General features: G+C 67.2%; 388 protein-coding genes and 1 pseudogene (2 of these 389 only partly in view). 208 read left to right on the top strand and 181 right to left on the bottom strand.

Annotated elements, in window-relative coordinates:
* Positions 1 to 958, bottom strand: partial view of an alanine/glycine:cation symporter family protein gene (locus N0B71_RS21620; RefSeq protein WP_259754818.1) — the 5' portion only. Its footprint begins 485 nt before the window's first position; only the first 958 of its 1,443 coding nucleotides appear in the window; its start codon is at positions 956 to 958; its stop codon lies beyond the left edge, outside the window.
* 168 nt (positions 959 to 1,126) lie between these two features.
* Between N0B71_RS21620 and N0B71_RS21615 the strand changes: the two genes are divergently transcribed.
* Entirely contained in the window at positions 1,127 to 1,945 is an 819-nt protein-coding gene (locus N0B71_RS21615; protein WP_259754817.1) for a helix-turn-helix domain-containing protein, read from the top strand.
* Positions 1,946 to 2,043: 98 nt separating this feature from the next.
* On the opposite strand, the gene N0B71_RS21610 is transcribed toward N0B71_RS21615, so the two are convergent.
* Positions 2,044 to 2,928: a DMT family transporter gene (locus N0B71_RS21610; RefSeq protein WP_259754816.1), complete on the bottom strand. Its 885-nt coding sequence runs from the start codon at positions 2,926 to 2,928 to the stop codon at positions 2,044 to 2,046.
* Between the two features lie 517 nt (positions 2,929 to 3,445).
* On the opposite strand from N0B71_RS21610, the gene N0B71_RS21605 reads away from it, so the two are divergent.
* Complete coding sequence (locus N0B71_RS21605) at positions 3,446 to 4,696, top strand: OprD family porin (RefSeq protein ID WP_259754815.1); 1,251 nt, start codon at positions 3,446 to 3,448, stop codon at positions 4,694 to 4,696.
* Between the two features lie 188 nt (positions 4,697 to 4,884).
* Here the strand turns inward: N0B71_RS21605 and N0B71_RS21600 are convergent, their stop codons facing one another.
* A complete protein-coding gene (locus tag N0B71_RS21600) occupies positions 4,885 to 6,111 on the bottom strand; it encodes a PilT/PilU family type 4a pilus ATPase (RefSeq protein ID WP_259754814.1) in 1,227 nt (408 codons plus the stop codon).
* A 186-nt stretch (positions 6,112 to 6,297) separates the two neighbouring features.
* On the opposite strand from N0B71_RS21600, the gene N0B71_RS21595 reads away from it, so the two are divergent.
* From N0B71_RS21595 to N0B71_RS21575, 5 genes are all read left to right on the top strand, one after another.
* Positions 6,298 to 6,576, top strand: coding sequence for a peptidylprolyl isomerase (locus N0B71_RS21595; RefSeq protein WP_138523972.1), 279 nt, complete (start codon positions 6,298 to 6,300; stop codon positions 6,574 to 6,576).
* A 45-nt stretch (positions 6,577 to 6,621) separates the two neighbouring features.
* Positions 6,622 to 6,984: an MmcQ/YjbR family DNA-binding protein gene (locus N0B71_RS21590; RefSeq protein WP_259754812.1), complete on the top strand. Its 363-nt coding sequence runs from the start codon at positions 6,622 to 6,624 to the stop codon at positions 6,982 to 6,984.
* Positions 6,984 to 7,538 (top strand): putative glycolipid-binding domain-containing protein, encoded by a 555-nt coding sequence (locus tag N0B71_RS21585; protein WP_259754811.1) that lies wholly within the window; start codon positions 6,984 to 6,986, stop codon positions 7,536 to 7,538. Before N0B71_RS21590 ends, N0B71_RS21585 begins: the two co-directional genes overlap by 1 nt.
* Before the next feature lie 315 nt (positions 7,539 to 7,853).
* Positions 7,854 to 9,026, top strand: a complete 1,173-nt coding sequence (locus N0B71_RS21580; protein WP_259754810.1) for an MFS transporter — start codon at positions 7,854 to 7,856, stop codon at positions 9,024 to 9,026.
* A gap of 292 nt (positions 9,027 to 9,318) precedes the next feature.
* Positions 9,319 to 10,596 (top strand): OprD family porin, encoded by a 1,278-nt coding sequence (locus N0B71_RS21575; protein WP_259754808.1) that lies wholly within the window; start codon positions 9,319 to 9,321, stop codon positions 10,594 to 10,596.
* A 69-nt stretch (positions 10,597 to 10,665) separates the two neighbouring features.
* On the opposite strand, the gene N0B71_RS21570 is transcribed toward N0B71_RS21575, so the two are convergent.
* Together N0B71_RS21570 and N0B71_RS21565 are read right to left on the bottom strand one after the other, a co-directional pair.
* Positions 10,666 to 10,947, bottom strand: coding sequence for a hypothetical protein (locus N0B71_RS21570; RefSeq protein ID WP_259754807.1), 282 nt, complete (start codon positions 10,945 to 10,947; stop codon positions 10,666 to 10,668).
* Between the two features lie 158 nt (positions 10,948 to 11,105).
* Positions 11,106 to 12,056, bottom strand: coding sequence for a phospholipase D-like domain-containing protein (locus tag N0B71_RS21565; RefSeq protein ID WP_259754806.1), 951 nt, complete (start codon positions 12,054 to 12,056; stop codon positions 11,106 to 11,108).
* 237 nt (positions 12,057 to 12,293) lie between these two features.
* On the opposite strand from N0B71_RS21565, the gene N0B71_RS21560 reads away from it, so the two are divergent.
* Entirely contained in the window at positions 12,294 to 13,883 is a 1,590-nt protein-coding gene (locus tag N0B71_RS21560; protein ID WP_259759647.1) for an ABC-F family ATPase, read from the top strand.
* Between the two features lie 425 nt (positions 13,884 to 14,308).
* Here the strand turns inward: N0B71_RS21560 and N0B71_RS21555 are convergent, their stop codons facing one another.
* Both N0B71_RS21555 and N0B71_RS21550 read right to left on the bottom strand, forming a co-directional pair.
* Positions 14,309 to 15,328 carry an alpha/beta hydrolase family protein gene (locus N0B71_RS21555; protein ID WP_259754805.1) on the bottom strand — a complete coding sequence of 340 codons (1,020 nt, stop codon included), beginning with the start codon at positions 15,326 to 15,328 and terminating at the stop codon, positions 14,309 to 14,311.
* A 187-nt stretch (positions 15,329 to 15,515) separates the two neighbouring features.
* Positions 15,516 to 16,124, bottom strand: coding sequence for an FMN-dependent NADH-azoreductase (locus N0B71_RS21550; RefSeq protein ID WP_259754804.1), 609 nt, complete (start codon positions 16,122 to 16,124; stop codon positions 15,516 to 15,518).
* Between the two features lie 131 nt (positions 16,125 to 16,255).
* Here N0B71_RS21550 and N0B71_RS21545 point away from each other — a divergent pair, with 131 nt between their 5' ends.
* The gene (locus tag N0B71_RS21545) at positions 16,256 to 17,161 is read left to right on the top strand and encodes a LysR substrate-binding domain-containing protein (RefSeq protein ID WP_259754802.1); all 906 of its coding nucleotides are present in this window, start codon (positions 16,256 to 16,258) and stop codon (positions 17,159 to 17,161) included.
* Positions 17,162 to 17,185: 24 nt separating this feature from the next.
* Here the strand turns inward: N0B71_RS21545 and N0B71_RS21540 are convergent, their stop codons facing one another.
* A complete protein-coding gene (locus tag N0B71_RS21540) occupies positions 17,186 to 17,896 on the bottom strand; it encodes a DUF1294 domain-containing protein (protein ID WP_259754801.1) in 711 nt (236 codons plus the stop codon).
* Positions 17,897 to 17,913: 17 nt separating this feature from the next.
* The gene (locus N0B71_RS21535; RefSeq protein WP_259754800.1) at positions 17,914 to 18,744 is read right to left on the bottom strand and encodes an undecaprenyl-diphosphate phosphatase; all 831 of its coding nucleotides are present in this window, start codon (positions 18,742 to 18,744) and stop codon (positions 17,914 to 17,916) included.
* Positions 18,745 to 19,373: 629 nt separating this feature from the next.
* Between N0B71_RS21535 and N0B71_RS21530 the strand changes: the two genes are divergently transcribed.
* From N0B71_RS21530 to N0B71_RS21505, 6 genes are all read left to right on the top strand, one after another.
* Positions 19,374 to 19,826 carry a hypothetical protein gene (locus N0B71_RS21530; RefSeq protein WP_259754799.1) on the top strand — a complete coding sequence of 151 codons (453 nt, stop codon included), beginning with the start codon at positions 19,374 to 19,376 and terminating at the stop codon, positions 19,824 to 19,826.
* 1 nt (position 19,827) lies between these two features.
* Positions 19,828 to 20,406 (top strand): adhesin, encoded by a 579-nt coding sequence (locus N0B71_RS21525; RefSeq protein ID WP_259754798.1) that lies wholly within the window; start codon positions 19,828 to 19,830, stop codon positions 20,404 to 20,406.
* Between the two features lie 53 nt (positions 20,407 to 20,459).
* The gene (locus N0B71_RS21520; protein WP_259754797.1) at positions 20,460 to 21,461 is read left to right on the top strand and encodes a heme utilization protein; all 1,002 of its coding nucleotides are present in this window, start codon (positions 20,460 to 20,462) and stop codon (positions 21,459 to 21,461) included.
* Between the two features lie 73 nt (positions 21,462 to 21,534).
* Positions 21,535 to 22,215, top strand: coding sequence for a C39 family peptidase (locus tag N0B71_RS21515; protein ID WP_259754796.1), 681 nt, complete (start codon positions 21,535 to 21,537; stop codon positions 22,213 to 22,215).
* Positions 22,216 to 22,261: 46 nt separating this feature from the next.
* Complete coding sequence (locus tag N0B71_RS21510) at positions 22,262 to 23,002, top strand: hypothetical protein (protein WP_259754795.1); 741 nt, start codon at positions 22,262 to 22,264, stop codon at positions 23,000 to 23,002.
* A 54-nt stretch (positions 23,003 to 23,056) separates the two neighbouring features.
* Positions 23,057 to 24,331, top strand: a complete 1,275-nt coding sequence (locus N0B71_RS21505) for a hypothetical protein (protein ID WP_259754794.1) — start codon at positions 23,057 to 23,059, stop codon at positions 24,329 to 24,331.
* 390 nt (positions 24,332 to 24,721) lie between these two features.
* Here N0B71_RS21505 and N0B71_RS21500 read toward each other — a convergent pair whose 3' ends face one another.
* Positions 24,722 to 26,056, bottom strand: a complete 1,335-nt coding sequence (locus tag N0B71_RS21500) for a sigma-54 dependent transcriptional regulator (protein ID WP_259754793.1) — start codon at positions 26,054 to 26,056, stop codon at positions 24,722 to 24,724.
* A 130-nt stretch (positions 26,057 to 26,186) separates the two neighbouring features.
* The gene (locus N0B71_RS21495) at positions 26,187 to 27,677 is read right to left on the bottom strand and encodes a RimK family protein (RefSeq protein ID WP_259754792.1); all 1,491 of its coding nucleotides are present in this window, start codon (positions 27,675 to 27,677) and stop codon (positions 26,187 to 26,189) included.
* A 143-nt stretch (positions 27,678 to 27,820) separates the two neighbouring features.
* Here N0B71_RS21495 and N0B71_RS21490 point away from each other — a divergent pair, with 143 nt between their 5' ends.
* On the top strand, positions 27,821 to 28,915 hold the full coding sequence (locus N0B71_RS21490; protein ID WP_259754791.1) for a GNAT family N-acetyltransferase/peptidase C39 family protein: 1,095 nt from the start codon (positions 27,821 to 27,823) through the stop codon (positions 28,913 to 28,915).
* A gap of 6 nt (positions 28,916 to 28,921) precedes the next feature.
* Here N0B71_RS21490 and N0B71_RS21485 read toward each other — a convergent pair whose 3' ends face one another.
* On the bottom strand, positions 28,922 to 29,080 hold the full coding sequence (locus N0B71_RS21485) for a hypothetical protein (protein ID WP_259754790.1): 159 nt from the start codon (positions 29,078 to 29,080) through the stop codon (positions 28,922 to 28,924).
* A gap of 169 nt (positions 29,081 to 29,249) precedes the next feature.
* Between N0B71_RS21485 and N0B71_RS21480 the strand changes: the two genes are divergently transcribed.
* From N0B71_RS21480 to N0B71_RS21455, 6 genes are all read left to right on the top strand, one after another.
* Positions 29,250 to 30,461, top strand: coding sequence for an ABC transporter substrate-binding protein (locus tag N0B71_RS21480; RefSeq protein ID WP_259754788.1), 1,212 nt, complete (start codon positions 29,250 to 29,252; stop codon positions 30,459 to 30,461).
* A gap of 17 nt (positions 30,462 to 30,478) precedes the next feature.
* On the top strand, positions 30,479 to 31,447 hold the full coding sequence (locus tag N0B71_RS21475) for a YVTN family beta-propeller repeat protein (RefSeq protein ID WP_259754787.1): 969 nt from the start codon (positions 30,479 to 30,481) through the stop codon (positions 31,445 to 31,447).
* A complete protein-coding gene (locus N0B71_RS21470) occupies positions 31,444 to 32,175 on the top strand; it encodes an ABC transporter ATP-binding protein (RefSeq protein ID WP_259754786.1) in 732 nt (243 codons plus the stop codon). The genes N0B71_RS21475 and N0B71_RS21470 overlap by 4 nt, the downstream gene beginning before the upstream one ends.
* Complete coding sequence (locus tag N0B71_RS21465; protein WP_259754785.1) at positions 32,172 to 32,990, top strand: ABC transporter permease; 819 nt, start codon at positions 32,172 to 32,174, stop codon at positions 32,988 to 32,990. Before N0B71_RS21470 ends, N0B71_RS21465 begins: the two co-directional genes overlap by 4 nt.
* 491 nt (positions 32,991 to 33,481) lie before the next feature.
* Positions 33,482 to 34,147 (top strand): response regulator AgmR, encoded by a 666-nt coding sequence (gene agmR, locus N0B71_RS21460; protein ID WP_259754784.1) that lies wholly within the window; start codon positions 33,482 to 33,484, stop codon positions 34,145 to 34,147.
* 40 nt (positions 34,148 to 34,187) lie between these two features.
* Complete coding sequence (locus tag N0B71_RS21455) at positions 34,188 to 35,048, top strand: DMT family transporter (protein WP_259754783.1); 861 nt, start codon at positions 34,188 to 34,190, stop codon at positions 35,046 to 35,048.
* A 314-nt stretch (positions 35,049 to 35,362) separates the two neighbouring features.
* Here N0B71_RS21455 and nahK read toward each other — a convergent pair whose 3' ends face one another.
* The 4 genes from nahK to pqqF all read right to left on the bottom strand — a co-directional run bounded on the left by nahK (position 35,363) and on the right by pqqF (position 44,336).
* On the bottom strand, positions 35,363 to 37,990 hold the full coding sequence (nahK, locus tag N0B71_RS21450) for a hybrid sensor histidine kinase/response regulator NahK/ErcS' (RefSeq protein WP_259754782.1): 2,628 nt from the start codon (positions 37,988 to 37,990) through the stop codon (positions 35,363 to 35,365).
* Positions 37,920 to 39,077, bottom strand: coding sequence for a nitric oxide-sensing protein NosP (gene nosP, locus N0B71_RS21445; protein WP_259754781.1), 1,158 nt, complete (start codon positions 39,075 to 39,077; stop codon positions 37,920 to 37,922). Before nosP ends, nahK begins: the two co-directional genes overlap by 71 nt.
* 1,491 nt (positions 39,078 to 40,568) lie before the next feature.
* Entirely contained in the window at positions 40,569 to 41,756 is a 1,188-nt protein-coding gene (locus tag N0B71_RS21440) for a porin (RefSeq protein ID WP_259754780.1), read from the bottom strand.
* Positions 41,757 to 42,044: 288 nt separating this feature from the next.
* Positions 42,045 to 44,336: a pyrroloquinoline quinone biosynthesis protein PqqF gene (pqqF, locus tag N0B71_RS21435; protein WP_259754779.1), complete on the bottom strand. Its 2,292-nt coding sequence runs from the start codon at positions 44,334 to 44,336 to the stop codon at positions 42,045 to 42,047.
* A 149-nt stretch (positions 44,337 to 44,485) separates the two neighbouring features.
* Here pqqF and N0B71_RS21430 point away from each other — a divergent pair, with 149 nt between their 5' ends.
* Together N0B71_RS21430 and N0B71_RS21425 are read left to right on the top strand one after the other, a co-directional pair.
* Complete coding sequence (locus N0B71_RS21430) at positions 44,486 to 45,013, top strand: cysteine hydrolase family protein (protein WP_259754777.1); 528 nt, start codon at positions 44,486 to 44,488, stop codon at positions 45,011 to 45,013.
* Positions 45,014 to 45,032: 19 nt separating this feature from the next.
* On the top strand, positions 45,033 to 45,953 hold the full coding sequence (locus N0B71_RS21425; RefSeq protein ID WP_259754775.1) for a LysR family transcriptional regulator: 921 nt from the start codon (positions 45,033 to 45,035) through the stop codon (positions 45,951 to 45,953).
* 59 nt (positions 45,954 to 46,012) lie between these two features.
* Here N0B71_RS21425 and N0B71_RS21420 read toward each other — a convergent pair whose 3' ends face one another.
* The 4 genes from N0B71_RS21420 to N0B71_RS21405 form a co-directional block, all read right to left on the bottom strand.
* Positions 46,013 to 47,452 carry a short-chain fatty acid transporter gene (locus N0B71_RS21420; protein ID WP_259754774.1) on the bottom strand — a complete coding sequence of 480 codons (1,440 nt, stop codon included), beginning with the start codon at positions 47,450 to 47,452 and terminating at the stop codon, positions 46,013 to 46,015.
* Between the two features lie 252 nt (positions 47,453 to 47,704).
* Positions 47,705 to 48,886, bottom strand: a complete 1,182-nt coding sequence (locus tag N0B71_RS21415) for an acetyl-CoA C-acetyltransferase (RefSeq protein ID WP_259754773.1) — start codon at positions 48,884 to 48,886, stop codon at positions 47,705 to 47,707.
* A 116-nt stretch (positions 48,887 to 49,002) separates the two neighbouring features.
* Positions 49,003 to 49,659 (bottom strand): CoA transferase subunit B, encoded by a 657-nt coding sequence (locus N0B71_RS21410; RefSeq protein ID WP_259754772.1) that lies wholly within the window; start codon positions 49,657 to 49,659, stop codon positions 49,003 to 49,005.
* Positions 49,660 to 49,812: 153 nt separating this feature from the next.
* Positions 49,813 to 50,508, bottom strand: a complete 696-nt coding sequence (locus N0B71_RS21405; protein ID WP_259754771.1) for a CoA transferase subunit A — start codon at positions 50,506 to 50,508, stop codon at positions 49,813 to 49,815.
* Positions 50,509 to 50,892: 384 nt separating this feature from the next.
* On the opposite strand from N0B71_RS21405, the gene N0B71_RS21400 reads away from it, so the two are divergent.
* Positions 50,893 to 51,795 (top strand): LysR family transcriptional regulator, encoded by a 903-nt coding sequence (locus N0B71_RS21400; RefSeq protein WP_259754770.1) that lies wholly within the window; start codon positions 50,893 to 50,895, stop codon positions 51,793 to 51,795.
* A 300-nt stretch (positions 51,796 to 52,095) separates the two neighbouring features.
* Here the strand turns inward: N0B71_RS21400 and N0B71_RS21395 are convergent, their stop codons facing one another.
* Entirely contained in the window at positions 52,096 to 52,827 is a 732-nt protein-coding gene (locus N0B71_RS21395) for an IclR family transcriptional regulator (RefSeq protein ID WP_259754769.1), read from the bottom strand.
* A 98-nt stretch (positions 52,828 to 52,925) separates the two neighbouring features.
* Here N0B71_RS21395 and hmgA point away from each other — a divergent pair, with 98 nt between their 5' ends.
* Both hmgA and fahA read left to right on the top strand, forming a co-directional pair.
* Positions 52,926 to 54,218, top strand: a complete 1,293-nt coding sequence (hmgA, locus tag N0B71_RS21390; RefSeq protein ID WP_259754768.1) for a homogentisate 1,2-dioxygenase — start codon at positions 52,926 to 52,928, stop codon at positions 54,216 to 54,218.
* A gap of 1 nt (position 54,219) precedes the next feature.
* Entirely contained in the window at positions 54,220 to 55,524 is a 1,305-nt protein-coding gene (fahA, locus tag N0B71_RS21385; protein WP_259754767.1) for a fumarylacetoacetase, read from the top strand.
* A 589-nt stretch (positions 55,525 to 56,113) separates the two neighbouring features.
* Here the strand turns inward: fahA and N0B71_RS21380 are convergent.
* The 5 genes from N0B71_RS21380 to paaY all read right to left on the bottom strand — a co-directional run bounded on the left by N0B71_RS21380 (position 56,114) and on the right by paaY (position 61,133).
* Complete coding sequence (locus tag N0B71_RS21380; protein ID WP_259754766.1) at positions 56,114 to 57,604, bottom strand: aldehyde dehydrogenase family protein; 1,491 nt, start codon at positions 57,602 to 57,604, stop codon at positions 56,114 to 56,116.
* A gap of 16 nt (positions 57,605 to 57,620) precedes the next feature.
* Complete coding sequence (locus N0B71_RS21375) at positions 57,621 to 58,025, bottom strand: c-type cytochrome (RefSeq protein WP_259754765.1); 405 nt, start codon at positions 58,023 to 58,025, stop codon at positions 57,621 to 57,623.
* Between the two features lie 407 nt (positions 58,026 to 58,432).
* The gene (feaR, locus tag N0B71_RS21370) at positions 58,433 to 59,350 is read right to left on the bottom strand and encodes a transcriptional regulator FeaR (protein WP_259754764.1); all 918 of its coding nucleotides are present in this window, start codon (positions 59,348 to 59,350) and stop codon (positions 58,433 to 58,435) included.
* 164 nt (positions 59,351 to 59,514) lie between these two features.
* A complete protein-coding gene (gene paaX / locus N0B71_RS21365; RefSeq protein ID WP_259754763.1) occupies positions 59,515 to 60,438 on the bottom strand; it encodes a phenylacetic acid degradation operon negative regulatory protein PaaX in 924 nt (307 codons plus the stop codon).
* A gap of 77 nt (positions 60,439 to 60,515) precedes the next feature.
* Positions 60,516 to 61,133 (bottom strand): phenylacetic acid degradation protein PaaY, encoded by a 618-nt coding sequence (paaY, locus tag N0B71_RS21360; RefSeq protein WP_259754762.1) that lies wholly within the window; start codon positions 61,131 to 61,133, stop codon positions 60,516 to 60,518.
* Between the two features lie 376 nt (positions 61,134 to 61,509).
* Between paaY and paaF the strand changes: the two genes are divergently transcribed.
* From paaF to N0B71_RS21290, 14 genes are all read left to right on the top strand, one after another.
* Positions 61,510 to 62,283 (top strand): 2,3-dehydroadipyl-CoA hydratase PaaF, encoded by a 774-nt coding sequence (paaF, locus tag N0B71_RS21355; protein WP_259754761.1) that lies wholly within the window; start codon positions 61,510 to 61,512, stop codon positions 62,281 to 62,283.
* 50 nt (positions 62,284 to 62,333) lie between these two features.
* Positions 62,334 to 63,125, top strand: a complete 792-nt coding sequence (gene paaG / locus N0B71_RS21350; RefSeq protein WP_259754760.1) for a 2-(1,2-epoxy-1,2-dihydrophenyl)acetyl-CoA isomerase PaaG — start codon at positions 62,334 to 62,336, stop codon at positions 63,123 to 63,125.
* 3 nt (positions 63,126 to 63,128) lie between these two features.
* On the top strand, positions 63,129 to 64,646 hold the full coding sequence (paaH, locus tag N0B71_RS21345; protein WP_259754759.1) for a 3-hydroxyacyl-CoA dehydrogenase PaaH: 1,518 nt from the start codon (positions 63,129 to 63,131) through the stop codon (positions 64,644 to 64,646).
* Positions 64,639 to 65,079 (top strand): hydroxyphenylacetyl-CoA thioesterase PaaI, encoded by a 441-nt coding sequence (paaI, locus tag N0B71_RS21340; protein ID WP_259754758.1) that lies wholly within the window; start codon positions 64,639 to 64,641, stop codon positions 65,077 to 65,079. Before paaH ends, paaI begins: the two co-directional genes overlap by 8 nt.
* Positions 65,080 to 65,084: 5 nt before the next feature.
* Positions 65,085 to 66,290 carry a 3-oxoadipyl-CoA thiolase gene (gene pcaF, locus N0B71_RS21335; RefSeq protein ID WP_259759646.1) on the top strand — a complete coding sequence of 402 codons (1,206 nt, stop codon included), beginning with the start codon at positions 65,085 to 65,087 and terminating at the stop codon, positions 66,288 to 66,290.
* Positions 66,291 to 66,464: 174 nt separating this feature from the next.
* Entirely contained in the window at positions 66,465 to 67,784 is a 1,320-nt protein-coding gene (gene paaK, locus N0B71_RS21330) for a phenylacetate--CoA ligase PaaK (protein ID WP_259754757.1), read from the top strand.
* A 401-nt stretch (positions 67,785 to 68,185) separates the two neighbouring features.
* Positions 68,186 to 68,539, top strand: a complete 354-nt coding sequence (locus N0B71_RS21325) for a DUF1428 domain-containing protein (protein WP_259754756.1) — start codon at positions 68,186 to 68,188, stop codon at positions 68,537 to 68,539.
* Between the two features lie 423 nt (positions 68,540 to 68,962).
* The gene (paaA, locus tag N0B71_RS21320) at positions 68,963 to 69,955 is read left to right on the top strand and encodes a 1,2-phenylacetyl-CoA epoxidase subunit PaaA (RefSeq protein ID WP_259754755.1); all 993 of its coding nucleotides are present in this window, start codon (positions 68,963 to 68,965) and stop codon (positions 69,953 to 69,955) included.
* Between the two features lie 149 nt (positions 69,956 to 70,104).
* The gene (paaB, locus tag N0B71_RS21315) at positions 70,105 to 70,386 is read left to right on the top strand and encodes a 1,2-phenylacetyl-CoA epoxidase subunit PaaB (RefSeq protein ID WP_017520939.1); all 282 of its coding nucleotides are present in this window, start codon (positions 70,105 to 70,107) and stop codon (positions 70,384 to 70,386) included.
* Positions 70,387 to 70,396: 10 nt separating this feature from the next.
* The gene (gene paaC, locus N0B71_RS21310; RefSeq protein WP_259754754.1) at positions 70,397 to 71,158 is read left to right on the top strand and encodes a 1,2-phenylacetyl-CoA epoxidase subunit PaaC; all 762 of its coding nucleotides are present in this window, start codon (positions 70,397 to 70,399) and stop codon (positions 71,156 to 71,158) included.
* Positions 71,145 to 71,678, top strand: coding sequence for a 1,2-phenylacetyl-CoA epoxidase subunit PaaD (gene paaD / locus N0B71_RS21305; RefSeq protein WP_259754752.1), 534 nt, complete (start codon positions 71,145 to 71,147; stop codon positions 71,676 to 71,678). The genes paaC and paaD overlap by 14 nt, the downstream gene beginning before the upstream one ends.
* A 25-nt stretch (positions 71,679 to 71,703) precedes the next feature.
* Complete coding sequence (gene paaE / locus N0B71_RS21300; protein WP_259754751.1) at positions 71,704 to 72,780, top strand: 1,2-phenylacetyl-CoA epoxidase subunit PaaE; 1,077 nt, start codon at positions 71,704 to 71,706, stop codon at positions 72,778 to 72,780.
* A 409-nt stretch (positions 72,781 to 73,189) separates the two neighbouring features.
* Positions 73,190 to 75,241 carry a phenylacetic acid degradation bifunctional protein PaaZ gene (gene paaZ / locus N0B71_RS21295; RefSeq protein WP_259754750.1) on the top strand — a complete coding sequence of 684 codons (2,052 nt, stop codon included), beginning with the start codon at positions 73,190 to 73,192 and terminating at the stop codon, positions 75,239 to 75,241.
* A gap of 358 nt (positions 75,242 to 75,599) precedes the next feature.
* Positions 75,600 to 76,940 carry an alginate export family protein gene (locus tag N0B71_RS21290; protein ID WP_259754749.1) on the top strand — a complete coding sequence of 447 codons (1,341 nt, stop codon included), beginning with the start codon at positions 75,600 to 75,602 and terminating at the stop codon, positions 76,938 to 76,940.
* Between the two features lie 134 nt (positions 76,941 to 77,074).
* Here N0B71_RS21290 and N0B71_RS21285 read toward each other — a convergent pair whose 3' ends face one another.
* A complete protein-coding gene (locus N0B71_RS21285; protein ID WP_259754748.1) occupies positions 77,075 to 77,317 on the bottom strand; it encodes a DUF2790 domain-containing protein in 243 nt (80 codons plus the stop codon).
* A gap of 261 nt (positions 77,318 to 77,578) precedes the next feature.
* Between N0B71_RS21285 and N0B71_RS21280 the strand changes: the two genes are divergently transcribed.
* Positions 77,579 to 78,541 carry a GlxA family transcriptional regulator gene (locus N0B71_RS21280; protein WP_259754747.1) on the top strand — a complete coding sequence of 321 codons (963 nt, stop codon included), beginning with the start codon at positions 77,579 to 77,581 and terminating at the stop codon, positions 78,539 to 78,541.
* Between the two features lie 429 nt (positions 78,542 to 78,970).
* Here N0B71_RS21280 and N0B71_RS21275 read toward each other — a convergent pair whose 3' ends face one another.
* The gene (locus tag N0B71_RS21275; RefSeq protein ID WP_259754746.1) at positions 78,971 to 79,432 is read right to left on the bottom strand and encodes an Lrp/AsnC family transcriptional regulator; all 462 of its coding nucleotides are present in this window, start codon (positions 79,430 to 79,432) and stop codon (positions 78,971 to 78,973) included.
* A gap of 273 nt (positions 79,433 to 79,705) precedes the next feature.
* On the opposite strand from N0B71_RS21275, the gene N0B71_RS21270 reads away from it, so the two are divergent.
* From N0B71_RS21270 to N0B71_RS21245, 6 genes are all read left to right on the top strand, one after another.
* The gene (locus N0B71_RS21270) at positions 79,706 to 80,938 is read left to right on the top strand and encodes a 3-methyl-2-oxobutanoate dehydrogenase (2-methylpropanoyl-transferring) subunit alpha (protein ID WP_259754745.1); all 1,233 of its coding nucleotides are present in this window, start codon (positions 79,706 to 79,708) and stop codon (positions 80,936 to 80,938) included.
* Positions 80,935 to 81,987 (top strand): alpha-ketoacid dehydrogenase subunit beta, encoded by a 1,053-nt coding sequence (locus N0B71_RS21265; protein ID WP_081519779.1) that lies wholly within the window; start codon positions 80,935 to 80,937, stop codon positions 81,985 to 81,987. The genes N0B71_RS21270 and N0B71_RS21265 overlap by 4 nt, the downstream gene beginning before the upstream one ends.
* Positions 81,988 to 83,274 carry a dihydrolipoamide acetyltransferase family protein gene (locus N0B71_RS21260; RefSeq protein ID WP_259754742.1) on the top strand — a complete coding sequence of 429 codons (1,287 nt, stop codon included), beginning with the start codon at positions 81,988 to 81,990 and terminating at the stop codon, positions 83,272 to 83,274.
* A 14-nt stretch (positions 83,275 to 83,288) separates the two neighbouring features.
* The gene (gene lpdA, locus N0B71_RS21255; protein WP_259754741.1) at positions 83,289 to 84,695 is read left to right on the top strand and encodes a dihydrolipoyl dehydrogenase; all 1,407 of its coding nucleotides are present in this window, start codon (positions 83,289 to 83,291) and stop codon (positions 84,693 to 84,695) included.
* A gap of 455 nt (positions 84,696 to 85,150) precedes the next feature.
* Complete coding sequence (gene aroQ / locus N0B71_RS21250) at positions 85,151 to 85,591, top strand: type II 3-dehydroquinate dehydratase (RefSeq protein ID WP_259754740.1); 441 nt, start codon at positions 85,151 to 85,153, stop codon at positions 85,589 to 85,591.
* A gap of 5 nt (positions 85,592 to 85,596) precedes the next feature.
* The gene (locus tag N0B71_RS21245; RefSeq protein WP_259754739.1) at positions 85,597 to 86,451 is read left to right on the top strand and encodes a shikimate dehydrogenase; all 855 of its coding nucleotides are present in this window, start codon (positions 85,597 to 85,599) and stop codon (positions 86,449 to 86,451) included.
* Between the two features lie 293 nt (positions 86,452 to 86,744).
* Here the strand turns inward: N0B71_RS21245 and N0B71_RS21240 are convergent, their stop codons facing one another.
* Complete coding sequence (locus N0B71_RS21240) at positions 86,745 to 87,410, bottom strand: TetR family transcriptional regulator (protein WP_259754737.1); 666 nt, start codon at positions 87,408 to 87,410, stop codon at positions 86,745 to 86,747.
* A gap of 100 nt (positions 87,411 to 87,510) precedes the next feature.
* Positions 87,511 to 89,421 (bottom strand): 3-dehydroshikimate dehydratase QuiC, encoded by a 1,911-nt coding sequence (quiC, locus tag N0B71_RS21235; protein ID WP_259754736.1) that lies wholly within the window; start codon positions 89,419 to 89,421, stop codon positions 87,511 to 87,513.
* A gap of 540 nt (positions 89,422 to 89,961) precedes the next feature.
* Here quiC and N0B71_RS21230 point away from each other — a divergent pair.
* A complete protein-coding gene (locus N0B71_RS21230) occupies positions 89,962 to 91,296 on the top strand; it encodes an MFS transporter (protein WP_259754735.1) in 1,335 nt (444 codons plus the stop codon).
* 169 nt (positions 91,297 to 91,465) lie between these two features.
* Here the strand turns inward: N0B71_RS21230 and N0B71_RS21225 are convergent, their stop codons facing one another.
* From N0B71_RS21225 to N0B71_RS21215, 3 genes are all read right to left on the bottom strand, one after another.
* The gene (locus tag N0B71_RS21225) at positions 91,466 to 91,879 is read right to left on the bottom strand and encodes a cupin domain-containing protein (RefSeq protein ID WP_259754734.1); all 414 of its coding nucleotides are present in this window, start codon (positions 91,877 to 91,879) and stop codon (positions 91,466 to 91,468) included.
* A gap of 235 nt (positions 91,880 to 92,114) precedes the next feature.
* Positions 92,115 to 92,996 (bottom strand): Dyp-type peroxidase, encoded by an 882-nt coding sequence (locus N0B71_RS21220; protein WP_259754733.1) that lies wholly within the window; start codon positions 92,994 to 92,996, stop codon positions 92,115 to 92,117.
* Positions 92,997 to 93,063: 67 nt separating this feature from the next.
* The gene (locus N0B71_RS21215; protein ID WP_259754732.1) at positions 93,064 to 93,672 is read right to left on the bottom strand and encodes a DedA family protein; all 609 of its coding nucleotides are present in this window, start codon (positions 93,670 to 93,672) and stop codon (positions 93,064 to 93,066) included.
* Positions 93,673 to 94,053: 381 nt separating this feature from the next.
* On the opposite strand from N0B71_RS21215, the gene N0B71_RS21210 reads away from it, so the two are divergent.
* Both N0B71_RS21210 and N0B71_RS21205 read left to right on the top strand, forming a co-directional pair.
* On the top strand, positions 94,054 to 95,505 hold the full coding sequence (locus N0B71_RS21210) for a sodium:solute symporter family protein (RefSeq protein ID WP_017520910.1): 1,452 nt from the start codon (positions 94,054 to 94,056) through the stop codon (positions 95,503 to 95,505).
* 416 nt (positions 95,506 to 95,921) lie between these two features.
* Entirely contained in the window at positions 95,922 to 97,493 is a 1,572-nt protein-coding gene (locus N0B71_RS21205; RefSeq protein ID WP_259754731.1) for a sensor domain-containing diguanylate cyclase, read from the top strand.
* Here the strand turns inward: N0B71_RS21205 and N0B71_RS21200 are convergent.
* The 5 genes from N0B71_RS21200 to N0B71_RS21180 are packed head-to-tail and all read right to left on the bottom strand — an operon-like array spanning position 97,490 to position 102,291.
* Entirely contained in the window at positions 97,490 to 98,386 is an 897-nt protein-coding gene (locus tag N0B71_RS21200; protein ID WP_259754730.1) for a LysR family transcriptional regulator, read from the bottom strand. The genes N0B71_RS21205 and N0B71_RS21200 overlap by 4 nt on opposite strands.
* A 2-nt stretch (positions 98,387 to 98,388) precedes the next feature.
* Complete coding sequence (locus tag N0B71_RS21195; protein ID WP_259754729.1) at positions 98,389 to 98,706, bottom strand: DUF202 domain-containing protein; 318 nt, start codon at positions 98,704 to 98,706, stop codon at positions 98,389 to 98,391.
* 10 nt (positions 98,707 to 98,716) lie between these two features.
* The gene (locus N0B71_RS21190; protein WP_259754728.1) at positions 98,717 to 99,082 is read right to left on the bottom strand and encodes a YidH family protein; all 366 of its coding nucleotides are present in this window, start codon (positions 99,080 to 99,082) and stop codon (positions 98,717 to 98,719) included.
* A gap of 13 nt (positions 99,083 to 99,095) precedes the next feature.
* Positions 99,096 to 100,448: a DUF1329 domain-containing protein gene (locus N0B71_RS21185; protein ID WP_259754727.1), complete on the bottom strand. Its 1,353-nt coding sequence runs from the start codon at positions 100,446 to 100,448 to the stop codon at positions 99,096 to 99,098.
* A 13-nt stretch (positions 100,449 to 100,461) separates the two neighbouring features.
* Positions 100,462 to 102,291 carry a DUF1302 domain-containing protein gene (locus N0B71_RS21180; protein ID WP_442964689.1) on the bottom strand — a complete coding sequence of 610 codons (1,830 nt, stop codon included), beginning with the start codon at positions 102,289 to 102,291 and terminating at the stop codon, positions 100,462 to 100,464.
* A 315-nt stretch (positions 102,292 to 102,606) separates the two neighbouring features.
* On the opposite strand from N0B71_RS21180, the gene N0B71_RS21175 reads away from it, so the two are divergent.
* On the top strand, positions 102,607 to 103,554 hold the full coding sequence (locus N0B71_RS21175; protein ID WP_259759645.1) for a LysR family transcriptional regulator: 948 nt from the start codon (positions 102,607 to 102,609) through the stop codon (positions 103,552 to 103,554).
* A 21-nt stretch (positions 103,555 to 103,575) separates the two neighbouring features.
* Here N0B71_RS21175 and N0B71_RS21170 read toward each other — a convergent pair whose 3' ends face one another.
* The 4 genes from N0B71_RS21170 to N0B71_RS21155 all read right to left on the bottom strand — a co-directional run bounded on the left by N0B71_RS21170 (position 103,576) and on the right by N0B71_RS21155 (position 108,002).
* The gene (locus N0B71_RS21170; protein ID WP_259754724.1) at positions 103,576 to 104,862 is read right to left on the bottom strand and encodes an MFS transporter; all 1,287 of its coding nucleotides are present in this window, start codon (positions 104,860 to 104,862) and stop codon (positions 103,576 to 103,578) included.
* Positions 104,863 to 104,918: 56 nt separating this feature from the next.
* Entirely contained in the window at positions 104,919 to 106,088 is a 1,170-nt protein-coding gene (locus N0B71_RS21165) for an acyl-CoA dehydrogenase family protein (protein ID WP_259754723.1), read from the bottom strand.
* A gap of 11 nt (positions 106,089 to 106,099) precedes the next feature.
* Positions 106,100 to 107,647 carry an AMP-binding protein gene (locus tag N0B71_RS21160; protein ID WP_259754722.1) on the bottom strand — a complete coding sequence of 516 codons (1,548 nt, stop codon included), beginning with the start codon at positions 107,645 to 107,647 and terminating at the stop codon, positions 106,100 to 106,102.
* Positions 107,648 to 107,783: 136 nt separating this feature from the next.
* The gene (locus tag N0B71_RS21155) at positions 107,784 to 108,002 is read right to left on the bottom strand and encodes a PLD nuclease N-terminal domain-containing protein (RefSeq protein WP_259754721.1); all 219 of its coding nucleotides are present in this window, start codon (positions 108,000 to 108,002) and stop codon (positions 107,784 to 107,786) included.
* A 424-nt stretch (positions 108,003 to 108,426) separates the two neighbouring features.
* On the opposite strand from N0B71_RS21155, the gene N0B71_RS21150 reads away from it, so the two are divergent.
* Together N0B71_RS21150 and N0B71_RS21145 are read left to right on the top strand one after the other, a co-directional pair.
* Positions 108,427 to 108,783, top strand: coding sequence for a hypothetical protein (locus tag N0B71_RS21150; protein ID WP_259754719.1), 357 nt, complete (start codon positions 108,427 to 108,429; stop codon positions 108,781 to 108,783).
* Positions 108,784 to 108,811: 28 nt separating this feature from the next.
* Entirely contained in the window at positions 108,812 to 109,423 is a 612-nt protein-coding gene (locus tag N0B71_RS21145; RefSeq protein WP_259754718.1) for a Yip1 family protein, read from the top strand.
* A gap of 933 nt (positions 109,424 to 110,356) precedes the next feature.
* Here the strand turns inward: N0B71_RS21145 and N0B71_RS21140 are convergent.
* Both N0B71_RS21140 and N0B71_RS21135 read right to left on the bottom strand, forming a co-directional pair.
* Positions 110,357 to 110,497, bottom strand: a complete 141-nt coding sequence (locus N0B71_RS21140) for a hypothetical protein (RefSeq protein ID WP_259754717.1) — start codon at positions 110,495 to 110,497, stop codon at positions 110,357 to 110,359.
* Positions 110,498 to 110,563: 66 nt separating this feature from the next.
* Complete coding sequence (locus N0B71_RS21135; protein WP_259754716.1) at positions 110,564 to 112,513, bottom strand: hybrid sensor histidine kinase/response regulator; 1,950 nt, start codon at positions 112,511 to 112,513, stop codon at positions 110,564 to 110,566.
* Positions 112,514 to 112,704: 191 nt separating this feature from the next.
* On the opposite strand from N0B71_RS21135, the gene N0B71_RS21130 reads away from it, so the two are divergent.
* Positions 112,705 to 113,220, top strand: coding sequence for a DUF4142 domain-containing protein (locus N0B71_RS21130; RefSeq protein ID WP_259754715.1), 516 nt, complete (start codon positions 112,705 to 112,707; stop codon positions 113,218 to 113,220).
* A gap of 329 nt (positions 113,221 to 113,549) precedes the next feature.
* Here N0B71_RS21130 and N0B71_RS21125 read toward each other — a convergent pair whose 3' ends face one another.
* Together N0B71_RS21125 and N0B71_RS21120 are read right to left on the bottom strand one after the other, a co-directional pair.
* The gene (locus N0B71_RS21125; protein WP_259754714.1) at positions 113,550 to 114,335 is read right to left on the bottom strand and encodes an alpha/beta hydrolase family protein; all 786 of its coding nucleotides are present in this window, start codon (positions 114,333 to 114,335) and stop codon (positions 113,550 to 113,552) included.
* The gene (locus tag N0B71_RS21120; RefSeq protein ID WP_259754713.1) at positions 114,322 to 115,431 is read right to left on the bottom strand and encodes a DUF3182 family protein; all 1,110 of its coding nucleotides are present in this window, start codon (positions 115,429 to 115,431) and stop codon (positions 114,322 to 114,324) included. Before N0B71_RS21120 ends, N0B71_RS21125 begins: the two co-directional genes overlap by 14 nt.
* Before the next feature lie 87 nt (positions 115,432 to 115,518).
* On the opposite strand from N0B71_RS21120, the gene N0B71_RS21115 reads away from it, so the two are divergent.
* From N0B71_RS21115 to N0B71_RS21065, 11 genes are all read left to right on the top strand, one after another.
* Positions 115,519 to 115,722, top strand: coding sequence for a DUF2934 domain-containing protein (locus N0B71_RS21115; RefSeq protein WP_259754712.1), 204 nt, complete (start codon positions 115,519 to 115,521; stop codon positions 115,720 to 115,722).
* 414 nt (positions 115,723 to 116,136) lie between these two features.
* A complete protein-coding gene (glgA, locus tag N0B71_RS21110) occupies positions 116,137 to 117,666 on the top strand; it encodes a glycogen synthase GlgA (protein ID WP_259754711.1) in 1,530 nt (509 codons plus the stop codon).
* Positions 117,663 to 119,423 carry a malto-oligosyltrehalose trehalohydrolase gene (gene treZ / locus N0B71_RS21105; RefSeq protein WP_259754710.1) on the top strand — a complete coding sequence of 587 codons (1,761 nt, stop codon included), beginning with the start codon at positions 117,663 to 117,665 and terminating at the stop codon, positions 119,421 to 119,423. The genes glgA and treZ overlap by 4 nt, the downstream gene beginning before the upstream one ends.
* Positions 119,423 to 121,477, top strand: a complete 2,055-nt coding sequence (gene malQ, locus N0B71_RS21100) for a 4-alpha-glucanotransferase (protein WP_259754709.1) — start codon at positions 119,423 to 119,425, stop codon at positions 121,475 to 121,477. The genes treZ and malQ overlap by 1 nt, the downstream gene beginning before the upstream one ends.
* Positions 121,470 to 124,196 carry a malto-oligosyltrehalose synthase gene (gene treY, locus N0B71_RS21095; RefSeq protein WP_259754708.1) on the top strand — a complete coding sequence of 909 codons (2,727 nt, stop codon included), beginning with the start codon at positions 121,470 to 121,472 and terminating at the stop codon, positions 124,194 to 124,196. Before malQ ends, treY begins: the two co-directional genes overlap by 8 nt.
* Positions 124,193 to 124,648, top strand: a complete 456-nt coding sequence (locus tag N0B71_RS21090; RefSeq protein WP_259754707.1) for a DUF2934 domain-containing protein — start codon at positions 124,193 to 124,195, stop codon at positions 124,646 to 124,648. The genes treY and N0B71_RS21090 overlap by 4 nt, the downstream gene beginning before the upstream one ends.
* Before the next feature lie 16 nt (positions 124,649 to 124,664).
* Positions 124,665 to 126,791, top strand: a complete 2,127-nt coding sequence (gene glgX / locus N0B71_RS21085) for a glycogen debranching protein GlgX (RefSeq protein ID WP_259754706.1) — start codon at positions 124,665 to 124,667, stop codon at positions 126,789 to 126,791.
* Between the two features lie 165 nt (positions 126,792 to 126,956).
* A complete protein-coding gene (locus N0B71_RS21080; RefSeq protein ID WP_259754705.1) occupies positions 126,957 to 127,874 on the top strand; it encodes a DUF72 domain-containing protein in 918 nt (305 codons plus the stop codon).
* Positions 127,871 to 128,653, top strand: coding sequence for an endonuclease/exonuclease/phosphatase family protein (locus N0B71_RS21075; protein WP_259754704.1), 783 nt, complete (start codon positions 127,871 to 127,873; stop codon positions 128,651 to 128,653). The genes N0B71_RS21080 and N0B71_RS21075 overlap by 4 nt, the downstream gene beginning before the upstream one ends.
* Entirely contained in the window at positions 128,650 to 129,864 is a 1,215-nt protein-coding gene (gene clsB / locus N0B71_RS21070; RefSeq protein ID WP_259754703.1) for a cardiolipin synthase ClsB, read from the top strand. Before N0B71_RS21075 ends, clsB begins: the two co-directional genes overlap by 4 nt.
* Positions 129,861 to 130,829 (top strand): lysylphosphatidylglycerol synthase domain-containing protein, encoded by a 969-nt coding sequence (locus N0B71_RS21065; RefSeq protein ID WP_259754702.1) that lies wholly within the window; start codon positions 129,861 to 129,863, stop codon positions 130,827 to 130,829. The genes clsB and N0B71_RS21065 overlap by 4 nt, the downstream gene beginning before the upstream one ends.
* A 208-nt stretch (positions 130,830 to 131,037) precedes the next feature.
* On the opposite strand, the gene N0B71_RS21060 is transcribed toward N0B71_RS21065, so the two are convergent.
* From N0B71_RS21060 to N0B71_RS21045, 4 genes are read right to left on the bottom strand one after another with little or no spacing between them, the layout of a single operon-like run.
* Positions 131,038 to 132,222, bottom strand: coding sequence for a hybrid sensor histidine kinase/response regulator (locus N0B71_RS21060; RefSeq protein WP_259754701.1), 1,185 nt, complete (start codon positions 132,220 to 132,222; stop codon positions 131,038 to 131,040).
* Entirely contained in the window at positions 132,212 to 132,799 is a 588-nt protein-coding gene (locus tag N0B71_RS21055; RefSeq protein ID WP_259754700.1) for a chemotaxis protein CheB, read from the bottom strand. Before N0B71_RS21055 ends, N0B71_RS21060 begins: the two co-directional genes overlap by 11 nt.
* Entirely contained in the window at positions 132,796 to 133,614 is an 819-nt protein-coding gene (locus tag N0B71_RS21050; protein ID WP_259754698.1) for a CheR family methyltransferase, read from the bottom strand. Before N0B71_RS21050 ends, N0B71_RS21055 begins: the two co-directional genes overlap by 4 nt.
* 1 nt (position 133,615) lies before the next feature.
* Positions 133,616 to 137,092: a response regulator gene (locus N0B71_RS21045; RefSeq protein WP_259754697.1), complete on the bottom strand. Its 3,477-nt coding sequence runs from the start codon at positions 137,090 to 137,092 to the stop codon at positions 133,616 to 133,618.
* A gap of 322 nt (positions 137,093 to 137,414) precedes the next feature.
* Between N0B71_RS21045 and N0B71_RS21040 the strand changes: the two genes are divergently transcribed.
* Positions 137,415 to 139,922, top strand: coding sequence for an ATP-binding protein (locus N0B71_RS21040; RefSeq protein WP_259754696.1), 2,508 nt, complete (start codon positions 137,415 to 137,417; stop codon positions 139,920 to 139,922).
* Positions 139,923 to 139,925: 3 nt separating this feature from the next.
* Here N0B71_RS21040 and N0B71_RS21035 read toward each other — a convergent pair whose 3' ends face one another.
* From N0B71_RS21035 to pedF, 12 genes are all read right to left on the bottom strand, one after another.
* Positions 139,926 to 141,623, bottom strand: a complete 1,698-nt coding sequence (locus N0B71_RS21035) for a PAS domain-containing hybrid sensor histidine kinase/response regulator (protein WP_259754695.1) — start codon at positions 141,621 to 141,623, stop codon at positions 139,926 to 139,928.
* Positions 141,607 to 142,770 (bottom strand): alcohol dehydrogenase-like regulatory protein ErcA, encoded by a 1,164-nt coding sequence (gene ercA, locus N0B71_RS21030; protein WP_259754694.1) that lies wholly within the window; start codon positions 142,768 to 142,770, stop codon positions 141,607 to 141,609. The genes N0B71_RS21035 and ercA overlap by 17 nt, the downstream gene beginning before the upstream one ends.
* A gap of 107 nt (positions 142,771 to 142,877) precedes the next feature.
* Entirely contained in the window at positions 142,878 to 144,671 is a 1,794-nt protein-coding gene (locus N0B71_RS21025; protein WP_259754692.1) for a S9 family peptidase, read from the bottom strand.
* Position 144,672: 1 nt separating this feature from the next.
* The gene (pqqE, locus tag N0B71_RS21020) at positions 144,673 to 145,821 is read right to left on the bottom strand and encodes a pyrroloquinoline quinone biosynthesis protein PqqE (protein WP_259754691.1); all 1,149 of its coding nucleotides are present in this window, start codon (positions 145,819 to 145,821) and stop codon (positions 144,673 to 144,675) included.
* The gene (pqqD, locus tag N0B71_RS21015; RefSeq protein WP_259754690.1) at positions 145,793 to 146,071 is read right to left on the bottom strand and encodes a pyrroloquinoline quinone biosynthesis peptide chaperone PqqD; all 279 of its coding nucleotides are present in this window, start codon (positions 146,069 to 146,071) and stop codon (positions 145,793 to 145,795) included. Before pqqD ends, pqqE begins: the two co-directional genes overlap by 29 nt.
* Positions 146,071 to 146,820 (bottom strand): pyrroloquinoline-quinone synthase PqqC, encoded by a 750-nt coding sequence (gene pqqC, locus N0B71_RS21010; protein ID WP_259754689.1) that lies wholly within the window; start codon positions 146,818 to 146,820, stop codon positions 146,071 to 146,073. The genes pqqD and pqqC overlap by 1 nt, the downstream gene beginning before the upstream one ends.
* Before the next feature lie 20 nt (positions 146,821 to 146,840).
* Positions 146,841 to 147,755: a pyrroloquinoline quinone biosynthesis protein PqqB gene (gene pqqB / locus N0B71_RS21005; RefSeq protein WP_259754688.1), complete on the bottom strand. Its 915-nt coding sequence runs from the start codon at positions 147,753 to 147,755 to the stop codon at positions 146,841 to 146,843.
* Between the two features lie 47 nt (positions 147,756 to 147,802).
* On the bottom strand, positions 147,803 to 147,874 hold the full coding sequence (pqqA, locus tag N0B71_RS21000; protein WP_003106462.1) for a pyrroloquinoline quinone precursor peptide PqqA: 72 nt from the start codon (positions 147,872 to 147,874) through the stop codon (positions 147,803 to 147,805).
* 682 nt (positions 147,875 to 148,556) lie between these two features.
* Entirely contained in the window at positions 148,557 to 150,077 is a 1,521-nt protein-coding gene (gene exaC, locus N0B71_RS20995) for an acetaldehyde dehydrogenase ExaC (protein WP_259754686.1), read from the bottom strand.
* A gap of 1,317 nt (positions 150,078 to 151,394) precedes the next feature.
* A complete protein-coding gene (locus tag N0B71_RS20990; protein WP_259754685.1) occupies positions 151,395 to 153,164 on the bottom strand; it encodes a methanol/ethanol family PQQ-dependent dehydrogenase in 1,770 nt (589 codons plus the stop codon).
* A gap of 429 nt (positions 153,165 to 153,593) precedes the next feature.
* Positions 153,594 to 154,481: a substrate-binding periplasmic protein gene (locus N0B71_RS20985; RefSeq protein WP_259754684.1), complete on the bottom strand. Its 888-nt coding sequence runs from the start codon at positions 154,479 to 154,481 to the stop codon at positions 153,594 to 153,596.
* Positions 154,482 to 154,486: 5 nt separating this feature from the next.
* Positions 154,487 to 154,924 (bottom strand): cytochrome c-550 PedF, encoded by a 438-nt coding sequence (gene pedF / locus N0B71_RS20980; RefSeq protein WP_259754683.1) that lies wholly within the window; start codon positions 154,922 to 154,924, stop codon positions 154,487 to 154,489.
* A gap of 268 nt (positions 154,925 to 155,192) precedes the next feature.
* On the opposite strand from pedF, the gene N0B71_RS20975 reads away from it, so the two are divergent.
* The gene (locus N0B71_RS20975) at positions 155,193 to 155,627 is read left to right on the top strand and encodes a carboxymuconolactone decarboxylase family protein (RefSeq protein ID WP_259754681.1); all 435 of its coding nucleotides are present in this window, start codon (positions 155,193 to 155,195) and stop codon (positions 155,625 to 155,627) included.
* A 467-nt stretch (positions 155,628 to 156,094) separates the two neighbouring features.
* Here N0B71_RS20975 and codA read toward each other — a convergent pair whose 3' ends face one another.
* Genes codA through codB form a run of 3 tightly spaced genes read right to left on the bottom strand, consistent with a single transcriptional unit; the run spans position 156,095 to position 159,825 of the window.
* The gene (gene codA / locus N0B71_RS20970) at positions 156,095 to 157,336 is read right to left on the bottom strand and encodes a cytosine deaminase (protein ID WP_259754680.1); all 1,242 of its coding nucleotides are present in this window, start codon (positions 157,334 to 157,336) and stop codon (positions 156,095 to 156,097) included.
* 21 nt (positions 157,337 to 157,357) lie between these two features.
* Complete coding sequence (locus tag N0B71_RS20965) at positions 157,358 to 158,569, bottom strand: PucR family transcriptional regulator (protein ID WP_259754679.1); 1,212 nt, start codon at positions 158,567 to 158,569, stop codon at positions 157,358 to 157,360.
* Complete coding sequence (gene codB, locus N0B71_RS20960; protein ID WP_259754678.1) at positions 158,566 to 159,825, bottom strand: cytosine permease; 1,260 nt, start codon at positions 159,823 to 159,825, stop codon at positions 158,566 to 158,568. Before codB ends, N0B71_RS20965 begins: the two co-directional genes overlap by 4 nt.
* A gap of 460 nt (positions 159,826 to 160,285) precedes the next feature.
* On the opposite strand from codB, the gene N0B71_RS20955 reads away from it, so the two are divergent.
* From N0B71_RS20955 to N0B71_RS20935, 5 genes are read left to right on the top strand one after another with little or no spacing between them, the layout of a single operon-like run.
* Positions 160,286 to 161,431 carry an amine dehydrogenase large subunit gene (locus tag N0B71_RS20955; protein WP_442964624.1) on the top strand — a complete coding sequence of 382 codons (1,146 nt, stop codon included), beginning with the start codon at positions 160,286 to 160,288 and terminating at the stop codon, positions 161,429 to 161,431.
* 36 nt (positions 161,432 to 161,467) lie between these two features.
* Entirely contained in the window at positions 161,468 to 162,007 is a 540-nt protein-coding gene (locus tag N0B71_RS20950; RefSeq protein WP_259754677.1) for a MauE/DoxX family redox-associated membrane protein, read from the top strand.
* 4 nt (positions 162,008 to 162,011) lie between these two features.
* Positions 162,012 to 162,644, top strand: a complete 633-nt coding sequence (gene mauD / locus N0B71_RS20945) for a methylamine dehydrogenase accessory protein MauD (RefSeq protein WP_259754676.1) — start codon at positions 162,012 to 162,014, stop codon at positions 162,642 to 162,644.
* A gap of 17 nt (positions 162,645 to 162,661) precedes the next feature.
* Complete coding sequence (locus N0B71_RS20940) at positions 162,662 to 163,183, top strand: methylamine dehydrogenase light chain (protein WP_017518360.1); 522 nt, start codon at positions 162,662 to 162,664, stop codon at positions 163,181 to 163,183.
* A 17-nt stretch (positions 163,184 to 163,200) separates the two neighbouring features.
* The gene (locus tag N0B71_RS20935) at positions 163,201 to 163,728 is read left to right on the top strand and encodes a cytochrome c (RefSeq protein ID WP_259754674.1); all 528 of its coding nucleotides are present in this window, start codon (positions 163,201 to 163,203) and stop codon (positions 163,726 to 163,728) included.
* Between the two features lie 194 nt (positions 163,729 to 163,922).
* On the opposite strand, the gene N0B71_RS20930 is transcribed toward N0B71_RS20935, so the two are convergent.
* Positions 163,923 to 164,300, bottom strand: coding sequence for a hypothetical protein (locus N0B71_RS20930; protein ID WP_259754673.1), 378 nt, complete (start codon positions 164,298 to 164,300; stop codon positions 163,923 to 163,925).
* 479 nt (positions 164,301 to 164,779) lie between these two features.
* Positions 164,780 to 165,823, bottom strand: coding sequence for a LacI family DNA-binding transcriptional regulator (locus N0B71_RS20925; RefSeq protein WP_259754671.1), 1,044 nt, complete (start codon positions 165,821 to 165,823; stop codon positions 164,780 to 164,782).
* Positions 165,824 to 166,051: 228 nt separating this feature from the next.
* Here N0B71_RS20925 and N0B71_RS20920 point away from each other — a divergent pair, with 228 nt between their 5' ends.
* The 6 genes from N0B71_RS20920 to N0B71_RS20895 all read left to right on the top strand — a co-directional run bounded on the left by N0B71_RS20920 (position 166,052) and on the right by N0B71_RS20895 (position 174,442).
* Positions 166,052 to 166,573 carry a gluconokinase gene (locus N0B71_RS20920; RefSeq protein WP_259754670.1) on the top strand — a complete coding sequence of 174 codons (522 nt, stop codon included), beginning with the start codon at positions 166,052 to 166,054 and terminating at the stop codon, positions 166,571 to 166,573.
* Between the two features lie 95 nt (positions 166,574 to 166,668).
* Positions 166,669 to 168,021, top strand: coding sequence for a GntP family permease (locus tag N0B71_RS20915; RefSeq protein ID WP_259754669.1), 1,353 nt, complete (start codon positions 166,669 to 166,671; stop codon positions 168,019 to 168,021).
* Positions 168,022 to 168,551: 530 nt separating this feature from the next.
* The gene (locus N0B71_RS20910) at positions 168,552 to 170,177 is read left to right on the top strand and encodes an NADP-dependent glyceraldehyde-3-phosphate dehydrogenase (protein ID WP_259754668.1); all 1,626 of its coding nucleotides are present in this window, start codon (positions 168,552 to 168,554) and stop codon (positions 170,175 to 170,177) included.
* Between the two features lie 505 nt (positions 170,178 to 170,682).
* Entirely contained in the window at positions 170,683 to 171,954 is a 1,272-nt protein-coding gene (locus tag N0B71_RS20905) for a RidA family protein (RefSeq protein WP_259754666.1), read from the top strand.
* A gap of 455 nt (positions 171,955 to 172,409) precedes the next feature.
* Positions 172,410 to 173,450: a sterol desaturase family protein gene (locus N0B71_RS20900; RefSeq protein WP_259754665.1), complete on the top strand. Its 1,041-nt coding sequence runs from the start codon at positions 172,410 to 172,412 to the stop codon at positions 173,448 to 173,450.
* A gap of 308 nt (positions 173,451 to 173,758) precedes the next feature.
* The gene (locus tag N0B71_RS20895) at positions 173,759 to 174,442 is read left to right on the top strand and encodes a hypothetical protein (protein WP_259754663.1); all 684 of its coding nucleotides are present in this window, start codon (positions 173,759 to 173,761) and stop codon (positions 174,440 to 174,442) included.
* Positions 174,443 to 174,802: 360 nt separating this feature from the next.
* Here the strand turns inward: N0B71_RS20895 and N0B71_RS20890 are convergent, their stop codons facing one another.
* The 4 genes from N0B71_RS20890 to N0B71_RS20875 all read right to left on the bottom strand — a co-directional run bounded on the left by N0B71_RS20890 (position 174,803) and on the right by N0B71_RS20875 (position 177,662).
* A complete protein-coding gene (locus N0B71_RS20890; RefSeq protein WP_259754661.1) occupies positions 174,803 to 175,723 on the bottom strand; it encodes an ADP-ribosylglycohydrolase family protein in 921 nt (306 codons plus the stop codon).
* A gap of 102 nt (positions 175,724 to 175,825) precedes the next feature.
* Positions 175,826 to 176,068, bottom strand: a complete 243-nt coding sequence (locus N0B71_RS20885) for a DUF2790 domain-containing protein (RefSeq protein WP_259754660.1) — start codon at positions 176,066 to 176,068, stop codon at positions 175,826 to 175,828.
* Positions 176,065 to 176,625, bottom strand: a complete 561-nt coding sequence (locus N0B71_RS20880) for a cytochrome b (RefSeq protein WP_259754659.1) — start codon at positions 176,623 to 176,625, stop codon at positions 176,065 to 176,067. The genes N0B71_RS20885 and N0B71_RS20880 overlap by 4 nt, the downstream gene beginning before the upstream one ends.
* Complete coding sequence (locus tag N0B71_RS20875) at positions 176,625 to 177,662, bottom strand: catalase family peroxidase (RefSeq protein ID WP_259754657.1); 1,038 nt, start codon at positions 177,660 to 177,662, stop codon at positions 176,625 to 176,627. Before N0B71_RS20875 ends, N0B71_RS20880 begins: the two co-directional genes overlap by 1 nt.
* A gap of 162 nt (positions 177,663 to 177,824) precedes the next feature.
* On the opposite strand from N0B71_RS20875, the gene N0B71_RS20870 reads away from it, so the two are divergent.
* A complete protein-coding gene (locus N0B71_RS20870) occupies positions 177,825 to 178,334 on the top strand; it encodes a sigma-70 family RNA polymerase sigma factor (protein WP_259754656.1) in 510 nt (169 codons plus the stop codon).
* Positions 178,331 to 179,089 (top strand): anti-sigma factor family protein, encoded by a 759-nt coding sequence (locus tag N0B71_RS20865; protein WP_259754655.1) that lies wholly within the window; start codon positions 178,331 to 178,333, stop codon positions 179,087 to 179,089. The genes N0B71_RS20870 and N0B71_RS20865 overlap by 4 nt, the downstream gene beginning before the upstream one ends.
* Positions 179,090 to 179,415: 326 nt before the next feature.
* On the opposite strand, the gene N0B71_RS20860 is transcribed toward N0B71_RS20865, so the two are convergent.
* The 3 genes from N0B71_RS20860 to N0B71_RS20850 are packed head-to-tail and all read right to left on the bottom strand — an operon-like array spanning position 179,416 to position 182,902.
* Entirely contained in the window at positions 179,416 to 181,254 is a 1,839-nt protein-coding gene (locus N0B71_RS20860) for an amidohydrolase (protein ID WP_259754654.1), read from the bottom strand.
* A 19-nt stretch (positions 181,255 to 181,273) separates the two neighbouring features.
* Positions 181,274 to 181,828 carry an antibiotic biosynthesis monooxygenase gene (locus tag N0B71_RS20855; RefSeq protein WP_259754653.1) on the bottom strand — a complete coding sequence of 185 codons (555 nt, stop codon included), beginning with the start codon at positions 181,826 to 181,828 and terminating at the stop codon, positions 181,274 to 181,276.
* 57 nt (positions 181,829 to 181,885) lie between these two features.
* On the bottom strand, positions 181,886 to 182,902 hold the full coding sequence (locus N0B71_RS20850; RefSeq protein ID WP_259754652.1) for an alpha/beta hydrolase: 1,017 nt from the start codon (positions 182,900 to 182,902) through the stop codon (positions 181,886 to 181,888).
* 1,073 nt (positions 182,903 to 183,975) lie between these two features.
* On the opposite strand from N0B71_RS20850, the gene N0B71_RS20845 reads away from it, so the two are divergent.
* Together N0B71_RS20845 and N0B71_RS20840 are read left to right on the top strand one after the other, a co-directional pair.
* Positions 183,976 to 185,979, top strand: a complete 2,004-nt coding sequence (locus N0B71_RS20845) for a peptidase U32 family protein (protein ID WP_259754651.1) — start codon at positions 183,976 to 183,978, stop codon at positions 185,977 to 185,979.
* A 286-nt stretch (positions 185,980 to 186,265) separates the two neighbouring features.
* Positions 186,266 to 186,667: a hypothetical protein gene (locus tag N0B71_RS20840; RefSeq protein WP_259754649.1), complete on the top strand. Its 402-nt coding sequence runs from the start codon at positions 186,266 to 186,268 to the stop codon at positions 186,665 to 186,667.
* A gap of 148 nt (positions 186,668 to 186,815) precedes the next feature.
* Here N0B71_RS20840 and N0B71_RS20835 read toward each other — a convergent pair whose 3' ends face one another.
* Positions 186,816 to 187,430 (bottom strand): FMN-binding negative transcriptional regulator, encoded by a 615-nt coding sequence (locus tag N0B71_RS20835; protein ID WP_259754648.1) that lies wholly within the window; start codon positions 187,428 to 187,430, stop codon positions 186,816 to 186,818.
* A 214-nt stretch (positions 187,431 to 187,644) separates the two neighbouring features.
* On the opposite strand from N0B71_RS20835, the gene N0B71_RS20830 reads away from it, so the two are divergent.
* Entirely contained in the window at positions 187,645 to 188,838 is a 1,194-nt protein-coding gene (locus N0B71_RS20830; protein WP_259754647.1) for a GGDEF domain-containing protein, read from the top strand.
* Positions 188,839 to 188,944: 106 nt separating this feature from the next.
* On the top strand, positions 188,945 to 190,468 hold the full coding sequence (locus N0B71_RS20825; RefSeq protein ID WP_259754645.1) for a sensor domain-containing diguanylate cyclase: 1,524 nt from the start codon (positions 188,945 to 188,947) through the stop codon (positions 190,466 to 190,468).
* Positions 190,469 to 190,681: 213 nt separating this feature from the next.
* On the opposite strand, the gene N0B71_RS20820 is transcribed toward N0B71_RS20825, so the two are convergent.
* A complete protein-coding gene (locus tag N0B71_RS20820) occupies positions 190,682 to 191,119 on the bottom strand; it encodes a helix-turn-helix domain-containing protein (RefSeq protein WP_259754644.1) in 438 nt (145 codons plus the stop codon).
* A 108-nt stretch (positions 191,120 to 191,227) separates the two neighbouring features.
* Here N0B71_RS20820 and N0B71_RS20815 point away from each other — a divergent pair, with 108 nt between their 5' ends.
* Positions 191,228 to 191,818, top strand: a complete 591-nt coding sequence (locus N0B71_RS20815) for a flavodoxin family protein (protein WP_259754642.1) — start codon at positions 191,228 to 191,230, stop codon at positions 191,816 to 191,818.
* Entirely contained in the window at positions 191,815 to 192,039 is a 225-nt protein-coding gene (locus N0B71_RS20810; protein WP_259754641.1) for a DUF2798 domain-containing protein, read from the top strand. Before N0B71_RS20815 ends, N0B71_RS20810 begins: the two co-directional genes overlap by 4 nt.
* A 94-nt stretch (positions 192,040 to 192,133) precedes the next feature.
* Here N0B71_RS20810 and N0B71_RS20805 read toward each other — a convergent pair whose 3' ends face one another.
* From N0B71_RS20805 to N0B71_RS20780, 6 genes are all read right to left on the bottom strand, one after another.
* A complete protein-coding gene (locus N0B71_RS20805; protein ID WP_259754639.1) occupies positions 192,134 to 192,553 on the bottom strand; it encodes a hypothetical protein in 420 nt (139 codons plus the stop codon).
* Between the two features lie 268 nt (positions 192,554 to 192,821).
* Positions 192,822 to 194,072: an OprD family porin gene (locus tag N0B71_RS20800; protein ID WP_259754638.1), complete on the bottom strand. Its 1,251-nt coding sequence runs from the start codon at positions 194,070 to 194,072 to the stop codon at positions 192,822 to 192,824.
* A gap of 324 nt (positions 194,073 to 194,396) precedes the next feature.
* Positions 194,397 to 195,635, bottom strand: coding sequence for a CaiB/BaiF CoA transferase family protein (locus N0B71_RS20795; RefSeq protein ID WP_259754637.1), 1,239 nt, complete (start codon positions 195,633 to 195,635; stop codon positions 194,397 to 194,399).
* A gap of 22 nt (positions 195,636 to 195,657) precedes the next feature.
* Positions 195,658 to 196,860, bottom strand: a complete 1,203-nt coding sequence (locus N0B71_RS20790; protein ID WP_259754635.1) for a 3-oxoadipyl-CoA thiolase — start codon at positions 196,858 to 196,860, stop codon at positions 195,658 to 195,660.
* A 33-nt stretch (positions 196,861 to 196,893) separates the two neighbouring features.
* The gene (locus tag N0B71_RS20785) at positions 196,894 to 198,444 is read right to left on the bottom strand and encodes a 3-hydroxyacyl-CoA dehydrogenase (RefSeq protein ID WP_259754634.1); all 1,551 of its coding nucleotides are present in this window, start codon (positions 198,442 to 198,444) and stop codon (positions 196,894 to 196,896) included.
* Complete coding sequence (locus N0B71_RS20780) at positions 198,441 to 199,217, bottom strand: enoyl-CoA hydratase (RefSeq protein WP_259754633.1); 777 nt, start codon at positions 199,215 to 199,217, stop codon at positions 198,441 to 198,443. Before N0B71_RS20780 ends, N0B71_RS20785 begins: the two co-directional genes overlap by 4 nt.
* 243 nt (positions 199,218 to 199,460) lie before the next feature.
* Here N0B71_RS20780 and N0B71_RS20775 point away from each other — a divergent pair, with 243 nt between their 5' ends.
* The 3 genes and pseudogenes from N0B71_RS20775 (at position 199,461) to N0B71_RS20765 (ending at position 202,933) form a co-directional block, all read left to right on the top strand.
* The gene (locus tag N0B71_RS20775) at positions 199,461 to 200,327 is read left to right on the top strand and encodes an IclR family transcriptional regulator (RefSeq protein WP_017518408.1); all 867 of its coding nucleotides are present in this window, start codon (positions 199,461 to 199,463) and stop codon (positions 200,325 to 200,327) included.
* A gap of 59 nt (positions 200,328 to 200,386) precedes the next feature.
* Positions 200,387 to 201,535: pseudogene (locus N0B71_RS20770) on the top strand (acyl-CoA dehydrogenase family protein); the annotation flags it as partial.
* Positions 201,536 to 201,655: 120 nt separating this feature from the next.
* Positions 201,656 to 202,933, top strand: coding sequence for an MFS transporter (locus N0B71_RS20765; protein WP_259759643.1), 1,278 nt, complete (start codon positions 201,656 to 201,658; stop codon positions 202,931 to 202,933).
* A gap of 142 nt (positions 202,934 to 203,075) precedes the next feature.
* Here N0B71_RS20765 and N0B71_RS20760 read toward each other — a convergent pair whose 3' ends face one another.
* Complete coding sequence (locus N0B71_RS20760; RefSeq protein ID WP_017518411.1) at positions 203,076 to 203,285, bottom strand: cold-shock protein; 210 nt, start codon at positions 203,283 to 203,285, stop codon at positions 203,076 to 203,078.
* A 291-nt stretch (positions 203,286 to 203,576) separates the two neighbouring features.
* Here N0B71_RS20760 and N0B71_RS20755 point away from each other — a divergent pair, with 291 nt between their 5' ends.
* Positions 203,577 to 203,744 carry a hypothetical protein gene (locus N0B71_RS20755; protein ID WP_184596138.1) on the top strand — a complete coding sequence of 56 codons (168 nt, stop codon included), beginning with the start codon at positions 203,577 to 203,579 and terminating at the stop codon, positions 203,742 to 203,744.
* A 208-nt stretch (positions 203,745 to 203,952) separates the two neighbouring features.
* On the opposite strand, the gene otsA is transcribed toward N0B71_RS20755, so the two are convergent.
* The 4 genes from otsA to N0B71_RS20735 form a co-directional block, all read right to left on the bottom strand.
* Complete coding sequence (gene otsA / locus N0B71_RS20750) at positions 203,953 to 205,362, bottom strand: alpha,alpha-trehalose-phosphate synthase (UDP-forming) (protein ID WP_259754631.1); 1,410 nt, start codon at positions 205,360 to 205,362, stop codon at positions 203,953 to 203,955.
* A 52-nt stretch (positions 205,363 to 205,414) separates the two neighbouring features.
* Positions 205,415 to 205,789 (bottom strand): trehalase-like domain-containing protein, encoded by a 375-nt coding sequence (locus tag N0B71_RS20745; protein ID WP_259754630.1) that lies wholly within the window; start codon positions 205,787 to 205,789, stop codon positions 205,415 to 205,417.
* Entirely contained in the window at positions 205,786 to 206,598 is an 813-nt protein-coding gene (otsB, locus tag N0B71_RS20740; RefSeq protein ID WP_259754628.1) for a trehalose-phosphatase, read from the bottom strand. The genes N0B71_RS20745 and otsB overlap by 4 nt, the downstream gene beginning before the upstream one ends.
* Positions 206,599 to 206,851: 253 nt before the next feature.
* The gene (locus N0B71_RS20735) at positions 206,852 to 208,303 is read right to left on the bottom strand and encodes an amino acid permease (RefSeq protein WP_259754627.1); all 1,452 of its coding nucleotides are present in this window, start codon (positions 208,301 to 208,303) and stop codon (positions 206,852 to 206,854) included.
* 275 nt (positions 208,304 to 208,578) lie between these two features.
* Between N0B71_RS20735 and N0B71_RS20730 the strand changes: the two genes are divergently transcribed.
* Both N0B71_RS20730 and N0B71_RS20725 read left to right on the top strand, forming a co-directional pair.
* Complete coding sequence (locus N0B71_RS20730) at positions 208,579 to 209,805, top strand: EAL domain-containing response regulator (RefSeq protein ID WP_259754626.1); 1,227 nt, start codon at positions 208,579 to 208,581, stop codon at positions 209,803 to 209,805.
* A gap of 393 nt (positions 209,806 to 210,198) precedes the next feature.
* Positions 210,199 to 211,071 carry a hypothetical protein gene (locus tag N0B71_RS20725; protein WP_259754625.1) on the top strand — a complete coding sequence of 291 codons (873 nt, stop codon included), beginning with the start codon at positions 210,199 to 210,201 and terminating at the stop codon, positions 211,069 to 211,071.
* Between the two features lie 24 nt (positions 211,072 to 211,095).
* On the opposite strand, the gene N0B71_RS20720 is transcribed toward N0B71_RS20725, so the two are convergent.
* Positions 211,096 to 212,010 carry a LysR family transcriptional regulator gene (locus N0B71_RS20720; RefSeq protein ID WP_259754624.1) on the bottom strand — a complete coding sequence of 305 codons (915 nt, stop codon included), beginning with the start codon at positions 212,008 to 212,010 and terminating at the stop codon, positions 211,096 to 211,098.
* 106 nt (positions 212,011 to 212,116) lie between these two features.
* Between N0B71_RS20720 and N0B71_RS20715 the strand changes: the two genes are divergently transcribed.
* Positions 212,117 to 213,118: a zinc-dependent alcohol dehydrogenase family protein gene (locus tag N0B71_RS20715; RefSeq protein WP_259754622.1), complete on the top strand. Its 1,002-nt coding sequence runs from the start codon at positions 212,117 to 212,119 to the stop codon at positions 213,116 to 213,118.
* A gap of 89 nt (positions 213,119 to 213,207) precedes the next feature.
* On the opposite strand, the gene N0B71_RS20710 is transcribed toward N0B71_RS20715, so the two are convergent.
* On the bottom strand, positions 213,208 to 214,251 hold the full coding sequence (locus N0B71_RS20710) for an NAD(P)-dependent alcohol dehydrogenase (protein WP_311197168.1): 1,044 nt from the start codon (positions 214,249 to 214,251) through the stop codon (positions 213,208 to 213,210).
* A gap of 762 nt (positions 214,252 to 215,013) precedes the next feature.
* On the opposite strand from N0B71_RS20710, the gene N0B71_RS20705 reads away from it, so the two are divergent.
* The 4 genes from N0B71_RS20705 (at position 215,014) to N0B71_RS20690 (ending at position 217,494) form a co-directional block, all read left to right on the top strand.
* The gene (locus N0B71_RS20705) at positions 215,014 to 215,712 is read left to right on the top strand and encodes an MOSC domain-containing protein (RefSeq protein WP_259754621.1); all 699 of its coding nucleotides are present in this window, start codon (positions 215,014 to 215,016) and stop codon (positions 215,710 to 215,712) included.
* Between the two features lie 158 nt (positions 215,713 to 215,870).
* Positions 215,871 to 216,374: a GNAT family N-acetyltransferase gene (locus N0B71_RS20700; RefSeq protein WP_259754620.1), complete on the top strand. Its 504-nt coding sequence runs from the start codon at positions 215,871 to 215,873 to the stop codon at positions 216,372 to 216,374.
* A gap of 107 nt (positions 216,375 to 216,481) precedes the next feature.
* The gene (locus tag N0B71_RS20695; RefSeq protein ID WP_259754619.1) at positions 216,482 to 216,922 is read left to right on the top strand and encodes a nuclear transport factor 2 family protein; all 441 of its coding nucleotides are present in this window, start codon (positions 216,482 to 216,484) and stop codon (positions 216,920 to 216,922) included.
* A 59-nt stretch (positions 216,923 to 216,981) separates the two neighbouring features.
* Positions 216,982 to 217,494, top strand: coding sequence for a thioredoxin family protein (locus N0B71_RS20690; protein WP_259754617.1), 513 nt, complete (start codon positions 216,982 to 216,984; stop codon positions 217,492 to 217,494).
* A 233-nt stretch (positions 217,495 to 217,727) separates the two neighbouring features.
* On the opposite strand, the gene N0B71_RS20685 is transcribed toward N0B71_RS20690, so the two are convergent.
* Both N0B71_RS20685 and N0B71_RS20680 read right to left on the bottom strand, forming a co-directional pair.
* Complete coding sequence (locus tag N0B71_RS20685; RefSeq protein WP_259754616.1) at positions 217,728 to 220,133, bottom strand: TonB-dependent siderophore receptor; 2,406 nt, start codon at positions 220,131 to 220,133, stop codon at positions 217,728 to 217,730.
* Between the two features lie 654 nt (positions 220,134 to 220,787).
* Positions 220,788 to 221,705, bottom strand: a complete 918-nt coding sequence (locus tag N0B71_RS20680) for a LysR family transcriptional regulator (RefSeq protein ID WP_259754615.1) — start codon at positions 221,703 to 221,705, stop codon at positions 220,788 to 220,790.
* 131 nt (positions 221,706 to 221,836) lie between these two features.
* Here N0B71_RS20680 and N0B71_RS20675 point away from each other — a divergent pair, with 131 nt between their 5' ends.
* From N0B71_RS20675 to N0B71_RS20640, 8 genes are all read left to right on the top strand, one after another.
* Positions 221,837 to 222,571 (top strand): SDR family NAD(P)-dependent oxidoreductase, encoded by a 735-nt coding sequence (locus N0B71_RS20675; RefSeq protein WP_259754614.1) that lies wholly within the window; start codon positions 221,837 to 221,839, stop codon positions 222,569 to 222,571.
* Between the two features lie 29 nt (positions 222,572 to 222,600).
* A complete protein-coding gene (locus tag N0B71_RS20670; RefSeq protein WP_259754613.1) occupies positions 222,601 to 222,813 on the top strand; it encodes a tautomerase family protein in 213 nt (70 codons plus the stop codon).
* Positions 222,814 to 222,924: 111 nt separating this feature from the next.
* On the top strand, positions 222,925 to 224,121 hold the full coding sequence (locus N0B71_RS20665) for an MFS transporter (protein ID WP_259754612.1): 1,197 nt from the start codon (positions 222,925 to 222,927) through the stop codon (positions 224,119 to 224,121).
* Between the two features lie 58 nt (positions 224,122 to 224,179).
* Positions 224,180 to 224,671 (top strand): DUF2938 domain-containing protein, encoded by a 492-nt coding sequence (locus N0B71_RS20660; RefSeq protein WP_259754611.1) that lies wholly within the window; start codon positions 224,180 to 224,182, stop codon positions 224,669 to 224,671.
* 64 nt (positions 224,672 to 224,735) lie between these two features.
* Positions 224,736 to 226,403, top strand: a complete 1,668-nt coding sequence (locus tag N0B71_RS20655) for a response regulator (protein WP_259754609.1) — start codon at positions 224,736 to 224,738, stop codon at positions 226,401 to 226,403.
* 95 nt (positions 226,404 to 226,498) lie between these two features.
* The gene (locus N0B71_RS20650) at positions 226,499 to 230,590 is read left to right on the top strand and encodes an MBG domain-containing protein (RefSeq protein WP_259754608.1); all 4,092 of its coding nucleotides are present in this window, start codon (positions 226,499 to 226,501) and stop codon (positions 230,588 to 230,590) included.
* Between the two features lie 2 nt (positions 230,591 to 230,592).
* Positions 230,593 to 232,341, top strand: a complete 1,749-nt coding sequence (locus tag N0B71_RS20645) for a ShlB/FhaC/HecB family hemolysin secretion/activation protein (RefSeq protein WP_259754607.1) — start codon at positions 230,593 to 230,595, stop codon at positions 232,339 to 232,341.
* 53 nt (positions 232,342 to 232,394) lie between these two features.
* A complete protein-coding gene (locus N0B71_RS20640) occupies positions 232,395 to 232,601 on the top strand; it encodes a hypothetical protein (protein ID WP_259754606.1) in 207 nt (68 codons plus the stop codon).
* A 432-nt stretch (positions 232,602 to 233,033) separates the two neighbouring features.
* On the opposite strand, the gene N0B71_RS20635 is transcribed toward N0B71_RS20640, so the two are convergent.
* Positions 233,034 to 234,479, bottom strand: a complete 1,446-nt coding sequence (locus N0B71_RS20635; protein WP_259754605.1) for a SulP family inorganic anion transporter — start codon at positions 234,477 to 234,479, stop codon at positions 233,034 to 233,036.
* A gap of 90 nt (positions 234,480 to 234,569) precedes the next feature.
* Positions 234,570 to 235,130 carry a TetR/AcrR family transcriptional regulator gene (locus tag N0B71_RS20630; RefSeq protein WP_259754604.1) on the bottom strand — a complete coding sequence of 187 codons (561 nt, stop codon included), beginning with the start codon at positions 235,128 to 235,130 and terminating at the stop codon, positions 234,570 to 234,572.
* Positions 235,131 to 235,300: 170 nt separating this feature from the next.
* Here N0B71_RS20630 and N0B71_RS20625 point away from each other — a divergent pair, with 170 nt between their 5' ends.
* The 3 genes from N0B71_RS20625 to N0B71_RS20615 are packed head-to-tail and all read left to right on the top strand — an operon-like array spanning position 235,301 to position 241,046.
* A complete protein-coding gene (locus N0B71_RS20625; RefSeq protein ID WP_259754603.1) occupies positions 235,301 to 236,449 on the top strand; it encodes a MexC family multidrug efflux RND transporter periplasmic adaptor subunit in 1,149 nt (382 codons plus the stop codon).
* Positions 236,450 to 236,475: 26 nt separating this feature from the next.
* The gene (locus N0B71_RS20620; RefSeq protein WP_259754602.1) at positions 236,476 to 239,607 is read left to right on the top strand and encodes an efflux RND transporter permease subunit; all 3,132 of its coding nucleotides are present in this window, start codon (positions 236,476 to 236,478) and stop codon (positions 239,605 to 239,607) included.
* A 5-nt stretch (positions 239,608 to 239,612) separates the two neighbouring features.
* On the top strand, positions 239,613 to 241,046 hold the full coding sequence (locus tag N0B71_RS20615; protein WP_442964688.1) for an efflux transporter outer membrane subunit: 1,434 nt from the start codon (positions 239,613 to 239,615) through the stop codon (positions 241,044 to 241,046).
* Between the two features lie 67 nt (positions 241,047 to 241,113).
* On the opposite strand, the gene N0B71_RS20610 is transcribed toward N0B71_RS20615, so the two are convergent.
* The 6 genes from N0B71_RS20610 to N0B71_RS20580 form a co-directional block, all read right to left on the bottom strand.
* Entirely contained in the window at positions 241,114 to 242,673 is a 1,560-nt protein-coding gene (locus N0B71_RS20610) for a methyltransferase regulatory domain-containing protein (RefSeq protein ID WP_259754600.1), read from the bottom strand.
* 153 nt (positions 242,674 to 242,826) lie between these two features.
* On the bottom strand, positions 242,827 to 243,729 hold the full coding sequence (locus N0B71_RS20605; protein ID WP_259754599.1) for a hypothetical protein: 903 nt from the start codon (positions 243,727 to 243,729) through the stop codon (positions 242,827 to 242,829).
* A gap of 82 nt (positions 243,730 to 243,811) precedes the next feature.
* On the bottom strand, positions 243,812 to 244,618 hold the full coding sequence (locus N0B71_RS20600; RefSeq protein ID WP_259754598.1) for an OmpA family protein: 807 nt from the start codon (positions 244,616 to 244,618) through the stop codon (positions 243,812 to 243,814).
* Between the two features lie 63 nt (positions 244,619 to 244,681).
* Positions 244,682 to 249,709 (bottom strand): YadA-like family protein, encoded by a 5,028-nt coding sequence (locus N0B71_RS20590; protein WP_311197167.1) that lies wholly within the window; start codon positions 249,707 to 249,709, stop codon positions 244,682 to 244,684.
* Between the two features lie 760 nt (positions 249,710 to 250,469).
* Positions 250,470 to 251,375, bottom strand: coding sequence for a hypothetical protein (locus N0B71_RS20585; RefSeq protein WP_259754596.1), 906 nt, complete (start codon positions 251,373 to 251,375; stop codon positions 250,470 to 250,472).
* A gap of 226 nt (positions 251,376 to 251,601) precedes the next feature.
* Positions 251,602 to 251,946, bottom strand: a complete 345-nt coding sequence (locus tag N0B71_RS20580; protein ID WP_184595441.1) for a cupin domain-containing protein — start codon at positions 251,944 to 251,946, stop codon at positions 251,602 to 251,604.
* Positions 251,947 to 252,287: 341 nt separating this feature from the next.
* On the opposite strand from N0B71_RS20580, the gene N0B71_RS20575 reads away from it, so the two are divergent.
* The gene (locus N0B71_RS20575; RefSeq protein WP_259754594.1) at positions 252,288 to 252,956 is read left to right on the top strand and encodes a TIGR04211 family SH3 domain-containing protein; all 669 of its coding nucleotides are present in this window, start codon (positions 252,288 to 252,290) and stop codon (positions 252,954 to 252,956) included.
* Between the two features lie 115 nt (positions 252,957 to 253,071).
* On the opposite strand, the gene panB is transcribed toward N0B71_RS20575, so the two are convergent.
* The gene (gene panB, locus N0B71_RS20570) at positions 253,072 to 253,899 is read right to left on the bottom strand and encodes a 3-methyl-2-oxobutanoate hydroxymethyltransferase (RefSeq protein ID WP_259754592.1); all 828 of its coding nucleotides are present in this window, start codon (positions 253,897 to 253,899) and stop codon (positions 253,072 to 253,074) included.
* Positions 253,900 to 253,983: 84 nt separating this feature from the next.
* Between panB and N0B71_RS20565 the strand changes: the two genes are divergently transcribed.
* From N0B71_RS20565 to cobF, 3 genes are all read left to right on the top strand, one after another.
* Entirely contained in the window at positions 253,984 to 254,781 is a 798-nt protein-coding gene (locus N0B71_RS20565; RefSeq protein WP_259754590.1) for an AraC family transcriptional regulator, read from the top strand.
* 328 nt (positions 254,782 to 255,109) lie between these two features.
* A complete protein-coding gene (gene metE, locus N0B71_RS20560; protein WP_259754588.1) occupies positions 255,110 to 257,437 on the top strand; it encodes a 5-methyltetrahydropteroyltriglutamate--homocysteine S-methyltransferase in 2,328 nt (775 codons plus the stop codon).
* A gap of 440 nt (positions 257,438 to 257,877) precedes the next feature.
* Positions 257,878 to 258,642 (top strand): precorrin-6A synthase (deacetylating), encoded by a 765-nt coding sequence (cobF, locus tag N0B71_RS20555; protein WP_259754586.1) that lies wholly within the window; start codon positions 257,878 to 257,880, stop codon positions 258,640 to 258,642.
* 234 nt (positions 258,643 to 258,876) lie between these two features.
* Here the strand turns inward: cobF and N0B71_RS20550 are convergent, their stop codons facing one another.
* Positions 258,877 to 259,653, bottom strand: a complete 777-nt coding sequence (locus N0B71_RS20550) for an IclR family transcriptional regulator (RefSeq protein WP_259754585.1) — start codon at positions 259,651 to 259,653, stop codon at positions 258,877 to 258,879.
* Between the two features lie 200 nt (positions 259,654 to 259,853).
* Between N0B71_RS20550 and N0B71_RS20545 the strand changes: the two genes are divergently transcribed.
* The 7 genes from N0B71_RS20545 (at position 259,854) to N0B71_RS20515 (ending at position 267,367) form a co-directional block, all read left to right on the top strand.
* Positions 259,854 to 260,612 carry an ABC transporter substrate-binding protein gene (locus N0B71_RS20545; RefSeq protein WP_259754584.1) on the top strand — a complete coding sequence of 253 codons (759 nt, stop codon included), beginning with the start codon at positions 259,854 to 259,856 and terminating at the stop codon, positions 260,610 to 260,612.
* A 108-nt stretch (positions 260,613 to 260,720) separates the two neighbouring features.
* Positions 260,721 to 261,377: an amino acid ABC transporter permease gene (locus N0B71_RS20540; RefSeq protein WP_192295640.1), complete on the top strand. Its 657-nt coding sequence runs from the start codon at positions 260,721 to 260,723 to the stop codon at positions 261,375 to 261,377.
* Positions 261,374 to 262,117 carry an amino acid ABC transporter ATP-binding protein gene (locus tag N0B71_RS20535; protein WP_259754583.1) on the top strand — a complete coding sequence of 248 codons (744 nt, stop codon included), beginning with the start codon at positions 261,374 to 261,376 and terminating at the stop codon, positions 262,115 to 262,117. The genes N0B71_RS20540 and N0B71_RS20535 overlap by 4 nt, the downstream gene beginning before the upstream one ends.
* Positions 262,114 to 263,400: an NAD(P)/FAD-dependent oxidoreductase gene (locus N0B71_RS20530; RefSeq protein ID WP_259754581.1), complete on the top strand. Its 1,287-nt coding sequence runs from the start codon at positions 262,114 to 262,116 to the stop codon at positions 263,398 to 263,400. Before N0B71_RS20535 ends, N0B71_RS20530 begins: the two co-directional genes overlap by 4 nt.
* Positions 263,401 to 263,571: 171 nt before the next feature.
* On the top strand, positions 263,572 to 264,930 hold the full coding sequence (locus N0B71_RS20525) for a glutamine synthetase family protein (RefSeq protein WP_259754580.1): 1,359 nt from the start codon (positions 263,572 to 263,574) through the stop codon (positions 264,928 to 264,930).
* Positions 264,931 to 264,971: 41 nt separating this feature from the next.
* Positions 264,972 to 266,057: a polyamine ABC transporter substrate-binding protein gene (locus N0B71_RS20520; protein ID WP_259754579.1), complete on the top strand. Its 1,086-nt coding sequence runs from the start codon at positions 264,972 to 264,974 to the stop codon at positions 266,055 to 266,057.
* A 14-nt stretch (positions 266,058 to 266,071) separates the two neighbouring features.
* Positions 266,072 to 267,367, top strand: a complete 1,296-nt coding sequence (locus N0B71_RS20515; protein WP_259754578.1) for an NAD(P)/FAD-dependent oxidoreductase — start codon at positions 266,072 to 266,074, stop codon at positions 267,365 to 267,367.
* A 193-nt stretch (positions 267,368 to 267,560) separates the two neighbouring features.
* Here N0B71_RS20515 and N0B71_RS20510 read toward each other — a convergent pair whose 3' ends face one another.
* Together N0B71_RS20510 and N0B71_RS20505 are read right to left on the bottom strand one after the other, a co-directional pair.
* The gene (locus tag N0B71_RS20510) at positions 267,561 to 268,361 is read right to left on the bottom strand and encodes a helix-turn-helix domain-containing protein (RefSeq protein ID WP_259754577.1); all 801 of its coding nucleotides are present in this window, start codon (positions 268,359 to 268,361) and stop codon (positions 267,561 to 267,563) included.
* A 170-nt stretch (positions 268,362 to 268,531) separates the two neighbouring features.
* The gene (locus N0B71_RS20505; RefSeq protein ID WP_259754576.1) at positions 268,532 to 269,578 is read right to left on the bottom strand and encodes an RNA methyltransferase; all 1,047 of its coding nucleotides are present in this window, start codon (positions 269,576 to 269,578) and stop codon (positions 268,532 to 268,534) included.
* A 202-nt stretch (positions 269,579 to 269,780) separates the two neighbouring features.
* Between N0B71_RS20505 and N0B71_RS20500 the strand changes: the two genes are divergently transcribed.
* The 3 genes from N0B71_RS20500 (at position 269,781) to N0B71_RS20490 (ending at position 272,884) form a co-directional block, all read left to right on the top strand.
* Entirely contained in the window at positions 269,781 to 270,221 is a 441-nt protein-coding gene (locus tag N0B71_RS20500) for a hypothetical protein (protein WP_259754575.1), read from the top strand.
* 93 nt (positions 270,222 to 270,314) lie between these two features.
* Positions 270,315 to 271,445 carry a class C beta-lactamase gene (gene ampC / locus N0B71_RS20495; RefSeq protein ID WP_259754574.1) on the top strand — a complete coding sequence of 377 codons (1,131 nt, stop codon included), beginning with the start codon at positions 270,315 to 270,317 and terminating at the stop codon, positions 271,443 to 271,445.
* A gap of 353 nt (positions 271,446 to 271,798) precedes the next feature.
* A complete protein-coding gene (locus N0B71_RS20490; RefSeq protein WP_442964623.1) occupies positions 271,799 to 272,884 on the top strand; it encodes an MBL fold metallo-hydrolase in 1,086 nt (361 codons plus the stop codon).
* A gap of 373 nt (positions 272,885 to 273,257) precedes the next feature.
* Here the strand turns inward: N0B71_RS20490 and N0B71_RS20485 are convergent, their stop codons facing one another.
* On the bottom strand, positions 273,258 to 273,962 hold the full coding sequence (locus tag N0B71_RS20485; protein ID WP_259754573.1) for an MgtC/SapB family protein: 705 nt from the start codon (positions 273,960 to 273,962) through the stop codon (positions 273,258 to 273,260).
* Between the two features lie 396 nt (positions 273,963 to 274,358).
* Between N0B71_RS20485 and N0B71_RS20480 the strand changes: the two genes are divergently transcribed.
* Both N0B71_RS20480 and N0B71_RS20475 read left to right on the top strand, forming a co-directional pair.
* Positions 274,359 to 275,153 (top strand): alpha/beta fold hydrolase, encoded by a 795-nt coding sequence (locus N0B71_RS20480; RefSeq protein WP_259754572.1) that lies wholly within the window; start codon positions 274,359 to 274,361, stop codon positions 275,151 to 275,153.
* 200 nt (positions 275,154 to 275,353) lie between these two features.
* A complete protein-coding gene (locus tag N0B71_RS20475) occupies positions 275,354 to 275,974 on the top strand; it encodes a cell wall hydrolase (RefSeq protein WP_259754571.1) in 621 nt (206 codons plus the stop codon).
* Here the strand turns inward: N0B71_RS20475 and N0B71_RS20470 are convergent.
* A complete protein-coding gene (locus N0B71_RS20470) occupies positions 275,971 to 276,486 on the bottom strand; it encodes an RrF2 family transcriptional regulator (RefSeq protein ID WP_259754570.1) in 516 nt (171 codons plus the stop codon). The two genes, N0B71_RS20475 and N0B71_RS20470, sit on opposite strands and share 4 nt — an antisense overlap.
* A 321-nt stretch (positions 276,487 to 276,807) precedes the next feature.
* Between N0B71_RS20470 and N0B71_RS20465 the strand changes: the two genes are divergently transcribed.
* The 6 genes from N0B71_RS20465 to lysA all read left to right on the top strand — a co-directional run bounded on the left by N0B71_RS20465 (position 276,808) and on the right by lysA (position 286,785).
* Complete coding sequence (locus N0B71_RS20465) at positions 276,808 to 278,010, top strand: NAD(P)/FAD-dependent oxidoreductase (protein ID WP_259754568.1); 1,203 nt, start codon at positions 276,808 to 276,810, stop codon at positions 278,008 to 278,010.
* A gap of 753 nt (positions 278,011 to 278,763) precedes the next feature.
* Positions 278,764 to 279,378, top strand: a complete 615-nt coding sequence (gene imuA / locus N0B71_RS20460; protein WP_259754567.1) for a translesion DNA synthesis-associated protein ImuA — start codon at positions 278,764 to 278,766, stop codon at positions 279,376 to 279,378.
* A gap of 7 nt (positions 279,379 to 279,385) precedes the next feature.
* Entirely contained in the window at positions 279,386 to 280,795 is a 1,410-nt protein-coding gene (locus tag N0B71_RS20455; protein WP_259754565.1) for a Y-family DNA polymerase, read from the top strand.
* Positions 280,792 to 283,878, top strand: a complete 3,087-nt coding sequence (locus N0B71_RS20450; protein ID WP_259754563.1) for an error-prone DNA polymerase — start codon at positions 280,792 to 280,794, stop codon at positions 283,876 to 283,878. Before N0B71_RS20455 ends, N0B71_RS20450 begins: the two co-directional genes overlap by 4 nt.
* A 647-nt stretch (positions 283,879 to 284,525) precedes the next feature.
* Complete coding sequence (locus N0B71_RS20445; RefSeq protein ID WP_259754561.1) at positions 284,526 to 285,461, top strand: LysR family transcriptional regulator; 936 nt, start codon at positions 284,526 to 284,528, stop codon at positions 285,459 to 285,461.
* A gap of 79 nt (positions 285,462 to 285,540) precedes the next feature.
* A complete protein-coding gene (gene lysA / locus N0B71_RS20440; RefSeq protein WP_259754559.1) occupies positions 285,541 to 286,785 on the top strand; it encodes a diaminopimelate decarboxylase in 1,245 nt (414 codons plus the stop codon).
* A gap of 235 nt (positions 286,786 to 287,020) precedes the next feature.
* Here lysA and N0B71_RS20435 read toward each other — a convergent pair whose 3' ends face one another.
* Positions 287,021 to 287,449, bottom strand: a complete 429-nt coding sequence (locus N0B71_RS20435) for an Lrp/AsnC family transcriptional regulator (RefSeq protein ID WP_088417584.1) — start codon at positions 287,447 to 287,449, stop codon at positions 287,021 to 287,023.
* 223 nt (positions 287,450 to 287,672) lie between these two features.
* Here N0B71_RS20435 and N0B71_RS20430 point away from each other — a divergent pair, with 223 nt between their 5' ends.
* On the top strand, positions 287,673 to 289,355 hold the full coding sequence (locus N0B71_RS20430; protein WP_259754558.1) for a flavin monoamine oxidase family protein: 1,683 nt from the start codon (positions 287,673 to 287,675) through the stop codon (positions 289,353 to 289,355).
* A 94-nt stretch (positions 289,356 to 289,449) separates the two neighbouring features.
* Positions 289,450 to 290,235 carry a carbon-nitrogen hydrolase family protein gene (locus N0B71_RS20425; RefSeq protein ID WP_259754557.1) on the top strand — a complete coding sequence of 262 codons (786 nt, stop codon included), beginning with the start codon at positions 289,450 to 289,452 and terminating at the stop codon, positions 290,233 to 290,235.
* Between the two features lie 405 nt (positions 290,236 to 290,640).
* On the opposite strand, the gene N0B71_RS20420 is transcribed toward N0B71_RS20425, so the two are convergent.
* The 8 genes from N0B71_RS20420 to N0B71_RS20385 form a co-directional block, all read right to left on the bottom strand.
* Positions 290,641 to 291,591, bottom strand: coding sequence for a PDR/VanB family oxidoreductase (locus tag N0B71_RS20420; protein WP_259754556.1), 951 nt, complete (start codon positions 291,589 to 291,591; stop codon positions 290,641 to 290,643).
* 388 nt (positions 291,592 to 291,979) lie between these two features.
* Positions 291,980 to 292,720, bottom strand: a complete 741-nt coding sequence (locus tag N0B71_RS20415; protein WP_259754554.1) for an SDR family NAD(P)-dependent oxidoreductase — start codon at positions 292,718 to 292,720, stop codon at positions 291,980 to 291,982.
* Between the two features lie 10 nt (positions 292,721 to 292,730).
* Positions 292,731 to 293,228, bottom strand: a complete 498-nt coding sequence (locus N0B71_RS20410) for an aromatic-ring-hydroxylating dioxygenase subunit beta (protein ID WP_259754552.1) — start codon at positions 293,226 to 293,228, stop codon at positions 292,731 to 292,733.
* Positions 293,225 to 294,508, bottom strand: coding sequence for an aromatic ring-hydroxylating oxygenase subunit alpha (locus N0B71_RS20405; RefSeq protein ID WP_259754551.1), 1,284 nt, complete (start codon positions 294,506 to 294,508; stop codon positions 293,225 to 293,227). Before N0B71_RS20405 ends, N0B71_RS20410 begins: the two co-directional genes overlap by 4 nt.
* 10 nt (positions 294,509 to 294,518) lie before the next feature.
* Positions 294,519 to 295,676 (bottom strand): amidase, encoded by a 1,158-nt coding sequence (locus N0B71_RS20400; RefSeq protein WP_259754550.1) that lies wholly within the window; start codon positions 295,674 to 295,676, stop codon positions 294,519 to 294,521.
* On the bottom strand, positions 295,673 to 296,173 hold the full coding sequence (locus N0B71_RS20395) for a nuclear transport factor 2 family protein (RefSeq protein WP_442964622.1): 501 nt from the start codon (positions 296,171 to 296,173) through the stop codon (positions 295,673 to 295,675). Before N0B71_RS20395 ends, N0B71_RS20400 begins: the two co-directional genes overlap by 4 nt.
* A gap of 3 nt (positions 296,174 to 296,176) precedes the next feature.
* Positions 296,177 to 296,548, bottom strand: a complete 372-nt coding sequence (locus tag N0B71_RS20390; RefSeq protein ID WP_259754549.1) for a hypothetical protein — start codon at positions 296,546 to 296,548, stop codon at positions 296,177 to 296,179.
* A 22-nt stretch (positions 296,549 to 296,570) separates the two neighbouring features.
* Positions 296,571 to 297,722: an acyl-CoA dehydrogenase family protein gene (locus N0B71_RS20385; RefSeq protein ID WP_259754548.1), complete on the bottom strand. Its 1,152-nt coding sequence runs from the start codon at positions 297,720 to 297,722 to the stop codon at positions 296,571 to 296,573.
* Between the two features lie 213 nt (positions 297,723 to 297,935).
* Between N0B71_RS20385 and N0B71_RS20380 the strand changes: the two genes are divergently transcribed.
* On the top strand, positions 297,936 to 299,411 hold the full coding sequence (locus N0B71_RS20380) for an ATP-binding protein (protein ID WP_259754547.1): 1,476 nt from the start codon (positions 297,936 to 297,938) through the stop codon (positions 299,409 to 299,411).
* A gap of 659 nt (positions 299,412 to 300,070) precedes the next feature.
* On the opposite strand, the gene fusA is transcribed toward N0B71_RS20380, so the two are convergent.
* On the bottom strand, positions 300,071 to 302,179 hold the full coding sequence (gene fusA / locus N0B71_RS20375) for an elongation factor G (RefSeq protein ID WP_259754546.1): 2,109 nt from the start codon (positions 302,177 to 302,179) through the stop codon (positions 300,071 to 300,073).
* Positions 302,180 to 302,432: 253 nt separating this feature from the next.
* Between fusA and N0B71_RS20370 the strand changes: the two genes are divergently transcribed.
* The 4 genes from N0B71_RS20370 to N0B71_RS20355 all read left to right on the top strand — a co-directional run bounded on the left by N0B71_RS20370 (position 302,433) and on the right by N0B71_RS20355 (position 307,528).
* The gene (locus tag N0B71_RS20370; RefSeq protein WP_259754545.1) at positions 302,433 to 302,936 is read left to right on the top strand and encodes a sigma-70 family RNA polymerase sigma factor; all 504 of its coding nucleotides are present in this window, start codon (positions 302,433 to 302,435) and stop codon (positions 302,934 to 302,936) included.
* Positions 302,936 to 303,871 (top strand): FecR domain-containing protein, encoded by a 936-nt coding sequence (locus N0B71_RS20365; protein WP_259754544.1) that lies wholly within the window; start codon positions 302,936 to 302,938, stop codon positions 303,869 to 303,871. The genes N0B71_RS20370 and N0B71_RS20365 overlap by 1 nt, the downstream gene beginning before the upstream one ends.
* Before the next feature lie 446 nt (positions 303,872 to 304,317).
* A complete protein-coding gene (locus tag N0B71_RS20360; RefSeq protein ID WP_259754543.1) occupies positions 304,318 to 306,729 on the top strand; it encodes a TonB-dependent receptor in 2,412 nt (803 codons plus the stop codon).
* Positions 306,730 to 306,868: 139 nt separating this feature from the next.
* The gene (locus tag N0B71_RS20355; protein ID WP_259754541.1) at positions 306,869 to 307,528 is read left to right on the top strand and encodes a DsbA family oxidoreductase; all 660 of its coding nucleotides are present in this window, start codon (positions 306,869 to 306,871) and stop codon (positions 307,526 to 307,528) included.
* Positions 307,529 to 308,145: 617 nt separating this feature from the next.
* On the opposite strand, the gene N0B71_RS20350 is transcribed toward N0B71_RS20355, so the two are convergent.
* On the bottom strand, positions 308,146 to 308,481 hold the full coding sequence (locus N0B71_RS20350; protein WP_184595409.1) for a ribonuclease E inhibitor RraB: 336 nt from the start codon (positions 308,479 to 308,481) through the stop codon (positions 308,146 to 308,148).
* Between the two features lie 209 nt (positions 308,482 to 308,690).
* Here N0B71_RS20350 and ptrC point away from each other — a divergent pair, with 209 nt between their 5' ends.
* Complete coding sequence (ptrC, locus tag N0B71_RS20345) at positions 308,691 to 308,891, top strand: type III secretion system co-regulatory protein PtrC (protein ID WP_259754540.1); 201 nt, start codon at positions 308,691 to 308,693, stop codon at positions 308,889 to 308,891.
* Positions 308,892 to 308,962: 71 nt separating this feature from the next.
* Here ptrC and N0B71_RS20340 read toward each other — a convergent pair whose 3' ends face one another.
* The 3 genes from N0B71_RS20340 to N0B71_RS20330 all read right to left on the bottom strand — a co-directional run bounded on the left by N0B71_RS20340 (position 308,963) and on the right by N0B71_RS20330 (position 313,124).
* A complete protein-coding gene (locus N0B71_RS20340) occupies positions 308,963 to 311,206 on the bottom strand; it encodes a xanthine dehydrogenase family protein molybdopterin-binding subunit (protein WP_259754539.1) in 2,244 nt (747 codons plus the stop codon).
* An 11-nt stretch (positions 311,207 to 311,217) separates the two neighbouring features.
* On the bottom strand, positions 311,218 to 311,676 hold the full coding sequence (locus N0B71_RS20335) for a (2Fe-2S)-binding protein (RefSeq protein ID WP_026078846.1): 459 nt from the start codon (positions 311,674 to 311,676) through the stop codon (positions 311,218 to 311,220).
* 428 nt (positions 311,677 to 312,104) lie between these two features.
* Entirely contained in the window at positions 312,105 to 313,124 is a 1,020-nt protein-coding gene (locus tag N0B71_RS20330) for a zinc-dependent alcohol dehydrogenase family protein (protein ID WP_259754538.1), read from the bottom strand.
* A 313-nt stretch (positions 313,125 to 313,437) separates the two neighbouring features.
* Here N0B71_RS20330 and N0B71_RS20325 point away from each other — a divergent pair, with 313 nt between their 5' ends.
* The 6 genes from N0B71_RS20325 to N0B71_RS20300 all read left to right on the top strand — a co-directional run bounded on the left by N0B71_RS20325 (position 313,438) and on the right by N0B71_RS20300 (position 321,894).
* Positions 313,438 to 314,352, top strand: coding sequence for a LysR family transcriptional regulator (locus N0B71_RS20325; protein ID WP_259754537.1), 915 nt, complete (start codon positions 313,438 to 313,440; stop codon positions 314,350 to 314,352).
* 648 nt (positions 314,353 to 315,000) lie between these two features.
* Positions 315,001 to 316,236, top strand: coding sequence for a multidrug efflux RND transporter periplasmic adaptor subunit MexE (gene mexE / locus N0B71_RS20320; RefSeq protein WP_259754536.1), 1,236 nt, complete (start codon positions 315,001 to 315,003; stop codon positions 316,234 to 316,236).
* Between the two features lie 248 nt (positions 316,237 to 316,484).
* The gene (locus N0B71_RS20315) at positions 316,485 to 319,685 is read left to right on the top strand and encodes an efflux RND transporter permease subunit (RefSeq protein WP_259754535.1); all 3,201 of its coding nucleotides are present in this window, start codon (positions 316,485 to 316,487) and stop codon (positions 319,683 to 319,685) included.
* A gap of 20 nt (positions 319,686 to 319,705) precedes the next feature.
* Positions 319,706 to 321,118 (top strand): efflux transporter outer membrane subunit, encoded by a 1,413-nt coding sequence (locus N0B71_RS20310; RefSeq protein ID WP_259759635.1) that lies wholly within the window; start codon positions 319,706 to 319,708, stop codon positions 321,116 to 321,118.
* Between the two features lie 263 nt (positions 321,119 to 321,381).
* Positions 321,382 to 321,576, top strand: a complete 195-nt coding sequence (locus tag N0B71_RS20305) for a hypothetical protein (protein WP_259754534.1) — start codon at positions 321,382 to 321,384, stop codon at positions 321,574 to 321,576.
* A 117-nt stretch (positions 321,577 to 321,693) separates the two neighbouring features.
* Positions 321,694 to 321,894 carry a hypothetical protein gene (locus tag N0B71_RS20300; protein ID WP_259754533.1) on the top strand — a complete coding sequence of 67 codons (201 nt, stop codon included), beginning with the start codon at positions 321,694 to 321,696 and terminating at the stop codon, positions 321,892 to 321,894.
* Between the two features lie 102 nt (positions 321,895 to 321,996).
* On the opposite strand, the gene N0B71_RS20295 is transcribed toward N0B71_RS20300, so the two are convergent.
* Genes N0B71_RS20295 through N0B71_RS20285 form a run of 3 tightly spaced genes read right to left on the bottom strand, consistent with a single transcriptional unit; the run spans position 321,997 to position 324,340 of the window.
* Positions 321,997 to 323,217, bottom strand: a complete 1,221-nt coding sequence (locus N0B71_RS20295; RefSeq protein WP_259754531.1) for a CynX/NimT family MFS transporter — start codon at positions 323,215 to 323,217, stop codon at positions 321,997 to 321,999.
* Complete coding sequence (locus N0B71_RS20290; protein WP_259754530.1) at positions 323,214 to 323,669, bottom strand: nucleoside deaminase; 456 nt, start codon at positions 323,667 to 323,669, stop codon at positions 323,214 to 323,216. Before N0B71_RS20290 ends, N0B71_RS20295 begins: the two co-directional genes overlap by 4 nt.
* 17 nt (positions 323,670 to 323,686) lie before the next feature.
* Positions 323,687 to 324,340: an ankyrin repeat domain-containing protein gene (locus N0B71_RS20285; RefSeq protein WP_259754528.1), complete on the bottom strand. Its 654-nt coding sequence runs from the start codon at positions 324,338 to 324,340 to the stop codon at positions 323,687 to 323,689.
* Positions 324,341 to 324,460: 120 nt separating this feature from the next.
* Here N0B71_RS20285 and N0B71_RS20280 point away from each other — a divergent pair, with 120 nt between their 5' ends.
* Entirely contained in the window at positions 324,461 to 325,327 is an 867-nt protein-coding gene (locus tag N0B71_RS20280; protein WP_259754527.1) for a LysR substrate-binding domain-containing protein, read from the top strand.
* On the opposite strand, the gene N0B71_RS20275 is transcribed toward N0B71_RS20280, so the two are convergent.
* Both N0B71_RS20275 and N0B71_RS20270 read right to left on the bottom strand, forming a co-directional pair.
* Positions 325,324 to 327,396 carry a putative bifunctional diguanylate cyclase/phosphodiesterase gene (locus N0B71_RS20275; protein WP_259754526.1) on the bottom strand — a complete coding sequence of 691 codons (2,073 nt, stop codon included), beginning with the start codon at positions 327,394 to 327,396 and terminating at the stop codon, positions 325,324 to 325,326. The genes N0B71_RS20280 and N0B71_RS20275 overlap by 4 nt on opposite strands.
* Positions 327,397 to 327,515: 119 nt before the next feature.
* A complete protein-coding gene (locus N0B71_RS20270; protein WP_259754525.1) occupies positions 327,516 to 328,556 on the bottom strand; it encodes a metallophosphoesterase in 1,041 nt (346 codons plus the stop codon).
* A gap of 115 nt (positions 328,557 to 328,671) precedes the next feature.
* On the opposite strand from N0B71_RS20270, the gene N0B71_RS20265 reads away from it, so the two are divergent.
* From N0B71_RS20265 to N0B71_RS20255, 3 genes are all read left to right on the top strand, one after another.
* Positions 328,672 to 330,102 carry an ArnT family glycosyltransferase gene (locus tag N0B71_RS20265; RefSeq protein WP_259754524.1) on the top strand — a complete coding sequence of 477 codons (1,431 nt, stop codon included), beginning with the start codon at positions 328,672 to 328,674 and terminating at the stop codon, positions 330,100 to 330,102.
* 84 nt (positions 330,103 to 330,186) lie between these two features.
* Complete coding sequence (locus tag N0B71_RS20260) at positions 330,187 to 330,648, top strand: FUSC family protein (protein WP_259754523.1); 462 nt, start codon at positions 330,187 to 330,189, stop codon at positions 330,646 to 330,648.
* Complete coding sequence (locus N0B71_RS20255) at positions 330,594 to 331,262, top strand: hypothetical protein (protein WP_259754522.1); 669 nt, start codon at positions 330,594 to 330,596, stop codon at positions 331,260 to 331,262. The genes N0B71_RS20260 and N0B71_RS20255 overlap by 55 nt, the downstream gene beginning before the upstream one ends.
* A gap of 31 nt (positions 331,263 to 331,293) precedes the next feature.
* Here N0B71_RS20255 and N0B71_RS20250 read toward each other — a convergent pair whose 3' ends face one another.
* Positions 331,294 to 332,052: a 3-oxoacyl-ACP reductase family protein gene (locus tag N0B71_RS20250; protein ID WP_259754521.1), complete on the bottom strand. Its 759-nt coding sequence runs from the start codon at positions 332,050 to 332,052 to the stop codon at positions 331,294 to 331,296.
* A gap of 121 nt (positions 332,053 to 332,173) precedes the next feature.
* Between N0B71_RS20250 and N0B71_RS20245 the strand changes: the two genes are divergently transcribed.
* Entirely contained in the window at positions 332,174 to 333,097 is a 924-nt protein-coding gene (locus N0B71_RS20245; RefSeq protein ID WP_259754520.1) for a LysR family transcriptional regulator, read from the top strand.
* Positions 333,098 to 333,239: 142 nt separating this feature from the next.
* Positions 333,240 to 333,497, top strand: coding sequence for a hypothetical protein (locus N0B71_RS20240; RefSeq protein ID WP_259754519.1), 258 nt, complete (start codon positions 333,240 to 333,242; stop codon positions 333,495 to 333,497).
* 60 nt (positions 333,498 to 333,557) lie between these two features.
* Here the strand turns inward: N0B71_RS20240 and N0B71_RS20235 are convergent, their stop codons facing one another.
* The gene (locus tag N0B71_RS20235) at positions 333,558 to 333,884 is read right to left on the bottom strand and encodes an I78 family peptidase inhibitor (protein ID WP_259754517.1); all 327 of its coding nucleotides are present in this window, start codon (positions 333,882 to 333,884) and stop codon (positions 333,558 to 333,560) included.
* Between the two features lie 269 nt (positions 333,885 to 334,153).
* Here N0B71_RS20235 and N0B71_RS20230 point away from each other — a divergent pair, with 269 nt between their 5' ends.
* A complete protein-coding gene (locus N0B71_RS20230) occupies positions 334,154 to 334,522 on the top strand; it encodes a hypothetical protein (protein ID WP_259754516.1) in 369 nt (122 codons plus the stop codon).
* Positions 334,523 to 334,566: 44 nt separating this feature from the next.
* On the opposite strand, the gene N0B71_RS20225 is transcribed toward N0B71_RS20230, so the two are convergent.
* Positions 334,567 to 335,439 carry a LysR family transcriptional regulator gene (locus N0B71_RS20225; protein WP_259754514.1) on the bottom strand — a complete coding sequence of 291 codons (873 nt, stop codon included), beginning with the start codon at positions 335,437 to 335,439 and terminating at the stop codon, positions 334,567 to 334,569.
* A gap of 108 nt (positions 335,440 to 335,547) precedes the next feature.
* Here N0B71_RS20225 and N0B71_RS20220 point away from each other — a divergent pair, with 108 nt between their 5' ends.
* The 7 genes from N0B71_RS20220 to N0B71_RS20190 all read left to right on the top strand — a co-directional run bounded on the left by N0B71_RS20220 (position 335,548) and on the right by N0B71_RS20190 (position 339,553).
* Entirely contained in the window at positions 335,548 to 336,306 is a 759-nt protein-coding gene (locus N0B71_RS20220; protein ID WP_259754513.1) for a CTP synthase C-terminal region-related (seleno)protein, read from the top strand.
* Positions 336,303 to 336,626: an antibiotic biosynthesis monooxygenase family protein gene (locus tag N0B71_RS20215; RefSeq protein WP_259754511.1), complete on the top strand. Its 324-nt coding sequence runs from the start codon at positions 336,303 to 336,305 to the stop codon at positions 336,624 to 336,626. Before N0B71_RS20220 ends, N0B71_RS20215 begins: the two co-directional genes overlap by 4 nt.
* A 93-nt stretch (positions 336,627 to 336,719) precedes the next feature.
* Positions 336,720 to 337,181, top strand: a complete 462-nt coding sequence (locus N0B71_RS20210) for a hypothetical protein (RefSeq protein ID WP_259754509.1) — start codon at positions 336,720 to 336,722, stop codon at positions 337,179 to 337,181.
* A gap of 20 nt (positions 337,182 to 337,201) precedes the next feature.
* The gene (locus N0B71_RS20205; protein ID WP_259754508.1) at positions 337,202 to 337,627 is read left to right on the top strand and encodes a VOC family protein; all 426 of its coding nucleotides are present in this window, start codon (positions 337,202 to 337,204) and stop codon (positions 337,625 to 337,627) included.
* A 115-nt stretch (positions 337,628 to 337,742) separates the two neighbouring features.
* Complete coding sequence (locus N0B71_RS28185) at positions 337,743 to 338,417, top strand: C40 family peptidase (RefSeq protein WP_311197166.1); 675 nt, start codon at positions 337,743 to 337,745, stop codon at positions 338,415 to 338,417.
* 139 nt (positions 338,418 to 338,556) lie between these two features.
* A complete protein-coding gene (locus tag N0B71_RS28180) occupies positions 338,557 to 339,225 on the top strand; it encodes a C40 family peptidase (RefSeq protein WP_311197165.1) in 669 nt (222 codons plus the stop codon).
* Positions 339,226 to 339,259: 34 nt separating this feature from the next.
* The gene (locus tag N0B71_RS20190) at positions 339,260 to 339,553 is read left to right on the top strand and encodes a hypothetical protein (protein ID WP_259754507.1); all 294 of its coding nucleotides are present in this window, start codon (positions 339,260 to 339,262) and stop codon (positions 339,551 to 339,553) included.
* An 8-nt stretch (positions 339,554 to 339,561) separates the two neighbouring features.
* On the opposite strand, the gene N0B71_RS20185 is transcribed toward N0B71_RS20190, so the two are convergent.
* The 9 genes from N0B71_RS20185 to N0B71_RS20145 all read right to left on the bottom strand — a co-directional run bounded on the left by N0B71_RS20185 (position 339,562) and on the right by N0B71_RS20145 (position 353,498).
* Positions 339,562 to 341,040 (bottom strand): efflux transporter outer membrane subunit, encoded by a 1,479-nt coding sequence (locus N0B71_RS20185; RefSeq protein WP_259754506.1) that lies wholly within the window; start codon positions 341,038 to 341,040, stop codon positions 339,562 to 339,564.
* On the bottom strand, positions 341,037 to 344,153 hold the full coding sequence (locus tag N0B71_RS20180) for a multidrug efflux RND transporter permease subunit (protein ID WP_259754505.1): 3,117 nt from the start codon (positions 344,151 to 344,153) through the stop codon (positions 341,037 to 341,039). The genes N0B71_RS20185 and N0B71_RS20180 overlap by 4 nt, the downstream gene beginning before the upstream one ends.
* A complete protein-coding gene (locus tag N0B71_RS20175; protein ID WP_259754504.1) occupies positions 344,153 to 347,275 on the bottom strand; it encodes an MdtB/MuxB family multidrug efflux RND transporter permease subunit in 3,123 nt (1,040 codons plus the stop codon). Before N0B71_RS20175 ends, N0B71_RS20180 begins: the two co-directional genes overlap by 1 nt.
* Positions 347,272 to 348,567 carry an MdtA/MuxA family multidrug efflux RND transporter periplasmic adaptor subunit gene (locus N0B71_RS20170; protein WP_259754503.1) on the bottom strand — a complete coding sequence of 432 codons (1,296 nt, stop codon included), beginning with the start codon at positions 348,565 to 348,567 and terminating at the stop codon, positions 347,272 to 347,274. The genes N0B71_RS20175 and N0B71_RS20170 overlap by 4 nt, the downstream gene beginning before the upstream one ends.
* A 221-nt stretch (positions 348,568 to 348,788) precedes the next feature.
* Positions 348,789 to 349,289 carry a thiol peroxidase gene (tpx, locus tag N0B71_RS20165; protein ID WP_259754502.1) on the bottom strand — a complete coding sequence of 167 codons (501 nt, stop codon included), beginning with the start codon at positions 349,287 to 349,289 and terminating at the stop codon, positions 348,789 to 348,791.
* 228 nt (positions 349,290 to 349,517) lie between these two features.
* Complete coding sequence (locus N0B71_RS20160; RefSeq protein ID WP_259754500.1) at positions 349,518 to 349,802, bottom strand: hypothetical protein; 285 nt, start codon at positions 349,800 to 349,802, stop codon at positions 349,518 to 349,520.
* Between the two features lie 144 nt (positions 349,803 to 349,946).
* Positions 349,947 to 350,336: a VOC family protein gene (locus N0B71_RS20155; protein WP_259754499.1), complete on the bottom strand. Its 390-nt coding sequence runs from the start codon at positions 350,334 to 350,336 to the stop codon at positions 349,947 to 349,949.
* Positions 350,337 to 350,367: 31 nt separating this feature from the next.
* Positions 350,368 to 350,868 carry a VOC family protein gene (locus N0B71_RS20150; RefSeq protein WP_259754498.1) on the bottom strand — a complete coding sequence of 167 codons (501 nt, stop codon included), beginning with the start codon at positions 350,866 to 350,868 and terminating at the stop codon, positions 350,368 to 350,370.
* 431 nt (positions 350,869 to 351,299) lie between these two features.
* Entirely contained in the window at positions 351,300 to 353,498 is a 2,199-nt protein-coding gene (locus N0B71_RS20145) for an OsmC domain/YcaO domain-containing protein (protein WP_259754497.1), read from the bottom strand.
* Positions 353,499 to 353,741: 243 nt separating this feature from the next.
* Here N0B71_RS20145 and N0B71_RS20140 point away from each other — a divergent pair, with 243 nt between their 5' ends.
* Both N0B71_RS20140 and N0B71_RS20135 read left to right on the top strand, forming a co-directional pair.
* The gene (locus tag N0B71_RS20140; RefSeq protein WP_442964687.1) at positions 353,742 to 354,881 is read left to right on the top strand and encodes an NAD(P)/FAD-dependent oxidoreductase; all 1,140 of its coding nucleotides are present in this window, start codon (positions 353,742 to 353,744) and stop codon (positions 354,879 to 354,881) included.
* Positions 354,882 to 355,207: 326 nt separating this feature from the next.
* Positions 355,208 to 355,849, top strand: a complete 642-nt coding sequence (locus N0B71_RS20135) for an HD domain-containing protein (protein ID WP_259754495.1) — start codon at positions 355,208 to 355,210, stop codon at positions 355,847 to 355,849.
* Positions 355,850 to 355,858: 9 nt separating this feature from the next.
* Here N0B71_RS20135 and N0B71_RS20130 read toward each other — a convergent pair whose 3' ends face one another.
* Positions 355,859 to 356,782, bottom strand: a complete 924-nt coding sequence (locus tag N0B71_RS20130; RefSeq protein WP_259754494.1) for a LysR family transcriptional regulator — start codon at positions 356,780 to 356,782, stop codon at positions 355,859 to 355,861.
* Positions 356,783 to 356,911: 129 nt separating this feature from the next.
* On the opposite strand from N0B71_RS20130, the gene N0B71_RS20125 reads away from it, so the two are divergent.
* The 4 genes from N0B71_RS20125 (at position 356,912) to N0B71_RS20110 (ending at position 361,828) form a co-directional block, all read left to right on the top strand.
* Positions 356,912 to 357,670: an SDR family NAD(P)-dependent oxidoreductase gene (locus tag N0B71_RS20125; protein WP_259754493.1), complete on the top strand. Its 759-nt coding sequence runs from the start codon at positions 356,912 to 356,914 to the stop codon at positions 357,668 to 357,670.
* 418 nt (positions 357,671 to 358,088) lie between these two features.
* The gene (locus tag N0B71_RS20120; protein WP_259754492.1) at positions 358,089 to 358,835 is read left to right on the top strand and encodes a gluconate 2-dehydrogenase subunit 3 family protein; all 747 of its coding nucleotides are present in this window, start codon (positions 358,089 to 358,091) and stop codon (positions 358,833 to 358,835) included.
* 6 nt (positions 358,836 to 358,841) lie between these two features.
* Positions 358,842 to 360,605, top strand: a complete 1,764-nt coding sequence (locus N0B71_RS20115) for a GMC family oxidoreductase (RefSeq protein ID WP_259754491.1) — start codon at positions 358,842 to 358,844, stop codon at positions 360,603 to 360,605.
* Entirely contained in the window at positions 360,602 to 361,828 is a 1,227-nt protein-coding gene (locus N0B71_RS20110) for a cytochrome c (RefSeq protein ID WP_259754489.1), read from the top strand. Before N0B71_RS20115 ends, N0B71_RS20110 begins: the two co-directional genes overlap by 4 nt.
* Before the next feature lie 295 nt (positions 361,829 to 362,123).
* On the opposite strand, the gene N0B71_RS20105 is transcribed toward N0B71_RS20110, so the two are convergent.
* Complete coding sequence (locus N0B71_RS20105; protein ID WP_259754488.1) at positions 362,124 to 362,444, bottom strand: DUF2025 family protein; 321 nt, start codon at positions 362,442 to 362,444, stop codon at positions 362,124 to 362,126.
* Between the two features lie 298 nt (positions 362,445 to 362,742).
* Here N0B71_RS20105 and sfnG point away from each other — a divergent pair, with 298 nt between their 5' ends.
* Complete coding sequence (sfnG, locus tag N0B71_RS20100) at positions 362,743 to 363,837, top strand: dimethylsulfone monooxygenase SfnG (protein WP_259754487.1); 1,095 nt, start codon at positions 362,743 to 362,745, stop codon at positions 363,835 to 363,837.
* 293 nt (positions 363,838 to 364,130) lie between these two features.
* Here the strand turns inward: sfnG and ubiM are convergent, their stop codons facing one another.
* From ubiM to N0B71_RS20060, 8 genes are all read right to left on the bottom strand, one after another.
* Positions 364,131 to 365,303, bottom strand: coding sequence for a 5-demethoxyubiquinol-8 5-hydroxylase UbiM (gene ubiM, locus N0B71_RS20095; RefSeq protein WP_259754486.1), 1,173 nt, complete (start codon positions 365,301 to 365,303; stop codon positions 364,131 to 364,133).
* A gap of 123 nt (positions 365,304 to 365,426) precedes the next feature.
* Positions 365,427 to 366,545 carry a sigma-54 interaction domain-containing protein gene (locus N0B71_RS20090; RefSeq protein WP_259754484.1) on the bottom strand — a complete coding sequence of 373 codons (1,119 nt, stop codon included), beginning with the start codon at positions 366,543 to 366,545 and terminating at the stop codon, positions 365,427 to 365,429.
* Positions 366,542 to 367,726 carry an acyl-CoA dehydrogenase family protein gene (locus tag N0B71_RS20085; protein ID WP_259754483.1) on the bottom strand — a complete coding sequence of 395 codons (1,185 nt, stop codon included), beginning with the start codon at positions 367,724 to 367,726 and terminating at the stop codon, positions 366,542 to 366,544. The genes N0B71_RS20090 and N0B71_RS20085 overlap by 4 nt, the downstream gene beginning before the upstream one ends.
* Positions 367,727 to 367,809: 83 nt before the next feature.
* Positions 367,810 to 368,955 (bottom strand): FMNH2-dependent alkanesulfonate monooxygenase, encoded by a 1,146-nt coding sequence (ssuD, locus tag N0B71_RS20080; protein WP_259754482.1) that lies wholly within the window; start codon positions 368,953 to 368,955, stop codon positions 367,810 to 367,812.
* Positions 368,956 to 368,965: 10 nt separating this feature from the next.
* Positions 368,966 to 369,523 carry an FMN reductase gene (gene msuE, locus N0B71_RS20075; protein WP_259754481.1) on the bottom strand — a complete coding sequence of 186 codons (558 nt, stop codon included), beginning with the start codon at positions 369,521 to 369,523 and terminating at the stop codon, positions 368,966 to 368,968.
* Positions 369,524 to 369,688: 165 nt separating this feature from the next.
* Positions 369,689 to 370,804, bottom strand: a complete 1,116-nt coding sequence (locus tag N0B71_RS20070; protein ID WP_259754480.1) for a saccharopine dehydrogenase family protein — start codon at positions 370,802 to 370,804, stop codon at positions 369,689 to 369,691.
* A gap of 49 nt (positions 370,805 to 370,853) precedes the next feature.
* The gene (locus tag N0B71_RS20065; protein WP_259754479.1) at positions 370,854 to 371,255 is read right to left on the bottom strand and encodes a GFA family protein; all 402 of its coding nucleotides are present in this window, start codon (positions 371,253 to 371,255) and stop codon (positions 370,854 to 370,856) included.
* A gap of 319 nt (positions 371,256 to 371,574) precedes the next feature.
* Complete coding sequence (locus N0B71_RS20060) at positions 371,575 to 372,702, bottom strand: ATP-NAD kinase family protein (RefSeq protein WP_259754478.1); 1,128 nt, start codon at positions 372,700 to 372,702, stop codon at positions 371,575 to 371,577.
* A gap of 239 nt (positions 372,703 to 372,941) precedes the next feature.
* On the opposite strand from N0B71_RS20060, the gene N0B71_RS20055 reads away from it, so the two are divergent.
* Positions 372,942 to 373,115, top strand: coding sequence for a PA1571 family protein (locus N0B71_RS20055; protein WP_259754477.1), 174 nt, complete (start codon positions 372,942 to 372,944; stop codon positions 373,113 to 373,115).
* Between the two features lie 29 nt (positions 373,116 to 373,144).
* On the opposite strand, the gene pdxB is transcribed toward N0B71_RS20055, so the two are convergent.
* Positions 373,145 to 374,293, bottom strand: coding sequence for a 4-phosphoerythronate dehydrogenase PdxB (gene pdxB, locus N0B71_RS20050; protein WP_259754475.1), 1,149 nt, complete (start codon positions 374,291 to 374,293; stop codon positions 373,145 to 373,147).
* Between the two features lie 403 nt (positions 374,294 to 374,696).
* On the opposite strand from pdxB, the gene N0B71_RS20045 reads away from it, so the two are divergent.
* Positions 374,697 to 376,100 carry an MATE family efflux transporter gene (locus tag N0B71_RS20045; RefSeq protein WP_259754474.1) on the top strand — a complete coding sequence of 468 codons (1,404 nt, stop codon included), beginning with the start codon at positions 374,697 to 374,699 and terminating at the stop codon, positions 376,098 to 376,100.
* A gap of 210 nt (positions 376,101 to 376,310) precedes the next feature.
* On the opposite strand, the gene rhtA is transcribed toward N0B71_RS20045, so the two are convergent.
* Positions 376,311 to 377,186 (bottom strand): threonine/homoserine exporter RhtA, encoded by an 876-nt coding sequence (gene rhtA / locus N0B71_RS20040; RefSeq protein WP_259754472.1) that lies wholly within the window; start codon positions 377,184 to 377,186, stop codon positions 376,311 to 376,313.
* Between the two features lie 52 nt (positions 377,187 to 377,238).
* On the opposite strand from rhtA, the gene N0B71_RS20035 reads away from it, so the two are divergent.
* Positions 377,239 to 377,841: a helix-turn-helix domain-containing protein gene (locus tag N0B71_RS20035; RefSeq protein ID WP_259754470.1), complete on the top strand. Its 603-nt coding sequence runs from the start codon at positions 377,239 to 377,241 to the stop codon at positions 377,839 to 377,841.
* A gap of 812 nt (positions 377,842 to 378,653) precedes the next feature.
* Here N0B71_RS20035 and phnX read toward each other — a convergent pair.
* Positions 378,654 to 379,481: a phosphonoacetaldehyde hydrolase gene (gene phnX / locus N0B71_RS20030; RefSeq protein ID WP_259754469.1), complete on the bottom strand. Its 828-nt coding sequence runs from the start codon at positions 379,479 to 379,481 to the stop codon at positions 378,654 to 378,656.
* 32 nt (positions 379,482 to 379,513) lie between these two features.
* Positions 379,514 to 380,629 (bottom strand): 2-aminoethylphosphonate--pyruvate transaminase, encoded by a 1,116-nt coding sequence (locus N0B71_RS20025; RefSeq protein ID WP_259754468.1) that lies wholly within the window; start codon positions 380,627 to 380,629, stop codon positions 379,514 to 379,516.
* Between the two features lie 148 nt (positions 380,630 to 380,777).
* Here N0B71_RS20025 and N0B71_RS20020 point away from each other — a divergent pair, with 148 nt between their 5' ends.
* Positions 380,778 to 381,638 carry a LysR substrate-binding domain-containing protein gene (locus N0B71_RS20020; RefSeq protein WP_259754467.1) on the top strand — a complete coding sequence of 287 codons (861 nt, stop codon included), beginning with the start codon at positions 380,778 to 380,780 and terminating at the stop codon, positions 381,636 to 381,638.
* A gap of 218 nt (positions 381,639 to 381,856) precedes the next feature.
* Here the strand turns inward: N0B71_RS20020 and N0B71_RS20015 are convergent, their stop codons facing one another.
* Positions 381,857 to 382,735: a LysR substrate-binding domain-containing protein gene (locus N0B71_RS20015; RefSeq protein ID WP_259754465.1), complete on the bottom strand. Its 879-nt coding sequence runs from the start codon at positions 382,733 to 382,735 to the stop codon at positions 381,857 to 381,859.
* Positions 382,736 to 383,070: 335 nt separating this feature from the next.
* Here N0B71_RS20015 and N0B71_RS20010 point away from each other — a divergent pair, with 335 nt between their 5' ends.
* The 7 genes from N0B71_RS20010 to N0B71_RS19980 all read left to right on the top strand — a co-directional run bounded on the left by N0B71_RS20010 (position 383,071) and on the right by N0B71_RS19980 (position 390,526).
* Positions 383,071 to 384,429, top strand: a complete 1,359-nt coding sequence (locus N0B71_RS20010; protein WP_259754464.1) for an MFS transporter — start codon at positions 383,071 to 383,073, stop codon at positions 384,427 to 384,429.
* Positions 384,430 to 384,598: 169 nt separating this feature from the next.
* Positions 384,599 to 385,120 (top strand): RNA polymerase sigma factor, encoded by a 522-nt coding sequence (locus tag N0B71_RS20005; protein WP_259754463.1) that lies wholly within the window; start codon positions 384,599 to 384,601, stop codon positions 385,118 to 385,120.
* Between the two features lie 32 nt (positions 385,121 to 385,152).
* Positions 385,153 to 386,151 (top strand): FecR family protein, encoded by a 999-nt coding sequence (locus N0B71_RS20000; protein WP_442964686.1) that lies wholly within the window; start codon positions 385,153 to 385,155, stop codon positions 386,149 to 386,151.
* Positions 386,152 to 386,260: 109 nt separating this feature from the next.
* Positions 386,261 to 388,858 carry a TonB-dependent receptor gene (locus N0B71_RS19995; protein ID WP_259754461.1) on the top strand — a complete coding sequence of 866 codons (2,598 nt, stop codon included), beginning with the start codon at positions 386,261 to 386,263 and terminating at the stop codon, positions 388,856 to 388,858.
* A gap of 211 nt (positions 388,859 to 389,069) precedes the next feature.
* Positions 389,070 to 389,669 (top strand): biliverdin-producing heme oxygenase, encoded by a 600-nt coding sequence (locus N0B71_RS19990; RefSeq protein WP_259754460.1) that lies wholly within the window; start codon positions 389,070 to 389,072, stop codon positions 389,667 to 389,669.
* Positions 389,644 to 390,099, top strand: coding sequence for a YbaN family protein (locus N0B71_RS19985; protein ID WP_442964621.1), 456 nt, complete (start codon positions 389,644 to 389,646; stop codon positions 390,097 to 390,099). The genes N0B71_RS19990 and N0B71_RS19985 overlap by 26 nt, the downstream gene beginning before the upstream one ends.
* A gap of 58 nt (positions 390,100 to 390,157) precedes the next feature.
* Positions 390,158 to 390,526: a YajD family HNH nuclease gene (locus N0B71_RS19980; RefSeq protein WP_259754459.1), complete on the top strand. Its 369-nt coding sequence runs from the start codon at positions 390,158 to 390,160 to the stop codon at positions 390,524 to 390,526.
* An 820-nt stretch (positions 390,527 to 391,346) separates the two neighbouring features.
* On the opposite strand, the gene N0B71_RS19975 is transcribed toward N0B71_RS19980, so the two are convergent.
* From N0B71_RS19975 to N0B71_RS19965, 3 genes are all read right to left on the bottom strand, one after another.
* Positions 391,347 to 392,342 (bottom strand): LLM class flavin-dependent oxidoreductase, encoded by a 996-nt coding sequence (locus tag N0B71_RS19975; RefSeq protein ID WP_259754458.1) that lies wholly within the window; start codon positions 392,340 to 392,342, stop codon positions 391,347 to 391,349.
* Between the two features lie 342 nt (positions 392,343 to 392,684).
* A complete protein-coding gene (locus N0B71_RS19970) occupies positions 392,685 to 393,098 on the bottom strand; it encodes an arsenate reductase ArsC (protein ID WP_259754457.1) in 414 nt (137 codons plus the stop codon).
* Between the two features lie 81 nt (positions 393,099 to 393,179).
* A complete protein-coding gene (locus N0B71_RS19965; RefSeq protein ID WP_259754456.1) occupies positions 393,180 to 393,671 on the bottom strand; it encodes a DUF1543 domain-containing protein in 492 nt (163 codons plus the stop codon).
* 175 nt (positions 393,672 to 393,846) lie between these two features.
* On the opposite strand from N0B71_RS19965, the gene N0B71_RS19960 reads away from it, so the two are divergent.
* Positions 393,847 to 394,140 (top strand): hypothetical protein, encoded by a 294-nt coding sequence (locus N0B71_RS19960; protein WP_259754455.1) that lies wholly within the window; start codon positions 393,847 to 393,849, stop codon positions 394,138 to 394,140.
* A 1-nt stretch (position 394,141) separates the two neighbouring features.
* On the opposite strand, the gene N0B71_RS19955 is transcribed toward N0B71_RS19960, so the two are convergent.
* Entirely contained in the window at positions 394,142 to 395,284 is a 1,143-nt protein-coding gene (locus tag N0B71_RS19955) for a DUF1615 domain-containing protein (protein ID WP_442964620.1), read from the bottom strand.
* An 87-nt stretch (positions 395,285 to 395,371) separates the two neighbouring features.
* Positions 395,372 to 396,265, bottom strand: a complete 894-nt coding sequence (locus tag N0B71_RS19950; RefSeq protein ID WP_259754454.1) for a DMT family transporter — start codon at positions 396,263 to 396,265, stop codon at positions 395,372 to 395,374.
* A gap of 130 nt (positions 396,266 to 396,395) precedes the next feature.
* Here N0B71_RS19950 and N0B71_RS19945 point away from each other — a divergent pair, with 130 nt between their 5' ends.
* The 23 genes from N0B71_RS19945 to hypE all read left to right on the top strand — a co-directional run bounded on the left by N0B71_RS19945 (position 396,396) and on the right by hypE (position 417,042).
* A complete protein-coding gene (locus N0B71_RS19945; RefSeq protein WP_259754452.1) occupies positions 396,396 to 396,833 on the top strand; it encodes an Lrp/AsnC family transcriptional regulator in 438 nt (145 codons plus the stop codon).
* A 220-nt stretch (positions 396,834 to 397,053) separates the two neighbouring features.
* The gene (locus N0B71_RS19940) at positions 397,054 to 398,520 is read left to right on the top strand and encodes a sigma-54-dependent transcriptional regulator (RefSeq protein ID WP_259754451.1); all 1,467 of its coding nucleotides are present in this window, start codon (positions 397,054 to 397,056) and stop codon (positions 398,518 to 398,520) included.
* Positions 398,517 to 399,521 carry a HupU protein gene (locus N0B71_RS19935; RefSeq protein WP_259754450.1) on the top strand — a complete coding sequence of 335 codons (1,005 nt, stop codon included), beginning with the start codon at positions 398,517 to 398,519 and terminating at the stop codon, positions 399,519 to 399,521. The genes N0B71_RS19940 and N0B71_RS19935 overlap by 4 nt, the downstream gene beginning before the upstream one ends.
* Positions 399,522 to 399,530: 9 nt before the next feature.
* Positions 399,531 to 400,988, top strand: a complete 1,458-nt coding sequence (locus N0B71_RS19930) for a nickel-dependent hydrogenase large subunit (RefSeq protein ID WP_259754449.1) — start codon at positions 399,531 to 399,533, stop codon at positions 400,986 to 400,988.
* A 14-nt stretch (positions 400,989 to 401,002) separates the two neighbouring features.
* The gene (gene nikR / locus N0B71_RS19925) at positions 401,003 to 401,452 is read left to right on the top strand and encodes a nickel-responsive transcriptional regulator NikR (protein ID WP_259754448.1); all 450 of its coding nucleotides are present in this window, start codon (positions 401,003 to 401,005) and stop codon (positions 401,450 to 401,452) included.
* 4 nt (positions 401,453 to 401,456) lie between these two features.
* Positions 401,457 to 402,773 carry a sensor histidine kinase gene (locus N0B71_RS19920; protein ID WP_259754447.1) on the top strand — a complete coding sequence of 439 codons (1,317 nt, stop codon included), beginning with the start codon at positions 401,457 to 401,459 and terminating at the stop codon, positions 402,771 to 402,773.
* Between the two features lie 154 nt (positions 402,774 to 402,927).
* Positions 402,928 to 403,956, top strand: a complete 1,029-nt coding sequence (locus N0B71_RS19915; RefSeq protein ID WP_259754446.1) for a HoxN/HupN/NixA family nickel/cobalt transporter — start codon at positions 402,928 to 402,930, stop codon at positions 403,954 to 403,956.
* Between the two features lie 402 nt (positions 403,957 to 404,358).
* Positions 404,359 to 405,420 (top strand): hydrogenase small subunit, encoded by a 1,062-nt coding sequence (locus N0B71_RS19910; RefSeq protein ID WP_259759625.1) that lies wholly within the window; start codon positions 404,359 to 404,361, stop codon positions 405,418 to 405,420.
* 23 nt (positions 405,421 to 405,443) lie between these two features.
* Positions 405,444 to 407,300, top strand: coding sequence for a nickel-dependent hydrogenase large subunit (locus tag N0B71_RS19905; protein WP_259754445.1), 1,857 nt, complete (start codon positions 405,444 to 405,446; stop codon positions 407,298 to 407,300).
* Between the two features lie 59 nt (positions 407,301 to 407,359).
* Positions 407,360 to 408,025 carry a Ni/Fe-hydrogenase, b-type cytochrome subunit gene (cybH, locus tag N0B71_RS19900; protein WP_259754444.1) on the top strand — a complete coding sequence of 222 codons (666 nt, stop codon included), beginning with the start codon at positions 407,360 to 407,362 and terminating at the stop codon, positions 408,023 to 408,025.
* Positions 408,022 to 408,660 carry a HyaD/HybD family hydrogenase maturation endopeptidase gene (locus N0B71_RS19895; protein WP_259754442.1) on the top strand — a complete coding sequence of 213 codons (639 nt, stop codon included), beginning with the start codon at positions 408,022 to 408,024 and terminating at the stop codon, positions 408,658 to 408,660. Before cybH ends, N0B71_RS19895 begins: the two co-directional genes overlap by 4 nt.
* A 1-nt stretch (position 408,661) precedes the next feature.
* The gene (gene hypC, locus N0B71_RS19890) at positions 408,662 to 408,988 is read left to right on the top strand and encodes a HypC/HybG/HupF family hydrogenase formation chaperone (RefSeq protein WP_259754441.1); all 327 of its coding nucleotides are present in this window, start codon (positions 408,662 to 408,664) and stop codon (positions 408,986 to 408,988) included.
* Positions 408,985 to 409,467, top strand: a complete 483-nt coding sequence (locus tag N0B71_RS19885; RefSeq protein WP_259754440.1) for a hydrogenase — start codon at positions 408,985 to 408,987, stop codon at positions 409,465 to 409,467. Before hypC ends, N0B71_RS19885 begins: the two co-directional genes overlap by 4 nt.
* Before the next feature lie 14 nt (positions 409,468 to 409,481).
* On the top strand, positions 409,482 to 410,345 hold the full coding sequence (locus tag N0B71_RS19880; RefSeq protein WP_259754439.1) for a hydrogenase expression/formation protein: 864 nt from the start codon (positions 409,482 to 409,484) through the stop codon (positions 410,343 to 410,345).
* On the top strand, positions 410,342 to 410,566 hold the full coding sequence (locus tag N0B71_RS19875; protein WP_259754437.1) for a rubredoxin: 225 nt from the start codon (positions 410,342 to 410,344) through the stop codon (positions 410,564 to 410,566). The genes N0B71_RS19880 and N0B71_RS19875 overlap by 4 nt, the downstream gene beginning before the upstream one ends.
* Entirely contained in the window at positions 410,559 to 411,035 is a 477-nt protein-coding gene (gene hybE, locus N0B71_RS19870) for a [NiFe]-hydrogenase assembly chaperone HybE (RefSeq protein WP_259754435.1), read from the top strand. The genes N0B71_RS19875 and hybE overlap by 8 nt, the downstream gene beginning before the upstream one ends.
* Positions 411,032 to 412,114, top strand: coding sequence for a HoxV (locus tag N0B71_RS19865; protein WP_259754434.1), 1,083 nt, complete (start codon positions 411,032 to 411,034; stop codon positions 412,112 to 412,114). The genes hybE and N0B71_RS19865 overlap by 4 nt, the downstream gene beginning before the upstream one ends.
* A complete protein-coding gene (locus N0B71_RS19860) occupies positions 412,107 to 412,454 on the top strand; it encodes a hydrogenase maturation nickel metallochaperone HypA/HybF (protein ID WP_259754433.1) in 348 nt (115 codons plus the stop codon). Before N0B71_RS19865 ends, N0B71_RS19860 begins: the two co-directional genes overlap by 8 nt.
* 21 nt (positions 412,455 to 412,475) lie before the next feature.
* Complete coding sequence (gene hypB / locus N0B71_RS19855) at positions 412,476 to 413,468, top strand: hydrogenase nickel incorporation protein HypB (protein WP_259754432.1); 993 nt, start codon at positions 412,476 to 412,478, stop codon at positions 413,466 to 413,468.
* The gene (locus N0B71_RS19850; protein WP_259754431.1) at positions 413,461 to 414,633 is read left to right on the top strand and encodes a Kae1-like domain-containing protein; all 1,173 of its coding nucleotides are present in this window, start codon (positions 413,461 to 413,463) and stop codon (positions 414,631 to 414,633) included. Before hypB ends, N0B71_RS19850 begins: the two co-directional genes overlap by 8 nt.
* Entirely contained in the window at positions 414,624 to 414,857 is a 234-nt protein-coding gene (locus N0B71_RS19845) for a HypC/HybG/HupF family hydrogenase formation chaperone (protein WP_259754430.1), read from the top strand. The genes N0B71_RS19850 and N0B71_RS19845 overlap by 10 nt, the downstream gene beginning before the upstream one ends.
* A complete protein-coding gene (hypD, locus tag N0B71_RS19840; protein WP_259754429.1) occupies positions 414,854 to 415,984 on the top strand; it encodes a hydrogenase formation protein HypD in 1,131 nt (376 codons plus the stop codon). Before N0B71_RS19845 ends, hypD begins: the two co-directional genes overlap by 4 nt.
* Positions 415,985 to 416,007: 23 nt before the next feature.
* Positions 416,008 to 417,042, top strand: coding sequence for a hydrogenase expression/formation protein HypE (hypE, locus tag N0B71_RS19835; RefSeq protein WP_311197253.1), 1,035 nt, complete (start codon positions 416,008 to 416,010; stop codon positions 417,040 to 417,042).
* Positions 417,043 to 417,494: 452 nt separating this feature from the next.
* Here hypE and N0B71_RS19830 read toward each other — a convergent pair whose 3' ends face one another.
* The 3 genes from N0B71_RS19830 to N0B71_RS19820 all read right to left on the bottom strand — a co-directional run bounded on the left by N0B71_RS19830 (position 417,495) and on the right by N0B71_RS19820 (position 421,633).
* Positions 417,495 to 418,865 carry a DUF1329 domain-containing protein gene (locus N0B71_RS19830; protein WP_259754427.1) on the bottom strand — a complete coding sequence of 457 codons (1,371 nt, stop codon included), beginning with the start codon at positions 418,863 to 418,865 and terminating at the stop codon, positions 417,495 to 417,497.
* A gap of 13 nt (positions 418,866 to 418,878) precedes the next feature.
* Positions 418,879 to 420,840: a DUF1302 domain-containing protein gene (locus N0B71_RS19825; protein WP_259754425.1), complete on the bottom strand. Its 1,962-nt coding sequence runs from the start codon at positions 420,838 to 420,840 to the stop codon at positions 418,879 to 418,881.
* Positions 420,841 to 421,159: 319 nt separating this feature from the next.
* On the bottom strand, positions 421,160 to 421,633 hold the full coding sequence (locus tag N0B71_RS19820) for a DUF3859 domain-containing protein (protein ID WP_259754423.1): 474 nt from the start codon (positions 421,631 to 421,633) through the stop codon (positions 421,160 to 421,162).
* Between the two features lie 130 nt (positions 421,634 to 421,763).
* Here N0B71_RS19820 and N0B71_RS19815 point away from each other — a divergent pair, with 130 nt between their 5' ends.
* Both N0B71_RS19815 and N0B71_RS19810 read left to right on the top strand, forming a co-directional pair.
* Positions 421,764 to 422,630, top strand: a complete 867-nt coding sequence (locus N0B71_RS19815) for a pirin family protein (RefSeq protein WP_259754422.1) — start codon at positions 421,764 to 421,766, stop codon at positions 422,628 to 422,630.
* 146 nt (positions 422,631 to 422,776) lie between these two features.
* Complete coding sequence (locus N0B71_RS19810; protein WP_259754421.1) at positions 422,777 to 424,033, top strand: sugar MFS transporter; 1,257 nt, start codon at positions 422,777 to 422,779, stop codon at positions 424,031 to 424,033.
* Between the two features lie 56 nt (positions 424,034 to 424,089).
* On the opposite strand, the gene N0B71_RS19805 is transcribed toward N0B71_RS19810, so the two are convergent.
* The 6 genes from N0B71_RS19805 to N0B71_RS19780 form a co-directional block, all read right to left on the bottom strand.
* Positions 424,090 to 424,821: a dienelactone hydrolase family protein gene (locus N0B71_RS19805; protein WP_259754419.1), complete on the bottom strand. Its 732-nt coding sequence runs from the start codon at positions 424,819 to 424,821 to the stop codon at positions 424,090 to 424,092.
* Positions 424,822 to 424,922: 101 nt separating this feature from the next.
* Positions 424,923 to 425,969, bottom strand: coding sequence for an SMI1/KNR4 family protein (locus N0B71_RS19800; protein WP_259754418.1), 1,047 nt, complete (start codon positions 425,967 to 425,969; stop codon positions 424,923 to 424,925).
* A 136-nt stretch (positions 425,970 to 426,105) separates the two neighbouring features.
* A complete protein-coding gene (gene htpG, locus N0B71_RS19795) occupies positions 426,106 to 428,010 on the bottom strand; it encodes a molecular chaperone HtpG (protein WP_259754416.1) in 1,905 nt (634 codons plus the stop codon).
* A 131-nt stretch (positions 428,011 to 428,141) separates the two neighbouring features.
* Complete coding sequence (locus N0B71_RS19790) at positions 428,142 to 429,380, bottom strand: MFS transporter (protein WP_259754414.1); 1,239 nt, start codon at positions 429,378 to 429,380, stop codon at positions 428,142 to 428,144.
* Positions 429,381 to 429,827, bottom strand: coding sequence for a PaaI family thioesterase (locus N0B71_RS19785; protein WP_259754413.1), 447 nt, complete (start codon positions 429,825 to 429,827; stop codon positions 429,381 to 429,383). It abuts the gene before it with no gap.
* Positions 429,824 to 430,297 (bottom strand): PaaI family thioesterase, encoded by a 474-nt coding sequence (locus N0B71_RS19780; protein WP_259754411.1) that lies wholly within the window; start codon positions 430,295 to 430,297, stop codon positions 429,824 to 429,826. The genes N0B71_RS19785 and N0B71_RS19780 overlap by 4 nt, the downstream gene beginning before the upstream one ends.
* Before the next feature lie 161 nt (positions 430,298 to 430,458).
* Here N0B71_RS19780 and N0B71_RS19775 point away from each other — a divergent pair, with 161 nt between their 5' ends.
* Positions 430,459 to 430,680 carry a hypothetical protein gene (locus N0B71_RS19775; protein ID WP_259754410.1) on the top strand — a complete coding sequence of 74 codons (222 nt, stop codon included), beginning with the start codon at positions 430,459 to 430,461 and terminating at the stop codon, positions 430,678 to 430,680.
* 66 nt (positions 430,681 to 430,746) lie between these two features.
* On the opposite strand, the gene N0B71_RS19770 is transcribed toward N0B71_RS19775, so the two are convergent.
* The 11 genes from N0B71_RS19770 to sdhC form a co-directional block, all read right to left on the bottom strand.
* Positions 430,747 to 431,508, bottom strand: a complete 762-nt coding sequence (locus N0B71_RS19770) for a DUF599 domain-containing protein (RefSeq protein ID WP_259754409.1) — start codon at positions 431,506 to 431,508, stop codon at positions 430,747 to 430,749.
* Between the two features lie 230 nt (positions 431,509 to 431,738).
* The gene (brnQ, locus tag N0B71_RS19765; protein WP_259754408.1) at positions 431,739 to 433,052 is read right to left on the bottom strand and encodes a branched-chain amino acid transport system II carrier protein; all 1,314 of its coding nucleotides are present in this window, start codon (positions 433,050 to 433,052) and stop codon (positions 431,739 to 431,741) included.
* 484 nt (positions 433,053 to 433,536) lie between these two features.
* Positions 433,537 to 434,418: a succinate--CoA ligase subunit alpha gene (gene sucD, locus N0B71_RS19760; RefSeq protein WP_207883052.1), complete on the bottom strand. Its 882-nt coding sequence runs from the start codon at positions 434,416 to 434,418 to the stop codon at positions 433,537 to 433,539.
* Positions 434,418 to 435,584: an ADP-forming succinate--CoA ligase subunit beta gene (sucC, locus tag N0B71_RS19755; RefSeq protein ID WP_259754406.1), complete on the bottom strand. Its 1,167-nt coding sequence runs from the start codon at positions 435,582 to 435,584 to the stop codon at positions 434,418 to 434,420. Before sucC ends, sucD begins: the two co-directional genes overlap by 1 nt.
* A 160-nt stretch (positions 435,585 to 435,744) precedes the next feature.
* Positions 435,745 to 437,181, bottom strand: coding sequence for a dihydrolipoyl dehydrogenase (gene lpdA, locus N0B71_RS19750; RefSeq protein WP_259754405.1), 1,437 nt, complete (start codon positions 437,179 to 437,181; stop codon positions 435,745 to 435,747).
* Positions 437,182 to 437,262: 81 nt separating this feature from the next.
* Positions 437,263 to 438,495 (bottom strand): 2-oxoglutarate dehydrogenase complex dihydrolipoyllysine-residue succinyltransferase, encoded by a 1,233-nt coding sequence (odhB, locus tag N0B71_RS19745; RefSeq protein ID WP_259754404.1) that lies wholly within the window; start codon positions 438,493 to 438,495, stop codon positions 437,263 to 437,265.
* Positions 438,496 to 438,537: 42 nt separating this feature from the next.
* On the bottom strand, positions 438,538 to 441,369 hold the full coding sequence (locus N0B71_RS19740) for a 2-oxoglutarate dehydrogenase E1 component (protein WP_259754403.1): 2,832 nt from the start codon (positions 441,367 to 441,369) through the stop codon (positions 438,538 to 438,540).
* A gap of 247 nt (positions 441,370 to 441,616) precedes the next feature.
* The gene (locus N0B71_RS19735; RefSeq protein WP_259754402.1) at positions 441,617 to 442,324 is read right to left on the bottom strand and encodes a succinate dehydrogenase iron-sulfur subunit; all 708 of its coding nucleotides are present in this window, start codon (positions 442,322 to 442,324) and stop codon (positions 441,617 to 441,619) included.
* A gap of 11 nt (positions 442,325 to 442,335) precedes the next feature.
* Positions 442,336 to 444,108, bottom strand: a complete 1,773-nt coding sequence (gene sdhA / locus N0B71_RS19730; RefSeq protein WP_254475730.1) for a succinate dehydrogenase flavoprotein subunit — start codon at positions 444,106 to 444,108, stop codon at positions 442,336 to 442,338.
* Positions 444,109 to 444,111: 3 nt separating this feature from the next.
* On the bottom strand, positions 444,112 to 444,480 hold the full coding sequence (sdhD, locus tag N0B71_RS19725) for a succinate dehydrogenase, hydrophobic membrane anchor protein (RefSeq protein ID WP_259754399.1): 369 nt from the start codon (positions 444,478 to 444,480) through the stop codon (positions 444,112 to 444,114).
* On the bottom strand, positions 444,474 to 444,860 hold the full coding sequence (gene sdhC, locus N0B71_RS19720; RefSeq protein WP_259754398.1) for a succinate dehydrogenase, cytochrome b556 subunit: 387 nt from the start codon (positions 444,858 to 444,860) through the stop codon (positions 444,474 to 444,476). Before sdhC ends, sdhD begins: the two co-directional genes overlap by 7 nt.
* A 354-nt stretch (positions 444,861 to 445,214) precedes the next feature.
* Between sdhC and gltA the strand changes: the two genes are divergently transcribed.
* Complete coding sequence (gene gltA / locus N0B71_RS19715) at positions 445,215 to 446,498, top strand: citrate synthase (protein WP_259754397.1); 1,284 nt, start codon at positions 445,215 to 445,217, stop codon at positions 446,496 to 446,498.
* A 421-nt stretch (positions 446,499 to 446,919) separates the two neighbouring features.
* On the opposite strand, the gene N0B71_RS19710 is transcribed toward gltA, so the two are convergent.
* Positions 446,920 to 447,525, bottom strand: a complete 606-nt coding sequence (locus N0B71_RS19710) for an START domain-containing protein (protein ID WP_259754396.1) — start codon at positions 447,523 to 447,525, stop codon at positions 446,920 to 446,922.
* Between the two features lie 124 nt (positions 447,526 to 447,649).
* Positions 447,650 to 447,904: a YkgJ family cysteine cluster protein gene (locus N0B71_RS19705; RefSeq protein ID WP_259754395.1), complete on the bottom strand. Its 255-nt coding sequence runs from the start codon at positions 447,902 to 447,904 to the stop codon at positions 447,650 to 447,652.
* Positions 447,905 to 448,219: 315 nt separating this feature from the next.
* Between N0B71_RS19705 and N0B71_RS19700 the strand changes: the two genes are divergently transcribed.
* Positions 448,220 to 448,561 carry a DMT family protein gene (locus tag N0B71_RS19700; RefSeq protein ID WP_045208042.1) on the top strand — a complete coding sequence of 114 codons (342 nt, stop codon included), beginning with the start codon at positions 448,220 to 448,222 and terminating at the stop codon, positions 448,559 to 448,561.
* 16 nt (positions 448,562 to 448,577) lie between these two features.
* Here N0B71_RS19700 and N0B71_RS19695 read toward each other — a convergent pair whose 3' ends face one another.
* The gene (locus N0B71_RS19695; protein ID WP_259754393.1) at positions 448,578 to 449,456 is read right to left on the bottom strand and encodes an NAD(P)-dependent oxidoreductase; all 879 of its coding nucleotides are present in this window, start codon (positions 449,454 to 449,456) and stop codon (positions 448,578 to 448,580) included.
* Positions 449,457 to 449,556: 100 nt separating this feature from the next.
* On the opposite strand from N0B71_RS19695, the gene N0B71_RS19690 reads away from it, so the two are divergent.
* Both N0B71_RS19690 and ppnP read left to right on the top strand, forming a co-directional pair.
* Positions 449,557 to 450,108, top strand: a complete 552-nt coding sequence (locus N0B71_RS19690; protein WP_259754392.1) for an exonuclease domain-containing protein — start codon at positions 449,557 to 449,559, stop codon at positions 450,106 to 450,108.
* Positions 450,109 to 450,219: 111 nt separating this feature from the next.
* Positions 450,220 to 450,501: a pyrimidine/purine nucleoside phosphorylase gene (gene ppnP, locus N0B71_RS19685; RefSeq protein WP_259754391.1), complete on the top strand. Its 282-nt coding sequence runs from the start codon at positions 450,220 to 450,222 to the stop codon at positions 450,499 to 450,501.
* A 185-nt stretch (positions 450,502 to 450,686) separates the two neighbouring features.
* Here ppnP and N0B71_RS19680 read toward each other — a convergent pair whose 3' ends face one another.
* Together N0B71_RS19680 and N0B71_RS19675 are read right to left on the bottom strand one after the other, a co-directional pair.
* Positions 450,687 to 451,610, bottom strand: coding sequence for a CobW family GTP-binding protein (locus tag N0B71_RS19680; protein ID WP_259754390.1), 924 nt, complete (start codon positions 451,608 to 451,610; stop codon positions 450,687 to 450,689).
* Positions 451,607 to 452,135 carry the 3' end of an amidohydrolase gene (locus N0B71_RS19675; protein WP_259754389.1) on the bottom strand. The gene runs 1,220 nt beyond the window's last position, so the window shows 529 of its 1,749 coding nt (coding positions 1,221-1,749); its start codon lies off the right edge, out of view; the stop codon is at positions 451,607 to 451,609. Before N0B71_RS19675 ends, N0B71_RS19680 begins: the two co-directional genes overlap by 4 nt.

Genomic DNA, 452,135 nt, shown 5'->3' with positions numbered 1-452,135 from the left:
CGAAGCCGGGGGTGTAGAAGCCCGAGAGCAGGATCAGCAGCGCGGTGCAGGTGCAGATGACGAAGGTGTCGAGGAACACGCTGAACGCCTGAACCACGCCCTGGGACGCCGGGTGACGCACGGCGGCTACGGCGGCCACGTTCGGCGCACTGCCCAGGCCCGCTTCGTTGGCGAACACGCCACGCTTCACGCCCATCACGATGGCGCTGCCCAGCAGGCCGGCGAAGGCCGGTTCCAGGCCGAAGGCGCTCTTCACGATGGTGGTCAGCATGCCCGGCACCAGTTCGATCTGGGTGACGATCACGTACAGGGTCACGGCGATGTAGGCCAGGGTCTTGACCGGAACCAGCAGGTCGGAGACCGCGGCGATGCGCTGGATGCCGCCGAAGAACACGATGGCCAGCAGCACGGCCAGGGCGATGCCGGAGTACAGCACCGGAATGTCGAAGGCGTTCTGCAGCGAGTGGGTCACGGTGAAGGCTTGCAGGCCGTTGAAGGCGAAGCCGTAGGTGACCAGCAGCAGGACCGCGAAGGTCAACGCCATCCAGCGCAGCTTCAGGCCGTGCTGGATGTAGTAGGCCGGGCCGCCGCGATACAGGCCGTTGCCGTCGCTGCGCTTGTAGACCTGGGCCAGGGTGCACTCGAAGAAGCTGCTGGACATGCCCACCAGTGCGGTGACCCACATCCAGAACACGGCACCGGGGCCACCCAGGGTCACGGCGATGCCGACACCGGCGATGTTACCCGCGCCCACGCGGCCGGCGAGGCTCAGCATCAGTGCCTGGAACGAGCTCAGTTGGCCGGACTGGCCGCGGATCGACTCCTTGAACACGCCGAACATGTGGCCGAAATGGCGGAACTGGACGAAACGGGAGCGGATGGTGAAATACGCGCCGAGTCCGACGATGAGGACGATGAGGACTTTCCCGGAGAGGAAATCATTGATCGCGTCGAGCATGTGCTGGGGCCTCGATTGTTATTGTGGGAGCACGGACCTGGGGCTGGCCCGCTCACTGGGGGCGCATGGTTGCGCCCGAAGCGTCTCGAAACAATTTCGCGGCTTGCTACGAATTGATGCTACCTGACGCTATAATGGCGCCACTCGCATCATCTGGACCTGGTACGAATGTCCGAGAATCTCGGCCCCAATCTCAAGCTGCTGTGCGCGCATTACCGCTCTATCTCGGAGGTTTGCCGCAAGCTTTCGATCAATCGTGCGCAATTCAACAAGTACCTCGGCGGACAGAGCCAGCCCACGGCGTACAACCTCAAGCGCATCGGTGATTTCTTCGGCGTCGAGGACTACGAGCTGCAACTGCCGCCGGAGCAGTTCGCCCGCCTGATCGGTGCGCGGGGCACGTCGCCGGCCAACGTGCAGCGCGACGATCCGCTGATGGAGATGCTGCGCCCGCTGCGCGATCACGCCGGCAACCTGTCGCGCTACTGCGGCTACTACTTCGAATATTCCAACTGCATGTCGGTGCCCGGCTCGATCCTGCTGTCGCTGGTGCACCTGTACGAGCAGGACGGCAATTTCCTCTTCGAGCGCCAGGAGCGTCAGGAGCGCTCCAGCAGCACGGACGTGCAGGCCGAGGACTGGGTGCGCTGCCGCTACCTGGGCGCGGCCTTCCAGCTGCAGGACCGGGTGTTCCTGCTCGACTACGAGTCGCTCACGGTCAACGAGATGAGCCAGACCATCCTCATCCCCAGCTTCAAGAGTCGCATCACCCGCCTCAACGGGCTGAAGACCGGCGTCTCCAGCGGCGACCGGCGCACCCCGGCGTGCACCCGCGTGGTCTGGGAATACCTCGGCCCGGAGATCAACCGCATCAGCGCCTACCGCCAGGTGAAGCTGTACCAGCCGGACGACCCGCGCATCGACGACGACGTGCGCCGCCGCCTGCAGGTCGGGCCGATCCGCCACGGATTGTTCGAGATAGAGTAACCCCGGCTTTTGTAGGAGCGAGCTTGCTCGCGAACGGATTCTCCGGCGACTCCATCGCTGGGCTGTTCGCGAGCAAGCTCGCTCCTACAGGGTGGAAGCTATTTTCTGCGGCTCTGCAACCACGCCGCCGCCAGCCCGCTGCCGCAGATCACCGCGATACCCAGCAGCGCTGACGGCTCGGGCGTATGGCCGAAGATCACAAAGCCGAGCAGCCCGGCGAAGACGATCTGGCAATAGCTGAACGGCGCCAGCAGCGCCGGGGCGGCATGCTTGAAGGCCTGGGTCAGGAACAGGTGCGCGGTCATGCCGCAGGTGCCCAGGGCCAGCATCATCAGGCCATGGACCAGCCCCGGCCATTGCCAGAAGAACGGCACCAGCGCACTGACCACCAGGGTGTTGCACAGGCCGGCGAAGAAGTTGCTGGTGGTCGGGCTGTCCACCTGGCTGAGCTTGCGGGTCAGCAGCTGGTAGAAGCAGAAGAACAGCGCCGAGCCGAACGGCAGCAACACCGCCGGGGTGAACAGTTCGCCGCCGGGGTGGACGATGATCAGCACGCCGATGAAGCCGACGATCACCGCCGCCCACTGCCCCACCGTCACCCGCTCGCCCAGCAGCGGCACGGACAGCGCCGTCACCAGCAACGGCGCGAGGAAGTTCACCGACGTCGCCTCGGCCAGCGGGATGTACTGCAGGCCGGTGGTGAACAGGAAGCTGGTGCCCAGCAGGCACAGCGCGCGGGCCGTCTGCAGGAAGGGATGGCGGGTACGCAGCACCGCCAGGCCCGCCCGCGGCAGGAAGATGCCCGCCATCAGCAGCGTGTGCACCACATAACGCGCCCACACCACCATGACGATGGGATAGATGCTCGCCAGGTACTTGGACAATGCGTCGTGGCTGGAGAACAGGAACGTCGCCAGGACGATGAGCAGGATGCCCTTGAAGGGCTGGTGGGCGCCGGACAGCGGCGATTGGCGGGTACTCATCGACTCAGGGATTCACAAGGCAGGTGCGGCAGACACGAGGAGCACGACAGCCTAGCAGGACGCAGCACAGAAAGAATCCGCCACGCTGCGGCCGGAGCACCTCGCGGGTCCGCTGGAAGGCCGGGCGATACACGTCCCGCCCGGCATTGTGTGGGTCATCCTACGCGCAATGGCGCGCGAGGAATGTTCCGTTTGGTTAATTGGTGTTCGAACAGCGAACAATTATGCCTCGGGCGAATTGCGGCGCGCCCTGCGCGAGCACCACTATGGCCCCAGCCGCCGCCTCGATGCGGCGCCAACAACTATAAGAAAGGTCCGTTCACATGCTCATGCTCACCCTCGCATGCCGCCGCGCGTGCATCGCCCCAAGCTCCCCTCCTCGCATCCCCGTCGCGCCTGGCTGATCGCCTGATCCGCGCTCGCTGACCACGTCTGCATCGCTATCCGCCGCTCCTGTCAGAGCTTCGCGGAGGCCCCCGTTCGCCCGAACAACGACAAGAATGCCGAGGGAACACCCATGCTCCGCCACCTGCCCCGTTTCACCATCAGCGCCTGCCTGCTGCCCGTCCTGCCCGCTCTCGCCCAGGCTGGCGAAGGCGGCTTCCTCGAGGATGCCAAGGCCAGCCTGCTGCTGCGCAACTTCTACATGAACCGCGACTATGTCGGCACCGCCCGGCAGAACAAGGCCGAGGAATGGACTCAGAGTTTCATTCTCGACGCCCGCTCCGGCTACACCCAGGGCACGGTCGGCCTGGGCCTGGACGTGCTCGGCCTCTACAGCCTCAAGCTCGACGGCGGCAAGGGCACCGCCGGCACCCAGTTGCTGCCGACCCACGACGACGGCCGCCCTGCCGACGACTTCGGCCGCCTGGCGCTGGCCGGCAAGGCCAAGGTGTCGAAGACCGAACTCAAGGTCGGTGAATGGATGGCGGTGCTGCCGATCCTGCGTTCCGATGATGGCCGCTCGCTGCCCCAGACCTTCCAGGGCGCCCAGGTCACGTCGAAGGAAATCGACGGCCTGACCCTCTACGGCGGCCAGTTCCGCCAGAACAGCCCGCGCAACGACGCCAGCCTGGAGGACATGTCGCTGTTCAACCGCCCGGCGTTCACCTCCGACCGCTTCAACTTTGCCGGTGGCGAGTACCGCTTCAGTGGCGACCGCACCCTGGTGGGCCTGTGGAATGCGCAGTTGAAGGACATCTACCAGCAGCAGTACCTGCAACTGCAGCACAGCCAGCCCGTGGGCAACTGGGTGCTCGGTGCGAATATCGGCTACTTCTGGGGCAAGGAGGATGGCAGCGCCCGCGCCGGCGACCTGGACAACCGCACCTTCTCCGGAATGTTCTCGGCCAAGTACGGCGCGAGCACCTTCTATCTCGGCCTGCAGAAGGTCATGGGCGAGGACGAGTGGTTCCGTGTCAACGGCACCAGCGGCGGCACCCTGGCCAACGACAGCTACACCGCCAGCTACGAAAGCGCCAAGGAACGCTCCTGGCAACTGCGCCACGACTACGACTTCGCCGCGCTCGGCGTTCCCGGTCTGACCCTGATGAACCGCTACATCCATGGCAGCAACGTGCACAACGCCAGCACCGACGACGGCAGCGAGTGGGGACGCGAGAGCGAGCTGGCCTACACCGTGCAGAGCGGCACCTTCAAGACGTTGAACGTCAAATGGCGCAACTCCACCATGCGCCGCGACTGGGGCAGCACCAACAGCTTCAACGAGAACCGGCTGATCATCAGCTATCCGCTGTCGCTGCTGTAATCCAGCGAGCCGATGCAGACCTTGTAGGAGCGGGCCATGCCCGCGACCCGTCGGCAAGGCCGACGTTCAGCGCTCAATGGAACTGTCCGTGCTGCGCCTGTCGCGGGCATGGCCCGCTCATACAGGGAATTCCCTCCCCATGAAAAAAGCCCCGGCATGCCGGGGCTTTTTCTATCGATGGCGAATCATCAACCAGCCGGCTTCTCGGCGTCTTCCGCTTCGATTTCTTCCAGCGCCAGTTCCAGTCCCCAACTGGAGGCTTCCACCGGCTGGGCGGTCACGGGCGGTGCGGCCGGAGCCGGCGCGGCGGGCTTTGCGGCTGCGGGAGTGGCCGCGCTGCCCACGCTGCCAGGGTTGTCCTTGTACAGCTTGAGCTTCAGGCGCAGGTTGTTCGCCGAGTCGGCATTCTTCACCGCCTCTTCCTCGGTGATCGCGCCTTCCACCGCCAGGTCGAACAGCGCCTGGTCGAAGGTCTGCATGCCCAGCGCGCGGGACTTGTCCATGATCTCCTTGATCGAACTGAAATCGCCGCGCTTGATGATGTCGCTGATGGTCGCCGTGCCCAGAAGTACTTCGACCGCCGCACGCCGCTTGCCGTCCTGGGTGCGCACCAGGCGCTGGGAGACGAAAGCCTTGAGGTTGTTGCCCAGGTCATTGAGCAACTGCGGCCGACGCTCCTCGGGGAAGAAGTTGATGATGCGGTCCAGCGCCTGGTTGGCGTTGTTCGCGTGCAGCGTGGAGATCGCCAGGTGGCCGGTGTCGGCGAAGGCCAGGGCGTGCTCCATGGTCTCGCGGTCGCGGATCTCGCCGATCAGGATCACGTCCGGCGCCTGGCGCAGGGTGTTCTTCAGCGCGGCGTGGAAGCTGCGGGTGTCCACCCCCACCTCGCGCTGGTTGATGATCGACTTGCGGTGCCGGTGCACGTATTCGATCGGGTCTTCGATGGTGATGATGTGGCCGCCGCTGTTGCGGTTGCGGTGGTCGATCAGCGCCGCGAGCGACGTGGACTTGCCCGAGCCTGTGCCGCCGACGAACAGCACGAGGCCGCGCTTCTCCATGACCACCTTGAGCAGCACATCGGGCAGTTTCAGATCGGCGAACAGCGGGATGTCCAGCTTGATGTTGCGCGCCACGATGGACACTTCGTTGCGCTGCTTGAACAGGTTGATACGGAAACGGCCGACACCTGCGACGGAAATCGCCAGGTTCATCTCCAGCTCACGGTCGAATTCCGCGCGCTGCTCCTCGTCCATCAGCCCATAGCCGATTCGGGCGACGTCACCGGCCTTCATCGGTTCGTTGGTCAGCGGCTTGAGCACGCCGTTGAACTTGGCACAGGGCGGCGCACCGGTGGAGAGGTAAAGATCCGAACCATCCTGGGTGGCCAGGATCTTGAGCATCGCTTGGATATCCATTGAACTGCATCCATACGCAAGGTGGCGGCGGACGCTGTCTGTAAGCAGCGTCCTATAAATAAGAATTTGCTTATTGACTCTATGGAGCGCTCCTACGGCCGACAATGCAACCCATCGCGAAATGCGACCTGCATCACTGCTGCCGTACAATGCCGCCCAGACGCTTTCATTAAAGGACACGAACCAATGCCCGTCGCCATGGCCCGCCACATCCTGGTCAAGACCGCCGCCGAAGCCGAGCAGATCAAGCAGCGCCTGGCCAAGGGCGAGGACTTCGCCGCCCTGGCGCGCAAGCATTCCACTTGCGCCTCCGGCAAGCGTGGCGGCGACCTGGGCGAAGTGCGCCCCGGCCAGATGGTCCGCAGCATCGACCAGGTGATCTTCAAGAAGCCGGTCGGCGTGGTGCACGGGCCGGTGAAAAGCCAGTTCGGCTACCATCTGGTCGAGGTCTATTTCCGTGACTGATCCCACGCGCGCCTGAACAGAGCGCGACCGAACGAAGGAACGCCCATGACGCCGCAACAGATCGCCCGCTTCTGCCTGGACCTGCCCGGCGCCCGCGAAGACATCAAGTGGGGCAGCAACCGGGTATTTTCGGTGGCCGGCAACAAGATGTTCGCCATCCTCGACTTCCTCGACAGCGGCAACGGCGGCCTGGCCTTCAAGGTCGGCCCGGAGTTGTTCCTGGGCTACGTCGACCGCCCCGGCATCCGCCCGGCTCCCTACCTGGCGCGGGCCTTCTGGATCGCCATGCAGCGCCCCTACCCCATGGGCGACGCCGAACTGCGCGAGGCGCTGACCCGCTCGCACCAACTGGTGGTAGCCCGCCTGCCCAAGCGCCAGCGCCTCGGCCTCGTACTGGAGGCGCCCTGATGCGCACGCTGAATTGGGAAGGCATCTGGCACGCACCGACCGCCAGCTGGGAATCGCTGCAACTGGGCGAGCGGCGTGCCGACAGTCAGTTACGCGCCATCGACGAGGCGGGTGGGCCGTCCTATCAGCTCGACTACCAGCTGGAATGGGACGACCACTGGCGCCTGCGGGAGGCACGCTTGTGCGTGGAAAGCGCCCGCGGCACGCATCCGTTGCACCTGCTGGCCGATGGCGAGGGGCACTGGCGCACCGGCGAAGGCCAGGCACTGCCAGAGCTGGACGGTTGCCAGGACATCGACATATGGCCCTCGCCGTTCACCAACACCTTCCCCATTCGCCGCCTGCAACTGGCCGACAACGAGCGCCGCGAACTGTCGGTGGTCTACCTGGAGGCACCGAAGTTGAAACCCGTGCGGATGCGCCAGGGCTACACGCGCCTCGACGCCCATCACTACCGCTACGAAAACCTGGAGGGCACGAACTTTCAGGCGATCCTGACAGTGGATGACGATGGCCTGGTGATCGATTACCCCACCCTCTTCCGCCGGGTCTGAAGCATCGCTGCCTGGGGTTCGTGCTTCTATGTAGGAGCGAGCTTGCTCGCGAACCGTGACAATCTCGATGCTCACCGAAGAAAAGCGTTCGCGAGCAAGCTCGCTCCTACAGGTGCTGCGCTCCGTTGGCGGCAAGATCTTGTAGGAACGGGCCATGCCCGTGATCGCGGGCATGGCCCGCTCCTACACGTTCGCGCCCGCCCTGAGCGTAGGAGCGGATCCGCCAGCACAGGAAAAGTAGTTCGTTAGCTAGCTTTCCTACATGCCCTGCGCGGTCCATCATGTAGGACCACCCGCCGTACCGAACCGCTGCACATGTCCGCCGATTCCCGCTCGTCCTCGTCCACCACCCTGCAGGTGGTGTCCGTCGTCCTCTTCACCTTCATTGCCTACCTGACCATCGGCATTCCGCTGGCGGTGCTGCCCGGCTACGTGCACAGCGACCTGGGCTTCGGTTCGGTGATGGCCGGCCTGGTCATCAGCATCCAGTACCTCGCCACCCTGCTCACCCGGCCGTACGCCGGCAAGGTCATCGACACCCTCGGCCCCAAGCGTGCGGTGCTCTACGGCATGCTCGGCTGCGCCGGCAGCGGTGCGCTGATGCTGGGCTCCTGGGCCACGCAGGGCCTGCCGTGGATCAGCCTCGGACTGCTGATGGTCGCGCGCCTGGTGCTGGGCACGTCCGAAAGCCTGGTAGGAAGCGCCTCGATCGCCTGGGGAATCGACCGCGTAGGTGCGGCGAATACCGCCAAAGTGATCTCCTGGAACGGCATCGCCAGCTATGGCGCCCTTGCCATCGGCGCACCACTGGGCGTGCTGATGGTCGGCCAGCTCGGGCTGGCCAGCCTGGGTGGCAGCGTGGTGCTGTTGGCCGCACTCGGCTTCGCCCTGGCCTGGCCCAAACGCGCGGCCGCGCTGGTCCACGGCGAGCGGATGCCCTTCCACCACGTGCTCGGCCGCGTATTTCCCCACGGCATGGGCCTGGCGCTGGGTGGCATCGGCTTCGGCACCATCGCCACCTTCATCACCCTGTACTACGCCAGCCTGGGCTGGAAGGACGCGGTCTACTGCCTGACCGCCTTCGGCGGCTGCTTCATCGGCGCGCGGCTGATCTTCGCCAATGCCATCAACCGCCACGGCGGCTTCCGCGTCGCCATTGCCTGCCTGTCGGTGGAAAGCCTCGGCCTGCTCCTGCTGTGGAGCGCCCCAACGCCGTGGATCGCCCTGGCCGGCGCAGCGCTGACCGGTTTCGGTTTCTCCCTCGTATTCCCCGCGCTGGGCGTGGAGGCGGTCGGCCTGGTGCCGGCGTCCAACCGTGGCGCGGCGCTGGGCGCCTACTCGCTGTTCATCGACGTGTCCCTGGGCATCACCGGGCCGCTGATGGGCGCTGTTGCCAATGGCTTTGGCTTCAGCGCCATCTTCCTCTGCGCCGCGCTCGCGGCATTCAGCGGGCTGATACTCAGCCTCTGGCTCTATCAGCGCTCCTGAGGCCAAACGTGACCGGTGTCGCGCGGCATTTCGCCGCGACTGCGCCCATTGGCAGCGAGCGGCCTTGATCCGGCGGGCATCGCCGTTGATCAGATCAATATGACCGCCGCGTGACAGGGGCTGGACGAAAAAGTTCGATCCTCTGTTATGATCCGGCGGCGCCGGGGCGACCACGCCCCGAATACAACCAAAAGAATAGGCCAGCACAGACTCCCCTACCCCGTTCACGCACTTCGGGGCGGAGAGCTTTTTTCTATCTGTTCGCTGGCGCTGCACCATTAAGGAAATCAAGATGCTGAACCACCGGATCAGTCTGCTCGCACTGGGGATCCTCGCGTCGACCGCCGCCATGGCCGAAGACCAATCCACCGCCAAGGGCTTCACCGAAGACAGCCATCTGGACCTGTTCTTCCGCAATGCCTACATGAACCGCGACTACAAGCATGGCCGCGACGACAAGGCCGAGTGGGGCCAGGCCGCCACCGCGACCTTCACCTCCGGCTTCACCCAGGGCACCGTGGGTTTCGGCGTTGACGCGTTCGGCATGTACGCCCTGCGCCTGGACGGCGGCCAAGGCAAGAGCGGCGCTGCCGGCATCGACTTCTTCAAGCAGGGCGACAGCGGCGAAGCCGCCAACGACCTGGCCCGCGCCGGTGGTGCGGTGAAGGCGCGCTTCTCCAACACCGTGATCAAGTACGGCGACCAGATGCCCGCCCTGCCGATCCTCAGCTACGACAACTCCCGCCTGCTGCCGGAAAGCTTCACCGGCACCCTGATCACCTCCAAGGAGATCGAAGGCCTGGAGCTGAACGTCGGCCGCTTCACCTCGGAAACCCGCAAGAGCGCCGAAGGGCGTGACAGCGGCGGCCTGAAGCGCATCGACGTGTTCGGCGGCAGCTACAAGTTCACCGACAACTTCAGCGGCTCGCTGTACGGCTACGAGAGCGAAGACGTCGCCCGCAAGCAGTACATGAACCTGAACTACGTCATCCCGGTGGCCGACAAGCAGTCCCTGACCCTGGACTTCAACGGCTACCGCACCCGCGTCAACGAAGACTTCGCTGCCGACAACGGCATCGACGGCACCAAGAACACCATCTGGAGCCTGTCGGCCGCCTACAACATCGGCGCGCACACCTTCATGGTCGCCCACCAGCGCAACAACGGCGATTCCGGCTACAACTACGGCTGGTACCAGAACCAGGGCGGCCTGGGCGACGGCGGCACCACCATCTGGCTGGCCAACTCGTACTGGTCGGACTTCAACGGCGAGGACGAGCGCTCCTGGCAGGGCAGCTACAGCCTGGACTTCTCCGAATACGGCGTCCCGGGCCTGAGCTACACCGTGGCCTACGTCTACGGCGACAACATCAAGACCGCCGAGACCAGCAACGGCAAAGAGCGCGAAATCTTCAACCAGCTGAAGTACGTCGTACCGAGCGGCCCGGCCAAGGACCTGTCGGTCAAGCTGCGCGGTTCCTGGCTGCGCGTGTCCAACGACGCCCGCTCCTACAACGACGACGGCAACGAAGTGCGCGTCTTCGTCGAGTACCCGGTCAACATCTTCTGATGACCTGAGCAGGCTCGACACAAAACGCCCCGTGGCATCGCTGCCCCGGGGCGTTTTTCGTTCAGGCGCTCATTCCAGGCTGCGCCGCCGGCCCAGCCACGGCATCGGCGGCAACGCCATGCGCAGGATGTGCAGGCACAGCAGCAGGATCAGACCGCCCGCCAGGAAGGAGCCCAGGCGTTGGGCCGGATCGAGCGTGTCGTTGAGCACATTGAGGAACAGCATCGCGCTGCCGCCCAGCATGCAGGCCAGCAGGAATACCGAGAGGATGTAGATCTTCAGCGTCAACAACCGCCAATGCCAGCGCATGCGGCGGCGAACGGGGACTTCATCGGGGGGAAGTGGCGGCATGATCCTTTGCCTCCTGACAGGTTTCTGACGGGCTCACGCACGAACGGCATGCGACGTCGAGATACTGGCAGGATGCTAGTCAGCATCGTGCAAAATGCCAAGCCGCGCAGCGCGCGACCGTCGGGTCACGGGCTGCGCGCCGATGAACGGTTACCGCGTCAGCGCACCACGCTGTTGATGTCGTGGCGGTTCAGCGAGGTGCGCATTTCCTCGTACCAATCGGGGATGACATCGCGCAGGCGCTCTTTCGCGTCCTCCAGCTTGAACGGCTGGGTGTAGCGCTTCTTGCGGTACGAGTAGATGTAGTAAGTGCCATCGCGGTAGAGGATGCGGTCGAAGGTGTAGAAGGCGATGTGCGTGCCGTTGCAGCGCGCGGTCAGCACCATGTCGCCCTCTTCGTACGGCAGCACGCCCTCGGCGCATTCGTAGGTGAAGAATTCGCGCACGTCGTCCCAGGCCACGCCGTCGCTGCTGGCGCGCAGGAAGGCTTCGGCCTTTTCCTCGGAGTCGTCGGAATGGTCGCTGTACCAGATGAACAGCGGAATGCTCTGGTTGGTTTCATCGCCCAGCCAGCTTTCGCCGTCCAGGTACTGCGCACTGCGCGCCAGGCTCGCCTGCACGCGGCGATGGCTCTGGCGGTACTCCTCCAGTTGCTCGTCGAAGGCTGGCGAGTCCTCGCCCAGCACCACGCCCGGCATGCCCTTGATCTCGCTGACGCGCGCCAGGTAGTCGGCGTACAGCGCCGCGTCCTGGATCACCGTGCAGCTGTCGCGGGTCAGGCTCAGGCCGATCTCGGTGAAGTTGGCGCTGCCCAGAATGACCACATCGGGCTCGATCAGGATCAGCTTCCAGTGCACGCTGTTCTGCGCGCGGAAATCGACATGCAGGGTGACATCGGCGCCGGCATCGCGAACGCAGAAATCGATGAAGTCCGGCGAGGTGAAGGAGTTGATGGTGCCCACCAGCAGGTCCAGGCGATTGCCCTTCTCCACCAGGGTCTGGATCAGTGACTCGGTTTCACTGGCGGAGGCCGAGACCACGGTGATCAGCTTGCCGCTGACTTGCTCCAGGTACTGCTTGAGCGAATGTTGAGCGTTAAGGATTTTCATACAGCCCCCACCAGAATTCTGAACACCGAATTCTGATGCAGGACACTGGCGGCTTTCAACTGTCTGATACCGTCACACGCCCGAATAACGGGCGCTACAGCGGCAAACATGCACGCCGGCACCGGCCTGTGGCATAATAGGCGGCTTTGTCGGAAGCGCCCTTCAGCGCCCGCCTTCCCTGCCCGCCCGCGCCGTTCGCGCCCGGCGCGCACCATGTTCCAGCCAAGGGTTACCCAGTTGATTTCCACTGCGAATATCACCATGCAGTTTGGCGCCAAGCCGCTGTTCGAAAACGTTTCCGTCAAGTTCGGCAACGGCAACCGCTACGGCCTGATCGGCGCCAACGGTTGCGGCAAGTCCACCTTCATGAAGATCCTCGGCGGTGAGCTGGAGCCTTCCAGCGGCCAGGTCATGCTGGAAAACGGCGTGCGTCTGGGCAAGCTGCGCCAGGACCAGTTCGCCTACGAAGACTTCAGCGTGATCGACACCGTGATCATGGGCCACGAGGAACTGTGGAAGGTCAAGGCCGAGCGCGACCGCATCTACTCGCTGCCGGAGATGAGCGAGGAAGACGGCATGGCCGTGGCCGAGCTGGAAGTCCAGTTCGCCGAGTTCGACGGCTACACCGCCGAATCCCGCGCCGGCGAGCTGCTGCTGGGCCTGGGCATTCCGCTGGAACAGCACTTCGGCCCGATGAGCGCCGTCGCGCCTGGCTGGAAGCTGCGCGTGCTGCTTGCCCAGGCGCTGTTCTCCGATCCGGACCTGCTGCTGCTCGACGAGCCGACCAACCACCTGGACATCAACACCATCCGCTGGCTGGAAAACATCATCACGGCGCGTAACAGCACCATGATCATCATTTCCCACGACCGTCACTTCCTGAACAGCGTCTGCACCCACATGGCGGACCTGGACTATGGCGAGCTGCGCCTGTTCCCGGGCAACTACGACGAGTACATGACCGCGGCCGAGCAGGCGCGCGAGCGCCTGCTGTCGGACAACGCCAAGAAGAAGGCGCAGATCGCCGAACTGCAGACCTTCGTCAGCCGCTTCTCGGCCAACGCCTCCAAGGCCAAGCAGGCCACCAGCCGCGCACGCCAGATCGACAAGATCCAGCTGGAAGAGGTCAAGCCGTCCAGCCGCGTCAGCCCGTTCATCCGCTTCGAGCAGCACAAGAAGCTGCACCGCCAGGCGGTGACCCTGGAGAAGGTCAGCCAGGGCTTCGACGGTGTGGATCTGTTCAAGAACCTCAGCCTGCAGGTGGAAGCCGGCGAACGCATCGCCATCATCGGCCCCAACGGCATCGGCAAGACCACCCTGCTGCGCACCCTGGTCGGCGACATGCCGCCGACGTCCGGCGAGGTGAAGTGGACCGACAGCGCCGACGTGGGCTACTTCGCCCAGGATCACGCCGAGGACTTCGAGGACGACTACAACCTGTTCGACTGGATGGCCCAGTGGACCCAGGGCGGTGAGCAACTGGTGCGCGGCACCCTCGGCCGCATGCTGTTCTCCAACGACGACATCAAGAAGTCGGTGAAGGTGATTTCCGGTGGCGAACAGGGTCGCATGCTGTTCGGCAAGCTGATCCTCAAGCGCCCGAACGTGCTGGTGATGGACGAACCGACCAACCACCTGGACATGGAATCCATCGAGGCACTGAACCTGGCGCTGGAAAACTACCCGGGCACGCTGATCTTCGTCAGCCATGACCGCGAGTTCGTGTCCTCCCTGGCGACCCGCATCATCGAGCTGTCGGAAAACGGCGTCACCGATTTCAGCGGCACCTACGACGACTACCTGCGCAGCCAGGGCGTGATCGTCTGATCGCTCCCACGCAGCGATGAAAAAGCCCCGCCAATGCGGGGCTTTTTCTTTGGCGTTGTGTAGGAGCGAGCTTGCTCGCGAACCCGCCTGACGCCGGCCCTGCCGGCGGTGTCGCGGGCAGGGCCCGCTCCTGCACGGACGCGATGCTGCGAGGATCGGAGCCCGCCAAGGGGGATTTCGCGGACAAGGTCCGCTCCTACAGGAGATATCGCACCGAGAGCTGCCCTCGCGCGCGCCCCGCTCCGAAGGGAGAGGGAGCTGTCCGTTCCGGCTGACGCTTCGGATTGCTCCTGCTCCGAACAGCCCCCCTCTCCCTCTGGGAGAGGGCTAGGGTGAGGGCAAACCCGAGCGCAGGCGTCTGGCTGCGGGAGCGGGTCCAGTTCGCGAGCAAGCTCGCTCCTACAAGGTAATCATCGGCAAGGCGGTCAGCGGCCGGAGGTCTGCATCGTTGCCCCGCCCAAACTGTCGTCGAAGAACCGGGCCGCCGAGGCCGCCAGGTCGTGGTGGATGATCTTGCGGTCGGCATCCTGGCCATCGGTGCACAGGTCCGCCTGCACCTCCTCCTCGGAACAGGGCGACATGAACACACCGTGCCCGACGCCGTCCAGCACCCGCAGGTCCGCCGGCTGCGGCAGCTTGCGCGCCAGGGCGCCGGCATTCTTCTTCCAGTCCAGTACGTGGTCGTCGTTGCCGGTGTAGATCAGCACCGGCACCCGCACTTCCTCCAGCTCATGGGTGCCGTACATCAGGCTCAGCGGCGCCAGCAGCAGCAAGGCGCCGACGCGCGGGTCGGCCATGGGCGCCAGGTCGTTGCGATCGGCGCGCACCTTGCCGTTTTCGCTGCACGCATCCCTGTCGTCCGGGCGCTGCTGGCAGTACTTGATCAGGCGGTCCAGCTTGGGCTGGGCACCGGCGAGGATCAACGCGGTTTCGCCGCCGGCGGAATAGCCGATCACCCCGACCTTGCGCGGGTCGACAATGCTGGCGACCTTCGGATCGAGCAGCGCGGCGCTGAGGGTTTCGGACACCTGCAACGGCCGCCCGTAGAGATTGCTCACCGCCCCCAGGCGGCTGTGGTCATGCAGGTTGTCGCCAGGGTGCAGCAGCGCGACCACCACGAAGCCCTTGCGCACCAGCGCTTCGATGAGGTCACGGTGGGCCAGCGGCGTGCCGTAGTTGCCGTGGGATATCACCAGCAGCGGGAAGCGGCCGTTGGCCGTCTGGCCCTCATAGGCGACATCGAGGATGAAATTGCCCAGGTGCATCGGCTGCTCGGCGGCCCGCGTCGGATAGAACGCGATGGCTTTCATCGGCTGCTGGTCCAGCGGGTCGCTCACCTGCAGGCGGTGGAACCCCACGTTCCAGCCGGGCGCCGCCCAGCCAGGGGTACTGAACACGGTACCGAAAGTAACGAGCAAGAGAACCCAGAGCAGCCGCCTCGCCATGGTGCAGTCCGTCCCGATACGACTCCTGATCAGGCACCACGGGGACTTGTTGCAGGAAAAAAAGCCGCCGGGCACCGCCTAACGGAAATATCTGCATAGTACGCGCCAGTTTTCGGACGTTCGAACTGGCGGACGGACGGCCAATGAAAAAGCCCCGCAGTGCGGGGCTTTTTTACGGCAGTGCAGCTCAGGCAGCGGCGAACTGGCTGGCGATGCTCGCCTGGGCGCCGGCGATGGCGTTGCGGCGCGGTTCGTCGCCGTAGGCCAGGCCCTCGGCGCGGACCACCTCGATGTCGGTGATGCCGAGGAAGTTCAGCACCAGTTCCAGGTAGTTCTCGTGGGCGATGCCGGTCGGCTGGCCGGCGTGGATGCCGCCCGCGGTGGAAACGATGATCACTTTCTTGCCACCGGCCAGGCCTTCCGGGCCGTTCTCGGTGTAGCGGAAGGTCTTGCCGGCCACGGCGATGCGGTCGATCCAGGCCTTCAGCTGGCTGGGGATGGAGAAGTTGTACATCGGCGCGCCGATGACGATGGCGTCGGCACCGAGGAATTCTTCGATGCTCTGCTCGCCCAGGGCGGCTTCGTGCTTCTGCGCGGCGTCGCGCAGCTCAGCCGGGGTGCCGGCGGCCACCAGGCTGGCGGAGGACAGGTGGCTGATGGCGTCGGCGGCCAGGTCGCGGTAGGTCACTTCAACGCCCGGCTCGGCAGCAGCCCAGGCGGCGACCAGTTCGGCGCTCAGTTGGCGGGAAGCGGAGTTGTCGCCGAGGATGCTGGAATCGATGTGCAGCAGTTTCATCTGTGTTCTCCGGGAAAGGGGCCAAGTGGTTTGGCGGAGGAATTCGTCGTTGGTGGCAAGACTACGCATGTAGCCAATTCGAGATAAGTCGGCAAAAATGCAATGATTCGTCTCACCAGCAGGACAATCCCATGCAGGACCTCAACGACCTTTTCTATTTCGCCAAAGTCGTGGAGGCCGGCGGCTTCGCGGCGGCCGGGCGCCTGCTGGGCTTGCCGAAATCCCGCCTGTCGCGGCGCGTGGCGGAGCTGGAAGCGCGCCTGAACGTGCGCCTGTTGCAACGCACCACGCGCAAACTGGCCCTTACCGACCTGGGCGAGCGGTATTACCGGCACTGCCAGGCGATGCTGGTGGAAGCGGAGATGGCCGACGAAGTGGCCGCGCAACTGAGCGCCGAGCCGCGCGGACGGGTGAAGTTGTCGTGCCCGGTGGCACTGGCGGAAACGTCCCTCAACGAGATGCTGCCGGGCTTCCTGGCGGCCTACCCGCAGGTGAACCTGGAGCTGATGCTGACCAACCGCCGCGTCGACCTGGTCAACGAAAGTGTCGACGTCGCGCTGCGGGTGCGTGCTCCAGGCGATGAGGACCTGTCTTTGATCTCGCGACGCCTGCGCCGGGCGCAGACCGCGCTGGTGGCCGCGCCCGCGCTGCTGAAGGGCGTCAAGCTGCGCACCCCGGAGGACCTGGCCACGCTGCCCGTGCTGGGCGCCATCGAGAGCGACCGCCGCGTGCACATGAAGCTCACCGGCCCGCAAGGCGAAGTGAAGGAAGTCGCGTTCGAAGCGCGCCTGGCCGTGGAGGACTTCAACCTGCGCAAGAACGTGGCGCTGGCGGGGCTGGGCGTAACGATCCTGCCCCTGCATTACTGCACCCAGGAGCTGGAGGACGGCCGCCTGGTGCGCGTGCTGCCCGCCTGGAACGAGCCGGAAGCCTATCTGCAGGCCGTGTACCCGCACCGGCGCGGCGTTCTGCCGGCGGTGCGGGCGTTGCTGGATTATCTGGAGGAAGGCTTTTCCAAGGACGACTGGCCGGTCTGACCGGTCGCTCTCCCGGCGAGGCGCTTACGCCGGGTGGGTGCCCAGCCCCATCAGCGCAGCGATCCAGCCCAGCAGGCGGCCGCCGCTGAGCCAATCGATCCAGAACAGCTGGTGCAGCACGACGATGGCCCAGAACACCAGTTGGAAGGAAACCTTGCGCGTCTTGTGGCGGAACACCTGCTGCGCGAGGTAGGCGCCGGGCCAGCCGCCGAGCAGTTCCAGCAGATGCAGGCTCTGTTCCGGGGTACGCCATTCATTGCGCTCGGCACTGCGCTTGTCGCGCCAGTAGGCGAAGAATGCCAGCACGCTGAAGACCGGATAGAGCAACAGGAACCAGACGACGTAGGCATCCCTCAGCCAGAGCAGCGAGCCGATGACGGGCAGCACCAGCAGCGCGGCGAGGATCGCCAACGCCCGGTTGAGCGAGGTTTTCGGTGCGCTGGGGAAGGCCACTTCGCGGCCGCTGCGCACCCGTTCACGGGTGGCCGCCGGCGCGGGTTTGCGGCGAATTGCCGGGGTGTCGATGGCCAGCCCCGCCAAGCGTGCGTGAGCGGCGCGCGGGCGGCCGTCCTTGCCGGTTCCCTCGACATAGCGGACCTGGTCGCCCGCTTCCGGGCGGCGGTCGCCGCGGAAGTCGGAGATGTGCAGGAAGACTTCCTTGCCGCCGGCCTGGGGATGGATGAAGCCGAAGCCCTTGTCATCGTCCCAGCGGCTGATGGTGCCGTTCTTTTCCACGTTCACTCGCAATCGGATCAGGGTTTGGCGCTGCTCCAGTCGATCAGGGCGAACTGCCAGGTCGCCAGGATCAGCAGGCCGAACACGATACGGTACCAGGCGAAGGCCGCATAGCTGTGGTTGGCGATGAACTTGAGCAGCCCGCGCACCGCGATCATGGCGAAGATGAACGAGGTGACGAAACCGACGGCGAACACCGGCAGGTCGGCGGGCTGGAAGATATCGCGGTACTTGTAGCCGGAGTACACCGCGGCGCCGACCATGGTCGGCATCGCCAGGAAGAAGGAGAACTCCGTGGCGGCCTTGCGCGACAGGCCGAACAGCAGGCCGCCGATGATGGTGGCGCCGGAACGCGAGGTGCCCGGGATCAGCGCCAGGCACTGGCAGCAGCCGACCTTCAGCGCGTGCTTCCAGTTCATCTCATCGACGCTCTCGGCCTGGATCACGTGCTGGCGCCTTTCCGCCCAGAGCATGATCACGCCGCCCACCACCAGGGCCACCGCCACGGTGATCGGGTTGAACAGGTAGTGGTGGATGTAGTCGGCGAACGCCACGCCCAGCACCACGGCCGGGAAGAAGGCGATCAGCAGGTTGACCGTGAAGCGCTGCGCGTTGCGCTGGGTGGGCAGGCCACAGACGATGTCGAGGATCTTGCGGCGGAACTCCCAGACCACGGCGAGGATCGCCGCCAGCTGGATGATGATGTTGAAGGCTTCGGCACGTTCGCCGCCAAAGCGGATGAGGTCTGCCACGATGATCTGGTGACCGGTGCTGGAGATCGGCAGGAACTCGGTAAGCCCCTCGACGACGCCAAGAATGAAGGCCTGAAAGGCACTCCACAGATCCATATACTTCCCCCGCGAGGCACGCTGGCTCGCACACTTCTAATGATTGTTGCTCCGCTGCCTGCTCCTGGCGCCATGGGCGCCGCAGCGGCGTCGGCATGCTAAAGCATTGGCCGTCGGGCGCTACGAAATTCACAAAAATTTCTCGAACTCGGCACTGGCAGTGGCGGTGTTGGCACTTCGGCAAAAAGGCTTTGCGTTCCCTCCGCCAGGCAGATGCAGACAGCGGTGATGCGGCCAGGTTCGCGCCATCATGCAAAATGCCTATTGCCCTGAAAAGCCGGCGGCACGCACGTACCCGAAACGATACCAATCTCGTGTTCGTGTTAGCCCGGCGAAACACCCGGCGCTGCGCAAACGCAGACGGGTGCTGCGTCGAGCCCTGCCCGCCCGCGCCCTGTATCAGGGGCGCAACAGAATTCTCCGCCTTGCTGATACGGCCCCCGTGCCAGGGCCTTCGCGCGGGTTTTGCCCGCGGGCGCTGTAACGAAGCCGAGACACGCGCGCCGCGATGGCTCGCATGGCGCAACGCCATGTCATTGATTCGCAAAAGCGGATCAAAAGCGGCACGTCCCCTGCTCCACCTTGGAACCGCTGATCAGGGCTCAGCGCACCAAGAAGGAACCGCCATCATGGGGAACATGGACACACGGACAGTCGGCCTGCTGTTCACGCTGGTGTGCAGCGCGGCCAGCGTACCGCTGCTACCGCCCGCGCACGCCGGCGACGGCACCATCGTCCTGCAGCGCCAGGTGCAGCCGCGCGTCGCCACCCGGCCGACGGACATTCCCGATCCGCACCCGGTCACCGTCAACCCGAACATCTCCGAGCAGGTCGTGCGCCAGACCGGCAACGCCGAGCTCAGCGACAGCGACTTCGCCGGCGTGACCAGCGGCTCCAGTCTGCAGCGGCACATCCTGCCCGGCGGCCAACTGGTCGGCATGGACAACGGCGCCAACCAGAGCCTCAACGGCAACAGCCTGGGCGCCGGCGCGGCGGGTGGCGGCGCAGGGATCGCCAACTCGGTCAACCGCACCGTGCAGCAAGGTCTGTCGCCCCTGCGCATGCTGACCGGAGATCGCTGAGATGGACGCCCGCCTGCTCGCCCTTCCCCTCCTGTTCTGCTGCGTCACAGCCCTTGCCGAGGATGCCGTCGCGGTCAACAGCGCCGGCATCGACAGCGCCGTGCGCAATTACCGCGGCGTCGCCAGCGTCAACCAGGCTGCCGGCGACTCGCAGCAGCAGGCCAACGGCCGTGCCATCGCCATCGGCAGCAACGCCCAGGCCACCACGCAGTTCCGGCAGGCGGTCACCGTCGCCGTCGACCCGAGCCAGGCGGCGTCCGCGCGCATCACCGGCAACGCCTTCAGCAACGGCAGCGGCGCGCTGGGGGTGAACCAGGCCGCCGGCGCCGCCAACCAGCAAGTGAACGCCATGCGCATCAGCGTCAGCGCTGTGCCGCAAAGCGTCGATGACAGCGTGCTGTCCCAGCAGAACGTCGCGCTGCCAGTGAACTCAGGCTCGATGCACTCCGCCACGGGCAGCCGGCAGGTCGTTACCAGCGACCAGGCCTTCGCCGGCAGCCGCGGCGTGGTGCAGATGAGCCAGAGCGCCGGGGTGGGCAATCGCATTGCCAACACCCTGAGCATCCGGGTCGCGGATTGACCCACGCCAACTCCTAAAAACACTAAGCACGCCAATCAGCAAGGAGATACACCATGAAACCGAGAATGGCCCTCAAGCCACTGGTTTTCGCCGTCGCAGCGGTCATGGCTGTAGCAGTGCACGCGGATAACCGTAACAACAACGGACATGGTCACGGCCACGACAATGGCCACGGTCATGAACAACATCAACCCAAGCCTCCCTACGATCCCTACAAGGACCCTAGGGTCGAGGCCGGCGCCAGCGCCGTCGTGGAGGACACCCAGGAAAGCAGCGACAACACCGTCGTCAACATGGGCACGAAGAACACCGCGAACGTGGACGGATCGCTGGGGAGCGCATCCGGCAACGTGGGTGTCAACGTGGCCGGCGGCGACCTGAACCAGCAGGCCAACGCTGCCGCCCTGGCCACCGCGGATGAGAAATTCATCTTCGGCTACGCCCACGCCTCGACGGAGGTCACCCAGACCAACACCGGCAACACCGCCCTCAACCTCTCCACCACCAACAAGGCGACGCTCAACAACTCGGCCAACGGAGCCTCGGGCAACATCGGCATCAACGTCGCTGCCGGCAACTACAACCAACAGAAAAACGACATGGCCGCCGCCGTCTCCGGTGGCGCCACGGCCGACTCCTACAGCGGCGCCACGCAGACCTCCACGGGCAATACGGTGGGCAACGTCGCCTTCCTGACGTACGAGAAGGAAACCCTGAAGTCCGACTTCAAGGCCCACGGCACCTACAAGGGCGCCGGCACCGGCTACGTGGTGGACGAGTCCGGCTATGGCGGGCACGACAGCCGCAACGGCGGCGGCAAGACCGACAAGGACCCGCTGTTCTTCGTCGAGGCCGGCACCGTCGACCTCAAGGGACAGGCGACCTACCAGGTCCTGGTCCCCACCGGCTGGAAGGACCCGGTCAAGAACGACGCCAACCTGACCAATTCCCTGAACAACGTGTCGGGTAATGTCGGGGCCAACGTCGCGGCCGGTGTCGGCAACCAGCAGAGCAACTCGCTGTCCATCGCCGCAGGCTGCAAATCCTGCCTGTAGCGACACAGCGTCGTACCGGAGGCTCCGGCGACGGAGCCTCCTTCTTTCCAAAGCTACTCCAGGCGTCACGATCATGCGTACGTCCGCCCTGCTTTTGCTCGCGCTGTGCAGCCTCACGACGCAGGCCGCGCAACTCCCCTTTGCCATCCTTCCCGGCGGATCGTTGGCCTACAAGCACGTCGAGAGCATCCGCGAGCGCAAGTTCAGCAACCTGGTCCAGCAGAAGACCGACTTCAGCTGCGGCGCCGCCGCGCTGGCGACCATCCTTCGCCAGGCCTACGCGCTGGACGTGGACGAAGAGTTCGTGATCAAGGGCATGCTGGTCCGGGCCGACCCGGACCTGGTGCGCACCCAGGGATTCTCCATGCTGGACATGAAGACCTACCTGGAAGGCATCGGCATGCGCGCCCGCGGCTACCGCATCCCGGCGGCGTCGCTGGAGAAGCTGACGATCCCGGTGATCGTGCTGATGGACATCCGTGGCTACAAGCACTTCGTCGTGATGCAACGCGCCTACAAGGGCTACGTCTACATCGGCGACCCGGTGCTGGGCCACAAGCGCTTTACCCAGGACGATTTCCTCAAGGGCTGGAACGGCATCATCTTCGCTGTCATCGGCCCGGGCTACCAGCAGGCCAACGCCCTGATGAACCCGCCCGACCCGCTGACCGCCAGGGACCGCATCGATGCGTTCAGCCCGGTCAAGGACGCGGAACTCATGGAGTTCGGTTTCATCCAGAGCGACTTCCTGTGAGGCCGCACCAGCACGGAAGGCAGGAATCCTTCCGGGGAGAACCCTCATGAAAGCGATCCCGCTGCTTGCCGCCACCTGCCTGGCGGCCTGCCTGCCGGCCCAGGCGGAAAGCCTCTTCAGGCCGATCGAGCTGAAGGATCAGGAACTGGCCCAGCTTCGCGGCAAATACGTGATGCCCGGCCGGGTCATCAGCTTCGGCATCGTCATGAGCAGTACCTGGAAGAACGCCGTGGGCGACAACATCGGCGCCAGGGTCAGCATGCAGATCCAGGAGTCCACCCTCAAACCGCAGTTCTACGTCTCCACCATCGACGAGAAAGGCAGCGGCGCCGCACCGGCCGCGGGGACCGGCAGCGTCAGCGGTGGCGCCGGCCTCAACCAGACCCAGGGGGTCACCCAGAGCGTGCGTGCCGCCGGCGACTACAACACCGCCTCCAACCACGTCAGCATCGACGTCAAGGAAGCCGACCAGGCACCGCCCCTGGCCGCACCGCAGGGCACGCCACTGGAGGCCGCCCCGGTGGTCGCCAGCAACGGCGCCGGCAGCGTCAGCGTATCGCCCGGCAAGGGCGGCGTGCAGATGGCGATCAACGCCAACGGCCAGGGTGTCGCGATGCAGCAACTCGCCGCCGGTGGCTTGCTCCAGGCCGCGCAGATGGTGGGCGGAAACAATGCCGTCAGCAACCTCGCGCAGCTCTCCGTGGTGCTGAAGAACAACATGCCGTCGACGGGAGCGCTGGACTGCAATCTCGATCAGCTCAAAGGGCTTCGCACCATGGGGATGTGATGCTTCCCCGCGTGCGACCGCAAGGTCCCACCTACACGTCAAGGACAGCGCGCCATGCACCGATCGCTCTCGCTAGGCACTGCAATCTGTGTATCCGCCTTACTCCCCTCGCCCTTCGCCGCCGCGGCGACGGAAGCCGAGGTGGAGGCGTTGAAGCAGGAACTGCTCGAACTCCGCCAGCGCTACGAGGCCCAGCAGAATGCGCTGATGGTGCTCGAACAACGGGTCCGCCAGGTCGAGGAGGCGCCGGCCTCGCCCGCCCAGCCCAGGCGCCTGGTCACCTCCACCGGCAAGCCCACACCGCCGGGCACCGGCAACACCCTGGCCGCCAGCGGCAGCTCCTACGGCGAGTCGCTCAAGGACGACGCCAGCCCGCCCAAGAGCGTGGAGAACCTCTACGACGAGGCCAGCGGCTTCTTCGGCAACGGCACCTTCAGCGTCGAGACGGGCATCACCTACACCCACTACGACACCAAGCAGCTCATCCTCAACGGCTTCCTGGCGCTGGACACGATCTTCCTGGGCAACATCGGCGTGGACAACATCAACGCCGACAACTGGACCCTGGACCTCACCGGCCGCTACAACTGGAACAACCGTTGGCAGTTCGACATAAACGCCCCGGTGGTGTACCGCGAGAGCACCTTCGAATCGGCCGGCGCCGGCAACTCCACGGCGCAGTCCACCGACGAGAAAGTCACCCGCGACCCGACCCTGGGCGACGTCAACGTCGGTATCGCCTACAAGTTCATGGATGAAACCGAATCGCGCCCCGACGCAGTGGTCAGCGTGCGCATCAAGGCACCGACCGGCAAGGAACCGTACGGCATCAAGCTCAAGCGCGCCTCGGACAACGACAACCTCAACGTGCCCGAGTCCCTGCCCACCGGCAACGGCGTCTGGTCGATCACCCCCGGCATCTCGCTGGTCAAGACCGTCGACCCGGCCGTGCTGTTCGGCAGCTTCTCCTACACCTACAACCTCGAGGAATCCTTCGACGACATCAGTCCCACCCAAGGCGTGAAGCAGAAAGGCAAGGTCGACCTCGGCGACTGGTTCCAGCTCGGTGCCGGCGTGGCCTTCGCCCTCAACGAGAAGACCAGCATGTCGTTCTCCTTCTCCGACCTGATCGCCCGCAAGAGCAAGATCAAGGCCGACGGCGGCGACTGGACCACCGTCACCGGCAGCGACGCCAACGCCGCATACTTCAACTGGGGGCTGACCTACGCGTGGAGCCCCAACCTGACCATCGTGCCGAACCTGTCCATCGGCATCTCGCCGGATGCGCCGGATTTCAGCTTCAGCGTGAAATTCCCGTATTACTTCTGAAGGGCTATTTGTCCTGATGCCACGGCCCCGTTCGTGGCCCTGGGTCACTCCCTGTAGGAGCGGGCCATGCCCGCGACCGCTCCAGTTCCCTCTCCCATCAGGGAGGGGGTTAGGGAACGATGCAAACATGGACGTTCAGAAAGCGGCAATCGCCTCGGGGCGAAGCGAAAGCCGGGAGCCCAAGGGAATGCCGTGCCGTGGGGGGGTCGCGAGCAAGCTCGCTCCTACACGGGTGAGCCGGTGTCGCTTTTCGTAGGAGCGAGCTTGCTCGCGAACCCAACCAACGCCGGTGCTGCCGGCGGGTCGCGGGCATGGCCCGCTCCTACATGGGGAGACAGTCACGCGGGAAGGTGATGACAGGCCCAATCGGTCCGCGCCGGCCACGCCCGCCTAGCGCAACTGATGCTTGTGCAACAAGCGATAGAACGTCGGCCGCGAGATGCCCAGCATCCGCGCTGCCACGCTGAGGTTGTCGCCGTGGCGGGCCAGGGCATCGCACATGGCTTGGCGCTCGGCGCCGAGCTTGTACTCCTCCAGGGTCACCAGCGGCAGGTTCGCCGTGCGTCCCTTGTCCCGCTCAAGGCCCAGGTCGCGGGCCTCGATCTGTCGCCCCTCGGCCAGCACCAGGCCGCGCCGTACCCGGTTCGCCAGTTCGCGCACGTTGCCCGGCCAGCTGTGCTCGGCCATCGCCGCCAACGCGTCGTCCGAGAAGCGCCGCGGCCGTCTGCCGGTTTCGACGCTATAAAGGTGGGCGAAATGATTGGCCAGCAACGCCAGGTCGCCATTGCGCTCGCGCAGCGGCGAGGTGGACACCTGCAGGACGTTGAGCCGGTAGTAGAGATCCTCGCGGAACTGCCCGGCGCGGATCGCCTGTTCCAGGTCGACGTGGGTCGCCGCCAGTACCCGCACATCCACATCGATGGGCTGGCTGCCGCCCACGCGTTCGATCTGCTTCTCCTGCAGCACCCGCAGCAGGTTGGCCTGCAGTTCCAGCGGCAGATCGCCCACCTCGTCGAGGAACAGCGTGCCGCCGTTGGCCTGTTCGAAGCGGCCGATCTTGCGCTGGTGCGCACCGGTGAAGGCACCCTTCTCGTGGCCGAACAGCTCCGACTGGATCAGTGCGTCGGGCATCGCCCCGCAGTTGATCGCCACGAAGGGCCGGATCGCCCGCCGCGACTGGCGGTGCAGCGTGCGCGCCACCAGCTCCTTTCCGGTGCCGCTCTCGCCGCGGATCAACACCGGCGACTCGGTCGGGGCGAACTTCGCCAGCAGCTTGCGCAACTCGCGCACGTCACGGCTTTCGCCGAGCAGTTCGTGCTCATGCTCGTCGCTGTGCACGCTGCCGCGCCCGCGCAGGCGCGCCATGCCGAAGGCGCGGCCGAGGGTGACCTGCACCCGCGCCACGTCGAAGGGCAAGGTATGGAAATCGAAGAACCACTCGCTGACGAAATCACCCACTTCGGTCAGGGGCAAGGTGTCGGGGCTGAGCACGGCGATCCATTCCGTCCCGCTGCGGCTGATGAGTTCCTTGACGGACTCGCGGCGTTCGAGGTGCCGCGGTTGCAGGCGCAGCAGGCCGACGTCGCAGCCGCGATTGCTGGCGTTATCCAGCTCGCAACTGTCGACTTCCCATCCTGCGGCCCGGAGTCCGGGTAAAAGCCTGCGGCAGTCGTCGCACGGGTCGACCACCAGCAGGCGACGAAAATTCGCGGCTGCCTCGAGCATGCTCCCTTCCTTGGCGCCATTATTTTGAAAAACTTTTAAAAACAGACGGTTGGCGCTCCAATTTGTAACGCTAGCAATATATTGACGCAGCCCTCGACCGATTTCCTATAAGGTCAATGCCGAATCGGTCTTACCAGCCATGCCCGCGCCGCTTGGCCTCCAGCCGGCGCACGAACTCTTCCAGCACCAGCTTGTAGAGGTCGTCCCCCAGGTAGACGTCCTCCACCCCGCAATCGATGTTCGGGTTGTCGTTCACCTCGATCACCACCACGCGATCCCCGGCCTGCTTCAGATCCACGCCGTAGAGCCCGTCGCCGATCAGGTTGGCGGTCTTCACCGCCAGCTCCACGACTTTGCGCGGCGCCTCGTGGACGGCCATGGTGCGGAAATCGCCGCTCACTTCCTCGGCGTCCGGGCTGTGGTCGTAGATCTGCCAGTGCCCCTTGGACATGAAGTACTGGCAGGCGAATATGGGTTTCTGGTTCAGCACGCCGATGCGCCAGTCGTATTCGGTATAGAAGAATTCCTGCGCCAGTAGCAGCACCGAACGCTCGAACAGTTCGGCGCTGGCCTTGAGCAGCTCCTCCTGGTTGCTCACCTTGATCACCCCGCGGGAAAAACTGCCATCGGGGATCTTCAGCACCAGCGGGAAGCCCAGGCGCTCGCCGACCTTCTCCAGCTCCTGCGGGTTGTCCTTGTAGAGGATCTCGGTGGCCGGCATGCCCAGCTTGTGGCTGCGCAGCAGGTCGGCGAGGTAGACCTTGTTGGTGCAGCGCAGGATCGACACCGGGTCGTCCATCACCACCATGCCCTCGCTCTCGGCCTTTTTGGCGAAGCGGTAGGTGTGGTCGCTGACGCTGGTGGTCTCGCGGATCAGCAGCGCGTCGTACTCGGCCAGGCGCGAGTAGTCCTTCTTCTCGATCAGCTCGACGTCGATGCCCAGGCTGCGGCCGATGCGGATGAAGTTCTTCAGCGCCTTGGGGTCCGAGGGCGGGAAGGCTTCCTGCGGGTCATGCAGGATCGCCAGGTCATAGCGGTACTGCTTGCGCGAGCGCGGCTTGCGCCAGATTTGCCGGCTGAAGCCTTCCAGGGCGCTGGCGAACTGGTCCTCCTGGTCTTCGCGCAGCTTGTGGATGTTGCCCGGCTTCACGCCTTCGATGTGCCAGCCACGGTTCTTGCGGAATTCCACCAGCAGCATCGGGCACGGCAACGCCTCGAACAGCTGGCGCGCCAGGTCCTGCAGCGGCTCGATGTCGGTACGGCCGAAGTACAGGGTCAGGGTGAAACCGTCGGTGCTGCCGTAGGGGTGGTCGGCCAGCGCCTTGTCGAGCGTCTTCTCCAGGTCTTCCAGGGCCAGGCTGTACAGCGACTTCTTCGCCAGCTCGCTGATGCTGCGCACCGACGGGATCACCTTGTGCCCGCGCGCTTCGGCCAGCAGCGAGCAGTAATAGCCGTGGCCCAGGTACTTGTAGTTGCGGCACAGGTTGATGACCTGCACGCGTTTGCCATTGTCGTCGTCGATGGGCATCTCCAGGTATTCCTGGGCGGTGACCACGTCGTCGCTGGGATAGTACGAGGCCCAGTCTTCCTTGCGTTCCACGATGATGAACAGCTTGCTCACGAGACCTCCGAACCTGGCTGGCGCGCTTGCCGCGCCCTGCCCCTGGGACAATACTGGTTGCAGCTTCGACCACGCCTCACAGCGCCCGTTCGCCGCCAGCAGCGCACACGGTGCGCCCTCACCGATTAACGAATGCTTACCCTATGAAACTCCAGTTCCGCGCCGCCACCGCCGACGACCTGAACGCCCTGGTCGAGATGGAAAACCGCTGTTTCGAGCATGATCGCCTGTCCCGCCGCAACTTCCAGTGGATGATCACCCGCGCCCACGCCAGCCTCACCGTGGCCGAATCCGATGGCCAGTTGCTGGGCTACGCGCTGGTGCTGTTCCACCAGGGCACGTCGCTGGCGCGCCTGTATTCCATTGCCGTGGACGAGCGCGCCCGCGGCATCGGCCTGGGCCAGAAACTGCTGGACCGCGCCGAAGCCGAAGCGCGGGAAAACGACTGCGCCTACCTGCGCCTGGAGGTGCGCCCGGACAACCGCGGCGCCATCGCCCTCTACGAGCGCAACGGCTATCGCCCGTTCGCCACGGTACGCGACTACTACGAAGACCATAGCGAAGCCCTGCGCTTCGAAAAGCGCATCCGCCACCTCAACGAGCGCAACCACCGGCACGTGCCTTACTACCGGCAAACCACCGAATTCACCTGCGGCCCCTCGGCCCTGCTGATGGCCATGGGTGCGCTGCAGCCCCAGCGCCGCCTCGAGCGCCGCGAGGAGCTGCGCCTGTGGCGCGAGGCGACCACTATCTATATGACTGCCGGCCATGGCGGCTGCAGCCCCCAGGGCCTGGCGCTGGCGGCGCTGCGCCGGGGCTTTCGCGTGCGCCTGCTGCTCTCGGAGGATGGCCCGCTGTTTCTCGAGGGGGTGCGCAGCGAAGAGAAGCGCGAGGTGATGCGCCTGGTCCACGAGGATTTCAGCGCCGAGCTGGCGCAAAGCGACGTCGAGCAACTGCTGGTCAGCCAGCTGGACATCCAGGGCGCGCTGGAAGCCGGCGGCCAGCCGCTGGTGCTGATCAGCAGCTACCGCCTGACCCGCTCCAAGGCGCCGCACTGGGTGGTGGTCACCGACAGCGACGAGGACTTCGTCTACCTGCACGACCCGGATGTCGACCACAGCCAGCACCGCGAGCCGCTGGACTGCCAGCACATCCCGGTGAGCCACGCCGAGTTCGAGCAGATGAGCCGCTTCGGCCGCAGCAAGCTGCGCGCCGCGGTGATCCTCTACACGCGCTGAGGGCCGCTACGGCGCGCTGCGGCACGGGGTGAAGCAGCTCACTGGCGCCAGCGGCGCGCGCAACTCCGCCGCCGGCAGGTAGCCATTGCGGGTGTAGAGGAAGTCGAAGCCGAACAGGCTGAGCATCAGCAGGATCGGCAGGACGAGGGTGACGGCGATACGCATGGCGACGCTCCTCTTCTGGTTCTTGTAGCGCCATCCTAGGGCGCGGGCGCGCCGCGCCACCTACTACCTTGGTACTGCCCCAACCGCTACTTTCTGCATATTTGCCGCGCCGCGGGCGCTTCCTATGCTGGCCGCACAAGAACGTGCCGACCCACAAAGGAGTCGCCCCATGCGCCAGTTCGTCCTGCACGGCATGGCCTACCTGCTCGCGGTTGCCTGCGCCGCGGCGTTCAGCCTGGACGTGCGTGCGGCGGATGCCCCCGCGCTGGACATCCGCATCGGCTACCTGGGCTACACCCCCGATCCCGGCCCGCTGCTGTCCAACGTCATTCCCGAGCCCACCGATGCGGGGCTGCGCGGCGCGGAACTGGCGATCACCGACAGCAACAGCACCGGACGCTTCCTCAAGCACCGCTACCGCCTGGAAGCCGCCAGCACCGACACCCCGGAAAAGCTGCTCAGCCAAGCCAGGCGACTGCACGACGCCGGCCTGCGCCTGTTCGTGGTCAACGCCCCGGCCGACACCCTGCGCCAACTGGCCGCCGCGCTGCCGGACAGCCTGCTGTTCAACGCCGGCGCCGCCGACGACGAGCTGCGCGCCAGCCAGTGCGCGCCGAACGTGCTGCACACGCTGCCCAGCCGGCTGATGCTGACCGACGCCCTCACCCAGTTCCTGGTGCTGCGCAAATGGACGCGCTGGCTGCTGATCGTCGGCCAGCGCCCGGAGGACGCGCAGTACGCCACCGCCCTGCGTCGCTCGGCCAAGCGCTTCGGCGCGAAGATCGTCGAAGAAAAACCCTTCACCTTCGCCAACGACCAGCGCCGCAGCGCCCAGGCCGACATGGCGCTGTTCACCCAGTCCAGCCAGGACTACGACGCCGTGCTGGTGGCCGACGAGCATGGCGACTTCGGCGAATACGTGCCCTACAACACCTGGCTGCCGCGCCCGGTCGCCGGCACCCAGGGGCTGGTCGCCACCGGCTGGCACAAGACCGTCGAAACCTATGGCGCCGCGCAGTTGCAGAAGCGCTTCGAGGCGCACGCCGGGCGCTGGATGAACGACCGCGACTTCGCCGCCTGGATCGCCGTGCGCAGCATCGCCAGCGCCGTCACCCGCCTGGGCGACGCCGACCCGCTGGCGATCCGCAGGCTGTCGCTGTCCCCCGACCTGCCGCTGGACGGCTTCAAGGGCTACAAGCTCGGCTTCCGCCCCTGGGACGGCCAGCTGCGCCAGCCGATCCCCCTGGTGCAGCCGCGCGCGCTGGTCAGCACTTCGCCGCAGGAAGGCTTCCTGCATCCCGCCAGCGAACTCGACAGCCTCGGCCTCGATGCGCCGGAAAGCCAATGCCGCCTCGCCGACGCCCCGCCACAACCGGAATGACCCTGAGGAACCTGCCCATGCCCCGCCTCTTTGCCCTCTCCTGCCTGGGCCTCGCCCTCGGCCTTGCGCCCGCGGCCTTCGCCGCCACCGCCTACGTATCCAACGAGAAGGACAACAACCTCAGCGTCATCGACCTGGACAGCCTGACCGTCACCGGCACCATCGACACCGGCAAACGCCCCCGCGGGCTGGCGCTGTCCCACGACAACACGCTGCTGTACATCTGCGCCAGCGATTCGGACACCGTACAGGTGCTCGACCTCGCCACCCGCAAGATCATCAGGCAGCTGCCTTCGGGGGCCGACCCCGAGCAGTTCGCCCTGCACCCCAACGATCGCTGGCTGTACATCTCCAACGAGGACGATGCGCTGGTGACCGTCGTGGACACCCAGACTGCCCAGGTGCTCGGGCAGATCGACGTCGGCGTCGAACCCGAAGGCATGGCGGTGAGCCCGGACGGCAAGTGGGCGGTGAACACCAGCGAAACCACCAACATGCTGCACTGGATCGACACCGCGACGCAGACGCTGGTGGACAGCACCCTGGTGGACCAGCGCCCGCGCCACGCCGAGTTCACGCGCGATGGCTCGCAGGTGTGGGTCTCGGCGGAGATCGGCGGCACGGTCAGCGTGGTCGACACCGCCAGCCGCAAGATCCTCAAGACCCTGCGCTTCGCCATCCAGGGGGTGCACCCGGACAAGGTGCAGCCGGTCGGCGTGCAACTGACCAGCGACGGCACGCTGGCCTTCGTCGCCCTCGGCCCGGCCAACCACGTGGCGGTGGTGGACGCCAGGACCTTCGAAGTCCTCGACTACCTGCTGGTGGGCCGCCGCGTCTGGCACCTGGCGTTCACCCCCGACGAGAAGACCCTGCTGGCCACCAATGGCGTCAGCGGCGACGTGTCGGTCATCGACGTGGCTTCGCGCAAGGTCACCAAGTCGATCAAGGTCGGCCGCTATCCCTGGGGCGTGGTGGTGACGCCATGAACGCGCTCACCGTCCGCGACCTGAGCTTTGCCTACGGCCCACGGCGCGCGCTGGACAACCTGGCCTTCGAGCTGCCGGCCGGGCGCTTCACCGCCCTGCTGGGCCCCAACGGCGCCGGCAAGTCCACCCTGGTGGCCCTGCTCACGCGCCTCTACGACCTGCAGCAGGGCGAGATCGACGTGCTCGGCTGCAGCCTGCGCCGCCAGCCGCGCCTGGCCCTGCGCGCGCTGGGCGTGGTGTTCCAGCAGAGCACCCTGGACCTGGACCTGAGCGTGGAGCAGAACCTGCGCTACCACGCCGCCCTGCACGGCCTGCCGCGCAGCGTGGCAAACGAGCGGATCGATGCCGAACTGGCCCGCCAGCAATTGCAGGAGCGCCGCCGCGACAAGGTCCGCGCGCTCAATGGCGGCCACCGTCGCCGCGTGGAGATCGCCCGCGCCCTGCTGCATCGCCCGCGCCTGCTGCTGCTCGACGAGGCCAGCGTCGGCCTCGACCCGGCGGCGCGCCAGGCGCTCAACGAGCACGTGCGCCGGCTGTGCCGCGAGGATGGCCTGGCAGTGCTCTGGACCACCCACCTGCTGGACGAAGTGCGCGACGACGATGCGCTGCTGGTGCTCGATCGCGGTCGCCTGGTCGCCCGTGGCGAGGCGCGCGACATCTGCGCGCCGGACGCCGGCAACCTGGCGCGCACGTTCGACCGCCTGACCCGCCTGGAGGCCTGCGCATGAGTGCCCTGGAGCAACCACGCTTCGGCCCCGCCGCCTACTGGCAGTGCCTGCGCGGCATCGTCGTGCGCGAGTGGCTGCGCTTCGTCCTGCAGCGCTCGCGCTTTCTCAGCGCGCTGGTGCGCCCGCTCCTCTGGCTGCTGGTGTTCGCCGCCGGTTTCCGCGCCGCGCTGGGCATCTCGATCATCGAGCCGTACGACACCTACGTCACCTACGAGACCTACATCGTGCCCGGGCTGTGCTGCATGATCCTGCTGTTCAATGGCATGCAGGGCTCGCTGTCGATGGTCTACGACCGCGAGATGGGCAGCATGCGCGTGCTGCTCACCAGCCCGCTGCCGCGCGCCTTCCTGCTGGCCAGCAAGCTGCTGGCCACGGCGCTGGTGTCGCTGCTGCAGGTCTATGCCTTCCTGCTGATCGCCTGGCTGTATGGCGTGCAACCACCGGCCGTGGGCCTGCTCGCCGCCTTGCCGGCGCTGCTGCTGGCCGCCCTGCTGCTGGGGGCGCTGGGGCTGCTGCTGTCCAACGGCATCCGCCAACTGGAGAACTTCGCCGGGGTGATGAATTTCGTCATCTTCCCGCTGTTCTTCCTTTCCTCGGCGCTCTACCCGCTGTGGAAGATGCGCGAAGCCAGCCAGTGGCTCTACTGGCTCTGCGCGTTGAACCCGTTCAGTCACGCGGTGGAACTGGTGCGCTTCGCCCTCTACGAGCGCTTCAACCCCCTGGCGACGGCCGTCTGCCTGGGGCTGACCGTGTTGTTCGCCGGCCTCGCCGTGCTCACCTTCAACCCGCAGCACGCGGCCCTGCGCAAGGGGTGAAACCTACTACTTTGGTACGGGTTCGCCCCTCCTGACGTCGAATTTCCAAAGCCGCAACAGCAGCATCTAATGGCCATTACAAGAAGAACGACAAGAGATTTCGCCATGCCTCGCCTTGCTTATGTTGTGCCCGGCTGCCTGGCCGCCTGCCTGCCCGGCCCGCCCCGGATACCGCCGACCGCCCCGGCCCATGGCACGCCGCTGTGGCGGGCCTGCCCGGCACAGGCTCACCCCCGCCGCACCGCCGGCGCTGCCAGGCGCCCGCGGCGGTTCGACTGCCGCTCCGATTGCCGGGCGCGCGGAAACGCCAACCGCCGCGCCCGCGCACTGGGCGCCACCCGCCTCTACTGGTACCGTGACGGTATCCATGCCCGGGAACGGGCCGGGCTGCCCCTGCCAGGCGCCCGACCGCACCCTCTTTCGTGACTCCTGAAGTAGCCTGCGACCGCAAGCCGCTCGCCACCCATAACGACAACAACGAGGTGTAGGCCATGTACAAGATTCTGATTGCCGACGATCACCCGCTGTTCCGCGAGGCCATCCACAACGTCATCGCCGACGGCTTCCCCGGCAGCGAAGTGATGGAGACCGCCGACCTCGACAGCGCCCTGGGCCTGACCCAGGAACACGACGACCTCGACCTCATCCTGCTCGACCTGAACATGCCCGGCATGCACGGCCTCAACGGCCTCATGAGCCTGCGCAACGAAGCGCCGACCATCCCGGTGGTGATCGTCTCCGCCGAGCAGGACAAGCAGGTCGTGCTGCAGGCCATCACCTACGGCGCGGTGGGCTTCATCACCAAGTCCTCGCCGCGCGTGCAGATGACCGAGGCCATCGAGCAGATCCTCAACGGCAACGTCTACCTGCCGTCGGACATCATCCGCACGCAGAAGACCTCGCCGCGCCGCAGCGGCCAGGAAGATCACAGCATCCCCCCGGAACTGCTGCAGGCGCTGACCCGCAAGCAGCTGCTGGTGCTGGAGCGCATGACCAAGGGCGAATCCAACAAGCAGATCGCCTACAACCTGGAGATCGCCGAGACCACGGTGAAGGCCCACGTCTCCGCGATCCTGCGCAAGCTCAAGGTGCACAACCGCGTGCAGGCGATTCTCTGCGCCAGCGACATCGACTTCACGGCCTACCTGCGCCGCTGAGCCCCTTCGTGCTGCCGCGATCGCTACCGGGAACCCCTCGATGCCTTCCACCCGCACCCTGAGCCTCACCGGCCTGGCGATGATCGCCTTCGCCGGCAATTCCCTGCTCTGCCGCCTGGCCCTGAAGACCACCGGCATCGACGCGGTGAGCTTCACCGGCATCCGCCTGTTCTCAGGCGCCCTGATGCTCACCCTGCTGCTGAAACTGCGTCATCGCGCCGCCAGCGACGGCGGCAACTGGCGCGCGGCGGCGGCCCTGTTCGTCTACGCCGCCGCCTTCTCCTACGCCTACGTGCAACTGGACGCCGGCACCGGCGCGCTGCTGCTGTTCGGCGCGGTGCAGGTGACCATGATCCTCGTCGGCCTGCTGCGCGGCGAAAGCCTGCGCGGCCAGGCGCTGTTCGGCTTCCTGCTGGCCCTGGGCGGGCTGCTCGTCCAGCTGCTGCCCAGCGCCAGCGCCCCGCCGCTGGCCGGCGCGCTGCTGATGCTGCTCTCGGGCGTGGCCTGGGGGCTGTACTCGCTGCTGGGGCGCACCGGCAGCGATCCGCTGGCCATCAGCAGCGGCAACTTCGTCCGCGCCATCGCCTTCGCCGCGTTGCTGGCAGCGATCTTCCACGCCGATCTGCGGCTGGACATGCCCGGCCTCGTCTACGCCGTGCTCTCCGGCGCGGTGGCCTCGGGGATCGGCTATGCCATCTGGTACAGCGCGCTGCCAGGCCTGTCGGCCATCCAGGGTGCCTCGGTACAGCTGAGCGTGCCGATCCTCGCCGCCCTCTCCGGTGCCGTCCTGCTGGGCGAGGCGATCAGCCTTCGCCTGGCGCTGGTGTCACTGGCGGTGCTGGGCGGCATCGCGCTGATCCTGCTGGCGAAGGTCCGCGCACCGGCCGTCCAGCGCGCCTGACCTGGTTCTGCTTTTCGTAGGAGCGAGCTTGCTCGCGAACCGGGCCGCTGTTCGTAGGAGCGAGCTTGCTCGCGAATCTTGGGCCCGCAGCGGAGTCCGTTCGCGAGCAAGCTCGCTCCTACAGGTTCCTCTGCGTTCGCCGGCGACGGAGTTCCCCAGTTGGCCCGCGCCGTGTGCGCGGGTCGCGGGCATGGCCCGCTCCTACAGGGAGCTTCCGTGTAGGAGCGGACCTTGTCCGCGAATCCCACCGGCGGGCACCGCCATCGCGAAGAAGCTCCGCTGCCGCAAAAGCCCCGCGCCCATGCCGGCATCGCTCAATGGGCGTTATCGATCAAATGGCACAGCGCCGTCTTCAGCTTCATCGGCCGCACCGGCTTGTGCATCAGTGTGTGGCCCAGCTCGCGGACCTGCTGTTTCAACTCGTTGCTGTAGTTGGCGGTGATCATCAGCGCCGGCAGCGGCGTGCCACGGCGGGCATTGATCGAGGCGACCGCGTCGACGCCGTTGAGCCCGTCGTCGAGGTGGTAGTCGACGATCAACAGGTCTGATTCTGCGTGGAAGTTGTCCACCTGCCGCGCCAGGTCTTCTTCCGAGAGCGCCGTCACCACCTGGCAGCCCCAGGTTTCCAGCAGCGTGCGCATACCGGCGCAGATCGACGCGTCGTTATCCAGCACCCACACGCGGGAGCCGCGCAGGCGCTCCACCAGGTCGTCGGCGGTGCGCTCCGGCTCCGGTGCGCTGCGCGCCATGCGGCGCGCCAGGGGGACTTCGATGGCGAAGCGCGAACCCTTGCCGGGCACCGATTCCACGTGGATGCGATGGCCGAGCATGCGCGCGATCTTCTCGACGATGGCCAGGCCCAGGCCCAATCCACGATCCTGGTGGAAGCGCTGCACATCGCCGCGCTTGAACTCCTGGAATATCTCGCCGAGCTTGTCGGCGGCGATGCCCACGCCGGTGTCCCAGACCTCGATCCACAGGCTGTGCCGGCGCCGCCGGCAGCCCAGCAGCACGCGCCCGGACGGCGTGTAGCGAATGGCGTTGGTCAGCAGGTTGCGCAGGATCCGCGCCAACAGCTGGATATCGCTGCGCACCTGAGCGCCGCAGGGCACGAAGTCCAGCGCCAGGCCTTCGCTGGCGGCCACCTGGCGGTACTCGGCGGCCAGGTTGCCAAGCAGCTCGCTGACGTCGAACGAGGCGATATCCGGCTTGATCACCCCGGCATCCAGCTTGGAAATGTCCACCAGGGTCCCCAGCAGCGTCTCCACGTCCTCCAGCGACTGGCTGATGTTGCGCACCAGCGCCTCCCCGCTGCGCTCCTGCAGGGCGCTGGTGAACAGCCGCGCGGCGTTCAGCGGTTGCAGCAGGTCATGGCTGACGGCGGCAAGGAACTTGGTCTTCGACAGGTTGGCCTGCTCCGCCTCGCGCTTGGCCTCGCGCAGCCGCCCCTCGACCTGGCTGCGCTCGTCGATCTCGCGCTTGAGCTGGTCGTTCAGGCTGGTCAGCTCGGCCGTGCGTTCACGCACCCGCTGTTCGAGGTTCTGGTAGGCCTGGTGCAGCGCCTCGGCGGTGCGGCGGCGCTCGGTGATATCGCGAATCAGCACGAACAGCCCGCTCACCGTGCCGTCGACCTGGCGGTTGGGCACGTACGAGCGCTGCATGTAGCGCTCCTGCCCGGCGAGGTTGGTCTCGGCGATCTCGAAGGTGACACTCTCGCCGGACAGCGCGCGCTCGAAGAACGGTTCCAGGCGCTGGCAATGCTCGGCGCCGTGCACGTCGCGCAGGTTGCGCCCGAGCATCGAGCCACTGGGCCAGCGGTACCATTCCTCGTACACCTTGTTGGTGAAGGCGTAGTCGAGGTCGGCCGTGAGATAGGCGATCAGCGCCGGCACCTGGTCGGTGATCAGGCGAATCCAGCGCTCGCTTTCGCGCAGTGCCTCGGCGTGGCGGTAGCGCTCGGTGATGTCGGTGAAGGTGTTGACGAAGCCGCCGGTGGGCAGCGCGTGGGTGCGGATCTCCAGCATGCGGCCGTCGAACAGGCGCTGCTCGATCACCCCTTCCGCCTCGCCCTTGCGCGGCCGGCTGCGCGGGGTCAGCAGCGGCAGCTCGCTATCGGCCATGACCTCGGCGAACGGCCGGTGCGCCTCGATTGGCGCCAGCCCGCAGAGCTCGAGGAAGCGCCGGTTCCACAGCTCCAGCGCGCCGTCGGCGCCCACCATGGCCACGCCCTGGGACAGGTTGTCCACGGCCCGCTGCAACAGGTGCGACTTCTGCGCCACCGCCTGCTCGCGGCGGGCCATTTCGCTCTGCTTGATCTCGGTGATATCGCTGTAGAGCACCACCAGCCCGCCGTCGCGGGTCGGCCGCTCGGTCACGCGCACCCAGCGGTCATTACGCAGGCGGTAGAGGGTGTGTTCGTCGTCGCTGCTGCGCTGCTCCTCGACGATCAGCCCGCTGCTCTGCGCCAGCCGGCGGACTTCGCTCAGCCGCGTTCCGGCGCCGACGCGGGCGCGGGTCTGCGCCCAGAACGCGCGGAAGCGTTCGTTGTAGAGGACGATGCGCTGCTGCGGGTCGAACAGCACGAAGGCGTCGGAGATGCTCTCGATGGCGTCGAGCAGGTGCTGGTGGGCGGTCTCGGCGCGCAGCCGGGCATCGCTGAGCAACTGGTTGCTGGATTTCAGCTCGACCATCGCCTCGCTCAGCGCATCCGTGCGCTCGCGCACCTGCTCGGCCAGCACCACCGAATGCTGGAAGGCGCCGTAGGCGTTGTCGCCCCGGGAAGTGGCCGACTCGACGCGCTCGATCAGCGCCGCGTTGATCCGCTGCAGCTTGCGGTTGTCGCGCTCCAGTTCGTCGAGGCGCGCGCGCAGGTCAGCGTCCGGCGTTGCCGCGAGGACGGCCAATGGCGACACCGGTGAAGGTCTGGTTGATATGCATGCCATTGAAGTGTTCCCCGTAGGTGTTGAAGCCGATCACCTGCTGGCTTCGGAGAAACGCGGCGGTGGGTTCGGTATCGCCAGCCACTTCCAGCTCCAGGCGACGCAGGAAGCAGTCGCAGCCGATGGTCAGCAGCGGCGGCCCGAGACGTTCGTGCAGCCGCTGGAACTGCGCCTGCAGCCCCGGCAGCAGCGGCCCGGTATGCATGGCCGTGAGGACGATGCCGTTCTCCACCGCGCAGTAGAACGTCAGGCTGAGGTCATCGTTGACCTGCTGGATCGAGCGCACGTAGTACTGGTCGCGCACCCGCACCGCCAGCGGACGCGCCGGGAACGACGAGAAGTCCAGCTGCTCCAGCGGCACCCCGACCAGCCGGGCGAACTCCAGGGCGGCCGGCTCGGCGTTGAGTTCCAGCACGCGGCGGCTGTCGCTGTCGGCGCGGGTGACTACCAGCTTCTCCTCGCTGGGCAGCACGTGGTGGGTGGTGAAGACCTCGAAGTCCAGCCAGGTGTTGAACAGCACCACCACCGCCGCGCCGGTATGGAACTGGCCCTGGTAGTAGACGTGGGTGTGGGTCAGGTGGTTATCGTCGCCGGCCGAACCGCCGAAATGCGGGATGGCGCCCAGCGCCGCGCTGAGCGCGGCGAGCACCACTTCCTCGCGGCTGGAAAGGCCATCGAGCAGGGTCAGGGCGAAGCTGTGGTCCTTGATCGGCGCAAGCCCCGCGCTGCGGCAGTCGGCCACCAGGGATTCGACCATCTGCTGCGCGTCGATCAGGCTGAAGCGCTCCATCTCGTCCACCAGCGCGCAGGAAATGGCGAAGCTGCGCAGGTCGAAGCCCACGGCGGTGACGCAGCCGCGGCCGTAGCCCTGCGGGGTGATTTCCCCGGCCGTGGTGCAGCCGGCCAGGTCGATGCCGCCGAAGTACTGCTCCAGCGCGGCGGCCAGCGCCGGCAGGTCGTACTCGGCGGAGCAGAAGAACAGCACGAAGCCGAGGTTGGGGTGGAGCAACTGGCGCGCCAGGTCCTGGGCGACGGCCTCGACGTCGCGGGCACTGGACATGCCGCGAACGACTCCTTGTGTTTCGTGCATGGCGTACGCCCGGTGACGGAAATCGACGCTGGCATTCTACGAAGCGGTTGCGGCGCGCCCCATGCTACTTGGGTCGCGGCGGGTTTATCCGAAAGTAGCGGGCAGGAGCTGCGCTACTCCGCGATTCGCCGGCGGGGCCGGCGTCAGGCGGGTTCGCGAGCATGGCTCGCTCCTACAGGCTGGCCAAACACCGGAATGAACCGGGCAGCGCAGCGTCCAGGGTTACCGCTGGGCGCGCAACCAACGTGTAGGAGCGGGCCATGCCCGCGACCCGCCATTTACTCTGGTGCTGCAGGTTCCGCCGCTGTGCGTTGGGTGTTTCTGCGCCGCTTCGGCGTGCGCAGGGACATTTTGTTTCGCCCCCTCGGGCGAGCAAGGTCACTCCTGCACACTGGCCGCACACATCGGGATGAACCGGGCAGCGCAGCGTCCAGGGTTACCGCTGGGCGCGCAGCCGACCTGTAGGAGCGGGCCATGCCCGCGACCCGCCCTTTACTCTGGTGCTGCAGGTTCCGCTGCTGTGCGTTGGGTGTTTCTGCGCCGCTTCGGCGTGCGCGGGGACATTTTGTTTCGCCCCCTCGGGCGAGTTACTTTGCCAAACGACGCAAAGTAACCAAAGGTCTGCGCCCCATCATCCGGCCCCGGCTTCGCCGGGGTTCCCTCGTTCCATCGAAGTTTCAGGGGCACGCGTCGACGGGCCATCCCTGTCGCTCAACCCCTTAAACTCCGATTCCACTCGGCCTCCTGAAGGGGCATCCGGAGTGCGCGGATATCTTCTGGAAATCATCAGGAGCTAAGAGCTGAAGCGCCTGGCTGGCCACCATGCTCTTTGCTCCGGCTTCGGGACTTCCAGAGAAATACCCATGCCTCCCGATGCCCCTTTCAGGAGGCCTCGTTGGGGCGAAGTTTCGGGGGTTGAGCGGCATGGATGCCGCGAGAGCCGCGATGGGCCAGGGATGGCCCTTCGTGGCGTGCCCCTGAAACTCCGCTCCAGAGAGGGAATTTTTCGCCTAAGCGAAAAACCGGATGGAGGGGCAAGACTTTTTGGTTCCTTTTGTGTCGTTTGACAAAAGGGACTCGCCCGAGGGGGGGGGCGAAACAAAATCTCTCTGCACATGCCGAAGCGGCGCAGGAATGCCAAGCCCAAAAGCATCGCGGACAAAGTCCGCTCCTACGAGAGCTGATACTTCATCAGTTCGTAGGACGAATAACCGTCGATTGCCACAAAGGCGGATAACGCTGGTGCGCTACCTCCCTACGGTCTGTGCAATGCGGTTCGCGAGCAAGCTCGCTCCTACAGGTGCGTATCTTCGGGCTCTTCGCAGAACCGAGGGAGCGCGTAGTCCCTGCTCGCAAACCCACCTGGGTGCGAAACCGGCCGGTTCAGCGAGCTGACCCAACCCTTCGGTCAGCCCTCCTTTAGAGAAAGAAAAAAGGCGGGCGACACACCGTGCCGACCCGCCGAACTACAGCCAAAGGAGTGGGGGGGAGTTACCAGTTGAGGACGGCGCCCACCGCGAAGGTGTCGGTGTCCTCGCTGACGGTGGAGCCCTTGCGACCGTCGATCTCGTAGACGTTGTATTCGGCCACCAGCTTGAGGTTGTCGTTGATGGTGCGGAAGTAGGCGATGCCCTTGGTGGAGTAATCCGCCGCGCTGCCCAGGCCGTTGCCGTCGTCGCGGGTCTCGCCGGTGGACAGCGCCACGCGGTTCTTGCCCCAGGTGTAGGAGCCCTGCAGCAGCACGCCGCGGCTGTCCACTTCACGCAGCGCGGCTTCGCCGACGTTGTTGGTGAAGAACGGGTTGATGCCCTTGGCGGTGAAGCCCGAGCCGGTCAGCGAGAGGCCGCCCATCTTCGCCTGGATGCCGTAGCCCAGGCCCTTGGAGGTCACGTCGTCCACTTCGTCGTTGGTGTTCTTCGAGGTCTGGTAGGCGCCGTTGACCCAGCTGTAGATCTTCGCGCCGCCAACGTCGAACTGGTAGCTGATCTCGCTCTCGTAGCGCGGGTTGTCCTGGTAGGCCTTGTCGTCGAGGCCATCGCTGGCGTCCTTGTCGATCTGGTTGGTGTCGATCGGGTCCATGATGCCGACGGCGACATGCAGGCCCTCCACCAGGTTGTTGTTGCGATAGGTGATCTGCGAGGTCGGGAACGGGTACGGGTAGCCGGTGCCGATGTTGCCGAAGGACACGCCCTTGCCATCCACCAGGCCAAGGGTGTCACTGGCGTTGCCGAAGCCGGCCAGCAACTCGTCGAGGAAGATGTTGGAGCGGGAGAACAGGCCGAAGTCCTTGCCGATCAGCACCTCGCCCCAGTCGCCCGCGACGTTGCCGTAGAACTGGCGGACGTCGATGGCGGTGTCGGTGCCGTCCTGTTCGCTGTCGTTGATGGTCACCCAAAACGAGGAGCGCCCGGTCAGGGTCAGGCCGTCGATCTTCTTGCCGAAGTTGAAGCCGATGTAGTTGGGCAGGAAGCCCATCTTCACCCGCGACTGGCGGCGGTCGTAGGTTTCGCCGTTGCGGTCGACGTCGCTGTTCACATAGAAGGCGTTGAAGTAGCCATCGGTGGAAAAGGTGGTGTCGTCCTTGTCGTACAGGGTGATGTCGGCACAGGCGGGGCCGGCCAGGGTGAGCAGTGCCAGCGGCAGGAGCTGGCGGCGGACGGCGATGTTGTTCTTGTTCATGGCGCTCTCCGGGTGGGGATCGACTGCGGCTCAGTCGTGTCGGAGGCGATTATCGAAACCGACAAAGCCCCGCCATACGCTGCTTTGGCGCCGTTTCCACGGGCCTTGCAGCGGTCGTGCGGGAGCGCTGCGCAAGGCGCTGAGACTGCTGCGACCTGGGGCGCGCGGCGTTGGTCGTGGGCACTCGGGACCGCCGGCCCGCTACCTTCGAGCACGTCCTCGGGCGTAGGGCAAAAGTCGGTCGCGGCACCGTCCTGCGAAGGGCACCGTGGGCCGGAAGTACAAGATTCAGGCGCGGCTGAGCAGCAGCCAGTGCCCGCCCTGGGCGGAGGTCAGTGCGGCAAGCGCGGCGCGCAGTTCGCTGGCGCACAGGTGGTCCAGGGCCTGGACCATCGCCGCCCGGTGCGACGGCGTGACACCGGCCAGCTGATCGTCCCACGCCTGCTGCCGGCGCTCCGCGAAGTCACCCGGTGCGCGGGCCAGTTCCGTGGCCAGCGGGCCCCGCAGGCTGTCGATGCGCTGCGGGTCCAGGCGCAGCAGCGCCTCGCCCTGGCGATAGAGGAAGCTGTCCACCTCGGCCTGCAACTCCACGGCGGAGAGCAGCGGCGACTGCACCGCGAAGAGGATGCCGCGGCGCATGCCGACCTGGCGGAAACCGCAGTACACGGCATAGGCCAACTGCCGCTCACCCCGCAACCAGTGAAAGAACGCCGGCTCCAGCACGCGCGCCAGCAGGCGCCAGGCGGCTTCGTCCGCCGCCGCGCGGGATGCCAGCGGGCAGAACAGCAGCAGCGCCGCTTCGCCCGGCAGTTCGAGCACCTGGCGGTGGCGGCCGGGCGGCCCGCTGCGCGGCGGCAGCGCGCTGGTGGTCGAGTAACCGGCCAGCGAATCGGGCAGTTCGATGCCCAGGGCCAGGGCGTCCCAGTGGGCGGCGGACCAGTCCGGGGCCGCCTCGCCATCACCGGCGAGCGCCTGCGGCAGTAGGTCGAGCAACTGCCGAATGGGCATTTCCCCTTCCCGGCGCCGACGCTCGGCGGCCAGCAGGCGCGTGCCCTGCCCCTGGAGCGTGGCGGATGGATGCCGCAGGGCGTCGATGGCCGACTCGGCCAGCTCGGCGAGGTGGTGCCTGGCGCCATAAAGCAATAGCGCCCAGTCATTCTCCAGTGCGTCCAGCTGCAGACTCGCGCCCTCGTGCCGCGCCGCACCGGCCAACGGGCGCAGCGCCTGGCGCGCGGCGAGGAAGGCTTGCCGTGCGGGCGCGTGCGGGAAGCGCCAGCGCAGATGCAGCGCCGCCGGGTCGACGCCGGCCAGGGCCTGCGTCGGCGCGAACGACCATGACAGGCCTCGCAGCGCGTCGACGCTGCGCGGCGGGCAGCGCGCGACGTCGAGGGTGAAGCCGGCGGAGGTCAGCGACTCGCCGATCACCGTCTCGCCGGTGAGCAGGCGGATCATCCGCGGTGCCACCAGTTGATCGAGCCAGGCGCTTGGCACGGCGCTCCGGATGCGGCGTTGCAGCTGTTCCAGCACGCTGCCAGGGGCGTCGACCGGCGCGCCGGCGAACACCTCCGCCGGCAGCTTGCGCAACGCTTCCAGCCAGGCGAGGAACGCGGACTCCACGCCCTCGGCGGCATCGGCTTCGGCCAGTTCGATATCGAAGCGCAGCAACCCATGGCCGTTGGCAAACCGGCTCAGGCGCACGCGGGCATTGTCGGCCAGCCCGTTCTGTCCCAAGTGGGCCAGCAGCGAACCGGGCGCCTCGTCGGCCAGCCAGCCCTCGAGCTGCTCCAGCAGCGCACCGCCCTCGCCCGCCAGGCGATCCAGGGCGAAGGCCAGGACCAGGCGCGGCGCGCCCGGCAGGCGCAGCTTCAATGGCTGGCGCGTCAGCGGCAGCAGCGATTCGTGGCTGGCGACCGCCGCCACGTCCCCCGGCGGGAACACGCCCGCTTCGCGCGCCGCCAATGCCGCCAGTTCGTCCAGCGACTGCGGGCCCTGCAGCCAGAGCTGCAGCGCCCCGCCAGCCTGACAGGCGCGGACGAAGTCCCGCAGCGCCTGCTGGAACTCGGCGGTGTCGACCTTGAGGCTGTCGCGCCGCCCGGCGACGAAGCGGCCCAGCGGGTGCCCCGGCGCCACGGCCAGCGCCAGGGCGGCATCGATCAGGGTGTCGGGGTCGCGTCCGCGGGCGAGGAACTCGGCCTCCAGCACCTCGCGCTCGGCGATCTGCCGGGCTTCGTCCAGCGGCGCTCGCGCGAGCATGTCCACCAGCCGTGCCAGCCCCTCGCCCAGGTCAGCGGCCGGCACCTCGAAGAAGTAATCGGTGTGCCGCGCCCGGGTGCTGGCGTTGACCCGCCCGCCGCGAGCCTGCACCCAGGGCATCAACCGCTCGCCGTCGACGAAGCGCTCGCCGCCGAGGAACAGCAGGTGTTCGATGAAATGCGCAAGGCCGGGATGGGCCTCGGGTTCGTCGTGGCTGCCGCGGGCAATGCGCAGCACGGCAGCGGCGCGGCTGGCGTCGGGGTCATGCACCAGGGTGGCGCGCAGGCCGTTGGCGAGGGTCAGGGTCGTGGCGGGAAGACTGTTCATCGGCATCCGGTCCGGCTCAAGGCGCCACCATCGCCGAAAGCGCGGCGACGGGAAATACGGCTTTGGCAGCAACTGCCGGCCAGCATTGGCCTGGGGCGGCGCCCCGGCTACCATTCGTGGCACCACCCGCCTTTCGGAAGTCTTCCACCATGAGCACCGCCCTGCTGATCATCGACGTCCAGTCCGACCTGTGTACCGGCGACAACGCCTGCTTCGACATCGACAACGTGCTGCAGCGCATCAACGGCATGAGCCGCGCGGCGCGGGCGGCCGGCGTACCGGTGGTGCTGGTGCAGCACGAGGACGATGACCTGCAGTATGGCAGCGCCGGCTGGCAGCTGGAAACGCGCCTGCTCACCGACAGCGCCGACCTCACGGTGCGCAAGACCACGCCCGACTCCTTCCTGCGTACCGGCCTGGCGGAACTGCTGCAGGCGCGCGGTGTGGACCACCTGGTGATCTGCGGCCTGCAGACCGACTACTGCGTCGACACCACCACCCGCCGCGCCCTGGCGCTGGGCTACGCGGTGACGCTGGCGGGCGATGCCCACTCCACGGTCGACAACGCCGCGCTCAGCGCCGCGCAGATCATCGCGCACCATAACGCGGTGCTCGGCAGCATCAGCAGCTTCGGCCCCCGCGCCAAGGTGATTCCGGCCACCGACGTGCCGTTCTGACGCCCTTGCCGAGATCGCCATGAATTTCGACTGGAACGACATCCCGATCCTCCTCGCCCTCGCCCGCCACGGCAGCATGAGCGCTGCCGGCCGCGCCCTGGGCGTGGACCCCTCGACCATGAGCCGGCGCCTGGTGGCGGCGGAAAGCGCCTTGCAGACCCGCCTGTTCATCCGCGACAACGCCGGCTACAAGGCCACCGACGCCGGCACGGCCTTCCTCGGTTATGCCGAGCGCATCCTCGGCGACGTGCAGAGCATGCTGCTGGAGACGCGCAACGAGGCCAGCGCCATCAGCGGTTCGGTGCGCATCACCGCGGTGGACTTCCTCTTCAGCCACTGGCTGGTGCAGCACATGCCGCACCTGGCGCGCACCTATCCCAACCTGCAACTGCAGCTGATACCGGCCAACCGCGCGCTGTCCTTCACCCGCCGCGAGGCCGACTTCGCCCTGCGCCTGGCGCGCCCGGCGGAAGACGCCGCGCTGGTGATGCGCAAGGTCGCCGACATCGGCTTCGCCATCTACGCCGCCACGCCGTTTGCCCAGGTGCCGGCCGAGCACTGGCCGCAGCAGCCCTGGCTGGGCTACGGCGAAGACCTCGATGACACCCCGGAAATGTGCTGGCTGCGCCGCTTCGTCCCGAATGCCAATTTCGCCCTGCGCGCCAGCAGCGTGACCACGCTGATCCACGCCTGCGAAAGCGGCCTGGGCATGGCGCTGCTGCCCTGCTTCCTCGGCGAGCGCGAGGGCCTGGTGCGCCTCTCCGGCGCGGTGGTGGTGCGGGAAATCTGGCTGCTCGCCCACCGCGACGCCGGGCGCATCGGCCGCTTCCAGGCGGTCAGCGACTGGCTGCGCGAGGTATTCGACCAGGACGCTGCGCAGCTCAGCGGCGAGCACCTGGACGGCCGCGCGCTCGGCGCGGTGGACGTCAGCCGGGGCTGAACGGCGCCCAGCAAAAAGCCCGGAGGTCGCACGACATCCGGGCTTTTTTCAGGGCGCGGTTACGGCTGGATCGGCGGCACGTACTGCAGGGTGGTGCCCAGCGCCCAGAGCAGGAACAGCACCAGCGGCACGTGGACCAGCAACTGGACGAAGCTGAAGCCGATCAGGTCGCGGGCCTTCAGGCCCAGCACGCCGAGCAGCGGCAGCATGTAGAACGGGTTGATCAGGTTCGGCAGCGCCTCGGCGGCGTTGTAGATCTGCACCGCCCAGCCCAGGTGATATTGCAGCTCGTTGGCCACCTGCATTACGTAGGGCGCCTCGATGATCCACTTGCCGCCGCCGGACGGGATGAAGAAGCCCAGCACCGCGGAATACACGCCCATCAGCAGCGCGTAGGTGTCGTGGGAGGCGATCTGCACGAAGAAGGTGGAAATGTGGTGGGCGATGGTGGAGCCGTCGCCGCCCTTCACGGTGGTCAGGATCGCCGCGATGGAGCCGTACAGCGGGAACTGGATCAGCACCCCGGTGGTGGTCGGCACCGCGCGGGCCACGGCGTCGAGGAAGTTGCGCGGACGCCAGTGCAGCAACGCGCCGGCCATGATGAACAGCAGGTTGTAGGTGTTCAGCCCGGAGATCGCGGTGATCGCCGGCTTGGTGCTGAATTCGTGGACCAGCCAGCCACCGGCCAGCGCCACCAGCATCAGGATCAGCAGCGGGCTGTGCTCCAGCCATTCGCCCGGGCGGGTGGCCTTCGGCGCGCTCGGCGGGGTGAAGCTGACGTCCACGCCGCAGGCCTTGGCGTCACGGGCGCTGGCCGCGCCGGGCGCGGTCATGTAGGCGATGACCAGCGACACCAGCACCAGGGCCAGCAGCATCACGCCGGATTGCCAGAGGAAGATGGTCTCGGTGAACGGGATGACGCCGGTGATCGCCAGGATCGACGGTGGCAGGCTGGCAGGGTTGGCCTGCAGCTGCGCGGCCGACGACGACAGCCCCAGCGCCCACACGGCGCCCAGGCCGAGGTAGGCGGCGGCGCCGGCGGCGCGGTAGTCCATCTTCAGGTCTTCGCGGCGCGCCAGGGCGCGCACCAGCAGGCCGCCGAACACCAGCGACAGGCCCCAGTTGAGCAGCGAAGCGACCATGGAAATCACCGCGACCCAGGCGACCGCCGAGCGGCCGTTCTTCGGCACGCGGGCGAACAGGTCGATCAGCCGGGAGGCCGGCCCGGAGCTGGCCACCACATAACCGCCGATGACCACGAAGGCCATCTGCATGGTGAACGGGATCAGGCTCCAGAAGCCGTCACCGAAGGCCTTGGCGGTCTCGGTGGCCGGCGCGCCGATGGCCAGCGCAGCGACAGTGACGATCAGCACCGCGAGCGCGGCGAAGACCCAGGAGTCGGGGAACCAGCGTTCGGCCCAGTTGGAGCAGGCCATGGCGAAGCGTGCCGAGCGGCTGTCCTGCAGGGCCGTGCCGGCGGTGTGCACGTGGGAATTCATAAGGCTCTACCTCGTTGTTCTTGTAATGGCTCATCGTCGAACGGGGTGTGTGGCAATACCCGTCCTGGAATGAAAAACCGCCCGGCCTGCGTGGGACCGGGCGGTGACGCAAGGGTTTGCCGACGCCGGGGGACGTCGAAAAACCGCGGCAGGATGTGCGTCTGTCGGTGTGCCCACCGTTCATCCCGCCTGCCGGTACGGCATTGCTACATGCCGGCCGGCGCTCGCCAATCAAACGTTGGTCGGATGGCCTCAGTCGCGCACGAGAGCCATCGCCACACCCTGGCCACCGCCGATGCAGAGGGTCGCCAGGCCCTTCTTCGCATCGCGGCGGAGCATTTCATGGAGCAGCGTCACCAGCACGCGGGCCCCCGAAGCGCCGATGGGGTGGCCAAGGGCGACGGCGCCGCCATTGACGTTGACCTTCTCGGCGTTCCAGCCCAGTTCCTTGCCGACCGACAGGGCCTGGGCGGCGAAGGCTTCGTTGGCTTCGATCAGTTCGACCTCGTCGAGGCTCCAGCCGGCCTTCTCCAGGCAGCGGCGGGTTGCGGTGACCGGGGCGATGCCCATGATCGACGGGTCGACGCCGCTGCTGGCATAGGCTTGGATGCGCGCCAGCACCGGCAGGTTCAGACGGCGTGCACGTTCGGCGCTCATCAGCAGCACGGCGGCGGCGCCATCGTTGAGCGTGGACGCGTTGCCGGCGGTGACGGTGCCGTCCTTCTTGAAGGCCGGCTTGAGCTTGGCCAGGGATTCGGCGGTGGTGCCGGCGCGCGGTTGCTCGTCGGTGTCGAAGGCCACCGGGTCGCCCTTGCGCTGAGGGATCAGCACGGGGGTGATCTCGTCCTTGAAGCGACCGGCTTCGATGGCCGAGGCGGCTTTGAGCTGGGACTGCGCGGCGAAGGCGTCCTGCGCCTCGCGGCTGATGCCGAACTTCTCGGCCAGGTTCTCCGCGGTGATGCCCATGTGGTAGTCGTTGAAGGCGTCGATCAGGCCGTCGCGCAGCAGGGTGTCCTGCAGCTCGGCGTGGCCCATGCGCAGGCCGGTGCGGGCCTTGGGCAGCACGTAGGGCGCGAGGCTCATGCTCTCCTGGCCACCGGCGATGATGGCATCGGCATCGCCACAACGGATCGCCTGCACGCCGAGGAACAACGCCTTCAGGCCCGAGCCGCAGAGCTTGTTGATGGTCATCGACGGCACTTCCACCGGCAGGCCGGCGCCGATGGCGGCCTGGCGCGCGGGGTTCTGCCCGGCGCCGGCGGTGAGCACCTGGCCGAGGATGACTTCGTCGATCTGGTCGGCTTTCACGCCGCTGCGCTCGAGCAGCGAACGGATGACCAGGCTGCCCAGTTCATGGGCGGGAATGTTCGCCAGGCTGCCCTGGAAGGCGCCGATGGCGGTGCGGGTGGCGGCGACAATCACTACGTCTTGCATCGTGGACTCCGAAGCTGGCATTTGCCCCCTGTAGGAGCGAGCTTGCTCGCGAACGCGCTTGCCCCGAAGTCCGGGCGGGTTCGCGAGCAAGCTCGCTCCTACAAGGGATCACGGGATCAGAAGGTCATTTCCTTCACATCGTCCGGCACGATCAGGCGGCCGGCGGTCTTCTCGGCGATCTCGGCGACGCTCACGCCCGGCGCGGTCTCGCGCAGGATGAAGGCGCCGTCCTCGATCTCCAGGTAGGCCAGGTCGGTGAGCACCTTGCGGATGCAGCCGGCGCCGGTCAGCGGCAGCGAGCAGCGCTCCAGCAGCTTGGATTCGCCGTCCTTGGAGGCATGGGTCATGGTGACGATGATGTTGTCCGCGCCGGCCACCAGGTCCATGGCGCCGCCCATGCCCTTCACCAGCTTGCCCGGGATCATCCAGGAGGCGATGTTGCCCTGTACGTCCACCTCGAAGGCGCCCAGCACGGTGAGGTCGACGTGGCCGCCGCGGATCATCGCGAAGGATTCGGCGGAGGAGAAAATCGACGCGCCCTTCACGGCGGTCACGGTCTGCTTGCCGGCGTTGATCATGTCGGCGTCGACGGCGTCTTCGGTGGGGAAGGCGCCCATGCCGAGCAGGCCGTTTTCCGATTGCAGCATCACTTCCATGCCCTCGGGCACGTAGTTGGCGACCAGGGTCGGGATGCCGATACCCAGGTTCACGTAGAAACCGTCCTGCAGCTCGCGCGCCACGCGCTGAGCCATTTGTTCGCGGGTAAGTGCCATGGCTGAATCTCTTCTCTTGTTCAATGCGGTTGAAGATCGAGCGAGCTAGCGACTGGCTAGGCGGATTTGAAACGAGGACGCGGAGTTTAGATGCCCTAAATGAGCAGGCCTCGTTTCAGATCCAACGCCGCCAGGCCGACGCGCAGCCGATCCTTAGCGAGTCGTGCGTTTTTCGATGCGCTTCTCGAAGGAGCCTTGGATGATGCGGTCGACGTAGATGCCGGGCGTGTGGATCTGGGTCGGGTCCAGCTCGCCCGGCTCGACGATCTCCTCCACCTCGACGACCGTGATGCGGCCCGCGGTGGCGACTACCGGATTGAAGTTCTGCGCGGTGTGGCGATAGATGACGTTGCCGTAGTGGTCGGCCTTCCAGCCCTTGACGATGGCGAAGTCGCCGGTGATGGCGCGCTCCATCACGTAGTGGCGGCCGTCGAACTCGCGCACTTCCTTGCCTTCGGCCACCGGGGTGCCGTACCCGGTGGCGGTGAAGAAGGCCGGGATGCCGGCGCCGCCGGCACGGAGTTTTTCCGCCAGGGTGCCCTGCGGGGTCAGTTCGACCTCCAGTTCACCGGACAGCAGCTGCTGCTCGAACAGCGCGTTCTCGCCGACGTAGGAGGCGATCATCTTGCGGATCTGACGGTCCTCCAGCAGCACGCCGAGGCCGAAGCCGTCGATGCCGCAGTTGTTGGAGACCACGGTCAGGCCCTTCACGCCCAGCTTGCGGATCTGTGCGATGAGGTTTTCCGGAATGCCGCAGATGCCGAAACCGCCCGCCAGTACCGTCATGTCGTCGGTGAGCCCGGCGAGGGCTTCCTCGTAACTGCCTACACGCTTGTCGAGTCCTGCCATGTTGCTGCTGCCTCTTGTATTTGTAGGGCCTGCTCCCGCTTCGGCGTGAGCCGCGTTGCCGCGACACGTGTCGCCAGGCTAGACGCGGGACGCAGGCAATGGTCGTCCCTTGGCAAGTCCCGCAACAACGCATGGCGACACGTGTCGCGCAACCCGAAGGGACGGGCCATTTTTTGCGCGGTGCTGCCGTTTCGTGGCTGCCTGGAATCACCAGTACTCTCTCCTCGCGCCTTCCTCCGTGCAGAAAATGGTTCGTCGCGACCGCGACGAAGCGGGAGAAGGCCCTGGGTCCGACCAGCCGGTCAGAGAGCGATTGCAGCTTCACCGCCCGGGACTGATTTGTTAAGTTTGTTTTTCCAATGGATTGATCTGTATTCCTTATCAATGACCGTCAAGCAATTGCGCGCCTTCCTTGCCGTCGCCCAGACCCTGAGCTTTGCCCAGGCCTGCGAGCGCCTGCACCTGTCACAACCGGCGCTGAGCCTGGCGATCAAGAGCCTGGAGGAATCCCTCGGCGGCCAGTTGCTGGTGCGCACCACCCGCAGCGTGGCGCTCACCCCGGAGGGCGAAACGCTGCTGCCCCTGGCGCGCCGCCTGCTGGCGGACTGGGACAACGCCGAGGAAGTGATGCACCAGCACTTCACCCTGCAGCTGGGCAAGGTTTCCATCGCCGCCATGCCCTCCTTCGCCGGCAACCTGCTGCCCGCCGTGCTGCGGACCTTCCGCGATCGCCACCCGAAGGTGAACGTGGCGGTGCACGACGTGATCAACGAACAGGTGCTGGAAATGGTGCGCAACCGCCGGGTGGAACTGGGCATCGCCCTGGAGCCGGACAGCCTCGACGGTCTGAGCTTCACGCCCTTCTACACCGACCGCTTCGTTGCGGTACTGCCGGCGGATTCACCGCTGGCGGGCGAATCCAGGATCACCTGGGAGCAATTGCTGGAGGACCACTTCATCACCCTGCAACGCCCGTCCGCCGTGCGCTTGCTGCTGGAGGACCAACTGGCCTCGCGGCATGGGCGGCTGCCGGTAGCGTTCGAAAGCCATCAGTTGGTGACCGTGGGCCGGATGGTCGCCGAGGGGCTGGGCGTCAGCGCCGTGCCGCGCCTGTGCCGGCAGCAGATGGAAGAACTCGGCGCGCGCTGCGTGGCCCTCGACGAACCGCGCATCGAGCGCCGCGTGGGGTTGTTCTGCCTGGCCGAACACCAGCTCTCCAGCGCCGCGCAGGCGTTGAGCGATGTGCTGGTGAAGGGGACGGACTGGGCGGGGATGGAGCGGGAGTGAACAGGGATTTGTAGGAGCGAGCTTGCTCGCGAACAGCTCCGCAGTTTGGGTGGTTCGCGAGCAAGCTCGCTCCTACGAAATGCTCTTTCCCTGAAGGTAACTCGCTCTGCCCACCACCCTCTCCCCCCGCCCTCTCCCTGAAGGGAGAGGGAGCCGAATCGGCATGAAGCGCAGCGATGGTTTCCTCCTCATGCCAAGGCGTCAGCAATGCACAGACGCCGCGCCTCACTCGGATACCCCCTCTCCCTTCAGGGAGAGGGCTGGGGAGAGGGCCCGCCCGAGCACCCAAGCCTCAGACAGTCAAACCTCTCCCCCCATCCGCAAACTCACCTCCCGCGCCATCGCCAGCAGCGCTTGGGCCGCCTCGCCATGAGCTTCGGCCGCAAAGCTCGCCTGCGACCCCACCACGGTAATCACCCCAGCCAGCTCCCGGCCGGTCTTGAACAGCGGCACTGACAGCGCATTCACGCCCGGCATCAGCAACCCATGGATGGCGTGCAGCCCTTCGCGGCGAATGCCCTCCAGCACCGCCACGTCCGCGCCCTCTTCCAGCCCGGTCTTGTAGGCCGCGAACACCAGCCCGGTGGACGAACCGTGCAGCGGCAGCACCGATCCCACCTGGGTGACCAGCGTGACCATGCCCTGCGCCGGCTCGACCTGCACCACGGTCGGCCCATGGCTGCCCCAGATGGCCAGGAAGCAGGTCTGCCCCAGCGCATCTCGCAACTCGGCCAGCGCCGGGCTGGCGAGCTTCACCACGTCCAGCCGGCGGATCGCCGCCAGCCCGACATACAGCGCCTCCCGCCCCAGGCCGTAATGGTTGGTGACCGGGTCCTGTTCGGCGAAGCCGCTGGCGATCAGCGCCTGCAAATAGCGGTGGACCTTGGCCGCCGGCATGTCCAGGTACTCGCCCAGGCGCTTGAGCGAGGTGCTCGGCGCCAGGTCCGCCAAGGCCTTGAGGATCTCGGTGCCAACCTCGGCGGACTGCACCTTCTTGCCCTTCGTCGGGACGGAGTCTTCAGCGTCGTTCATGGTCTTCAACTTAAAGGAACCCCCAGACGGGCTTGACGGCCCGCCGACACGAAATTACGTTAATCGTAATTCAATTACGATAACAAGAGAAAACCACCATGACAGCCTCTCCTGCCTACCAATCCGGGTTCGGCAACGAATTCGCCAGCGAGGCCCTGCCGGGCGCCCTGCCCGCGGGCATGAACTCGCCGCAGCGGGTGCCCTTCGGCCTCTACGCCGAGCAGTTCTCCGGCACGGCCTTCACCGTGCCGCGCAGCGAGGCCCGGCGCACCTGGATGTACCGCATCCGCCCGTCCGCGGCGCACCCGCGCTTCGAGCGCCTGGAACGGCAGATCACCGGCACCGCCCTCGGCCCGGTGACGCCCAACCGTCTGCGCTGGAACAGCTTCGCGATGCCCGAGGAGCCTACCGACTTCGTCGACAGCCTGCTATGCATGGCGGCCAATGCCGAAGCCGAGGCCGTCAGCGGCGTCAGCCTGTATGCCTACCGCGCCAACACCTCGATGCGCCGGGTGTTCTTCGACGCCGATGGCGAGCTCTTGATCGTGCCCCAGGCCGGCCGCCTGCGCCTGGTCACCGAACTGGGCATATTGGAGGTGGAGCCGCTGGAGATCGCCGTGATCCCCCGTGGCATGCGCCTGCGCGTCGAACTGCTGGATGCTGAAGCCGCCGGGTATGTGGCGGAGAACCACGGCGCCGCCCTGCGCCTGCCCGACCTCGGCCCCATCGGCAGCAACGGCCTGGCCAATCCCCGCGACTTCCTCGCCCCGGTGGCGCACTACGAGGATGTGGACGCCCCGGTGCCACTGGTGCAGAAGTTCCTCGGCGAGCTCTGGGCCACCCAGCTCGACCACTCGCCCTTCGACGTGGTCGCCTGGCACGGCAACAACGTGCCCTACAAATACGACCTGCGCCGCTTCAACACCATCGGCTCGATCAGCTACGACCATCCGGACCCGTCCATCTTCACCGTGCTGACCTCCCCCAGCGACACCCACGGCATGGCCAACATGGACTTCGTGATCTTCCCGCCGCGCTGGATGGTCGCCGAGAGCACCTTCCGTCCGCCGTGGTTCCACCGCAACCTGATGAACGAATTCATGGGCCTGATCCAGGGCGTGTACGACGCCAAGGCCGACGGCTTCGTCCCCGGCGGCGCCTCGCTGCACAACTGCATGAGCGCCCACGGCCCGGACAACGCCACCACGGTGCAGGCGATCGCCGCCGACCTCAAACCCCACAAGATCGACAAGACCATGGCCTTCATGTTCGAGACCGGCCGCGTGCTGCGCCCCAGCCGCTTCGCCCTCGACTGCCCGCAACTGCAGCGTGACTACGACAGCTGCTGGAGTGGCATGCAGAAGACCTTCGACCCGTCCCAGGAGCAGTAACATGAGCGTCGCCCACAACGCACAAAGCTGGATCGAATCGGCCAACGGCCACCCCGACTTCCCCCTGCAGAACCTGCCCCTTGGCGTGTTCAGCCCGCCCGGTGACTCACCCCGTGGCGGCGTGGCCATCGGCGATTACATCTTCGACCTGAAGACCGCCTGCGAAGCCGGGCTGTTCCACGGCGCCGCGCACCAGGCCGCGCTGGTGGCCAGCGGCGACAGCCTGAACGCCTTCTTCGCCGCCGGCCCCACCGCCCGCCGCACCCTGCGCGAGGCCCTGCTCCACCTGCTCAGCGAAGGCAGCAGCGAACGCAAGCGCATGGAGCAACTGGGCGCCGCGCTGCTCAAGCCGCAGGCCGCCTGCCGCATGCACCTGCCGGCCAAGGTGGGCGATTACACCGACTTCTACGTCGGCATCCACCATGCGCAGAACGTCGGCAAATTGTTCCGCCCGGACAACCCGCTGCTGCCCAACTACAAATACGTGCCCATCGGCTACCACGGCCGCGCTTCCACCATCGTGCCGTCCGGCACCGAAGTACGCCGCCCCAACGGCCAGACCCTGCCCGCCGGCCACGACGTACCGGTGTTCGGCCCCTGCGCGCGGATGGACCTGGAGCTGGAGCTGGGCATCTGGATCGGCCAGGGCAACGACCAGGGCAAGGCCATTCCGATCAACGCCGCCTCCGGGCACATCGCCGGTTTCTGCCTGCTCAACGACTGGTCCGCCCGTGACGTACAGGCCTGGGAATACCAGCCGCTGGGGCCGTTCCTGTCCAAGAGCTTCGCCACGAGCGTGTCGCCCTGGGTGGTCACCGCCGAGGCCCTGGAGCCCTTCCGCGTCGCCCAGCCGGCGCGCCCGGAAGGCGACCCGCAGCCCCTGCCGTACCTGTATGACGAGGGCGACCAGCAGCACGGCGCCCTGGATATCGAACTGGAAGTCCTGCTGCACACCGCGCGCATGCGCCGCGAGCACCAGGGCCCGGAACGCATCGCCCTGAGCAACACGCTGAACATGTACTGGACCGTGGCGCAGATGGTGGCGCACCACAGCGTCAACGGCTGCCGCCTGCAACCGGGCGACCTGTTCGGCTCCGGCACCCTCTCCGGCGAAACCCCGGACAGCTTCGGGAGCCTGCTGGAGCTTACCGGCGGCGGCAAACAGCCGGTGGTGCTGAGCAACGGCGAAGAACGGCGCTTCCTCGAAGACGGCGACGAAATCATCCTCCGCGCCCGCTGCCGCCGCGAGGGCCATGCGTCCATCGGCTTCGGCGAATGCCGCGGGCGGATTCTGCCGGCGCACTGACGCAGCCCCGGCCGATCGCAGGGCACATAACGCGCCCTGCGCCAACTGCCGCTCTGCGCTCCACCCATCCGCGAACCTCCCTGCAGGAGCGCCCCATGGGCGCGATCGCGGGCATGGCCCGCTCCTACAGGGAAACTCCGCCGCTACCCGATGTAGGAGCGAGCCATGCTCGCGAACCGTAAGCCGGGCTTACGGTGCCGACACACGACGAGGAGCGCGGACTCTGTCCGCGGTTCGCGGGCATGGCCCGCTCCTACAGGGAAACTCCGCCGCTGCCCGATGTAGGAGCGAGCCATGCTCGCGAACCGTAAGCCGGGCTTACGGCGCCGACGCACACCGGAGCGGCTCGACTCCGTCCGCAGTTCGCGAGCAAGCTCGCTCCTACAGGGAAACTCCGCCGCTGGCTGATGTAGGAGCGAGCCGTGCTCGCGAACCGTAAGCAGGGCTTACGGTGCCGACACACGACGAGGAGCGCGGACTCCGTCCGCGGTTCGCGGGCATGGCCCGCTCCTACAAGGTGCCGCTGAATCCAGCAAAAAAACGGGCCCGAAGGCCCACTGCTAAACGAGGGTGTTGCTCTCACTCTCCATCAGTGCGCAATGCACACCGACTTGATCTCGGTATAGGCCTCGACCACCGCGCGGCCGAATTCGCGCCCCATGCCCGACTGCTTCACGCCACCGAACGGCATGCTCGGGTCGAGCAGGACGTGGGCGTTGACCCACACGGTGCCGGACTCGATGCGCGGCACCAGGTTCAGGGCCTTGGTCAGGTCGTTGGTCCACAGGCTCGCGCCCAGGCCGTATTCGCTGTCGTTGGCCATGGCGATGGCCTCGTCGTCCTCGTCGAACGGCAGCACCGCCAGCACCGGGCCGAATACTTCGTCACGGGCCACGGCCATCTGCATGGTCACGTCGGCCAGCACGGTGGGTTGCACGTAGAAGCCACCGCCGCCGACCCGCTCGCCGCCGCAGACGATGCGCGCGCCCTGCTCGCCGGCGCGGGCGATGTGGTCGAGCACGCTGCGCTGCTGTTTGGCCGAGACCAGCGGGTTGATCTGCGCGGTCGGGTCCATGCCCTCGCCCAGGCTCATGCCGGCCACGGCAGCGGCCAGCTTCTCGACGAACTCGTCGTAGCGCGAACGGTGCACATAGAAGCGCGACGCCGCCGCGCAGACCTGGCCGTTGTTCAGCAGCCCGCCCAGCAACGCGCCCTGCACGGCGTTGTCGATGTTGGCGTCGGCGAGGACGATCATCGGGTTCTTACCGCCCAGCTCCAGGGCGAAGCGGGTCATGTTCTGCACGGCGGCCAGGCCGACGCTGCGGCCCACCGCCGTGGAGCCGGTGAAGGAGACCTTGTTGACCAGCTTGTGGCTGGCCAGGCCGCCACCGATGCGCGGGCCGTCGCCGGTCACCAGGTTGAATACGCCCGCCGGCACACCGGCCTCGAAGGCCAGCTCGGCCAGGCGCAGCGCGGTCAGCGGGGTTTCCGAGGCGGGCTTGATCACCACGCTGTTGCCGGTGGCCAGGGCCGGGATCAGCTTCCACACGGCGATCATCAACGGGAAGTTCCACGGCACGATACCGGCCACCACGCCCAGCGGCTCGCGGCGGGTATACGCGGTGAACTTGGCGCCCGGCGGCAGCGGGATGGACACGTTCAGCGACTGGCCTTCGATCTTGGTCGCCCAGCCGGCCATGTAGCGCATGAACTCGACGGTGGCGCCGACATCCAGCATGCGCGAGATATTGATCGACTTGCCCTGGCTGAGGGTTTCCAGCTGGGCCAGCTCTTCGCCGTGGGCTTCCACCAGGTCGGCGAAACGCAGCAGGATGCGCTCGCGGTCGGCCGGGCGCAGGTCGGCCCAGACGCGGGATTTGTAGGCGGCCTGGGCGGACTGCACGGCGCGGTCGAGCAGGTCGGTGTCGATGTCGGCGACGCTGGAGATCGCCTGGCCGGTGGCCGGGTTGAGCACATCGGTGCGTGCGCCCTCGGGCACCACCCAGGCGCCGTCGATGAAGCAACCGTGCTTGCGGGCGAGGAAGGCCGTGACCTGAGGCAGGGTCTGTGTGACGTTCATGGTCTCTCCTGGAGGTTCAGTGCTGCTGGCTCAGCCAGCAGGTGAGCGCCCGCCGCTCGGCCGCGTCGGCCAGGCCTGCGAAGGGCATGTAGGTTCCGGGCACGGCGGCCTGGGGGTGGCTGACGAAGGCGTCGAGGTTGTCCCGCGACCAGGCCGCGCCCTTGCCCTTCATCGCCTGGGAATAGCTGAAGCCGGCGAGCGAACCGGCCATGCGGCCGACCACGCCGTGCAGGTTGGGGCCCATCATTGCGGGGCCGTCGGCCTTGGCGGTGTGGCAGATCGAACAGTCGCGGGCGAAGACCGTTTCGCCCTGCTGGGCGTCGCTGGCCGGGCAGTCGCCGGCGAATGCCAGCAGCGGTTGCAGCAGGGCGCCGGCCAGCAGCAGGCCGAGGGCGCCGAATCGGAGCGTGTTGCGGGGCATCGGGACTTCACCTTCGAGTACAGCGTGCGGCCGGAGGGCGCGCGTCATCGAAGGTGATTGTTGCCAGCGGCGTCGGGGCGGGTCTTTTCCTCTGTGCCAGACGTGTTGGCGGGAGTGCCAAGGTGGCGCTCAGGTGACCGGCGTCAGGAGGGGAAAGCGTTCGCGAGCGAGCTCGCTCCTACAGGATTGGGCTCGGAGCGCTCTTCGTAGGAGCGAGCTTGCTCGCGAACCTGCCTGGCGAGTGAGCAGGCCACAGGCGGCATGGGTATCGCTGCGCTCCACCCATCCTACAAAGGGTCAGTCAGGGAAGATGGCACAAGGAACGTCAGCGTAGGATGGCGTGGAGCGCAGCGATACCCATCAATCAGCGGCACACAGCCGCCGGGTATCGCTGTCCACCCAAAGAATCAATTCGCGTAGCGCTTGCGGTACTCGCCCGGCGACACCCCGAAGCGGCCCTTGAAGGCCGTGGAGAAGTAGCTCGAATCGGAGAAACCCCAGGCATAGCCCAGCGCCGAGAGCTTCTGCTCGAACTGGGCGTTGCGCAGGGTTTCGGCGCAGAAATCCAGGCGGCGGTTCTTGATGTACTGCGCCACCACCAGGCCCTTCTTGGCGAACATGCGGTACAGGCCGCGCACCGAAATACCCACCTCACGGGCGATCAACTCCGGGCAGAGCTCTTCGGCGCCGATGTGCTGGTCGATGAAGGCGGTGGCCTTGCGGAACATGCGTTCGTGGTTGTCGTGCTCGCCGTCCTGGCTGGCCAGCGCCGGGCGCAGCAGCGTGACCAGGGCGTCCAGCGTCGCCTCGCTCTCCAGCATGCCGAGGCTTTCCTGCTGGCTGGTCTCGACGATCAGGCGATTGGCGAGCACGGCGATGGGCGAGCTGGCCGGGATCTTCGAGGCGCAGGCCACTTCCGACATGCGCAGGCCGCGCTCGATCACCTGGCGCGGCAGGATCAGCGAGAGCTGCCGGGATTCCTCCAGGTAGGTCATGTCGCTGGGCCGGCTGGCATCGATGAGGGTGATGTCGCCGCGCGACAGCTCCACGCGGTTGTCGCCCTGTTCCAGGCGCGAGCGCCCCTCGAGCTGGAACACCGCGTAATAGTGACCGCCGGCGCTGGCGCCGACCTCCTTGCTGGTCCGGTACAGGTGCACCTGGGCCATGTCGACCACCGAAAGCTTGATCGCACCGCCCTGATATTCGCGCAACCGTCCATGGAACTGGGGGCCCAGGGTGCGCGCATCGAAACGACCGCACGCCCGGTTGACCTGTCCCAGCCACGCCTCGAAAGCGTCATCCCTCAATGTCGATGAAGAATTCATGACCTGCAAAGCCTCACACGCATTGTTTGTTGTTATTCAGCGACGGCCTCCAGGGCCTGTCGTCATCGTTCGCGGCGCCCCCCGTCAGGAAGGTCGCTTTGCGCTGTCTCCGCCGGGCAACCGCAGCGTTGCAGGGCGAGAGGCATTTTTCACGCCAACTCCTGTCAGTTCAATCCGCCGAAGCGCTTGTAGAAGCTCTCGCCGACGTCCGGTAGCGGGCCGTCGGCGGTTTCCAGATTGCGGTTCAGCCAGTCCTCGGCCTTGGCGTAGATCAATCGGTAGATGTTGCGGCACAGCTGCCGCGCCGCGCGCCCTTCCCAATCGCCCGGGAGCAGTTCATCGGGCAGTTGTGGGTCACGCAGGAGCAGCCGGCGGTATTCGTGGATCAACAAGGTGCGCGCGAGGAAACAGTCCTCCGGGCGCAGCTGGTCCTGCTCGCGCAGCGCTTGCCAGAGCGGGCGGAACAGCTGGATGAACTCGCTGTAGTGCTCGCCGAGTTCGTCGATCTTCCAGCTTTCGCGCACCTGCAGGCGCATGGCGCGGGAGGCCAGCACGTCCTGGGCGCGGGTCTCGAAGACGATGCTGTCCTCGGTGGCATCCAGGTCCTGCAGGGTGGCCATGACGTCGCTGCGGTCGGCCCGCGGGCAGGCCATGACGGTGGGCGAAATGGCGCCGAAGCCCTGCCACTCCAGTTCCTCGCGGACCTGCTTGCGCTTGTCGGCGGCGATCTGCGAGAGCATCACCAGCGTCCAGGAACCATCCCAGGCCGGCAGGCTGGAGCTGTACACGCGCTTGAAGGCCTTCTCGAAACGCCGCCGGCCGGTGCCGGTCAGGCTGTAGTAGCTGCGCCGGCCGACTTTCTCGGCGGTCAGCCAGTCTTCCTTGGTCAGGCGGAAGATCGAGGTGCGGATCAGCCGCTCGTTGATGCCGAAGGGTTCCAGCAGATTGATCAGGCTGCCCAGCCAGACGGTGCCGCCGTGGGGCTCGATGGCATCGCCATAGAGGGTGATGATCAGCGAGCTGGCGCGGATCGGCGTCTGTTCCTGGAAGCGATGAATCAGCTGGTTCAGCGGTGCTAGAGCGGTCATGGCACGTTGCGCAGGCGAAGGAGCGGCGACTATACCTGCCCGCCGCACCGCCTGGCCATTGGAGCGAACCCCAGTACTCATGCGCCCTTCCCTGCTTCTGCCCCGCCCTCTGCTTTGGGACGGAAGCCGGAGTCGCCCAGGCGCGGGCGCTCCGCGTCCATCTCCGCCAGCGGCTCACACTCCACCAGGCTGTCGATGCAGCGCCGCGCCAGGGCCTGGTACTCCTCCGTGCCACGGCGCTTCCAGGCAATCTCCTCGTCGCTCAGGCTGCGCTTGACGCTGGCCGGCGCGCCCATCACCAGGCTTTGCGGCGGGCAGTCGAACCTGGCCTTGACGAAGGCCGCGGCGGAAACGATGGAGCGCGCGCCGATCTGCGCGTAATCCATGACCACCGCGTTCATGCCCACCAGGGCGTCCTCGCCGATGCGGCAACCGTGCAGCACCGCGCCATGGCCGATGTGGCCATTACGCTCGACGACGGTGTCGCTGTCGGGAAAGCCGTGCATGACGCAGGTGTCCTGCAGGTTCGCGCCTTCTTCGAGGACGATCCGCCCGAAGTCGCCGCGCAGCGCCGCCAGCGGGCCGACATAGCAGCCGGGGCCGACGATGACGTCGCCGATCAGCACGGCGGTGGGATGGACATAGGCGGTCGGATGAACGACCGGGCGCACACCTTCAAGACTGTAGCTGGGCATGGGTTTCTCCAACGGCGCTGTCGGCATTCCGGCATCACCGCACAAAGCGATTTATTCTTTCGCAAATTTTGTATCACATCAAAGCGAGCACCTCCAATCCAAATCTGACGTATCGCTTCTGAACGACAGCGCCCGGATGGCAAAAAGCCTTAAAAGACCAGTAAATACGCGCATAAGACGCAAGTATCCAGCACCTTGGACGCCCAACCTATGGCACTGCGAGAAACACTTTAGACACGATAATTAACTTTTATAGTTGTTTTTCCGTATCACTTCAGACCTATACTGCGAGAAGGCCGGAGACGGGCCACGCCTGCCTCCCATAATTCCAATACAGCCGGCCATGCCGCCGCGCGTGCAGCCTGAGGACGATGCCATGCCTCGCACCCTTGCCGTTCAGATGCCAGAAGCGGGCGTCCGCCTCATCACCCTGCAGCGCCCCGACGCGCTCAACGCGCTGAACACCGAACTGCTCGGTGAACTGGCCGCCGAACTCGACGCCGCCGAGCAGGACGGCGGCACCCGCGCCGTGGTGCTCACCGGCAGCCGCAAGGCCTTCGCCGCGGGCGCTGACATCAAGGAGATGGCCGAGCGCGACCTGGTCGGCATCCTCAACGACCCGCGCGCCGGCTACTGGCAGCGCATCGCCGCCTTCTCCAAACCGCTGATCGCCGCCGTCAACGGCTTCGCCCTGGGTGGCGGCTGCGAGCTGGCGATGCACGCCGACATTCTGGTCGCCGGCGAAGACGCCCGTTTCGGCCAGCCGGAAATCAACCTCGGCATCATGCCCGGCGCCGGCGGCACCCAACGCCTGTTGCGCGCCGTCGGCAAGCCGCTGGCGATGCAGATGGTGCTTACCGGCGAAGCTATCGATGCCCGCCACGCCCAGCGCGCCGGCCTGGTCAGCGAAGTCACCCAACCCGAGTTCACCGTCGAGCGCGCCCTGCAGATCGCCCGCAGCATCGCCACTAAGGCGCCGCTGGCCGTGCGCCTGGCCAAGGAAGCGCTGCTCAAGGCGCAGGACACCGACCTCGCCAGCGGCCTGCGCTTCGAACGCCACGCCTTCACCCTGCTGGCCGGCACCGCCGACCGCAGCGAGGGCATCCGCGCCTTCCAGGAAAAACGCCAGCCTGCCTACGAAGGCCGCTGAACGCCTCCCTTTCTGCCCATTGTCTGCCCACTGATGGAGCGAGCCCGCCCATGAACTTCGAGCACATCCTGTTTTCCATCGAGGACGGCGTCGCCCTCCTCAGCCTGAACCGCCCGGAGCAGCTCAACAGCTTCAACGCCGCCATGCATGGCGAAGTGCGCGAAGCACTCAAGCAGGTCCGGCAGAACCCGGACGCCCGCGTCCTGCTGCTGACCGGCGAGGGCCGTGGCTTCTGCGCCGGGCAGGACCTGTCCGACCGCAACGTCGCGCCCGGCGCCGAGATGCCCGACCTCGGCCAATCCATCGAGCAGTTCTACAACCCGCTGATCCGCGCGCTGCGCGACCTGCCGCTGCCGGTCATCTGCGCGGTCAATGGCGTGGCCGCCGGCGCCGGCGCGAACATCCCGCTGGCCTGCGACCTGGTGCTGGCAGCGCGCTCGGCCAGCTTCATCCAGGCGTTCTGCAAGATCGGCCTGATTCCCGATTCCGGCGGCACCTGGACCCTGCCGCGACTGGTCGGCATGGCCCGCGCCAAGGCGCTGGCGCTGCTGGGCAATCGCCTCTCCGCCGAGCAGGCCGAGCAATGGGGCCTGATCTACCAGGTGGTGGATGACGCCAACCTGCGCGACGAAGCCCTCACGCTCGCCCGCCACCTCGCCACCCAGCCGACCTACGGCCTGGCGCTGATCAAGCGCAGCCTCAACGCCAGCCTGAACAACAGCTTCGACGAGCAACTGGAACTGGAGCGCGACCTGCAACGCCTGGCCGGACGCAGCGAGGACTACCGCGAGGGCGTGTCCGCCTTCATGGAAAAACGCACCCCCTGCTTCAAGGGCCGCTGATCGATGAGCGCACTTTCGAACCACAGCAAGGTCGCGGTGATCGGCGCCGGCGCCATGGGGGCGGGTATCGCCCAGGTCGCCGCGCAGGCCGGCCACCCAGTGAAGCTGTATGACAACCGCCCCGGCGCCGCCGCCCAGGCCATCGACGGCATCGACCGCCAGCTCGGCCGCCTGGCGGAAAAAGGCAAATTGCCCGCCGAGGAACGCGCCGCCATCGTCGCTCGCCTGCAGCCGGTGGAAGCCATCGAAGCGCTGGCCGATTCGCAACTGGTGATCGAGGCCATCGTCGAGAACCTGGAGGTCAAGCGCGGCCTGTTCCAGCAGCTGGAAGCCTTGTGTGCCGAGGACTGCATTCTCGCCAGCAACACTTCGTCACTGTCGATTACCAGCCTCGCCGCCGGCCTGCAACGCCCGCAGCAGGTGGTCGGCATGCATTTCTTCAATCCCGCGCCGCTGATGGCGCTGGTGGAGGTCGTCTCCGGCCTCGCCACCGACCCGGCGCTGGCCGACCGGCTGTACGCCACCGCGCTGGCCTGGGGCAAGCAGCCGGTCCACACCCGATCCACGCCCGGCTTCATCGTCAACCGCGTGGCGCGCCCCTTCTATGCCGAGAGCCTGCGCCTGCTGCAGGAAGGCGCCGCCGACTGCGCCACGCTGGATGCGCTGCTGCGCGACGCCGGCGGCTTCCGCATGGGCGCCTTCGAGCTCACCGACCTGATCGGCCACGACGTCAACTACGCCGTCACCTGCTCGGTGTTCGCCGCCTACTACGGCGACTTCCGCTTCCAACCCTCGCTGATCCAGAAGGAACTGGTGGACGCCGGCCGCCTTGGCCGCAAGAGCGGCCGCGGCTTCTACGACTACACCGAAGGCGCCGAGCGCCCACAGCCGGCCAGCCTGAGCAGCAGCGCCAGCGTCACTTCCTGCGTGCTGGAAGGTGACCTGGGTGTCGCCCAGCCGCTGGTGCAGCGCCTGGAAGAAGCGGGCATCGCGATTACCCGCCGCGCCGGCAGCGGCCTGCTGCGCGTGGGCGATGCGGTGGTGGCACTGTCCGACGGCCGCCTCGCCAGCCAGCGCGCCCGAGAAGACGGCCTGCGCAACCTGGTGCTGATCGACCTCGCCCTGGACTACCGCAAGGCCTCGCGCCTGGGCCTTGCCGCGTCGGCGGATACCACGCCCGCAGCCCTGGACCCAGTCGTCGCCCTGCTGGCCAAGGCCGGCATCGCTCCCAGCCGCCTGAGCGATACGCCCGGCCTCGCCGTGCTGCGCACCGTCGCCATGCTCGCCAACGAAGGCGCCGATGCAGTGCTGCACGGCGTGGGCAGCGCCCGCGACATCGACCTCGCCATGCGCGCCGGGGTGAACTACCCGCAGGGCCCGCTGGCCTGGGCCGGGCAGATCGGCATCGGCGCCGTGCTGCGCGTGCTCGACAACCTGCAGGCCGCCTACGGCGAGGACCGCTATCGCCCCTCCCTGCTGCTGCGCCGCCTGCACGCCGAAGGAGGCACGTTCCATGACTGACGCCACCCAACTGGCTCGCGCCTGCGCCGAAGCCCTGTACGAGCGCGACGAGGCCACCCGCCGCATGGGCATCCGGCTGCTGGATGCCGGCCCGGGCAGCGCGACGCTGTCGATGCGCGTGCGCGAGGACATGATCCAGGGCCACGGCACCTGCCACGGCGGCTACCTGTTCGCCCTCGCCGACTCGGCTTTTGCCTTCGCCTGCAACAGCTACAACGACGCCACCGTCGCCATCGGCTGCAGCATCGACTACGTGGCGCCGGCCCGTGAAGGCGACGAACTGATCGCCAGCGCCTACGAGCAGAGCCGCAGCGGCCGCACCGGCAACTACGACGTGCGCATCGAGAATTCCCGGGGCCAGCTGATCGCCCTGTTCCACGGCAAATCCTACCAAGTGCGCGGCACCGTGCTGGCGCAGGAGACTTCCGAATGAGCGATATGACCGACGCCCTGATCATCGACGCCGTGCGCACGCCCATCGGTCGCTACGCCGGCGCCCTGTCCGGCGTGCGCGCCGACGACCTCGCGGCGATCCCGATGAAGGCCCTGATGCAACGCCATCCGGAGCTGGACTGGAGCGCCATCGACGACGTGATTTTCGGCTGCGCCAACCAGGCCGGCGAAGACAACCGCAACGTCGCCCACATGGCCTCGCTGCTGGCCGGCCTGCCGGTGAGCGTGCCCGGCACCACGCTGAACCGTCTGTGCGGCTCGGGCCTGGACGCCGTGGGCAGCGCCGCGCGCGCCCTGCGCTGCAACGAGGCCGGGCTGATGCTGGCCGGCGGCGTGGAATCCATGTCCCGCGCACCCTTCGTGATGGGCAAGTCCGAGCAGGCGTTCGGCCGCAGCGCGGAAATCTTCGACACCACCATCGGCTGGCGCTTCGTCAACCAGCTGATGAAGCAGCAGTTCGGCATCGACTCCATGCCCGAGACGGCGGAGAACGTCGCCGAGCAGTTCAACATCAGCCGCGCCGACCAGGACGCCTTCGCCCTGCGCAGCCAGCACAAGGCCGCCGCCGCGCAAGCCAGCGGCCGCCTGGCGAAGGAAATCGTCCCGGTGGAGATTCCCCACCGCAAGGGCCCGCCCAAGGTAGTCGAGCAGGACGAGCATCCGCGCGGCGACACCACCCTGGAGCAACTGGCCAGGCTCGGCACGCCGTTCCGCGAAGGCGGCAGCGTCACCGCCGGCAACGCCTCGGGCGTCAACGACGGCGCCTGCGCTTTGCTGATGGCAACCCCGGCCGCCGCCGCGCGCCATGGCCTGAAGGCCCGCGCCCGCGTGGTGGCCATGGCCACTGCCGGCGTCGAGCCGCGGATCATGGGCATCGGCCCGGTGCCGGCGACCCGCAAGGTGCTGGAGCTGGCCGGTCTGTCGCTGGCCGACATGGACGTGATCGAGTTGAACGAAGCCTTCGCCGCCCAGGGCCTCGCCGTGCTGCGCGAGCTGGGCCTGGCGGACGACGACGCGCGGGTGAACCCCAACGGCGGCGCCATCGCCCTCGGCCATCCGCTGGGCATGAGCGGCGCCCGCCTGGTCACCACCGCCCTGCACGAACTGGAAGAACGCGGCGGCCGCTACGCCCTGTGCACCATGTGCATCGGCGTCGGCCAGGGCATTGCGCTGATCATCGAACGGATCTGATCCATCGGCGGGATCGAACCCCGCACCGCCAGTCGCTTTTGTGCACCGACTGACACGCAGAGCAAGGTCTCTGGCAGGGGTTCGAATCCCTCCGCGAACGGGGGCGCTATGCTGCTCCCATGACACTCGCAGCCCTTATCGGGGCTGGCGTACAAGAACAAATCGAGTGAACCCATGAACATGTACCATGATGCCGAACGTGCCCTGCTGGACCCGATGGAAACCGCCAGTGTCGACGCGCTGCGCCAGCACCAGCTGGAGCGCCTGCGCTGGAGCCTCAGGCACGCTTACGACAACGTCCCGCTGTACCAGAAGCGCTTCAGCGAGGCGGGCGTCCACCCGGACGACCTGACCTCCCTCGACGACCTGGCGAAGTTCCCCTTCACCGGCAAGAACGACCTGCGCGACAACTACCCCTACGGCATGTTCGCCGTGCCGCAGAACGAGATTGTGCGCCTGCACGCCTCCAGCGGCACCACCGGCAAACCCACCGTGGTCGGCTACACGCAGAACGACATCGACACCTGGGCCAACGTGGTCGCCCGCTCCATCCGCGCCGCTGGCGGCCGCAAGGGTGACAAGGTGCACGTGTCCTACGGCTACGGCCTGTTCACCGGCGGCCTGGGCGCCCACTACGGCGCCGAGCGCCTGGGTTGCACGGTGATCCCCATGTCCGGCGGCCAGACCGAGAAGCAGGTCCAGCTGATCCGCGACTTCCAGCCGGACATCATCATGGTCACCCCGTCCTACATGCTCAACATCGCCGACGAGATCGAGCGCCAGGGCATCGACCCACACAGCCTCAAGCTGCGCCTGGGCATCTTCGGCGCCGAACCCTGGACCGCCGAGCTGCGCCGCGCGGTCGAGGAGCGCATGGGCATCACCGCCCTGGACATCTACGGCCTCTCGGAAATCATGGGCCCGGGCGTGGCCATGGAATGCGCCGAGACCAAGGACGGCCCGACCGTCTGGGAAGACCACTTCTACCCCGAGATCATCGACCCGGCGACCGGCGCCGTGCTGCCCGATGGCGAGTACGGCGAGCTGGTGTTCACCTCGCTGTCCAAGGAAGCGCTGCCGATGATCCGCTACCGCACCCGCGACCTGACCCGCCTGCTGCCGGGCACCGCGCGGCCGATGCGGCGCATCGACAAGATCACCGGGCGCAGCGACGACATGCTGATCATCCGCGGGGTCAACGTCTTCCCGACCCAGGTCGAGGAGCAGGTGCTGAAGATCAAGCAGCTCGCCGAGTGCTACGAGATCCACCTGCACCGCAATGGCAACCTCGATTGCATCGACGTCCACGTCGAACTGCGCCACGACCTGCAGGCCCTCTCGGCGGACGAGCAGAAAGCCATCGGCAGCGAGCTGGGCAAGCAGATCAAGACCCATATCGGCGTCAGCGCCCGCGTACTGGTGCAGCCGTCACACAGCCTGAAGCGCTCGGAAGGCAAGGCCTGCCACGTGTATGACAACCGGCCCAAGGGCTGAGTCTTCGCGTGAGGGAAAAGCCCGGCTTCGGCAGGGCTTTTGATTTTTTGTAGGAGCGAGGGGGACGCCCAATCCTTGCCCGCGAACCACTCTCGCCAGGCGCCGGCCTTGCCGGCGGATCGCGGGCATGGCCCGCTCCTACAGGTGAATCGCGGGGCCGGCCTGTAGGAGCTGGCCATGCCTGCGACAGCCCACGTGCTGAAGCATCCCGGTTGACGCCCGTTCGCGAGCAAGCTCGCTCCTACAGGTAACCCGGCACCTCGGCGGACATCTTTCCCCCGCCCCGACTCACGACCACCCGTCGCCCCGCCACCCTTCCCTGTCGATCCCCCACCCGCCCCTTCGACTACTCCTCAACAGCAGGCGGCATCCGGCCGTCCGTGACCCGCAGGAGATGAACGATGAACTATGTCGATGGCTTCCTCGTACCGGTGCCCACCGCCGGCAAAGCGCGCTACATCGAGGTGGCGCGCAAGGCGGCGGCGATGTTCAGGGAATACGGCGCGCTGGGCGTCGTGGAGTGCTGGGGCAGCGACGTGCCCGAAGGCAAGGTGACCTCCTTCCCCATGGCGGTGAAGCTCAAGGAAGACGAGACGGTCGTATTTTCCTGGATCACCTGGCCCAGCAAGGCGGCGCGCGACGAGGGCATGAAGAAATTCATGGAAGACCCGCGGATGAAGACCGAATTCAGCGACATGCCCTTCGACGGCCAGCGCATGATCTTCGGCGGCTTCGAGGTGATCGTCGAAGCCTGACCCATCCCCGCTCCTGCAGACGCTCCACCTGTAGGAGCGGGCCATGCCCGCGATCCGCCGGCAAGGCCGGCGCCGGACCGTACCGCCGCCCTCACACCCCACCACACCGCAGCAACTATTCACCAATATGATACGGTTTACGTATCACTTCGTCGCTTTATGCTCCACCTCAAGCGCATCCTCCTGCCGCGAAAAAACACAACAACCTCCCGAATTTTACCCACGTAATCACTACATTTATCAGAATAAATCCCGACATATGCGCTTTCTTTCGCCCGCGAAAGCCACCGAAAGCCTATCCAAGCGATACCAAAACCCATTACGACACATCATTTATTGTTAGACATTCATTTCTGTATCATTTAAAACTACAGCCATGGCCAAGGCCGCCCCACGAACACGACAAAAGGCTGGAGACACAGCATGTACGCACAACTGGTTGAGACCGGCGTGAAGCGCATCAAGGCGCTGGAGGAGATGTCCCCCGAGGAACGCGCCTTCCAGGAAAAGATCGATGCCGAGATCAAGATCGAAGCGAAGAACTGGATGCCCGACGCCTACCGCCAGACGCTGATCCGGCAGATTTCCCAGCACGCCCACTCCGAGATCGTCGGCATGCTGCCCGAGGGCAACTGGGTGACCCGCGCGCCGACCTTGAAGCGCAAGCTGCAGCTGATGGCGAAGATCCAGGACGAGGCCGGCCACGGCCTCTACCTCTACAGCGCCATGGAAACCCTGGGCGCCGACCGTGACGCCGAGATCGCCAAGCTGCACAGCGGCAAGGCCAAGTACTCCAGCATCTTCAACTACCCGACGCTGAACTGGGCCGACATGGGCGCGGTGGGCTGGCTGGTGGATGGCGCCGCCATCGTCAACCAGGTGGTGCTCCAGCGCACCTCCTACGGCCCCTACTCCCGCGCGATGATCCGCATCTGCAAGGAAGAGAGCTTCCACCAGCGCCAGGGCTACGAAATCCTCCTGACCATGATGCGCCACGGCACCCAGGCGCAGAAGGACATGGTCCAGGACGCCATCAACCGCCTCTGGTGGCCGGCCCTAATGATGTTCGGCCCGAGCGACGCCGACTCCCCCAACAGCGCTCAGTCCATGGCGTGGAAGATCAAGCGGCAGAGCAACGACGAGCTGCGCCAGCGTTTCGTCGACCAGACCGTGCCGCAGCTGGAACTGCTCGGCTGCACCGCGCCGGACCCGGACCTGAAGTGGAACGAGGACCGCGGCCACTACGACTTCGGCGACATCCAGTGGGAAGAATTCTACGAAGTGCTCAAGGGCAACGGCCCGTGCAATACCGAGCGCGTCGCCACCCGCCGCAAAGCCATCGAAGACGGTGCGTGGGTCCGCGAAGCAGCGGTCGCCTATGCCCGCAAACAACAACACAAACGCGACGCCGCCTAATTCCGCCTCTGAGCCAGCGAGCTAAGCAGAACCAGGCGGAAGCAGGCGCGGGCACGGAGTTTACGGTTGTAAATGAGCAAGCCCGTGCCTCTTTCCAACGACGTTATGCCGACGCGCAGCAGCTCATGCCCAACGATCAGGAGAACACCATGAGTGAGTGGACCCTTTTTGAAGTTTTTGTCCGCAGCAAGCACGGACTGAACCACAAGCACGTGGGCAGCGTCCACGCCGCCGACGCCGCCATGGCGATCGAGAACGCCCGCGAGCTGTACACCCGCCGCAACGAAGGCGTGAGCCTGTGGGTGGTGCCCTCCGCGCTGATCACCGCCTCCTCCCCCGACGAGAAGGACCCGCTGTTCGACCCGTCGCAGGACAAGGTCTACCGCCACGCCAGCTTCTATGAGCTGCCGCCCGAAGTCGGCCACATGTGAGAGGCGTGCGATGAACCCGAATTCCGACAAGATCCAATACCTGCTGCGCCTCGCCGACAGCGCCCTGATCCAGGGCCAGCGCCTGTGCCAATGGTGCGGCCACGCCCCGGCGCTGGAGGAAGAACTGGCGCTGATGAACGTCGGCCTCGACCTGGTGGGGCAGGCGCGCAACTGGTACGAGTACGCCGCGGAGCTGCAGGACGACGGCCGCGACGCCGACGCCCTGGCCTTCCGCCGCGACGAGCGGGCCTTCCGCAACCTGCTGCTGGTGGAGCAGCCCAACGGCGACTACGCCGTGACCATCACCAAGCAGTTCCTCTATGACGCCTGGCACTTCCACGTGCTGCACGCCCTGAGCGCCTCCCGCGACGAGCGCATTGCCGCCATCGCCGCCAAGGGCCTGAAGGAAGTCACCTACCACCTGCGCCGCTCCAGCGAGTGGATGCAGCGACTGGGCGATGGTACCGACGAGAGCCATGCGCGCATGCTCGCGGCAATCGCGCAGGTGTGGCGCTTCACCGTCGAGCTGTGCAGCCCGGATGACATCGAGCAACGCCTGTTCGCCGCAGGCATCGCGCCGAACCCGGACGAACTCGCCGCCGCGTGGAAGGCCAAGGTCGCCGACATCTTCGCCGCCGCGACCCTGCCGCTGCCCGAGCCCGCGATGAACTTCTACCTCAGCGGCCGCCGCGGCCTGCACACCGAACACCTGGGCATTCTCCTGGCCGAGATGCAGTTCCTCCAGCGAGCCTACCCCGATGCAACCTGGTGAGCTGATCGGCAGCGACCGCGGCGCCCGTGCCGGCACGGCGGACGACCTCAGCCGCGCGTGGAACGTGCTCGGCGCGGTGATGGACCCGGAGGTGCCGGTGGTCAGCGTCGTCGACCTGGGCATCGTGCGCGGGCTCGACTGGCGCGACGGACACCTGCATGTGGTGGTCACCCCCACCTACTCCGGTTGCCCGGCCACCGAGGTCATCGAGCAGGACATCCAGCACGCCCTGGAGCACGCCGGCTTCGCCGCGCCACGCCTGGAGCGCCGGCTGAACCCGGCCTGGACCACCGACTGGATCAGTGACCAGGGCCGCCAGGCGCTGCGCGACTACGGCATCGCCCCGCCGGCCGGCAGCACCAGCAAACGCAGCCTGCTCGGCGAGACCCCGGAGGTGCGCTGTCCGCAGTGCGGCAGCCTGCACACCGAGCAGCTCAGCCAGTTCGGCTCGACCGCCTGCAAGGCGCTGTACCGCTGCGTCGACTGCCGAGAACCCTTCGATTACTTCAAGTGCATCTGAGCGGCCCTGCCGCCGGAGAAGAACAATGAGCAAGTTCCACAGCCTGAAAATCAAGGAAGTACGCGCGGAAACCCGTGACGCCGTGTCCATCGCCTTCGACGTCCCGGCGGACCTGGCCGACAGCTTCCGTTTCCAGCACGGCCAGCACCTGGTCATGCGCACCCGGCTCGACGGCGAGGAAGTGCGCCGCTCCTATTCCATCTGCAGCGGCGTCAACGACGGCGAGCTGCGCGTGGCGATCAAGCACGTGCCGGGCGGGCGTTTCTCCGCCTATGCCAACGAAGCCCTGAAGGTCGGCGCCAGCCTGGAGGTCATGCCGCCGGCCGGCCACTTCAACGTCGCGCTCGACCCGGCGCGCCACGGCAACTACCTGGCGGTCGCCGCCGGCAGCGGCATCACGCCGATCCTGTCGATCATCAAGACCACCCTGGAAACCGAGCCGCACAGTCGCGTCACGCTGCTCTATGGCAACCGCTCCAGCAACGCCGCGATGTTCCGCGAGCAGCTCGAAGACCTGAAGAACCGCTACCTGCAGCGCCTCAACCTGATCTTCGTGTTCAGCCGCGAACAGCAGGACGTGGACCTCTACAACGGTCGCATCGACGCCGACAAGTGCGGCCAGCTGTTCAGCCGCTGGCTCGACGTGAAGCGCCTCGACGCCGCGTTCATCTGCGGCCCGCAGGCAATGACCGAGACCGTGCGCGAGCAGCTCAGGGGCAACGGCATGCCGACCGAGCGCATCCACTTCGAACTGTTCGCCGCCGCTGGCAGCAACGAGAAGCGCGAAGCCCGCCAGGCCGCCGCCGTGACCGACAGCGCGATGAGCCGGATCACCGTGATCAGCGATGGCCGCGAGCTGTCCTTCGAGCTGGCCCGCAACAGCGCCAGCGTGCTCGATGCCGGCAACCAGCACGGCGCGGAACTGCCCTACTCCTGCAAGGCCGGCGTGTGCTCGACCTGCAAGTGCAAGGTGGTTTCCGGCGAGGTGGAGATGGACAGCAACTTCGCCCTGGAGGACTACGAAGTGGCGGCCGGCTACGTGCTGAGCTGCCAGGCGTACCCGATCAGCGACAGCGTGGTGCTCGATTTCGACCAGCTCTGAGCCCCCCTGTAGGAGCGGGCCGTGCCCGCGAACCGCACGCTGCCGATGCCCGGGCGTGCGCAGAAGGATTCGCGGACAAGGTCCGCTCCTACGAAAAACGCGTTCCCTGTAGGAGCGAGCTTGCTCGCGAACCGCACGCTGCCGAAGCCCCGGCATTAAGCGGAACCCTGATCGCGGACGGAGTCCGCTCCTACGCGGGGATCGGCACTGGGTAGGAGCGGACTCCGTCCGCGATGGTCCCGCCCAGCGACGAATCGTTCATGTTCCACCGCCCACGCCCACAAAGCCCTGGCGGACCTTATCCGGCGGCCTCGTCCCGCCACCTGACAACACGCCGCCAACGCCCACCCGGCGCGGCGGCCACCGGCACCCGCCGGCCCCTTGCGTAGCGATCCGGAGGAAGACAACCATGGCCCAAGCGCCAATCCTGCAAAGTTTCATCGGCGGCCGCTGGGTCGGCCAGCATGGCGCCCAGGCGCTGCGTAGCGCGCTCAACGGCCAGACCGTGGCGCGCACCCACGAAGAGGCGCTGGACTTCGAGCAAGCCGTCGCCCATGCCCGCGAACAGGGCCTGAAAGAGCTGATGTCCATGGACTTCCAGCAGCGCGCCCAGCGCCTGAAGGCCCTTGCGCTGTACCTGACCGAGCGCAAGGAGCAGCTCTACGAGATTTCCCGCCACAGCGGCGCCACCCGCGCCGACAGCTGGATCGACATCGAAGGCGGCGCCGGCACCCTGTTCGCCTACGCTGGCGTCGGCGGCCGCGAGCTGCCGTCGGGCAACGTCGTCCACGAAGGCCCGGCCATCCCCCTGGGCAAGACCGGCACGTTCGCCGGCAGCCACATCCTGGTGCCGCGCGGCGGCATCGCCGTGCACATCAACGCCTTCAACTTCCCCATCTGGGGGATGCTGGAGAAGTTCGCGCCGAGCTTCCTCGCCGGCATGCCGTGCATTGTCAAACCGGCCACCGCCACCAGCTACATCACCGAAGCCGCCGTGCGCCTGATGCACGAGTCCGGCCTGTTGCCGGCCGGCAGCCTGCAGCTGATCATCGGCGGCACCGGCGACCTGCTCGACCGCCTGCAGGGCCAGGACGTGGTGACCTTCACCGGTTCCGCCGACACCGCCGCCAAGCTGCGGGTCAATCCGAACCTGATCCGCCACTCGGTGCCGTTCAATGCCGAGGCCGACTCGCTGAACTGCGCCATCCTCGCCCCGGACGTCACCCCCGACGACGAGGAGTTCGACCTCTTCGTCAAGGAAGTCGCCCGCGAGATGACCGTGAAAGCCGGGCAGAAATGCACCGCCATCCGCCGCGCCATCGTTCCCGCCCGGCACATCGATGCCGTGGCCGAGCGCCTGCGTGCGCGCCTGGCCAAGGTCGTGGTCGGCGACCCATCGGTGGAAGGCGTGAAGATGGGCGCCCTGGCCTCCCACGCCCAGCAGTCCGACGTTGCCGAGCGGGTCGACGCGCTGCTGAAGTCCAGCGAGCTGGTCTTCGGCGCAAAAGATGGCTTCGCCCCGCGCGGCGACGGCGTCAACGAAGGCGCTTTCTTCGCTCCGACCCTGCTGCGCAGCCGCGACCCGCACGCCGAAGGCGGTGCCCACGACATCGAGGCCTTCGGCCCGGTGAGCACCCTGATGGCCTACGACGACATCGACGAAGCCATCGCCCTCGCCGCCCGCGGCAAGGGCAGCCTGGTCGCCAGCCTGATCACCCGTGATCCGCAGGTCGCCGCCAAGGTCGTGCCGGCCATGGGCGCGCTGCACGGCCGCCTGCACATCCTCGACCGCGAATCCGCCGCCGAATCCACCGGCCACGGCTCGCCGCTGCCGGTGCTCAAGCACGGCGGCCCGGGTCGCGCCGGCGGCGGCGAGGAACTGGGCGGCCTGCGCGCGGTGAAGCACTATCTGCAACGCACCGCCGTACAGGGCTCGCCGAGCATGCTGATGGCCGTCACCGGCGAATACGTGCGCGGCGCCAAGGTCTACGAGACCGAGGTCCACCCGTTCCGCCGCCATTTCGACGACCTGAAGATCGGCGAGTCGCTGCTGACCCACCGCCGCACCGTCACCGAGGCCGATTTGGTCAACTTCGGCTGCCTGTCGGGCGACCACTTCTACATGCACTTCGATGAACTGGCGGCGAAGGACTCGCAGTTCGGCAAGCGCATCGCCCACGGCTACTTCGTGCTCTCGGCGGCGGCCGGCCTGTTCGTCTCCCCCGGCGTCGGCCCGGTGCTGGCCAACTACGGTCTGGACACCCTGCGCTTCATCAATCCGGTGGGCATCGGCGACACCATCCAGGCGCGCCTGACCTGCAAGCGCAAGATCGACCAGGGCAAGAAGAGCCCCAAGGGCGAGCCGCAGGGCGTGGTGGCCTGGGACGTGGAAGTCACCAACCAGCTCGGCAAACTGGTGGCCAGCTACGACATCCTCACCCTGGTCCTCAAGCGCCCCTGACGCGCTGAGCGCAGCAACCCCCGCGCCACTCTGAACCGGCCTTCGGGCCGGTTTTTTCATCTCTGCGAAGCCCGCCCGGCTTCTACAAAAAGAACAGGGGCCTGGACTGTAGGAGCGAGCTTGCTCGCGAACGAGCCCCCGGCAGCTCCTGCGTCAAGCGGGTTCGCGAGCAAGCTCGCTCCTACGAAAAGCACGCGGGCATGGACTGCGGGAGCGAGCCTGCCGGGATGCCCCCGCGATCTGGCAACGACACCCAATCACTTGGCAGACACACGCAACGGCACGGGACCAGCCCTTACTTAGCATCGGCAGAAGCCATATCCCCTCAATCGACAATAACGAAACGGATGCCTTCGCCATGACACACGCCGCCGTGCTGCGCCCCGCCCTGCTCGCCCTGCTCGTCGCCGGGGCCGGTTCCGCCAGCGCCTACCAGCTCTACGCCACCGATGACACGCACCTCAACGCCGACCTCTCGGCGACCTTCGGGCTGTTCCACAGCCAGGAGCGCTACACCATGAGCGGCACCCTGGATGAAGGTTCGTCCTCCTGGCAGGAGGGCTTCGTCAAGTACGGCCTGAGCGGGGACCAGAAGCTCGGCGGCACGGGAACCGCCTACGGCGCCTTCAACCTGCTCAGCTCCGCCACCTGGGGCGACGGCGATGCGGCCGGCTTCAGCGACGGCTCCGAACGCACCACCCGGATCGAGGACGCCTACGCCGGCTGGCGTTCGGCCGGGCTGTTCCCGGTACTGGGCGAGGACGGCATCGACCTGTCCTTCGGCCGCCAGAACATCGTGGTCGGCGACGGCTTCCTGATCGACGGCGACGCCCTGAACCTGGGCAAGGGCGTCGCCGATGGCGAATTCAACCGTGGCGGCGCCTACTACCTGGCCGGCCGCCGCGCCTTCGACGAAACCGCCGTGCTGCGCATCGGCGGCAAGGAAGGCTGGCGTGGCGACCTGATGCGCCTGAAGTCCGACAACCGCGCCCAGGCCAAGTCCGAGCTGTACGTCGCCACCCTCGAACACGTCGCCCAGGCAGGCACCGTCGGCCTGACCTATATCGACGTGAACGACATCGACGAGCAATACGCTTCGCCCGCCCAGCTTGCCCGCCAGGACATGAAGACCTACAGCCTGCGCGGCACCGGCAACGCCGGCGTGGAGAACCTGTTCCTCTCCGGCGAATACGCCTGGCAGGACAAGCGCCACACGGACAATGGCGCGTCCTCCGACGAGAATGCCTGGTACCTGGAAGCCGGCTGGACCTTCTCCGACGTCGCGTGGAAGCCCTACGTCAGCTACCGCTTCAGCCGCTTCTCGGAAGGCTACGATCCGCTGTTCTACGGCTTCAGCCGTGGCTTCGGCACCTGGTTCCAGGGCGAAGTGGCGGGCAACTATGCCGGCCCGTTCAACAGCAACACCCGCGTGCACAACATCGGCGCCAAGGTCAGCCCGCTGGAGAACGTCAGCGTCGGCCTGCAGTGGTTCGACTTCCACACCCTGGACACCGACCTGGGGAACACCGACGCCAACGAGCTGGACCTCTACGCCGAGTGGGCGGTCAACGAGCACCTGATGATCATCCCGCTGGTGGGCCTGTACCAGCCGAAGAAGAGCGCGGCCGAAGGCGGCACCCAGCTCGGCAACGACAACAGCAACCTCTACAGCCAGTTGCTGTTCTCCACGACGTTCTGAGGGCCGCATCGCCGGGACGCTCGCGCGCTAGCCGGCGATGTCCGGACCGGGACGGCAAACTGCCGGCGCCAGCCGTTCACCGAACGCGCTGGCCAACCGGCAGTGATGAAGGCTGGAGCCGCTTGGCGCCTGGCTCAGACGTCGCTGCAGCTCGGGGTCTGGCGCAGGTATTTGACGGTGTGCTGCTGGCCGTGGGAGTCCAGGTAGACCATGGTGGCCTGGCTGACTTCGCAGCCGGTGTCGGGCTGGGTGATGCTCAGCACCTGGGCGACGTCCAGCGGCATGCCGTAGTGGTAGACGACGGCGTCGTCGGCGAAGGCGCTGAAGGTCAACAGCAGGGCGGGAATGGCGAACAGGCTGGAAAGGAGGGTTTTCATGGCAGGAACCTCAGGGATCACGCGGGTCGCGTTGATCGTGGCCCACTGCCATAAATCTAGCCGATGCCCACTGCCGGACACAGACCGACTTCGACAATGCATTTCTGCAAATCGCGCAACAATAAAGCCTTGCTAGCCGCGATTCAGCTGTGATTGTGGCGCGCATTGTTGGCTGATTGGCAGCATTCGCTCCCTCGTTGCATTTGCAGCCAGGCGCACCGGCCGCAAGAATGAATGCCATCGATCGGATCGGGAGGCGCGATGAAGCGCGTGGCCATGCTGCTGTTCCCCGGCGTACAGGCGCTGGATGTGTCCGGGCCACTGGACGTATTCGCCGAGGCCAACGCCTTCGTGCCCGCCGGCCAGGGCTACCAGGTGGTGACGCTGGCCGCACCGCCCCTGCCGTTGCGCGCCTCCAACGGGCAGTGGCTCGGTGCCGATTGCACTCTCGATCAGGGCCATCCCGCCGCCGATATCCTGCTGGTGCCGGGCGGGCCGGGACTGCCCCAAGCAGCGCCCGCGCCCGAATTGCTCCACTGGCTGCGCGATGCCTGCGCGCGGACGCCGCGCTACGGCTCGATCTGCACCGGCGCCTTCCTGCTCGGCCACGCCGGCTTGCTCGACGACAGGCAGGTGACGACGCACTGGAGCGATGCGCGGCGCCTCGCCGAGTTGTTCCCGCGCGCGCGGGTGGAGCCCGATCGCATTCATGTGCGCGATGGCGCGCTGGTGACCTCGGCCGGCGTCACGGCCGGTATCGACCTGGCGTTGGCCCTGGTTGCCGAGGACCACGGCGCGGCGGTGGCGCTGTCGGTGGCGAAACGGCTGCTGGTGGTGGCGCAGCGCCAGGGCGGCCAGTCGCAGTTCAGCCCCTTCCTGCAGGCGCCAGCGGATGAAGCCTCGCCGGTGGCGCGCATCCAGCGCCATGTGCAGGAACATCTCGACCAGCCACTGGGCGTGCCGCAGCTGGCCGCCGAGGTGGCGATGAGCCCGCGCAGCTTCGCCCGCCTCTTCGTGCGCGAAACGGGCGTGACGCCGGCGGAGTTCGTCCAGCGCGCGCGCATCGACGCCGCGCGCGGGATGCTCGAAGGCAGTGACCACGCGCTGAAGATGATCGCCTGGCGCTGCGGCTTCGGCAGCGCGGCGCGCATGCGCCTGGTGTTCGTCCAGCGCCTGGGCGTGACGCCGACGCAGTATCGCGAGCAGTTTCGTCGCGAGGGGTGATCGGCTCTTGTAGGAGCGGATTCATCCGCGATCGGGTCGGCGCCACGCCGGGCCGCGTGTTCGCGAGCAAGCTCGCTCCTACCGTCAGCCGGGCGGCCCGCAATGGGCCTGTTAGATTCGCGGACAAGGTCCGCTCCTACGCCCAAGCAGGTGCGGGCTCTTGTAGGAGCGGATTCATCCGCGATCACGGTCGGCGCCACGCCGGGCGGCGGGTTCGCGAGCACGCTCGCTCCTACCGTCAGCCGGACGGCCCGCAATGGGCCTGTTGGATTCGCGGACAAGGTCCGCTCCTACGCCCGGGCGGGTGCGGGCTCTTGTAGGAGCGGATTCATCCGCGATCGGGTCGGCGCCACGCTGGGCCGCGTGTTCGCGAGCAAGCTCGCTCCTACAGCCAGCCGGACGGCCCGCGACGGGCGCCCTGGCCGCCGGTCAGATCGGCGGCGCCGAGCGCAGCATCACCGACTTCAAGGCGAACGCCGACTTGATCCCCGCCACACCCGGGATCTGCGTCAGCGTGTTGGTGAGAAACAGCTGGTACGCCGACAGGTCCTTCACCACCACCCGCAGCATGTAGTCGGCGTCGCCGGTCATCTGGAAGCAGCTCATCACCTGCGGCGCCTGGACGATGCGTTCTTCGAACCGCGCGAGGTAGTCGCCGGTCTGTTTTTCCAGGGACACCGAGACGAACACGCTCATGCCGCCGGACAGGCGTTCCTCGTCAAGGCGGGCGAAGTAGCCTTGGATGTACTGCTCCTCCTCCAGGCGGCGAACCCGGCGCAAGGTCGGGGTCAGCGACAGGCCGATGTTCTGCGCCAGGTCACGCCAGGAGAGCCGGCCATCGTCGGCCAGGGCGCGGAGGATTTTCAGGTCGGTGCGGTCCAGTTCAGCCATTTTTCCTCAGTACTACGGAAGGTTGCTTTTATAGTTCAAACACACTAATCCGTAAGCTCTGACCTAGTCAATTTGGAGCAAAAAACCAATCGGTCACACCTATACTGAAACCACAACTACAACAACCGAGGACCTCACCATGAGTGATGTCACCACCCGCTGCGCAACCCTGCGCGGCACCCGCACCGTAGCCTTACCCGGCCGGGTGCGCCCGCCAGGCATGGCCGCTTCCGTTCGCTGATCCACACCCACGATCACAACTGGAGACCCGCCATGACCGACTACGCTCCGCTCCGCCTGCACGTCCCCGAGCCCACCGGGCGCCCGGGTTGCAAGACCGACTTCTCCTACCTGCACCTGTCGCCCGCCGGCGAGGTGCGCAAGCCCGCCATCGACGTCGAACCCGCGCAGACCACCGACCTGGCCTTCAGCCTGGTGCGCGTGCTCGATGAAGACGGCAACGCCGTCGGCCCCTGGGCTCCGGACCTGAGCCACGAGCAGCTGCTGCGCGGCATGCGTCTGATGCTCAAGACGCGCATCTTCGACGCCCGCATGCTCACCGCCCAGCGCCAGAAGAAGATGTCCTTCTACATGCAGTGCCTAGGTGAAGAGGCCATCGCCACCGCCCACACCATGGCCCTGCGCGATGGCGACATGACCTTCCCGACCTACCGTCAGCAGGGCATCCTGATCACCCGCGACTACCCGCTCAAGGACATGATCTGCCAGCTGCTCTCCAACGAGCAGGACCCGCTCAAGGGCCGCCAGCTGCCGATCATGTACTCCAGCCGCGAGAAGGGTTTCTTCTCCATCTCCGGCAACCTCGCCACCCAGTTCATCCAGGCGGTCGGCTGGGGCATGGCCTCGGCGATCAAGGGCGACACGCGGATTTCCTCGGCCTGGATCGGCGACGGCGCCACCGCCGAATCCGACTTCCACACCGCCCTTACCTTCGCCCACGTGTACCGCGCGCCGGTGATCCTCAACGTGGTCAACAACCAGTGGGCGATCTCCACCTTCCAGGCCATCGCCGGCGGTGAAGGCACCACCTTCGCCAACCGTGGCGTGGGCTGCGGCATCGCCTCGCTGCGGGTGGACGGCAACGACTTCCTCGCCGTCTACGCCGCGTCGCAATGGGCCGCCGAGCGCGCCCGCCGCGGCCACGGCCCGAGCCTGATCGAGTGGGTCACCTACCGCGCCGGCCCGCACTCGACCTCGGACGACCCGTCCAAGTACCGCCCCGCCGACGACTGGACCAACTTCCCCCTGGGCGACCCCATCGCCCGCCTCAAGCAGCACCTGATCGGCCTCGGCATCTGGTCCGAGGAGCAGCAGGAAGCGCTGAAGAAGGAGCTGGAAGCCGAAGTGATCGCTGCCCAGAAGGAGGCCGAACGCCACGGCTCGCTGGTGGACGGCCACGTGTTCAGCGCCGCCAACCTGTTCGACGACGTTTACAAGGACCTGCCGGAACACCTGCGCCGGCAGCGTCAGGAGCTCGGGGTATGAATGCCATGAACCAGCAACACGAGAACGCCCAGGCGGTCACCAGCATGACCATGATCCAGGCGCTGCGCTCGGCCATGGACGTGATGCTCGAACGCGACGACAACGTCGTGGTGTTCGGCCAGGACGTCGGTTACTTCGGCGGCGTGTTCCGCTGCACCGAAGGCCTGCAGAAGAAGTACGGCACCTCGCGGGTGTTCGACGCGCCGATCTCCGAGAGCGGCATCATCGGCGCCGCCGTCGGCATGGGCGCCTACGGCCTGCGCCCGGTGGTGGAAATCCAGTTCGCCGACTACGTCTACCCGGCCACCGACCAACTGGTGTCGGAAGCCGCGCGCATCCGCTACCGCTCGGTCAACGATTTCACCGTGCCCATGGTCGTGCGCATGCCCTGCGGCGGCGGCATCTACGGCGGCCAGACCCACAGCCAGAGCCCGGAGGCGATGTTCACCCAGGTCTGCGGCCTGCGCACTGTCATGCCGTCCAACCCCTACGACGCCAAGGGCCTGCTGATCGCCTGCATCGAGAACGACGACCCGGTGATCTTCCTCGAACCCAAGCGCCTGTATAACGGCCCGTTCGACGGCCACCACGACCGCCCGGTGACCCCGTGGTCCAAGCACCCGGCCAGCCAGGTGCCGGAGGGCTACTACAGCGTGCCGCTGGACAAGGCCGCCATCGCCCGCCCCGGTAGCGAGTTGACCGTGCTCACCTACGGCACCACCGTCTACGTGGCCCAGACCGCCGCCGAGGAGACCGGCATCGATGCCGAGATCATCGACCTGCGCAGCCTCTGGCCGCTGGACCTGGACACCATCGTCGAGTCGGTGAAGAAGACCGGCCGCTGCGTCATCGTCCACGAGGCCACCCGCACCTGCGGCTACGGCGCCGAGCTGATGTCGCTGGTGCAGGAGAACTGCTTCCACCACCTCGAAGCCCCGATTGCCCGCGTGACCGGCTGGGACACGCCCTACCCGCACGCCCAGGAATGGGACTACTTCCCCGGCCCCGCCCGCGTCGGCGCGGCCTTCAAGCGCGCCATGGAGGTCTGAATGGGCACTCACGTCATCAAGATGCCGGACATCGGCGAAGGCATTGCCGAGGTCGAGCTGGTGGAGTGGCATGTCCAGGTCGGCGACGAAGTCCAGGAGGACCAGTTGCTGGCGGAAGTCATGACGGACAAGGCCACCGTGGAAATCCCCTCGCCGGTGGCCGGCAAGATCCTCGCCCTGGGCGGCGTGCCCGGCCAGGTCATGGCCGTGGGCGGCGAGCTGATCCGCCTGGAGGTGGAAGGCCACGGCAACCATCGCGAAGCCGCGCAGCCCAAGCCCCACGAAGAGGCGCCGGCGGTCAAGCCGGAAGCCAAACCGGCGCCGGCCGCCGAAGCCCCCAAACCGGCTCCGCGCGTGGAAAGCAAGCCGGTCGCCCCTGCCGCGCGCCCCGCTCCGTCGCCGGCACCGCGCCGCGCGCCGGGGGAGAAGCCCCTGGCCTCGCCGGCAGTGCGCCAGCGCGCCCGCGACCTGGGCGTGGAGCTGCAGTTCGTCCAGGGCAGCGGCCCGGCCGGGCGCATCCTCCATGAAGACCTGGAGCACTACCTGGAGCACGGCGGCGCGACCATCGCCTCCGGCTACGCCGCGCGCCACGACGAGCACCAGATCCCGGTGATCGGCCTGCGCCGCAAGATCGCGCAGAAGATGGCCGAGGCCAAGCGGCGCATCCCGCACTTCAGCTACGTCGAGGAAATCGACGTCACCGACCTCGAAGCGCTGCGCGTGCACCTCAACGCCAAGCACGCCGCGGCCCGCGGCAAGCTCACCCTGCTGCCCTTCATCGCCCGCGCCATGGTCGTCGCCCTGCGCGACTTCCCGCAGCTCAACGCGCGCTATGACGACGAAGCCGACGTGATCACCCGCTACGGCGCGGTGCACCTGGGCGTCGCCACCCAGAGCGACAACGGCCTGATGGTGCCGGTGCTGCGCAACGCCGAATCCCGCGACCTGTGGGGCAACGCCGCGGAAGTGGCGCGCCTCGCCGAAGCCGCGCGCCACGGCAAGGCCAGCCGCGAGGAACTGTCCGGCTCGACCATCACCCTGAGCAGCCTCGGCGCCTTGGGCGGCATCGTCAGCACGCCGGTGATCAACCTGCCGGAAGTCGCCATCGTCGGTGTCAACCGCATGGTCGAGCGGCCCATGGTGGTCAACGGGCAGATCGTCGTGCGCAAGATGATGAACCTGTCTTCGTCCTTCGATCACCGGGTGGTCGACGGCATGGACGCAGCGGCCTTCATCCAGGCCGTGCGCGCCCTGCTCGAACATCCCGCCACCCTGTTCATCGACTGACGGAAGCCGCTGACATGAAACAGAACCAGACTCTCGAAACCACCCTGCTGGTGATCGGTGGCGGCCCCGGCGGCTACGTGGCGGCGATCCGCGCCGGGCAACTGGGCATCCGCACCGTGCTGGTGGAAGGCGCTGCCCTGGGCGGCACCTGCCTGAACATCGGCTGCATCCCCTCCAAGGCGCTGATCCACGCCGCCGAGGAATACCTCAAGGCCCGCGAGTTCGCCGGCAAATCGCCGCTGGGCATCAGCGTGCAGGCGCCGAGCATCGACATCCAGCGCACCGTGGAATGGAAGGACGGCATCGTCGATCGCCTGACCACCGGCGTCGCCGCCCTGCTCAAGAAACACGGCGTCACCGTGGTGCACGGCTGGGCGAGGATCGTCGATGGCAAGACCGTCGAGGTCGAGCTTGCCGAAGGCGGCACCCAGCACATCCACACCGAGCACCTGCTGCTGGCGGCCGGCTCGAAATCCGTGGAGCTGCCCTTCCTGCCGGTGGGCGGCAACGTCATCTCCTCCACCGAGGCGCTGGCGCCGAAAACGCTGCCCAAGCGCCTGGCGGTGGTCGGCGGCGGCTACATCGGCCTGGAACTGGGCACCGCGTACCGCAAGCTGGGCGTGGACGTCACGGTGGTGGAAGCGCAGCCGCGCATCCTGCCGACCTATGACGAAGAGCTGACCAAGCCGGTGGCCAACGCCCTGCGCAAGCTGGGCATCGAGCTGTACCTGGGCCACAGCGTGATGGGCCTGGAGCCGGACGGCAAAGGCCTGCGCGTGCAGGACGGCGCCGGGTCCCAGCGGGTGATCGAGACCGACCAGGTGCTGGTCGCCGTCGGCCGCCACCCCAACACCGCCGGCTGGAACCTCGACACCCTGCGCCTGGACATGAACGGCCGCGCCGTGCGGATCGACGACCAGTGCCGCACCTCCATGCGCGATGTGTGGGCCATCGGCGACATCGCCGGCGAGCCCATGCTGGCCCACCGCGCCATGGCCCAGGGCGAGATGGTCGCCGAGATCATCGCCGGCAAGCGCCGCGCCTTCACCCCCACGGCGATCCCGGCGGTGTGCTTCACCGATCCGGAAGTGGTGGTGGTGGGCTTCTCCCCGGAGCAGGCCCAGGCCGCCGGCTACGACGTACTGACGGCGAGCTTCCCGTTCGCCGCCAACGGCCGTGCCATGACGCTGGAATCCAGCGATGGCTTCGTCCGCGTGGTGGCGCGCAAGGACAACCACCTGATCCTCGGCTGGCAGGCCGTGGGCAAGGCGGTGTCGGAGCTGTCCACGGCGTTCGTGCAGTCCCTGGAAATGGGCGCCTGCCTGGAAGACATCGCCGGCACCATCCACGCCCACCCGACCCTTGGCGAAGCGGTGCAGGAAGCGGCGCTGCGCGCGCTGGGGCACGCCTTGCACGTCTGACACGAACTCTCCAACCGGCCTGGCCTCCAGGCTTCCTCCTCCTGACCCGCCGATTTGGCGGGTCTTTTTTGCCGGTGGCTTCTGCGCTGGGCGGTCGCGGGCATGGCCCGCTCCTACAGGGGAACGTTGTGCTTATGTAGGAGCGGGCCACGCCCGCGATCGGCGGACAACGTCCGCCTAGTGGTCCTCTGCCACATCGGACCGATCGCGGACGGAGTCCGCTCCTACGCACCCTGGTCGATTACCGCACGGATTGTGGCATTGCGGCCGACCGGGACCATCGCCTCGCCCGCATCCTTTCGCGGCCGTTACGGTCGATTTACCGGCAAGAACGCGTTCTTTCGCCACAGTAATGGCGAGAACCCCGCCACATTGACCTAATTAACCATTTGGTACATTTTGCTCCCATAGGCCCTGAATCCTGCGGCCATACAACAACAACGGAGCGCCCCTTCATGCCCCACACCCTGCTCGTGCTCAACGGGCCAAACCTCAACCTGCTCGGCACCCGCGAGCCGGCCACCTACGGCCGCGAGACCCTCGACGACATCGCCGCGCTGTGCCAGCGCACTGGTGCGGAGAACGGCCTGGACATCGAATTCCGCCAGACCAACCACGAAGGCCAGTTGATCGACTGGATCCACCAGGCGCGCGGCCGCTGCGCCGGCATCCTGATCAACCCCGCCGCCTGGACCCACACCTCGGTGGCCATCCGCGATGCGCTCGCCGCCGTGGAGCTGCCGGTGATCGAAGTGCACCTGTCCAACGTGCACGCGCGCGAGGCCTTCCGTCAGCACTCGTACGTGTCCGGGATCGCCGTGGGCGTGATCGCCGGGCTGGGCAGCGATGGCTACCGCGCCGGCATCCAGCATCTCGCCAAGCGACTGCAGGGGTGAGCACGATGAGCGAATACCGCACCGTACTGGCCGGCCTGATCGGCGCCGGCATCCAGGCGTCGCGCACACCGACCCTGCACGAACGCGAGGGCGACGCCCAGGGGCTGCGCTATGTCTATCGGCTGATCGACCTGGATGCCCTGGGACTCGACGCCAGCGCCCTGCCCGACCTGCTCGCCGCCGCCGAGCGCATGGGCTACACCGGCCTGAACATCACCTTCCCCTGCAAGCAGGCGGTGATTCCGCTGCTGCACGAACTCTCCGACGAGGCGCGCGGCATCGGCGCGGTGAACACCGTGGTGCTGCGCGAGGGCAAGCGCATCGGGCACAACACCGACTGCCTGGGCTTTGCCGAAGGCTTCCGGCGCAACCTCAACGATGCCCCGCGCGAGCGCGTGGTGCAGCTGGGCGCCGGCGGCGCGGGCGCGGCGGTGGCCCATGCGCTGCTCGCCGAAGGCGTGGAGCAATTGACCATCGTCGAGGTGGACAGCGCCCGTGCCCAGGCGCTGGTGGACAACCTCAACGCGCATTTCGGCGGCCAGCGCGCGCGGGTCGGCCACGACCTGGCCGGCGCCGTCGCCGAGGCGGACGGGCTGGTCAACACCACCCCGGTGGGCATGGCCAAGCTACCCGGCGCGCCGTTGCCGCTGGAGCTGCTGCACCCACGCCTGTGGGTGGCCGAAATCATCTACTTCCCGCTGGAGACCGAACTGCTCAGGCACGCCCGCAGCCTCGGCTGCCGCACGCTGGATGGCGGCAACATGGCGGTGTTCCAGGCGGTGAAGGCGTTCGAGCTATTCAGCGGCGTCGAAGCGGACAGCGAGCGGATGCTGGCGCATTTCGCGGCGATGGGAGCGTAGGAGCGGGCTCAGTCCGCGATGATGACGCCCCCCTTGCGCGCCCCCAGCAACGCCGACCCAATCGCGGACAGAGTCCGCTCCTACGCCAACTCCCACCTGTAGGAGCGGGCCATGCCCACGATCCGCCGGCAGCGCCGGCGCAAGACCGGGTTCGCGAGCAAGCTCGCTCCTACAAAAAGCGCCGATGCGGACCTGTAGGAGCGGGCCATGCCCGCGATCCGCCGGAGGCGCCAGCGCCAGATCTGTAGGAGCGAGCTTGCTCGCGAACCGCCCGAATGCGAACGCCCCCCGGCTCAGGGCCGCACGTAGCGCAACACCGCCTCGACGATCATGTCCTTGTGCCGCGCCTTCACCGCCGCGTCTTCCAGTTCGATCTGGAACAGCGACCCCACGGTGTGGCGGTTGGACACGCGGTAGAAGCAGAACCCGCTGATCAGCATGTGCACGTCGATGGCCTGCAGGCCGTCGCGGAACTGGCCGCCGGCGGCGCCGCGCTGGAGGATGTCCTCGATGGTGCGCAGGATGTTGCTGTTCATCGAGCGGATCGCCTCGGAGCCCGCGGCGAACTGGCCGTAGTGGATGTTCTCGATGCAGACGATGCGCACGAAATCGACGTTGCGGTCGTGGTGGTCGAAGGTGAAGTCCACCAGCCGGCGCATGGCCTCCAGCGGCTCCAGCTCGGCCAGGTGCAGCGTCTGCTCGGTGCCGCGGATGTCGCCGTAGAGCTTCTCCAGCACCGCCTGGTAGAGCTGTTCCTTGCTGCCGAAGTAGTAGTAGATCATCCGCTTCGAGGTGTTCATGCGCTCGGCAATGGCATCCACCCGCGCCCCGGAAAGGCCCTGCTGGACGAACTCGACGATGGCCGCCTGGAGAATGTCCTCGCGGGTCTTCTCCGGGTTGTTCTTGCGGCCCCGGCGAGCGGTTTCGGCGGGAATCGGCTGGGTAGCGCTGTCGGTCATGGCTCGGCATCGTCTGGCAGGCGCCGGGCGGCGCCTGCTTGGGTGAAGGGATGCGCGGATTATGCGCGCCCCCACCCTCGCGAAGCAAAGCGCGGCGGGGCTAGACCTTGGGCCGCCGCGTCGTGCCGTTGCGCGCCTGGGCCATGGCTGCCAGACGCACCGCCACGTTGGCCGCACCGTAGCCGGCATAGCCGCCGCGGCGCTGGATGATCTCGAAGAAGAAGCGCCCTTCGAACGGCTCGGTGTACACGTGGAACAGCTCGCCGCCGCTGGCGTCGCGGTCGTAGAGCACGTTGTAGTAGGCCAGCTCGCTGAGGAACTCGTCGTCGAAGTCGAAGCGCGCGGCGAGGTCGTCGTAATAGTTGAGCGGGATTTCCAGCAGCGGCACGCCGGCATCCTTGGCCCGCGCCACCTCGGCGAAGATGTCCTCGCAGGCGAAGGCGATGTGGTGCACGCCGGAGCCGCGGTAGCTGGACAACGCATGGGAGATGGCGGTGTTGCGGTTCTCCGAGATGTTCAGCGGCAGCCGCACGCTGCCGTTGGCGCTGCGCAGGGCGCGGCTCTTCACCAGGCCGTAGGGGTCGGGCAGCACCACCTCGTCGTCGGCCTCGAAATCGAACAGGCCCTTGTAGAACAGCACCCAGCTGTCCAGCCCGTCCGCCGGCAGCGCCATGGCCATGTGGTCGATGCGCTGCAGCTGGCCGGTCGGCTTCGCCGCGGGGTCGAGGCGGAAGTCGATGTCATAGATGGTCTGCCCGGCGGCGCGCTCCTCCACCAGGTAGATCAGGCTGCCGTCCGGGGCGCGCACGGCGGGAATCTCCCGCTCGTTCGGCCCGACCAGCCCGCGATATGGCTGGCCCTTGTAGTCCTGCGCGCGCTGCAGGGCACCGGCGGCGTCACGCACGCGCAAGGCGGTGGCGCACAGGGACGGGCCGTGGGCCTCGAAGAAGCTGTGGCCGAAGGAGTAAGGCTCGGCATTGAGCACGATATTGATGTCGCCCTGGCGCAGCAGGCTCACCGCCTTGGAGCGGTGCTCGCCGGCGCGGGCGAAGCCCAGACGTTCCAGCCAATTGCCCAGGCGCGCGCCAAGGGCTTCATCGACGGCGAATTCGAGGAATTCCACCCCGTCCAGCTGGCTGGCCGGCGGCGGCGCGAACAGGCAGTCGAGCTGCTCCTTCGGCGTGCCTTCGCTTTCCAGCCGGGCGCGCGTCTTCTCCTCGAGGTAGAGCAGCGAGCGCAGGCCATCGGCGGCGTTGGCGCGTGGCGGCGCGGCGCGGAAGCCGTCGTTGAAGATTTCCAGCGACAGCGGGCCGCGGTAACCGCTCTTCAGGATCGGCGCGAGGAAGCCCGCCAGGTCGAACTCGCCCTGGCCGGGGAAGTTGCGGAAGTGCCGGCTCCACTCCAGGACGTCCATCGCCAGGATCGGCGCATCGGCCATCTGCACGAAGAAGATCTTCTCCCCCGGAATCTGCGCGATGCCGGCCGGGTCGCCCTTCAGCGAGAGGGTGTGGAAGCTGTCGAGAATCACCCCCAGCGCCGGATGATCCACCTCGCGCACCAGGTCCCAGACCTGCTGCCAGGTGTTCACGTGGCGGCCCCAGGCCAGGGCTTCGTAGCCCACGCGCAGGCCGCGGGCGCCGGCGCGCTCGGCGGCCAGCCCGAGGTCTTCGAGGAGGAATTCGCGCTCGCCCAGGGAGTCGGCGGCAACGTTGCTGCACATCAGCACCAGGTCGGTGCCCAGCTCCTGCATCAGGTCGAACTTGCGCTCCAGGCGGTCGAGGTTGCGCGGCAGGCGGTCGCGGCGGCAGCCCTCGAAGTCGCGGAACGGCTGGAACAGGGTGATCGCCAGCCCCAGGTCTTCACAGAGCCGACGCACGTCGCGGGGGCTGCCGCCGTAGTAAAGAAGATCGTTCTCGAAGATTTCCACGCCGTCGAAACCGGCGGCGGCGATGGCTTCGAGTTTGTCCGGCAGGGTTCCGCTCAAGGAGACGGTGGCGATCGAACGATGCATTGCGTTGACTCCCGCCGGATGTGCTGAGGGGCTTGTTGGAATCGGTTTCCGGCTGAGTCTGATTATTCTGGCGGTCCGGGTCGCGGGCAATTTAAAGTGTACTAACTGGTTAGTTTTGTGTTCGATTACCGAACCAAAGGCCGTTTATCGAATTGACGCTGTTTCGGCGGCTGCTCAAGATTTAGCCACGTCGACGCAATCCGGCTGCTCCCCAGGCACCTGCCTCCACCTGGGGAAGTACGCAAAGCCGCTGCGAGATGGCCTGCGTGTCATCCATAACAATTTCAAGAACGGGTAAATGCTCATGTACGTACCTCAGCCTCGCCTTGCCGCCGCCCTTCCCCACCGGCAAACCCTCCTGGCCCGCCGCATGCCAGGCCTCTGCTCGCTGCTCGGGCGCCCTCGCGCGCACTGATTTTCGCCAGCCACCGCACGTCTTTGCGATGCCCACGCCGACTGGCGGGGGCGCATGCGCAACGCCTGCGGCACGACAATAATTCCTGAGGCTGCGCGTCAGCCCGATAACGGATGGCCCCGATCATGATCCAAACGCAATCCGCTCCCCTCGCCGCGGTCGCCCCGCACGGTTCTTCCTTCTTCGGCAAGGTGCGTGGCGCCATGGCCGTCGGCAAGGTGCGCTGGGGCATGCTTGCCCTGGTGTTCTTCGCCACCACCCTGAACTACATCGACCGCGCCGCCCTGGGCGTGATGCAACCGTTGCTCGCGCAGCAGATGGCCTGGACGGCCATGGACTACGCCAACATCAACTTCTGGTTCCAGGTCGGCTATGCCATCGGCTTCGTGCTGCAGGGCCGGCTGATCGACCGCATCGGCGTCAAGCGCGCGTTCTTCTTCGCCGTGCTGCTGTGGAGCTTCGCCACTGGCGCCCACGGCCTGGCCAGCTCGGCGGCCGGCTTCATGGTCTGCCGCTTCATCCTCGGCCTGACCGAAGCCGCCAACTACCCGGCCTGCGTGAAAACCACGCGCCTGTGGTTCCCCGCCGGGGAGCGCGCCATGGCCACCGGCATCTTCAACGCCGGCACCAACGTCGGCGCCATGCTCACCCCCGCCCTATTGCCGCTGATCCTCGCGGCCTGGGGCTGGCAGGCGGCGTTCCTGTGCATGAGCGCGCTGGGCTTCGTCTGGGTGGTGCTGTGGAGCCTGAAGTACTTCAACCCCGAAGACCACCCGACGGTGAAACAGAGCGAGCTGGACTACATCCAGGAAGCCGCCGAGCCGCCGGCCGAGCGCGTGCCCTTTTCCGCCATCCTGCGCATGCGCGGCACCTGGGCGTTCGCCGTAGCCCTTTCGCTGACCGCGCCGGTGTTCTGGTTCTACCTCTACTGGCTGCCGCCCTTCCTCAACCAGCAGTACGGCCTGGGCATCAGCGTGACCCAGATGGGCATCCCGCTGATGCTGATCTGGCTGACCGCGGACTTCGGCAGCATCGGCGGCGGGATTCTCTCGTCCTGGCTGATCGGCCGCGGCATGAAGGCGATCAATGCGCGCCTGCTCTCCATGTTCATCTGCGCCTGCTCGATCATCGGCGTGGTCTTCGCCGCCAAGGCCAGCGGCCTGTGGATCGCCGTGGGCGCCATCGCCCTGGGCGTGGGCGCGCACCAGGCCTGGACGGCGAACATCTGGAGCCTGGTGATGGACTACACGCCCAAGCACATGATGAGCACGGTGTTCGGCTTCGGCGGCATGTGCGCGGCGATTGGCGGCATGTTCATGACCCAGATCGTCGGCTACATCCTCACCGTCACCCACAACAACTATGCGGTGCTGTTCACCATCATCCCCACCATGTACTTCCTGGCGCTGACCTGGATGTTCTTCATGGCCCCGCGCAAGGTGCCCGGCGCGCCGGACTGAGGTCCGATCTGCGCCGAAGTCACATTTGGCAGGCGTAGGGCGCATAACCTGGAACAGGTTATCCGCCGGAACCTTCTTGGCGGATAACGCTGACGCGTCATACGCCCTACGCCCCTGTCAGGGCCCTGTTACAGAACCCCGCCAATCGGCGGGGTTCTTTGTTTTGCGCTCATTGCTTCAGTGGGGTCAGCACCGGCGCCTTTTCATCCAGCAGCAGCCACACCAGCAGCTTGGCGGGCTTGTCGTTGCTGGCATTGCGCGACACCAGGTGCGGCGTGTTCGGCGCCTCGTACCAGGACTGGCCGGCGCGGTAGGTCACCGGCTTCTGCCCCTCCAACTGCGAGATCACCGCGCCTTCGAGCACGTAGGCGAACACCGAACCGCTGTGCACGTGGGCGCCGGAGGACTGGCCGGGCGCATAGGAGACGGTGACCATCAAGCCCTTCTTGCCCGCCGCGTCGGGGAGTTTCTGCTCCTGCTGGACCTCGACCTGTTCCTGGGTGGCATCGTGGGCGAAGAGTGGCAGGCTCAGGGCCAGGCCGAAGCCGGCGAAGAGGCATTTCAGAGAAGTGGTGGCGGGCATGGCGGCGTTCTCGGCAGAAGGAAGATGGGTCCACGCTACGCCCGGTGGCGGTGAGGGCCAACAGCCAATTCGACGGAAGATCGGGGTGCCATTGGCGCGGCGGTGCTGTGCAGTTCGCGAGCAAGCTCGCTCCTACGAAGAGCTTCCTGTAGGAGCGAGCTTGCTCGCGAACCAGCGCGCAGCGGCCACAAAAAAGCCCCGCACGATGGCGGGGCTTCCAGGTGCAGCAGCCGAATCAGCCCAGCAGCGCGCTCAGGTCCAGCAGCCCATCCTTGCGCGGCGGGCACCAGTAGTAACCGCCGGTCAGCGGCCGGCTGAAGCGGTACAGCGCATCGGTGATGCCGTCCTCCAGCCCGCTCATGCGGCGCAGCTGCACTTCGAAGGCGTCCAGGGTGCAGCCGAAGGCGAGGAACATCAGCCCGGCGTCCTGGCCCTGGGCCCAGGGCATCGAGCGGCGCACGATGAAGGCTTCCGGGGCGAAGCTCTCCTGGGCGGTGCGCTTGACGTGGGCGGACTCCGGCGCGTCGTCCAGCTCTTCGTTGTCGCTCAGGCGACGGCCCATGATGTCGTCGCGTTCGTGCTGCGGCAGCGCCGCGAAGTCCTGCAACTGGTGGCGCCATTGCTGGATCGCGGCGAAGCTGCCGCCGGCAAGGCCTGCGCCCTCGGCGACGATGGCCGCCTTCACGGCGTCCTCATCGTGCGGGTTCTCGGTGCCGTCCTCATAGCCGGTCAGGTCGTGGCCGCTGCCGTGGCGGAAGGCCTCGGTCAGGCTGTTCAGCTCCAGCGCCGGCGCCAGCAGGGCCTGCACTTCCTGGGTACGCAACAGCAACTCGCCGCGCTCGTCACCGCGCAACCACACCCACAGCGCGTGGGGAGTGGACGGGTTGTCGACGCCCACGCCGGACATCGCCGGGAACTCCCGCAGCCCCTCGATGCGGCGGCCCAGCGCACGCACCAGCGACTCGCCGAAACCGACCACCGCGCGCTCGCCGTCGGCGAACTGCATCAGCCGATCCAGCGCGGCGGGCAGGTCCTGCAGCGACTTCAGATCGAAGAACAGATGGCGGGCGTGGGCGGGAACCGGAGTGGCGAGAATGCCGGGCTGGTAGAGGCTCATGACAGCGTCCTTGAACGAAAGAGCGGCGATTCTAATCGTCCCGCGCGCGAAGCAAAACCGCCCTGTATCAAGGACTTGGCGATCCGTTCGGGGAGGTGCCGGCCTTGCGCTTGCGCCGGTGCCGCGCATACCGCCACACCGCCAGCCCCGCGGACAGCAGCAATACCGTGACGAACACCGGCAACCGGTAGGGCCGCAGGTTGCCCAGCCATTGTTCGAGCAACTGCCCGGCCCAGTAGCCGGCGCTGGCGAACAGCAGCGCCCAGCAGAACGCGCCCAGCAGGTTGGTCAGCAGGAAGCGCAGCGGCCCTACCCGGCTGGCGCCGATCAGCAGCGGCCCCGCCAGGCGCATGCCATAGAGAAAGCGCACGGCGAAGATCGACAGGTGCGGATAGCGCTCGATCAACCCGGTGACCCGCTCGACAGCCAACCCGCGCCGTTGCAGCCAGGGCACCGCCCGCGCGCCGGCGCGCCGCCCGCTCCAGAACAGTAGCTGGTCGCCCAGGGTGCCGGCCACGGTGGCCCAGAACACCACCGGGACGAAGCCCAGCAGCCCCTGGTGGGCGGCGATACCCGCCAGCAGGAGCATCGATTCGCCCTCCAGCAGGCAGCCGACGAACAGCACCGGATAGCCGTAGCTGGCCAGCAGTTGCGCCAGTGGAATGTGCTCGAACATGCAGTTCCTTGAATGGGGCCGAAGCCAAGAGCCTAGCGGCTTGACAAGCGTTCTGCTTATCGAACAGAGGCTGTAAAAAATAAACGACTAACCAGTCAGTCAGATTCGTTAGCAACCAATCAAATCAGTCTTTTACCTACTCCATTCGTCTTGAGATGTAATTTTTTTCGCTCATGAGCGATTCAAGTGTTTGACATATTTGACGGATTTGGCAGACTGCGGCCCGTTGTCGCAACTGGTTACGTTTTTCCGGCTCCCCTGCCTGGTGCACCGGACGACCTTGGCCGCGCAACCCAACAAAAACAACTTTGTCAGTCGTGGCCCACCTGCCCGAGTTTCGTCTCGAGGGTGCGGTTCCCGGCGAGCCAACGGAACGAACAAATGCTGATCTGGTTTGTAGCGGTGTATCTGGTGATCACCGTAGCTGTCGGTTTCTACGCCACCACCCGCGTGCACAACTCCTCGGACTATGCCGCCGCCGGCCGGAGCATGTCCTTCCCCCTCGTCGTGACCATGGTGTTCGCCACCTGGTTCGGCTCCGAAGCCGTGCTGGGCATTCCCGCCACCTTCCTCGAAGAAGGCTTCGCCGGGATCATCGAAGACCCCTTCGGCTCCTTCGGCTGCCTGATGCTGGTCGGCGTTGTCTTCGCCCGCCCGCTGTACCGCCTCAACCTGCTCACCATCGGTGACTTCTTCCGCAAGCGCTTCGGCCAGCACGTGGAAATCTTCACCAGCCTGGTGATCATCATTTCCTACATGGGCTGGGTCGCCGCGCAGATCACCGCGCTGGGCGTGGTCTTCAGCGTGCTCTCCGACGGTGGCCTGACCACCACCCAGGGCATGATCATCGGCACCATCATCGTCCTGCTGCACACCCTGTTCGGCGGCATGTGGTCCGTGGCGCTGACCGACTTCCTGCAGATGATCATCATCGTCTGCGGCCTGTTCTACCTGGTCTGGCTGATCGGCGACATGGCCGGCGGCCCGGTCAACGTGATCAGCCACGCCGCCAGCGAAGGCAAGTTCACCTTCCTGCACGGCACTTCGGCCAAGGACATCGTCGCCTTCATCGGCGCCGCGGTGACCATGATGTTCGGCTCCATCCCGCAGCAGGACGTGTATGCCCGCGTGATGTCGGCCAAGACCGAGAAGATCGCCCAGCGCGCCACCATGACCGGTGCCTGCTGCTACCTGGTCTTCTGCATGCTGCCGATCTTCCTGATCTACGCCGCCTCGATGATCGAGCCGGAGATGGTCAAGCACTGGCTGGCCGAGGACTCCCAGCAGATCCTGCCGCACCTGATCCTGGAACGCACCCCGCTGTTCGCCCAGATCATGTTCTTCGGCGCCCTGCTCTCGGCCATCATGTCCTCCGCCTCGGGCGCCCTGCTGGCCCCGTCGGTGACCCTGACCGAGAACATCGTCAAGCACTTCCTGCCCAACATGAACGACCGCCAGGCCCTGCTGGCCATGCGTTGCAGCGTGCTGGCGATGACCGTCGCCACCTGCGTGTTCGCGCTGTTCTCCAACGCCAGCATCTACGAGATGGTCGGCAACGCCTACAAGGTGACCCTGGTTGCCGCCGTGGTGCCGCTGTTCTTCGGCCTGTTCTGGAAGCGCGCCACCACCCAGGGCGCCCTGACCGCCATCGCCTGCGGCCTGATCGGCTGGGTGTCGCTGGAGCTGGGCTACCAGGAAGGCGATTTCTGGCCGCCGCAGCTGGTCGGCCTGATCTGCAGCGCCATCGGCATGATCGTCGGCTCCCTGGCTCCGCAGTTCAGCGCCCACCGCGGCGAGAGCGTGTCGGAAATGGCAGCCGCCGCCGGCAACTGATCGCCCGAGCGACACACGAGAAGCCCCGCCTGGTGCGGGGCTTTTTTGTGGGCGATTACATGCATGCCGTGCGCGGAGGCTTTTCGTAGGAGCGAGCTTGCTCGCGAACCGCCCGGCATCGGAGCGTCCGGCAGCCTCGTTCGCGAGCAAGCTCGCTCCTGCAGGTTGGCCCCTCGCCCTGTGTGCGGGCGCACTGCCGGCCGGCAAACGCGCTCTGCAGCAGCCCGGGGAGGAACAGCGCCGGCGGGAACGACGGCGGTTTCGTCCCGTCGATGTGACGATCGCCGCAAGCCTGCCTATCCTCAACCTCGCCCCGTCACGCATTGGCGGGTAGGCTGCACGTCTTTCACCAGCGCCGGCGCTTACATGGCTCAGACCCCGACACCGCGAACACGCCCCACCCCACAGGCCGGCCCATGAAGCGCTGGAGCCGCAAACCGCTGACCCTGCGGATGCTGATACTGGTCTTCGTGCTGCTCGCCGCGCTGGCGACCCTGGGCAACAGCCTGGTGGTCGCCTACAACGTGCAACGCAGCGCACTGATCCACTCCACCCTGGAAGCCAATCGCGCCTATGCCGCCAAGGTGGCGCAAAGCATCCATGAATTCCTCGGCTCGGCGCGGCGCAACCTGGCCTACAGCGCCGGGATACTCGCCAACCATTTCCACGAAGCGCCCGTGCTGCACGCCGAGGCGATGCGCCTGCAGGCGCAGGACACCTTCTTCAACTCCATCATCGTTGCCGACGCCAGTGGCAAGGTGCTGCAGGCCTACCCCGACTCGCTGCAGATCGTCGGCACCACGCTGCGCTCGGAAGCCGTGCAGGATGCCCTGCGCCGCAAGCAACCGACCATCAGCCAGGCCTACGAATCCATCGCCGGCAACCTGGTGGTGCTGATTTCACAGCCGATCACCAGCCCCAGCGGCGAATACCTGGGCCTGGTCGGCGGCTCGGTGTACATCCTCAAGCCCAGCGTGCTGCACAGCATCATCGGCAGCCACTTCCAGCAGGAAGGCACCTTCGCCTTCGTCGCCGACGCCAACCGCCGGCTGCTGCACCACCCCGATCGCCAGCGGGTCGGCGAGATCGTCAAGCACAGCACCACGATCGAAGCCGCCCTGCGCGGCGAGAGCGGCGCCCTGGAAGTGACCAACTACCAGGGCGTGCCGATGCTCGCCGGCTTCGCCCCGGTGCCCGACGCCAACTGGGCGGTGGTCGCCCAGCAGCCGCGCGACCTCAGCCTGTCGCCGCTGCACCTGCTGATGAAGGACATGTTCCTCGGCCTGATCCCGGCCAGCCTGCTCGGTGTGCTGGCGATCTGGGCCGGCACCCTGCTGATCACCCGCCCGCTGCGGCAACTGGCGCAGAGCGCCGAGCAGCTGTCGGACCCGGAAACCCCGCGCGAGCTGCAGGACATCAACACCTGGTACCGCGAGGCGGCGGCGATCCGCAAGGCGTTGCTCACCGGCGTCGGCCTGATGCAGCAGAAGCTCGGCCAACTGAGCCTGGAGGCGCAGAGCGACGCGCTGACCGGCCTGGCCAACCGCCGTGCGCTGGGGGTGGCGCTGGAGGCGCTGGAGCAATCCGGCGTGACCTATTCGGTGCTGGCCGCGGACATCGACCACTTCAAGCGGGTCAACGACACCTGGGGCCACGACGCCGGCGACGAGGCCCTGCGCAGGATCGCCGCGGTGCTGCGCGACTCCTCCCGCGCCGGCGACCTGGCCTGCCGCGCCGGTGGCGAGGAATTCGTCCTGCTGCTGCCGCAGACCTCGCTGGACACCGCCACGGCCATCGCCGAGCGCATCCGCGCCACGCTGGAGACGACCCCGATTCCGCAGGTGGGCCTGTTGACCCTGTCCATCGGCGTCGCCGAGGTGGGGCCGCAGGCGGTGACCCCCGAGGCGGTGCTCAAGCTCGCCGACAAACGCCTCTACAGCGCCAAGCAGAACGGCCGCAACCGCGTGGTCAGCAGCGATATCGGCTAGGCCGGCGCGTCCAGCGTCGCCAGCCGCGCCGCCAGGGCGCGGGCCAGGCCGGCAACCCTGCCGGCATCGCCCAGCCCCGGCGCGATGTAGATGGCCGCGGCGAACGGCACCTCTTCCTCCAGCGGCAACGGCCGGCTGCTCAGGCCCAGCAGGCTGGCCATGCGCGCGGGCACGGTCAGCCCGAGCGGATGGTGGTCCAGCATCAGCCGCGCGGCCAGCGCACTCTGCACGCGGCAGGCGATGTTCCGGCGCAACCCGCGCAGGCCCAGCTGCAGGTCCACCGGGCAGAGGCCGCCGCGCCGCGCCGAAACCTGGATCTGCGGCTGGCGCAGGTAGTCGGCCAGGGTGTCCGGTGGCTGCGCCAGCGCCGCGCCGTGGGCGAAGACGTAGCGGTCAACCGGGACCGCCATGCGCTCGATGCCATAGCCGAACGGCACCACCTGCTCGATATCCAGCAGAATATCCAGCTGGCCGCCGCGCAGTTCGTCGAAGGCGACGCGGCGCTGCGGCTGGTAGAAGCTCACCCGCCAGTCCTCACCCAGGCGCGCCAGCGCCGTGTCGAGGAACAGCGGTTGCAGGCAGTCGATGCAGCTGACCCGCAGCTCGGCCCTGGCCGGCTCGCGCCCCGGCACCTGGCGCCAGCCCTCGCGCAGGCTCTCGAAGGCCAGGCGCACATGGTCGGCCAGGCGATGCGCGGCCGCGGTGGGCGTCACGCCCAGGTGGCTCTTGATGAACAGCGGATCGCCGCAGTGCCTGCGCAGGCGGCTCAGGGCATTGCTCACCGCCGGCTGGCTCAGGCCCAGCAGCCGCGCCGCACGGGTGATGCTGCGCTGCTGGTAGATGGCGTCGAACACCAGCAGCAGGTTGAGATCGAGGTCGTACAGGTCGTGCATGGTCAACCCGCGTCGCGCCACAGGACCAGGCCGAGCAGCAGGCCCGCCGTGAGCATCAGCGCCAGGCACAGGCAGGCCACCGCGCGACCGTTGCCGCCCCGGCTGGAGCCGGCCAGGGCGCGGCAGCTGCGGCGATAATGGCCACCCTGCCCGACCAGGCAGACCAGCGCGCACCCCACCAGCAGCGCCGCGGGGACCAGAGCCAGGGCCGACAGCTCGCCGATCCGCCGCAGCACCAGCGCCGCCAGCACCAGCAGCACCAGCAGGGTTCGGGTCCAGGCCAGGGTGGTGCGCTCGGCCTGCAAGCCGCCATCGCTCATGGTCGGCGGCTCATCGCGGATAGCCGATCAGCCCGGCGGCCAGCACCACGCAGGCCAGCGCCAGCACCGGCACCAGCAGCGGCACCGGCAGCGGCCGGCCATGGCGCAGCGCGCGCTCCACGGTCAGCCAGCGGCAGCCGGCCGCGCCCGCGGTGAGCAGACCGAGGCCAGCCAGCACCACGGCAAGAAAGGTCCGCGCCGCGGGTAGCAGCGCCGGCTCGGCAAAGGCATCCACGGCGATGGCACCGGCCAGCAACGCCATGGCGGTGCGAATCCAGGCCAGGAAGGTGCGCTCGTTGGCCAGGGTGAAGCGCGGGTCCGGCTCCTGGCCGCCGCCCAGCAGGCGCTCAGCCAGGCGGCTGCGGCCGCTGCTCATCGGCGCGCGCCCATCAGCGGATGCCCAGCCCGCGCAGGGCGCCGGGCGAGTAGTCCGAGGTGGTGGCGCGGAAGCCGAAGTCGTAGCCGCGCGGCTGCTCGTTGCTCATGTTCGAGGCGATGTAGCGGCCGGCCTGCAGGTCATAGAACACCTGGGCGGCGGACAGCAGCACCTGGGCGTCCGGGCGGTAGAAGGTGTGGTTCTCGCCGACCCGCCAGAGCTCGCCGCGGCTGTCGTACTGGTCGTTCTCCACCACCGTCCAGCTGTCCTCGTCGAGGTAGAAGCGACGCTTGGAGTAGATGTGCCGCGCGCCGGGCTTGAGCGTCGCTTCCACTTCCCACACGCGGTGCAGCTCGTAGCGGGTCGGCGCGGCGTCGATCACGCCGGGCTTGAGGAAGTCCGCGTACTTGAGGCTCGGCGAGGCCAGGCGGTAGCTGTTGTAGGGGATGTACAGCTCCTTCTTGCCGATCAGCTTCCAGTCGTAGCGGTCGGGCGCGCCGTTGTACATGTCGCGGCTGTCGGCGGTGCGCAGGCCGGCGGTGGTCGGCCCGGCGGCGTCGTAGGCGTTGTCCGGGGCGCGGCGCACGCGGCGCTGGCCGGAGCTGTAAACCCAGGACAGGCGCGGCTGCTTCACCTGGTCCAGCGTCTCGTGCACCAGCACCACCTCGCCCACCTGGCGCGACGGCGCGGTAATGCGGTGGCTGTAGTAGAACAGCATGTTGTCCACCTTGCCCGGCTCGTAGTTGCTCACCTGGTCGGCCATGGTGAAACGCTGCTCGGTGGTGGTGATCACGTAGTCGCCGCCGGCCTGGGGTGCCGCGCTGTCGTTGATCGACAGCAGGCTGCCGCCGCGATAGCGGGTGATGTGGTTCCAGATGGCTTCCAGGCCGTTGTGCGGAATCGGGAAGGCCACCGCGCCGTGGAAGCCCTCGATGCCGTTGCCATCGTTGACCAACTTCGCGCCCGTGGCGTTCTGCGCCACCCACGCCTTCACCTGCGCCGAGACGCCGACGCTGCGGTGGCTGGGGTAGACCGGCAGCTTGTACTGGCCGGGGTAGCGCTTGAGCAGTGCGATCTGCCCGGCGGTGAGGTTGGCCTGGTACTGCTGGTAGTTGCTCGAATCGATGGTGAACAGCGGCTGCTCGCTGGCGTAGGGGTCGGCCGGCGTGCCGTTGCCCTGGATCTTCAGGCCGTCGCCGGACAGCCCGCCCTGCCAGGCGGGCACCTTGCCGTCGGCGCTGGCAGCGCGCTCGGCGCCCAGGGGAGTCAGGCTGTCTTGCAGCGTGGCGGCCTCCCCGGCCGATACGGCGGCATGCGCGCCGTGGGCCAGGAGGATGGCGGAGAACAGGCAGTAGATGCGTTTCAAGGGGCAGGCTCCGTCAGAAGTTGATGCCGACCGACAGCGAGACGAAATCGCGGTCGCCGCGGGTGCCGTAGTCGCCATCGAAGTAGTTGGTGTAGGAAATGCCGGCGGTGTAGGTGCTGTTGAAGTCCGCATCCAGCGAAACGCCGACCGCCTTGGAACCCTCGTTGAAGCCCGAGACCTCCGCCGGGGCGTAGCCCTTCACGTCGTGGGACCAGGAGAGGCCGGGCTTGAGGTCGATGCCGGCGATGGCGTTGGCGTAGCTCCAGATCGCCCGGGCGCGGTAGCCCCAGGAGAAGGACGTGACGAAGCCGTCGTTGTTGCAGTTCTCCGGCGTCGCCGAGTTGGCGATGCACACCGCGTTGTTGGCCAGCTCGCCGGACCCGAACGTGCTGTTGCGCCCGTAGCGTGGGCCGCCGTTGCCCTCCAGGCCGCCAACGAAGGTGGCGCCCACCTCGCCCACCAGCACCAGCTGGTCGGCGCCCATGACCTGGCTGACGGTCTGGGTGGCGGTCATCTGCGCCTGGGTCACTTCCTTGCGGCGGTAGCCATCGGTGGCGTGGCTGTCGGCATAGGCCACCACGCCGGCGTCATACAGCGGGGTGCGTGACGGATCGCCCAGGCCGGACTGGATCAGGTCCGGGCCGTTGAACTGCAGCGGCAGGTTCGGCCGGTAGCTGATCTCGCCCTGCAGCGCGGTACCGCTGGACAGCGTGGTGGCGAAGGTCAGGCCGTACAGGCGGATGTCCTCGGGGTACTCGACGAAGTAGCTGGAGGTGCCCATGCGCAGCGCGTCGGTCAGCGTCTTGCCGGCGCTGCTGTTCATCAGGCCATTGCACGCCGCGCCGGACAGCCCGAGGTTGCCGCACAGTTGTGGCACGAAGCTGGTGTTGGTCAGGTAGGGGCTGCTGACCGAGCCGGTGTAGGGCAGCCGGCTGTGGTAGTTGGCGGCGTAGGCGCCGAACTCGGTGTCCAGGCTTGGCACGAACCAGTGCAGCGACAGGCCCCACTGGCCGCTGTTGCGGGCGTCCTGGTCAGCGCCGCGCTGCAGGCGGATGCCCTCGCTGGTCAGGTCCACGCCGAAGGGCGACAGCGCGCGCACGGCGGCGGCGTTGCCCCGCAGGTTGCGGCCCACGTCCAGGCCCGAGCAGCCTTCGGGGATGTAGTCGTTGCCGGAGAAGAAGGTCCCGCAGTTGTCCAGGTTGGTCTGTTCCCAGTCCAGCTGGTAGAAGAAGTCCGCCGAGAGGTTCTCGCTGAGGTTCTGGGTGACGTAGAACAGGTTCACCGGCACCAGCGCGTCCTTCACCTCCGAACCCGGCCGGCGGATGGCCGACAGGTTGGTCGGGTTGACCACGTTCAGGCCGCCCTGGATGAAGGTGCTCTCGCCCCAGTTCACCACCTGCTTGCCCAGGCGCACCGAGCCCGGCTCATCGGCGATCTGGAAGTTGTGGTAGACGAAGGCGTCCAGCAGTTCGAAGCCGGCGGACTTGTTGGCGTTGCTGCGGCCGGCGTCCTCCACGTCCTTGAAGCGCTGGCCCTCGTCGCGCAGGGCGTAGTCGTACCAGTAGCTGCCGCGCAGGAACACGCCGCTGTCGTTGTACTTCAGTTCCAGGTCGTGGCGGCCCTTGAAGATCTTCGAGAACACGTCGCCGGCGCGGTAGTTGCGACGGCCGTCATCGCCGGACGCGCTGCGCATCAGGCGCTGCTCCGGGTTGTGGGTGGACAGGCTGGCGCCCAGCGACAGCGCGGAGTCGAGCTGGCCCTGGACTTCTCCGATTTCGAAGTTGTAACCCCAGGCAGAATGGCAGGTGCAAGTTGCGACCAATAGCCATGAGCCTCGCACCATGATGCGAACTTTCGGCGTCATCACTCTTATCCTCTTTATTCTTTTCGAGCGATCTTCAGGCAATACAAGACCCACCTCGAAAGCACATGAGGCAACATGAGCTATCGAGCACAGGCTATTGAATTAGCTGGATATTTTGATTCGAAGAATTATTCTTCGGATGAACTTTCAGAACACTTTGCAGATTGTTGGCTTATCGTTACCGACCCTTGATTTACGGGGATGGCTCGATACTAAATAGCCCTCTGCCGACGAACAAATATCGTCTTCAGATGGGCCCCATAACAATCCGGCATGGCCGGACAAGGCACGACGATGACCCTCAAGCAGTTGCGTTACCTGATCGCCATCGCCGAGGCCGGCAGCTTCTCCGCCGCTGCCCGCAAGGCCTATATCGCCCAGCCGGCGCTGAGCCGGCAGATCGGCATGCTGGAGAGCGAACTGGAAGTGCAATTGCTGCTGCGCCAGCACGACGGCATCGACCTCACCGACGCCGGCCGGCGCCTGTACGAGGTGGCCCGTTCGGTGGTGCAGAAGATCGATTCGGTGAAGGACGAACTGGTGTCCAGCCGTGGCGACCCACGCGGGCGGGTGTCGGTGGCGATCCCGGTGACCACCTCTGCCCTGCTGCTGCCGGCGATCATCCAGCGCGTGCAGGAGAAGTTCGCCGGCATCGACCTGGTGGTGCGCGACGGCCTGAGCAAGGAAGGCGGCGAAGCCATCGAACTGGGCAAGGTGGATTTCGGCATCGTGCCCAATGCCGAGGAACTCGAAGGCGTGATCGCCGAGCCGATCTTCGTCGAGCAGCTCTACTGGGTCGGTCAGATGCCGCTGGCCAGCACGGGCGACACCATCACCCTGGCCGAGGCGCTCAGCCGGCCGCTGGTGATGCCGCCACGGGGCATGCACCTGCGCCGGCGCATCGAACAGGCGGCCATGGCGGCCGGGCTGGAACTCGACGTGAAGTACGAGCAGCAGTCCGCCTATGGCATCACCGGCCTGGTGGTCAGCGGGCTGGCGGCTTCCATCAGCAACTGGCCGCCCATCGAGGTGGGTTCGCAGTCCCTGGCGCGGCGCATCGTCGAGCCGCAGATCGAACGCACCATTTCCATCGCCCACTCGGCGCACAAGCCGCTGAGCTTCGCCGCGTCCTGCGTGCACGACCTGGTGCGCGAGCTGCTGGTGGAGGTGGTGCGCAACGGCATGTGGAAGGGCGAGCTGATCGAGCGCCCGCCCCTGCCGGCGGTCAATCTCGCGGATTGACCGCCGCTTCGGCACCGCCGATCAATGGGCGCCGGCCATCTCGCCCGAGAGCTGCGCCCGCGAGCGCTGCGGGCGCATCCAGGCCAGGCCGACCAGCCCCGCCACCACCAGCAGCACGCCGCTGACCGCGAAGCCGTGGGCATAGCCGGCGCCGTCCAGCCCGCCCGAGCGCTGCACCAGGAAACCGGTGACGATGGGCGCGCTCAACCCCGCCAGCGAGGCGAAGGCGTTGCCGATGGCGAGAACGCTGCCGCGCTGGGCGGTGGGCGTGACCTCGGCGAGCATTGCCGGGCCCACCGAGTACATCACCAGCGCCAGGCCGCCGCTGAGGGTCATGTAGGTCATGCGCAGCGCCACCGGCAGGTCCGCCAGCAGGCTGATGGAGAGCACGCCACTGGCCAGCAGGCAGGCCGAGACGAACACGCCGCGCGCCACCCGCGAGCTCACCCCGGCTCGCAGCAGGCGTTGCGACAGCCACGCCATGAACAGGCTGAGCGGCATGGTCACCAGCACGAACAGGCCGAACAGCCGTCCGGCATTCAGCGCGCTCATGCCCAGGCCGCTTTCCAGGTAGGCCGGCACCCAGGTCAGGGTCAGCGCCAGCGACCAGTTGGCGGCGAAGTGGCAGAAATAGTTGGCCAGCACCGTGCTGTCGCCCAGCAGGCGGCGGTACGGCAGGCGCTCGCCGCCGCCGTGGCCGCGCGGGCTTTCACCCAGCCGCCCCTCCTGGCCGAAGAAGAACCAGGCCACGCACCAGATGGCGCCGAAGATCGCCAGCACTGCAAAGTTGCTGCGCCAGCCGTAGTGGGTGCTGATCCACGGGATCATCAGCCCGGCGATCAGCAGCCCCATGGCACTGCCCGAATGCAGCAGCGCCACCGGCAGGCTGCGGCGCTCGTCGGGGAACCACTTGTACAGCGCGTGGGTGGCCACCGGCGAGGCCGGTCCCTCGCCCACGCCCAGCAGCACCCGGCAGGCCACCAGCGTCCACAGCGAGGTGGCATAGAGCATCGGCAACTGCACCAGCGCCCAGAAGGCGCCCATGCCCAGCAACAGCCAGCGGGTGGAGCGGCGGTTGGCGAGGAAGCCGCCGACCACCGCGGAGATGGAGAACAGCCAGTGCAGGCTGCCGCCGACCAGGCCGAACTCGGCCGGGGTCAGGTTCAGCTCCTTCATCATCGGCACCGCCACCAGGCCGGTCACCACCTTGTCGAGGAAGTTCACCAGCATCATGGCCGCCAGCAGGAAGGCGACCGTCCAGGCGCGGCGGGGCTGATAGGCGTTGTGTCGGGCATCGAAATTGTGCATGTCGCTTATCTCTCTTGTTCTTGTCGGGTGCTGCGCTCGCGCGGTCGGGCACCCGATCAATCGGGCATGAGGATGCCCTTGGCGATGGTGTTGCGCTGGATTTCGCTGGTCCCGGTGAGGATGCGCATCATACGGGTCGCGCGGAACAGCCACTCCACCGGATGCCCGTTGATCAGGCCGGCGCCGCCGTGCACCTGCACCGCGCGGTCGGCGATGCGGAAGGCGGTTTCGGAACTGAACACCTTGCACATCGACGACTGCGTGCGGATGTCGCCGCCGGCGTCGTAGCTGGCCGCCGTGGCGTACATCATGCTGCGCGCGGCGTACAGCTCGGTGGCCATGTCGGCGATCATGTGGCTGACCGCCTGGAACATGGCGATCGGCCGGCCGAACTGCACCCGCGTGCGGGCGTAATCCACCGACAGGTTGAGCGCCAGTTCGGCCATGCCGAGCATGGTTGCGCAGTGCAGCAGACGGTTAAGGGTGATACGCCCCATGGCCAGCTTGAAGCCCTTGCCCTCCTCGCCGATGCGGTGCGCCACCGGCACCTTCACCCCGTCGAGGAGGATGTCGCCGTGGGTGCCGGGGCCGGACATCGCCTGGTAGTCGGAGACCACCTGCGCGCCGGGCGCGGCGAGGTCGACGAAGAACGCCGAGATGCCCTCGGCGCCCTTGCCCGGCCCGGTCACCGCCAGCAGCACGGCGAAATCCGCGTAGGGCGCGCCGGAGATGTAGCGCTTGGCGCCATCGAGCACATAGTGGTCACCTTCCCGGCGTGCGCTGGTCTTGATCGCCGTCGCGTCGGAGCCGGCCTCGGCCTCGGTCAGGGCGAAGCACACGGCCTTCTCGGCGCGGCACACCGGGCGCAGGAAGTGTTCGACCTGCTCGTCGCTGGCGACGCGGAACAGGTGGCCGATGCGCGGCGGGCCGCTCAGCTCGCCCAGCACATGGGCGGCCAGCACCGCGCCGCTGCTGGCGGCGGCTTCCTTCACCGCGCACAGGTCGGCGATGCCCAGGCCCGCGCCGCCCAGTTCCTCGGGCAGCATGATGTTGTAGAAGCCGCGCTCGCAGGAGCGCCGCCACAGGTTGCGCAGCAGTTCGCGCGGGTGCTTCTCGCCGAAGCGGATGCCCTCGCGCTGCTCCAGCGGCAACAGTTCCTCGCGGATGAAGCCGCGCAGGTCGTCGATGATCGCCTGCGCCTTGGCGCTGGGTTGAATCGCTTGCATGGTCGTGCTCCTCAGATCCGCCGTTCCTGGTGCTGCCAATAGGGTTCGCGCACCAGGCGGCGCACGACCTTGCCGTTGGGGTTCTTCGGCAGCTCGCGGACGAAGTCCACGCTGCGCGGCTTCTTGAAGCCGGCCAGCTGCGCAGCGCACAGCTCGATGATCCGCGCCTCGTCCAGCTGCATGCCGGGCTTGAGCACCACCACCGCCTTGACCGCCTCGCCCCACTGCTCGTCGGGCACGCCGACCACCGCCGCCTCGAAGACTTCCGGCAGGCTGTAGAGCACCTGTTCGACCTCGGTGGGGTAGATGTTGAAGCCGCCGGAAATGATCATTTCCTTCTTGCGGTCGACGATGAACACGTAGCCGTGCTCGTCCACCGTGGCGAGGTCGCCGGTGAGGTAATAGCCGTCGCGCATGACCTCGGCGGTCAGCTCCGGCGCCTGCCAGTAGCCCTGCATGATGTCCGGCCCGCGCACGACGATCTCGCCGATCTCGCCGGGCTTCACATCCTCGAAGTCCTCGTTGACCACCCGCAGGTCGGTGTCGAAATAGCAGCGCCCGCAGGAGGCCAGGCGCCTGGGATCGTCCAGCGCGGCGATGTGGTCCTGCTCGGTGAGCACGGTGACCAGCGAGCAGGTCTCGCCGGCGCCGTAGCCCTGGGCGAGGATCGGTCCGAACACCTGCATGGCGCGGCGCACCAGCGCCGGCGCCATGGGCGCGGCGCCGTACATCACCAGGCGCAGGCTGCTCAGGTCGTAGCTTTCCACGCCGGGGAAGTTCACCAGGCGGTTGATCATCGCCGGCACCAGGAACAGCCGGGTGACGCGCTCGCGCTGGATGGTTTCCAGCAGCAGGCGGTCGTCGTAGCGCTCCACCAGCAGGTTGCACGCGCCGGCGGCGAGCAGCGGCATGATCTGCATGCCGCTGGCATGGGTGATCGGGCCGACGTGGGCCATCACGTCGCCCGGCCCGGACCGCCCGGTCGGGCTTGCGATACTCTTGCGCACCAGCGCCTTGCGGTTGCCGACGCTGAGCATGGCGGCCTTGAGCACGCCGGAACTGCCGGAGGTGTAGTGCAGCACGGCCAGGGCGTCGTCCGCCGGGTCGCAGCTGATGTGCGCCTCGCTGCCGCGTTCGAGCACCTGGGCGTAGGGCACGTCGGCGCCCTCGTCGGCCAGCGGGACGATCAGCCTGAGGTCCGGCAGCTCACCGCGGCGCTGGTTGATCAGCGCGCCGAAGGCGGCATCGGCGATCACCGCCTGGCTGCGCGAATCCTTCAGCACACTGATGACTTCGTCGGCGGCCAGGCGCGCATTGATCGGCACCTTGACCATGGCGTTCTTGTAGAGCGCGACTTCCGCCTCCACCAGTTCGACGCGGTTGAGCGCCAGGATCGCCACGTGGGCGCCCTGCTCCAGCCCCAGCGCCAGCAGGCCGGAGGCCAGGCGGTTGGTGCGGCGTTCGAGCTGGGCGAAGGTGAGGCGTAGGCGGGAGTCGACCACGGCTTCGCGGTCAGGCCAGTAAAGCGCACTGCGGCGCAGGATTTTTCCCAGGTCCACTTGTTGTTCTCGTTGTCAGGCTGCTGATGAAAGTGACGAACGAGATGCTAAGAGCCGTGCGCGGCAACCGGCCAATACCATAGGGCGATGCCGGCCATGCCGGAATGCGATGGGTCCTGCGGGGTGGCGCTGGCGCTCAGTCCACCGGCGGTTCCTGGGCCACCCCGCGCGGCCCGGCGACACCCCAGATGGCCAGCCCGACCACCGGGAAGATGACGATCAGCAACGACCACAGGGCCTTGGCATTCACGTCCTTGTCGCTGCGAAAAATGCTGACGATGGCCCACAGGTCCAGCAGCACGATGATGATCGCCACGGCGATCCAGAACCACGAGGCAAGGGCGAACGTGGACATTGGCGAGGTCTCCTCTTCGGCTTCGGGCGAAGCACGCCCGTGTCCTTGGGCTGGCCACAATCCACGCCCAAGGTTCATTCCGCGCGATGAAGGTGTACCCCGCCCGGCATCACCCACCCGCCGGATGAATTATGCGGCGAGCCCGCGCCATGCCACCTGTAGGAGCGGGCCACGCCCGCGATCCGCCGGCAAGGCCGGCGCCCCGCCCGGCATCACCCGGCAGCACGCACCCGCCGGGTGGATTTCGCGGACAAGGTCCGCTCCTACGGGAGCGCCGCCATCGCATGGCGCAACCGTTCGTCCCTGGCGTCGAACACCCGGCGCCCTGCCCGGGTCATCCCCATAGGCGCCGCGAACGACGTCGCCCACTGCCACTGCTCGTGCCGAGCCACTCACACTCGACCCGAATCGCGAGGTGCACACGATGGGCTGGAATGATCATCAGGATGTCGAACGCTCGGAAGGTCTTCGCCGGCTGCTCGAAGACGGCGTACTGGAAGCGGACAGCCGCGAGGAAATCCTCGCCCGCTACATCCTCAACCACGGGTTCGCCGCGCTGTCGGAAGCCCAGCAGCAGGAATTCCACGATCAATTGCTGCCGCTGCTCGACCGCCGTGACCGCGGCGAGGGGCTGATGCCGCAGAGCGACCTCGACCCGGCGATCGACGATCCCGAACTGGCCCGCGCGCAGATCAACGATCCGGGCAACGAAGACCCCGGCTCGTTGATCGAGAGCGAGGTAGCCGAGGGGCTGAGTCCGGGGCACCGGGACCGCCGCTGATCTTTCCATGAGGCTCGAGGAGAACGCCATGACCTTCCCCCTGACCCACTTCTTCGTCCACCCCGAACAGGCCTGGCGCGAGCTGCGCGACAGCTCGGACCAGTATCCGGCCGCCTACCTGCCGTTCTGGCTGCTGATGCCGCTGATCCCCGCGGTGTGCCTGTTCATCGGCACCACCCAGGTGGGCTGGCGCCTGCCCGGCAACGACGAGACCCAGTACCTGAGCCTGGCCAGCGGCGCGTTGCTCAGCTTCTGGTGCTACGTCGGCCTGGTGGCCGGGATCGTGATCATTGCCTACCTGACGCGCTGGGTCCTGTTCCGCACCGAGGTGCGCCCCAACGTCAACCGCAGCATGGGCTTCTCCACCGCCGTGGCGCTGCCGCTGATGCTCGCCGGGGTCGCCGCGCTGCTGCCCTCGCGCTGGTTGCTGATCCTCGCCGCCGGCGTGGCCACGGCGTACTCCGCCTGGCTGCTGTTCATCGGCCTGCCGATCTACATGCGCCTCACCCAGCGCAGCGCGGTGTTCTACGCCGGCTGCATCCTGGGCTTCGGCTTCCTCGTCCTGCTGACCACCGCGTTCGGCTTCCTCGAGCTATGGGGCCAGGCGATGAACGGGTCGGGCGAATATCTGCAGGAATAGCCGGGTCTGGATCCCGGCTCCCGTAGGAGCGGACCTTGTCCGCGAAGTCCATCAGACCGCCAGACGCTCACAGGACTGTCACCAGTGCTGACCGTCGGCCCTGCCGACGGATCGCGGGCATGGCCCGCTCCTACAGGTCGCGTTCCGCGCGGCTCTTCGAAGAGCGTGCTGGCGCCGCACTCGACTCCGGCACGGGCGAGATACGTTGGCTGCCTTGCCGAGCTACGGAGTACACCTCACCGGATTTCGCGGACAAGGTCCGCTCCTACGAACCCGTCACGCCGGAGCACACCTGTAGGAGCGTGCCGCGCACGCGATGGCGGACAAAGTCCGCTGTTCCGTGTGGGCGGTTCGCGAGCAAGAACTAGGCGCCCCCCTCGCCCCTACGAAGAGCGACTGCGCGACGGCCCGGCTTTGGCTTTGAAGACTTCCAGGAAAACATCCGAACACTCCGACCGCCCCGTTCAGGAGGCCGAGTGGAATCGAAGTTCCAGGGGTTGAGCGGCATGGATGCCGCGAGAGCCGCGATGGGCCAGGGATGGCCCTTCGCGGCGTGCCCCTGGAACTGCGATGGAGCGAGGGTATTTTTCGCCTCAGCGAAAAACCGGATGTCCGGGGCGAGACCTTTGGTTACTTTCTGTCGTTTGAGAAAGTAACTCGCCCGAGGGGGCGAAACAGGAAGTCCGCGCGCACGCCGAAGCGGCGCGGGAACGCCCACGTCGACGCAGTCAAACAGGATCGACATTCGAGCACGAACAAGGCGCCGGCCCTGCCGGCGGATCGCGGGCATGGCCCGCTCCTACAGGTGGGCATGGCGGGAGCGGATTTATCCGCGAAATCCATCAGGCCGGCAGACGCTGACAGGCATGTCACCAGCACTGAGCGCCGGCCCGCCGGCGGATCGCGGGCATGGCCCGCTCCTACAGCGCGGTATCACTGCTCGGGGCGCGGCACCGGTTCCTCCGGGGGCTGCTGCATGGGCACTTCTTCGGGGAAGTCCTCGGGAACCTGGCTCTCGCGATCCGGCGGGGCTTCCTGGGGCTGGGGTTGCTGGGCGTAAGGGGCGGCATGCATGGCGAATCCTCCGGCTGGGCAGTGGTTCCCATTGGGCCGTGCCCGCAGCGCGGAGGTTCGGTTTTTCTACCCGGCGCGCTTCACCTGCAACAGCAGCGCCAGCAACTGCTCGCGGTCGAACGGCTTGGGCAGGCGCAGCACCGAGTCGGCCAGCGTGTCGAGTCGGCCGGCATAGCCGGTGGTGAGCACGCAGGTCAGCCCTGGATGCGCCTCGCGCACCTGCTGGATCAGCAGCATGCCGTCCATGTCCGGCATGGCGAAGTCGGTGATCATCAGGTCGAACTGCGACTGCTCCAGCAACTGCAACGCCGCCCGCGCCGAGTCGCTGCGCGCCACCTGGCAACCGAGGTCGGCCAGCAAGGCGCTGGTGCCGGCCAGCACCAGCGCATCGTCGTCCACCACCAGCACGCGCATGCCAAGCGGCTCGGACGGCTCGCCGGGCGCCTGCGCGGACGGCGCCTCGCCGGGTGCCTCGGGCTCCGCCCTGACCTTCACCGCCGGCAACCAGATTTCCGCGGTGGTGCCCAACCCTGGCGTGCTGCGCAACATCAGCGCACCACCCTGCTGCTGGGCCAACCCGTGAACGATGGACAGCCCCAGCCCCGTGCCCTTGCCGGTCGGCTTGGTGGTGAAGAAGGGTTCGGCCGCACGACGCAAGGTATCGATGTCCATGCCCTGCCCGGAATCGGTCACCGCCAGGCAGACGTAATCCCCCGGCGCCAGCTTGCCGCTCTGGCGCGGCCCGACCTGGGCGTTACGCGCCGAGAAGGTGATGCTGCCACCGCCGGGCATGGCATCGCGGGCATTGGTGGCCAGGTTGATGATCGCCAGCTCCAGCTGGTTCTGGTCGCTCATCACGCAGTCCAGTTGCAACGGGAAGCGCGTCTCCAGGCTGATGGTCGGCCCGAGCGAACTGACCAGCAGCTCGCTCATGTCCTGCAGCAGCGCCGGCAGGTGGATGGGCTGCGGGAACAGCCGCTGCTTGCGGGCGAACGCCAGCATCCGCTGGGTCAGCTGGGCGCCACGGCGCGTGGCTTCCAGCGCGTTGCGCCAGACGGTCTGGATCTTCTCGTTGTCGCGCGGCAGTTGCCGCTCGAGCAGTTGCAGGCCGCCGAGGATCACCGTCAGCAGGTTGTTGAAATCGTGGGCGACGCCGCCGGTGAGCTGGCCCAGGGATTCCATCTTCTGCGACTGGATCAGCTCGTCGCGGGCGCGCTCCAGTTCCTCCTGGGCACGGCGCTTGTCGGTGATGTCGCGGGTGATCTTGGCAAAGCCCAGCAGCTTGCCGGTGTCGTCCAGCACCGGGTCGATGACGATGTTGGCCCAGAAGCGCGAGCCGTCCTTGCGCATCTGCAGGCGCTCCTCCTCGTAGCGCCCTTCGGCCAGCGCGGTGCTCAGGCTGGCTTCGGGAATGCCGCCCTCGCGGTCTTCCTCGCAGTAGAAGCAATCGAAGCGGCGGCCGATGATTTCTTCCGGGTGATAGCCCTTGATCCGTTCGGCGCCGGGGTTCCAGCTGGTGACGTGGCCCTCGGGGTCGAGCATGTACAGGGCGTAGTCGGTGACCCCGTTGACCAGCAGGCGGAACTGCTGCTCGCTGCGTCGCAGTGCGGCCTCGGTCTCGTGTTGTTCGGTGCGGTCGCGGGTGATCTTGGCAAAGCCGAGCAACTCGCCGTCGGCGTTGCGGATGGCATCGATGACGACGTGGGCCCAGAACGAGGTGCCGTCGCGGTGCAGGCGCCAGCCTTCGCTCTCGTAGCGGCCGACGCGCGCCGCCTCGCCCAGGGCCAGCTCGGGCAACCCGGCCTCGCGGTCGGCGGGGGTGTAGAAACGGGAGAAGTGCTCGCCGAGAATCTCGTCCGCGGCATACCCCTTCAGGCGCTGCGCGCCGGAGCTCCAACTGCTGACGCGCCCCTGCGGGTCGAGCATGTAGATGGCGTAGTCGGTGACCGCTTCGACCAGCAGGCGATAGCGCGCGTCCTCGACGAGTTTGGCGGTGCTGTCGATGGTATCGGGCATGAAGTCTGCGCTCCCTTGGCTCATTGGAGCAAAGCATAGGCGCGGCCATCCTACCGCGGATGCCGCCCGGCGGCGCAAGCGATTGCCGCTGGCGTAAAACTCTGAACCCGGTGGCGCTGCGCTCGTCAACCGACTGTGCCTCGACAGGCCGCGCGCCTGCGAGGATCCGTCCACCCGACCGGGAGAATCCCATGAAAGGACCTGCCATCCTGCGCGGCGCCTCACTCTGCGCCGCCCTGCTGTTCGCCACCCCGTTGCTGGCGGCCGATCCCCACGCCCAGGCGCAGAACTTCGCCAGCGAGGCGTCCGCCGCCGGCCTCGCGGAGATCGACGCCGCCAAGCTGGCGCTGAAGAAGAGCCAGTCCGCGGACGTGAAGACCTTCGCCCAGCACATCATCGACGACCACACCAAGGCCAACACCGAGCTCAAGGCCATCGCCCAGAAGCAGAAGCTCGAGCTGTCCGATTCGCCCAGCGTGGTGAACCAGGCCAAGGCCAAAGTGCTGGACGTGCGTGACGAATCCTTCGACGCGGCCTACGCCAACAACCAGGTCGGCGCCCACGAGGACGCGGTGAAGCTGTTCAGCGATGCGGCCAACAATTCTGCCGACACCGAGATCAAGGCCTTCGCGCAGAAGACCCTGCCGGTGCTGCAGCAGCACCTGGAAATGGCGAAGGAACTGGTGAAGGCGCATCCGTCAAAGTAGCGGGAGGAAGCACGCGTAGGAGCGGACCTTGTCCGCGATTTCCATCGCGCAGCAATCCGCTGCCAAAGGGAGCGCTGAAGCTGGCCGCCTGCCGGCGGATCGCGGATGAATCCGCTCCTACAAAAAAGCCCGGCATGGTGCGTAGGAGCGGACCTTGTCCGCGATATCCGTCGCGCGGAATCCGCTAGTGAAGGGAGCGCTGAGCCGGCCGCCTGCCGGCGGATCGCGGATGAATCCGCTCCTACAAAAAAGCCGGCATGGCGCGTAGGAGCGGACCTTGTCCGCGATACTCAACACGCAGAAATCCATGGCGCCGAGCGGCTCGGCGCCTATCCCACCACCAGTCGATTCGAGCGTTCGCCCACCACCATCTCGGTGATCCAGCGCACCAGGATATCGGTGTAGGCCTCCTGGGCGCGCTCGCTGGACAGCGCGTGGTCGGCGTCGTCGATGATCCGGTGGGTCAGCGAGTGCGTGTGCTGGAAGGCCGCTCGGTAACTCATGATGGTCGCGTGGGGGATGTAGGTGTCGTGCTCGGATTCCACCAGCAGCACGTCGCCGGTGAAGGCCGCGCAGGCCTTCAGTGCGCGGTTGCTGGCCGCGGGGATGTGGCTGGCGCGGTAGGCCATCAGGTCGTCCCGTGGCAGGTCGCGCTTGGGCACGCTCCAGTCCTCGTCGCGGTACATCGCCGGCACGCGCAGGGCCAGCCAGCGCACGTCGCGCAGTTCGGTGAGGATCGCGGCGAGGTAGCCGCCATAGCTGGTACCGACCACCGCCACCGCGTTGGGATCGATGCGCGGGTGCGCCACCAGCCGGTCGTAGGCGGCCAGCAGGTCGCGCAGGTTGTCCTCGCGGGTGATCGAGCCCTGCAGTGCTTCACCGGCGCCGTGGCCGGCCAGGTCGAAGGTCAGGCACACGCAGCCCAGCCCGGCAATGCCCCGGGCGCGCTTGAGATCGCGCTCCTGGCTGCCGCCCCAGCCGTGCACGAAGAGCACGCCCGGCACATGGGTGCGCGGGCTGAGGAAGTTGCCCTGCAGGCGCAGGCTGCCGACATCGATGTCGATGCGCTCGTCACTGGCGAACTCACCGGGAAAGCGTTGATCACTGGAAGACATAAGGCTCCACCATTGCGTATTTCATGAGGAAATCGCCGTGGGCGTCGGGGCCGCGATACAGCACCCGGGTGTTCGCCGGCAGCGGCTTGTCCTCGAAGATCTCGAAGGTCGAGGCGCGCACCACGCACAGCGCCGGGTCGCCGACGAAGGCCTCCAGCGCCGCCAGTTCCGCGCCGCTGGCGCCGCCGATGCGCCAGGACTGCTCGAGCACGCCGGAACAGCGCCGGCCGCTGGCATCCACGCCCTGGGCGACGTCGTAGTTGCGCCGCGAGGCGAAGAATGCCGGCAGCAACTGGTGCGTGGCGCGGTCGAATTGCACCGCCTGCTGGATGGCCAGCTTCACCGACTCCACCAGGTCGAGCGCCAGCAGGCAGTCGAAGTCGCCCCGCACCACCAGGAGGTCGCTGCCGCCGTAGACCAGCTCGCCGCGACCGTTGCGGTTGTGCTGCTGCACGCCGTGGTAGCTCAGCAGCACGCCGTTGATCATCACCTGGCCGACGCTATGGGTTTGCGCGTCGTCGAGGTCGTCCTCGATCACCATGCCCTGCTGGTAATCGCCCTCCTCGTAGCGCGCCAGCGCCTCGGCCAACTGGTCGGTGTCGGCCACCACCTGCTGGCCCTGCCCGCCGCGGCTGGCGGCCGGTTTCAGGCGTTGCGGGCCGCGCTGCAGGCGGGCGCTGGCGCAGCGCACCGCATCGTTGTGGCAGAACACGCTGTGGCCATCGAGCACCAGCGGCTTCACCCGCGTGGCGAAGGCATCGTTCCAGCCGCGCGGGGTCAATGTCGGGCGCTCGATCAGCGGGTGGACGATGGCCTTGCCGGCCTGGTAGTCGCGCTCGACGAAGCCGCCGAACAGATCCAGCGGACCATGGATGCCGAACTCGGCGGCCTGGTCGCGGCCGATCACCGTGGCATCGGGCACCCAGTAGAACGATTGGCCGCTCTGGCGGTGTGCGGGGGGTTCCGGGCGGAAATCCAGCCCCTGGATCTCCGCCAGCCAGGCGGCCAGCGCCAGGTGGGTCTGGCGGTCGGCGGGCTGCGCAGCCGCGTCCAGCGAGCAGGCCACGACCAGGCGTGGGCGGTCGGCATCATTCATGGAGCGTCCCTCGGTCAGGCTGTATGAACACCTGACTTTCGCGACAGTCATCGGTTCTACACAGATGACGAACTGCTGGAGGCCACGATGAGCCCGACCCGAACCGAGCAGGACCGCGAAGCGCAGATCCGCCAGAAGGCCTACGACCTGTGGGTCGCCGAAGGCAAACCGAGCGGCCAGGCCGCCCGCCACTGGCAGATGGCCGAGGAGCACCTGGGCCGGGCCTTGCCGGTCGAGCGCGCCCAGGACCTCGATTACACGGGCAAGCAAAACCCCCGGCGCGAAGCGTAGCGGCAAGGCGTATTGCAACCGGCGAAACGGCACATCGTGCATTCTGCTGGTTGCACTTCGCCACGAGCCGGCAGCAATTTCCTTTCCTATCAATGCGTTACGGCCGCATCCAAGACTGGTACGGACCCTGCTTACAGTATCAGGTGACGACCGGAGCGGTTTCCCGGTCGCACCGTCCATCCCTGCCTGACCTCCTCCCCAGAGCTGCTCGCCGCGCCAACCGGCCTGCCGCCCGGATGTCGGCCTGCGTGATGGAAGGACCGGGGGACGCCACCGAGGCCTCGACGGCGCCTTCCCCGGCAGAAATTCGAAACTTCGTCCGCGGCGGGCCAGTCTCCCGAAGGACAGCACGACACCATGGAGAACCACGGGCCTGGCAGGAGCTGCCAGCCCCAGACGAGCGAGGAACCAACGATGCGCAACCAGCTGGCCGATCTGCGCCTGGAAGAAGCCACAGTCAACCTCACCCCGATTTCCCCGGCCGACGGCGCGCCGCCCCAGCGACGCAAGCGAATCCTCTTCGCCACTTCCGAATTCAGCGACTTCGTCAAGGCCGGCGGCCTGGGCGACGTGTCCGCCGCCCTGCCCCGCGCGCTGCTCGCCGACCATGACATCCGCGTGCTGATCCCCGGCTATCCGCAGGTGCTCAAGGGTGCGGTGGCCTGCAAGGTGGTCGGCCGCCTGCCCGGCCTGGCGGCATTGCCCGCCTGCGATATCGGCGAGCTGAAGCTGGCCGACGGGCTGGTGGTCTACGCGGTGATCTGCCCGGAACTCTACGACCGTCCCGGCACGCCCTATGTGGATCAGCACGGCCACGAATGGGCCGACAACCACATCCGTTTCGCCCGCCTGAGCCTGGCCGCCGCCGACATCGCCGCCGGCATGACCGAGCTGGGCTGGTGCCCGGACCTGCTGCACGTCAACGACTGGCCCACCGCACTGGCCCCGGCCTACATGGCCTGGCGCGGGCAGATCACCCCCAGCGTGCTGACCATCCACAACCTCGGCTACCAGGGCGCCTGCCCGCTGGGCTGCTGCGCCGAACTGGGCCTGCCCGAAGCGGCCGGTCTGCCGGGCAGCATGGAGTTCTACGGCAAGCTGTCGTTCCTCAAGGCCGGCATCAGCCACGCCAGCCACATCACCACCGTGAGCGAAACCTACGCCCGCGAAATCACCGCCCCCGAGCACGGTTGCGGCATGCACGGCGTGCTCGCCCAGCGTCGCGACCGCGGCCAGCTCAGCGGCATCACCCACGGCATCGACGCCGGCTGGGACCCGCTGACCGACCCGCACCTGGTCGAAGGGTTCGACGCCACCCGCCTGGCCGGCAAGCGCCGCAACGCCGAGTACGTCGAGAAGACCTTCGGCCTGCTGCCGGGTCGCGGCCCGCTGTTCGCCGTGGTGTCACGCCTGGTGCATCAGAAAGGCATCGACCTGACCCTGGCCATCGCCGACGAAATGGTCGCCGCCGGCGGCCGCCTGGTGTCCATCGGCTGCGGCGAGCCGGAGCTGGAGCAGGCCATGCGCGAACTGGCCGAGCGTTATCCGGGCCGCGTCGGCGTGCACATCGGCTTCGACGAGACCACCGCGCGGCGCATCTACGCCGGCAGCGACTTCCTGCTCATGCCGTCACGCTACGAGCCGTGCGGCCTGAGCCAGATGTACGCCCAGCGTTTCGGCTCGCTGCCCATCGCCCGGCACACCGGCGGGCTGGCCGACACCATCATCGACGGCGTGACCGGCCTGCTGTTCCGCGACGAAACCCCGGCCAGCTACTTCGACGCCGTGCGCCGCGCGCTGAACATCTACCGCTACCCCGAACTACTCAATGCCATGCGCTGCAAGGCCATGGAGTCACCGTTGCCATGGGAAGACGCCGTGCGCCCCTACACCGCCCTCTACCAGCGCCTGCTGCAGCGGGTACCGGCGCAGGCCGTGCGATGACCCTGGCGCATGGAGCGACGATCCTGCCCGCGGGCAGAGTGCGGTTCTCGCTGTGGGCGCCGGATGCCCAGCGGGTCGAGGTGGAACTGGGCGGTGGCGCCCGCCACGACCTGCAGCGCACCGACGATGGCTGGTTCAGCGCCGAGGTGCCGGCCATCGTCGGGCAGACCTACCGCTACCGCATCGACCACGACCTGCTGGTGGCGGACCCGGCCTCGCGCGACCAGGCCGGCGGCGTCGAAGGCGAAAGCCGGGTAGTCGACCCCGGCGCCTATCGCTGGCAGCACCCGCAGTGGCGCGGCCGGCCCTGGCACGAAGCGGTGATCTATGAAGTGCACGTCGGCCTGTTCGACGGCTTCTCCGCCTTGCAGGGCCGCCTGGAAGAGCTGGCCGCCCTGGGCATCACCGCCATCGAGCTGATGCCGCTCAACGCCTTCCCCGGGCGGCGCAACTGGGGCTATGACGGCGTGCTGCCCTATGCGCCGGCCTGCGCCTACGGCGACCCCGACACCCTGCGGCGGCTGATCGACAGCGCCCACGGCCTGGGCCTGATGGTGTTCGTCGACGTGGTCTACAACCACTTCGGCCCGCAGGGCAACTACCTGGGGCGCTACGCCAGCGCCTTCTTCCGCGCCGACCAGCCCACGCCCTGGGGCCCGGCCATCGACTTCCGCCAGCCGGCGGTGCGCGAGTTCTTCATTGGCAACGCCGAGATGTGGGTGCGCGAGTACCGCGTCGACGGCCTGCGCATCGATGCCGTGCACGCCATCGCCGACAAGGACTTCCTCCACCAGCTCGCCGCCCGCGCCCGCCAGGCCGCCGATGGCCGCGCGCTGCACCTGATCCTGGAGAACGAGCACAACGAGGCCAGCCTGCTGCAGCCTGAGCAGGGCTCCGGTGCACCCGTTTTCGATGCACAGTGGAACGACGACCTGCACCACTGCCTGCACGTGCTGCTCACCGGCGAGGACGAGGCGTACTACGTCGACTACGCGCACCAGCCCCTCGAACAGCTGTGCCGCTGCCTGCGCGAAGGGTTCGTGTTCCAGGGCCAGACCGACTACCGCGGTGTCGCCCGCGGCGAGCCCAGCGGCCAGTTGAGCCCGCAGGCCTTCGTGGCCTTCCTGCAGAACCACGACCAGGTCGGCAACCGCGCCCTGGGCGAGCGCCTCACCACGCTGGCCCAGGATGGCCACCTGCGGGCGGCCAATGCCCTGGTGCTGCTCAGCCCCATGGTGCCGATGCTGTTCATGGGCGAGGAATGGGGCGAGCGCCAGCCCTTCCTGTTCTTCACCGATTACCAGGGCGAGCTGGCGCGGGCCGTGACCGAAGGCCGGCGCGAGGAGTTCAAGCGCTTCAGTAAGTTCTCCGAGCCGGGCGCCGCCGCGTGGATTCCCGACCCCAACGACTACCAGACCTTCGTCGCGTCCCGCCCGCGCCCGGACCAGGGTGACGATGGCTGGCGCACCCACTGCCGCGAACTGCTGGAGCTGCGCCACCGCTGGCTGACGCCGCGCCTGCCCGGCAGCCGCGCGCTGGACGCACAGCCCCTGGGCGAGCGCGCCCTGAGTGCGAAATGGCGCCTGGGCGACGGCAGCCTGTGGCGCATCGACCTCAACCTCGGCACGCACGACCTGGGCGTCGAACCACCGGGGGAAAGCGCCCAGGTGCTGTTCTGCTGCGGCCAGAACGCGGCGCACTACCGCCACGGCTGGCTGAGCGGCGGCGCCCTGGTCCTGAGCCTGGAGGCGCCCTGATGAATGACGCGCAACTGGAACGCCTGGCCAGCGAAGCGGGCCTGGCCATCGACTGGATCGATGCCGACAACCGCCCGCAGCGCCTGAGCGCCGAGGTGCAGCGCAACGTCCTGGAAGCGCTGGGCTTCCCCGCGCAGACCCCGGAGCAGATCCGCCAGAGCCTGGACGCGCTGGAGCGGCGCCGCGCCGAACCGCCGCCACTGATCACCGCCGACCGTGGCCAGCCGATTGCCGTACCGGTCGGCCCGGGCACCCGCTACCGACTGTTCAACGAGGACGACAGCGGCCACAGCGAGGGCCACGTCGACCAGCACGGGCAGATTCCGGCCATCCAGCAAAGCGGCTATTACCCGCTGCACCTGGGCGACCGGGAGATCATCCTCGCCGTGGCGCCGCCGCGCTGCCCCTCGGTGCAGCAGTATTGCGGCGGCCGCCGGCACGTCTGGGGCCTGGCCGCGCAGCTGTATGCACTGCGCCGCGAGCAGGACGGCGGCGCCGGCGATCTCGCCGCCCTCGCCGACCTGGTCCACGCCGCCGCGGCGCAGGGCGCGGACGCCATCGCGATCAGCCCGCTGCACGCGATGTTCCCCGCCTCGCGGGACATCTACAGCCCGTATTCGCCCTCCAGCCGGCTGCTGTTCAACGAACTCTACGCCGCCCCCGGCCTGGTGCTGGGCGACGAACCGGTGCGCCAGGCACTGGCCGCGGCCGGTCTTGAGGAGGAGTGGGCGCGCGTACAGGCGCTGCCGCTGGTGGACTGGCTGCGCGTCGCCCAGTTGCGTGACCGCCTGCTGCAGCAGCTCTACCAGCAGTTCCAGCACGACAGCGGCGCGCTGCACGAGGACTTCCTCGCCTTCCGCCATCTGGGCGGCGCCGAGCTGTTGCAGCACTGCTGCTTCCAGGTCCTGCAACTGCGCCGCGCCGAAGCCGGCGACGGCCTGGACTGGCGCTTCTGGCCCGAGGCATACCGCAACGCCGGCAGCGCGGAACTGGGCCACTTCATGATCGACGAGGAACAGGCCATCAGCCAGCAGGCGTTCGGCCAGTGGCTGGTCGCCCGCGGCCTGCAACAGGTGCAGCAGCAGGCGAAGGCGGCCGGCATGGGCATCGGCCTGATCGCCGACCTGGCGGTGGGCGCCGAACCTTCCGGCAGCCAGGCGTGGATGCGCCAGGACGAACTGCTCACCGGCGTCAGCGTCGGCTGCCCGCCGGACATCCTCAACCGCGCCGGGCAGAACTGGGGCATCTGCGCCTTCTCCCCGGACGGCCTGCGGCGCAACGGCTTCCGCGCCTTCATCGAGATGCTGCGGGCCAACCTGCGCTACGTCGGCGGCCTGCGCATCGACCATGTCCTCGGGCTGCGCCGCCTCTGGGTGATCCCCAGCGGCGCCGAACCGCAGGAGGGCGCCTACCTGGACTACCCGTTCGACGACCTGCTGCGGCTGATCTGCCTGGAGGCCGAGCGCGCCCAGGCGGTGATCATCGGCGAGGACCTCGGCACCGTGCCGCCGGGGCTGCGCGAGGCGCTGGCAGAGCGCGGCATCCTGGGCATGCGCGTGCTGCTGTTCGAGCAGGAGCACGGGCACTTCATCGCCCCCGCGCGCTGGCCCGACGGCGCCCTGGCCACCAGCACCACCCACGACCTGCCGACGCTGGAAGGCTGGCAGCAGGGCCGCGACATCGACTGGCGCGAGCAGCTCGGCCAGCGCACCCGCGAGGTCGCGGCCGACGAGCGCGACGCCCGCCAGCACGAAAGCCAAGCCCTGCGCCGGGCGCTGGGCGACAGCGGCATCAGCGCCGACCCGGTGCTCGATGGCGCCATCGAATTCCTCGGCGCGACTCCCGCGCCGCTGGTGTTGCTGCCACTGGAGGACGCCTTGGCCTGCATCGAACAACCCAACCTGCCGGGTCCCGGCGATACCCACCCGAACTGGCGTCGGCGCTTCGAGCGCAACGCCGGCGAGATGCTCGACGACCCGCGGGTGCGCGCACGCCTGGAACGCCTGCGCCGCGCTCGCCAGCACGCCGACGACGGAGCCCGCGCGCATGACTGAGATCCGCGCCACCCTGCGCCTGCAGTTCCATCGCGACTTCACCCTGGACGATGCGCTGCCCTGGCTGGACTACTTCGCCCGCCTGGGGGTCAGCCACCTCTACGCCTCGCCCCTGCTGGCCGCCCAGCCCGGCTCGCCCCACGGCTACGACGCCGTCGACCCGACCCGCATCAGCGACGAGCTGGGCGGCGAGCCGGCGCTGCGCCGGCTGGTGGCGGGGCTGCGGCGCAACGGCATGGGCCTGATCGTCGACACCGTGGCCAACCACATGCGCATCGGCGACGCCAACCCCTGGTGGCAGGACGTGCTCGAATGGGGCCTGGACAGCCCCTACGCGCACTTCTTCGACATCCGCTGGCACAGCGACGACCCGCTGCTCGACCAGCAGGTGCTGCTGCCCTGCCTGGGCGAGGACTACATCGACGAGGTGACCGCCGGGCGCATCCAGCTGGATTACGACAGCCAAAGCGCGCGCTTCGTGCTGCGCTACGGCGAGCAGCGTTTCCCGGTCTGCCCGTCCAGCTACGGGATGATCCTCTGCCACACCGACAGCCCCGAGCTGCTGGCCCTGGCGCCGCGCTTCGTCGAGCTGCACCACCATCCGCAGGGCCGTCAGCAGGCGCAGGCACTGTGCCAGGAGGCCGCCGCACCGCTCGCCGACAGCGGCCGGCTCGCCACCCTGCTCGCCTCCTACCGCGAGGACTGGCACAGCCTGCACCGGCTGATCGAACAGCAGCACTACCGCCTGGCCAACTGGCGGGTGGCGGCGGACGACATCAACTGGCGGCGCTTCTTCGACATCAACGAACTGGTGGGCCTGCGCGCCGAACACCCGGACGTCTTCCACGCCAGCCACGCCTACCTGCTGCAGCTGATGGACGAGGGCCTGATCGACGGCCTGCGCATCGACCATGTCGACGGCCTCGCCGACCCGCGCGGCTATTGCCGGCGGCTGTGGCGGGCCACCGGCGGCGCGCCGGTCTACGTGGAGAAGATCCTCGGCCCCGGCGAGACGCTGCCGGCGGACTGGAAGGTCGAGGGCACCACCGGCTACGACTTCATGAACCAGGTGTCGCTGCTGCAGCACGATGCCCGGGGCGAACCGCAGCTGCGCCACCTCTGGCTGGAGGTCAGCGGCCGCCACGACGGCTTCGCCGAGGAAGTCCGCCAGGCCCGCAAGCATGTGCTGGCGTCGCTGTTCGCCGGCGACGTCGAGGGCCTGGCGCAACAGCTGTGGCACATCGCCCGCTTCACCCTGGCCAGCCGCGACATCCCGCTGGGCTCGATCCGCCGCGCGCTGTTCCAGCTGCTCGCCGCGTTCCCGGTCTACCGCACCTACGCCGATGCGCTGGGGCGCTCCGAGCAGGACCAACGCTTCTTCAGCCAGGCGCTGGAAGAAGCCCGGCAACACCTGGAGCCGAGCGACCTGCGCACCCTCGACTGGCTCGACCGCATGCTGGGCGGAGAAGCCCTGCGCCGCGAGCCGCCGGGGCCGATGCGGCAGTTGCGCAAGCTGGCGCTGCAGCGCTTCCAGCAGCTCACCCCGCCGATTGCCGCCAAGTCCCTGGAAGACACTGCCTGCTACCGCGCGGCGCCCGCGCTGGGGCGCAACGATGTCGGCTTCGACCCGGAGATCCTCGGCGGCGACGTCGAATCCTTCCACCAAGCCTGCCTGCAGCGTCTGCGCGATTTCCCCCGGGCGATGCTCGCCACCGCCACCCACGACCACAAGCGCGGCGAAGACTGCCGCGCGCGCCTGGCGGTGCTCAGCGAGCGCGCCGTATGGTTCGCCGACCAGGTGTGGAGCTGGTGGAAGCTCGCCGCGCCACTGCGCCAGCACATCGAGCGCGGCCCCGCACCCAGCGGCGGCGACGAGCTGATTCTCTACCAGTGCCTGCTCGGCAGCTGGCCGCTGGAACTGGCCGCCGATGACCGCGAAGGCCTGCGCGCGTACCACCAGCGCATCGAGCAATGGCAGCGCAAGGCGATCCGCGAGGCCAAGCTGGACAGCGACTGGAGCGCGCCCAATGAAGCCTACGAGCAGGTCTGCGCGCAGTTCCTCGCCAGCGTGCTGCTGGAGGACGCCGGCGCGCCGCTGCGCCAGGCCATCGCCACGGCGGCCCGGAGCCTGATGCCCGCCGGCGCGCTCAACGGCCTGGCCCAGTGCGTGCTGCGCAACACCACGCCCGGTGTGCCGGATCTCTACCAGGGCTGCGAGCTGTGGGACTTCAGCCTGGTGGACCCGGACAACCGCCGCATCCCCGACTTCGCCGCCCGCGAGGCCGCGCTGGACGGCCCGCCGGACTGGCCGGCGCTGCTGCGCGACTGGCGCAGCGGCCACATCAAGCAGGCCGTACTGGCCGCCGCGCTGGGCCTGCGCAAACGCTGGCCGACCCTGTTCACGGCGGGCGACTACCTGCCGCTGGAGGTACGCGGCGAGCACGCCGCGCAGGTGGTCGCCTTCGTCCGCCGCCACGCCGGCCAGCATCTGCTGGTGGTGGTGCCCCGTTGCGCCGCCGCCCTTCTCGGCGATTCGCCACTGCCGCAGGTCGCGCCCGAACGCTGGGCGGACACGCGCCTGCACCTGCCCTCGTCGCTGGCCGCCATCCGCTGGAACGGATTGGCCGGCCCGCTCGAACCGCACAACGGGGAACCCCGCCTGGCCGACCTGCTCGGCGCGGTCCCCGTCAACCTGCTCATATCCGGAGGTGAACAATGAAGGTCAACGAGGCAAGAGTCCGCGAACTGGCCTACCAGATCTGGGAGTCCGAAGGACGCCCGGACGGTCAGCAGGAGCGCCACTGGCGCATGGCCCACAGCCTGGCCGAAGCCGAAACGGTCAACCACGCCGAGCCCGAAGAATCGGTGAAGCAGCGCTTCGAAAGCGAGCAGGAGCCGGAGAAGCCGGCCCTGCTGCAGGAGCCGCCGCGGCGCAAGGGGCGCCTGCCCAAGGCGCACCCGGAAGTACCGGGGGACGATCAGGGTGAAACCGTGGCGCCCACGCCCGAGCCCGCCGCGCGCCGCTCGCCGGCCAAGGCCAAGCCGGTGAAGAGCGCACCGACCGTCACCCCCACCGCCAAACGCAAACCCAAGGCCAGCGCGGCCGAGGCCGCGACGCCCGGCGAGCCGGGTCCCCGCAGCCCACGCGCGAAGAAACAGCAGCCCGTCTGACCCCAGGAGCCGGTAAATGACCCGACGAGCACAGTCCCGCGTCACCGAAGGACGCCCCTTCCCCCTGGGCGCCACCTGGGACGGCCTGGGCGTCAACTTCGCGCTGTTCTCCGCCCACGCCACCAAGGTCGAACTGTGCCTGTTCGACGCCCAGGGCAAGCGCGAGATCGAACGCATCGAGTTGCCCGAATACAGCGACGAGATCTGGCACGGCTACCTGCCCGACGCCCATCCGGGGCAGATCTACGGCTACCGCGTATACGGCCCCTACGAGCCCGACGCCGGGCACCGCTTCAACCCCAACAAGCTGCTGATCGACCCCTACGCCCGGCAGCTGGTCGGGGAGCTGAAATGGTCGGAATCGCTGTTCGGCTACACCATCGGCTCGCCCGACGCCGACCTGAGTTTCGATGAGCGCGACAGCGCGGCGTTCGTGCCCAAGTGCAAGGTCATCGACCCGGCCTTCACCTGGGGCGAACAGCAGCCGGTGCGCGTGCCGTGGAACGAGACGGTGATCTACGAAGCCCACCTGCGCGGCCTGACCATGCAGCACCCCGCGGTGCCGGAGCGCCTGCGCGGCACCTGCGCGGGGCTGATGAACGCCGAGCTGCTGCAACACCTGCGGCAACTGGGCATCACCAGCCTGGAGCTGCTGCCGGTGCACGGCTTCCTCGACGACAAGCACCTGCTGGAAAAGGGCATGGCCAATTACTGGGGCTACAACACCATCGCCTTCTTCGCGCCCCAGGCCCGCTATCTCGCCAGCGGCCATATCAACGAGTTCAAGGAGATGGTCGCGCACCTGCACGCGGCCGGCATCGAGCTGATCCTCGACGTGGTCTACAACCACACCGCCGAGGGCAACGAGCTCGGCCCGACCCTGTCCATGCGCGGCATCGACAACGTCTCCTACTACCGCCTGCAGGCGGACAACCGACGCTACTACGTCAACGATTCGGGCACCGGCAACACCCTGGACCTGAGCCACCCCTGCGTGCTGCAGATGGTCACCGACTCGCTGCGCTACTGGGCCACGGAGATGCGCGTGGACGGCTTCCGCTTCGACCTGGCGTCGATCCTCGGCCGCTACGCCGACGGCTTCGACGAGCGCCACAGCTTCCTCGTCGCCTGCCGCCAGGACCCGGTGCTGAGCCACCGCAAGCTCATCGCCGAACCCTGGGACTGCGGCCCCGGCGGTTACCAGGTGGGCGGCTTCCCGCCCGGCTGGGTGGAGTGGAACGACCGCTTCCGCGACACCGTGCGCAGCTTCTGGCGCGGCGACGAAGGCCAGCTGCCGGACCTGGCGCGGCGCCTGACCGCCTCGGGCGACCTGTACAACCAGCGCGGCCGGCGCCCCTATGCCTCGGTCAACTTCATCACCGCGCACGACGGCTTCACCCTGCGCGACGTGGTGACCTACGACCACAAGCACAACGAGGCCAACGGCGAAGACAACCGCGACGGCAGCGACGACAACCGCTCGTGGAACCACGGCGTCGAAGGCCCCACCGAGGATGCCGACATCCGCCGCCTGCGCCTGCAGCAGATGCGCAACCTGATGGCCACCCTGCTGCTCTCCCAGGGCACGCCAATGCTGCTGGCCGGTGACGAATTCAGCCGCACCCAGCAGGGCAACAACAACGTCTACTGCCAGGACAACGAACTGGGCTGGGTGGACTGGAACCTCGACGACGAGGGCCGCGAGCTGCTGGCCTTCACCCGCCGGCTGATCCGCCTGCGCCAGGCCTACCCGATCCTGCGGCGCGGGCGCTTCCTGGTTGGCGAGTACAACGAGGAACTGGGTGTACGCGACGTCACCTGGCTCGCCCCCGAAGGCGAGGAAATGACCGAGGACCGCTGGCACGATCCGCAGCGGCGCAGCCTGGGCATGCTCATGGACGGCCGCGCCCAGCCCACCGGCATCCGCCGCAGCGGCGGCGACGCCACCCTGCTCCTGCTGGTGAACGCCGGGCACGAAGGCCTCGACTTCATCCTCCCGGAAACCGCCCAGGGCCGCGACTGGCAGTTCCTGCTGGACACCGCCTCGCCGCAGGACCCCGAGCACAACTGGGAATTCGGCGCCGCCTACCCGCTGGCCGGGCGCTCGCTGGCGCTGTTCACCCTGCGCCGCAGCGAGGAATGACCACTGGGGCAATCCCTCTGAACGCCGGCCCGCTCCGTCGGGTCGGAACTTTCACAGACGGGCGTCCGGCCGGTACGGCGGCGCCCGGGATATTCCATCGCCCAAGGAGATGCCGATGCAGCCAGCCGCCCCTCGCCACAGCCTCCGACCGGGAGAACTGAGCCGATGAAGGCCCTGCACATCGGGATTTCCGGCTGGCGCTACACGCCCTGGCGCGGCGACTTCTACCCCAAGGGGCTGCGCCAGAAGGACGAGCTGCGCTACGCCTCGCGCGCCTTCAACAGCATCGAACTGAACGGCTCGTTCTACGCGCTGCAGAAGCCCGAGCGCTACCGCCAGTGGGCACAGGACACGCCCGACGGCTTCGTCTTCAGCGTCAAGGGTCCGCGCTACATCACCCACATCAAGCGCCTGCGCGACGCCGAGGAAGGCCTGGCCAACTTCTTCGCCTCCGGCCCGCTGGAGCTGGGCGACAAGCTCGGGCCGATGCTCTGGCAACTGCCGCCGAGCCTGCCATACGACGAAGACGTGGTCGAAGCCTTCCTCGCGCTGCTGCCGGCCAGCAGCGACGCGGCGCTCAAGCTGGCCAAGGCATCGGCCACCCGGCGTCCAGACCAGTGGCCCACCTCCCTGAAGAAACGTGCGCTGCGCCATGCCATGGAGGTGCGCCACGCCAGCTTCGCCTGCCCGGAGTTCGCCCGCCAACTGCGCCGCCACGGCGTCGCCCTGGTGTTCGCCGATGCACCGCGCAAGTGGCCCTACGGCGAAGACCTGACCGCCCCGGACTTCGTCTATTTGCGCCTGCATGGCGACAAGCAGCTGTATGCCAGCGGCTACGGCGACGCCGCCCTGGAACGCTGGAACGAGCGCATCGGCCGCTGGCGGCGCGGGCTGCAACCGGCCGACGCCGAACTGTTCGACCCCTCGACCCGGGGCGATCGGCGGCAGCGCGAGGTGTACGGCTACTTCGACAACGACATCAAGGTGCGCGCGCCCTACGACGCCAGCAAGCTCATGGCGCTGCTGGGCCTGGAACTGGTGGACCGGCAAGCACCCGGCGCACCGGCGGGGGACTGGTCATGAGCCTGGCCGAGCGCGCTCCGCACAGCCTCGCCCAGGCGCAGGCCGGCACCCTGTTGCGGGTGCTCACGGTGAACACCCACAAGGGCTTCTCCGCCTTCAACCGGCGCTTCATCCTGCATGAATTGCGCGACGCGGTACGCGCCACCTCGGCGGACCTGGTGTTCCTCCAGGAGGTCCACGGCGAGCATCAACTGCATGCCGAACGCCACCCGGACTGGCCAGCCACGCCGCACTACGAATACCTCGCCGACAGCATGTGGCCGGCCTTCGCCTACGGACGCAACGCCGTCTACCCCGAAGGCCACCACGGCAACGCGCTGCTCTCGCGCCTGCCGATCCGCCGCTGGGACAATCGCGACGTCTCCGAGGCCGGCACCGAGGAGCGCGGCCTGCTCCACGCGCACATCGACCTGCCCGGCGAGCGCGCCCTGCACGCCGTGTGCGTGCACCTGGGCCTGCACGAATCGCAGCGGCAACGGCAGCTGCAACTGCTCTGCGGGCTGATCGGCGAGCTGCCGGCCGACGACCCGGTGGTGGTCGCCGGCGACTTCAACGACTGGCGCTGCCGGGCCAGCGGCACCCTCGCCGGCTGCGGCCTGCGCCCGGCATTCGCCGAACAGGGCGGCGAACCGCGCAGCTTTCCGGCGCGTTGGCCGCTGCTGCGCCTGGACCGCATCTACGTGCGCCACCTCAAGGTGACCCTGAGCGAAGTGCTCAACCGCAAACCCTGGCCGCACCTCTCCGACCACCTGCCCCTGCTTGCCGAGGTATCGCTATGAACGAGGTCTGGCGCGACGGCAACCGGGTCGAGCTGCTGATCAATGGCGAGGGCTTCTACCCGAGCGTCTACCAGGCCATCGAGGGCGCGCGGCGGGAAGTCCTCCTGGAAACCTTCATCCTGCGCGACGACAAGGTCGGCCGCGGCCTGCGCCAGGTGCTAATCGACGCCGCCCGCCGCGGCGTGCGGGTCGACGTGATCGCCGATGGCTACGGCACGCCGGACCTGGACGCCAGCTTCCTCGGCGGCCTGCTCGATGCCGGCGTGCGCCTGCACCTGTTCGACCCGCAGCCGCGGCGCCTGGGCATGCGCACCAACCTGTTCCGCCGCCTGCACCGCAAGCACGTGGTGGTGGATGGCGCGGTGGCCTTCGTCGGCGGCATCAACTTCTGCGCCGACCACCTGGCCGACTACGGGCCCATGGCCAAGCAGGACTATGCCGTGCGGATCGAAGGCCCCGGCGTGCAGGACATCCGCCGCGCCTGCCTGGAGCTGCTGCGCCCCGCTCCTCACCTTGAGAGCAGCGACATGCCCGCCGCCGACGCCGTGCACCCCGGCGGGCCCGCCGGGCCATGCCGCACTTGCCTGGCAATCCGCGACAACCTGCACCGCCGCACCGAGATCGAGCAGCACTACCTGCGCGCCATCGCCCGCGCCCGGGAGCGCCTGCTGATCGCCAACGCCTACTTCTTCCCCGGCTATCGCCTGCTGCGCGCCCTGCGCGATGCGGCCAAGCGCGGGGTGACGGTGCGCCTGATCCTCCAGGGGCTGCCGGACATGCCGCTGGTGCGGCTGTGCAGCAAGCTGCTCTACGACACCCTGCTGCGCGACGGCGTGGAAATCTACGAGTACCGCGACCGCCCGCTGCACGGCAAGGTCGCGGTGATGGACCGCCACTGGGCCACGGTGGGCTCCAGCAACCTCGACCCGCTGAGCCTGTCGCTGAACCTGGAAGGCAACCTGATGATCGAGGACGAAGCCTTCGCCAGCGCCCTGGACGATCACCTGGAGCGCCTGGCCGCCGACAGCTGCCGCCGCGTCACCCGCCAGTACGCCCGCCGCGGCTACTGGTGGCGCGCCCCGCTGGTGTTCCTGAGCTTCCACTTCCTGCGCCACTTCCCGGCCATCGCCGGCCAGTTGCCGGCGCACCGGCAAATGCTCCACCCCGCCCGCATCGACGAGGAACCCGGCCAGTCGCAGGTGCAGCCATGAAGAACTCCAAGCGCTTCTGGAAGCGCGCCAACCGCATCTTCAACATCGCCCTGCTGGTCGCCCTGCCGGTGCTGCTGTTCCTGCTGTTGCGCGCCACCGACTGGGACGAGGTGTTCCGCCTGCTGCGCGAATACAAGTTCAGCACCCTGGCCCTGGGCATGCTGATCGCCCTGGCCAGCTACGGCATCTTCAGCAGCTTCGACGTGCTCAGCCGCTTCTACATCGGCCACCCGCTGCCGGTGCGGCGGGTGTTCACCGTCGCCTTCGTGTGCAACGCCTTCAACCTCAACCTCAGCTCCTGGGTCGGCGCCATCGCCCTGCGCTTCCGCCTGTATGGCCGGCTGGGCATGAGCGCCGGCGACATCACGCGCATCCTCACCTTCAGCATGATCACCAACTGGTACGGCTACCTGCTGCTGGCCGGCGTGCTGTTCGTCTGTGGCTACCCGAACCTGCCCGACAACTGGTCCCTTGGCCAGAGCGGCCTGCGCGCGATCGGCGTGCTGCTGTTGCTGCTGGGCGCCGGCTACCTGCTCGCCTGCCGTTTCGCCCGCCGCCGCGCCTGGGGCTGGAAGCGCTACCGGCTGAACCTGCCGACCTGGCGCCTGGCCGCCCTGCAGGGCATCGCCGGCGCCAGCAACTGGTCGATGATGGCCCTGCTGATCTACACCCTGCTGCCGGACTCGGCGAGCTACCCGACGGTACTGGCGACGCTGCTGATCAGCAGCATCGCCGGCGTGGTGCTGCATGTCCCGGCGGGGCTGGGGGTGATCGAGACGGTCTTCATCACGGTGCTGCGCGATCACTTCTCCCGTGGCGAACTGCTGGCCGCGCTGATTGGCTACCGCGTGCTGTATTTCCTCATTCCGCTGCTGCTGGCCTGCGCCGTCTACCTCTGGCTGGAGCGCCACGCCAGGAAACTCAAACGCCGCGCGGAACGCCGGGAAGCAGCCCGGGCATCCTGACGCCGGCCCTGCCGGCGGATCGCGGGCACGGCCCGCTCCTACAAGAGCGGCACCCAACCTGTAGGAGCGTGCCATACACGCGACCGCGGACAAAGTCCGCGCCTACGCCGAGGCATGCCTGTAGGAGCGAGCTTGCTCGCGAACCCGCACCACGCCAGCCCTGCCGCCGATCACGGGCACCGCCCGTCGCGGCGGGCAGGCGCCGCGGTCAGTCCAGCGGCAGGCGGACGCAGAACTCCGCGCCCTGCCCCGGTTCGCTGCGCAGCTCGATGCGGCCGCCGTGGGCCTGGACGATCTGTTCGGAAATGAACAACCCCAGCCCCAGCCCGGCGACGCGGGCCGCGCCGGCGCCGCGTTCGAACTGCTGGAAGATGCGCTGCTGCTCTTCGGCGCTGACGCCCTCGCCATGGTCGCGCACGCAGAGCTGCGCCTGGCCCTCGTGCACCGCGACCGTCACCTCCACCGGCTGGCCGGGCCCGTAGCGCAGGGCGTTGCTGAGCAGGTTGCTGAGCACCTGCTCCAGGCGATAGGCATCCCAGACGCCCTCCACCACCTGCGGTGCGTTCAGGCTCAGGTCGCAGCCGGCGGCCTGGGCCTGCACGGCGAAATTCCCCATGACGCGGCGGGCGATGTCGGCGAGGTTGGCCGGCTCCGGGCGGATCGACAGCTTGCCGGTGCGGATGCGCGAGACGTCGAGCATGTCCTCGATCAGCCGGTTCAGCCCGGCGAGCTGGCGTTCGTCGCGCTCGAACAGCGCGCCCAGGCGCTCCGGCGCGAAGTGCTCCAGCTTGCCCTTGGCCAGGTAGAGGCGGCGCAGCTGGGTATCGAGCATCAGGCCGTTGAGCGGCGTGCGCAGTTCGTGGGAGACGATGGACATGAAGTCGTCGCGCATCTTCACCGCGCGCTGCAGTTCCACCTGGGTTTCGCGCAGCTCGGCGAGCAGCGCGTCCTGTTCGTGGTGCGCCTGTTCCAGGGCTTCGAGCTGCCGCGCGAGCACCTTGCGCTGGCGGTAGAGGTCGACGAAGACGTTCACCTTGCTGCGCACCGCGTGGTTGTCCAGCGGCTTGTAGAGGAAGTCCACGGCGCCGCTCTCGTAGCCCTTGAAGGCGTAGTTCAGCTCGCGGCCGGCGGCGGTGACGAAGACGATGGGAATGTTCTTGGTGCGCTCGGTGCCGCGCATCAGTTCGGCCAGGGCGAAGCCGTCCATGCCCGGCATCTGCACGTCGAGCAGCGCCAGGGCGAATTCGTGCTCCAGCAGCAGCGAGAGCGCCTCGTCCGCCGACGAGGCCTTGAACACTTCGCGTCCCTCGCCCTTGATCAGCGCCTCCAGCGCCAGGAGATTCTCCGGCAGGTCGTCGACGATCAGCAGTTTGCTTCCCTGGTTACGCAGCATGTCGGGTGCCCATTCGGGTCAGGAGCGCGTGGATTTCGCGCAAGGAAAGAATGTAGTCCGGGGCGTGCAATGCAATGGCCGCCTCCGGCATGGTGGCCACGGCGGCTTCGGCCGGGTCCTGGACGATGGAGAGCCCGCCCTCGCGCTGGATGTGCGCCAGGCCCTGCGCGCCATCCTGGTTGGCGCCGGTGAGGAGGATGCCGGCGAGCGTGTCACGGTACGCATCGGCCGCCGAGTCGAAGAGGATGTCGATCGACGGCCGGGAGAAATTCCGCGGCGCCTCGCGGCTCAGGGCGAAGGTGCGGTCCTGCTCGATGGACAGGTGGTAGCCGGCAGCGGCGAAATACAGCGTGCCCGGCTCCAGCGGCGCCTTGTCGCGCGCTTCCGCCACGGGAATCGCCAGGCGCCGGGCGAACAGGTCCACCAACTGGCTGTCATGGCTTTCCGGCAGGTGCAGCACGGCCACCAGTGGCAACGCGAAGTCGGCCGGCAGCCCGCCGAACAACCTGAACAGCGCGTCCACGCCGCCCGCGGAGGCGCCGATGACCACGGCCTGCACATCCCGCTGGGCGTTCATCGCTTGCGAAACACCCGTTCGCGGCGGTTGACCACCTCGAACTCGGAGGCGAAATCGGTGAACTCCAGGCTTTCCTTGCTGCCCAGGCCGAGGAAGCCGCGGTGGCACAGCGAGTCGTGGAACAGGCCGATGGCGCGGTTCTGCAGCGGGCGATTGAAGTAGATCAGCACGTTGCGGCAGGAGATCAGGTGCGTCTCGGAGAACACGCTGTCGGTGGCCAGGCTGTGGTCGGCGAAAGTCACGTTGGCACGCAGCATCTTGTCGAACAGCGCGCCGTCGTAGGCGGCGGTGTAGTAGTCCGAGAGCGAGCCGTGGCCGCCGGCGGCGCGGTAGTTCGCGCTGGCCTGGGCCAGGTCGTCCACCGCGTAGATGCCGCGCTGGGCCTGCTCCAGCGAGCGCGGGTTGATGTCGGTGGCGTAGATCAGCGTGCGCTCCAGCAGGCCTTCCTCGTGCAGCAGGATGGCCAGCGAATGCACTTCCTCGCCGGTGCTGCAGCCGGCCACCCACAGGCGCAGCGACGGGTAGGTGCGCAGCACCGGCACCACTTCCTGGCGCAGCGCGAGGAAGTAGCTGGGGTCGCGGAACATCTCGCTCACCGAGATGGTGAGGTACTGCAGCAGCTCGTGGAAGGCGTGCGGGTCGTGCAGGATGCGCTCCTGCAGCGCCGAGATGCTGCGGCACTCGAACAGGTTGGTGGCGTGCAGCACGCGGCGCTTGAGCGAGGTGCCGGAGTAGTCACGGAAGTCGTAGCTGTACTTGAGGTAGATCGCCTCGATGAGGAGGCGCAGCTCGATGTCCTGGCTGCGATCAGGCATGTCAGATGCGCTCCAGCTTCGGCAGCCAGACCCGGATCAGCGAGAACAGGCGGTCCAGGTCGATGGGCTTGGCCAGGTAGTCGTTGGCGCCGGCGCGCAGGCACAACTCGTGGTCGTCCTTCATCGCCTTGGCGGTCACCGCGAGTATGGGCAGTTTCTTCCAGCGCGCGTCCTGGCGGATCAGCCGGGTCGCTTCGTAGCCGTCCATTTCCGGCATCATCACGTCCATGAGCACCAGGTCGATGTCGCCGACCTCGGCGAGCTTCTCGATGGCTTCGCGGCCGTTGCGCGCCACTTCCACGCGGGCGCCCTTGTGCTCCAGGGCACTGGTGAGGGCGAAGATGTTGCGCACGTCGTCGTCCACCAGCAGGATGCGCCGGTCCTCGAAGGCGCGGTCGCGGTTGCGCGAGGTGCGCAGCATGCGCTGGCGCTCGCTGGAGAGTTGCGACTCGACCTTGTGCAGGAACAGGGTCACCTCGTCCAGCAGCCGTTCCGGCGACCGCGCGCCCTTGATGATGATCGAGCGCGAGTACTTGAGCAGCTCAGCTTCCTCGTCGCGGGTCAGGTTGCGCCCGGTGTAGACGATCACCGGCGGGAAGGAGCAGATGTCCTCCTCGCCCATGCGCCGCAGCAGTTCGTTGCCCTGCATGTCCGGCAGCTTGAGGTCGATGATCATGCAGTCGTAGATGTTCTGGCGCAGCAGTTCCAGGGCCTGCTCGCCCTGCTCCACCGCGGTGATCTCGATGTCGTCGTCGCCGATCAGGCGCGAGACGCTGTCGCGTTGCAGCGGGTCGTCCTCCACCAGCAGGATGCGCTTGACCTCCTGGGTCAGCTTGGCCTCCAGCTTGCCGAACACCTCGCGCAGCTGCTCGCGGCTGGTGGGCTTGAGCGCATAGCCGATGGCGCCCAGGTGCAGCGCCGCTTCGCTGCGGTCTTCCACCGAGACCACGTGCACCGGCACGTGGCGCGTGCGCGGGTTGGCCTTCAGGCGCTGCAGCACGGCCAGGCCGGATTCGTCGGGCAGGTGCATGTCCAGCAGGATGGCATCGGGGCCGTGCTCGTCGGCCAGGCGCAGGCCTTCCTCGGCGCCCATCGCCACCAGGCAGCGGTAGCCCAGCTCATGGGCCAGGTCGTAGAGGATGCGGGCGAACTTGGGCTCGTCCTCCACCACCAGCACGCAGCGCTGGCCGATGTTGAGCTGGTCGCGGTCGTCGGCGAAGCTCGCCGCGGCCGGGGCCTGCACCGGCGGCGTGGCGACCGGCGCAGGCTGCGGGGCGAGGATCGGCGCCGGCGTGCTGACCGCGTCGTCGCTGGCCGGCGCCTGGTAGTTGACCGGTAGCAGCAGGCTGAACATGCTGCCCTTGCCGGGCTCGCTGCTGACGATGATGTTGCCGCCCAGCAGGTGCGCGAGGTCGCGGGAAATGGACAGCCCCAGGCCAGTGCCGCCGTAGCGGCGATTGGTGGCGCCGTCGGCCTGCTGGAAGGCCTCGAAGATGCGCTGCAACTGGTCCTGCGCGATGCCGATGCCGCTGTCGCGCACGTCGAAGCGCAGGCCCTCGGGCGCGGCGCTCACGTGCAGGGACACCTCACCGGCGTCGGTGAACTTGAAGGCATTGGACAGCAGGTTCTTGAGGATCTGCTCGACCCGCTGGCGGTCGCTGTAGAGCATGCCGGGCGCATCGTCGGCGACGCTGACCACGAAGCTCAGGCCCTTGTCGTCGGCCTGCGGGCGGAACAGCCCTTCCACCGCCTCCACCAGGCGCCGCACGCTGGCGTTTTCCGGACGCACGTCCAGCTTGCCGGCCTCGACCTTGGAGATGTCGAGGATGTCGTTGATCAGGTTGAGCAGGTCGTTGCCGGCGGAATAGATCGACTCGGCGAACTTCACTTGCTCGTCGTCCAGGTTGCCGTGCTCGTTGTCCGCCAGCAGGCGCGCGAGGATCAGCGAGCTGTTGAGCGGCGTGCGCAGCTCGTGGGACATGTTGGCGAGGAACTCGGACTTGTAGCGGCTGGCGCGCTGCAGCTCGTCGGCGCGGCCCTGGAGTTCCAGGCGGGCCTGGTTCAGCTCGGTGTTCTTTCCGTCGAGGTCGTCGCGCTGCGCGGCCAGCTCCTGGGCCTGCTCGGCGAGGCGCTCGTTGGTCTGTTCCAGCTCCGCCTGCTGGGCTTCCAGGTGTGCCTGGGATTCCTTGAGCACGCGGGACTGTTCCTCCAGTTCCTCGTTGGCGGTCTTCAGCTCTTCCTGCTGCACCTGCAGCTCTTCGTTGAGCTGCTGGGTTTCCGCCAGCAGGTCCTGCAGGCGCTGGCGATGCTGGGCCGAGGCGATGGCGCTGCCGAGGGTCTCGGCGACGTTCTGCAGGAAGGCCTGGTCGCGCTCCTGAAGCGGGCGCAGGAAGCCCAGCTCCAGCACACCGACCACCCCGCCCTCGTTGAGCAGCGGCAGCAGCGCCACGCTCACCGGCTGGCCATTGCCCAGCGCCGAGTTGACCTTCAGGTAATCCGGCGGCAGGCCGTCGACCACGCGCAGCTTGCGCTGGCGGGCGGCCTGGGCGATCAGGCTCTCGTCGGGGGCGAAATGGCTGTCACCTGGCGCCTCGACGGTAAAGCCAAAGGTGCCGGACAGACGCAGGCCGCCCCGGTCGTCGCGGACATACAACGCGCCCACCGGCGAGCCGACGAAATCGCCAAGGAAGTCCATCAGGCTGCGCCCAAGCGCGGCCATCGACGGCTGGCCGATCAGTTGCTCGCCGAGCCGGGTCTGGCCGTCCTGGAGCCAGGCTTGGCGCTCCAGGTGTTCGTTGTGGCGCACCTGGCGGCGCAGGGAATCGGCGTAGGACTCGGACAGGCCGAGCAACTGGCGGCGACCGAAATACGCCAGCAACGCGCCCACCACGATGCTGAATACCAGGTAGAGGATGACGACGCCGGTGGAGAGGTTCGAGGCGAACTGGTTGCGGTCGTGGCGCAACTGCTGCTCGGTATTGATCAGCGAGGCGTACTGCGCGCGGATCGCGTCCATCATGCTCTTGCCGCGCCCGGCCTTGATCGCGTCGGAGGTGTCCTGCCCCTGGCGGCGCTGTTCGATCATCTGCTGGGCGAAGGTCATCCATTCGTCCTGCATCGCGGTCAGGCGGCCCAGGCGCTCGACCTGCGGCGGGTTGTCCACGACCAGTTCGGCCAGGCTCTTGAGCCCGGCATTGATGCGCGGCCGCGCCTGTTCCAGCGGTTCGAGGAAGCGCGGATCGCCGGTGATCAGATAGCCGCGCAGGCCGCTCTCCTGGTCCACGCTCAGGCGCTGCATCTCGTTGGCGCTGGAGATCACCCGGTCGGTGTGCTCGACCCAGCCCAGCACGTTGAGCATGTACAGGATCAGGCCGATGAACAGCACGGCGCCGAGCAGGCAGATACCCAGCGGCAGCGCCATGTTGCGCGCGAGGATGCGGCGGAAGGCGCTTTCGTCGGCGATGGCTTTCTGGTTCATCTGCGGGTTCCCTGATGGACTTTCTTCCCTGGGTGCGAACAACCGGTATGACGGAGATTACGGCGGAGGCCAGGTAAGTATTTGAAGTTATTGTACGAACGTTCTTAAAACTGCGGGGATAATAACGCGAAGCGTTGTAGGCTACACCTGAGTTGGCGAGTTGACCCGCACACCGCCGGGTGGTTCGAACTATTTGCCGGGCCGGCTGAAAAAAGTGGAATTTTCCCTCGCCGGGACTTTCCAACGCGTGATGTGGACTGAATGGGTAGCACGGTATGAAAGGATCGGACGCAAGGCCCGCTCCATGCCAGGTTCCGCGGGGATGACTCCCACCGTCACGGCGCCGGGCCAGGGCGACTTCCTCAACAGCAGCAGCGCCATGGCACCGCTGATCCGCCAGCACGACTGGGCGGCCACGCCGCTCGGCCCGATGGAAGCGTGGCCGGCCACGCTCAAGGGCATCCTCGAGGTGGGGCTGAACTCGCGCCTGCCGGTGTGCATCTACTGGGGCCCGGAATTCGTCCTGCTGTACAACGACGCCTGGAGCGCCATCCCCGGCGACAAGCACCCCGCCTGCCTGGGCCAGCCAGCGCGCATCGCCTGGTCGGACATCTGGTCGATCCTCGACCCCATGTACAACGGCATCCTGCAGACCGGCGTCGCCGCCCACGAGGAAGATCGCCTGCTGCCCATGGTGCGCTTCGGCTATGTGGAAGAAGCCTATTTCACCTACAACGTCAGCCCGATCTTCGGCCAGGACGGCAAGCCCATCGGCCTGTTCAACACCGCGGTGGAGACCACCGGCAACGTCATCCAGCAGCGCCGCCAGCGCCTGCTCACCCGGCTGGCCGAACGCATCGGCCAGGCCGACGACGGCGCGCAGATCTGCGCCGATGCCCTCGCCCTGCTGGCCGACGCCAGCATCGACGTGCCGTTCTGCCTGCTCTACCACGGCGGCACCCTGCTCGGCTCCTGCGGCACGGACGTCACCGACCGCTTCGCCCCGGCGCAGCTGACCCTCGACGACGACCCGCTGCACCTGTTCAACGGCCTGCAGCAGGCGCACCAGTCGCCGTTGGGCAGCCAGTACGCACGCGCCTTCGCACCCTGGCCGGAGCTGCTCGACAGCACCTACGCCACGCCGCTGGAGGGCTATCCGGGCAGCCTCGCGGTGTTCGGCATCAGCCCGCGCCGGCGCCTGGACGACAGCTACGCGACCTTCTTCAACGAGCTGGCCGCCCTGCTCGGCCATGCCCTGGCCGCCGCCAGCCAGCGCGCCGAGGACCGCCGCTTCAAGGAAGCGGTGCAGGAAGAGGCGCGCCAGCGCACCCTGGAGCGCGACCGCGTCTGGGCCATGAGCCAGGACCTGCTCTGCGTGCTCGACCAGCAGGGCAGGCTGCGTAGCGTCAACCCGGCGTGGACCACCCTGCTGGGCTGGAGCGAAGCCCAGCTCACCGGGCGCAACAGCGAAGAGCTGGTGCACCCCGACGACCTCGCGCCGAGCATCGGCACCCGCGCCACCCTGGCCCGCGGCGAGCCCCTGCAGCACTTCCAGAACCGCATGCGGCATGCCGACGGCAGCTATCGCTGGATTTCCTGGCATGCCAGCGCGGACAACGGCCTGATCTATGGCTGCGGCCGCGACGTCACCGAGCAGCGCCGCGCCACCGAGCTGCTGGAGCAGGCGCAATCGGCCCTGGCCAATGCCCAGCGGATGGAGGCCGTCGGCCAGCTCACCGGCGGCATCGCCCACGACTTCAACAACCTGCTGGCGAGTATCCGCTTCAGCCTCGACCTGATCACCCGACGCGCGCAGGCCAACGCCCAGCCGGAGCTCAACCACATCCTGCACGCTGCCACCCAGGCCACCGAGCGCGCCGCCGAGCTGACCCACAACCTGCTCGCCTTCGCCCGCCGCCAGGCCCTGGCCATGCACCCGGTGGAGCTGGGCCGGCTACTGCGCGACTGGCTGCCCGAACTGGCCGAGCGCGCCGGCGCCCGCGTGCGCCTGACCCTGGCCTGCGAAACCAGCGACACCGTGCTGAGCGACCGCGAGCAGTTGCACAAGGTGCTGCAACACCTGGTGGACAACGCCCGCGACGCGATGCCCGGCGGCGGCACCCTGCAGATCAGCCTGCGGCGCCAGGAAATCATCGGCGGCGACAGCGACCTGCCGGCCGGCGATTACCTCGCCCTGGCCGTGCAGGACGACGGCCTGGGCATGAGCGAATCGATCCTCACCCACGTCTTCGACCCCTTTTTCACCACCAAGGGCATCGGCCCCAACAGCGGGCTGGGCCTGTCGATGGTCTACGGCTTCATCAAGCAGTCCGGCGGGCACATCCGCCTGCGCAGCGAGCCCGGCCAGGGCACCTGCGTCACACTCTATATCCCGAGAGGCAACTCAGTGGTCAGCATTCCCGACATTCCCGTCACCCCCAACGAACCGGCCAACCAGCAGCTGTGCGTCCTCGTCGTCGAGGATAACGACCTGGTGCGCATGCTGACCGTGGAAGTGCTGGAGGAGATCGGCTATCAGGTCCTGCAGGCCGAGGACGCCGAGGAGGCGCTGCCGATCCTGCAGGGCGACACCGCCATCGACCTGCTGCTGACCGACGTCGGCCTGCCCGGCATGAACGGCGAGGAGCTGGCCGCCGCCGCGCGGCAGGCGCGGCCCGAACTGCCGATCCTGTTCGCCACCGGGTTCGCCGAGATCGTCCATATCGACGGCAGCGAACTGGCCACGCGCATGTCGATGATCGCCAAGCCGTTCTCCATCGACGCCCTGCGCGACAAGGTCAACGGCATGCTGGGGCGCAAGGACGGCTGATCGCTATCCCTGGCTCAGCAACAGGCTCAGCGCCGCGCGCAGCTTGCCGGGCTTGAGCGGCTTGTTCAGCAGCGGCATGCCCAGCCGCTGCAGGGCGCGGCGGCAATCGTCGCTGCGGTCGGCGGTGATCATCACCGCCGGCAACTCGCGGCGGAAATACTCGCGCAGCCCGCGCACCGCATCGCAGCCGGTACGCCCATGGTCGAGGTGGTAGTCGGCCAGGATCACCTCCGGCGCCTTGCCGTCGAGCACCTTCAGCGCGTCATCGACATTCGTCGCCAGCAGCACCTCGCAACCCCACTGCCCGAGCAACGCGGCCATGCTGGCGAGGATCGCCTGCTCGTTGTCGATCACCAGCAGGCGCCGCCCCGGCAGCGGGTCGCCGGTGACCGGGCGCGGGCCGCTGTCGACCGGGCCGGCCGGCGGCAGGTCGCGCACCAGCGGCACCTCGATGGCGAACACCGAACCGCGCCCCGGCACCGAGCGCACCTGCACCCGGCAACCGAGGATGCCGGCGATGCGGTCGACGATCGCCAATCCCAGCCCGACGCCGCGCCGCTCCGCCGCCCGGCCGACCTCCAGCTGGTTGAATTCGAGGAAGATCGCCTGTAGCTGGTCCGCCGGAATCCCACGGCCGGTATCCCACACCTCCAGGCGCACGCTGTCGGCGCGCCGGCGGGCGGCGAGCAGCACGCTGCCACGCTCGGTGTAGCGGCAGGCATTGCTGAGGAAGTTGCGCAGGATGCGCGTCAGCAGGCGGTGATCGGTGCGCAGCGCCAGCGGTGGAATCCGCGCACGCAGGCGCAGCCCGGCGGCGCGGGCCACCTCGTCGAACTCCGAGACCAGCGGGCCGAGCAGTTCGTCCAGGGTATAGACGTCCAGGTCGGGGCGAATCGCGCTCTGGTCCAGGCGGCCGATTTCCAGCAGGTCGGTGAGCAGGTCCTCGGCACCTTCCAGGGCCTGGTGCGTGCGCTCCACCAGCACCTGCTCGGCGCTCGGCAGGGCGCGTTCGCGCAGGGTGGAAACCAGCAGCCTTGCGGCGTTCAGCGGTTGCAGCAGGTCGTGGCTGGCGGCGGCCAGGTACTTGTCCTTGCTCTGGTTGGCGGCCTCGGCGGCGTCGCGCGCCTCGCGCAGCTGCTGGTTCAGCCCTTCCAGTTCACGGGTGCGCTCGGCGACGCGCTGCTCCAGTTCCTCGTTGAGGCTCTGCAGGCGCTGCTGGGCCTGGACGCGCTCGGTGATGTCGGCGACGAAGCCTTCCACCAGGCCGTCTTCGCCGGGCTTGATCAGCAGGTTCATCAGGACGATCACATGGCTGCCGTCGCGGCGGCGCAGGCGCGTCTCGTAGCCGAACAGGCCGTCGCGCTCGCGCAGCAGGGCCCGGATGCGACGCATCTCCGCCTCGCCGCCGACGAACAGCTGGCTGGCCATGTCCTGCAGGTTCCACAGCACCTCTTGCGGATCGTCATAGCCGAGCATCCGCGCCAGCGCCGGGTTGGCGGCGCGCAGGCCCTGGCTCAGGCTGGCCTGGAAGATGCCGTGGACGGCGTGCTCGAACAGCCACTTGTAGCGGTTGCGCTCGGCCTCCAGCTCGTCCAGCCGCGCCACCAGCTCGGGGTAGTGGCTCTTGCGCGCGGAATGGCTGCCCAGCCCCAGCAGCCCGGCCAGGGCCTGTTGCTGCTGCTCGTCAGAGGGCCTCGCCATACACCACCTCGACGTCGCGCTGGCTGGACTCGCGGGGGTTGGTGAGGATGCACGGGTCCTGCATCGCATGGCGCGAGAGGAACGGAATGTCCGAGCTGCCCACGCCGTGCAGGCCGAGGCTTTCATGGAAGCCCACGGCGTTCTTCAGGGCGATCAGGTGCTCCACCAGGCGCTGGCGGATCTGCGCATGGTTCAGGCCACGGCAGTCGATGCCGAAGGTCTCGGCGATCACCTTGAAGCGCTCGGGCGCGGCGCTGTAGTTGAACGCCACCACGTGCTCCACCAGCACGGCGTTGCACAGGCCGTGCGGCAGGTCGAGGTAGCCGCCCAGGCTGTGGGACATGGCATGCACCGCGCCGAGGATCGCGTTAGAGAACGCCAGCCCCGCCTGCATGCTGCCCAGCATGATCTTCTCGCGCAGGGCGATGTCCGCCGGGTTGGCGATCATCTGCACCAGGTTGCCGTTGATCAGCCGCATGGCCTCCAGCGCGTGGGGGTCGGTGAGCGGGCCGTGGCCGGTGGAGACGAACGCCTCGATGGCATGCACCAGCGCGTCGATGCCGGTGCAGGCAGAGAGGAACGGGTCCATGGTCAGGGTGGTTTCCGGGTCGATCAGCGACACGTCGGGCACCACCGCCTTGCTGACGATGGAGAACTTCATCCGCTCGTCCTGGTTGGAGATGATCACGAACTGCGACACATCCGCCGAGGTGCCGGCGGTGGTGGGGATCAGGATCAGCGGCGGGCTGGGCACGCGCAAGGTGTCCACGCCCTCGAACTCGAGGATGTTGCGGCCGTGGGCGGCGACAATGCCGATGCCCTTGGCGCAGTCCATGGGGCTGCCGCCGCCCACCGCGACGATCACGTTGCAGCCCTCGCTGCGGTAGACGTCGGCGCCGCGCATGACTTCTTCCACGCGCGGGTTGGGCGAGACATCGGTGTAACGGCAGAAGGAAATGTCCTGGGCGGCCAGGCTGGCTTCGATGTCGGCGACCCAGCCGGCGGCGACGACGCCGGGGTCCGACACCACCAGCACCTTGCGAGCGCCGAAGGTCTTCACGTAATTGGCGACATTGTGCCGGCATCCGGCACCGAAAATGATCTCTGGCGAGACGAATTTGCGCAGCTGGCTGAGCTCGTGGGACATCGGGGGCTCTGTCGTTATTGTTATGGGATGTTTCCGGGAGCCTACTGCATCCATCAGCTATTGCAATGCGACCTTGGCAGACGGTTCTGACAGACGCCTACCCGCTGTCAGTGCGCCAGCAACGCCTGGTAGAAGCGCCATTCGGCTTCCAGGGCGTGGGCCAGGTTGCCCGCCTGGCGGAAGCCGTGGCGCTCCCCGGCGTAGCGGTGCACCTCCACCGGCACGCCGCGCTGGCGCAGGGACTCGACCATGGCGTCGGTCTGCGCCGGCACCACCACGGCGTCCAGCTCGCCCTGGAAGAAGATCACCGGCGCACGGATGTGCCCGGCCAGCAGCACCGGCGTGCGCTCGCGGTAGCGCTCGGCGTCGTCGTGCGGGTCACCGATCAGCCAGTCGAGGTAATCGGCCTCGAACTTGTGGGTGGCCCGCGCCAGCGCCTGCGGGTCGCTCACCCCGTACAGGCTGGCGCCGCCGCGCAGGCCCGGCAGCCGCGCCAGGGCCATCAGCGCGCTGTAGCCGCCGGCACTGGCGCCACGTACGAACACCCGCTGGCGGTCGATGCGGCCGGCCTTGGCGAGATAGTCCAGCGCCGCGCCGATGTCCTCCACCTCCACCTGGCCCCAGCCCAGGTGCAGGCGCTCGCGGTAGGCGCGGCCGTAGCCGCTGCTGCCGCGGTAGTTGAGGTCGGCCACGGCGAAGCCCCGCCGCGTCCAGAACTGGACGCGCCCGTCGAACACCGGGTAGCTGGCCGAGGTCGGCCCGCCGTGCAGGAACACCACCAGCGGCGGCGCGGGCTCGCCACCGAACGGCGGGTAGAAGAAGCCGTGCCCGCCTTCGTCCTCGCCCACGGGGTAGCGGAACGCCTCGCCGCGGGACAGCTCGGCCTCGGGCAGGGGCCGCTCGCCGCCGGCCAACACCTGGGTAACGCCATCCACGCGACGGATCGCCAGTAAGGTGGGCAGGCGGTCCGGCGCGGCGGCGATGCAGTAGAAGTTTCGCTCATCCGCCGCCAGCGCGCGGAAGCGGCTGTACGCCGGCGCCAGCCGATGCTCCCGGCCACGCTCGTCGTAGAGCGCCAGCACGCCGCAGCCTTGCTCGTAACGGGTCGCCAGCAGCGTGCCGCCGGGCAGCGGCAGGAAGGTGCGCCCGCCCAGTTGCCAGGGCGCGCCGGCATGGTCGGCGGCGTTGCACGGCAAGGCGCCCAGGATCTCGTGCCAGGGCTGCCAGTAACCGTCACGGTCACTCAGCCAGTGCAGGCGACCGTCCTCGGCGAAGCGCGGCTGCTGGATGGATTCGTGGCTGGCCTGGCCGGCCAGGCAGCGCTGCTCGCCGGCAAAGGATTCGCACAGGCGGGTGCGCGTCCAGGGCTGGTGCGGGCGGTCCCATTCCACCCAGGCGATGCGCTCGGCGCGGGCGTCCGCCACCGGCGAGGCGTAGAAGTCCGCGCCGGTGGCAATCACCCGGCGCCGGCCATCGGCATCCAGGCGGACGATACGGTGAACCGCCCCGCCGCTGCCGTTCTGCTCTTCCACCGCCAGCAGGGCATTCCACGCCGGCACGTAGTGCAGGTCGCCGTAGCGGCAGTCGTCGCGGTGGGTGACGGGCCGGGGCGAGCCGCCCAGCCGCAGCCAATGCACCTGCTGGTCGCCCTCTTCCACCCAGGCCACGCCGTCGGCGGTGGCGCAGCAGGCGCCGCCGCCGTACTCGTAGACGCGGCTGCGCACCGAGGCGCCGGGCGGCGTCAGCTCGACGCTCTGCCCGTCACGACGCAGGAACAGCCGGCAGCGCGCGCTGGCCGGGTCGAACGCCGCCCAGAGCAATCCGCCGTGGGCCACGTGCAGCTCCGCGAAATCCCCGGCGGCGGCCACCGCCCGCTCGGCGCTCCAGTCGCTGCGGTCCATCTCAGGCCTTGCAGATCAGTTGCGAGGCCCGCTCGTTGCGCAGGGTCAGTGCGCTGAGCGGCGCGGCCGCCGTTTCCGCCTCGCGACGGGCGTCGAGGATGATGCCGTGGTGGGCGGACTTGGCGCACACCGGGTCGGTGGCCTCGGCGTCGCCGGTGAGCAGGAAGGCCTGGCAGCGGCAGCCGCCGAAGTCGCGCTCCTTCTCGTCGCAGGAACGGCACGGCTCGGGCATCCAGGCGTCGCCGCGGAAGCGGTTGAAGCCGAAGGATTCGTACCAGATGTGCTGCAGGCTGTGCTCGCGCACGTTGGGGAACTTCACCGGCAGTTGCCGCGCGCTGTGGCATGGCAGTGCGGTGCCGTCCGGGGTGACGTCGAGGAACACGCTGCCCCAGCCGCCCATGCAGGCCTTGGGGCGTTCCTCGTAGTAGTCGGGCACCACGAAGATCAGCTTGCACGGGTTGCCTTCGGCCGCCAGGCGCTCGCGGTACTGCGCGGTGATGCGCTCGGCGCGCTGCAACTGCTCGCGGGTCGGCAACAGGCCGGCGCGGTTCAGCTCGGCCCAGCCGTAGAACTGGCAGGTGGCGAGCTCGACGAAGTCGGCTTCCAGTTCGATGCACAGTTCGATGATGCGGTCGATGCTGTCGATGTTGTGCCGGTGGGTGACGAAGTTCAGCACCATCGGGTAGCCGTGGGCCTTCACCGCACGGGCCATGGCGAGCTTCTGGGCGAAGGCCTTGCGCGAGCCGGCGAGCAGGTTGTTCACCTCCTCGTCGGCGGCCTGGAAGCTGATCTGGACATGGTCGAGGCCGGCGTCGGCGAACTCTTTCAGGCGCGTCTCGTTGAGCCCGATGCCGGAGGTGATCAGGTTGGTGTAGAAGCCCAGCCCGCGGGCCGCGGCGATCAGTTCGGCGAGGTCCTGGCGCACCAGCGGCTCGCCGCCGGAGAAGCCCAGCTGCGCCGCGCCCATCTCGCGGGCCTGGCGGAACACCTCGATCCACTGGGCGGTGCTCAGCTCTTCGCCGCCCTTGGCGAAATCCAGCGGGTTGGAACAGTACGGGCACTGCAGCGGGCAGCGGTAGGTCAGCTCGGCCAGCAGCCAGAGCGGCGGGCCCACCGGCGCCTCAGCGCAGCTCGATCCAGAATTGCGCATGGGCCACCTCGAGGAATGCCAGGATGTCTTCGTCGATGCCCGGCACGCCGGGGAACTCGGCGCGCAGGCCGTCGATGATGCCGGCGACGTCAGCCTGCCCGTCGACGCGGCCGAGGATCGCCCCGGCGCTCTCGTTGAGCTTCACCATCCCTTCCGGGTACAGCAGCACGTGGCAGCCCTGGGCCGGTTCGAATTGCAGGCGGAACCCCCGGCGCAGTGCCGGCACGCTGTCCAGCGAAGGCAGACTCATCACAGCAACCCCCTGTGCCACACGCGCTCGCTCGTCACCGTGTGGTACGGCGGGCGCTTCAGTTCATAGGCCATGCTCATCGCGTCGAGCATGCTCCAGAGCACGTCGAGCTTGAATTGCAGGATCTGGAGCATGCGCTCCTGGGCCTCGCGGGTGCGGTAGTGCTCCAGGGTGATGCGCAGGCCGTGCTCGACATCGCGGCGCGCCTGGGACAGGCGCTTGCGGAAGTAGTCGTAGCCGCTGGCGTCGATCCACGGGTAGTGCTGCGGCCAGCTGTCCAGGCGCGACTGGTGGATCTGCGGGGCGAACAGTTCGGTCAGCGAGCTGCTGGCCGCTTCCTGCCAACTGGCGCGGCGGGCGAAGTTGACGTAGGCATCCACCGCGAAGCGCACGCCGGGCAGCACCAGTTCCTGAGATAGCACCTGCTCGCGGTCCAGCCCGACGGATTCGGCCAGGCGCAGCCAGGCCTCGATGCCGCCCTCCTCGCCTGGCGCGCCATCGTGGTCGAGGATGCGCTGCAACCACTCGCGGCGCACCTCGCGGTCCGGGCAATTGGCGAGGATCGCCGCGTCTTTCAGCGGGATGTTCACCTGGTAGTAGAAGCGGTTGGCCACCCAGCCCTGGATCTGCTCGCGGCTGGCGCGGCCTTCGTACATGGCCACGTGGTACGGGTGGAAGATGTGGTAGCAGGCGCCCTTGGCGCGCAGGGCCTGCTCGAATTCGGCGGGGCTCATGGCTTCGCGGGTCATCGCGAGCCTCCTTCTAGCCGTCAGAGGAAGATGCCCATGCCGTCGAACGCCACTTCGATGCCGCGCGCGTCCAGTTCGGCGCGTTCGGGCGAGGCGATGTCGAGGATGGGATTGGTGTTGTTGATGTGGATGAGCACCTTGCGCGGCCCGTCGATGCCGTCGAGCACCTCGATCATGCCGCCGGGGCCGCTCTGGGCCAGGTGGCCCATCTCGCTGCCGAGCTTGTCGCCCACCTCGCAGACGCGCATCTCGTCGTCGCGCCATAGCGTGCCGTCCACCAGCAGGCAGTCGGCGCGGCGCATCCACGTCAGCAGCGCGTCGTCCACCTGGCCCAGGCCCGGCGCGTAGAACAGCGAGCCGCCGGTGGTCAGGTCTTCGATAAACAGGCCGATGTTGTCCCCCGGATGCGGGTTGCCGCGGTGCGGCGAATACGGCGGCGCGCTGCTGCGCAGGGCGATGGCAGTGAAGCGCAGGCCCGGGCAGGCCGGGATGACGAAGGGTTCGGCGTCCAGCTCGATCAGGTTGTGTTTCAGCCCGCCGTTCCAGTGCGAGAGCATGGGGAACAGCGGGAAGCCGCTGGACAGGTCCTGGTGGACCATCTCCGTGCACCACACCTCGTGCGGGCAGCCCTCGCGCAGGCTGAGCAGGCCGGTGGTGTGGTCGATCTGGCTGTCCAGCAGGACGATGGCGGCGATCGCCGAATCGCGCAGGCGCCGCGCCGGCTGCAGCGCCGGGAAGGACGCCAGCTGGGCGCGGATGTCCGGGGAGGCGTTGCAGAGAATCCAGTTCGCGCCGTCGTCGGACAGCGCGATGGAGGATTGCGTGCGCGGCTGCGCGATCACGCTGCCGTCGCGTACGCCGCGGCAGTTGCGGCAATTGCAGTTCCACTGGGGAAAGCCGCCACCGGCGGCCGACCCGAGAATTCGGATGTGCATGACAGTGCCCCGTGGGCAAGGGCCCCGGCGGACCGGGGCCGAGTGGATCAGCGGTTGGCGAAGTACAGGGTCACTTCGAAGCCAAGGCGCAGGTCGGTGAAGCTAGGCTTGGTCCACATGGGTCTGTCCTCTTGTTGTCGGCCGGTTGAGCCCGGCTGCTTGAGTTAAACACCAGGGTCAGGCACTCCGAATGATACTTTCGAAGGAGATTCCCCCCTGATTTGGTAGCGGGCCCGCGACCCCTGCCGCGCCCCGCCGCTGCAACTGCCCCCTCGCGGCGACAGCCGTTGCCCGGTGGCGCCCGCCGCGTGCGGGATGGGCGCCTGTTGGTTCCAGACTAGTCAATCCTGGGACCGGCCCCAGGCCCCATCGGTTTAGAAAAACCACCGCGCGGCGCGATCCGACTGACGGCTGCCGGTAGCGCGGACGGTGTCCGCGGATCGCGGGCATGGCCCGCTCCTACAAGGCGCGCACCTGTAGGAGCTGGCCGTGCCTGCGACCGCCTGGGCGCTGAAGCATCGCGTGTGACACCTATTCGCGAGCAAGCTCGCTCCTACGAAGAGCATCCACGCCTTGCCTGTAGGAGCGAGCTTGCTCGCGAACAGACACTCAGCGAAAAAAGAAAACGCGGCCGGAGCCGCGTTCGACGAAGGCCGTCGCCCATGGAAGTGGGCACGGAAGCGGACGGCCACCCGAGCGGGCGCGTCGACACAAGGGATGCCCAGTGGAGTGCCGGGCGGTACACCAGAGAAGGGAGCCGGCGAACCTGATGGGAGAAGGCCCGCCGGCTTGCAACAACGCTTAGAAGAAGCCCAGCGGGTTGATGTCGTAGCTCACCAGCAGGTTCTTGGTCTGCTGGTAGTGGTCGAGCATCATCTTGTGCGTCTCGCGGCCTACGCCGGACTTCTTGTAGCCACCGAACGCGGCGTGCGCCGGGTACAGGTGGTAGCAGTTGGTCCACACGCGGCCAGACTGGATGCCACGCCCCATGCGCCAGGCACGGTTGATGTCGCGGGTCCAGACGCCGGCGCCGAGGCCGAACTCGGTGTCGTTGGCGATCGCCAGGGCTTCGGCTTCGTCCTTGAAGGTGGTCACGCCCACCACCGGCCCGAAGATTTCCTCCTGGAACACGCGCATCTTGTTGTTGCCCTTGAGCAGGGTCGGCTGGATGTAGTAACCGCTGGCCAGGTCGCCCTCCAGGCGCTCGCTGGAGCCGCCGGTGAGCAGCTCGGCGCCCTCGCCCTGGGCGATGTCCAGGTAGGAGAGAATCTTCTCGTACTGCTGCTGCGAGGCCTGGGCGCCGACCATGGTCTCGGTGTCCAGCGGGTTGCCGCGCTTGATGGCCTTGATCTTCTTCATCACCACGGCCATGAACGGCTCGAAGATGGACTCCTGCACCAGCGCCCGCGACGGGCAGGTGCAGACCTCGCCCTGGTTGAAGAAGGCCAGCACCAGGCCCTCGGCGGCTTTCTCGATGAAGGCCGGCTCCGCCTGCATGATGTCCTCGAAGAAGATGTTCGGGCTCTTGCCGCCCAGCTCCACGGTGGAGGGGATGATGTTCTCCGCCGCGCAGTGGAGGATGTGCGAGCCGACCGGGGTCGAACCGGTGAAGGCGATCTTGGCGATGCGTTTGCTGGTGGCCAGCGCCTGGCCCGCTTCCTTGCCGAAGCCCTGGACGATGTTCAGCACGCCCGGCGGCAGCAGGTCGCCGATGATCTCGGCCAGCAGCATGATCGACAGCGGGGTCTGCTCGGCCGGCTTGAGCACCACGCAGTTGCCGGCGGCCAGTGCCGGGGCCAGCTTCCACGCGGCCATCAGCAGCGGGAAGTTCCACGGGATGATCTGCCCCACCACGCCCAGCGGTTCGTGGATGTGGTAGGCAACGGTGTTCTCGTTGATCTCGGCGGCGCCGCCCTCCTGCGCGCGGATGCAGCCGGCGTAGTAGCGGAAGTGGTCGGCGGCCAGCGGCACGTCGGCATTCAGCGTCTCGCGCACGGCCTTGCCGTTGTCCCAGGTTTCGGCGACGGCGAGCTGTTCCAGGTTCTGCTCGATGCGGTCGGCGATCTTCAGCAGGATCAGCGCACGGTCCTGCACGGAGGTGCGGCCCCAGCTGGCAGCGGCGGCGTGGGCAGCGTCGAGGGCGCGCTCGATGTCTTCGGCGGTGGAGCGCGGGAACTCGGCGATGACCTCGCCGTTCACCGGCGAGGTGTTGCTGAAGTACTGGCCCAGCACCGGCGCTACGAACTCGCCGCCGATGTAGTTGCCGTAACGCGGCTTGAGGGTGACGACGGCGCCGGGGGTTCCGGGTGCGGCGTAGATCATGGGGATGCTCTCCTGTCGGGCCCCGGCCCGAATCGGCCAGGTCATGGAGCGATCTTAGGCAGCGCCCTTCCCGGCCCGGAATGCACCCATGGGAGCGGTGGGTTACTCATTTGGTAGTAGAGAGGGAACGGGCTCTTTGTAGGAGCGGGCCATGCCCGCGATCCGCCGGCAGGGCCGGCGCCAAACCTCTGCTCCGAGGATGTTGCAGAACTGCTGCTTCTGCTTGGGTGGTTCTGCGCCGCATCGGCGTGTGCTCAGGGATTTTGTTTCGCCCCCTCGGGCGAGTCACTTTCTCAAACGCGAGAAAGTAACCAAAGCGCTTGCCCCTGCATCCGGGTCCCGCTTCGCGGGACTTCCCTCGCTCCATCGAAGTTTCAGGGGCACGCCGCGAAGGGCCATCCCTGGCCCATCGCAGCTCTCGCGACATCCCTGTCGCTCAACCCCTGAAATTTCGACTCCGCTCGGCCTCCTGAAGGGGCACTCGGAGCGCGCGGTGATCGCTCTGGAAGTCTTAAAGAGCAAACAAAGCAAGAGCGTCGAGGGGATGCGATTTCGTAGGAGCGGACCTTGTCCGCGACATTCGCGGCGGCGGACTTTGTCGGCCAAGGCCAAGCGCGGAATTGTAGGAGCGAGCTTGCTCGCGAACCCGAACACCTTCGGCCCTGCCGACGAATCGCGGGCATGGCCCGCTCCTACCAAGGGAAGATTTGAGCTGGGCGGTTCGCGAGCGAGCTCGCTCCTACAGGGCGGCGAGCGCCTGCGCTTTCTATCAGCGCAAGGTCCGCCGTGAAGGATTTCGCGGACAAGGTCCGCTCCTACGAAGAGCGTGTTCGCTCTCGCTCTTGAAGACTTCCAGAGAAGTATCCGCACACTCCGAACGCCCCGTTCAGCAGGCCGAGTGGAAGCGGAGTTTCAGGGGTTGAGCGACAGGGATGTCGCGAGAGCGCTGTCGGGCCAGGGATGGCCCGTCAGCGCGTGCCCCTGAAACTTCGCTTCAACGAGGGAATTTTTCGCCTAAGCGAAAAACCGGATGTCCGGGGCAAGACCTTTGCCTTCTTTGGGTCGTTTGCCAAAGAAGGTCGCCCGAGGGGGCGAAACACAGAGTCCGCGCGCACACCGATGCGGCGCAGAAATACCCAAGCCAACGCAGCAATACAGGACCGGTACCGGTGCAGAGGAAGGCGCCAGCCCAGCCGGCGGATCGCGGGCATGGCCCGCTCCTACAATGGAGCGCGGATGGGTTGGGGCCTTCCGAACGGCGCTGTAAAGACAAAGGGCCGGCACAATGGCCGGCCCTTCGCTCAGGTCACGCGAACATCACTTCTTCGCCACCAGATCCTTGGGCAGCTTGAAGGTCCAGATCATGCCGCCCTGGTCGAGGTCCTTGATGCGCTTGGCCACTTCGCCGCCCCACAGCGGCACCGCGCCGCCCCAGCCGGAGAGGACGGTGACGTACTGCTCGCCATCCATTTCCCAGGTGATCGGCGAGGCGATCACGCCCGAGCCGGTGTTGAACTGGTAGAGCTTCTTGCCGGTCTTGGCGTCGAAGGCCATCAGGTAGCCCTCGGGGTTGCCGGTGAACACCAGGTTGCCGTGGGTCGCCAGCACGCCGCCCCACAGCGGCGCGTAGTTCTCGTAGCGCCAGACCTGCTTGCCGGTCTTCGGATCAATGGCGCGCAGCACGCCGATGTACTTGTCGTTCAGCGGCTTGATGGTGAAGCCGGCGCCGAGGTACGCCGCGCCCTTCTTGTAGGCGATGTTCTCGTTCCACATGTCCATGCCCCACTCGTTGGACGGCACGTAGAACAGGCCGGTGTCCTGGCTGTAGGCCATGGGCATCCAGTTCTTGCCGCCCAGGAAGGACGGCGCGACGAACACCGAGGTGCCCTTGCCGTCGGCGCTCGGCGCGCCCGGGCGGTGGGCGTCGTCGTAGATCGGCCGGCCGTCCTTGTCCAGGCCCTTGGCCCAGGTCACCTTGTCCACGAACGGGAAGCCGCGGATGAACTTGCCGTTGGTGCGGTCGAGCACGTAGAAGAAGCCGTTGCGGTCGGCGGTGGCCGCGGCCTTCACGGTCTTGCCGCCGTCCTGGTAGTCGAAGGACACCAGCTCGTTGACGCCGTCGAAGTCCCAGCCGTCGTGCGGGGTGGTCTGGAAGTGCCACTTGATCGAGCCGTCGTCCGGGTTCAACGCCAGGCGCGAGGAGGAGAACAGGTTGTCGCCGGGGCGCAGGTGCGAGTTCCACGGCGACGGGTTGCCGGTGCCGATGAACAGCGAGTCGGTGCTGGGGTCGTAGTAGCCGCCCAGCCACGGCGCGGCGCCGCCGGTCTTCCACAGGTCGCCCGGCCAGGTCTTGCCCGCTTCGCCGCCGGAGATGCCGTTCTCGATGGCCTTGCCGTCCTTGTAGACGTAGCCCATGTGGCCTTCGACGGTCGGGCGGCTCCACAGCAGTTCGCCGTTGGTGGGGTCGTAGGCTTCGATCTTGCCGACCACGCCGAACTCGCCGCCGGCCACGCCGGTGATCAGCTTGCCCTTGGCGATCAGCGGCGCGGCGGAGATGGAGTAGCCGGCCTTGTAGTCGGCCACGGTCTTCTTCCACACCACCTTGCCGGTGTCCTTGTTCAGGGCGACCAGCTTGGCGTCGAGGGTACCGAAGATCACCAGGTCGCCGTAGAGGGCCACGCCACGGTTGATCACGTCGCAGCACGGCATGATGCCGTCGGGCAGGCGCGCGTCGTACTGCCACAGCTTGCGACCGGTGCGCGCGTCGGCGGCGAACACCCGCGAGTAGGAGGCAGTGACGTACATCACGCCGTCCTTCACCAGCGGTTGCGCCTGCTGCCCGCGCTGCTTCTCGCCGCCGAAGGACAGCGCCCAGACCGGCCGCAGTTCCTGCACGTTATCGCTGTTCAGGGTGTTCAGCGGGCTGAAGCGCTGACCCTGCTGGTTGATCCCGTTGACCACGATCTGGTCGGTACGCTTGGCGGAATCGCTGATGTCCTGGTCGGTGACGCCGGCGTGGGCGCCCAGGGTGGTCAGGCTGATGGCGGTAAACAGCACGGTGCGGGCGAAAGGTTGAAGCTGTCTCATGGCGGTGCGCCTCTGCGATTGTTGTTGTACCCGGAAGAATCTCCCGGCTGTCGACGATTCTTGGTTTGGCGGGGCGCACCAACAATTGAACGCAGTGCCGAATTTTCTAGTTCCTTGGTAGCAGTACCTGGCCGCAGAGGCGCGTAAATAGTGGCGTGCGTAGGAGCGGACTCCGTCCGCGATGGCATCCGGCGCAATGCGGACCGATCGCGGACGGAGTCCGCTCCTACGTTTCGGGAGAGATGGGCATGTCCTGTAGGAGCGGGCCATGCCCGCGATCGCGCGCATGGCGCGCTCCTACAGTCGAGTGATGGGCAGCGTCTGCCGCTCGACGTGCGGGGAAAAGTGTCTGACGGCGAAAACGGCGACTGCCACCGGAACCCGGCGGCGGTCCTCAGCAGTAGTGCGCACCAGTGCCTGCTCTCGCCCTCACTGCACGTCCTGATAAAGCCCCGGCAGTTCGTAGCGCACGCCGTAGGCCGCGTAGAGCTTGGCCAGTTCGCCGCTGCGCACCAGTTCCTCCAGCTCGCCGTCCAGGGCGTTGGAGAGCTGGCGATTGCTTTCATGCACCGCCATGCCGATGTCCCACTCGGGCTGGCCGAGGTTCGGGTAGGTGTTCTCGGCGTTCTTCAGGTGCTCGTCGGCCGCTTGCGCGCGCATCCAGTCCAGTTCGCCGCGCAGCGCCATCACCGCGTCCACCTTGCCTTCGCGCAGGCCATCGAACGCCGCCTGGGTGCTGGGAAAGTGCACGGTCATGCGGCTGAGCTGGCCGCCCAGCACCGAGGTCAGGTAGAAGGACGGCACGCTGTCCAGTTCGACGCCGATGGGGTGTTCGCGGAAGGCGGCGATGGTGTCCACCTCCGGCAGCCGGCGGTCGTCGCTGACCACCTGCCAGCGCTCACGCTGGTAAGGGCCGAACATCACCACCTGCTCGTTGGCGAACTCGCCGACGTCGTTGCGGCGGTTGGCGTACTGGCGGTCGTAGGGCACGCGCAGCATCACGTCGGCGACCACGCCGGGACGCAGGTAGTGGCCCTTCCAGATGAAGTTGCGCAGGTCGTCGTCCAGGCGTTCGCCCGGGGTGACCCAGAGGAACTCGGCACGCAGGCCAAGCCCGCTGGCCAGGCGCTGCGCCAGATCGATATCGACCCCGCGCGGCTGCCCGCCCTGCATGAAGCTGTAGGGCGGGAAGTTCTCGTACACGGCCACCCGCAGCACACCGCTGGCGACCATGTCCTCGTAAGGACGGACACCGGCCTGTGCCTGCCCCAGCAGCAGGCACAGGAGCAGGCCGACCAGCAGCTTGGGCAGGCGCATGGCGGTCACTCTTCCACGTGCACGCTGTCCAGGTAGGTGCGGATCGCCCAGAGGCCTTCCTGGCTGATGTAGTCGGCCATCTTCGGCATGTAGACGGCGCCGTCACGCACCGCGCCGTTGATTACCCGCTCCTTGAACCACTCGTCACCCTCGGCGCCGGGATCGAGCATGCGCAGGTCCGGGGCGATGCCGCCGGACTTGGCTTCCAGCCCGTGGCAGCGCGCGCAGTTCTGGTTGTAGGCCGACGCGCCGATCTCCACCGCCTTGGCGTGGTTGGCGTAGGGCTCGCGGTAGGGGTTGGTGTCGCGCCATTCCTTGCCCAGCGGCTCCAGCCCCGTGGTATCCACTGCCTGGGGCGTCACGTTGCCGTGGGACAGGGCCAGACCCGAAACACCCAGGCCGGCCACCAACAGCAGGCCACACAGCAGGTTCTTGTTGTTCATCACTTCATCCTCTCATCGAGATGCTTGGCAAGGCACGGCGCACGGAACGACGCCTGTGAGGAGATGGTAAGAACGCGCGGCCGGCGGCCGAATCCTGCTTTGGATGCTCCCGCCTACTCCCTTGGTACTAGAACGGCGGGCGGCCAGCGCCGCTGCGTGGCCTGCATTGGTCTGCCGGTATTGCCGGAAATTGGCTATTCGATGGGCGCGGCGCCGGCGGTAACGTAGCCCCATTCCCGCACTCCCGCGGGCCCCACTGGAGATTGCCATGAGCGCACGAATCGAATGGCCCAAGGCCGCCCCCGACGCCTACAAGGCCATGCTCGGCCTGGAACAGGCCCTGGCCAGATCCGGCCTGGAAACCTCGCTGCTGGAACTGGTGCGCCTGCGCGCCTCGCAGATCAACGGCTGCGCCTACTGCGTGAACATGCACGCCAACGACGCACGCAAGGCCGGCGAGACCGAGGCGCGGCTGCAGACCCTGAGCGTCTGGGCGGAAACCCGCTTCTTCACCGACCGCGAGCGCGCCGCGCTGGCCTGGGTGGAAAGCCTCACCCGCCTGCCGGAAAAACACGCCCCGCAGGACCAGTTCGACGCCCTGCGCGAGCACTTCAGCGAGGCGGAGATCGTCAACCTGACACTGGCGATCGCCACCATCAATGCCTGGAACCGCTTCGGGGTGGGGATGGCGATGGAGCCCTGAGCGGGCACCCGCGCCTGCGGCGGATAATGTCTTCGGCGTTATTCGCCCTACGGCGCTGACCGACCGCTGTCGTAGGGCGCATGACCCGGAACGGGTTATCCGCCGAAAGGCTGGGCCAGCACGTGCCGGTGCAGCCCTCACCCCAGCCCTCTCCCAGAGGGAGAGGGAGCCGTCCGTGCCGGCTGATGCGATAGTTTCATCCTGCACCGAACGGTCCCCTCTCCCATCAGGGCGAGGGCTCTTGATCCTGTAGGAGCGGACTCCGTCCGCGATGTGCTCCGGCGCGTTTCGAGCCTATCGCGGACAGAGTCCGCTCCTACGCATGCCAACACGTCCGGCGCCCTGGCCTGCAGCCAGGTGCCGTCCACCACATGCAGAGTAAGGGCTATTGTAGGAGCGAGCTTGCTCGCGAACAGCCCCGCTGCGAGGCCAGGTTCGCGAGCAAGCTCGCTCCTGCGAAAAGCCGATCAGCCGTCGACCAGCTCCACCCGCTCCGGCTCACGCTTCATCAGCACGCGGCCGTTGCGGATCGAATACAGCGCCTTGGTCTGCTGGCGCACCGCCTCGTAGTCGTTCTCCACCCCCAGCACCAGCAGGTTGGCCGGACGGCCGGCGGCGATGCCGTAGCGCGCGCCCAGGTTCAGCGCGCGGGCGCTGTTGTCGGTGACCAGGTCCAGCGCGCGCTGCAGGTCCTCGAAGCCCATCATGTGGCAGATGTGCAGGCCAGCATCCAGCACGCGCAGGATGTTGCCGTTGCCCAGCGGGTACCACGGGTCCTTGATCGAGTCCTGGCCGAAGCAGACGTTCATGCCGGCGCGGTCCAGCTCGGCCACGCGGGTCACGCCGCGGCGTTTCGGGAAGGTGTCGAAGCGGCCCTGCAGGTGGATGCTTTCGGTCGGGCACGACACGAAGTTGATGCCCGAGCGCTTGAGCAGGCGGAACAGCTTGGAGCAGTACGCGTTGTCGTAGGAGCCCATCGCGGTGGTGTGGCTGGCCGTGACGCGGCCGCCCATGCCGCGCACGCGGGCTTCTTCGGCAAGCACTTCGAGGAAGCGCGAGTTGGGGTCGTCGGTCTCGTCGCAGTGCACGTCCACCAGGCAGCCGGTGCGCTCGGCCAGGTCCATCAGGAACTTGATCGAGCTGACGCCCTGCTCGCGGGTGTTCTCGAAGTGCGGGATGCCGCCGACCACGTCCGCGCCGAGGCGGATCGCCTCTTCCATCAGCTCGCGGCCGCCCTCGTAGGACTCGATGCCCTCCTGCGGGAAGGCGACGATCTGCAGGTCCACCAGGTGCCGCGCTTCTTCGCGAACTTCCACCATGGCCTTGAGCGCGGCCAGGGTCGGGTCGGTCACGTCGACGTGGGTGCGCACGTGCTGGATGCCGTGGGCGGCCAGCATGCGGAGGGTGGTGTGGGCGCGGGACTTGGTGTCCTCATGGGTGATGGTTTCCTTGCGCTGGGCCCAGCGCTCGATGCCCTCGAACAGGGTGCCGCTCATGTTCCATTCCGGCTCGCCGGCGGTAAGCGTCGCGTCGAGGTGGATGTGCGGCTCCACCAGCGGGGCGATGGCGAGGTTGCCACGGGCGTCGATGTCGTCGCCGCTGGCGGCTACGGTGCCGGCTTGCGGCACGACCTCGGCGATGACGTCGCCGTCGCAGCGGATGGTGAACAGGCCGGTCTGCTTGCGCAGCGAGGCGTTGATGATCTTCATGGGCTTTTCTTCCTCTTCAGGCTATTCGTGGCGCGGCGCAGCGGACATGCGCCAGATGAGCAGCGCCACGGAGGTATTCAGGCGGAATTGCGCGTCGTCCAGGGACTGGCCGCTGAGGGTCTCGATGCGCGCGATCCGCTGGTTCAGGGTGTTGCGGTGGATGCCCAGGCGCTGTGCCGCCTTGAGCGCATTGCCGTTTTCCTGGACCAGCGCGTCGAGCGTCTCGATCAGCAGGTGCGGCTGTTTGCGGCCCGGCTCCATGAGCGGGCCGAGGGTGTCCTTCATGAACTGCTCGACCACCGCGCGATCGGGGATCGCCCGCAGCAGGCGCAGCACGCCCAGCTCACGGTAGTCGCAGAAGCCGCCGGGCGCCTGCATGCCTTCGGCGACGTCGAGCGCCTGGCGGGCTTCGAGCAGCGCGCGGGGGAATTCGGCGCAGGAATCGGCGCGGGCAGACAACCCGAGATAGGCACGCAACGGCGCCAGGTCCTGTTGCAGTTCGGCGGCCAGGGCGTGCAGCTCGGCCCGCTCGACGTCCGCCAGGAGCAGCACGAACAGGTCGCCCTGGATCACCACCGGCAGGCGCTCGGGGCGCGCCTGCTGCCAGTTCTCCAGGTGGTCGAGCAGGCGCTGGCGGGTCAACTGCAGGGCGCGCTCGGCCTCCTCCGGCGCGTGCTGCTGGAACAGCCGGTCGACGCCCGACAGCCGCAGCGCCACCAGGCGTCGGGGCGTTTCCAGCGGCAGCTCCAGGTGCCGGGCGCGGCGGCGGACGATCTCCAGGCTGGGGAAGTCGCCGCTGAGCAGTTGGCCGAGGATGTCGCGGCGCGAAGTCTTCACCTGGGTCATCTGCACCAGCGCCGTGCCGATCAGGTGGGTGACGATGACCATCTTCAGCGCGTAGGGCTGCTCGATCAGCGGCAGGCCTTCGGTCTCGGCGAGCTGCACCACGGAATCGGGAATGCGCTGGATGAACTCATCGCCCGTGAGGATGACGATGCCGGCGATGCCGCTGGCGACGCCTTCGCGCACCAGCTGCAGCAGGTTGGCTTCGTCGCGGCTGTGGTTGATGCCGGTGACGAACACCAGCTCGCCGCCCATCACCCAGTCGGCGATGCCGACGTTCTCTGCCACGTAGGACCAGCGCACGCTGCGATGCACGTTGCGCGCGCCGGCCCGCAGCGCGAGGCTTTCCAGCCCCGGCAGGCGGAGGATTTCCTCGACGCTCAGGCTCAAGCGCGCGGCTCGGCCACCGGCGCGCGGGCGCGGGTGACTTCGGTGAGGACGATGTAGCACAGGGCCGATGCGGCGATGCCCACCAGCGGCGCGATCCACGGCGAGGCGTAGGCCAGGCCCGCGCCCACCGCGTAGGACACCAGGCCCGAGACGTTGAACGCCGGGATGTGGCTGCCCACCAGCGCCGGGTACTCACCGCGATTGCGGTACCAGTAGTCGGCCATGATCACGCCACCCAGCGGCGGGATGATCGAGCCCAACAGCACGAGGAAGGGGATCAGCCATTCGTACATGCCGCCGATCGCGAGGATGATGCCGATGCCGGCGGCCAGCAGGGTCATGGTGCGGCGGCGCTCGCTGCGCACCAGGTGGCAGGCGGCGGCGGAGACGTTGTAGATGGTCGGCCCCTGGATGGTCCACAGGTTCAGGCAGAGCATGATGACCGCGGCGAACGACAGGCCCTGCAGCACCATCACTTCGACGATGTCGGCGTTCTGGTAGACGATGGCGCACCAGGCGCCGGCGACGATCATCAGGCCGTTGCCGATGAGGAAGGCGACCACGCTGGCGATCACCGCGATGCGCCCGCTGCGGGCCATGCGGGTCCAGTTGGTGGCCTGGGTCGCGCCGCTGGCGAAGGTGCCGAAGACCATGGTCACGGCGGCAGAGAAGGTCAGGGTCTGGCTCGGTTCCTTCGCCAGCAGGCCGCTCCAGCCGCCGGCCGCGCCGGTGGCGATGACCATGGACGCCACCAGCAGGATGAACATCAGCGGTACCGACACGCGGGACATGATGTCCAGGCCCTTGAAGCCGATGATCGCGGTGACCGAGAACAACAGGCCGAACACCACCATCAGCGGGATGTTCAGCCACTGCGGCAGGGCCAGCATCTTCACCAGCACGATGGCCACGGTGGCGGTGCCCCAGGCGTACCAGCCCAGTTCGGCGAAGCCGAGGAGGAAGTCGGACAGCTTGCTGCCGCGCTCGCCGAAGCAGAAGCGCCCCATCAGCACGGTGTTCAGGCCGCTGCGCGAGGCGATCAGGCCCAGGGCGGCGGCATAGACGGCCAGCAGCACGTTGCCGATGAAGGCGACCCAGAGCATGTCGACGAAGTCGAAGGCCATGCCGATCTTGCCGCCGGCGAACATGGTGCCGGTGAAGAAGGTGAAGCTGAACAGGACCATGGCGATGGGCAGCAGGCCCTTGCGCCCTTCCCTGGGCGTCGCGCTCAGGGGGAATTCACTGGGGGAACTCATACAGGGGGATCTCCGCGAGGATTGGTTGAAGACTCCCGGCCAACGCAAATAGCGGGCCGGAAAAGCCAATCAGGAACGACGCGGAAATTTTGAGCATGACGAACATTGTGAACTGTTCACAATGCACACTTCCGGTGGGCGTAACGGCGTTTCAAGATAGCTCAAATGTGCATTGTGCGGATTTTCGGGGCACTCTGCAGCCTTTTCGCACCAAAACAGGCGAATCCCCTGACATTAATCACTGCCGTTCGGCGGAATTCCTGCCGCGAAGCGCAGCGGCGGTCTGCACTTTCTGCCTGCGACACGCTGTCACCCCCAGACAAGGAAATGGCACGGACAACAAGTCCGCCCTGCCCCGACGCAGGCAGACTCTGCTCACTGTTCCGTCCGCTGCCTGCGCTGGGCAGGCGGCCTGAAAACAACCGAAAGCCCGCCAACAAGAAAAAGGGAGTACCCGCCAATGAGCGTCGCCAGGTTCCTCGCTCCATCGATCCTCGCGCTGGCAACGTGCCTCGCGATGGGCGCAGCCCAGGCCGAGCTGCCGACCGAGAGCATCGGTGAGACCGTCTTGCCATTCCCGCCCTCGCCGCACCGCGCCTACATCGTCGACGTGGAGTTCGAGAACTTCATCGCCGGCCGCGTCACCGTGGTCGACCCCGAGCAGAAGAAGATGCTGGGCATGGTCAGCACCGGTTTCGTCGCGCCGTCCACCCTGAGCCACGACGCCAAGACCCTGTATTCCGCCGATACCTTCTACTCCCGCGGCACCCGCGGCGTGCGCACCGACGTGCTGACCGCCTGGGACACCTCGAACCTGCGCCCGACCTGGGAAGTGGAAATCCCGGCCAAGCGCGCCTCGATCCTGACCCAGAAGTACGCCCTGGGCACCAGCTCCGACGACCGCTTCGTCTACATCTACAACTTCACCCCGTCCACCTCGGTCACCGTGGTCGACACGCAGGCGAAGAAGGTCGCCAGCGAAATCGCCATCAGCGGCTGCGTGCTCAACTACCCGGTGGGCAAACGCGCCTTCGCTTCGCTGTGCGGTGACGGTCAGCTGCAGATCACCCGGATCGGCGACGACGGCAAGGAAGTCGGTCGCAGCCAGACGCCGTTCTTCGACCCGAACAAGGAGAAGCTCAACGAACGCGGCCTGGCCGTGGGCGAGACCTACTTCTTCGTGACCACCGACGGCGTGGTCAAGCCGGTGGACGTCTCCGGCGACAAGCCGAAGATGCTGCCGAGCTGGTCGCTGACCACCGATGAAGAACGCAAGAAAGGCTGGGGCACCGGCGGCTGGCAGCTGATGGCGGTAGCGCCCAGGCTGAACCGCCTGTACGTGCTGATGCACGAGGCCCACACCCCCGGCAAATGGGAAGACCCGAGCCCGTTCATCTGGGTCTACGACCTCAAGACGCAGAAGAAGATCGCCACCCTGGAAGCGCCCAAGCCGGTGTGGAGCCTCCACGCCACCACCGACGACAAGCCGCTGCTGCTGGGCACCGACGTCGAAGGCGGGCTGCAGATCTTCGACCTGAAGACCGGCAAGTACAACGGCGCCATGGACAAGATCGCCAAGACGCCGATCCTGGTCCTGAGCCACTAAGCCTTTCCCAGAACGTCATCCCCGAGAGGTACGGAAATGTTTTCCGATCCGATCCTGATCATCGCCAGTGCGGTGGCCGTTGCGGTGCTGCTCGCCAGCGCCGCCAGCCACAAGCTGCGCGCGCCGATGCGCTTCGCCCGCCAGGTCGAAGACTACGGCCTGCTGCCGGCCTCGCTGGTGGGCCCGGTGGCCCGCGTGCTGCCGCTGGTCGAAGGCGCCGTCGCCTTCGCCCTGCTGGTGCCGGCGAGCCGCCACGCCGCAGCCCTGGCCGCCACGGCGCTGATCCTGTTCTATGCCGGCGCCATCGGCATCAACCTCTGGCGCGGCCGTCGCGACATCGACTGCGGCTGCTCCGGCCCCGGCCAGATGCAACCGCTGCGCCCGGTACTGCTGCTGCGCAACGCGATCATCGCCGCGCTCGCCCTGATCGCCGCCGGCGCACCGCAGGCCCGCGAGATGGGCGTGTTCGACGCCTTCGTGATCCTCGCCGCCAGCGCTGTCGCCCTGCTCCTGTATGCCGCGGCCGATGGCCTGCTGGCCAATCATCCCCGTCTGCTCAAACTCATCGGAAGGTGAACAAATGGAAGGTCTGATCGTTTCCAACATTCTTCTCTGGGTGCTGCTCATCGCCCTCGCCTTCACCGTCATGGCGCTGGTGCGCCAGATCGGCGTCCTCCACGGCCGCATCGCGCCGGCCGGCGCGCTGATGGTCGACAAGGGCGTGGCGGTCAACGAGCCCGCCCCGAAAGTCACCGCCGCCGACCGCCACGGTCGTCCGGTCAATTTCGGCTATGAAGGCGAGCGCGGCCAGCTGCTGTTCTTCCTCTCGCCGACCTGCCCGATCTGCAAATCGCTGCTGCCGGCGATCAAGTCCATCGCCAGGGACAAGGCCGGCGAGCTGGACGTGATCTACGTCAGCGACGGCGACATGGCCGCCCAGCAGGCGCTGATCGCCGAGCACGGCCTGGAGAAATCCGCCTACGTGGTCGGCCCGGAAGTGGGCATGACCTACCAGATCGGCAAGCTGCCCTACGCCGCGCTGATCGACAGCAAGGGCATCCTGCGCGCCAAGGGCCTGGTGAATTCCCGTGAGCACCTGGACAGCCTGTTCGAGGTCGAGCACCTGGGCAGCGCCACGCTGCAGCAGTACATGAATGGCCACAGCCACAACGGCGTGCACACCCACGACGCCAGCCACGGCCACAGCCACTGATCACGGAGAGAACACGCATGAAATTCCTCGACAACCTGTTCGAGCGCTCCTCCCGCCAGGTGGCCAACGTCACTTCGCGGCGCAAGCTGCTGGGCCGCTTCGGCTCGCTGCTGGTGGCCGGCGCCGCCCTGCCGATCATCCTGCCGATCGACCGCACTTCCAAGGCCCTGGCCGCCGAAGCGCCCAAGGCCGGCGACCCGGGTGACCCGAACAGCTGCGACTACTGGCGCTACTGCTCCATCGACGGCTTCCTCTGCTCCTGCTGCGGCGGCACCACCACCTCGTGCCCACCCGGTACCGATGCGTCGCAAGTGACCTGGATCGGCACCTGCCGCAACCCGGCGGATGGCAAGGACTACATCATTTCCTACAACGACTGCTGCGGTAAGCACAGCTGCTCCCAATGCGCCTGCACCCGCAACGAGAGCGAGGAGCCGCTGTATCGGCCGTTCAACAACAACGACGTCAACTGGTGCCTGGGCGCGGAATCGCGCATCTACAACTGCACCGTCACCATCATCCGCGGCGTCGCGGTCTGAAGTCGGGAGAAACGCCCATGCGCAGTCTCGTTGTCGGCGCCCTGCTCTGCAGCCTGGCCGCCCCGTTTGCCCAGGCCCGCGCGATCCCCGATCCGCACCAGCGGCCGGCGCCCGGCAACGAGGCGGTGCAGAAGCCGATCTCCCAGCAGAGCTACAGCCCGGCCACCAACTACCAGCTGCAATGCGCCGGCTGCCATCTCACCGAAGGCAGCGGCAGCAAGGCCAACGACACGCCGCGCCTGCACGGTTTCGTCGGCAACTTCCTCAAGGTGGACGGTGGGCGGCAATTCCTCGTGCGCGTGCCGGGCATGTCCCAGTCCGCGCTGAACGACGCGCAACTGGCCGACCTGCTCAACTGGCTGCTGCGCAAGGACGGCATGGCCGGCGACAGCATGCCCGCGCAGTTCAAGCCCTACACCGCCGAGGAAGTCAAAGCCACGCGCTACCAGGCCCTGCTCAACCTGCCCGGCACCCGCGCCGGGCTGATCGAGCAGATGCGCAAGCAGGGTATCGCCATCACCGATGGGATGAGCGATGCGTACTGAGTGATAGCTCCGGCGGCTTGCCCGCCGATCCCTTTGCCTGCGCACTGACGCCCGCTGCTCCTGCGGGCTTTTTTATGCGCGAGGATTTTCCATAGCGGTCTCGGCTACCTGTAGGAGCGCGCCATGCGCGCGATCGCGGGCATGGCCCGCTCCTACAAGGGAATGCCGAAGCTCAGTCCTAAGCGATTTCGATGCTATGCCCTGCCACGGCGCGCTACGAACCGGACAATCCCATACCCCAGGAGGAACAGGAGGCAGAGCGGGTAGTACAGCACCCACGCCAGCCCCGCCTCACGAGGGGGGACGAACCCGTGGAGATAGAAAGTGAATGCAATGAGAACGAGGTTCAGGCCGATCAGAACCTGTAGCAGCGTGTCCCTGCGCAACACCGACACAGCGGCCAGGCAGGCCATCAGAAAGTGCGGCGCGGCCGTGAACAGGTAGTTGCCGAAGAACTGCTCGTCGCCAAAACCCTGGCTCACAGAGTTCTGCCAAGCCGTGCTCACGACATGAACCGCCGCGGGCAGCAGGAGCAGTAGCGCCGCCTTCGCCCAAGAGTTATCTGCCGCCATGGTCCTTCCTTGATATCCGGGCGTGACGTTTAACACTCAGTCTACCCAAACCCTTGCGGCGTAGGGCGCACAACCTGAACAGATCATCCGACGCCCCGCTGACGGCGGATACGGCTGTCGTGTTATGCGCGCTACGGAGCTGCGGATTTTTCCAGGGCGACGTCAGCTTTTCTGTAGGAGCGAGCTTGCTCGCGAACGAATTCCCAGGGTGCTTCGGCATCGAGCGGTTCGCGAGCAAGGACTGGGCGTCCCCCTCGGTCCTACGAAGAGCACCGACATGCCCAGGCCCGCACACTGCATCGATGGGTATCGCTTCGCTCCACGCCATCCTGCGGCGGCGCTCCCGGTGGCTCGGTGCAACCTGTAGGAGCGCGCCATGCGCGCGATCGCGGGCATGGCCCGCTCCTACAAGGGAGCTCCGGAGCCAGCTGTGTAGGGCGGATTACGTTGGTGCGTTTTGCGCCCTACGGTGATGAACCTCAGCTGCTTTCGCGCACCATCAGTTCGAACCCCAGGTCCATCACTGGCGTGTTCACCGGCTTGTCGTGGATCAGGTCCAGCAGCCGCTCCGCCGCGTGGGTGCCGATGGCCTTGCGCGGGGTGCGGATGCTCGACAGGCGCGGGACCATGAATTCCGAGCTGGGCAGGTCGTTGAAGCCCAGCACCGCCACCTGCTCGGGAATGCGGATGCCGTGGCGCATGGCCTCGAGCAGGGCGCCGTGGGCGAGGTCGTCGTTGCCGAAGAAGATGCCTTCCACCTGCGGCTGACTGGCCAGCAACTGGCGGAACAGCTCGCCGCCCAGGCCCACCGAGGACGGGCGCGGCGTGAGGATTTCCAGCGCCGGGTCATAGCAGCCGGCCTGCTGCAGCGCGCGGCGGTAGCCCTCGCCACGCAGCAGGGTGCGTTGGTCGAGTTGCGCGCCGATGTAGGCCAGGCGCTTGCGCCCGCTCTTGAGCAGGTGCCTGGCCGCGGCCTCCCCCGCGCGGATCTGCGAAAAGCCCACGCAATGCAGCCCGGCGCCGGGGTCCAGGTCCATCATGTAGACCGCCGGCACACCGCTGGCCTCGATCATCCGCCGGGCGCTCTCGGTGCGGTCGAAGCCAGTGAGCAACAGGCCGCGCGGCTGGTACGCCAGGTAGTTGCGCAGCAGGTTCTCCTCTTCGTCGCGGGAGTAGTGGTAGTTGCCGATCAGCACTTCCAGGCCGCGCGGATGCATCACCGCGTGGATGGCTTCGAGGGTTTCGATGAACAGCTGGTTGGCCAGCGAAGGCACCAGCACCACGATGTTGTGGCTCTGCTTGGAAGCCAGCGCGCGGGCGGCCGGGTTGGCCACGTAGCCCAGGTCGGCGGCGGCCTGGCGGACCTTGTCCGCCAGTTCCTCGGCCACCGTGCTCACGCCGCGCAGGGCACGCGAGGCGGTGATGGGGCTGACGCCGGCACTGCGCGCCACATCGTTGAGGGTGGGTTTGCCGGTGGTGCGCGAGCTTCTGTCGTTTTTCTTGTCGTTCTTCCGGGCGGTCATCGGGCGGCTTGCCAAACAAAAATCGAGGCACTAAGGTAGCGCTGTCTCGCAGCCAGGGCAATTGCCTGAGACCGGCTTCCACCGGTCCCGCCCGCCGCCGTTTGCTCGACCTGACAGCACGCGCCGAAGCGCCGAGACACACCGACTAGAATGACAAGAATACGGAGGCAGCCGATGCTTTTCGTTACGCCCCACAAAGATAGCGCTGTCTCATCACCGAGGCCCTGCATGCTCCCCGCCATCGATGCCGTGCTCATCATGGGTGTCGCCGGATGCGGCAAGTCCAGCGTCAGCGAGGCCCTGTGCCTGCGCAGCGGCGCGTTCGCCATCGAAGGCGACTCCTTCCACCCCGAAGCCAACATCCAGAAGATGAGCGCCGGCATCCCGCTGACCGACGAGGACCGCGCCGGCTGGCTCGACACCCTCGCCAGCGAACTGCAGAAAGCCATCGCCGCCGGCCAGCGCCCCGTGCTCACCTGCTCCGCGCTCAAGCTGAGCTACCGTGAACGCCTGCGTCGCGCCGTGCCCGGCCTGGGGGTGGTGTTCCTGGAACTTACCCCGGAAACCGCCGCCCAGCGCGTCGCCGCCCGCCCCGGCCACTTCATGCCGGCGAGCCTGATCGACAGCCAGTTCGCCGCCCTCGAGGTGCCGACCAGCGAGCCGCTGACCCTGCGCCTGGACGCCACCCGTCCGCTCGAAGAGCTGGCGGAAGCCGCGCACCTCTGGTGGCGACAGCACGCCAGCGACTGACACCGATAGCGTCTGCCCTCGAAAGATAGCGCTACCCCACTCCATCGAAGAAAGAAAGAGCCGCTCCGGCACAACGACAACAACAGGAGAGCCCCATGCTCGGCATGTCCCACGACACCTATCTGCTGCTGGATGCGGTGGTCACCATCATCGGCCTGATCCTCCTGATCACGCGCCTGAAGATCCACCCGTTCATTGCCCTGATCATCGCCGCCGGCTTCCTCGGCCTCACCTCCGGCATGCCGGTGGCGACCATCGTCAAATCCTTCCAGGACGGCTTCGGCAGCGTGCTTGGCTTCGTCGGCATCATCCTTGCCCTGGGCACCATGCTCGGCAAGATGATGGCCGAATCCGGCGGCGCCGATCAGATCGCCCGCACGCTGATCCAGGCCTTCGGCAAGCAACGCGTGCACTGGGCGATGATGCTCGCCGCGTTCCTCGTCGGCATTCCGCTGTTCTTCGAGATCGGCTTCATCCTGCTGGTGCCGCTGGTGTTCATCGTCGCCCGGCGCAGCGGTGTGTCGCTGATCAAGATCGGCATCCCGCTGCTCGCCGGCCTCTCCGCCGTGCACGGCCTGGTGCCGCCGCACCCGGGCCCGCTGCTGGCCATCGGCGTGTTCGGCGCGGACATCGGCAAGACCATCTTCTACGGTCTGCTGGTCGCCCTCCCCACCGCCGCCATTGCCGGCCCGATCTTCGGCGCCTGGATCTCCAAGGTGATCCCCGGCCAGCCGAATGAGGAACTGGTGGCGCAGATCGCCCACGAACCGGACACCAGCAACCTGCCCAGCTTCGGCGTGACCCTGTTCACCGTGCTGCTGCCGGTGTTCCTGATGCTGCTCAAGACCTTCGCCGACGTGATGCTCGCCGACGGCCACATCGTCCGCGCCTGGCTGGACATGATCGGCCACCCGATCACCGCCCTGCTCCTGGCCCTGCTGCTGGCGCTCTACACTTTCGGCTACGCCCGCGGCTTCGACTCGAAGAAGATCCTCAAGCTGCTCGACCAGAGCCTCGCCCCCACCGCCGCTATCGTGATGATCATCGGCGCCGGCGGCGGCTTCAAACAGATGCTGGTGGCCAGCGGCGTGGGCGACGTGATCGGCCACATGGCGGTGCAGGCGCAGATCTCGCCGATCCTCCTGGCCTGGCTGGTGGCCGCGGTGATCCGCATCGCCACGGGTTCCGCCACCGTCGCCACCATCACCGGCGCGGGCATCGTGGTGCCGGTCATCGACCTGATTCCCGGTGTCAACCGCGAGCTGCTGGTGCTGGCCACCGGCGCCGGCTCGCTGATCCTTTCCCACGTCAACGACGCCGGCTTCTGGCTGGTGAAGCAGTACTTCAACATGAGCGTGATGGAGACCTTCAAGACCTGGACGGCGATGGAAACCATCCTCTCGGTGGTCGGCCTGCTGTTCATCCTGCTGCTGTCGCTGTTCGTCTGACGTAGTTAGCCCCCCTGTAGGAGCGGGCCATGCCCGCGATCGCGCCCATGGGGCGCTCCTACAGGGAGCTGATGCACCCCACCCGGCGAATGCCGCCATTCGCCCCGGATTCCTGCAACGAGGTATCGCCCGTGACTTCCTCCGCAACTCCGAAAGCCCCCGCCCAGCCCGCCTGGCCCCGTGACTTCGACATCCGTGCCCGCTACGCCGAGCAGCAGGAACTCCTGCAGCCTGCTCCGCCGCCACAGCCCAGCCCGGCACACCCGTAGGGCGCATGACCCGGAACGGATTATCCGCCACAGCCCCTGCACACCCCTGAAGAAAGCCGGCGGATAACCGCAAGCGGTTATTCGCCCTACGACTCCAGGCCAGCCCAGCTTCGGACTTCCCTTGCAGGAGCGGGCCATGCCCGCGATCACGCGCATGGCGCGCTCCTACACCGGTCATCGACCCACTTGCTGAATCGATTTACCTTAAGACAACTACGATCTAAAACTGACCTGTCGCCCACCTTCCCCGAGGGATGAGTCATGCCCGACAACCACTCGCTCGACCACCTGTTCCCCCGCCTCACCGATATCCCCGACGCCTGGCGCCCCGATGCGCCCGTCGAGCAGCGCGAATACCTGGTCAACGGTGAACTGCGCCGCTGGGACGGCCCGCTCGCCCCGGTGCGCAGCCCGATCTTCCTCGCCACCGACCAGGGCGACGAACAGGTCATCCTCGGCAGCACGCCACTGCTGGATGCCGACGCCGCCCTCGCCGCGCTGGATGCCGCCGTGGCCGCCTACGATAACGGCCAGGGCCAATGGCCCAACCTGCGCGTGGCCGAGCGCATCGCCCACGTCGAGCGCTTCCTCGCCCGCATGCGCGAGCAGCGCACGGCCGTGGTCAAGCTGCTGATGTGGGAGATCGGCAAGAACCTCAAGGACTCGGAGAAAGAGTTCGACCGCACCTGCGACTACATCGTCGACACCATCCAGGCGCTCAAGGAACTGGACCGCCGCTCCAGCCGCTTCGAGCTGGAACAGGGCACCCTCGGGCAGATCCGCCGCGTGCCGCTGGGCGTGGCGCTGTGCATGGGCCCGTACAACTACCCGCTGAACGAGACCTTCACCACGCTGATCCCGGCGCTGATCATGGGCAACACCGTGGTCTTCAAGCCCGCCAAGTTCGGCGTGCTGCTGATCCGCCCGCTGCTCGAAGCCTTCCGCGACAGCTTCCCGCCGGGCGTCATCAACGTCATCTACGGGCGCGGCCGCGAGACCGTCAGCGCGCTGATGGCCAGCGGCAAGGTGGACGTCTTCGCCTTCATCGGCACCCACTCCGGCGCCGCCGACCTGAAGAAGCTCCACCCGCGCCCGCACCGCCTGCGCGCCGCCCTCGGGCTGGACGCCAAGAACCCCGGCATCGTCCTGCCCAGCGTCGATCTGGACAACGCCGTCAGCGAAGCCATCACCGGCGCCCTCTCCTTCAACGGCCAGCGCTGCACGGCGCTGAAGATCCTCTTCGTCCACGAAGACGTGCTGGACAGCTTCCTCGACAAGTTCAGCGCCAAGCTCGCCGAACTCAAGCCCGGCATGCCCTGGGAGTCAGGCGTGGCGCTCACGCCGCTGCCCGAGCCGGGCAAGGTCGACTACCTCAACGGCCTGTTGCAGGATGCCCTGGCCAAGGGTGCCAAGGTCATCAACCCCGGCGGCGGCAAGAGCCGCGAAAGCTTCTTCTACCCGGCGCTGCTCAGCCCGGTGCGCGCCGACATGCGCCTGTACAACGAAGAACAGTTCGGCCCGCTGGTGCCGGTGGTGCCCTACCGCGAGCTGGACGAGGTGATCGACTACGTCCTGCAGTCCGACTACGGCCAGCAACTCAGCCTGTTCGGCGACGATCCCGAGCAGATCGGCCCGCTGGTGGATGCCTTCGTCAACCAGGTCGGCCGCATCAACATCAACGCCCAATGCCAGCGCGGGCCGGACAGCTACCCCTTCAATGGCCGCAAGAACTCCGCCGAGGGCACCCTCTCCGTCCATGACGCGCTGCGCACCTTCTCCATCCGCACGCTGGTGGCCACACGCTTCACCGACGCCAACAAGGCGCTGATCAGCCAGATCATCCGCGACCGCGACTCCAGTTTCCTGACCACGGACTACATCTTCTGACCCCGGCAGCCGGCAGGAGCCCCTCTCCCTAACCCTCTCCCTGAAGGGAGAGGGGACCGTCCGGCGCAAGGAGAACCAGCAGCATCAGCCGGCAAGGACAGCGAGCGGCGCGCACACACGTCTGTGGAGGGGCCTCTACAGGAAAAACCAAGCTGTCAGCCGGCACAAACTGCCCCCTCTCCCTTCGGAGCGGGGCGCGCAGCCAGGGCTGGGGAGAGGGAAAAGGCCCAGCACCGAACTTCCCCGAGAAACCTCGCCCGCTTTCAGAAATCCCCTTCTCAATATTCGGACTCAGCCCAATAGCCAATTGAAACAACCCGGTAAGAAGACCCCACTACGCTTGCCATAAGTCAACGGGGTCACCCCGGAAGACCCGATAGTCTGCGTGCCTCTCGACGAGCTTGATATCCGTCGTCTGAACCGATAGTGGCAACGACCGATATCGCACTGGACGAAGCGTTTGCCACCCCATCCACGGATTCCCAGCGAACCAGGGAGCACCAACATGAGTGGCTACAACGCAGTTCTCGCCCGCAACACCGACAAGGCCCCGCAACACCTCGGCCCGTATTCGCAAACCGTCGCCTTCTCCCACTACAACAACCTGGCCGCGCAGTTGCCGGTCGACCCGAGCACCGGCAAGCTGGTGGCGGGCGGCGTCAAGGAACAGGCCGAGCAGTGCTTCCGGAACCTCAAGGCCGTCATCGACAGCATCGGCCACAGCCTGAACGACACCGTGCGCCTCTCGCTCTTCCTGACCGACATCGCCGACGCCGACGTCGTCGGCAAGGTGCACGCCGCCTTCTTCCCCACCTACCTGCCGACGCTTACCACCGTCGCCGTGGCGGCCCTGCCGCTGGGCGCGCGGGTGCAGGTCGAAGCGCTCATCACCTGCGGCGAAGGCACCATCCCCAACGCCCCGCAGGCCGGCGATCTGGTCAAGGTCGAGCGCAACGCCGAGAGCGCGCCGCTGAGCCCGCTGTCCATTCAGAGCGTCGCCTTCTCCCACTACAACAACCTCAGCGCCCAGCTGCCCATCGACCCGCGCACCGGGAAGCTGGTGGCCGGCGGCATCGAGGAACAGACCCGGCAATGCCTGCGCAACGTCAAGACCATCCTCGAAAGCATCGACGTACCCTTCGATGACATCGTGCGCATCACCGTCTTCGTCAAGCACCTCACCGACATGCCCGCCGTGAACAAGGTGTACACCACCTTCTTCCCCGACTCAGCCATCGCCCGCGCCGTCGGCTACGTGCCCGCGCGCACCGTGGTGCAGGCAAAAGCCCTGCCGCTGGATGCCCTGGTGCAGGTGGAGGCCGTGGTCTCCCACGGCGACGGCACGCCCCCGCAAGCCGTCGAAGACCGCCACGGCATCGTCATCAAGGCCCACAACACCGACGCCGCACCGACGTGCCCCTACTCCACCCAGACCGTCGCCTTTTCCCACTACAACCACATCTCCGCCCAGCTGCCACTGGACGTGAAGACCGGCGAACTGGTGGCAGGCGGCATCAGGGAACAGGCCGGCCAGTGCCTCAAGCACCTCAAGGCCATCGTCGAAAGCATCGACCACACCCTGGCCGATGTGGTGAAGGTGAACGTCTTCCTGGCGCACATCGATGACATCGCTGCCGTCGATGAGGTGTACGCCACCTACTTCCCCGGCGGCGTCCCCGCCCGCCGCACGGTAGCCGTTGCAGCCCTGCCCAAAGGCGCCCTGATCCAGATCGACGCCGTGGTCGCCAACGCCGAAGGCACCCCGCCGGCGGCTTGAGCACGCCCGCTCCAACCGGCTGACCCCACCCCATCCCCACACACCAATCGGCCCCCTCTCCCTTCAGGGAGAGGGCTGGGGAGAGGGCAACGCCCAACTCAGGAATCGCAGCCGCCCACTTTTGTAGGAGCGAGCTCGCGAACCCACCCACTCCAAACAGCCAATCCTCCCCGCCCCCTCTCCCGCGCCATCCCTCACCCATCAGCAGTTCGGCTCTGTTCGCGGGTCAGGACGCTCAGGACCTCCTGTCGACAGTCCCTGCTCCAGCGATCCCAGGCTTTGACAGCAGGAACCACCACGTCCCATCCTGATCGACATGCGTGACAGCGTATGAAGCACTCCGGCTCCAGTGCTCCGCTTTGTCACGCCAACAAGAACAAGCGACTTCACGGGTCGCAAATCCGACTGCAGGCCTCAAGGCCGCGGCTTACCGACACGATCAACGCCTGACGCCCATGCCCGATCTCTCGCACATCCACCGTCATTTCACCGAGTGGGTAATCACCCCCATCACCAACCAGGTCGCCGGCCTCTTCGACCTCAGCGGCCGCGTCGGCGTGGTGTTCCTGCTGTGCTCCTACGCCATCGCCTATGCGGTGTTCCGCTTCCGCCGGCAACAGGGACTGACGGAGGCGGCGTCGTTCTGGCAGTTCATTGGCGGCAGTCGGGTGAATTTCCACCGTTCGGCGCTGCTGGATTACCGCTACTACCTGGTGCGCGGCATCCTCAACGTGGCGCTGCTGGTGCCCATCATCGGGCTGGTCGATCCGTACATCCTGCGCTCGGGCGACTACATCGCCTTCTTCACCCACCTGTGGGGCGCGCGGCCGCAGATGGGGACGAACCTCGGCCTGTCACTGCTATACGGTTTCGGGGTGTTCCTGGTCAGCGACTTCAAGAACTACTGGGTCCACCGCGCCTTCCACTCGCGCTGGCTGTGGGCCTTCCACAAGGTGCATCACTCGGCGGCGGTACTGACGCCGATCACCGCGAGCCGCGTGCATTTCGTGGAGAAGCTGGCGGCGCAACTGGCCGGCACCGTGCTGCTGGGGGCCTACGCGGGTATCTTCTGGTACCTCTGCGGTGGGCAGATCAGCGCCTACACGCTGTTCGGCGTGACCTACATGATCCTGCTGTTCAACGTGCTGGCGACCAACCTGCGCCACAGCCATGTGTGGTTGTCGTTCGGGCCGGTGGTCGAGCACGTGATAAATAGCCCTGCCCAGCACCAGATCCACCACAGCGACGCGCCCCGCCACTTCAACAAGAACTTCGGCATCAACCTGTCGCTGTGGGACTGGATGTTCGGCACGCTCTACGTCACCCAGCGCGCGCCGGAGCCGATCCGGTTCGGTGCCGGGGAGCAGGATGACGAGAAGTATTCGTCGCTGTGGAGCCTGATCGTGACGCCGTTCGTGGAGACAGTACGGAAGTTTCGCAGGCTCCCGCGCGCTGGAGCGACCACACCCGACACGACTCGGGCGCCTGCTTCATAGCAGGCCTCCTTCTCCCGCCACGGCTCCACTCGCGCATACCTACGCACTACCGCCCTTCACGGTTTCTTCCAGCTCAGTCCTTCGCCTGAAAACCTCTGAAATCCTGGAATCCATACGCCCGGATACCGCTCCGCGCCCCGTCGAATCGGCACGCGGGTACTGCTTTTTGTTCTTGCCAGTAAGAATTATTTGCAAATAACATTCCGCCGCACATGGATAAACCTGCACGGTAGCTCGCAAGCCCCCACCCGACGCTTCGTCATGGCCCCGCACAGCCGGCGGCCCATTCCAAAAACAAGAGACAAATCATGGAATTCGTTCACGTAGTGACTTCGCTGCTGCAGCGCGAAGCAGTCATGGAGTTCGTCCGCCTGGGTGTGGTCTACACCCACCTGATCGCCTGTTGCGTCGCGATTGGCCTGGTCCTGACCAGTGACTTCGCCATGATCAAGCAGCTCCTGAAAGGTTCGGATTCGATTCACCTCGAGCAGGCGCCCATGGAGACGCTCAAGCGCACCATCACCCTGGCGCTGCAGATGCTCTGGTTTTCCGGCGTGCTCATCGTGCTGCTGGATATGTCCGCCAAGGGGCTGGAGTACCTCCTCAATCCCAAGCTGCAAGCCAAGGTCCTCATCGTCGCCCTGCTCACGGTCAACGGCAGCCTGTTGCATTCGGTGGTCATGCCCGCCCTGATGCGGGCGGGCTCCTTGCTCCAGCTCGAACCGGGCATGCGGGCCCTGAGCATCTTTGCCGGCACGGTCTCGGCGGTTTCCTGGTTCTACGCAGCCTTGCTCGGTGTCGGTCGTCCCCTGGCCTGGAAGTACAGCCTGGGCGAGTTGCTTTACGCCTACCCGATGCTGATCTTCGCTGGCTTCATCGCCATGAGCCGGCTGGTCAAATGGGCGCGCAAACGCCAGGCACACCCAGTGCCCCAACAGGCTCCGAGTGCGCGGGAGAGCGGGCCGGCGCTGGATGAATCACGCGGGTACTGACGCTCGAACCCGATCCCCCTGCTGCAGCTGGTGAACAAGCGTGCGGCGGTTCCAGTGGCGGAAGCGCTGGCTTAACCTGAGAAACGGACCGCCAGCGGCGCGAATGCCGCTGGAGGTTCTGGTGAGGAATTGCACAACGCCCCTCGCCGATGCCCCCAGCTGGCCGTTGCTGCTTAGCCGTGCCTAATAAGGGACTGTGGAGCCGCAACGGCTCAATCGTCGTGCAAGCACCGTTGTCCCCGAACCGGTTCGCCGCCGGGAGCAGAATGACGAAAAGTATTCTTCGTTGTGAAGCCTGATCTTCCGCCATAGGTGAAGACGCGTGCGCCCCAGAGGCTCAGCCCCAATTAGCGCCAGCCGCTAGGCCCGTGCCTGCGCTGCCCTGAGCAAGGCCAGGGCCATCTCCTCGATATCGGCCCGCTGATGCAGTCGCGCCAGCCAGTGGGCGGGAATACCCTGCTTGCCGTAATAGGCACCGGCGATCTGCCCGGTGATGGCGGCCGTGGTGTCGGCATCGTCGCCGAGGTTGGAGGCTTCCAGCACGGCGGCAGCGTAGCTATTGGTGGACCAGAAGCACCAGAGCGACGCTTCCAGCGAGGCAATGCAGTAGCCAGTGCCGCGCACGTCTTCCCTGCGCTTGTGGCGGAAGCTGCCGGCGGCAAGTTCCCGAATGGCGGGTTCGCTGTAGCGCTCCGGCGAGAGAGTCAGCAGCTCATCCTTGGATTGGCCGGCCAGGGCATTGGCCAATACCTGCGCCAGCAACTGGCAGGACTCGACCGCCTCCGTCGCACCATGGGTGGTGCGTGAACTTTGGGCGGCGGCCGCTGAGACCTCGCGCAGGTCCGGGTAGTAATACAGCACGACCGGCGCCAGACGCATGATCGAGCCATTGCCGGCAGTCGCCGGATCGGTAGAACCGGCGAAGGCCTCGCCGGTCTCCTGGAAGGTGCTCAGTGCCTGGCGAACGGTCATACCGATGTCGAAGCACTCCCCGGTCGCGCTCCAGTAGCCCCACTGCCACCAGTTGAGGTAGCGCGTCATCTGGTCCCTGGCGTCGAAGCCATTGCACGTGAGCAGGCTTTCCCCCAGGCACAGGGCCATGGACGTGTCGTCGGTCCACTGCCCCGGCTTGAGGCCGAACGGCCCGCAACCGACCATGTCGCTGATCGGCGTAAGGCTCGCGCGGTTGGTGAATTCCAAGGTGGTGCCGACGGCATCGCCACAGGCCAGGCCGAGCAGGCAGCCGGTGTAGCGGTCCGAAAGTTCGAGTTGAGCGCTCAAAGGCTGCCTCCAATGCAGAACGGTGTCCTAGGCAGCCATCATAAGATGGGCGCGGAGTGCCGCACCATTCCCGGCGCGCGTCATGCTGATTCGTGCAGCCCCTCAGTTTTCATTCCCACACCCCTGCCCCCACACCGGATACCGCAGCCTGTGCCGCTGCCCGGCGCTGTCTTCGTAGGTCATCTTCACCTCGCGTATCCCGCAGAAGTCGAGGTCCGGCTGTTGCACCACCCGCTTGATGTCGAGCTGCTGGCCGTCGTGGTAGTCCTGCGGCGGTGGTGCGTCCTGCGCGGCGAGGGCCGCGCAGGAGGTGGAGAGGCAGGCGACAGCGAGCCACGCCTTCATGGTCGATCCCCAGTGGAACGGCGCGGCATGGGGGCGCCGGTCATGCTGGGGAGGACTTCGTCGCGGCGGATGAGCCCGTGGAACAACGCGGCGGCGAGGTGCAGGAGGATGGTCGCGAGCAAGGCGTAGGCGATGACGGTGTGGGCGCTGCGCAGTACGGTGTGGAGCTGTACCGAGGGCGAGACCAGCGCGGGCAGTTCGACGCCGCCCCAGAGCACGACGGGGTAGCCACCGGCGGATTGCATGGTCCAGCCCACCAGTGGTTGGGCCAGCAGCAGCCCGTAGAGCACGAGGTGCGAGAGGTGCGCGGCGCGGCGTTGCCAGCTGGGCATGTCGCTGGGCAGTGCGGGGATGCGGCTGGTCAGGCGCACCAGGATGCGCAGCAGCACCAGCACCAGCAGCGCGGCGCCCAGGGGTTTGTGGATGGCGACCAGCGCGGCGTGCCGCGGGGAGACGCTGGCGACCATCCCTAAGCCGATCAGCAGCATGGCGAGCACCAGCACCGCCATCAGCCAGTGCAGCACGCGCAGGGGGAGCGGGAAGTACGTCGGTTTCATCAGTGGGTCTCCTGGGCCTGCTCACGGGTGCGGCGGTTGAAGGACTCCGAGTAGGCGGCCGAGCGCGCGCTGAGCAGCGGGTCGTCGGAAGCGCGGATGCCGTCGGGGAGGATCAGCGGGTCGTAGTTGACGTCACGGCAGTCGCCGCCGATTTCCGGTTGCAGGCGTTCGATCACCAGTTCGCCGGCGTCCACGGTGCGGCGGCTGGCGGGCCAGGCCTGGGTGGGGTCGACGGTGCTGTCGCCGGGTTCGCCAAGGGTGAACTGCAGGCGCCAGCGCAGCGGGCCGGCGGCGATGCGCTGGGCCAGTTCGTCGGCGAGGAAGTCGGCGTCGCCACGCTTGTCGGCGGCCAATGGCTCGACCGGCGCTTCGGGCTGCACGGACCAGCGCACCGGCTGTTCCTTGCCTTCCTTGTTCACCAGGTAGAAGGCGTTGAGGCTGTAGTAGGCGCTGTTGGCGTAGCTGGAGGACGGTGTCGAGGACTTGGCCCACTGCAGGAAGGCCTGTGTCTCGGGGTGCGACTTGAAGAAGGCGCCGGCCTTTTCCGGGTCGGGCTTGCCGGTGCCCGGCTGCGGCGCGGTGGCCTGCTGCAGGGCGTAGAAGCTGGCGACGTCGCGCACGACGAAGACCGGCATGGCGTTCATGCCGGTGCGCCATTCCTGGCCGTCGGTCGGCTGGAAGCGCAGGGCCAGGCTGCGGATCGGCGCGGCGCCGTCGCTGGCCTTGGGGTTGCCGCCGGGGATGGCGAGGCGCCCCACCACCGGCACGCGGCCGACGGAGAACAGGCTGGCGCGGGAGAGGTCGGCGGCGGCGCCGTTGCTGTCGAAATGGCCGATCACGCACAGGCCCTTGGCGTGGTTGCGGCGGTAGCCGGGGTAGACGCCGCCGTTGTGCTCCAGGGTGTCGATCACGCCGGCCGGGGTGAGGCGTTGCGGGTCGAGCCAGCCGGCCACGTAGGCGAAGACGGCGGCCACGCCGAGCACCACGGCGCCGATGGCGGCCAGGCGCAGCGGCACGTTGGGTGGGGTTTCTGTCATTTCCAGCTCCTCAGGCTTAGGCTGAATGCGTTGAGCCGGTACGACGCACCGTGCGACGGGTTATTCCCGCCCACCGCGAGAAATTTATTTTTTCGCCTGGCGGGAATAGATCGCCGCGACATTCGTCTTTCACGCTCGAACCCACCCATTCCTGGCGCCCCGATGCATTCACTGGACGACCATTCACTGCGCGAACTGCTGCCCCGGCTGCGGCGCTTCGCGCTGTCGCTGACCCGCAGCGCGAGCAGCGCCGACGACCTGGTCCAGGCCACCCTGGAAAAAGCGCTGTCAGCCTGGACCGGCCGCCGCGACGACGGCGACCTGCGCGCCTGGCTGTTCTCGATCCTCTACCGGCACTTCATCGACGGGCAGCGCCGGGCAAAACGCTATGCGCGCCTGCTCAGCCTGTTCGGCGCCGACAGCGAGGTGAGTGCGTCGCCGGAAGACATCGTCAGCGCACGCTCGACGCTGGAGGCCTTCGAGCGCCTGCCCGCCGAGCAACGCGCGCTGCTGACGCTGGTCAGCGTCGAGGGCCTGAGCTACCGCGAGGTGGCTGAGGCGCTGGCTATTCCCATGGGCACCGTCATGTCCCGCCTGTCGCGCGCCCGCACGGCGCTGCGCGCGCTGAGCGAAGGACAGGCGGCGACTCCTTCTTTGCGGGTACTGAAATGAACGAACGCATCCCCGAGGGCACTCCCCAGGAACAGGATCTGCACGCCTACATCGACGACCAACTGGACCCGGCGCGCCGCCAGTGGGTGGAAGCCTGGCTCGCCGCCCACCCGGACGATGCCCGCCGCGTGGAAGGCTGGCGACAGGATGCCCAGCAACTGCGCGCGGCCTTTGCCGGGCAAGCGCGGGGGGCGCTGCCGGAGCAGCTCGATCCGGCGCGGATTCGCCGGCAGATCCAGCAACGGCGACGTTCGCGGCTGGCCACGGCGGCAGCCTTGCTGCTGGCCTTGGGCGTCGGCGGCATGGGCGGCTGGCAGATGCGCGGCGACGCGATGATGCACGGCGTGCTGCCGATGCAGGATGCGGTGCAGGCCTATCGACTGTTTGCCGATGCCGGCCAGACGGGATTGGACCTGCGCGACGGCGGCGATTTGCGCGGCTGGCTGGCGCGTTACCTGAAGGACGCCACCCCGCCGCCCGCGCTGGAGCAGGTCGGCTTGAAGACGGTGGGCGCCCGCCTGCTCGCCACCGAACAGGGCGCGGCGGCACTGGTGATCTATGAGGATGGCCAGGGTCGGCGGTTGACCTTCTTCATCCGCCCGCCGGGCCCGCGCCACGAGATGTTGCCGCAGGGGCAGCGTACGGACGGCGACCTGCTGGCACGCTACTGGAGCCAGGGCGGCTACAACTACGCGCTGGTCAGCCGCAGCGACGACCCGCAGGCGCAGGCCGTGGGGCAGTTGGTGGGGTTCTGAGCACGGACCTTGTCCGCGGTTCGCGGGCATGGCCCGCTCCTACAGGAGATATCGTGCCGGCCCGCCCTCTCCCCCGCCCTCTCCCTTCAGGGAGAGGGAGCTGTCCGTGCCGGCTGACGCAATGATTTCACCCTGCGCCGAACGTTCCCCTCTCCCTTCGGAGCGGGGCGCGTAGCCAGGGTTAGGGAGAGGGAAGTCTCGGATACAAGGGTTCGCAGCATGGCAGTTGCTCCCGCATATGGAATGCCGCCTATGCGTCCCTGAACGTGGGAGCGGACTCCGTCCGCGATTGTCATCCGGCCCTCGCGGGCCAGACGGTTGCGCCATCAGAACGCAAAGCAGGAACAGCCGAAGGCGCCCCAGAAGCCCTGGAAATCACTCACCGGCACGCTGGACTGGCGGGCGCGTTCGTGGCTGTGGCCGTGCACGCCGCAGGAGCCGACGCACTGGTGCACGGCATTCTGCAGCGGCGCCTGCGGGCGCCAGTGGCCGGGCACCTTGGCTACCGGCGACCAGTCCGGCAGCACCGGAATCGCGGTGGGCGCCTGGCGCTCGAAATCGCCGCTGCCGAACACCACGCGGCCGTCCACTACGGTCAGCACCGACTCGATGGCCTTGATCTCTTCCTCCGGCACGTTGAAGTAGTCGGCCGAGAGCACCGCCAGGTCCGCCATCTGCCCGACCTTGATCATGCCCTTCCTGCCCTGCTCGTTGGAGAACCACGCGCTGCCATGGGTGTACAGCTCCAGCGCGGTGGCGCGGGACAGCCCTTCCGGGTACAGCTCCAGGCCGCCCACGGTCTTGCCGCTGACCATCCAGTACAGCGAGGTCCAGGGGTTGTAGCTCGAGACGCGGGTGGCGTCCGTGCCGGCGCCCACGGGCACGCCTTCGGCCAGCATGCGCTTGATCGGCGGCGTGGCCTCCGCGGCCTGCTTGCCGTAGCGGTCGACGAAGTACTCGCCCTGGAAGGCCATGCGGTCCTGGATGGCGATACCGCCGCCCAGCGCCCTCACCCGCTCGATGTTCTTCGGCGAGATGGTTTCGCAATGGTCGAAGAACCAGTGCAGACCGTTGAACGGGATGTCGCGGTTGACCTTCTCGAACACGTCGAGCATTCGCGAGATGGATTCGTCGTAGGTGGCGTGCAGGCGGAACGGCCAGCGTTGCTCGACCAGATGGCGCACCACCGGTTCCAGCTCGGCCTCCATGGTGCCGGGCAGGTCCGGGCGCGGCTCGAGGAAGTCCTCGAAGTCGGCCGCCGAGAACACGAGCATCTCGCCGGCGCCGTTGTGCCGCAGGAAGTCGCTGCCCTGGCCGTACTGGACGCTGCTGGTCCAGTTCTTGAAGTCGGCCAGTTCTTCCTTGGGCTTCTGGGTGAACAGGTTGTAGGCGATGCGCACGGTGAGCTGGTTGTCTTTCTCCAGCTGCTCGATCACCTGGTAGTCGTCCGGGTAGTTCTGGAAGCCGCCGCCGGCATCGATGGCGCTGGTGACGCCCAGACGGTTCAGCTCGCGCATGAACTGGCGGGTGGAATTGACCTGGTAGTCGAACGGCAGCTTCGGCCCTTTGGCCAGGGTCGCGTAGAGGATCATCGCGTTGGGCCGGGCCACCAGCATGCCGGTGGGCTCCCCCTTGCTGTCGCGGACGATCTCGCCGCCGGGCGGATTCGGGGTGTCTTTCGTGTAGCCGACGACGCGCAGCGCGGCACGGTTGAGCAGCGCGCGGTCGTATAGATGCAGGACGAAGACCGGCGTGTCCGGCGCGGCCTGGTTCAATTCCTCGATGGTCGGCATGCGCTTCTCGGCGAACTGGAATTCGTTCCAGCCACCCACCACGCGCACCCATTGCGGCGACGGCGTGCGCAGGGCCTGCTCTTTCAGCAGGCGCAGGGCGTCGGCCAGGGACGGCACGCCTTCCCAGCGCAGTTCCAGGTTGTAGTTCAGGCCGCCGCGGATCAGGTGCAGGTGCGAGTCGTTGAGGCCGGGAATCGCCGTGCGCCCCTTGAGGTCGATGACGCGGGTGGCGCCGGCGCGGAAGGCCATGGCCTCGGCTTCGGTGCCGACGGCGATGAACTTGCCGTCGGCGATGGCCACGGCGGTGGCTTCGGGTTTCTCGCGGTCGACGGTGTGGAAGCGGCCGTTGGTCAGGATCAGGTCGGCGTACATGGCGAAGTTCCTCTTTCGATCAGCGGGCGTTGAGCCAGGCGGAGAACAGGCGCGTGGCCCGTGGCATGAAAACGTAGACCACCAGCAGGACGATGGTCGCGACGATGAGCATGTTGGCGGGCACGAAGCTGCCCAGCAGGGGGATCTGGACGAACAGCGGGCGCCAGAGCTGCGGCACCAGCATCACCAGCGGCAGGATCACCAGGTAGGAGATGGCCGCCTGCTTCCAGCGCGGCGGCTGCTTCTGCGGGTTGTCCGGGGTGGTGAACCAGAATTCGTGGGCGGTGTGCAGCTCCTTCTGCTCCAGGTCGATCAGGTGCGGGTTGGCGCGTTCGATCAGGTCCCGACGCTGCGGCGAGTCGAGCCAGGCCTGCAGTTCGTCGGCACTGGCGAAGCGCAGGACCGAGGTGAAATGGTCGCCCTGGCGCATCACGTCCACCCCCAGATGGCCGGGAAACTCGCTGGCGGCGCGGGTCAGTTCGCGCAGGATGACTTCGTAGGCGGCGACGCTGTCGGGGCGGGCGCGGTGGCGGATGATCAGGGTGACGGATTCTTGCTGCGTGGGCTGGTTCACGTGGGTTCCCTCCAGAGAAGTGGCCTCCCCCGCCCTGCGGCGAGGGAGGAAAGCGGTTTACTGCAGGTGAACCTTCAGCTCCTGGCCGGCCTGGCGCATGGCGGCCTGTACCGCCGGCACCTGGCTGACCACGTTGAGCAGGCCGTAGTCGTGGATCATTCCGTTGTAGCGCACGGACGTGACGGCCACACCGGCGGCGTCGAGTTTGCGACCGTAGGCTTCGCCCTCGTCACGCAGCACGTCGGATTCGGCGGTCTGGATCAGGGTCGGCGGCAGGCCCTTGAGCTGGTCGACGGTGGCGCGCAGCGGCGAGGCATAGATTTCCGCACGCTGTTTCGGGTCGGTGGTGTAGCTGTCCCAGAACCACTGCATCATCGGCTTGGTGAGGAAGTGCCCCTGGGCGAACTGGTTGTACGAGCCGGTCTCGAAGCTGGCATCGGTCACCGGCCACAGCAGGGCCTGGAAGCGCAGCTTCGGCGTGCCCTTGTCCTTGGCCATCAGCGCGACCACCGCCGCCATGTTGCCGCCGACGCTGTTGCCGGCCACGGCCAGGCGCTTGCCGTCGACGTTGAGCTCCTTGCCGTGCTCGGCGACCCACCGGGTCGCGGCGTAGGCCTGGTTGATCGCCACCGGGTAATGCGCCTCGGGGGACGGGGTGTAGTCGACGTAGACCGCGACCGCGCCGGAATTCACCACCAGGTCGCGGATCAGGCGGGCGTGGGTCGGGTAATCACCCAGCACCCAGCCGCCGCCGTGGAAGTACATGAACACCGGCAGCGTGCCCTTCACGCCGGCCGGGCGGACGATGGTCAGCTTCACCGGGCCGACGTCGGTCTGCACGGTCTTCTCGCTGACCTGGGTGCCGGAGAGGTCGACCTTCACCGACGACTGGGCGCCAGTCAGCACCGCACGGGCATCCTTGGGCGAAAGAGTTTCCAGCGGCTGGCCCTTGCCGGCCTCCAGCGCTTCGAGGAAGGCCTGGGTGTTGTGTTCGACGGTGGGGTTGCCCGCGGCGAACACGTTGCCGATGGCCAGGGCGAGGGAAGCGGCGAGCAGGGATTTCTTGGCGTTCATGATTCGGTTCCTTGAAAGTGGGGGGAGGTATTCCGAAAGGACGAACGAATCTTGATCCATGCCCGCAAAGCGCGGAATAGACAGGGTTGCAGGGTCACTTTGCAGTTTTGCAAGGGCATCGCCGGGGGCGTTGCAGAGCTGCCGGGCTTGGTAATTGCCGGTAGGAGCGCCCACGGGCGCGATCGCGGGCATGGCCCGCTCCTACAGGTCACGTTTCGCGCCGCTCTTCGTAGGGGCGAGACAGGTTGGCTGCCAGGCCGAGCTGCGGAGTGCACCGCACGGGATTTCGCGGACAAGATCCGCTCCTACGAAAGCCATCACGCCGGAGTAGACCTGTGAGCGTGCCATGCACGCGATGGCGGACAAAGTCCGCTGCTACAAGGGGAGACCGGTGTTAGGCGGTTCGCGAGCAAGCTCGCTCCTACGAAAAGCCCGACATCCGCGCCGGGCTCTACCTCTGGCTCTCCCAGCAGACTTCCAGAGAAATATCCGCACGCGCCGAACGCCCCGTTCAGGAGGCCGAGTGGAATCGGAGTTCCAGGGGTTGAGCGGCATGGATGCCGCGAGAGCCGCGATGGGCCAGGGATGGCCCACCGCGGCGTGCCCCTGGAACTGCGATGGAGCGAGGGAACCCCGGCGAAGCCGGGGCCGGATGACGGGGCAAGACCTTTGCCCACTTTGGGTCGCTTGCCAAAGTGGGTCGCCCGAGGGGGCGAAACTGGAAGCCAGCGCGCACGCCGAAGCGGCGCAGAAATTCCGAGACCAACGCAGCAAACCTGCACCACCAGCGCAACAGGAAGCGCCGGCCCTGCCGGCGGATCGCGGGCATGGCCCGCTCCTACACGAACCGCAACCAACCTGTAGGAGCGTGCCATGCACGCGATGGCGGACACAGTCCGCCGTTCCGTGTCGAGCGGTTCGCGAGCAAACTCGCTCCTGCAGTCGAGCGGAGCTGGCTGGCGACCGGGGGTTACGCCGCCCGGCACGCCACGGGTGCCGGCGCGGCGTTTGGCCGGTACAATGCGCGATTGCCCGCTCCATACCTGATAAGCACGCCTGATAAAGAAGAAACCATGTCCTTGCCCAAACACCATCTGGAACTGCTCAGCCCTGCCCGCGATGTGTCGATCGCCCGCGAGGCCATCCTGCATGGCGCCGACGCCGTCTACATCGGCGGCCCGAGCTTCGGCGCGCGGCACAATGCCTGCAACGAAGTGAGCGATATCGCCCAGTTGGTGGAGTTCGCCCATCGCTACCACGCGCGGGTGTTCACCACGATCAACACCATCCTCCACGACAACGAGCTGGAGCCGGCCCGTGCGCTGATCCACCAGCTCTACGACGCCGGCGTCGACGCGCTGATCGTGCAGGACATGGGCATCATGGAGCTGGACATCCCGCCGATCGAACTGCACGCCAGCACCCAGACCGACATCCGCACCCTGGAGCGGGCGAAGTTCCTCGATCAGGCCGGCTTCTCCCAGCTGGTGCTGGCCCGTGAGCTGAACTTGCAGGAAATCCGCGCCATCGCCGACGAGACCGATGCCGCCATCGAATTCTTCATCCACGGCGCGCTGTGCGTGGCCTTCTCCGGCCAGTGCAACATCTCCCACGCCCAGACCGGCCGCAGCGCCAACCGCGGCGACTGCTCCCAGGCCTGCCGCCTGCCCTACACCCTGAAGGATGACCAGGGCCGCGTGGTCGCCTTCGAGAAGCACCTGCTGTCGATGAAGGACAACAACCAGAGCGCCAACCTCAGCGCCCTGGTGGACGCCGGCGTGCGCTCCTTCAAGATCGAAGGGCGCTACAAGGACATGGGCTACGTGAAGAACATCACCGCCTATTACCGCCAGCGCCTGGACGGCATCCTCGCCGAACGCCCGGATCTGGCCCGCGCGTCCAGCGGCCGTACCGACCACTTCTTCGTGCCGGACCCGGACAAGACCTTCCACCGCGGCAGCACCGACTACTTCGTCAGCGAGCGCAAGATCGACATCGGCGCCTTCGACTCGCCGACCTTCACCGGCCTGCCCGTGGGCACCGTGGAGAAAGTCGGCAAGCGCGACCTGCTGGTGGTGACCCAGGACCCGCTGTCCAACGGCGACGGCCTCAACGTGCTGGTGAAGCGCGAAGTGGTCGGCTTCCGCGCCAACATCGCCGAGCCCAGGGGCGAGTTCGAGGAAGACGGCGAGAAGCGCTACCGCTACCGCGTCGAGCCCAACGAGATGCCGGAAGGCCTCTACCGCCTGCGGCCGAACCACCCGCTGTCGCGCAACCTGGACCACAACTGGCAGCAGGCGCTGCAGAAGACGTCCGCCGAACGCCGCGTCGGCCTGTCGTGGGTCGCCACACTGCGCGAAGAACGCCTGGAACTGACCGCCACCAGCGAGGAAGGCATCAGCGCCAGCGTCGCCCTGGACGGCCCGTTCGGCGCGGCCAACAAGCCGGAGCAGGCGCTGGAGCAACTGCACGACCTGCTCGGCCAACTGGGTACCACCCAGTACCACGCTGACAAGATCGAGCTGGACGCCCCGCAGGCGTTCTTCATTCCCAACTCGCAGCTGAAATCGCTGCGCCGCGAGGCCATCGAGGCGCTCACCGCGGCGCGCGTGCAGGCCCATCCCCGCGGCGGCCGCAAGGCCGAGACCAGCCCGCCGCCGGTGTACCCGGAGTCGCACCTGTCCTTCCTGTACAACGTGTACAACGAGAAGGCCCGCGCGTTCTACCACCGCCACGGCGTGCAGCTGATCGACGCGGCCTACGAGGCCCATGAAGAGACGGGCGAGGTGCCGGTAATGATCACCAAGCACTGCCTGCGCTTCTCCTTCAACCTGTGCCCGAAACAGGCCAAGGGCGTCACGGGCGTGCGCACCAAGGTGCAGCCGATGCAGCTGATCCACGGCGACGAGGTGCTGACCCTGAAGTTCGACTGCAAGCCGTGCGAGATGCACGTGATCGGCAAGATCAAGGGCCACATCCTCGGCCTGCCGCAGCCGGGCAGCGAAGGCGTGAACACCATCGTCGGGCAGATCAGCCCGGAAGATCTGCTCAAGACCATTCGCAAGCCAGGGCATTGAGGCCCTGCGAGGGCGCCTTACCGGCGTGCTCTGTCAACTCCCTCTCCCTTCGGGGAGAGGGTTACGAAGCCACACCTTGCTTCAGTGCCAATCCCAACCTCCTCCCCCTCCCTAACCCTCCCCCTGAAGGGAGAGGGGACAGTTGGGCAGAACATCCGGCCATGCATTCAGCCGGCAGGCGTTAAAGCAAGGCCTGCGTCAGAGCCGCCGGGAAATTCGTTCGCGAGCATGAACTAGCGCCCCCTCGCTCCTACAACAAGCCCCGATCCCCCGCTATGATCGGGACATGCCCACCACGCCCCCGCTCCGCCAGCAATGCCCGCCCGGCGCCTGCAACTGCGACCGGGAACGCCTGCTGGCAGACCCCAACGCCGACCTGCGCATCCTCCTGCTGACCCGGCACGAGGAACAGCGCCTGCTCGAACGCCTGGAAAACCTCAAGGACCTGGCAGACCTGCAGCGCATGCAGCACAAGCTCTTCGAGCAGCTCGGCATCCGCCTGCACATCGCCCCCGGCTTCAACGAAGTGCGCAGCATGCGCGGCATCGAGTTCGACTTCGACGATCAGCCCGGCCTTTGCCGCAAGACCCGCCAGGCCATCCCCGCCGCGATCCGCCGCGGCCTGGAGAAGAACCCGGAAATCGCCTGGCGCCTGCTGGACTCCCACGATCTGCTGGGCGGGCTCTGAGCACACCCCCCTGTAGGAGCGGGCCACGCCCGCGAAAGGCGGACGACGTCCGCCCACAGATTCAGGCTCGAGACCCGGACAACCTGTAACGCCGGACATCCCTTGGGCAAACGCGCCCTTGGGCGCTGTTCGCGGGCATGGCCCGCTCCTACACAGACCGCATCGCACCGGCCAGCGCCGTGCTCCCGAGCTGCTCCAGCCGCTCGGCGGCCCCCAGCCGATCCCGATCCTCCTTGTTCTGGCTGAGCTTGGACTTGCCGACGATCTCGCTGATCTCCACCTCGATGCCGACGATGTTCGCCAGCATGCCGCTGATGAACTCCGGGGTGGAGTCGCTCATCTTCCACGGCTTCACCTCGCCGGCCTCGTGGGTGCGGGTCAGGCGGCCGACCACGCCGCGTACGAAGCGCTCCTCGTCCATCACCTTGAGGCGGCCGCGCACGTGCACCACCTGGTAGTTCCAGGTCGGCACCTGGCGGTGCGCCTCGTGCTTGCTCGGGTACCAGTTGGGCGAAACGTAGGCGTGCTCGCCACGGAAGATCACCAGCACCTCCTCACCGTCGGCCTCCTGCCATACCGGGTTGTTGCGCGCGACATGGGCACGCAGCAGCGGCGTCTCGCCGGCGAGCTCCAGCTCGAACGGCAGGTGGTTGGCATCGAGCAGGCCGTCGTGGCCAGTGACCAGGATGCCCAAGGGATGCTCGCGGATCAGCCGGTGCAGCTCGTCCGAGCGGGTTTCCTCGAAATGCGCAGGTACGTACATGGAAGGCCTCGACAGCAGGTAATGGCGGTCATCATGCCGCCGCATTGGCACCCTATAAAGATCCATTAGCAACTCTGGCGACAGAGCCAATCGGCGGCTGGCGATGTTTTGCTACGGCCCACGCCTCGCCCCGCTGGACGGCGATGGTGCCGCCCCCTAATCTAGCCCTTGGCCAGCATTCGCCCCGGATGGCAGACACAGGCTCCCACTCTCGATGACCGCACCCGAGTTCCCCGCCGCTCCTCCCCGGCAGTCCCAGGGGAGAATCCCGCCGCGCCTGCAGGATGCCTACCAGGCGTACGTGATCCAGCATTACCGACGCTTCCTGCTGGCGATCAACTTCATCGCCATGGCCGCCTACGACTCCTACGTCGTGGCCGATGCCCTGCTCATTCCGGACATGGCCCGGGAGTCGCTGCTGCTGCGCACCGGCCTGAGCCTGATCGGCCTGATCAACATCTTCCTGGTGTTCCGCTTCAGCCGCAGCGTGCTGCTGATGGACCTGCTGATGCCGCTGCACGACATCATCTCCACCATCGCCTGGTTCGAATTGCTCAAGCGCAGCGCCTCGCCGGACGTGCCGTTCTTCCTCTATGCCTCGGTGGTCTTCGTGCTGCTGGGCAACCTTGGCGTGCGCTACTCCTTCAAGGGTATCGCCCTGGTCTCGGCGATCATCACCGCCATCATCTTCTACAACGTCTGGCTGATCCACGGCGGCGCCGCCAAGCCACTGCTAATATTCACCCTGGTCTACCTGCCCATCGCCCTGTTCAGCCTGTTCATCAGCTGGACCAACATCAAGGGCGTACGCCGCGCCTTCCTCGCCGACCTCGAAGAGCGCCGCCAGCGTGCGGAGCTGGCCGCGCTCAACCTGCGCCTGCAGGAGCTGGCCGCCACCGACGGCCTGACCGGCGTGGGCAACCGCCGCGCACTGGACCTGCAGCTGAACGAGAGCTGGCACGGCATGCGTGCCCACGGTCGGCCCTTCGCCCTGCTGATGGCCGATATCGACTACTTCAAGCCCTATAACGATCACTACGGCCACCAGGCCGGCGACCGTTGCCTGTGCCAGGTCGCCGAAAGCCTGGTCGGCACCCTGCGCGGCGGGCAGGCCAACGTCTATCGTTATGGTGGAGAGGAGTTCGCCATCCTGCTGGAAGCGACCAACGCCGACGATCTGCGCTGCGTCGCCGAACGCCTGCGCGAGCAGGTGGCGAGCCTGGGCATCGAGCACCTCTACCGGCCCGACAGCCTGCGCCACCTGACCATCAGCCTGGGCGCGGCGATGGCCAGCGAGAGCGGCCTGCACGAGCCCCGCGAATTGCTCGCACGCTGCGACCAGCACCTGTACGTCGCCAAGCAAAAAGGTCGCAATCGCGTGCAACTCAGCGGCATGCCCGGCGTCTGACCAACGACACGTAACCCGGCACGCGCGGCCGGCGTCTCCCTGCTCTGCCGCCGGGCGATGTCCGCGACGCCTGGCAACCCATAGGGGACGCCCCCACGAGGTCAGTGTGAAACGCGACATCCGCCTAGCCATCCTCCTGCTGTCGATCATCAGCCTCGCCGTGGCCACCGCCACGGCCTGGGAGCTGTGGTCGGCGCGCGAGCGCACCCTGGCGGATGCCACCACCCACAACCTCAACCTGACCCAGGCGCTGGATACCTATGTCGAAGGCGTGGTCACCCAGAGCTCCATGCTCCTGCTGGGTCTCGCCGAACGCCTGGAGAGCGAAGGGACCGGCGCCGCCAACCTGCAGCGCCTGAACGACCTGGTGAAGCGCCAGCAGCACCTGCTCGGGCAGCTCAACGGCGTGGGCATCTACGATGCGAAGGGCAACTGGCTGATGACCTCCACCGGCCCCTTCCCGCCCGGCTCCAACAGCGCCGACCGCGGCTATTTCATCCACCACCGCGACAACCCTTCGCTGGATGCGTACATCGGCGGGCCGATCCACAGCCGCGCCACCGGCGTCTGGGTGATCACCGTCAGCCGCCGCTACAACGACGCCCACGGCAACTTCGCCGGGGTGATCGTCGCGGCCCTCGGCGTGCAGGACTTCCTGCGCCTGTTCGGCAAGATCGACATTGGCAAGACCGGCGCCATCGGCGTGGCCATCAGCAACGGCCAGGTGCTGGTGCGCTACCCGTTCCGCGAGAGCGACATGGGCCAGATCCTCTCGCGCTCGCCGATCTTTACCCGCTACCTGGACAACGCCATGGTCGGCAGCGCGACCTTCACCTCCTCGCTGGACGGCGTCGAACGCATCTACGCCTTCCGCCAGAACGAGCGCTACCCGCTGGTGACCTCGGTCGCCCTGGGCAAGGACGAGGCCCTGGCCGCCTGGCGCGATGACGCCCTGCGCACGGTCATCATCGCCTTCGGCCTGCTGATGGTCATCGTGGTGATCGGCAGCCTGCTGATCCTCGCCATCCAGCGCCGCATCGGCACCGAGCGGCTGCTGCGCGATGCCCGCGAAGACCTGATCAAGGCCAACCGCCAACTGGAAGTGCTCGCCTCCCGCGACCCGCTCACCGGCCTGGAGAACCGCCGCAGCTTCGACGACCACCTCGCCGCCGAGCTGCGCCGTGCCCACCGCGAGCGCGCGCCGCTGGGGCTGCTGCTGATCGACATCGACCACTTCAAGCGTTTCAACGACACCTACGGCCACCCGGCCGGCGACGACTGCCTGCGCCGCATCGGCCGCGTCCTGGCCGACAGCGTGCGCCGCCCTGCCGACCTCGCCGCGCGCTACGGCGGCGAGGAGCTGGCGGTGATCCTGCCCAACACCGGCGCGGAGGGAGCGCAGGCCGTGGCCGAGCAGTTCATGCAGCGCCTGCAGCAGGCCAACCTCACCCACGCCGGCAGCCCCCTGGGCCGCATCACCGCCAGCATCGGCATCGCCACCCTGCCCGCCGGGAGTGACAGCAGCCCCCACGCCCTGATCGAAGCCGCCGACCGCGCGCTGTACCGCGCCAAGGCCGCCGGGCGCAATCGCCTGGAACGTGCGACCACTGCCCCGGAAGCCGCGCGATGACCGTCGATTGCCGCAGCCCGATGCGATACGCCTTGTTGGCGAACAACCCGTTCCGGGTTATTCGCCCTACGGGGCAGAGCGTTTCTCTGTAGGAGCGAGCTTGCTCGCGAACAGGAGCTGTCGGCAGCACCGAGGCTGGGCGGGTTCGCGAGCAAGCTCGCTCCTACGAAGAGCCCTTCAACCCGGTAGAGGGCAAGCCCCGTTCCAGCTCCATCAGACAGCACCCTGCCCCTTCCTCAGCCGCCCCCGCTCCTTCTTCCCCGCCAGCGCACTGTCCGCCGCCGCCTTCACCAGCTTCTGGAACGTCGGGCACTCCGCATGACTGGGCGCCGGGCACGCCGCCGCATGGCGCAACCCGCGGCTCATCGCGCGCAGGCGTCTGATCGTGGCGTCCAGTTCGTCCGCCTTGGCCGAGAGCATCTGCCGGTCGATGTGGGTGGTGCCGTCGCCGGCGAACATCGAGCGGATTTCCTCCAGGCTGAAGCCGGCCGACTGGCCCAGGCTGATCAGCGCCAGCTGGTCGAGGATCTGCGGCGCGAACTGGCGGCGCGCACCGGGCTTGGCCAGCGAGACGATCAACCCCTTTTCCTCGTAGAAACGCAGGGTCGATGCCGGCACGCCGGAACGTCGGGCCACGTCAGCGATATCCATGGAACACCTCTTGACCTCAAGTTCGCTTGAACTTGTAGGTTCACGCCAAAGGCCGCCGAGGTCAATCCACACGCGGCCTTCCCCTTGCGTGAAAACAGCGGAGAAGCCATGAAAACCATTGCCATCGTCTACCACAGCGCCAGCGGCCGCACCGAACGCATCGCCCAGACCATCGCCAGCGGCGCGAGCCGGGTGCCAGACTGCGAAGTCCACCTGCTCAAGGCGCAGGTGCTGATCGAGCAACCGCAGGCGCTGCTTGCCTATCACGGCCTGATCCTGGGCTCGCCCACCTACCTGGGTGGCGTTTCGGCGCCGCTGAAGGCGCTGATGGACGCCACCGGGCCGCTGTGGCGCCAGCAGAGGCTGCGCGGCCGCCTCGCCGCCGGTTTCACTGTCTCGGCGCTGCCGGCGGGCGACAAGCAGTCCACGCTGATCTCGCTGTTCACCTTCTGCATGCAGCACGGGATGCTCTGGGCCGGCAACCCGATCCTCCCCGAGCAGCACCTGGGCGTGCCGGTCGAAGAAGCGGCCAACCGTCTCGGCTCCTGGTCCGGGCTGATGGCCCAGGCCGACAAGACCGCCGCGGACTTCTGCCCCGGCGACCTGAAGACCGCGCGGCTGTTCGGCGAGCATTTCGCCCAGACCCTGGGCCGCCTGCACTCGCCACAGCTCGAGCATGCAAAGGAGGTGCAGGCATGATCCCGCGCCGCTGCGGCCCGCTGCTGTTCGCGCTGATCCTGTCCGGCGTGATGACCTTGCTGGTGTCCGGGCTCTCCACCTGGCGCGCCATCGGCCTGGCACCGGCCTTTGCCCAGCTCTGGCTGGGGGCGTGGCTCACCAGCTGGAGCATCGCCTTCCCGCTGGTGCTGGTCATCGCGCCGCTGACCCGGCGCCTCGTCGAAAAGCTGGCCAGGGCCTGAGATACCCGTGAGCCTCGCCGCCGGGTGGCGTGGCGTGCAGCGATACCCATCCGACAAGGAGCCGGATGCCTGCTCAATGGCGGGCTGGGCAGAGCTACTCGCGCATTCCGTCCGCCAGGCGGCAGAAGCCCTCGCGCACCACGCCGTCGGTGGTGTACATGCCGCCAGAGGTGGTGAAGATGTAGCTCACCTTGCTGCCCTTCCCGGCCTCCTCCACCACGACGCTCATCGGCGCGGTGCGGCTGCTGAGGATGACGCCCTGGTGGGCGGAGATGATGCCGCGCTCGTCGTCTGCGGTATCGATGGAGAAGCCTTCCTTGAGCAGCGCCTTCTGCGCGTTGTGGAAGGCCTTTTCGGGGGCCAGGTGGTCGAATACGACGCTGGAGTTGTAGGTCTTGCCGGCCATGAAACCACCCGAAGTGTTGAAGTTGTCTTCGCACTGGTTGCCGGTTTTCTGGTGTGCGCAGCCTTGCAATAGCGCAGCCGCGAGCAGAATCATCGTGACTCGTCGCATCATCGTTCCTTGATCTCGTGGGGCCGCCATCCCTGCGGGTCTGCAGCGGCGAAGGGGTTTTATAAGCCGAGGGCGCAGGCCCTGGCCAGACTTTTCCGCGTCCGGTGAGACAGCCGGCACGCAGGAAATATCCCCTCGCTCGCTCAAGCACGGGCGTTGGCGCCGTTCGTCCTGGCGTGTCCCCACGGGTGTCCGGGCCTGCCTGCGCAGCGCCCGGACACCCGTGGAGCAAGCCTCCCGATCGTCAAGGACCGGAGGCCCGCCACCCTTACCAGATCGGCAGGGTGTAGCTGACGATGAAGCGGGTTTCGTCCATGTCGTTGCCGAAGCTGCTGCGGAAGGTGCTGTTGCGCAGCTTGAAGCCGACGTTCTTCAGCGCACCGCTCTGCACCACGTAGCCGATGTCGGTATCGCGCTCCCACTCCTTGCCGTTGCCCTGACCGTTCAGCAGGTCGATGTGGTCGCCGCGCAGATAGCGCGTCATCAGGCTCAGCCCGGGCATCCCGTAGGTGGCGAAGTTGAAGTCGTAGCGCAGCTGCCAGGAGCGTTCGTCCTTGTTGGCGAAATCGCCGATCTGCACGTAGTTGACCAGGTACGGGTCGGTGCCGGACAGGTAGGCGAAGCCGGTGTCGCCGGACATGCGCTGCAGGCCGAGGCCGAACGCCTGGTTGCCCAGCTTGTAGGTGAACATGGCATTGAGCGCGCGGTTGTCGACGTTGCTGCCGCCATCGTCGGTGGAGCGCGCCCAGCGGATGTCGGACTTCAGCGACTGGCCCTCGGCGATCGGCAGCGTATGCACCAGGCTCACGTAGTGCTGGCGGTAGAGGTCTTCGAGGTTGGCATAGTGGTAGCTGGTGCTGAGCTGGCTGTTCCAGCGATAGGTGCCGCCGGCGAGGTTGAAGCGGTCGCTGGTGAGGTGGCTGCCGGCAACGATGTTGCGCTTGTTGCCACGGGTCATCGACAGGTCTTCGTCGTTGGTCGAGTCACGCTGCTTCACCTGGCGCAACTGGCCAAGCTGCAGGTCGAGGTCGTCGAGCTCCTTCGACTCCACCAGCGCGCCCTGGAAGGTCTGCGGCAGCAGGCGGGTGTCGTTGTACTGCACCACCGGCAGCTTGGGCAGCAGCGTGCCCACCTTCAGGGTGCTGTTGGAGGCACGCAGCTTGGCGGTCAGGCCGAGCGCGCTGTAGTCGTCGGCGGCGCGGCGGTCGCTGGCGGAATACGGCAGCAGGCCGGAGCCGGAGCGGTCCGGGCTGGAGTCGAGCTTCAGGCCCAGCAGGCCGAGGGCATCCACGCCGACGCCAACGGTGCCGTCGGTGTAGCCCGATTCGTAGCGCAGCAGGAAGCCCTGCGCCCATTCCTCGGCTTTCGACTGGGCGGCGCCGCTCTGGCGGTAGTCGCGGTTGAAATAGAAGTTGCGCGTTTCGATGCTGGCCTTGCTGTCGGCGAGGAAATCGGCGAGGGCGAACGGGGGCAGCAGCGCCAGTCCGGAGACCAGCACAGGGAGTCGACGAGTATTCATTGTTCTTGTTTCTATCTACGTGAGGTGTTGGCAAAACGCCGGGCCGATGTCGGCTGGCCCGGCACGGGAATGCGCGGGCTCAGACGACCTTTTCCAGCTCCGGTGCGGCTTCGAACAGGTCGGCGACCAGCACGTTCATTCGGTTTTCCTGTGAGTGGCGCCCTCCGGCGTCGGCGCCGGAGGGCAGTGGATTCATGAGCAACCTCGCTCCTGCGGATCGAGACTTGCGCCGGCGCGCTCTTCAAAGGCCTTGCTCGCCCACGAACTCAACGAGCCTGGGGCACCTGACCGCTTGCGGCGATCCGCCGTCATTCGCGAACGGCGTCAGCCCTGGCCCAGTTGCTCGATCACCCCCTCGGCCTTGAGCGCCGCCAGGCGCGCATCGTCCAGCCCGAGGCGGCGCTTGAGCACCTCGTCGGTGTGTTCGCCGAGCATGGGTGCCGGGCGCTGGTATTCCACCGGCGTCTCGGACAGCTTCAGCGGGCTGCCGACCATACGGAAGCCGGGGTTCTGCGCGTGAGGGATGTCCACCAGCATGTCGCGGGCGACCACCTGGGGCTCTTCCAGCGCGCGGCCGATATCGTTGATCACGCCCACCGGCACCTTCACCGCGTGGATGCGGCGCACCCAGTTGTCCGCGGTGTCGCCCTGGAAATGCTCGGCCAGCTTGCCGACGATGATGTCGCGGTTGCGTACGCGGTCGGCGTTGCGGGTGAAGCGCGGGTCCTTGGGCAGCTCCGGCAGGCCGATGGCCTCGCACAGCGAGACGAACTGGCTGTCGTTGCCGCAGGCGATGATGAAGTCCATGTCCTTCGCGCTGAACACCTGGTACGGCACGATGTTGACGTGGGCGTTGCCCTGGCGCCCCGGCGAGCGGCCGGTGGCGAGGTAGTTCTGGCTCTGGTTGCCGAGCATGGCGACCTGCACGTCGAGCAGCGCCATGTCGCAGTGCTGGCCGCGGCCGGTCCTTTCCCGCGCCAGCAGCGCCGCCTGGATGGCGACCACCGAGTACAGGCCGGTCATCACGTCGGACACCGCGACACCGACCTTCTGCGGGCCGGCGCCGGGGACGCCGTCCTTCTCGCCGGTGATGCTCATCAACCCGCCCATGCCCTGGATGATGAAGTCGTAGCCGGGCTCCTCGGCGCGCGGGCCGGTCTGGCCGAAGCCGGTGATGGAGCAGTACACCAGGCGCGGATTGAGCTTGGACAGGCTGTCGTAATCCAGCCCGTACTTGGCCAGCGAGCCGGCCTTGTAGTTCTCGATCAGCACATCGCACTCGCAGGCCAGCGCGCGCACCAGCGCCTGGCCTTCCTCGCTCGCCAGGTTCAGCGCCACCGACAGCTTGTTGCGGTTGGTGGACTGGTAGTACGCGGCCTCGGAGCTGTCCGAACCGTCGGCGGTCTTCATGTACGGCGGGCCCCAGCCGCGGGTATCGTCACCCACGCCGGGCCGTTCGATCTTGATCACTTCCGCGCCCAGGTCGGCCAGCACCTGGCCGCACCAGGGGCCGGCCAGCACGCGGCTGAGGTCGAGTACGCGGTATCCGCTCAAAGCACCCATCTTCAACTCCTCGCAGGCGCGCTCACGCGCGCTCGATAACCATGGCGAGCCCCTGGCCCACGCCGATGCACAGGCTGATCACCGCATAGCGTTGACCGCTGCGCTGCAGTTGCCGCGCCACGCTCAGCGCCAGCCGCGCGCCGGAGGCGCCCAGCGGGTGGCCAACGGCGATGGCGCCGCCATTGGGGTTGACCCGCGCATCGTCGAAGTCCACGCCCAGGCCGCGCAGGCAGCCGAGCACCTGGGAGGCGAAGGCTTCGTTGATCTCGATGATGTCCATGTCGGCCAGGGTCAGTTCGGCGCGCGCGAGCGCCTTGTTGATCGCCTCCACCGGGCCGACGCCCATGATGCGCGGCTCGACGCCAACCGCCGCCGCCGAGAGAATCCGCGCCAGTGGTTTGAGGCCGTGGCGCTCACCGGCGGCGGCAGAGCCGATCAGCAGCGCGGCAGCGCCATCGTTGACGCCGGAGGCATTGCCGGCAGTGACCACGCCGCCATCGAACAGCGGCTTCAGGCGGGCCAGTGCGGCCTCGTCGGACGACGGTCGCGGATGCTCGTCCTGCTCGACCACGTTCGGCGGCGTCTTGCGCCCGGTGGGCACGCTGACCGGGAGGATTTCCTCGGCGAAGAAGCCGGCCTGGCGGGCGGCCTCGTAGTTGGCCTGCGAACGGGCGGCGAAACGGTCGGCCTGCTCGCGGCTGATGCCGAACTCGCGGGCCACGTTGTCGCCGGTCTCCGGCATGCTGTCGTTGCCGAACCCGGCGATGATCTTCGGGTTGGGGAAGCGCGCGCCGATGGTGCTGTCGAATACGGTGAGATCGCGGCTGTACGCGGCCTCGGCCTTGGCCATGACGAAGGGCGCGCGGGACATGCTTTCCACGCCACCGGCGACGAACAGCTCGCCTTCGCCGCAGGTCACGGCACGCGCCGCGTCGATGACGGCAGCCAGGCCGCTGGCACACAGCCGGTTCACCGTCTGGCCCGGCACGGTCACCGGCAGGCCGGCCAGCAGCGCGGCATGGCGGGCGATGTTGCGGCTGTCTTCACCGGCCTGGTTGGTGTTGCCGAGGATCACGTCCTCGATGGCATCGCCGGGCACGTGGGTGCGGGCCAGCAGCTCGCGGATCACCTGGGCGACCAGGTCGTCCGGGCGCACCGGCGCCAGGGCACCGGCGTGACGGCCGAAGGGGGTGCGCAGGCCGGCGTAGATATAGGCGTTGAGCATGGAAGTCTCCTTGAAAACGGTGGACGCCGGGCCTCAGCCCAGCGCGGGCTCGGCGTGGCGCAGCGACAGCCCCAGCGCGGCGCGGCGGCGCAGCCAGGGGCCGGGGCGGTAGCGGGCATCGCCGGTCAGGCCGGTCATGCGTTCGAGAATGTGCAGCAGGCGCGCCGGGCCGACGCTGTCGCCCCAGGCCAACGGGCCCTGCGGGTAGCCCAGTCCACGGCGCACACCTTCGTCGAGGTCGTCGACGCTGGCGATGCGCTGCTGGACGATGTCGCCGGCCAGGTTGACGATCAGCGCCAGGACGCGCTGCGCAACGAAGCCGACGCTGTCGTTGATGACCGTGACGCCGACGCCGTCAGAGGCGAGCAGCGCATGGGCAACATCGCGCATGGCGCTGGAGGTCGCCGGGTTCTGCATCAGGCAGCGGTGGCGCTGCAGGTCCAGCAGCAGGTCGATACACAGGGTGCGCGCCGGGTCGGTGCCGAAGTGCTGGCAGGCCGTGGTCGCATCCACGCCATAGGGAGCGAGCAGGCACAGCGCCTCGCTGCTCGGCTCGGCGCCCTGCTCCAGGTTCGCGCCTAGGCTCTTCAACAATTCGCCGAGGCGTTGGCGATCCGGGTCGTTCTCCGCGCCGATCCACACCGGCGGCATGGCCGTCACGCTCGGCACCGGCTGCGGCGCGGGCGGGTCGATCATCTTGCCGTCGGCGTAGCGGTAGAAGCCACGGCCGGCCTTGCGCCCGACGAAGCCGGCCTCGAGCATCTGCCGGGTCAGCGCCGCGGGGCGATAGCGCGGCTCCTGGTAGAACTGGTTGTAGATGGTTTCGATCACCGGGTGCGACACGTCCAGCGCGGTGAGGTCGAACAGCTCCAGCGGGCCCATGCGGAAGCCCAGGCCCTCACGCAGGATGCGGTCGATGTCGGCCGGTTCGGCGATACCTTCCTTGAGCATCTGCAGTGCTTCGGTGCTGTAGGCACGGCCGGCATGGTTGATGATGAAGCCGGGGGTGTCCTTGGCGCGGATGCCGCGGTGGCCCATGCGCGTGGCCAGCGCTATCAGGCAATCGCCGACCTGCGGATCGCCGGCCAGGCCGTCGATGACCTCGACCACCTTCATCAGCGGCACCGGGTTGAAGAAGTGGAAACCCGCCACCCGCTGCGGGCGCTGGCAGCCACGGGCGATACTGGTGACTGACAGCGACGAGGTGTTGGTGGCGAGTATGCAGTCGGCGCTGACCACCGCCTCCAGCTCGGCCAGCAGCGCCTGCTTGGCGTCCAGCCGTTCGATGATCGCCTCGACCACCAGGTCGGAATCCGCCAGCTCGCCCAGCGAGCCGGCAACCTGCAGACGCGCCAGGGTGGCGTCGGCCTCGTCGGCGGTGATCTTGCCCTTCTCCGCCAGCTTGGCGAGGGTTTGCCCGAGGTGGTCGCGGGCGGCTTGCGCGGCGCCCTCGCGGGCGTCGAAGAGTTTTACCTGGATGCCGGCCTGGGCGGCGATCTGGGCGATGCCGCTGCCCATGACGCCGGTGCCGACGATGGCGATGCGCTGGATGCGCTCGCTGCCAAACGAAAGGGTCATGCTCATTCTCCCAGGAAGCTGGCTTGGCGTTTTTCCAGGAAGGCGGCGGCGCCCTCCTTCTGGTCCTTCGAATCGAACAACAGCTGGAAGGCCTTGCGCTCCAGGGTCAGGGCGCTGTCCAGCGGCAGGTCGGCGCCGGCGAGCATCACCTCCTTGATCTGCGCCACGGCCAGCGGCGGCAGCGCGGCGATCTCGGCGGCCAGTTCCAGCGCGCGGGGCAGCGTACGGGCGTCTTCCACCACTTCGCTGAGCATGCCGATGGCCAGGGCTTCGGGCGCCTTGATCAGGCAGCCGGTCAGGGCGATGCGCATTGCCTGGAACTTGCCCACCGCGCGGATCAGCCGCTGGGTGCCGCCGGCGCCGGGCATCAGGCCGAGCTTCACTTCCGGCTGGCCGAAGCGCGCCGATTCACCGGCGACGATGATGTCGCAGTGCATCGCCAGCTCGCAGCCGCCGCCCAGGGCGAAGCCGTTCACCGCGGCGATCACCGGCTTGGGGCAGCGCGAGATGGCTTCCCACAGCAGTTCGGTATGGCGGCGGTACATCTCGATGGGGCTGGCCTGGGCGAACTCGCGGATATCCGCCCCGGCGACGAAACAGGCCTCGCCGCCGGTGAGCACCACCGCACGCACCGCCGGGTTGTCACTGAGCGCGCGGAAATGTTCGGCCAGTTGCTGGCGCACGGCAGCGTTCAGGGCATTTTTGGCTTCCGGTCGGTCGATGCGCACCACTGCCACGCCATCGGCCCGGATATCGAGATGAACCACGCTGGTATTCATGGGAGCTTTACCCTCACACTTGTTTCGTCTGACGAAACTACATTCCGTATTTTGATTTCATCATAGTGACAGGCCATCCAGCCTGTAAACGGTGTTGATCGGAACCACCTCTAAAAGCCTTTATCTAAGCGGCCTGCAATATTTTTTAGGTGGCTTCTGTACGAAACCTCTCAGACCCATTACAATTTCGCCTGACGAAACTGCATTTTATTTTATTGATTTTCCGTGAATAGGGGTTCTACCATGCGCCGCAACAAGACGGAGATGGATTCGGCTGCGCCGACAAAAAACGAAGGCGAAATCGGCCTGCTGGAACGGGGCCTGTATGACCCGGCCACCGCGTTGAGCGAAGAGGAAAACAGCGGTCAGTTCGTGACGGCCCTGGCCCGCGGCCTGGAGATCCTGCGTTGCTTCACGCCACGGGAAAACGTGCTGAGCAACCAGGACCTGGCCCGCAAGACCGACCTGCCCAAGCCGACCGTGACACGCCTGACCAATACCCTGATGCGCCTGGGTTGCCTCAAGCGCGAGGTGCATTCAGGCAAGTACCAGCTGGACGTCGGCGTGCTGGGCTTCGGCTACGCGATGCTGTCGAACCTGTCGATCCGCGCGGTGGCCCACCCGCTGATGGAAGAACTGGCCAACCACGCCCAGGCGGCGGTAGCCATGGCGGCCCGCGACCGCCTGCAGATGGTCTACCTGGACGTCGTGCAGGGGCAGGGAAACATGACGATGCGCCGGCAGATCGGCAGCTACCTGCCGCTGGCGGCGAGTTCGGTGGGCCGCGCGTGCCTCGCGGCGATGCCGGAGAACGAGCGGGAATTCCTGCTCGACCACATTCGCGAACGCGAACCGGAAAACTGGCCGGCCATCCGCAAGGGTCTGGACCGTGCCTTCAGGGACTTCACCGATTACGGCTATTGCCTGTCGATCGGCGAATGGCACCGCGACGTCAACTCCGTCGCGGTGCCCTTGGTACACCCGCAGTACGGGCTGCTGGCCTTCAACTGCGGCGGCCCGAGCTTCCAGCTGACCCGCGAGAAGCTCGAGGACGACATCGGGCCCCGCCTGATCAACATGGTCAACAACATAGGTGCCGCCGCTCGTTGATGCTCGGGTGACGGTGCCTCGCCAGACAGGCCCGCCCGCGGGCCTTTTGAGGAGTGCACATGATCCGAGACCCAGAAACGCTGCAGATACTTCTGGATTCCATCCACCAGTTCGTCGGCGAAGTGCTGATCCCGCGGGAAAACGAGGTCGCCGAGACCGATGCCATCCCCCAGGACATCATCGAGCAGATGCGCGAGATGGGCCTGTTCGGCCTGACCATCCCCGAAGAGTTCGGCGGCCTGGGCGTGACCATGGAAGAAGAGGTGAACATCACCTTCGAACTCGGCCGCACCTCCCCCGCCTTCCGCTCCTACATCGGCACCAACAACGGCATCGGCTCCATCGGCATCCTCATCGACGGCACGCCGGAGCAGAAAGCCCACTACCTGCCCAAGCTCGCCAGCGGCGAACTGCTCGGCGCCTTCTGCCTGACCGAGCCGGACTCGGGCTCCGACGCCGCCTCGCTGAAGACCAGCGCCGTGCGCGACGGCGACTTCTACGTGCTCAACGGCACCAAGCGCTTCATCACCAACGCCCCGCATGCCGGCATCTACACCGTGATGGCGCGCACCAACCCGGCGATCAAGGGTTCCGGCGGCATCAGTGCGTTCATCGTCGAGCGCGGCACGCCGGGTATTTCCCTGGGCAAGCCGGACCACAAGATGGGCCAGAAAGGCGCGCACACCAGCGACGTGATCTTCGACAACGTGCGCATCCCCGCCAGCCAACTCATCGGCGGCGTCGAGGGCGTCGGCTTCAAGACCGCCATGAAGGTGCTCGACAAGGGCCGGCTGCACATCGCCGCGCTGAGCGTCGGCGCCGCCGAGCGCATGCTCGCCGACGCGCTGCAGTACGCCCTGGAGCGCAAGCAGTTCGGCCAGCCGATTGCCGAATTCCAGCTGATCCAGGCGATGCTCGCCGACAGCAAGGCCGAGATCTACGCCGCCCGCTGCATGGTGCTGGACGCCGCGCGCAAGCGCGACGAGGGCCGCAACGTCAGCACCGAAGCCTCCTGCGCGAAGATGTTCGCCACCGAGATGTGCGGCCGCGTCGCCGACCGCTGCGTGCAGATCCACGGCGGCGCCGGCTACGTCAGCGAATACGCCATCGAGCGCTTCTACCGCGACGTCCGCCTGTTCCGACTCTACGAGGGCACCACCCAGATCCAGCAGGTGATCATCGCTCGCAACATGATTCGCGAAGCCCAGTCCGGACCCCCACGGGGCGGGCGCAGGGCCACTCCCCCACGCCCGCCAGCAGGATTCGTACGCACGCTTACCGAGGGCCGGTCTACCGGCCCGCCAACAACTACAACAGGTAATTCGTTCATGGAAAACACTGCTTCCGCCACGGCGGCGACAACCGCCACACAGAGCAAGACCTGGATACTGGTCTTCGCCTTCTGCTTCCTCGGTCTGCTGATCGACGGCGCGGACCTCATGCTGCTCTCCTACAGCCTCACCAGCCTCAAGGCCGAGTTCGGCCTGAGCAACCTCCAGGCCGGCAGCCTGGGCAGCGTCACCCTGGCCGGCATGGCCTTCGGCGGCATCTACGGCGGCTGGGCCTGCGACCGCTTCGGCCGGGTCAGGACGGTGGCCTGGACCATCGTGCTGTTCTCCGTCGGCACCGCCGTCCTCGGGCTGACCCATAACTACTGGCAGTTCGCCGCCGCGCGCTTCGTCGCCTCGCTGGGCCTGGGCGCACTGTACGTCGCCTGCAACACGCTGATGGCCGAATACGTACCGACCAAGTACCGCACCACGGTGCTGGGCACCCTGCAGGCCGGCTGGTCGGTCGGCTACATCGTCGCCACCCTGCTGGCCGGCTGGATCCTGCCGGATCACGGCTGGCGCTACCTGTTCTACATCGCCATCATCCCGGTGGTGCTGGCCGTGGCCATGCGCAAGCTGATCCCCGAGCCCGCCGCCTGGGTCCAGGCGCAGGCCGAACGCCAGCAGCGCAAGGCCGCCGCTCCGTCGAGCCAGCCCGCCGCGCCCCGGCAGAACGCCTTCCGGCAGATCTTCAGCGACCCGCAGGCCAGCCGCATGTTCCTGTTCTGGGCGCTGACCGCCGGCTTCCTGCAGTTCGGCTACTACGGCGTGAACAACTGGATGCCGTCGTACCTGGAAACCGAGATGGGCATGAACTTCAAGGCGATGACCGCCTACCTGGTCGGCACCTACGCGGCGATGATCCTCGGCAAGGTACTGGCCGGCATTGCCGCCGACTGGTTCGGCCGCCGCACGGTGTTCTCCTTCGGCGCCCTGGGCACCGCAGTGTTCCTGCCGGTGATCGTGCTGTTCCACAGCCCGGAGAACATTCTCTGGATGCTGGTGGTGTTCGGCTTCCTCTACGGCATCCCCTACGGCGTCAACGCGACCTACATGACCGAGAGCTTCGCCGCCGCCTTCCGCGGCACGGCAGTGGGCGGCGCCTACAACATCGGGCGCATCGGCGCGGCCATCGCCCCGGCGGTGATCGGCTTCCTCGCCACCCAGATGTCCATCGGCGTGGGCTTCCTGGTGATGGGCGCGGCGTACTTCATATGCGGCGTGATCCCCGCCCTGCTGATCCGCGACAAGCAGTTCGACCCCCAGCAGGAGTGACCTGAAGGCCGCTCCAACGCCTGCGAAAACGCCCGGTGCCGTGCACCGGGCGTTTTGCTTTGCGCGCAGGAGCCGCCGCCGCCATGAATCGCAGGCAAAAAAAAGCCCCGCCGAAGCGGGGCTCTTTCGTCAGCGATGTCGATTAGACAGCGCGAACTTGTTCAGCTTGCGGGCCTTTCTGGCCGGCAGTCACAACGAAGCTGACCTTCTGGCCTTCGTCGAGGGACTTGTAGCCGTTGCCTTCGATTTGACGGAAGTGAACGAATACGTCCGGGCCGCTTTCCGGGGTGATGAAGCCGAAGCCCTTCTCAGCGTTGAACCACTTGACGATGCCGTTTTGACGATCGGACATGATGTTGTCTCCTAAAAGAATGCTAAAGGCCGGCCGAATGCCGACCGGCGATGAGCTGAATGCGTAGTGAAGAGGTGCCGAGGAGATGGAGCATCTTGTAGAAGAACATCAAGTCGCGGAACTCGTTACTGGGCAGGCAGCCCATGCAGAATACAAGTTTTGGCGGCGATTCATAGTTTTTTTTCACGTGCCGTGGTGATTTTGACAAATGGTCGAGCAATCTCGGCGTAATTGGCAAAAGACGTGTAGGCTGGCGGGGCCGGTTTGGCGCCCCAACGCATAGGTGATTTCATGACGGATTCACAGCTGATTCGCGAACGTTCGGAGCTCGATGAGAAGATTGCCGCCTTCCTCTCCCAGGGTGGCGAAATCCAGGAAATTCCCGTGGGCCAGTTGGCTGTGAAGGTCGAGCGGAAGTCGCAATGGGCGAAGTCCGAGGGCAAGAAGCCTGCGCCCTAGCCTTCGAAGGCTCAGAGAAAACCCCGCCCAGGCGGGGTTTTTCGTTTCACGGGCAGAACGGCGGGCGCCGATGCGCCCTGTAAGAGCGGGCCCTACCCTCGATCACGCCCGAGCGAGTTCGCGAGCCAGCTCGCTCCTACAGCCAGCGCCGGGCTCCGCAGTGTTTTCGTAGGAGCGAGCTAGCTCGCGAACAGTGTCAACCGCGCGCTCAATGGCCCAGGTAATGATTCGACAACCAGTTCAGCGCCCTGCCCGGCCGGGTCAGCGCGTCGATGAAGCTCGGCCCCCAGAAACGGATATCGTTGGCCTCCAGCACCGCATACATGTCGCGGTAGCGGGCCTGGCGCTCCTTGAGCGGCATGCGCAGGGCCTGGTGCATGGCGTCGGCCAGGGCGTCGCGGTCATGAGGATTGACGATCAGCGCGCCGCCCAACTCGGCGGCGGCACCCGCGAACTGGGAAAGGATGAGCACGCCGGGGTCGTCCGGGTCCTGGGCGGCGACGAACTCCTTGGCAACCAGGTTCATGCCATCGCGCAGCGGCGTCACCAGGCCAATCCGTGCGTGGCGCATGACCATGGCGATGTCGGCACGGTGGTGATTGCGCGCCACGTAGCGCAGCGGCACCCAGGACACCGCGCCGAAACGCCCGTTGATATGCCCTACCCGCGCGCTGACGGCCGCATCGATGTCGACGTACTCCGGAATATCCTGGCGGCTGCCCGGTGAAATCTGCAGGCAGGTGACGCGGTTGTGCCAGCCCGGGTTGCGCTCCAGGAAGCGCTCGTAGCCGTCCAGCCGATTGACGATGCCCTTGGAGTAATCCAGGCGGTCCACCCCCACCATCAGCGCCCGGCCGCCGAGGCTCTCGCGCAGGTCCTGGGCGGCCTGGCTCTGCGCCGCCTCTTCGGCGAGCCGGCGGAACCCGGCGGCATCCACCCCCACCGGGAACACACCGACGCGAAATTGCTGGTCTTCCAGGTGATAGCGCCGGCCATCGGGCGTCGCCGCGCCCACCACGCGGGTCAGGTAGCGCGCGAAGTTGCTGGCGTCGTTCTCGGTCTGGAAGCCGATCAGGTTGTATTGGGTCAACGCGCGGATCAGTTCGTCATGGTGCGGCAGCGCGGTAATGAGGTCGGCCGGCGGCATCGGGATGTGCAGGAAGAAGCCGATGCGGTTGCCGTGCCCACGCTGCCTGAGCGCGGATGCCAGGGGAATCAGGTGGTAATCGTGGACCCAGAGGACGTCGTCCTCCTCCAGCAGCGGGCTCAGGCGCTCGGCGAAGAACTCGTTGACCCGCTGGTACCCGCCGAACTCGGCCTCGTTGCACTCGGCCAGGTCCACCCGGTAATGCAGGATCGGCCAGAGTACGCGGTTGGCGAAGCCGTTGTAGTACTCTTCGAAGTCCTGCGGGTGCAGGTCGGTGAGGATGTACTGCAGGTTATCGCGCTGGACCACCGTCGGCGGCCCCGGCTCCTCGGCCTTCTCGCCGCTCCAGCCGAACCAGATGCCTTCGCGGTGGCGCATCGCCGCCTCCACGGCCACGGCAAGGCCGCCGGGGGCCGGGCCGTTCTCGTCGGGGATCGCGACCCGGTTGGAAATCACCACGAGGCGCGGCATGGACCGTCCTCCCAGCCGATGGACAGGCGCATGGCGGAGTTGATCAGCCCGGTCATGGAGTAGGTCTGCGGGATGTTCCCCCACAGCTCCCCGGTGTGCGGATGCAGGTCCTCGGACAGCAGACCGTAGCGGATGCGCGCGGAGCGAAGTCGGTGATGCGCACCGCGCCGCCGTTGTCGTCGCGCAACACGGTGGTGATGATCGCGGTGTTGCGCTGGTACTCGGAGGCGCTGCTGACCTGGTTCTCCAGCACCAGGTCGGCAAAACCCTTCTCGTCGTCGCCGGCCAGCAACCGGGAAAATACCGGATCGCTGTCGAAGTTCGGGTAGCGCCACCACACCAGGCGCGCCTGCGGGTTGACCAGGGCGGCCACCCGGCAGTTGCCGATCAGGCCCAGTTCCAACGCACCGTCGTGCCGGTTCGTCATCGGTGAATTCCTCCTGCTTGCATCAATGCGTCTCGGACCTGCTCCGCGTCGCTGAACACCGCGCTGGCGCCGGGCAAGGCGCGCCCGACCGACAGGCCCAGGCCGCCCAGGGTGGGCATCAGCGCGATGGCGGGCTCGTCGGTGACGTCGTCGCCGATGTACAGCGGCAGGCGCCCGGCAAAAGCCGGCGTGCCCAGCAGCCGCTGGATCGCCTGCGCCTTGTCGACGCCTTCGGAAACGACTTCGTAGACCTGCTTGCCGTTGAGCAAGCGCAACCCGGTGCCTTCCGGCGCGTGCAGCAGGGTTTGCACGGCCTCGCGCAGCGCGGTGGCCAGGTCGGGGGCGGCGCGGTAGTGAAGCGCCACGCTGGTGCCTTTGTCCTCGATCTGGATGCCGACATGCCGCTGCGCCAGCGCGTTCAACTGCAGCCGCAGGTTGGCGGGCAGATCGGGGGTGGTGCAGCGCAGCGGGCTGTCGCCGCGCTCGCGCCAGTGGGCGCCGTGGCCGCCGCTGGCGGCGAGACGCACGGGTTGCAGGAGCCGGTCGAGTTCCTCGACCGGGCGGCCGCTGATCAGGGCCAGGGCACCGTCGAGACTGCGCTGCAACTGGGCGAGCGCGTCGAGCAAGCCGGGCGGTACGACGACCGCATCCGGCGAGTCGGCGATGTCCAGAAGGGTTCCGTCGACATCCAGGAACAGGGCGGTCTGCTGAGGTCGGCTGAGCCAGAGGTTCAGCAGCGCCGTGGCTGAGGCCTCGCTTTGCGGGACCATGGCGGTGTCGACAGGCCCCCGTGATGTGGGACGTGACATGAGCCATTTCTCCATGTTCAGGGCGTGCCGCAGCGCCGTGGGAAGCCACTGCGGACGTGAAAGGGAGCCCGAGGACCCTAACACGTGGGACAACAGGGATCGACCTTGGGTTTCACCGGCGTGCGCCGTGGAGAACCCGCAGGCCAGAGCGGGCGGGCGCGCGGGACATCAAGCGAGGAAGCAGAAAAATATTCGCACAAAAGAACGACGCCGCCCGCCGGGTTCGGCGGGCGGCGTGGGCAGAGCGTCCCGATTACAGGACCAGGTGCCCCGTCCACAGGCCGAGCAGCCCGGCCAGGGCCATGCCGACCACGACCAGGCACACGCCCCATTCAACGGCGCTGAGTTTCGCCCGCTGTTCGCGTTTGCCCAGGATGAACAGCGGCAGGCCAACGGCCCAGACCACCGCGGCCAGCAGCACGTATTTCAGGCCGGCGCCGTAGAGCATGAACAGCACGAAGCACACGGCGAAGGCCGACAGCGCCATCTCGCGATAACGGCCATGGGCCTTGGCGCCTTCATAGCCGCGCCCGTTGCAGGCGCACTGGAAGGAATACATCGACGACAGCAGGTACGGGATCAGCGCCAGCGAGGTGGAGAACGACAGCAGCGCGAGGTAGCCGGCATGGCTGAAACCGGCCACCAGCATCATCGCCTGGGCGATCCCGGTGGTCAGCCACATAGCGTTGCGCGGCGCGCCATTGGCGTTGAGGCAGCCGAGCCAACGGGTGGAGCTGTGGCCGCGGCCGGAGAGCATGACTTCCTCGGCGCTCAGCGCGACCCAGGCGATCAGCGCACCGACCACCGAGACGATCAGGCAGATGTTGATCAGCATGCCGCCCCAGGGCCCGACCATGGCAGCCATGAGCCCCGCCATGGAGGGCTGGTGCAACTGGGTGATCTGCGCCGCCGGCAGGATGCCCAGCGCCAGCACCGAGGTGCCCACCAGCAGCAGCGAGACGATGATCGCCCCGAGGGTCGACGCCTTGGCCACGTCGGAGAGTTTGCGCGCACGGGTGGCGTAGATGGTGCCGGACTCCAGGCCGATCAGCGTCCACATGGCGGCCAGCAGCACCGTCTTGCTCTGCTCGAAGATCGACGTGCCATGGCTCTGGCCGCGGAAATCGGTGAGGAACACGCGGCTGTCGAAGTGGTAGAGCGCAAGGCCCAGGAACAGCACGATGGGCACCACCTTGGCGACGGTGGCGATGTTGTTCACCGTGGTGCTGGTTTTCACACCGCGCAACACCAGCCCGTTGATCACCCACAGCAGCGCCGAGGCGGCGAATATGGCGGGCCAGGTGGTGCCGTCACCGAACCAGGAGAAGATCCCGAAGGCGCCCAGCGCACTGAAGATCACCACCAGGTAGGAGGCGTTGCCGATGGCGTCGCCGGCACCATGGCCGTAGGCGCCGATGAAGCCGCCGATATGCCCGAAGCCGGCCTTCGACCAACCGTAGATGCCGTCGTCGATGTCCGGCTGGCGCAGGGTGAGGTTACGGTAGACCGACACCAGCGCGAGCATGCCGAAGGCCACGATGGCCCAGCCGCAGAGGATACCCAGCGCGCCTGCGCCGCCGGTGAGCGTGGCGGGCAAGGCGAAGATGCCGGAGCCGATGGCGCTGCCGACGATCAGTGAGGTCAGGCCGAACAGACCGACTTTTCCGTCGCCCGTCCCGCCTTCCACGTGACGAAGATGTTTCATGATTCGACTCCTTCCGAAATGGCCCTGGCGGGTCGGTGATTCCGTTGTAATCCCGGGCTGTCGGAAGGAAGCTGACCTGAGGCAGACGAGAACCTGTCCGACCCTCGAACTTGTTCGAGCTTTCTCTCCAGGCTATTGACGGGTCGCGATACCGGTTGGGTGGGCACAGCGCTGAAGAGGCGGATTTATCTGACAAACGAACTGGAATCCTCCTCATCACAGGAAGGACAGCGTTTTCGAGAATGTGTCAGACCAATCCTCCTAGAGAACCAACCATGCCTCCGCTCTCCGCGCTCGTGCTCCAGGCGTCCGGCCTGCATCGTTCGACCGCTGTCACCGCGCTGCATCACCTGGGCTACAGCTTTCTTTCGGAGGTTTCCAGCAATGCCTACGCTCTGGACCGGCTGCGCAGCCAGGGCGGAGTGCACCTGCTGATCTGCGACGTGCGCATCGATCCGGTGGCACGCCTGGAGTTCCTTCAGACCGTCGCCCGCGAGCGCCTGGCCGACGGCGTAGTGGTCAGCGGGGAGATGGCCCCGGGCACCTGGAGCGCCCTCTCCCACCTCCTGCAATTGCAAGGCATGAAGGTGTTCTGGCTGGGCAACGACGCCGCCACCCTGGAGCGCCTGCGCGCGCTGCTCAGCGATTTCCAGCCTGCCGGCGCGCAGCTTGGCCTGCCGCTGGCGGAAACCGCCGCTGGCGAGGACGGCGAGCCCGCCGGCCTGCCGACACGGGGCAAGCTGCGCGCGTACCTGCAACCCAAGGTGCATGTCGCCACCGCTCAGGTGTATGGCTTCGAGGTACTTGCGCGCTGGCAGGGGGACGATGGTGCGGTCTTGCTGCCCGGCGACTTCCTGGCGGCCATGCGCCGAGCCGGCAAGCTCGACTCCATGCTGTTCGAGCTGATGGGCCAGGCGGTGGAGGCATTGCGCAATCAGGGCAACAACGAGCTGAAGCTGTCTTTCAACCTGGAGGCCGAGCAGGTCGCCCAGACCGACTTTGCCGCCGCGGTGGAGCGCAACCTGCGCACGCTGGACATGGACCCGCGGCGCATCACCTTCGAACTCACCGAATCCTCGCCGCTGCACGCCCCGCCGCTCAGCCTGGAGAACGTGCTGCGCCTGCGCCTGCTGGGTTGCGGCCTGGCCATCGACGACTACGGCTGCGGCCACTCCACCCTGCAACGCCTGATGGAACTGCCGTTCACCGAATTGAAGCTGGACCGCCATCTGGTCGCCGACGTGAACAACGGCGATCCGCGCCGCCTCGTCGTGCTGCGCAATGCCCTGGCGCTGGGCCGCGACCTGGGGCTGCGGGTGATCGCAGAAGGCGTGGAGAACGCCGCCCAATTGCGCCAATTGCAGCAACTGGAGTGCGATTGCGCCCAGGGCTTCCTGTTCGGCAAGCCAATGGACGCCAGCCAGGTGGGCCATTTCCTGCGCGGCGCGCCGCTGCGCCTGCAAAAGCTCGAAGCCGTGCAGGCCCTGCGTCCGGCGCAATAGCGCGGCGCAAAAGAAAACGGCTGTTACGGACTTCCTGTCCGCAACAGCCGTCTGGATTGTCCTCAGCAAAGGACGGCGCAATTGTAGGCCATTGGCCATCAGCGCGTCTTCCCAGTTCACCCGCATCAGCACCAAATACGTACAAACGCGTCAAACAGCCGCTCTTTCTGACGCCGATACCAGCGGATTCGCTGCACAATCGTCCCAATAGTGTCGGCTATACGACGGTCTGCCCTCGTTTCGGTCTCGCCGCACGTGATGACCGTCACGGCGCTTTGCCCTAGCCCACCGATGAACTGTCTGGTTACCATGCTCGGCCGCGCTGGATGCCAGGAAGGCACGCCTCAACAGGGATCGCCCCAGCGTCGCCCACTTTCATTTTTGGCAGCCGACATGCCCCAGACTTCTTCGCGCACGCCCCGTAGTCCGCTGTTCCGCTTTGCCCTGACCGGCACCAGCCTGGTCATCGCCGCCGCGCTGGCCTTCTTCGCCTGGCAGGACTTCTACCCGGTGCAGGCGGCCGATGGCTGGTCCGTCGAGGTCCTGCACAAGAACGTGGAAAAGGCCGCGTCGCTGGTGCCCCTGGCCGACGGTGGCCTGCTGGTCAGCCAGGAATTGAAAAAGGACAAGGGCAACATCCTGCGCATCGCCGCCGATGGCCAGCGGCGTATCATGGTGGACGGACTGACCAAACCCGACGGCATGATCGCGGCCCAGGGCGGCTGGGTGTTCAGCCAGGAGTCCGAGGGCCGGCCAGTGCAGTTGCTCAAGGACGGCAAGGTCACCGACCTGTTCATGGGCCAGTCCGTGCAGGGCCTGTGGGATGACGGCGCCAACCTCTACGCCATCGAGGACCGCCGCGAGGATGGCCGGCTGCTGCGCTACCGCTGGAGCGACGGCGAGCTGACGGTGCTGCGCGACAAGCTGCGGGAGACCGAATCCGTCACCCGCTGCACCGACGGCAAGCTGCTCTACACCGAGAAGAAGAAAGGCGTGGTGCACCAGTTCAGCGAGGACGGCAGCGACCCGGTGCTGCTCTCCGGCCTGAACCAGCCGACCTTCCTGATGTGCGACGCGCGCGGCCTGTGGATCAGCGAAGACTCCACCCATCGCGCGCGCCTGCTGCTGTGGAACGGCACGGGCGAGCCGCGCACCGTCCTGTCGTTCCTCAAGGCGCCGCAGGCCATCGTGGCCGACGGCAAGGGCGGCTACCTGCTCGCCGAAGGCGGCCGCGACCGTGTGCTGCGCCTCACCCCGGCGAACTGACGCCGCCGCGGGCCCTCGCCCCCACTACTCCGCCAGCCCCGGCATCACCAGGCCGGGGATCACCTCCACCAGCGCATCGATGGCCAGCCGGACCTTGCGCGGCAACTGGGTGGTCTGCAGCCAGGTGGCGTAGACGCCATAGAGGAAGCCTGGCTGCTGCGGCAGCAGTTCTTCCAGCTCGCCCGCCAGGATGGCGTCGCCCACCAGCCAGTACGGCTGCCAGGCCAGCCCCATGCCGCGCACCGTCGCATCGGCGATGGCCGCCAGGTCGTCGAAACGCAGCCGCGCGTTCGGCGCGAACTCCACCGGCGACTGCCCTTCGCGGGGAAACAGCCACGGGTTGATCCGCCCGGAACGGTGATAGACCAGCAACTGGTGCTCTGCCAGCTCCTCGATGCTGGCGGGCCTGCCGTGCTTCGCCAGGTACGCCGGCGCGGCGCACACCACCATGCGCTGCCGGCCGATACGGCGCGCAATCACCCCGGCCCGCGGCTCCGGCTCGCCGGTACGGATGGCCAGGTCGATCTGCTCTTCCGCCAGGTCGGTCAGCCGGTCGCTGAAGCGCAGGTCCAGTTCCAGGTGCGGATAACGCTGCGCCAACTCCAGCAGGACCGGCGCCACACAGCGTCGGCCGAAATGCACCGGCATGGCCACCCGCAGCCGTCCACGCGGCTCCGCCACCTCGCCGGCGGCGAGAACATCCGCCGCCTCGGCATCGGCCAGCAACGCGCGGCAGCGCTCGTAGTAGATCCGCCCGGCCTCGGTCAGGCTCTGCCGCCGAGTGCTGCGCTGCAGCAGCCGGACGCCCAGGCGCTCTTCGAGAAAGCGCACGTGCTTGCCCACCATGGGCGCGGACATTTCCAGGGCATCGGCGGCGGCCGCGAAGGACCCGAGGTCCACCGCGCGAACGAACACCGCCATGCTGGTGAGGCGATCCATTCGTAACTCCTGATTTCGACTAAGCGCTTCTATACGCCATTTATCCGCTTAATCCCATATCGGATAGTGCATTTACATCACATTAATTTCGTATAGGAGCTTCTAGATGGAAAATGTCACCGCACGGGCTGTTCGCTTTCACCAGATCGGCGGGCCGGACGTGCTGCGCATCGAACCCCTGGCGGTTCGCCAGCCCGGCCCGGACGAGGTGAGCATCCGGGTCAAGGCCCTGGGGCTGAACCGTGCCGAGGTGCTGCTGCGCACCGACCAATACATCGAGACCCCGCGCCTGCCCTCCGGCCTTGGCCTGGAGGCCACCGGCATCGTCGAGGCGGTGGGCAGTAACGTCAGGGACTTTGCCGAAGGGGATGCGGTGAGCGTGCTGCCGCCCACATCGATGCAGGAACAGCCCACCCACGCCGAGCATCTGGTGGTGCCGCAAGCGCGGCTGGTGAAGAACCCACCCGGCCAGGCCTGGAGCGACGCCGCCGCCACCTGGATGCAGTACCTCACCGCCTACGGTGCGCTGGTGCAGGTCGCCGCGTTGCACGCCGGCGACTTCGTGGTGATCACCGCCGCCTCCAGCAGCGTTGGCCTGGCGGCCATCCAGATTGCCCGGCGCGTAGGCGCCGTGCCGATCGCGGTGACCCGCGGTTCGGCGAAACGCGATGCGTTGCTGCAGGCGGGCGCCGCCGAAGTGATCGCCAGCGACGAGGAGGACCTGCGCGCGCGGCTGCTCGAGATCACCGGCAAGGTCGGCGCGCGGGTGGTGTTCGACCCGGTGGGCGGGCCGATCTTCGAGCCCCTGATCGCCGCCATGGCGGAGGGCGGCATACTCATCGAGTACGGCGGCCTGAGCCCCGAGCCGACGCCCTTCCCGCTGTTCGAGGTGCTGAGCCGCTCGCTGGTGTTGCGCGGCTACCGCGTCTACGAAGTGCTGGAAGACCCGGAACGCCTGCAAGCGGCCAAGGCATTCATCGTCGATGGGCTGGCGGACGGCTCGCTGCGCCCGGTCATCGCCCGCCGCTTCGCGTTCGAGGAGATCGTCGAGGCCTACCGCTACCTGGAATCCAACCAGCAGTTCGGCAAGGTGGTGGTCACCCTGTAGCCCCACCTCGCTCCGCCGCGCAGGTGGCAGCGGAGCCAGGGCGTCTTGGTAACCAGGGGCGGCACGCCGGGCGGGTTCGGCGTGCCAGGTCAGTTCAGCGTGGCCAGGTCGATGACGAAGCGGTAGCGCACGTCGGAGCGCTCCATGCGCTCGAAGGCGTGGTTGATCTCGTCCATGCGGATCATCTCGCACTCCGGCAGGATGTTCTTCTTCCCGCAGAAGTCGAGCATCTCCTGGGTTTCGGCGATGCCGCCGATGGGCGAGCCGGCGATACGGCGGCGGCCGAGCAACAGCGGAACACTGCTGAACTCGTCGATAGGGCCGACCTGCCCGACCATTACCAGGGTGCCGTCGATGTCCAGCAGGGGCATGTAGGGCTTCAGGTCGTGCCGCACCGGCACGGTGTCAATGATCAGGTCGAAGCTGTTGGCCGCCGCCTTCATCGCTCGCGTATCGGAGGACACCAGCAGCGCATCGGCGCCCAGTTCCTTGGCATCGCTGCGCTTGTCCTCGGTGCGGCTGAGCACGGTGACGGTGGCGCCCAGGCCGACGGCCAGCTTCACCGCCATGTGCCCCAGCCCGCCAAGCCCGACCACGCCTACGCGGCTGCCCGGCCCGACGTTCCAGGTGCGCAGCGGCGAATAGGTGGTGACGCCGGCACACAGCAGCGGCGCGGCGCGGCTCAGGTCCAGGCCGTCCGGCACGCGCAGGACGAATTCCTCGCGCACCACCAGGTGCTTGGAGTAGCCGCCCTGGGTCGCCTCGCGGGTGATGCGGTCCAGGCCATTGTAGGTCTGGGTGTTGCCCTGCCGGCAGAGTTGCTCTTCGCCCTTGCGGCACTGGTCGCACGCCTGGCACGAGTCCACCATGCAGCCCACCGCCACGGCGTCGCCGACCTGGTAGCGGGTGACCTTGGGCCCCACCGCGGTGACCCGGCCGACGATCTCGTGGCCCGGCACCATCGGATAGCGGCTGAAGCCCCAGTCGTTGCGCGCCTGGTGCAGGTCGGAGTGGCAGACGCCGCAGTAGAGGACATCCATCGCCACATCGTTGTCGCGCAGCGAGCGGCGCTCGAAGGTGAAGGGTGCGAGCGGGTCCTGCGGGTTCTGCGCAGCGTATCCAAGGGTTTTCATCAGTGGTGCTCCTTGATGCTTGAACGGGCCAGGGCGACGGCGTTGTTGCCTGTCCGGCCAGCGGGGAACCCTGAAGTAAAGCTCATTACGGAGGCTTCGCCGGGGATTGCTCGGCACCAGCGCCTTGGGAATGCAACGCCTGCGGGCAGCGTTTCGGCGGAACGGGCAAGCAGGCTCTGCTCTTGATTGGAGCGCAGGTTCCCCGTGGGCGGCCCGAGAGGAGGCGGATCGATCGCGGACGGAGTCCGCTCCTACCGGAAGCATCGCGCCGGAGGCCGGATCTATCCCCCCGCCCTGGCTGCTCGCCCCGCTCCGAAGGGCAAGAGAACTGGATCGGAGCCGGCTGAAACGGCGGCCTCAGCCTGCACGGTTGGCTCCCTCTCCCTTCAGGGAGAGGGCGGGGGAGAGGGCCCGCCCCCGGCGCAATGCTTCAGTTAGGAGCAATTGTCTTTCTCTGAAAGTCCGTGCTTGGGATTTTCCCTCTCCCTAACCCTCTCCCTGAAGGGAGAGGGGACTGTACCGTGCAGGTTGAAACCAGGATGTCAGCCGGCACGGGCGGCTCCCTCTCCCTTCGGAGCGGGGCGCGCAGCCAGAGCTAGGGAGAGGGAAAACCGCCAGTGCGAAGTTCAACAGCGGCTCCGACATAAAATCGCCCGCTTGAAGACACCTGGTATCGAATCGAAACCTTGACAGCCCGTGCCGATCTGCCCGATTGTTGCAGGTAGTTTTTGATCGACACAATCTACCCGCAAGAGCCTTGCCATGTGCCTGCCCGCCGTTTCCCTCGACGCCCTCCTCACCGGCCGCGCCGTGCCTTTCACCCGGCCCGGCTCGCGCAGCGCCATCGCCAAGCAGCCGCGCCAGTCGGCACTGGCGGTCACCACCCTGGGCCTGGAGAGCGACGAACAAGGCGACTTGCGCGTGCACGGCGGCGTGGAAAAGGCCATCCATCATTACCCCCGCGAGCACTATGCGGCGTGGATCGCCGAGTTGGGCGACCATCCGCTGCTGGGCCAACCCGGCGCCTTCGGCGAGAACTTCAGCACCACCGGCTGGACGGAAGCGGACCTCTGCCTGGGCGACCGCATCCGCGCCGGCACGGCGTTGCTGGAGGTGTCCCAGGGGCGCATGCCGTGCTGGAAGCTCAATGATCGTTTCGACGTCGCCCAGATGGCCCTGCGCGTGCAGGAATCAGGGCGCACCGGCTGGTACTACCGGGTACTGGAGCAAGGCACGGTGGCTGCCGGCGCGACACTGGAACTGATCGAGCGGCCCCATGCCGACTGGTCCCTGGAACGGCTGGGCGCCGTGCTGTTCGACAAACAGGTGGACGCCGCGGTGCTGCGCGACTGCCTGGAGCTGCCGCTGCCGCCGAACTGGCGCCGCACGCTGTCGCGGCGCCTGGAGAACGGCGCGGTGGAAGACTGGAGCCCGCGCCTGGACGGCAGCCCGAAGGCCTGACGCGGGACTCCAGGGCGTACGCCGGAACGTCCGCCGGCGCGCGGTGCAAGCCAATGGCAGTTGGCCACGGCCGAGCGCACCGGCCACTGGCGCTGCGGCGAGAATGCGCGACAATGGCGCTCATTCGCCCTCTTCCGCCTTGCCGCGAGCCTTCGACCATGAGCGACCTTTCCATCCAGCTGGTGCAGGCCGGCCCCGAGCATCAGGACCTGATCCGCAACCTCTACCAGTTCTACGCCTACGAGTCGTCGGACTGGGAAGACGAGGACGTGGAAGTGGACGGCCGTTTCTACATCCACGAGGAGCACCTGGCGCGCTACTGGAGCGAGCCGGAGTGGAGCGCCAACCTGATCCTGGCCGACGGCTTCATCGCCGGCTTTCTGCTGGTGGAAGGCAGCGAGCTGCCGGGCATCGACGCGCTGGAGCTGTCAGACCTGTTCGTGCTGAAGAAGTACCGTCGCCTCGGCATCGGCCGTGCCCTGGCCAACCAGGTGCTGCTGGACAATCCCGGCCCGTGGCTGGTGCGTTTCTACGCCCAGGACGAGGTGGCGGCGGCCTTCTGGAAAGCCGTTTTCGCCGACCTGCCGCGCCCGGTGCAGCGCATCGAGCCGGGGGACGATCCGCAGCTGGCGAGCTACCTGATCAGCCCGGCGACGCACTGAGCCGCTGTTCGTCACGATCAGTCTTCTGTCATTTGCGATCATTGAGCGACCTGGCGGCGCGGCCGTATCGTCCTGAGCGAACAACAAGAAACCCAGGAGCTACTCCCGTGACCGCACTGAACCTGCATCCCCAGGCCGCCGCTTCCCTGGCCAGCTGGCACCAGATGGTGGCCGCCAGGAACCTCTCCAACCTGCCGCAACTGCTGGCGCCCAACGCGGTGTTCCGCTCGCCCATGGCGCATTCGCCCTACCCCAGCGCGCCGGTGGTGTCGACCATCCTCAACACCGTGTTGCAGGTGTTCGAGAACTTCACCTACCACCGCGAGCTGGCCACCGGCGACGGCCTGAACGTGGTGCTGGAATTCAGCGCCACGGTGAACGGCAAGGACCTCAAGGGCATCGACATGATCCGCTTCGACGAGCACGGCAAGATCATCGAGTTCGAGGTGATGGTCCGCCCGCTCAGCGGCCTGCAGGCCCTGGGTGAGGAAATGGGTCGCCGCCTGGCGCCCTATCTGGCGGCCGCGAAGGCGAAGTCGGCCAGCTGAGATTGCCCGCCAGGGGGATTTCTGCTGGGATGGGCCATCCCTGCATCAAGGAAATCCCCATGGCCTCCTTTGAGGAACTCTTCTCCATCGGCGAGGGCTTCGACGCCTTCGTCGCCCACGGCCTGCCCGGCGAGATCGCCGGCGTGCGCAAGGTCCAGCAACAGCTGGCCGAGCCCGGCACGATCAGCGCCGACACCCTGCGCCGCGTCGAGGCCATCGAGGGCCGCTACCGCCTGCTGATCGCCGGCGAAATGTGGTGCCCCGACTGCCAGATCAACGTCACCGTGATGGACTATCTGCAGCGCCTGCAACCGCGCGTGCAGTTGGCGGTAATCACCAAGGGCCGCGCCGAGGACAACCTGCGCGAGCGCATGGCGCTGGAGCGCGTCCTGATTCCGGTGGTGCTGGTGCTCGATGCTGAGTTCCAGCCGGTGGGCCGCTTCATCGAACGGCCGCAGGAGGTGGTGGCGGGCGGCGATGCGCTCAAGCCCGCGTACCGCGCGGGGGAATATCTGGAGAGCACGCTGACGGATTTGCTGGAGCTGTTCGAGCAGGCGGAAGGTCGGGCGTAAGCGCAGCCGCCGAAACGGCGGCATCGACCAGTAGCGGCGCGCCAGACGCGCGATCGCGGGCATGGCCCGCTCCTACAATCCCCCGAACCCGCAGTCCGTTGTAGGAGCGAGCCATGCTCGCGAACCGCCCAACGCCGCAACCGCCAGGCAGATCGTTCGCGAGCAAGCTCGCTCCTACGAAAAGCCAAGAAAAAGCCCCGCGATGCGGGGCTTTTGCGTTCAGGCCGGGCGGGTCACAGGGAGTACTTCACCGTGAACATCAGGTTGCGCGGCTCGCCGTAGTTCAGGTTGCCGAAGCTGATGCCGCTGTAATAGTACTTGTCGAAGATGTTGTTGAAGTTCACCCGGGTATCGATGTGCTCGTTGACCTTGTAGCCGACCATGGCGTTGGTCACCGTGTAGCCGCCCTGCTGGAAGCCGGTGGAGGTGTCTTCGGTCTGGCTCTGGGTCACCAGGTTGCCGCCCACGCGCCACTGGTGCAGCTCGCCCGGCAGGGTGTAGCTGGTGGCGAGCTTGAACAGATGGCGCGGCTTGGTCGGATCAAAGGGCTTGCCGACGTTGTCCTCGTTGCTGTCGTGCTTGTACTTGGCGTCGACGTAGGTGTAGCCGGCCATGGCCTGCCAGTTCTCGGTCAGCGCGCCGCTGACCTCCATGTCCACGCCCTGGCTGCGGACCTTGCCCGAGGCGCGCGAGCAGTAGATCGAGGTCGGCGAACTGGGGCACGGCGAGGGGCCGCTGGTGTCGTCGGTGGCGCGGTTTTCCTGGTCGATCTGGAACAGCGCGAGCTGGGTGTTCAGCGTGCCGCCGAAATGCTCGCCCTTCAGGCCGATCTCGTAGTTCTTGCCGGTGATCGGGTCGACCAGGCTGCCGCTGGAATCGAAGTTGCTCTGCGGCTTGAAGATGTCGGTGTAGCTGGCATAGACCGAGTAGACCTCGTTCAGGTCGTAGACCACGCCGGCGTAGCGGGTGACGTTGCGGGTCACCTTCTGGGTGCCGGTGTCGTTGTGCGGGTCGGCCTCGTACCAGTCCAGGCGGCCGCCGAGGATGACTTTCAGCGGGTCGGCGACGTTCAGGCGGGTGGTGACGTAGGCGCCCTTCTGCTCCTGGTCGAGCTTCATGTTCCACAGGTTCATGTCGATTTTCGGCTTCTGCACCGAGCCCGGGTTCCATTTCGTCGGGTCGAACGGGGTCATCGGCGAGCCGTCGTTGTAGTTCAAATCGCCCCAGCCGCCGTGGCCGTCGAAGCGCTCTTCGCGGTAGCTGCCGCCGAACACCAGTTCATGCTCGCGGCCGAAGGCCTGGAACGGGCCGTTGGCGAAGGCGTCGTAGCTCTGGTGGTCGTCGGTGTAGGCGTACTGGCCCGGCCCCTGGATCATGGTCGGGCAGCCTTCGGTGTAGTAGCAGCTGTTGTACAGGCCGAGCATGTCGATGCGCGCCCACAGCTTGTCGGCGGCGACCTTCATCTGCCAGCCATTGTCGAAGCGGTGCACCACATCGCCGAACAGGTGGGTGGTGGTGGTATCCCAGTAGGACCAGTCGGCGCCGTAGTAGTCGGAGCGCTTGAGGTCCAGGTGACGGCCACCCAGCGGCGCCGGCAGGCCCACCCAGTTGTCGTTCTTGTTGTCGTTCTGGTAGGACGCGCCCAGGGTCAGGGTGGTGTCGGGGTTGAGGTCGGCCTCGGTGATGCCATAGAGCACGCCGCGTTCGCCGCTGACCACGTCCTGGAAGCTGTCGTGGGTCTCGTAGGCTGCCACGGCCCGGCCGCGCAGGGTGCCTTCGCTGTTCAGCGGACCGGACACGTCGACCTGGCTGCGGTAGCGGTCCCAGGTGCCGGCGCTGCCTTCCAGGCTCAGGTGGAAGTCCTGAGTCGGGCGCTTGCGCACCATGTTGACGGCGGCGGCCGGGTTGCCGGCGCCCTGCATCAGGCCCGTGGCGCCGCGCACCACTTCGACGCGGTCGAACATCGCCAGGTCCGCGGCGGAAATCACGTCCTGGGTGTAGGTGGAGATGCTGGTGGCCAGGCCGTCGTACATGATGTTGTCGACGTCGAAGCCGCGCGCGGCGTAGCTCACCCGCGCGGGGCCGTACTGCTGCACGGTCATGCCGGTGACGCCGCGGATCGCGTCGTCGAGGTCCTGCATGTTCTGGTCCTCCATCTGCTGGCGGGTGACCACGCTGACCGATTGCGGCGTCTCGCGCACCGTCATGTTCAGCTTGGTGGACGTCTGCATCACGCCGGTGGTGTAGGAACCGGTGCCCTCGGTGGTGCCGGGCGCCACGCTGGCGGCGCCGACGATCTCGGTGGCACCCAGGTCGACGCTGTCATCACTCGACGCAGCGCTTCGCGCGGTGCCGCTGACCTGCGCGCTCTGGCCGGTGACCGTGCCCTGCAAGCCACTGTCCGCCAACAGACGTGCGAGCGCCTCGCCCGGCTCCATGCTGCCCCGAAGCGCCGGCGCGTCGACCTTGGCGACCTCGGCATGATCGTAAGCAATGCGCAGGCCGCTGGCGGACTGCAGTTGCGCCAGGGAAACGGCCAGGGGCTGCCTGGGCAAATCGACCGCCACCGGCGCCGCAGCGGCGGAAAGTGCGAGGGTGGAGAGACTGAGCAGGAGCGCGCCGGAGGCTACGTCTTTCATCTGCAGGAGGATCCTTGGTGCGAGGTTTTACGCTCTGTCGGCGCAATGACTCGGGTTGGCGATGACCGGCGTCGGCCGCCGGCGGGGAGCCAAAGTGTATGCAGATGTAAATTACTTGTAAATGCGAATACGTCTTACTTGATGCGCGTGATCGGCTGTTCCCCCACTCGCGGCCGGCCAATGCCGTAGGAGCGGACTTCGTCCGCGATGGTTACTCGCAACGCCGTGGCAGACCGGAGCGGTGGGGACTCGATCGCGGACGGAGTCCGCTCCCACCTGAGGCACCACGACGGGCCCCGCCCTCTCCCCCGCCCTCTCCCTGAAGGGAGAGGGAGCCGTCCATGCAGGCTGACGCCACAGTTTCAGCCTGCACCGATCCAGTCCCCTCTCCCTTCAGGGAGAGGGTTAGGGAGAGGGGAAAATCGCCAGCAGGGGACTTCAGATAAAGACAGTTGTTCCTACCGGGATAGACCTGCACTGGGCCCCCGCCCTCTCCCCCGCCCTCTCCCTGAAGGGAGAGGGAGCTGTCCGTGCGGGCTGATGTCATGGATTCCTCCTGCACCGATCAGTCCCCTCTCCCTTCGGAGCGGGGCGCGCAGCCAGGGTTTGGGAGAGGGAATCCCGGGACGAACTGTCAGAGAAAAACAGTTGCCCCTACGCGCGATCTGGGCGCGTCTCCAGCATGAACTCGATGAACGCCCGCACCCGCGATGGCACGTGGCGCGCATAGGGGTAGATCAGCAGGAAGGGCCGCGTCGTCTGCCCGTAGTCCTTCAGTACCTCCACCAGCGCGCCTCGCTCGAGTTCTTCCTGCACGGTGAAGCGATAGGCCTGCATCAACCCGCCGCCGCACTTGGCCAGGGTCGCGGTGGCCAGGTAGTCCTCCAGCACGGTGACGCTGCCGGGCGTCTCGATCTCCACCGCCTTGCCGTTGATACGGAAGGTCCAAGGCACACGCCGCCCGGTGCTGGGCAGTTCGAACTGGATGCATTCGTGCCCGGCCAGGTCCTCCGGCGTTTGCGGCGTACCGGCACGAGCCAGGTAGTCCGGCGTGGCCACTACCACCTCCTCCGCGTCCTCCAGGTGTCGCGCCACCAAGCTGGAATCCGCCGGGTCGCGGCCGCGGATCGCCAGGTCGAAGCCCTCATTGGCGAAGTCGATGTTGCGGTTGCTGACGTGCACGTCCACCTGCACCTGCGGGTAGCGCCGGCGAAACGCCGGCAGCCGCGGGAACAGCCGGTAATGCGCATAGGGCGTGGGTACGCTGATGCGCAGGCGCCCGGCGGCGATGCTCTGCCCGCCGCTGACGGCACGCTCGGCGTCCACCAGTTGGGTCAGCGCCTGCCGGCATTGCTCGAAGTAACTGCGGCCGTCGTCGGTCAGGCGCATCTGCCGGGTGGTGCGGACGAACAGGCGCACGCCCAGGCGCTCTTCCAGCCGCGCCACCGAGCGGCTCACCGCGGCGGGCGTGATGCCCGCCTCGTTGGCGGCGGCGGTAAAGCTGCCGGTTTCCGCCGCCAGGCAGAACAGCTCGATGCTGCCCAGTTGCAGGTCGTCGAAGTGGCGGGTCATGGGGCGGCTCGATTGATTACATGGGGTATCAATTCAAATGCCATGCGCCTCATTTTTCAAGCCGCCGTTGGAGCCTAGATTTACCTCCAGGACGCGGGCACCCCGCCCCGCCTCACTTCGGAGACATCACCATGAGCAAGACCGTCATCGTCACCGGCGCCTCCAGCGGCCTCGGCTTCGCCATCGCCCGCGCCTACCTGGAGCGCGGCTACAACGTGGTCGGCAACGCCCGCACCCAGGCGCGCCTGGACGAAGCCGCCGCCCGCCTGGGCAACCCGCACAACTTCCTCGCCGTGGCCGGCGACATCGCCCGGGCGGACACCGCCAAGCGCCTGTTCGCCCAGGCCATCGAAGCCTTCGGCAAGGTGGACATCCTGATCAACAATGCAGGCATCTTCATTCCCAAGCCGGTCACCGAGTACACCGAGGACGAGGTCAACGCCATCGTCGGCACCAACCTGATGGGGTTCTTCTACCCCTCCCAGGCGGCCGCGCAGCACATGGCCGCCAACGGCTCGGGGCATATCGTCAGCATCACCGCCTCCATCGCCCTGCAGCCCAACGTGAAGGTCCCGGCACTGCTGCCGGTGCTGATCAAGGGCGGCCTGAACAGCGCAGTGCGCGGCCTGGCCCTGGAGCTGGCCGCCTCCCACGTGCAGGTCAACGCGGTGGCGCCGGGGATCATCGAGACCCCGCTGCACGCCGATGACGAAGGCACTCGCGCCTTCCTGCGCGGCCTGTCGCCCAGCGGCACGATCGGCTCCCCCCAGGACATCGTCGACGCCGTGCTATACCTCACCGACTCGACCTTCGTCAGCGGAACCATCCTCAACGTCGACGGTGGCTCCACCACCGGCGTCTTCTAACCCTGCCCACCCTGAAACGGAGAACCGCCATGCCCTACGTGAACATCCAGGTGACCGACGAAGGCGTGACCGCCGACGAGCGCCGCCAGCTCATCGAAGGCGTCACCGAACTGCTGGAGCGCGTCCTGCGCAAGCCGCCCGCGAGTACCTTCGTGGTGATCCAGGAGATCCCCACCGACAGCTGGGGCGTCGGCGGTGAAACCGTGAAGGCGCTGCGCGCCAGGCAGAAAGCCGGCAGCTGACGCAGCGGGCACGCCGGGGGCCGCACGACGCCTCCGGCGCTTGCCATGCACCAAGCTGGTGCTGATAGGATCGCAAGGCCTATCCGCACCCATCGACAACCGAGGCATGGAATGCTCGCCGCGCTCAAGCGTTATCCGCTACAGGTCAACCTGCTGCTCAGCGGCGCCTTCCTGCTCACCCTGGGGCGCGCCATCACCCTGCCCTATCTGGTGATCTACCTTTCCACCCAGTTCGGCCTGCCCGTCAACCACATTGGCCTGGTCATGGGTGGCGCGCTGTTCGGCGGCTCGCTGCTCAGCCTGTACGGCGGCTTCCTGATCGACCGCCTGCCCGGCTTCCGCCTGATCCTGGGCTTCGGCAGCTGCTTCGTCGCGGCCTTCGCCGGCATGCTGCTGACCCACCAGCTGTGGCTGTTCTTCCTGTTTCTGCTGGGCTTCAACTTCGCCTATTCGGTCACCGACGTGGTGGTGAAGACCATCTTCGGCCGACTGCTGCCGGCCGGCGAACAGGGCCGCGCGTTTTCCATCCGCTACACGCTGATCAACCTCGCCTACGCCATTGGCCCCTTCATCGGCGCCGGCCTCGCGCACTGGAGCCTGCACCTGCCGTTCGTGCTCTCGGCGAGCCTGGGCCTAGTGTTCCTGCTGGCCTTCGCCCGCTATGGCGACCGCGACATGCGCCCGGCCGAAGGCGTGGCGCCGCCCTCCTTCCTCGCGGTGATGGGCGTGCTGGCCAAGGACCATCGGCTGATGTTCTTCACCATCGGCGGGGTGCTCACCGCCGTGGTGTTCGGCCAGTTTTCCGCCTACCTCTCGCAATACCTGGTGGCCACCGGTACGGCGGAGTACGCCTACCAGGTGATCCAGACGCTGCTGGGGGTCAACGCGGTGACGGTGATCGCCCTGCAGTACCTGCTGGGCAAGCGCATCGGCAACGCGCACCTGCAACGCTGGCTGATCGTCGGCCTGGGGCTGTTCGTGCTGGGCATCGTCGGCTTCGGCCTGTCCCACAGCCTGGTGCACTGGGGCCTGGCGATGGTGGTGTTCACCCTGGGCGAGATCATCGTGATCCCGGCGGAATACATGTTCATCGACCGCATCGCGCCGCCGCACCTGCGCGGCGTGTACTACGGCACGCAGAACCTGGCCAACCTGGGCGGTGCTTTCGGGCCGATCCTGGTGGGCTACTTCCTCGCGCTGTTCGCGCCGCATTGGGTGTTCGTCATGCTCAGCGCCTTCATCGTCGGCGGCGGGGTGTTCTACGTGCTCGGCTCGCGGCTCAGCCAACGCCAGGCCGACGGGGGTTGACCTCAAGTCCGCTTGAACCGGGATGCTGGTTGCCTCGACTGACGCGAAGGAACCCGCCATGCCCTGCACCCTTGCCCTTTTCACCCTTGCCATCGGCCTGGGCGCCACGCTGCTGATGGACGGCTGGGCCCTCCTGCGCCGCCACCTGCTGGGCGTGCCGGCGCTGGACTATGCCCTGGTCGGCCGCTGGGTAGGGCACATGCCGCGCGGCCAGTTCCGCCACGCCGCCATCGGCAAGGCCGCGCCGGTGGCCGGCGAACGCGCGCTGGGCTGGGCGATCCACTACCTGACCGGCATCGTCTTCGCCGCCGCCCTGGTCACCTTCACCGGCAGCGACTGGCTGTGGCAGCCCACCCTGGTGCCGGCGCTGCTGCTGGGCGTGGGCACAGTGGCGCTGCCGTTCCTGCTGATGCAGCCGGCACTGGGCCTGGGCATCGCCGCAGCGAAAACCGCCAACCCGGCCAAAGCACGCCTGCACAGCCTGATCACCCATGCGATCTTCGGCCTGGGCCTGTACCTGACGGCGAGGTTGCTCGCAGCCTTGACCTGAACTCCCTGAACCGGCGCCTTCTGGGCTACCCTTTCTGCACGACCGAGAGCAGGAAAGCCCAAGGATGAGCCGAATCGTCATAGCCGACCCACACCCGTTCATGCTCGCCGCCCTGAATCGACGCCTGGTGGATGCCGGGCACGAGGTGGTCGGCGAGGCCAGCGATGGCCGCGAAGCGCTGGAACTGGTGAAACGCCTGCACCCCGACCTGCTGCTTTTCGAGCTGGACCTGCCGCGCCTGGGCGGCCTGGAGTTGCTGCGGCGCCTGCACCGCGACTGGCCGCAGCAGAAGACCCTGGTCTTCACCCATCTGCCCGCGGCGCACTACCAGGGCATGTGCCTGGAGGCCGGCGCACGCGGCTTCGTCCACAAGAGTGACCGCCCGGAGGAGCTGGACGATGCCGTGCGCCTGGTGCTCGGCGGGCGCAGCGTGTTTCCCGCCCAGGCGCCGCACGCGGCCAGCGAGGCGGCTGGCAGCGACGAACACATTACCCCGCGCGAACTGACGGTGCTGCAGTACCTGTCCCAGGGCTTCCGGGTCAAGGACATCGCCGAGGAACTGGCGATCAGCGACCGCACCGTCAGCACCTACAAGGCGCGCCTGCTGGAGAAGACCCAGACCGACTCGCTGGTGGACCTGGTGCAGGCCGCCAAGGTCAAGGGCCTGCTCAACAACAGCGTGATGGAAGGCCTGGCGCAGAAACCCACGGCGCCGGCGAGCAAGTCCGAGGACCTCGCGCGGCTGCTGGACATCCTGCCCAACCCCGTCAGCCTCTGGAGCCGCGAGGGCAAATTGCTGGCGTGCAATCCCGAGTTTCTCGCCCTGCATGAAGGCAGCGAGGAAGAGTTGCTCGGCTCGCCGATCTTCAAGCTCGGGCTGGTGGCCGAGGAAGACGTCGCCCAGGCTCGCCGCGTCTTCCTCTCCGGCGCCGCCGGCAACGAGCCCTTCACCCTGATCACCAACGCCACCGTGCGTGGCGAGCAACGGATCGTTCGGCTGATTGCCGTGCCGCTGCAGGAGGACAACGGCCACCCCATCGGCGTGCTCGTTTCCTTCGTCGACATCACTGAGCACGAGCGCGATGTGGAACGCCTGCAGCAGGAGAACGCCTACCTGGACAGCCTTCGCACCTCCCGCTCGCGCTATCTGGAGCAAGGCTTCAACGACCTGCTCAAGGAAGCCCGCCAGCTGCAGGGCCTGCTCCCCGAGACCAGCCAGCGAACACCGACCCTGGTCGATATCGCCAGAGGCGTCGGCCGGATCGAGGAAAACCTGGTGATCCTGCGCGAACTGCTGCGCACCGAGTCCAACAGCGAGCCCACCGTTCCCCAGGTGTACGAGCTCAACCAACTGACCGCCAGCCTGCTCACCCACGTCACACTGCGGCCCACCGAGACGCCGCACTTCGCCTGGATCGACCCCGCGCGCTACCGCAACATGCTCAAGGCGCTGCAGTTCTCCCTGGAGCGCTCCGCACTGAAGGTTCGCGAGGCGCAGGCCAGCGTGGAGAACCTGCCCCATGGCGAACTGATCTGGCGCCTGCAGTTCATGCTGCTCCCGCAGGACAACCTGGCCGAGCGCCTGGCCGACTTTGTACAGCGCCCCAGCATGCAACTGGTGCGGATGATCTGCGAGTTGTTCAACGGCCAGTTCCAACCCGGCCGTGCGGACGAGCCGGCCAGCGCCGGATTGATCCAGCTCAAACTCGTTCGAAGTAGTTCCCCGCACTAGTGCTGGCACTACACGGCTTTCAGGCGCCCACGATGGGGGCGCCGCCCGCCTGATCCGATGCTTGCCCCATAGCCCTCTCGCTATGGAGCAGCATCATGAAATTCCTACCCTCGCACACCCAACCCCACACCTCCTGCCCCAGCCACCTGCGCATCCTGTGCATTGCCGTGGCACTGGGCAGCGCCGGCCTGCCGCTGACGATCATGGCCAGCGACGCCCTGCCCCAGGGCGGCAACGTCGTCTCCGGCAGCGGCAGCATCAGCCAGAACGGCGCCGAGATGACGGTGAACACCCAGGGCGCGCGCACCGCGATCAACTGGCAGCGCTTCAACGTCGGCCCGGACAACAAGATCACCTTCAACCAACCCGACGGCAAATCCGTCACCCTCAACCGCGTCATCGGCAGCGACCCGTCGAAAATCTACGGCGCGGTCACGTCCAACGGCCAGCTGATCCTGGTCAACCCCAACGGCGTGTGGATCGGCCCCAAAGCCCACATCAGTTCCAGCGCCCTGGTGGCCAGCGCCGGCTTCCTCACCGAGGAACAGGCCAAGCAGTTCGCCGAGACCGGCAAGCTGGATATCCAGCTCACCGGTAACGTCACCAACCAGGGCCGCATCACCGTGCACGACAATGGCATGGTCGCCCTGCTCGGCGCCCAGGTGAACAACGCCGGCGTCATCCAGGCGCGCAAGGGCATGGTGCAACTGGCCACCGGCCCGCAGGCGACCCTGGACTTCCACGGTGACGGCCTGTTGAACATCGCCGTGAGCGGCGAGCCGGGTGAACCCGGCAGCGTCGACTCCAGCGTGACCGGCGGCGTGCACAACAGCGGCGAGATCGACGTCGGCAACGGCACCGTGGCCATGAGCGCCGCCCGCGCCGCCAAACACCTGGACTCGGTGATCAACGTGGGCGGCAACGTCGTGGCCGACTCCGTCTCCACGGACGGCGGCACCATTGTGCTGGGCAACTCCGCGCAGACCAACGTCACCGGCAACCTCAGCGCTAAAGGCGTGAACGGCGGCCAGATCAAGGCCCTGGGCGACGAGGTGAACATTGCAGGCTCCGCCAAACTCGATGCCAGCGGCACACAAGGTGCTGGCGGTAAGGTACTGGTGGGCGGTAGCTACCAGGGCCAAGGGCCGGAGCAGGCGGCCAGGAACACCACGGTCGCCAAGGGCGCCCAGCTGAAAGCTGACGGCAAGACCGATGGCGGCCAAGTGGTGGTCTGGAGCGACGGGAAGACCAATTTCGCCGGCAACGCCAGCGCCCAGGGCGGGCAGAAAGGCGGTGTGGTCGAGACGTCCGGCAAGCAGCTACGGATCACCAGCGACGCCCAAGTCAATACCAACGGCCCGGTCAAGGGCAACTGGCTGCTGGATCCCGAGACGGTGAACATCTTCAGCGATGCGCAGGCCGACGCCGGCGTGGCCAATGGCTCGGCCAATGGCCCGAGCACTGCCGACCTCTGGAATGTATCGGTCAGCGCCATCGTCAACGGTTTGGCCAACGGCAACGTGGAGGTCGCCGCCAGCCATCGCATCAACGTCAACACGGCGATTGTCGCTACCAATATCGGCCAGGATGGTAACGGCAATGCCAGCACCCTGGCACTGATCGCCACCGGGAACCCCGTGCAGGGGCAATCCTACCAAGGCACCGATCTGTCCAGTGACAGCGGATCGGTCTACATCAACGCGCCAATACTTCTCAAGGATGGCAACCTGTTCATCGCGGCCACTGGCGACATCCGCCTGAACAACAATGGCGGGGATTACAGCCAACGTGCCGTCATCGATGTCGGCAATGGCATCGCCTGGCTGCGTACGTCCAACGTTGCCTCGATCATCCAGCAGGAAGGCACCGCGGTGATGGGCAAGCAGGTCGCTCTGGAAGGCGCCAGCGTGCGCATGGAAAGCGACCTCAACTACGCCGGAACCCTGGCCGGGAAAGCCAGCAACGGCGTGTTCCGCTTCAACCAGACCAATGCGACCGGTACCACCTCTGTCGGAACTGTGACTGCACCCTTCTCGGGTGAAAGCCTCTCCGGCGTGACCGCCCAGCAACTGGTCTACCGCGGATACCAGGACGTCGTTGCCGATCCGTCGCAGATGTACGGCGCCAACCCCCGCACGGTCACGCTGTCGACCCAGGATGGCTCGTCGTTCGACTACCTGGTATTCGAAGCCACTGGTTTCGCCACCCCCGATGGCAAAGGCGGCTACCGCGAGATCGACCCCGCCGTCCTGCTCAATTACCTGGATAGCTCGGACTACCTGGTCAGCGGCCTGACCTTCAAGGACGCCTCGGGTGTGACGTGGAAGATCGCCCCGGACGCCAGCAACGCGAGTCTGACGAGCGTCACGCGAATCGATACGGATGGCTCTTCGACCACCGGCACCCTGCCGGTCGGCTTCTCGATAGACGCCAACGGCGGACTGCAGGTCGTCTCGACGGCCAACACGCATGGGTGGGGCGTCGAGCCCTACACCTTCATCCACGGCGCCTCTGATCAGAAGGAGATCCAGCACAACGCACAGGATGGCAGCAGCCAGCAACTGGTCGTGAACCTGGGCGGTAAGTACGACTCGGTCGAAGCCATCATCTCCAATCTGATCAACGACACGCCCTGGCTACAGAAAGCGGACAAGACAGGGCCTACTCTGGCTTCCGGCGAACAGGCACTGGAGCGCGCGCGGGTTCACTTCTACGAGACGGTGGACAAGACCTCCGAGCCGGGCGTGATCATCAACAACGCAGCACCGGCAACCGTGACGGTGACAGCGGATGACAAGACGCGTGAGTACGGCGACGCCAACCCGGCACTCACCCAGACCACGACCTATGACAGCCACGCCCAGGCGGTGAAGGGTCTGGACGATTATGTGAACCAGCAACTGGGCCGCAGTGGTATCCAGGTCGATACCCCGACCACGTCGGCCACGGCGCGCAGTGATGTGAAAGCCGGTGGATACGACATCACCAATCAGATCACCAGCGACGAGCGCTCCCAGGGACGTTACAAGATCGAAGACCGCAAAGGCACGCTGGATGTCCAGCAGGCCGAGCTGAGGGTCGAGGCCGACCCGCAGAGCAAAGTCTATGGCGATCGGGACCCGGCGCTGACCTACCAGGTCAGCGGGCAGAAGTTTGGCGAGAGCGCCAGCACGCTGGTTGCGGGCGATGCCTCAAGGACAGCTGGCAACAACGTCGGAAGCTACGCCATCCAGCAGGGTGGTGTGGATAGCCTGTCGGGCAACTACCGGATCAGTTTCGTCGGCAACCAGATGCAGATCACCCCAGCAACGCTGGAGGTGACCGCCCATCAACAGTCCAAGGTCTACGGCGATGCCGACCCGTCCCTGAGCTACTCAGTCAACGGCTTGCGCAACGGCGACGAAGACAGCGCCGTACTCAATGGCGGCAAGCTGGCGCGTGAAGCCGGCGAAAATGTCCGGTCGCAGGGGTATGGCATCCACCAGGGCGACCTGGCTCTGGCCAGCAGCAACTACACGCTGGTCTTCAAGGACGGAAACCTGCAGATCACTCCAGCCGAGTTGGTGGTAAGCGCAGACAGCAAGAGCAAGACCATCGGCCAGGCCGATCCGGCCCTTACCTATGAGGTCAGCGGTCTGAAGAATGGCGACAGCGCCGATGTGGCCAAAGGCTCTCTCAGCCGGGCGCCCGGCGAGAATGTCGGCAACTATGCCATCGGCGAGGACACCCGGTTCCATGCCGGCGCCAATTACACCGTGGTGTTCCGCGACGGCACGCTGACCATTACCGGCCCGCTGGCGCCGATCGATCCGGTGATTCCGGTCGATCCCGTGACGCCGATCGAGCCAGTCCCGCCGCTGAATCCTGTCCCGGCCAGTCCGACCGCTGCACCAACAGCACTGCCAGTCACCGCGCAATCGCCGGGCAACACCCGCTGCGATGCGCTGGAGTCGCCCAGCGCAGTCTCCGCCAATTACAGCGTTTCGCCGGCGATTGCGCGGACCTACAGCGTCCAGCTGATCTGCAAACCGCGCTCCTACGAAGGCCAGACCAGCACCACGCCCGATATTCGTGACGTGCTCACCTACGCCAACAGCCTGTTCAAGGATGGCCACTTCATCGTCCCCGAGGCCAAGCGCAGCGTGATTCCCCACGACCTCACCCCCACTACCAAGGGAGGGAAATAGCCATGAAAGGCATTCCTTCGAAACTGCACGTCCTCGCGGTTGCCGTGTGCTCCGCCCTGCTGCTGGTCCAGGCCCCGGCATTTGCCGGGCCCAAGGCCCAGCTGGACCCCGGCCGGGTGGAAATCCCGCGCCCCGATGGCACCCGCGAAAGCGCCACCCAGATGCCCTCGATCCTGCAACTGCCCGACACCGTCGTGGTGCCCGGCGTCGAAGCGCCGCCCGCCGAAATGGTGGTGAACCCCAATGACACCGCCCGCTTCCAGGTGGACAAGGTGGTCATCCGCGGCACCACGCTCTACGCACCGGCCGCCTTCGCACCGCTCACCGCGAGGCTCGAGGGCCACCGGGTGACCCTCGGCGAGGTCAACGCCGTGGTCGCGCAGATCACCCAGCGCTATCGCCAGGCCGGGTTCCTGCTGGCCCGCGCCTACCTGCCCGAACAGCGCCTGGAGAATGGCGAACTGGTCATCCAGGTGTTCGAGGGCCGGGTCAACGAGGTCAAGCTGCAAGGCGACAGCAACACGGCGGTGCAACGCTATGCCGACAACATCCGCCGCGAAGTGCCGCCGAAAAGCGCCACCATCGAGCGCAACCTGCTGCTGATGAATGACCTGTCCGGCCAGCAAAGCCGCGCCACCCTGGCCGCCTCGCCGGTGGAACAGGGTACCGACCTGATCGTCGACAACCAGATTCGCAAGTACGAAGGTTTCTTCGGTTTCGACAACCGTGACAGCCGCTACTTCGGCCCCTGGCAGGTGTATGGCGGGGTCGGCGTCAACGACCTCACCGGCCATGGCGATCACCTGGGCATCCGCGCCGGGCAGTCGGTGGAAGGCGACAAGATGACCTTCTTCGAAGGCCAGTACGATCTGCCGGTAGGCGGCCAGGGCGATGTGGTGAGCTTCCTCGCCCAGCACAACGACGGCCATGCCGACACCTACTCCTTCCTCAACGCCAACAGCTCCGGCGACACCTTCGCGGTGCGCATCACCCGCCCGTGGGTCCGCCAGCGCGACCAGACCTTCAAGACCTCGGCGGCCTTCACCTGGTACAACGGCAAGTCCGAATACCTGGACGACCCGCACAATCCGCCCTCCAGCGACGACCGCATCCGCGCCATCCGCCTGGGCGCCAGCTACGACTTCTTCGATGATTTCGGTGGCAAGAACCTGGTCAAGGCCGAGCTGAGCAAGGGCCTGAAGATCATGGGCGCCAGCCAGGAGGACCGCGCCAACCCGTCCCGCGAGGGTGGCAAGACCGACTTCACCAAGCTGCAGGTGGACGCCCAGCGGCTGCAGGATCTTTCGAAAATCATGGATGGCCTGAACCTGTATGTTGCCGCCACCGCGCAGACATCGTTCGGCCAGGCGCTGCTCAGCCCCGAGCAGTTCGGCGTCGGCGGCAGCGAGTTCGGGCGCGGCTACGACCCGTCGGAAATCACCGGCGACAAGGGCTTCGCGATGAAAACCGAGCTGCAGTACAACCGCATCCACACCTTCAGGGACTACGCCGTGCCGACGCAGTACTACGCCTTCTGGGACTTCGGCAAGGTCTGGAGCGAGGATCCGAACTGGATCAGCAGCGAAAGCCTGTCGTCCACCGGCGTCGGCGCTCACCTGCAGGTCTACAAGGACACCTATGTGTCGCCGGAAGTCGCCTTCCCGTTGACCCGTTCGGTCTCGGCCAAGGAGCTCGATGACGACAACGGCAAGGCGCCGCGTTTCTACCTGAACTTCCTCAAGCTCTTCTGAGTAATCACCCGGCGGCCGGCACGGCCGGCCGCCGCCAACCGGAGGCTACCGCCATGCAAAACCCGGATCTCCTCACCCTGCGCTGCGTGCGCTCCACCGCCTACAACAACGAACTCGCGGCGGAGCTGCTGCGCGAGCTCGCCCCCTTCATCGAAAGCGACGAGCTCAACCGCCGCCTGCGCTGCGCCGCCCGCCAACTGATACGCGACGCCGATGCGCTGGAAGGCGCGTATCAGCAGATGGCTTCGTCGAACGAGTGAGCCAAGGCTGATCGATCGCGGACAGAGCCCGCTCCCACCTCGGTTACTCCGCTTGAGTTGTTCGAAGAAGCGACGGTCGTCCTCTGGTGTCGCGTACCGAGAATCTCCTTCCCCCCTCTCCCTGACCCTGGCTGCGCGCCCCGCTCCGCAGGGAGAGGGGACCGTTCGGTGCCGGATGAGACGACCACAGCGTCAGTCGGCACAATCTGCTCCCTCTCCCTCTGGGAGAGGGCTGGGGTGAGGGGCAAGCGTCGGCACAAACTTGCCAGAAAGAAGACAGTTCCCCTACCCAACCGCCCCTGCCGGCACGCCGTCGATGGGGCCTTCGTAAGAGCGGACGGCGTCCGCGATGGTTCCAAACCAACCCTTGCAACTTCCTGTTAGTACGCGCTGCGCGATCGCGGGCATGGCCCGCTCCTACAGGATCATCGATTATGCGTGCTGCGCACCGGCGCGCTTGAGCAGCTGCTTGCACCGCTCGGACAGGTGCACCACCCGCAGGTGCTTGCCAGCCTTGGCGTAGCGCTCGCGCAGGGTCATCAGCGCGGCGATCGCCGAGTAGTCGACGAAGCTCAGGTGCGCGCAATCCAGGGTCACCTGCTGCGGGTCGCCGGCCGGGTCGAACTGGTTGAGAAAGGACGTGGTGGACGCGAAGAACAGCGTGCCATGCAGGCGGTACAACTTGCTGCCATCGGCCTCGTCATGGACGTCGGCGTACAGCTCGCGGGCATGCTTCCAGGCGAAATCCAGCGCGGCCACGACGATGCCGCAGAACACCGCGACGGCCAGGTCCGTCGCCACGGTGATGGCGGTCACCGCGACGATCACCAGCACATCGCTGCGCGGCACCTTGTTCAGCACCCGCAGCGAGGCCCAGGCAAAGGTCTGCTGGGACACCACGAACATCACCCCCACCAGCGCCGCCAGCGGAATGCGCTCGATCAGCGGCGAGAGGAACAGCACGAAGAGCAGGATCATCCCCCCGGCCACCACGCCGGAAAGCCGGCCACGGCCACCCGAGCTGAGGTTGATCACGGTCTGCCCGATCATCGCGCAGCCCCCCATGCCGCCGAACGCGCCCGAGACCATGTTGGCCGCGCCCAGTGCCACGCATTCGCGGTCGGGGAAGCCGCGGCTCTCGGTGATCTCGTCGGTGAGGTTGAGCGTGAGCAGGGTTTCCAGGATGCCGACCATGGCCATCAGGAAGGCGTACGGCGCGATGATCCGCAGGGTCTCCAGGTTCCATGGGATTGCCGGCCATGCGAACTGCGGCAGGCCGCCGGCGATGTGCGCCATGTCACCCAGGGTGCGCGTGGGCAGGCCGAGCAGGTAGACCAGCAGGCCGACGCCGAGGATCGCCACCAGCGCCGGCGGCACCGCCCGGGTCAGTTTCGGCAGCCCGTAGACCACCGCCATGGTCAGCGCCACCAGACCCAGCATCAGGTACAGCGGGTTGCCGCTGAGCCAGTGCCCGCCGTCCTTGAAGTGTTCCAGCTGGGCCAGCGCGATGACGATGGCCAGGCCGTTGACGAAACCGAGCATCACCGGGTGCGGCACCATGCGCACCAGCTTGCCCAGGCGCAGCAGGCCGAACAGGATCATCACCACGCCGCCCAGCAACACCGTGGCCAGCAGGTACTGCACGCCGTGCTGGACCACCAGCGCGACGATCACCACCGCCATCGAACCGGCGGCGCCGGACACCATGCCGGGGCGGCCGCCGAACAGCGCGGTCAGGGTGCAGAGGAAGAAGGCGCCGTACAGGCCCATCAGCGGATTGAGGTGGGCGACCAGGGCGAAGGCGATGCACTCGGGCACCAGCGCGAAGGACGTGGTGAGTCCGGCCAGGACATCGGCACGCAGGCGGGCGGGTTTCATGTTTCTACTCGGAGCGGGGATCACGAAGGGCCGGCAATGGTACGGAAATCCGCCCTGCCCGGCCACCTGCCCATCCCGTTTCGAGGCAGGTCAGGCCTTGGCGGGCGCCGCTGCACCGTTGAGGAACAGTTGCTCGAGCACGGTCGCCGAGCTGGAACTGGCCGCCCGCCCGCGCCGCTCGGCATCGACCATGCCGTAGATCATCGAGAGGAAGAGTTCGGTGAACACCGCCGCGGTGACATCGATGCGCAACGCGCCGGACTGCTGGCCGCGAAGGAAGAAGGCATCCAGCGCGTTGCTGTAGGACTGCCAGCGAGCGTCGACGCACGGATCGAGGCTGTCGGGACTGTACTGGAACATCAGGAACACCAGCACTTCGCGATGCGTCAGGTGCTCCTGGATCAGCTTGCGCAGCGCGGTCAGCGGCTCGGCGGTCTCCAGCTCGCAATTGCTGACGACCTGGTTGAGCACCCGCTCGCCGTACCCCATGAGCATTTCCACCAGGTTGTCGCGCGTGCCGCAGAAGCGGTGCAGCGTCGCCTTGCTCACCCCTGCCGACTCCGCGAGCTCCTTCAGCGTCGCCCGCGGGCGGTCGACGATAGCGGCGGCAAGCGCCTTGAGGAGTCGTTCATCGTGGGCTGAGAGTGTCATGGAGGCCTCTTGTCAGGTGGCGGATCGTCTCATTGTGCAGAAAAAGACCTTTCTTTTGAAAGGTCGTGACACATTTTATACCTTCATGAAGCATATGAGACTTTATTGACTCATTTTGAATTTGAAAGGATCATACGCGCCTTTCCAGATAGACAGACCCCGGGTGAAACATGGGCAGGTTGCGTGCAATAGGGACAATCAGTGCGTTGGTCGCCGCGTTGGCACTGGCGGGATGCGGCCAATCCGGCGAGCCGCAGGCGGCCGCCGAAACGGCACGCCCCGTGGATGTGGTGGCGGTGACGACCGAAGCCCTCACCTTGACCTCGGAATTGCCAGGGCGCATCGAACCGATGCGCGTCGCCGAGGTGCGCGCGCGGGTGGCGGGCATCGTGGTGCAGAAGCGCTTCGAGGAAGGCGCCGACGTCAAGGCCGGCGACCTGCTGTTCCAGATCGACCCGGCCCCGCTGAAGGCCGCCGTGGCCCGCGCGGAAGGCGACCTGGCGCGCGCCCAGGCGGCGCAGCAGGAGGCCCAGGCCCGGGTGAAGCGGTATGAACCGCTGGTGAAGATCGAAGCGGTCAGCCAGCAGGACTTCGACACCGCCACCGCCGACCTGCGCAGCGCCCAGGCGTCGGTGCGCTCGGCCCAGGCAGACCTGGAAACCGCACGGCTGAACCTGGGCTACGCCTCGGTGAAGGCGCCGATTTCCGGGCGCATCGGCCGCGCGCTGGTGACCGAAGGCGCGCTGGTCGGCCAGGGCGACGCCACGCTGATGGCGCGCATCCAGCAGCTCGACCCGATCTACGCCGACTTCACCCAGCCGGTGGCCGACGCCCTGCGCCTGCGTGAAGCACTGAAGAGCGGCAACCTAGCCGCCGGCCAGAGCCAGGCCCTGACCTTGCGCGTCGAGGGCACACGGTACGAGCGCCAGGGCGAGTTGCTGTTCAGCGATATCTCGGTGGACCGCGGCACCGGCCAGGTCTCCCTGCGCGGCAAGTTCGACAACGCCGATGGTCTGCTGCTGCCGGGCATGTACGTGCGCGTCACCGCCCCGCAGGGCACCGACGCCCAGGCCATTCTCGTGCCCCAGCGCGCCGTGCAGCGTGCCACCGACGGCACCGCCCACGTACTGGTGATCGGCGCAGACAGCCGCGTCGAGACCCGGCCGGTGGTGACCGGCGCCATGCAGGGTTCGCGCTGGCAGATCAGCCAGGGTCTGGCCAGTGGTGACCAGGTCATCGTCGGCGGGCTCACCGGCCTGCAGCCGGGCGCCAAGGTCGAAGCCCGTCAGGCACAGCAACAGCAGGCGTCGCGCCAGTAAGGCGAAAGTCGCCGCGAGGAATTCTCATGTCACTGTTCTTCATCAAGCGCCCCAACTTCGCGTGGGTGGTGGCGCTGTTCATTTCCCTGGCCGGCCTGCTGGCCATCCCGCTGCTGCCGGTGGCCCAGTACCCCAGCGTCGCGCCGCCGCAGATCACCGTCACTGCCACCTACCCCGGCGCCTCCGCGCAGGTGCTGGTGGACTCGGTCACCAGCGTGATCGAGGAAGAGCTCAACGGCGCCAAGGGCCTGCTCTACTTCGAATCCACCAGCAACTCCAACGGCATGGCCGAAGTGGTGGTCACCTTCCAGCCCGGCACCAACCCGGAACTGGCCCAGGTGGACGTGCAGAACCGCCTGAAGAAGGCCGAGGCGCGCCTGCCGCAAGCCGTGCTCACGCAAGGGCTGGAGGTCGAGCAGACCAGCGCCGGCTTCCTGCTGATCTACGCGCTGAACTACAAGGAAGGCTCCGCGCGCACCGACACCACGGCGCTGGGCGACTACGCCGCTCGCAACATCAACAACGAGCTGCGCCGCGTACAAGGCGTCGGCAAGCTGCAGTTCTTCTCCTCCGAAGCGGCCATGCGGGTGTGGATCGACCCGCAGAAGCTGGTCGGCTACGGGCTGTCCATCGATGACGTGGGCAACGCCATTCGCGGGCAGAACGTGCAGGTCCCGGCCGGCAGCTTCGGCGCCTCCCCCGGCAACGCCGAGCAGGAGCTGACCGCCACCCTCGCCGTGAAAGGCACCCTGGACGACCCGGCGGAATTCGGGCGCATCGTCCTGCGCGCCAACCCGGACGGCTCCAGCGTGAAACTGGCCGACGTCGCACGCCTGGAAGTGGGCAGCGAGAGCTACAACTTCACCGCGCGCCTGGATGGCAAGCCCACCGTGGCCGGCGCCATTCAGCTCTCCCCCGGCGCCAACGCCCTGCAGACCGCCGCGCTGGTGAAGCAGCGGCTGGCCGAGCTGTCGGTGAACTTCCCCGCCGACGTCGAATACTCCGTGCCCTACGACACCTCGCGTTTCGTCGACGTGGCCATCGAGAAGGTGATCCACACCCTGCTCGAAGCCATGGTGCTGGTGTTCCTGGTGATGTTCCTGTTCCTGCAGAACGTGCGTTACACGCTGATCCCGGCCATCGTGGTGCCGGTGTGCCTGCTCGGCACGCTGACGATGATGTACCTGCTGGGCTTCTCGGTGAACATGATGACCATGTTCGGCATGGTGCTGGCCATCGGCATCCTGGTGGACGACGCCATCGTGGTGGTGGAGAACGTCGAGCGGATCATGGCCGAGGAAGGCCTCTCCCCGGCGGCCGCGACGGTCAAGGCGATGGGCCAGGTCTCCGGCGCGATCGTCGGCATCACCCTGGTGCTGTCGGCGGTGTTCATGCCGCTGGCGTTCATGGCCGGCTCCGTGGGCGTGATCTACCAGCAGTTCTCCCTGTCGCTGGCGGTGTCGATCCTGTTCTCCGGCTTCCTCGCCCTCACCTTCACCCCGGCGCTGTGTGCGACGCTGCTCAAGCCGATCCCCGAAGGCCACCACGAGAAGCGCGGCTTCTTCGGCGCCTTCAACCGCGGCTTCGCCCGCCTGACCGAACGTTACACCCTGCTCAATACCGCGCTGGTGAAACGTGCCGGGCGCTACATGCTGATCTACGCCGGCATCGTCGCCCTGCTCGGCTACAGCTACCTGCGCCTGCCGGAGTCCTTCGTGCCGGTGGAAGACCAGGGCTACATGATCGTCGATATCCAGCTGCCGCCGGGCGCCACCCGTGCGCGGGCCGACGTCACCGGCCAGGAGCTGGAGCAGTTCCTGAAATCCCGCGAGGCCGTGGCGTCGTCCTTCCTGGTGATGGGCTTCAGCTTCTCCGGCATGGGCGAGAACGCCGCGCTGGCCTTCCCGACCCTGAAGGACTGGTCCGTGCGTGACAAGTCGCAGTCCGCCGAGGCGGAAACCGCGGCAGTCAACGAGCGTTTCGCCGGTATCAGCGACGGTGCGATCATGGCCGTCACCCCGCCGCCGATCGATGGCCTGGGCAACTCCGGCGGCTTCTCGCTGCGCCTGCAGGACCGCGCCGGCCTGGGTCGCGACGCGCTGCTGGCGGCCCGCGACCAGTTGCTCGGCCAGGCCAACGGCAACCCGAAGATTCTCTACGCCATGATGGAAGGCCTCGCCGAAGCGCCCCAGCTGCGCCTGGAGATCGACCGCGAAAAGGCACGCACCCTGGGCGTGAGTTTCGAGTCCATCAGCAGCGCGTTGTCCACCGCCTTCGGCTCGGCGGTGATCAACGACTTCGCCAACGCCGGCCGCCAGCAACGCGTGGTGGTGCAGGCCGAACAGGGCGACCGGATGACCCCGGAAGCCGTGCTCAAGCTCTACGTGCCCAACAACGCCGGCGAGTTGGTGCCGCTCTCCGCCTTCGTCAGCACCCGCTGGGAAGAAGGCCCGGTGCAGCTGGCGCGCTACAACGGCTACCCGACCATCCGCATCGCCGGCGACGCCGCACCCGGCGTCAGCACCGGCGAAGCCATGGCGGAAATGCAGCGCCTGGTGAGCGAGCTGCCGCACGGCATCGGTTACGAATGGACCGGCCTCTCCTACCAGGAGAAGGTCGCCAGCGGCCAGGCCACGCAGCTGTTCGCCCTGGCGATCCTGATGGTGTTCCTGCTGCTGGTGGCGCTCTACGAGAGCTGGGCGATCCCGCTGTCGGTGATGCTCATCGTGCCCATCGGCGCCCTGGGCGCGGTGCTCGCGGTGACGGTCACCGGGCTGCCCAACGACGTGTATTTCAAGGTCGGCCTGATCACCATCATCGGTCTGGCGGCGAAGAACGCGATCCTCATCGTCGAGTTCGCCAAGGAGCTCTGGGAACAGGGCCACAGCCTGCGCGACGCCGCGATCCAGGCCGCGCGCCTGCGCTTCCGCCCGATCATCATGACCTCCATGGCCTTCATCCTCGGCGTGGTGCCGCTGGTGCTCGCCAGCGGCGCCGGCGCCGCCAGCCAGCGCGCCATCGGCACCGGGGTGATCGGCGGGATGCTCAGCGCCACGCTGCTCGGGGTGATCTTCGTGCCCATCTGCTTCGTCTGGCTGCTGTCGCTGCTGCGTCGCCAGCCCAAACCTGCGCATCAACCCACGGAGGCCGCGCGATGATCACCCTGCGCACACCCGCCTTTGCCACCAGCGCGCTTACCCCAAGCGTGCTGGTGCTGGCGATGATTCTGGGCGGTTGCTCCCTGGCGCCCACCTACGAGCGCCCCGAGGCACCGGTTGCACAGCGCTGGAGCGGCCCCGCCGCCCAGCCCGGCGCCGCCGCCAGCCACCTCGACTGGCAGACCTTCATCGTCGACAGCGAACTGCGCGAACTGGTCAGCGTGGCGCTGGACAACAACCGCTCCCTGCGCCAGACCCTGCTGGACATCGAACAGGCCCGCGCGCAATACCGCATCCAGCGCGCCGACCGCGTGCCGGGGCTGAACGCGGCCGCCAACGGCAATCGCCAGCGCCTGCCGGCGGACCTGTCCAACGGCGGCGGCTCGGCGGTGAGCAGCAGCTACCAGGTCGGCCTGGCGCTGCCCGAGTACGAACTGGACCTGTTCGGCCGGGTGAAGAGCCTGACCGACGCGGCGCTGGAGCAGTACCTGTCCAGCGAAGAAGCCGGGCGTAGCGCGCGCATCGCGCTGATCGCCGAAGTCAGCCAGGCCTATCTCACCTACGACGGCGCCCAGCGCCGCCTGCAGCTGACCGAGCAGACCCTGGCCAGCCGCGAGGATTCGCTCGGGTTGATCAGCCAGCGGCGCAGCGCCGGCGCGGCCACCGCGCTGGACTACCAGGAAGCGCTGGGGCTGGTGGAACAGTCCCGCGCCGAGCTGGAAAGCAACGCGCGGCAGAAGCAGCAGGCGCTCAATGCCCTGGTGCTGCTGCTCGGCACCCGCGATGCCGCCCAGCGCATCCCGCAGGTGCCGCAGTCCACGCCCATGCTGATCCAGGACATCGCCCCCGGCACCCCATCCGAGCTGATCGAGCGGCGCCCGGACATCCTCGCCGCCGAGCACGTGCTCAAGGCGCGCAACGCCGACATCGGCGCGGCGCGCGCGGCGTTCTTCCCGCGCATCAGCCTGACCGGCAGCTTCGGTACCTCCAGCGCGGAAATGTCCGGGTTGTTCGACGGTGGCTCGCGTTCGTGGAGCTTCGTGCCGACCCTGTCGCTGCCGATCTTCGACGCGGGGCGCAACAGCGCCAACCTGGACCTGGCCAAGGTGCGCAAGGACTCGGCGGTGGCCGCCTACGAAGGCACCATCCAGACGGCGTTCCGCGAAGTCGCCGACGCGCTCGCGGCCACCGACACGCTGCGCCGCGAAGAGGCCGCGCGCCGGGCGCTGGCCAACACCACCGGCGAAACCCTGAAGCTGGCCAAGGCGCGTTACGAAGGCGGCGTCGACAGCCACCTGCGCTACCTCGACGCCCAGCGCAGCCACTTCATCAACGAGTCGGCCTACATCGAGACCAGCACCCAGCGGCAGATCGCCCTGGTGGATCTGTTCCGCGCGCTGGGCGGCGGCTGGAGCGGTGACGTGACGGCGCGGCGCTGATCCTTCGCCGCTGTAACGCAAAGGCCCCGGCAATCTGCCGGGGCCTCTTCTTGTGCAGCGCAACGCTTCAGGCGAGCAGCGACTCCAGCACCCGGTTCAGGTGCAGCACACCGATCCTGCCCAGTTCCTCCCGGTCGGTGATCGGCTGGTCGTCACGCAGGAAGCCCAGCCGCCCTTCGGCAACCGCCTCGGCGATGGCTTCGAGCAATTCGTCCTGGGTGTGGCAGCCATCCAGCAACGGCAACAGCAGCGCCGAGAACGCATCCAGGGTGATCGCCTCGTGCCAGGGGTTGAAGGTCACGCTGCCCTCACCGCCTCCGCTCAACTGCGCAAAGCCGATGACTTCCGGATCGACCCGCGGCATGCCCGCCGCGCCCGGCCCGCCGATCACCGGCACCAGGCGATAGCGGCCCAGGTCGGCCACCACGATGTGCTCGAACAGGTCGAGCAACTGCGGCTCGGCCCTGGCCGGCAGCGTGCCCAGTTGCTGCTCGATGTAGGCCAGCAGCGCCGGCAGGTTCTGCGTGCGCGGCCAGACCTCGTTGAGGCGGTAGGCGGCGACCTTCATCGCGGCGCCGCGCAAGCCGATACGGCGCCCGTCAGCCACCAGGAACTGCTGCTCGCTGTCGTCCAGCTGCACCGCGCCTTCGCATTCAAAACGGCCGGCGACGTGCAGCTTGACCAGGCGGTCGGCGGTCATCCGGTAGCGGATCGCCCCGGCCTTGTCGGCGTGCACCAGGAGCGTCTGCCGGGTGCTGCGGTTGGTCAGGATGTCCATGTACTGCTCCATGGCCACCTGGCTGTGCCCGCACTCGTTGAGCAGCGCCTGCTGCACTCCCTCGGGGAAATGGCTGATGAACATGCCCGCCGCGCGGGTATCGGCCAGGTACGCCAGGCCGTGCTGCTCGAAGCGCTGCACGAAGTCGGAGAAGTAGAACGGCGTGTTGTTCGGTTCGAGGAACGCCGACAGGCGCGCCGGGTCCCCACGCAGCGACTCGCACTCCTCCACCGCCCCCTTGAGCGCGTTGCCACCCAGGTTCGCCCAGCGCTTGAGGAAATCGAACATGCCCTGCGCCTCGGCCAGCGCCTGCGCGTCGAGAGCGCGGCCATCCAGGCGCAGCAGCATGGCATCGCGCACCATCTCCCGGGACTTCCAGCCCGGATAGGTATTGCAGCTGACATAGGCGACGCCATTGGCCGCCAGGTTCTCCTTGCAGATGCGCATGACCTCGCGGCGATCCATCGCGGACAGATGGCTGTAGAGGCCATGGCAGATGATGTAGTCGAACTCGCCAAACTCCGCGGTGATCTCCTCCAGCGCGGCGGCATGCAGGCGCAGGTTGCCCAGCCCGAGCTGGCGGACCGTCTGCTGTCCCTGCTTGATGCGCTCGGCCGACGCATCGACACCCAGCACCTTGGCGCGGCGGTGGCGCACCGCGAACGGCACCAGGTTGCTGCCCGCGCCGCAGCCCAGCTCCAGCACCCGGGCCTTTTCCACCTTCGGCGGCTCCAGCCCGAACAACCAGGCCAGCACGGCCAGGTGCTCGGGCGCGGAATGCGGGTGACAACGGAAGAGCTGGGCGGAATTGACCTGGGAAGACGGAAGCGGCGTAGCGGATGCGGACACGGAAGAGTTGCCTACTGGATGCGGGGTATGACCTCGTCGAATGGGCCGACAAGACTTGCGCGCATTCTGCCGCCCCGCCCAACGCGGTACTGCACCTCAAAACCGATTAAGGATTTTTCTGACAGGATATTCGTCCGCCCGCCGACGAATCACTCAGTGGCCGGTTTCCGTCCCCGGCGGCGCCAACTGCGCCGCGGCTTGGCCGTCGAAGTAAGCCACCTGCAGCGGGCGATTCAAGCCATGCAGGCGACCCTCGCCATAGGCCAGCGCACCATGCTGGCGAAGGCTCAACTGGCCGTTGCGCAAGGTGAGTTCAGCGCCATCGGATGAGGTGAATTCCAGCGAGTTTTTATCCAGGTGCAACACCTCGATGGTGGTGCCCGACGCCGGGAACTGCGCGCGCACCCGCGCCAGGTAGGTCGGCGCCAGGCGGCCGAACAGCTGCTGCGCCTGTTCGCGGATCTCCAGCGGATTGAGTCCGGGGCGCCGCTGCAGCTCGCTGGCGATCAACGTGAACACATCGGCGTTGGCACGGGCGATGGCCAGGCGCACCGACAGCAGCATCGTCAGGCTGGCCTGGTCAGTGACCGTCTCCGCGGCGACGTCCGTCTCTGCCTTACCGTTGGCGGAGCCGCCCTGCACCGCCTGCAAGGGCTGCAGGTCGGCGAGGGAGAACGCCGTGCTCGCCAGGTGCGCCGCACACAGCGTGGCCTGCCCCGCGCGGTCACCATTGCTCAGCAACGCCAGGGCTGGATTGCGCTTGGCCGCTGCCGCGGTGTCGACCTTCTGCTGGGCCAGGAAGGCATTCACCTGCTCCTGGGTGGCGTTGCCGCGCGCCAGGCCGCAAATCTGGTTCATCAATTCCGGCGTGAGGCCATCCTCGAGCCTGGGCGCCAGCGCCAGCACCGCGCCCTGCAGGAACGGCAAGGCGGGCAGGCTCAGCCACTCGCGGTGAACGGCCTCAGCCGGGCGCGACTGCGGCGGTTGCGGGTCCTTGCAGCCGGACAGCGCCAGGGAGCCCAGGAACAGGGCGAAGCAGAAATATCGGGAGATCATCGAAAGCAGCGCAATGGAGGAATGAAAAAAAGGAAGTTCGGTGGAAATAAAAAAAGGCGCGGCAGTGAGCCGCGCCTGGCGATTACCTCGCCTGGACCGCCACGCTGGTGCGGCGGTTGGGTGCCAGACAGGCGATCACCTCGGGCGTCGCCGCGCCCGGGCAGTTCACCAGCGGCTCGGCCGGGCCACGGCCTTCGGCGCTGATCAGCGCGCCGGATACGCCGTGCTGGATCAGGTAGCTGCGCACCGCATTGGCGCGGGCCTGGGACAGCTGGATGTTGCTCTGCACGCTGCCGATGCGGTCGGTATAGCCGACGATGTCCAGGGAAATCAGCTCGGCGCCCTTCAGGCCTTCGGCCAGCTCGTCCAGCTTCGCCTTGCCTTCCGGGCGCAGCACCGCGCTGCCGAAGGCGAACGAGGCATCCGCCGCCAGGTTCAGGGTGCGCGCACGCGGTTGCGGTGCGGGCGCAGGAACCGGCGCCGGCGCCTGCTGCAGGCAGTCGGCCGGGTGGAAGTAGAAGGACTGGGCCATGTAGTCGGTGTCGTAGAGCACCTTGTACTGGCAGACCTTGTCCGGCTGGCCCTCGGCCTGGCGGAACTTGAAGATGTAGTCCCACTCGCGCACGCCGAACATGCCTTCGGAGAACTGCGGGTGGCCCAGCAGGTCCTGCACCTGATGCTTGGTCATGCCGGGGCGCATCTTGCCCAGGTTCTCCAGGTTGACGTAGCTGCCTTCGGGCATGCTGGCGTCCTTCATCGCCGGGAATACCGGCTCCTGGGTGTGCCCTGCCGAATCGACGTCGCTGACGGTACCGCAGGCGGTCAGCGCAGCCAGCGCGGAAGCCGCCAGGGCGAGCTTCAGGCCGCCCAGTTTGTATTGCTCGAACATCTGATAAACCTCGAAAGATCCGCGAAGGGCCCGGCAGCACCGGCCCCTTCGTTCAGGAAGGAATTACCACTGGTAACCCACGCCGACCGACACGCCGAACTGGCCCTGGGTGTCGGTGTTGCCCGACAGCTTGGTGACCCATTTGCCGTTGTCGGAGATGCGCGACACACCGATCGCCAGGGCGTTCTGCCCGCGGTAGTTGCCCATGCCGACCGAGGCCATGCTGGCGCCCGGCGTATACGGCTGCGGCAGCGTCGCGGCGGCCAGCGCTCCGGCGATACCGGCGCTCAGGGTGTCGTCCTGTTTCTTCAGGTCGCGCTTGAGGTCGGTGTAGACGCCGTTGATGTTGTTGTTGATGTCGCCGGTCGCCTTGTTCAGCTGGGCGACGTTGACGGCATCGGTATCGGCGCTGCCCGCGGCCAGGTTGGTGATCTGCCGCTCGGCGCCGGCGCTGCCGACGGACACCGAGTTAGCGCGATCGGCCACCGAGTCGTTGCCCAGGGCCACCGAGTTGCTGGCGGTCGCCTTCGAGCGCGTACCGACGGCCACGGCGTTGTCGCCCGAGGCCTGGGCACCGGCGCCGCCAGCCACCGCATCCTTGCCGGTCGCCTTGGGCTTGGCCAGGTTGCTGGTGTTGTTCACCTGGAACATGCCGTCCTTGCCGTCAGCGACGTTGCTGATGCTGGCATTGGCGTTGTTGGCCACGCTCTTCAACTGGGCAACGTTGACCGCATCGCTGTCTTCGCTGCCGGCGGCTACGCCGGTTATCTGGCGATAAACACCGTTGTCGGCGTCGCCCACGCTCACCGCACCGCGAGTGCTGGTGGTCGCGGCGATGGCCTTGGCCTGCTCGTCGGTCGCCGTGGCCGGCACATACCCGGCAGTGCCCGCATCACGCTTGGCCACCGAGTCGCTGCCCAGCGCCACGCCGGCGTCGGAAGTGGCGCTGGCGTTGACGCCGGCGGCCAGGGAGTTCTTGCCCTGGGCGCCGTCGTTGGCGTAGTTGCCGCCCTTCTGCCCATTGTCGTTGACGCTGTAGTAGTGCGTCTCGGCGTTGGACATTGCGACGTTGAGCTGATCGACGTTGACCGCGTCGCCGCCGTCCACGCCCGCCGCCACGTTGGTGATGCGCGTGCCGCCGGTCCTGGTGGTGCTGTCGTAGGTGTCGCCACCCAGGTTGACGGTGCTGTAGTCGATGCTGCCGTCAGGCTTGGTCACGTACTTGACCGCGCCCTTGTCCAGGGTGCCGACGCCCGCGGTGATGGTTTCCAGGGCCTGGTTGGTCGCATACAGCTGCGAGCCGTTGACGGCATCGGTGCTGGTCTCGCTCAGGCGGCCGGCCGCGACGTTGGTGATGGTGCGCTCGTTACCGACGCTGCCGACGCTGACGGTGCTGGTCGGCGAGGTGCCGGCGAAGGTGTAGTTCACCCCGCGAAGCGTGGTGCCGGTGGTGGCTACGGCAGCGTCGGTGACCGAGCCTGCGCCCAGCGCCACGCTGTTGGCCTGGCCGGAGACCGCGCCCATGCCGATGGCCACGGAATCCTGGCCGGAAGCCACGGCGTCGGTGCCGGTGGAATTGGCGTGGAAGTACTTGGTGCCGGTGTCATAGATATTGGTGACGCGACCGTCCACATCACCGATGTTGGTGGTGTTCTGCGCGACCTGGGCGTTGGTCTCGTTGAGCTGAGACATGTTCACCGCATCGCTGTCATCCACGCCGCGCGCGACGTTGGTGATGCGCGTGCCACCGGTCTTGCTGCTCTTGTCGTAGGTGTCACCACCCAGGGTGACGCTGTTGTAGTTGATGCTGCCATCAGCGTTCAGGTCGTACTTCACCGCGCCGGCATCGAGGTGATCGATGGCCGCGTTGGTGGCGAACAGCTGCGAGCCGTTGACCGCATCAGTGCTGGTGGCGCTCAGGCGGCCAGCGGCAACGTTGGTGATGGTGCGCTCGTTGCCGACGCTGCCCACGCTGACAGTGCTGGTCGGTGCGTTGCCGGCGAACTGGTAGCTGGTGCCGGCAATGGTGGTGCCGGTGGTGGCGACGGCGGCGTCGGTAACCGAGCCGGAGCCCAGTGCCACGGCGCCATCCTGCGCAGCCTTGGCGCCTACGCCGGCGGCCAGTGCGTTCACACCGGTGGCACCGTCGTTGTTGTAGTTGTCGCCCTGCACGCCGTTGTCATTGACGCTGTAGTAGTGCGACCTGGCGCCATCGACGCTGCTGTTCAGCTGGTCGACGTTGACGGCATCGCCGCCATTCACGCCGGCAGCGACGTTGGTGATGCGCGTGCCGCCAGTCTTCGTGGTGCTGTTGTAGGTATCGCCACCCAGGGTGACGCTGCCGTAGTTGATGCTGCCGTCCGGATTGGTGTCGTACTTCACCGCACCGGCATCGAGGTGCTCGATGGCCGAATTGGTGGCGAACAGCTGCGAGCCGTTGACCGCATCAGTGCTGGTGGCGCTCAGGCGGCCAGCGGCGACGTTGGTGAGGGTGCGCTCATTGCCGACGCTACCCACGCTGACGGTGCTGGTCGGTGCGTTGCCGGCGAACTGGTAGTCGGTGCCGGCGATAGTAGTGCCGGTGGTGGCCACGGCCGCATCGGTAACCGAGCCGGAGCCCAGCGCCACGGCGCCGTCCTGCGCCGCCTTGGCGCCCACGCCGGCAGCCAGTGCGTTCACACCGGTGGCACCGTCGTTGTTGTAGTTGTCGCCCTGCACGCCGTTGTCATTGACGCTGTAGTAGTGCGACTTGGCGCCATCGACGCTGCTGTTCAGCTGGTCGACGTTGACGGCATCGCCGCCATTCACGCCGGCAGCGACGTTGGTGATGCGCGTGCCACCGGTCTTCGTGGTGCTGTTGTAGGTATCGCCACCCAGGGTGACGCTGCCGTAGTTGATGCTGCCGTCCGGATTGCTGTCGTACTTCACCGCACCGGCATCGAGGTGATCGATGGCCGCGTTGGTGGCGAATAGCTGCGAGCCGTTGATCGCATCAGTGCTGGTGGCGCTCAGGCGGCCAGCGGCGACGTTGGTGATGGTGCGCTCGTTGCCGACGCTGCCCACGCTGACGGTGCTGGTCGGCGCAGTGCCAGCGAACTGGTAGTCGGTGCCGGCAATGGTGGTGCCGGTGGTGGCCACGGCGGCATCGGTGACCGAGCCGGAGCCCAGTGCCACGGCGCCATCCTGCGAGGCCTTGGCGCCCACGCCGGCGGCCAGCGCGTTCACACCGGTGGCACCGTCGTTATTGTAGTTGTCGCCCTGCACGCCGTTGTCGTTGACGCTGTAGTAATGCGTCTTGGCCGAACGGTTGATGGAGTCGTTCAGCTGATCGACGTTGACCGCGTCGGTGCCATCGGTGCCCTGGGCCACATGCTTGATCTGCTGGCCGCCGGCATCGATGCCGGCCGTGGTCACGCTCGGGCCATTGGCGATGGTCAGGCCGGAGGCGTCCAGGGTCGTGGTGCCGCCCGCCGTCACGCTGGTGAAGGCCGGGTTGTCCGCCATCAGCAGGTTGAGCTGGCCGTTGGCGTCGACCTCGGTTTTCAGGTTCGCGCCGCTGTAGGTGCCGGCCGTGCTGCCAGCGCCCTGGATGGTCAGGGTATCGCCCAGTTGCTTGGCGGTGCTGCCGGTATTGCCGGCGAAGGTGAGCGGCGTGGACGCCACGTCTTCGACTGCCGAGGTGACCGCGAACAGCTGCGAGCCATTGATGGCATCGGTACTGGTGCGGCTGATGCGGCCGGCGGCGACGTTGGTCAGGGTCCGTTCGTTGCCCACGTTGCCGATACTGACGGTGCTGGTCGGCGCCACACCGGCGAAGTCGTAGGTGGTGTTGCCGATCTGGATGTTCTGGGTGGCGACCGCCGCGCTGGTGGTCGAGCTGACGCCCAGCGCCACCGAGCGCGCCTGCTGTGCCGCTGCGCCGTTACCGATGGCGACCGCGTCGACCGCCGTGGCCTTGGCCTTGGCGCCTACGGCCACGGCGTTGTCCATGGTCGCCGAGGCGGAGTTGCCCAGCGCGGTGCTCAGCTTGCCGGCCGCATTGGTGCGCTCGCCGATGCCGACGCCGCCCTTGTCGGCGAACGACTCGTTGCCGACAGCGGTGGACGCCTCGCTCGGATCGGACAAGCTGTTGGTCGCGTGCGCCATGCGGCCGATAGCGACGTTGCCGGTGAAGGCACTGGGCGGGTTGGCCTCGTCTGCCAGCGCCTGGTAACCGATGGCCACGCTGCCGCTGTTCAGGGCCTGGGCTTCGTTGCCCAGCGCGACCGAACCCGGGCCGAGGATGGACTGCGCAACGGTGTCCTTGCCGATGGCGATGCTGGCGTCGTTAGCCTTCGTCTGGGCATTGGTGCCAATGGCGATGGAGTCGTTGGGCGTCGCGGTGGCGCCGAAGCCCTGGGCGATAGCGTTCACCCCGGCGGTGGATGCCCCGGTGCCGATGGCCATGCTGCCGATCGCCGTGGTGCTCGAGCCCGAGCCCAGCGCCAGGCTGTCGATGGCGCCCGCGCTGGTGTTGTAACCCAGCGCAGTGGCGCGCGCGCCATTGGTTTTCGCGCCTACGCCGGCGGCCGTCGCATTGGTGCCGACCGCGCCGTCGTTGAGGTAGTTGGCGCTTTGGACGTTGTTGTCGTTGACGCTGAAGTAATGCGACTCCGTGCTGCCGGCGGAGCTCTTCAGGGTCGCGCCCAGCAACGCGGTTTTCGTGCTGGGGGTGGCGTCGGCACTGGATGCCGGCGCAACGGAATAGCTGGTGCTGGCGAGCGCAGCAGACGGGGTTTCCTCCGTCGCGCGGTAGTCGCCCAACGCCGTCGAATAGGCCAGCGCCGCCGAGGACGAAACCGCACTCGGCGCGGCGGCGGTAGTGCCGACCGCCACGCTGGAATCGATCAGGTTGCCGACCTGGACATCATCGGCCCAGGCGGCTTGCGAGGCGCCGATGGCCAGCGCCAGCGAGGTGGCTGCCAGCCCTGCCCCGCGTACCTTCTTGCGGCGCGAGCCGCTCTTGCCCTTGCCCTTGGCAGTGGCGAATTCACAGGCGACCACCCACGCATTGAGGGCGGCGTTCCACACCAAACGATACACCTTGTTCATCATGACTCCTGGGAAAGCAGAATCCGTTGGCACTCGCCGCGCCCAGTGCGCGTCCATTCGCAACGCACTGGTTCAACGCGGGTGTCTGGGGCATCACTCGGCTTGCGGCGTGAGCGTCTGGAACAACAGCTGCCGCCCGCCAGGAGATGCCCGACGTCAACTCGATTCAGGAAAAACGCACCGGCAGCCCGCGCTGAACGTGCAGGGGGATGCCGCGATTTACAGGACACGAGGCGAGCTCGTCAGAGCAGGGCTCGGAGCGCTCAGGCGCGGAGGTACGCGCCGTAGGCAAGCCCGAGAGCCCAGGGATCGGAGAGGGACGATGATCAACGGCAAATTCGATAGGGCCGACGCGGGGAGCCAGGACAACGCCGCCCCCACTGTGGCGATGAACGAGCGGGCTACGCCACTTGCAGCTGGCGGCGCCGGATACGGCGCGCGCACGCGGGTTCATCTCATTAGAAATCACTTTAAGTTCTGCCGTTAATGACATGAATTATCTCCAGATAATCCTGATGAAAAGCATGCTAGCGACGGCAGGAATCCTGGGACATGAAGCCAACCCTGATTGGCCGGTAGGAATTTGCTGGTGCTGGAAAACGGGGCTTTTTCTGCCCGCCGCGACGACCGCTGCGCGCCAGCGTCAGGGCGAATCGGGCCGGCTTTTTACGGGGAGGCGAAAAACAAAAATCCCGGCCGGAGCCGGGATTTTCGTCAGGGGTCTGGCGCGCTCTTCTGTGCGGCGCCGGGCAGCGAGTACTCAGGGCTTTCTGGCACTCAGCAGTTTCGCGACATCTGCGGAGAAGTAGGCCGCACGCAGACGATAAGCGGTGCCCAGCAGGTGCCCGTTGCCATACCAGAGCAGGCCGTTCTGGCTCAGCACCAGGCCGTTTTCCACGGAGTAATCGAAGCGCGCGCCCAGGTTGTTGCTGAAGACGAAACGCCGCGCATCCATCTGCTGCACCTGGTAGCTGGCGTTGGTCGGCGGCATCTGCTGGGCGACGCGATCCAGGTAGGTCGGCGCCAGGCGGATGAACAGGTTGCGCGCCTTGTCGCGGTATTCCTGGATGCTCAGGCCCGGCGTGCGTTGCAGCTGCTCGGCGATCAGCGCGAAGACATCCGCGTCGGCGCGGGCCCGCGCAATGCGCAGCGGCAGTACCTGGGCAACGCGGGTGGCATCGACTTCGGCCGGCTTTGCCTTGTCCTTTTCCTTGCCGGCCTCGGCAGCCTTTTCATGCTCTTCCGGCTTGGCGGCCGGGTTGGCGGGCTTGATGAACTCGCGCATGTCCACCGGGCTCAGGACCTCGGTGGCCTGGTAGGCGGCGCACGCGATGACCTGGGCGGCGGAGTTGCCATTGACCAGCAGGGCCACGGCGTCATTGCTGGTCAGCGGCAGGCGCGTCGGTTCGATGTTCAGCTTTCTGAGCTGCTCGTTCACCTGGTCCTGGGTGGCCTTGCCGGTGGCCAGAGCGCAGATCTGCTGGCTCAGCACGCCATCGCGCTGGCCATTGAAGGTGGGCGCCAACGGCAGGATGGCATCCTGGATGATCGGTAGCGTCGGCACACTGAGCCAGTTGGCCGGGTCGGCAGGGGTCTTGCTCGCCTGATCACAGCCGACCAGCGCGCTGCCGAGGAAGAGAGAGACGACGACTACCTTGAACTTCATGGACATGCCTTACCACGGGATGAATGGATGCAGCGCCCGTGAAAGGCAGCGCCGACAGCTGCCGGATTCTAGAGATTGCCTGCGTAGCGGAGAGGCCCGTCAGGCCTGAGATAGGCATGGGAATATTCCCAACAAGCCCCCGACCGTGTGCCCCCCCTTGCCGACGCATGAAAAAAGGGAGCCCTGGGGCTCCCTTTTTCATCGCGCCGTGCCGGCACGCTACGGCTCAGGCAAAGACGAAGTACTTGCGCACGGTCTCCACGACTTCCCAGGTGCCCTTCATGCCCGGTTCGATGACGAACACGTCGCCGGCGCGCAGATGGATCGGCTGTTCGCCCTCAGGGGTGATGACGCAGTAGCCGTCGAGGAAGTGGCAGTACTCCCACTTCTCGTAGTTGACCTCGAACTTGCCGGGGGTGCAGATCCAGGTGCCCATGATCTTGCTGCCGTCCGCCGACAGGTAGGCGTTGAGGTTGACGGTGTGCGGGTCGCCGCCGATGCGCTTCCACTTGGTGGCGTCCAGCACGGGCGTCGGGCAGGTGTCGCGCAGTACGGTAATGAAGTCGGACATGACAGCTCCAGTCGTTCCGGTGAGGGTCCGCCACCATAGTCACCGCACCGTTCCCGCAGTTGCCTGGATTCGACATCGGTATGCCTGACAGCGCTGCCGGCCCCGTTGCCTCTCTCTGTTGTCGCTTCCTGTTCCTGCCGCAATGCCCGCTTATCCGTACAAATTCCTACCGGTGAACTCTCGGCGTCTGACAACTGTCTGTCTGCTGTCGGCCCTCCGGGTGGGTTTTCTGGCCATTGGCCACCCGGTCAGTTCTGAACCCTCGTATCCAAGCAAGTCGCCCGGCCGGCGTTTTCGCTCCCGCACGGCGGGTTTCGTTTCAAGTCATGTGAAGATTGCCCATGTCCCTATTGCGTCGCTTCCCCGCACGAGTTTCTTCCCTTCAGACCCGCGCCCTCGGTGCCTGCCTGTTTGCCGGCCTGCTGGCGGCCGGCGCCGCTGCCCAGGCCGAGGAGCCCGCCAGCAACGCGCGCTGGGTGAACGACAGCCTGAGCACTTACGTGCGCAGCGGCCCCACCGACGGCTACCGCATCGTCGGCACGCTGACGTCGGGGCAGAAGGTCCAGCTGGTCAGCACGTCCGGCGACTACAGCCAGGTACGCAGCGACAGCGGCAATACCGTGTGGATCGCCAGCAAGGACCTGCAGGACAAGCCCGGCCAAGCCGAGCGCCTGCCCGCGCTGGAACAGAAGGTCAGCGAGCTGACCACCCAGCTGCAGACCATCGACGACTCCTGGAAGAACCGCGTGCAAGGCATGCAGGAAACCCTGGATGCGCGCAAGAAGCTCATCGATGAATTGCAGGCCACCCGCAGCGCACTGGACGCCGAGCTGAACCAGGCACGCGCGCAGCTACGCGATACCCAGGCGCAGCTGGGCGATGAGAACAAGCAGGTGCTGATGCGCTACATGGCCTACGGCGGCAGCATCGCCGGCGCCGGCCTGCTCGCCGGGCTGATCCTGCCGACCATGCTGCGCGTGCGTCGCAAGCGTTCGACCGAGTGGGTCTGACACCCCGCGATCCGTGCCAGGCTGAACCGATCGCGGACGAAGTCCGCTCCTACGCACGAGCCCACTTTACGTAGGAGCGGACTCCGTCCGCGATGGCCCGCCGCCACTCCACGCGTCAACGGGACGGATCCATCCCGAAACAATGCCGCGCCTGCGGGAACCGGCCCTGGTGCACCTCGTTGGCGAAGCGTTCGGCCGCCGCGCTGATCAGCTCGTCCACCCGCACGTATTGCTCGGCAAAACGCGGAATCTGTTCGCCGGAGAGCCCGAGCATGTCCTCGGTCACCAGCACCTGGCCGGCGCAGGCAGGTGAGGCGCCGATGCCGATCACCGGAATCTCCAGGCGCTCGCAGACCTGCCGCGCCAGCGGCTCCAACACGCCTTCCAGCACCACGCTGAACGCCCCGGCGGCCGCGACGGCATCCGCATCGCGCAGCACCCGGGCAGCACCACCCTCCTCCTTGCCCTGGACCTTGAAGCCGCCGAGGGCGTTGACCTTCTGCGGCATCAGGCCGATGTGCGCCATCACCGGGATGCCGCGCTCGACGAGGAAGGCGATGGTCTCGGCCATCTCCGCGCCGCCTTCGAGCTTGACCGCCTGCGCGCCGCTTTCGGCGAGCACCCGCGCCGCCGCAAGGAAGGCCTGCTGCGGCGAGGCCTGGTAACTGGCGAAGGGCATGTCCACCACCACGCACGCCCGCTGCGAGCCGCGCACCACGGCCGCGCCATGGGCGATCATGGTGTCGAGGCTGACGGCCAGCGTATGCGGCATGCCGTAGAGCACCATGCCCAACGAATCGCCCACCAGCAGTACGTCGACATGCGGGTCGAGCAGCCGTGCCATGGGCGTCGAATAGGCGGTGAGCACCACCAGGCTGCCGGGCTCGCGGCGCTGGCGGATGTCGAGGATGGACAGGCGTTGTTGCGGACGATGGCTGCTCATGGTGCGCTCCCGGTCGGGCTGCTATTGGCTGAGCAAGACGCTACCATCGCCCTCCATGACCCACTTCCGACAGTGAGACAAGCTATGCCGTCAGCGGGACAGGACGCTCCGACACTTCCCGGCTTCACGTCGCTGCCGCGCCCCGTCTGGCTGCGCGCCTTCGACATGCCCGCCGGCCACGAGGTCGAACTGCACTCCCACCCCTGGGGCCAACTGATGTACGCCGCCAGCGGCGTGCTCGAGGCGACCACCGAGCAGTACGCCTGCGTGATTCCGCCACGCCGGGCGATGTGGCTGCCGGCGGGCGTGCGCCATAGCGCCCGGGCGCGGACGCCGGTGGTGCACCGCAGCTTTTACCTGGCGCCGGAACTGGCCGTCGCGCTGGGACCGTGCCGGGTGCTGGAGATCTCGCCGCTGCTGGACAATCTCATCCAGCGCGCCAGCGAATACCCCCGCCTCTACCCCGACGGCGGACCGGAAGCCCGGCTGATGCAGGTGCTGGTGGACGAACTGCACAACGCGCCGGACTCCGGCCTCGCCCTGCCGCTGCCACGCGACAGCCGCTTGCGGCGGGTCACCGATCACCTCCAGCAACATCCCGGCGAGCGGCTGGGCATCGAGGACTGGGCACAGCGCGTCGGCGCCTCGCGGCGCACCCTGGCGCGGCTGTTCCGCGATGAAACCGGGCTGTCGTTCCGCGAATGGCGCGAGCGCGTGCGTTTGCTGGCCGCGCTGCCGCGTCTGGAGCGCGGCGAGTCGGTGACGCTGATCGCCGGTGAACTGGGCTATGAATCCACCTCGGCATTCATCGAGCTGTTCCAGCGGCAACTCCATACCTCGCCCGGCGCGCTGGCGCGGCAGATGCGCGGGCGTGACGGCTAGCCTGGCGTGCAGGACGTCGCGGGCAAGGTGCGCTCCTGCACGGTTCAGCACGGTCATCGACCCGAGCCTGTAGGAGCTGGCCATGCCTGCGACAGAGCTTGCGCCGAGCTGTCTCGGACGGAGTCCGCTGTGACGATCCGGGTCAACGAACGAATCGAGGTAACGCCTGACGGCGGACCTTGTCCGCCATCGCGGGCATGGCCCGCTCCTACAAAGGGGCGCTGATAAACATGAGAATTCCTTATGTTGATCACGAGAACATTGAGTTTGTCTCATGAAGGAGGTACCGGGAGAATTTCGCCATTGTTGATTCACTGGAGAGATTCACATGGCGTTGGCACACAACCTCGGCTTCCCCCGCATCGGCCGCGACCGCGAGCTGAAGAAGGCCCAGGAAGCCTTCTGGAAGGGCGAACTGGACGAAGCCGGCCTGCGTGCCGTCGGCCGCGAACTGCGCGCCGCTCACTGGCAGGTACAGAAGAACGCCGGCATCGACCTGCTGCCCGTGGGCGATTTCGCCTGGTATGACCAGGTGCTGACCCACTCGCTGACCTTCGGCGTGATTCCCGAGCGATTCCGTACCGAGGGCGATGCCAAGCCGACCCTGCAGACCCTGTTCGCCATGGCGCGCGGCGCCAGCGCCGGCTGTTGCGGCGCGCACGCCCAACCCCTTCTCGCGCAGGAGCTAACCAAGTGGTTCGATACCAACTACCACTACCTCGTCCCCGAATTCAGCGCTGACCAGCGCTTCGAGTTGAGCTGGGAGCAGTTGTTCGAGGAAGTGGACGAGGCCCACGCCCTCGGCCACAGGGTGAAGCCCGTGGTAATCGGCCCGCTGACCTACCTCTGGCTGGGCAAGGCCAAGGGCGCCTCGCCAGGCCAGGAAGGCTTCGACAAGCTCGAACTCATCGAGCGCCTGCTGCCGCTCTACGGCCAGATCTTCCGCCGCCTGGCCGCGCAGGGCGTGGAGTGGGTGCAGATCGACGAACCCATCCTCGCGCTCGACCTGCCCCAGGCTTGGAAGAACGCCTTCGAGCGCACCTACAACCTGCTGCAGAGCGAGCCGCTGAAGAAGCTGGTGGCCACCTATTTCGCTGGCCTGGACGACAACCTGGGCCTGGCCGCCGGCCTGCCGGTGGACGGCCTGCACCTCGACCTGGTGCGCGCGCCGGAGCAGTTCCCGACCATCCTCGACCGCTTGCCGGCCTACAAGATTCTGTCCCTGGGCGTGGTCAACGGCCGCAACGTCTGGCGCTGCGACCTGGAGAAGACCCTCCAGGTGCTGCGCCACGCCCATGACCGGGTGGGCGAGCGATTGTGGGTGGCGCCGTCCTGCTCGCTGTTGCACAGCCCCGTGGACCTGGAGCGCGAAGACCAGCTGGATGCCGAACTCAAGAGCTGGCTGGCTTTCGCCGTGCAGAAGTGCGCCGAAGTCGCCCTGCTCGCCCGCGCCATCGACCAGCCCGACGCGCCGGACGTCGTGGCCGCGCTGGAACGCAGCCGCGCCGTGCAGGCCTGCCGCGCCGCCTCGCCGCGCATCCACAAGGCCGCGGTGAAGGCCCGTCTGGCCGCCGTGAAAGCCGTCGACAGCCAGCGCCAATCCCCCTTCGCCGAGCGCATCGTCAAGCAGCGCGCCGGCCTGGACCTGCCGGACTTCCCCACCACCACCATCGGCTCCTTCCCGCAGACCTCGGCCATCCGCCTGGCGCGCCAGGCCTTCAGGCAGGGCACGCTCAGCGCCGCCGACTACACCCAGGCCATGCAGAACGAAATTCGCCATGCCGTGGAAATCCAGGAGCACCTGGGGCTCGACGTACTGGTGCATGGCGAGGCCGAGCGCAACGACATGGTGGAGTACTTCGCCGAGCAGCTCGACGGCTACCTGATCACCCGTTTCGGCTGGGTGCAGAGCTACGGTTCGCGCTGCGTGAAACCCGCGGTGATCTATGGCGACCTGAGCCGCCCCAAGCCGATGACGGTGGAGTGGATCCGCTACGCCCAGAGCCTCACCCGCAAGGTGATGAAGGGCATGCTGACCGGCCCGGTGACCCTGCTGGCGTGGTCCTTCCCGCGGGAGGACGTCTGCCGCGAGACGCAGGCGCGGCAGCTGGCGCTGGCGATCCGTGACGAGGTGCTCGACCTCGAAGCCGCCGGCATCCGCATCGTGCAGATCGATGAGGCCGCCTTCCGCGAGGGCCTGCCGCTGCGCCGCAATGAATGGGGCCGCTACCTCGACTGGGCGACCGAAGCCTTCCGCCTGTGCGCCTCGGGCGTGCGCGACGACACCCAGATCCACACCCACATGTGCTACAGCGAATTCAACGACGTGATCGAGGCCATCGCCGCCATGGACGCCGACGTCATCACCATCGAGACCTCACGCTCGGACATGGAGTTGCTGGCGGCCTTCGAGACGTTCGAGTACCCCAACGAGATCGGCCCTGGGGTCTACGACATCCACTCGCCGCGCGTTCCGGCCACCGAGGAAATGGTCAAGCTGCTGCGCAAGGCGGCCCAGCGCATTCCCGCCGAGCGCCTGTGGGTCAATCCCGACTGCGGCCTGAAGACCCGCGCCTGGCCGGAGACGGAAGCGGCGCTGGTGAACATGGTCGCGGCCGCCCGCGAGCTGCGCCGCGACGTGAGCCTGCTGGGCTGAAGCGCCGGGGTGCGTTCGCCCTGGTTCCTCAGGGGCGACACCACGGCCGACGCTGTCCCGCAGGCGCATAACGCCCCAGGCGTTATCTGCCATGGCGGATGCCCCTTCCGGGTGATTCGCCCCGCCTTGCTGCCCAGGCCCCAGTAGGAGCGCGCCATGCGCGCGATCGCGGGCATGGCGCGCTACTACATGGGATATCGTGCCGGCTCGCCCTCTCCCCCGTCCTGGCTACGCGCCCCGCTCCGAAGGGAGAGGCAGCCATCCGAGCCGGCTGACGCCACAGTTTCAGCCGGCACCGGCCCAGTCCCCTCTCCCTTCAGGGAGAGGGTTAGGGAGAGGGGAGATAGCCAGTACGGGGTTTCAGATGAAGACAGTTGCTCCTACACCCCGCTCGACAGGCGTAGTCTTGGAGCTCTTCGAACCAGGCAAGCGGCCCCCACATGAAGCAACTGCTCATCATCGGCATCGGTGCCGGCGACCCCGAGTACCTCACCGTGCAGGCCATCAACGCGATGAACCGCGCGGACGTGTTCTTCCTCCTGGACAAGGGCGCCAGCAAGCAACCATTGCTGCAGCTGCGTCGGGACATCCTGCAGCGCTACGTCACCCATGACCGTTACCGCCTCGTCGAGGCCGACAGCCCCGAGCGCGTGCGCGAAGGCGATTACGCCGGGCAGGTGCACGACCTCAACCGCGCCAAGCAGCAGGTGTTCGAGCAGTTGATCGACAGCGAGCTGCAGGACGGCCAGTGCGGCGCCTTCCTAGTCTGGGGCGACCCCTCGCTGTACGACAGCACCCTGCGCATACTCGACGCCATCCAGAGCGCCGGCAGGCTGGACTTCGACTACCAGGTGATTCCGGGCATCACCAGCGTCCAGGCGCTCGCCGCGCGGCACAAGGTGCCGCTCAACGCCATTGGCCAGTCGGTGCAGATCACCACTGGCCGCCGCCTGGCCGAGGGCTTCCCGGCCAACGCCGACAGCGTGGTGGTGATGCTCGACGCCGAGGATACCTACCGCCAGCTGGACGACCCCGAGCTGGAAATCTACTGGGGCGCCTACGTCGGTACCGAGAACGAAATCCTCCGCAGCGGGCGGCTGGTGGAAGTCGGCGAAGACATCCAGCGCACCCGCCGCGAGGCCCGGCAGACCCACGGCTGGATCATGGACTCCTACCTGCTGCGGCGCACACCAAAGGACAGCTGAGCCGTGGGCGCAAGGCGCCACACCACCGCCCGACAGCGAAGCCAGCCGCGCGCGGCTGAAGGAAAGAGGCCGCGGCGCCAACGAGTCGACCGAGCGCCTCGCCGCGTTCCATCCGGCCCCGCGCCGCGCAACGACGAACATCGCGACGGCTTCGACGGCGAACGGGCGCTGCAGCGACTGCAAGGGTTCATGAGCGAGGCGTCGGCGCCGGTCCAGGCGCCGTCCTGAGCGACCTTACAACGTGCGGATCGAGGTGCTGATCGCCCGCGCACACTCGATGGCTGCCGGGGCCAGACGGCGTTCCGCGTCCTCGCGGGTCCAGCGGCTGGTCGGCGCCACCACGTGCACCGACGCTACCGGGCGGCCCTGGCTGTTGCGCACCGGCGCAGCCACCGCCATGTCCCCCAGGAACAGCTCCTCGCTGTTGATCGCGTAGCCCTTGCGACGGATCTCGGCGATCTCGGCGAGGATCTCCTCCAGCGAAGTCCGGGTGTACTGGGTGTGGCTGGACAGGTCACTGTCCTGCAGCAACGTCAGCACCTCGTCATCACCCAATGCACTGAGGAAGGCGCGACCCGACGCGGTGCAGTACATGGGGATGCGACTGCCGATGGGCAGGTGGATGGGAATGAACTTGGGCCCCACGAAACGCGCCACATAGAGCATGTCGGTGCGCACCGGCTCGGTGAGATTGGTGGTCTCGCCGGTGGTCTGCGCCAGCTCGGCGAGGAAGGGATTGGCGACATCCACCAGGGTATCGGCCGCGAGGTAGTTGTAGCCGATCTCCATTACCTGCGGGGTCAGCTGGAAGCGCTTGGTCTGCGGGTGCTTGCTGACGTACCCCAGCGCCTCGAGCGTGTGGATCATCCGCTGCGCCGAACTCTTGGTGATATCGGCGGCCTCGGCTACCTCGGCGAGATTCATCGTGCGGTTGCGCGCATTGAAGGCGCGCAACACCGCCAGGCCCTTCTCCAGCGACTGGTTGAACAGGCTGTTTTCGTTGTCGCTCATGTCTCGTCCTTGCGAGGGTTTGCATGGGGATCAGGTCCTGGATCGGTCCCTGTACCGGCTTTAAATATCGATATGCGATATTTATAAATCTCTTTACGATTCTTGTAAATCATTTATATTGCGACCAAAGCCTCCTGCCGATACTCGGGGCTATCCATAACGCATAACGACAACAAACCGCGTCACATGGGAGTTCACCAATGCATCCTCGCCTCCGCGTGTTTTCCTGCGCCCTCGCGCTCGTCGCCAGCTGCGCTGCATCCCTGGTCGCCCAGGCCGAAACCCTGAAGGTGGGCGCCACCGCCACCGGCGTGCCGTTCACCTTCCTCGACGTCAAGACCAACAGTATCCAGGGCATGATGGTCGATTCCGCCCAGGCTGTGGCCAAGGCTGGTGGCTTCGACGTGGAAATCGCCCAGACCACCTTCGCCGCGCTGATCCCCTCGCTGACCGCGAAGAAGATCGATCTGATCTCCGCCGCCATGCTGCGCACCCCCGAGCGGGAAAAAGTGGTGCAGTACTCCGACCCGGTGTTCGAGTACGGCGAGGGCCTGGTGGTGCGTGCCGACGACGACAAGGCCTACACCAGCATGGATGACTTCAAGGGTGAAGTGGTGGGCGCCCAGGTTGGCACCATCTTCATCGACAAGCTCAACCAGCGCGGCATCTTCAAGGAAGTGCGCGGCTACGACTCCCTCGCCGACCTCACCCGCGACCTGGCCTTGGGCCGCATCAAGGCCGGTTTCGGCGACCACCCGATCCTCGCCTACCAGATGGCCAAGGGCACCCTGAAGAAGGTCCGCCTGGTGGACAGCTACCAGCCGCAGATCAAGGGCGAGGTGTGCCTGATCCTGCGCCAGGGCGACCCGCAGCTGCTCGCCCAGGTCAACAAGGGCATCGCCAGCATCAAGGCCGACGGCACCCTCGCCGCCATCATCGGCAAGTGGCACCTGGACTGACGTCCGCCGCTCTTCACGCCGCCCACACGACTAACCCGCACCTTTTGCCGCGGCCCCGCGCCCGGTGAAGGGTGACGGCCGCCCTGATTTCCGCTGACGGACATCCCTATGTTTCTCCAGAACGCCCTGGACTTCCTGCCCATTCTCCTGAGTGGCGCGGTGGTCACCGTGCAGGTCACGATTGCCTCGTTCCTGCTCAGCTCGCTCATCGGCCTGGCCTTCGCCCTGATGATGGTGTCGAAGGTCCGCGCCGTGGCGCTGTTCGGCATCTCCGTGGTCAACGTGATCCGCGGCCTGCCGATCATCGTGCAGCTGTTCTACATCTACTTCGTGCTGCCGGATTTCGGCGTGCAGCTGTCCGCCATGCAGGCCGGCATCATCGGCCTGGGCATCGCCTACTCGGCGTACCAGGCCGAGAACTTCCGCGCCGGCATCCAGGCCATCCAGCAGGGGCAGATCGAAGCCGCCGAATCCCTCGGCATGCGCGGCCCGATGATCATGCGCCGGGTGGTGCTGCCGCAGGCTTTCCGCATCGCCCTGCCGCCCTATGGCAACACCCTGGTGATGATGCTCAAGGACTCCTCGCTGGTGTCCACCATCACGGTGGCCGAGATGACCCGCGCCGGCCAACTGATCGCCTCCTCGACCTTCGAGAACATGACCGTCTACACCCTGGTCGCCCTGCTCTACCTGGCCCTGAGCCTGCCGCTGTCGTTCGCCCTGCGCCGCCTCGAAGCGCGCATCGCCACGAGGAAGAAAGCATGATCCGCATCCAGTCCCTGCACAAAAGCTACGGCAGCACCCGCGTACTCGAAGGCATCGACCTGTCGGTGGAGAGCGGCCAGGTGGTGTGCCTGATCGGCCCGTCCGGTTCGGGCAAGTCCACCCTGCTGCGCTGCATCAACGGGCTGGAGACCTACGAGGGTGGCGACATCCTGGTCGGCGAGGAGCGGGTCGACCGCCACGCCCACTCCATCCATGAGATCCGCACGCAGGTAGCGATGGTGTTTCAGCGCTTCAACCTGTTCCCCCATCGCACCGCGCTGCAGAACGTCATGGAAGGCCCGGTCTACGTGAAGAAGGAGCGCCCGGACGCCGCCCGCGAGCACGCCCGCGCCCTGCTGGAGAAAGTCGGCCTGGGCCACCGCATGGACGCCTACCCGGACGAACTCTCCGGCGGCCAGCAGCAACGCGTGGCCATCGCCCGCGCCCTGGCCATGCGCCCCCAGGCGATTCTCTTCGACGAGCCGACCTCCGCGCTGGACCCGGAGTTGGTGGGCGAAGTGCTGGCGGTGATGCGCAAGCTGGCCGACGAAGGCATGACCATGGTGGTGGTGACCCACGAAATGGGTTTCGCCCGCGACGTGGCGGACAAGGTGTGCTTCCTCTACGGCGGCCGTATCGTCGAGGAAGGCGCGGCCAAGGACGTGCTCTGCGCGCCGCGCCAGCCGCGCACCCAGGAGTTTCTCCGGCGTCTGCTGAACACCGACGGGGGCCAGGCATGAAAACCCAGCCTCTGGCATTGCCGCCCTCACTGTGGGCGGCCACCGCCAACCCGGCCGCAGCGACCCCGCCCCTGGCGCAGGACAAGCAGGTCGATGTGGCCATCGTCGGCGCGGGCTATACCGGGCTGGTCACCGCCCTGCACCTGGCCCGCAACGGCGTGCGCGTCTGCGTGCTGGACGCTGGCGAGCCGGGCTGGGGCGCCTCCGGGCGCAACGGCGGGCAGGTGATCCCCGGCCTCAAGCATGACCCCGACGACCTGCGCCGACTGTTTGGCGGCGACCAGGCCGAGCGCCTGATCGAGGTCGCCGGTGGCGCCGCCGACGAAGTCTTCGAGCTGATCCGCCGCTACGACATCGACTGCGAAGCCACCCGCCAGGGCTGGATCCAGCCGGCCGCCTCGCCCGCCGCCCTGCGCGCCATCGAGAAGCGCGCGGAGCAGTGGCGCCGGCACGGCGTACCGGTGGAACTGCTCGACCAACGCAGCGTCGTCCAGCGCATCGGCAGCCAGGACTACCTCGGCGCCTGGGTCGACCCGCGCGCCGGCAGCGTCCAGCCGCTGAGCTACGTGCGCGGCCTGGCCCGCGCCGCGCTGAGCGAAGGGGCCGCCATCCACGGCCATAACCGCGTGACCGCCCTGCGCCGCCACGGCGACGGCTGGCAGCTGACCACGGACACCCAGCACAGCGTGACGGCCGAAAAAGTCATCCTCGCCACCAACGGCTATACCGACGACCTCTGGCCACGGCTGCGGCAGACGGTGATCGCCGCCAACAGCTTCATCGTCGCGACCAAACCCTTGCCGGACCACCTGCGGCGCAGCGTGCTGCCCAATGGCGAGGTCTGCTCGGACGCGCGGCGTCTGCTGCTCTACTTCAAGCAGGACGCCCACGGCCGCCTGCTGCTGGGCGGCCGCGGGCCGTTCGCCGAGCCGCGCTCGCCCGGCGACTGGCTGCATCTGAAGCGCTCGCTGCTGGGACTGTTCCCGCAACTGGCCGGCGTCGAGTTCGAGTACCAGTGGAGCGGCCGCGTGGCGCTGACCCCGGACTTCATGCCAAGGCTGCATGAGCCGGCGCCGAACCTGAGCATCCTGCTCGGCTACAACGGTCGCGGCATCGCCATGGCCTCGACCCTGGGCCGGCATCTGGCAGAGCGTCTGCTGGACCGCGAGAAGGACTTCCCCTTCCCCGTCACGCCGGTGCGGCCGATCCCCTTCCACAGCCTGCAGCGCCTGTACCTGGGCGTGGGCATCACCTGGTACCGCCTGCTCGACGCCGTGTTCTGACGGCGGCCAACCTGCCCCACCAGCCCTGGCGCGAGCTTTTTCACGCCAATTCCCACGCCTTGCGGAAAGTGGATAGAACGCCCCCGTGCTGCCAGCCGACACTAGTCCGGCCTGGCAGCACGATGCTGCGTGCGCATCCCTTATAAAACCAAGAAACCTTCCGAGGCTTGTATGACCACCCCCGCCGAGCAACTGGAGCAACGGCTGAAGCAACAGAAAATCACCGAAGTCGAATGCGTGGTGAGCGACCTCACCGGCATCGCCCGCGGCAAGATTTCCCCCACCAACAAGTTCCTCGGCGAAGGGGGCATGCGACTCCCCGAAAGTGTCCTGTTGCAGACCGTCACCGGCGATTTCGTCGATGACGACATCTACTACGACCTGCTCGACGAAGCGGACATCGACATGGTCTGCAAGCCCGACCCGAACGCCATCTTCCTGGTGCCGTGGGCGCTGGAGCCGACCGCGATGGTCATCCACGACACCTTCGACAAGGTCGGCAATCCCATCGAACTGTCCCCGCGCAACGTCCTCAAGCGCGTACTCAAGCTCTACGCCGACAAGGGCTGGAGCCCGGTGGTGGCGCCGGAGATGGAGTTCTACCTGACCAAACGCAGCAGCGACCCGGACTTCCCGCTGGAAGCCCCCGTCGGCCGCTCGGGCCGCCCGGAAAGCGGCCGGCAGAGCTTCTCCATCGACGCCGCCAACGAATTCGACCCGCTGTTCGAAGACGTCTACGACTGGTGCGAACTGCAGGGCCTGGACCTGGACACGCTGATCCACGAGGACGGCCCGGCGCAGATGGAAATCAACTTCCGTCACGGCGACGCGCTGAGCCTGGCCGACCAGATCATCGTGTTCAAGCGCACCATGCGCGAAGCCGCGCTCAAGCACGACGTCAGCGCCACCTTCATGGCCAAGCCGATCACCGACGAGCCGGGCAGCGCCATGCACATCCACCAGAGCGTGCTGGACATCGCCACCGGCAAGAACATCTTCGCCGCCGAGGATGGCTCCATGAGCCAGCTGTTCCTGCACTACATCGGCGGCCTGCAGAAGTACATCCCGAAAGTGCTGCCGATGTTCGCGCCCAACGTGAACTCCTTCCGCCGCTTCCTGCCCGATACCTCCGCGCCGGTGAACGTCGAATGGGGCGAAGAGAACCGCACCGTGGGCCTGCGCGTGCCCGCCGCTCCGCCGGCCGCCATGCGCGTGGAAAACCGCCTGCCCGGCGCCGACGCCAACCCGTACCTGGCGCTGGCCGCCAGCCTGCTCTGCGGCTACCTGGGCATGATCGAGCAGGTCAACCCCAGCGCCGCCGTCCAGGGCCGCGCCTACGAGCGCCGCAACCTGCGCCTGCCGATCACCATCGAGGACGCGCTGCAGCAGATGGAAGACTGCACCGTGCTCAAGGAATTCCTCGGCGAGAAGTTCGTGCAGGGCTACGTGGCGGTCAAGCGCACCGAGCACGAGAACTTCAAGCGGGTGATCAGCTCCTGGGAGCGTGAGTTCCTCCTGCTGAGCGTCTGATCCCTCATCCCTGACTTCACAACAACAATTCGGGAGTCCCCATGAGACTGCTGCGCACCCTTGCGCCCTTCGCCCTGGCAGCCATCGCCTCGGCCGCACACGCTGCACCTACCGTCAGCATCTACAACTGGACCGACTACATCGCCCCGGACACCCTCGCGGGCTTCCAGAAGACCACCGGGATCAAGCCGGTGTACGACGTCTTCGACTCCAACGAGACCCTGGAAGGCAAGCTGCTGGCGGGCCGTTCCGGCTACGACGTGGTGGTGCCATCCAACCACTTCCTGACCCGCCAGGTGCAGGCCGGCGTGTTCCTCGAACTCGACCGCAACCAGTTGCCGAACTGGAAGCACCTGGACCCGACGCTGCTCAAGCTGCTGGAACAGAACGACCCGGGCAACAAGCACTCGGTGCCCTACCTGTGGGGCACCAACGGCATCGGCTACAACGTCGCCAAGGTCAAGGAAGTGCTGGGCGTGGACCGCATCGACTCCTGGTCGGTGCTGTTCGAGCCGGAGAACATCAAGAAGCTCAGCGCCTGCGGCGTGGCGTTCATGGACTCGCCCGACGAGATGATCCCCTCGGTACTCAACTACCTGGGCCTGGACCCCAACAGCACCAACCCGGCGGACTATCCCAAGGCCGAGGCGAAGCTCGTGGCGGTGCGTCCGTACGTCACCTACTTCCACTCCTCCAAGTACATCTCGGACCTGGCCAACGGCAACATCTGCGTCGCCTTCGGCTACTCCGGCGACGTGTTCCAGGCCGCCGCCCGCGCCAAGGAAGCCAAGAACGGCATCGAGATCGCCTACAGCATTCCCAAGGAAGGCGCGAACCTGTGGTTCGACCTGATGGCGATCCCCTCGGATGCGACCCATCCCGAGCAGGCCCTGGCGTTCATCAACTACGTCCTCGACCCGAAGGTGATCGCCGGCATCAGCGAATACGTCGGCTACCCCAGCGCCAACGCGGACGCCAAGACGCTGCTGCCCGAGGAGATGCAGAACAACCCCGAGGTCTACCCGAGCCAGGCCGTGCTCGACAAGCTGTACATCGCCAAGGCGCCGCCGCCCAAGATCATGCGCCTGATGACCCGCAGCTGGAGCAAGATCAAGTTCAACCAATGAGCCGAGACCGACCCATGAAACACACCGAGGAGCACGCCGCGTCCTATTACGCCGCGACCGCCCGCGACCGCCAGCAATACCCCTCCCTGTGCGGGGACCTGCGCGCGGAAGTCTGCGTCATCGGCGGCGGCTTCACCGGCGTGAACGCCGCCCTGGAGCTGGCCCGCCGCGGCCACTCCGTGGTGCTGCTGGAGGCCCGGCGCATCGGCTGGGGCGCCAGCGGGCGCAACGGCGGGCAACTGATCCGTGGCATCGGCCACGACGTCAGCGGCTTCGCCAAGTACGTCGGCGAGGAAGGCGTGCGCTACCTCGAGCAGGCGGGTGTGGACTCGGTGGCGCTGGTCGCCGAGCGCATCCGTGAACTGGCTATCGAGTGCGACCTGCGCTGGGGCTTCTGCGAGCTGGCCAATACCCCGGCGCAGTATGCCGCGATGGTCCAGGAGCAGGAGTCGCTGAGCCGTTCCGGCTACCCCCACGAAACCCGCCTGGTGCCGCCCGAGCGCATCCGCGAAGTCGTCGCCAGCGACTGCTACGCGGGCGGGCACATCGACATGGGCTCGGGTCACCTGCACCCGCTGGACCTGGTCAAGGGCGAGGCGCGCGCGGCACAAGCGTTCGGCGCACAGATCTTCGAACAGAGCCCGGTGCTGCGCATCGAGCACGGCGCGACGGCCATCGTGCACTGCGCCCAGGGCCGCGTGCTGGCGAAGAACCTGGTGCTCGGCTGCAACGCGCACCTGGACGAGCTGGAGCCGAAGCTGACCGGCAAGGTCCTGCCGGCCGGCAGCTACGTGGTGGCGACCGAACCGCTGTCCGAGGAGCTGGCGGCGCAGCTGATCCCGCAGAACATGGCGCTGTGCGACCAGAAGGTAGGGCTGGACTACTACCGCCTGACGGCCGACCGCCGCCTGCTGTTCGGCGGCGCCTGCCACTACTCCGGGCGCGACCCGAAGGACATCGGCGCCTACATGCGGCCGAAGGTGCTCAAGGTGTTCCCGCAATTGGAACAGGTGAAACTCGACTACCAGTGGGGCGGCATGATCGGCATCACCGCCAATCGCTTCCCGCAGGTCGGACGACTCAAGAGCCAGCCGAACGTGTACTTCGCCCAGGGCTATTCCGGCCACGGGCTGAACGTCACGCACTGGTCGGCCAAGCTGCTAGCCGAGGCCATCCACCAGGGTGAGAGCAAGGGGCTGGACCTGTTCAGCGCCGTGCCCCACCTGACCTTCCCCGGCGGCAAGCTGCTGCGCTCACCGCTGCTGGCGCTGGGCATGGCGTGGTATCGGGTGCGGGAGCTGATCGGCTGAGCGGCGTTGCCGGAGACGCATCGCGGACGGAGTCCGCGATGATTCACCGCCTACTCCGCCGCTGGGCCCAGTGTAGGAGCGGGCCATGCCCGCGAGCCGCGGACAGCGTCCGCGCCATTCCCCAACAATCGAACGGCCGAGCCATTACTCGCGAACCGCACGGCACCGTTTCGAAAGAAAACGCAGCCCCGCCTCAGCCGCGCCCGCCCAGCTTCGCCGTGGTCTTGGGATACTCCCCGAACAGCGCGAAATACGACTGGGAAAACCGCCCCAGGTGCCAGAACGACCACTTCATCGCCACTTCGGCGACGGTCATCCCGGACTCGGCGGCCGCCAGCAGGTCGCGGCGCGCCGCATTCAGGCGACGGTTGCGCAACCAGACAATGGGCGGGATGCCCGCGTAATGCAGGAACGACTGCTGCAGCGTGCGCGGCGAGACGCCCGCTTTCGCGGCCAGGTCGGCCATGCCGAACTGCTCGTCGGGGCAGTCGTTGACCACTTCCTTGACCCGCTGCACCACGCGCTTGGCCTGGACGATGGAGCGCGCGCGGCGCTCTTCTTCCAACGACGCTTCACACAGCAGCGAGAAACAATGGGAGACGATGCTCTGCGCCACACCCGGCGCGTCCATCGGATCGTCGCCCCGGGTCGCACCGGCGAGCAGGTTGCTCAGCGAAGTCGCCACCGACTGGCAATGGCCCGAGCGCAGCGGCGTGAGCACCAGTTCGGCAAAGGTATCGGCGGGTTGGCCCCAGTTCGCCGCGTCCTTGATCACCACCGCCACCTCGCGGTAGTTCTCCGGCGTGACCCAGGCGTTGCGGGTGTCCCCGTCGAGCAGATAGAGGGCGTTGTCGGACATGTCGAAACTGAACACCAGCGCACCGGGCGGGGCGTGGAACTCCTGCTCAACGCGCAGGTTCATCTGCTCCTCGTAGAGCTCGATGCCCTCGACCTCTGCATGCAGGATGCGCCCGGCGAAACGCCCGGCGGACATCTGCGTGTACTGCTGCTCCCAACCAGGAATGGCTATGCGCTGCTGGTCTACTTCCTGTGCTTCGACAACCCGGATCGCCATACCCAGCCCTGCTGGTTTTTTCAGATGGGGAAGGCTAACAACCGGTGCTCGCCCCGTGCAAGATCTCGAACAGCAAAGGCACGCGGGAATTACTCGCCCGGACGAGAAATCCGCCGACCGGACGTGGCGATCAGCCCGGTCGCCCGCGCCCGCAGCTGGCCGCAGCCGCCCTCGACCTCCTGCCCGGCGCTGTTGCGCACCTTGGTCAGCACACCCCGGCTGTGCAGGTAGCGGACGATCTCGACGATGCGCTCGCCATCCGGCCGCTGGTAGTGGTCGCCCTCCAGCGCGTTGAAGGGAATCAGGTTGAGCACGCCGAACTTGCCCTTGAGCAGGCGCAGGATCCCGTCGAGTTCTTCCTGGCTGTCATTGATGCCCTTGAGCAGCGTCCACTGGTACTGGATGGGGTAGTCCGTGGCGCGCGCATAGGCTTCGCCCTGCTCCACCAGTTCTTCGGGCGAAAGCTTCGGCGCGCGCGGCAACAGGTGCTCGCGCAGCGCGGCGTTGCTGGTGTGCAGCGACAGCGCCAGGGCCGGCTTGATCCGCTGCTGCGGCAGGCGTTCGAAGACGCGCGGGTCGCCCACGGTGGAGAACACCAGGTTCTTGTGGCCGATGCCGCCGTCGGTGCCGAGGCGGTCGATGGCCTCGAGCACGTTGTCGAGGTTGTGCGCCGGCTCGCCCATGCCCATGAACACCACCTTCTTCACCGGCCGCACCCGCCGCGCCAGCACCAGTTGGGCGACGATCTCGGTGGTGGAGAGCTGGCGCAGCAGGCCGCTCTTGCCGGTCATGCAGAAGCGGCAACCCACCGCGCAGCCGACCTGGGTGGAGACGCACACGCCACCGCGCGGTAGCAGCACGCTCTCCACCATCTGCCCGTCGGCCAGGCGCACCAGCAGACGCTCGGAGTCGTCGCCCGCCGGATGGCGGGAATGGAGAGTCGCCAGCGCATCCAGCTCGGCGGCGAGCGGCCCGACGCCCTGGCGCACGCTCAGCGGCAGGAAGTCCTCGGTGGCCTGGCGCCTGGTGCCGGCATCCAGCGGCTTGCCCTGCAGCCAGGCACGCAGCATCCGCGCGCGGTGCAGGGGCAGCGCGCCAAGGTCGGCGAGGCGTTGGTCGAGATCATGGATGTGCATGGGGCGCGAATCCTACCACCAGCGCAGGTCCGGGCGTAGCGCTGTCGGTCGCGTACCCGAGCGACACGCGCAGAGGCTCATTCCAGAGCCGCCCCAGCGGTATTTTTGAGATGTTTCTTATTCAGTCGCCCGAGCCTGCGCCCTACAGTGCCGCCGCCCCGCCTCACCAGGAAGTGCGGGACATTGCACACAAGGAGTAAGCATGAAGAAGTTCCTGAGCGCCGCCGCACTGGTTTCAGCGACCGTACTGGCCAGCGGTTGCACCAGCTACAACGTCAGTCAGCCCATCGCCCCGGTAGCGGGCGCGGTGAAGACAGACCTGAAGGCCGACGTCGCCGTCGGCGGCCCCATCAGCGGCCAGTCGCAGGTCAACATCCTGTTCGGCTTCATCAAGTTCGGAGGCGACAGCCAGTTCGCCGACGGCGTGACCTATGGCGCCGAAAGTGGCTCGGGCATGAGCCTGGCTGCATTCGATCCGGTGTCGTCGGTCAAGGCTGCTGCAGCCTACAAGGCCGTGAAAAGCTCCGGCTCCGACCTGATCGTCGCGCCGCGCTATGAAGTGTCCGTTCAGGACTACTTCTTCTTCAAGAAGGTCGACGTCAAGGTGACCGGCAACAAGGGCAATATCAACAACATCCGTTGATGCCCTGCGGGCGGGGCGCAATGCCCCGCCTTCGGCTGGAGCGAATGCGGCGGCAATGCTAGGGTCTGCCCATCGCACTGCCAGGACGTCGTCATGCACCGGATCGCCCCACTCCTCTTCCCGCTTCTGTTCGCCAGCCTCGCCCAGGCCGCCCCGCCGGACTTCGACGCCAAGGTGAACACGCTCGCCCAGCAGGTGATGCGTGACAACGGCATCGCCGGCCTCGCCATCGGCGTGACCGACCGCGGCGAGCAGCGTTTCTACAACTTCGGCGTGGCATCGAAGCAGACCCGGCAACCGGTCAGCAGCGACACGCTGTTCGAGATCGGCTCGGTCAGCAAGACCTTTACCGCTACCCTCGCCGGCTTCGCCCAGGCCGTCGGCAAGCTCAAGCTGCAGGACAGCCCGACACGCTACCTCAAGGAACTGCGCGGCAGCGCCCTGGACAAGGTGACGCTGATCCAGCTCGCTACCCACACCGCTGGCGGCTTCGGGCTGCAACTGCCCGAGGAGGTGAAAACCCCGCAGCAACTCACTGACTACTACAAGGGCTGGCAGCCGCAGTACCCCGCCGGCAGCCAGCGCAGCTATGCCAACCCGAGCATCGCCCTGCTCGGCATCGCCACCGCGGGCGCGCTCGACGTACCGTTCAAGACGGCCATGCAGCGCAACGTCTTCGCCCCGTTGGGGCTGAGCAATACCCACATCGACGTGCCTGTGACGCGTCAGGCCATCTACGCCCAGGGCTACGACAAGAACGACGCTCCGGTGCGGGTCAACCCCGACCAGATCGCCGACGAAGCCTATGGGGTGAAGTCCAGCAGCCGCGACCTGCTGCGCTTCGTGCAGATCCAGCTGGGCGAGGTCGCGCTCGGTGACAAGCTGCGGGCAGCCGTGGATGCCACCCGCACCGGGTACTACCAGGTCGGCCCGATGACCCAGGACCTGGTCTGGGAGCAGTACGCCTATCCGCCCACGCTGGCGGAGCTGCAGCAGTACAACGGCAGCAGCATGCTGGACACCCAGCCGGTGACGGCGCTGCGCAAGCCACTGCCGCCGCAGCAGGCGGTCTGGGTGAACAAGACCGGCGCCACCGGCGGCTTTGGCACGTACGTGGCCTTCATCCCGTCGAAGCAGCGCGGCATCGTCATCCTCGCCAACCGCAACTACCCCAACGAGGTACGGGTCAAGCTGGCCTGGGACATCCTCTCGAAGCTCGACTGAGCGTTTGCGCATCATCTTCCTGTAGGAGCGGGCCATGCCCGCGATCCGCGGACACAGTCCGCGCCCGCCACAGACACCGAAGCCGCGGGAAGCCATCGCGGACGGAGTCCGCTCCTACGCTCATGGGTAGGTCCGGCGCAGGGCTGGTCGCGAGCGTGGCTCGCTCCTACAGGCGAACCTCCGTGCCCCGTGTAGGAGCGGGCCACGCCCGCGATCCGCGGACACAGTCCGCGTCCACCGGTCGCTTCCATCGATATCGGTGATGTTCTGAATCAAAATGCCGGTAATGCCCGCTGGCGGGCGAACCTGTAGCGTGGTCCCCTGACGCATTCCGCCACCCGAGGATCAGTGCCTTGCCCCGCCTCCCACTGCAACGCGCGCCCATCGACGACTACAGCCATTCCCCGCAGTACATCGCCGGCCGATTCCGCAACCTCAAGGCGCGCCCCGCCGACATGCCGGAGCCAGGCGCCGGGGTGCTCTGGGACCTGCTGTTCAACAAGCCGCGCAATACGGTGCCACGTGCCCCGGTGCCGGTGCGCGCGCTGAGCGCTGACGAGCTGCAACGGGCCCCCGACCGCAGTCTGTACCGACTCGGCCATTCCACCCTGTTGCTCAAGCTGCGCGGCGGCTGGTGGCTGACCGACCCGGTGTTCTCCGAACGCGCCTCGCCGTTTTCCTTCGCCGGCCCCAAGCGCTTCCACGCGCCGCCGATCGCCCTGCATGACCTGCCGCCGATCCGCGGCGTGATCCTCTCCCATGACCATTACGACCACCTCGACCGCGCCACTATCGCCGTGCTTGCCGAGCGCGCGGACGTTTTCCTCACCCCGCTGGGCGTGGGCGACCGCCTGCTCGACTGGGGCGTGCCGGCGGAGAAGATCCGCCAGCTGGACTGGTGGCAGAGCACCACGGTGGACGGCCTGTGCCTGACTGCCACGCCGGCGCAGCATTTCTCCGGCCGCGGCGTGCGCGACGGCAACCGCACCCTGTGGTGCTCCTGGGTGATCGAGGACGATAGCCTGCGCCTCTTCTTCAGCGGCGACACCGGCTACTTCGACGGTTTCGCCGAGATTGGCCGGCGCTTCGGCCACTTCGACCTGACGCTGATGGAAACCGGTGCCTACAACGAACACTGGCCCTACGTGCACATGCACCCGCAACAGACCGTGCAGGCGCACCAGGACCTCAACGGCCGCTGGCTGCTGCCGATTCACAACGGCACCTTCGACCTGGCCATGCATGCCTGGTACGAGCCGTTCGAGCGCGTGCTGGCCATCGCCGCCGAGCGCGGGCTCAGCGTTACCACGCCGATGATGGGCGAGCGCATCGATATCCAGGCGCCGCACCCGGGCGAGCGCTGGTGGCGCGGCGTGGTCGCCGAGGAAGCACGCGCACCGGCGCCGCGTTGTGGCTGTCGCACCGCCCGCGAGAGCTGAGTCCGCAAGAGGCCAACTCAAAGCGGACGGAGGCCATCGCGGACAGAGTCCGCTCCTACAGTGATACCCCAGCGCTCGGGCCCACCCCAACCCTGGCTGCGCGCCCCGCTCAGAGGGGGAGAGACCCTTCGGTGCAGGATGAAACTGCAGCGTCAGCCGGCACAATCTGCTCCCTCTCCCTCTGGGAGAGGGCTGGGGTGAGGGGGAGAACGTCGGCACAAACTTGCCAGAGAGAAGACAGTCACTACTACGCGAGATTGCATCACGAAACCGTCAGTGTAGGAGCGAGCTTGCTCGCGAACAGCTCAGCTCCAGAGCCAAGGGTTCGCGAGCAAGCTCGCTCCTACGAAAAGCCCATTGGCGCAACTCGGTTTCAATCGCTGGCCAGCTCGAACAGCTGCCAGCGCACCGAGCTGACACCCTTCTCCAGGCTGATGCGGCTGACCATGCGCTCCAGTTGCCCGGCAGCGCCGTGGCCACCGAGCAGTTCGGCGCGCACCTCCAGTTTCGCCGGGTTGGCCTGGTCTTCGCTGTGCAGCGATTGCAGGCGCAGCTCGCTGCTGTCAAGGCTGTGCAACATCAGGCTACGTACCTGGATTTCATCCTCGGCGCGGCAAACGATGGCGACGCCATAACGCTGCTCCGCCTCGCTGGCCGGCACCACGTCCTGGTGATTGATGCGCTGGGCGATGTCGCGCAGCAGGATGTTGGCGCAGAGCACCACCACACTGCCCAGCGCGGCCTCCAGCAGCAGCCCCATGCTGCACAGCACACCGATGGCGGCCGTGCACCAGAGCGTGGCGGCGGTGTTCAGGCCGCGCACGTTCAGGCCGTCGCGCATGATCACGCCGCCACCCAGGAAGCCGATCCCCGAGACCACGTAGGCGGCGATGCGCGGGGCATCCGCCGAGAGCCCCGGCATGGCCTGCGTCATCAGCACGAACAGGCAGGCGCCGGTGCTGACCAGCGCGTTGGTGCGCAGGCCGGTGAGGCGCTGGCGCAGTTGGCGTTCGGCGCCGATCAGGGCGCCCAGCAGGAGTGCCGCGGCGACCCGCAGCAGGAAGATTTTCCAATCCATGTTCCACCTCGTTCGCGGCGCTTGGCCGCTCCATGCGCCGGCCGGGCGGCGCGCATTCGGGGGATGGATTGCGAGGGAGCGAAGGGCCGGGTGGCCCCGCAGGGGAAAGGTGAAACGTCATCCGCAAGGATGCGTCTCGCCACTGTCCGCAACGCAGCGAGACAGGGGCAGGGTTCTGCCGGACGGCTCGCTGTTCAGACCTGTCGCAATCGACCAGGGCAAGTGTCCAAGGCAGGACTCCTCTTCAGATTCAAAAAAAGCGACCGGACCCGGTGTGAGCACTGCCCGGGACAGCTCCGGCCGCGAGTCGTCATCATCCCCCGGCTGGCTTAAGGTTTTCTTAGGACACCATCGGCCCTACCATGACCCGCCCGTCACCTCGCACTGGAGAGCCGCATGCCGTCTGCCATCAGCACCCGAGAACACTGGATCGGCAGCGACCAGGGCCAGCTGTTCGCCCAGGACTGGACACCTGCCGGCGCGCACGGCGAGCCGATCCTGCTGCTGCATGACTCGCTGGGCTGCGTGACCTTGTGGCGCGATTTCCCGGAGCACCTGGCGCACGCCACCGGCCGCCAGGTGATCGCCTACGACCGCCTGGGCTTCGGCCGCTCCGAGCGCTACCCCGGCGCCCTGCCGCTGGATTTCATCGACGACGAGGCGCGGCGCTTCTTCCCCCTGCTGCGACAGCACTTCGGCTTCGAGCGCTGCGTGGTGTTCGGCCACAGCGTCGGCGGCGCCATGGCCGTGGCCTGCGCGGCGCAGCATGGGCAGGCCTGCGCGGTGCTGATCACCGAGTCCGCGCAGGCATTCGTCGAGCACCGGACCCGCGACGGCATCCGCGCGGCGGAATTGGAGTTCGCCCGCGAGGGTCAATTGGAGCGCCTGCGGAAGTACCACGACGACAAGGCCTTCTGGGTGCTGCGCGCGTGGGTCGATACCTGGTTGTCGGACGACTTCAGCGACTGGAACCTGGATGCCGAATTGGCGCAGGTACGCTGCCCGATCCTCAGCCTGCATGGCGAGCAGGACGAGTACGGCTCGGCGGCGCACCCCGAGCGCCTCACCGCTGTGCCCGGCGTCCCCAGCCAGCTGCGCCTGCTGCCCGATTGCGGCCACGTCCCGCACCGCGAGCAACAGCCGGCGGTGCTCCAGGCGGTGACCGAGTTCCTCCAGCACCATCTGCCCTAGGCCTCGTCATTCGCCGGCTGCGGGGTTGCCGTCTGGCTGGAAAGTTGAATCAAAGGGCGCGCGGCACGGTCACTGACAACAGGCGCAGTCGCCTCCCGACACTCGGTGACGGGAGTGGGCCTCAAGGGCGCCGTTGCGATGACTCCACGGGGAACCCGCGCAACGGCCGGATGCTTCTTTGTGCGCAGGTAGGTTCGAACATGTGCCGCCTTGTTCCGCTGTTGTTGCTCATCGTGTGGACACCCGCCTCCCTCGCTGCCAGCCTCGGCTCCTCTTCCGACGAGAAAGCCCAGGCCGCGGTGACCAAGGCCGAAGCGCTGGAGCAGCAGGTCGCCCATCCGGCCACGGCGGTGACCAGCCCGGCGCCCATCAGCAAAGCCGAAGTCAAGGCGCTGGACCCGGCCGGCAAGGCTCCGCTGGACGACGCCCTCACCTGCCTGTCCCGGACCATCTACTGGGAAGCCAAGGGCGGCGGCAAGGCGGACATGGAAGCGGTGGCCAATGTGGTGCTCAACCGCACCGGCCACAACGGCTTCCCCGACACCGTGTGCGGTGTGGTCAAGCAGGGCCAGGCGCAGAAGCACTGCCAGTTCTCCTGGTGGTGCGATGGGCGCTCCGACCAGGTGGAAGAAAAGAACCGCTATGACCTCGCCAAGGAAATCGCCCGTCGCGCGCTGAACCAACAGCTGACCGACCGCACCCGCGGCGCCATGTACTTCCACGACCGCCACGCCTCGCCCGGTTGGGCGAAGACCTATATCCGCACGGCCGAGACCGACGAGTTCGTCTTCTACAAGCCGCGCGGCGGCGATGCGCGCTAGCTGGCGGAGCCGTCGCGCTGGGAGTCCATCCAGCGCACCAGGGCTTCGCCGAATTCCGGCGGCGCCTTGCGCCCGACGCGGCGCGCCAGGTCGAGCACGGTGTGTTGCGCCAGCGCCTCTTCCATGCGCTTCTGCGCGGTCAGCATGACCGCGTGGACCGAGCAGGTGCCGCACGTCGCCCATTCCGGCGGCGAGCCTTCGAACACGGCGCAGCGGCCACGGATGTCGCGGCATTCGAAGATCAGCTTGTCGCCATCGATGGCCCTGACGATGTCCAGCACGCTGATCTCGTCCGCCGGCCGCGCCAGGCGGAAGCCGCCCCGCACGCCTTCGGTGGCCGCCACCAATCCGGCCTTCGCCAGCTTGGTGAACACCTTCGCCAGCAGCTCCTGCGGCACGCCCTGCAACTCGGCCAGCGCACGCACGCTGGAGTCGCGGCTGTCGCCTTTCTCGTCCGTCAGGAAGAGCAGGCAGTGAATCCCATACTCCACGCCCGCACTGTATAAAGCCATCAAAAACTCCGACTAGATAAGTCGCACTATTATCGCGCCACGGCGGGCGTCCGATAAGCACTAAAGCATGCCGTCAGACGGGCTGTCACCCGCCAACCGTGAAGCTCAGGGCATCTGCGCGTTTTCCAAATCGATAGGCGTCAGGGACCTTTGCTCAGGCGACGGCGACGAGCAGTCGGAGTTTGCGAGAAAAATCGGTTGCGCCACATAACTACGACTAATATAGTCGTAGTTACTCGAGACGAGCCGGGAAGCGAACCGCTCCGATGTCAGGCACTCGGGAACCCCACCCTGGATTCACACTTTTCGTCGGAGACCACCATGAAACAACGCATCCTGATCGTCGGCAGCGGCTTCGCGGGCATGTGGAGCGCCCTGAGCGCGGCGCGCCTGCTCGACCTGCACCAGCGTGACGACATCGAGGTCGCGGTGCTCGCGCCCCAGGCCGAGCTGCGCATCCGCCCGCGCTTCTACGAACCCGACGTGCACCGGATGGCCGCACCGCTGGGCGAGCTGTTCGGCGCCGTGGGCGTGACCTTCATCCAGGGCAGCGCCGAGCAGATCGACGTCGATGGCCGCCAGCTGGATTACCGCAACGCCCGCGGCGAGACCGCCACCCTGGGCTTCGATCGCCTGATCCTGGCCAGCGGCAGCAAGGTCGCCCGCCCCGCCCTGCCGGGCATCGAACACGCCTTCGACGTGGACGACATCGACCAGGCCGTACGCCTGGAAACCCATCTGCGTTCGCTGCAACAGATGCCGGAATCGGCCGCGCGCAACACCGTGATCGTCGCCGGCGGCGGCTTCACCGGCATCGAGACGGCCACCGAGATGCCGGCCCGCCTGCGCGACGTGCTGGGCGCGCAGGCCGAGGTGCGGGTGATCGTGGTCGATCGCGGCGCCGAGATCGGCAGCGCGCTGGGCGCCACCTCGCAGTCCGTGGTCGAAGAAGCCTCGGCCGAAGTGGGCGTGGAATGGCGCCTGAAGGCCTCGGTGGAAGCCATCGATGAAAACGGCGTGACCCTTTCCAGCGGCGAGCGCATCGAGGCGAAAACGGTGATCTGGACCGCCGGCGTGCGCGCCAGCGCGCTGACCGAACAGGTGGCCGGCGAGCGCGACCGCCAGGGCCGCCTGCACGTGGACCGCAACCTCCAGGTGATCGGCCAGGACGCGGTGTACGCCACCGGTGACGTCGCCTATGCCGCCGTGGACGAGGCCGGCAACCACGCGCTGATGACCTGCCAGCACGCCATCTCCCTGGGCCGCTCGGCCGGCAACAACGCCGCCGCCGACCTGCTCGGCGTGGCGCCGATCCCCTACAGCCAGCCCAAGTACGTGACCTGCCTGGACCTGGGCGCCTGGGGCGCGCTGTACACCGAAGGCTGGGATCGCCAGGTGCGCTTCCTGCGGGAGGAAGGCAAGAAGATCAAGACGGAGATCAACACCGTGTGGATCTACCCACCGGCGGCCGACCGCGCCACCGCGCTGGCGGCGGCTGACCCGATGATTCCAGTCGTGGCGTGATACATCGAGCCATGCCCGGCGTCGCACGCGATGGCGGGTGTGGCTGATATTTTCACGGGCTCCCCGAGCTGGGCGGATTCGCGAGCAAGCTCGCTCCTACAACAGGCATGTAGGAGCGGGCCACGCCCGCGCCAGCCATGTCGGCGTATTCCGATCCCACCCGGAAATACCGAGCTCCCCGCCACATTGTAGGAGCGAGCTTGCTCGCGAACCTGCCCGAAACGCCGCCCTCGCCGGCGGTTCGCGGGCATGGCCCGCTCCTACAGTGAGCCGTCAACTCGGCCTTGGCTTTGAGTTTGGCTCCTGAATACGTCCAGAGAAACCGCCGCGCACACCGAGGGTCCCGTGCGGATATTTCTCTGGAAATCCCAAGGACAAGAGCAACGATCAAGAACGAGAGCATGGCGGTTGCTCCCGTAGGAGAGACGGGAGCGCCTGGCCCTTGTCCGCGGCATCCATCGCGGCGTATTCCGATCCCACCTGGAAATACCGAGCCCACGCCACATTGTAGGAGCGAGCTTGCTCGCGAACCTGCCCGATACGCCGCCCTCGCCGGCGTTCGCGGGCATGGCCCGCTCCGACAGTGAGCCCGACGGTCGTCAGACCAAGCGCCATTGACGGCTCCACGCCACCGGATAAACTGTATATCCATACAGTTATTTCGAGCAATCCCATGTCCCGCCATCCCATCTCCCTTCCCCGGCCCTCGCGCCGGGTGCATGACCGTCGCCGCGCGGCGGGCGGGAGGTCGTGATGGGCAGCGTGGTCGCGCTCGACACCCTGTTCCACCAGCGCCAGGTCTGGAAGGGCCAGCCGCAAGGCCTGCCGCCGAGCCAGCAGCCCACCGGCCATGCCACGCTGGACGCCGCCCTTCCGACCGGCGGCTGGCCGGAAGCCGCGCTGAGCGAAATCCTCCTGGCCGCCGAAGGCACCGGCGAACTGCAACTGGTCTGGCCGACGCTCGCGCGGCTCAGCGCGGCGGGCGAGCGCATCGTGCTGGTCGCACCGCCGCACATTCCCTACCCGGCCGCCTGGCAGGCCGCTGGCGTTGCGCTGGAGCAGCTCGCCATCGTGCGAGCCCAGGGGGGCGATGCGCTCTGGGCCGCCGAGCAGTGCCTGCGCTCGGGTAGCTGCGGCGCCGTGCTGTGCTGGCCGCAGCAGGCCGACGACCGCTCCCTGCGCCGCCTGCAGGTGGCCGCCGAAACCGGGCAGACGCTGGCCATCGCCTACCGCTCGCAGCGTGAAGCGCTCAACCCGTCACCCGCCGCGCTGCGCCTGGCGCTGGACGCCAACCCGGCGCAGCTGCGCGTGCTCAAGTGCCGCGGCGGCCTGGCGCCGGCGCGGCCCATCCCACTGCCCTGGCACTGAGGTCGGCATGCTCTGGGCCTGCATTCTCCTGCCACAGCTGGCGATGGACGGCGTGCTGCGCGGCCGCGCCGATCCGGACGCCGCCCTGGCGCTGCTCGCCGGGCCGACCCAGCGCCGCGTGCTGCAAGCGGTGAACCCGGCCGCGCGGGCGCTGGGGCTCAAGCCTGGCCAGTCGCTCACCGCCGCCCAGGCCTTGAGCCGCGACTTCGCCACCGCCGAGTACGACCTGCGCGAGGTGCAGCGCTGGCAGAACCTGCTGGCCGCCTGGGCCTATGGCTTCAGCTCGCAGGTCAGCCAGCACTACCCGCGTGCGCTGCTGCTGGAGGTGCAGTCCAGCCTGCAACTGTTCGGTCCCTGGCCGCGTTTCGAGGCGCGCCTGCGTGAGGAGTTGAACGGGCTGGGCTTCCGCCACCGCATCACCGCCGCGCCCAACCCGGCCGCCGCGCGCATTCTCGCCAACGGCCACGATGGCCTGGCGATCCATGACCATGAGCAACTGCGCCAGTACCTGGGCAGGATGCCGCTGGAGCGCCTGGGCCTGGAGCGCGACGCGGCCACCTCGCTGGGCCGCATGGGCCTGCGCAGCCTGCAGCAATTGCTCGCTCTGCCCCGCGAGAGCCTGGCCCGGCGCTTCCCGGCGCAGGTATTGCGGCAGGTCGATACCCTGCTCGGGCAGCGCCCGCTGGCCCTGGAGTTCTACCGGCCGCCGGATACCTTCGAGTCGCGCATCGAGCTGAATTTCGACGTAGAATCCACCCAGGCGCTGCTGTTCCCCCTGCGCCGCCTGACCGCCGACCTCGCCGCCTTTCTCGCCGGGCGCGACAGCGGCGTGCAGCGGTTCGTCCTCTATCTGGAACACCACGAAGGCAGCGACACGCCGATGCCGGTCGGCCTGCTCAGCGCCGAGCGCGAGGCGGCGATGCTCTTCGAGCTGACCCGTGGCCGCCTGGAGCAACTGCAACTGCGCGCGCCGGTGCACAGCGTGCGGTTGCTGGCCGATGACCTGCCGCCCTTCGTGCCGCAGCACCGCGAGCTGTTCGACGACCGCCCGCAGCAGTCGCAGCCCTGGGAACAGCTGCGCGAACGCCTGCGCGCGCGGCTGGGCGACGACGCCGTGCACAACCTCGGTGGCCGCGCCGACCATCGCCCGGAGCGCGCCTGGCAAAGCACTTCCGCCCCGCTGCTGCCCGTCACCGAAGCCCCGCGCCCCGGCTGGCTGCTGGCCGAGCCCCAACCGCTGCGCGAATTCGCCCCGACCCTGCTGGCCGGCCCCGAGCGCATCGAGTCCGGCTGGTGGGACGGCGAGGACATCCGACGCGACTACTACCAGGTGCGCACCCGCAGCGGCCAGCGCGCCTGGGCGTTCCGCCCGGTGGGCGACGACGGCCCCCTGCTGCTGCACGGCTGGTTCGCATGAACGCGCCGGCCGAAGGCATCGGCTATGCCGAACTGCACTGCCTGTCCAACTTCAGCTTCCAGCGCGGCGCCTCCAGTGCCGCCGAGCTGTTCGAGCGGGCGAAAAAGCTCGGCTACTGGGCGCTGGCGATCACCGACGAATGCAGCCTGGCCGGCATCGTTCGCGCCTGGCAGGCCTCGAAGGAGACGGAAATCCCGCTGATCACCGGCAGCGAACTGAGCATCGAGCAAGGCCCGAAACTGGTGCTGCTGGCGGAAAACCTGGCCGGCTACGAGAACCTCTGCCGCCTGCTCACCCACGCCCGGCGCCGCGCCGAGAAAGGCAGCTACCGCCTGGTGCGCACGGACTTCGACGGCAACCTCGAGCACCTGCTGGCGATCTGGCTGCCACGGGGCAGCCAGGACGACGACGGCCTCTGGCTGCGCGGGCTGTTCCCCGAGCGCCTGTGGCTGGGCGTCGAACTGCACAAGGGCCCGGACGACGCCGGCAAGCTGCACCGCTTGCAGGAACAGGCCGCGCGTCTGGGTATCCCCGCGGTGGCCTGCGGCGACGTGCACATGCACAGCCGCGGCCGCCGCGCCCTGCAGGACTGCATGACCGCCATCCGCCAGCACCTGCCGGTGCACGAGGCCGGGCAGTACCTCTACCCCAATGGCGAGCGCCATCTGCGACCGTGGGAGGCGCTGGCGTCGATCTACCCCGCCGAGCTGCTGGCGGAAACGCTGAAGATCGCCGGGCGCTGTACCTTCGATCTGGGCGACCTCAAGTACCAGTACCCGCGCGAGCTGGTGCCCGAAGGGCATACGCCGACCACCTGGCTACGCGAGAAGACCGAGGAAGGTATTAAACGGCGCTGGCCAGATGGCGAGACCGAGAAAGCCCGCGCGCAGGTGGAATACGAACTGGCGCTGATCGCCGAGCTGAAGTACGACAGCTACTTCCTCACCGTCCACGACATCGTTGCCTTCGCCCGCAGCCGCAGCATCCTCTGCCAGGGGCGCGGCTCGGCGGCCAACTCGATCGTCTGCTTCGCCCTGGGCATCACCGAGCTGGATCCGTCCACGGCCAACCTGCTGTTCGAACGCTTCATCTCCCGCGAGCGCAACGAGCCGCCGGACATCGACGTCGACTTCGAGCACGACCGTCGTGAGGAGGTCATCCAGTACGTGTTCCGCCGTTATGGCCGCAGCCGCGCCGCGCTCACCGCCGTGGCCAGTACCTACCGCGGCGCCGGCGCGGTGCGCGACGTGGCCAAGGCGCTGGGCCTGCCGCCGGACCAGGTCGGCGCGCTGGCCGACTGCTGCGGCGCCTGGAGCCGCGAGGCGCCGCCGCCCGAGCGCCTGCTGGAGGCCGGTTTCGATCCGGAAAGCCCGATCCTGCGCCGCGTGCTGACCCTCACCGGGCAACTGGTCGGCTTCCCCCGCCACCTGTCGCAGCACCCCGGCGGCTTCGTCATTTCCCAGCAGCCGCTGGAAACCCTGGTGCCGGTGGAGAACGCGGCGATGCCCGAGCGCACCCTGATCCAGTGGGACAAGGACGACCTCGACGCCGTCGGCCTGCTCAAGGTCGACGTGCTCGCCCTCGGCATGCTCAGCGCCCTGCGCCGCTGCTTCGACCTGATCGACGACTATCGCGGCAAGCAATGGACTCTTGCCACCCTTCCGCAGGGCTGCACCAAGACCTATGACATGATCAGCCGCGCCGACACCGTGGGCGTGTTCCAGATCGAATCCCGCGCGCAGATGGCGATGCTGCCGCGGTTGCGGCCCAAGGAGTTCTACGACCTGGTCATCCAGGTCGCCATCGTCCGCCCCGGTCCGATCCAGGGCGACATGGTGCATCCCTATCTGCGGCGGCGGAATAAGCAGGAACCAGTCGTTTATCCGCATGAGGAAGTGATTTCGATATTCGAACGGACGCTGGGCGTTCCGCTGTTTCAAGAACAAGTCATGCAACTGGCAATCAAAGCTGCCGACTACACGCCCGGCGAAGCCGACCATCTGCGCCGCTCCATGGCGGCCTGGAAGCGCCACGGAGGCTTGGAACCTCATCGTGAGAAGCTGTTCGAGCGTATGTCGGCCAAAGGCTATCCGCAGGAATACATCGCGCGCATCTTCGAGCAGATCAAGGGCTTCGGCAGCTACGGTTTCCCTGAATCCCACGCCGCCAGCTTCGCTCTGCTCACCTACGCCAGCTGCTGGCTGAAGTGCCACGAACCGGCCGCCTTCACCTGCGCCCTGATCAACAGCTGGCCCATGGGTTTCTACAGCCCCGACCAGTTGCTGCAGGACGCCCGCCGCCATGGCCTGGAGATCCGCCCGGTGGACGTGCGCCACAGCCACTGGGACTGCACCTTGGAACCGATCCCTGACCGCCAGCCGGCGATCCGCCTCGGCCTGCGCATGGTGCGCGGGCTGCGTGAGGACGTCGCCCATGCCGTGGCCCAGGCGCGCGAGCAACGCGTCTTCGCCGACGTCGCCGATCTCTGCCTGCGCGCCCATCTCGATGCACGCGCCCGCGAGCAACTGGCCGACGCCGGCGCCCTGCGCGGCCTCGCCGGCCACCGGCACAAGGCGCGCTGGGCGATTGCCGGGGTCGAGCCGCAGCTGCCGCTGTTCGCCGGCCAGGTCACCGAGGAAGCGCCGGTCAGCCTGCCGCTGCCCAGCCGCGGCGAGGACCTGTTCACCGACTACGCGACCCTCGGCACCACCCTCGGCCCGCATCCCCTGACCCTGCTGCGCGGCGCCCTCAAGGCCCGCCGCTGCCGTAGCTCGCGCGACCTGCTGAAGCTGGAAGCCGACCGCCCGGTGCGCGTCGCCGGCCTGGTGGTCGGCCGCCAGCGCCCCGGCACGGCCAGCGGCGTCACCTTCGTCACCCTGGAAGACGAGTTCGGCATGATCAACGTGATCGTCTGGCGCGACCTCGCCGAACACCAGCGCCGCCCCTTCCTCAGCGCCCGCCTGATGCAGGTGGACGGCACCCTGGAAGCCAAGGACGGCGTGCGCCACGTGATCGCCGGACGGCTGACGGACCTGAGCGGACTGCTGGAGGGGCTGGATGTGCGGAGTCGGGATTTCCGCTGATGTGCCCTTTGCCGCCCCCAGCGGTTCGCGAGCAAGCTCGCTCCTACAGGTCCGGTTTGTACCGCTCGCTCTTCGTAGGAGCGAGCTTGCTCGCGAACATCTGACGTCGATCTTGCCGGCAAAATACGGGACAACGTAGGGCGCATAACCCGGAACGGGTTATGCGCCCTACGGGTACAGCAGGAATACTGCTTCGTAGGATGGCGTGGAGCGCAGCGATACCCATCAATTCCCTGCACCAACCGCATGGGTATCGCTGCGCTCCACCCATCCTACAAAGAGCCTTCAGCCAAAACGGCGGATAACGCCCCAGGCGTTATGCGCCCTACATGACTGAGCTGGTGCGAACGCGCCGGGGGTTGATCGCCCTTGCGGCGGAAAACACTTGAAGCGTTATTCGCCCTACGCGCCGTCCTCCTGATGCTCGAACCCAGGGCAGTCGCAGGCATGGCCAGCCCCTACAGGCCGACCGGAAACTGCACGTGTAGGAGCGGGCCATGCCCGCGAACAGCGGACAAAGTCCGCACCGACAGACCGCGCCAGACCTCGATACGCACACAATCCGTCCAGCAACGTGCGGTCAGCCCCCACTGGTGCCCTCCCCCCAACAACGCCACAATGACCCGCACTCCAGCATCGGACCGAGCATGATCACCCTCCGCCACATCGAAGTCTTCCGCGCGGTCATGACCACCGGCAGCGTCACCCGCGCCGCGGCGTTCCTGCACACCAGCCAGCCCACCGTCAGCCGCGAGCTGGCCAGGCTGGAGCAGCTGGTGGGCTTCGAGCTGTTCCTGCGCGAGCGCGGGCGGCTGGCGCCCACGGCGCGGGCGCTGATGCTGTTCGAGGAGGTGGAGCGCTCTTTCACCGGGCTGGACCGCATCGTCGCCTTTGCCGGCAGCCTGGGGCAGTTCGCCGAGGGCAAGTTTTCCATCGGCTGCCTGCCGGCGCTGTCCCAGGCGCTGCTGCCGGAAGCCTGCAAGCGCTTCAGCCGGGAAAACCCGGCCATCAGCCTGGAAGTGGCGGCGCTGGAGTCGCCACATTTGGAAGAGGCGCTAAGCGCCCAGCACCACGACATCGGCCTGATCGAGAACGACGACGCCCCGCGCGGCACCGAGTTGCAGCCGCTGCTGGCGGTGGACGAGGTGTGCATCCTCCCGGACGGCCACCCGCTGCTGGCCCGTGAACGCCTGGCGGCGGCGGACTTCGCCGGCCTGCCCTTCGTCAGCCTGGCCACCAGCGACCGCTACCGGCACCTGATCGACGCCGTGTTCCTCGGCGCCGGCGTACAGCGGCAAATGCAGGTGGAAACCCACAGCGCCGTCTCGGTGTGCAGCATGGTCCGCGCCGGCCTGGGTCTGGCCGTGGTCAACCCGATCACCGCGCTGATGTTCCAGGGCCAGGGCATCCAGCTGCGCCCGCTGGCGTTCTCGCTGCCGTTCCAGGTCAGCGTGGCAAAACCGCTGTACCGCCCGGCCACGCCGCTGCGCGAGCGCTTCGTCGCGGCGCTCCAGGCAGAGGCCGGCGTGCTGGTGCAGCGTCTGCGTGAGGCCGGTGTGGGCTGCACCCTATATCAAAATTGAATTGACTCGATAACAAGCGGCATTATTCAGCTCCACAAATGGCCGGTAGACTAGCGCCATCTACCTTCGGAGCCCATTCATGTCCTTCCTCGCCCTGCCCCGCGCCGAACAGCTCGCCCTGCAATTCGGCACCCCGCTGTGGATCTACGACGCGGCCACCATCCGCGGCCAGATCGAGCGCCTGAAGAGCTTCGACATCATCCGCTTCGCCCAGAAGGCCTGCTCCAACCTGCACATCCTGCGCCTGATGCGCGAGCAGGGGGTGAAGGTCGATGCGGTGTCCCAGGGCGAACTGCTGCGCGCCCTGGCCGCCGGCTACTCGTGCCGCGAGGATGAATCCGAGATCGTCTTCACCGCCGACCTGCTGGACCGCGCCACCCTGGAAACCGTGGTCGAGCACGGCATCCCGGTGAACGCCGGGTCCATCGACATGCTCCGCCAGCTGGGCGAAGTCGCCCCCGGCCACCCGGTGTGGCTGCGCATCAACCCCGGTTTCGGCCACGGCCACAGCAACAAGACCAACACCGGCGGCGAGCACTCCAAGCACGGCATCTGGCACAGCGACCTGCGCGCCGCCCTGGACGTGATCCGCGAGCGCGGCCTGCGCCTGGTCGGCCTGCACATGCACATCGGCTCGGGCGTGGACTACGGCCACCTGGCCCAGGTCGGCGAAGCCATGCTCGGCCTGGTGCAGCAGGTGAAGGACGCCGGCCACGACCTGTCCGGCATCTCCGCTGGCGGCGGCCTGTCCATCCCCTACCGCGCCGGCGATCCGGAAGTCGACACCGCGCATTACTTCCAGCTGTGGGACAAGGCGCGCAAGGCCGCCGAAGCGGTAGTCGGTCACTCGCTGCACCTGGAAATCGAGCCGGGCCGCTACCTGGTCGCCCAGTCCGGCTGCCTGCTCAGCGAAGTACGCGCCACCAAGGACGCCGGCCGCAACCACTTCGTGCTGGTGGACGCCGGCTTCAACGAGCTGATGCGCCCGTCCATGTACGGCAGCTACCACGGCATCAGTGTGCTGGCCGGCGACGTGGCCAGCCGCGAGGTGATCGACACCGTGGTGGCAGGCCCGCTGTGCGAGTCCGGCGATGTGTTCACCCAGGGCGATGGCGGCGTGGTCATCCCTCGCGCCCTGCCGCGCGCCCAGGTCGGCGACCTGCTGCTGATCCACGACACCGGGGCGTACGGGGCGTCCATGTCGTCGAACTACAACAGCCGCCCGCTGATTGCCGAAGTGCTGCTCGACGGCGCTGACGCGAAGCTGATCCGTCGCCGCCAGCGCGTGCAGGAGCTGCTGGCGCTGGAAGAGGACCTGGGCTGATTCCAGCCGGTCGCCTGCTCCTGCGGGCGGCATCGGCGCTGGGCGGTTCGCGAGCAAGCTCGCTCCTACAGTTTCACCCCGGCCTCGGAGTGCTCTTCGTAGGAGCGAGCTTGCTCGCGAACCCCGCAAACGCCGGCCCTGCCGGCGGATCGCGGGCGTGGCCCGCTCCTACACTGAGTCAGTGCCCTGCACGTGAGGCGGGCAAAGCCCGCCCTTGGCAGGGAACTCCCGCTCCTCACCGATCGATGCGCGTCGACAGAATGATCGACGACATCGTCCGCTCCACCCCGTCCAGCGCGCCGATGCGGTCCAGCACCGCGTCCAGGTCGCGGATCGACAGCGCCTCGACGATCACGATCATGTCGAAGTTGCCGCTCACCGAATGCAACGTCTTCACCTCGGCGATCTTCTCCAGCGCCTGGACCACCTGGTGCGACAGTTTGGGCAGCGCCGTCACCAGCACGTGGGCGCGCACCAGCGACTGCGCGTAGCTGTCCGACACCTTGATCGAATAACCGCTGATGATGCCCTGCTGCTCCAGCCGCTCGATGCGGCTCTGCACCGTGGAGCGCGATACGCCGAGCTTGCGCGCCAGCTCGGAGATCGACTCGCGGGCGTTGGCGCGCAGCAGGTTCAACAGCGCCGCGTCGGCGTTTTTCGTCATATTGCTCATCGTATTGGTCAATCTGCCTGAAAGCTCTCGCCAATCTTGCAGATTGTCAGGTTCATTTCAACGACGACCTTTGCAATAGTGGGCGCCACGGCGAGCCTTCACAGCTCGCCATTTCTTTGCCCGCGCGCCACCCATCGACTGGCCGCTGCGGGCCGCGAAAGCCTTGCCAAGCTGGTGATACAAGCCGGCACTCCGAACAAGAAGGACGCCTCCGATGCACAAGAACCGCCACCCCCATACCCCCGGCAAGAAACCGGTCACCATCTTCGGCCCGGATTTCCCCTTCGCCTTCGACGACTGGATCGAGCACCCCGCCGGCCTGGGCAGCATTCCTGCCGAGCAGCACGGCCAGGAAGTGGCCATCGTCGGCGCCGGCATCTCCGGCCTGGTGGCGGCTTACGAGCTGATGAAGCTGGGCCTCAAGCCCGTGGTCTACGAGGCGTCGAAGATGGGCGGCCGCCTGCGTTCGGAGACCTTCGAAGGCGCCGACGGGATCATCGCCGAGCTGGGCGGCATGCGCTTCCCGGTGTCCAGCACCGCCTTCTACCACTACGTCGACAAGCTCGGCCTGCAGACCAAGCCCTTCCCCAACCCGCTGACCCCGGCCTCGGGCAGCACCGTGGTGGACCTGGAAGGCACCAGCCACTACGCCGAGAAGATCGACGACCTGCCGGAAATCTTCCGCGAAGTCGCCCAGGCCTGGGCCGACGCGCTGGAGGACGGTGCGCGCTTCTCCGAGATCCAGGACGCCATCCGCGAGCGCGACACGGCCAAGCTCAAGGCCCTGTGGGACGAACTCGTGCCCAAGTGGGACGACCGCACCTTCTACGACTTCGTCGCCAGTTCCAAGGCCTTTTCGCGCCTGTCCTACCGCCACCGCGAGATCTTCGGCCAGGTCGGCTTCGGCACCGGCGGCTGGGACTCGGACTTCCCCAACTCCATGCTGGAAATCTTCCGCGTGGTGATGACCAACTGCGACGACCACCAGCACCTGGTCGTGGGTGGCGTAGAGCAGGTGCCGCGCGGCATCTGGAGCCACGTGCCGGAAAGCTGCGCGCACTGGCCGGCCGGCACCTCGCTGGCCTCGCTGCACAACGGCGCGCCGCGTCCGGGAGTGAAGAAGATCGCCCGCGCCGCCGACGGCACCTTCGCCGTCACCGACTACTGGGGCGATACCCGCCACTACGCCGCCGTCCTGGCAACCTGCCAGACCTGGCTGCTGACCACGCAGATCGAGTGCGAGGAAGCGCTGTTCTCGCAGAAGATGTGGATGGCCCTGGACCGCACCCGCTACATGCAGTCCTCGAAGACCTTCGTGATGGTCGACCGGCCGTTCTGGAAGGACAAGGACCCGCAGACCGGCCGCGACGTGATGAGCATGACCCTCACCGACCGCCTGACCCGCGGCACCTACCTGTTCGACAACGGCGACGACAAGCCGGGCGTGATCTGCCTGTCCTACTCCTGGATGAGCGACGCCATGAAGATGCTCCCGCACCCGGTGGAGAAGCGCGTGCAGCTGGCCCTGGACGCACTGAAGAAGGTCTACCCGAACGTCGATATCGCCAGCCACATCATCGGCAACCCGATCACCGTGTCCTGGGAGGCCGACCCGCACTTCCTCGGCGCCTTCAAGGGCGCGCTGCCGGGCCACTACCGCTACAACCAGCGCATGTACGCGCACTTCATGCAGGACGACATGCCCGCCGAGCAGCGCGGTATCTTCATCGCCGGCGACGATGTGTCCTGGACCCCGGCCTGGGTGGAGGGCGCGGTGCAGACCTCGCTCAACGCCGTGTGGGGCATCATGAAGCACTTCGGCGGCGCCACCCATCCGGAAAACCCCGGCCCCGGCGACCATTTCGCCGAGCTGGGCCCGATGGTCCTGCCGGACTGATGCAGCCCACTGGTTGAACAGCCGCTCGCACGGGGTCGGGATCGGGTGCACACTGCCGGGTCCCGGCCCCGCGCGTTTCGAAGGAGAACCCCCCATGTACCTCGCCCTCTACCAGTGCCCACCCGGCCCCGACGACGCCGCCGGCAACCTGCGCCGCCTGGAGCAGGCCGCGCAGCAGGCGGTGCTCAACGGTGCGGACCTGCTGGTGCTGCCGGAGATGTACCTGACCGGCTACAACATCGGCGCCCGGCGCGTCGCCGAGCTGGCGGAAGGCTGCGACGGGCCGTCCGCACAGCGCATCGCCGAGATCGCCCGCGAGCACAAGCTCGGCATCCTCTACGGCTACCCCGAGCGTGACGGCGACGCCATCTTCAACAGCGTGCAACTGATCGACCACCAGGGCGAACGCCGCGCCAACTACCGCAAGACCCACCTCTACGGCGACCTCGACCGCAGCCAGTTCAGCGCCTCCGACCAGGCGCCGGCGATCTTCGAGCTGGACGGCTGGAAGATCGGCCTGCTGATCTGCTTCGACGTGGAGTTCCCCGAGAACGTGCGCAGCCTGGCGCTGGCCGGCGCCGACCTGGTGCTGGTGCCCACCGCCAACATGCGCCCGTACGAATTCGTGGCCCAGGTGCTGGTGCCGACCCGCGCGTTCGAGAACCAGGTGTTCCTCGCCTACGCCAACTATGTCGGCAGCGAGGGGGAAATCGAGTACTGCGGCCTGAGCAGCATCGTCGCCCCGGATGGCCAGGTGATGACCCAGGCCCGGCATGGTGAAGAACTGCTGGTGGCCGAGCTGGACCCACAGCGCATCGCCCTGGCGCGCGAGGGGTACAGCTATGTGCACCTGCGCCGGCCGGTGCTGTATCGCAGCTGAAAAAAGCCCGGCATTACGCCGGGCTTTTTAGTGGTATTCGGCAAGAGGCAGCCTTGCTCTCGTGGGAGCGGACCTTGTCCGCGAAATCCCACAACCGGCACGATGCCGCAGGATCGCCACCCCTCCCCGCTGCACCCCACAGGCTTGTAACGCCCTGCTCGCTGAGCGATTCGCGGACAAGGTCCGCTCCTACGAGGGAGTCCCGCCGATCACCTCTCTCGCCGCGGGGGAGCCCCCTTGTAGGAGCGAGCTTGCTCGCGAACGAGCCCCCGGCCGCAACGGCGTCAAGCGGGTTCGCGAGCAAGCTCGCTCCTACAGGTTCTGCGCCGCCGTCATGCTGCGGTTACCACCCCGTAGGGCGTTATCCGCCAGTGCGGCGGATGTGCCACGCAGGATGCGCGCGACTTAAAGGTCCAGCACCAACCGCGTCGACTTCGCCCGCGACACACAGGCGCAGATCTGCTTGTTGGCGGCCTTCTCCTTGTTCGACAGGCAGTTGTCGCGGTGCTCCGGCTCGCCCTCCAGCACCTCGACGATGCAGGTGCCGCAGATGCCTTCGCGGCATTCGGTGTCGATGTCGCAGCCGTGGGCCTGGAGCACGTCCACCAGGCTCGACTCCGCCGGCACGTGGAGCACCACGCCGGAGCTGGCCAGCTCCACCTCGAAGGAGCCGGCTGGCGCCGCGCTGGCGGCCGGGTCGGCCTGGAAATGTTCGAGGTGGATGGCGTCTTCCGGGCGGCTGCGCGCGGCGATTTCCACCACCTTGTTCATGAACGGCGCCGGGCCGCAGGTGTAGACGTGGGCGTGCTGCGGCGCGCGCGCCAGGCACTCGCCCAGCACACGGTCGAGGTCGGCGGGTTCGACGCCGTAATGCAGCTCCACCTTGCCGGCGAACGCCTCGCTGCCCAGCAGTTCGACGAAGGCCGCGTGCGCGGCGGAACGGGCGAAGTAATGCAGGCGATACCGCTCGCCCCTGGCGTTCAGGCGGTAGGCCATGCTCAGCAGCGGCGTGACGCCGATGCCGGCGGCGAACAGCACGTGCTCGCGGGCTTCGGGCGCCAGGCGGAACAGGTTGCGCGGCGCGCCGATGTCCAGCTCCATGCCTTCGCGCACTTCGTGCAGCGCGACGGAGCCACCGCGGGAGGCGCCTTCCTTCTTGATCGCCACCAGGTAGGCCGCGCGGTCGTCCGGCGGGCTGCACAGCGAATACTGGCGCGTCACCCCGGTCGGGCCGGTGACGTCGACATGGGCGCCCGGCTCGTAGGCGTCGAACGGCTGGCCATCACAACGCACGAGGCGCAGGGAACGGATGTCCTGCGCTTCCTCGACGATTCTTTCGATTCTGACCTTCATCATGGCGGTTCCTGCAAGGCGTTGAGTGCGGGCTCTGTGGCCCCTTTCCGGCCTCTTTTTCATGAGCGGACGGGTTTACGGTTCGATATCGGAGCGAGGGCATTGCCTCTCCCCAGCTCTCTCCCCGAAGGGAGAGGAAGCAGTCAACTTCGGAGCGGGGGCTTTGCCCTCTCCCCAGCCCTCTCCCTGAAGGGAGAGGGAGGTGTTCGTGCTGGCTGATGCTGAGGTGTCATCCTGGCCGTACGGTTCCCCTCCCTTCTGGGAGGGGAAGTAGTTCGGCGTCTCCGGGTGGCACGGTGTTTCCGGCCCTGCCGATCAGTCCCCTCTCCCGCTTGCGGGAGAGGGTTAGGGAGAGGGGCTCTTGAGATATCCACTCTCCCGCACCAAAGCCTCAGCGCATGAACAACCCACCATTGATATCCCAGCACGCCCCCGTCACCGACCCGGCGTTCTCCGCGCAGAGCAGCAGCACGCTGTCGGCGATGAAGGTCGGGTCGCCCAAGCGGCCGGCGGGGATGGTCTTGAGGATCTGCTCCAGGCGCTCGGGCGCCACGCTCTCGTAGACCACCGGCAAATCCAGCGGCCCCGGCGAGATGGCGTTGACGGTCACGCCCTGGGCCGACAGCTCGCGGGCGAATACCTTGGTCAGGGTCGCCACGCCGCCCTTGGCCGCCGCGTAGTGGCCGCCAGTGGCGGTGCCGCCGTTCTGCCCGGCCAGCGAGGCGATGTTGACGATGCGGCCGAAACCGCGCGCCGCGAAGTGCGCGCCGAACACCTGGCAGGCGACGAAGGTGCCGCGCAGGTTCACCGCCATGGAGGCGTCGAAGTCCTCGGGGCTGATGTCCATGAGCGCGGCCACCTTCGACATCCCGGCGTTGTTCACCAGGATGTCGGCGCCGCCCCACTGCTCGGCGAGGCGGTCACGGACGCGCTCGAAGTCGGCCTTCTCCCGCGCATCCAGCTTCAACCCGACTGCCGTGCGGCCCTCGGGGTCCAGCTCGTCGGCCAGGCGCTGCACCGCTTCTTCGTTCAGGTCGGCCAGCGCCACGCGCAGGCCGGCAGCGTGCAGGCGGCGCGCGATGACTTCGCCCAGCCCGCGTGCGGCGCCGGTTACCAGGGCTACTCGTTGCATGGCGCGGCCCTCACAGCAGGAAGCCGAGCGCGTTGAGCGCGTCTTCGGCGTTGATCAGGCGGATCACCTTGCGCTCCAGTCGCGGCTGGCCATCGACGAAGCGGATGCGGTGGTTCAGGTCGGCAATGAACGGCGTCGCCACGCCGCGCTTGTAGGCGTAGAGCACCTGCGCCGAGTTCACCTCGACGAGGTCGCCCGCCGCTTCCACCAGGGTAAAGCGCGAGACGGTGCGCACGGTCTTGGCCGCGTCCACCGCCGACGGCGAATGGCCGCCGGTGAGGCGTTCGATACGCAGGGCACGCATGCGCGCGTCGTCGAACACGTAGTTCAGGCGCGCGGCGAAGTCATCGTCCTCGCCGTCGATCGGCACCACGTAGACGCCGTCCTCGCTCCACAGCTGCGACCACTGCGTGTAGTCCTTGCGGTCCAGCAGTTCGGCTTCGCGCCAGACGAATTCGATGGCCTTGGCCAGCGGGCCGGAGAAGCCGTTCAGGGTGTCGTTGCTCATTGGCTCATCATCCTTTTCCACATCCGGTACGCCTCGCGCATGCCGCCTTCGTCGGTGGCGTGGGAAACCTTGTCGCCATTCTCGGCGACCACTTCGCGGTTCAGGCCGCGGTTGACCAGGATCGGCGCGTCGACGCCGGCGTAGGAGCCACGCTGCACGCGGTCCCAGGCCTCGGCGTCATCCGGGCTGCCGAAGCCGAACGGGCCCTGGAAGTGCTCGTGGATGCGCATGCGCTCGCGGTTGGCGATTTCCGGGCCGCCGTCCATGCCCAGGGCGACGTGGCGAATCTCGGTCTCGGTGACGGAGATCGGCCGCAGCACGCGGAAGAACGACATGGACATCGCCACGTTGGGGAACAGGTTGAGGTTGAAACCGGCGCCGTGCAGCGAGCGGACGATGCGGCGCACCTGGGCAGGCTCCATGGTTTTCGACAGCTCCGCGGTGACGTGGGCGAAGCGCTCCTGGAGCTGCTCGGTGCCGTCGTCGTGGTCCAGGTCGACATGCTCGGGGACCATCACCATCACGCTGTGGCCGTTACCCAGGGCGTGGGTGACCGCCTGCTCGTCGCTCATGAACGAGAGCATTTCCTCGGTCTCTTCATCCACCGAGGACATGAACGACTTGTGCACGATGGGGAAGTGGTAGCCGTCGGTGGTGTTCTCCAGCTGGATCTTCCAGTTGCCCTTGAAGGTGAACTTGTGTTCGCCCTGGGTCTTGATCGGGTAGCCGGCGCCCTGCTTCATGAACAGGTCCATCCAGTGCTTGGCGCCGCCGAGGAAGTCTTCCAGCGGTTCAATCTCGTCGTTGTAGGTGGCGAACACCATGCCGGCGTAACTCTCGACGCGCAGGCTGGTCAGCGGCAGCTCGGACTTGTCGAGGATGTCCTCGTAGCCGTCCGGGTACGGCAGCGCGCGCAGCTTGCCGTCCAGCGCGTAGGACCAGCTGTGGTACGGGCAGGTGAAGCCGGTGGCGTTGCCCTTGTGCTTCTCGCACACGGTGGCACCACGGTGGCGGCAGCGGTTTTCCAGGACGTTGATGTTGCCCTTCTTGTCGCGCACCACGATCACCGGGCGGCGACCGACGCTGGTGGTCTTGAAGTCGCCGGCGTTGCGCACCTCGCTTTCGTGGGCGACCCACACCCAGGTGCGGTAGAAGATCTTGTCCATCTCCGCGTCGAACAGCTGCGGGTCGTTGTACAGCGAAACATCGACGCGGTCGTCGCCGACCAGCTCTTCGACGCTGCGCGACCGGGCGATCAGCCGGTATTCGTGAGCGCTCATGCCCCTCTCCTCATGCCGATTTCTTGTGTTTTGGCGCAGGCCGCGTGGCGGCCAGGCTGTGTTCGAGTTGCGCGCCGAAGGCGCACACGCGTTCGTCGTCGCCCTGGCGGCCGACGATCTGCAGGCCGACTTTCAGCCCGCCGCAATCCAGGTCCACCGGCACGGTCAGCGCCGGGTGTCCGCTCAGGTTGAAAGGCCGCACCAGGGGCGTCATGCCGGCCACCGACTTGCCGTTGCGCGCGTCGCTGAGCAACGGCGGCAGGTCGGGCATGGTCGGCAGCAGCAGGACCTCGAAGTCCTCCAGCGCGGCGTCGATGGCGCGGCTGAAGCTGACGCGCACCTTCTCCGCCTCGGCGCGCTCGGCGTCGGTGGTGCGGCTGGCCAGCAACAGGCGCTGTTCGACGTCGGCGCCGATCAGGCCCTTGCCGGTCAGCGCCGCATAGGCGGCCCAGTTCTCGTGGTTGATCACCACCAGTCCGGCGTGGAAAGCCGCCTCGAATTCACCGAGGAACAGGTGGCTGCGGCGCCAGCCGGCGCGGTCGGCGGCGGCGCCCAGGCAGGCCTGGATGTGTGGCGCCGCCGGTACGTCGAGGAACGCCACGCGGGCGCCCTCGCCCGGCAGCTGCACCTCGCCGAAGCCGGGGCAGATGACCTGCATGGCGGCAATCAGGTCGGCCATACGGGATGCGAACGGGCCGACGCAATCCAGGCTGCTCTGCGCCGGGTGCACGCCGTCGCGGCTGACCCGGCCGAAGGTCGGCTTAAGCCCAGCGATGCCGCAGCAGGCCGCCGGCACGCGCACCGAACCACCGGTGTCGGTGCCCAGGGCGATATCCGCCAGCCCGGCAGCAACAGCCGACGCGGAGCCGCTGGAGGAGCCGCCCGGCACACGGTCGGGCGCCATCGGGTTGATCGGCGTGCCGGTCCAGTCGTTGATGCCGGTGACGCCGAAAGCCAGTTCGTGCAGGTTGGTCTTGCCGACGATCTGCCAGCCGGCGTCGAGCACGGCGTCGACCACGAAGGCGTTGCGCGCGGCCGGCGCGGCATCGGCCAGCGCGCGGGTGCCACAACGGGTCGGATGGCCGGCGATGTCGATGCTGTCCTTGACCGCGACGCGCTTGCCATTGTCGCTGCGGCCCAGGAGGAATTGGCTGACGAAGGTACTCATGCGCGGCACTCCTCTGCGCTGCCCAGCAGGCGCTGCGACAGGCGCTGGGTGCGGAAGTGGCTGATCTGCCAGCGCCCGTCGATCTCGCGGAAGTCGATGTCCAGGCGCGTGCCGAACAGCTCGCTGTGGCCCTCGGCGTAGGTCGAGAGCTGCTGCATGAGCCATTGCCCGCGCGCGGTGCGGCCGTCGACGCGGATCGACTCGCTGGTGAGGAAGTGCAGGTTCAGCGTGAAGTGCGGCGACGGCGGCAGGTAGCCGTAGACGAACGCGGCAATCGCCTCGCGGCCCTGGTGATGGCCGAAGGTCTGCGCGGTGGACGCGCCGATGCCCTCCCACACCGCGTCCTCGCTGAACAGCTCGGCCAGCTCTGCGAGCGCCACCGGCGCGTGCGGCACGTCGCAGAGGTCCATGTAGCGGGCCATCAGCCGGCGCACCTGGCTTTCCCCTTCGAGGGTCTCCAGGCGCCGGTTCAGCTCGGCCATGCTCAGGCTGCTCATGGCTCAGGTCCGCGCTGCTTCGGGGATGGTCAGCGGGCGGCCGATGCGCGCCTCGACCTTGGCGTACTTCCACAGGCTGTACTCGCCCACCGGGGTAGTGCGGAACAGGTTGCAGGCGTCGATCACGGTCTGGTGGCAGTCCACGTCGGCCATGATGTAGACGGTCCACGGCGAGGTGGTGGACGGGCCGACCATCAGGCGGTCGTCATCCAGCACGCCGAGCACGTTCATTCCCGGCAGCGCGCCGAGGTCGCTCATCATCTGCGAGAAACCCTTCCACACGGCGATGCCTTCACCGGTGGGCAGGTCGAAGAACGGCTGGGCGATGCCGATGCAGAACAGCACGCGCAAGGGTTCGGTGGTGGGGCGGGTCATGGCTCGGTCCTTAATTCTTGTGTCAGATGTATCCGGGGAACGGCGGCACATCGAGCAGCACCGCGCCGGCGCCGTCGTACATGCCGTCGCTCAAGAAGGCGTGCTGGGTGACCACCATGGCGTCGCGCAGGTAGCGCTGCAGCGGGTGGTGCAGGTAGATCGCCGTGGTGCCGGCCAGGGTGTAGGCGCGGCGCACCACGTCGGCGCCGGCGCGGGACACGTGCACGGCGGACAGGCGCAGCTGGCTGACCTGCTCCGGGCTGACCGCATCGCCGGCGAGAATGGCGTTCCAGACGGCCTCGGTGGCGTCATAGAAGAAGCCGCGCGCGGCCTGCAGTTCGGCTTCGGCCTTGCCGATCTCGATGCGCACGTAGGCCCGGTCGCCCAGCTTGGGCGCGCCGGTCACGCCGCTGGAGGACGCCATGCGGGTGATCTCGTCCAGCGCCGCGCGGGCCAGGCCAAGGTTGACCACGGCGAGCACCTGGGCGGCGTAGGCGATGGTCGGGTAGCGATACAGCGGCTCGTCGATGCTCGATTCGCCGCCGCGGATGAAGGTCCAGTCATCCGGAACGAAGGCATTGTCCAGTTTCAGGTCGTGGCTGCCGGTGCCCTTGAGCCCGACCACGTTCCAGTTCTCGACGATCTCCACGTCCCTGGCGCGCAGCAGCGCGGTGCGCGGCTTGCCGCCCGGGCCGCCGATACCGATGCCCACGCCGAGCACGTCGGCGCCCTTGCAGCCGCTGGCGAACTTCCAGGTGCCGCTGACGCGCCAGCCGCCTTCCACCTGGGTCGCCGGCTGGATCGGGAACAGGCCGCCGGCGAACACCAGGTCCGGGCCGTCGGCATAAAGCTCGGCAAGGGTGTGGCGCGGCAGCGCGGTGAGGTAGGTGCTGGCGCTGCCGAAGCTGGCGACCCAGCCGGCGGAGCCATCGGCTTCGGCGATGCGCTCCACCAGGTGCAGGAACTCGGCCGGCGGCAGCGCATCGCCACCGAAGCAGCGCGGGGTCGCGGCGCGGTAGATGCCCACGTCGCGGAAGCGTTCGATCATGTCGCGCGGCACATGGGAGCGGGTGTCGAACTCCTCGCGGCGCTGGCGGACTTCATCGAGCACGCGCTGAAATTCGAGGGCACGGCCGTCCGCATCGAGCGGTTCGGCGAGGGCGGCACGCAGCATGGCGTCATCTCCGGTTGTTCTTGTAGGGCCGGCCCGTTCGATGCGGGCCGGTCGTCGTTGGGGCCAGTGTATGAACCGCCCTGCCCGCCCAACCATTGGGGCGTGCAGCCTCGCGTCTAAAGGAATCCCCTAGTCGCCGCCGGGTTACTCCGCAGTCCCTTCGCGCTACGCTGCGCGGTATAAAGACAGCACCTGCCTGCCCGAGCGTGCCCGATGTTCCAGCCCCAGCCCGACGACTTCCTCGCCCTGCTCCAGGCCATGCCGCTGTGCGTGATCCTCCATGACGCGCAGACCAAGGAAATCCTCTGGGCGAACAACGCGGCGCTGGCCGTGCTCGGCTTCACCCTGGAGGAGCTGGTGCCGCTGAAGGCCCCGGACATGACCGCCAAGGCCCCGCAGTACCGCCGTTCGGTGGGCCTGCGCTGGCTGGAGGGTGCCGCGCGCACCGGCCAGCGCACCATCGAGTGGTGCTACCGCTCCAAGCAGGGCGTGGAGATCCTCTCCGAAGCGGTCGCTACCCGCGTGGCCCTGCACGAGCGCGACGTGCTGATGGTGCAGTTCCGCGATATCTCGAAGGAGAAGCAGGTCGAGCGCGACCTGCAGCGTTTCGAAAGCCGCCTGAAGGCCTTCATGCAGGACCTCGCCGAGGGCGTGGCGGTGCTGGACGCCGACGGCAACCTGCGTTTTCTCAGCGAATCCGCCCTGCCGCTGCTCGGCGGCAGCCAGGACGACTGGATGGCGCACAACTTCCTCGGCCGCTGCGACAGCGCCACGCGCCCGCGCCTGGAACATCACCTGGCCATGCAGCCGCCCAGCCGCGAGCCCTACTCCGTCAGCTATCAATTGCAGCGCCTGGACGGCGAATGGCGCTGGCACCACGCGACCTGCCGATACATCGAGATCGAGGACGACCTGGTCGGCCACCTGCTGCTGTTCCGCGACGTCACCGAGCAGGTTCGCGCGGCGCAGGCGCAGCGCCAGAGCGACCAGAAGCTGGAGTACCTGGCGCGCTACAACGCCATGGGCGAAATGGCCCTGGCGATCGCCCACGAACTCAGCCAGCCGCTGGCCGCCACGCGCAATTTCATCGAGGGCGCGCTGATCCGCCTGGACCGCGAGCAGAAGGCCGAAGCCTCCGCCGCCTGGGGCCTGGACAGCGCCGTGCGGCAGATCGAGCATGCCTCGCTGATCATCAAGAGCGTGCGCGAATACGTGGTGAAGCTGGAGCAGGCCGAACAGCGCATCGACCTCAACGAACTGCTCGGCGAGACCCTCTACTTCATCAGCCTCAAGGCCCAGCCGAGCAACGTGCGGGTCGAGCTGGAGCGCTGCGACGAACCACTGTGGGTGAGCTGCGAGAAGGTGCTGGTCGGCCAGGTGATCCTCAACCTCGCCTTCAACGCCGTCGAGGAAATGCTCAACCTTCCTGAGGAACGCCGCTTGCTGCGCATCCGCACCTCGCGCGAGGGCGGCAGCGCGCGCCTGGCGGTCCTCGACCAGGGCCGCGGTATCGAGGCCGGGGCCAAGGAACGGCTGTTCGACGGCTTCTTCACCTCCAAGGTGAGCGGCAACGGCATCGGCCTTGCGCTGTGCCAGAGCATCGTCTCGCGGCACCGCGGGGACATCTGGGCAGAAAACGTCGAGCCGTGCGGCGCGATGTTCTGCTTCGAGCTGCCGTTGGCGGAGTGACGGACACCCCAGCGCCCCCCTGTAGGAGCGGGCCATGCCCGCGATCGCGCCCATCGGGCGCTGCTGCGGGTTGACACAGATGTATCCGGCTACGCCGCAGATCAACTGAAACGCCGGCCTTGCCGGCGGGTCGCGGGAATGGCCCGCTCCTACAAAAGAAGGCCGGCGCACACACTGTTTTTCGCCCCTGAAGACTTCCAGAGAAACATCCGCACGCGCCGAACGCCCCGTTCAGGAGGCCGAGTGGAAGCGGAGTTTCAGGGGTTGAGCGGGATGGATGCCGCGAGAGCCGCGATGGGCCAGGGATGGCCCACCGCGGCATGCCCCTGGAACTGCGATAGAGCGAGGGCATTTTTCGCCTAAGCGAAAAACCGGATGTCCGGGGCAAGACCTTTGCCTGCTTTGCGTCGTTTGGCAAAGTAGGTCGCCCGAGGGGGCGAAACCACAATACATCCGCGCACGCCGAAGCGACGCGGGAACGCCCAGGTCGACGCAGCCAAACAGGATCGACATTCGAGCACGAACACGGCGCCGGCCCTGCCGGCGGGTCGCGGGCATGGCCCGCTCCTCCAGGGTGTATCGGCGACAGGCGGTTCGCGAGCAAGCTCGCTCCCATGAAAAACGGCGCCCGCAGGCGCCGTCGTCAGCTCAGGAACACCTCACCCGTTGGCCTTCTTGATGATCGCCTCGGCAATGTTCGCCGGCGCCTCGGCGTACTTGGTGAACTCCATCGAGTAGCTCGCCCGCCCCTGGGACATCGAGCGCACGTCGGTGGCGTAGCCGAACATCTCGCCCAGCGGCACCTCGGCGCGGATGACCTTGCCCGCGGGCGTGTCTTCCATGCCCTGGATCAGCCCGCGCCGGCGGTTCAGGTCGCCCATCACGTCGCCCATGTAGTCCTCGGGCGTCACCACCTCGACCTTCATCACCGGCTCCAGCAGCACCGCACCGCCCTTCTGCGAAAGCTGCTTGGTGGCCATCGACGCGGCGATCTTGAACGCCATCTCGCTGGAGTCGACGTCGTGGTAGGAGCCGTCGAACACCGAGGCCTTCAGGCCGATCAGCGGGTAGCCGGCGAGCACGCCGTTCTGCATCTGCTCCTCGATGCCCTTCTGGATCGCCGGGATGAATTCGCGCGGGATCACGCCGCCGACCACCTCGTTGACGAACTCCAGGCCGTCCTTGCCCTCGTCGCCCGGCTCGAAGCGGATCCAGCAATGGCCGAACTGGCCGCGGCCGCCGGACTGGCGGACGAACTTGCCTTCGATCTCGCACTTCTTGCGGATCGCCTCGCGGTAGGCCACCTGCGGCTTGCCGATGTTCGCCTCGACGTTGAACTCGCGGCGCATGCGGTCGACGATGATGTCCAGGTGCAGCTCGCCCATGCCGGAGATGATGGTCTGCCCGGTTTCCTCGTCGGTCTTCACGCGGAACGAGGGGTCTTCCTGGGCCAGCTTGGACAGGGCGATGCCCATCTTCTCCTGGTCGGCCTTGGTCTTGGGCTCCACGGCGACGGAGATCACCGGGTCGGGGAAGTCCATGCGTTCGAGGATGATCGGCTTGTCGATGGAGCACAGGGTGTCGCCGGTGGTGACGTCCTTCATGCCGATCAGCGCGGCGATGTCGCCGGCGCGCACTTCCTTGATTTCCTCGCGCTGGTTGGCGTGCATCTGCACCATCCGCCCCACGCGCTCCTTCTTGGTCTTCACCGAGTTGAGCACGGCGTCGCCGCTGGTCAGTACGCCGGAATAGACGCGGGCGAAGGTCAGGGTGCCGACGAAGGGGTCGGTGGCGATCTTGAACGCCAGCGCGGAGAACGGCTCGCTGTCGTCGGCATGGCGCTCCAGGTGCTTCTCTTCGTCGTCCGGATCGGTGCCGTTGATCGCGGGGATTTCCGTGGGCGCCGGCAGGTAGTCGATCACCGCGTCGAGCACCAGCGGCACGCCCTTGTTCTTGAACGAGGAGCCCAGCACCGCCGGGACGATCTCGTTGGCCAGGGTGCGCTGGCGCAGGCCAGCCTTGATTTCCTCGACGGTCAGCTCCTCCCCTTCGAGGTACTTGTTCATCAGTTCCTCGTTGGCTTCGGCGGCGGCCTCGACCATGTGCGAGCGCCACTCCTCCGCCAGCGCCTGCAGCTCGGCGGGGATCGGCTCCTCCGTGTAGCTGGTGCCCTGGTCGGCGTCGTTCCAGACGATGGCCTTCATCTTCACCAGGTCGATCTGCCCGGCAAAGGTTTCCTCCGAGCCGATGGCCAGCTGGATCGGCACCGGGGTATGGCCCAGGCGCTGCTTGATCTGCGCGACCACGCGGAGGAAGTCGGCGCCCTGGCGGTCCATCTTGTTGACGTAGGCCAGGCGCGGCACGTGGTACTTGTTGGCCTGGCGCCAGACCGTCTCAGACTGCGGTTCGACGCCATCGGCGCCGCTGAACACCACCACCGCGCCGTCGAGCACGCGCAGGGAGCGCTCCACCTCGATGGTGAAGTCGACGTGGCCGGGCGTGTCGATGATGTTGAAGCGGTACTTGTGGTCGTACTGCTTGGTCGATCCCTGCCAGAACGCCGTGGTGGCCGCCGAAGTGATGGTGATGCCGCGCTCCTGTTCCTGCACCATCCAGTCCATGGTCGCCGCGCCGTCGTGCACCTCGCCCATCTTGTGGTTCACCCCGGTGTAAAACAGGATGCGCTCGGTGGTCGTGGTCTTGCCGGCGTCGACGTGGGCGACGATGCCGATGTTGCGGTAAAGCTCGATGGGCGTGGTGCGAGCCATGGTGTGCTCCGTATCTGCTGGGTGACTGCCGGGCCTGCTGCTGCGGGTCCGTTGCCTGCGCGGGACGGCGAGAGGGCGTGCGGCATCAGAAATTTCTGCGCGCAACAGGCTCAAGGTAGCGCGTCTTCGTGGCAATTCCAGTCTCCGTGCGCCGAGGTTGCCGTCGTCCGACCGACTGCGTCGCCATTGCACTATGCCAATGGGAAACCATAAAATGATAGGCATTCTCAAATGAAAATCTGACGCACTCATTGTGGCCCTCGTCGAAACCCCGTCCCCGCAGCACTTGCACACCCTCTACAACGAGCACAACAGCTGGCTCCAGCAGTGGCTGCGCGGCCGATTGGGCAACGCCTGGGATGCCGCCGACCTCGCCCATGACACCTTCCTGCGCCTGTTGCGGCGGCCGCTGGACGACCTCGGCGAACGCCCGCGCGCGCTTCTCACCCACATTGCCAAGGGCCTGCTGGTGGACCGCTGGCGGCGCCAGGAGATCGAGCGCGCCTACCTGGAAAGCGTCGCCGCGCTGCCGGAACAGTCGGTGCCCGGCCCGGAGACCCGCGAGCTGATCCTCGAAGCGCTGGAGCGCATCGATACCGCACTGAGCGAGCTGCCGGCACTCACCCGCGAAGCCTTCCTGCTGTCGCAACTGGACGGCCTCACCTACCCGCTGATTGCCGAGCGCCTGGAGATTTCCCTCGCCAGCGTGAAGCGCTACATGCGCGCCGGCTTCATTGCCTGCCTGAGCGCGGCCTGATGCGCGAGCAACCGCTGGACCCCGGCATCCTCGGCGAAGCCGCCGACTGGCTGGTGCGCCTGAACGAACGCCCCGCCAACAGCGCCGACCTGCAGGCCATCGAACAGTGGCGGGCACGCAGCGCGCAGCACGCCGAAGCCTGGCGCCGCGCCGAAGCGCTGCTGGGCCTGCGCCAGCTGCCGCCGGGCCTCGGCCGGCAGAGCCTGCAACGCAGCGGCCTGAGCCGCCGGCAGATGCTCAACCGCCTGGGCGTGCTGATGGCGGTGGCGCCGGCCGCCTGGCTGGCGGCGCGGCACCTGCCCTGGGCGGAATGGAACGCCGACCTGCGCACCGCCGTGGGCGAGCGCAAGCACCTGCGCCTGCCCGACGGCAGCCAGCTCACGCTCAATACCGCGAGTGCCGTGAACCTGGCCTTCAACGACCGCGAGCGGCGCCTGCGCCTGCTCGAAGGCGAGATCCTCCTCGATGCGCAGCCCGAGCCACGCCCCTTCCTGGTGGACAGCCGCCATGGCCTGCTGCGCACAGCGGCGGCGCGTTTCAGCCTGCGCGACCTGGGCGATGCGTGCAGGGTGGCAGTGCTGGACAAGGCGGTGAGCGTCGAACTGCCGGGGTCTGCGAGCCAGAGGGTCGGCGCCGGCCAGCAACTGGTCTTCGGCCCGCTGGAATTCCAGCCCTTGCAGGCGGCAGACGCCAACGCGAGCGCCTGGGAGAACGGCATGCTGCTGGCCCAGGGCATGCGCCTGGGTGACCTGCTGGACGAACTGGGCCGCTACCGCAGCGGCATCCTGCGCTGCGACCCGCGCCTGGCGGATCTGCGCGTGACCGGGGCCATTCCGCTGGGCGACAGCGACGCCGGCCTCGCGCTGCTGGCGGACATGCTGCCGGTGAGGCTGCGGCGGATGACGCGGTACTGGGTGACGGTGGAGCCAGCGTGAATGGCCAGCACCCGCGTGGGGCGCAAAACCTGTAACAGTTCATGCGCCGTTGCCACGACGGCGGATAACGCTGGCGCGTTATGCGCCCTATGACCAGTTACCCCTGTGCTCGCGACTCTCCCTCACCCCAGCCCTCTCCCTCAGGGAGAGGGGGGCCGTTCGGCGCAGGATAAAACCCACTGCATCAGCCGGCACGATCTGCTCCCTCTCCCCCTGGGAGAGGGCTGGGGTGAGGGCACGCCCCACTCCGAAATATCCGGTCATCTGCAGGAGCGAGCTTGCTCGCGAACAGATTCTCCGGCCGCACTGGCGTTAGGCGGTTCGCGAGCAAGCTCGCCCCTGCAACATAAGCCCAACACTCTGAAATTTTTCGCCCACCCTGACACCTTTTCCGATCTCGCCCGGTGAAGAGGCAGAACCCCTCCATTCGCCGACAGGAACACGCCATGCTCCTCCGCTCCCGCCTTCGCCCGCACTCCCTTGCCCTGGCCGTCGGCCTGGCCCTGACCGGCGGCGTCGCGCTGCCGGCTCTGGCCGCCGAAGCCGCCAGCCAGCAGCGCCAGCACGCCATCGCTCCCGGCCCGCTGGGCGAGGTGCTGGCGCGCTTCGCCGCCCAGGCCGGGGTGCCGCTGGCATTCGAGGCGCAGGCGCTGAACAGCCGGCAGAGTGCGGGCCTGAACGGCAGCTTCACCCCCGAGCAGGGCCTGGAGCGATTGCTCGAAGGCAGCGGCTATCGCCTGGTGCGCAAGCGCAGCGGCTACGGCGTGGAGGCCGCCCCCGATGACAGCGGCGCGCTGGAAATGGACGCCACCACCGTCAGCGGTGCGCTGCAGCAGCCCGGCGACCTGCCACCGGCCTACGCCGGCGGCCAGGTCGCCCGTGGCGCTCAACTGGGCATGCTGGGCAACCAGGACATCCAGGACGTGCCCTTCAGCTTCGCCAGCTACACCGCCAGGACCATCCAGGACACCCAGGCACAGACCGTCGGCGACGTGCTGCTCAACGACGCCTCGGTACGCCAGGGCAACGGCTACGGCAACTTCTCGCAGATCTTCGTCATCCGCGGCCTGCCGCTGAGCACCGACGACGTCTCGCTCAACGGCCTGTACGGCGTCACCCCGCGGCAGATCATCGGCACCGAGTCGCTGGAGCGCGTCGAGCTGTTCAAGGGCCCCAACGCCTTCATCAACGGCGTGACGCCCAGCGGCAGCGGCATCGGCGGCGCGGTCAACCTGCAGACCAAACGCGCCGAGGACACCCCCACCCGCAGCGTGACCCTGGGCTACGGCAGCGATAACCAGATCGGCGAACACCTGGACCTCGGCCAGCGCTTCGGCGAGGACAACCGCTTCGGCGCACGGGTCAACGTGGCCCAGCGCGAAGGCGAAACCGGCGTCGACGACGAGAACCAGCGCTACAAGCTCGCCACCGTCAACCTCGACTACCGGGGCGAGCGCCTGCGCCTGGTGACCGACTTCGGCTACCAGAAGCAGCGCATCAACCAGGGCCGCCCGGTGGTCTACGTCGGCAGCGGCGTCACCGGCATTCCCCACGCCCCGGACGCCGACCACAACTACGCCCAGTCCTGGAGCTATTCCCAGCTCGAAGACACCTTCGGCCTGTTCCGCGCCGAGTACGACCTCAACGACAGCTGGACGGCCTACCTCTCCGGTGGCGCCAAGCACACCCGCGAGAACGGCGCCTACTCGGCGCTCACTCTCACCGACGACAGCGGCGCCGCGGGCGGCGGCATGATGGACGCCACCCACGACGAGGACAACAAGAGCGCCATGGCCGGCCTCAACGGCCACTTCGCCACCGGGCCGGTCAGCCACCAGATGAACCTCAGCGTCGCCGGCATCTGGGCCGAGCAGCGCAGCGCCTACACCATGGTCAGCAAGCGCTACCCGACCGACCTCTACCATCCGGTGCAGACGCCCAAGCCCGCGCCAACCCTGACCGGCGGCGACTACAGCGACCCGGGCATCGTCGGCAAGACGCTGAACAAGAGCGTGGCCGCGGCCGACACCCTGGGCTTCTTTGATGACCGCGTGCTGCTGACCGTCGGCGTGCGCCGCCAGAACATCGGCACCGATGGCTGGAACTACGCCGGCAAGCGCACCGCCAGTTACGACGAATCCATCACGACGCCCGTCTACGGCCTGGTGGTGAAGCCCACCGAGTACCTGTCGCTCTACGCCAACCGCATCGAAGGCCTGGCCGCCGGCCCGACCGCGCCCAGCAGCGCGGCGAACTTCGGCGAAGTCTTCGCGCCGAACCGCTCCAAGCAGGTGGAAGTCGGCGCCAAGCTGGACTTCGGCCGCTACGGCGGCAACCTGGCGTTCTATCGCATCGAGCAGCCGTTCAGCACCACCGATCCGGACTCCAAGCTCTTCAGCGTCGACGGCGAGCAGGAGAACCGCGGCATCGAGCTGAACCTCTTCGGCGAACCGCTGGACGGCCTGCGCCTGCTGGCCGGCGGCACCTGGATCGACACCGAGCTGAAGAACACCGCCGGCGGCAAGACCGACGGCAACCGCGCCGTGGGCGTGCCGACCTTCCAGTACAACCTGGGCGCCGACTGGGACGTGCCCGGCCTGCAGGGCGCCGCCCTCAACGGCCGCGTGCTGCGCACCGGCGGCCAGTACCTGGACGCCGCCAACGACCTCAGCATCCCCGCCTGGACGCGCTTCGACCTCGGCGCCCGCTACGCCTTCACGGTGGACGAACGCGCCGTGACCCTGCGCGCCAACCTGGAAAACCTCGCCAACAAGGCCTACTGGGCTTCCACCATCGGCGGCTACCTGACCCAGGGCGACCCGCGCACCCTGAAACTGTCGATGACCGTCGACTTCTGATTTCCCCTGCGACAGGGACGTCGCACCCCATCGTGGCCGGCCCCGGCACGAAAATACCGCGCCCGGCCGTCTCGCCACTGGAAGGGAACGGCCATTCGGGTCCATGCTGGAAGCTCGCCCATTTGCCGGAGTTCGCCCCATGAGCGACGCCATCACCATCGATTTCGTCTCCGACGTGGTCTGCCCCTGGTGCGCCATTGGCCTCAACGGCCTGCTGGAAGCCATGCGCCGGGTAGACGGAGAACTGAGGGTGGAACTGCGCATCAAGCCCTTCGAGCTCAACGCCGACATGCCCGCCGAAGGCGAAGACCTGGTGGAGCACCTGCAGCGCAAGTACGGCAGCAGTGCCGAGGATATCGCCCGCAACCAGGAACACCTGCGCTCCATGGGCGAGGAAGTCGGCGTGCACTTCGACTTGAAGAAGCGCACGCGCATCTACAACACCTTCGACGCGCACCGCCTGCTGCACTGGGCGGGTGAATCGCACCGCGACATCGCCCTGAAGCAGGCGCTGCTGCACGCCTACTTCGGCGAGGGGCGCGACCCGAGCGACCCGGAAGTGCTGCTGGAGGTGGCCGTCAGCGTCGGCCTGGACGCCGTGCGCGCGCGGGAAATCCTCGACAGCGATGCCTACGCCGACGAGGTGGTGGCCGAGGAGGACTTCTACACCAGCCACGGCATCCGCGCGGTGCCCGCGGTGATCCTCAATGGCCGCCAACTGATCTCCGGCGCACAGAGCACCGACTACTACGAACAGGCGCTGCGCCAGGTGGCGCGCCATGCGCCGTTGCCGGAGTGAGTCTTCCGCCGTGGGGCAGGGCCTAGGGCGCATATCCTGGAACAGGTTATCCGCCAGGACCGGTGAGGCGGATAACGCTGGCGCGTTATCCGCCCGCTGCAAACCTGGTGCTCCCCTGTAGGAGCGCGCCATGCGCGCGATCGCGGGCATGGCCCGCTCCTACATGAGAGGGTCAGCGTTCCACGGCATGATTGTAGGAGCGAGCTTGCTCGCGAATCCGCTTGACGCTGATGTCGCCTGGAAACTCCGTTCGCGAGCAAGCTCGCTCCTACACGTTCAGCCCGACACTGTGCATTGGCAACAAAAGACCGGTGCGGCGGATAACGCTGGCGCGTTAGGCGCCCTGCACCGACGCAAAAGCGGTGCTCCCCTGTAGGAGCGCGCCATGCGCGCGATCGCGGGCATGGCCCGCTCCTACAATGGACTGGACCGCAGGGCGCAAAGCGTTCCACGGCATGATTGTAGGAGCGAGCTTGCTCGCGAACCCGCTTGACGCCAGGCGCTGCCGGGAAGGCTGTTCGCGGGCATGGCCCGCTCCTACACGTTCGGCCCAATGCTATTGGCGACAAAAGAAAAACGGCGCCCGAAGGCGCCGTTTCCCGTGCAGCGTCGGGCGATCAGAGCGCCGACCAGCCGTCCATCTGCCCGCCCAGGTCGGCGGAGTGCTCGGACAGCAGCGCGGCGTAGCCGCTGATGTGCTCGTGGGACAGCTCCATCACCGGGTAGGCCAGGACCTGCCAGGGCAGCTTGTCGTTGCCGTCGTACTCGGAGTACGCCACCTTCTGCCCGTTCTGCAGCAGCATGATGGCGAAGTCCAGGGCGGACTGCTCGTCCGGGAAGATCACCGCGAACTCCACCTCATGCTCGAGGGAGAGGTCTTCGCCGTCTTCCTGCAGGGCCCACAGGGCGTCGCCGATTTCGTCGTCCGGGAAAAGCTGCTTGTCGCGGCTCATGTCACTGCTCCAATTCGATTTACAAAGTGCCCGGTGTGGGCACGCCCGCGCAGGATACCCGTCCTGCATGACAACTGCCGGAAAATCTCGCCGGCACCATCGCCTTCGGTGATGTTCACCATCACGGCGTTTCACTTCCGAGCTTGGCCGCTCAGCGCGACGATGCCTCCATCGGGCCTGCGCCCTCCCCCCTCATCGAGCCTGCGACCATGCCTACTCCCACGCACAGCACCGAGGCCTACCGCATCACCTACATCACCCTGGACGAGGTGCAATTGCACTTCGAGACCGAGATTGCCGTGCCCGACGGGGACGGCGGCCTGGCCCTGCACAGCGCAGCCACCCTGCCCGACGAGCGGCGCGCGCTGCGTGAGCTGATCTGCCAAGAACCGCAGGCCCTGGTCGCCTGATCTTCTGAAAGCGTAGACCCTGGCAAGCAAATGCCCCGCTCGTGCGGGGCATTTGTGTCAGGGGGCGGGCATCACGCCTGCAGCTGGTTACCGATCGGCAGGGTGCGAATGCGCTTGCCGGTGGCCGCGAACAGCGCGTTGGCCAGCGCCGGCGCCAGGGGCGGCACACCGGGTTCACCGACACCGGTCGGCGGCTCGGCCGACGGCACGATGTGCACCTCCACCACCGGCATCTCGTTGATGCGCAATACCTGGAAGTCATGGAAGTTGGACTGGTCGACCTTGCCGTCGGTCAGGGTGATGGCGCTGTGCAGCGCCGCCGACAACGCGAAGCCGATGCCCCCCTCCATCTGCGCCCGGATCACATCCGGGTTGATCGCCAGGCCGCAATCCACGGCGCAGACCACGCGGTCCACCTTGAAGCTCTTGTCGGCCTTGTAGGTCACTTCCACGACCTGGGCGACGTAGCTGCCGAACGATTCGTGCACGGCGATACCACGGCCGCGCTGCTCGCCATCCTTGCCCTTTTCCAGCGGCGCCAGCCAGTTGGCCCGCTGCGCCACCAGTTCCAGCGCGCCGCGATGCCGCGGGTGTTTTTCCAGCAGCTTGCGGCGGAACTCGTACGGGTCCTGCTTGGCGGCGACGGCCGCTTCGTCGATCAGCGTCTCGGTGGAGAACGCCGTGTGGGTGTGGCCCACCGAACGCCACCATTGGGTCGGCACCGTGATGTTGTCCGCCAGCGCCTGCTCGACGCGCAGGTTGGGCACGGCGTAAGGCAGGTCGGCGGCGCCCTCCACGGCGATCTTGTCGATGCCGTCCTTGACCATGAACTTCTCGAACGGCGTGCCAATGATGAAGGACTGCCCCACCAGCCGCTGCTCCCAGCCCACCAGCTGGCCCTGGGCGTCCACCGCCAGCCGAGCGCGGTGCAGGAAGGCCGGGCGGTAGTAGCCGGCGCGGGTGTCGTCTTCGCGCGTCCAGACCATCTTGATCGGCACTTTCACGCCCTGTTCACGGGCCGCCTTGGCGATGGCCACCGCTTCGAGCACGTAGTCCGAATGCGGGTTTGCGCGGCGGCCGAAGCTGCCGCCGGCGTACAGCTGGGTGATGCTCACCTGCTCGGGCGGGATGCCCAGCAGCTGCGCCACCGACATCTGGTCGCCGGTCTGCCACTGCTCGCCGTTCCAGATCTGGCAGCCGTCCTCCTTGAGGAAGACCACGCAGTTCAGCGGCTCCATGGCCGCGTGGGCCAGATAGGGGAACTGGTACTCCGCCTCGATCAGGTGCGCCGGCTTCTCCAGCGCCTTGCCGATATCGCCCTCGTTGCGCGCCACCAGGCCCGGCTTGCTGGCCATGTCGTGGTACTGGGCGAAGATTTCCTTGCTGCCCATCTTGAAGGCCTTGCTCTCGTCCCACTCCACCTGCAGGGCGTCACGCCCCTGGCGCGCGGCCCAGGTGTTCTTCGCCAGCACCGCCACGCCGGCGAAACGCCGCTCGCTGCCGGGGAACTGCACCACCTCGACCACGCCGGGCACGGCCTTGGCCTTGCTCGCGTCGACCTTCGACGGTACCCCGCCAAAACGCGGCGGGTGGGCCACCACAGCCACCAGCATGTCCGGCAGGTGCACGTCCTGGGTGAACTGCGCGGTGCCGTCGGTCTTGGACGGGCTGTCCTTGCGCGGCAGCTTGACCTGGCCGATCAGCTTGAAGTCCTTCGGGTCTTTCAGCTTCACGTCCGCCGGCACCGGCTGCTTCGCCGCAGCCTCGGCCAATTCGCCGAAGCCGGCCTTGCGCCCGGACGCCGGGTGGCTGACGACGCCGTCATGCACCTCGATCTGCGCCGCCGGCACCTTCCACTGCTCCGCCGCCGCGCCCACCAGCATGGCGCGGGCGCTGGCGCCGGCCTTGCGCATCTGCTCGAAGGAGTTGGCCATGGCGTTGCTGCCGCCGGTGCCCTGCAGGTTGCCGAAGGCCAGGTTGGCGTAGCGCTTGGCGTCGGCCGGGGCACCTTCCACCTGCACGTGGTTCCAGTCGGCGTCCAGTTCCTCGGCCACCAGGGTGGCGAGGCCGGTATAACTGCCCTGACCCATTTCCACGTGCTTGGCGATCACGGTGACGGTGCCGTCCGGGGCGATGCGCACGAAGGCGTTGGCGTCGAAATCGGCGGCTGCCTGGGCGTCGCCCAGCTTGCCCAGCAGCGGCGCGAAATAGATGCCCAAGGCCAGGCCGCCAGCGCCCCGCAGGAAGCTGCGGCGGCTGACGTTGAGGATGCTGCCGGGCTGTGCCGGCTGTTCTTCGGTACGGGGTTCGAGCATGACGTCGGTCCTCAAGCCAAGGTCTGGGCGGCGTCGTGGATCGCCGCGCGAATCCGCGCATAGGTGGCGCAGCGGCAGATGTTGCCGCTCATGGCGGCGTCGATGTCGGCGTCGCTGGGCGCCTTGTTCGAAGCCAGCAGCGCGGTGGCCGACATGATCTGCCCGGACTGGCAGTAGCCGCACTGCACCACGTCGAGCTTGCGCCAGGCCTCCTGCACCGCCTTGCCGGCAGCCTGCTCGGCGACCGCCTCGATGGTGGTGATCTTCTTGCCGGCCACCGCCGCCAGCGGGGTGACGCAGGAACGCGTCGGCTGGCCATCGATGTGCACGGTGCAGGCGCCGCACAGCGCCATGCCGCAACCGTACTTGGTGCCGGTCAGCCCGGCCACGTCACGGATGGCCCAGAGCAGCGGCATCTCGCCGGGGGCGTCGAGTTCGTGGTCCTTGCCGTTCAGGTTCACGGTAATCATCGGGAGGTTCACCTCATTCTCTTGGATATGAAAAGCCGGGTGACATAAAGCAGGGGCTAGACATGGAGCGAAGCGCAGCGGCTCCGGCACGCAATGGATTGAGCCTAGGCGCAAGCGCAGGCACGTGCCGCGACGATACGCGAGTCAGGCGCCGAGCGGTTTGCCTGGTTCTCCCAAGCCTTGCCTGATACTGCACAGGATGGGGTCGGCGTTTGCGGAGAGCGATCGCGGACGGAGTCCGCTCCGACGGTTAAGGCAAAACGCCTTTCTCCGCTTTTGTAGGAGCGAGCTTGCTCGCGAACCCGTCTGACGCAGGTGTGGCCGGAAACCCTGTCCGCGAGCAAGCTCGCTCCTACAGGGATACCAGGAATCCCGCGCGCATAAAAAAGCCACTCCGAAGAGTGGCTTTTTCAGTTACCGATACCCGATCACTCCGGCATCTTCATCACCACACGGCCGCCGCTCGGGCAGGTTTCCATGTAGTAGTTGGCGTCGCGGTACTGGGCGAAATCGAACACCCGGTCGATGCTCGGCTTGAGCAGCTGGTCGGCGGTCATCTGGTTGATCGCGGTCAGCGCCCGTTGCACGGCTTCGTCGTTGCGGGTCAGGCCGATCTCCGGTTGCCCGGTGAAGTCCAGCACGCAGTGACGGTAGAACTGCAGGTGCTTCTTGAACGCCGCACAGGCCGGGAAGGCCGCATCGTTGCCGCCGTTGATGCCGTAGAGGATCAGCTTGCCGCGCTGCGCGGCCACGTCACCCAGCAGCTTCATCTGCGGGCCGGCGCACTGGTCGAGGACGATCTCCACGCCTTCACCCTTGGTGAAGCGCTCGACTTCCAGCACCAGGTCCTGCTCCTCGGTGTAGATGATCTTGTCCGCCCCCAGGCCCTTGAGGAACTCGCGGGTCTCCTCGTGGCTGGTGGTGGCGATCACCTGGGCACCGAGCGCCTTGGCCAGCTGTACCGCCTGGGGAGCCAGGCAATGGCCGGCCTCGGTGATCAGCACGCGCTGGCCGGGCTTGATCTGCGCCAACTCCACCAGGGCGAAGTAGGAATACAGCAGGCCGGTGTAATGCACGGCAGCTTCGACCGGGCTCAGCACCTCGGGGTAACGGGTCAGCGAGGTGCGCGGCACGATGACGTGGTCGCCCCAGGCCGGGTACAGGTTCGGCGAGTTCGCCGGGAAACTGGCCACCGCCACGCCGGGCTGCAGGTCTTCCACGCCCTCGCCCACGGCTTCGACGATGCCGGAAAGTTCATAACCGATGCCCGCCGGCAGCTTGGCCTGATCCGGGGCGAGGTTCTGCCGCCAGAGCACGTCGCGCCAACTGACGCCCAGTGCCTGGGTACGGACCAGCACTTCACCCGGCCCCGGTTGCGGGGTCGGCATTTCCTCGATCTTCAGGACCGAGGCGTCACCGAACTGGTGGAAACGGATCATGCGGGACATCACATACCTCGCCTTAGTAGTGCTCATAGCCACGGACTCTATCCGGGCTTTAAGGGTGACGCCACCGTTCACCGTTGATAGTTGACATAAATGGCGATGATTCGGCCTGCCGCGCAAGCCTTGTCCGGCGCGGCTGCAAGGCTCTGCGACGGGACTGCGGGCGGAACCGGGGCGGCGCTTTCCTTACAGCGTCCGACCACACTGCCGTGGCAAGATTCTCAATAAAAAAGTGGAAATTGATCAAGGACTTATCTGACAGACTTGACTCAGGACACGCTCGGCCTCACTTTTCCCCCATCGCCAGGGAGTCCCCATGAACCGCAACGACCTCCGCAAGGTTGACCTCAACCTGTTGATCGTTTTCGAGACGCTGATGCATGAGCGCAGCGTGACCCGCGCCGCCGAGAAGCTGTTCCTCGGCCAGCCGGCGATCAGTGCGGCCCTGGCGCGCCTGCGCGGTCTGTTCGACGACCCGCTGTTCGTGCGCACCGGGCGCAGCATGGAACCCACTGCGCGGGCGCAGGAGATCTTCGGCCACCTTTCGCCGGCGCTGGACTCCATCTCCACCGCCCTGAGCCGCGCCGCCGACTTCGACCCGGCCACCAGCAAGGCGGTGTTCCGCATCGGCCTGTCCGACGACGTGGAGTTCGGCCTGCTGCCGCCGCTGCTGCGCCGCCTGCGCTCGGAAGCCCCGGGCATTACCCTGGTGGTGCGCCGCGCCAACTACCTGCTGATGCCGCAGTTGCTGGCCTCCGGGGAAATCTCCGTGGGCGTGAGCTACACCGACGAGCTGCCGGCCAACGCCAAGCGCAAGACCCTGCGCCGCAGCACCTGGAAGATCCTGCGCGCCGACTCGATCCCCGGCGCGCTGACCCTCGATGATTACTGCGCGCGTCCGCACGCTCTGGTGTCCTATGCCGGCGACCTGGACGGCTTCGTCGACCAGACCCTCGCCGAGATGGACCGCAAGCGCCAGGTGGTGCTCGCGGTGCCGCAATTCGTCGGCCTGGCGCAGTTGCTGGCAGGCACCGACATCATTGCGACCGTGCCGGAGTATGTGGCCCTGGCGCTGACCGCTGCCGGCGGCCTGCGCGCCGAGGATCCGCCCTTCCCCACCCGCCTGGCCGAGCTGTCCATGGTCTGGCGCGGCGCCCAGGATCAGGACCCGGCCGAACGCTGGCTGCGATCGCGCATCACCATGTTCGTGGGTGATCCGGACAGTCTCTGACACCGCCCTACGTAAGCTGACCTTGTAGGAGCGAGCTTGCTCGCGAACCCGCACGGCACGGTGCATCGGGTGGAAAAGCTTCGCGAGCAATAACGATGGCGTCCCCCTCGCTCCTGCGAAGAGCCCCACAGGGAGGCTCAGGCCGTAGGGCGCATAACCTGGAACAGGTTATCCGCCGGTAATGTCGCGGCGGATGACGCCCGAGGCGTTATTTCCCCTACGTCACATGTAGGAGCGAGCCATGCGCGCGGTCGCGGGCGAGGCCCGCTCCTACCTGAAGTATTTCGCCGGGGCATACCCTCTCCCCCGCCCTCTCCCTGAAGGGAGAGGGAGCTGTCCGTGCCGGCTGATGCCGAGGTTTCATCCTGCACCATACGGTCCCCACTCCCTTCAGGGAGAGGGTTAGGGAGAGGGGAATAGCCGGTACGGGTTTTCAGAGAAAGACAATTGCTCCTACAGGGAAACGCCGCGCTGGCGGGCAATCCCCGTGCCCGTTCCTTCTATCTATTCGTACGCATAGTGCAAAAGCATTTATCACTGCGCGTGATAATCAAAATCTGCTCGTTCGATTAGTTCCCAGGCGCCCCCTTGCGCAGACTCCGCTCCATCAGAAATCCCAAAATCAATTAGATCGCCGGAGTCCTTTCCATGGAGCGAAATCTGAACACCTTGCGTATTCCGTTGGCGTTGGCCGCCGTGCTGGTTCTCAGCGCGTGCGGCAAGGGCCAGGAGGCAGCCCAGAACATGGCCGCCCCCAAGGTCAGCGTGGCGGATGTCATCGAGCAACCGATCAACGAATGGGACGAGTTCACCGGCCGCCTGGAGGCTCCGGAATCCGTCGAACTGCGCCCACGCGTCTCCGGCTACATCGACCGCGTCGCCTTCCGCGAAGGCGCCCTGGTGAAGAAAGGCGACCTGCTGTTCCAGATCGACCCGCGGCCGTTCCAGGCCGAGGTGCATCGCCTGGAAGCCCAGCTGCAACAGGCCCGCGCCAACCAGACCCGCACCGCCAACGAAGCCTCCCGTGGCGAGCGCCTGCGCGCCACCAACGCCATTTCCGCGGAACTCGCCGACGCCCGCACCGCCGCCGCCACCGAGGCCAAGGCCGTGGTCGCCGCGACCCAGGCGGAACTGGACAACGCCCGCCTGAACCTGTCGTTCACCCAGATCACCGCGCCCATCGACGGCCGCGTCTCGCGCGCCGAAGTCACCGCCGGCAACCTGGTGAACAGCGGCGAAAGCGTGCTGACCACCCTGGTCTCCACCGACAAGGTCTACGCGTACTTCGACGCCGACGAGCGCGTCTACCTCAAGTACGTGGACCTCGCCCGCAAGGGTGGCCCGGACGCCCGCGGCACCAGCCCGGTGTACCTGGGCCTGACCGGCGAGGACGGCTTCCCGCACCAGGGGCGCCTGGACTTCCTCGACAACCAGGTCAACCCCAAGACCGGCACCATCCGTGGCCGCGCCGTGTTCGACAACGCCGCCAACCAGTTCACCCCCGGCCTGTACGCCCGCATCAAGCTGGTCGGCAGCGGCACCTACCCCGCCGCGCTGATCAAGGACGAAGCGGTCGGCACAGACCTGGGCAAGAAATTCGTGCTGGTGCTCGACAAGGACAGCAAGGTGCAGTACCGCGGCATCGAGCTGGGGCCGAAACTCGAAGGCCTGCGCATCGTCCGCAGCGGCCTGGCCAAGGGTGACCGCATCGTGGTCAACGGCCTGCAACGGGTTCGCCCGGGTGCCCAGGTCGATGCCCAGGGTGTCGAGATGGCCAGCCAGTCGACCCTCGCCAAGCTCGAAGACCAGCGTCGTGCGCTGGAGAGCTTCGAGGCGCCGAAGGTCGCCGAGAAATCGGCCAAGCCGGGCGCGCCGCGCGGCTGACCCCAACCCGTACGAGTTCATCGAGCACCCTGCCGAGCGCAGGCCAGGCCAGGCGGAAGACGGTAAGCAAGCGCAGTTCACTGGAGTGAATGAGCATTGCGAACCGACGGCCAACGCAGTCTGGGCAAGCGCAGGCGGATCATCGACGAACTCACCATGAATGATGTGCCAGGCCCTTCTCCCACCAGGGCCTTGGGTGACCTTTGTCCCGGGTTTGGCGAACCATGCGTTCGCGACAGGAACCAGCCATGAACTTTTCGCAATTCTTCATCCAGCGGCCGATCTTCGCCGCCGTGCTCTCGCTGATCATCCTGATCGGCGGGGCCATCTCGCTGTTCCAGCTACCGATCAGCGAATACCCCGAAGTGGTGCCCCCCACCGTGGTGGTGCGCGCCAACTTCCCCGGCGCCAACCCCAAGGTGATCGGCGAGACCGTCGCCGCGCCGCTGGAACAGGCCATCACCGGCGTCGAGAACATGCTCTACATGTCCTCGCAGTCCACTGCCGACGGCAAGATGACCCTCACCATCACCTTCGCCCTGGGCACCGACCTGGACAACGCGCAGGTGCAGGTGCAGAACCGCGTGACCCGCACGCAGCCCAAGCTGCCCGAGGAAGTCACGCGGATCGGCATCACCGTCGACAAGGCCTCGCCCGACCTGACCATGGTCGTGCACCTGACCTCGCCGGATAACCGCTACGACATGCTCTACCTGTCCAACTACGCCATCCTCAACATCAAGGATGAGCTGGCGCGCCTGGACGGCGTGGGCGACGTGCAGCTGTTCGGCATGGGCGACTACTCCCTGCGCGTCTGGCTGGACCCGAACAAGGTGGCCTCGCGCAACCTCACCGCCACCGATGTGGTCGCCGCGATCCGCGAGCAGAACCGCCAGGTGGCCGCCGGTGCCCTGGGCGCCCCGCCCTCGCCGAGCGACACCAGCTTCCAGCTGTCGATCAACACCCAGGGCCGCCTGGTCACCGAGGAAGAGTTCGAGAACATCATCATCCGCAGCGGCCCGGACGGCGAGATCACCCGCCTGAAGGACATCGCCCGGGTCGAACTCGGCTCCAGCCAGTACGCGCTGCGTTCGCTGCTGGACAACCAGCCGGCGGTCGCCATCCCGATCTTCCAGCGTCCCGGCTCCAACGCCATCGCCATCTCCAACCTGGTGCGCGAGAAGATGGCCGAGCTGAAGAAGGACTTCCCCCAGGGCGTGGACTATTCCATCGTCTATGACCCGACCATCTTCGTGCGCGGCTCCATCGAGGCGGTGGTCCACACCCTGTTCGAAGCGCTGATCCTGGTGGTGCTGGTGGTCGTGCTGTTCCTGCAGACCTGGCGCGCCTCGATCATCCCGCTGGCCGCCGTACCGGTATCGCTGATCGGCACCTTCGCGGTGATGCACGCCTTCGGCTTCTCGCTCAACGCGCTGTCGCTGTTCGGCCTGGTACTGGCCATCGGCATCGTGGTGGACGACGCCATCGTGGTGGTGGAGAACGTCGAGCGGAACATCGGGCTGGGCCTCACGCCTGTGGAGGCGACCAAGCGCGCCATGAAGGAAGTGACCGGGCCGATCATCGCCACCGCGCTGGTGCTGTGCGCCGTGTTCATCCCGACCGCGTTCATCTCCGGCCTCACCGGGCAGTTCTACCGGCAGTTCGCGCTGACCATCGCGATCTCCACGGTGATCTCCGCGTTCAACTCGCTGACCCTGTCGCCGGCGCTGTCCGCCGTGCTGCTCAAGGGGCACCACGAGCCCAAGGACCGCTTCTCGGTGCTGCTGGACAAGCTGCTGGGCGGCTGGCTGTTCCGTCCGTTCAACCGCTTCTTCGACCGCGCCAGCCATGGCTATGTCGGCACCGTCACCCGCGTGCTGCGTGGCAGCTCCATCGCGCTGCTGCTGTATGCCGGGTTGATCGGCCTGACCTACCTGGGCTTCTCCAGCACCCCCACCGGCTTCGTGCCGCAGCAGGACAAGCAGTACCTGGTGGCCTTCGCGCAACTGCCCGACGCCGCCACCCTGGACCGCACCGAAGCGGTGATCAAGCGCATGTCGGAAATCGCCGGCAAGCACCCGGGCATCGAGCACACCGTGTCCTTCCCGGGCCTGTCGATCAACGGCTTCACCAACAGCCCCAACAGCGGCATCGTCTTCACCCCGCTCAAGGACTTCAGCGAGCGCAAGGGCCCGGGCATGTCGGCCAACGAGATCGCCGCCGAGCTGAACAAGCAGTTCGCGGACATCCAGGACGCCTACATCGCGATCTTCCCGCCGCCGCCTGTACAGGGGCTGGGGACCATCGGCGGCTTCCGCCTGCAGATCGAGGACCGCGGCAACGCCGGTTACGAGGAGCTCTACGCGCAGACCCAGAACATCCTCAACAAGGCCCGCGCGCTGCCGGAGCTCAACCCCATGTCGGTGTTCACCAGCTACCAGGTGAACGTGCCGCAGGTGGATGCCGCCATCGACCGCGAGAAGGCCAAGACCCACGGGGTTGCGATCAGCGACATCTTCGACACCCTGCAGGTCTACCTGGGCTCGCTGTACGCGAACGACTTCAACCGCTTCGGCCGCACCTACCAGGTGAACGTCCAGGGCGAGCAGCAGTTCCGTCTGGAACCCGAGCAGATCGGCCAGCTGAAGGTGCGCAACAACCTGGGTGAAATGGTCCCGCTGGCCACCTTCATCAAGATCAGCGACACCGCCGGCCCCGACCGCGTGATGCACTACAACGGCTTCATCACGGCCGAGATCAACGGCGCCGCCGCACCGGGCTACAGCTCCGGCCAGGCCGAGGCCGCCATCGAGCGCCTGCTCAAGCAAGAACTGCCCAATGGCATGACCTACGAATGGACCGAGCTGACCTACCAGCAGATCCTCGCCGGCAACTCCGCGGTGTACGTGTTCCCGCTCTGCGTGCTGCTCGCCTTCCTCGTGCTGGCCGCGCTGTACGAAAGCTGGGGCCTGCCGCTGGCGGTGATCCTGATCGTGCCGATGACCCTGCTGTCGGCCATCGCGGGCGTGATCCTGTCCGGTGGTGACAACAACATCTTCACCCAGATCGGCCTGATCGTACTGGTGGGCCTGGCGTGCAAGAACGCGATCCTCATCGTCGAGTTCGCCAAGGACAAGCAGGACGAAGGCATGGACCGCCTGAGCGCGGTGCTGGAAGCCTGCCGCCTGCGTCTGCGGCCGATCCTGATGACCTCCATCGCCTTCATCATGGGCGTGGTGCCCCTGGTGCTGTCGTCCGGCGCCGGCGCTGAAATGCGCCACGCCATGGGGGTCGCGGTGTTCTCCGGGATGCTCGGCGTGACCTTCTTCGGCCTGCTGCTGACCCCGGTCTTCTATGTGCTGATCCGCCGCTTCATGGAAGCCCGTGAAGCGAAGAAACAGGCGCACCAAGCGCGCATCGCCCAGAACCACGAGGCCCACCAGGCATGAGCGTCATCACCATCAATGCTATGAGCAAGAGTGCCGTGAAACTGTTCGTCCCCACCCTGCTCGCGCTGGCCCTCAGCGCGTGCATGGTCGGCCCCGACTACCAGAAGCCGGACACCGCGCCGGCGCACCTGGACAGCAATGCCCAGGCCAATGACTACGACCGCAGCCGCTTCGAGGACGCCTGGTGGAAGCAGTTCGACGACCCGGTGCTGACCCAGCTGGTCGACCAGGCGCTGAAGGAAAACCGCGAGCTGCGCGTGGCCTATGCCCGCGTGCTGGCATCGCGGGCGATCCGCGACGACGTGGCCAATGACCGCTTCCCCACGGTCACCAGCCGCGCCGAAGGCCAGGTCGGCAAGGGCCAGGTGCCCGGCCAGACCGACGACCGGGTCAACCAGGAGCGCTACGACCTGGGTCTGGACATGATCTGGGAAGTCGACCTGTTCGGCCGCGTGCGTCGCCAGCTGGAATCCAGCGACGCACAGAGCGAGGCCATCGTCGCCGACCTGCAGCAGTTGCAGGTGAGCCTGATCGCCGAGCTGGCCGATGCCTACGGTCAGCTGCGCGGCGCTCAACTGCGCGAGAGCATCGCCAGGAGCAACCTGGAGAACCAGCGCGAATCCCGCGACCTGACCATCCAGCTGCGCGACGCCGGCGTCGGCAGCGAGCTGGACGTGCAGCGCGCCGAAGCGCGCCTGGCCTCCACCGAAGCCAGCGTGCCGCAATTGCAGGCCGAGGAAGTGCGCCAGCGCAACCGCATCGCCACCCTCCTCGGCCAGCGCCCGGACGCGCTGAGCGTGGACCTGTCGCCGAAGAAACTGCCGGCCATCGCCAAGGCCCTGCCCATTGGCGACCCCGGCGAGCTGCTGCGTCGCCGGCCGGACGTCGCCTCCGCCGAACGCCGCCTGGCTGCCGCTACCGCGGACGTGGGCGTGGCCACCGCCGACCTGTTCCCGAAAGTCAGCCTCGGCGGCTTCCTCGGCTACACCGCCGGGCGTGGTTCGCAGATCGGCTCGTCCGCCGCCAGCGCCTGGGGCGTGGCCCCGAGCATCACCTGGGCGGCCTTCGACCTGGGCAGCGTGCGGGCTCGCCTGCGCGCCGCCAAGGCCGACGCCGATGGCGCCCTGGCGACCTACGAGCAGCAGGTCCTGCTGGCCCTGGAAGAGTCGTCGAACGCCTTCAGCGACTATGGCAAGCGGCAGCAGCGCCTGGTGTCGCTGGTGCGCCAGTCCGAAGCCAGCCGCAACGCCGCGCAACAAGCCGGCCTGCAATACCGCGAGGGCACCGTGGACTTCCTCAACCTGCTGGACGCCGAGCGCGAACAGCTGGCCGCCGAGGACGCCCAGGCCCTGGCGGAAGTGGACGTGTATCGCGGCATCGTGGCGATCTACAAGGCCCTGGGCGGCGGCTGGCAGCCGACACCCGCGGCCTGATCGATCCTCCCCGGTCGGGATTCTCTCGACCTTGGCCCTGCGGTCTGACGCTCCGGACCGTGGGGCTTTTTTATGGCGCGCGTTTCATGGCGATTGCGCTGCCAGCCTCGATCGACGTGGGAACTCCTAAACCTCAGGAAAAGGCTGAAGAATCTGTCAGAAACCTAGATATCTATCAGTATTTTCCGATAGCAAATGGTAATAAGCTGACTCTGGTTCAGATTCAGAATTCGCTGACATAAGAAATCAGGGAAGTCCGACCGGTGTTCAACGAGAAGGTCGAGGGAAGTCCATCCCCATCCAGTGACGCGGAACTCTGTCAGCTGCTCCACGCGGTACGCCGCGGCGATGTCATCCACCCCCGGCTCAAGCAGTTGCTGGTGCACCTGGGTTTCGTCGAACTGCGCGGCCTGCAGCTCATCCTCACCGGCAAGGGCAGGCACCTGATGAGGACCTGAACTTGGGCCTGGCGCCCTGCGCCGTTATCATCCGCAGCGAATTGCCAGGGATCAAAGGAGTTCGGTCCTGGCCTGGCCTAGACTTTCTATATCGGACCTTTCAGACAAGGAATTGCCATGGACCCCAGCGCCCATTTCATCCCCCTGGACCCCACCTCGGTCTTCGTTACCCTCGCCATCATCGTCTTCGGGATGTTCATGCTGGGCATCGGCTTCACCGTCCGTCATCGCCCGGTGGGCGTGTTCCTGATGTGGGTCGGCACGCTGAGCATGCTGTCGATCATCACCTACCGCATCTACCTCGCCACCTCGGTCTGACCGCACCACGCGCCTGAAACGATTGCGGACGGCGTCCGCTCCTACGTCAAGACCTGCGCAGGAGCGGACGCCGTCCGCGATGGGCATCCGCAAACGCCCCCGCTACCGCTGCATCGCCTGCGCATACCCCTTGGGCGAGAAGCGCAACGTCACGCCCAGCATCAACACCACCGACACCGCCAGCAGGACCCACGACGCCTGGAAGCTACCGGTGCTGTCGCGCAGTGCGCCGGTGATCCAGGGCACGATGCCGGTGACGATGAAGCCGACGCCCTGCACGAACGCCGCCAGGCGCCCGGCGGCGCCGGCATCGGCGAGGTGGTCGAGGGTCAGCGTCAGGCTCAGGGCGAAGCAGGCGCCCAGGCCGTAACCGATCATCGCTACCCAGAGGCCCGGCAGGTGCAGCGGCGCGGCGATAAGCCCGGCGAAGCCGGCGAGCTGGATCAGCAGGCACAGGCACAGCCAGCCCCGGCGGTCCAGGGAGCGGCGGATCAGCAGCGGAATGCTCAGCGCGGCGATCACCTGGAAAATGGTCATCAGGCCGATCAACTGGCCGCTGGCCTGGGCCGTCCAGCCCAGCTGGCGGTAATACACCGGCAGCCAGGCCACCATGCTGGTGTAGCCGCCATTGATGAGGCCGAAGTACAAGGCCAGCAGCCAAGCGCGGCGGCTGCCGAAGTAGTGCTGCGCCTTCTGCCGGGGCGCCGCGGCGACCGGTACCTCCCGCGGGCGCGCCACGGTCCACAGCAGCAGGCCGACGACCGCCAGCAGCAGCCAGGCGCCCAGGCCATCCTGCCAGCGCTGGAAGTGTGCCGACACTACCGGCGCCAGCACCGCGGCGCTCCCGCCGCCGGCCATCAGCGACGCCGAATACAGGCCCATGGCGGACGGCACCTTGTGCGGGAACCAGCGCTTGATCACACCCGGCACGAACGCCTGGATCACCGCCACGCCGCAGCCTGCGAGCACCGCGCTGGCGATCAGGGCGACGCCGCTGTCCAGCAGCAGCCGCCAGAAGCACGCCGCGCCGATGGCCAGCAGGCCGACCACCATGCCCCGGCTCTCCCCCAGGCGCGGGCCGAGCCACGGCAGGCCCAGCGCGAACAGGCCCATGCACAGCACCGGCAGTACGGTGAGCATCGACAAGCCCTGGAAGCCCAGGCCGGTGGCGTCGTGGATATCGGCCAGCAGCGGGCCGATGGAGGTGAGGATCGGTCGCAGGTTGATGCCCAGCGCAACGATCACCAGCAGGCCGACCCAGCCGGCGGAGTGGCTCCGCTCCGCCGCCTCGCCCTGCGCGGGCACGGCTGTACCGCGACTCACGAGCGCCGCTCCTGCCAGCGCTCGTACAACCCGTCCTCGCCGCTGGGGCGCAGGGCAAGCAGCGGCAGAGCCTGCCATTGCGGCGGCTGGGTCATCTGCTGGTAGACGGCGGCCGTCGACAGCCCGAACGGCTCGCCATCGTCGTTGGAATAGGCGAAGTACGCGCCCGCCACGCCGCACAGGTGCATGGCCGCCAGGCACATGGGGCACGGATGGCCGCTGGCGTAGATCACGCAGCCCTCCAGGCGCGGCGACGCCAGGTGCGCCGAGGCTCGGCGGATCGCCAGCAGCTCGGCGTGGGCGGTGGGGTCGGCATCGAGGTGGATCGAATTGGCGGCGCGGGCGATCACCCGGCCGTCCTTGACCACGAGGGCGCCGAACGGGCGGCCGCCGGCCTCGATGTTGTCGCGGGCCAGTTGCAGGGCCTCGCGCATGAAGACTTCGTGTGACATGGCAGTTTTCCAGTGGATCAATGCGCGCCGGCGGCTTCCAGCATCCTGGCGATGGTGGTCTGGTTGCGCTGGCGGGCGTGTTGCAGCGGCGTGACGCCGTCGTGGTCGGCCAGGTTCAGGTTCGCCCCGGCTTCGATGAGTTGTTTGACGATGGCCTGGTGACGCGGGCCGCCGTCGCTGAGCAGGATGGCTTCGAGCAGCCCGGTCCAGCCCAGCTTGTTGACGTGATCGGGATCGACGCCGGCTTTCAGCAGCGCCGCCACCACGTCCACATGGCCGCGCTCGCAGGCCGGGATCAGCGCCGTGCCGCCATAGCGGTTGGTGCTGCGCAGGTCGGCGCCGTGGGCCAGGGTCAGCTGGAGGATGCCCAGTCGCCCTTCGGCGCCGGCCAGCAGGTAGGCGCTGTCGTGGATGCGGTTCTGCCGGTTGACGTCGGCGCCGGCGGCGACCAGCAGCCGTGCCACCGCCAGGCGATCCTGCGCGGTGGCCAGCAGCAGCGGCGTGTTGCCCTGGGCGTCGGTGACATCCACGGGAACACCGCGCGCCAGCAGCGCCGCGACCTCGCTGTCACGGCCGCTGCCCGCGGCCTTCAGCAGGGCGTCGGCGGCGGCGCGGCTGCGCACGTCCTCGGTCTGGATGGTCGGTTCGGCCTGTTCGGTCGGTATGTCCATGGGCGCTCCCCCGCGATGGCTGTGGTACCTCGACTCAGGTGCAGTCAATGGCCCGCAGTATGACGAAGGGATGTTCTATGCTGAAATTAAATAGAAACATGACTTCCAGTGGGAATCGAAATGCTTGACCCCAACCTATTGCGCAGCTTCGTGATGGTGGTGGATGCCGGCAACTTCACCCGCGCCGCCGACCTGCTGCACCTCACCCAGTCCACCGTCAGCCAGCAGATCCTGCGGCTGGAACAGAGCCTGGGCTGCCGCCTGCTGGACCGCAGCCAGCGCCAGGTGCTGCCCACCGAACAGGGCGAGCGGTTGCTCGGCTATGCGCGGCGCATCCTCGAACTCGGCTCCCAGGCGCGCGAGGCGCTGAGCAGCGAGCACAGCGAAGGCGTGCTGCGCCTGGGGATGCCGGAAGACTTCGCCGGCGAACGGATGATGCCGCTGCTGGCGGCCTTCAGCGCCGAACGTCCACGCTTGCGCCTGGAGGTTTCCAGCGGGCTCAGCCAGGAGCTGCTGCGCCAGTACCGCAGCGGCGAGCTGGACCTGGCGCTGGTCAAGCAATGGGGCGCGGACAGCGATTGCCTCGCCCACTGGCCCGAACCCCTGGCCTGGCAGGACAGTGCCGCCACGCCGGCTGCCGCACGCGACCCGCTGCCGCTGGTGGTATTCCCCCTGGGTGCGCTGTATCGCCAGGAAATGATCCACGCCCTGGAGGCCGGCGGCCGACGCTGGCGCATCAGCTACAGCAGCGCCAGCCTGGCGAGCCTGTCGGCGGCGGTGGCGGCGGGCATGGGCGTCAGCCTGCTGCCCTTGCGCGGGCGTCACGAAGGTCATCGGGTACTCACCGTGCGCGACGGCTTCGCGCCCATCGAGGGGCTGGAGCTGGCGCTGTATGCGCGTCCGGAGCTGGGCAGCGCCGGGCGCAGCCTGTGCGAGCAGTTGCGTGCGCTGTGCACGCAGCTGGCGGCCGTCACACCGGCGGACTAGGAGGCGCCCGCCGGCGCGCCGAGACGTTCGATCAGTTGCTCGGCCGGCACCGGCTTGCCGAGCAGGAAGCCCTGCAGCGAATCGCACCCCAGGCGCGTGAGGAAGTGCTGCTGGCCGGAGGTTTCCACCCCCTCGGCGACAATCCGCAGGTCCAGCGCCTGGCCCAGGGCAACGATGGCCGAGACGATGGCGGCATCGTCGCTGTCCTGCTCCAGGTCGCGGACGAAGCCGCGGTCGATCTTCAGCTCGTTGGCCGGCAGGCGCTTCAAGTACAGCAGGCTGGAGTAGCCGGTGCCGAAGTCGTCGATGGAGAGGTCCACCCCCATCTGCGACAACCTGCCGAGGATTTCCAGGCTGGAGTCGGCATCGCGCATGGCGGTGGTCTCAGTGATCTCCAGGGTCAGGCAGCGCGCCGGCAACTGGTGGCGCGCCAGCGCGTCGGCCACCGACTGCACCAGCGCGGCATGGCAGAACTGCAGGGCCGAGAGGTTCACCGCCACCCGCCAGCTCTCGCGGCCCTGCAGGTACCACTGGCGCATCTGCCGGCAGGCTTCGTCCAGCACCCAGTCGCCGATGGGAATGATCAACCCGGTGCGCTCGGCCAGGGCGATGAAGGTGTCGGGCATCAGCAAACCGCGTTGCGGATGCTGCCAGCGCAACAGCGCCTCGGCGCCGATCGGCTCGCCGCTGGCGGCGAACTTGGGCTGGTAATGCAGGGTGAACTCGCGGCGCTCCAGGGCCGCGCGCAAATCGTGGAGCAGTTGCAGGTGGTTGCGCGCGTTGGTGTTCATCGACTGTTCGAAGAAGCTGTAGCCGTTCTTGCCGTTGCCCTTGGCGTGGTACATCGCCGCGTCGGCGTTGCGCAGCAGTTCCTGCTGGCTGGCGCCATCGCCGGGGTAGACGACGATGCCGACGCTGGCGGCAATGCGCAGTTCCTGCCCGGCGATCTGGAACGGCTGGGCCAGCAGGCTGATCTGCTGGCCGGCGAGGGTCACCGCATCCTCGGCGTCTGCCAGCTCGGCGAGCACCACGAACTCGTCGCCGCCGATCCGCGCCACGGTGTCTTCGCTGCGCAGGCTGTCGCGCAGGCGCTGGGCCACGGCCTTGAGCAACAGGTCGCCGACATGGTGGCCGAAGGCGTCGTTGACCGGCTTGAAGCCGTCGAGATCAAGGAACATCAGCGCGAAATGCCCGCCGCTGCGCTGCACCTTGCCGATCAGCTGCTCGATGCGGTCCTCCAGCAGGATGCGGTTGGGCAGGCGCGTGAGGTTGTCGTGCAGGGCGAGCTGGGTCAGCTCCTGGTTGGCCAGCGCCAGCGACGAGGTGAGCTGCGCGGTGCGCGATTCCAGGCGCGCGTCGAGCACCGAGGTGAGCAGCGCGATGCCGATCACCGCCAGGGTGACGATGATGATCAGCAGCGCCAGCCAGTCGCTGTTCAGCCCGCTGGGGGAGGCACCGCAGAAGCTGCCCAGGGGGAAGCGCGCGGCGGCCATGCCGGTGTAGTGCATGCCGACGATGGCCACGCCCATCACCAGCGCAGCGCCGGCGCGGGCCAGGCGCACAAAGGGGGTGTTGTGGCGCAGGCGGAAGGCGATCCACAGCGCGGCGCCGGAGGCGGCCACGGCGATCAGCAGGGACAGGCCGAAAAGGGTCGGGTCGTAGTCGATGCCCGGCTGCATCAGCATCGCGTGCATGCCCAGGTAGTGCATGCTGCTGATCCCGGCGCCCATCGCCAGCGCGCCGCAGACCAGTTGCCAGAGCGGCAGGCGGTCCTGGCTGACCAGCGCCAGGGCGAAGCCCGAGCTGAGCACGGCGATGGCCAGCGACAGCAGCGTCAGGGTGAGGTCGTAGCCCAGCGGGATCGGCAGGCTGAAGGCGAGCATGCCGATGAAGTGCATCGACCACACGCCAATGCCCATGGCCACCCCGCCCCCGCCGATCCACAGCAGCACCGGCCAGCCGCGGGTCGTGACGATGCGGCCGGCCAGGTCCAGGGCGGTGTAGGACGCCAGCATGGCGACGCACAGCGAGATCAGGACGAGGGCGGGATCGTAGCTACCGGTAAGCATGGGGATTCTCTGCAGGACTCACGCGCTGAAGGCTACGCACGGTCCCTGCGCGCAAAAAGTCCCGGATTCTAACGAAATCCCCTGCGCCGCCACTACTGGCCAGTGGCCCTGTTCGTCGCCTATTGCGCGCCGTCCTCGGGCGTCAGGCAGCCCTGGGCCATCCACGGGCAGGTACGCGCCCAGGTAAAGCCCTTCTCCCGTGCGCCTTGCGGGTCGTAGTAAGCCAGTTGCAGGCCCTGCGCGGTGAAGGCCAGCCGGGCGAAACCGTGCTGCTCGACGGCGAACAGCGTGCCGTCGGCCGGTTCCCTGGGCTTGAGCCCGTCCAGGGTCTGGCCGCCGCCGCCGGAAACCAGCCAGGCCGGTTCGCCCGGGCGGACGATGACTTCCTGGTTGTGCTCATGGCCGGACAGGTACAGATCCACGCCACTGCGCTGCATGGCTGGCAACAATTGCTGCAGCAAGGCGCTGTCCTCGCCGTGCTTGCCGCCACTGCTGCGCAGCGCGTGGTGCGCCACCACCATTTTCCACAGCGGCGCCGGGCCGGGCGCGGCGAAGGCCTCCTGCAGGAAGTCCGCCTGGTGCTGGCGGCCGGCGCCATCGGCATTGGTATCCAGGAACACCACGCGCAGCAACGGACGCCCGTCCACTTCGCCAAAGTCGCGGGTGTAGAACGGCGCCGGCATCTGCCAGCGCCCCGACCCCATGTGCTGGCGGGCGTAATCCAGCTCGACGACGGAGGAATCGGGGTAATCGTGGTTGCCCAGCACCGCGTAGAACGGCACGCGGCTGAGCCAGCGGCCGTGGTAGACGCGTTCGAACTTGAGCTGCCAGGCCGGGTCGCCGACGCCGCTCAGGGCCTTGCCGTAGAAATTGTCGCCCAGCAGCAGGACCATGTTCAGCCCGCCTTCGCTTTCGGCGACGCGCTCCATGCCCTCCGCCACGCGCCATTGCTGCAGGTCGCCGCTGCCCTGGTCGCCCAGCGCCATGAGGGTGACCCGGGTGGGGTCCTCGCCCTGCAAGGGCGCGTAGGGCGCCGGCGGCACCAGCACCATGAAACCGGCCAGGCAGCCGACCACCAGGATCAGCACGGCCAGTGCCAGCAGCAGGTAGCGTCGGCGAATCCGAGGGCCAGGGCGGGACGCGGGCAGACGCGGGGACATGACAACCCTCGGGTGAAGAGCGGCGAGGGAATCAGTGAAGCACCGCGAAGGTTAATTCCGCGTTAACGAAATGTCGCCTATACATGCAGGCAACCTGCCCCGCCCTGGACTCGCCATGCCCCCGCAACGCCGCCATTTCCTGCTGCTCCTCGTACTGGGCGGCCTGCTGTTTTTCGGCGCGCTGGGCAATCATCAGTTGCAGGGTTCCACCGAGCCTCGGGTGGCGGGTATCGCCATGGAGATGCACCTAGACGGTGACTGGGTGACCCCGCGCCTGAACGGTGTACCGTTCCTGGAAAAACCGCCGCTGAGCCTGTGGCTGGACGTGGCCGCCATCCGCCTGTTCGGCCCCACGACCCTGGCCGTGCGTCTGGCCTCGGCGTTTGCCGGGCTGTTCTGCGTGCTGCTGCTCTACGGCGTGCTGCGGCGCGTCGGCCGCCCCGCGACGCTCGCGCTGCTCGCCTCGCTCCTGCTGATGACCCTGGCAAGCTTCTGGGCCAATGCGCGCCAGGTCGGCGAAGACGCGCTGCTCACCCTGGGCGTGACCCTGGCGCTGCTGGCCTTCCTGCAAACCTGGCTCACGCCGCCGGGGCGCATGCGCCATTGGCTGGTCTTTGCCGTGGGGATCGCCATCGCCACCCTGAGCAAGGGCGTCCTGGGCCTGGCCCTGCCCGGCGTGGTGATCTTCGCCTGCCTGCTGTGGGACAGCCTCGCCCAGCGCCGGCTGAAGGTCCTGGCGTGGCTGCGCCCCTTGCTCTGGACGCTGGCCGCCCTGGTGCCCCTGCTGGTCTGGCTGCTGTTTCTCTACCGCGACGGCGGCAGCGCGGCCCTGCGGGAAATCCTCTGGACCAACAGCGTCGGGCGCTTCGATGGCTCGTTCAGCGAGGCCGGGCACTTCGAGCCGTTCTACTACTACCTGGTGCGCCTGCCGCAAGCCTTCCTGCCGTGGAACATCCTGCTCTACCTGGGGCTGTGGCATTTCCGCAAACGCCTGGCGCGGGACCGCTACCTGCTGTTCTTCTGCCTGTGGTTGGCGGCACAGTTCGCCCTGCTCACCCTCGCCTCGAGCAAACGCATGGTCTACCTGATGGCGCTGGCCCCGGCGGCCGCCGTGATCGCCGCCGAGTACGGCCACGCCCTGCTGGCGCGCTGGCAGGCCCGCGCCACACCCCGGATGCGCAGCGCCGCCGTGTGCCTGGCGCTGGTCGTGCCCGCCAGCTACCTGAGCTACGCGATCTGGATCGAACCCCGCGCCGACCGGCAGGAATCCTTCCTGCCGTTGACCGAGCGGATCCGCCAGCACCAGATGGCCGGCCGCCAGGTGGCGTTGTTCCAGCCCAGCGAACGCCTGGCCGGCGCCGGCGTGTTCTACAGCCGCAGCCTGCTGCCGGCGCTGCAGAGCCGCGAAGAGCTGATGAGCTTTCTCGACCAGCCGGGCGAGCACATCGCCCTGCTGGAAAGCGAAACGGTGCCGCAGGCGCCGCTGAGCGTGCTGCAGCGCTTCCGTGTCGGCGAGCGCGACTACTACTTCGTCGGCCATCAATAAGCGCGAGATTGCCTCAGGGCCGCCCGTTCCGGCCCGCAGCGGCTACCCTTAGCATCGCCACCGCCCGCACAGGAGCCGCTTCCCTTGGCGAAGCAACCCTCGACCCTCACCCTGCCGTTCCGCCGCCTGGCCAACCCCTACACCCGCTACCGCTACGCCGCCTGGATCCACTGCGTGCGCGTAGGCCTGGCGCTGCTCGCCTCGATGCTGCTGACCAGCGCGCTGAAGCTCCCCCACGGCCTCTGGGCCTCGATCACGGTGCTGGTGGTGATGGGCGGGCTGGTGCACCAGGGGACGATTCGCGGCAAGTCCTGCGAACGGGTGGTCGGCACGCTGGTCGGCGCGGCGCTGGGGCTGTGCGTGATCGCGATCTACGACCAGAGCCGTTCGCTGCTCCTCACCTACCTGACCATGTCGGTGCTGGGGGCGGCCTCGGCCTTCTATGCCATCCGCCGTCCCGGCTACGTCGCGCTGCTGGCGGGGATCACCCTGTGCATCGTCGCCGGCCCCGGCGAAACCGGCTGTGGCGCTCGGCCAACGTGCTGATCGGCGTCGCCGTGGCCCTGCTGTTCTCGCAGATCTACCCGCTGCGCGCCGTCTACGTCTGGCGCTACCTGCTCTCGGACAACCTGCGGGCCTGCGCGCGGATGTACGGGCAACTGTCCTCCAACCACGATTTCACCGCCGAGCATTTCGCCCGCCAGCTGGAGGAGCTGGACCATCGGCTGGTGGCGGCCCGCGCACACCTGGGGCCGGTCTCGCGGGAGACGGGCATGCCGCTGCGCGAGCTGGAGATCATCCAGCGCATCCACCGCGCGATCATGGGCACGCTGGAATCGCTGATCGCCTCGCGGCAGTTCGCTGCCGAGGCCGGGGAGATAGAACCGGTGCCGGCCAGTCTCGACGCGCACCGGCAGATCATCGGCCGCCTGCTGCTGCAATCGGCCCATGCGCTGAAGTTCAGCCGCACCAGCAAACTGGTGCAGGCCTGCCAGGGCCTGGACAACCTCCCGGCGCGGCCGCACAACCTGACCGACTCCTTCGAGAAGCAGGGCTTCTACTGGCTCACCTTGCGCCTCTACGAACAGGTGGAGATGCTCTCGGAAAAGCTCGCCAGCACCGCCGACCACTGGAACATCCAGAGCCGCGACCGGAGCTGAGCCCGGCCGCGCTGCTGTTATCGGGTGCCCATCAAGCCCCGAAGCCGCCGTCGATGGTCAGGCTGGCGCCGGTGATGTAACCGGCTTCCGGGCCGGCCAGGTAGGCGACGAAGGCGGCGATTTCTTCCGCACGGCCGTAACGCCCGACCGCCATCAGGTCCATCAGCGAGGCGGCGAAGTCGCTGTCCGCCGGGTTCATGTCGGTATCCACCGGGCCGGGCTGCACATTGTTCACGGTGATCCCGCGCGGGCCGAGGTCCCGGGCCAGGCCCTTGGTCAGGCCGACGATGGCCGACTTGCTCATCGCGTACACCGCGCCGCCGCCGAAGGGCATGCGGTCGGCGTTGGTGCTGCCGATGGTGATGATGCGCCCGCCCTGCCCCATGTGCCGCGCGGCGGCCTGGGTGGCGACGAAGACGCTGCGCACGTTCACCGCCAGGGTGCGGTCCAGGTCTTCCAGGCTGAAGTCTTCCACCGGGGCGATGGCCAGCACGCCGGCGTTGTTTACCAGGATATCGATGCCGCCCAGGCGCTGGGCCGCGGTGTCGATGGCGTGCTGCACGGACGCCGCGTCGCCGCTATCGGCCTTCAGTGCGAGGGCGCGGCCGCCGGCGGCTTCGATGCTGGCGGCGAGGTCGTCGGCCTTCTGCGCCGAGCTGACGTAGGTGAAGGCCACGGCGGCGCCTTCCTGGGCCAGACGCTGCACGATGGCGGCGCCGATGCCGCGGGAGCCGCCCTGGACGAAAGCGACTTTGCCGGCCAGGGGTTGGTGGGTGTGGGTGGTGGTCATGGGGTATCTCCAGAATCAGGGGGTGGGTGAGTTCGACGGGGCCAGTTTCGCGCTTGGACTCGTTACTCGGTAGCCAGCAATCGCTATATTCAGTCGATACCAAACGTCCGGAATGCCACCCATGGAAAGCCTGATCAGTATCGAATGCTTCGTCCGCAGTGCCGAGGCCGGCAGCTTCGCCGCCGCCGCGCGGCGCCTGGGGCTGACCCCGGCGGCGGTGAGCAAGAACGTGGCGCGGCTGGAAAACAACCTGGGCGTGCGGCTGTTCCAGCGTAGTACCCGCAGCCTGACCCTGACGGAATCCGGCGAACGATTTCTCGAGGAGGCCGGCGGCGGCCTGGCCAGCCTGCAGAGCGCCATCGCCAACCTGGCCAGCGCCGACGGCCAGCCCAGCGGCGTGCTGAAGGTGAGCATGGGTCTGGTGTTCGGCCGCGACTACATCCTGCCGCTGCTGGGCGACTTCCTCGACCGCTACCCGGCGATCCGTCCGGACTGGCATTTCGACAACCGCCAGGTCGACCTCATCGCCGAAGGTTTCGATGCCGCCATCGGCGGCGGTTTCGAGCTGCCGCCCGGCGTGGTGGCGCGCACGCTGTGCCCCGCGCACCTGGTGCTGCTAGCCTCGCCGGCCTATCTGGAGGCGCGCCCGGCGATCCGCTACCCCTCGGACCTGCCCAGCCACGACGGCATCCGCATCCGCTCGCCGCAGACCGGCCGCGTGCGCCCCTGGCCGTTGACCAACCGCCAGCAGGCCCAGGCGCCGATCGCCCTGAAGGAGCGCATGACCTTCAGCGACCCGGAAGCCGCCTGCGTCGCGGCACTCATGGGCCTGGGCGTCACCCTGGTGAGCATGCAGCACGCCGTGCCCTACCTGGACAGCGGCCGCCTGCTGCGGGTGCTGCCGGAGTGGTACGTGGACGCCGGCAACACTGCGCTGTACTACGCCGCGCAGAAGCTGTTGCCGGCGAAGACGCGGGTCTTCGTCGACTACGTCATCGAGCACTTCCGCGGCCACGGCCTGGAGCGCAGGTTCAGCGCGATCTGACGGGCGACACGGCGGATTGGCCTTTGCCTGACACGGGTCAGAAATGAATTGAATTCGCAGGGCAAACGCTTGTCGATCATTAGCAAGCTACCGTAATTTCGAATTTCTTCGATTCGGCATTCGAGATGCAAGGAGAACCTGCATGAAAAAATATGCCCTGCTTCTGGCCATGGTGTTTTCCGTACCGGCCTTCGCCGACAGCGCGCTGTGCGACGGCAACCTGCAGCAGATCAACGACTTCCTCAAGACCGCGAGCCCGAACGCCACCGGCGTGAAAGTGAATGCGGTCCACGAGTACCTCGCCAAGGCCGAGGCGGCGAAAAAGGCCGGCGACTACAAGGAATGCGTCAACCAGTCCAGCCAGGCGCTGCGCGTGATCAAGAAGCCCGCCAACCGCTGATTCGCGCTGGAAACGAAAAAGCCCCGCCTAGGCGGGGCTTTTTCATGGCGGCGAATCGGCTCAGCCGCAGGAAACCTGCTTCACCACCTGGTTGTCATCGACATCGATGTTCAGGCGCTGCGAGTTGTATTCCATGGTCACCGGCTGGTGCGGGGTGAGCACGCGGGCGACGGCGGCGCCGGCGTCGCGGCGGGCCTCTTCGGTGAGCGTCGGGGTGACGATCTTGCCGACGATCGACTGCACCGCCTTGGCGTTGCAGGTGCCGGTCATAGCCGGCGGGTTGTCCGCGGCCGGCGGCGCGGCATCGGACGAGGAATCCTTGGAGCTGCAACCGGCCAGCGCGGCGGCAGCGAGAAGCGACACGAGCGTCACTCGATTGAAGGGCATGGAAGTCTCCCTGGTTCCTGGAAAAAAGAGCTCGGAAAGAGCCTGGAAAAAAGGCTCCGAGGAAAAGCTCGGAAACGCGAAGGGCGCCACCTTACCAGCCAGCAGGGCCCAGCAGCGCACCGATGTATTGCAAGCTGATGCACGCAGTCGACCTCACGAAACCGTACGGCGCCATTTACACAACCTTTACACCGGCGGCGTTACGATTCGATCGAGGCCGATGTCTCATAGATACCTGGTTCCTCGCCGGGTTCCTCAGGAGGTGCATCATGCTTCACCGTCTCCCCCAGATCGCCCTGCTCTGCGCTGGCCTCGCCGTCGCCGGTCAGGCGGCGGCCAATAGCAACACCGATGCCGCTGCGATAGGCGCCGTGGTCGGTGCTGTTATCGGGGGTGCAGTGGTCGCTGGGTCGCAACCCGCGCCGGCGCCCTATTACGCTCCGCCGCCCCCCGTGGCCTATTACCCGCCGCCGCCGGTGTACTACCAGCCGGCACCGGTCTATCAACCGGTTTACCAGCCGGTCTACCGCCCTGTCGTGGTGGTGCCGGGCCCGCGCTACTACGGTCCGCCCCGCTACTATGGCCCGCCGCGTTATTACGGCCCGGCCTACTACGGCGGCCATTACCGTCACTGGTAAGCCTGCACGACCTAAGACCCCGCCTGAGCGCGGGGTCTTTTCATTCAGCCGCGCAGCCGGATGCTGCCGGCCAGTTCCTCGAACAGCGTGACCACCGCGCGCAGCGCCCGGCAGTCGGGGCGGGTCAGCAGCCAGAGATGGGTACTGCAGCCGGGCAGTTCCGGCTCCAGCACCTGCAGGCCGTCGCCGGGGCGCAGCAGGAACGCCGGCAGCGCCGCCAGGCCAAGGCCTGCACGGCACAGGTCGAGCACCGAGAGCATGCTGTTGCAGCGATAGGCCGGCACCACGGCCGGGAACACCTGACGGCGCCAGGCCACGCTGGAGTGGTCGGGGAGGAATTCGTCCGGAGCGATCCAGCTCAGCTCCTGCCAGGGCCGCTCGCCCTGTTCCGCGAGGTAGTCGCGGTGCGCGCAGAGCACGTAGTGCACCTCGCCCAGGTTGCGCCCGACCAGGTGTTCCGGCGGCGCGCTGGTCAGACGCAGGGCGATGTCGGCGTCGCGGCGGCTGAGGTTGGCGAAGGCATTGGAGGTGGTCAGCTCCAGGTTCAATGCGGGATAGCGCTTCATGAAGCGCGCCAGTGCCGGCAGCAGCAGGCCTTGCAGTACGGTGTCGGAACAGGTCAGGCGCACCGTGCCGCTGAGCACGTCGTGGCCTTGCTCCAGGCCCAGGCGCGCCGCTTCCAGGGCCTGCTCGGCCAACTCCGCCTGGGTCGCCAATTGCTGCGCGGTGGCGGTGGCCAGGTAGCCGTTGCGGCCCTTTTCGAACAGCGCGGTGCCCAGCGCCTTTTCCAGCCGGCGCACGGCGCGGAACACGGTGGAGACGTCCACCGCGAGCAGCTCCGCGGCCCGGGCCAGGCTGCCGCCGCGCACCAGCGCCAGCACCAGCGCGAGATCGGCGTATTCCAGACGGTATTGCATCGACGCACTCCAAGGTTGCGCGACCGCCCATTTTCGATTGCGCCTGCGCAACTATAAATTGCCTCCCAAAGGCCCGCCAGAGGGCTCCGACGCCAGGGGGAGCAAAAGATGGGAAAACGTCGTAAAGCACTGCGGATCGGGCTGATCGGCGACCGCGACAGCCGCGTCACCGCCCACTGGGCGATTCCCCTGGCGCTGCAGCAATCGCTGCTGCCGCACTCCGGCACCCTGCGCATCGACTGGCTGGACACGCCGCGCCTCGCCGAAGGGCTGGATCTGGACGTTTACGCGGGCTTCTGGTGCATTCCCGGCAGCCCCTACCGGGATACCGACGGCGCGCTCCGGGCCATCACCTTCGCCCGCGAAAACCAGGTGCCCTTCCTCGGCACCTGCGGCGGCTTCCAGCACGCCCTGCTGGAGCGCGCGCGCAACGTCCTAGGCTGGCAGGACGCCGCCCACGCGGAAACGGACCCGGAAGCGGCGCGCCCGGTGGTGCACGCCCTGCCCTGCTCCCTGGTGGAAGTCAGCGAAACCATTCGCCTCGCCGCCGGTTCGCACCTGGCGGCTATTTATGGCGTACCCCAGATCCGCGAGGGCTATCGCTGCAGCTACGGGGTCAATCCGGCGTTCCAGGATGCGCTTTTCGGGGGCTCGCTGCGCGCCTGCGCCCACGGCGAGGATGGCAGCATCCGCGCGCTAGAAGCCACCGACCATCCGTTCTTCATTGCCACCCTGTTCCAGCCCGAACGCAAGGCGCTGGCCGGCATCGCCGTGCCGCTGGCCGAGGCGCTGCTTTCGGCCGCATTCCGCCATCAGTCGAGCCTGGAAACCAGCCGCGAAACCCGCCAGATCGGGAGCCCCGCATGATCGCCAGCACCCCGCAGCCACCCTACTACGCCGTGACCTTCACCTCCTACCGCACCGAGCTGGACGACGGCTACGGCGCCACCGCCGAGCGCATGCTGGAACTGGCCGCGCAGCAGGACGGCTTCCTCGGCGTGGAGTCCGCCCGCGGCGCCGATGGGCTGGGCATCACGGTGTCCTACTGGCGTGACGAAGCCGCGATCCGCCAGTGGAAGCAGCAGGCCGAGCACCGCATGGCGCAACAGGCCGGTCGGCGCGACTGGTACAGCGCCTTCCGCGTGCGCATCAGCCGGGTCGAGCGCGAATACGGCTTCGAACGCTGAGCGACCCGTTCTGGCCCAGACACGACATGCCGGGTTCGATGCCCGCCGCACATCGTCTAGGCTGGTCCCCATTGAGCAAAGGGGGACCGACGCATGCACCGACAAGCCCGTGAACTGCAGGCCGCCTACCTGGGCGAAGTCCGCGGCGAGAACTTCTTCCTCGGCCTGGCCGAGCAACTGCCGGAGGGGGCGTCCTCGATGCTCCTGCTGGCGCGACTGGAGCGCCAGACCGCCCTGCGCATGGCGCGACTGCTGCAACGCCACGGCCTGCCGCTGGGCGACACCGCCCATGCCGCCGCCCAGGGCCGCCAACGTGCCGCCGACTGGCGCGGGCTCGACTGGCCGCAGACCCTGGAGAAGCTCGAAGTGCTGGTGGAACCCTACGTCCAGCGCTACGACGACCTGGCCGTCGCGGGTGACGACGATGACCGCGACATCCTCGACGACCTCGCCGAGCACGAACATGCGCTGCTGGAATTCACCCGCCTGGCCCGGGAAGGCCAGATGAACGCGGCTAAGGCCGCCATCACCCGCCTGCTGGCCGTTCCGGCCTGAGGCCGACAGGGAGCACATCCATGGCACTTTCGCCCTTCCACCTGGCCATCCCCGTCTACGATCTCGCCCTGGCCCGGCGCTTCTACGGCGAGGTGTTCGGCCTCGCCGAAGGCCGCAGCAGCGCGCAATGGGTGGACTTCGACTTCTTCGGCCACCAGTTGGTGATCCACGAGCACCCGCGCACCGCCAGCCAGGAAGCGGCGCACACCAACGCCGTGGACGGCCACGACGTACCGGTGCCGCACTTTGGCGTGGTGCTGCCGTGGGAGGACTGGGAACGCCTGGCGCAGCGGCTGCGCGAGCGCGGCACGGCGTTCGTCATTGAGCCGCACGTACGCTTCCAGGGGCAGGTAGGCGAGCAGGCGACGCTGTTCCTCTTCGATCCCTGCGGCAACGCCCTGGAATTCAAGGCCTTCAAGGACATCGGCCAGCTGTTCGCACGCTGACACGTCCGTCATCGCGACTGGATTTAACTTTCACCGCTCAAGGAATTCCCCTACAGAGTCTTTCCCTGATCCTTTCTAGGATGGCGCCGTCACTTGCTCCACGAGGTTATTCGACGTGCGCCCTCTCCTTCACTGGCTGCCTCTTCATCTGCTGTTCGCGCTGGGTACGACCACCGTCCTGGCCGATGATTTCGACGCCCCGGCCTGGCGCCGCCTGGAGTCCAACGCCGTGGTGCGCGCATACAGCCACGCGGGCTTCGCGCCTGCGCAACGTCTGCAGGAGGCCGCCGCCAGCCGCGTCGGCGATTCGGCCCAGCCGGTTGACCCGCAAACGCTCACGGCCGAGCAACGGGGCGCCCTCGCCCGCCTCACGGTGCTGCGCAAGCAATTGGCGCCGTTCAGCCCGGTGGATACCTCGCTCATCGTCGCCCGCGCCCACGAACTGATCGGCACGCCCTATCGCTGGGGCGGCACCACCGAGGAAGCCGGGTTCGATTGCAGCGGGCTGCTGGTCTACCTGTACGGCAGCATCGCCAAACGCCAGCTGCCGCGCACCACCGCGTCGATGATCGCGCAGCGCCGCAACACCGTGAGCCGCAACGAACTGCGCCCGGGCGATGCGGTGTTCTTCAACCGCAACGGCAGCGGGCGGGCCAGCCACGTCGGCCTGTACATCGGCGACGGGCAATTCATCCACGCCCCCAGCAGCGGCAAGACCATCCGCATCGACTCGCTGGCCAACACTTACTGGCAACGCAGCTACACCACCGCCCGACGCTTCAGCGGGTAACGCCGCGCCTGGGCCTGCGAGTCACCGCCAGCGACTCATTCGGAATATTCCCACGCACTTTCGGTCGGCAACCAACTCTCATTGCCTGACGAGGTTCTTAACATGGTCGGCTTCGTTTCCCTGCTGCGATGTTCCAACGATGCGTCCGTTCCTTGTCCTGACCACCTCCCTGCTGCTCGCCCTGACACTGACGCCGTGTCAGGCCAAAGAGAACCGCAAAGTCTCGCACTACAAGGAGAGCCGGAAGGTCTCGGTATACAAGGACACGCGCCCCGTCTCGGCCTACAAGGCCACCCGTATCGCCTCGATCTACAAGGCCGCCAGCCTGCCTGGCGCTCAGCACGCCCGCGACTTCAATCGCAACACCGTGCGCAGCGGCCTGGCCAGCGCCCAGGGCAGCCGCATGCACGCCCTGCGGGCCGCCGGCAACGCGCGGGTGGTTGCCCGCGCCCGGCAACTCATCGGCATCCCCTATCGCTGGGGCGGCACCTCCGAAGAAACGGGCTTCGACTGCAGCGGCCTGCTGGTCTACCTGTTCCGCACGGAACTGGGCGTGAGCCTGCCACGCACCACCGGCGAAATGATCCAGGACGACGACAGCAAGCATGTCAGCCTTGCCCAGCTCAAGCCCGGCGATGCGGTGTTCTTCAACCGCAACGGCAGTGGCAACGTCAGCCACGTCGGTCTCTATATCGGCAACAACCAGTTCATCCATGCCCCCAGCACTGGCTCGAGCATCCGCATGGACTCGCTGGACAACAGCTACTGGCAACGCAGCTTCACCACAGCCCGCCGCTTCCTTGGCTGAACACCCCCTACAACCTGCCGACGGAGAGCCAGCCATGCCACGCCTGATGGTCGAGATCGTGCGTTATACCGAAGAGTGCTTCCCTGGCTGGGCCGAGTGCCGCCTGATCGATGCCTGTGGCCGCGACTGGCGCTTCCTCAAGCCGCGCTCACGCCTGCGCACGGCCAGTGCCGATGACCGCCTGCCGGCGATCGGGCAGATCGACTGCGAAGTACTGGAGCGCCTGGATGGCGTGGCGCTGGTCAGCACCGCGTCGCCGCGCGGGGTGAAATCCCTCGATGGACAAAGCCACTTCCGGATTCCGCTGACCGCGCTGATCGACGACTGACGGTTGCGTCAGTCGCGTTTGGCCTGCCCTTCCTCGGCGATCTTCGCCGCATCCCACCCCCCGCCCAGCGCGGCGATCAACTGCACGCTGGCCGTCAACCGGCTGCCGGTGAGGGTCAGCAGCGTGCGCTCGTTGGACAGCGCACTGGTCTGGGTGGTGACCACGTTGCTGTAGTCGATGGTGCCGGCCTTGTACTGGTTGGTGGTCAGGCGCAGCGCCTCGCGGGAAGCGTCCAGCGCTTCCTGCTGCACGCCGCTCTCCTCTTCCAGCACCTTGAGCTGGACCATGTAGTCCTCGACCTCGCGGAAGCTGTCCAGCACGGTCTGCCGGTAGGTCGCCACGGTCTGGTCGTAGCTCGCCTCGGCCTGCTCGACCTGGGAGGCGATCAGCCCGCCGTCGAACAGCGTCATGGCGAACTGCGGGCCGATGGACCAGTAGCGGTTGGGCGTCTCGATCCAGTTCTGGAAGCTGCCGCTGCGATAGCCGCCGGCGGCGGTAAGGGTCAGGTCGGGGAACCAGGCGGCCTTGGCCACGCCGATCTTGGCGTTGGCGGCAATCACCTGGCGCTCGGCCGAAGCCACGTCCGGCCGGCGTTGCAGCAATTCGGACGGCAGCAGCGCCGGCACTGCCGGCAACTTCGGCACGCCGTCCACCGCCGCCAGGGAGAACTGGGCCGGCGGCACGCCGACCAGCACGGCGATGGCGTGCTCGAGCTGGGCGCGCTGGTATTTCAGGTCGATGGCCTGGGCCTCGGTGCTCTTGAGCTGGGTGCGCGCCTGGGCGACATCGGCCTTGGTGACGATACCGGCGTTGTACTGGTTCTCGGTGAGCTTGAGCGAGCGCTGGTAGGCGGTGACCGTGTCGTTGAGCAGCTTGATCTGCTGGTCCATCACCCGCAGCTGCAGGTAGTTCTGCGTCAACTGCGACTGCAGGGACAGACGCGAGTTGGCCAGGTCCGCGGCGCTGGCGTCCATGCTGGCGGTGTCGGCCTCCAGTTGGCGACGCAGCTTGCCCCAGAGGTCCAGCTCCCAGCTCACACCCAGGCTCGCCGAGTAGCTGTTGCTGATCGAACTGCTGCCGCCGCCACTGCTGACGGTGGAACCGTCCGGCAGGCGCACGCTGCCGCCGCTGCCGGTGCCCTGGCCGGAACGGGTCTTGCCGACGTCGGCGCTGATCGTCGGGAAGAAGGAAGAACGCGCGCCCTTGGCCAGCGCCTGGGCCTGGCGGTAGGACGCCAGCGATTGCGCCAGGGTCTGGTTGGCGGCCACCAGGCGGGTCTGCAGGTCGTTCAGCGTGGCGTCGCCGTACAGCTCCCACCAGGCGCCGTGGTTGAAACCGTCCTGCGGCTTGGCCAGCTGCCAGCCCTCACCCTCCTTGAAGCTGGCGGGCACCGTCAGCTCGGGGCGCTGGTAGTCCGGGCCGATGGCGCAACCGGCCAGCGCCAGGGCCAGGGCCAGCGGAGTGAGCAGGGAACGGGAACGGATCATACGGGTGTCTCCAGGGCGCCGTCGGTGCGCACGCCGCGCTTCTGGTTGACCCAATGGCGCAGGCGGTCGAGGTAGAGGTAGACGACGGGGGTGGTGTACAGGGTCAGCAACTGGCTGCCGATCAGGCCGCCGACGATGGTCATGCCCAGCGGGCGACGCAGCGCGGCGTCGCCGCCGATGCCGAAGATCAGCGGCAGCGCGCCGAGGATGGCGGCCAGGGTGGTCATCATGATCGGCCGGAAGCGCTTCATCGCCGCCTCCAGGATCGCGTCCCGCGGCGACAGGCCCTGGGTGCGTTCGGCGTCCAGGGCGAAGTCGATCATCATGATGGCGTTCTTTTTCACGATACCGATCAGCAGGATCACGCCGATCAGCGCGATCAGCGACAGCTCGGTGCGGAACAGCATCAGCGTGAGCAGCGCGCCGACGCCCGCCGAGGGCAGCGTGGAGAGAATGGTCAGCGGGTGCACGTAGCTTTCGTAGAGGATGCCCAGCACGATGTAGACCGACACCAGCGCCAGCAGGATCAGCCACGGCATGTCGTTCTGCGTGTCCTGCACCGCTCCGGCGTTGCCCTCGAAGGTGGCCTGGATTTCCATCGGCAGGTGGATCGGCTCCACCGCCGCCAGGATCGCATCGCGGGCCGGGCCGATCTGCGCGCCCTGGGCCAGGTTGAAGGAGAAGGTGGTGGCGGCGAACTGGCCCTGGTGGTTGACCTCCAGCGGCGCGCGGCTCGGCTCGATGTGGGTGAAGGCCGAGAGCGGGATGCGCTGGCCTTCGCTATTGATCACGTAGACCTGGCGCAGCTCCTCGGGCGTCTCCTGGTACGGCTGGGCGACCTCCATTACCACGTGGTACTGGTTCAGCGGGTTGAAGATGGTCGAGACCTGGCGCTGGCCGTAGGAGTTGTTCAGCACCGCGTCCACCTCGGCGACGTTCACCCCTAGGCTCGCCGCGCGGTCGCGGTCGATCACCAGGCGGCTCTGCACGCCCTTGTCCTGGGCGTCGCTGCTGACGTCGACGATCTGCGGCACCTTGTTCATCGCCGCCTCCACCTTGGGCGCCCATTCGCGCAGCAGGGTGAGGTCATCGCTGCGCAGGGTGAAGTCGTACTGCGCATTGCCCTGGCGGCCGCCGATGCGCACGTCCTGGCCGGCGACCAGGAACAGGTTGGCGCCGGGCACCTGCGCCAGCCGCTTGCGCAGGCGGTTGACGATGGTTTCGGCGGAGTCGCGCTCGGAGATGTCCTTCAGGGTGACGAAGAAGGAGCCGGTATTGCTCGACTGCCACTTGCCGCCGCCGACGAAGCCCACCACGTTCTCCACGCCCGGGTCCTCGGAGAGGATCCGGCGGAACTCGGCCATTTTCTTGTCCAGCGCCTGGAACGAGATGCTCTGGTCGGCCACCGCGAAGCCGCGCAGGCGTCCGGAGTCCTGCTGCGGCAGGAAGCCCTTGGGCACCACCACGAAGAGGTACAGGTTCAGCGCAATGCAGCCGAGCATGATCACCACCATCAGCCGCGAATGCTCCAGCGCCCAGCTCAGGCTGGCGCGGTAGCGCTGCATGAAGGCGACGAAATAGCGGTTGCTCTGGCGCTCCAGCGAGGCCTTCTTCGGCCCGCGCTCGACCGGTTTGAGCAGGCGCGCACAGAGCATCGGCGTCAGCGTCAGGGACACCACCAGCGACACCAGGATGGCCGCCGCCAGGGTCACCGAGAACTCGCGGAACAGCCGCCCGGTGATGCCGCCCATGAGCAGCAGCGGGATGAATACCGCCACCAGCGACAGGGTCATCGACAGCACGGTGAAACTCACTTCCCGCGCGCCACGGATGGCCGCCTGGATCGGCGGATCGCCCTCCTCGATGCGCCGGGCGATGTTCTCCACCACGACGATAGCGTCGTCCACCACGAAGCCGGTGGCGATGATCAGCGCCATCAGCGACAGGTTGTTCAGCGAGAAGCCGCACAGGTACATGACCGCGAAGGTGCCCACCAGCGACACCGGCACCGCGAGGCTGGGGATCAGCGTGGCGCGGCCGTTGCGCAGGAACAGGTAGACCACCAGGATCACCAGCACCACGGAGATGATCAGGGTCAGCTCGGCTTCTTCCAGCGAGGAGCGGATCGACGGGCTGCGGTCGTCCATCACCGACAGTTTCACCTGCGGGCCGAGCACGTCCTGGATGATCGGCAACTGCTCGTGGATGGCGTCGGTGGCCTCGATGATGTTGGCGCCCGGCTGCCGGGTGATGATCAGCAGCACCGCCGGCAGGTCGTCGGAGAAGCCGGCGTTGCGCACGTCCTCCACCGAGTCGGTGACCGTGGCGACGTCCTTCAGGCGCACCGCGGCGCCGGTCTCGGCGTTGTAGTGGACGATCAGCGGCGCGTACTCGCTGGCCTTGCGCAGCTGGTCGTTGGAGTCCACCTGCCAGTGCCGGTCGCCGAACTCCAGCGAGCCCTTCGGGCCGTCGGCGTTGGTGTTGTTGATGGCGTTGCGCACGGTGTCCAGGGAGATGCCGTACTGGCTGAGCTGGTCCGGGTTGACGTCGACGCGCACCGCCGGCAGCGACGAGCCGCCGATGCTCACCTGCCCCACCCCTTTCACCTGCGCGAGCTTGGGCGAGACGATGGTCGAGGCCAGGTCGTACATCTGCCCGCGGGTGTAGGTGTCCGAGGTCAGCGTGAGGATCATGATCGGCATGTCCGACGGGTTCGCCTTGCGGTACGTCGGGTTGTTCGGCATGCCCGAGGGCAGCAGGCTCATGGCCGCGTTGATCGCCGACTGCACCTCGCGCGCGGCGCCGTCGATGTCCTTGGACAGGTCGAACTGCACGATGATGGTGGTGTTGCCCAGGGAGCTGCTGGAGGTCATGTCGGTGACCCCGGCGATGCGCCCCAGCGAGCGCTCCAGCGGCGTCGCCACCGTGGAGGCCATGGTTTCCGGGCTGGCGCCGGGCAGGGAGGCCTGCACCAGGATGGTCGGGAAGTCGACGTTGGGCAGCGGCGCCACCGGCAGCAGGCTGAACGACAGCACGCCGGCCAGCATCAGCGCCACCGTCAGCAGCAGGGTGGCGACCGGGCGCAGGATGAACAGGCGCGATAACCCGCCCATCAGCCGCGCTCCGCCGGGTCGATGCTGTTCACGTCCAGGCCGTGGCGCTGCCGCCAGTTGGCCCAGCGCGCGGCCAGGCGGTCGAAGTACAGGTAGATCACCGGCGTGGTGAACAGCGTCAGCAGCTGGCTGACCAGCAGGCCGCCGACCATGGTGATGCCCAGCGGCTGGCGCAGCTCAGCGCCGGCGCCGCCGGCGAGCATCAGCGGCAGCGCGCCCAGCAGCGCGGCCATGGTGGTCATCAGGATCGGCCGGAAGCGCAGCAGGCAGGCCTGGTAGATCGCCTCATGGGGCGGCTTGCCCTCGTTGCGTTCGGCGTCCAGGGCGAAGTCGATCATCATGATCGCGTTCTTCTTCACGATGCCGATCAGCAGGATGATGCCGATGATCGCCACGATGCCGATGTCCTGCCCGGAGAGCATCAGCGCCAGCAGGGCCCCCACGCCCGCCGAGGGCAGCGTGGAGAGGATGGTCACCGGGTGGATGAAGCTTTCGTAGAGGATGCCCAGCACGATGTACATGGTGACGATGGACGCCAGCACCAGCAGCAGGGTGTTGGACAGCGAGGCCTCGAACGCCTGCGCCGCGCCGCGGAAGCTGCCCTGCAGGCTGACGGGCATGTCCATCTGTGCCTCGACATCGCGGATCGCCTGCACCGCCTCGCCGAGGGCGACGCCCTTGGCCAGGTTGAAGGAGATGGTCGCGGCCGGGAACTGGGCGATGTGGTTGACCGCCAGCAGGGTGTGGCGCTCTTCCACCTTGGCCAGGCTGGACAGGCGCACCTGGGTGCCGTCGCTGGACGGCACGTAGAGGTTCTCCAGCGACTGCGGGCCGATCTGGAATTGCGGCGCCACTTCCAGCACCACGCGGTACTGCGTGGCCTGGGTGAAGATGGTGGAGATCAGCCGCTGGCCGAAGGCGTTGTACAGCACGCTGTCGATGTTCGACAGGCTCACGCCCAGGCGCGAGGCGGTGTCACGGTCGATGTTGATGTAGGCCTGCAGGCCCTTGTCCTGCCAGTCGGTAGCCACATCGGCCAGTTCCGGCAGTTGCTGCAGGCGCTCGACCAGGCGCGGCACCCAGTCGGCGAGGACGTCCGGGTCGGCGTCCTGCAGGGTGAACTGGTACTGGGTGCGGGCGATGCGGTCTTCGATGGTGAGGTCCTGTACCGGCTGCATGTACAGCTTGATGCCGGCGATCCGGTCCAGCTCCGGCTGCAGGCGCTGGATCACCTCGCTGGCGGTCACGTCGCGCTCGGCGTGGGGCTTGAGGTTGATCAGCAAGCGCCCGGTGTTGAGCGTGGCGTTGGTGCCGTCCACGCCGATGAAGGAGGACAGGCTTTCCACCGCCGGGTCCTTCAGCACGATCTCGGCCAGGTCCTGCTGGCGGCTCGCCATGGCCTGGAAGGAGATCGACTGCGGCGCCTCGGCGATGCCCTGGATCACCCCGGTGTCCTGCACCGGGAAGAAGCCCTTGGGCATGAAGATGTACAGCAGCGCGGTGAGCACCACGGTGGCGATGGCCACCAGCAGGGTCAGCGGCTGATGGCGCAGCACCACGCGCAGGGCGCTCGCGTAGCGCTCGATCATGGTGTCGATGAAGCGCCCGGCGGCGCGGGCGAAGCGCCCTTCCTTCTCCGGCTCGACGTGGCGCAGCAGCTTGGCGCTGAGCATCGGCGTCAGGGTCAGGGAGACGAAGCCGGAGATGAGGATCGCCACCGCCAGGGTGATGGCGAACTCACGGAACAGCCGCCCCGCCACGTCGCCCATGAACAGCAGCGGGATCAGCACGGCGATCAGCGAGAAGGTCAGCGAAATGATGGTGAAGCCGATCTGTTTGGAGCCCTTGAGCGCGGCCTCCAGCGGTTCGTCGCCCTGCTCCAGGTAGCGGGCGATGTTCTCCACCATGACGATGGCGTCGTCCACCACGAAGCCGGTGGCGATGGTCAGCGCCATCAGCGTCAGGTTGTTGATCGAGAATCCGGCGAGGTACATCACGCCGAAGGTGCCGATCAGCGACAGCGGCACGGCGAAGCTGGGGATCAGCGTCGCGGAGATGTTGCGCAGGAACAGGAAGGTGACCATCACCACCAGGCAGACGGCGAGGAACAGCTCGAACTGCACGTCCGCCACGGAGGCGCGGATGGTCGTGGTGCGGTCGGTGAGCACCGTCACTTCCAGGCTGCCGGGCAGCGTCGCCTGCAATTGCGGCAGCATCTTCTTGATGCTGTCCACCACCTCGATGACGTTGGCGCCCGGCTGGCGCTGGATGTTCAGCACTACCGCTGGCGAGGTGTTGGCCCAGGCGGCCAGGCGCACGTTCTCGGCGTCGTCCTCCACGCTGGCCACGTCGCGCACGCGCAGCGGCGAGCCGTTCTTGTAGGCGATGATCAGGTCGCGGTAGGCGTCAGCGGACTTGAGCTGGTCGTTGGCGTCCAGGGTCGAGGAACGGGTCGGGCCGTCGAAGCTGCCCTTGGGGCCGTTGAGGTTGTTGTTGGTGACGGTGGTCTGCAGGTCCTGCAGGCTCAGGCCGGCGGCGGCCAGGGCCGACGGGTTGGCGCGGATGCGCACGGCCGGGCGCTGTCCGCCGCTGATGCTGACCAGCCCGACGCCGGAAATCTGCGAGATTTTCTGCGCGAGACGGGTGTCCACCAGGTCCTGGATCTGCGGCAGCGGCATGTCCGGGGACATTACCGCCAGCGTCAGGATGGGCGCGTCCGCCGGGTTCACCTTGCTGTACACCGGCTGGTTGGGCAGGTCCTTGGGCAGCAGGCTCTGCGCGGTGTTGATCGCCGCCTGGACTTCCTGCTCGGCGACGTCGAGGTTGATCTGCAGGCTGAACTGCAGGGTGATCACGGAGGCGCCGCCGGAGCTGGTGGAGGACATCTCGTTGAGGCCGGGAATCTGCCCCAGCTGGTTTTCCAGCGGCGCGGTCACCGAGGAGGTCATGATGTCCGGGCTCGCGCCGGGGTACAGGGTCACCACCTGGATGGTCGGGTAATCCACTTCCGGCAATGCCGAGATCGGCAGGAAGCGGTAGGCGATGATCCCCGACAGCAGGATCGCCACCATCAACAGCGTAGTGGCGACCGGCCGCAGGATGAACAGGCGGGACGGGTTCATTCGCTCTTACCGCTGTCCTGGACCGGGGTGTCCGAACCGAACGGCTTGGCGGTGGACTTGTCGCCCTCCTCGGCCGCCGCGCGGGCCTTGGCGTCGGAGGCGGCGATGGTCATGCGGGTGCCGTCGCGCAGGCGGTCGGTGCCTTCGACGACGACGCGGTCGCCCTCCTTCAGGCCCTCGGTGACCACCACGCGCTCGCCTTCGCTGGTGCCCAGGGTGACCAGTTGGCGCTTGGCCTTGTCCTCCGCGCCGACCAGGTAGACGTAGGTGCCGTCGTTGCCGCGCTGCACGGCGTTGGCCGGGATGGTCAGCACGCCCGGCAGGGTCTCGGCGAGCAGGCGCACGTTGACGAACTGGTTGGGGAACAGCTTGTGGTCGTCGTTATCGAAGCCGGCCTTGAGCTTGACGGTGCCGGTGGTGGTGTCGATCTGGTTGTCCAGGGTCTTCAGCACACCGGTAGCCAGGGTCTGGTTCTGGTTGCGGTCCAGCGCCTCCACCGGCACCGGCTTGCCGCTGTACAGCTCGCGGGCGATGGTGCCCAGTTGCTGCTGCGGCAGGCTGAACACCACGGAGATCGGCTTGACCTGGGTGATGACCACCAGCGGCGTGGTGTCGCCCGAGGTGACGAGGTTGCCCACGTCCACCTGGCGTAGGCCCACGCGGCCGGAGATGGGCGCGCGCACCTGGGTGAACTCGAGGTTGAGCTTGGCGTCGGCGACCTGGCCCTGGTTGGTCTTCAGGGTGCCCTCGTACTGGCGCACCTGGGCCTCCTGGGTGTCCAGGGTCTGCTTGGCGATGGAGTCCTCGGCGTACAGACCCTTGTAGCGGGCGAGGTCGATCTGCGCGTTCTTCAGTTGCGCCTGGTTCTGCAGCAGCGTGCCCTGGGCCTGGTCCAGCGCGGCCTGGAACGGGCGCGGGTCGATCACCGCGAGCACGTCGCCGGCCTTCACTTCCTGGCCTTCCTGGAACGGCACCTTGACCAGCTGGCCGCTGACCCGCGCGCGAACGTTGACGGTGTTGTAGGCCGTGACTGTGCCCAGCGCGTGGTAGTGCACCGGCAGGTCGCCCTTGAGCACCGGCGCGACGCTGACGGTCACCGCCGCACCGCCCTGCCCAGCGGCCATCTGCCCCGGGCCCGGTCGCCCGCCGCGCCCGCCCTGGGCCGCCGGCGCACCGGTCGACGTCGAGTGCAGCCACATGATCAGCCCCACCACCGCGGCGAACAGCAGCGCGGTGATGAGCCAGGGGCGCAGTTTGCGGAGGGTGGAGGGCGATCCGTTGCTTGCAGTCATGAGCGCTGTCTTCGAGGTCTTGGCGAAAAGAAGTGAGAATACCGAGGCTGAACGATAAGCACAGCAAAGCCGCAGGCAAAGTCTCTTTACCCGCTATTTACCTTGGATTTACCGGGAGTTACGAATTACCGGGACATTGCGACCGGCAATGATCGGAAGGGTTCCGATCAGTCGGACCGACCCCACGGGGTCGGTCCGCATTTCCTACAGGAGTAGGAAAATCAAGCCAGGGCGGCGATGGCAGCGGCGTAGTTCGGCTCGTCGGCGATCTCGCCCACCAGCTCGCTGTGCAGCACCTTGTTCTGCTCGTCCAGTACCACCACCGCGCGGGCGGCCAGGCCGGCCAGCGGGCCGTCGGCGATGGCCACGCCGTAGTTGGCGAGGAACTCGCGGCCACGCAGGGTGGACAGGTTCACTACGTTTTCCAGGCCTTCGGCGCCGCAGAAGCGCGCCTGGGCGAACGGCAGGTCAGCGGAGATGCACAGCACCACGGTGTTGGCCAGCTTGCTCGCCTCGGCGTTGAACTTGCGCACGGAGGTGGCGCAGGTCGGGGTGTCGACGCTGGGGAAGATGTTCAGCACCTTGCGCTTGCCGGCGTAGGTGTCGAGGGTGACGTCGGACAGGTTGCCGGCGACCAGCGACAGGGCCGGAGCCTGCTCGCCTTTCTGCGGCAGCTTGCCGTCGACGGAAACCGGGTTGCCCTTGAGGGTGACTTGAGCCATTGCGTGGGTCCTTCTGTGAGGGAAGGCGACGCTGGCGAGTTGCCAGCGCCGCAGGAGGATTCGGGGCCGGGGCAGATGCTAGCACGACTTTCCCGAGCATAACGCTCGGGCATGCATCCGGGATTGTGAGATCAAGGGCCCTCCCCCTCTGCCAGAGGGAGTAGGAATTGGTGCCGACCGGCATCGCAGCATCAGCCATCCCTCACCGCTAACGGTCCCGCACCCCGCTCAAACGAACGGCTGGTCCTGGAACCCGCGCGGCAGGCGCTGGCTGCCCGGCAAAGCGGCGAGGCGCTTCTCCCAGAAGCTGCGCCAGTCGTTGTGCACGGCGTCGGCGCGGGCCTTGCGCTGGGCGCGACGTGCGGCGTTGCGCGCATCGCGGCGGGCTTCCTTGTAGACCTCGGTGTTACGGCAGCTGCGGCACTTCACCCGGTTCAGCTCGCTGGTGGCCTCCAGGTGCTTGCCGGCATGCCCGCAGGCCAGGTGACCCTTGACCTTGTAATGCGTGACCATCGCAGTTCCTCCCGGTCCGGCGAGCGCACCCTCGCCGCTTGGTGGGGCCGCAGCCAGGCAGGCGGTGCGTGCCGGGTGGCTGCGACGCTCAGGGAGTTGGACGAGCCGCTGCGCTTGCGGGTTCGATTTTTCTGGCGTGGCGCCTCACTCCGGCAGATGGCAGACGCAGCACAGCTTGTTGCCGTCGAGGTCGCGCACATAGGCACCGTAGTAGGTCGGCGAGTAGTTCAGGCGCAGCCCCGGCGGCCCTTCGTCGACACCGCCCAGTTGCACGGCGCGGGCGTGGAAGCGATCGACCTGGTGCCGCGTGCGCGCCTCGAAGGCCACCAGGCTGCCATTGCCGACGCTCGCCGGCTGGCCGTCGATGGGTAAATAGACGCAGAACGCCACGTCGCTGTCCGGATGCACGAAGATCGCCCGCTCGGGTGCATGGCGATGCGCCTTGAGGACGATCCCCAGCGTGCCGAGGACCTTGCCGTAGAAGTCGATGGCGCGGGGCAAATCGTTGGTGCCAACGGTGATGTGGCTGAACATGCCCGGTGCCCTCCGTGCTCGATCCGTGCGCTCAGTTGCCGGCGTGGGCGCGCTCGATGGCGGCCATGTCCAGTTTCTTCATGCCCATCACCGCCTGCAGCGTGCGGCTGGCCTTGGCCGGGTTCGGGTCGGCGACCATGTCGCCGACGTGGCGCGGGCAGATCTGCCAGGACACGCCGTAGCGGTCCTTCAGCCAGCCGCACATCTGCGCCTCCACCGGGCCGCCGGCGCCGAGCTTGTCCCAGAAGTGGTCGATCTCCTTCTGGCTGTCGCACATCACCTGCAGCGACAGCGCCTCGGTGAAGTTGAACGCCGGCCCGCCATTGAGGGCGATGAAGGTCTGACCGTCGAGCACGAACTCCACCGTCAGCACCGAACCGGGCACGCCGCCGTGGCGGTCCTTCTCGGCCTCGGGGTAGTAGGCAATCTGGACGATGCGCGAGTTGGGGAAGATGCCGACGTAGAACTCGGCCGCTTCCTCGGCCTTGCCGTCGAACCACAGGCAGGGGGTGACGCGTTGCAGGCTGGACATGGTGACTCTCCTGATCCTCGCGCGGTCGGCATGACCGGCATGCAGCTTGGTCGCCTGGGCGACGACGGAATCGACAAGTCTAGGCGGACTTTCGCGCTGCGCCGGATGATCGGTCGGGCGGCATGCCGGGAGCGAATCTGGATCGCGGAAATGAGAAAGGGCACCCGAAGGTGCCCTTTCCGTACAGTTCCGTAGGGCGCATAACCCGGAACGGGTTATCCGCCGTTTGCTCCGCGGCGGATAACGCTGCGCGTTATTCGCCCTACGGCCTGGCGCGGCGTCATGGGATGGCGCCGCTTCGTAGGATGGCGTGGAGCGCAGCGATACCCATCGAATCCCGCGCACGGACAGCATGGGTATCGCTGCGCTCCACCCATCCTACAAAGATCACTCGACCCTCACGCCGGCAATGGGGGCGTTGAGCACGCGGATCAGCGCCCCACCGCCCGGGCCCGTGCCTGATGCAGCTTCTTGTAGCTCTCGATCAGGCGCAGGTGCTTGTCCAGGCCTTCCAGCTTGGTGCTGGTGGGCGTCAGGCCATGGAAGCGCACGCTGCCGTCCAGCGACCCGATCACCGCGTCCATGCGCTCGTTGCCGAACATGCGGCGGAAGTTGGCCTCGAAGTCGGCCATCTCCAGCTCCTCGTCCAGGTGCACTTCCAGTGCCGCGTTGAGCGCCTGGTAGAACAGCCCGCGCTCGACGGTGTTGTCGTTGTACTGGAGGAACATCTCCACCTGCTCCTTGGCGGTGTCGAAGCGCTTCACCGCGAGGTTGATCAGCAGCTTGAGCTCGAGGATGGTCAGTTGGCCCCAGACCGTGTTGTCGTCGAACTCGATGCCGATCAGCGTGGTGATGTCGGTGTACTCGTCCACCTCGCAGGCTTCCAGGCGCTTGAGCAGCGACTTGAGGCGAACGATGTTGAGGCTGTGCAGGTTGAGGATGTCGGCGCGGAACGCCAGGGCCTTGTTGGTGTTGTCCCAGATGAGGTCTTCCACCGGGTAGATTTCCGAGTAACCCGGCACCAGGATGCGGCACGCGGTGGCGCCCAGGTGCTCGTACACGGCCATGTAGACTTCCCTGCCCTGCTCTTCGAGGATGCCGAACAGGGTCTGGGCTTCCTGACTGTTCGAGTCCTCGCCGTGGCCGGAGAAGTCCCACTCGACGAACTCGTAATCGGCCCTGGCACTGAAGAAGCGCCACGACACCACGCCGCTGGAGTCGATGAAGTGCTCGACGAAGTTGTTCGGCTCGGTCAGCGCCTGGCTTTCGAAGGTCGGCCGCGGCAGGTCGTTCAGGCCCTCGAAGCTGCGGCCCTGGAGCAGCTCGGTGAGGCTGCGCTCCAGCGCCACTTCGAAGCTCGGGTGGGCGCCGAAGGAGGCGAACACGCCGCCGGTGCGCGGGTTCATCAGGGTCACGCACATCACCGGGTATTGGCCCCCCAGCGACGCATCCTTGACCAGCACCGGGAAGCCCTGCTCCTCCAGCCCCTTGATGCCGGCGACGATGCCGGGGTACTTGGCCAGCACCTCCTGCGGTACGTCCGGCAGGGCCAGTTCGCCCTCGAGGATTTCGCGCTTGACCGCGCGTTCGAAGATTTCCGACAGGCACTGCACCTGCGCCTCGGCCAGGGTGTTGCCGGCGCTCATGCCGTTGGACAGGTAGAGGTTCTCGATCAGATTGGACGGGAAGTACACCGTCTCGCCGTCGGACTGGCGCACGAAGGGCAGCGAGCAGATGCCGCGCTCGGTGTTGCCCGAGTTGGTGTCGTACAGGTGCGAGCCGCGCAGCTCGCCGTCCGGGTTGTAGATCGCCAGGCAGTACTCGTCGAGGATCTCCTCCGGCAGCGCGTCCTTGGCGCCCGGCTTGAACCAGCGCTCATCGGGGTAATGCACGAACGGCGCGTTGGCGATCTCCTCGCCCCAGTACTGGTCGTTGTAGAAGAAGTTGCAGTTCAGCCGCTCGATGAACTCGCCCAGCGCCGAGGCCAGCGCACTCTCCTTGGTGGCGCCCTTGCCGTTGGTGAAGCACAGCGGCGACTGCGCGTCGCGAATATGCAGCGACCAGACGTTGGGCACGATGTTGCGCCAGGAGGCGATCTCGATCTTCATGCCCAGGCCGGCGAGGATTTCCGACATATTGGCGATGGTCTGCTCCAGCGGCAGGTCCTTGCCCGGGATGTAGGTGCTGGCGCCGGCGACGGTACTGGGCATCAGCAGCGCCTGGGCGTCGGCGTCGAGGTTCTCGACTTCCTCGATGACGAAGTCCGGGCCGGTCTGCACCACCTTCTTCACGGTGCAGCGGTCGATGGAGCGCAGGATGCCCTGGCGATCCTTCTCGGAGATGTCCGCCGGCAGTTCCACCTGGATCTTGAAGATCTGCTTGTAGCGGTTCTCCGGGTCGACGATGTTGTTCTGCGACAGGCGGATGTTGTCCGTGGGGATGTCGCGGGTCTGGCAGTAGAGCTTGACGAAGTAGGCCGCGCACAGCGCCGAGGACGCCAGGAAATAGTCGAACGGCCCCGGTGCCGAACCGTCGCCCTTGTAGCGGATCGGCTGGTCGGCGATGACCGTGAAGTCGTCGAACTTGGCCTCCAGGCGAAGGTTGTCGAGAAAGTTGACCTTGATTTCCATGCGCACGCACCACGAAAAGAAAAACGCGAAAAGAGAAAAACGACTGGGCGCGCATTATCCGGGCAAATGCCCCTGCGGGATACCTCAACCGCCAGCCCCGCGCCGCGGGTCGACGCACGGCCTCCCCTCGCCCGGCGCTTGGGGTAAGATGCGCGGCTTTGCGCCGCCCAGGCGTTCGTCCACGAGGAATCCGCCGTGCTCACATCCCAGGTCATCATCATCGGCGCCGGCGCCGCGGGACTGATGTGCGCCATGGGCGCCGCCGCGCGCGGCCGCCAGGTCCTGCTGATCGACCACGCCAACAAGGCCGGCAAGAAGATCCTCATGTCCGGTGGCGGCCGTTGCAACTTCACCAATATGTACTGCGAGCCGGGCAACTTCCTGTCGCAGAACCCGCACTTCTGCAAGTCCGCCCTGGCGCGCTTCACCCAGTGGGATTTCATCGCCCTGGTGGCCAAGCACGGCGTGCCCTACCACGAGAAGAAGCTCGGCCAGCTGTTCTGCGATAACAAGTCCAGCGACATCCTCGGCCTGCTGCTGGATGAATGCGAACAGGCCGGCGTCGACCTGCGCCTGGATACGTCAGTCAGCGAGATCGCCCGCCTCGACGAGGGCGGTTACCAGTTGCAGACCAGCCTCGGCCTGGTCCGTTGCGAATCCCTGGTGATCGCCACCGGCGGCCTGTCCATCCCGACCCTGGGCGCCACCGGTTTCGGCTACCAGGTCGCCCGCCAGTTCGGCCACAACGTGCTGCCGACCCGCGCCGGCCTGGTGCCCTTCACCCTTACCGATCCGCAGCTCAAGGCACTGTGCACCGAGCTGTCCGGCACCTCGGTGGAGGATTGCCGGGTCAGCTGCAATGGCCAGAGCTTCGTCGAGAACATCCTGTTCACCCACCGCGGTTTGAGCGGCCCGGCGATCCTGCAAATTTCCTCCTTCTGGCAGCCGGGCGACACCGTCAGCATCGACCTGCTGCCGCGCATCGACCTGCCCGTCTGGCTGGTGGACCAGCAGCGCGAGCGCCCCAACAGCGAGCTGAAGACGCTGCTGGCCGAGCTGTTCACCAAGAAGATGGCCGGCCTGCTGGCCGAGCAATGGTTCGTCTCCAAGCCGATGAAGCAGTACACGCCCGGCGAGCTGAAGGCGATTGCCGAGCAACTGGGCAACTGGCAACTGGTGCCGGCCGGCACCGAGGGCTACCGCACCGCGGAAGTCACCCTGGGCGGCGTCGACACCCGCGAGGTGTCGTCCAAGACCCTGGAATCGCTGAAGTCGCCGGGCCTGTATTTTGTTGGCGAGGTGCTGGACGTGACCGGCCACCTGGGCGGCTTCAATTTCCAGTGGGCCTGGGCCTCGGGCTATGCGGCGGCGCAGTTCGTCTAGGACCCGGACTTCCCTGTAGGAGCGGGCCATGCCCGCGATCGCGCGCAGAGCGCGCTCCTACCTGTCGGCTCCGCGGGCCCCGAATACGCAGGACCGTAGGGCGCATAACCCGGAACGGGTTATGCGCCGATGGCCCCACGGCGGATAACGCTGGCGCGTTATGCGCCCTACGATCTCGATCCCGGACGCTTATGGTCTGCTGGCAGCAAAACATGCATGCCTGTCCGGATTCGCTCCTCCGCTCTCGTTGTCGCCACGGCGCCCAGGAATTCCAATGGACTCCTGCGCGCCGCACCCCGCGGTGCGCCTTGATCCTGGAGCCCGCCATGAGCCTCGACCTGAACGGCGTCAAAGTCCCCGACAGCACCCTCGCCAGGGCCATCACCGAGATGGTCCGCGACAACGCCACCCCGCTGCTTTTCCACCATTCCTCACGCGTCTACTACTGGGGTGCCCTGACCGGTGCGCGCCAGGGCCTGAAGTACGACGCCGAGTTGCTCTACGCCGGCGCGATGTTCCACGACATGGGCCTGATGCCGCGCTACTGCAGCCAATGCGAGCGCTTCGAGGTGGACGGCGCCGACTGCGCCGCCGACTTCCTGCGCAGCCATGGCATCGCCGACAGCGATATTGACACGGTGTGGACCGCCATCGCCCTGCACACCACGCCCGGCATCCCGCGGCACATGAAGCCGGAGATCGCCCTGGTCACCGCCGGGGTGGAAATGGACGTGCTGGGCATCGCCTACCCGCAGTTCCCCGACGCCCAGCGCGAGGCCGTGGTCGCCGCCCACCCGCGCGGCGGGCAGTTCAAGCAGGACATCCTGCAGGCCTTCTACGACGGCATCAAAGCCAAGCCGCAGACCACCTTCGGCAACGTCAAGGCCGACGTGCTGGCGATGAAGGATGCCAGCTTCGTGCGCGGCAACTTCTGCGAGGTGATCCTGAATTCGGACTGGGCCAGCTAGGACCGGTGCTCACGACCGGGCAGGCACGGGCGTACCCAGCACGCCGGGCTCGCCCAGCAACTGTGTCAGCCACTGCATGAACACCCGCACCCGTTGCGGCAGCCGGCGGTGGGCATAGAGCAGGGAAATCTCCATGGGCGGCAACGGGACATGCTCCAGCACCTGCACCAGCCGCCCCGCCTCCAGGTCATCCAGCACGCCATGCACCGGCACCTGGATGAGGCCCAGCCCCCCCATCGCCGCGCTTTCGTAGGCTTCGGCGTTGTTCACCGACAGCGCCCCGCCCATCGGCATGTAGCGCACCTCGCCCTGGTGCAGGTATTCGAAACCCGGGGTCCGCGCGCCCAGCACGCTCACGTAGTGGATCAACTGGTGCCCGGCCAGATCCTCCAGCGACTGCGGCACGCCATGCTCGGCAAGGTAGGACGGGCTGGCGCAGGTCACCTGCGGGAACTGCCCGAGGCTACGCGCCACCACCGAAGGGTCGTTCACCGAACCGACCCGCACCACACAATCGAAGCCCTCGCGCACCAGGTCGACGCGGCGGTCGGTGCAGCTCACCTCCAGCTCCAGCGCCGGGTGCCGCGCGAGGAATTCCCCCAGGCGCGGCATCACCAGCTTGCGCGCCATCACCGTTGGCATGTCCACCCGCAGGCGCCCGCCGAGGGCTTCGTCATCCTGTCGGAACAGGCCCTGCAGTTCGTCCAGCTGGGCCAGCATGTCCTTGCTGCGCTCGTACAGCACCAGGCCGTCCTGGGTGGCGGTGACGCGGCGGGTGGTGCGCTGCAGCAGGCGCGTGCCGAGCAGTTCCTCCAGCGCCTGAATGTGTTCGGAGACGGTGGAGCGCGGCAATCCGAGCTGCTCCCCCGCCTGGGTGAAGCTGGCCAGCTCGGTGACGCGGACGAAGGTGCGTAGCAATTCGGGGCGGATCATCGGAGGGCTCAGTCATTGTTCGGTACTGTCGACCAGTATTTCCGATTTCTGCTGGTTTATCACCGCATGTTCGAACAATAAGCTTTCCCTCAACCCCACCGCTCCCCCAGCCACCACAGGAGTTCCGCCATGTCCCGCAAGATCGCTCTCATCACCGGCGCCAGCCGCGGCCTGGGCCGCAACGCCGCCCTGCACCTGGCCGCCGCTGGCGTTGACATCATCGGCACCTACCGCAGCCAGGCCGACGAGGCCCATGCCGTCGCCGCCGAGATCCAGCAGCATGGCGGCCGCGCCGCCATGCTGCACCTGGACGTGGCCGACAGCGCCAGCTTCGCCGCCTTCTCCGAGCAGGTCCGCGCCATCCTGGGCGAAACCTTCGGCCGCCAGGACTTCGACTTCCTGGTGAACAATGCCGGCATCGGCCTGCATGCCAGCTTCGCCGAAACCACCGAGGAACAGTTCGACCAATTGCTGAATATCCAGCTCAAGGGCCCGTTCTTCCTGACCCAGAAGCTGCTGCCACTGATCGCCGATGGCGGCCGTATCCTCAACGTGTCCAGCGGCCTGACGCGCTTCGCCCTGCCCGGCTATGCCGCCTACGCGACCATGAAGGGCGCCATGGAAACCCTGACCAAGTACCAGGCGAAGGAACTGGGCGCGCGCGGCATCGCGGTGAACATCCTCGCCCCGGGCGCCATCGAGACCGATTTTGGCGGCGGCCTGGTGCGCGACAACGCGGAGGTGAACAAGCAGATCGCCAGCAATACCGCCCTGGGTCGCGTGGGCCTGCCGGACGACATCGGCGCGGTGATCGCCGTGCTGCTGTCCGACGGCGGCCGCTGGATCAACGGCCAGCGCGTGGAGGCGTCGGGCGGGATGTTCCTGTGATCTGCGCCCGAGCGTAACCCTGGTACAGGAGCGGACTCCCACCGCGATGGGTTTGCGGCACGATGTGGAACCTATCGCGGACGGAGTCCGCTCCTACGCACCCCGGCAATCCGCGGCACGTCTGGCCCGCGGATTTTCTCGAAATCCGCAACAACCCTTTACTGCAAAAAAACCTGCAACATTTTGTAACGGCCCCTAGTCTAAAAACGCGTGTGGAAAAGACGAACCGCGGATTTCGCCCAGGCACAGGACCATTCCCCGCCCGCCAATCCGCCAAGCGCCCCGCTCGAGGGTGACTTCGCACCCCGCTCCGCTCACCGGCACCGGCCGGGAGTGCAGACCACCGTGAACCGACCTGGCGATACGTGTCCCTGCCTCCTCGAATATCGAGTGGACCGCTATTGCCTCAGGAGCCGACATGACCGACCACCCCAAGGGCTTCACCCGGCGCCAGCTGCTGAAGTCGTCCGCCGCTTCCCTGGCCGTCGGCGCTGCCGCCAGCAGCCAGGCCGCCACCGTGATCGGCACGCCGAAATGGCTGCCGTTCGATCACAACGGCCCGCTGCACTATGACAGCCCCGGCTGGCAGTTCTTCACCGCCGAGGAGGCCGTGGAGCTGGAAGCCATCGTCGAACAGCTGATTCCCGCCGACGAGCTGAGCGTCAGCGGCAAGGACGCCGGCTGCGCAGTCTTCATCGACCGCCAGCTGGTCAGCGACTACGGCGACTCCGGCCGCCTGTACATGCAGGGCCCCTTCACCCCGGGCACGCCGGCCCAGGCCGACCAGTCGCCGCTGGTGCCGCGCGAGCGCTACCGCCTCGGCCTCGCCGCGCTGGGCAAGTACTGCCAGGGCCAGTTCCAGAAGAACTTCAGCGCCTTGCCTCCCGAGCAGCGCGACCAGGTCCTGAGCGACCTGGAGAAAGGCGCCATCACCCTCGAGGGCATCGACGCCAGGATGTTCTTCCAGCAGGTGCTGGACAACACCATGGAGGGCTTCTTCGCCGACCCGATCTACGGCGGCAACCGCGACATGGTGTCGTGGAAGATGCTCGGCTTCCCTGGCGCGCGCTACGACTACCGCGACTACATCGCACTGCACAACCAGAAGCTGGACCTCGTGCCGCTCTCCATCATCGGCAGCTCCGCCTGGACCAAGAAGGGTTAATCACGCATGGCCAAGAAACTACCTTCCACCGACGTCGTGGTCGTCGGGCTCGGCTGGGCGGGCTCGATCATCGCCCATGAACTGGCCGACGCCGGCCTCCAGGTCATCGGCTTCGAACGCGGCCCCTGGCGCGATACGGCCAGCGACTTCAACCTCGCCTCGGCGGCCGACGAGCTGCGCTACAACCGCCGCCAGGAGCTGATGCTGCGCACCCGGCAGAACACCTGCACCATGCGCAACAAGGAATCGGAGACCGCCCTGCCGATGCGCATCTGGGGCTCGTTCCACCCCGGCAACGGCACCGGCGGCGCCGGCAACCACTGGGCCGGCATCACCTTCCGCTTCCAGCCCGAGGAATTCCGCCTGGCCAGCCACCTGAAGGAGCGCTACGGCAAGGAAGTGCCTGCCGAGCTGACCCTGCAGGACTGGGGCACCACCTGGGAAGAAATGGAGCCGCACTACGACGCCTTCGAGCGCCTGGCCGGCGTGTCCGGCAAGGCCGGCAACCTGGGCGGCACCCTCGTCGACGGCGGCAACCCCTTCGAGGGCCCGCGCTCGCGCGAATACCCCAACCCGCCCACCGCGCAGACCTACGCCCCGACCCTGTTCGCCGAGGCCGCGCGCAACCTCGGCTACAAACCCTTCCCGGTGCCCTCGGCGCTGGCCTCCCGCGGCTATACCAACCAGCTGGGCGTGACCATGGGGCCCTGCACCTTCTGCGGCTTCTGCACCAACTACGGCTGCGCCAACTATTCCAAGGCCAGCGCCATCGTCAACGTGATGCCGGCGCTGATCCGCAAACCCAACTTCAGCGCCCGCACCAACTCCGAAGTGCTCCGGGTGACCCTGGACAGCACCGGCAAGCGCGCCACCGGCATCGTCTACGTCGACTCCAGCGGCGAGGAATGGGAGCAGCCGGCGGACATCGTGGTGGTCGCCGCGTTCATCTTCGAGAACGTGCGGCTGATGCTGCTCTCCGGCGTCGGCGAGCCGTACAACCCGATCGCCAACACCGGCACGACCGGGCGCAACTTCGCCTACCAGACGGCCAACAACGTGCGGCTGTTCTTCAAGGACAAGAACTTCAACCCCTTCATCGGTGGCGGCGCCATCGGCATGGGCATCGACGAGTTCAACAACGACAACTTCGACCACTCCGGCCTGGGCTTCGTCGGCGGCGGCAGCACCCGCGTGACGCCGATCGGCGCCGCGCCCATCGACTCGCGCCCCACCCCGCCCGGCACCCCCACCTGGGGCGCGGCCTGGAAGAAGGCCACGGTGGACAGCTACCTGAGCAACATGGCCATCGGCTGCGAGGCCAGCAGCTATTCCACGCGCAGCAACTACCTGTCGCTGGACCCGAACTACAACGACCCCCACGGTCGGCCGCTGCTGCGCATCACCTTCGACTTCCCGGAGAACGACCTGCGGATGGCGCAGTACTGCACCGACAAGGTGGTGGAGATCGCCCGCAGCATGAACCCGCAGCAGATCGTCCCGGCGCCGCGCAAAGGCCCCTGGGCCAACACCTCGTACCAGTCCTCGCACATCGTCGGCGGCTTCATCATGGGCGCCGATCCGAAGAACAGCTCGGTGAACAAGCACCTGCAGGTCTGGGGGGTGCCCAACCTCTTCGTGGTCGGCTCCTCGGCCTTCCCGCAGAACCCCGGCTACAACCCCACCGGCACGGTCGGCGCGCTGGCCTTCAAGGCGGCCGACGCGATCCGCCGCCTGTACCTCAAGCGCCCCGGGGAGATGATCAGCGTATGAAGACTCTCCTCTCCCTCGGCGCCGCCGCCCTGCTCGGCGCCCACCTGCAACCCGCCTTCGCCGGCACCGGCGCGGACTCCTACAACCTGGTGGAAAAGGGCCGCTACCTCGCCGTGCTGGGCGACTGCACGGCCTGCCATACCGTACCCGGCCAGGCGCCCTTCGCGGGTGGCGTAGCCATCGACACGCCGTTCGGCAAGCTGGTGGGCGCCAACATCACGCCGGATGCCGATACCGGCCTGGGCCGCTGGAGCTTCGACGACTTCCAGGCGGTGATGTCCAGCGGCCACGGGCGCAATGGCAAACGCCTGTACGGCGCCATGCCCTACACCGCCTACACCAAGGTGCGCCGCGAGGACAACCTGGCGCTCTGGGCCTACCTGCAGACCCTGGAGCCAGTGCGCAACGCGGTGGAAACCAACCAGTTGCCCTTCCCCTTCAGCGTGCGCACCAGCCTGATCGGCTGGAACTGGCTGAACTTCACCCGGGGCGAATTCGTGCCCTCGCCGGACAAGTCGGCGCAATGGAACCGTGGCGCCTACCTGGTGCAGGGCCTGGGCCATTGCGGCACCTGCCACACCCCGAAGAACCTGCTGGGGGGTGACGACAACGACCGCTTCCTCGCCGGCGCCAACCTGCAGGGCTGGGTCGCCCCGGACATCACCGCCAACCCGCACAGCGGCATCGGCCAGTGGAGCACCGAGGACCTGGTGCAGTACCTGAAGACCGGCGCCAACCGCTTCGACATCGCCTCCGGCCCCATGGCCGAAGCGGTGGAGAACTCCACCCAGCACTGGCGCGACGAAGACCTGCTGGCGGTGGCGGTGTACCTCAAGGATGGCGCCGCCACCCAGACCGCCCCCGCGCCGGTGAAGGCGGACGACGCCGCGATGGTCGCCGGCAAGGCGATCTACGCCGACCGCTGCTCGGCCTGCCACGTCAGCAACGGCGAAGGCGTCCGGCACCTGTTCCCGACCCTGGCCGCCGCGCCCCTGGTCAACAACGACGATCCCAGCTCGCTGATCCGCGTGGTCCTGGCCGGCAGCCGCGCCGGCAGCACCGACGCCGCACCGACAGGGCCCGCCATGCCGTCGTTCGCCTGGAACCTCGACGACGAAAAAGTCGCCGACGTGCTGACCTACGTGCGCAACAGTTGGGGCAACGCGGCGGCGCCGGTCACCGCCAGCCAGGTGGCGGACCTGCGCAAGGAGCTGTCGCAGTAGCGCTCGGCGCACGCAGGAGCAACTGTCTTCTTCTGGGGAGTCCGTGCCGATCCTTCCCCCTCACCCCAGCCCTCTCCCTCAGGGAGAGGGGGCAGTCCGAGCCGATTGATGCCAAGGCTTCAGCCTGCTCCGAACGGTCCCCTCTCCCCTGAGCGGGGCGCGCAGTGGGTCAGGTGAGCGCCAAGCCGAGCACAGCCATATCCCGTAGGAGCGGACTGAGTCCGCGATGGTGTCCGGCGCGTTGCGGAGCTATCGCGGACGCAGTCCGCTCCTGCGCATCCTGAAGACGCAGCGCTCACTTCAACCGCCGTTCGGCGGCGATTTCCGGCAGGTCGGTGCGGCGCAGGTAGGTGAGCAGCGCCTCGTTGAGGTTCAGGCGGTCGTGGATGTTCTGCTCGGCGAGTATCTGCAGGCATTCGCGGCACAGCGTCATCACCGCCCCGCTCTTGTGCACCCAGACGAATTCGCAGGCCGGGCGAATACTGTCCTCGGCCACGTCCATGCCGAAGGAGTCCTCGCTGAATCGCACGATGTACTTGCCGCTCTTGCGGTTGAAACCGACGAAGCCGGACAGCCCGTCGGCGGCGTTGCAGATGTCGCTGGAAGTGATGGCCATGCTGCCCCCTGGATGTTGTTCTGTGTGGATGTGCACGCAGGAGGTCCACGCTTCTGTGAGCGGGTGAACGGCGGATTCTGACAGCCTTGCCCGCCCCTGCTCAGGGGCCGGTTGTCGCACCCGCCGCTGTTGCCTGGGCAACAGTTGCCCAGCAGCGTTGCGCGGGGCGGGACAGCGGCCGCGGCACCAGGCATTCGCCAAGTTCTTGATCCACCTCGGATTTCCCTCCATGGCACGGCTTTCGCTCTGCTCTGCCTGCGGCACCTTCGCCGCGGTGCAGCCCCGAGGAGCCCGAGCCATGAGCCAACACCCGATCCGCTTCGCCTACTGGGTCCCCAACGTCAGTGGTGGCCTGGTGGTCAGCAAGGTCGAACAGCGCACCCACTGGGACATCGACTACAACCGGCAACTGGCGCGCATCGCCGAGGACGCCGGCTTCGACTACGCGCTGACGCAGATCCGCTTCACTGCCGGCTACGGCGCCGAATACCAGCACGAGTCGGTGGCCTTCAGCCACGCCCTGCTGGGCGCCACCGAAAAACTCAAGGTGATTGCCGCCATCCTCCCCGGCCCCTGGACGCCCGCGCTGGCGGCCAAGCAACTGGCGACCATCGACCAGCTCACCGGCGGGCGCATCGCGGTGAACATTGTCAGCGGCTGGTTCAAGGGCGAGTTCCAGGCCATCGGTGAACCCTGGCTGGAGCACGACGAGCGCTACCGCCGCTCGGAGGAATTCATCCGCGCCCTGAAGGGCATCTGGACCCAGGACAACTTCAGCTTCCACGGCGACTTCTACCGCTTCCACGACTACAACCTCAAACCCAAGCCGCTGCAGCGCCCGCACCCGGAGATCTTCCAGGGTGGCAGCTCGCGGGCCGCGCGCGACATGGCCTCGCGGGTATCGGACTGGTACTTCACCAACGGCAACAGCGTGGAAGGCATCAAGGCCCAGGTCGACGACATCCGCGAGAAGGCCGCGGCCAACGGGCACTCGGTGAAGATCGGAGTGAACGCCTTCGTCATCGCCCGCGACACCGAGGAGGAAGCCCGTGCGGTGCTCGCCGAGATCATCGACAAGGCCGACCCGGAAGCAGTGAACGCCTTCGGCCACGCGGCGAAACAGGCCGGCGCCGCCTCGCCGGAAGGCGAAGGCAACTGGGCGAAATCCACCTTCGAGGACCTGGTGCAGTACAACGACGGCTTCAAGACCAACCTGATCGGCACGCCGCAGCAGATCGCCGAACGCATCGTCGCGCTCAAGGCAGTGGGCGTGGACCTGGTCCTGGCGGGGTTCCTGCACTTCCAGGAAGAAGTGCGCTACTTCGGCGAGAAGGTGCTGCCGCTGGTGCGCGAGCTGGAACAGCAGAAGGCGCGGCGGACCGAGGCGGCCTGAGGCGGTTCGGCGTGCGCGGATAGCGATCGCGGACGGAGTCCGCTCCTACGCCCATTCCTTGCGCCGTCCTGGCCGGTCACGTAGGAGCGGACTCCGTCCGCGATGGATCATGCTCCGCGCCGAGCCTCCCGGGCGCCGTTCGCGAGCAAGCTCGCTCCTACAGTTGCCGGGTATTCGGTGTGCTTTTCGTAGGAGCGAGCTTGCTCGCGAACGCTTCCTCGCTCCGGATCAACCCGTAGGGCGCATCAACGCCTATGGCGTTATCCGCCATTGCGGCGGAGCCGAGCAAGGGATCAGGCGCCCTGGGTCAGGTGCCGGGCGATGGCCGTACGCAGCGGCGGCAGGCCCTGGGCCAGGCGCAGGCCGGCGTTGCGCAGCAGGCGCACCGGCGGGCGCGGGTCGGTGTACAGGCCGACGATCAGCCGGGTCGCCTGGTACAGCGGCCAGGTCGCCAGGCGATGGGCCATGGCGTAACGGCGCAGCGGCCAGACGCCGCCGATATCGCCACCGCGGCGATGGGTCGCGAGGATCTCGTCGGCCAGCCGGCGCTGGCTCTGCAGGCCGAAGTTGAAGCCATGAGCGGTGACCGGGTGCATGCCGACCGCGGCATCGCCGATCAGCGCACTGCGCGGGCCGACGAAGCGCTCGGCGTACACCCCCACCAGCGGGTAGCTATGGCGCGGCCCGAGCAACTGCATGCCGCCCAGGCGGCGGTCGAAACGGCGCTCCATCTCCCTCGCGAAGGCCGTCTCGTCCAGCTCCAGCAGCGGCGCCATCTCCCGCTGCGGCAAGGTCAGCACCACCGAGGAGCGATTACCGTTGATCGGCAGCAGCGCCAGGGTCTGGCCATAGCCGAACCATTCCCAGGCGATGTGCTGGTGCGGTTTTTCGTGGGCCATGCGGCAGACCATCATGGTCTTGCCGAAATCCTCCATGTGCGCGCCGATGCCGAGCATGCGGCGCGTCTCGGAGAAGCGGCTGTCGGCCGCCACCAGCAGGCGCGCGTGAACCCGGCTGTCGTCGTCCAGGGTCAGCGACACGCCGTCCTGGCGCACCTGCACGGAGCGCAGCGCACGGCCGCAGACCAGCGACACGTCCGGGCAGTCGTGCACCGCATCGAAGGCGGCGCGGCGAATCATCTGGTTGGAGACGAAGTACCCCAGTTGCTCGGCGCCGGCCTGCTCGGCCTCGATGCGCAGGGTGAACAACGAAGGGCCATTGAGCACCTGGGCATCGCGCAGCGGCGAAACCTCCTGCGGGTCGATCCGCGACCACAGCCCCAAGCGCTGCAACTCGGCGCACGAGGCATGGGTCAGGGCGATCTCGCGGCCATCTTCGGCGGGCTCGGCCACGGCGGCCAACGGCTGGCGGTCGATCAGCAGGATCGACAGGCCGTTGCCCGACAGCGAGCGGGCCAGGCAGAGGCCGGCGGGGCCGGCGCCGACGATGGCGATGTCCACGTGCATGGGAGACTCCTTTGGCGGGGGATGGGCGGTCCCGGAGTCTAGGCTGGCCACTGGCCCGTTTCGTTGCCGTGGATCAGTGGCCGGCGGCGAATACCTCCAAATACAGAGGCCCGGCCACCAGGGCTAGATGGACAAGCGCACGCCTCGCTGCGGGTCGATCTCAGTGGCGCCGCGGCGCTTGTTCACCACCAGTTCGCCGATCTCGATCAGCCGGGTGCGCGTGACGTTGCGGCTCAGGCCGAGCAGGTTCGCCGTGTGCACCTGGTTGCAATGACAGAAGCGATAGGCCGCGCGCAGCAGCGCGTCCTCCACCCTCGCGTGCAGGTTGCCGCCCTGCTCCTCGAACAAGCGCTGGAAGGCCTGCTGGAGAATCTGCTCGGCACCCAGGGATTCCAGCCGCGGTTCCTCGCTGCGCTCGATGCGCAGGTTGGACAGGTGCAGGTCCTCGGCGCGCACCACACCGTCGCGGCAGATCAGCAGCGTGTGGTGGATGACGTTTTCCAGCTCGCGGATGTTCCCCGGCCACGAATAGCTGCGCAGCTTCTGCGCGGCCTCTGCGCTGAGCTGGCTCTGCCCGTAGCCCAGGCGCCGGCTGTATTCGGCGATGAAGTGGCGGGTCAGCGGGAGGATGTCGCCGGGCCGCTCGCGCAGCGGCGACAACTCCAGGCTGACGACGTTGAGCCGGTAGTAGAGGTCCTCGCGGAAGTGCCCGGCGTTGATCGCCTTCTCCAGTTGCACGTTGGTGGCCGCCAGCACCCGCACGTTGATCGGGATGCTCTTGCGCGAGCCCAGGCGCACCACTTCGCGCTCCTGCAGCACGCGCAGCAGCTTGACCTGGATCGGCATCGGCAGGTCACCGATCTCGTCGAGGAACAGCGTGCCGCCATCGGCCTCCTCGAACCAGCCGGCCTTGGCCGCCAGCGCACCGGTGAAGGCGCCCTTCTCGTGGCCGAACAGCTCGGCTTCCACCAGGGATTCGGAGAAGGCCCCGCAGTTCACCGCCACGAACGGCCCGCCGCGCCGCGCGCTGAGGTTGTGGATGTGCCGTGCCACCAGCTCCTTGCCGGTGCCGGTCTCGCCGATGATCAGCACGCTGGCCTCGCTGGGCGCGACCTGCTGCAGGTGATCGAGCAGCGCCTGGGATTTGGGGTCCTCGAAGACCTGCGCGGTGGCGCGGATGGAGGTGGCCAGCGCGGGGGACTTGGGCAGGGTCAGCAGACCCTCGGGTGTGGTCGCGTTCATGAGTAGAAGGTCGGTTGCGGCAGTTGCTGGTTCAGCGCCCAGTCGCCCAGCTCGCGGACCTTGTAGTCCACCGGGTCGTGCAGGGTCTGGGTGCGCAAGTTGCGCCAGTAGCGGTCGATGCGCAGCGCGGCATGGGTGGAGCGCGCACCGGTGACCTCGAACAGGCGGTTGCAGATCTCCAGGCCATTGCGGGTCGCCGCGACCTTGGCGGTGGCGATGGCCACGGCCAGGCGGCCACGCTCCTCGGCCTCCAGCGCCGCGCCCTTGCTCCAGGCGTCGTCGAGCAGCTGCGCGGCACGGCGCACCAGCAGGCGGGTGCTTTCCAGGCCGACCCAGAACTCGCCGTAATGCCCGAGCACGTAGGGGTCTTCACCCACGGTCGCAGCGCTGGAACGGAACCACGGGCGGGCTTCCTTGAGCGTGTACTGCCGCGCTTCCTCGAACGCGCCTTCGGCGATGCCGAGGAAGACGTGGGTGAAGATCAGCTGGGCGATCAGCGGGCGCAGGCAGGCGAATGGCGTGCTCAGCGGGCCCGGGTCGAGCAGCAGTTCGCTCTCCTCCACCCGCACGCGCTCGAAGGTGGCGCTGCCGCTGTCGGTCTGGCGCTGGCCCATGTTGTCCCAGTCGTGGGCCAGGCTGATGCCGCTGCGCGCGGTGGGGATGGCGGCGATCAGCAGCTTGCCGCCCTCGCCGTCCAGTGCCGAGGCGATCAGCATCTGCGAATCCAGCGCGCCGGAGCAGAAGCTCTTGCGCCCGGAGAATTCGCGCCAGCCGGCGAAGGTGCGCGAGACGGTGCGCGTGTCCAGCGGGTTCAGCGCGTTGCCCCAGAACCACTGGTTGCGCGCGGTGAGCTCGAACCACGGCTGCCACTGCTCGGGGCGGGAGAACAGGCGCACGGTGGCCAGCATCAGGTGCTGGAAGCCGAACACGTGGGCGATGGAGCTGTCGACCACGGCGAACTGGCGGACGATGTCCAGCGTGGTGCTCCAGTCGGCGCCCAGGCCGCCGTACTCGCTGGGGATGATCAGCGACAGCAGGCCGCTCTGGCGCAGCGCGTCGCGCTCGGCCTTCGGCGTGCCGCCGCGGATGTCGCGCTCGGCGGCGGTTTCGGCGAAACCGGCGGTCAGGCGCTGGGCAATCTGCGCGGGTGTCTGTGCGTCGAGACGCGTCTTGGCGTTCACGCTCGCTTCCTCTTCTGATTCGATTCGGGTCAGTTCGATGCGGGAGGCGCCGGGCCGCTGCCCGGCGCATCGGGAATGACGGCTCAGCCCGCCTTGCGTCCGGGCAGCACGTCGTTGGCGATCATTTCGCCGAACGGCCCGGTGAGGTTGGTCACGCCGCGCCCGGCCAGGCTCGCATAGGGCTCGGGCAAAAGCGGGAAGACCAGCTCGGCGAAGCGGTAAGCCTCTTCCAGGTGCGGGTAGCCGGAGAAGATGAAGCTGTCGATCCCCAGGTCCGCGTACTCCTTGATGCGCTCGGCGACCTGCTGCGGATCGCCCACCAGCGCGGTGCCGGCACCGCCGCGTACCAGGCCGACGCCAGCCCAGAGGTTGGGGTAGATTTCCAGCTGGTCACGGCGCCCGCCGTGCAGCGCGGCCATGCGCCGCTGGCCTTCGGAGTCGAAGCGGGCGAAGGTCTTCTGCGCGTTGGCGATGGTCTCGTCGGAGATGTTGGCGATCAGCTTGTCGGCCGCCTTCCAGGCTTCCTCGGCGGTCTCGCGGACGATCACGTGCAGGCGGATGCCGAACTTCACGCTGCGGCCCTGCTTCGCAGCCCGCTCGCGCACATCGGCGATCTTCTGCGCGACGGCTTGCGGCGGCTCGCCCCAGGTCAGGTAGACGTCCACCTGCTCGGCCGCCAGGTCGTGGGCCTCGGCGGACGAGCCACCGAAGTACAGCGGCGGGTACGGCTTCTGGATCGGCGGATAGAGCGCCTTGGCGTTCTCCACCTGCAGGTGCTTGCCGGCGAAGTCCACCGATTCGCCCTGCAGCACGCGGCGCCAGATGCGCAGGAATTCGTCGGTGACTTCGTAGCGTTCGGCGTGGCTGAGGTGGATGCCGTCGCCACGGTTCTCATCCGGGTCGCCGCCGGTGACCACGTTGATCAGCAGGCGGCCGCCGGAAAGGCGGTCCAGCGTCGCGGCCATGCGCGCGGACACCGTCGGCGAGATGATCCCCGGACGGATCGCCACCAGGTAGCGCAGGCGCTCGGTGAGCGGCGCCAGGGCCGAGGCGACCACCCAGGAATCCTCACAGGAACGGCCGGTGGGGATCAGCACGCCGTAGTAGCCGAGGGAGTCGGCGGCCTGGGCGATCTGCTTCAGATACGGCAGCGAGACCGGGCGCGCGCCCTCGCTGGTGCCGAGGAAGTGGCCGTCGCCGTGGGTGGGCAGGAACCAGAACACGTTCATCGCGGGCTCCTCAGGCGGTCTTGCGCAGTTGCGGGCGGGCGAACAGCGGCGCGGCGCGTTCGGCGGCCAGCTGGATGCGGGCGCGCAGGGTGTCGCTGGTGATCTGGTAGTTGGCGAAGTCGGCCTCGCTGGCGTACACGCCGATGGGCAGCGTGATCGACTGGAAGAAGCTGAACAGCGGGCGCAGCTGGTGGTCGAGGACCAGCGCGTGGCGCTCGCTGCCGCCGGTGGCGGCGAGCAGCACCGGGGTGTCGATCAGGGCGTTCATGTCGACCAGGTCGAACAGGTGCTTGAGCAGACCCGGGTAGGAGCCACGGTAGACCGGCGAGGCCACCACCAGCAGGTCGGCGGTCTCGATCTCGCGCAGGGTGGCTTCCAGCTCCGCGGAGAGTTCCTGGCGCGACAGCGCGGCGCCCAGCGGGCGGGCGATGTCGGCCAGTTCGATCACTTGGGTTTGCACCGGAAGCTGCTCGCCGAGGGCGTCGAGCACGGCCTGGGTGAGCACCAGGGTGCGCGAGGGGCGATAGGTGCCGCCGGAGACGGCGACCACTTTGATGGGGCTGGTCATGGGTTTTCCCTGTTGACTGTTGCGCTAGGTACAGAAGCCTTGAGCAAGGGCCGTACCAACAGGGAAATGTGCGATTTCAGGGCACTTCAGCCGGTTTTCCCGGCGTCTCGTGTCAGCCAGGCAACAGCGCTGCTGATCGACTGTTGCCTGAGCAACACCCGAGACTCATTGCGCGGCCAGCTCGCGCAGGCCATGGGAAATGTCCAGGCCATCCAGCTCGGCGAGGTATTCAGCGGTGGTGAGCAGGCCGACGCAGGCGGTGGCGCCGCGCTGGCCCAGCTGCCCAGCGGCCAGCTTGCGTGCCAGCGCCACCGCCGCCATGCACGGGATGTTCGGGCCGTGGTCCTGCTGCGCGAGGATTTCCCAGCACAGCGCCAGCGGCTTGCCATCGACATCCACGCCCTGCAGCTGGACGAACATGCCGCTGCGTCCGTCGCCCAGCGGCTCCATCGCCACGGCCAGGCGATGCAGGCCGGCGCCCAGCCGCGCGGCATTCTTCAGCAGCCCGGCACGCACCAGCCAGGACAGCCCCCAGGTGCCGAACTGGGTGAGGCTCAGGCCCAGGCCCGCGGAAAAACGCACGTCCTGCACACCGGGGTAGCGCTGCGGGAAGAGGTCGAGGTCGGGCACGTCGCAGTGCGCCAGCCAGCGAGGGCCCAGCGGCGCGGGAAAACGGTGGCGCGTCAGTCCCTGCCAACCGTACACGCCCTGCCAGCGGCCCTGGCGCCACTGCCGCAGGGGTTTGCCGCAGTAGCCGAGCACGGCCGCTACCGTGGCCTGGCCGGGGATCTTCGCCGAGGAGCTGATGCCATGGTGAATGCTGTCCAGCCGCTGGAAGCGCGGCAGCAATTCGTCGATCACCGAGGCCGCCAGCGCCGGCACCGAGCTGGCGCCGCTGCAGACCAGCACGCCGGCGCTGCGGGCAGCACGATCGAGCTCACGGATACCGCAGACGAACTGCCGCGCATCGGCCAGGTCGACGTAGTGCGCGCGGGCGCCGATGGCGGCGCGGGCAACGCGGTAGTCCTGGCCCTGGAACGGACCGGCGGTGGAGATGACCAGGTCGACCTTGAGTTCGCTGAGACGGCCGGCCAGCGTCGGCTGGTTCATGTCCAGGCACACTGCCTCGCCGCCCACCTGCGCGGCCAGCTCGGTGGCGCGGCGCAGGTCGCGCCCGGCCACCAGCACGCGGATGCCGTCGATGCCGCTCAGGCGGCGGACGATCAGGCTGCCGAAGTTGCCGTACCCGCCGAGCACCAGCACGCGAAATTTCCGTTCCATTCCCACTGACCCTGTTACTCCCTGACTGCTGCTGGCGTGGCCAGCTCCTTCATCCCGGCTTGGCACCGCCGTAGCGGGGCAGATTGTCCTCCAGCGGCCACCAACGGGCGCGGGAGTCGACGTAGTAATGCGCTTCGAGCTTTGTCCGCAAGGGTTCGTCCAAGGTTCCCGCACGCACCCGCAACGTTTCCGGCAGCGCATCACGGGCGCTGTAGATCGGCGAGCCGCAGGTGCGGCAGAACACGCGCTTCTTTTCCGGCGAGGCGCGGTACTCGGCCAGCGCCGATTCACCGCTGAGCAGGCGGAACGCCGAGCGCGGCACCGGAATATTGGTGGCGAACGGCCCACCCTGCGCCTTGCGGCACTGGCTGCAATGGCAGACCTGGATCGGCGCCAGCTCGCCGCTGATCTCGTAGCGCACCGCGCCGCACAGACAACCGCCCGAATGCATGACCGCTCTCCCGCTCACGTTCACGAAGCGAGGGAGTCTAGATCAGGCTCGGTTACCTGCACCACCTTGCGTGGGAGCACTGCCTTCTCCTGGGGATGGCCGTGCCTGCACTTCCCCTCACCCCAGCCCTCTCCCAGGGGGAGAGGGAGCCGTCCGAGCCAGCTGAAACCGAGGTCTCCCCCTGCACCGAACAGCCCCCTCTCCCTCTGAGCGGGGCGCGCAGCCAAGGTCAGGGTGAGGGCAAACCCGAGCGCAGGTGGCTCGCTAACGGCTCAGCGCCCCAGGGCGGATACCCCGGAACGGGTTATCCGCCAGCTCGTCAGGCTTCACTGCCCCACCCCAGCGGATACAGCAGCTCCTCCTTGTAACCGGCCCACACCCGCACCGCCGCCGGAAAGCTGGCGTCCAGCTCGGCGTCGCCGCTGTCCACCAGCAGCGGCCGGCCTTCGAGGGTGCCCAGCTTGCGTTTGGTGGCGATCACCCGCAGGCGCTCGATGCCGACGGCGCGCAGCACGCGCGGGCTGATCTGCTGGTTGCCGCGCCCCAGGATGTGGCCCTGTCCGCCGATGGCCGTCACCAGCACAAAGGCCGGGTGGCCGTCCACCAGTTCGAACAGCTGCGCCTCGGTCACGTCGCGGGCGATCACCTGGCCGTTCTCGATCACATCGACGCCCAGCAGCGTGGTGTCCAGGTGCAGGTCGGCGGCCAGCCCGTGCAAGGTCGATCCCGGGCCGAAGACGTAGCGCACGCCCTCTTCCCAGCTGTCTTCCAGCCAGGCGGCGAGATCGGCCAGCACCAGTTCCTCGGTCTCCATGCCGGCCTGCTTCACGTGCTGCATGAAGTGCCCTTCCTCGGGCACCGTCAGTTCGGCGTACCAGCGCGCCGCGACACGGCCCTCGCGCAGCGCGGCTTCGTCGAGGTCGCGCACTTCGCCCTGGGTCAGGCGCACCAGGCCGCCATCCACCAGGCGCCGCGCCAGCTCGCCGGCAGCGCGCGGGCTGATGGCGTAGACCCCGGAGTGGATCTTCACCCCGGCGGGAATGCCCAGCACCGGCTGGCCCTCGCGGGCTACCTCGGCCACGTCGCGGGCGGTGCCGTCACCGCCAGCGAAGAGGATCAGCGCCACGCCGGCCTCCTGCAGCGCCTGCACGGCGTGACGGGTATCCGCCGCGCTGCTCTGCTCCCGCTCCAGGGCGCCCGCCAGGCGGTGGCTGAAGCCCATGTCCGCCAGCAGGTCGGCGCCCATGGGGCCGGGAAAGGTGAGGAACTCCAGGCGCTCGCGCACCGCCAGCAGGTGCTCCAGGGCGATGCGCGTGCGCTCCGCCGCCCGCGGTTCGGCACCGCGCGCCAGGGCCAGCTCGGCGACACCATCGCTGCCCTTGAGCGCGGTCGCCCCGCCGATACCGGCCAGCGGATTGATGATCAGCCCTATGCGAATCCTGTCCATACTCATCCTCGACGGAAACTTTCTTCGAACCACCGGCGCAACGCCGGGTCGGACCAGGGAAGCGGCAACCGCACTCACAATAACGACAAGCAAACGACCAGGGACCTCGGGATTGGCACGCAATCTGCGAGCGATCCGGTCGTCTGTCTTCGGTGACATTTTCACGGCGCAGCCTCTGTCACCGGGGTTTCATCTGATCTGCCTAGACTGCAACGAACCTGATGTAGAGGAGATTGGCCATGAGCCTGCAACCCCACCGTGAACCCGCACCTCGCCCCGCTCCGCGCAACCCGCAACAGCCGGTCGGCGGCTCGATCATCGACGCCCAGGGCCGTGAAGTCCCGATCACCGAAGACATGATCCAGCGCGCCTGCCAGGAACTGGACAAGACCTGCGAGCCGCCGCGCCGCTGAGCACCCGCCCAGCGCGGCGGCACCGCGCCCTACTCCCCGACCCGGTTGGCGCCCAGCGCGGTCAGCAGGCTTTCCAGGCGCGGTGAATCGCCCTGGATATCGACCCATAGCCCGGTGATTTCCCGGCGCGGCGGGTAGTGCTTGCGCAATGCGTCGAAGGCCGCCCGCCGGGTCTGGGTGTCTCCCACGAGGCTGCGGCGGAAATTGGCGTCGTCGCTGCGCGGGTCGTAGACCGCCCGGCAGAGCATGGCCAGGGCCCAGTCCGGGTCGCATTCTTCCGTCAGGCTCAATTCGGCCAGCCATTGCGCGGGCAGCAGGTCGTCGAGCGCGACGCTCGGCGCACACCCCTGCCAGGCGCAGAACGCCTCGTAGATCTGCGCCGTGCCGCGCAGCTTGCCGTCCAGGCTGTAGCCGGCGATGTGCGGGGTGGCGATGCGGCAGTGCCGGGCCAGTTGCACGTTCACTTCCGGCTCGCCCTCCCAGACGTCCAGCGCCACGTCGATATCCGCGCCGGACTCCAGGCGGATGCGCAGCGCCGTGTTGTCCACCACGCCGCCACGGCTGGCGTTGATCAGCCAGGTGCCAGGGCGCAGCGCCTTGAGACGTTGCGCGTCGATCAGGTGACGCGTCGGGTGTTCGCCGTCGCGGGTCAGCGGCGTGTGCAGGCTGATCACATCGCACTCGCGCAGCACCTCGTCCAGGCTGCAGAAATCGCCGCCTTCGGCCGCGGCGCGCGGCGGGTCACAGACGCGCACGTCCCAGCCCAGGCCGCGCAGCACGTCCACCAGGCGACCGCCCACCTGGCCCGCGCCGATCACCCCATAGCGCCGCTCGGCAAGCCGGGCACCGTGCACCTCGGCCAGCGCCAGCAGGCTGCCCAGCACCCAGTCGACCACGCCGCGGGCATTGCAACCCGGCGCGCTGGACCAGGCGATGCCGGCCTCGGCGAAGTAGTCGAGGTCCAGGTGATCGGTGCCGATGGTGCAGGTACCGACGAACTTCACCTGGCTGCCCTGGAGCAGTTCGCGGCTGACGTCCGTCACCGAACGCACCAGCAGCACCTCGGCATCGCCCAGGGCGGCGCGGTCGATGCCACGGCCGGGCAGACGGCGAATCTCGCCATGGGCGCCGAAGAAGGCTTCGACCAGGGGAATGTTTTCATCGGCAAGGATACGCATGGGCTGACTCCAGAAATCGGCACCGGGTACTTTACCAGTGAGACGGGCGACGGAGGCACTCGCACCCATCTATAGGTGCGGCCTGTGGGTGCAATCGCGAGCGCGGCCTGCACCTGCAATTGAGCTGCTGCGCTTCGGCAACCCTCACCCCAGCCCTCTCCCAGAGGGAGAGGGAACGAACGGCGCAGGATGAAGCCATGGCGTCAGTCGGCACGATCTTCCCCCTGTCCCTCGGGAGAGGGTTGGGGTGAGGGCATGCGCCGGCACGGCCCCGCAGAAGAACTTTCGGCTGTACCGACAACGGTAAGCGCGAAGCACGAAGGGTCAATGCCACGCTTTGCTGACCCCCCGGACAACCCGTAAACTGGCCGGCTTCCTGTCCATTTCTCTACCAAGGAAAGCCGTGACCAGCCTCACCCAGCCCGTCTCCCGCGGACGGCGCACCGCCACCGAACTCAAGGAACTGCTGACCCTCGCAGCACCGATCATGATCGCCCAGCTGGCGACCACCGCCATGGGCTTCGTCGATGCGGTGATGGCCGGCAGCGTGGGCCCGCGCGACCTCGCGGCGGTGGCGCTGGGCAACTCGATCTGGATTCCGATCTTCCTGCTGATGACCGGCACCCTGCTCGCCACCACCGCCAAGGTGGCCCAGCGCTATGGCGCGGGCGATCAGGCCGGCACCGGCCCGCTGGTGCGCCAGGCGCTGTGGCTGGCGTTGCTGGTCGGCCCGCTGGCGGGCGCGACGCTGTGGCTGCTCTCCGAACCGGTACTGCGGGCGATGAAGGTCGAGCAAGCGCTGATCGAGCCGAGCTGCTTCTACCTGCGCGGCATCGCCTGCGGCCTGCCGGCGGTGGCGCTGTACCACGTGCTGCGCTGCTTCAGCGACGGCCTGGGGCGCACCCGACCGAGCATGGTGCTGGGCATCTGCGGGCTGATGCTGAACATCCCGATCAACTACGTGCTGATCTACGGCCACCTCGGCTTCCCGGCCCTGGGCGGCCCCGGCTGCGGCTGGGCCACCGGCTCGGTGATGTGGTTCATGCTGCTGGGCATGCTGTTCTGGGTGAACTGGGCGAAGGTCTACAAACCGAGCCAGCTGTTCAGTCACTGGGAGCTGCCGCAGCCTAAGGTGATCGGCAGCCTGGTGGCGGTCGGCCTGCCGATCGGCATCGCGGTGTTCGCCGAATCGAGCATCTTCTCGGTGATCGCCCTGCTGATCGGCGAACTTGGCGAGAAGGTGGTCGCGGGCCACCAGGTGGCGCTGAACTTCAGCGCGCTGGTGTTCATGATCCCCTACTCGCTGGCCATGGCCGTGACCGTGCGCGTCGGCCAGTCCCTCGGCGCCGGCGCCCCGCGGGATGCGCGCTTCGCGGCGGGCGTGGGCATGGGCGCGGCGCTGGCCTACGCGTGCATTTCCGCCAGCGGCATGCTGCTGATGCGCGAGCACATCGCTGGGCTCTACACACAGGACCCGGAGGTGCTCGCGCTGGCCGCCACGCTGCTGGTGTTCTCCGCGCTGTTCCAGTTCTCCGACGCCGTGCAGGTCACCGCCGCCGGCGCCCTGCGTGGCTACCAGGATACCCGCGCCACCATGATCATGACCCTGTTCGCCTACTGGGGTATCGGCCTGCCGGTGGGCTACAGCCTCGGCCTCGCCCACTGGCTGCAGGAACCCACCGGCCCGCGCGGCCTGTGGGAAGGCCTGATCGTCGGCCTGACCTGCGCCGCGGTGATGCTGTGCATTCGCCTATCGCGCAGCGCCAGGCGGCAGATCGTACTCAACGAGCGGCGAACTGCCGGTTGAAAACCCATCACGCAAAAAGCCGCCCTCGGGCGGCTTTTGTTTTGGAGTTCCCAGAAAAACACTGCGCTGGCTGGGAACCTGTAGGAGCGAGCTTGCTCGCGAACCGCTTGACGCCAGCGCTTGCAGGAAATCCGTTCGCGAGCAAGCTCGCTCCTACAAAACGCAAAAAAAGCCGCCTGAAGGCGGCTTTTTCATCTGCTCTCGCGCCACTCAGTCGGCCACCAGCGCCGGCTTCGGCCGGCTGCTCAGCGTCGTGCCCACCGAAGCGACGATGATCGCGCCGATGGCAATCCACTGGTGCGAAGTCAGTTGCTCACCGAGGAAGAACAGGCCGGACAGCGCACCGAACGCCGGCTCGATGCTCATCAGCGTGCCGAAGGTACGCGCCGGCAGGCGGGTCAGTGCGACCATTTCCAGGGTGTAGGGCAAGGCGCTGGAGAGAACCGCCACGCCCAGCAGCGCCGGGAACAGGTTGATATCGAACAGCGCCATGCCGCTGTGCGCGAGGCCGATCGGCGCCACGCAGATCGCCGCGATGCTGATGCCCAGCGCCGCGCCCTGGGCGCCCAGGTCATTGCCGGCACGCTGGCCGAAGATGATGTAGAGCCCCCAGCAGACGCCCGCCCCCAGCGCCAGCGCGGCGCCCTTGGGGTCGACGCCGTTGCCGAAATCAGCCACCGGCAGCAGCAGGCCAAGCCCGACCACCGCGATGGCGATCCACAGGAAGTCGATCGGCTTGCGCGAGTAGAACAGCGCAACCGCCAGCGGCCCGGTGAACTCCAGGGCCACCGCGATGCCGAGCGGGATGGTCTGCAGCGCCATGTAGAACGTCAGGTTCATCAGGCCCAGGGTCACGCCATAGATGAACAGCGGCTTGAGCGGCTTGCCGCGCAGCGACGTGCGCCACGGGCGGAGGATCGCCAGCAGAAGAATCGCGGCGAAGACCAGCCGCATGGACGTGACACCCTCGGCGCCAAGTACCGGGAACAGGCTCTTGGCGAGCGACGCGCCAGTCTGGATCGAGGCCATGGACACGATCAGGATGAGGATGGGAAAGGCAGTGGAAAGCAGGCGAGAGCGAGGCATGATGCGGACCTGAACAGGCGTTGCAACGGTTGGGATTTCTTGATTGACTGTTATGCGCAACATAATGCGCAAAAAGGCCAGAATGAGCAATATACTGCCCAATAATTCCGAACGCCCCAGCGTGCTGGTGCACGTCGCCGATAACGTGAAGACCCACCGCCGCAACGCCGGCTTCAGCCAGGACGCGCTGGCCAAGGCCTCGGGCGTGAGCCGGCGGATGCTGGTGGGCATCGAGGGCGGCGACACCAACGTCAGCCTCGCCACCCTCGACCGCATCGCCGCGGCCTTGCAGGTCACCTTCGCCGACCTGGTGCGCCCACCGTCCACTGGCGGCCTGACCCGGGTCGACGCCGTCGCCTGGGGCGGCAAGCAACCCGACAGCCGCGGCACTCTCCTCGCCAGCACCCCCGCCTCGCGCCAGGCCGAGCTCTGGCACTGGACGCTGGCACCCGGCGACACCTACAACGCCGAACCGGATGCCGAGGGTTGGTACGACATGGCCTATGTCATCGAAGGACGGCTGACCATCGTGTTGGCCGAAGAGACGGTGCAAGTCGAGGCCGGGGGATTCCATGTGTTCAAGAGCAACCAGCCGTTTTCCTACCAGAACCATGGGGATGTGTTGCTGCGGTTTGTGCGGAACGTGGTGAACTGATTACCGCTAACAGGCCGATCTGGCAGAACGGCGAGGCAATCGCGGGCGAAGTCCGCTCCTGCGTTAGAGGAAGCAACAGAGCTGACCTGTAGGAGCGCGCCATGCGCGATCGCGGGCATGGCCCGCTCCTACAGGCGAACGTCGCCTTAGACGGTTGACTCGGCGTCCCCCTCGGCCCTACGAAGAGCACCATGTCACCGGCTCCGGTACCGGCTGTTTAGGTTTCCAGAGAAACGTTCACGCACTCCGGACGGCCCCGTTCAGGAGGCCGAGTGGAAGCGCAGTTTCAGGGGTTGAGCGACATGGATGTCGCGAGAGCCGCGATGGGCCAGGGATGGTCCGTCGCGGCGGGCCCCTGAAACTTCGCTGGAGCGAGGGAGTTTTTCGCCTAAGCGAAAAACCGGATGTCCGGGGCAAGACCTTTGGTTACTTTCTGTGGGGCGGCCATCCGTCGTTTGAGAAAGTAACTCGCCCGAGGGGGCGAAACAGGAAGCCTGCGCGTACGCCGAAGCGGCGCAGAAACACCCAACCCCAAGCAAGAGCATCGCGGAGAAGCTCCGCTCCTACCCCGAGCTTCTGCGCTCGGGTCTGCCCTCACCCTAACCCTCTGGACCGTTCGGTGCCGGATGAAACCACAGCATCAGCCGGAACGATCTGCTCCCTCTCCCTCCGGGAGAGGGCTGGGGTGAGGGGAGCGCGCAAACACAGCCCTATCCGGGGAAAGACAGTTGCTCCTGCAGAGACCCCACCTGAGCAACCAACACCACAAGAAAGGCCCGCACTCAGCGGGCCTTTCTCATGAACACCCAGCGTCAGCTACCCTGCGGCATCTCCCCCCGCGCCAGGCGCGCATTGATATCGGCGATCACCTCCGGCAGTTCGGCGATGGTGTCGATCAGATAATGCGGGCGCGAGCCTTCGAACATCTGCCCGATGCGGCGGCGCTCCTGCTCCAGCTTCTGGGCCGGCAGCGCCTTGTATTGCTCATAGGTCAGGCCCAGGGCATTGCCCGAGCAGGTCAGCGCCACGGTCCACATGCCGGCGCTGCGCCCTTCGAGGATGCCCGGCCAGGTGTCGTCGACCTTCACGCAGGCCGCCACGTCGCTGATGCCCAGGGCGATCACGTTGGCCAGCGCCTGGGCCGGGTGCGGGCGGCCGTTGGGGACTTCATCGGTCGCGACGACATGGTCGGCGACGTAGCCGTTGGTCTTGGCCAGGGCGACCACTTTTTCCATGACGACAGCCGGGTAACCGGAACAGGAACCGACCTTCAGCCCCTGCCTGCGCACGGCGGCGATGGCGTCCAGCGCGCCGGGTATCAGTGCGGAATGTTCGGCGATCTTCTCGATCTGCAGCGGCATGAAGCGCTCGTAGATGGCGGTCACGTCATCGTCACTCGGCACGCGGCCGAACTTGGCCCGATAGCGCTCGGCGATGGCCGGGATGTCGCACAGGGTGCGGATGTGGTCCCACTTGCCCATGCCCATGGGGCCGCGGGCTTCTTCCAGGCTGACCTGCACGCCGAACTCGGCGAAGGCTTCGACGAAGATCTGGGTCGGCGCGAAGGAGCCGAAGTCGACCACGGTACCGGCCCAGTCGAGGATGACGGCCTGCAGTTGCTTGGGTTGTTCGTAGTTCATGGCGTTCAATCCTGTATGAATTCGGGCGGGAGTCAGATCTCGAAGACTTCCATTTCCTTCAGCGTTTCGGCGATGGCTGACACGGCGGCGCGCATGCCGTTGGCGTCGACCTGGCCGATGCAACCGACGCGGAAGGTTTCCACCTGGGTCAGCTTGCCGGGGTAGAGGATGAAGCCCTTCTCGCGCACCCGGCTGTAGAACTCGGTGAAGCTGTAGCGGGCGTCCCGCGGGGCGTGGAAGGTGACGATGATCGGCGCCTGGATCGCCGCGGGCAGGAAACTGCGGAAGCCGAGCTCGGCCATCTCCGCCAGCAGAGTCTGGCAGTTGTTTGCGTAACGCTGATGACGGGCCGCGAGGCCGCCCTCCTCTTCATACTGGCTGAGCGCTTCGTGCAGCGCGGCCACCACGTGGGTCGGCGGAGTGAAACGCCATTGGCCGGTCTTGGCCATGTAGGCGTGCTGGTCCTGCAGGTCCATCGACAGCGAATGGCAATTGCCGGCGCTGGCGTTCAGGGCGGAGGTGCGGGCGAAGACGAAGCCCATGCCGGGCACGCCTTCCAGGCATTTGCCGGACGCGGCGATCAGCGCATCGAAGGGCACCTGGCGGGCGTCGATGTCCAGCGCGCCAAAGGAGCTCATGGCATCGATGATCAGGCGCTTGCCGTGGGCCTCGATGACCTTGGCGATCTCCGCCAGCGGGTTGAGGATGCCGGTGCTGGTTTCGCAGTGGATCAGCGCGACGTGGGTGATGCTCGGGTCCGCGCCCAGCAGGCGGTCGACGTCGGCGGCGGTGGTCGGCACGTCTTCTTCGGTTTCGAAGGTGCTGAATGGGCGGCCGATCACCTGGCAGATCTTCGCCAGGCGCTTGCCGTAGGCGCCGTTGATCAGCACCAGCACCTTGCCGTCGCGCGGCACCAGGGTACCCACGGCGGCTTCGACGGAGAAGGTGCCGCTGCCCTGCAGCGGTACGCAGGTGTGGGTCGCTTCGCCGTGGATGATCGCCAGCAGGCGCTTGCAGACGTCGGCGGTCAGGTCGTTGAAGTCGCGGTCCCACGAGCCCCAGTCGACCATCATGGCGCGACGGGTGCGGGGGGACGTGGTCAGCGGACCGGGAGTCAGCAGGATGGGGGCTCGCTCGGCAGTGCTCATGCTCGATTCCTCTTTTATGGGAACGTCGTCAGGGCTGAATTCGGTTGGGCCGGGCGGGGTCGCGGCGGCTTGGGCATAACTTGCCGGCGGGGGTGATATCGTTCAAATTGTTTATCACGATGCACTGCATAAGCCGGACATATACCTCATGAACCTCTTCCAGCTCCGCGCCTTCGACGCCGTCGCCCGTGAACGCAGCTTCACCCGCGCCGCGGAACGCCTGTTCATCAGCCAGCCGGCAGTGACCGGGCACGTCAAGGCGCTGGAGGAGCACTACCAGGTGAACCTGTTCCGCCGCACCGCGCGGGGTGTTGAGCTGACAGAAGATGGCGTACGGCTGTCGGCGATCAGTCGCACGCTGTTCGCCCTCGAGGAGGAAGCCGAGGCCCTGCTCGACGCCAGCCGCGAGCTGGTGAGCGGGCGTATCGAAGTGGCCGCCGACGGCCCACACCTGGTCATGCCGATGCTCGCCCGGCTGCGCGCGCGCTACCCCGGCATCACTGTCAACCTGCGCCTGGGCAACGCCCAGGAAACCCTCGCCGCGCTGATGGACGAGCACGTCGATATCGCCGTGCTGACCGGGGTGGAGCCGCGCGCCGGGCTGTTTTTGCGCGAGCTGGTGGAGTCACGCATTTGCGCCCTGGTGCCAGCCAGCCATGCGTGGAGTTCGCACCGGGGCGAGTTGCCGCTGGGCGAGCTGGACCAGCAGATCATGGTGCTGCGCGAGCCGGATTCCATCACCCGCCGCACCTTCGACGCAGCCTGCGCGGCGGCGGCCGTCGAGCCGCTCGTGCTGCTGGAACTGGACAGCCGCGAGGCGGTGACCGAAGCGGTGGCGGCGGAGTTGGGGGTCGGCATCGTGTCGTCGCTGGAAGTCAGCCCGGACCCGCGAGTGAAGGCGATTCCGCTGGGCGGCGACGGCCTGCTCAACCGCCACGCCATCGGCTGCCTGGAGCGGCGCCGGGGGTTGCGGGTGGTGAGTGCGTTTCTGGAGTTGGCGCAGGGCTGAGGGAGCGCAGCCTTCCTGCAGGAGCGCGCCATGCGCGCGATCGCGGGCATGGCCCGCTCCTACAACAGCGCCGCACGGGATATTCGCCCTACGGGTGCTGACGGAACGTTGGAAGGATGCGGTTCGCGAGCAAGGACTAGGCGTCCCCCTCGGTCCTACGAAGAGCGCTTCGATGTAAGACCGGGTTGTAGGAGCGAGCTTGCTCGCGAACCGCCGCCCTACTCCGCCGGCAAATCTTCCTTCACCAGATCGAGAAAGGTCGCCACGATCCGTCGCGTGCTCTGCTCGCGCAGGCACACCAGCGTCTCGCTCATGCGCCAATGGCAATCGCGGATCGGCAATGCATGTACCCGCGCATCCGCGCCCAGTTCGGCGGCGGACACCACGCCCACGCCAATGCCCACCGCCACCGCTTCCAGCGATGCCTCGCGGCCTTCCACCTCGATGGCCGGACGGATGCGCAGGCCCGCGCGGGCCATCTCCGCTTCGAGCATCTGCCGCGTCACCGAGCCCTGCTCGCGCAGTACCAGCGGGGCGTCGTCGAGGTCGGCCAGTTCGATGGATTCGCGCCCGGCCCAGGGATGGCTGCGACCCACGAAGGCGACGATGGGATCGCTGCGCAGGGTGAAGGTCAGCAGGCGCTCGTCCTGCACCTCGCGGCCCAGCAGCGCCAGATCTGCCTGGTAGTCGAACAGGCGCTGCAGGGATTCGTCGGTGTTGCCCGTCTCCAGCTTCACGCGGATCCCCGGATGGCGCTGGCAGAAGCGCGCGATCTGCGGCAAAACGTGCACCGGCGCGTCCACCGCCAGGGTCAGGCTGCCAGTCTGCAGCGCGCTGGACTCCTGCAGCAACTCCTGCGCCTCGGCTTCGATCACGAACAGGCGCTGGGTGACCGCCAGCAGGCGCTCGCCCAGTTCGGTCAGGCGCACCGAACGCTTGTTGCGGTGGAACAGCAGCACGCCGTAGCGCTCCTCCAGCTTGCGCACCTGGTCGGACACCGCCGGCTGGGTGAGGAACAGCCGTTCGGCGGCGCGGGTGAAGCTGCCGTGCACGGCAACGGCATGGAAGGCCTTGAGCTGAGCGTGGGAAACGGACATGGGGCGCGCCTCGGCGGGAAGGGTCTGACCGTCTTTCCGCCCCTGGACGGAAAGCGACTACAGGGTCGTTCGCACCGAACATTAGCGTCATGCCCTGCCGACATACAAGCCCAGCTTATTTTTGAAATCTGATAAATCGATTTCAGTTATTTATTCGGAATTGTTTCCATCCTTCCACCGCCGCTGTACCCCACCGGACGCAGCGACGGCACAGAACAGCTGCAGCGTTTCTGACCCGCACCGCAACGACGGTGCGACGTGCTCCCAGAACAAGAACAACAAACAGGCGTTACCCACTGACTGCCGGCACAGCACAACAACAACGAGGTCAGACCATGCTCAACCCTCACGGCACCGCTTCGCCGCGCGCATCCCTGGCACGCTGGAGATGGCAGATCTTCGCCATCACCTGGCTGGCCTACGCGGCCTTCTACTTCACCCGCAAGGCCTTCTCGGTGGCCAAGCTCGGCATCGCCGAAGACCCCAGCTTCCCTCTCGACAAGATCGCGATGGCCAACCTCGACGCCATCTACCTGACCGCCTACGCGGTGGGCCAGTTCACCTGGGGCGTCTTCGCCGACCGCTACGGCCCGCGCGTAGTGGTGTTCGGGGGTCTACTGATCTCCGCCGCCGCGGCGCTGGTGATGGGCAGCTTCGCCACCCTGCCAATCTTCGCCACCTGCATGGTGGTGCAGGGCCTGGCACAGTCCACCGGCTGGTCGGGGTTGTGCAAGAACATCGGCAGCTTCTTCGCCACCCACGAACGCGGCCGCGTGCTCGGGCTGTGGAGCACCTGCTACGCCTTCGGCGGGCTGGTCGCCTCGCCGTTCGCCGGCTGGTGGGCCTATGAGGTATTCGGCACCTGGCACGCGGCGTTCTACTCCACCGCCGCCGTGGTCGGTGCGGTCGCCATCCTCTTCCTGCTGCTGCAGCGCAACCGTCCGCAGGACGTCGGCCTGCCGCCGGTGGAAGCCGATGTGCAGCAACCCGAGGCAGTGAACTACGCCGGCTTCAAGCACGAGGGCGAGAACGGCAAATCCCTGCGCATCCTCGGCAAGGTGCTGCGCAACCGCACCGTGCTGACCCTCGGCCTGGCGTACTTCCTGCTCAAGCCGGCGCGCTATGCGATCCTGCTGTGGGGCCCGGTGATCGTCTACGAACGCATGCCGGGGCTGGGCAAGGTGGGCGCGGCGATCCTGCCGTCAGCCTTCGAAGTCGCCGGGCTGCTGGGGCCGATCCTGATCGGCTATGCCTCGGACCGCCTCTTCGGCGCGCGGCGCATGCCGGCCTGCGTGATCAGCCTGCTCGGCCTGACGGTGTGCCTGGCGCTGTTCGTTCCGGCTATGCAGACCGGCAGCAGCCTGCTGGTGCTGGGCCTGCTGTTCATGATGGGCCTGACCCTGTATGGGCCGGACTCGATGATCAGCGGCGCGGCCGCCGTGGACTTCGGCACCGGCGAAGCGGCGGGCACGGCGGCGGGCTTCGTCAACGGCTGCGGCTCCATCGGGGCGATCCTCGGCGGCCTGCTGCCGGGCTACTTCGATACCTACACGGTGTTCATCGGCTTCACCGTCACCGCGCTGATCGCCGCCGGCATTCTCATTCCGCACTGGAACAGCCGCCCGGAGGCCGCCAGCCAGGCCGCGTCGCACAGCAACGAACCACGCCTGGATGCACGCCCCGCGCGCTCCTGAGTCCCGCTTGCCCCTCACCGGCCGGCTGAGGGAATGGGCGAGGCGCCCCGCGCGCCTCGCCCTTTTTTCGTGGACGGGCAATCCCTTGGGCCACTGATGGGCTTGTGCCATGAGTCACGTCTTAATAATATTAATTATCATTTGATAATTATTCCTGCTGGACGCCCTTGTGAGCACTTCCAACCTCGACGCGGTCTTCCTGGCCCAGCGCCTGCCGTTGCTGCGCACGCTCGTGCGGATGGTGAAGAACCCGAGCATCGCCGAAGAGCTGGTGCAGGAAACCTACCTGCGCGTCGCCCGCACCCTGCTCGAACGCCGCATCGACCACCTGGAGCCCTTCCTCTTCCAGACCGGGCGCAACCTCGCCCTGGACCACCTGCGCCACCTGCGCATGCAGTCGCGAACCCTGCTCGATGACGTGCCCTTCGACGTACTGCAGGCCGTGCCCGCGCCGGGCTCCAGCGCCGAGGACCAGTTGCACGCGGAGAAGCTGCTGGAGCGCCTGGGCGCCACCCTCGGGCAACTCAGCGAGCGCCAGCAGCGCATCTTCATCCTCAGTCGCCTGCACGGCTGCGGCTATGCGGAGATCGCCGAGCAGTTGGGCGTCTCGCCCAGTACGGTGCAGAAGGAGCTGAAACTGATCATGGCGATCTGCGTCGGCCTGGTCAGCCGCCTGGAAGAGCCGGTATGACGGACTACCGTTCGCCGGCCGATTCGACAACAATGCGCGGCTCAACGACCCAGCACCGAACCGAGGATCGCCCCTTGCCCCACGCCACGCCGCCCGACGACCAGCAGATGGCCGAAGCCCTCGACTGGCTGGTCCTGGGGGACGACATGGACGCCACCACCCGCGCGCGCTTCGAGGCCTGGCTCGCCGCCAGCGACGGCAATGCGCGGGCTTACCAGCGCGTGCGCGAGGCGTGGCAGTCGCCGCTGCTGCCGGTCGCCGCCGCGCGCCTGGAGCGCCAGCGGGTGCAGGAGAAGGTCCGTCCGCTGCTGCGGCGGCGGCGCCTCTGGACACCCGTGGCCACGGCGGCCGCGCTGGTCCTGGCAATAGGAGTCGTAGTGCAGGGCGACCTGCTGACGCGCCTGCGCGCCGACCACTTCACCGCGGTGGGCGAGCGGCAGAAAGTCCAGCTGGCCGATGGCTCCAACGTGCTGCTCAACACCGATACCGCGCTCTCCAGCCAGGTGGATGACCAGCAGCGCATCGCCCGCCTCTACCGCGGCGAAGCCTTCTTCGACGTCGCCCACGACCGCAGCCGCCCCTTCGAGGTGGAAGCCGGGCCGGTGCAGGTGACGGTGCGCGGCACGGCCTTCGCGGTGCGCTACCTGGGCAACGAGGCGGAAGTCAGCGTGCAACGCGGCGAAGTGGACCTGCGCACGCGCCAGGACGACGCCCGCGTGAGCCTCGGCGCCGGCGACAGCATCCGCGTCGGCCCACAGGGCTTCGGGGAACGCCAGCACGGTGCGGACGCCGAATCCCAACTGGCCTGGGTCAAGGGCCGCCTGGTGTTCGAGAACTGCCCGCTCAGCCAGGTGCTGACGGAATTGCGCCGGTACTACCCCGGCTGGATCGTCAACACCAACGAGCGCCTGGACAACGTCAGCGTCACCGGCAACTGGCGCCTGGACGACCCGTTGGGTGTGGCTCGTTCGCTCGCGCAGATCGCCTCCGCCGAGCTGCACGAATACCCGAGACTGCTGATTCTCAACTAAGCAGAAAGTTTTTTTACGCGATCCGAAAGGCTCGTTCGTTTAGTCAGAAGCCAATGCAATAGATTCGCATTTGCGAATGCGAACAACGACTGACTAAGAGAGCCCCTCGATGACCCCTTCTCCTTCGCGCGCCCCTCTGCGCCGGCTGTCCGCGCCGGCCGGCATCTCGCTGCTCGCCCTGTCCATCGGCCTCGCCAGCCTGCCGCCCCCCTCTGCCATCGCCGCCGAGGCGAGCCAGACCCAGTCCGGCTACCGCTTCGACATCGCCCGCCAGCCGCTGCCCCAGGCACTCAACGCCTTCAGCGCGGTGACCGGCTGGCAGGTGGGCGTGGCGGGTGACCTGGCCGACGGCGTGGAGTCCCCCGGCGTCAGCGGCCAGCTGCCGGCGGAACGCGCGCTGAAGACCCTGCTCGGCGGCACCGGCCTCACCGTGCGCCAGCTCGGCCCGCGCAACGTCGTACTGGAGCGCAACCTCGCCTCCGTCGCCGAGATGCAGCCACTCACCGTTACCGCCACCCGCCAGGCGCAAAGCGTCACCTCGGTGCCGACCACGGTGAACGTCGTCGGCCGCGAGGAGCTGGACCGCAAGAACGTCAACACCATCAAGGAGCTGGTGCGCGACATGCCCGGCGTCTCCGTTGGCGGCACCGGCAACCGCGCCGGCATCACCGGCTACAACATCCGTGGCATCGACGGCGACCGCGTACTGACGCAGATCGACGGCGTCGAGATCCCCAACAGCTTCTTCAACGGCCCCTACGCACAGACCGAGCGCAACTACGTCGACCCGGAGATCATCAAGCGCGTGGAAGTGCTGCGCGGCCCGGCTTCGGCCCTGTACGGCAGCAACGCCATCGGCGGCGCGGTGAGCTACTTCACCCTCGACCCGGACGACATCATCAAGGACGGACGGGACGTCGGCGCACGCCTGAAGACCGGCTACAGCTCGGCCGACGACAGCTGGCTGACCTCCGCCACCGTCGCCGGCCGCCACGACGCCTTCGACGGCCTGCTGCACCTGAGCCAGCGCAACGGGCACGAGACCGAGTCCTACGGCAGCACCGGCGGCACCGGCCTGTCGCGCACCGAGGCCAACCCCGAGGACGTGCGCACCACCAACGTGCTGGCCAAGCTCGGCTGGAACTATGCCGAGGGCAGCCGCTTCGGCCTGGTCTACGAGAAGTACAAGGACGACGTCGACACCGACCAGAAGAGCGCCTACGGCGGCCCCTACAGCAACGGCCAACCGGCGCTGCCGCCCAGCGTACTGCCCGGCGGCATGTACCAGTGGCGCACCGGCAACGACACCATCACCCGCGAACGCTACGGCCTGGAACATTCGCTGTTGCTGGACAGCAGCCTTGCCGACCACGCCAGGTGGACCTTCAACTACCAGGTCGCCAAGACCGACCAGAGCACCGACGAGTTCTACTACCCCATCACCCGCCAGGTCCTGCGCACCCGCGAAACGCTCTACAAGGAGCGCCAATGGGTATTCGACCTGCAACTGGACAAGGCCTTCGCCCTCGGTGACACCGACCACCTGCTGACCTACGGCACTACCCTCAAGCGCCAAAAGGTCACCGGCTACCGCGAAGGCACCGGCACCTGCCTGGCCGTCGGCCGCGGCTGCACCGCCGTCGGCGCCACCAGTGCCAGCGATACCCTGACCCGCAGCAGCGACTTCCCGGACCCCACCATCGACACGTACGCCCTGTTCGCCCAGGACGAGATCCGCTGGAACGCCTGGACCTTCCTGCCCGGCCTGCGTTACGACCACACCCGCCTGAAGCCGCACCTCACCGACGAGTTCCTGAAGACCGTCGACCAGAGCGGCGAAGGCGACGTGAGCAGCGACAGCAAGAGCTGGCACCAGCTCTCGCCCAAGCTCGGCCTGACCTACTCGTTCAACGACAACTACCTGTGGTACGGGCAGTACGCCCAGGGCTTCCGCACCCCGACCGCCAAGGCGCTCTACGGCCGCTTCGACAACCCCGGCGCCGGCTACCGCGTGGAGCCCAACCCGGACCTCGACCCGGAACGTAGCCAGAGCTACGAGACCGGCCTGCGCGGCAACTTCGAGGAAGGCTCGTTCGACGTGGCGGTCTTCTATAACAAGTACCGCGACTTCATCAACGAAGACGCCATCACCCCCGGCTACGACGAGCCGACCTTCACCAGCAACAACATCAAGAACGCGATCATCAAGGGCGTGGAGCTCAAGGGCCGCCTGGAACTGGGCGCCTTCGGCGCGCCGCAGGGCCTCTACACCAAGGGCTCGTTGGCCTACGCCTATGGCCGCAACAAGGACACCGGCGAGCCGATCAACAGCGTCAACCCGCTCACCGGCGTGTTCGGCCTGGGCTACGACGAACAGGCCGGCCGCTACGGCGCCCTGCTCGACTGGACCCTGGTCAAGCGCAAGACCCGCGTGGACAACAGCCAGTTCAACGCCCCCGACGGCACCAGCAGCCAGTTCAAGACCCCGGGCTTCGGCATCCTCGACCTGACCGGCTACTACAAGCTGACCGACGACCTGACCCTCAACGCCGGCCTGTACAACCTCACCGACAAGAAATACTGGCTGTGGGATGACGTACGCGGCTACGACGGCGTCGGCGAAGCCTCGGTCCTGGCCCCGGCCAACCTCGACCGCCTGACCCAGCCGGGCCGCAACTTCGCGGTGAACCTGGTGTGGGATATCTGACGGGCAAGCGCCGGGGCGCCTGGTGAATCCCGTGCCGGCTCTGTTCGCGAGCAAGCTCGCTCCTACATAGAGAACGGTCCCCTTGTAGGAGCGAGCTTGCTCGCGAACCGCCTTCGCACCGGCATCTCCCGCGGAACGCCCGACAATCTTTACGCTTTCCCCGAACTCGTTCGTCTCGTCTGTAAAGACCTGCAATTTCAAGGAATTGGACATGACCACCGTGGAACTCCCGACCCTGCGCTCGCAGCGCCTGAATGCGCTGACCCACGCCCCCCATGAGCGTCTCGATCATGCGGTAAAGGCCCGCGAGCCCTTCTCCAGCCGCGAGCGTTTCGCCCGCTTCGTCGTCGCCCAGTACCTGTTCCAGTCCGAACTTCAGGCCCTGTACCAGGACGCCGCGCTGGGCCGGATCTTCCCCGACCTGCCGCAGCGCTGCCGCGCCGAACAGGCGCGCCTGGACCTGGCCGACCTCGACACCGAGGTGCCCGCCCCGGTCGCTGGCGCCCTCGCCAATCCGAGCCTGGCCCATGCCCTGGGCTGGCTGTTCGTCTCCGAAGGTTCCAAGCTCGGTGCAGCCTTCCTGATCAAGCGCGTCGCCGCGCTGGGCCTGGACGAGAACACCGGCGCCCGCCACCTGGGCGAACCCGAAGGCGGCCGCGCCGAAGGCTGGAAGCGCTTCACCCGCACACTCGACGGCCTGGAACTGAGCGAAGCCGAGGAACGCGAAGCCGACGCCGGCGCCGTGGCGGCTTTCGAACGCTTCGCCCACCTGCTGCAACACAGCTATGACAGTGCTCCCGCCACCGTCTGAAACCCTCGCGCGCGCGCCAGCCAGTGCTGCGCGCGCCAATCCCCTCGGCCCTGCCCGCTCGCGGCTGGCACGCCTGGCGTTCGCGCTGCTGGCGTACACCAGCCTCTGCGTGGGCATGGTGGGGTTGGTGGTGCCGGGGTTGCCGACCACCGAGTTCGTCCTGCTCGCCGCCTGGGCCGCCTCGAGGAGTTCGCCGCGCCTGGCCGCCTGGCTGGAGAATCATCGACTGTTCGGCCCGATCCTGCACAACTGGCGCAACGGCCGCGCCGTCGCCCGCCGCGCCAAGATCAGCGCCAGCCTGGCGATGCTCGCGGCGCTGGCGATCATGCTGATCACCCTGCCCCACGGCCTATGGCTCTACGCGGTGATCCTCGGCATGGCCGTTGGCAATCTGTGGATCTGGTCGCGCCCGGACACGCCCAGGCCGTAGTCAGCACGCGGAGGCGGATTTATGCTGGAGGTCCGATCCCGCACCTCTGCCACGAGCCATGAACCAGCCCACCAGCAAAGTCGACGCCGTCCTCGCCGAAGCCCAGCGCCGCCGCGAAAGCAGCTACCGCGAAAAAGCCCTGAAGATGTACCCCTGGATCTGCGGCCGCTGCGGCCGCGAATTCAGTGGGGTGCGCCTGCGTGAACTGACGGTTCACCACCGCGACCACAACCACGACAACAACCCCGAGGATGGCTCCAACTGGGAGCTGCTGTGCCTCTACTGCCACGACAACGAACACCAGCGCCAGGTGGACCTGCATTACCAGAACAGCAACGACGCCGGCAGCAAGGGGCCGAAGGTCACCCACAAGGGCTTGGCCGGGTTGGCGGACCTGCTGAAGAAGAAGGAAGACGGACAGGGCTGAGCGTGCCAGCTTCCTGACAGCGTTTCTGCGAATGCAGGGAGGAATGTAGGAGCGTACTCCGTCCGCGATAGGTCCGCATCGCGCCGGAAGCCATCGCGGACGAAGTCCGCTCCTACGACACGCTCACCCCACGGTGTTCCGAACGGGCGCTACGCGGCCGCGTTTCCTGATAGAGCGGATTCCTCCGCGGCGGGCTTCGCGGACAAGGTCCGCTCCTACGTGCAAACTACTGCGCTGGGTCTCCCCTCTCCCCCGCCCTCTCCCTGAAGGGAGAGGGAGCCATCCGAGTCGGCTGACGCCGCCGTTTCAGCCGGCACTGACCCAGTCCCCTCTCCCTTCGGAGCGGGGCGCGCAGCCAGGGTTAGGGAGAGGGCAAACCACCACGCAGGAGTTGAGGTAGGAGCCACTGTCTTCTTTCTGGCAAGCTTGTATCGACGTTTTCCCCTCACCCCAGCCCTCTCCCGGAGGGAGAGGGAGAGGGAGCAGGTTGTGCCGCGCTGACGCTGTAGCTTCATCCTGCACCGAACGGCCCCCTCTCCCTTCAGGGAGAGGGCACGCCCGAGCGCTGAAGTATCGCCGTAGTAGCGCACTCCGTCCGCGATAGGTCCGCATCGCGCCGGAAGCCATCGCGGACGAAGTCCGCTCCTACGACACGCTCACCACACGGCGTTCCGGACGGGCGCTGCGCGTCGGCGTTTTCCTGACGGAGACAAGGCCCGATCCTACAGCTGCGGCGCAGCCCTGTAGGAGCGAGCTTGCTCGCGAACCCGCCCCGCTGCGAGGCCATTCACGAGCGGGTTATCCCTGGCAACCGCATCGGCTACTTGAGACCGGCGACGATCTCCAGCGAGCGCAAGCGCAGCGCATGGTCGTAGATATCGCTGGTGAAGATGATCTCGTCCACGCCCGTCTGCTCCAGCAGGATTTCCAGGCGGCTGCGCACTTTCTCCGGGCCGCCGATCACCGCCAGGCCGAAGAAATTGCCTACCGCCTCCTGCTCGTGGGGCAGCCACAGGCCGGCCATGCTCTTCGCCGGCGGCTTCTGCTTCAGGCTGTCGCCGCGGATCAGCGCCAGCACGCGCTGGAAGGCGGTGGTCGCCAGGTACTCGGCTTCATCGTCGGTCGGCGCGGCCACCAGCGGTACGCCGATCATGGCGTAGGGCTTGTCGAGCACTGCCGAGGGCTGGAAATTCTCGCGGTAGATGCGCAGCGCGTCGTGCAGATACCGCGGCGCGAAGTGCGAGGCGAAGGCATAGGGCAGGCCCTTCTGCGCAGCGAGATGGGCACTGAACAGACTGGAACCCAGCAGCCAGATCGGCACGTTGGTGCCCTCCCCCGGAATCGCCAGCAGCGACTGCTGCGAACGACGCGGGCCGAGGAGCATTTCCAGCTCGGCAACCTGCTCGGGGAAATCCGCGCCATCGCCCAGGCGATCGCGGCGCAGCGCGCGCATGGTGGCTTGGTCCGCGCCGGGCGCGCGGCCCAGGCCCAGGTCGATACGGCCGGGATAGAGGGTTTCCAGGGTGCCGAAGTTTTCCGCCACCACCAGCGGCGGATGGTTGGGCAGCATCACCCCGCCGGAGCCGACGCGGATGCGCTCGGTCTTGCCGGCGATGTGGCCGATCAGCACGGCGGTGGCGGAGCTGGCGATGCCGTCCATGTTGTGGTGCTCCGCCAGCCAGTAGCGGGTAAAGCCCAGGCGCTCGACGTGGCGGGCAACCTCGACGGCGTTGTGCAACGCCTCGGCAGCGGTGCCCTGGTCACGCACGGGCACCAGGTCGAGCATGGAGAAGGCAATATCTGACAGGGACTTCATAGGCACTCCGGTTCGGTTCACGCAGGCGCGGGTCAGCAGCGCCGCGGACATGACTTTGACCACGACTCTATCGAGGCACTCCCCGCCTGACCACGTGTCGGGATCGATAGTGCTCATGCCGCCGAGTGATACAGCGCTGCAAGCGCATTGCCATCAGTTATTCATGCCGACGTCACCGCACCGTCATGCAGGGCGGCCAGAATGCCCTTGCGCTAAAGGACCAGCGCCCCATCTCTACGGGAATCCGCCGCTATCCTCCCCAGGCACCGGCGAAATCCTGTGGCCTACGAAGCAAAAAGCCCGCATCCGTGCGGGCTTTTTGCTGTGTGATCGCCAGACGTTTCAGTCGCGGTTCTTCACCATTTCGAACAGCTTCAGGCGATCGCTGATTTCCTGCAGGGTGTGGCGGAACGGGTCGTGCTGGCCGCTCTGTGCGGGATCGACGAAGTTCCACACGATCACCTCGCTGGACGTCGGCAGCTCGTCACCCTCGTCAGTGGACTTGTCGCAGAGGTCGATCAGGTAATCGAAATGCTGGCCGCGGAATTCGTCGATGGACTTGCTGCGCAGGCCCTCGGTGGAGATACCTGCGTGCTCCAGCACATGACGCGCGCGCGGGTCGATGGCGGTCGGGTGGATGCCCGCGCTGAAGGCGTCGAAGTGCTCGCCGTCAGTGTGCCGCAAGAGGGCTTCGGCCATTGGCGAGCGGGCGTCGTTGGCGACGCAGACGAACAGGACTCGGCGTTTCTCGGTCATCGTTACCTCGGCGCGGGGGGCGGCGTTGCGCCCCTTATACGTCAGGTTTTATGACAGGGCCGTGTCAGCCGCGCCGAAGGCTCACAGCAGGATGTAGTCGCTGCGCTGCACCACACCGCGGCTTTCGCCCTCGACAAGGTGGACGTAGCGCCCACCCACCTGGTCGATGGGGATGCAATCGTCGACGTCGATCACCGCGTCGGTGTGCGCCTTGTCCCAGCTGCGCGGCATGCGGCGCTTGGCGCGGGCCTTTGCGTCGGCGGCGTCGCGCGCGGCCACCAGCACGTACTGGTGCGCTTCGCCGAAGCTGCCCAGTTCGTAACCGCCCAGGTTGACGAAGAACAGCCGCTGCTCGCCCGGCGCCGGCATCGCGGCGCTGAATTCCACACGGTAGGCCTCGACGCCATCCACCTCCAGCCACGAGTCGATGTGCAGGCCGTCCGGGCTGCCGAACCAGGCCTCGCGCAATTGCGGGTAGGTGGATTTCAGGTTGTCGCCGATGACGAAGGCCACGTCATGGACCTCGATCCGCGCGCGCGGATGACGTCCGCCCAGCATGACTACGAACAGCATTTCAGACCCTTCCCAGGTTTCAGACAGGCTCTGACAGATCCGCCGCGGGACAGGTTCAATCTAGTGGCGGATAAATGGCCATCCGCCAGCGAGGCCGGCGACCGGGCGGCGCCTGCACTACGCTGACACTGTCCGCACCGCCGCGCGCCGTGCCTGCATTCGTCTGGGAGACGCCATGAAATCGCTACTGATCGCCGCATCGCTGATCGCCATGCCGCCCGCCTTTGCCGCCATTCCCATGCTCAACTACGACTGCCCGAACGACGTGCAGATCCACACCGATGAGAACGGGCCGGTCTACATCAATGGCCAGGAAGCCAAGGTCACCCAGGACAAGGACAACACCGTGGTCGCCAAGGGTGAAGGCGTGACCGTGCAGATCACGCTGAACGACGACGGCACGGCGAGCGTTTCCTACACCGACCCGGACGGCAACACCGGCGTCTGCGACCCCGCCGAGGGGGATTGACTCAGTCTTTCGGCGCCCGCGTGAGGCAGCGCTGGTAGCGCTCGTCCACGCGCTGGGCGAACCAGGCGGTGGTGAGCTGGCGGGTGATCTTCGGGCTGTGCAGGGTGATGCCCGGCAGCATCGCCCGCGGCAACGACTTGCCGGCGGAGCGTTCGGCCAGTGCGAACACCTTGGTGTAGAGCGTCGACGTCGTGAAGTCCGGCTTGTCGCCCAGCTCCAGGTCGCGGCGGATCTCGCGCTCGCTCATGCCCAGTCTCGGCGCCAGGGTGCGCACCGCCTTCTCGGTGCTGCCGGCGTCATAGCTGCCGTAGAGGATCAGGTCGCCGTCCAGTGCCAGGGTGATGCCGGTCAGATCCATCACCGCGCGCTGGAACGCGGCGTTGCGGCTGGCGTACCAGCCGGCGTTGTAGTCGGCGAATCGGTACAGCTGGCGCGGGTAGTTCACCGGGTAGCCGAGCAGGTGGGCGATGCCGAAGTACATGCCGCCACGGCGGCTGAACACCTCACGGCGAATGCTGCCGTCCACCGGGTACGGATAGCCCTCGGCGTGGGCCTGGGCGAACTCGATGCTGACCTGCATCGGCCCGCCGGTATGCACGGGGTTGAAGCGGCCGAACAGTTGCTGGCCCAGCGGCACGCCACCGATGAAGTCATCGAAGATCGCGCTGAGCTCCCGCTCGGTTTTCGCGCTGGCCAGGCGTTGGCTGTAGGTGCGGCCATTGGGCGACTTCAGCGCCAGCGCGGTATCGATGAGGAAACCCGGCACGTGAAGCTTGCCGGCGCGGCGGTCGATCTCGGCGCGGGCGATCTTGCCCAGGCCGGGCACCGGCGGGTCGGCCTTGAAATTGGATTCCTGCTCGGTGATCGCCACCACCGAGCAGAGGTTCGCAGTGGTGGCCGGGATGCGCTGGGTGGTGAAGGCGACCTGGATGTCCTTTGCCCAGCCCTGGCGGTCGCTCGCGCCAGGGGGAATCAGCGTGGCCAGGGTGCCGCGCACTTGCTCCGGCGTCGGCTCCGGAACGCTGGGCGCGCGCGTGCCGCAACCCGCCAGGGTGAGCAATACGGCCACGCCCAGCAGGTGAAAGAGTCGGGATGAAGGCCTTTCCAGGCCGAATGAATCTGCCGTCAGGGCAGCCGCAGTCATAGTCCGTTCCTTGCTTGAATTTCCGCCGCCTACAGGACCTGTGCCCAGCGGCACAGGTTCCCCGGCATTGTCAGGCAAGCACGGATTTCAGCGCCAGGCCAGGCGCCGCAGGTTCAGGCTCCAGCCGCGCTGCATGCCGGCGGCGGCCAGCAGGATGGCGACCACACCCAACCATTGCAACGGCGTCAGGCGATGGCCGAAGGCGAACCAGTCGACGAAGATGGCGGCGATCGGGTAGATGAACGACAGCGCGCCGGTCAGTGCCGTCGGCAGTTTCTGGATCGCGCCGTAGAGCAGCACGTACATGATGCCGGTGTGCACGATGCCCAGGGTCGCCAGGCTGGCCCAGGCCGCGGTGGCCTGCGGTAGCGGCGAGAGGTTCGCCCAGGGCGCCAGCAGCAGGATGCCGGTCACCGCCTGGATCAGCGCGATCAGGTGCGGCGGCACGCCGCTCAGACGCTTGATGATCAGCGCCGCCAGCGCATACAGCGCCGCCGCGCCGAGGGCCAGGGCGATGCCGCCCAGGTAGTCGCTGCCCACCTGCCCCGCTTCGCCATGGGCGCTGACGATGGCCAGCATGCCGGCGAAGGAAACGCCGAGCCAGGCGAGTTTCTGCGCGGTCACCTTTTCGCCGAGGAACAGCGCGCCCAGCAGCACCAGCAGGAACGGCTGCACGTTGTACACCGCCGTGCCGATGGCGATCGACGCCCGCGAGTAGGAGCCGAACAGCAGCACCCAGTTGCCGACGATGGCCGCGCCGCTGAGCAGCGCCAGGCCGAAGGTGGCGCGGGTGAGGATGCCCGGCCGCAGGAAGCCCATGGCCGCGCAGATCACCAGCAGCGTTGCCGCGCCGAACACGCAGCGCCAGAACACCACGTCCAGCACCGGTTGCCCGGAGACCACCACCAGCCAGCCGATGGTGCCGCAGATCAGCATGGCGCTGATCATTTCCAGCGTGCCGCGTCGAATTCGCTCGTTCATGGTTCACCCTCCCTTCGTTGGCGAACAGTATGAACAGGCAGGCGCAGGCACTCCATCGCCTGACGCAGGCAAAATCGCGCCGTCGCCTTTATTATCAAGGCAACTTCCCAAAACGACTTTCGGGACGAAGATGACCGACGAAATCGACCAATTACTGATCGCGGCGCTGATGGAAGATTCGCGCCTGTCCCTCAAGGCCCTGGCCCAGGTCAGCGGCCTGAGCTCCCCCAGCGTCGCCGAGCGCCTGCGCAAGCTCGAGGAACGCCAGGTGATCACCGGCTACACGGTGAACGTCGACCCGCGCGCCTTCGGCTACCAGCTGCAGGCCATCGTCCGGGTGCGCCCGCTGCCGGGGAAACTGCAGGACGTGGAGCGGCAGATCCTGGCCATCCCCGAGTTCACCGAGTGCGACAAGGTCACCGGCGAGGACTGCTTCTACGCGCGGATGTGCGTGCGCTCCATGGAACAGCTGGACGAGATCCTCGACCACCTCAACGGGTTTGCCGAGACCAATACCGCCATCGTCAAGAAGACCCCGGTGAAGCGGCGCCTGCCCCCCATGGCCTGAGGCGGGATGGCCCGCGGCAGACGCCTCGCGTCGAATGCCAGCCCCGCAACGCCTAGTGCGCCGCGGGATTGCCATATCCGGACCTGGTAGCGATACGCAGCCACCGGCCTAGTCCAATGGTAGTGTTCCCTTTCACCGCTGCGTTTCGAATGTCATGATCCGGTGACCGCCGGGTCAGCTTCTGTCCGGCCTCAGCATTGCGACAGTTGAACCGGCGTCCATGTCTTCACTCGGCAGCTTTGATTCCCACGTACCGACCGTCCTGGTCATCGATGACGAACTGCGCTCGCGCGAAGCGCTCTCCCGGGTGCTCGACGGCGAGTTCCAGGTGCTGCTCGCCGACTCGGCCGAGCAGGCCCGCGAACTGCTCGAACGGCACCCGGTGGCGGTGATCCTCTGCGACCAGCGCATGCCCGGCGTGCAGGGCATCGAGTTCCTCAAGGAGGCCCGCGAACGCTGGCCCGAAGTCGTGCGCATCGTGCTCTCGGGCTACACCGACTCCGAGGACATCATCGCCGGGGTCAACCAGGCCGGCATCTACCAGTACCTGCTCAAGCCCTGGCTGCCCGACCACCTGCTCACCACCGTGCGCAACGCCGTGGAAAGCCGCGCCCTGCACAATCACATGCAGCGCCTGGACGTCGAACTGCGCGCAGCCACCCCGGTGCTGCGCCGGCGCAGCCAGCAGGTGCTGGACAAGGTCCGCGACGCCTTCGACTTTTCCCGCATCGTGCGCGAGCCCGGCAGCCCGCTGGATGCCGTGTGCGAACTGGCGGCGCGGGTGGCGCGTTTCGATCTTTCGGTGCTGCTGCTGGGCGAGTCCGGCACCGGCAAGGAACTGCTGGCCCGCGCCATCCACTACGCCAGCCCGCGCGCCGACAAGGCCTTCGTCATGGAAAACTGCGCGGCGCTGCCGGACTCGCTGCTCGAGTCGGAACTGTTCGGCCACAAGCGCGGCGCCTTTACCGGAGCGCACCAGGATCACATCGGGCTGATCCAGCGCGCCCACGGCGGCACCCTGTTCCTCGATGAAATCGGCGATACCTCGCCCGCCTTCCAGGTCAAGCTATTGCGCGTGCTGCAGGAAGGCGAGTTGCGCCCGGTCGGCGCCAGCACCCCGGTGCGCGTGGACGTGCGGGTGATCGCCGCGACCCACCGCGATCTCGAAGCGGACGTCCGCGACGGGCGCTTCCGCAGCGACCTCTACTACCGCCTCGCCGGAGTCTCCCTGGCGTTGCCGCCCTTGCGCGAACGCAGCGGCGACCTGATCCCGATCGCCAGCAAGCTGCTCGCCGATGCCAGCCAGGAACTCGACCTGCCCGGCCTGCACTTCGCCGCCGATGCCCTCGGCAGCCTGCTGCACTACCCCTGGCCCGGCAACATCCGCGAGCTGCGCAACGAGATCTACCGCGCCGCCGCACTGTCCGAAGGCGCCGAGGTGAGCGCCCGGGCGTTCTCCCTGAAGGTCCTGCAGGGCCAGGCACGCGGCGCGCTGGCCGCCGCCTGCCAGCACGGCGCCCCGGCAGGCACCTTGCAGGATCACCTCGACGCCATCGAAGCGACGCTGCTCAAGGAAGCGCTGCTGCGCAACCACTGGAACAAGACCCACACCGCGCGGGAGCTGGGTCTGTCCCGCGTGGGCCTGCGCCAGAAGCTGCGCCGCTTCGGCCTGGAGGAATCGCCATGAGCGCCCCGTTCCGCGTGCTCTGGCTGCAATCGGGTGGCTGCGGCGGCTGCAGCATGTCGCTGCTGTGCGCCGACACGCAGGACTTCGCCGGCCTCTGGCGCAACGCCGGGATCGACCTGCTGTGGCACCCGTCCCTGTCGCTGGAAAGCGCCGGCGAGGTGCTGTCCCTTCTGGATGACTGCCTCAGTGGTCGTACCCACCTGGATGCGCTGTGCGTCGAAGGCTCGCTGCTGCGCGGCCCCCATGGCACCGGGCGCTTCCACCTGCTGGCCGGCACCGGCGTGGCGATGATCGACTGGGTGCGGCGCCTCGCGGCTGTCGCCGACTACACCCTGGGCATCGGCACCTGCGCCGCCTACGGCGGCATCACCGCGGCCGGCAACAACCCCACCGACGCCTGCGGCCTGCAGTACGACGGCGAGCGCCTGGGCGGCCTGCTGGGCGCCGATTACCGTTCAGGCAAGGGGCTGCCGGTGATCAACGTCGCCGGCTGCCCGACGCACCCGGGCTGGGTCACCGACACGCTGATGGCCCTGGCCGCCGGCCTGTTCGGCGCCAGCGACCTGGACGCCCTGGGCCGCCCGCGCTTCTATGCCGATCAACTGGTCCACCACGGCTGCACGCGCAACGAGTTCTACGAGTACAAGGCCAGTGCGGTGAAACCCTCCGACCTCGGCTGCATGATGGAAAACCTCGGCTGCAAGGGCACCCAGGCCCATGGCGACTGCAACAACCGCCTGTGGAACGGCGAAGGCTCCTGCACCCGCGGCGGCTACGCCTGCATCAACTGCACGGCGCCCGGCTTCGAGGAGCCGGGGCACGGGTTCCACCTCACCCCCAAACGCGCCGGCATCCCCATCGGCCTGCCCACCGACATGCCCAAGGCCTGGTTCGTCGCCCTGGCGGCGCTGTCCAAATCAGCCACGCCCGAGCGCGTGCGGCAGAACGCCACCGCCGACCATGCGCTGATCGCGCCCGTCATCCGCCGCACCCGGCGCTAGGGAATCTTCATGACTCGTCTGCTGGTCGGACCGTTCAACCGCGTCGAAGGCGACCTCGAAGTCCAGCTGGACATCGAGGACGGCCAGGTGCGTTCGGCGAAGGTCAACGCCACCATGTTCCGGGGCTTCGAACAGATACTGCGCGACCATGAGCCGCTCGATGCGCTGGTCTACGCGCCGCGGGTCTGCGGCATCTGCTCGGTGTCGCAATCCGTCGCCGCCGCGCGCGCCCTGGGGGCGCTGGCCGGCGTCCAGCCGCCGGCGAATGGCCTGCTGGTCACCAACCTGATGGCGGCGACGGAAAACCTCGCCGATCACCTGAGCCACTTCTACCTGTTCTTCATGCCCGACTTCGTGCGGCCGGCGTATGCGGGGCGCCCCTGGTACGCCGACGCGATGCGGCGCTTCACCCCGCAGTCCGGCAGCCAGCAACGCCTGGCCCTGGCCGCACGCAAACGCTGGCTGGACCTGATCGGCACGCTGGGCGGCAAGTGGCCGCACACCGGTTCGATCCACCCCGGCGGCTCCACCCGCGCCATCGACCCGGCCGAGCGCCTGCGCCTGTTGACGCGGGTCCGCGAGTTCCGCCAGTTCCTCGAAAGCGAGCTGTTCGCCGCGCCGCTGGAGCGCATCGCAGGGCTCGCCAGCGAGGACCAGCTGTGGGCCTGGTACGCCGAGGCGCCGGACCAGGGCGACCTGCGCCAGTTTTTGCGCATCGTGCTCGACAGCGGCCTCGAAAACCTGGGCCAGGGGCCGGGCCTGTACCTGTCCTACGGCGCCTATCCGCAGGCCGACGGCACCTTCGTCTTCGCCCGCGGGCTGTGGGATGCGGCGCTGGGCGAGGTGCGGCCGCTGTGGCTGGAGGAGATCCGCGAGGACGCCAGCCACGCCTGGCTGGACGACCGCACCGGCCCCCTGCACCCGGCCGAAGGCATGACCGAGCCAAGCCTGGAGAAGCCCGCGGCCTATACCTGGAACAAGGCCCCGCGGCTGGCCGGCGCGGTACTGGAGACCGGCGCCCTGGCGCGCCAGTTGATCCACGGCCAGCCGTTGCTGCGCGATGCCGCGGCGCGCTGTGGCGGCAGCGTCTATACCCGCGTGCTGGCGCGCCTGATGGAGTTGGCACGGGTTGTGCCACTCATGGAAAACTGGCTGCTCGCGCTGCGCCCTGGCGATGCGTATCACCAGGACTGCCACCTGCCGGACACCGGCAGCGCGGTCGGCCTCACCGAAGCCGCGCGCGGCGCGTTGGGGCATTGGCTCAAGGTGGAACACGGACGGATCGCCAGCTACCAGATCATCGCCCCGACCACCTGGAACTTTTCGCCACGCGACGCCCAGGGCCGCCCCGGCGCGCTGGAGCGGGCGCTGGAAGGCGCACCGGTTCGCCCCGGCGAACAGAACCCGGTGGCGGTGCAACATATCGTGCGCTCGTTCGACCCCTGCATGGTCTGCACCGTGCATTGACCCGGAGTAACACCATGCAACGCCTCACCATCTCCCTCGACGACAAGCTGGCCGACGCCCTCGACCAGATGATTCGCGCCCAGGGTTACGGCAATCGCTCCGAGGCGCTGCGCGACATCCTGCGTCGCCACATCGAGCAATCGCGCGTGCGCGAGGACGCCGAGTCGCTGCACTGCGTCGCCAACCTGAGCTACGTCTACGACCACCACGCGCGCACCCTCGCCGAACGGGTGATGACCCTGCAGCACGCGCACCACGACCTGACGATCGCCAGCCAGCACGTGCACCTGGACCATGACCACTGCCTGGAAAGCCTGATGCTCAAGGGCCCGGTGCAACAGGTGCGCGCCTTCGCCGAGCGCCTGAGTGCCGAGCGCGGCGTGCGCCACGGGCAACTGAACCTGATCCCGGTGGCCGCGTCGCACACCGAGCACGCCCACCCGCACCTGCACCCCACGAGCTGATCCCATGGCCCGCAAACCGCCGTCGCACCTGGACGAAGACGCCTGGCTGGAAGTCATCGGCAAGATGGACGAGGTCTACTCGCAACTGGTCCAGGACGAGATCGAGCTGGAGCAGAAGAACGCCGAGCTGGAGCAGTCGCAGCAGTTCATCGCGAGCATGCTGGGGTCGATGTCGGACATCCTCCTGGCGTGCGACCCGGAAGGCCTGATCGAGGAATCCAACCCCTCGCTGCGCAAGCTGGTCGGTAGTGACGAACGCGGCGTGCTGGGTCGCTCGGTCTATTCCCTGCTGGGCGATGACGCCAGCGTGGAGCGGCTGCGCCACCTGCTCGGCGGCCTGCGCCGGGACAACGCCAGTGCCAGCCTGGAGGTCAACCTCCGCGGCGCCGACGGCGCGCTGCTGCCGGTGGACCTGAGTTGCACGGTACGCAGCGGCGCCCATGGGCGCTGCCTCGGCCATGTGCTGGTGGGGCGCCCGCTGGGCGAGTTGCAGCACGCCTACCGCCAGCTGCACGACGCCCACGAAGCGCTCAAGCGCACCCAGCAGCAATTGCTGCATGCCGAGAAGATGGCGTCCCTCGGCCGCCTGGTCGCCGGCGTGGCCCACGAGCTGAACAACCCGATCAGCTTCGTGCTGGCCAACACCCATGTGCTGGGGGGCTATGGCAAGCGCCTGCAGGACTACCTGCACGCGGTGCACGAAGAACAGCCGCTGGCGCAGCGCGAGATGCTGCGTCGGCAACTGCGCATCGACCCGCTGCTGGCCGACCTGCCGTCGCTGATCGAAGGCACGCTGGAAGGCGCGCAACGCACCGCCGATATCGTCAGCGCCCTCAAGCGCTTCTCGGCCATGGACCGTGGCCACCCTGGCGAGGCGGCGCTCAACGACGTCATCGAGCGCGCCATCCACTGGATCACCCGCGGCACCGCGCCGGACCTGGTCGTGCACTGGCAACCCGCCGGCGACGTGCAGGTGCAGGGAAACGCGGGGCAATTGCTGCAGGTGCTGATGAACCTGACGCAGAACGCCTACGACGCCGCCCGCTCCGTCGCCGCCGAGCCGCCGCAACTGTGGATCGCGCTGGCCCGCGAGCCGGGCTGGGCCGCCCTCACCCTGCACGACAATGGCCCCGGCATCGCCGAGCAGCACCTCAGCCAGGTATTCGAACCCTTCTTCACCACCAAGCCCGCCGGCCAGGGCACCGGCCTGGGCCTGGCGATCAGCTACGGCATCGTCGAGCGTTGCGGCGGCTCGCTGGAAGCCGGCAACCATCCCGCGGGCGGCGCGATATTCCGCCTGCGCCTGCCAGTGCTGGATTGAGCGCGCTGCAAACCGGCTTTCCATTGCGCACAGCGAACTGCCAAGCGGCTGACCAGTTCATCCGCCGAATCCCCCCGGCAGACGCCGCGGACGGCTTGGCACAGCGCTTGTATGAGGTTTTTTCGTTTCTTCATACCAGACCGCTGGAGACCCCATGCCGCGCCCGGCCTCGCCCCGCTCCACCCTCACCCTGTTCGCCGGCCTGATCACCGTCAACCTCCTCGCCTGGGCGTGGGCGCTGATCGCCTTCCGCGACTACCCGATGCTGCTCGGCACCGCGGTACTGGCCTACAGTTTCGGCCTGCGCCACGCGGTGGATGCCGACCATATCGCCGCCATCGACAACGCCACGCGCAAGCTGATCCAGGAGGGCCAGGCCACGCACAGCGTCGGCTTGTACTTCTCCCTCGGCCACAGCAGCGTGGTGATCCTCGCCTCGCTGCTGATCGCCGCGAGCGCCGCCAGCCTGCAAGGGGAACTGGAAGCCTTCCACGGCATCGGCGCCCTCATCGGCACTTCGGTGTCGGCGGCCTTCCTGCTGCTGGTGGCGCTGATCAACCTGGTGATCCTGCGCTCGGTCTACCGTGCGTTTCGCCGCGTGCGCCAGGGCGAACGGGTGGGCGAAGCCGAGCTGCAGGGCCTGCTCGCCGGCAGCGGCCCGATCGCCCGCCTGGCGCGGCCGCTGTTCGGCCTGATCCGCCGCAGTTGGCACCTCTATCCGCTGGGGTTCCTGTTCGGCCTGGGCTTCGACACCGCCACGGAAATCGGCCTGCTCGGCATCGCCGCGAGCCAGGCGGCGCAAAACCTGCCGATGGTGTCGATCCTGGTGTTCCCGGCGCTGTTCACCGCCGGCATGGCGCTGGTCGACAGCGCCGACAGCGTGCTGATGACCGGCGCCTATCGCTGGGCCCAGGTGCGCCCGGCGCGCAAGCTCTACTACAACCTCACCATCACCTCGGCCTCGGTGCTGGTGGCGCTGCTGGTAGGCGGCCTGGAGGCGCTCAACCTGCTGGCCGGGCAACTGGGGCTGGAAGGCGGCGCGTGGGATTTCATTGCCGAGGTGAACGAGCAGTTCGGCCTGCTCGGCTACCTGATCGTCGGCCTGTTCGTGGCCACCTGGCTGCTGTCCTGGGCGTTCTATCGCTACAAGGGCTATGACCGACTGGACCTCTCCCCGGCCTGAGCACTGAACAGGACATTTCCACCCAAGCCACCAAAGCGAAAGCGCACTGACCAGCCGCTGCCCGCAGCAGCGGCGGAGCACACCCACCGGCCGCCGCAAACCCTTGCCGCACGGGCCTTTCGACCAGGGGAAAGGTCATGGCCCGGCATGCGACCGAATGGCACAGCTTTTGAAATGGCCGGGTATGTCATTCGATCACCCTACCCCATCGCACCTCGCAGACCACCGCCACCCCCGAGCGCTGGCTGACCTGTCCACCCGTGATTCCACCGCCACGCCGACCCACCGGTGCGTCCGTGGCCGTTTCGTGCGCCGCGCCAGAAGCGCCGGCGCACGCCATTCCCAAGAGCAAAAAGAGCCTGGCCGAGGAGAAACCACGTGACCGAAACCTTCTATGAAGTAATGCGCAGGCAGGGCATCTCGCGGCGCAGCTTCATCAAATTCTGCTCGCTGACCGCCACGTCGCTGGGCCTGGGCCCGGCCTTCATGCCGAAGATAGCCTGGGCGATGGAGAACAAGCCGCGCACCCCGGTGCTCTGGCTGCATGGCCTGGAATGCACCTGCTGCTCGGAATCCTTCATCCGTTCCGCGCACCCGCTGGCCAAGGACGTGGTGCTGTCGATGATCTCCCTCGACTACGACGACACCCTGATGGCGTCGGCCGGGCACCAGGCCGAGGCGATCCTCGACGAGGTGATGACCAAGTACAAGGGCAACTACATCCTCGCCGTGGAAGGCAACCCGCCGCTGAACCAGGACGGCATGAGCTGCATCATCGGCGGCAAGCCCTTCGTCGAGCAGCTCAAGCGCGTGTCCCGCGACGCCAAGGCGATCATCTCCTGGGGCTCCTGCGCCAGCTGGGGCTGCGTGCAGGCGGCCAAGCCGAACCCGACCCAGGCGGTGCCGATCCACAAGGTCATCACCGACAAGCCGATCATCAAGGTGCCCGGCTGCCCGCCCATCGCCGAAGTGATGACCGGCGTGATCACCTACATGCTGACCTTCGACCGCATCCCGGAGCTGGACCGCCAGGGCCGGCCGAAGATGTTCTACAGCCAGCGCATCCACGACAAATGCTATCGCCGGCCGAACTTCGACGCCGGCCAGTTCGTCGAGGCCTGGGACGACGACGCCGCGCGCAAGGGCTACTGCCTGTACAAGGTCGGCTGCAAGGGCCCGACCACCTACAACGCCTGCTCCACCGTGCGCTGGAACGGCGGCACCAGCTTCCCCATCCAGTCCGGCCACGGCTGCATCGGCTGCTCGGAAGAAGGCTTCTGGGACAAGGGCTCGTTCTACCAGCACCTGACCGACATCAACGCCTTCGGCGTGGAAGCCAACGCCGACCGCATCGGCCTCGCCGCCGCCGGTACGGTGGGCGCGGCCATCGCCGCCCACGCCGCGGTCTCCGCCATCAAGCGCGCCAGCAATGGCAAGGCGCACACCTCCACGCACGACGCCTGAGCGCAGTACAGGAAGCCTGATTCATGAGCAATTATTCCACCCAGGGTTTCGACCTGGACAACAGCGGCCGGCGCATCGTCGTCGACCCGGTGACCCGCATCGAGGGCCACCTGCGCGTCGAGGTCAACCTCGATGCCAACAACGTGATCCGCAACGCCGTCTCCACCGGCACCATGTGGCGCGGCCTCGAAGTCATCCTCAGGGGCCGCGACCCGCGCGATGCCTGGGCCTTCGTCGAGCGCATCTGCGGGGTGTGCACCGGCTGCCACGCCCTGGCCTCGGTCCGCGCGGTGGAGGATGCGCTGGGCATCCGCATTCCGCCCAACGCCCACCTGATCCGCGAAATGATGGCCAAGACCCTGCAGGTGCACGACCACGTCGTGCACTTCTACCACCTGCATGCGCTGGACTGGGTGGACGTGGTCTCCGCGCTCAAGGCCGACCCGAAGGCCACCTCGGCGCTGCAGCAACTGGTTTCGCCGTCGAATCCGAAATCGTCACCGGGTTATTTCCGCGACGTGCAGAACCGCCTGAAGAAGTTCGTCGAAAGCGGCCAGCTCGGCCCGTTCATGAACGGCTACTGGGGCAACCCGGCGTACAAGCTGCCGCCCGAAGCCAACCTGATGGCCGTCACCCACTACCTGGAAGCGCTGGACCTGCAGAAGGAATGGGTGAAGATCCACACCATCTTCGGCGGCAAGAACCCCCACCCCAACTACCTGGTGGGCGGCGTACCCTGCGCCATCAACATCGACGGCGACCTCGCCGCCGGCGCGCCGTTGAACATGGAGCGCCTGAACTTCGTGCGCGCGCGCATCGACGAGGCGCTGGAGTTCGTGCGCAACGTCTACGTGCCGGACGTGCTCGCCATCGGCACCCTGTACAAGCAGCAGGGCTGGCTGTTCGGCGGCGGCCTGGCAGCGAGCAACGTGATGGACTACGGCACCTACGCCAAGGTCAATTACGACGACAGCACCAACCAGTTGCCCGGCGGCGCGATCCTCAATGGCAACTGGGACGAGATCCTGCCGGTGGACCTGCGCGACCCGGAGCAGGTGCAGGAATTCGTCAACCACTCCTGGTACCAGTACCCGGACAACGACAAGGGCCTGCACCCCTGGGACGGCGTCACCGACCCGCACTACGAGCTGGGCGCCGCGACCAAGGGCACCCGCACCGCCATCGAGGAAATCGACGAGAGCGCCAAGTACTCCTGGGTCAAGTCGCCGCGCTGGCGGTGTCACGCCATGGAGGTCGGCCCGCTCGCCCGCTACATCCTCGGCTATGCCCACGCCCTCAAGGGCAACCCGCATTGCCAGCGGGTCAAGGAGCAGCTGGAAAGCTCGTTGCAGGCGGTCAACCACGACCTGCCCCGCGCCCTGGGCCTGAGCGAAACCGACTACAGCGCCAAGCAACTGCTGCCCAGCACCATCGGCCGCACCCTGGCCCGCGCACTGGAAGCCGAGTACTGCGCGGAGATGATGGTCGACGACTGGAACGAGCTGATGGGCAACATCCGCAACGGTGACCGCGCCACCGCCAACGTCGAGAAATGGGACCCGAAAACCTGGCCCGCCGAAGCCAAGGGCGTGGGCAGCGTCGCCGCGCCGCGCGGTGCGCTCGGCCACTGGATCCGCATCAAGGATGGGCGCATCGAGAACTACCAGTGCGTGGTGCCCAGCACCTGGAACAGCAGCCCGCGCGACGGCAAGGGGCAGATCGGCGCCTTCGAAGCCGCGCTGATGAACACTCCGGTCGCGGTGGCCGACCAGCCGGTGGAAATCCTGCGCACGCTGCACTCCTTCGACCCCTGCATGGCCTGCGCGACCCACGTGATGAGCGAGGAAGGCGTCGAGCTGAGCACGGTCGCCGTGCGTTGAGCCACCCACCAGCCAGCCGCCGGGCGCCTGCGCGCGCCCGGCGCACTTGAGGTGACGACATGTCCGAGCATCACAGCGAATACGTCTACGAGGCGCCCGTGCGCCTATGGCACTGGATCAACGCCGCGTGCATCGTGGTGTTGGCGGTGAGCGGCTATTTCATCGGCTCGCCGCTGCCGACCCAGCCGGGCGAAGCCAGCGCCAACTTCCTGATGGGCTATATCCGCTTCGCCCATTTCGCCGCGGCCTACCTGTTCGCCGTCGGCATCGTCGGCCGCGCCTACTGGGCGCTGGTCGGCAACCACCACGCCCGCGAGCTGTTCTGGGTGCCGCTCACCAGCGCGGCCTACTGGCGCAATTTCGGCGTCTGGTTGCGCTATTACCTGGCGATGGGCCCGGTGCCGAAACCGATCTTCGGGCACAACCCGCTGTCGCGCTTCGCCATGGTCTTCGTCTTCCTGCTCACCGCGCTGTTCATGCTGTTCACCGGCTTCGCCCTGTATGGCGAGGGCGCGCAGATGGGCTCCTGGCAGGAAAGCCTGTTCGGCTGGGTCCTGCCGTTGCTCGGCGGCTCGAACAACGTGCGCACCCTGCACCACCTGGGCATGTGGCTGATGATCATCTTCATCGTGGCGCACATCTATGCCGCCGTGCGCGAGGAAATCTACGGCCGCCTGAACCTGATCGGCAGCATCATCACCGGCTACAAGAGCCTGAAGAAATGACCGCAACCGCCCCCGCCCCCGCGCCGCGCATCACCGTGCTCGGCATCGGCAACCTGCTGTGGGCCGACGAAGGCTTCGGCGTGCGCTGCGTCGAGGCGCTGCAGCAACGCTACGAGTTCGCCGACAACGTCACCCTGATCGATGGCGGCACCCAGGGCCTGTACCTGATCCAGCACGTGCAGCAGGCCGACTACCTGCTGATCTTCGACGCGGTGGACTACAACATGGCGCCCGGCACCCTGAAGTTCGTCGCCGATGACGAGGTGCCGCGCTTTCTCGGGGTGAAGAAGCTCAGCCTGCACCAGACCGGCTTCCAGGAAGTGCTGATGCTGGCCCAGCTCACCGGCCACTACCCGCAACGGGTGCTGCTGATGGGCTGCCAGCCCGAGCGCATGGACGATTATGGCGGCAGCCTGCGCCCCAGCGTGAAGGCGGCTCTGGAGCTGACCGTCGACGCCGCCCGGCAGGTACTGGAGGAATGGGGCGGCGCGCCGCGGGCGCGCATCACGCCACTGCCCGAGGACGAAGCCGTGACCATGCTCAACCTGGACCTGCAGCGCTACGAAAGCGAACGCCCCAGCGAGCAGGAGGCCTGCCGCCTGGGCGACGAGCGCGTGCTGGCGCGGCGCGGCTGACATGTGCATCGGCCTGCCCCTGCACGTTCTCGCCGTGCGCCCCGGCGCGGCGCTGTGCCGCGACCGCCACGGCGAGCAACGCTGGATCGATACCGCCCTGGTGGACAGCTGCGCCCCGGGTGACTGGTTGCTGGTGTTCATCGACGCCGCCCGCGAGCACCTGTCGGCCGAGCGCGCGGCGGAAATCGACGCCACCCTCGCTCTGCTCGACGCCGCGCTGCAGGGCGAATCCGCCGATGGCCAGGCCGCCTTCGCCCTCCCCTCGGCCATGAGCGCCGAGCACCTGGCCAGCCTGCTCGGCCAACCACATTCCAAGGAGCCCCTATGAGCGAGCCCGCCGCCTTCCTGGCACCGCTGCCTGCCACTCCCGACGTACCGCCGCTGATCAACCGCCTGGTCGAGCAATTCGCCGCCAGTTGGGTGGGCCTGGATAACCTCGACGCCTGGCTCGCCCAGCCCGGCGAAGCCCTGCTGCTCCTCTGCGGCGACCCGGTGCGCCACCCCGAATGCCTCGACGTAGCCGTGATCCTGCCCGAGCTGTGCAAGACCCTCGCTGGCCGCCACCAGTGCCACCCGCGCCTGGGCGTCGGCCGCCGCGCCGACGAAGCCGCCCTGGCCGAACGCTTCGCCCTGCGCCGCTGGCCCAGCATCATCTGGCTGCGCGACGGCGGCTACGTCACCCAGATCGACGGCATGCGCGACTGGGACGCTTACCTGCACCTGGCCGAGAGCGCCCTGCAACAGAGCAACGCGCTGATTCCCCTGCGCAGCGAACCCGCACAACCCGCGCCCGGAGGTTGCCAGTGAACGGTGCCCGCCCCATGGATCCCCTGCAGTACATTCCGCTGATGGACATCGGCCCCGGCTCGCAGCCGGAGGACGACGCCACCCTGGAATACATCAGCATGCCGCAGGGCATGTACACCCACGCCTCGCCGCAGCTCCCCGAACCCCAGGCGCTGGACGCCGCACCGGGCGCGCGGCAGGCGCTGGGCGAAATCCTCCACATGCTGCGCAGCCGGCACGCCGGCGACACCCCGCCGGGCCTCGACCAGCGCGCCTGCAGCCAGGCGGACCGCGTGCTGCTCGACCAGTTGCTGGGCGAAGGCGAGGTCAGCGCGCGGATCGGCGGTGCCGATGGCGTACGCATCCAGGAATCGATCTTCGCCGGCGTCTGGCGCATCTTCGGCGCCGGGCATGACTACATCGACGTCGATGCCGCACCGGCCCTGCTGCGCCGCGCGGCGCAGCGCGACGTGGCGGCCGAGGTGTTCGCCCCCGCACTGCCGCTGCCCGACGGCGTGATGAACGCCCCGGCGATCCTCACCGAACTGCAGGACCGCACCCTCAACTGGCGCCCCGGCAGCGCGGCCCATGTCATCAACCTCAGTCTGCTGCCGCTCTCCGAACAGGACGTGCCCTTCCTCGACCAGCGCCTGGGCGAAGGCAGCGTGCTGATCCTGGCGCGTGGCTACGGCAACTGCCGCATCAGCAACACCCGCGCGCCGAACTGCTGGCGGGTGCGCTACTTCAACTCCCAGGACGCGCTGATCCTCGACACCATCGAAGTCACCGACCTGCCCGAGGTGGTGCTGGCGGCGCCGGAAGACATCGCCGACTCGCTGGAGCGCTTCGAAGACGTCATCCACTGGTTCGAAAGCGAGCTCGCGGGGGCAAGCGAATGAGCGCGCGCGGCGGCTTCGAGGGCAGCTACCTGGGCGACCGCAGCCGACTGCCGGACGATGCCCGCCTGGAATGCAAGATCTGCTGGTGGGTCTACGACCCGGCCGCCGGCGACCCGGTCTGGCAGATCGCCCCGGGCACGCCGTTCGCCCGGTTGCCCGCGCACTGGCGCTGCCCCAACTGCGATGGCGAGGCCGAACAGTTCATGGTGCTCGATGACTGACCCGCTCGCCCGCGCCGAAGCCCTGGCGCAGCGCTTTCGCGAGATCGCCGACACGCGCATGCGCGGCCTGCCGCTGCTCAACCCCGCGCTCGAGGTCGAGGCCATCGATTTCGCCCCCCAGCACCTCGCGCCGGAAGCCGGCAGCGGGTTGCTCGGCGTCCTCGTCACGCCCTGGTGCATGAACCTGGTCTGGCTGCCCGACGACATCCGCAGCGGCCCCGCCGAGGGCGCCAGCTGCGAATACTCGCTGGGAGGCGAGCGCTTGAGCTTCATCGCCGCCGTCGATGAGCGAATCGGCCATTACCAGAGCTGCTCGCTGTTCTCGCCCATGTTCGAATTCAGCGACCCGCAAAGCGCGCGGGACACGGCTCGCCAGGTGCTGGCCGTGCTGCGTCGGGCACCGGCCGAACAGCCGGCCAACCCGAGCCGCCGCAGCCTGTTCGGCCGCCTGGCGGGAGTCTCCCCATGAATCCTGGCGAAGGTCTGTCACGCCTGGCCGGCTCGCTGCGGGTGCGGCCGGCGCAGCGTCCGGCGCTGCTCGGCGGCCGCCCGGCGCTGGCCGGACGCCTGCTGCGCGGGCAGCCGGCGGACTCGGCAGCGCGTCATCTGCCGCTGATCTACAGCCTGTGCGGCCAGGCCCATCGGCTGACCGCCGAACTGGCCCTGCGCGCCGCCCTCCACGGCAGCGCCGAACCGAATGACCAGGCGCGGCAGGCCCTGCGCGAGGAAGTCATTCGCGAACACCGACGGCACATCCTGCTGGAGTGGCCGCGCCTGCTGGGCGGCCCGCAGTCCAGCCGTGCGCTACCCTCGCCACGACAGGCGGCGGACCTCGACAACTGGTTCGAAGGTTCGGCCAACGACTGGCTGCGCCGTTGGCGCGCCGCCCCGTGCCAGGCGCTGCGGGAGTGGAGTGTGCGCAGCCGCCATCCCCTGGCCCGCCTGCTGCACGACTGCCGTACGCGCGCCGAGGCGCTGGCACTTCCGGTGCACGCCCTGCCGAACGCCCCTGCCGCGCTGCGGGAAATCGGCCTGAACCTGGGGGGCGACGAAGGCTTCCTGCGCCACCCCGTGCTGGGCGGAGAGCCACGGGAAACCGGCGCCTGGACTCGTGCGCGGGATGCCGATCCCACGCGCTACAACAACGCCTGGCTGCGCCTGGGCGCACGCCTGGCGGACCTTGTCGAGCTCAGCCAGGCGCAGCCCGAGCCGCTGGCCATGGGTGCGCTGCCCCTGGGCGAGCACCAGGCGCTGGCCTGGAGCGAAACCGCCCGCGGCCTGCTGGTGCACCGGGTACAGCTCGAGTCCGCCGCCAGCGGTTGGCGAATCTGTGACTACCGGATACTGGCCCCCACCGAGTGGAACCTGCATCCTCGCGGGACGCTGGCACGGGCCCTCGAAGCCCTGCCCGACGACGCCATGGCGCGGCGGCAGGCCGAGTTGCTGCTGGCCGTGTTCGACCCGTGCCTGCCCTACCACCTGGAGAGTTCTATGCTCACTCCTGCCGATCAAACCGCCCACCTTGCAGGAGCGCCGGGCCATGCATGAAGTCAGTCTGGCCGGGGGCATTCTTGCCGCCGTCGAAGACGCCGCGCGCAAGGACCCGTTCCGCCGCGTCAGCCGCCTGCGCCTGGAGGCCGGCAAGCTGGCCGGCGTCGAGGTCGAGGCGCTGCGTTTCGCCCTGCAAGCCATCGCACCCGGCAGCCTGCTCGATGGCGCGCAAATCGACATCGAACAGCCCGACGGCCAGGCCTGGTGCCTGGACTGCGCCGCCAACGTGCCGCTGATCCAGCGCGGCGCGCCCTGCCCGCACTGCGGCGGCTTCTGGCTGCAACCCAATGCCGGCACCCAATTGCGCATCCTCGACCTGCAGGTCGAGGATCACTGAACCCGCGACAGGAGAAACGCCATGTGCGTCGTTTGCGGCTGCTCCAGCGGCCATTCCCATGACAGCCACCCGCATTCCGCGCCGAATGCTGCATCCAGCACCGACGCGGTGATCGATGCCGGCGGCGACCTGCACTACGGCCGGGGTACGGCCGGGGTATCCCTGCCCGGCGTCAGCCAGTCGCGCACCATCCAGATCGAGCAGGACGTCCTCGGCGAGAACGACCGCCATGCCGCCCGCAACCGCCAGGGCTTCGAGAGCCACCGGGTGCTCGCGCTGAACCTGGTCTCGAGCCCCGGCTCGGGCAAGACCACCCTGCTCTGCGCCACCCTGGACGCCCTGCGCGCACAGCGGCCGGACCTGCCGCTGGCGGTGATCGAAGGCGACCAGCAGACCAGCAACGATGCCGAGCGCATCCGCGCAACCGGCGTCGCGGCGATCCAGGTCAACACCGGCAAGGGCTGTCACCTCGATGCGCGCATGGTCGCCGAGGCCTACGCGCGCCTGCCGCTGCATGAGGCGGTGCACGCCCATGGCCACGGCCATGCCGCGCCACTGCTGGCGCCCGCCGCCGGCGTGCTGGGCGGCGGTACGCTGCGCCCGCTCAAGCCCCGCGCCCCGGCCGGCATCCTGTTCATCGAAAACGTCGGCAACCTGGTCTGCCCGGCCCTGTGGGACCTGGGCGAAGCAGCCAAGGTCGCGATCCTGTCGGTGACCGAAGGCGAGGACAAACCGCTGAAGTACCCCGACATGTTCGCTGCCGCGGGGCTGATGCTGTTGACCAAGACCGACCTGCTGCCGCACCTGGACTTCGACGTCGAGCGGTGCCTGGAATACGCCCACCGGGTCAACCCCGGCCTGCGCGTGATCCAGCTCAGCGCCCGCGACGGCAGCGGCATGCAGGCCTGGCTGGATTGGCTGCTGGGCGCCGAATCCCTCGGCGGCGACGCCCGCGCCGCGCGCATCGCCGCCCTGGAAGCAGAGCTCGCCCAGCTCAAGGCCCGCCATGACTGAGCTGAATATCCAGACCCTGCCCGGCGCGCACGTATGGCCACCCGTGGTGGCCTGCGGCGCCTGGCTGAAGAACAGCGCCTGCCTGCTGCAGGGTGACCAGGTCGTCTGGTCGCCGGTGCACGGCGACCTCGGCGATCCGGACACCTGCCTGGCGCTGGAGCACTCACTGGAGCGATTGCTGGCCCGTGCCGAAGCGCCCTTGCGCGCCATCGCCCACGACCTCCACCCCGACTTCCACAGCACCCGGCTGGCGGTCGACACCGCCGCGCACCTGGGCGTCCCGGCACTGGGCGTACAACACCATCACGCCCACATTGCCGCCCTGCAGGCCGAGCATGCGCTAGCAGGGCCGGCCCTGGGCCTGGCACTGGACGGCGTGGGCCTGGGCACCGACGGCAACGCCTGGGGTGGCGAGCTGCTGTGGGTCGACCACGGCGCCTGGCGCCGCCTGGGTGGATTGCTGCCGCTACCGCTGCCCGGCGGCGACGTGGCGGCCCGCGAGCCGTGGCGTCTGCTGGCCGCGGCCCTGCACCTGCTCGGCCGCAGCGACGAGATCGGCCCGCGCCTGGCGCCGCTGGTGGGCGCCCCCGCGGCGGTGACCGTGGCGCGCATGCTCGAACGCCAGCTCAACTGCCCGACCAGCAGCGGCGCCGGGCGCTGGTTCGATGCCGCCGCCGGCATCCTCGGGCTCAGCGTGCGCCAGGCCTTCGAAGCCGAAGCGGCGATCGCCCTGGAACAGCGCGCCACTCACTACTTGACCCAGCACCCGGCGCCAAGCGCGGCCGGGCTCTGGCGAGTGCGCCAGGACGGGCGCCTGGACCTGCTGCCGTTGCTGGCCCGCCTGTTCGAGCTGGCCGACCAGGGCCGCGCCGATGAGGGCGCCGCCCTGTTCCACCTGACCCTCGCCGCCGCGCTGGCCGACTGGGTGGCGCGGCACCCTGCCGAGCTGCCCGTGCTGCTGGGCGGTGGCTGCTTTGCCAATCGCCTGCTCAGCGCGCGCTTGGGCGACCTGCTGTCGCAGCAGGGGCGCCGCGTGTTCGCTGCGCAAAGCGTTTCCTGCGGCGATGCCGGCCTGGCCCTGGGCCAGGCCTGGGTCGCCACCCAGTGGGCCGACCCGGCCAGTGAGGCGGCGCTGCCGCTGGAGGATATTCCCCCATGTGCCTAGCCATTCCCGCCCGCGTGGTCGAACTGCGCGACAACGACCAGGCGCTGGTCGACCTCGGCGGCATCCGCAGGGAAGTGTCCCTGGCGCTGGTCGACGGCGTGCAGCTGGGCGACTACGTCATCGTCCATGTGGGCTACGCCCTCGGCCTGATCGACCCGGACGAAGCGCAGCGCACCCTCGCCATGTTCAACGAACTGGGCCACTCCCCGGGGCTAAAGCCATGAAGTACATCGACGAATACCGCGACGGCGAACTGGCCCGGCAGATCGCCGAACGCATCCGCGCGGCGACGCAACCGGAGCGGGAGTACCGCTTCATGGAATTCTGCGGCGGGCATACCCACGCCATCTCCCGTTACGGCGTGAGCGACCTGTTGCCCGCCAACGTGCGGATGATCCACGGCCCTGGCTGCCCGGTCTGCGTGTTGCCCATCGGGCGCATCGACCTGGCCATCCGCCTGGCGCTGGAGCAGCAGGTCATCCTCTGCAGCTATGGCGACACGATGCGCGTGCCGGCCTCCGACTGCCTCTCGCTGCTGCGCGCCAAGGCGCGGGGCGCGGACATCCGCATGATCTATTCGCCCCAGGACGCGCTGAAGATCGCCGAAGCCAACCCTGGGCGCGAGGTGGTGTTCTTCGCGGTCGGCTTCGAAACCACCACGCCGCCCACCGCCCTGGTGATCCGCGAGGCGGCACGGCGCAAGGTCGATAACTTCAGTGTGCTCTGCTGCCACGTCCTCACCCCGCCGGCCATTGCCCACATCCTCGACACGCCGGAGGACGAGGCGGTGCCGCTGGACGGCTTCGTCGGCCCCGCCCACGTCAGCATCGTCATCGGCGCGGGCGCCTATGCCGAATTCGGCCGGCGCTACCGCAAGCCGGTGGTGATCGCCGGCTTCGAGCCACTGGATGTGCTGCAGGCCATCCTCATGCTGGTGCAGCAGGTCAATGACGGTCGTGCCGAGGTGCAGAACGAGTTCATCCGCGCCGTCAGCGACGAGGGCAGCCGGCCGATGCAGGCGCTGATGGAGGAGGTTTTCGAGCTGCGCGACTGCTTCGAGTGGCGTGGTCTGGGCGAGATGCCGGCGAGTGCCCGGCGTATCCGCCCGGCCTTCGCCCGACACGACGCCGAGGCGCGCTTTGCCCTGCACTACCAGTCGGTGCCGGACCACAAGGCCTGCGAATGCGGGCCGATCCTGCGCGGGCAGAAGCGCCCCGTCGACTGCCGCCTGTTCGGCAGCGTCTGCACGCCGGAAAACCCGGTCGGCTCGTGCATGGTTTCCAACGAAGGCGCCTGCGCGGCGCACTACGCCTATGGGCGCTACAAGGACATCGAGGCCGTCAACCTATGAACTCGCCCGTCAAACGCGGCTACGTGCGCCCGCTGAATCTGCGCGACGGCCGCATCGAGATGGCCCACGGCTCCGGCGGCCGCGCCTCTGCGCAACTGATCGAGGAAATCTTCCTGCGCGCCTTCGACAATCCCTGGCTGCGCCAGGGCAACGATGGCGCGACGCTGGCACCGGTGATCGGCGCGGGCGAGCGACTGGTGATGGCGACCGACGCCCACGTCATCTCGCCGCTGTTCTTCCCCGGTGGCGACATCGGCAGCCTCTCGGTGCACGGCACGCTGAACGACGTCGCCATGGGCGGCGCGCGCCCGCTGTACCTGTCGGCCAGCTTTATCCTCGAAGAGGGCTTCCCCCTGGCCGACCTCAAGCGCATCGCCGATTCCATGGGCCGCGCCGCGCAGGAAGCCGGCGTCGCCATCGTCACCGGCGATACCAAGGTGGTGGAGCGTGGCAAGGGCGATGGCGTGTTTATCAGCACCACGGGGGTGGGCGTGGTGGCGGCCGGCATCGACACCAGCGGCCACCGCGCCCGGCCCGGCGATGCGATCCTGGTGTCCGGCAGCATCGGCGAGCACGGCGTGGCGATTCTTTCGCAACGCGAGTCCCTGGAATTCGACACGCAGATCCGTTCCGACAGCGCGGCCCTGCACGGGCTCGTGGCGCAGATGCTGGACGCCGTGCCGGGCGTGCGCGTACTGCGCGACCCCACCCGCGGCGGGCTGGCCACGACGCTCAACGAGATCGCCGGGCAATCCGGGGTGGGCATGCTGCTCGACGAAGCCGCCATCCCGGTGCAGCCGCAGGTGGAGGCCGCCTGCGAACTGCTCGGGCTCGACCCGCTGTACGTCGCCAACGAGGGCAAGCTGGTGGCGATCTGCGCCGCGCAGGACGCCGACGCCCTGCTGCAGGCCATGCGCGCCCATCCACTGGGCACGCAGGCCGCGCGGATCGGCAGCGTCATCGAGGACAGCCATGGCTTCGTGAAGATGAAGACCCGCTTCGGCGGCCGCCGTATCGTCGACTGGCTGGCGGGCGAGCAATTGCCGCGGATTTGCTAGGGGCGGCAGGATTGTGGGGCTGGGAAGGTAATGGAAACGGCTCGGCAAGCGGAGGGATTTCGCGGACAAGGTCCGCTCCTACGTGGACTGAGGCGTTGGAGCGAGTCCGTTGTAGGAGCATCGTGCCTTGCGGTTCGCGAGCAAGCTCGCTCCTACCGGGACCCGGCATGCGCCGGCCCTGCCGGCGGATCGCGGGCATGGCCCGCTCCTACAGGGGGCGGAGGCGTAGGAGCGGACCTTGTCCGCGAAATCCATCGCGGCGGAATAGGTTCGCACCGGGAAGTGCCTGCGCGTGGCGCCCGCACACAGAAGCGCACCATGCGCGTAATAGCGGGCGTAGTCTGTTTATACAGAGGGGCACCGTGCCATGCGGTTCGCGAGCTCGCTCCTACAGGCGTCGTGCGCGTCTGGAAAAGAAAAAGGCCCCTCGCGGGGCCTTTTCGTTTGCATGCTCAGCGCGATGCCTTGCGTCGCAGCGCCGAGGGGCTGAAGTTGGACTCGTCCGGGGCCGGCTGGCTGAAGTCGGCGGTGCCGGGCTCTTCGTTGTCCAGCCACTGGATGCTGTAGCGGTGCGCCTGGAGATCGTGGAAGGTGTCCAGCGCGGTCCAGACCATCGGTTGCTCGTAGAAGCTCTTCAGGTAGGCCAGCGACACGCGCCACAGTTCGCCACGGCCGTCGTACTGGTCCACCACGGCGGCGCCCCAGCTGTCCTCGTCGAGGTACAGGGTGCGGCGCGAGTAGATGTGCCGCGCGCCGGGCTTCAGCTTGCCGTCCACGACCCACACGCGGTGCAGTTCGTAGCGGGTGTACTTGGGATTGACGTGGCCGGGGGTGAGCAGGTCCTTGTACTTAACCTCCGGGCTGGTGATCTGGTAGTTGTTGTAGGGAATGTAGATTTCCTTCTTGCCCACCAGGGTCCAGTCGTAGCGGTCCGGCGCGCCGTTGTACATGTCGGTGTCGTCGGCGGTGCGCAGGCCATCGGAATCTTCGATGGGCGTGTCGTAGGCCAGGGTCGGGGCGCGGCGCACGCGGCGCTGGCCGGGGTTGTAGCCCCAGGCCTGGCGCGGCTCCTTGACCTGGTCGAGGGTCTCCTGCACGAGGGCGCCGTTACCCGCCAGGCGCGCCGGCGCGGTGGTGAAGGTCATGTAGTAGAACAGTGTGTTGCCGAGCTTGTCGTAGCTGCCCTTGGGGTCATAGAAGCGGAACAGCGCCTCGTCCTGAGAGGTGACCAGCGAGTAGGCGCCGTTGCGCTGGACGCCGGCCTGGGAGGAGCGCCGCACGATGTAGGTGCCGCGATAGCGGGCGATGTGGTTCCACACTGCCTCCACGCCACTCTGCGGAATCGGGAACGGCACGCCGCCGTAGGCATCGGAGAAGCCGTTGCCGCCTTCGACGAGCTTGGCGCTGGTGGCGTTCTTGTAGATGTTGTCGTAGATCCACTGCGGCGCCGAGCCGGTGCGGTGGGTCGGGTAGACCGGCATCTGGTAGGTGTCGGGGTAGGCATTGAACAGTGCGATCTGCCCCGGCGTGAGGTTGGCCTTGTACTGGTCGAGGTTGGCCTTGGTGATGACGAACTTCGGCTTCTCGCCGGCGAACGGGTCGACATGATGCGCACCCGGCCCCTTGTAGCCGGCCGGCGCCGAGGTCAGGCCGCCAGTCCAGGCGGGAATGCTGCCGGCGGCGTTGCCGGCCTTCTCCGCGCCCATGGGCGTCAGGCTGCTCTTGAGCTGGCTGGCCTGGTCGGCCGGGACGGCGGCACGCGCATCGGTGACGGCGAGGGCCGTCAGCGTGGCCAGGACGATCAGGGAACTCTTCTTGTACATGGTCCTCTCCGGATCAGAACGAGTATTTCGCGGTGATCGAGACGTTGTCGCGGTCGCGCATGGAGTTGCTGGTGCCGGCGCCGTAGTAGTTGGTGTACTGGGTGCCGACCTCGAAGGTGTTCAGGTAGCTGGCGTCGATACCGAGGGTGTAGGCCTTGCGCCCTTCGATGAAGTTGCCGGTGCGGTCGGAGTTGCCGCTGAAGTCCTCCTGGTAGACCGCGTAGGGCGACAGCTTCACGCCAGCGTAGACGTCGTTCCAGCTACCGGTGAGCAACAACGTGTAGCCGTAGCTGTCGCGGCTGATCTGCACGTCGTCGCCGTTGCCGCCGACGTAGGCCTTGTCCTGGGCGCCGACGAACTTGCGCTTGCTGCCATCCCAGGCGGTGTACTCCAGGCTGCTGCCGCGGATGTGCTCGGAGGCGATCTCGGCCACGCCGGTCATGGAGTCGAAGGACAGGTGCGGGCCGAAGTTGTAGATGGTCGACAGCGAGATGTTGTACGTCTCGGCGCGCTCGTAGTTTTCGAACAGTTCGCCGCGGCACAGCTGCTTGCCCGCCACCGGGGCGCAGGCCTGGCCGGCCGGCGTGTTGGCATCGAACAGGTTGGTCTGGCCGAGCACGCCCTGGGTCAGCAGGTCGCCGAGGATGTCGTCGGTGGCGGAGATGCTGATGGGCATGTTGGGCCGGTAGGCGATCTCGCCGGAGACCGAGGCATCGCCCAGGGTGGTATTGAAGCTGAAGCCGTACATGCGGATGTCTTCGACGTAGTCGCGACGCGCTTCGGCGTTGCTCGCCATGTCCAGCGTGGCCAGGCCGGGCACCGCTTCACCCAGGCCCAGCGGGCCGAGCAGGGCATTGAGCTCGTCGACGTTGACGCCCTGGTAGCGGCGCAGGTCCACGGCGATCTGCGGTTCCTTGGCGTGATAGTTGACGAAGTAGAAGCCGAACTCGGTGGAATTCAACTCCTCGGCGATGTAGCGGAAGGCCACGCCGAACTGGCCGCTGTCGCGGGCGTCCAGGTCCTTGCCGACGTTGGCGACCTTGAAGGTACCGGTGTTCGGGTTCAGGTAGGCGTTCGGCCCGTGCGGCCCGTTGCCCAGCAGGCCGAGGGACGCCACGGTCGGGTAGCCGGCCAGCAGTTCCTTGATCAGCGGGTTGTCCTCGGTGGTGTAGGCGGTATTGCCGCCGTCGCTGAACAGGTCGGTGTCGGAGAAGTAGGTACCCACCGAGTCCAGGCGGGTCTCCTTCCACTTCCACTGGTAGAAGCCTTCCATGGACAGGTCGTCGGTCAGGCCGAAGTTGAGGCTCAGGGCCTCGGTCGGCACCAGCACTTCCTTGAGCTCCGAGCCCGGCAGGTGGAAGCGCGCGGCGTCCACGGGGTTGATGGTGTTGATGCCACCCCGGTAGAACACGCCCTCGCCCCAGTTCAGCACCTGGCGGCCGACGCGGCCGGTCAGCGGGTGCTCGGCGACGTCCCAGCTGCCGGACAGGTAGGCATCGAGCAATTCGGCCTTGCGTCCGGCGATGTGGCGGGTGTCATCGGTGAAGTGATCGTCCTGGGGAAACGACTGGCTGGGACGCTCCACGCCGTTGGTGGTGTCGTAGTAGTCGTTGCGCTTGTCCATGATCTGCGTGTCGTAGTACGCGGTGCCACGCATGAACAGGCCGTAGTTCTGGTACTTGGCCGAGAGGTCGGAGGTGAGCTTGAACACCTGGGAAACCAGGCCGGTATCGAAGTTGCGGTTGCCGTCGTCGGCGTTGATGTCGGTGATGTTGCTCTTCTCGCGGCCCTGCACGCGCCACATGGCGCCGTAGGACAGCGTGCTGTCCAGCGAGCCGGTGATCTCGTTCTCGGCCAGCTTGAATTCCAGGGCCTGGGCCGAGCCCGCCACCAGCAGCGGCAAGAGTCCCATCACCGCCCCCGCCCGCCGTGGCGCCCAGAAAATGGACGAGCGCGCACCCAATCGACTGTTCATAGACAGCATTACCTCCATGGCCAAGATTTATCGCCCCGGCCATTGCGGCCAGCGCTGTTCTTATTCGTTTCTCGGCTGCCGAGGGCGTCCGGCGAGCCGGGCCATCGTGCAGTAACACTCCTGCCAGAGCGCTTGCGGACGCTTTGGCTCCCTCTCCTCTTCTGTCTGCACGCCGGGAGTTGGGACTATCGTGCAGGCAAAGTAACAAACTGTTTCCCCTCTGCCAATGGAAAGGATGTAATCCGTGCCCTTCAGCAGACAAAGAAAAGCCCGGCACCGGGCCGGGCTTTTTTCGTAAAGACATTTCTTACCGCGTGACTTACTCGACGGTGAAGGTCTTTTCCGCCAGCAGGCGATCGCCCTGAAACACCATGAACCGCCACTGGCCCTGCACCACTTCGTGACTCTCGGTGAACTGGTAGGCCATCACGTCGGTGGGCGCGCCCACCACCAGCTTCTGCACCACCTCGAACTTGTCGTGACGCTGGCCGTCCGGGGTCACCACGCCGGGGGTGAAGTACAGCAGGGTCAGGGGCGTGTCGCCTTCCTGCTTGCCGCTGAGCTGGTAGCGCATGCCGAATTTGGTGCCCAGCTTGGCCGGCACGCGGGTGGTGGATTCGATCTCCTGCTCGCTGCGGGTCAGCACGCGCTCGCCCGGCTGGTAATCCTTGTAGTGGCTGACGAAGACGCCGTACTCCACCGGGCCGTTGACGCGCACTTCGGCAAAGGCCGAGGCGGCAAAGGCGGATGCCAGGGAGAGAGCCAGGACGGCTGGCAGGCGGGTAATGGACATGTCGCGCTCCTTGTTGGGGTCCGCGCGAGGCTATGACGTCGTCGTGACAACCTGATGACAGCCTGACGCCACGCGGGTCAGGCGGGCGGCGAGCGTCTATCATGCGTGGATCGCACCACTGGACACCATCATGAGCGACCGCCTGCTAGCCATCCGCCCCCGCGCCGAAGACGTCGAGGGCGTCCCCATCCTGCGTCCTTTGCCCTCCGCCCAGCGCCGCAGCGTCGGCCCCTTCGTGTTCTTCGACCATATGCTCGAGAGCCGCTTCGCGCCGGAGCACGGCATGGACATCCGCCAGCATCCGCACATCGGCCTGTCCACCCTCACCTACCTGTTCGAGGGCCAGGTGCAGCACAAGGACAGCCTGGGGTCGGACCAGCTCGTGCTGCCCGGCGACGTCAGCTGGATGACCGCCGGACGCGGCGTCGCCCACGTCGAGCGGACCCCGGCCGACCTGCTGCACAGCGGATCGCGCCTGCATGGCCTGCAGGTCTGGCTGGCGCTGCCACGGGAGCTGGAAGGTTGCGAGCCGAGCTACAGTCATCATGCCGCGGCCAGCCTGCCGGAAAGCGACAGCCTGGGCGTGCGCGTCCGCATGATCGCCGGCAGCGGCTTCTGCCTGGAGTCGCCGGTACCGGTGCGTTCGAAGACGCTCTACGCCGACCTGCACCTCGCCGCCGGGGCGACCCTGGCAATTCCTGACGAACACCCCGAACGCGCGCTATACCTGATCGAAGGCGAAGCGCTGCTGGATGACGAGCCACTGCCGCTGCATGAACTGCTGGTGCTGCCCGAGGGTGAGACGTTCACCCTGTCCGCCTGCGGCGACTGCCACGCGGTGATCATCGGGGGCGACGCGCTGGACGGCCCGCGGCGGATGAACTGGAATTTCGTCGCCAGCGACCCCGCGCTGATCGACAGTGCCCGCGAGCGCTGGGCCGCGCGCGACTGGCCGACGGTGCCCGGCGAGCTGGAACGCATCGAGCTGCCGCGCTAGCCGTACAGAGAAACCGATCAGAATTCGCCGCCGTGCTGTCGAAACCGGCGAATCCAAGCGGACGCGCGCCGCGGCTTGCCGCAGCATCGTGCGTCCGCCACCCTTGCCACCGGCAAGCCCACCCCTTCTGGCCCAAGGAGTCCGTGATGGACCAGTCGCCCGCTACCCGCCACACCAGCGCCCTGATCGTGCTGACCCTTCTGTTCTTCATGTGGGGCCTGATCACCTCGCTCAACGACATCCTCGTACCGCACCTGAAGGCGGTCTTCACCCTGTCCTACGTGGAGGCCTCGCTGATCCAGTTCTGCTTCTTCGGCGCCTACTTCATCATGTCCTTCCCCTCCGGCAGGCTGGTGGAAAAGGTCGGCTACAAGACCGGGATCATCGTCGGCCTGGCCACCGCCGGCGTCGGCTGCCTGATGTTCTACCCGGCGGCAGGCGCGAAGTCCTATGCGTTCTTCCTGGCGGCGCTATTCATCCTCGCCTCGGGCATCACCTTGCTGCAGGTAGCGGCCAACCCCTACGTCAACGTTCTTGGCCCGGCGTCCACCGCGGCCAGCCGGCTGAACCTGACCCAGGCCTTCAACTCGCTGGGCACCACGGTCGGCCCGCTGGTGGGCTCGCTGACCATCCTCGCCATCGGCGCCGGTGCCGCGTCGCAGCTCGGCGGGTCCGCCGCCAGCGAGGCCGATTCGGTGAAGACACCGTACCTGGTGCTGGCCGGCCTGCTGTTCGCCATCGCCGTGCTGATCGCGCTGTTCCGCCTGCCCAGGATCCATCATGGCGAGCCCACCGATGGCGTGGCCGGGCGCCAGTCGATCCTCGCCCACCGTCACCTGGTGTTCGGGGTCATCGCGATCTTCTGCTACGTCGGCGCCGAGGTCTCCATCGGCAGCTACCTGGTCAGCCTGATGGGCCAGCCGGACATCGCCGGGCTGCCCGCCGAGCAGGCCGGCAAGTACCTGTCGTTCTACTGGGGCGGCGCGATGGTGGGCCGCTTCGTCGGCAGCGCGCTGATGCGCAGCATCGCCCCGAACCGCCTGCTGGCCTTCAACGCCGTGGCCATTGCCGTGCTGATCGGCATCGCGCTGAGCGTTGGCGGGCATGTGGCGATGTGGGCGCTGATCTTGATCGGCCTGTTCAACTCGATCATGTTCCCGACCATCTTCTCGCTTGCCCTGGAAGGCCTGGGCAACCTCACCAGCAAGGGTTCGGGGCTGCTCTGCATGGCCATCGTCGGCGGCGCGGTCATGCCGCTGGTGCAGGCCTTCTTCGCCGACCGCGTCGGCCTGCTGCCCTCCTTCGCCGTGCCGCTGGTGTGCTACCTGTACATCGTCTGGTTCGGTGCCAAGGGCTATCGCGCGGACGAAGGCACGGCGCACCCTGCGCCACACTCCTCCTGAGTCATTCGCCCATGAAAAAGCCCGGCCGAAGCCGGGCTTTTTCATGCCTGGGCCGATCAGCCGCCGAAGCGCTCGTCCAGCAGGTCGAACATGGCGGCGAAGGCGCGGCGCGCCACCTTGGCGTCGTACTGCATCTTGCCGGGGATCTGCGCATGGGGGTCGGTGAAGGAATGCGCGGCGCCGCCGTAGCTGGTGAGCGCCCAATCGACGTTGGCGTCGATCATTTCCTTGGCGAACGCGGTCAATTGCTCGCGCGGGACGAAGGGGTCGATGGCGCCGTCGAGGACCAGCACCGAGCCCTTGATGTTCTTCGCATCGGCCGGATTCGGTGTATCCAGGGTGCCATGGAAGGACACCGCAGCCGCCAGCGGCGCGCCATCGCGGGCCAGCTCCAGGGCGCAGCAGCCGCCGAAGCAGAAGCCGAAAGTGGCCAGCCGGGTGGTGTCCAGCGGAGCCTTGCCCGCCTGCTGCAGCAGGGTCGCCAGCGACAGCTGCATGCGCTTGCGCAGCAGCGCGCGATCATTCTTGAGCGGCATCATCGCGGTAGCGGCCTGCTCCGTGCCGTTGGGGCGAACATCCTTGCCATACAGGTCCGCCACCAGCACCACGTAGCCGCGCTCGGCGACCTGGCGGGCGATATCCACGGCGCCCTGGCTGACGCCCATCCAGTTCGGCGCCATCAGCAGGCCGGGGCGCGGCGCAGTGCTGGCAGCATCGAATACCAACTGACCCTCGAAGGACACGCCGTCCTGGGTGTAGGCGACGGGTTGCACGCTGATCTGACTCATGGGGGTAGTCCTCTGGTAAATGCGGGAGAAGCATAGCGAACCGGGATTGACCGTATTGGACAATCTCGGCGTTGGGCAGGTGATTCCTGCGTGGGTGACTCTCAGGACGGCGCCTCTATCGCCAGCAAGCTGCGGACCAGGCGGGCCGCATAGTCCGCCTCGAAACGGTAGCCGCCATTGCTGTGAACGATACTGCCGGCGACCAGCCGTGCATCCCACCAATCCCGCAGGAAGCCGGGGGCATAGCCGCCGGTGCAGAATCCGTAGGGGTCGGCCACGTAGCTGGTGGTCAGCATCAGCGTGTAGCAGGGGCGCCGGTAATCGCTTTGCTCGCGGGAGCAGTCATGGAAATCGTCGTACGATTGGGCGAGCTTGAGGTGCGAGAACAGCCAGAACATGGCGTCGTACATCAGATGGGAATCCGCGTCGGCATGCAAGGCGAAGAAGCCCTTGGCGCGCACGATTCGCTCGGCCAGGGAGCGGATGTGCCGCTCGCCGTCGGGCAGTTCGCCCGCAGCAGCCTCCAGCGCGCGGCGCAGGATCGGCGACAGCGTGCCGCGCTGTACGGTGGCCAGGTCCGCTTCGAGGGTTTCCGCGTCGTCGTTGAAGTCGTCCTCACTGACCAGCCCGCGAATGAAGGTCGCAAAATCCGGCGCGACCTCGGTGATCGCATAGTCGGCCTCCTGGTCGACATGCACCACCCGCGGCTCGCCCTGCGGCCCGCATTGGCGGTAGTCGAGCATGATCATTTCGTGGCCGGCGCTGGGGGTATTGGCGATGGCGATACCGATGTCGGGATAGCCCCACTCGGCGCGCATGAACGCCGACCCGAGGGCACCGCCCAGGGAATAGGTCGCCGTGTGCCCGATGGCGTAGAGACCGGTAATGGCGATGTGGTCTTCGGCCCAGCAGGTCGGTTCGGTCATCGGGTAGCAGCACCGTTGGACGCAACCGCCGTTGCGCAGGCGAGCCAGCTCGACGTAGGCATCGGGCAGGCGATAGCCGAACGCCGCCTCAATCTGTGCGATCAGCTCGTCGCTCGGTGCAGGTTCCGTGTAGTGGCTGAGCGAATAGTCGCCATCGTCCCAGAATCCGTCCAGATCGACGTCGTCGAAGGCGCCGGTCGCCCTCTCGTTGGAAGGTGTCATTCCTTTCTCCCGTTTGGCGCGGCATCTCCTGTCCACGCCGAGTCAACATGCGCTGCATCTGGCCCACTACAGCGCAACGAAAAACGCCACGATTCCAGCACTGAAATCGTGGCGTTGGCTCAAGCCCGGCGGGCCCTTAGGCGGAGAGCTCCACCAGCAGCTTGTTCAGGCGGCGCACGTAGGCAGCCGGGTCCTTCAGGCTGTCCCCCGCGGCCAGGGCGGCCTGGTCGAAGAGGATGTGGGTCAGTTCGCCGAAGCGGTCTTCGTCGGCTTCCGCATCGAGCTTCTCGATCAGCGGGTGGGCCGGGTTGAACTCGAAGATCGGCTTGGCTTCCGGCACCTTCTGCCCGCTGGCTTCGAGGATCTGGCGCATCTGCAGGCCCAGGTCCTGTTCGCCGATGGCGAGGATCGCCGGCGAATCGGTCAGACGATGGGACACGCGCACCTCGGCGACTTCGTCACCCAGCGCGGCCTTCAGGCGCTCGGCCAGGCCTTCTTTGGCCTTGGCGATCTCTTCCTGGGCCTTCTTGTCCTCTTCGGAGTCCAGGCTGCCCAGGTCCAGGTCGCCCCGGGCGACATCGACCAGTTGCTTGCCGTCGAATTCGGGCAGGTAGCTCATCAGCCACTCGTCGATGCGGTCGGTCAGCAGCAGCACTTCGATGCCTTTCTTGCGGAAGACTTCCAGGTGCGGACTGTTCTTCACCTGGGCGTAGCTCTCGCCGGTGAGGTAGTAGATCTTGTCCTGGCCTTCCTTCAGGCGACCGACATAGTCAGCCAGGGCAACGCTCTGCTCGCCGCTCTCGTCGCTGGTGGAGGAGAAGCGCAGCAGGCCGGCGATCTTGTCCTTGTTGGCGAAGTCCTCGGCGGGGCCTTCCTTCAGCACCTGGCCGAAGTTCTTCCAGAAGCCCTTGTAGGCTTCGGCGTCATTGCTCGCCAGTTTTTCCAGCATGTCCAGGGAGCGCTTGGTCAGCGCGGACTTCATCGAATCGACGATGGGGCCGGACTGCAGGATTTCGCGGGAGACGTTCAGCGACAGGTCGTTGGAGTCCACCACGCCCTTGATGAAGCGCAGGTACAGCGGCAGGAACTGGTCGGCCTGGTCCATGATGAACACGCGCTGCACGTACAGCTTCAGGCCGCGCGGGGCCTCGCGGTGGTACAGGTCGAACGGCGCGCGGGCCGGGACGTACAGCAGCGAGGTGTACTCGAGCTTGCCCTCGACCTTGTTGTGGCTCCAGGTCAGCGGGTTCTCGAAGTCATGGGCGATGTGCTTGTAGAACTCCTGGTATTCCTCGTCCTTGACCTCGGTACGCGGACGGGTCCACAGGGCGCTGGCGCGGTTGACCACTTCCCACTCGGTCTCGGCCGGCTTGTCCTTCTCTTCGCCGTAATGCTCTTTGGGCAGTTCGATGGGCAGCGCGATGTGGTCGGAGTACTTCTTGACGATGTTGCGCAGGCGCCAGCCGTCGGCGAACTCATCCTCGCCATCTTTCAGGTGCAGGACGATGCGGGTGCCGCGCTCGGCCTTCTCGATGGTCGCGACCTCGAACTCGCCCTCGCCTTTGGAGGACCAGTGCACGCCCTCGCTGGCCGGCGCGCCGGCACGGCGGGTGAACACATCCACCTTGTCGGCGACGATGAAGGCGCTGTAGAAGCCCACGCCGAACTGGCCGATCAGGTGCGAGTCCTTCTTCTGGTCGCCGGAGAGGTTCTTCAGGAAGTCGGCGGTGCCGGACTTGGCGATGGTGCCCAGGTGCGCGATGACTTCCTCGCGGCTCATGCCGATGCCGTTGTCGTCGAGGGTGACGGTCTTGGCGTCCTTGTCGAAGCTCACTCGGATCTTCAGCTCGGCGCCGCCCTCAAGCAGCTCAGGCTTGGCCAGGGCCTCGAAACGCAGCTTGTCGGCCGCGTCGGAGGCGTTGGAAATCAGCTCGCGAAGGAAGATTTCCTTGTTCGAATACAGGGAATGAATCATCAGGTGAAGCAGCTGCTTCACTTCGGTCTGGAAGCCCAGTGTTTCTTTTTGAGTCTCCACGCTCATTGTTTCTCGCTCCGAGGATGACAAATACCGCGTCATGCGGCCGATGTCAGCGAGATGGGGGCTTCCCGAACCAATTCAAGGGGTTGGAGAAAATTCGCCGACGCGCCGATGACAGCACGCCGGCGGGCGCTCTAGCGCGCTGGCAGCTGGATGTCGGTGATTTCACTGGGGCGCAGGGTGTAGCTGGCTTCGCCCGGACCGTCGATCACCTGACGGATGACGATCCGCCCATCCGCATCCAGGCCGACGAAGACACCTTCGGCGACCCGCCCGCGCTCGGTGGTGACGCGCATGCGGCGGTTGAGATAGCGCTGCGGATTGCCCTGCAGGCGCTCCAGGGACAACTGGCCGCTTTCCGCCGCCGGCGGCAGCGGTGCGCTCGCCGGTGCGGCCACGTGCGCCGGCACGGGTGTCGCAGCGGCGGCCTTGAGTCGCGGGTAGTGGTCATCGCGTACACCCCAGCCGCGTGCCGGGTTCTTCTCCAGCGTCACCTGCAGCTCCTGCGCCTCGCCGGCGACCTCGATGGCCAGCGGGACATCCTGCGGCGCCCGCTGGGTGTCGAGCACCGGCAGGCGGGTGATGACGACATCGCGGCGGCCGAAGCGGCGCTGCAGGTAATCCTGCAGCACGTGGCGCAAGGTATCGCGGGAGTCGAAGCGGGTATCGACGTCGCCATTCACGTAGCGCAAACGGTCGGTAAAGACCTCGATGCTGCCCGACAACGTGGTCTGCATGTCCGCCGGCAACACCAGGTGGAAAGCGCCTTCCATGCGGTTGGGCGCCTTGGGTGTCAGGTCCAGGTGCAGGCTGTAGCCGCGTTGCAGGCGCACCGCCTCGGGCAGGTCCTGCCCTGGGGCGAGCCAGCTGACTTCGATTTCAGGCAGGCGGCCCTTGTCGTCCGGCAGCACATCCAGGCGGACCGGGCCGCTGACCGGTGCGGCCAGGCGTACCTGGACTTCCCGGTGGGCATAGAAGTCCTGCCCTTCGCGCAGGCTGAGCACGCCGTCGATGAACTCGGCCTGCTCGGGGGCGAACGGCTTGCCGTTGAGCTCGCCTCGCAGGTTGATTGCCAACTCAGGCTTGGCGGCGGCCTCGGGCGTGAGCCATTCCAGGCGCAGGATGGCCTCCAGGCGCGCGCTGTCCTGGCTGGCGAGCAGGGTCAGGCCCACCACCAGCGGTATGCAGCCCAGGCCGCCGAGGGCGACGGCGCTGCGCGCGTGCCGCCAGTGGACCAGCACAAACAGCAACGCCAACGGCGGCAACAGGCTGGCGAGCCCCCAGAACAGGCTGCGCTCGAAGGCGCGGGCAATCAGCCAGACGTAGGCGGCGAGGATCAGCAGCAGGCCGAGCAGGATCAGCAGCGTATCCATTCAGGCGCCGTCGACCTTGAAGTGCGCGCGGGCGGTGGCGATGGGTTCGGTGCGGGTGGTCTGCCAGGCGGTAATGGCAACGTTGGCCACGCGCCGGCCCTGGCGCCAGACCTGGCACTGCGCATAGGTATCGCGGAAATGCCCGGCACGCAGGTAGTCGATGGAGAAGTCAATGATCTTGGGCATGTGCGGGATGCCCATGAACATCAGCAGGTGCAGCAGCGCCGAATGTTCCATGAAGCCGGCGATCACCCCGCCATGCAGCGCCGGCAGCGTCGGATTGCCGATGTTGTCGGGGTTGGCCGGCAGGTGGAAGATCGCGTCGTCGCCCAGGCGCAGGCAGCGAATGCCGAGCAGCCGGGCGTAGGGGATCATTTCCAGCAGCGGGTCGTAGTTCTTGCTCTCGTGCGCCGCGCGCACCATCGCCTCGATGTTCACCGTGCTCATCCCTGCCCCCCGTCGACGTCGCGCTTCACCGCGCCGGCGGAGACCGACTTGCCCATGCGCATGAAGGTGCCGACCACGTGGGCGATGGGCTCGCTGGGGTCGTCCTGGTAGGCGTAGCCGCGGGTGAAGATGATGTTCGGGGTCACCCGGTAGCATTCGGCAAAGCCGTAGACATCCTTGTGCGGATCGGCCGGGTGCATGTAGTCGATGCGCAGGTCCAGGGTCGGACAGATCTCGAATTGCGGGAGCACGCAGACGGTGGAAATGCCGCAGGTGGTGTCCATCAGCGTGGTAATCGCGCCGCCGTGGATCACGCCGGTTTCAGGGTTGCCGACGATGGCGTCGCTGTAGGGAAGCCGCAGGGTGAGGCCGGAGGCATCCGCCGCGTGCGCGCTGATGCCCAGCAACTGGCAGTGGCGCAGCGCCGACAGGAAGCGCTGGGCGCGCTCCAGGAGTGGGTTTTCGGACATGGGAGGGGTCGACCGATTGACTGCACGGGGCCGCATCATACCCCGGCCGTTGTCACCGCTGCAGTGTCGGAATGACGGCGCGCCGGAAGATTGGTTGAACTAATTCACACAACCTCTGCTCAAAGGGCTAACACCAGGAAAGCCGCACATGGAGGCTCCGCATGAAAAAAACCCTTCCCTTCGCTCTGCTGATCGTCGCTGGCCTCGGCCTTGCCGCCTGCGATAAGAAAGAAGAGCCGAAAGCACCGGCTGCGCCCGCTGCTACCGAGCAGCCGGCAACTCCGGCGCCGACCACGCCGCCGGCACCCGAGGCCTCCCCGGCTACTCCGGCTGCCCCGGCCACCGCGCCGCAAGAGCCCGCCGGCGGCGAGCAGAAGCAGTAACAACGCTTCTGCCGCACAGCACAAGGCCCGCCTATGGCGGGCCTTGTCGTTTCTACCGCGCGGTATTCAACCGCTGGGAGGGATATCGGCGTCCCGCGGTGCGTCGCCCTGGGGCGTCGGCGTGTAGACCATCACGTGGAGCACGCTGGAGTGGAATTCGCGCTGGTACAGCACGCCCACCACGCCGGCCGTGACCAGCATGAAGATCCACGGGTTGATGAACCAGGCGAGCATCGCCAGGCCGAAATAGTAGGTGCGCAGCCCCTGGTTGAACTGGTGCGCCGCCAGCGACACCACGCGCGCCGCGCGTTCAGCGAAGGACTTGCGCTCCAGCTCGCCGACGTTGCGCTCCCCCACCATGGGCGCCGAGCCGATCAGCACCGCTGCGAAGTTGTACTGGCGCATGCACCAGCTGAAGGTGAAGAACGCATAGACGAACACCACCGCCAGGCACAACAGTTTGAGCTCCGACAATCCGCGGGTCGGCGCCGTGACGAAAGGCAGGTCGGCCAGTACCGACACCGTGCGCTCCGCCGAGCCCAGCAGCGTGAGGATGCCGGCGAGGATGATCAGCGTACTGGACGCGAAGAACGAGGCGTTGCGCTCCAGGTTGCCGATCACGCTCGCGTCCGCCACGCGGTTTTCGCGCAGCAGCACGCGGCGCATCCAGTCCTGGCGGTAGAGGTGCAGCACGCTGGCCAGGCACGCGGTGTCGCGGGCCTTGGTCTTGGCGTAGCGGGTATAGCCGATCCAGCAGAAGAGGAACCAGAGGATGGCCAGCAGGTTCCAGAAATACTGGATGTCGAACAGGTCGACGACGTCGGTCATGGTGGTCCTTGCGCGAAGTTTTAAAGGAATACGCGGCGGATAGACGCCGGATGCACGGAGAAAGACACGGCTCCCCAGCCCTTTCCCGAGCCCCATTAGTGTAGGAGCGAGCTTGCTCGCGAATCGTCCAATGCCAGCGTCTTGGGTGACTCCGTTCGCGAGCAAGCTTGCTCTTACAGACATGAAAAAGGCCGCCTCGTGGGCGGCCTTTTTCGTTGACGCGACGAGTGTCAGGCCATCGCTTCCTGGGGCTTGCCCAGCAGGCGGTCGATCACCACCATCACGGCCAGCATGGCGACCGAGGGGATCAGCCAGGCGAGGCCTTGCTCGGCCAGCGGCAGGTGCGCCATCCAGCCCGGCATCCAGGCATCGAGCTTGGCGCCCTTGAGCGCGTCGATGAGGCCGAAGATGAACGAGACGACCATGACCGGGGCGACGATGCGGGTCTGCGAACGCCACAGGCTGGCGCAGAAGCTCAGCGCCACCAGGACGATGCACGGCGGGTAGATGGCGGTCAGCACCGGGATCGAGAACTGGATGAGCTTGGTCAGGCCCAGGTTCGATACCAGCAGCGAGAAGCCGGCAAGGATCACCACCAGGCTGCGGTACGACAGCGGCAGGATGCGGCAGAAGTACTCGGCGCAGGCGCAGGTCAGGCCGACCGCGGTGACCAGGCAGGCCAGCGCGATGAGCACGGCGAGGAAGGTGCTGCCCAGCGAGCCGAAGGTGTGCTGCACGTAGGCGTGCAGGACGGCAGCGCCGTTGCTGGCACCGGCGGCGATGTCGTGGCTGCCGGCGCCCAGGCGGAACAGGCTGATGTACACCAGCGCCAGGCCCACGCCGGCGATCAGGCCGGCGATGATGGCGTACCGGGTGATCAGGCGCGGCGACTGCACCCCCCGGGAGCGGATGGCGTTGACGATGACGATGCCGAAGACCAGCGCGCCGAGGGTGTCCATGGTCAGGTAACCGTTGACGAAGCCCTGGGAGAACGCGGCACTCTGGTAGGCCGGTTCAGCGGTACCGATGGGGCCGGCCGGGAGCATGAAGGCGGCGATGCCCAGCGCGGCCAAGGCGATGATCTTCAGCGGCGCGAGGAAGCGGCCGACGGTATCGAGCAGCTTGCCCGGATACAGCGAGATCACCAGCACTATCAGGAAGTACACCAGGCTGTAGAGGAACAGCGGCAGTGCGCCCTCCCCCGTCAGCGGCGCCAGGCCGACTTCGAAGGAGACGGTGGCGGTACGCGGGGTGGCGAACAACGGCCCGACCGACAGGTAGCAGACAGCCGCCAGCAGCCCGCCGGCGATGCGACCGATCGGGTGGCTGAGGGTGTCCATCGCGCCACCGACCTTGGCCAGGGCGACGACGGTGATCACCGGCAGGCCGACCGCGGTGATCAGGAAACCCAGCGCGGCCATCCACACGTGCGGCCCGGACTGCAGGCCCACGATCGGCGGGAAGATGATGTTGCCCGCGCCGACGAACAGCGCGAAGGTCATAAAACCGAGTGCCAGGATGTCCTGGCCTTTCAAGACGTTCATGAAGGGAAATACCACAGTGCTGAAACGGTTTTGTGGTCCCCCAAGGCACATCGACCGTACAGACGTGACAAAGCCGCATCGGACGGGATGGGCCGACTCACGCGGGGCGAGCCTGGGCATCCTGTGATGCTGCTGTCATCGGTACGGTGATTTGTTCTTGGAAGTCCGATAGCAGAGGTTTTCCATGGGCTCGTGGCCCGGTTGCTCCTGCATTCTGTTTATCCCGCCATCCATGACGGTCAGGAATCGCCGTCGCCTCCGGGTAGGAGTGGACGGTGAGCGCGCCTTCCCTTGTGGGGAACGCGACGCTTCATATAGTTGCTAGCCTAACGATCTATTCCGATGAGCTGCACTGACATACGTCAGATCGTCCGTGGAATGAACGTAGGTGTCGCCTGAACGACACTTCTTTCAGACGCCGCCCTAACGACAGAGGCCACCCGAAGGTGGCCTCTGTTGACGAACGGTTAAGTCAGCGAGGCGCTTACTTGACCGCCCAGCCGGTCAGCTCGGCCAGGGCCTTGCCGATGTCAGCCAGGGAACGCACGGTTTTCACGCCAGCGTCCTGCAGGGCGGCGAACTTCTCGTCCGCAGTGCCCTTGCCACCGGAGATGATGGCGCCCGCGTGGCCCATGCGCTTGCCGGGCGGAGCGGTTACACCAGCGATGTAGGACACCACCGGCTTGGTCACGTTGGCCTTGATGTAGGCCGCGGCTTCTTCTTCGGCCGAACCACCGATTTCGCCGATCATGACGATGGCTTCGGTTTTCGGGTCTTCCTGGAACAGCTTCAGGATGTCGATGAAGTTGGAGCCCGGGATCGGGTCACCACCGATGCCCACGCAGGTGGACTGGCCGAAGCCGGCGTCGGTGGTCTGCTTCACGGCTTCGTAGGTCAGGGTGCCGGAACGCGACACGATGCCTACCTTGCCCGGCAGGTGGATGTGACCCGGCATGATGCCGATCTTGCACTCGCCGGGAGTGATCACGCCCGGGCAGTTCGGGCCGATCAGGCGTACGCCCAGCTCGTCGCACTTGACCTTGGCTTCCAGCATGTCGATGGTCGGGATGCCTTCGGTGATGCAGACGATCAGCTTGATGCCGCCGAAGGCCGCTTCCAGGATCGAGTCCTTGCAGAACGGAGCCGGAACGTAGATGACCGATGCGTCAGCGCCGGTGGCTTCCACGGCTTCCTTGACGGTGTTGAACACCGGCAGGCCGAGGTGGGTGGTGCCGCCCTTGCCGGGGGTCACGCCGCCAACCATCTTGGTGCCGTAGGCGATGGCTTGTTCGGAGTGGAAGGTACCCTGCGAGCCGGTGAAGCCCTGGCAGATGACTTTGGTGTCTTTATTGATCAGGACGCTCATTACTTACCCTCCGCGGCCTTGACGACTTGCTGGGCAGCGTCGGTCAGGCTGGTCGCCGCGATGATGTTCAGACCGCTCTCGGCCAGGACCTTGGCGCCGAGCTCAGCGTTGTTGCCTTCCAGACGAACGACAACCGGGATTTTCACGCCGACTTCTTTCACGGCGCCGATGATGCCTTCGGCAATCATGTCGCAGCGAACGATGCCGCCGAAGATGTTCACCAGAACGGCAGCGACGTTGCTGTCGGACAGGATGATCTTGAACGCTTCGGTCACGCGCTCTTTGGTGGCACCGCCGCCAACGTCGAGGAAGTTGGCCGGCTTGCCGCCGTGCAGGTTGACGATGTCCATGGTGCCCATGGCCAGGCCAGCGCCGTTGACCATGCAGCCGATGTTGCCTTCCAGCGCGACATAGTTCAGCTCCCACTTCTGCGCATGGGCTTCACGAGCGTCGTCCTGGGACGGGTCGTGCATGGCGCGCAGCTTGGGCTGACGGTACATGGCGTTGGAGTCGATGTTGATCTTGGCGTCCAGGCAGTGCAGGTTGCCGTCTTTCTTGATCACCAGCGGGTTCACTTCCAGCAGTGCCAGGTCGTAGTCCTGGAACAGCTTGGCCAGGCCAACGAAGATGTGGGTGAACTGCTTGATCTGGTCGCCCTTCAGGCCCAGCTGGAAGGCCAGCTCGCGGCCCTGGAACGGCTGAGCGCCAACCAGCGGATCGATGGTGGCCTTCAGAATCTTCTCAGGGGTCTCGTGCGCAACTTTCTCGATGTCCACGCCACCTTCGGTGGAGGCCATGAAGACGATGCGACGGCTGGAACGGTCGACAACGGCGCCCAGGTAGAGCTCCTTGTCGATGTCGGTGCAGGATTCCACCAGGATCTTGCTGACCGGCTGGCCGTTGGCGTCAGTCTGGTAGGTCACCAGACGCTTGCCCAGCCAGTTGGCGGCGAACGCCTTGGCGTCCTCTTTGCTCTTGACCAGCTTCACACCGCCCGCTTTGCCGCGGCCACCAGCGTGTACCTGGGCCTTAACGACCCACTCGGTACCACCGATTTTTTCACAGGCTTCTGCGGCCTCTTCGGGTGTGTCGACGGCGAAGCCCTTGGATACGGGCAGGCCGTACTCAGCGAACAGCTGCTTACCCTGATATTCGTGGAGATTCATGCTTGTCTACCGTTTTCGTCTTGGGTATTGCGCATTCGGCGCGGCGCTCGTGGCACCACGCCACCTGTGACCGAGTTCCCCCACGGGGGAGAAACGATCCGGCGGGTGGGAGGCAGCCCCTCGCAAAAGACTGCCGCCCTCCCCGCCGTGGTCCCGTTCCTTAGCGCTTCTTGCGGTTGGCGATGTGGATGGCGTGGCCATTCACCGCCAGGGCCGCTTCGTGCAGCGCTTCGGACAGAGTCGGGTGGGAGAAGACCATCATGCCCAGGTCTTCGGCACTGGTGCCGAATTCCATGCCGATCGCGCCTTGCTGAACCAGCTCGGCGGCGCTCGGGCCGATCACGTGGACGCCCAGTACGCGGTCGGTCTTGGCATCGGCGATGACCTTGACCAGACCGGTGGTGTCATTGGCAGCCATGGCGCGGCCGCTGGCGGCGAACGGGAAGGTACCGACGTTGACTTCGACGCCTTCGCCCTTGAGCTGCTGCTCGGTCTTGCCGACCCATGCGATTTCCGGGTGGGTGTAGATCACCGACGGAATCAGGTCGTAGTTCATCTGGGCCTTGTGGCCGGCGATGCGCTCGGCAACCATCACGCCCTCTTCCGAGGCCTTGTGCGCGAGCATGGCGCCGCGTACCACGTCACCGATGGCGTAGACGCCCGGAACGCTGGTCTTGCAGTGGTCATCGACGTAGATGAAGCCACGCTCGTCCAGGGTCACGCCACTGTCGGCGGCCAGCAGGTCGGTGGTCACCGGGCGACGGCCCACGGCCACGATCAGCTTGTCGAAGGTTTCCTTCTGCTCGCCGTTGGCGTCGGTGAAGGTCACGGTGACCTGCTTCTTCTTCACTTCCGAACCGGTGACGCGGGCGCCCAGGCGGATGTTCAGACCTTGCTTGGTCAGGGTCTTCAGGGCTTCCTTGGCGATCTGCTCGTCGGCAGCCGGGAGGAACTTGTCCAGAGCTTCCAGAACGGTGACTTCCGCGCCCAGGCGAGCCCAGACCGAACCCAGCTCCAGGCCGATGACGCCGGCGCCGATCACGCCCAGCTTCTTCGGTACGCTCTGGAATTCCAGGGCGCCGGTGGAGTCGACGATCACGTCTTCGGTCAGCGGAGCCGGCGGGATTTCAACCGGACGGGAACCCGACGCGATGATGATGTTGTCGGCTTCCAGGACCTGGGTCTTGCCGTCCAGGCCGGTCACTTCGACCTGCTTGTTGGCCAGGACCTTGCCGTGGCCTTCGAAGGAGGTCACGCCGTTGGCCTTGAACAGGGTAGCGATGCCGCCAGTCAGGTTCTTCACGATGTTGGCCTTGCGGGCAACCATCGCCGGGACGTCCATCTTCACGCCGCCGGTGGAGATACCGTGAATTTCGAAGCCCTCTTTGGCTTCCTTGTACTTCCAGGAGCTGTCCAGCAGTGCCTTGGACGGAATGCAGCCTACGTTCAGGCAGGTGCCGCCGAGAGCGACCTTGCCCTCTTTACCGATGTACTTCTCGATGCAAGCGGTCTTCAGGCCGAGTTGGGCGGCACGGATGGCGGCTACGTAGCCGCCGGGGCCGGCACCAATCACAACCACGTCGAATTTCTGGCTCATGTCTCAATCCTTATTCCGGTGAAGCGGACGGCCCCTTTCGGGGCCGTCGTGTAGTACGGGGCCGTCGTGTGAACTGACGTATCAGACGTCCAGCAGCAGGCGAGCCGGATCTTCCAGCAGATCCTTCATGGTGACCAGGAAGCTGACCGCTTCCTTGCCATCGATCATGCGGTGATCGTAGGACAGCGCCAGGTACATCATCGGCAGGATGACCACCTGGCCGTTAACGGCCATGGGGCGCTCCTGGATCTTGTGCATGCCGAGGATGGCGGTCTGCGGCGGGTTGACGATCGGAGTCGACAGCAGGGAACCGAATACGCCACCGTTGGAAATGGTGAAAGTACCGCCGGTCATGTCTTCGATGGACAGCTTGCCGTCTTTGGCTTTCTTGCCGAAGGTGGCGATGCCGTTCTCGATCTCGGCCAGGCTCATGAACTCGGCGTTACGCAGAACCGGCACGACCAGACCGCGGTCGCTGGAAACTGCCACACCGATGTCCTGGTAGCCGTGGTAGACGATGTCGTTGCCGTCGATCGACGCGTTGACGCCCGGGAAGCGCTTCAGGGCTTCGGTGGCGGCCTTGACGAAGAAGGACATGAAGCCCAGGCGGACGCCGTTGTGCTTCTTCTCGAACAGGTCCTTGTACTTGTTGCGCAGGTCCATGATCGGCTTCATGTTGACTTCGTTGAAGGTCGTCAGCATGGCCATGGAGGACTGGGCTTCGACCAGACGCTCGGCAACCTTGGCGCGCAGGCGGGTCATCGGCACGCGCTTCTCTACGCGGTCGCCAGCGGCGAACACAGGAGCGGCGGCGGCAGCCGGCGCAGCAGCCTTGGCGGCCGGAGCGGCAGCCGGGGCGTTCTTCTTGGCTTCAACGGCGGCAACGACGTCTTCCTTGGTCACACGACCGCCCTTGCCGGTGCCGGCCAGGCTGTTCGGGTCGATGCCATTCTCTTCGGCCAGCTTGCGGGCGGCCGGCGAGAGGATGTTGTCGTCGGCAGCGGCGGCAGCCGGCGCAGCAGCGGCCGGGGCGGCAGCAGGAGCGGCGGCAGCAGCCGGAGCGGCAGCGGCAGCACCGCCTTCGCTCAGCTTGCCCAGCAGTTCGTTGGAGAGAACGGTGTCGCCTTCGTTCTTGACGATCTCAGCCAGCACGCCGTCGGCCTCGGCCAGTACTTCGATCACGACCTTGTCGGTCTCGATGTCGACGATCAGTTCGTCACGCTTGACGGCTTCACCGACCTTCTTGTGCCAGGTTGCGACGGTGCCGTCGGCAACCGATTCCGGGAAGGTTGGGGCTTTGATTTCGATAGCCATTATGTGTGTTTCCTTAAATTCGGTATCAACTGCGCGTTGGCGTTAAACGGTGAAGGCGTCCTGCAGCAGTTTTTCCTGCTGCTCGGCGTGCATCGAAGCGTAGCCGCAAGCCGGAGCTGCCGAGCCTTCGCGGCCCGCGTATTCCAGGTTGAGACCTTTCTTGTGCGCGGCGATGACACGACGCATGTGATGCTGCGAGCAGAACCAGGCGCCCTGGTTCATCGGCTCTTCCTGGCACCAGACGATGTGCTTGAGGTTCTTGTACTGCGACAGGACCTCCGCCAGGTCGTCTTCCGGGAACGGATACAGCTGCTCGATACGAACGATCGCGATGTTCTCGCGGCCTTCGGCACGGCGCTTCTCCAGCAGGTCGTAGTACACCTTGCCGCTGCACAGCACGATGCGGTCGACCTTCTTCGGGTCCAGGTTGTCGATCTCGCCGATCACGGTCTGGAAAGAGCCGTTGGCCAGATCTTCCAGGGTCGAGATGGCCAGCTTGTGACGCAGCAGCGACTTCGGCGTCATCACGATCAGCGGCTTGCGCAGCGGACGGATCACCTGACGGCGCAGCATGTGGTAGACCTGGGCCGGGGTAGTCGGCACGCAGACCTGGATGTTCTGCTCAGCACACAGCTGCAGGTAACGCTCCAGGCGCGCGGAGGAGTGCTCCGGACCCTGGCCTTCGTAACCGTGCGGCAGCAGCATGGTCAGGCCACACAGGCGTTGCCATTTGGTTTCACCGCTGGTGATGAACTGGTCGATCACGACCTGCGCACCGTTGGCGAAGTCACCGAACTGGGCTTCCCAGATCACCAGCGCGTTCGGCATGGTGGTGGCGTAGCCGTATTCGAAGGCCAGGACGGCTTCTTCGGAGAGGTAGGAGTCGTACAGGCTGACGCGCGGCTGACCGTCGAACAGGTTGGCCAGCGGGATGTAGACCGAGTCGTCCTTCTGGTTGTGCAGCGCCGCGTGGCGGTGCGAGAAGGTGCCGCGGCCGACGTCCTGACCGGTCATGCGTACCGGGTGACCTTCGAACAGCAGGGTGGCGTAGGCCAGGTTCTCGGCGAAGCCCCAGTTGATCGGCATGCCACCGGCAGACATCTTCGCGCGGTCTTCGTAGATTTTCTGTACCTGACGCTGCATGACGAAGCCGTCCGGAGTCTCCAGCAGCTTGGCCGAGAGGTCCTGCAGGGTCTTCAGGTCGAAGCGGGTGTCGTGGCGCGCGGTCCAGGCATGGCCCACGTACGGACGCCAGTCGACGAAGAGCTCCTTGTTGGGCTCCTTCACCAGGCTCTTCACAACGTGCTGGCCGTTGTCGAGAGCGTCGCGGTATTCGTCGACCTTCTCCTGGGCCTGCTCGGCGGTCTGCACACCGGCTGCGATCAGCGCGTCGGCATACAGGTCACGGGTGGTGCGCTGCTTGGCGATCTGCTGGTACATCAGCGGCTGGGTGCCGCTCGGCTCGTCGGCCTCGTTGTGGCCGCGACGGCGGTAGCAGACCAGGTCGATGACCACGTCACGCTTGAACTGCATGCGGTAGTCGACGGCCAGTTGGGTCACGAACAGGACCGCTTCCGGATCGTCGCCGTTCACATGGAAGATCGGCGCCTGGATCATCTTCGCCACGTCGGTCGCGTACTCGGTGGAACGAGCGTCGTCCTGGCGGCTGGTGGTGAAGCCCACCTGGTTGTTGATCACGATGTGGATGGTGCCGCCCGTCTTGTAAGCACGGGTCTGCGACATCTGGAAGGTCTCCATGACCACGCCCTGCCCCGCGAAGGCGGCATCGCCGTGGATGGAGATCGGCACGACCTTGTCGCCACTGCCGTCCTTGCGACGGTCCTGGCGGGCGCGTACCGAGCCCTCGACCACCGGGGAAACGATTTCCAGGTGCGAGGGGTTGAACGCCAGGGCGAGGTGGACTTCGCCGCCGGTGGTCATGACGTTGGAGGAGAAGCCCTGGTGGTATTTCACGTCACCCGAGCCCAGCTCGACCAGTTTCTTGCCTTCGAACTCGTCGAAGAGGTCGCGCGGGTTCTTGCCCAGGGTGTTGACCAGGACGTTCAGGCGGCCGCGGTGGGCCATGCCGATGACGATTTCCTTGACGCCGTAGGAGCCGGAGCGCTGGATGATCTCGTCGACCATCGGAATCAGGCTCTCGCCGCCTTCCAGGCCGAAACGCTTGGTGCCCGGGTACTTGGTGCCCAGGTACTTTTCCAGGCCTTCGGCTGCGGTCAGGCGCTCGAGCAGGTGCGAACGGGCGTCGGCGGAATAAGCCGGACGGCCGCGCACGCTTTCCAGGCGCTGGGCGAACCAGTGACGCTGCTCGGAATCGACGATGTGCATGAACTCGGCGCCGATGGTGCTGCAGTAGGTCTGCTTCAGCGCATCGATGATTTCACGCAGGGTCGCCTCTTCCTTGCCGATGTAGAGCTCACCGGTACGGAAGGTGGTGTCGAGGTCTGCAGCAGTAAGCCCGTAGTGTTCGAGCGACAGATCGGAGGGAGCGGTACGCACCCAGAGACCCAGCGGATCGAGCGATGCCGCCTGATGGCCGCGCAGACGGTATGCCAGGATCAGACGCAGGACTTCAACCTGCTTCTTCTCGTGCTCGGTGCTTACGCTGCCAGCGGAAACAGGCGCAGCGCGGCGCTGGTTCTTGGCCAGGAGTACGAAATGATCACGGATAGAGGAATGCGAGACGTCGGGGGCGGGATTGCCGTCGGCGGGAAGCTTCTGGAAGTACGTGCGCCACTCTTCTGGCACAGCGTTCGGGTCGTGCAGGTAGAGCTCGTAGAGCTCTTCGACGTAGGCAGCGTTTCCACCGGATAGATGGGCACTGTTCCACATCCGCTGCATTACGCTTTCGTGCATGCTTGGTCACCCTCGGTAAGGGGACTCCACCTGTGGAATCTCTGGCGCGAAGTCATACACAGCGACTCCAAGCCACCGATTCCCGCAGATAGTCCGGGTACCAGCCCGGATGCCCCTGCTGGTCATATATACGTTTTCAAAACAGGACCCCCGCTTTGTGGGCTTGGGTCCTAAGGACTGTACCGCCGGACAATGTTCCGGCGGCACAGGTGTCGCTCGTCACAGGATCCTTGGCCGAAGCCGCGGATCAGGTGCCGCTCTGCAGCAGCATGTTACGGATGTGACCGATTGCCTTGGTGGGGTTCAGACCCTTCGGGCAGACGTTCACGCAGTTCATGATCCCGCGGCAGCGGAAGACGCTGAACGGGTCATCCAGGCTCGCCAGGCGCGCCTGGGTTTCGGTGTCACGGCTGTCGGCCAGGAAGCGATAGGCTTGCAGCAGTGCAGCAGGACCCAGGAACTTGTCGGGGTTCCACCAGAACGACGGGCAGGAGGTCGAGCAGCAGGCGCACAGGATGCACTCGTACAGACCGTCCAGCTTCTCGCGCTCTTCCGGGCTTTGCAGACGTTCGATGGCCGGCGCTGCATATTTGTTCTGCAGGAACGGCTTCACGCTCTCGTACTGCTTGTAGAAGATGCGCATATCGACGACCAGGTCACGAATGACCGGCAGGCCCGGCAGCGGACGCAGAACCAGCTTGCCGCCCTTCAGGCCAGCGGCCGACAGGGGGGTGATGCAGGCCAGGCCGTTCTTGCCGTTGATGTTCATGCCGTCGGAGCCGCACACGCCTTCACGGCAGGAACGACGGTAGGAGAAGCCCTCGTCCTGTTCCTTGATCAGCGCCAGTACGTCCAGGACCATGATGTCCTTGCCGTCGGTATTGACCTGGAAGTCCTGCATGTACGGTGCAGCGTCCTTCTCAGGGTTGTAGCGGTAAACACTCACTTGCAACATGGCGGGCACCCTTAGTAAGTACGAACCTTGGGTTCGAATGCCGGAACAGTTTTCGGCGCGAAGTTGACGGCACGCTTGGCAACGCGCTTCTCACCCGGGAAGTACAGGGTGTGGCACAGCCAGTTCTCGTCGTCGCGCTCCTCGAAGTCTTCACGGGCATGCGCGCCGCGGGACTCTTTGCGGGCTTCGGCCGCAATCGCAGTGGCTTCGGCCACTTCGAGGAGGTTCTGCAGTTCCAGCGCTTCGATACGCGCCGTGTTGAATGCCTGGCTCTTGTCGTTGATCTTGACGGTAGCGATACGCTCACGCAGATCGGCCAGCTGAGCGATACCCTTCTGCATGTATTCGCCGGTACGGAACACACCGAAGTAGTTCTGCATGCAGGATTGCAGCTCGCGCTTGAGCGGAGCGACTTCTTCGCCGCTGGTGCGCTCGTTCACGCCGTTCAGGCGCTTGAACGCGGATTCCAGGTCGGACTCGGAAGCCTGGCGGTGCTCGATACCATCCTTGAGCGCCTTCTCCAGGTGCAGACCGGTGGCGCGACCGAATACCACCAGGTCGAGCAGCGAGTTGCCGCCCAGGCGGTTGGCGCCGTGTACCGATACGCAAGCCACTTCGCCTACGGCGAACAGGCCTTCGACGATCTGCTCGTTGCCGTTGGCGTCCATGGTCAGGGCCTGGCCATGAATGTTGGTGGCAACGCCGCCCATCATGTAGTGGCAGGTCGGGATAACCGGGATCGGAGCGACAACCGGGTCGACGTGGGCGAAGGTCTTGGACAGTTCGCAGATGCCGGGCAGGCGGCTGTGCAGAACTTCTTCGCCGAGGTGGTCGAGCTTAAGCAGTACGTGGTCCTTGTTCGGGCCCACGCCGTTGCCGGCGATCACTTCCTTCACCATGGAACGGGCAACCACGTCGCGGCCGGCCAGGTCCTTGGCGTTCGGAGCGTAACGCTCCATGAAGCGCTCGCCATGGGCGTTGATCAGGTAACCGCCTTCACCGCGGCAACCTTCGGTGACCAGTACACCAGCGCCGGCGATGCCGGTCGGGTGGAACTGCCACATCTCGATGTCCTGCACCGGTACGCCAGCGCGCAGGGCCATGCCGATGCCGTCACCGGTGTTGATCAGGGCGTTGGTGGTGGAGGCGTAGATACGGCCGGCACCGCCAGTGGCCAGGACCACGGCTTTGGAACGGATATAAACGGTGTCGCCGGTTTCGATGTCGATGGCGATGACGCCAACCACATGACCGTCCTGGTTCTTCACCAGGTCAACGGCGTACCACTCATTAAGGAAGGAAGTACCGTTCTTCAGGTTGGCCTGATAGAGGGTGTGCAGCAGGGCGTGACCGGTACGGTCAGCCGCGGCACAGGTACGGGCAGCCTGGCCACCCTTGCCGAAGTCCTTGGACTGGCCACCGAACGGACGCTGGTAGATGCGGCCCTGCTCGGTACGGGAGAACGGCAGGCCCATGTGTTCCAGCTCGAACACGGCTTCCGGGCCGACGGAGCACATGTATTCGATAGCATCCTGGTCACCGATGTAGTCGGAGCCCTTGACGGTATCGTACATGTGCCAGCGCCAATCGTCGTTCGGGTCGGCCGACGCGATGGCGCAGGTGATGCCGCCCTGGGCGGATACGGTGTGCGAACGGGTCGGGAAGACCTTGGTCACCACGGCAGTCTTGTGACCGCCCTGGGCCAGTTGCAGCGCAGCGCGCATGCCGGCGCCGCCGCCACCTACGATGATGGCGTCGAAGGAAAGAGAACGAATGCTAGCCATGGATCAGTTACCCCAGAGAATCTGCACACCCCAGACGAAGAATGCGAACATGGCCATGCCGCATACTGCCTGGACGAGGAAACGCACGACGGTCGCGGACTTGCCCAGCGCCATCGGAGTCAGGTAGTCGGTGGTGATGGTCCACATACCGACCCATGCGTGCACGCTCAGGGAAACCAGCGTCAACAGGCTGAAGATCTTCATCAGGCTGTGGGAGAACAGACCATGCCACTCGGCGTAGGAGATGCCCGGGTGAGCGATCAGGAAGCCCAGCAGGAAGAGGACATAAGCCGCGAGAACGACCGCGGAGACGCGCTGGACCATCCAGTCATAGAGACCCGAACGCGACAAGTTAGTGACGTTAGTTACCATACCCATACCCCCGCCAGAACGATCAGCACCACTGCGACAGCGATGACGATTTTCGAACCACGCTTACCGCCTTCCAGTGTTTCGCCAATACCTGCATCCATGATGAGGTGACGAATACCGGCTACCAGGTGGTACAGCAGCGCAGACAGCAGGCCCCAGATCACAAGCTTGACCAACGGATGGGTCAGACACGCCTTCACCTGCTCGAAGCTGTCTTCCGAAGCGAGGGAACGATCCAGTGCGAACAGCAGCACTGCGATGCCCACGAACAGAATGACGCCGGAGATACGGTGGAGAATCGACGTGTAAGCAGTGATAGGGAGTTGGATGGTCCTTAGGTCTAGGTTTACGGGTCGTTTGCTATTCACGGCTTTTTTCACACTGAGAGCCCTTATATGAAGCAGGGCTAGTTGTCGGGAGGTGCACTTGTCAGGTACCCATCACCTTCGGGAGTGACAACCACCGATGAAGCGAGGCCGGACGGCCCTTGGCGGCTGGTCGCCGAGTATAGACAGTTAGGCCCCTAATGACAACGGAAAGACCTTCACCTAAGGACTAATTGCCGCACCCCCCAAAAAGGCGTAAACAGGCAATTTTTTTCGCCAAAACAGAGGCTTGGAGGAGCCGATCATGTCCGATTGTGCAAATTGACATTCGGATTTATCTCTCTATAGTGGTGCGGGCCCTGCGTGGGGGGTCGTACAGATGATTTCAAGCATAAATAGGAGGCCATCATGGCTGACAAAAAAGCGCAGTTGATCATCGAGGGCGCTGCCCCCGTCGAACTGCCTGTCCTCTCCGGCACGCTGGGTCCCGATGTCGTCGACGTGCGGGGCCTGACCTCCACGGGTCACTTCACCTTCGACCCCGGCTTCATGTCCACCGCCTCCTGCGAGTCGAAGATCACCTTCATCGACGGTGATAAAGGTGTGCTGCTGCACCGCGGCTACCCGATCGAACAGCTCGCCGAGAAGTCCGACTACCTGGAAACCTGCTACCTGCTGCTCAACGGCGAGCTTCCGACTGCCGAGCAGAAGGAAAAGTTCGTCGGCACCATCAAGAACCACACCATGGTTCACGAGCAGCTGAAGACCTTCTTCAACGGCTTCCGCCGTGATGCGCACCCGATGGCCGTGATGTGCGGCGTGATCGGTGCCCTCTCCGCCTTCTACCACGACTCCCTGGACATCAATAATCCGAAGCACCGGGAAGTCTCGGCGCATCGTCTGATCGCCAAGATGCCGACCATCGCCGCCATGGTGTACAAGTACTCCAAGGGCGAGCCGATGATGTACCCGCGCAACGACCTGAACTATGCAGAGAACTTCCTGCATATGATGTTCAACACCCCCTGCGAGACCAAGCCGATCAGCCCTGTGCTGGCCAAGGCCATGGACCGCATCTTCATCCTGCACGCCGACCACGAGCAGAACGCCTCCACCTCCACCGTGCGCCTGGCGGGCTCCTCGGGTGCCAACCCGTTCGCCTGTATCGCCTCGGGCATCGCGGCCCTGTGGGGTCCGGCTCACGGCGGTGCGAACGAAGCCGTGCTGCGCATGCTGGACGAGATCGGTGACGTGTCGAACATCGAGAAGTTCGTGGCCAAGGCCAAGGACAAGAACGATCCGTTCAAGCTGATGGGCTTCGGCCACCGCGTGTACAAGAACTTCGACCCGCGCGCCAAGGTCATGAAGCAGACCTGCGACGAGGTCCTCCAGGAGCTGGGCATCAACGACCCGCAGCTGGAACTGGCCATGAAGCTGGAAGAAATCGCCCGCCACGACCCCTACTTCGTGGAGCGCAACCTCTACCCGAACGTGGACTTCTACTCCGGCATCATCCTGAAGGCCATCGGCATCCCGACCAGCATGTTCACCGTGATCTTCGCCCTGGCACGTACCGTGGGCTGGATCTCGCACTGGCAGGAAATGCTCTCCGGCCCGTACAAGATCGGCCGTCCGCGCCAGCTGTACACCGGCTCCGCCCAGCGCGACTTCGTGGACCTCAAGGCCCGCTAAGCGCTACGGAGCAAGAAAAGGCCGCCTTCGGGCGGCTTTTTTATGCTCTGCATTGCGCGGTGTTCGCCTATTCCGTAGGAGCGGACTCCGTCCGCGATAGGTCAGCAGCACGCTGAAATCGATCGCGGACGGAGTCCACTCGCCTAGCCAGACCGCATGACTCCAGCGGTTCGCGAGCAAGCTCGCTCCTACGAAGAGCACCAGGCGACGTCGCGAGGGACCTGATCTGTAAAATCCAGCGCGGCGGAATCTACCGCAACCGGGTAACTCGAACGCAAAGCGCCCGCCTGTAGGAGCGAGCTTGCTCGCGAACCGCTTCACGCCAGCCCCACCGGAAACCATTCGCCAACAAGCTCGCCCCCACCAACAACGAAAAAGCCGCCCGAAGGCGGCTTTTCATGGCGCGGCACACCAGCGTCGATTACTTCTCGGCAGCGCTGCGCAGGCCCTTCAGGGTGTTCATCGGCGCGTCGACCACGAAGCTGTTGGCAAGCCAGGACGGAATGCTGCCGCCCGGCTCGGTCTGCACCTGGTAGGTCACTTCGGTCACGCCAGCGCCCTTGGGCACCAGCTTCCACTCGCCGATCAGCTTGGGTACGCGGATCTCGCCCTTCTCTTCCGGGATGTAGGTCGGCTCGGCCTTCAGGTGGCGAATCAGGCCGCCATCGGTGGTCTTCTCGGTGGTCACGTGGATCACCACGTCACGGCCGGTCACCGGCCAGGGCATGTCGATCTTCGAGTAGGTCCAGGAATCGTCGCCTTCGTGCTTGAGCAGGCGCATCTCGGCGCAGGCGTGGATCCACTTGCAGGAGCCGGCCACGTCTTCCTGCAGGGCGTTGATCTTGGCTACGTCCGCCTTGATGTCGACGACGCCACGGTAGGCCTTGTACTTGGAACCTGCCACGGGGCTGAGGAAGACCTTCACGCCGTCGTCTTCCTTCTCCAGCTTCCAGTCTTCCGCCAGGGCAGTACCGGCAAAGCCCACCACGGCAGTGGCCAGCAGGGTCATACGCAATACACCACGCATCGTCTTACCTCTCTTTATTCTTGATCTTGTGGGGGCAGCGAATGCCACCGCCCCGTCGCAATCCGCGGTCTTGAGCGGGTCGGGGCGTCAGTATGGACCGCGAAAACGTGACTTCCAAGTCACATCAGGCCGCTGTGATGCGCTCCCACTCGGTGAGGATCTGCAGCGCCTGTTCATTGCTGCTGCCGCACGCCTCGACGTCCGCCTCGAAGGCCGCGCAGACCTTTGGACGCCGAGGGTCGCCAAATAGTTTGCACAGATTGCGCTCGTCCAGTTGCACGCAGCGCACGCCCGCCGGCTTGCCGTCGGGCATGCCGGGAATGGGCGAGGAAATCGACGGCGCGATGCAGCAGGCGCCACAACCGATACGGCACTCCATGGAAGAACTCTCACGTCGGGAAATAGACACACAGGCTGGAAGCGCGGAGCCGTTCCATTGCTCACCAATGGGCGCGGCCACGCCCGCCAGACGCCCCCAAAACCGGGGACGCCAGAAATGGCCGCGAGCATAAAGCGCGCCAGCCGTTCCGCCAAGCCGGCCGGATCGGCGGAGCCCCGCCACGGTGCAAGTAATCGCCAACGCCTGACGCAGGCGATACAACGGCGTTCGCGCGAGCCTCTTCGCCGCCGCCCCTTGGCTGCCTCCTGGCGCATCCAGTAGGCTCAGGCGCAGTCCCCCACTGGAGCCTCTGCCATGCCGGTCTGGCTACAAACCGCGTTTCTCCTGTCGCTGTCCAACCTGTTCATGACCTTCGCCTGGTACGGCCACCTGAAAACCCTGAGCAGCAAGCCGTGGATCATCGCGGCGCTGGTCAGCTGGGGCATCGCCCTGTTCGAGTACCTGCTGCAGGTGCCGGCCAACCGCATCGGCTACACGGTGATGTCGGTGGGGCAACTGAAGATCATGCAGGAAGTCATCACGCTGGCGGTCTTCGTGCCGTTCAGCGTGTACTTCATGCAGCAGCCCCTCAAGCTCGACTATCTATGGGCAGGCTTGTGCCTGCTGGGCGCGGTGTACTTCATCTTCCGCGCCTGAACGCACGATTAGCGACTCAGGACTCGGGCGTGCCCTGCAGGCGGGTGATCAGGCTGGAGGTATCCCAGCGCCCACCGCCGGCGGCCTGCACCTCGGCATAGAACTGGTCGACCAGCGCCGTCACGGGCAGCTGCGCGCCGTTGCGGCGGGCCTCATCGAGGACGATGCCCAGGTCCTTGCGCATCCAGTCCACGGCGAAGCCGAAGTCGAAGCGCCCTTCCAGCATGCTCTGGTGGCGATTCTCGAGCTGCCAGGACTGCGCAGCGCCCTTGCTGATCACTTCCATCGCTGCCAGGCCGTCGAGACCGGCGCTCTGGGCGAAGTGAAGCGCCTCGGACAGCCCCTGCAACAGGCCGCCAACGCAGATCTGGTTGACCATCTTGGTCAACTGGCCGCTGCCCACCGGGCCCATGCGCCGCACCATGCGCGCGTAGGTGGCGATCACCGGCTCGGCGCGGGCGAAGATGGCCGCGTCGCCGCCGACCATTACCGTCAGCGCGCCATTCTCGGCGCCGGCCTGCCCGCCGGACACCGGCGCGTCGAGGAAGCCCAGCTCGCGCTCGGCGGCTGCCACCGCCAGTTCGCGGGCCACCTCCGCCGAGGCGGTGGTGTGGTCCACCAGCACCGCGCCGGGCTGCATGCCGGCCAGCGCACCGTCCTCGCCCAGCACGACGCTGCGCAGGTCATCGTCATTGCCCACGCAGCACATCACGAAGTCCGCCCACTGCGCGGCCTCGCGCGGGGTCTGGGCCGAGCGGCCGCCGAATTGCCTGACCCACTGCGCCGCGCGGCTGGCGGTACGGTTGTAGACGCACACCTCGTGCCCTTCGCGCGCCAGATGCCCGGCCATGGGATACCCCATCACGCCCAGGCCGATGAATGCCACTTTCGCCATCGCGGTCCCCTTGTCAGCAGAAGGCGCTCAGCCTAGCGCGGTTTGCCGGCCTCGCAAACGCCTTCCATACTCGACTCGAACCCAACCACGAGCACCGACTATGCCCCACTGGCTGGTGATCGACCTGGAAGCCACCACCGAGGAAGGCGGCTGGCCAGTCGAGGAAATGGAGATCATCGAGATCGGCGCGAGCCTGGTGGCCGAAGCCGACGGCCGCGAGCTGGACCATTTCCAGCGCTTCGTCCGTCCGCAGCGGCGCCCCCTGCTGACGGCGTTCTGCCGGGAGCTGACCCACATCACCCAGGCCAACGTCGATGCCGCCGCTCCGCTGCACGAAGTCTGGCCGCAATTCGAGCGCTGGCTTGCCCAGCACAGCCCGCGCCTGGCCGGCTGGACCAGTTGGGGCGACTACGACCGTCGCCAGCTGGAGCTGGAGTGGCGCCGCCAGCACCTGGACAGCCACCTGTCCCGCGTCCCCCACGTCAACCTCAAGCAGCGTTTCGCCCAGGCCCGCCAGCTCAAGCGCCCGGTGGGCCTGAATGCCGCGCTGCACCTGGCCGGGCTGCACTTCCAGGGGCAGCCGCACCGCGCCCTGGAAGACGCCCGCAACACTGCCCGCCTGCTGCCGCTGACCCTGCCCGTGGCGGGCTGAAATAAGCCTTCCTTCGCAGACCGCACGGTCGCCTGCGCCGCTCTAGTGACGGCGCCCGCGGCCTTGGGCATACTGGCGGGCCCTTTTTCACCCCTCTAGCAGGAGACGCCCATGTTCAAGGTCAACGAGTACTTCGACGGCACCGTCAAATCCATCGCCTTCGACATGACCGCAGGCCCCGCCACCATCGGCGTGATGGCGCCCGGCGAATATGAGTTCGGCACCAGCCAGCTGGAGGTGATGCACGTCGTCGCCGGCGCGCTGACCGTCAAGCTGCCGGGCAGCGACAACTGGGAAACCTTCGAAGGCGGCAGCCAGTTCACCGTGCCGGCCAACAGCAAGTTCCAGCTCAAGGTCGCCCAGGACACCGCCTACCTCTGCGAATACCGCTGAGTTCGGGGTGCCATGAAAAACCGGCCCTGGTGGCCGGTTTTTTATTGCCTGCGAAAAGGCTGGGCGGGCACTCGGCACTCAGGCCAACCCTCAGGTTGATCCGAATGTAGGCCAAGGGTAGGAGCGGACTCCGTCCGCGATTGGGTCCGCATCGCGCCGGAATCCATCGCGGACAGAGTCCGCTCCTACGAAGAGCTGAAGCACTGGCGCAGCCCGGTTTCGAGATCCGCCCGCAGCCCCGCATTCTTCTCGGCGATGAACACCAGCCGCGCGCCCTGCGACGCCTCGCCCGCCGTGGCAGGGCGCAGCTGATAGCGCCCGCCCACGTATTGCAGCCAGACGCTCTCGCCCTGCCCTGCCAGGCGAATCAGACCCTTGAGCCGCAACAGGCCGCGCGGCAGGTTCTCCAGCCAGTGCTTCAGGCGTGCGCCATCGAAGGCCGCCTCGCCCTGCCAGCTCCAGCTATCGAACAGATCACCATGGTCGATGCCTTCCTGCCCATGGGGACGCAGCTTGCGTGACGGCTCGCCGAGCAACAGCTCATCGGGAATCTGCGCCTGGATAGTCTCCAGCACCCGCGCGCCACGACCGAATCGCTCGCGCAGGCGGGTGCGTTCCTCGGCGTCCAGCAGGTCGCACTTGTTCAGCAGCAACAGGTCGGCAGCCGCCGCCTGCATGCGCTCCAGCCGCGCGTACTCGCCTTCCAGCGGTTCGCGACGCGCGCCATCGACCACGGTCAGCACGGCGTCCAGATGCAGGCGCCGGCGCAGCTTCGGGTAGCCCAGGGTCTGCACGATGCGCTGCGGGTCGGACACGCCGCTGCACTCGATCACCACCTGCTCCAGCGGTGGGTGCATCGTCGCCAGGCGCTCCAGTTGGGCCAGCAGGTCGTCCTGCACGCTGCAGCAGATGCAGCCGTTCTCCAGGCTGTACACGGCCTCGGTCTGCTCGGCGATCATGCCGGCGTCGATGTTCAGCTCGCCGAAGTCATTGACGATCACCGCCAGGCGCCGGCCTTCGCAGCGCTCCAGCAGGTTGCGCAACAGCGTGGTCTTGCCGGCGCCGAGGAAGCCGGCGACCACGGTCACCGGAATGCTCGCGGCATTCATGCGTTGACCCCCTCGATGCGCGGCGGCTCGCCCTGCCACACCGCCGCCAGGGCGGTATCGCTGAACTGGCCGAGGCGGTCGTACACCGGGCGGCCCTCGACGAAGGTCAGTTGCACCTCGGTGCGGTGGATGAAGTTGCGCGCCGGCTGGTCGAAGAGATTGCGGTCGAGCACGATGAAGTCCGCCGATTTGCCGGCCTCCAGGCTGCCGGTGAGCTTTTCCAGACCCATGGCGTAGGCGCCGTTGAGGGTCGCCACGCGGATTGCCTGCTCCAGGCTGATCGGCTCGCCGAAGCACGCCGGGTCGTCGTTCCAGGGGTTCTGCCGGGTCACCAGGGTTTCCAGCGCCAGCCAGGGATCGATGGAGGCCACCGGCCAGTCGGTGCCGAATACCGCGATACCGCCAGCTGCCAGCACGCCCTTGAAGTCATAGATGCGCTTGAGCCGGTCGGCGCCGTAGCCCGAGCGCGCGCCGCTGGCGAAGGGCGTCGGGTACCAGGCCGCCGGGGAAAACTCGGCGATCACC

Origin of the sequence: Pseudomonas sp. GCEP-101 (assembly GCF_025133575.1) — a bacterium.
Taxonomy (GTDB): Bacteria; Pseudomonadota; Gammaproteobacteria; order Pseudomonadales; family Pseudomonadaceae; genus Pseudomonas; species Pseudomonas nitroreducens_B.
Note: the sequence above shows the minus strand (reverse complement) of the source record. Positions and strands in the feature narration are given on the sequence as shown.

What these genes read in the sequence shown, in the direction of transcription:
- N0B71_RS20400 (WP_259754550.1), bottom strand. Translation starts at nt 295,676, where the DNA reads ATGAGTACCTTCGTCAGCCAATTCCTCCTGGGCCGCAGCGACAATGGC.
- imuA (WP_259754567.1), top strand. Translation starts at nt 278,764, where the DNA reads ATGGGCAGCGTGGTCGCGCTCGACACCCTGTTCCACCAGCGCCAGGTC.
- N0B71_RS21570 (WP_259754807.1), bottom strand. Translation starts at nt 10,947, where the DNA reads ATGCCGCCACTTCCCCCCGATGAAGTCCCCGTTCGCCGCCGCATGCGC.
- N0B71_RS20745 (WP_259754630.1), bottom strand. Translation starts at nt 205,789, where the DNA reads ATGACGAACCGGCACGACGGTGCGTTGGAACTGGGCCTGATCGGCAAC.
- N0B71_RS21280 (WP_259754747.1), top strand. Translation starts at nt 77,579, where the DNA reads ATGAAGCGCGTGGCCATGCTGCTGTTCCCCGGCGTACAGGCGCTGGAT.
- N0B71_RS19780 (WP_259754411.1), bottom strand. Translation starts at nt 430,297, where the DNA reads ATGTCCGAAAACCCACTCCTGGAGCGCGCCCAGCGCTTCCTGTCGGCG.
- N0B71_RS21325 (WP_259754756.1), top strand. Translation starts at nt 68,186, where the DNA reads ATGAACTATGTCGATGGCTTCCTCGTACCGGTGCCCACCGCCGGCAAA.
- N0B71_RS21080 (WP_259754705.1), top strand. Translation starts at nt 126,957, where the DNA reads ATGAAGGCCCTGCACATCGGGATTTCCGGCTGGCGCTACACGCCCTGG.
- N0B71_RS19815 (WP_259754422.1), top strand. Translation starts at nt 421,764, where the DNA reads ATGAGCGACCGCCTGCTAGCCATCCGCCCCCGCGCCGAAGACGTCGAG.
- gltA (WP_259754397.1), top strand. Translation starts at nt 445,215, where the DNA reads ATGGCTGACAAAAAAGCGCAGTTGATCATCGAGGGCGCTGCCCCCGTC.
- N0B71_RS21175 (WP_259759645.1), top strand. Translation starts at nt 102,607, where the DNA reads ATGACCCTCAAGCAGTTGCGTTACCTGATCGCCATCGCCGAGGCCGGC.
- N0B71_RS20590 (WP_311197167.1), bottom strand. Translation starts at nt 249,709, where the DNA reads ATGAACAAGGTGTATCGTTTGGTGTGGAACGCCGCCCTCAATGCGTGG.
- N0B71_RS20455 (WP_259754565.1), top strand. Translation starts at nt 279,386, where the DNA reads ATGCTCTGGGCCTGCATTCTCCTGCCACAGCTGGCGATGGACGGCGTG.
- pqqD (WP_259754690.1), bottom strand. Translation starts at nt 146,071, where the DNA reads ATGAGTCTGCCTTCGCTGGACAGCGTGCCGGCACTGCGCCGGGGGTTC.
- N0B71_RS21200 (WP_259754730.1), bottom strand. Translation starts at nt 98,386, where the DNA reads ATGCACGACCTGTACGACCTCGATCTCAACCTGCTGCTGGTGTTCGAC.
- N0B71_RS20180 (WP_259754505.1), bottom strand. Translation starts at nt 344,153, where the DNA reads ATGGGCGGGTTATCGCGCCTGTTCATCCTGCGCCCGGTCGCCACCCTG.
- N0B71_RS19990 (WP_259754460.1), top strand. Translation starts at nt 389,070, where the DNA reads ATGACCACCGTGGAACTCCCGACCCTGCGCTCGCAGCGCCTGAATGCG.
- N0B71_RS19770 (WP_259754409.1), bottom strand. Translation starts at nt 431,508, where the DNA reads ATGACCGACGTCGTCGACCTGTTCGACATCCAGTATTTCTGGAACCTG.
- N0B71_RS19775 (WP_259754410.1), top strand. Translation starts at nt 430,459, where the DNA reads ATGAAAAAAACCCTTCCCTTCGCTCTGCTGATCGTCGCTGGCCTCGGC.
- N0B71_RS19960 (WP_259754455.1), top strand. Translation starts at nt 393,847, where the DNA reads ATGAAATCGCTACTGATCGCCGCATCGCTGATCGCCATGCCGCCCGCC.
- N0B71_RS20605 (WP_259754599.1), bottom strand. Translation starts at nt 243,729, where the DNA reads ATGATCTCCCGATATTTCTGCTTCGCCCTGTTCCTGGGCTCCCTGGCG.
- paaY (WP_259754762.1), bottom strand. Translation starts at nt 61,133, where the DNA reads ATGCCCAGCTACAGTCTTGAAGGTGTGCGCCCGGTCGTTCATCCGACC.
- hypC (WP_259754441.1), top strand. Translation starts at nt 408,662, where the DNA reads ATGTGCATCGGCCTGCCCCTGCACGTTCTCGCCGTGCGCCCCGGCGCG.
- pedF (WP_259754683.1), bottom strand. Translation starts at nt 154,924, where the DNA reads ATGAACAACAAGAACCTGCTGTGTGGCCTGCTGTTGGTGGCCGGCCTG.
- N0B71_RS21545 (WP_259754802.1), top strand. Translation starts at nt 16,256, where the DNA reads ATGCAGGACCTCAACGACCTTTTCTATTTCGCCAAAGTCGTGGAGGCC.
- N0B71_RS21585 (WP_259754811.1), top strand. Translation starts at nt 6,984, where the DNA reads ATGCGCACGCTGAATTGGGAAGGCATCTGGCACGCACCGACCGCCAGC.
- N0B71_RS21225 (WP_259754734.1), bottom strand. Translation starts at nt 91,879, where the DNA reads ATGCCCGCCACCACTTCTCTGAAATGCCTCTTCGCCGGCTTCGGCCTG.
- N0B71_RS20920 (WP_259754670.1), top strand. Translation starts at nt 166,052, where the DNA reads ATGCTCCCCGCCATCGATGCCGTGCTCATCATGGGTGTCGCCGGATGC.
- N0B71_RS20690 (WP_259754617.1), top strand. Translation starts at nt 216,982, where the DNA reads ATGGCCTCCTTTGAGGAACTCTTCTCCATCGGCGAGGGCTTCGACGCC.
- N0B71_RS19805 (WP_259754419.1), bottom strand. Translation starts at nt 424,821, where the DNA reads ATGAGTCAGATCAGCGTGCAACCCGTCGCCTACACCCAGGACGGCGTG.
- N0B71_RS20465 (WP_259754568.1), top strand. Translation starts at nt 276,808, where the DNA reads ATGAAACAACGCATCCTGATCGTCGGCAGCGGCTTCGCGGGCATGTGG.
- N0B71_RS20625 (WP_259754603.1), top strand. Translation starts at nt 235,301, where the DNA reads ATGGGCAGGTTGCGTGCAATAGGGACAATCAGTGCGTTGGTCGCCGCG.
- paaF (WP_259754761.1), top strand. Translation starts at nt 61,510, where the DNA reads ATGCCTCGCACCCTTGCCGTTCAGATGCCAGAAGCGGGCGTCCGCCTC.
- N0B71_RS20835 (WP_259754648.1), bottom strand. Translation starts at nt 187,430, where the DNA reads ATGTACGTACCTGCGCATTTCGAGGAAACCCGCTCGGACGAGCTGCAC.
- N0B71_RS20140 (WP_442964687.1), top strand. Translation starts at nt 353,742, where the DNA reads ATGTGCGCCATGGGCGCCGCCGCGCGCGGCCGCCAGGTCCTGCTGATC.
- N0B71_RS21575 (WP_259754808.1), top strand. Translation starts at nt 9,319, where the DNA reads ATGCTGAACCACCGGATCAGTCTGCTCGCACTGGGGATCCTCGCGTCG.
- N0B71_RS21395 (WP_259754769.1), bottom strand. Translation starts at nt 52,827, where the DNA reads ATGAACGACGCTGAAGACTCCGTCCCGACGAAGGGCAAGAAGGTGCAG.
- N0B71_RS21065 (WP_259754702.1), top strand. Translation starts at nt 129,861, where the DNA reads ATGAAGAACTCCAAGCGCTTCTGGAAGCGCGCCAACCGCATCTTCAAC.
- N0B71_RS19910 (WP_259759625.1), top strand. Translation starts at nt 404,359, where the DNA reads ATGCGCAGGCAGGGCATCTCGCGGCGCAGCTTCATCAAATTCTGCTCG.
- N0B71_RS21155 (WP_259754721.1), bottom strand. Translation starts at nt 108,002, where the DNA reads ATGTCCACGTTCGCCCTTGCCTCGTGGTTCTGGATCGCCGTGGCGATC.
- N0B71_RS21055 (WP_259754700.1), bottom strand. Translation starts at nt 132,799, where the DNA reads ATGAACGCCCAGCGGGATGTGCAGGCCGTGGTCATCGGCGCCTCCGCG.
- hybE (WP_259754435.1), top strand. Translation starts at nt 410,559, where the DNA reads ATGACTGACCCGCTCGCCCGCGCCGAAGCCCTGGCGCAGCGCTTTCGC.
- N0B71_RS19830 (WP_259754427.1), bottom strand. Translation starts at nt 418,865, where the DNA reads ATGTACAAGAAGAGTTCCCTGATCGTCCTGGCCACGCTGACGGCCCTC.
- N0B71_RS20665 (WP_259754612.1), top strand. Translation starts at nt 222,925, where the DNA reads ATGCTCGCCGCGCTCAAGCGTTATCCGCTACAGGTCAACCTGCTGCTC.
- N0B71_RS20410 (WP_259754552.1), bottom strand. Translation starts at nt 293,228, where the DNA reads ATGAGCAACGACACCCTGAACGGCTTCTCCGGCCCGCTGGCCAAGGCC.
- N0B71_RS20850 (WP_259754652.1), bottom strand. Translation starts at nt 182,902, where the DNA reads ATGAACGCCAAGAAATCCCTGCTCGCCGCTTCCCTCGCCCTGGCCATC.
- N0B71_RS21530 (WP_259754799.1), top strand. Translation starts at nt 19,374, where the DNA reads ATGGGGAACATGGACACACGGACAGTCGGCCTGCTGTTCACGCTGGTG.
- N0B71_RS20010 (WP_259754464.1), top strand. Translation starts at nt 383,071, where the DNA reads ATGCTCAACCCTCACGGCACCGCTTCGCCGCGCGCATCCCTGGCACGC.
- N0B71_RS21270 (WP_259754745.1), top strand. Translation starts at nt 79,706, where the DNA reads ATGACCGACTACGCTCCGCTCCGCCTGCACGTCCCCGAGCCCACCGGG.
- N0B71_RS19710 (WP_259754396.1), bottom strand. Translation starts at nt 447,525, where the DNA reads ATGCGTGGTGTATTGCGTATGACCCTGCTGGCCACTGCCGTGGTGGGC.
- pdxB (WP_259754475.1), bottom strand. Translation starts at nt 374,293, where the DNA reads ATGCGTATCCTTGCCGATGAAAACATTCCCCTGGTCGAAGCCTTCTTC.
- N0B71_RS21605 (WP_259754815.1), top strand. Translation starts at nt 3,446, where the DNA reads ATGCTCCGCCACCTGCCCCGTTTCACCATCAGCGCCTGCCTGCTGCCC.
- N0B71_RS20035 (WP_259754470.1), top strand. Translation starts at nt 377,239, where the DNA reads ATGCGCAACATAATGCGCAAAAAGGCCAGAATGAGCAATATACTGCCC.
- N0B71_RS20275 (WP_259754526.1), bottom strand. Translation starts at nt 327,396, where the DNA reads ATGCTTACCGGTAGCTACGATCCCGCCCTCGTCCTGATCTCGCTGTGC.
- N0B71_RS21275 (WP_259754746.1), bottom strand. Translation starts at nt 79,432, where the DNA reads ATGGCTGAACTGGACCGCACCGACCTGAAAATCCTCCGCGCCCTGGCC.
- paaA (WP_259754755.1), top strand. Translation starts at nt 68,963, where the DNA reads ATGTACGCACAACTGGTTGAGACCGGCGTGAAGCGCATCAAGGCGCTG.
- N0B71_RS20905 (WP_259754666.1), top strand. Translation starts at nt 170,683, where the DNA reads ATGAGTGGCTACAACGCAGTTCTCGCCCGCAACACCGACAAGGCCCCG.
- htpG (WP_259754416.1), bottom strand. Translation starts at nt 428,010, where the DNA reads ATGAGCGTGGAGACTCAAAAAGAAACACTGGGCTTCCAGACCGAAGTG.
- N0B71_RS19735 (WP_259754402.1), bottom strand. Translation starts at nt 442,324, where the DNA reads ATGTTGCAAGTGAGTGTTTACCGCTACAACCCTGAGAAGGACGCTGCA.
- N0B71_RS21230 (WP_259754735.1), top strand. Translation starts at nt 89,962, where the DNA reads ATGATCCAAACGCAATCCGCTCCCCTCGCCGCGGTCGCCCCGCACGGT.
- N0B71_RS20020 (WP_259754467.1), top strand. Translation starts at nt 380,778, where the DNA reads ATGAACCTCTTCCAGCTCCGCGCCTTCGACGCCGTCGCCCGTGAACGC.
- N0B71_RS20875 (WP_259754657.1), bottom strand. Translation starts at nt 177,662, where the DNA reads ATGACAGAAACCCCACCCAACGTGCCGCTGCGCCTGGCCGCCATCGGC.
- N0B71_RS19970 (WP_259754457.1), bottom strand. Translation starts at nt 393,098, where the DNA reads ATGACCGAGAAACGCCGAGTCCTGTTCGTCTGCGTCGCCAACGACGCC.
- N0B71_RS21505 (WP_259754794.1), top strand. Translation starts at nt 23,057, where the DNA reads ATGCACCGATCGCTCTCGCTAGGCACTGCAATCTGTGTATCCGCCTTA.
- N0B71_RS21075 (WP_259754704.1), top strand. Translation starts at nt 127,871, where the DNA reads ATGAGCCTGGCCGAGCGCGCTCCGCACAGCCTCGCCCAGGCGCAGGCC.
- N0B71_RS20425 (WP_259754557.1), top strand. Translation starts at nt 289,450, where the DNA reads ATGTACCTCGCCCTCTACCAGTGCCCACCCGGCCCCGACGACGCCGCC.
- N0B71_RS19865 (WP_259754434.1), top strand. Translation starts at nt 411,032, where the DNA reads ATGAATCCTGGCGAAGGTCTGTCACGCCTGGCCGGCTCGCTGCGGGTG.
- fusA (WP_259754546.1), bottom strand. Translation starts at nt 302,179, where the DNA reads ATGGCTCGCACCACGCCCATCGAGCTTTACCGCAACATCGGCATCGTC.
- paaG (WP_259754760.1), top strand. Translation starts at nt 62,334, where the DNA reads ATGAACTTCGAGCACATCCTGTTTTCCATCGAGGACGGCGTCGCCCTC.
- N0B71_RS20870 (WP_259754656.1), top strand. Translation starts at nt 177,825, where the DNA reads ATGCATTCACTGGACGACCATTCACTGCGCGAACTGCTGCCCCGGCTG.
- N0B71_RS20810 (WP_259754641.1), top strand. Translation starts at nt 191,815, where the DNA reads ATGATCCCGCGCCGCTGCGGCCCGCTGCTGTTCGCGCTGATCCTGTCC.
- N0B71_RS20340 (WP_259754539.1), bottom strand. Translation starts at nt 311,206, where the DNA reads ATGCTCGAACCCCGTACCGAAGAACAGCCGGCACAGCCCGGCAGCATC.
- N0B71_RS20935 (WP_259754674.1), top strand. Translation starts at nt 163,201, where the DNA reads ATGCGCAGTCTCGTTGTCGGCGCCCTGCTCTGCAGCCTGGCCGCCCCG.
- N0B71_RS20090 (WP_259754484.1), bottom strand. Translation starts at nt 366,545, where the DNA reads ATGAACGCGACCACACCCGAGGGTCTGCTGACCCTGCCCAAGTCCCCC.
- N0B71_RS20435 (WP_088417584.1), bottom strand. Translation starts at nt 287,449, where the DNA reads ATGACGAAAAACGCCGACGCGGCGCTGTTGAACCTGCTGCGCGCCAAC.
- hypD (WP_259754429.1), top strand. Translation starts at nt 414,854, where the DNA reads ATGAAGTACATCGACGAATACCGCGACGGCGAACTGGCCCGGCAGATC.
- N0B71_RS20220 (WP_259754513.1), top strand. Translation starts at nt 335,548, where the DNA reads ATGGGAAAACGTCGTAAAGCACTGCGGATCGGGCTGATCGGCGACCGC.
- N0B71_RS20575 (WP_259754594.1), top strand. Translation starts at nt 252,288, where the DNA reads ATGTCCCTATTGCGTCGCTTCCCCGCACGAGTTTCTTCCCTTCAGACC.
- N0B71_RS19695 (WP_259754393.1), bottom strand. Translation starts at nt 449,456, where the DNA reads ATGGCGAAAGTGGCATTCATCGGCCTGGGCGTGATGGGGTATCCCATG.
- N0B71_RS20420 (WP_259754556.1), bottom strand. Translation starts at nt 291,591, where the DNA reads ATGATGAAGGTCAGAATCGAAAGAATCGTCGAGGAAGCGCAGGACATC.
- N0B71_RS21025 (WP_259754692.1), bottom strand. Translation starts at nt 144,671, where the DNA reads ATGGACCGCAGCGACTGGAGCGCCGAGCGGGCGGTGGCCGCCGCCGGG.
- paaX (WP_259754763.1), bottom strand. Translation starts at nt 60,438, where the DNA reads ATGACCGCTCTAGCACCGCTGAACCAGCTGATTCATCGCTTCCAGGAA.
- N0B71_RS19785 (WP_259754413.1), bottom strand. Translation starts at nt 429,827, where the DNA reads ATGAGCACGGTGAACATCGAGGCGATGGTGCGCGCGGCGCACGAGAGC.
- N0B71_RS19995 (WP_259754461.1), top strand. Translation starts at nt 386,261, where the DNA reads ATGACCCCTTCTCCTTCGCGCGCCCCTCTGCGCCGGCTGTCCGCGCCG.
- N0B71_RS20900 (WP_259754665.1), top strand. Translation starts at nt 172,410, where the DNA reads ATGCCCGATCTCTCGCACATCCACCGTCATTTCACCGAGTGGGTAATC.
- cybH (WP_259754444.1), top strand. Translation starts at nt 407,360, where the DNA reads ATGTCCGAGCATCACAGCGAATACGTCTACGAGGCGCCCGTGCGCCTA.
- N0B71_RS20820 (WP_259754644.1), bottom strand. Translation starts at nt 191,119, where the DNA reads ATGGATATCGCTGACGTGGCCCGACGTTCCGGCGTGCCGGCATCGACC.
- N0B71_RS21525 (WP_259754798.1), top strand. Translation starts at nt 19,828, where the DNA reads ATGGACGCCCGCCTGCTCGCCCTTCCCCTCCTGTTCTGCTGCGTCACA.
- N0B71_RS21285 (WP_259754748.1), bottom strand. Translation starts at nt 77,317, where the DNA reads ATGAAAACCCTCCTTTCCAGCCTGTTCGCCATTCCCGCCCTGCTGTTG.
- N0B71_RS20505 (WP_259754576.1), bottom strand. Translation starts at nt 269,578, where the DNA reads ATGCACATCCATGATCTCGACCAACGCCTCGCCGACCTTGGCGCGCTG.
- N0B71_RS21375 (WP_259754765.1), bottom strand. Translation starts at nt 58,025, where the DNA reads ATGCCCCGCAACACGCTCCGATTCGGCGCCCTCGGCCTGCTGCTGGCC.
- pqqE (WP_259754691.1), bottom strand. Translation starts at nt 145,821, where the DNA reads ATGCGCAATTCTGGATCGAGCTGCGCTGAGGCGCCGGTGGGCCCGCCG.
- N0B71_RS20910 (WP_259754668.1), top strand. Translation starts at nt 168,552, where the DNA reads ATGCCCGACAACCACTCGCTCGACCACCTGTTCCCCCGCCTCACCGAT.
- N0B71_RS20675 (WP_259754614.1), top strand. Translation starts at nt 221,837, where the DNA reads ATGAGCAAGACCGTCATCGTCACCGGCGCCTCCAGCGGCCTCGGCTTC.
- paaD (WP_259754752.1), top strand. Translation starts at nt 71,145, where the DNA reads ATGCAACCTGGTGAGCTGATCGGCAGCGACCGCGGCGCCCGTGCCGGC.
- N0B71_RS20160 (WP_259754500.1), bottom strand. Translation starts at nt 349,802, where the DNA reads ATGGTCACGCATTACAAGGTCAAGGGTCACCTGGCCTGCGGGCATGCC.
- N0B71_RS19820 (WP_259754423.1), bottom strand. Translation starts at nt 421,633, where the DNA reads ATGTCCATTACCCGCCTGCCAGCCGTCCTGGCTCTCTCCCTGGCATCC.
- sucD (WP_207883052.1), bottom strand. Translation starts at nt 434,418, where the DNA reads ATGAGCGTCCTGATCAATAAAGACACCAAAGTCATCTGCCAGGGCTTC.
- N0B71_RS19915 (WP_259754446.1), top strand. Translation starts at nt 402,928, where the DNA reads ATGCCGCGCCCGGCCTCGCCCCGCTCCACCCTCACCCTGTTCGCCGGC.
- nosP (WP_259754781.1), bottom strand. Translation starts at nt 39,077, where the DNA reads ATGCACGAAACACAAGGAGTCGTTCGCGGCATGTCCAGTGCCCGCGAC.
- ppnP (WP_259754391.1), top strand. Translation starts at nt 450,220, where the DNA reads ATGTTCAAGGTCAACGAGTACTTCGACGGCACCGTCAAATCCATCGCC.
- N0B71_RS20800 (WP_259754638.1), bottom strand. Translation starts at nt 194,072, where the DNA reads ATGAATACTCGTCGACTCCCTGTGCTGGTCTCCGGACTGGCGCTGCTG.
- N0B71_RS21220 (WP_259754733.1), bottom strand. Translation starts at nt 92,996, where the DNA reads ATGAGCCTCTACCAGCCCGGCATTCTCGCCACTCCGGTTCCCGCCCAC.
- N0B71_RS21610 (WP_259754816.1), bottom strand. Translation starts at nt 2,928, where the DNA reads ATGAGTACCCGCCAATCGCCGCTGTCCGGCGCCCACCAGCCCTTCAAG.
- N0B71_RS20240 (WP_259754519.1), top strand. Translation starts at nt 333,240, where the DNA reads ATGAAAAAATATGCCCTGCTTCTGGCCATGGTGTTTTCCGTACCGGCC.
- ubiM (WP_259754486.1), bottom strand. Translation starts at nt 365,303, where the DNA reads ATGCACGTGGACATCGCCATCGTCGGCGCCGGCCCCGCCGGCCTCTGC.
- N0B71_RS19680 (WP_259754390.1), bottom strand. Translation starts at nt 451,610, where the DNA reads ATGAATGCCGCGAGCATTCCGGTGACCGTGGTCGCCGGCTTCCTCGGC.
- N0B71_RS20760 (WP_017518411.1), bottom strand. Translation starts at nt 203,285, where the DNA reads ATGTCCGATCGTCAAAACGGCATCGTCAAGTGGTTCAACGCTGAGAAG.
- N0B71_RS20840 (WP_259754649.1), top strand. Translation starts at nt 186,266, where the DNA reads ATGCCCACCACGCCCCCGCTCCGCCAGCAATGCCCGCCCGGCGCCTGC.
- N0B71_RS20135 (WP_259754495.1), top strand. Translation starts at nt 355,208, where the DNA reads ATGAGCCTCGACCTGAACGGCGTCAAAGTCCCCGACAGCACCCTCGCC.
- N0B71_RS20860 (WP_259754654.1), bottom strand. Translation starts at nt 181,254, where the DNA reads ATGTACGCCGACCTGATCCTGACCAACGGCCGCTTCCACACCGTCGAC.
- N0B71_RS20580 (WP_184595441.1), bottom strand. Translation starts at nt 251,946, where the DNA reads ATGTCCGACTTCATTACCGTACTGCGCGACACCTGCCCGACGCCCGTG.
- N0B71_RS20700 (WP_259754620.1), top strand. Translation starts at nt 215,871, where the DNA reads ATGAGCGACCTTTCCATCCAGCTGGTGCAGGCCGGCCCCGAGCATCAG.
- N0B71_RS20480 (WP_259754572.1), top strand. Translation starts at nt 274,359, where the DNA reads ATGCCGTCTGCCATCAGCACCCGAGAACACTGGATCGGCAGCGACCAG.
- N0B71_RS20925 (WP_259754671.1), bottom strand. Translation starts at nt 165,823, where the DNA reads ATGACCGCCCGGAAGAACGACAAGAAAAACGACAGAAGCTCGCGCACC.
- N0B71_RS20780 (WP_259754633.1), bottom strand. Translation starts at nt 199,217, where the DNA reads ATGAATACCAGCGTGGTTCATCTCGATATCCGGGCCGATGGCGTGGCA.
- N0B71_RS21130 (WP_259754715.1), top strand. Translation starts at nt 112,705, where the DNA reads ATGAAAGGACCTGCCATCCTGCGCGGCGCCTCACTCTGCGCCGCCCTG.
- N0B71_RS20185 (WP_259754506.1), bottom strand. Translation starts at nt 341,040, where the DNA reads ATGATCCGTTCCCGTTCCCTGCTCACTCCGCTGGCCCTGGCCCTGGCG.
- N0B71_RS20895 (WP_259754663.1), top strand. Translation starts at nt 173,759, where the DNA reads ATGGAATTCGTTCACGTAGTGACTTCGCTGCTGCAGCGCGAAGCAGTC.
- N0B71_RS20190 (WP_259754507.1), top strand. Translation starts at nt 339,260, where the DNA reads ATGCCACGCCTGATGGTCGAGATCGTGCGTTATACCGAAGAGTGCTTC.
- paaH (WP_259754759.1), top strand. Translation starts at nt 63,129, where the DNA reads ATGAGCGCACTTTCGAACCACAGCAAGGTCGCGGTGATCGGCGCCGGC.
- N0B71_RS20815 (WP_259754642.1), top strand. Translation starts at nt 191,228, where the DNA reads ATGAAAACCATTGCCATCGTCTACCACAGCGCCAGCGGCCGCACCGAA.
- N0B71_RS21480 (WP_259754788.1), top strand. Translation starts at nt 29,250, where the DNA reads ATGCGCCAGTTCGTCCTGCACGGCATGGCCTACCTGCTCGCGGTTGCC.
- N0B71_RS21490 (WP_259754791.1), top strand. Translation starts at nt 27,821, where the DNA reads ATGAAACTCCAGTTCCGCGCCGCCACCGCCGACGACCTGAACGCCCTG.
- N0B71_RS19920 (WP_259754447.1), top strand. Translation starts at nt 401,457, where the DNA reads ATGGCCCGCAAACCGCCGTCGCACCTGGACGAAGACGCCTGGCTGGAA.
- N0B71_RS21150 (WP_259754719.1), top strand. Translation starts at nt 108,427, where the DNA reads ATGGGCTGGAATGATCATCAGGATGTCGAACGCTCGGAAGGTCTTCGC.
- phnX (WP_259754469.1), bottom strand. Translation starts at nt 379,481, where the DNA reads ATGAACTACGAACAACCCAAGCAACTGCAGGCCGTCATCCTCGACTGG.
- N0B71_RS19790 (WP_259754414.1), bottom strand. Translation starts at nt 429,380, where the DNA reads ATGGATACGCTGCTGATCCTGCTCGGCCTGCTGCTGATCCTCGCCGCC.
- lysA (WP_259754559.1), top strand. Translation starts at nt 285,541, where the DNA reads ATGTCCTTCCTCGCCCTGCCCCGCGCCGAACAGCTCGCCCTGCAATTC.
- N0B71_RS20765 (WP_259759643.1), top strand. Translation starts at nt 201,656, where the DNA reads ATGGAAAACACTGCTTCCGCCACGGCGGCGACAACCGCCACACAGAGC.
- pqqB (WP_259754688.1), bottom strand. Translation starts at nt 147,755, where the DNA reads ATGCACATCCGAATTCTCGGGTCGGCCGCCGGTGGCGGCTTTCCCCAG.
- hmgA (WP_259754768.1), top strand. Translation starts at nt 52,926, where the DNA reads ATGACAGCCTCTCCTGCCTACCAATCCGGGTTCGGCAACGAATTCGCC.
- N0B71_RS20540 (WP_192295640.1), top strand. Translation starts at nt 260,721, where the DNA reads ATGTTTCTCCAGAACGCCCTGGACTTCCTGCCCATTCTCCTGAGTGGC.
- paaI (WP_259754758.1), top strand. Translation starts at nt 64,639, where the DNA reads ATGACTGACGCCACCCAACTGGCTCGCGCCTGCGCCGAAGCCCTGTAC.
- N0B71_RS20270 (WP_259754525.1), bottom strand. Translation starts at nt 328,556, where the DNA reads ATGTCCCCGCGTCTGCCCGCGTCCCGCCCTGGCCCTCGGATTCGCCGA.
- N0B71_RS20125 (WP_259754493.1), top strand. Translation starts at nt 356,912, where the DNA reads ATGTCCCGCAAGATCGCTCTCATCACCGGCGCCAGCCGCGGCCTGGGC.
- N0B71_RS20405 (WP_259754551.1), bottom strand. Translation starts at nt 294,508, where the DNA reads ATGAGCGCTCACGAATACCGGCTGATCGCCCGGTCGCGCAGCGTCGAA.
- N0B71_RS21520 (WP_259754797.1), top strand. Translation starts at nt 20,460, where the DNA reads ATGAAACCGAGAATGGCCCTCAAGCCACTGGTTTTCGCCGTCGCAGCG.
- N0B71_RS20360 (WP_259754543.1), top strand. Translation starts at nt 304,318, where the DNA reads ATGCTCCTCCGCTCCCGCCTTCGCCCGCACTCCCTTGCCCTGGCCGTC.
- N0B71_RS21430 (WP_259754777.1), top strand. Translation starts at nt 44,486, where the DNA reads ATGAGCACCGCCCTGCTGATCATCGACGTCCAGTCCGACCTGTGTACC.
- N0B71_RS20805 (WP_259754639.1), bottom strand. Translation starts at nt 192,553, where the DNA reads ATGCGACGAGTCACGATGATTCTGCTCGCGGCTGCGCTATTGCAAGGC.
- N0B71_RS21195 (WP_259754729.1), bottom strand. Translation starts at nt 98,706, where the DNA reads ATGAGCGATGGCGGCTTGCAGGCCGAGCGCACCACCCTGGCCTGGACC.
- msuE (WP_259754481.1), bottom strand. Translation starts at nt 369,523, where the DNA reads ATGACCAGCCCCATCAAAGTGGTCGCCGTCTCCGGCGGCACCTATCGC.
- N0B71_RS20250 (WP_259754521.1), bottom strand. Translation starts at nt 332,052, where the DNA reads ATGACCACCACCCACACCCACCAACCCCTGGCCGGCAAAGTCGCTTTC.
- N0B71_RS21590 (WP_259754812.1), top strand. Translation starts at nt 6,622, where the DNA reads ATGACGCCGCAACAGATCGCCCGCTTCTGCCTGGACCTGCCCGGCGCC.
- otsB (WP_259754628.1), bottom strand. Translation starts at nt 206,598, where the DNA reads ATGTCACGTCCCACATCACGGGGGCCTGTCGACACCGCCATGGTCCCG.
- N0B71_RS20060 (WP_259754478.1), bottom strand. Translation starts at nt 372,702, where the DNA reads ATGGACAGGATTCGCATAGGGCTGATCATCAATCCGCTGGCCGGTATC.
- N0B71_RS20725 (WP_259754625.1), top strand. Translation starts at nt 210,199, where the DNA reads ATGCCCCAGACTTCTTCGCGCACGCCCCGTAGTCCGCTGTTCCGCTTT.
- N0B71_RS21485 (WP_259754790.1), bottom strand. Translation starts at nt 29,080, where the DNA reads ATGCGTATCGCCGTCACCCTCGTCCTGCCGATCCTGCTGATGCTCAGC.
- N0B71_RS20620 (WP_259754602.1), top strand. Translation starts at nt 236,476, where the DNA reads ATGTCACTGTTCTTCATCAAGCGCCCCAACTTCGCGTGGGTGGTGGCG.
- sdhD (WP_259754399.1), bottom strand. Translation starts at nt 444,480, where the DNA reads ATGGTAACTAACGTCACTAACTTGTCGCGTTCGGGTCTCTATGACTGG.
- N0B71_RS21515 (WP_259754796.1), top strand. Translation starts at nt 21,535, where the DNA reads ATGCGTACGTCCGCCCTGCTTTTGCTCGCGCTGTGCAGCCTCACGACG.
- mauD (WP_259754676.1), top strand. Translation starts at nt 162,012, where the DNA reads ATGGAAGGTCTGATCGTTTCCAACATTCTTCTCTGGGTGCTGCTCATC.
- N0B71_RS21040 (WP_259754696.1), top strand. Translation starts at nt 137,415, where the DNA reads ATGACTCCCACCGTCACGGCGCCGGGCCAGGGCGACTTCCTCAACAGC.
- N0B71_RS21180 (WP_442964689.1), bottom strand. Translation starts at nt 102,291, where the DNA reads ATGGTGCGAGGCTCATGGCTATTGGTCGCAACTTGCACCTGCCATTCT.
- aroQ (WP_259754740.1), top strand. Translation starts at nt 85,151, where the DNA reads ATGCCCCACACCCTGCTCGTGCTCAACGGGCCAAACCTCAACCTGCTC.
- N0B71_RS20350 (WP_184595409.1), bottom strand. Translation starts at nt 308,481, where the DNA reads ATGAGCCGCGACAAGCAGCTTTTCCCGGACGACGAAATCGGCGACGCC.
- sdhA (WP_254475730.1), bottom strand. Translation starts at nt 444,108, where the DNA reads ATGGCTAGCATTCGTTCTCTTTCCTTCGACGCCATCATCGTAGGTGGC.
- N0B71_RS20795 (WP_259754637.1), bottom strand. Translation starts at nt 195,635, where the DNA reads ATGGGTGCTTTGAGCGGATACCGCGTACTCGACCTCAGCCGCGTGCTG.
- N0B71_RS20380 (WP_259754547.1), top strand. Translation starts at nt 297,936, where the DNA reads ATGTTCCAGCCCCAGCCCGACGACTTCCTCGCCCTGCTCCAGGCCATG.
- N0B71_RS20130 (WP_259754494.1), bottom strand. Translation starts at nt 356,782, where the DNA reads ATGATCCGCCCCGAATTGCTACGCACCTTCGTCCGCGTCACCGAGCTG.
- N0B71_RS20450 (WP_259754563.1), top strand. Translation starts at nt 280,792, where the DNA reads ATGAACGCGCCGGCCGAAGGCATCGGCTATGCCGAACTGCACTGCCTG.
- glgX (WP_259754706.1), top strand. Translation starts at nt 124,665, where the DNA reads ATGACCCGACGAGCACAGTCCCGCGTCACCGAAGGACGCCCCTTCCCC.
- sucC (WP_259754406.1), bottom strand. Translation starts at nt 435,584, where the DNA reads ATGAATCTCCACGAATATCAGGGTAAGCAGCTGTTCGCTGAGTACGGC.
- N0B71_RS20635 (WP_259754605.1), bottom strand. Translation starts at nt 234,479, where the DNA reads ATGAAACCCGCCCGCCTGCGTGCCGATGTCCTGGCCGGACTCACCACG.
- ssuD (WP_259754482.1), bottom strand. Translation starts at nt 368,955, where the DNA reads ATGAACGTGTTCTGGTTCCTGCCCACCCACGGCGACGGCCACTTCCTC.
- N0B71_RS20510 (WP_259754577.1), bottom strand. Translation starts at nt 268,361, where the DNA reads ATGTCCGCCGGGCGTTTCGCCGGGCGCATCCTGCATGCAGAGGTCGAG.
- N0B71_RS20930 (WP_259754673.1), bottom strand. Translation starts at nt 164,300, where the DNA reads ATGGCGGCAGATAACTCTTGGGCGAAGGCGGCGCTACTGCTCCTGCTG.
- N0B71_RS19885 (WP_259754440.1), top strand. Translation starts at nt 408,985, where the DNA reads ATGAGCGAGCCCGCCGCCTTCCTGGCACCGCTGCCTGCCACTCCCGAC.
- N0B71_RS21135 (WP_259754716.1), bottom strand. Translation starts at nt 112,513, where the DNA reads ATGCCCGATACCATCGACAGCACCGCCAAACTCGTCGAGGACGCGCGC.
- N0B71_RS19935 (WP_259754450.1), top strand. Translation starts at nt 398,517, where the DNA reads ATGAGCGCCCCGTTCCGCGTGCTCTGGCTGCAATCGGGTGGCTGCGGC.
- N0B71_RS20670 (WP_259754613.1), top strand. Translation starts at nt 222,601, where the DNA reads ATGCCCTACGTGAACATCCAGGTGACCGACGAAGGCGTGACCGCCGAC.
- hypB (WP_259754432.1), top strand. Translation starts at nt 412,476, where the DNA reads ATGTGCGTCGTTTGCGGCTGCTCCAGCGGCCATTCCCATGACAGCCAC.
- N0B71_RS20500 (WP_259754575.1), top strand. Translation starts at nt 269,781, where the DNA reads ATGAAGAAGTTCCTGAGCGCCGCCGCACTGGTTTCAGCGACCGTACTG.
- N0B71_RS20535 (WP_259754583.1), top strand. Translation starts at nt 261,374, where the DNA reads ATGATCCGCATCCAGTCCCTGCACAAAAGCTACGGCAGCACCCGCGTA.
- N0B71_RS20790 (WP_259754635.1), bottom strand. Translation starts at nt 196,860, where the DNA reads ATGCTCAACGCCTATATCTACGCCGGCCTGCGCACCCCCTTCGGCCGT.
- N0B71_RS21440 (WP_259754780.1), bottom strand. Translation starts at nt 41,756, where the DNA reads ATGAACAAGAACAACATCGCCGTCCGCCGCCAGCTCCTGCCGCTGGCA.
- N0B71_RS20485 (WP_259754573.1), bottom strand. Translation starts at nt 273,962, where the DNA reads ATGGATTGGAAAATCTTCCTGCTGCGGGTCGCCGCGGCACTCCTGCTG.
- N0B71_RS20585 (WP_259754596.1), bottom strand. Translation starts at nt 251,375, where the DNA reads ATGAAGTTCAAGGTAGTCGTCGTCTCTCTCTTCCTCGGCAGCGCGCTG.
- N0B71_RS20065 (WP_259754479.1), bottom strand. Translation starts at nt 371,255, where the DNA reads ATGCATTCGGGCGGTTGTCTGTGCGGCGCGGTGCGCTACGAGATCAGC.
- N0B71_RS20225 (WP_259754514.1), bottom strand. Translation starts at nt 335,439, where the DNA reads ATGCAATACCGTCTGGAATACGCCGATCTCGCGCTGGTGCTGGCGCTG.
- N0B71_RS20955 (WP_442964624.1), top strand. Translation starts at nt 160,286, where the DNA reads ATGAGCGTCGCCAGGTTCCTCGCTCCATCGATCCTCGCGCTGGCAACG.
- N0B71_RS20265 (WP_259754524.1), top strand. Translation starts at nt 328,672, where the DNA reads ATGCCCCCGCAACGCCGCCATTTCCTGCTGCTCCTCGTACTGGGCGGC.
- sfnG (WP_259754487.1), top strand. Translation starts at nt 362,743, where the DNA reads ATGAGCCAACACCCGATCCGCTTCGCCTACTGGGTCCCCAACGTCAGT.
- mexE (WP_259754536.1), top strand. Translation starts at nt 315,001, where the DNA reads ATGGAGCGAAATCTGAACACCTTGCGTATTCCGTTGGCGTTGGCCGCC.
- N0B71_RS20530 (WP_259754581.1), top strand. Translation starts at nt 262,114, where the DNA reads ATGAAAACCCAGCCTCTGGCATTGCCGCCCTCACTGTGGGCGGCCACC.
- N0B71_RS20115 (WP_259754491.1), top strand. Translation starts at nt 358,842, where the DNA reads ATGGCCAAGAAACTACCTTCCACCGACGTCGTGGTCGTCGGGCTCGGC.
- N0B71_RS20315 (WP_259754535.1), top strand. Translation starts at nt 316,485, where the DNA reads ATGAACTTTTCGCAATTCTTCATCCAGCGGCCGATCTTCGCCGCCGTG.
- rhtA (WP_259754472.1), bottom strand. Translation starts at nt 377,186, where the DNA reads ATGCCTCGCTCTCGCCTGCTTTCCACTGCCTTTCCCATCCTCATCCTG.
- codA (WP_259754680.1), bottom strand. Translation starts at nt 157,336, where the DNA reads ATGAAGATCATCAACGCCTCGCTGCGCAAGCAGACCGGCCTGTTCACC.
- N0B71_RS19860 (WP_259754433.1), top strand. Translation starts at nt 412,107, where the DNA reads ATGCATGAAGTCAGTCTGGCCGGGGGCATTCTTGCCGCCGTCGAAGAC.
- otsA (WP_259754631.1), bottom strand. Translation starts at nt 205,362, where the DNA reads ATGCCGCGCCTCGTGGTGATTTCCAACCGGGTCGCGATCCCCGACGAG.
- panB (WP_259754592.1), bottom strand. Translation starts at nt 253,899, where the DNA reads ATGAGCAGCCATCGTCCGCAACAACGCCTGTCCATCCTCGACATCCGC.
- N0B71_RS20845 (WP_259754651.1), top strand. Translation starts at nt 183,976, where the DNA reads ATGTCCTTGCCCAAACACCATCTGGAACTGCTCAGCCCTGCCCGCGAT.
- N0B71_RS20720 (WP_259754624.1), bottom strand. Translation starts at nt 212,010, where the DNA reads ATGGATCGCCTCACCAGCATGGCGGTGTTCGTTCGCGCGGTGGACCTC.
- N0B71_RS21060 (WP_259754701.1), bottom strand. Translation starts at nt 132,222, where the DNA reads ATGCTGCGTAACCAGGGAAGCAAACTGCTGATCGTCGACGACCTGCCG.
- N0B71_RS20365 (WP_259754544.1), top strand. Translation starts at nt 302,936, where the DNA reads ATGCGCGAGCAACCGCTGGACCCCGGCATCCTCGGCGAAGCCGCCGAC.
- N0B71_RS20680 (WP_259754615.1), bottom strand. Translation starts at nt 221,705, where the DNA reads ATGACCCGCCACTTCGACGACCTGCAACTGGGCAGCATCGAGCTGTTC.
- N0B71_RS20310 (WP_259759635.1), top strand. Translation starts at nt 319,706, where the DNA reads ATGAGCAAGAGTGCCGTGAAACTGTTCGTCCCCACCCTGCTCGCGCTG.
- clsB (WP_259754703.1), top strand. Translation starts at nt 128,650, where the DNA reads ATGAACGAGGTCTGGCGCGACGGCAACCGGGTCGAGCTGCTGATCAAT.
- N0B71_RS19945 (WP_259754452.1), top strand. Translation starts at nt 396,396, where the DNA reads ATGACCGACGAAATCGACCAATTACTGATCGCGGCGCTGATGGAAGAT.
- N0B71_RS20120 (WP_259754492.1), top strand. Translation starts at nt 358,089, where the DNA reads ATGACCGACCACCCCAAGGGCTTCACCCGGCGCCAGCTGCTGAAGTCG.
- paaK (WP_259754757.1), top strand. Translation starts at nt 66,465, where the DNA reads ATGAACATGTACCATGATGCCGAACGTGCCCTGCTGGACCCGATGGAA.
- N0B71_RS20475 (WP_259754571.1), top strand. Translation starts at nt 275,354, where the DNA reads ATGTGCCGCCTTGTTCCGCTGTTGTTGCTCATCGTGTGGACACCCGCC.
- N0B71_RS21215 (WP_259754732.1), bottom strand. Translation starts at nt 93,672, where the DNA reads ATGTTCGAGCACATTCCACTGGCGCAACTGCTGGCCAGCTACGGCTAT.
- N0B71_RS21405 (WP_259754771.1), bottom strand. Translation starts at nt 50,508, where the DNA reads ATGGCAGGACTCGACAAGCGTGTAGGCAGTTACGAGGAAGCCCTCGCC.
- N0B71_RS20235 (WP_259754517.1), bottom strand. Translation starts at nt 333,884, where the DNA reads ATGCCCTTCAATCGAGTGACGCTCGTGTCGCTTCTCGCTGCCGCCGCG.
- N0B71_RS19845 (WP_259754430.1), top strand. Translation starts at nt 414,624, where the DNA reads ATGTGCCTAGCCATTCCCGCCCGCGTGGTCGAACTGCGCGACAACGAC.
- N0B71_RS19930 (WP_259754449.1), top strand. Translation starts at nt 399,531, where the DNA reads ATGACTCGTCTGCTGGTCGGACCGTTCAACCGCGTCGAAGGCGACCTC.
- N0B71_RS20710 (WP_311197168.1), bottom strand. Translation starts at nt 214,251, where the DNA reads ATGAAAACCCTTGGATACGCTGCGCAGAACCCGCAGGACCCGCTCGCA.
- N0B71_RS20785 (WP_259754634.1), bottom strand. Translation starts at nt 198,444, where the DNA reads ATGAGCATGACCCTTTCGTTTGGCAGCGAGCGCATCCAGCGCATCGCC.
- N0B71_RS20245 (WP_259754520.1), top strand. Translation starts at nt 332,174, where the DNA reads ATGGAAAGCCTGATCAGTATCGAATGCTTCGTCCGCAGTGCCGAGGCC.
- N0B71_RS21165 (WP_259754723.1), bottom strand. Translation starts at nt 106,088, where the DNA reads ATGCAAGCGATTCAACCCAGCGCCAAGGCGCAGGCGATCATCGACGAC.
- N0B71_RS20650 (WP_259754608.1), top strand. Translation starts at nt 226,499, where the DNA reads ATGAAATTCCTACCCTCGCACACCCAACCCCACACCTCCTGCCCCAGC.
- N0B71_RS20685 (WP_259754616.1), bottom strand. Translation starts at nt 220,133, where the DNA reads ATGAAAGACGTAGCCTCCGGCGCGCTCCTGCTCAGTCTCTCCACCCTC.
- N0B71_RS20150 (WP_259754498.1), bottom strand. Translation starts at nt 350,868, where the DNA reads ATGTCCAGCCTGCAACGCGTCACCCCCTGCCTGTGGTTCGACGGCAAG.
- N0B71_RS21205 (WP_259754731.1), top strand. Translation starts at nt 95,922, where the DNA reads ATGAAGCGCTGGAGCCGCAAACCGCTGACCCTGCGGATGCTGATACTG.
- N0B71_RS21140 (WP_259754717.1), bottom strand. Translation starts at nt 110,497, where the DNA reads ATGCATGCCGCCCCTTACGCCCAGCAACCCCAGCCCCAGGAAGCCCCG.
- N0B71_RS19940 (WP_259754451.1), top strand. Translation starts at nt 397,054, where the DNA reads ATGTCTTCACTCGGCAGCTTTGATTCCCACGTACCGACCGTCCTGGTC.
- nikR (WP_259754448.1), top strand. Translation starts at nt 401,003, where the DNA reads ATGCAACGCCTCACCATCTCCCTCGACGACAAGCTGGCCGACGCCCTC.
- N0B71_RS20290 (WP_259754530.1), bottom strand. Translation starts at nt 323,669, where the DNA reads ATGTCACACGAAGTCTTCATGCGCGAGGCCCTGCAACTGGCCCGCGAC.
- N0B71_RS20880 (WP_259754659.1), bottom strand. Translation starts at nt 176,625, where the DNA reads ATGAAACCGACGTACTTCCCGCTCCCCCTGCGCGTGCTGCACTGGCTG.
- N0B71_RS19905 (WP_259754445.1), top strand. Translation starts at nt 405,444, where the DNA reads ATGAGCAATTATTCCACCCAGGGTTTCGACCTGGACAACAGCGGCCGG.
- N0B71_RS21420 (WP_259754774.1), bottom strand. Translation starts at nt 47,452, where the DNA reads ATGAATTCCCACGTGCACACCGCCGGCACGGCCCTGCAGGACAGCCGC.
- N0B71_RS20105 (WP_259754488.1), bottom strand. Translation starts at nt 362,444, where the DNA reads ATGGCCATCACTTCCAGCGACATCTGCAACGCCGCCGACGGGCTGTCC.
- N0B71_RS20055 (WP_259754477.1), top strand. Translation starts at nt 372,942, where the DNA reads ATGAGCCTGCAACCCCACCGTGAACCCGCACCTCGCCCCGCTCCGCGC.
- N0B71_RS20355 (WP_259754541.1), top strand. Translation starts at nt 306,869, where the DNA reads ATGAGCGACGCCATCACCATCGATTTCGTCTCCGACGTGGTCTGCCCC.
- N0B71_RS20395 (WP_442964622.1), bottom strand. Translation starts at nt 296,173, where the DNA reads ATGAGCAGCCTGAGCATGGCCGAGCTGAACCGGCGCCTGGAGACCCTC.
- N0B71_RS19690 (WP_259754392.1), top strand. Translation starts at nt 449,557, where the DNA reads ATGCCCCACTGGCTGGTGATCGACCTGGAAGCCACCACCGAGGAAGGC.
- metE (WP_259754588.1), top strand. Translation starts at nt 255,110, where the DNA reads ATGGCGTTGGCACACAACCTCGGCTTCCCCCGCATCGGCCGCGACCGC.
- N0B71_RS20210 (WP_259754509.1), top strand. Translation starts at nt 336,720, where the DNA reads ATGCACCGACAAGCCCGTGAACTGCAGGCCGCCTACCTGGGCGAAGTC.
- N0B71_RS20550 (WP_259754585.1), bottom strand. Translation starts at nt 259,653, where the DNA reads ATGAGCGACAACGAAAACAGCCTGTTCAACCAGTCGCTGGAGAAGGGC.
- N0B71_RS20330 (WP_259754538.1), bottom strand. Translation starts at nt 313,124, where the DNA reads ATGTCCCGCATGATCCGTTTCCACCAGTTCGGTGACGCCTCGGTCCTG.
- N0B71_RS21115 (WP_259754712.1), top strand. Translation starts at nt 115,519, where the DNA reads ATGAGCCCGACCCGAACCGAGCAGGACCGCGAAGCGCAGATCCGCCAG.
- N0B71_RS20205 (WP_259754508.1), top strand. Translation starts at nt 337,202, where the DNA reads ATGGCACTTTCGCCCTTCCACCTGGCCATCCCCGTCTACGATCTCGCC.
- N0B71_RS20145 (WP_259754497.1), bottom strand. Translation starts at nt 353,498, where the DNA reads ATGGAAATCAAGGTCAACTTTCTCGACAACCTTCGCCTGGAGGCCAAG.
- N0B71_RS21145 (WP_259754718.1), top strand. Translation starts at nt 108,812, where the DNA reads ATGACCTTCCCCCTGACCCACTTCTTCGTCCACCCCGAACAGGCCTGG.
- N0B71_RS21535 (WP_259754800.1), bottom strand. Translation starts at nt 18,744, where the DNA reads ATGGATCTGTGGAGTGCCTTTCAGGCCTTCATTCTTGGCGTCGTCGAG.
- N0B71_RS20640 (WP_259754606.1), top strand. Translation starts at nt 232,395, where the DNA reads ATGCAAAACCCGGATCTCCTCACCCTGCGCTGCGTGCGCTCCACCGCC.
- pcaF (WP_259759646.1), top strand. Translation starts at nt 65,085, where the DNA reads ATGACCGACGCCCTGATCATCGACGCCGTGCGCACGCCCATCGGTCGC.
- N0B71_RS19955 (WP_442964620.1), bottom strand. Translation starts at nt 395,284, where the DNA reads ATGACTGCGGCTGCCCTGACGGCAGATTCATTCGGCCTGGAAAGGCCT.
- lpdA (WP_259754405.1), bottom strand. Translation starts at nt 437,181, where the DNA reads ATGAGCCAGAAATTCGACGTGGTTGTGATTGGTGCCGGCCCCGGCGGC.
- N0B71_RS19975 (WP_259754458.1), bottom strand. Translation starts at nt 392,342, where the DNA reads ATGAAGTCCCTGTCAGATATTGCCTTCTCCATGCTCGACCTGGTGCCC.
- N0B71_RS19965 (WP_259754456.1), bottom strand. Translation starts at nt 393,671, where the DNA reads ATGCTGTTCGTAGTCATGCTGGGCGGACGTCATCCGCGCGCGCGGATC.
- brnQ (WP_259754408.1), bottom strand. Translation starts at nt 433,052, where the DNA reads ATGAACGTCTTGAAAGGCCAGGACATCCTGGCACTCGGTTTTATGACC.
- N0B71_RS21380 (WP_259754766.1), bottom strand. Translation starts at nt 57,604, where the DNA reads ATGAACGTCACACAGACCCTGCCTCAGGTCACGGCCTTCCTCGCCCGC.
- N0B71_RS19850 (WP_259754431.1), top strand. Translation starts at nt 413,461, where the DNA reads ATGACTGAGCTGAATATCCAGACCCTGCCCGGCGCGCACGTATGGCCA.
- N0B71_RS20300 (WP_259754533.1), top strand. Translation starts at nt 321,694, where the DNA reads ATGGACCCCAGCGCCCATTTCATCCCCCTGGACCCCACCTCGGTCTTC.
- nahK (WP_259754782.1), bottom strand. Translation starts at nt 37,990, where the DNA reads ATGGCATGCATATCAACCAGACCTTCACCGGTGTCGCCATTGGCCGTC.
- N0B71_RS21600 (WP_259754814.1), bottom strand. Translation starts at nt 6,111, where the DNA reads ATGGATATCCAAGCGATGCTCAAGATCCTGGCCACCCAGGATGGTTCG.
- N0B71_RS21500 (WP_259754793.1), bottom strand. Translation starts at nt 26,056, where the DNA reads ATGCTCGAGGCAGCCGCGAATTTTCGTCGCCTGCTGGTGGTCGACCCG.
- N0B71_RS20600 (WP_259754598.1), bottom strand. Translation starts at nt 244,618, where the DNA reads ATGTTCGAGCAATACAAACTGGGCGGCCTGAAGCTCGCCCTGGCGGCT.
- N0B71_RS21120 (WP_259754713.1), bottom strand. Translation starts at nt 115,431, where the DNA reads ATGAATGATGCCGACCGCCCACGCCTGGTCGTGGCCTGCTCGCTGGAC.
- N0B71_RS20865 (WP_259754655.1), top strand. Translation starts at nt 178,331, where the DNA reads ATGAACGAACGCATCCCCGAGGGCACTCCCCAGGAACAGGATCTGCAC.
- N0B71_RS21245 (WP_259754739.1), top strand. Translation starts at nt 85,597, where the DNA reads ATGAGCGAATACCGCACCGTACTGGCCGGCCTGATCGGCGCCGGCATC.
- N0B71_RS20335 (WP_026078846.1), bottom strand. Translation starts at nt 311,676, where the DNA reads ATGATTACCGTGAACCTGAACGGCAAGGACCACGAACTCGACGCCCCC.
- pqqC (WP_259754689.1), bottom strand. Translation starts at nt 146,820, where the DNA reads ATGACCCGCGAAGCCATGAGCCCCGCCGAATTCGAGCAGGCCCTGCGC.
- glgA (WP_259754711.1), top strand. Translation starts at nt 116,137, where the DNA reads ATGCGCAACCAGCTGGCCGATCTGCGCCTGGAAGAAGCCACAGTCAAC.
- N0B71_RS19740 (WP_259754403.1), bottom strand. Translation starts at nt 441,369, where the DNA reads ATGCACGAAAGCGTAATGCAGCGGATGTGGAACAGTGCCCATCTATCC.
- N0B71_RS21045 (WP_259754697.1), bottom strand. Translation starts at nt 137,092, where the DNA reads ATGAACCAGAAAGCCATCGCCGACGAAAGCGCCTTCCGCCGCATCCTC.
- N0B71_RS21125 (WP_259754714.1), bottom strand. Translation starts at nt 114,335, where the DNA reads ATGTCTTCCAGTGATCAACGCTTTCCCGGTGAGTTCGCCAGTGACGAG.
- feaR (WP_259754764.1), bottom strand. Translation starts at nt 59,350, where the DNA reads ATGAATTCTTCATCGACATTGAGGGATGACGCTTTCGAGGCGTGGCTG.
- N0B71_RS19705 (WP_259754395.1), bottom strand. Translation starts at nt 447,904, where the DNA reads ATGGAGTGCCGTATCGGTTGTGGCGCCTGCTGCATCGCGCCGTCGATT.
- N0B71_RS20385 (WP_259754548.1), bottom strand. Translation starts at nt 297,722, where the DNA reads ATGCTGCGTGCCGCCCTCGCCGAACCGCTCGATGCGGACGGCCGTGCC.
- N0B71_RS20545 (WP_259754584.1), top strand. Translation starts at nt 259,854, where the DNA reads ATGCATCCTCGCCTCCGCGTGTTTTCCTGCGCCCTCGCGCTCGTCGCC.
- N0B71_RS21615 (WP_259754817.1), top strand. Translation starts at nt 1,127, where the DNA reads ATGTCCGAGAATCTCGGCCCCAATCTCAAGCTGCTGTGCGCGCATTAC.
- paaE (WP_259754751.1), top strand. Translation starts at nt 71,704, where the DNA reads ATGAGCAAGTTCCACAGCCTGAAAATCAAGGAAGTACGCGCGGAAACC.
- N0B71_RS20755 (WP_184596138.1), top strand. Translation starts at nt 203,577, where the DNA reads ATGACGGATTCACAGCTGATTCGCGAACGTTCGGAGCTCGATGAGAAG.
- N0B71_RS20175 (WP_259754504.1), bottom strand. Translation starts at nt 347,275, where the DNA reads ATGAACCCGTCCCGCCTGTTCATCCTGCGGCCGGTCGCCACTACGCTG.
- N0B71_RS20715 (WP_259754622.1), top strand. Translation starts at nt 212,117, where the DNA reads ATGGAAAATGTCACCGCACGGGCTGTTCGCTTTCACCAGATCGGCGGG.
- N0B71_RS21050 (WP_259754698.1), bottom strand. Translation starts at nt 133,614, where the DNA reads ATGCCTGATCGCAGCCAGGACATCGAGCTGCGCCTCCTCATCGAGGCG.
- N0B71_RS20155 (WP_259754499.1), bottom strand. Translation starts at nt 350,336, where the DNA reads ATGTTCAGCCACATCACCGTTGGCACCAACGATTTGCCCCGCGCCATC.
- N0B71_RS20110 (WP_259754489.1), top strand. Translation starts at nt 360,602, where the DNA reads ATGAAGACTCTCCTCTCCCTCGGCGCCGCCGCCCTGCTCGGCGCCCAC.
- N0B71_RS20655 (WP_259754609.1), top strand. Translation starts at nt 224,736, where the DNA reads ATGAGCCGAATCGTCATAGCCGACCCACACCCGTTCATGCTCGCCGCC.
- N0B71_RS21595 (WP_138523972.1), top strand. Translation starts at nt 6,298, where the DNA reads ATGCCCGTCGCCATGGCCCGCCACATCCTGGTCAAGACCGCCGCCGAA.
- paaC (WP_259754754.1), top strand. Translation starts at nt 70,397, where the DNA reads ATGAACCCGAATTCCGACAAGATCCAATACCTGCTGCGCCTCGCCGAC.
- N0B71_RS20985 (WP_259754684.1), bottom strand. Translation starts at nt 154,481, where the DNA reads ATGCGCCTGCCCAAGCTGCTGGTCGGCCTGCTCCTGTGCCTGCTGCTG.
- N0B71_RS20990 (WP_259754685.1), bottom strand. Translation starts at nt 153,164, where the DNA reads ATGAGACAGCTTCAACCTTTCGCCCGCACCGTGCTGTTTACCGCCATC.
- N0B71_RS20915 (WP_259754669.1), top strand. Translation starts at nt 166,669, where the DNA reads ATGCTCGGCATGTCCCACGACACCTATCTGCTGCTGGATGCGGTGGTC.
- treY (WP_259754708.1), top strand. Translation starts at nt 121,470, where the DNA reads ATGACTGAGATCCGCGCCACCCTGCGCCTGCAGTTCCATCGCGACTTC.
- N0B71_RS20515 (WP_259754578.1), top strand. Translation starts at nt 266,072, where the DNA reads ATGAAACACACCGAGGAGCACGCCGCGTCCTATTACGCCGCGACCGCC.
- ercA (WP_259754694.1), bottom strand. Translation starts at nt 142,770, where the DNA reads ATGTCCCACGAGCTCAGCCAGCTGCGCAAATTCGTCTCGCCAGAGATC.
- treZ (WP_259754710.1), top strand. Translation starts at nt 117,663, where the DNA reads ATGACCCTGGCGCATGGAGCGACGATCCTGCCCGCGGGCAGAGTGCGG.
- N0B71_RS20950 (WP_259754677.1), top strand. Translation starts at nt 161,468, where the DNA reads ATGTTTTCCGATCCGATCCTGATCATCGCCAGTGCGGTGGCCGTTGCG.
- N0B71_RS20325 (WP_259754537.1), top strand. Translation starts at nt 313,438, where the DNA reads ATGAACCGCAACGACCTCCGCAAGGTTGACCTCAACCTGTTGATCGTT.
- N0B71_RS19980 (WP_259754459.1), top strand. Translation starts at nt 390,158, where the DNA reads ATGAACCAGCCCACCAGCAAAGTCGACGCCGTCCTCGCCGAAGCCCAG.
- N0B71_RS20390 (WP_259754549.1), bottom strand. Translation starts at nt 296,548, where the DNA reads ATGACCCGCCCCACCACCGAACCCTTGCGCGTGCTGTTCTGCATCGGC.
- N0B71_RS20015 (WP_259754465.1), bottom strand. Translation starts at nt 382,735, where the DNA reads ATGTCCGTTTCCCACGCTCAGCTCAAGGCCTTCCATGCCGTTGCCGTG.
- N0B71_RS20415 (WP_259754554.1), bottom strand. Translation starts at nt 292,720, where the DNA reads ATGCAACGAGTAGCCCTGGTAACCGGCGCCGCACGCGGGCTGGGCGAA.
- N0B71_RS21400 (WP_259754770.1), top strand. Translation starts at nt 50,893, where the DNA reads ATGACCGTCAAGCAATTGCGCGCCTTCCTTGCCGTCGCCCAGACCCTG.
- N0B71_RS20520 (WP_259754579.1), top strand. Translation starts at nt 264,972, where the DNA reads ATGAGACTGCTGCGCACCCTTGCGCCCTTCGCCCTGGCAGCCATCGCC.
- paaZ (WP_259754750.1), top strand. Translation starts at nt 73,190, where the DNA reads ATGGCCCAAGCGCCAATCCTGCAAAGTTTCATCGGCGGCCGCTGGGTC.
- malQ (WP_259754709.1), top strand. Translation starts at nt 119,423, where the DNA reads ATGAATGACGCGCAACTGGAACGCCTGGCCAGCGAAGCGGGCCTGGCC.
- N0B71_RS20215 (WP_259754511.1), top strand. Translation starts at nt 336,303, where the DNA reads ATGATCGCCAGCACCCCGCAGCCACCCTACTACGCCGTGACCTTCACC.
- paaB (WP_017520939.1), top strand. Translation starts at nt 70,105, where the DNA reads ATGAGTGAGTGGACCCTTTTTGAAGTTTTTGTCCGCAGCAAGCACGGA.
- N0B71_RS20630 (WP_259754604.1), bottom strand. Translation starts at nt 235,130, where the DNA reads ATGACACTCTCAGCCCACGATGAACGACTCCTCAAGGCGCTTGCCGCC.
- cobF (WP_259754586.1), top strand. Translation starts at nt 257,878, where the DNA reads ATGAAGCAACTGCTCATCATCGGCATCGGTGCCGGCGACCCCGAGTAC.
- N0B71_RS19895 (WP_259754442.1), top strand. Translation starts at nt 408,022, where the DNA reads ATGACCGCAACCGCCCCCGCCCCCGCGCCGCGCATCACCGTGCTCGGC.
- N0B71_RS20430 (WP_259754558.1), top strand. Translation starts at nt 287,673, where the DNA reads ATGCACAAGAACCGCCACCCCCATACCCCCGGCAAGAAACCGGTCACC.
- N0B71_RS20975 (WP_259754681.1), top strand. Translation starts at nt 155,193, where the DNA reads ATGAGCGCACGAATCGAATGGCCCAAGGCCGCCCCCGACGCCTACAAG.
- N0B71_RS19985 (WP_442964621.1), top strand. Translation starts at nt 389,644, where the DNA reads ATGACAGTGCTCCCGCCACCGTCTGAAACCCTCGCGCGCGCGCCAGCC.
- N0B71_RS19950 (WP_259754454.1), bottom strand. Translation starts at nt 396,265, where the DNA reads ATGAACGAGCGAATTCGACGCGGCACGCTGGAAATGATCAGCGCCATG.
- N0B71_RS21190 (WP_259754728.1), bottom strand. Translation starts at nt 99,082, where the DNA reads ATGAGCAGCGGCCGCAGCCGCCTGGCTGAGCGCCTGCTGGGCGGCGGC.
- N0B71_RS19875 (WP_259754437.1), top strand. Translation starts at nt 410,342, where the DNA reads ATGAGCGCGCGCGGCGGCTTCGAGGGCAGCTACCTGGGCGACCGCAGC.
- N0B71_RS21240 (WP_259754737.1), bottom strand. Translation starts at nt 87,410, where the DNA reads ATGACCGACAGCGCTACCCAGCCGATTCCCGCCGAAACCGCTCGCCGG.
- N0B71_RS20645 (WP_259754607.1), top strand. Translation starts at nt 230,593, where the DNA reads ATGAAAGGCATTCCTTCGAAACTGCACGTCCTCGCGGTTGCCGTGTGC.
- N0B71_RS28180 (WP_311197165.1), top strand. Translation starts at nt 338,557, where the DNA reads ATGCGTCCGTTCCTTGTCCTGACCACCTCCCTGCTGCTCGCCCTGACA.
- ampC (WP_259754574.1), top strand. Translation starts at nt 270,315, where the DNA reads ATGCACCGGATCGCCCCACTCCTCTTCCCGCTTCTGTTCGCCAGCCTC.
- N0B71_RS21555 (WP_259754805.1), bottom strand. Translation starts at nt 15,328, where the DNA reads ATGGCGAGGCGGCTGCTCTGGGTTCTCTTGCTCGTTACTTTCGGTACC.
- N0B71_RS21565 (WP_259754806.1), bottom strand. Translation starts at nt 12,056, where the DNA reads ATGAAAATCCTTAACGCTCAACATTCGCTCAAGCAGTACCTGGAGCAA.
- ptrC (WP_259754540.1), top strand. Translation starts at nt 308,691, where the DNA reads ATGCCTACTCCCACGCACAGCACCGAGGCCTACCGCATCACCTACATC.
- N0B71_RS20445 (WP_259754561.1), top strand. Translation starts at nt 284,526, where the DNA reads ATGATCACCCTCCGCCACATCGAAGTCTTCCGCGCGGTCATGACCACC.
- N0B71_RS20525 (WP_259754580.1), top strand. Translation starts at nt 263,572, where the DNA reads ATGACCACCCCCGCCGAGCAACTGGAGCAACGGCTGAAGCAACAGAAA.
- N0B71_RS19700 (WP_045208042.1), top strand. Translation starts at nt 448,220, where the DNA reads ATGCCGGTCTGGCTACAAACCGCGTTTCTCCTGTCGCTGTCCAACCTG.
- N0B71_RS21290 (WP_259754749.1), top strand. Translation starts at nt 75,600, where the DNA reads ATGACACACGCCGCCGTGCTGCGCCCCGCCCTGCTCGCCCTGCTCGTC.
- tpx (WP_259754502.1), bottom strand. Translation starts at nt 349,289, where the DNA reads ATGGCTCAAGTCACCCTCAAGGGCAACCCGGTTTCCGTCGACGGCAAG.
- N0B71_RS21510 (WP_259754795.1), top strand. Translation starts at nt 22,262, where the DNA reads ATGAAAGCGATCCCGCTGCTTGCCGCCACCTGCCTGGCGGCCTGCCTG.
- N0B71_RS20230 (WP_259754516.1), top strand. Translation starts at nt 334,154, where the DNA reads ATGCTTCACCGTCTCCCCCAGATCGCCCTGCTCTGCGCTGGCCTCGCC.
- N0B71_RS20730 (WP_259754626.1), top strand. Translation starts at nt 208,579, where the DNA reads ATGCCTCCGCTCTCCGCGCTCGTGCTCCAGGCGTCCGGCCTGCATCGT.
- codB (WP_259754678.1), bottom strand. Translation starts at nt 159,825, where the DNA reads ATGAGTTCCCCCAGTGAATTCCCCCTGAGCGCGACGCCCAGGGAAGGG.
- N0B71_RS21415 (WP_259754773.1), bottom strand. Translation starts at nt 48,886, where the DNA reads ATGCAAGACGTAGTGATTGTCGCCGCCACCCGCACCGCCATCGGCGCC.
- odhB (WP_259754404.1), bottom strand. Translation starts at nt 438,495, where the DNA reads ATGGCTATCGAAATCAAAGCCCCAACCTTCCCGGAATCGGTTGCCGAC.
- N0B71_RS20285 (WP_259754528.1), bottom strand. Translation starts at nt 324,340, where the DNA reads ATGGACATACCGACCGAACAGGCCGAACCGACCATCCAGACCGAGGAC.
- N0B71_RS20070 (WP_259754480.1), bottom strand. Translation starts at nt 370,804, where the DNA reads ATGGAACGGAAATTTCGCGTGCTGGTGCTCGGCGGGTACGGCAACTTC.
- N0B71_RS21170 (WP_259754724.1), bottom strand. Translation starts at nt 104,862, where the DNA reads ATGCACAATTTCGATGCCCGACACAACGCCTATCAGCCCCGCCGCGCC.
- pqqF (WP_259754779.1), bottom strand. Translation starts at nt 44,336, where the DNA reads ATGAACAGTCTTCCCGCCACGACCCTGACCCTCGCCAACGGCCTGCGC.
- N0B71_RS20830 (WP_259754647.1), top strand. Translation starts at nt 187,645, where the DNA reads ATGACCGCACCCGAGTTCCCCGCCGCTCCTCCCCGGCAGTCCCAGGGG.
- N0B71_RS20775 (WP_017518408.1), top strand. Translation starts at nt 199,461, where the DNA reads ATGCGCCGCAACAAGACGGAGATGGATTCGGCTGCGCCGACAAAAAAC.
- N0B71_RS19810 (WP_259754421.1), top strand. Translation starts at nt 422,777, where the DNA reads ATGGACCAGTCGCCCGCTACCCGCCACACCAGCGCCCTGATCGTGCTG.
- N0B71_RS21455 (WP_259754783.1), top strand. Translation starts at nt 34,188, where the DNA reads ATGCCTTCCACCCGCACCCTGAGCCTCACCGGCCTGGCGATGATCGCC.
- N0B71_RS20705 (WP_259754621.1), top strand. Translation starts at nt 215,014, where the DNA reads ATGTGCCTGCCCGCCGTTTCCCTCGACGCCCTCCTCACCGGCCGCGCC.
- N0B71_RS21265 (WP_081519779.1), top strand. Translation starts at nt 80,935, where the DNA reads ATGAATGCCATGAACCAGCAACACGAGAACGCCCAGGCGGTCACCAGC.
- N0B71_RS21035 (WP_259754695.1), bottom strand. Translation starts at nt 141,623, where the DNA reads ATGGCGAGGCCCTCTGACGAGCAGCAGCAACAGGCCCTGGCCGGGCTG.
- N0B71_RS20940 (WP_017518360.1), top strand. Translation starts at nt 162,662, where the DNA reads ATGAAATTCCTCGACAACCTGTTCGAGCGCTCCTCCCGCCAGGTGGCC.
- quiC (WP_259754736.1), bottom strand. Translation starts at nt 89,421, where the DNA reads ATGCATCGTTCGATCGCCACCGTCTCCTTGAGCGGAACCCTGCCGGAC.
- lpdA (WP_259754741.1), top strand. Translation starts at nt 83,289, where the DNA reads ATGAAACAGAACCAGACTCTCGAAACCACCCTGCTGGTGATCGGTGGC.
- N0B71_RS20025 (WP_259754468.1), bottom strand. Translation starts at nt 380,629, where the DNA reads ATGAGCACTGCCGAGCGAGCCCCCATCCTGCTGACTCCCGGTCCGCTG.
- N0B71_RS20000 (WP_442964686.1), top strand. Translation starts at nt 385,153, where the DNA reads ATGCGCGGCTCAACGACCCAGCACCGAACCGAGGATCGCCCCTTGCCC.
- N0B71_RS19880 (WP_259754439.1), top strand. Translation starts at nt 409,482, where the DNA reads ATGGATCCCCTGCAGTACATTCCGCTGATGGACATCGGCCCCGGCTCG.
- N0B71_RS21425 (WP_259754775.1), top strand. Translation starts at nt 45,033, where the DNA reads ATGAATTTCGACTGGAACGACATCCCGATCCTCCTCGCCCTCGCCCGC.
- N0B71_RS20280 (WP_259754527.1), top strand. Translation starts at nt 324,461, where the DNA reads ATGCTTGACCCCAACCTATTGCGCAGCTTCGTGATGGTGGTGGATGCC.
- N0B71_RS21475 (WP_259754787.1), top strand. Translation starts at nt 30,479, where the DNA reads ATGCCCCGCCTCTTTGCCCTCTCCTGCCTGGGCCTCGCCCTCGGCCTT.
- agmR (WP_259754784.1), top strand. Translation starts at nt 33,482, where the DNA reads ATGTACAAGATTCTGATTGCCGACGATCACCCGCTGTTCCGCGAGGCC.
- N0B71_RS20470 (WP_259754570.1), bottom strand. Translation starts at nt 276,486, where the DNA reads ATGGCTTTATACAGTGCGGGCGTGGAGTATGGGATTCACTGCCTGCTC.
- exaC (WP_259754686.1), bottom strand. Translation starts at nt 150,077, where the DNA reads ATGATCTACGCCGCACCCGGAACCCCCGGCGCCGTCGTCACCCTCAAG.
- N0B71_RS21465 (WP_259754785.1), top strand. Translation starts at nt 32,172, where the DNA reads ATGAGTGCCCTGGAGCAACCACGCTTCGGCCCCGCCGCCTACTGGCAG.
- N0B71_RS21580 (WP_259754810.1), top strand. Translation starts at nt 7,854, where the DNA reads ATGTCCGCCGATTCCCGCTCGTCCTCGTCCACCACCCTGCAGGTGGTG.
- N0B71_RS20660 (WP_259754611.1), top strand. Translation starts at nt 224,180, where the DNA reads ATGCCCTGCACCCTTGCCCTTTTCACCCTTGCCATCGGCCTGGGCGCC.
- N0B71_RS20565 (WP_259754590.1), top strand. Translation starts at nt 253,984, where the DNA reads ATGCCGTCAGCGGGACAGGACGCTCCGACACTTCCCGGCTTCACGTCG.
- N0B71_RS21470 (WP_259754786.1), top strand. Translation starts at nt 31,444, where the DNA reads ATGAACGCGCTCACCGTCCGCGACCTGAGCTTTGCCTACGGCCCACGG.
- N0B71_RS21090 (WP_259754707.1), top strand. Translation starts at nt 124,193, where the DNA reads ATGAAGGTCAACGAGGCAAGAGTCCGCGAACTGGCCTACCAGATCTGG.
- N0B71_RS20885 (WP_259754660.1), bottom strand. Translation starts at nt 176,068, where the DNA reads ATGAAGGCGTGGCTCGCTGTCGCCTGCCTCTCCACCTCCTGCGCGGCC.
- N0B71_RS21550 (WP_259754804.1), bottom strand. Translation starts at nt 16,124, where the DNA reads ATGAAACTGCTGCACATCGATTCCAGCATCCTCGGCGACAACTCCGCT.
- N0B71_RS21260 (WP_259754742.1), top strand. Translation starts at nt 81,988, where the DNA reads ATGGGCACTCACGTCATCAAGATGCCGGACATCGGCGAAGGCATTGCC.
- fahA (WP_259754767.1), top strand. Translation starts at nt 54,220, where the DNA reads ATGAGCGTCGCCCACAACGCACAAAGCTGGATCGAATCGGCCAACGGC.
- N0B71_RS20170 (WP_259754503.1), bottom strand. Translation starts at nt 348,567, where the DNA reads ATGACTGCAAGCAACGGATCGCCCTCCACCCTCCGCAAACTGCGCCCC.
- N0B71_RS21410 (WP_259754772.1), bottom strand. Translation starts at nt 49,659, where the DNA reads ATGGCACTTACCCGCGAACAAATGGCTCAGCGCGTGGCGCGCGAGCTG.
- N0B71_RS20735 (WP_259754627.1), bottom strand. Translation starts at nt 208,303, where the DNA reads ATGAAACATCTTCGTCACGTGGAAGGCGGGACGGGCGACGGAAAAGTC.
- N0B71_RS19800 (WP_259754418.1), bottom strand. Translation starts at nt 425,969, where the DNA reads ATGACACCTTCCAACGAGAGGGCGACCGGCGCCTTCGACGACGTCGAT.
- N0B71_RS19825 (WP_259754425.1), bottom strand. Translation starts at nt 420,840, where the DNA reads ATGAACAGTCGATTGGGTGCGCGCTCGTCCATTTTCTGGGCGCCACGG.
- N0B71_RS21210 (WP_017520910.1), top strand. Translation starts at nt 94,054, where the DNA reads ATGCTGATCTGGTTTGTAGCGGTGTATCTGGTGATCACCGTAGCTGTC.